Genomic DNA, 456,659 nt, shown 5'->3' with positions numbered 1-456,659 from the left:
GCCGGGCATCGCCGACCAGGTGCCGAACGCCTCGCGCGCGGCCCGGACGGCCCGGTCGACGTCGTCGGCGGAGGCGACGGCCACCTCGGCCAGGACCTCCTCGGACGCGGGGTTGACGGTCTTGAGGGACGTGCCCGTCCCGTCGGCGAACTCGCCACCGATGAACAGGCCGTAGGACGGCTTGATGTCGACGACGTCGCGGGATTCGGGGGCCGGTGCGTATTCGAACATCGATCAGTCCAGGGTGAAGTAGTCGGGACCCGCGTACCGGCCGGTGGCCATCTTCTGACGCTGCATCAGCAGATCGTTGAGCAGGGTGGACGCGCCGAGGCGGAACCAGTCGGGGGTCAGCCAGCCCTCGCCGACGGTCTCGTTGACCAGGACGAGCATCTTGATGGCGTCCTTGGTGGTCCGGATGCCGCCCGCGGGCTTCACGCCGACCTTGCGGCCGGTCATCGCGAGGAAGTCACGGACCGCCTCCAGCATGACCAGCGTCACGGGGAGGGTCGCGGCGGGCTGCACCTTGCCCGTGGAGGTCTTGATGAAGTCGCCACCGGCCAGCATGGCCAGCCAGGAGGCACGCCGTACGTTGTCGTAGGTCGACAGCTCGCCGGTCTCCAGGATCACCTTCAGGTGCGCACCTTGCTTGTCTCCGGGCGCGCCTCCGGCACGACCACAGGCGGCCTTGATCGCGGAGATCTCCTCGAAGACCTTCATGTAGTCGCCCGCGAGGAACGCGCCCCGGTCGATCACCATGTCGATCTCGTCGGCCCCGGCCGCCACCGCGAACGCGGTGTCGGCGACCTTGACGTCCAGGGACGAGCGGCCGCTGGGGAACGCGGTCGCGACGCTGGCCACCTTCACGCCGGACCCGGCGAGTGCGCCGACGGCCTGGGCCACCAGGTCGGGGTAGACGCAGACCGCGGCCACCTTGGGCACCGTCGGGTCACCGGGGTCGGGGCGGACCGCCTTGGCGCACATCGCGCGGACCTTGCCCGGCGTGTCGGCGCCTTCGAGGGTCGTCAGGTCCACCATGCGGATCGCCAGGTCGATGGCCTCCGCCTTGGCCGTCGTCTTGATGGATCGGGTGCCGAGCGTCGCAGCCCGCTGGTCGGCGCCCACACGGTCGACACCGGGCAGGCCGTGCAGGAAAGCCCGCAGCGTGACGTTGGATGCGGCCACGTCGGCGAGCGAAGTAGTCATAGTTGACACCTCTCCAGAATGCCGACTGGTGTGATTAGTTCCAAACTGGACGCTGCCCAGTACCCTCACTCGTTTTCGTCAACATTCGCCGAGTTCAGCGGCGGGCATGGCCGTACGACGTCCCACCGCGCCGGCGGGCGCCCGCACCGGGCGCGGCCCGCCCGGCCGGGAGGGCCTGCGGGAGCGGTGCGAGTGCCCGCCGGCGGCGGCCGGGAAGGCCTCCGGCACCGGGCCGCGAGGCCGCCGGCGCCCTCGCGGGACACGCCTCAGACCCCTCCTGGGGCACGTCACAGCACGTCTAGGAGCTGTTTGGGGTTCGGATCATGTGGCTGAAGTGAGGAGCTTCAGCCACATGACCGACCCTCGAAGGTAGAGTCCAGCCTCGTAGCTTTCCGGGGCTTTGTCATAGCGGGTCGCCAGACCACGCCATGTCTTGATCTTCTGGAAGCAGCGTTCAACGGTGTTGCGCTCCTTGTAGAGATCGGTGTCGTGGCTGATGGGTCGGCCGCCCCGGCTGCCTTTCTTCTTGCGGTTGGCGGCCTGGTCCTTCTTTTCTGGGATGACTGCCTTGACGCGGCGTTTCCTCAGGTAGGAGCGGTTGGCGCGGGACGAGTACGCCTTGTCCGCGGCGACCGCACCCGGCCGGGTGCGGGGCCGGCCGATCGGACCGGGGATGCGAATCTTGTCCAAGACGGTGATGAACCGCGGGCAGTCGGCGGCTTGGCCGGGCGTGAGCACGAAAGCCAGCGGTAGCCCGGCGGCGTCAACCGCGGCATGGACCTTGCTGCTCAGTCCGCCTCGGGATCGGCCAAGCCCGGCAGCCTTGGCCCGGGCCTCGCGGCGACGCCGCGTGGCAGCACGATTCGGCGCGGGCGACGCGTCCGCGCCGGGTGCGACCTGCGGCGCATCACCCGCAGCACCGGCGGCTGCTGTGCAAGCGGAGCCCCCTTTTCCTCGGTCAGCGCCTGCTCCAGCGCATCCAGACTCTCCCCGGCGACCGCCAGTCCGGCCGACTCCTGATGCGCCCGCACGATTGTTGAGTCCACGCTGACCAGCTCCAACCCGACCTGCCCGCGCGAGGCGGCCTCGGCGATCAGCGCGTCCATCAGAGTCTGGAACACCCCGGCTTTGGCCCAGCCGTTGAACCGGGAGTAGAGCGTGGACCACGGCCCATAGCGTTCCGGGACATCACGCCAGCCGGATCCGGTGCGAAAGCGCCACAGGATTCCGTTGAACTGATCACGCACCCGCCGCGGCAGCGGCCCGGTGGCTGCTACCGGCAGATACGGTTCGATCAACGCCCACTCGGCATCCGTCACATCAAAGCGCGCCACATCCGAGTTCTATCAGCCGCGGCCGGCTCACCACCGGACCTCACCTAGATCCAAACCCCAAACAGCTCCTAAGGCGGTGGAAGGGCGCGATCTAGGTAGTCCTGGGCCATGGGCGGCCGGCAGATAAGGCATCCGTCCGATGTGGGGGTGGGGGCCTTAGGAGGAATCTTGAGGATGTAAGGAAATCGCACCGCACCACCTCAAGGAGGAACCCTAAATGGGTCCCGAGCTCCACCTCCAGATGATCATCAACCGCACCGCCGAGCTCCGCGAGGAGGCGGACAACCACCGCCGCGCCCGCCAGGTACAGGCCGCCAGGAAGGTGCGCTCCCAGGGCGAGCGCCGCCGGGGGTTCTTCGGCAAGTTCAGCGCGGCATGACCCCGTCACGAGAGCCCGGCCGTCACCTCCCGTCCGGCCGGGCCTCTCAGGCGCCGTAGTCCCTTTCGCTCAACGATAAATAGGGCGATAGCTACACATAAGGCATGACATGCTGGACGACATGTTGGGTCGAGCGGTAAGCCCCGTCTTCGTAGGGCGGGAGGCGGAGCTCGCGGGCCTGACCGAGGCCTTCGAGCAGGCGCGCAACAACGCGGCCGCGGCCGTACTGCTCGGCGGCGAGGCCGGAGTCGGCAAGACCCGGCTGATCGGGTGCTTCGCCGAGCGAGCCTCGGGCGACGGAGCGCACGTGCTCATCGGCGGCTGCGTCGAACTCTCCGCGGAAGGCCTCGCCTACGCGCCCTTCACCGCGGCGATCCGCCAGCTCGTCCGCGAGTACGGCGCCGAGGAGGTCGCGGCCCTGCTGCCCGACGGCGCGGCACGTGACCTGGCCCGGCTGCTGCCCGAATTCGGCGAACCGAGCGGCGACGCGGAGACCGACACCGCCCGCGCGCGGCTCTTCGAGCAGATCCTCAACCTGCTGGAACGGCTGGCCGAACGCCGCCCGGTGATCCTGGTCATCGAGGACATCCACTGGGCCGACCGCTCCAGCCGCGACCTGATCGCCTTCCTCAGCCGGAACCTGCGCACCGCGCCGGTCCTGATGATCCTCACCTACCGGTCCGACGACCTGCACCGCCAGCACCCGCTCCGGCCGGTGCTCGCCGAGCTCGGCCGGCTGGAGGGAGTCCTCCGGCTGGACCTGCCCCGGCTCACCCATGACGAGGTGGCCGCCCAGATGGCCGGCATCCTCGGCACGGCCCCCGAGTTCGCCCGGGTCGGCAAGGTCTTCCAGCGCAGCGAGGGCATCCCGCTGTTCGTCGAGGCTCTCGTCGAGTGCGGGGCCGAATGCTCCTTCCCCGAATCCCTGCACGACCTGATCATCGGCTCCGTCGAGCAGCTCCCCGACGAGACCCAGCGGATGCTGCGCATCGCCGCCGCCGGCGGGATCCGGGTGGGCCACGACCTGCTCGCCGCGGTCAGCCGGCTGTCCGACGTGGACCTGGAGGACGCCCTCCGGCCCGCCATCGCGTCCAATGTCCTGCAGGTCGCCGACGGCCGCGCCTACGCCTTCCGGCACTCACTGATCCGCGAGGCCGTACACGACGAGCTCCTGCCCGGCGAGCACGTGCGGCTGCACGCCCGCTTCGCCGAGGAGATCGGCAGGGACCGCACGCTGGTCCCGCACGGCCGGGCCGCCATCGAGATCGCCCACCACTGGTACTCCGCCCGCGACGACCTCTGGGCCCTCGTCTCCGCCTGGGAGGCAGCGGGCAAGGCGGCCAAGACCTTCGCCTACAACGAGAAGCTGCAGCTGCTTGAGCGGGTGCTCACGCTGTGGGGCAAGGTCCCCGACGCCGCGGAGCGGATCGGCGCGGACCACACCACGGTCCTGGAGCAGGCCTCGGAGGCCGCCCACGCCTGCGGCGAGATCGAGCGGGGCACCCGGTTCGTCAAGGCCGCGCTGGAGGAGCTCGACGAGGAGACCGACCCCGCGCGGGTGGCCGAGCTGCTCGTACGGCGGGCGCAGTTCAAGATGTCCAAGCGGAAGCCCGGCGCGCTCGACGACCTCCGCTACGCCGAACGGCTCGTCCCCCAGCCGGGGCCGGAGCGCGCCCACGTGCTGTCCAAGCTGGGCTCCTTCCTGGCGTTCAGCGGCGAGGTGGCCGAGGGGACCGCGCTCACCGAGGAGGCACTGGAGATCGCCCGCGAGCACGGCGACGAGTGCCTGGAGGCCGACCTGCTGCTCAACCTCGCCCTGGGCCACTCGATCGCCGGATGCCTCGACGAGACGATCGCCGTCAACTCCACCGCCCAGGCGATCGGCGAGCGGGTCGGCTCCGGCCGCATCATCCTCCGCGCCATGAGCAACAACGTGGACGCGCTCAACAACATGGGCCGCTCGGCCGAGGCGATCGAGCTGGCCCTCGAAGGCGAGCTGCTGGCCAGGAAATACGGCCGCTTCCGCATCTCGGGGACGTTCATCGCCAACAACCGCGCGGAGGCGCTGGAGGCGCTGGGCCGGTTCGCCGAGGCGGCCGAGGTGGCCGAGCGGGCACTCACCATGGACCCGACCTTGCGTACCCGGCACCACCTGCGCCGGATCCGCGCGGACGTGGCGGCCGCGCGCGGCGAGACGGACGTGATCAAGTCCGTCCTGACGGAGGTGGACGCCTTCGGCGGCCGCGAGGAGTTCACCCAGGAACTCGCGGCCAACGCCCGGCTCAAAATGGGCCTGCACATGCTGAACGGCGAGCCGCTGGCCGCGCTGGAGGTGGCCGAGGAGGTCGTCAGCACGGCACGGATCATGAGCAAGCCCATGCTGGGCTGGCGGATGCTCGCCCTGCTGTCGGGGGTCTGCGAGGCCACCGAGACGTTCGCACCCGAGCGGGCGGCGGCGCTGCGCGCCCAGATCGAGGAGACGGGGTCCGCGATGAGCGTGGACAGCCCCGTGGCCGAGGCCTACCGGTTCTGCCTCAACCGCGACCACGACGCCGCGGCCACCGCCTGGGAGCGGCTGGGGCGCCCCTTCCTGCGCGCCAGGTCGCTGCTCCAGGCGGGACGGGCGGCGGCCGGCGCGGGTGACCGCGAGGGCGCCGCCGTACGGCTGCGCACGGCCTACCCGATCGCCCTCGCGCTGTCGACCCCGCCCCTGATCACCGAGATCGAGTCCCTGGCCCGCAGGGTCGGGGTGACGTTGACGGAGGAGACGGCTCCGAGCGCGTCGCTCCTGCCGGCCGCGCCGCCCTCCTCGCTGCCCCCGCCGCTGACCCCGCGCGAGCAGGAGGTGCTCCGGCTGGTCACCCAGGGGCGGTCGAACCGCGACATCGCCGCCGAACTGTTCATCTCGGCCAAGACGGTGAGCGTCCACGTCTCCAACATCCTGGGCAAACTCGGCGTCTCCACCCGGGGCGAGGCCGCCGCGGCCGCCCACCGCCTCGCCCTGATCGGCTGACCTGCTGCATCATTGGACCGGTCGGGACCGGGGAGAGGGGACGCGCGTGCGGAGCGAGAACGGCATCACCGTCGGCATGGTCCCGTCCCCCTCCGAGGCGGCGGGCGTGCGCGGCGCGATCGCCGCCAACCTGCGCCGCGCCCGTCTGGGCCGCGGCCTCAGCGTCCGCGAGCTGGCCGAGCTGACCGGGGTGAGCAAGGCGCTGATCTCCCAGGTCGAGCGCGGCGTGGCCAACCCCACGGTGGAGGTGCTGTCGCGGCTGGCGACCTCGCTGGAGCTGACCTTCGGCGAGCTGACCCGGATACACCTGGTGGGGCCCGAGGTGATCCGCAGGAGCGAGAGCGTCCCCCTGGCGGTCGGCGACACCGCGATCCGGACCCTGTTCGCCGCTCCGGACCGGCGCCGCTTCGAGCTGGCCGAGGGCGACATCCCGGCAGGCACCCGCAGCGCCAAGAGCTCGCACGGGCGGGGATCGGTGGAGCACGCCTACGTCGTCGAGGGCGAGGTGACCGTCGAGACCGAGGAGTGGTCGGTGACCCTCACCGCGGGCGACGCCCTGCGGTTCGCCTCGGAGTCCGACCACGTCTACACCACCGGCGCCGCCCCCTGCCGGGTCCTGACGCTGATCTCCTTCTCCGAGGACTGACCTCCGTACGGCTCGGAGCCGGCTCCGGATCATCGATCCCCTGGCTCCGGGGCCACCGGGAACGTGCGGCACGCTCCCGATCCGGCGATCAGGATCGGTGGCCGGCAACCGCGCCACATCAAGGGGTCCCGGTAGTAATGGCGCAGGATCCAACGGATATGCCTTTCACCTGCGCTTATGCAGAGGTCTCAGGCTGATGGGCCAGACCTGAGCCCTGTTGTCCATGCAGGCCAGAGGCATACCTGTTGGATTTCCAGCCGAAGCTACGGGGACCCCCAGGACTCGGGCGCGGCCGCGCCCGACGACGGCCGCTGCAAGCGACCGCCGTCGTCTTCGGCGATGGCTTGCGATGGGGGGCTAGCTCAGCCGTTGCACGTCCCGGGCGCTCATGCCGAACAGCACGTTCGGCTGGACGTACTTGAAGGTGTAGCCAGCGATGAGGGCGGCGGCGATGAACTCGCCGTTGGCGACGTACTTGCCGGTCGCGTGTTCCATCACGTGCTTCATGCCGTAGCTGCCGACGGTGGGCGCCTTGATCGGCCTGATGTTCTCGCGCAGCCACACCGCGGTCTCCAGCACGGTGGCCTCGGCGTTGGCCAGCCTCTCGCGGCCGGCGGCGAGCTCGGCCTGGCGCTGCTCGATCGTCTTGCGGCGCCAGTCGAAGACACCGATGCCGAAGCTGTTGAGCAGGGGGTGCTGCTGCATCATCTCGGCCATTTGACGGCGGGCCACCATGTACGGGGCGCCTGTCACGGCCTGGTAGGCGCGGAGGTCGGCCTTGTGGCGGCGGTTCCTGGTCATCGTGTGTTCCATCTCGCGGGACGCCCCACGTCCGCCCCGCCGCGGCTAAGTGGATGACCCGGACGGAACGCTGTTGCGCGATTCGGGGAACCTTGTCTTCGCTGCCACCGTGGACGTGGGCCACCGTGGCTCGGAGCGGGCAGGCGCAGGCTGCCGAGGGCAGAATACGCCTCGCATGTTCTGCTCGACATGTTCCGCAGTGCCCCTCCGCGGCCATACAGCAGGTGGATCGCGGTACAGCCCGCATCATCACGCGACACCATTGGCGGCCCACGATCGTGCAACGGTTGGCATCGCCTGGAAAGGGGTCCCCGTAGCTTCGGCCGGAAATCCAACAGGTATGCCTCTGGCCTGCATGGACAACAGGGCTCAGGTCTGGCCTATCAGCCTGAGACCTCTGCATAAGCGCAGGTTAAAGGCATATCCGTTGGATCCTGCGCCATTACTACCGGGACCCCTAATAGGGCCGGCCAGGCGGTGGAGCCGGAAGCCGAGGTTTCGGCTGTGGATAGCCATACCCGGCGTGGGGCCGGATTGGTTCCCTCAGTTGTCTGGCTGCGCTGACCTGGTCAGACGCCGTCTCGGGAACCAGACAGAATTGAAATTCTGTCTGGTCAGATCTCACGCTGAGCTACTTTGCGTCTGGTGACACCGACCCGAGCGCCGGGCCTTTTAGCCGGATGTGAGAGCCCGGTAACGGCCTGCTGACACGTTGCTCATGCTGTCCAGAGCCACAGGGTCCAGAAAAAGCCTTCATTCTCATAATACTTGCTCAGGCACTGGTAGGCGCGGGCAGAGCGCTGGCCATCTAGGTGGCATCTTTCATAACCATTGGCGTAGGACGCGTATCTCCCCGCGAATTCGTAGTGGCCTAGTGCCGCCTCTGCGGTGGCCGTGGTGGTGGCCGTCGCAGCGGTGGCCGGTGCAGATGTGAGTAGGGCGGGGCCGGCTGTGAGAGTGAGGGCCACCGCCGCGAAGGCGAGGCCGCGCTTGATCCTGGACACGCGCTCTCCATTCATTCGAGTTCTGCCAGTTGGGCCTTCTCAAACGAGGGTGGCACTCCGTGATCAGCCTGTCTTTAGCTCAGAACGCACCTTTAGTTACCGCTGAGCGTAGTTACCGCTGAGCGGTGGAAGCAGGCAACCGGTGATCCGCACTCCTTACCGGGCCAAAGGCACCGCCCAGCTCGGGGTCACGTTGCCCGGACAGGCCGGTCCGTTCGGTTTCCGTCCCGAACCGACGCCGGAGCCTGCCACACCGGGGGAAGACACCGGGCTCCCGCTACTGGAAGACCAGCACTGAGATCAGCTCTCAACCACCGGAACGGCTATTAGCCCTTTCCGGCTTACTTGGTCTGCCCCCCTAGTCGGCCAAGTGCGCCGGATCCAGGTCGAGCTGCTCGGCGACGAACGCCACCGCCTCCGGCGGCACGGCCAGCGGGTCGTCGGTCAGGAATACCCCGAGCATGCGCACCGTGCCCCACTGCACGGCCCAGCCGAGCTTCGTGGCCGGGCGCCGTTTCGTGGCCAGCGCATCCAAGGCACTGCGATCCAGCCGGAAGAACTGCTCCAGCTCTGCGGTGGAGGGCTCCTCGGGGAAGCGGCCATAGCGGGCGATCTGCTCATCAGAGAGAAATTCGAAGGGCATGGCCAAGGAACGCAAACCCCGCGACCTGCCCAAACAGGCGCTGTCACCGAACCGGTACGAAGATCAACTCTCTACCGCTAATTTCTGCACTCAGCCTCCTCGAAGGCCTACTGGACGGCCACCTTCCCCTTGCCGGTCCGGCACGGCGACCCGGCCGGGGCGGCGCAGGAGGAGATCGGGCAGTCGGCCGCTTCCACTCGGAGGAAGTCGTCGTCGCTCACCCTCAGATCGTTCCATGTGGGTGTTTCAAAGGTTCAAAGGTTTGCAACAACCTATGAAACAAAATCCGAGCGAGAAAGTCCTGGACGCCGAAGGTCTGCGGTGGTGTTGCATAGGCGAACGCCTGTGAAACAGCGACACGGGCACGGGCACGGCCTAGGCGCGGACGAGGTCTCATATCCCCAGCCGTGGCTCCGGCCCGGACGCTTCACCGATCGCTGTCGCTCATGCCGTCATGAGCACGGTCAGAGTGCGTGGCCGCCGGCGACCTGCAGGACTTGGCCAGTGATCCAGCGGGCCTGGTGGGAGGCCAGGTACACCACCGCGTCGGCGATGTCGTCCGGCTCTCCGACCCTACCCATCGGCACGATCGCCGTCGCCTGGGCGATGAGATCCTCCCCGATCCAGCCGGTCTGAACGGGACCCGGGGCAACGGCGTTCACCCGGATGCCCCGTGCCGCCAGGTCCAGCGCGGCCGATCGGGTGAGCGCCTCCAGCGCGGCCTTGGACGTCCCGTAGCCGGTCTGGCCGGGGAACGCCCGTGCGGCGTCGGTGGTGATGTTGACGACGCACAGCGGGTCGTCGCCGCGGCGCAGGCGGGCCACCTCGGCGGTCAGCAGCGCTGGGGCGATGGCGTTGACCCGGTAGTGCCGTTCCAGCGAGCCCTGGGTCAAGGTGTCGACAGTGTCGGGCGTTTCGCAGTGCGCGGCGTTGTTGACCAGGACGTTGATCGAGCCGGCGCGAGCCACGACCTCTTCCACCAGGTGGGAGGCGGCGTCCGGTGCGGACAGGTCCGCGCTGACGGCGAAGGAACCGTTGCCGAGTTCGTCGGCGAGCTTGTCGGCCTCGCCGGCCGCGGGGGTGATGTGGGCCCATTCGGCGTCCGCGGGAGCGGGGCCGTCCTGGGCCAGGTAGTGGATCACCACGCGCGCGCCTTGCGCGGCGAACGCTCGGCTGATCGCCGCCCCGATGTTCCCGGCTCCTCCGGTGACCAGGACATTCTGGTGGGCTAGGCGCGTATTGATCATGATGTCTCCTTCACGTGCTTTCTCGGCCGAGCAGCGTGCAGAGCTGGACCAGCATGCCCAGCCGATCGACAGGGCCCCGCCCGCCGGGACTCACGAACGCCGCGTCAGCCGCCGTCGGCGTGAAATACCGGATCAACTCATCTGCGCTGATCTCCGGGAACGAGCGCAGCTGCTCCAACTGCTCATCGGAGAACATCTTCTCTGACAACGCACCACTCCACGTGCCGTACCGGATGAAACCGGAACGAACGTAGCGGCAGTGATCATCAGCCCGCCACAGGAGGTCAACTCCTCCATTACCGCAGTTCAGGCGCTACTTCGTTGAAAATTTCTTCATTGCTACCGGGACCCCATCAAGAGCGATCTTCTTTCCACCTGGATCCGACCGGTTCAACGGCACCTCGACGGCGGCGCACCGCATCCCCGCGGGGACGCTCTCGCCCGTACACACACGCCTTCCACTCGATCGATGAGGCGTTCCCGGCGGCAGAGGCCGCCGCCGGGAGATGCCCGACCAGCCCCGCCCCACATACGCGCTCCCACCGTGTCGGCGGCGCCGTACGATCCCCCTGTCGCCGCCGATGGCCGCCGCCGGCCTGATCTACCTCCTCGTCATGCTGCTGACCGCCGCCACGGCGGCCGCTTTCGTCGGAGTACCGCTGCTCGCCGCGGGCGTGCCGGGGGCACGGGGGCTGGGTGCCGTCGATCGTGGCCCGGCCCGCGCGCTGCCGGGCGTCGAGGTGCCCGTCCCACCGCGTTTCCGCCCCCGGCCGGGCCTGATCGGCCGGCTCGGATCGGCGCTCGGCGACACATCCAGGCCGTCGCGCTCACCACGCTCCACGACCCCACCGCCTGATCGACTCCGGTCCCTCGAAAGATCGCCCTGAAGCAGATCACCCACCGGTGCGGAGGGCCTGGACGGCGGCGGTGATTCCCTTCCTGTCGTAGGCGCTGGTGGGCATGGTGGCGCCGTGGGCGTGGCGGACGATGCCCTGGGAATCGATGAGGACGCTGCCCGACTGCTGCATCGAGCCGAAGACCTTTCTGCTCAGGCCGACCACTTCGTGCGGGGTGGTGCGGCGGCCGATGAGCACGGGGAACGGGATCTGGCGCTTGGCCTTCCACGCGGCCGCTGCTTGGCGGTCCTCGGGAACCGCGACAAGCACCTGGATGTTGCCGGCCGCGAACTCGTCGCGGCGCTGGATGAGGTCCTGGACGTGCCTGGCGCAGATCGGGCATGACGTCGCCCGCATGAAATAGACCAGCACGGCATGACGGCCTTGGTAGTCGGACAGGCGGACGGTCTTGCCGTCGGTGTCTTCCAGCACTACGTCGGGCGCGGGCGATCCGGTTTCGAGCATGGCGGAACTCTCCTTCGAACTCGGGCTGGGAAAATGAATACGGTCTGCTCAGGTCAGGCGCTGGTGGCTCCGCGGTCGGGCGGGCCGCCGGGGGCGCCGGTCTTGCCGTCCAGGCTGAGCCGGACCCTGCCACGGGCCCGGTGCAGCTGGGACTTCATCGCGGCGTTGCTCAGGCCGAGCGTCTCTGCGACCCTCCGCCCCGGATAGCCCAGCACATCCCGCATGATCAGTACTCTGCGCTGAACGTCCGGCAGCTCCCTGATCGCCTGTGCGACGAGCTCGGCTTCCAGACGCCGGATGACCTCGTCCTCGGCCGACGTAGCCAGGCCGGTACCGGCCTCGTCGTAGCGGTCGGAAAGCAGCCGGGCACGGCGCAGACATTCGTTCCGGACGATTCGGAACATCCACGATGCCAGCGCTCCGGTGGCGCGCAGTGAGCCGATCTTCCGATAGAGGATGATCAGCGCTTCCTGCGCGGCGTCCTCGGCATCCTGCGGGGACGCGCAAAGATGCTCCGCGAAGCGTCGCACGTGAGAATGGGCACCGTGGACCACCGCGGTGATCGACTCGCGATCACCAGCCTGTGCGGCCTCGATGAGCTGCGTGCTTGCCCAGCCGGGGTCAGCCACGTCCATGTCCTTGCCGTCGTGAAGTCCTGAAGAGTGCCTGCCGCACAGTCGGCATCATGGTGTCACTCATCCGCGTCTCCTCCCCCGGCATAACCGTCCACTCCATAAGAGGCCCCCACACGGCGAAAGGATTCACCTTTTCAGGACCGATCTCGCCGGCGCACACCGAGCGGCGGGCCAGGGCCGGGCGCCGCGACGACGTGGTGCCGATCCCCGGCACCCGGCGGCAGCGGTACCTGGAGGAGAACCTCGCGGCCCTGGCCGTCGAGCTGTCCACCGAGGAGCTCGCCGCCATCGAAGCCGCCGCCCCGCCCGAGCAGGTCGCGGGCACCCGCTACGACATGACCAGCCTCACCTTCGTCAACGGCTGAGCCCGCCGCGGCGCGGACCGCTTCCAGCTCCTCTTCCCTCCACATCGCTTTCCCTCCACATCGCTTTCACCTTCTCCCGCCGTTTCTCCGCTTCTCCGCGAGGTCAACACCGGCATGTACGCCATGGCCGCGAGCCGGGTGGACACGGCTGCACTGGCACGGCCGGCGCCTGGCAGGCTTCGGGCATGGGTCGGGGGTGGCGTCGGAGTCGTTCGCCGTCAAACGACGCGGCGCCGTATTGGGGTCGAAGGTCAAAAGCGCGGCGAGGGGTGGGTGGGGTGACCGGGAGTCGCTTCATCTGTGCGGCGCCGTACGGGGTGGAAGGTCAAAAGCGCAGCGGGGCAGGTGGGGTGGCCGGAGGCCGCTCCACCCGTGCGGCGCCGCACAGATGGACACCCCTGAGCCGGAACGGAGGTGAACGGGCACTGCTGTCGCCGCCCGCCACCGGCGGAACCCGTACACCACATCCGTGGACGCAACCATCGTCTCCGGACTCGGCCGGCATCCGGGCACCGGGAATCTTCCCCAGCCCCGGCTGGCACAGGTAGATCTCAGCGTCCGGGTGCGCCACGAAATGCGCCTCCACCTGATCTTCCAGCGCCTGGACCTGGCCGACGATCACGGCCGGGATCTCCGCCTGAGCCCGCACGGTCGCGCCGTAGGCCACCATGACGACCGGCGGCTGCGCCAGTTGCTCACCGCGCAGCGCCCGCTCCGATCGGCTCAGTTGTTCATGCCTGGCCTGAAATTCTGCCGTCGCCCGCGGACACGTAGGAATTGAAAGCCCGCAGCGTTCGGAAGGTCTGACGAGGATGACGCGTGAGTGAACAAGACGACCGGTCCCGGTTCGAGGCGGTGTACCGGCGGACCTATGAGCAGATCCTCGGATACGCCGTACGGCGGTGTTCCTCTCCCGAGGACGCCGCCGACGTTGTGGCCGAGACCTATGTGATCGCCTGGCGGCGGATAACCGAGCTCCCCGACGGTGAGGCCGGCAAGCTATGGCTGTACGGCGTGGCCCGGCGGGTCCTGGCCAACCACCGCCGCAGCGAGCGGCGCAGGCTCACCCGGCACACCGAACTCACCGACGAGATCGAACACCTCTACACCGCCCCCTCCCACCGCAGTGAGCAGCCCGGCGTGGATGAGGCCATGGACATGCTCGCCGACAGCGATCGCGAGTTGCTGGCCCTGACTCTCTGGGAGGGGCTCGACCCCGGCGAGATCGCCACAGTGCTGGACTGCTCGCGCAACGCCGCCCGTATCCGCCTGCACCGGGCCCGCAAGCGCTTCGCCAAGGCCCTGGAGAAGGCCCGCCCATCAGCCGCTCGTTTCGCATCACGGCCGCTCATCGAGAAGGAGTCACGGTGACCAACGACCAGATCTTCAAGGACCGGGCCAGGGTGCTGGATGAGGACCTGGCCGGCCGGGCGTCCACCGCGGGGGCGGACGCGCTGCTGGCGGAGATCGTCTTGCTGGAGCGCATTCCGGCCCGGCGACGGCTCATGCCCTCTGCTCACCGCGCCCTGCTCGGCCTGGCCGCGGCCGCCGTCCTGGCCGGAGCCATCGTCGTCGGGCCGTCCCTGTTCAAAGCGTCCGAGCAGGTGTACGCCAGCCAGGCCGTGACGATCGACCGCGTCGGCGACGAGTACGCCTTCTACTTCACCGAGGGGGATCCCGACCCCGCCGAGCTGCAGAAGGCCTTCCACAAGGTCGGCCTGGACAACCTCACGGTGACGCTGATCCCCGTCTCGCCCCACTACGTAGGCTCCGTCTTCGGATTCGACAAGACCGACCCCGACGCAAAAGCGACGTTCGCCGGGGACAGCTGTCCTGAGCGGATCGCAAACTGCATAACGGCCTTCCGCGTCACCGCGGACATCACCGGGCCCGCGGAGGTCAGCCTGAGCCGCCCGGCGAAACCCGGCGAGAAGTACGCCTCCCCCGCCGACGCCAGCTTGCCGGGTGAGGCACTGGCCGGGGTGAAGCTGCGGGGACGTTCGGTGGCCGAGGCGGTGCGCGTCGTGCGCGAGCACGACCTGAAGGTGGCCTACGGCCTCGACTGGCCGCTGCGAAGCGACGAGGAGGGCGTTCGCTTCGAGAATGACGTGCCCGCTTCCCGCATTGATCCCGGTTGGTCGGTGACGACGGCGGAAACCTACAACGACGGCGTGATCGTCCTGCGCGCCGCTCCGGGCCCGAACACGACCCCGCCACCTGGATTCTGCGTCGACCCAATCTGCCCTTAACGCCCGTACGGGCATGACATGGCTCATGGAGCAAGGCCGAGTCAGAGCAGGTGGGCAGTCGTTGTCCATCTGCCTCTCAGGCCGTGCCAGCCGGCCGAGAAGGGGATGGGGTGAGGGCCGACCACCACCCATTACGCCCTTGCCGGTCAGCAGTGGCACCACCGTGGCCATGTTCTAGCGCTGCCATACCTCGGCGATGATGGCCCGGGCACCGCCCGGGCCATCATCGCCTTCGCCTTTTAGGTTAGGCCGGTACCAGTTCATGGAGCTGTGCGGCTCTCAAGGGGCGCCATTTTGCCGTGCGAGCGATCACGCAGAGTACAAGCCGCGCGATTCGGTTCCGATGTTTCTCAGCCCCGAGGAGCCTCCTCACCGTACGCGCGAGCACCGACACGGACGCATCCCCTTTCGGTGAGGGGCGTAGGTGATCAAGCGGCGATGAGGGGAAGCCCACGTACTCCGGATATGTCACCGGCGGCCGTTAGGGTGCCCGCGTGATCACGGACGACGATCCCGCATATGTCATGTTCTTCAAGGACGCCGCCGGACCTGTGGACGAGTTCGTGACCAGGTTCGACGGCGACCCCGACTGGGTCGGGGAGGCGCAGTGGCCGCTCTGCGCCAGGCGGGACCACCCGATGGCGTTCGTCGGGCAGTTCCGCCTGCCCGGTGACGAGCTTCACATGGCCTACCTGTTCATGTGCGGCGGCTGCGAGGAGACGTGGGAGCCCGAGGCGGGCAAGAACGCGTTGATCGTCCAGCCCGGCCGGGTTCCGTCGTTCATCACGACGATGGTCCCTTCCTGGGAGCCGTCACCGGGCGGCGGGGTGCTGGTCGACCTGGAACCCGCCTGTCCTGGCGACCTGGACGTCTTCAAGTCCAGGATGTACGGATCACCGGCCTGGCTGCGGGATGAGGAGTATCCACCGGGTGGTCCCTGGTCGTTCCTCTTCCAGCTGGACGCATGCAGCGAGTGGTGCCCCCTGGACTTGGGTGAGGGCGGCGTGGGCTACGGGTTCATCAGCGGCGACGGGCAGGAAGGCCGCTTCCTGTGGCAGTGCATCTGAGGCGGGCGGCCGTTCGCGTTCCCCGAGGCGCCTACGGCGCGCCCCGGACGTGCGACAGGCCTGCGCGGAGGTCTACGGCCCCGCGGCGGGACCATCGGTGACCTCGCTCCGCGAGCTGCTGGGCATCGTCGGGGCGCGCGAATGGCGCAACAGGGGTGTGTTGATTTCGCGCGTGAGAAGCGGGCCCCCATGAACCCGAAGGGCGAGGCCGCCACGACCGGCGGGCCATGCAGAAGTGCACGCCGGGCTCTTGGGGAGTCGAGGGATGTTCCAAACCCGCAGAGCCTTTAGAAATGCCCTGGGAATTCCGGACATGGAGGTAGATGACCGATGATCCAGTTAAGGAGACCGGATGGGATCCGATCCCCGTAGCCGGTTCGTGGAGATCTACGAATCCGCCTACGAGCCCATACTCGGGTACGTCCTGCGCCGCTACCCGCACCCGGAGACCGCCGCCGACGTGGTGGCCGAGACGTTCACCATCGCGTGGCGGCGCATCGAGGAGGTGCCCAAGGGCGACGAGGCGAGGCTGTGGCTGTACGGCGTGGCCCGGCGCGTGCTCGCCAACCATCGGCGCGGCGAGCGGCGCCACGAGCAGCGTACGGCGGCCCTGCGCGAGCGGCTCGCCGCCTCCCCCGCGCTGGCCCGCCCGCCGGAGGACGAGATGTCGCAGATGGGGAGGGTCTTCCGCGATCTGCCGGACGACGACCGGGAACTGCTCTCCCTGGTCGCCTGGGAGAAGCTCGACCATGGGCAGATCGCCCGCATGCTCGGCATCTCCCGCAACGCGGTGCGGATCAGGCTCTACCGCGCCCGCAAGCGTTTCGCTCGGGGCCTGGCGAAAGCCGGGATCGACCACCCTCGTGCCGCCGCCCTGGAAGGGAGCTCGCTGTGAACCTCGCCGATCTCGCTCGCGTGCGCGACAAGGACCTCGCTGGAGAGGCGTCCGCGCCGGAGACGCGGACGCTCATGCACGCGATCATGTCCGAGGAGCGGGAGCCAGTCGCCGTGACACGGCCCGGCCGCAAGGTCCGCCGGGGGCTGGCGCTGGGCCTCGCGACGATGGCGACGGCCGCGGCGGCCGCCATCGGCATCGGTCTGGTCGGCGGCCCGGCGACCAGCTACGCCAACGCGGCCGTCTCCATCAAGAAGACCGACGGGTACTTCAGCGTGAACATCACCGACCCCACGGCCGACCACCACCGCTTCGAGGAGGCGTTCCGGGCGGTCGGGCTGAACGTCACGGTCAAGGTGGTCCCGGTGGCGCCCTCCGACGTGGGGAAGCTGATCGGCCCCATCGTCCCGGACGGCTTCAAGTGGCACGGCAGCATCGGCACTCAGGGGATCACGCCGTGCTCGTCGGCGTTCTGCGCCAAGGTCTGGATGCCGGCCGACTTTCCCGGGCGGGTGGTGTTCGGCATCGGCCGCCCCGCCAAGCCGGGCGAGCCGTACGTCGGAGATGGCCCCGTCGCCCCGGAGGGGGATGAGGCCCTGTCCGGGTACACCAGCCACGGCAAGACGGTCGCGGACGTGCGGACCGAGCTGAGCCGGCGCGAGCTGAAGGCCGGCTACCGGCTGGTGTGGCAGTACCCCGACGACGGTGGCATCTCGTGGTTCTACGAGGCCGTTCCGGCCAGCCGGATCAAGAATGACTGGATCGTGGCGTCCACCCGCTTCCATAGTTCCGACACCGTCGACCTGTACGTGACCCCCGGCAAGGACGCGGGCCCCGCCCCCAGCCCCCGCCCCGAACCACAGTGGTACGACATGCCGGACTGAGCCCGCAGCAGGGGGACGGCGCCCGGTTCCAGCCAGGGCGTTGTCCCTTCCATGACGGCTTCGGCACCCAGGGCGATGAGCAGGCTTCGGCACCCAGGGTGATGAGCAGGTGGGACTGGCCGGTCGGGTCGACGTCATGCACGCGGACCTCTTCCCGCCCGGCCGCGCGCCACTGGTCCTCTGCAACCCGCCGTGGATCCCGGCCAAGCCCGCCTCACCCCTCGGCCACGCGGTCTACGACCCCGGCGACCGCATGCTGCGCGGCTTCCTCCATCATCCCGGTGGGACCGCGGCCTGCGTGGCCCGGGCTCGCACCGCCGAGGTCTCCGGGGAGCACCAGGACAGGCGCGCGGGCCGTGGGCCACGGCCACCGCTCCACCACTCGTCAGTGCCCGCCGTGTCCGTGCCCGTGGCCGACGAAGGATCCGGACGGCTTGCCGGCCGGCACCAGGCCGAGTGCGACCGCGGCCGCGGCCGCCGCGGTGACCGCGCACATGGTGAGTGCGGCGGTGAAGCCGCCGACGTCGGCTGCGCCGGGCGCGAGACTCGCGGCGGCCACCGTGGAGACGACGGCGACCCCGATCGATCCGCCGAGCTCGTGGAAGGTGTTGATGACGCCGGAGGCCACGCCGGCCTCGGCGGGCGGGACGTTGGCCATGGTCGTGGTGGTGGCGGTGACGAACGCCGGGCCGATGCCGACGGCGGCGAGGACGAAGCCGGGCAGGAGGGTGGTGTAGGCGCTGCTCTCGGGGGAGATCCGGGTCATCAGGGCCGCGCCGGCGGCGGTGAGCAGGAAGGCGGCCACGGCGACGGGCCGGCCGCCGATCTTCCCGATGAGATGGCCGCCCAGGTGTGCGCCGACGGTGATGGCGATCGCGACCGGCAGGAATGTCAGGCCGGTCTTCAGCGCGCTGAACCCGAGCACCTGCTGGAGGTAGAACGAGCTGATGAAGAACAGCGCGAGCATCAGCCCGGTTGCGATCAGCATCACGAACGTGCCCGAGATCACCGGGCGGCGGGCGAGCGTCTCGGCCCGCATCAGAGGAGCCTTGACGCCGCGCTCGATCGCCACGAACACCGCGTAGAAGATCACGGACGCGATCAGGGGAAGGAAGGTTCCGGCCGCGCTCCAGCCGGCATCGCCGGCGTTGACGAGGCCGTAGATCAGCAGGGCGGTGGCGGCGGTGACGACGAGCGCACCGGGCACATCCACCCGCTGCCGTACCGGAGGCCGGCCGTCGGCACGCACGACCGAGGGAAGTACGAGAAAGACCAGCAGCCCGATGGGCACGTTGATGAAGAACCCCCACTCCCAGCCCGGACCGGCGGTGAGGACGCCGCCGAGCAGAACGCCCACCGCGGCTCCCGTCCCGCCGATCGCCGCCCACACGCCCAGGGCGCGGTTGCGCAGGGGGCCGTGGAAGGCGGTCGTGATGATCGCCAGAGCTGACGGCGACAGCAGGGCGGCGCCGACTCCCTGTACGGCGCGGCCCGCGATGAGCACGGTGCCGTTCGGAGCCAGGCCGCAGGCCAGCGAGGCGAGAGTGAACAGGGCGAGTCCCGCCAGCAGCGTGCGCCGTGCCCCGAGCGCGTCGGCGAGCCGCCCGCCGAGCACCATCAGGCCGCCGAAGCACAGCGTGTACGTCGTCACCACCCAGGTGAGCGCCTCGCGGTCGAGCGCGAGATCGCCGCCGATGCTGGGCAGGGCGACCTGGACGACGGTGATGTCGACGATCAGCACGAACTGCGCCAGGCAGAGCAGGACGAGTGCTGTCCAACCCCGGGAGCCGGGGGGTGTCCGAGCTTCGGCCGGCGCGGGGTGCGCGGGGTGCGTGGCGTGCGTGGCGTGCGTGGCGTGCGCGGAATGACCATGACTCATGGCGTGACCTCTTCATGATTCGCGAGCTCGATACCGAGCACTTAATCCGAACACTACTGTTCGGGTTAGTCTAACCATACGGAGGTAGGGCATGTTGAACGCAGGAACGCAGGATCAAGGTCGTACGGGCGCAGGGAAGGCATCGCTTACCCTTCCGACATGGCCACCACGCACAAGGACGCAGGCGCTGGCGAACCGACGCGCAGCCCTCTCCCCGGCCCCTCCTCCCGGGGCCGGCGCCGGGCCGACGCCGAACGGAGCATCGCGGCCATCGTCGACGCCGCGATGACGGCCTTCAGCGAGAACTCCGAGGTGAGCATGGTCGACATCGCTCGCGTGGCCGGTGTCGGCCGCGTCACCCTCTACAGCCATTTCTCCTCCCGGGAGGAGCTCATGGACGCGGTCATGGCTCACGCCGTCAAGGAGGCCAACGCCGTACTCGGCGGAGAGGCGTCAGAGGAGACACCCGCACGGGAGGCGCTGGGCGAGCTGATCCGCTCCTCCTGGCAGATCCTCGGCCGGTACGGCCGGCTGCAGGCGGCCGCCCTGCGGGTGCTGAGCCCCGAGCGCATGCGTGAACATCACAACGAGCCGCTGATCCGGGTCCGGAACATCATCACCCGGGGACAGCGGGAAGGGGTGATCCGCGATGACCTGCCCGAGGATTGGCTCGTCTCCGTCTTCTACAGCCTGCTGCACACGGCCGCCCTGGAGGTCGGCTCCGGCCGCCTGCAGCCGGAGACCGCCGCCGATGCGCTGGAGGCGACCCTCCTGTCCGCCATCGGCGCATAGCGCGCCGACGGCGCGTCTTCACGCTCTGGCCTCTGTCCGGCGACGCGCACCTGGCCGGTGAGCGGCTCGGGCCGCGCATCGGCGCGACGCCGTACGGGGACGCTCCCGGCGGACCACGCCCGGGCCGGGCGGGCCCACTTCCCGCCGTCGGGGTCCGTCAGGTCTGTCCCGTCTCCCGCCGTCGGGGTCCGTCAGGTCAGCCAGCCGCTGGAGCCGTCGGGGACGCTCGCCAGCAGGGCCCGGGTGTAGGGGTGGGTGGGCGCGTCGAGCACCTGCTCCGCCGGGCCGGTCTCCACGCATCGGCCGGACTCCAGCACGTAGATCCGGTCGGCGATCTGCCGCACCACGGCGAGGTCGTGGGTGATGAACAGCATCGCCATCGACAGCCGCTCCCGCAGCTCGGCCAGGAGCCCGAGGATCTGCGCCTGCACCGAGACGTCGAGCGCCGACACCGGCTCGTCGCAGATCAGCAGGCGGGGCTCGCCCGCCACCGCGCGGGCTATCGCCACCCGCTGCCGCTCGCCCCCGGACAGGCCGGCCGGGCGCATCCCGGCCATGTCCCGGCCCAGGCCGACCGACTCCAGCAGCCGGGCGACGTCGTCCGGCGCGGCGGGACGGCCGTCGGCCCGCAGCGCCTCGCCCAGGGCCGCGCCGACGGTCCGGGCGGGGTTGAGCGTCGAGTAGGGGTCCTGGAAGATCATTTGCGCCGCGCGGCGGGCCTGGCGTACGGCGCCACGGCCCATCCGGCCGTAGTCGGAGCAGTCGGCGCCGCCGAGCAGGATCGTGCCCGCGTCCGGACGTTCCAGCCCTGCGACGCACCGGGCGAGCGTGGTCTTGCCCGAGCCCGACTCGCCGACCACGCCGACGACCTCGCCCGGGGCGACGGACAGGCTCACCCCGTCCAGTGCCGGTCGCCGCGCCCCGGCGAACGTCCTGCGCAGCTCCCGCACCCGCAGCACCGGGTCGGCGGTGACGGGGAGCGCGGGCGCGACACCCGGTTCGGGCGCGGGAGGCGCGGGAAGCTCCGTGGCCCGCAGGCACGCCGACAGCCGCGCGTCCCGTCCGGCGGACGCGCCGGACCCGTGCCATGCGGCGGGCGTACCAGCGGACACGGCTGACCCGTGCCGTACGGCGGGCGTATCCGCGGACGCGCCGGGCCCGTGCCGTACGGCGCGCAGCTCCGGGACGCCGTCGCGGCACTCGGCCACGGCGAGGGCGCACCGGTCGGCGAAGGCACACCGGTCGGCCACGGCGTCGTGGGCGGGCACGGAGCCGGCGACGGCGGGGATGACGGCGAGCCTCCGGTCCGCGGGCGGCTCGGCCGCCAGCAGGGCCCGGGTGTAGGGGTGAAGCTGCTCCTGCCGTACGGCCGCCGCCCCGCCCGCCTCCATGAGCCGCCCCGCGTACATCACCATGACCCGGTCGCAGGTGGAGAACGCCAGGCGCAGGTCGTGGGTGATGAGCACGAACGCCATGTGCCGCTCGCGCTGGACACGCCGGACGAGGGCGAGCACCTCGCGCTGGGTGGTGGCGTCGAGCGCGGTCGTCGGCTCGTCGGCCACCAGCACCCGCGGCCCGCCGGCCAGCGCGGCGGCCAGCCCGACACGCTGCCGCATGCCGCCGGAGAGCTGGAAGGGGTAGCGCCCGGCCACGTCGGCGGGCAGCCCGACCTCCGCCAGCAGCCGGGGCACCTCGTCCTTCGCGTCGGCCCCCCGGGGCAGCCCGTCGGCGATCTGCCGCCCGACCCTGCGCAACGGGTTGAGCAGGGTGAACGGGTCCTGCATGAGGAGGGAGACCACGCCGCCGCGCTGCCGCGCCCGGGCGCGGGGGTCGTCGTCCACCCGCTCACCCGCGATACGCACCGTTCCGGCGGCCTCCAGGCCACGGGGCAGCAGGCCCAGCATGGCCCGGACCGTGAGCGATTTGCCCGAACCGGACTCCCCCACGATCGCGACGGACTCCCCCGGCGCGACCTCGAAGGTCACCCCCGACAGCAGGGTCCGCCCGGTCGCGGGCTGGCGCACGGTCAGCCCCTCGACGGCGATCCCCGCCCCGGCCTGCCCCGCCTCCCGGGCGCCGGGCCTGCCCGTACCAGCGTGCTCCCCGGCTCCGGACCCGCCCGTACCGGTGTGCCCGGCGGCCCGCTCCTCGCGCTCGCCCGTCCCCGCCCGCCCCGCGTCCCGGTCCTGGCTCTCTCCCATGTCAGCGTGTCCTTCCGCGCCGGTCGACGCGTTCGTACAGCCAGTCGCCCACGATGTTGAGCGCGGCGGCCGTGGCGATGATGGCGAGGCCGGGAGCGATCACGGCCCAGGGGTTGGCGAGGAGCTGGGTGCGGTTGTCCGACAGGGTGCGTCCCCAGTCGGGCGAGCCGGCGGGGACGCCGAGGCCGAGGAAGGACAGCGAGGCCAGCGACACCAGCGCGTAGGCGAAGTTGAGGAACGCGTTGGCCAGCGCGACGGGGGCGATGTTCGGCCACACGTGCCTCGTCATGATCCGCCAGGCGGAGAGGTTCTTCAGCTGCGCCGCCTCCACGTAGGGCCGGTGCCGCTGCTCCAGCACGGCCCCGCGCACCACCCGCGTGTCGGTGGGTGCGAACAGCACCACCAGCACCGCGATCGCCAGGCCGTACCCGCCGCCCAGGACCCCGGCGACGACGATCGCCACGAGGAGGGCGGGCAGGGAGAACATCAGGTCCGCCCAGCGCATGGCCAGCGCGTCGACCCAGCCGCCGAGGTATCCGGCGGGCAGGCCCACGAGGTTGCCGATGAGCATCGACCCCGCGGCGACGCACAACGCCCCCGGCACGGCCGTACGGGCTCCGGCGACCAGCAGTTCCAGCACGTCGCGGCCGAGGTCGTCGGTGCCCAGCGGGTGGCCGGGCCCCGGGCCGGAGATGCCCAGCATCAGATCCTGGCCGGTCGCGTCCGGCACCAGCCAGGGGGCGAACGCGGCGGCGACCGCGACCGCCAGGAGGATGGCGAGCGCGGTGACCACGCTCACCGGCGGACGCGTCACGACTCTCGATGGACGCGTCACGACGGCCTCCCACCGATCCGGACACGCGGGTCCGCGGCCGAGTAGCCGACGTCGACCAGGAGGTTGACGGCGGCGATGAGCAGGGTGAGCAGCAGTGCCAGCGCCTGGACGACCGGCACGTCCTTGAAGGTGACCGAGTCGACGAGCAGGGAGCCGAGGCCCGGCAGCGCGAAGGTCACCTCGACCAGCACGGTTCCGGCCAGCATGCCGGTCACGATGAGCCCGGCGGCGGTGAGGATCGGCACCAGCGAGTTGCGCAGCGCGTAGCCGAGGACGGCGGGGGCGCCGAGACCGCGCGCCCGCGCGAAGACCACGTAGTCCTGGTCCAGCTCGCGGATGAGCGCGGCCCGGCTGAACCGGACGAGCATGCCCACCGCGCCGACGGCCAGCGCGACGGCGGGCAGCGTGAGGTGCAGGACCTGGTCGGCGAAGCCCTCGCCGACGCCGTAGACGGGGAACCAGCCCAGCCCGGCGGCGAACACCACCAGCAGCAGCAGCCCGACGGCGAACGGCGGGGCGCTCAGTCCCACCACCCCGGCGGTGACGACGAGCCGGTCGGCGGCCCGGCCCCGTCGCAGGGCCCCGGCCACGCCCAGCGGGATGCCCGCGACCACGGCCAGCAGCGTGCCGTACCCGGTGAGCGCCAGGGTGAGCGGGAGCCGCTGCCCGAGCATGTCGGCGACCGGCATCCCGGTCCTGATGGAGGTGCCGAGGTCGCCCCGGAGGACGCCGCCGAGCCAGCTCAGGTACTGCACGGGCAGCGGGTCGTTCAGGTGGTAGCGGGCCTGGATGGCGGCGATGGTCTCCGGAGTGGCGGGACGGGTGCCGAGGAGGGTCTGCTGGACCGACCCCGGGGCGAGGTAGAGCAGGCCGAACACGCCGATCGACAGCAGCGCGACGACCACGGCGGTGCCCGCGAGCCTGCGCAGCAGGAACACGCCCCAGCTCCGCCCCGACATCACAGCACCCCGTTCCCCGCCAGCCAGCCGAGCACGCGCTCCGCCGCGTCCCGGCGGTGGCCCGGCTCGGTCAGCTCGTGGCCCTCCCGAGGGTAGACGACCAGCTGGGTCCGGACTCCGGCCGCTGACCAGGCACGATAGAGCTCCTCAGCCTGGCCGACCGGGGTCGTGCGGTCCTCGGCGCCGTGCAGGATCAGCGTCGGGGTGGTGACCTTCGCGGCGTGGCAGACCGGCGAGCGGGCCGCCAGGAAGTCCCTGCCCTCGGACGTGGCGATGCCGGCCCCGTCGTGGTAGAGCGGGTCGTAGCCGTGGGCGAGGTTGCTGGCGTTGGCGAAGCTGAGCCAGTTGGCGACCCCGGACATCACCACCGCCGCCCGGAACCGGCCGGTGCGGGTCACCGCCCACGCGCTGAGATAGCCGCCGTAGCTCAGTCCCAGAACGGCCATGCGCCCGGGGTCGGCCACGCCGGCCGCGACGAGGTGGTCCACACCCGCGAGGACGTCGTCCAGGTCCTCCTCGCCGACGTGCCCGATGACGCGGCGCGCGTAGTCCTGGCCGCGCCCGCTGCTGCCCCGGGGATTGGGCAGCAGTACGGCGGCGCCCGCGTGCACGAGCGGCAGCGCGAGCTGCCCGGACTCGGCCGGGGCGAAGGCGCTGGACCACAGCCAGGTCGGCCCGCCGTGCGCGATGACGACGAGCGGCGACGGCCCCGGCCGCGCCTCCGGGCCGTCCGGGTTCTCGGGGACGCCCAGGCCGGGCAGGCCGGGCAGGCCGCCCGAAGTGCCCGAGCCGTCCGGATCGGCCTGGCCGTACGGGCCCGCCGGCGGCGCGGGCCCGCGCCGTGTCAGCAGGAGCCCGTGGACGGCGAGCCCGTCGGGGCCGGTCCAGGTCACCTCCTCCTGGTGTACGGCGAGCCGCGCCAGGTCGTCGTTGAGACCGGTGATCTGACGCCACCCGCCCCCGGCCACGTCCGCGACCGCGATCTCCGGCGGCCGTCCGGCCGTCTCCCAGACCGCGGCGGCGAGCGTGCCGGCGCGGTCCACCGAGAGCGACGGCTGCCCGTCCCGCCCGCCCAGGGTGCCCCAGGCCGTCCAGCGGGTCAGCGTGCGGCCGTCGGCGGTCAGCGTGCCGCCGTGCGTCCCGGTGCCCGACCAGCCGGTGAACCACAGGGTGTCCCCGTCCAGCCAGCCGAGGTCGGTGACGTCGTCGACGGCGGCCAGCGGCGTCGCCTCTCCGGTGACCAGGTCGATGTGGATGATCCGGCCGGAGACGATGGACAGCCCCTCGACCACCACGGCGGCGCGCCCGCCGGGTGCCAGCCGGGGACGGCTGAGCTGCCAGGTGGTGCGCAGGAGGGTCCGGGTCGCGCCGGTCTCGCGGTCGATCAGGTCGAGCCTGGGCCGGTAGTACCCCCCGGGTGTCTCGTCGGCCGAGGTCACGGCGAGCGCGACGCCGTCCCGCCAGTCGGCGTCCCAGACGGTCAGCCCCTCGACCGGGATCGGCCGCAGGCGGGCGTCGCCGACCTCGGCCCAGGCCAGCCGCCGCAACCGCCCGCCCGGGGTGCGGACGAAGGGGTCAGACCCGTCGTGGACCCGGAGTCCGAGGTGGCTGCCGTCGCGCTCGCTGCCGGGGTCGGCGGTCCGTACGAGCACGGTCCCGTCGGCGCCCGCGATCAGATCCTCGATCTCACCGTCCGCCCGGACCCGCCAGACGGGGGTGAGGTCGTCGCCGGCGCGGACCTCGACGTGGTCGAGGTCGGGCCCCTCGCCGGAGGCGAGCAGCAACCGCCCGTCCGGCAGCCAGCGCGTCAGCGCGTGCCACCGCTCCGGCGCCTCGGGTACCGGGACGGGCGTGCCTGCCCGCGCGAGGTCGAGCACGGACGCGCCCGCCCGCGCGAGGTCGAGCACGTGCGCGACCGGTCCCCCGCCCGCGAGCGGTAGGACGCAGGCGACGCGACCGCCCGCCGGGTCAAGCGCCACGCTCTCGGGCACCCGCAGCCCGGTCAGCGCGGCGTGTGCCTCCAGCAGCGCGGCCCGCGCCTCCGGCGGGGCCGGCGGCGCGTCCGGCGATGTCCGGCGCGCGTCCGGCGACGCTTTCGGCAATGTCTGGCGCGTGTCCGGCGACGCTTTCGGCGATGTCCGGCGCGTGTCCGGCTGCGTCATGAGCGCCTCCGGTGCCACCGGACCTTCCGGCGCCGCCGGTGTCTCCGGCCCGGTCACGAGCGGGTGGAGAGCTGGGCGGCCCAGGGGCCGACGAAGAAGTAGGGCCCGAAGTCCGCGGCACCGACACCGGGACCGAACGCGGTCGCCGCCTCGCCCCACCACAGCGGCTGGTAGGGGACGTCGGCGGCGGCCTTGACCAGCGCCTCCCCGAGGAGCTTGCCCCGGGCCGCCTCGTCGGTGCCCTTCTTGGCCTGGTCGAGCAGCCCGGTCACCTCGTCGTCGGCGTACTCGGCGATGTTGGAACCGTTCTCGCCGACGAAGGCGCCGTTGAGGAGCTGCTGGATGTACTCCGACGGATCGCCCGTCGTCGCGAAGTACCAGCCGAGGTAGATGCCGGAGGCGTGCTTGCCGAGCTCGGCGATCCACTGCTCCAGCGGGACCTCCTTGACCTCCAGGGTGATCCCGATGGTCTTGAGGTTCTGCGCGAGGGTGAGCGCGGCCCTGCCGAGCTGCGGTCCGCTGCCGGGGTAGGTCAGCACGTCGCTGAAGCCGCCGGGAACCGACGACAAGGCCAGCTCGGCGCGGGCCTTGGCGAGGTCGAAGCCGTACTGCGGGATGCTCTCGTACAGGCTCTTGACCTCGGCCTCGCCGAGCACGCCGCCCCACTGGGCGGGGTCGGTGACGGTGGTGGCGACCTGACCGTGGCCGCGCAGGACGCTGCGCACGATGCCGTCCCTGTCGACCGCGTGGGCGACCGCCTTGCGGACGTGGATGTCGTTCCACGGCTTCTTGGCGGTGTTGAAGGCGAGCGTGACCAGGGAACGGTCGCTGGCCGTCTTCAGCTCGACGCCGGAGACCGCCTTCCACTGGTCGATCTGCTCGGCGGGCACGTTCAGCGCGACGTCGACCGAGCCGCCCCGCATGGCGAGCAGCCGGGTGGACTCCTCGGGGATGAAGTCGAGCCTGATCTGGCGGTACGGCGCCTTGCCGCCCCACCAGGCGTCGTTGCGCTCCAGCGTCACGTGCGAGTCGGGCGCGAACTCGGTCACCCGGTACGGCCCGGTCCCGAGGATCTTCCCGGTGGGGGTGCCGATGTCCTGGCCGGTGGCCTCGATGAACTTCCGGCTCGTCACGAGAAGGGTCCCCGGGGACGGGGTCCAGGCGAAGGACGCGTCGGGCTGCTTCAGCGTGATGGTCACCTCGGCGGGTCCACCGGCCTCGATCTTGTCGACGTTGGCGTAGGCGTAGGCGAAGGCCGAGGTGGAGCCCTTCTTGGCGTGCAGGTCGAGGCTGGCCACGATGTCGTCGGCGGTCAGCGGCGTCCCGTCGGCGAAGGTGACGCCACTGCGGATCTTGTAGACGTAGGTCTTCGGGTCCTTACGGCTCCACGACTCGGCCAGGGCCGGCTGGAGGCTGCCGTCCTGGCCGACTCCGACGAGCGCCTCCTGGCAGAGGAGGGCGACGACGTAGTTCATGATGCCCGCCTCCTTGCTCGCGTCCAGCGAGCTGATGGAGGAGGGCAGCGCGACCTTCAGGACGTCGAGGGACTTCGCCGCGCCGCCGGCGCCCCCGGACGTGGCCGCCGGGCCGTCCGAGCCACAGGCCGTGACGAGAGCCGGGAACGCGGCCAGGCCTCCCACGATGGCGATGGATCTCAGAAGAGAGCGTCGGGTGAGGGCGGCATCGGGGAGATCGGGCACGGGGGACCCACTTTCATGCGACAGCCAGCTCACCTAGCTGCTGCGTCTACCATTACTATCCACTTGGCACAGGAGAGTATTCGCTAGATAGCATTCCGGTCAAACCCACCTGTTGAATGGGGAATTCATGGCCTCCCTCACCGTCTACAGCGCCCCCTGGTGCGGCCACTGCCACCGGCTGAAGGAGGGGCTCACCCGCGCGGACATCCCCTTCACCGAGGTGGACGTCGACCGGACGCCGGGCGCGATCGAGCTCATCACCGAACTCAACAACGGCTCCTGGCTGATCCCGACCGTGGTCCTGCCCGACGGATCGGCCCTGGTCAATCCCAGCGTCCGGGAGATCGAAGCCCGCCTGGCCTGAGCGGTCCCCGGCCGCCGACGGTACAGCCCGCGAGCGGCCGGACCGCACCGGCGGCACAGCCCGCGAGCGGCGGGGCCGTACCGGCGGCGAGGCGTACGGCCGGCCCGGAGCGTCCGACCGGCCGGCGCCCGACCGGCCGACGCCCGATCGATCAGCGCCCGATCTGCCGGTCGGCGTTCCGGGCCGGGGTCAGCGCCCCGGCTCGCCCTTCGGGGCGCGCACCGGCGTCAGCGCGAGCACCGCGGCGGCCAGCGGGAAGCACGCCACCACGACGAGCACGCGGGACAGGCCCATCGACGGGGCCAGCGCGCCGGCCACGGCGGAGCCGACGCCGCCGCCGACGAAGAAGGCGAGGTTGAGCAGCCCCATGCCCGCGCCGCGCAGGGGCGGCGGGAGCCGGGCCGACATCTCCCCCGTGAGCACCACCTGGGTGAGGGCGAAGGTGGCCAGCGCGAGCGAGGTGCCCGCGACCAGGGGAAACGCCCCACCGCCCGTGATCCCGGACACGGCCAGGATGACGCCCGTCACGGTGGCGGCGCCGGCCAGGAGCCGCCGGCCGGTGCCGGCGCCGAGACCGCCCGCCAGGCGGGACAGCACGGCGCCCACCGCGGCGCCGGGCAGCAGCGCGGCGCCGACCGCGAGCACGCTCCAGCCGTGGGTTTTGGCCAGGATCTGGGGCACCGCGTACATCGCGGCGAACAGCCCGCCGTAGACGCCGACGCCGATGGCCGCCGCGATCCAGAATCCCGCGTCGCCCACCACGGAGCGGGGCACGAAGCCGTCCGCTCTGCGCCGGACCTGCCGGGCCAGGCCCGCCGAGGACAGCACCAGCACGGCCGCGACCACCGCGGCGACCGCACCCGGCAGGTCCAGCGCCGGCGCCTGGATCAGGAGCAGCAGCGAGGCGGCCGCGGCGGCGAGCATGGCCGCGCCGGCCACGTCCACCGGCCTGCGCGATCCAGGCCTGGTGGCCAGGACCAGGCAGAACGGCACAGCCAGCAGTGACAGCGCCGGCAGCACGAGGGTGACCCGCCACGACAGCCAGGTCGTCGCCATGCCGCCGATCAGCGTGGCACCGGCCGCGAACAGCGCCATGACGCCGCCGTAGGCGGCCAGCACCCCGGCCCGCCTGGCCGGATCGGTGGCGGCCAGCAGGGCCAGGCCGCCGGCGGTCATCGCCCCCGATCCGGCGGCGAGCACCAGACGGCCGGCGATCAGCACGCCCAGGTTGGGGGCCACCAGGCAGACCACGGCGCCGGCCGCCAGGACCAGCGAGCCGGCGGCGAGAGCGGCCCGCACGCCCCAGGAGTCGGCCAGCCGCCCGAAGACCGCGGTGCCGATGCCGAGCGCGAGGGCGTGCGCGGTGAGGACCCAGGCCACCGCGGCGGGTCCGGCATGCAGCGCGGCCGCGACCTTGGGCAGCGCGACACCAGCCGCGGTGACGCCGAACACCGCGGGCCCGAACAGGGCGCCGAGCCGTACCGCGGTCGAGAACGACCCGATCGGGGCCGGATCGGCGGCCACGACGGGCGGCTGCCCGGTGGCAGAGGGGGAAGGCATGGACGGCGCTTCTTTCATCGGGCGGCGGAGGTCCGTGCGGCCTGCCAGGCCGCACTGCTCACGAAGTGGACGTCGTAGCGTTCCTGTACGGCCAGCAGGCTGTCGGCGCCCTCCTGACCATGGGCGACGCGCCCGAGGTGCCGGAAGTAGCCGAAGCGCTCGACGCCGGGCGTCATGACCACCAGCACCTCGGCGGTCGAACCGGGGGCGGCGCCGAACGCGTGCGGCATCCTCGGCGGCACCACCAGGAGGTCGCCCCTGGCCACCGTGGTCACCCGGTCGCCGAGCAGGAACTCCATGGCCCCGTCGAGCACGTAGAACGCCTCTGAGGACAGCGTGTGATGGTGCGGACCGGCTCCCTGGGCGCCGCTACTCAGCGAGAGGCGGTTGACGCCGAGCGCGCCCCAGGTGCCACTGGCGTCGGCCAGGAGCCCGAACGCGCTCCCTGCCGACAGTTCCACCACCTCGGCGCTCTCCGCGCGGACGACCACGGCACTGCTCATATTCGGATCACTGATGGACATGCCTGCTCCTTCCAAAGGTTCGCGTCCCATTCGAGCGTGGGAACATCCCGCGAACCAGAAGCAGTTGTCACCTGCAGAAATCACCGATCGTGATGAATGGAGGGGCCGTGGAGCTCCGGCAGCTGGAGTACTTCCTCGCCGTCGCGGAGGAGGGAGGATTCGGCCGGGCCGCCGAGCGCCTGAACATCGTGCAGTCCGCGGTGAGCCAGCAGATCCGCAGGCTGGAGCGGGAGCTCGGGCTGCCGCTCTTCGACCGCTCGACCCGGCACGTCCATCTGTCCGCCGCGGGAGAGCGCCTGCTGCCCGAGGCCAGGGCCGTGCTCGCCGCGGCGCACCGCGCCCGGCAGGTCGCGGCCGAGATCACGGCGGGTACGGACGGCATCCTGCGGCTGGGCGCGATCCACGGCCCGGGAGATCGGCTCTACTGCGCCCTGGCCGAGCTGGCAGCCATCGCGCCCCGCCTGCAGGTCCGGCTCAAGAACGCCCCGCTGGCCGACCGGCTGGCTGCCGTGCGCTCGGGCGAACTGGACGCCGCGCTCGTGCGCGCCCTGACCTCGGCTCCCGACCTGCGGCTGGTCCCCGTCTGGACCGATCCGCTGTACGTGGCTCTGCCCTCGACCCACCCGCTGGCGGACGAGCCGCTGCTGCGCCTGGAGCAGCTCGCGCACCTGCCCCTCCGGCTGGCCCCGCGAGAGAAGAACCCGCCCTTCCACGATCTGATCACCGGCGCCTGCCGCGAGGCCGGGATCGAACCGCCACCGGGACCGCCGTTCACCAGCCTGCAGGAGACCCTCGCCGAGATCGGGACGGGCGCCCCCTCCTGGACGGTCTTCTACGAGGTCTCGGGGCTGCCGCCCGCGTTCCGCGTGGCCTTCCGGCCGCTCGCCGGGCCAGCCGTCATCACCTCGATCGCCGTCCGGGACAGACCGCTCACCGCCGCCCTGCGGCACCTGCTCACCTCGTTCGGCGCGAACTCGCCAGCCGGCGGCGGACAGGCGGCATGAGCGGACCGGACGGCGACGGACAGCGACACGGCCAGGCCAGAACGGCTATGGGCCGGTGACACGGGCAGAGCGGACGGCTACGGGCCGGCTCCGGCGGGGATCACCTGACCGGCTCAGGTCAGTAGGGGCTCGACCAGCAGGACGACACCGAAGATCGCGAACGCGGCGGCGGCGCCGTACCGGATGATCTTCTCGGGCAGGTGCTTGCCGAGCATCCGGCCGACCGCGATGGCCAGCGCGTCGGCGGCGACCATGCCGACCGTCGAGCCGAGCCAGGTGCCGAACCAGCCGTGCTGGGTGGCCAGCGTGATGGTGGCGAGCATGGTCTTGTCGCCGAGCTCGGCGAGGAAGAACGCGACGGTCACGGCGATGATCGCCGACCGGGTGGTGCGCTGTGCCTTCTGCGACTCCTCGTCGGTCAGCTCGTCGCCGCGCAGCGTCCACACGGCGAAGCCGAGGAACGCGATGCCCGCGATGACGGTGATCGCCGTGGTGGGGATCAGGTCACCGGCCAGCCGGCCCAGGCCGACACTCACCAGGTGGACGACCGCGGTGGCCAGGGTGATGCCGGCCAGGACCGGCCATGGCTTGAACCGGGTCGCGAAGGTCATCGCCATGAGCTGGCTCTTGTCGCCGAGCTCGGCGACGAAGATCACAGCGAGGCTGATCCAGAACGCTTCCAACGAGATTGCCCTTCCGCGCGCGCGACCGGGCCGTAAGGGTGCACCCGGGAGTCGGGCACGCTTCGGCCCGGCAGCATCGGTGTATGCCTGCCAGGCCGAAGGTCTCGTCCGCCTGGATCCGTTCGGACTCCGGGCCCGCGCGACCGGGCGCCCTGAGACGCCAGCATGTCGATCACGCGATTGGGACTACTCCCCTTCGGGTGTTTCCACCCGACTTTAACAGGCGCGAGCACCTGCTGATTCCCGGGCGCGGGGCCTCTGTCGTTTTCCCGGGCGCCGATCGGCCCGCGGTCAGAGGCGGGTGCCGACCACCACGGGCTCGTTGACGAGGGTGACGCCGAACTTCTCCAGCACCCCGTCCCGGACCTCACGGGCCAGGTCGAGGAGGTCGGCGGTCGTTGCCGACATTTCCGGATTTGTCATGGCAAGGGTGTGCTTGGTGGAGATACGCGCCGGGCCACGCCGGTACCCCTTGGGGAACCCGGCGTTCTCGATCAGCCAGGCCGCCGGAACCTTGACCGAGCCGTCCGGCATGTCCCAGCGGGGGAAACCGGGGGCGCGCAGCTCCAGCTCGGCCGCCTCACCGGCGGTGAGAAGCGGGTTGGTGAAGAACGAGCCCGCGCTCCGGGTGTCCGGGTCGTCGGGATCGAGCACCATCCCCTTGCCCCGGCGCAGCTCCAGCACCGCCGCGCGGGCCTCGGCCAGCGGCACCCGCTCGCCGAGCGCGACGCCCAGCCTGGAGGCCAGCTCCCTGTAGGCGACCGGACCGGACATCCCGTCCTCGGCCAGCCCGTAGGTGACCGCCAGGACGACGTGCCGCCCGACCTCCTCCTTGAACGCGCTGTGCCGGTAGGCGAACCCGCACTCCCCCGCGGTCAGGTCGTTCACCTCGCCGGTCCCGCGGTCGTAGACCCGCACGCCGGTGATCGTCTGCGAGACTTCCTGCCCGTAGGCTCCGACGTTCTGGATCGGCGTGGACCCGACCAGACCCGGGATCCCGGACAGGCACTCGATCCCCGAGCGCCCTTCCGCCACCGTACGGGCCACCAGCGCGTCCCAGTCCTCCCCGGCCTGCACGGTGACCCGGTCGCCGTCGATTTCGATCCCCCGCGAGGCGACGCGCACGACCAGCCCGTCGAAGCCCTCGTCCGACACGACCAGGTTGCTGCCGCCGCCGAGCACGAGCACCGGCTCGCCCGCCCGGTCGGCCGCCGCCACCAGCTCGACGATCTCCTCCGCCGACCCCGCCGTCACGAACGCCTTCGCCGGTCCGCCCAGCCCCAACGTCGTGTACGGCGCCAGCCGTACCCCTGAAACCCGCTCAGTCATGCGCTTCCCCACCACCCGGCCGAAATCCGCGACCAGCCTACGTGCCGCCGGGTGGCCCGCGTGTCCGGGAACCGCCTACGTGTCCTGGAGCAGCCTCAGCACGCGGTCATAGGTCCTGCGGGACTCCCTGTCGCGGTAACCGGGATCGACGTCGTGATAACCGCGGTGCCGTTCCTGGTGGACCGGCAGGTCCCTGTCGAGGGCGACGAGGGTGCCGGGAAGCGTGAGGGAGAACTCCAGGTCGGCGTTGCGGTAGTAGCGGGCCCCCTCGGGGAACCCACCCACCGCGAGCGCGGCGTCACGCCTGACCGCGAACAGGTGGCCGAGCAGCCCGCGGACCTCGCCGGGCTCGGCGTCGTGCCATTCGTGACCGTCCGCCCCGGGGTTCACGCCCTTCCAGCCCGCCGCGGCCACGTCGTCGGTCAGCACCTTGACCAGCGGAGTGATCGCGTCGCCGTCCAGGATCGTGGAGGTCTCCATCACGACGTGCACGTCGGAGGTGTCGAGCCTCAGCAGCTTCGTACGGCTCTCGCCCCACTCCGCCGTGCCTCCCCTCCAGTGCGGGGCCTCGGCCACGTGCCAGGCCTCCACCCTGCGGGGAAACTCCTCGGCCAGCTCCTCCAGGACGGCCCCGGCGCCGTCCACGTTGCCCAGGTCCAAGCCGATGATCTTTGCCTCGGTCCGGGCGACCAGGGCGCGGACGCAGTCTCGCAGGTCGTCGGGCCAGCCGTCGACGATGAGGCCGACGGTCACGGTCGGCGCGGCGGCGGGCTTGTGGGGCTCGGCCGGGGTGATCGTCTCGTCGAGCCGGGACACCGCCAGGCTCGCATCCCACAGCAGCTGCGAGGAGATCGTCCGCTCGGGATGGCCTTCGTGATCGTCCGAGCGGCCGACGAGTTCGGAGCCTCCGGGCTCCGGCTTGGGCGCCGCCTCGGTCTCGGCGACCCGCTCGGCGTCCAGGCCGCCGAGCCGTTCGGGCCGGGCGGAAGGGTCCGCGGCCTCGGCCACCCGGCCTGCGTCCATGGAGGCGGCGTCACGGCCGGCGGCTCCGGAACCCGCTGCGCCGGAGCCCGCGGCTCCAGCGCCCGCAGTGCCGGAGCCCGCAGTTCCAGCGTCCGCGGTGTCAGAACTCGCGGTGCCGGAGCCCGCGGTGCCGGTCCGGCCAGGCGCCCGGTGGCCCGCCCCGTGCTCGGGGACGGAGCCCACCGTGGGCCACACCTCGAAAGGGCGCCTGGGAGTGAGCTCGAAGCCGTCCCCGGTGTCGCGGACGAGCCAGCCCTCTGCTTCGATCTTGTCGCGGAGCGCGTCGGCCCCGGCGTAGTCACGGCCGGCCCGCGCCTTGGCCCGCTGCTCGGCGAGCCCCGTCACGTGAGGTGGTACTTCGTTCATCTCCGGACGCTACCCACGGACCGGGGGAAGAATCAGCCCCCGCTCCGCGAGCCGCGACCGGGCGGGTCGTACCGGTGGCACGGGCGCGCCGGACCACCGGTCCGGACAGGCCTAACCATCGGCCCGGACGTGCCGGACCCACCACCTGCACCGGATCACCACGTGCGCCGGATCCTGGACCCGGGCGTGCCGGGCCGTCACGCGGACCGGGGCGCCGGTCTAGGCGAGCTGGACCACCGCACGGGCCCTGGAGAGCACCCGGGAGTCGCCGGACCTGGCGGTCAGCGCGACCACCACGCGGTTGTCCTCCAGCTTCTCCTCGATGACGCCGCTCACCGTGATGACGGCGCCCTGATCGTCGTCCGGGACGACCACCATGGACGAGAACCGCACGCCGTAGTCGACGATCGCACCCGGGTCGCCGGCCCAGTCGGTGACGAACCGGCCGCCCTGGGCCATGGTGAACATGCCGTGCGCGATGACGTCGGGCAGGCCGACGGTCTTGGCGAAGCGCTCGTTCCAGTGGATGGGGTTGAAGTCGCCGGAGGCTCCGGCGTACATCACCAGGTTGACGCGGCGGACCGGATAGTCGGCCGGCGGGATCTGCTGCCCCGTCTCGACCTCGTCGTATTTGACAGTCGCTGCCATCTCAGCCCGCCCCTCCGCGCTCGACGATGGTGTTGTAGGTCGTGCAGACGGGCTCGCCGTCGACGGTGGTGACGTCGCTCTTGACGGTGATGAGCTCGTTGCGGCCGACGCTGCGGATGTCGGTCACCGTGGAGACGCTGACCAGCTCGTCGCCGGCGTGGATCGGCCGCTGATACTCGAAGCGCTGCTCACCGTGGACGACCATGGCGAAGTTCAGGCCGAGTTCGGGGTCGGCCAGGATCGTCCCGCCGGCCAGGCTGAACACGATGGGGAAGGTGGGCGGCGCGACCACGTCCGGGTGACCGGCGGCCTGGGCGGCCTCCCTGTCCCGGTAGATCGGGTTGTTGTCGCCGATCGCCGTCGCGAACTCTTTGATCTTCACGCGGCTGACCTCGTAGGGCGCGGAAGGCGCGGACGCCCGCCCGACGAAATCACGGTTCAGAGCCATCGTGCTCCTTTGCGGATACCGAGCTGGTGAGGCCGACAGTAACAGAACAAGATTCCGGGATGTGCTCCCCGGGTCGGCCACCAGGAAACCGTAGCCCGGCCCCACCCGGCACCGGCTGTCGAGCATGGTCAACACCCGGGCGGGAAAGCTGTGAAGATACGACAAACCGGCGCCCCCCACGAGGACGCCGGTCTACGTTGAGTATGTGAGTGCTACTGAAGTACCCATCTCCCGCCGAGAGCCGGGAGGCTTCGCAGAGACTTAGCGGGTCTCGCGGTGCGCCTTGTGCGTCTTGCAGTTGGGGCAGTACTTCTTCAGCTCAAGCCGATCCGGGTCGTTGCGCCGGTTCTTCCGCGTGATGTAGTTGCGGTGCTTGCACTCCTGGCAGGCCAGCGTGATCTTCGGCCTAACGTCGGTGGCAGCCACTTGGGAGTGCCTTTCTACGTTCGGGACTGTGGACAACCCAGCCCAGCTCCCCTTATGAGGGGAACCCGGGAGGGTAGTAGCGGAGGCCGGACTTGAACCGGCGACACAACGATTATGAGCCGTTTGCTCTGCCTGGCTGAGCTACTCCGCCTTGGGCCGACGAAATCGACCGACCCCCGCAAGGATACCCGACGCGCAGACTGCCTGCGTACTTGTGCAGGTCAGGGGCATCGCTTCTGGGTTTCCCCAGTATGCCCGCTCGCTCGCCGGGAACCTTGAGTGTTTTCGGGTGACCGTCATGGCCTACCCAAGCCGAAAGCCCTAACCGGATGGCTAGGGCTTTTAGGCTGTTGAGCCCCTTTACGGAATCGAACCGTAGACCTTCTCCTTACCATGGAGACGCTCTGCCGACTGAGCTAAAGGGGCCTGTCTGCTTCGCTTTCGCGCTGCGGACAGGTGTAACCATACACGCCTCGGCAGCGCGATGCGAAATCAAACAGGGACCTCCCGGGTCACCACGGCTCCGTCGTCAGCGCCAGCGGGGACCGCGCTCCGCCCGGCCTGCGTGTTCGGCGCGGCCACCCTGCTCGGCGCGGTCGGCCCGGTCCGCCCGACCCCCCTGCTCGGCGCGGTCCGCCCGGCCACCCCGCCCCCCCTGCTCCGCCCTGTCAGGCCGGCCACCCCGACCGCCTTGCTCGGCGCGGCCACCCTGCTCGGCGCGACCGCCTTGCTCCACCCTGTCGTCCCGCTCCGCCCTGTCGTCCTGCTCTGCCCGGTCGTCCCGCTCCGTCCGGTCGTCCTGCTCCACCTGGTCGTCCTGGTCAGCTCGGTCGTTCTGCGCCGCCCGGTCGGCCTGCTCGGGCTTGGGCAGGTTCCCGATCAGCGTGCCGACGTGCTCCTCGGGCTTGGGGAAGTCACCGGTGATGCCGAAACGGGTGAAATACCTCTTCCCCTTCACCGTTCGCGCGCCCCCCAGAAGGATCGTCGCGGTGTACGGCTCCTCCTGGCAGCCCGGCATGCACCAGGTCCCGCTCAGCTTGCCCATGCCGACCGCCGCGTACGGCCCCCACCTTTTCCAGGTGAGCTCGCTGAGCGAGCTGAACTCCGAGGCGACCAGGTTCGCCGGGCGCCGGTCGGCCCGGCCCTCCTCGGCCCCGTAGAGGTTGAACACGTAGATCGGCTCCGGAGCCGTGGCACCGGTCTCGGCGACGGCCGTCCCGGATCCCGCGCCCACGATTCCCGAAACGAGCGTGGCGACCGCCGCGGCGATGGTGACTGTCCGCATACCTTCCCCCTGTTTTCCACTGTTCACGCACGTCGTCCGCGCGGCTTCCGCACGGTCGACCAGGTCAGGGGGGAGGGCGTTCCAGCTGCCCGGCGGCGGAGTGACGGCCATCCGCCGGGCGGCTTTTCGAATCGTACGGTGCGAACGACCAAACCAGAGGTCTAACGACTCCGAATACCTTCCGTGGCGAACATGGGACGCGTGGTGAGAGCGGGTGGGGCGGGACTCCTGTCCGCGCTGGCCGCGCTCGGCGGTGGCGAACTGGCGGCGGGGGCGTTCCGCCCCCAGTCCTCCCCCGTCGTCGTCGTGGGCGGCACGGTCATCGACCTGACCCCCACCCCCGTGAAGGAGTTCGCGGTCCGCACGTTCGGAACCTCCGACAAGCCCATCCTGATCGGCACCATCATCGCCGTCCTCCTGGGCCTCGCCCTTCTCCTCGGCCTCCTCGCCGAGACCGGCAGGCGGGTGCCGGCGGCGGCCGGGGTGGCGGGGCTGGGGGTTCTCGGGGCCGTCGCCGCGGCGACCCGGCCGGCGTCGGCGCCACTGGACACGGTGCCGTCCCTACTGGCAGCGCTCGTGGGGGCGCTCACCCTGCTCGCGCTCACCCGGCCCGCGTCACCGGCCGGTGGCCGCAGGGCCTTCCTCCTGATCGGCGCCGGGGCCGTCGCGGCGATCGCCGGCGGCCGCCTGCTGGCGTCCCGCGCCCCGAGTGCCGCGCTGGTCCTCCCCCGGCCCGCCGGCCCGGCCCGGCCACTGCCCGCCGGCGCCGATCTCCGCGTCCCGGGCCTGAGCGCGTTCGTCACCCCCGCCGCGGAGTTCTACCGGGTCGACACCGCGCTGGTCGTGCCCCGCCCCGACCTGGACGGCTGGACGCTCCGCGTCCACGGCACCCGGACGATCGAGCTGACCATGGCCGACGTGCTCAGGCGCGGGCTGATCGAGCGCGACATCACCCTCGCCTGCGTCTCCAACGAGGTCGGCGGCCCCTACGTGGGCAACGCCCGCTGGCTGGGCGTGCCGCTGGCCACCATCCTGCGCGAGGCGGGCATCCCGGCGGGCGCCGACCAGCTGCTGAGCCGTTCGGCCGACGGCTGGACCGGCGGGACTCCGGTGGACATCGTCATGGACGGCAGGGACGCGATGCTCGCCATCGGGATGAACGGCCTGCCGCTCCCTCCGGAGCACGGCTTCCCCGCCCGGCTCGTCGTCCCCGGCCTCTACGGCTACGTGTCGGCGACCAAGTGGGTCGTGGACCTCAAGCTGACCCGCTACGCCGGCGAGCGCGCCTACTGGACCGAGCGTGGCTGGGCCACCGACGCCCCGATCAAGACCATGTCCAGGATCGACGTCCCCGCACCGCTCAAGCGGCTCCGGGCGGGAGCCGTACAGGTCGCCGGGGTCGCCTGGGCCCAGCACCGCGGCGTCGCGGGTGTCGAGGTCCGGGTGGACGGCGGCCCCTGGCACGAGGCCGCGCCGGCCGCCGTGCCGAGCCCCGACACCTGGCGGCAGTGGACCTGGACCTGGCAGGCCACTCCCGGCAGCCACACCTTGGAGGTCCGCGCGACCGACGCGGCCGGCCACACCCAGCAGTCGTCCCGAGTGACGCCGTTCCCCGACGGGGCGACCGGATGGCACTCGGTCGTGGTCACCGTCGTGTGACCGGTTTCCCACCCCGCGAAGTTCCTTCACCTCCAGAGGAGAAAGATCATGAAGAGCACGGCATTCGCCGCGACCGCCATCGCGCTCCTGGCCCTCACCGCCGCCTGCGGGAACGACACGGCGGCGGGCGGTGGCGCGGCGGACGAGGCCGCCTCCGCCCCGGCCCCCTCGGCCAGCGCGACCGCCACCCGGGCCGCCACGGGGCCGGCCATGGCCGGCGCCCCGTTCGGCGCGGCCTGCTCCGCCGTACCCGTCTCGGGCGAGGGCAGCTTCACCGGCATGGCCGACGACCCGGTCGCCACCGCGGCGTCCAACAACCCGGTCCTGTCCACCCTGGTCGCGGCCGTCAAGAAGGCGGGCCTGGTCGACACGCTCAACTCCGCCAAGGACATCACGGTCTTCGCGCCCACCGATGACGCGTTCGCCAAGATTCCGAAGGAGACCCTCGACAAGGTCCTGGCCGACAAGGCCACGCTTACCAAGATCCTGACCTACCACGTGGTCTCCGGAAGGAAGGCCCCGGCGGACCTGAGCGACGCCTCACCGGTGACGCTCCAGGGCGGCAAGCTGACCGTCAAGGGGTCGGGCGAGGACTACACCGTCAACGACGCCAAGGTCGTCTGCGGCAACGTGCCCACCGGCAACGCCACCGTCTACATCGTCGACACGGTGCTCATGCCGAAGTAGCCGGTCTCCGGCCCGCAGCCAGGCCGGAGACCGGCCTGGCTGCGGGGGCGCCGGCCGCAGACCGCCCCCGCGCCGGGCCCGCAGGCAGCGGGTCCCCCGTGGCAGGCCTGCACGTCGCGGGTCACCCGTGGCAGACCTGCACGTCGCGGGTCACCCGCGCCAGGCCCATCACAAGTCATCACCAACCAGGCCATAAGTGGGCCGTCACATCATGGTCGGCAGCAAGCCGTACCGACCGAGGAGACACCCGCGATGACCCCCGAACTGCTGGGATTCCAGATCACCCACCGCGCCATGCGGGGTGACGTCCGCCGCCTGGCCGATCTGGCCACGGAGCTGGTGGAGGGCCGGCAGTCCGCCGACCCGGCCCGCGCCACCGCCATCGCCGGATTCGTCACCGCGCTGTGCAAGGGCATCCACCACCATCACACGATGGAGGACCAGGTGCTCTGGCCCGTCATCGAGCGGGCCGCCGGCGCCGAGGTGGACCTGCGCGACCTCAGCGACGACCACTCCGAACTGGACCCCCTGCTGGCCGAGATCAACGGCCAGGCGGCCGCGTTCGCCACCAGCCGGGACGCCTCCACCCTCGTCGCGCCGCTCACCCGGCTCGCCGACATGCTCGACGAGCACATCGAGGAGGAGGAGCGGCTGCTCTTCCCGATCATCAGGAAGTACGTGTCCGTGGCCGACTGGAAGAGGGTCGAGGACGCGGTCCGCAAGGGCGGCGACGTCAGGGTCGACCTGCCGAGGATCGAGCAGTACGCCAGGCCCGAGGAGCTCGCCCGGCTGCGCAAGCTGGCCGGCCCCGTCCTGGCACTGCTGCTCTCCCTGCTGCGCGGCGGCCACCGGCGCCGCCAGCGGCTCATCTTCGGCCCTCTCGCCGCGGCCTGAGGCCCGGACACCGGGCTGATCCCCACCTGAGCGCCGCCCCGGCCGCCGGGCCGATCCCTGTCCGGGCGTCACCCCGGACAGCTCTGGGCATCGCCCCGGACACCGGGCTGATCCCCACCCCGGCCGCCGGGCCACCCCACCCCGAGCACCGTCCCGAACGCCGGGCTAATCCCCCACCCGGGCACCGGCTTGGGCCTGCGCGGCCCTGCGGGCCCAGTGCGGGGAGCCGGCCCGCTCGGCGACCCGCACCGCCGTCGCGTAGTGGGCCGATCCGTCCCGGCCGAGCGACTCGGCGAGATCGCCCAGGACGTGCGCGACCGGCCCCATGGTGATCGACCCGGAGTGGAGCCCGGCCAGCTCCCCGTCCCACGGCAGCAGCTCCTCATAGCACCGCTCGCTCACCTCGCGGTCGCCCAGGGCGATGGCGTTCTCCGCCCGCAGCGCCATCCGTACCAGCCAGTAGTAGTCCTTGCGGACCTTCCAGCCGGGCTGCCAGAACGTCCGGGCCTCCTCCTGCCGGCCCTCGGCGATCAGAGCCCTGACGAGGATCTCGGAGACGTCGTCGGGGAGGAACCCGTGGATGGCCGCGATCTCCGGGATGTCCTGCGGCAGGCCACCCACCAGCCGGGCCACGAAGCGGCCCACGATGCCGCCGCCGGTCGCGTTGGCGCCGCCGGCCACGGCCATCTGCTCGGCCGCCACCGAATAGGACCGCTCCGCCCGCTCGAACTCGCCTCTGATCAGCATGACCAGCGTGTCCAGCATCGACAGCACGCTCAGGGCCAGGCCGAGCTGGCCACTGGTGGAGTGCTCCAGCGCCCGGTCGGCGTGGTGGCGCGCGGCGGCCAGGTCGTTGCGGCCGAGGCTCGCCATGTAGAGGGCGTGGTGGCCCTGCATCTCGTAACCGGGCAGCCCTGCCCGGTCCCCCAGTTCGACCAGCTCCCGCCCCACCGCCTCCAGCTCGGCGCGCCGGTGGGGCGTCAGCAGGACGAAGTAGCGGGCGTTGAGCGCCAGGCAGACCAGTTCGGTACGGCCCAGCTTCCGGGCCAGCCGCAGGGCTTCGGCGCTGAACACCTCACAGCCCTCGTCGTCGTGGCCCTCCAGTTCGAAGGTGAGCGTGGCCAGCAGCCGGCAGCGGGCCTCCTCACCCGTCTCCGACGGCGGCTCCTCGGCCAGCGCCTCCCGGACCGCCGCGACGAACGCCTCGTCGACCTGGCGGTCCGGCTGGATCGACCAGGTCACCGGGGCCTCGTAGGCGGTCAGCGCGCGGGTGAGCCCCGTCCCGAGCCGCCGTGCCACGGCGATCGCCCGTTCCCGGTTCTCCCTCGCGGCCATCACGTTGCCCTCGTTGGCCTGGACGCCCACCAGGCGGCAGAGCAGGTCAAGCCGGCGGTGGTCGTCGTCCACGAGGCCGAGCGCCCCCCGGTAGAAGCTCTCCGCCTCCCGGTAGGCGTGCAGGGCGGCCGCCTTCTCCGCCGCCGCCACCACGTACGGCACCGCCCGCCCGGCGGTGCTCGGGGTGGCCGCGGCGAGCGCGTGGTGGCCCAGCGCCGAGACGTCCCCGGGCCTGACCCGCTCCAGCGCGCCGAAGACCCTGCCGTGCAGCCGGATACGGCGGATGCCCGGGGTGTCCTCGTAGAGGGTCTCCCGCACGAGCACGTGGGCGAAGCGGACCCGGCCCGGAGCGGGCTCGGTCAGCAGCCCGGTCAGCACGCCCACCTCCAGCCCCTCCAGCACCGCCTCCTCCTCGGCGCCGTCCAACGCGAGCAGCACGTCCACGTCGACGTCCCGGCCGACGACCGCCGCGTCCCGCAGCGTGGTCCGGACCGTGGCGGGCAGCCGGGCGATCCTGCGCCGGATCAGGTCCCGCACCCCGGGGGGCAGTGCCCTGGCCGCCGGGGTGCCATCGGTAGTGATCAATCGCGCGGTCTCGCACACGAAGAGCGGGTTCCCTCCGGTCCGCTCCGCCACCGTGCGCGCGGTCAACAGGTCCACCTCCCGCCCCGAACGCTCCCGCAGCAGCCGGGCCACCTCGTCGTCGCTGAGCCCGTGCAGGTCGAGGCGGTGGGTCTGCCGCCCGGCGAGAGCCGCCCAGGTCGCGCCGAGATGGTCGGCGGCCTCGGCGGGTCGGTAGGTGGCAATAATCATGATCTTGGCTGACGCGAGCCGTACCGCCAGATGGCGCAGGAGCTGCAGCGTCTCCTCGTCGGCGCGGTGCACGTCCTCCAGTACGACCAGCAGGCGCGTATCCGCCCGGACAACCCGCGCCAGATAGTCCTCCACCGCCCTGGCCAGCAGGAACCGTCCCGTAGTCGGGGTGTCGTCGGTCAGCAGCGGCGCGAGCCGCACCGCCACGTCGTCGGCGGGCGGCCGGTCGGCCGCCAGACGGCGCAGCACCTCGCTCCACGCCCACGCGGGCGGCGCGCCGCCGTCCGTCTCCGGGCACTGGCCCCCGGCGGTCAGCCACCCCTGGCCGGCCAGCCTCCTCGCGAACGTCCCGGCCAGCGTGCTCTTGCCCGCTCCCGCGTCCCCGCCCAGCCATACCGTGCGCAGTCCCGCGGTCTCGGCGAGGGCGTGGAGCGCGGCCAGCTCCGCCGTACGGCCGATCAGCTCGCCGTCCCCCTCCACCTCCCGCGGCGCATCCCGTTCACCGGCCTCCTCTCCCTCCCGCGGCGCATCCCGCTTAGCGGCCTCCCCGGCTCCCCTGGACGCGGCCCGTTCCGGCGCCCGGATCGCGGCCGGGCTACCGGGGGCCGCCGGCTCCTGCCGGTTCAGGGAGCCCGCGTGGGCCAGGATGTCGGTCTCCAGCGCGCGCAGCGCGGGTCCGGGATCCACCCCGAGCTCGGCCGCCAGGGTCTCGCGGGCCTTCCTGATCGCGGCCAGCGCGTCCGCCTGCCGCCCGGCCCGGTAGTAGGCCAGGGCGAGCAGGCGGACGGCGTTCTCCCTGAGCGGGTGCGCACGGACGTGCTGCTCAAGCTCGATCTCCGCGTTGCGCCCGAGCGTCAGCCGGGCCTCCGCCCGGCACTCCACGGCGACCAGCCGCAGTTCCTCCAGGCGCGTGGCCTCCGGTTCCGCCCACTCGGCGTCGGCGAACTCCGCGTAGGCCGGCCCCTGCCACAACGCGAGCGCCCGATCGGCCAGGTCGAGCGCCCGCGCCCCGTCACCCGAGGCGATCGCCCCCGCCGCTGAGTCGATCAGCCGGGGGAACACCCAGGCGTCCACCTGCTCGGGTTCCAGCCGGAGGCGATATCCCGGAGCGGCGCTGACCAGCAGGGTGGCGGGCGTCCGGGGCGGCCGGTCGGGTTCGAGCGCCCGCCGCAGGTTGGACACGTACACCTGGAGGGCGGCCAGCGCCTTGGGCGGGGGCTGCCCACGCCAGAGGTCATCGATGAAACGATCGGTGGAGACCACATGCCCGCCCGCGGCGACCAGCCTGGCCACCACAGCCCGTTGCCGGGAGGTGCCCAGATCCACCGCACGACCGTTGATCTCCGCCTGGAGCGGACCGAGAACACGCAACATAACAAGGGGCAGGTTATGCGCCCTTGATTGCGGTTCTATTGACACCGAGGAGCACAATGCTGCAGGACCGGCGCAAAGACGCGCTCCGGGCGCTCGACGAGAGCGACAGGCCGCACTGGTACTGGCACGGGGTGGACGACGACGGCCACGTGTGGCTGTTCGAGACGGTCATCGACGACGGCGGAGAATACTGGCCCGTCAAGCATGCCGAGCTGGGATCGGACGGCCTCGCCCGCCGGTATTCGTGGAGGCACATCGAGGACGAACACGGCTTCCTCGCCGAAGGCCCGATCTACCCGGACGACTTCGGCCTGAACGCCCTGACGGCGGAGGAGTTCGGCACCCTGTGGGCCGCGCTCAGCCGATGAGGGTGCTCCCCTCGATGTCCGCCGTACGGGCGCGGAGGACTTGCCCGCCGGCATGAGCGGAACGGCACCCGCCATCAGTCACGTGGTGATGACGGGTGAAACAGCCCGATCCCCGCCTCTCCCCACGGGGCTCCGAGGGCCTCGGCGATCCGAGCGGACCCTTCGCGGAGCCGTACCGGGGTCAGGGGGCGTCGAACAGGGCGCTGACCGACTCACCGTCGTGGATGCGGCGCATGGCCTCGGCGAGCGCGGGGGCGATCGACAGGACTCTGAGCTTGGAGTCGGGCTTGACGTCGGGGATGGGCACGGTGTTGGTGCAGACGATCTCTTCGACGTCGAGCTGGTCGCCGAGCCGGTCGACGGCCCCGCCCGCGAAGAGGCCGTGGGTGCAGGCGATCCGTACCGAGTTGACTTTGCGCTCCCGGAGGCGGTCGAGCAGCTCGATCACCGTTGTGCCCCTGGCGATCTCGTCGTCCAGGACGATGACGTCCTTGCCCTCGACATCGCCGATCACCGAGCTGATGGTGACCCGGTCATCGCTGAATCGCTGCTTGGCCCCCATCGCGACCCCGATTCCCAGGAGTCGGGCGAAAGCCGCGGCCTCCTTGGCGTTGCCCAGGTCGGGGGAGACGACGACGGCGTTGGAGAGGTCGTACTGACGGAAGTGAGCGGCCAGCTCCCGCAGGGCGTGCAGGTGGTCGACCGGGACGCTGAAGAAGCCGTGCACCTGAGGTGAGTGCAGGGTCATGGTCAGCACCCGGCCCGCTCCCGCCGCCACCAGGAGGTCGGCGACCAGCCGTGCCCCGATGGAGATGCGCGGGGCGTCCTTCTTGTCCGATCGGGCGTAGGCGTAGTGGGGCATCACCACGGTCGTCCTGGCCGCGGAGGCGCCCCTGGCGGCGTCCAGCATGAGAAGGAGCTCGACGAGGTTCTCCTGGACCGGCGGGACGAGCGGCTGGATGAGGAACACGTCGCGTTCCCGGCAGTTGGCCTGCAACTGCACTTCCATGCAGTCGTTGGCGAAACGCTTGACCCGGACCGGATGCAGCGGAGTCCCCAGGTGGGAGCAGATCTCCGCCGCCAGCTCGGGGTGGGCGCTACCGCTGAATACCGTGATGTCTCGCACAAGGCGCTCCTTGCTTGTGAATCGGTGTCAGACCAGCCAGGCGAGCGGCATGCTACAGGCGGGCCCGGCCCGGTCCCATCACCTGGGCGGGGCCGTCGCTCACCTGTGCGGGGCCGTCGCCGCCGTCATGGATCATCGGTGGATCCGTACGGCAGAGACGATCCGTTCCGGCGGGAGATCCGGGGTGGAGCGGGAGACGCGGCAGAAGGCGGGGCGGCGGAGCGGCCGGGGAGCGGGTGCGCGAAGCCACCGGGGAGCGGGTCCGCGAGGCGACCGAGGAGCGAGGCGACCGAGGAGCGGGTCGGCGAGGCCGCCTGGGAGCGGGGTCGATGAGGCCGCCTGGGAGGGTCCGCGAGGCGGTCGGAGCGCACTGCGGGCACTCCAGGACATCTGCGATATATGCGATACATACGTCATCTGTGCATCGCGGGAGCGACCCGGCCGGACATACGTCATCTGTGTCTGTGCATCGCGGGAGCGACCCGGCCGGAGGCCGATGTTCCGGTACGGCCTCCGGCCGGTCGCCCGGGTAGTGCCTCCGGCGGGTCGCTCAGGCGCGGCCTCCGGTCAGGTTTCTCCGTACGGCCTCCGGTCCGATCCCCGGGGCGGGTCCCCCGGGGCCGGTGCCGGCGCTACGGGGCGCAGCCGGCGAGTTCGGGCTGCGACGGCGTGCCGCTCTGGGCGCCGAAGAAGAGCTTCGCGCAGTCGATGGTGAAGCGCGGGTTCTCCTCTGGGACGAAGTGGCCGGAGTCGGGTGCCACCGCCGTGCGGACGTCGTCGCCGACCTGCTGGAACGAGCTCGCGACGCCGGGCCCGAACGAATACTGCCCGCCGATCCCCAGCACCGGCATGGCCAGGCGGCTGCCCGCGTTGGCCTTGTTGTTCTCCGCGTCCGCGGCGAACGCCCGGTAGTACTCGTATCCCGCGGTGCGCCTGGCCGGGTCCGCGTAGGCCTTGTAGTACCGCTCGCGGTCGATCGCGTCCGGACGGTGGCTGAAGTTGAACATCATGCCGAGATAGGTGCTGACGTCGTCATTGTCCATGATCCGCTCGGGGATCGGCGAGGGGGACGAGTTGAACCGGAAGTGCCAGCTGAGGCCGTAGAGCTCCTCCAGGCCGAAGCCGGGCAGCGGCGACTCGATCATGGCCAGCCGGGTGACCTCGTTGGGGAAGTCACGCGCGTAGGGGTAGGCGATCAGGACACCGAGGTCGTGGCCGAGTATCTCCACCTGGGTGAAGCCCAGCCGGTTGACGGCCTGACGGATCCGCCGTGAGGTGGTGACCTTGTCGTAGCCGCCGGTCGGAATGGAGGAGGCTCCCAGCCCCGGCAGGTCGATCGCGATCACGGTGTGCTCGCGGGCGAGCTCGGGCATCACATCACGCCACATCAACCAGGTCTCCGGCCAGCCGTGCAGGAGCACGATGGCCGGGCCCGACCCGCCGCGGACGTAGTGGATGGTGCCGCCGTCCACAGCGACCTTTCCGTGGGTGAACCCGGGGGCGAAACGCGCCGGCCCCTCCGAGGGCTCCTCGGGCGTTCCACTCGCGGTGGCGCCGGCGGTCATGGTGACCAGGGCCACCAGAGTGACGAACGCGCTGATGGCGGCCCGACCCCATCTCCTGGCGCGCGGCTTTTTCTTTGATGCGCGCACGGTTGTTTCCTCTAGCGGCATATCCACTTCCCCTTCCACGGACCAGAGCGCCACGGGACGGTCCAGCGGTACGGCATGAGCCCGCTTCCGCAGCGCGCCGACCAGCGGGCGGCGCACGGCCAAGACCGAGTCTTCAGGCGGCGGCGCAGGCGGCCGATCGCTTGGCGTCATATGGTCGTGTGAATCCTGCACGACCGGAGAACGCACGGTCTTCTTCGATCGTGCTCTCTGCCCGGCCCGCGGACCCGCCGCACCGAATCGCCCCGGCTTCGGTCCTTTTGATAGGGCTTCGGCGGAGCCTCGGCCCCTTGAGAGGATCAGGCTCACGTCCCGCGAGTCCCCTATCCGGCCGAGTTGCGTAATCTGACCGCGCCACGGCAATCGCGAGCACTCTTCATATTTTCATCGGGCGCGATTATGCTCTGGGCAGTTCTGAAGTGGATCACACGGAGGTGCCCCATGAGGAAGATGCCCATCCGCCGCACGAGCGCGCTGCGCCTGCTGTCCGGTGCCCGCCGGCTCTGGATCGAGTGGTGCTGGTAGCTGCCGATACGGCGGGCGCTCCCGGGCGCCCGCCCCTGCGGGGATCGGCCCGGCCGTGACCGGCGAGCCGGACGGCTACGACTGCCACCGCGACCACGGGCCGTACGCCGGGGTCGCGGCCTTCCTCGGCCGGATCGCCGCCGACCGTCCCCGCCTGGCGTCCCGGCACAAGGTCGAGCTGCACGCCATCGCCCCCTGGCTCGACCACGCGGCACGACCGGCCGCCGAGGAGGAGCCGATCCGGTTCCATCCCGCCCGGCGCACCGCCTGCCTGGCCTACGGCGCGGCGGAGTTCGTGGCGGCCTGGGCGGGCACGCTCCGGCACCCGGTCACGGTGCGGTTCGACCACGTCGGCGATGCCGACGAGACCACCCGCGAGCTGCTGGACGCGCTGGTCCGCCGGGTCGGGTCGTCCCCGCTGCGCCTGGACCTGCGCGACGGCGGCGCCCGCAAGCCGGAGGCGGCCGATCCGGCGCCGGAGGCGATGCGCACCGCCCTGGGCGACAGCCTGGCCCGCGGCTTCTACCACCACGCGGCCCGAGTCGCCTCGCGCGGGCGCGCCGCGGTGACCCCGGACGGCGACCTGCGGCACTGGTGGGCGTTCACCACCGGCCTGGCCACCGCCCTGGCGGCGCTCGACCGCGCCGCCGAAGCGCTCGACCTCTACCACGAGGCGCGCGCCGCTACCGACGATCCGAAGATCACCATGTCGGCCGCGTACGCCACCGCCATGCTGTACGCCAGGCACCTGTCTGCGGCCGACCAGGACCCTGCGCAGGCGCGGCACTGGCTGGAACAGGCCATCCACCTCGCCGCCGGACTGAACGACCCGCGGCAGCGGGTGCTGTCCACCGTCTTCTACGAGCAGGGCCTGGCGCTGCTGGACAGCAGGGCGGGTGAGCCCGCCCGCGCGCTGCGACTGATCGACGACGGGCTGGCCCGGCTGGCGGCAGTGCTCACCCCCGGCGAGCGCCCGCAGGACCTGGCCCGGTTACGCCACAACCGGGCTCAGGTGCACCTGGCCCTGGGCGATCCGGCACAGGCCCTGGCCGACCTCGACACCGTGATCGCACACGACCCCGGCAACTGCGAGTACTACGTGGACCGGGCCGCCCTGCACCGTGCGGCCGGCCGGTCCCAGGCCGCGATCAAGGACTACGGCACCGCGATCCGCCTGGGACCGCACCTGCCCGAGGCGTACTACAACCGGGCCGTGCTTCAGCAGGAGCGGGGCCGCCTCGATCGGGCGTGTGACGACCTGGAACGCGCGCTCGCCATTGACCCCGGGCATCTCGACGCCCGGATCGCCCTGGTCAACCTGCAGGTGGAGCGCGGCGCGCTCGACGCGGCCGAGGCGGGCGCGCGGGCCGGGCTGGCGCTGGCCCCGCAGGAGCCCGCGCTGCTGTGCACCCTCGGGCTGATCCGCTCGGAGCGCGGCAGCCTCGCCGAAGCCGACGAGCTGCTCAGCCGGGCCCTGGCCGGGGATCCGGAGCTGGTCGAGGCATGGACGAACCGGGCCGCCGTCCGGTTCGAACGCGGCGACGTGGCCGCCGCCGTGGCCGACCTGGACCGGGCGGTGGCGCTGTCGGCGGCGCCGGTGCCCCACTACAACCGGGGCACGGCGCTGATGCGGCTGGGACGATGGGACGAGGCCGCCCGCGACTTCACCCACGCGCTCGACCAGCCCGGCCTGGACCGGGCGCTACGCCGCGACCTGCGCGCGGAACTGGCCCGCTGCCGTAGCGCCATGGCCGGATGACCGCCAACCGGGGCGGACGCCGACGGGATCAGTCCCAACCCGCGGGGAAGCTCTCGGGTGCCCTTCTCCCCGATACCGTGGAGATCTGACCTGAGGAGCAGGTCGTCTCATGTCCCGTCGGCACCGTCCCGGTCCTCGACGGGAGCGGTGCCGGTCGAGGCGGTAAGTCCCTGGATCTTACCGAAGAGGGCGTCCTGGAGATTGCGCGTTGCCTTCAACCGGGCATGCAGGTAGTCGATACGCCGATACAGCACGTGGTGGTCGGGCGGCTGGGCGCTCCTCCATAACCGGATCTTTCTGTCGGCGCCCGCGGTGGCGAGCAGGTGGCCATCGGGACTCAGGAGCGCGCATCCGTGCCGGGCCGGCTCCCCGCCCGGCCTCCGCTCCAGAGGCTCGTACACCACTCGACCGGACGCGGCTGGAGATCATCCCGTGCATGTTCCGCACCGGCTGTGCCCCTATGGCACGGTGATCGTCCGGTGAAGGATTTCGGCCCGGCGCGGTAAGTACAGGTGACCGCATACGCCAAGAAAGGCCGACATGCATGACAATTCCCCGCGAAGTCACCGAGGTCGATGACGCGGCTCTCATTGAGAGGTCGCTGCACGAGCCCGAGATCTTCGCCATCCTGTTCGACCGGCATGCGCCACTCCTGCACCGCTACGTGACCAGGCGACTGGGACCCAGCGAGGCGGAGGACGTCGTGGCCGACACCTTTCTGGCCGCCTTCCAGCGCCGGGGCGATTATGACCGGGGCCGCTCCGACGCCCGCCCGTGGCTGTACGGCATCGCCTCCAACGTGATCGGCAAGCGGCGGCGCACCGAGACGAACCTCTACCGCGCATACATCCGCAGCGGCTTGCATCCAGCGGAGATATCGGGTCTCCGGGTAGAGGACGGGATCAACACCCTGGCCGTCAACCGACCGCTGGCACGGGCCCTGCTGGGGCTCACACGAGCTGATCGCGACGTGCTGCTGCTCGTCGCCTGGGCCGGATTGAGCTACCAGGAGGTCGCCGACGCGCTCGCCATCCCCCTGGGCACCGTCGCCTCGCGACTCAATCGAGCCCGTCTCCAGATCCGTCACGCCCTGAACCAGGAAGAACGAGGAGAATGACGATGGACGCACTGAAGACCATGTGGGAGGCCGTTCCGCCGGCCACCCCGGAGGAACTCGCCGGAGCGCGGCGGCGGCTACTCGACGGGATGCACCCCCGGCGGCGCTACGTCACCGCCCCCCGGATGCTGGTCGCGGCCGGTGTCGCAGCGGCGGCCGCCGTCACACCTCTGATCATCGGAAACGACATCCCCGCCTACGCGGTGGCCAAGGGCTCGGGCGGCACGCTCACGGTGACCCTCAACGAACTACGCGACCCCGACGGGCTGCAGGCCAAGCTGGGCGCGGCCGGCGTCAAGGCGGATGTGACGTTCCTGGCCGCGGGCACACGGTGCGCGGGCCCACGGTTCGCCGGCGTGGATTCGACCTACAACGGGCCGGGCACCACAGGACCGGACGAGCTGCGTTCACTCGTGAACGAGTCGCGCTCGTTCAAGGCCGCCCAGGCGACCTCCGTACGGACGATCCGGATCTCCCCGGAGCACATCAAGCCGGGCGAGACGCTCGTACTGGAGTTCCGCGACAACGCGAACGCACAGGTGCCCTGGCAACTCGGCAGCTGGTTGGCCCGGGCGGACACCCCCGTGCAGCCGTGCACGCCCGTCGAGGACACCAACTGAAGACCCTCTCCGGCACAGCCCCGCCGGGCAGGGGAGGCTCACTTCCTCGCGCTGTCCGGCGGCGATGATCTCCTGGAGGACGGGTCGGCTGCGGTGGCGGATCACGGCTCTCCCGCGGGTCGCGGCCTTACTTCTGGGCGCAGAGCGCGGTGTCACTTCTGGGCGCAGAGCGCGGTGTCCAGGGCGGCGTTGACCTGATCGGCGCCGGCTTCCGCGAAGGGCAGCGCGGTCACGGCGACCGTGGCCGACCGGCCGTCCTCGGTGACGCCGTTACGGGTCTCATAGCCGTGGATGTCACCGCCGTGGCCCCACGCGTAACCGCCGCAGCTCAGCTTGATCTTCATCAGACCGAGCCCGTACGACCAGCCGTCAGGGAATCCAGGCGCCTCGACCGTCTGCTTCATCTGCTCCAGCAGGGCGGGCTTGAGCAGCCGGCCGTCCAGCAACGCGCCCAGGAAGCGGTTGACGTCGCGCGGGGTGCCGACGAGCTGCCCGGCCGCCCATCCCCAGGAGGGGTCCATCTCCGTGACGTCCACATCGTTCTTGCCGGTCCGCCCGTCGGGGTCCTTGGAGGAGTACCCGTGGGGGTGGGCGCCGCGGATCGTCTGCTCGCCGACGCCCGGCCAGTACGTGTCGCGCAGCCCGAGCGGCTTGATGATCCGGTTGGTGACCTCCTCGCTGATCGGCCGGCCCGTGACCTTCTGCACCAGCAGGCCGAGCAGGACGTAGCCGGTGTTGCTGTACTGCCAGCTCTTTCCGGGGGCGAACACCGGCTTGTGCGCCAGACCCATGTCGAGCAGTTCCCGAGGCTCGAAGTAGGTGTGCTGGACCTCGGAGAACGGCGGAAGATACTGCGTGTAGTTCGCCAGGCCGGCGGTGTGCTGGAGCATCTGGCGGGTGGTGAACTTGCGGCCGTCGTTGCCGTTGCCGCGTACCAGGCCGGGAAGATACTTCTCGACCGGCGCGTCCAGGTCGATCCTGCCTTCGTCGGCCAGCTGCAGCACGACCACGGCGACGAACGTCTTGGTGTTGCTGCCGATGCGTACCCGCCCGTTGACGGGGACCTTCGCCCCCGTCTCCAGGTTGCCCACGCCGGCGGTGTAGTCCCGGGTACGCCCGTCACGACCCCGCACCGCGGCCAGGACGCCGGGGAACTCGCCGCTGCGGACCAGGCCGTTCAGGCTGGTCTGCACGGCGTCGGCGGGGCGGGCCAGGCCGTTCAGGCTGGTCTGCACGGCGTCGGCGGGGCGGGCCAGGCCGTTCGGACCGGTCTGCACGGTGCCGGCGGGGCCGCTCCACCGGGCGGCATCGGCGCCGGCCGGGGCTACGGCCAGGCCGAGGGCGCCCAGCGCGACGGCGGCCGCGGTGGCCAGGGCCGGCAGTCTGCGCCGCCTGGCCGAACCGGGCCTGGCCGACCGGGAGGGGGCGGTGGAGTGCGACATCGGGGATCTCCCTGCTTGATGACTCGGTTGCGATGCCAGCAAGCATGTCGGCGGGAGCAGGACATAATCGATCCCGCCCACCGGAGTTCCGAGGTACGGCCAGCACCACCGCCGTACCGGGGCCGGTTCCGCCACCCGCGTGTCCGCGGGGCGACCCACGACGGCATCTGCGAAGCCTTCTCCAAGCTCGGACACGCCCTGACCTGCCGGCAAGCTCGGACACGCCCTGACCTGCCGGCGCCGCCTCACCTCACCGTCGCTCAAGACCCTGCGACCGGACCCGTTGCAGCGGGTCGCCCGCACCCGGCTCGGCCGTGCCCTTCCTGGACGCGTCACCAAGGTCACCCCGGGCGGAGCGTTCGCCGGCGTCCACGAGGGACCCGTGCCGCGCCGTCCACCGCCCGGAAGGTCAGGCCCCGCGCGCCCTGCCCGGCCAGCACCTCGATGGCGGCGTCGATGAGCGCCACCCTCCTCTCGGCGTTCCTGCGCACAGTTGACACCACTCCACTCGTAGTACTAACGTCTAAACCACTTCATACATAGTACTTTAAATGGAGTGGTCATATGCGCAAGCTCGTCTACTACATCGGCGTGTCCATCGATGGCCGCATCGCGGGCCCCGGCGGGGAGGTGGACTTCTACCCGGTCGGCGAGGGCGAGGCCGCCGCCGCGTACATGGCCTGGGTCAACGAGCGCTATCCCGAGACTGTTCCCACGCAGTACCGTCCGCACGCCGGCCTCGTGGACGTCCCCAACAGGCGCTTCGACACCGTCCTGATGGGGCTGAACACCTACCGGGCCGTGCTCGACCAAGGGCTCAGCAACCCGTACACGCACCTGCGGCAGTACGTCGTCTCCAGTTCCCTGGACCGCATCGACGACCCGGCGGTGGAACTGGTGCGCGACCCCGCCGCGCTCGTCCGGGACCTCAAGCGCGGGGACGGGCTGGACATCTGGCTCTGCGGCGGCGGAGGGCTGGCCAACTCGCTGCTGACCGAGATCGACGAACTGATCATCAAGAGCTATCCCGTGGTGGCGGGCGCGGGCGCCGCCCTCGTCGATGGTGGCTTCCGTCCCACCGCGTTCACCCCGACCGACCGCAGGTCGTTCCCGAACGGAGCCAGTATCACCTGGTACGCGAGGCAGGCCGGCGCTTAACCCTTGGGCGGCTAACCCTTGGGCGGCTCGATCCCGCGTTCGCGGTTTCCGGTGGACGCGGCCCGTTCCAGCCGTATTCCGGTGGCACCCGAAGTAGAACGCATCACGCTGGACCCCTGAATGAGGACTTTCTCTACGGTTCCACGGCGGCCCGCCGGCGTTCGCGGGCCGGGCTGCAGCTCTCCGGCCGCATGAGGTGCATGCCGTACGACAAGGACCCCGGAACCTCCGTAGCTCCTCAGCGGGCGTGCAGCCTTGGCGGCCGGTCCTGGCTGGCAGCCGCTTGGCCGACCTGTCATACCGAGTCCTCGCCTGATCTCCCTGCCCAGACCGGTTTCGGGCGGCTATGGTGCGCCGTACCCGATTTGATCTAGATCGCAGGAGTGTGCGGGATGAACACGAGGGAGCCCGACTGGGCGTACATGGCCAGGTCCCTTCTCAGGGTCGTGGCCGTCACTGCGGCACTGTTCCTGGCTCTCAGTGCGGTCGAGCGGATTTCGTGGGTGTTCATCGACTTCGACGACGAGCGGACGGCCCAGGTGTACGGCACGACCGCCCGCGTCGCGAACTCGGACAAGCGCTTGTTTTACAGTTACGACGATGGTCGGGGCCTGCTGGGGACGACCTACACGCTGTGGGGGGAGCCGCGCCGAGCCGGTCCCAGCGAGGACGAGACAGGGTACGAAATCACGGAGAACCTGTTCGGCACCATCCGGGCCCCCTCCCTCGACGGGCCGTCCGGCAGCCTGGGCGACGCGATCGCCTCCGTGGAGGCGGACCCCGGAGCCGACAAGGAACTGACGGAGAAGGCTCGAAAGACCATCGATGGGCTCCCCCAGACGCTCGACGCCGTCGCGGTCGTGGAGTTCGCAAACGCGATGACCACCGAGCGGCTCGTCGCCTTCAACCGGAAGCACAAACTCTGCGGAGGAGCGGACGTCTCCTACATCTACGCCCCGGCTCCCTACTACGACGACTCCAGCAACTATCCCCCGCTGAACGCGGTCGTCTGGAACCGCAACATGACCGAGGAGTACATCCGGACGGATTTCAGCTATCAGTGCGAGACCGAACCTGAGGCGGCGCTGGCGGAGTTCCGCAGGTGGGTCGGGCTGCTTGACGAGGGGGACGACCTCAGCGAGTTCGAGCTGGACCACTACCGGCTCACCGACGCGGCCAAAGCGGGCGTCGTGCACGGGCTCGTCGTCGACCGCTGGAAACTCGCCGACCTGCGCAAGCTCCTCGACGACCCGGAGGTGCGGACGGTTCGCCTCGCCGACGTCGCCTTCGACCTCGGCGAGATCGAGTAGCGGTCTTCGGTGGGCTCGGCCGCGCGGACGCGAGCCCCAGCGCCCGCGCATGGCGGTGCACGATCTGACCGCTGCACGCCAGGTGGGCCTGATCGACGCGCTCACCCGTGCCAACCTGCCGACCTTCACTGACCAGGGTTCCCAAGGCGCGGGCGACACGATCCGCACCTCAGGCATGGGCGACACGATCTGCACCTCGTTCAAGCGCCACCGGCACCGACCGATCCTGCCTTGCGGCCAAAGGTCCGTCGACCGCGCCCATGCCCACATTCGCTCGATCGATGAGCATGCCGTCACACCCCTGAGGGCAGGAAAGTGCCGGTCCGGCTCCGTTGTCGCCTCCGGCGCGCTACCGCGATCGTCCGAGCCGTCCTCGTTCTACAGGCGACCAAAGCCGATCACTACTCGGGATGAAGAAACCTCAGCGTTCCAGGGCCGGTCCCCGTCCGCGAACTACCCGAAAAGCCTGGCGTGACCTGGGAAACGCCTTCAAGATCATTGCATGTATATGCGCGACGAGTCGATCATGCCTTGTCCGGAGCGGACGTACAGGGGTCGTGGTTTGCTCGGCTCGACGGCGGATGATCAGGTTCTCACCTGAGCAACCTTGCGGGGTCGAGCTGTCCTGGCGAGATGCGCCGGCCTCCTTCAACGGGAAGCATGGCAGGATGCCGGATCTGCTGTGGGATGAGGTCAGGAGCTTCTTCGACCCTGATCTGATGGGGACACTGCCGGATGTATGGGTTACGGACACCTCGGTCGGCGACTGGCAGGTGCTTCTTGATCTGATCGAGGCCCAGGGCTGGAGGAGCGAGTACTCCGAAGGTGACATTGTGATGCCGCTGCCCCGCGCCGAGCACGTGTTGTCCCGGCCTTCGGATGCCGACTGCCCGAGTCTGCGCGTCTGGCCGGCTCCTGATGTGCTGGCGATCTTTCGATTCCTGTCGGAGGACGAGATCGACTTCGATGTCGATCTGCGGGAGCTGCAGGGGCAGGAACGGCTGGACCTTCTGTGCGGGTTCTTCGTGACGATCGGGCGGCAGCTGGGCAAGCCGGTGTTGATGTCGCCGGAGAGCGACCCGGACCATCCAGTGCTCGGGTTCGACGTCGGGGCCGATCGCGTGGTGCTGCTGGCGGACCCGCGGGCCGGCTGACCACCCCTGTGGAGCGGGCGTCCTACAAGATTCGACCCCATGGCCGTCGGATTAGAAGTGGAACGGCTGTTGAGGGCTCCATAATGCGGTGGCCTGCGGCTATGGCCTATGGCATGGCAGGCGCAATGAAGATCGTTCCGGATATGTTCCGCAGCGGTTGCGCCTGCATGCCTCCAGACGTGAACAGCGCATGAAGTACGTCGATCTCAACGCGTCGATGACGCTGCTCGCCGGTGAGGTCATCCATGGTGTCATCAGCCCGGTCGAGTACCTGGAGCGGCTTCCCGAGTTCGCCGACGCGTTGCCGGTGGGTGCTCGCACGTTCGCAGTGGATCCCCAGCACTACGACTTCCACGGGCCGCGGTGCGTGAAAGATCTCATCCTGGAGCGGATCTCATACGGGGAGACCGGCGGTGGGAACTCCATGGAACTCGCGCTCAGGCACAACTGCTGGAAGCACGGAGAGGACCTGATCATCCGTTACGAAGACGTGCCGGACTTCAGGATCGGCATTGCCGCGCCTTCCGGGATCGAACCGCGCAGTGTGGTGATCCTCGATGAGGTCCTGCCGCACTTGGACGGATGCAGCCATGAGATCGCCTTCCGCCCGGGAATCATCATGGTGGTCTGCCGTGGCAATCCCCTCAAATCGTGGAGACTTTTCTATGCGGCGATGAGCTGCTGAAGTGTCACCGTGGTGGCCGCTCGGGCAGCCATGATCCGCTGTTCGTAGATGATTGGTGGTAGCCCGTCGACGGCGCTGTGTCGGCGGCGGGTGTTGTAGAAACCGGCGATCCAGGTGGCGATCTTCAGCCGGGCCTCGGCGCGAGTGGCGAAGCGATACCGGTGGGCGAGCTCGACTTTGAGCGTGGCGTTGAACGATTCGGCCGGAGCGTTGTCCAGCGCGCAGCCGACCCGGCCCATCGACTGCACCACCCCCCAGTGGCGGCAGGCAGCCTGGAACCGGGCGGCGGTGTACTCGCCGCCGCGATCGGAGTGGAAGATCACCCCGTCGACGTCGCCACCCCGGGTGAGCGCGGCCATCTGCAGCGAGGCGACCGTCAAAGCGGCGTCGTGATGGGCGGACATGGCATAGCCGAGCAATCGACGGGAGAACAGGTCCTGCACCGTGGCCAGATACAGCTTGCCCTCGTCGGTGACGATCTCAGTGACATCGCCGCACCACAACACATCCGGTGCGACGGCGGTGAACTGACGGCCGACCAGATCCGGTGCCGCGGGCCTGGCGCCCTGGCGCCCTGGCGCGTCAGCGAACGCCGTCTGCCGGCAGGGCGACCGGCCAGGCCTAGCTCGGCCATCCGCGCGGCCACCGTGTTGACCGAGACCCGCCAGCCCTCCTCGTGCAGGTCCCGGGTAATGCGCGGGCTGCCGTAGGTGCCGCCCGAGGCGGTGAACCTCACCTCGATCGCCGCATCCAAACCGGCGCGACGCTGCTGACGAACACCTGGTGCGCGATCGCGCCATTTATAGAACCAGGACTGCGAGACCCCCAGGATCCGGCAGGCCACCGCGTGGGGAACATCGTGCTCGGTCTTCTGGCAGGCGATGAAGGCCGCCACGCTCACCGGCCCGTCGCCTCCTTGACCCACAAGACCACCGAGCGCTTGAGCACATCACGCTCCATCTCCAGTTCAGCGCGTTCCTTGGCCCACTCGGCCCGCTGTCGGCGCAGCCGGGTCAGCTCTTCCCGCTCGGACTCGGCCAGCTCACCGTTGGCGTCCTGCTCACGGGCCAGGCGGTCCATCTGCATCCAGTTGGCCAGCGTGCCCGCGTTGATCCCCAGGTCTTTCGCGACCGAGGCGATCGATTTCCCGGACTCCCGCACGATGCGCACCGCACCCGCCCGAAACTCCGGATCGAAACTCCGTCTGGTCTCTCCCATGCCCCGACCTCCCCCTTAGGTCAGATCTCCACGGTACGAGGGGAGGCTCATCGAGCATCACGTGGTGCATCTGGATCGGGCGGCTATCGCTGTGGTGGTCGATACAGGTGCCTGCTCAGCCGGTACTGTGCTTATGCAGACAAGTGGAAGAGTGATCGGGCGGTTGACATGAGCATGGACTTCGCCCCGCCGAAGTATGCCCAGGTGATGGCGGCGATCCAGCAGCGGATCGAGACCGGCGAATACGCTCCGGGTGCCATGCTGCCGTCCGAGACGCAGCTTGTCCGGGAGTTCGGCGTGGGGCGCACGACCGTGGTGCGGGCGCTTCAGACCCTGGCCATGCAAGGGTGGATCGAGCGGGAGCACGGCCGCGGCTCATTCGTGAAGGGGCGCCCGGAGAGTTCACCGGATCGCATCCGGCCGGGCCTGGCGGTGGCCGAACAGGCCGAGAGCGCCGAGAGCGTCACCGACGTGCAGCGCGTTCCGGCTCCTCGTCACATCGCCCGTCTCCTGGGCGTGGAAGAACGGACGCCGGTGATCGCCCGTCGGCGGACGACCCAGCAGGGTGGCCGGCTGTCCGCGGTGGAGGCGCTCTGGTTCCCGCTGGAGATCGCACTCGGCACCGACCTGGACAAGCCCGAGCCGCTGCGGCACGGGATCCGCCAGCATCTGCAGGCGGTCAAGCACCTGCGGTTCGACCACATCACCGAGCGGCTGACAGCGCGTAGTCCCCGGAAGGAAGAGGCCGAGTTGCTCGGCAGTTCCAAGCCCGTTCTCGGGGTGCTGGCCACCGTCCATGATGCGGCGGGGGCCGTGGTCATGGTGATGGAGGCGGCCTTGCCAGGCGATCTTCACGAGCTGCAGGATGTCTATCCCGTGACATAGACCAACATCGGATGATGCCATGCAGAGCGCTCCTGTTGCTTCCAGTGAAGACCCGCCCACCAGGCGGTCTTTCTGGCGCAGCGCAGGGGGCGGCTGCCTGGTGGTGGCACTCCTTCCGGTGATCGGGCTGTTTCTTCTCTTCAAGGTCCCCATGTGGGTCAACGACGCGAAGCTCGATGCTCTGATCGATCGGTTTGAGAGCTACCCCCGGCCGCCCAAGACGTATGGGGCCGATGGCGGCGCCGAGGGCTCCATCGCGCTTCGCGGCAACGGCAACCACTGCGACTACCGTGTTCGGTTGACGCTGAATACGGAGTTGTCCGTCGGTGATCTCACGGACTATTACGATCGGGCAGACATCGCAGGCGTCGAGGACGGTCGGCCGATCTTCACCGTGTGGGCCCGGCAGCCGTCGAAACACGTGGCCTACAGCAGCCACACAGTGATCGTGGAGCTCAACGACAGCACCGACGCGGGCTTGGACATCCGCTGTCACTGAGCCGCTGAGGCCCGCCGCCAGACACTGACCTTCATTCGCCACATCTCTTAATCACTTGTGCGGACGAGTTGAAGCAGCTACTCTCAACTTAAGCGGACAAGTGGACGACCGAACGTCGGCCGTTCAAAACGGAAGGATCACCACCATGGCCATCCAAGGCCCTATCCCGATCGGCTTCGACCAGGTCTTCCCGCACGGCTGCTACATCGTCGGCGAGGTCGAGCAGGTCAAGGACTTCGACGCCTCGACCAACGGCCGCACCGTCTACGCCAAGGACAAGAGCACCGGCGAACTCGTCTGGCAGGTTGGAGCCCTGCGCGGGGGCCTGGTTCGCCCGAGGTGTACGCGTTCCCGCCCGCAACGCGCTGTTGGCCGACCTGGTTCCAGCCAATGCCTACGGCCGGGCGTACGGGTTCGAGCGCGCGATGGACAACCTGGGAGCCATCGGCGGACCACTTCTCGCCCTGGAACTTGTCGCCGTCTTCAGCGTCCGGACCGCCATCCTCATCTCCGTCATCCCCGGCATCCTCGCCGCCCTGGCCATCATCTACGCCATCAGCAGAGCCGCCCAGCCAGCCGTACGCGAACGCGTCCCGATCAGGCTGCGTATCCGGCCCGTTCTGCGCGGGGACCTGGGCCGTCTCCTCGGAGCGATCACCGCTTTCGAGGTGGGCAACGTCGCCGCCACCCTGCTCATCCTGCGAGCCACAGAGCTTCTCACCCCCGCCCACGGCATCGAAGCAGCAACCAGCATCGCCCTGAGCCTGTACGTCGCCTACAACATCGCCGCAACCCTGGCATCCATACCCGCCGGACACACCTCCGACCGACTCGGCAAGCGCGGCCCCGTCCTCGTCATGACCGCAGGAATCACCCTGTTCGGCATCGCCTACGCCGCTTTGGCCTTCGACACCGTCAGCTACCTCCTGCTCGCCCTGCCCTTCATCGCCGCCGGTCTGGCCATCGGATGCGTGGAGACCGCCGAACACGCAGCCGTCGCAGCCCTGGCCCCTACCGACCTACGTGGATCAGCCTTCGGCCTGCTGGCCACTGTCCAATCCCTGGGCAATTTCGCCGCCGGCGCCATTGCCGGACTGCTGTGGACCTTGGTCTCACCGAACGCCGCATGGGCCTACCCCGCCGCACGGATGGGTATTGCCCTCATCGGGATGCTGTTCACCCGTACCGGACGAGCTGCTGAGGTCTGATCAGCCGGATGCCATCTATGCCTCCGTTCGAGGTGCCATGGCTTCGCTCAGCTCTGACTATCAACGCGGGGCGTACATGATGACGGCGACGCCGATCAGGCACACCACGGCGCCGATGACGTCCCATCGATCAGGGTGGAACCCGTCGATGAGCATGCCCCAGGCCAAGGATCCGGCTACGAAGATGCCACCGTAGGCGGCCAGGATGCGGCCGAAGTTGGCATCCGGTTGCACGGTGGCCACGAAGCCGTACAGGCCCAGGGCGATGATTCCAGCCCCGACCCACAACAGCCCGCGTTGTTCTCTCACTCCCTGCCAGACCAACCAGGCACCGCCGATCTCGGCGAGCGCGGCCACCACGAACAGCAGGAGGGAGCGAGCGACAGTCACAGCTGCGACTGCAGGGGATCGCTTTCAGTGGGCCGATGAGCCCCCGTGCTCTGGCAGCCGCAGCCAGTTTCACCTGCGCATCCAGTAGTTTGCTTCCGCCTGCGCAGGAACCACACCAGCCCCCAAGCCAGCACGGCCACGCCCGCCAGGACCAGCGCCACTGTCGGCATAACGCCCGTAAGCGCGATGGCCCCGGTGCCCCCGATCACCCCGGCAGCCAGCAGCACGGGAAGCGCACAGCACACGGCACAGGCCAACGCAGCCAAGCCCGTCAGACCAGCTGGGACCAGGCGCTTACGCCGGTCAGGATCAGTTGAGGTCGACATGCTAGCCCCCGTCCACCAGGCCGGAGAACGGCAACGGGCAGCACGAACTCACCGCACACGCCACTAGGTCATCACACCCGGCGTCCACCGCTTGAACCAACGTGTCACGGATCGTCTGAAGGTCGGCGATCTTCTGTTCCACCTCGACGAGCTTCGCTGTTGCCCGTGCCTGCAAACCGCTGTCCGACTTGCCGTGACGATGCGAAGCCGCCTCAACCAGGTCGGCCACCTCCTCCAGCGTGAAGCCCAGCCGTTGCGCCACCTTGATCACACGCAGGACGGTCACGGTCTCCGGCGGATACAGCCGATGCCCCCCGTTACTACGCTGCGGCTCTTGCAACAGGCCCCGCCGGTGGTAATAGCGCAACGTCTGGGCATTGACCCCTGCCGCTTCGGCAACCTCTCCGGTACGCAGCCATTTCTCGCTCATGACGCAATCCGGGGAGCCGCCTCGATCGCCCGGACCGCCAGCCCGTCGAGCACCTTCACGTGAACCGCGGGCACCTCGATGTCCAGGGCCAGGCCCTCACCACCGGGCGTGCAGGTGAAGCTGAAGAACGAGCAGCAACCCGTCTCCCTCGTGGCCAGGTCCCGCGCGGTCTGCTCTGCCTGTTCTCCACCCTCCAGTATGAGCCGCAGGTGAGTTGGTCCCACCCGCTCCAGCCCACGCAGCGCGGAAGCGAACAGCTCGTCGAACTCCGCCGTCCGCAACGGCCTCTCTTCGGTCGGAAGCGTGCATTCAGCCGGCGCCCACTCCATGAGCCCTCCCCAATGCCAAGGCCGCCCGTCTCTCCTGCGAGCGACCCCTGCACCCCGACGGTAAGCCTGTACCGGGGTACAGGATGCAACCCCAAACCCATGCCTCCGGCGGGGGTACTCGGCTCCGGGATGATCGCCCCTTGAAGGCCTTGGACCGTAGGTGGCTGAGGTGGGGCCTGATCTCCCGGGAAACAGCGGGGAATCACGGGGACTCACGGATCAAGAACGAAGAAGGCCCCGCACCGCATTTCTGCTGGTGAGGGGCCTCTTTCTGCTGGTGTGGCAGGTGCAGGACTTGAACCTGCGTAGGCTGAGCCGACGGTTTTACAGTCCCTCCGCGATAATGCTCTGACCTGCACCTTTAAAGATCCCCCCGCCTCTGTGGGAACACATCGGGAATCGGTGGGACCGTAGCGGCTTTTTGGCAAGATCGGGACCGGCCCCATGCCATCCATCGGGGTACATCCCAGGGCCCCGGCGTTCCTGTCAATCTGCCGCTGCGGCGACGCCCCGCACATCGTCCTCGGGTCGCCGCGGGATCCTCCCGAGGTCGCGACGGCGTCTACGGCATTGCCGTCACCTCCGCGCGGATGCAGGGTGCGCGACCTCGCCCGACGTGCGCCAGATCGCCTGCCCTGTCAGTCATGGACCTTGAAGTCCCCGTGGCTCGTCTTGAGAATCGGCGCCGTGCCCTGGCAATCGTTGATCGGCGCGTTCATGAACCCCCACATCCAGTAGAGCCTGTCGGAACGGCCGTTGTCGTGCACGGTGAACGAGACCTTCTGGCCGGTGACGTCCGCGTTCTTCTCATCCGTAAGGTTCGTGTAACCACGGGTGATAACGCCGGTGGCGACGGCGACCTCACCGCCCACCAGCAGACAGGTGATCTTCCCCTCGAACTCGGCGACGACGCCACCGGTCCTGCCCTTCCCGTGGAACACCTTGAAAGTCCCCTTCGTGGTGCCGGGTCCGCCACGGGCCTCGATCTGGAACTTCACCGGGTCCCCGGCCCAAGGTCCGAACGTCTTGGGCAGTTTGCCGCCCGCGGATCCGGACAGCCGGGGCCCAGGATCGGAAGACGCGGTTCCGGCGAAGGACGCCGTCGCCGTTCCGGTGATCAACGCAAGCGTGGCAGCCAGTCCGGCAATTCCACGTCGTCCCCACAGCTTTTTCGTATCGGTCACGTCGCGGCTCCCTCGGTAGATTGCGTTCTACGGTTCCGCCAATCTGCCACCGCGGGGGTGCCCTGGACGTCGTCGTCAGGTCTCGACGAGATCCTCCGGAGGTCGCGATCGGGGTCATCCCCCAAGAGGACCGCGTTCGTGGTGAGCGGGAGTCGCCGCTCCGGTGGCCATGATCGACCGGCAAGCGACCGACCGCACGTCTCGGCGTCGCCGGAGACGACCGGGCCGGCGCCGCAGCCAACCCTTCCAGCAGCTTGCCTGAACAGAAGGGGGCCGGGGCTGGCAGTACTCCGCTGCGTCTGACGGGCCGACGCCTCGTCCGAGCTGTGAAGGACGCCGTGCCCCTGCGAGCCTCTTCCACCGGGCAAGGCTTGCCTGACCGGCCGATATAAAGCATCTGGAATTGCGCGTCGAAGAGCTCAAGCCCTTGGGCTCCGAGCTGCCGGCATGCCTGGCCGAGGTGCCTCAGCCCGGCCGCCCGAGCGTCCTCGCCGGGCTCGGCGTCGAACTCCACGCGCACGAGGTGATCCTGCGCACGCGCCGTGCTCGCTTCGGGGCCGGCTACGGGGCCGGTCACGAGGCAGACGAGGGCTTGTTCCCCGGCGCCCGGCAAGCTTTCCGGCTGCGTTGGGGTGTCGTTGAGAGTCGTGTCACCAGGTACACGCGATCGTGTTGACCCTGGTGACAGCTCTCGCAGCACCGCTGGGGTTCACCTGCAGAATGCTGATTCCGTCCCGCCAGTCCGGCTCGCTGACCTGGGTTAACGCAATCGCGTGCACCTGCTGACAGCTTCGTTACCGACACCCCGAGTTGCTGGGGCTCACCTTCGGCGACTGGCGCCGGGCCGAGGACACCGGGCTGATCGGCGCCCCGGACCGGGATCCGTACTGGCCCCGGGCCGCCGCCGAGGACCTGGCCGGCCGGGCCACCCAGCTGCGCCAGGCGAGTCCGCCGCAGCCGCTGGGCGCGCGCAGATGCGCGGAGATGCTCAGCGAGGCCACCGGCCTGGACGTCGGCGAGCCCTACATCATTGCCCTGGCCGAGCGCGGCCTGACATCCGTGGTTGACCACTACGAGGACTGGCCGCTGCGGGATCGAAGCGATCGCGGCCGTGACACATATCAGGAACCTGTGTCGGCGCTTTGCTGTCGCAGCGTGGATCTGTCAGGGACGCCGGAGACGAGGTACCACGCCGTCGTGGCCCACAGGACGGTGGCGGAGCCCAGACCGGCCACGCTTTGGACCCCGGACTCCGAGGCCCCGGAGAGCGCCATGGCGCAGCCGGCCACGCCGACGACGATGAGCAGGCTGCCGGTCCAGCGGTACTCGAGGCGGCCGAACGGTCGCGCCAGCGGGAAGAAGTGCGCGCCGACCACGATCGCGATGAGTGCCGGTATCCAGCTGTACCCGCCGGTGATGTTCCCGACCGCGACGACGACCGCGATCCCCACTCCCTGGCCGACGTTACTCCACTTGAAGGTGCGCGCGCTGCGTTCGTACGCCTCGCGCCCGCCGGTTCCGTCGAGGCGGCGGGCAGCGAGGACGAACAGGGTCGCGGCGAGGACGGCTCCGGCGACGAGGGCGGCGGTACGGGCGGAACCGTCCAGGACGACGGAGCCGACGAGCCACCAGACGGTGCCGAAGAACGTCAGGATCATTCCGGAACCGCGGGTGCCGTACTGAGGGTTCGGGCGAAGAAGAGCACACATGACGTCCATCCAAGCCGACCGGGCGAGGGCGCGTAGCACGCCGGTGGCGGCAGTGTGAATGTCGTCCGCCTCGAATTCGGGCAGGTCGGCGCAGCGGCGGATGAGCGTGGCCGGGCCGAGCCCGGCCAGGGATTCGCGTAACTGCGGGTCGGCGTGGACCAAGTCCCTCCACGAAAACGCTCTGACCTGCACCTTTAAAGATCCACCCACCTTCGTGGGAACATATCGGGAATCGTTGGGACCGTAGCGGCTTTCTGGCGGGATCAAGACCGGCACCATGCCCTCTTCGCGGTCCGCAACCGACTGTGTACGGACAGAGCTGTACGGGATGCGGTCGAACGGTCGAAGATGCGGGATGGAAGCGGTCAGACCGCGGACGGACCACAGGGGTCACACCCTCCCGTGCGCGCTGATCAAGAAGCGCACAGGGGGCCACGGCGGGGTGTGCAGGTCACAGGGGGTCGTGATCTGGTGTGACCCCCGAGTGTGACCCTCGGCGAGTGCTCCTGACGGCCCCTCTGACGTCAGACACCGTCTGACGCTCCCCCTGACACCTCGCGTGTCACCAGCCGCGAGGTCTTTCGGAACCGTATTCATGATCACGTGACACCCTTGCGGTGCCAGGGCGAGGGCTGGAGAGGGAGTTACAGGTCGATCGGGTGCCACGGCCCATGGGAACGCATTGGGAACGATCAACCGTAGATCGCCGTTGACGACCATGAACAGCCGGACATACGAGAACAGCCCTCTCACCGCGTTTCCGCTGGTGAGAGGGCTGTTTCTGCTGGTGTGGCAGGTGCAGGACTTGAACCTGCGTAGGCTGAGCCGACGGTTTTACAGGACGTGACCGTTCTCAGCGATCCATGGGCTCCGACCTGCGGTGGCGCTTCCCTCCACGTCGGTGACGACCTTGATCATTGCCCGCATATTGCACGCCTCCCCTGCGCCCGCCACAACGGCCCGGTACCCCTGACAGAGCTTGCGGTGCTCGTTGAGCACCAGGTCTACCGGATCGACGAAGGACACCTATCCGCAGTATGTGCAGCCAGCCAAAGGCGAGCACCGGATGGTCATCCCCGGGGAAGGCTACGACGGCGTAGCAGGAGTCCGGTGACGGCAGCGAAGGTAAGCAGGAAGCCGGTCGATATGAGCATTCGCCCATCGGGGCCGGACTCACCGCCGCCTCCGGTCGCGGCTCCCCCTGATGGAGTCTTGATCACCTTGCTGTTCCCGTCCGTTGAGGCCTTGGTCACGGTTGCTGTGACGGTATGGGTCGGCTGCGGGTCCGAAGTCACCGGTACGGAGCCGGTTGACTGATCGTCCGCAGTCGCCGTGACGGTAGGGGTCGGCTGTGGGCTCGGCGTTACCGGGGCAGGATCGGTTGGCTGGTCGTTTGCGGAGGCGACGGTGAGGGGGTAGGTCGTCAGGGCGGTGGTGTTCTGCACCTCGCACTCGATCGACTTTTCATCGGTCTTGGTCCCGAAGTTGATGGCGGCCGGCTTCACCGTTGCGGTGCCCGCCTTGGACGATTTGGTCTTCAGAGGGACCATGGTCATCGGCAGGGGAACGGTCTGACCCGCGCTGAGGGTAGCGAGCTCGCCCACTCCGGTGGCGGAGGTCAGTCCGGGGAGCCCGCTGATGGACGCATAGGCGTACAGCTTGGTGCCACTGGCCAGTCCCGCGGCAGGCGCCCTCAGCGCGGTGCCGTCGACGTAGGTTCCGTGCCAGCTGATGGTCATCTGCTGGCCCGTCACAGCGTTGACCGGCATCGTCAGCTCGACCTTGACCTTGATGTCTTGTTTCTCGACCACGCCGGTTACGGTGCACTGGTAATCGACGATGTCGGTGACGACGACCGCATCCTGTCGCAGTTCGGAGAAGGCGGCATGCGCTGGTTGACAGAGCAGGGCCAGGCTGCCGACCAGAGCGGTGACCGAGAGAATCGAGCGGATGCGCAAGGCGACTCCTGTTGTGACAGATGGGGCACAGGAGAGACGGGTCGTGAGGGCATCCGGTTGACGCCACTGCGCCCTTTTCGTCCCGTCGGCGTCGTACTGAAGCGCTCAGAGTTCATGGAGGCCCGGGTACACCACTCCGACGTGGGGCGGAGCCTGGGCGTTCGAACTCCTGACATCCTGCTTGCAAAGACGTATGCCGATCATGCTCGACCTGCGAAAACCCAGCTCAACGCACTGATCGTGCTCCCCGTGACTCCCCGCTGTTCCCCCTTGTTTCCCGTCCCATCGGGCACACGACGGGCACGACGGTCCGAGGCTAAAGAACGAAGCCCCGGACCGCCGATCACCTGATTCATGAAGCAAGGGTTAGGACTGTGCCCGAGCCAAGAAGTTAGCGATGGCCAGTGCGAGGGTCATGAAGCCTGCGAAGCCCCCCGCGCCGACAAGTACCGCAAGTGCGGTGGGAGTCCCTCCCATCCAGGCCAAAGCCCCCCCGACGATGCCAACAACGAAGCCTGCGGTAGCAATGACCGCCACCCAAAGGCCCTGACTGCTCCCCATTCGTTCTCCTTGTGTCGTGGCAGGACGAGGTCGCGACCCTGCCGAACGGCACCGGACATCGATTGCTCATAGGCGCAGGCGCTGGCTAGTCTGCACGTGTAGGCACGGGTAGTTAGCGCCTGGATCCAAGCTCTGGTTCCGGTGTTTCTTACCGCTGGGACGGCTCGGAACCGCTGGTACCGGTTCCGAGCCCTCCGGTTCTTTCTGTCCAGCCCCCTCTTCGCAGAGGGGAAACCACAACATGTAGTGGATTTGAGCGCCTTACCTACTACATGTTGGGGTAAACACTAGGAACGTCGCGCCCCGAACGCAACTAGGTGCGCTCCGTTCCCCTGGCTCTCTTACGTCTCTGGCATACCAACGCCCTCGAGACCGAGCAGAGCCGGGATGCAAGGGGTCCGACCGCACCCCGCGGTTGTGTCTGCACTAGACAGGCGAGTCCTGGTCTCCTGGCTACCGCGGGATTGCCTGATCAGGCCAATGGAGTCAGGTCATGGAACTTCGAAGTACGCCGCCGCCTTCTTGCGGATTCGTGCTAGGCGTTTAGAGATCGGGCTGTGGTTCTTGTAGCCCAGAATGCTGGCTACTTCACCAATCCTCGTAACGCCGCTGTGCAGTAGGATGACCACTTGGCGCTCACGCTCATCCAGTAGGGCGAGGAAGTCGGAGAACACTAGGTTGGCTTCCACTTCCGTCTCAGGACCCTGCACGGGGATAGTGTCAGTGAGTTCGACGAACCGGACCTTGATCTTGGAGCGCTTGTGATACAACTTGCGCTCGAAATCTTCCCGGGCATATGACCAATGCTCAGAGAAGTCATCCTCAACACGGTGGGAGCGCACAGCGTCGAGGATTCCCCGTAGCCGGCCATCAGCATCAGCTTGATCCACTGTCAGTCGCATGACCTCGGCCGCCTCCGCCTCCCCTCGCCAGAGATCCGAGCCCATGCGAGGACTGGCGGTCACCGCGCCCTCAAGCACCGTTCCATCATCCAGTGGTACAGCCTCCTCGGCGACGGTGGCATCTACCACGGGAAGAGCGCGAAGGATCTCCTGGATGACGGCAGTTACAGGTGGGAGCCAAAAGTCCAGGTTGTGCGCTAGGAGTCGGATCGGGTCAGACGCGCTGAAGGCTCGCTGCGGTGAACCCGGTATGAGATGCCGCCACACTGCCGAGGCCCACGCATGGGATACGCGGTTTTCGAAGTCTGCTGGGAGATAGCGGTCAACCGATGTCGACTCGATGAGAAAAGGCCATTGGCCGCCTCGTAACAGGGGTAGGCCGTACCGCTCCAGGGTTGAGTGCGACAGCAAGTGGAACAAGGGTAGGTACTCGTAGTAGCGCGTGGTCGTCCTTGGCACGAATACGACATTCACGTCGCCACGATCAGCGATCTCGCGCATCGCGCCGGGAATCTCCTCTTCTGAGAAGAACCGGCGTCGAAACTGAGCGGCTTCCCACAGCATGTTCCACTTGGCGATGGCCAGCGGCACATCCCACTGCCTTTCGCCGATGCCAGCACCAAGTAGAGGCAGGGTGACGTACTCGGGTGGAGCAGGTGCAAGGGGACGAACGATCCTCTTGTAGATAAAAGCCGCAGACTGGTTCCATGCCCGTGGGTACTCGTCCGCAGAGGCCGATAGGGGGGCGAAGAAGTCCTCGCGCTGGAATGCCTCGATCTCTTCGGCAGTGGGCTCGTGGTCGTCGGTCATCGGCAGTCCAGATCGGTGAGTCGTGTCAGCCATACCTATCTCACGACAGACAACGCCGTCTTCGTTCCGCTGACTGCCTGAAAGATTCGCCCCAAGTGCGACCAGCTTCCCGGACACATGTTCAGCCAGGAGCCGCAGTACTCCGCCCCAACCGCATTAGCAGCTCTGATCTTGCCCGTTCGGATCGGTTCCACCTAGACCAACAGGCACGGCCGGTCTCCCCGGAACGGGGTTGAACGGCGTTGAATTGCAACTAGAACTGCAACTAGAACGGGATCGTGACCTGGGCGGACGCACATGCCTCCCCGCTCGATCATCTCGTCTGCCGTCGACACATCCGAAAGTCAGCGGGCCGGCGACGGAGGTGCAAGCCCGTCATGGGTGTACCTTCACCGGCCGCCGTCCCTCAGTCATCGGTTGCCCTACGGTCACAGACCGGCTTATCCCGGAGGAGTCGGGCTGGCGGGCTTCGTCTGGGTTGATGACAGACGGGACGATCGGGCCTCATCCCAGTTACTTACGGCTCCGCGGTCTCGCGTTGACGGTCATCCCGGAGCCGAGTACCTCCGCCGAAGGCGTAGCGGTTTCAAGAGCACTGTGTTTCAAGCAGCAAGGGGGCCTCTCACCAGGGCAGAAGCCCCGTCTCGGATCTCAATCCGAATAGATCATCCCACGCAAGTCGGTGATCAACTATTCCAGCGCGCAGTGCGTGTCCTTGAAAACGTACAAGACGTACAAGACGTACAAGACGTACTCACAGCCCTGCGGTAGGGCGAGATCGTCAATCACTTGGCACCGAACAGGCGCCATGCCATATCGTTACCAGATGCCTACTCTGTCATGGCCTTTCAAGCGGAAACCGCATAGGGCAATGCTCGGCCCCACGGGCGTTTATTACATTTTCACCTTTGATTTGGGAAATGACGCAAACGCAAGCAAGGTGGCTTCTCAACTTCTGCGTTCCGGTATCGCCGAATCAGCTAACGCTACATCTAGTCCGCGCGTGGCCGTAACCCCCAAATTTAAGTCTTTGTTGAAAAATAAGCGTCAAGCCTTGGCGATTTCCAAGTTTAGCGACGCTCTCGAAAATGGAAGATGGTTGGGAATATTAAAAGAGTCCTTCAGGATGCCTGCACTAGGATGGATGCTTGCAAAGCAAATATTCAAACATTTTTTCGGCGTTCGGCGCCCCCTCGAAAAAGATGCCGAAGATTCGCGAGACGTCAAGGAGGTCATTGATGAAGCGACAAGCATTATTGATAATAGTATGCACAGTAAGCTAATCAACCGAGGATTTGAACATGCCGTCGACGAAGAGATTTTTGCGCCCGGCTATTTACAAAACGATCCTTTTATCCGCCTTCAGCTCAAACCATTTCAGGGTCACATTCCTGGTCAAGTGACAGGCGACGAGCCTTTCGCTAATTCGAAGTCATGGATAGATGTTGACTTAGTATTGCATTCATCAGGCATAGCACAAATGCATTTTTCAATCGCATTCGATTCTTCCTCGCTTCAGGAGCGCATCCGAGCTACGGCAGCTAAAGGTGTCGTTATTTCTTCTGTGCGCATATGCGAGGAGGTCTTGAAGCCGTATGCGCGATACGAAAGGTCTTCGCTGCGAAATTTATCAGGTCAAAGAGGTTCCAAAATTGAAGGAGGGACATGGTGGTGGACGCTGTCAAGTAAAAGTCCAACAACGTTGACCGATATATTTGATATCTATGAGACGGCAATTAAATATTGTACCAAATTACAGGGCGGATCGTCCTGGATTTGCTATACGCTAATGTGTATTGAAGAACTGAAATGCGCATGCCGCAGTCAGCAAGAATGGATGGAGCATCACATCAGGGAGCTGGCTGGTCTTGTTGCAAGAGTCGGGTGGTATGAAAGAATATCGGAGACAGGATTGCGTCGATTCCTACCCGACGATCTTTTTGAGTCCACTTCATCTTCCCTGCATGCATCATTGGGCAGCGCCGTACGGATAAACTGGGATTTCTCGAAATCTTCGACCGATCCAGAATACTCGCATGCCGAGAATTTCCGCGATCTTACTGTAATCGGGCACTCCCTGTTCAAGTACGGGCAGGCAAGAAGGCTTGATGATGAGATTCGACGTACGGTCCTAAAAGGAAAACACCTAGATCGCCAGGTGAAGGATTTCGTAAATATAAGAAACTACAATGACGTTCTCACCTACGGTACTGCGCGCGAGATCGCTGCCAGCGTCGACCGCGGGCTAGGGATACCCGAGCTTTATCAGAGCATACAAACCAATCTAGAAATGAAACGTGAAGCACTCGTTGCCGTACAAGCAAAGAAATCCTCCAAGCGTGCAAACATCACAGCAGCAACAGCCTTGGTGGCGGCAGCAGTGATCGCGCTGCCAAACATACATCAAGGGCTTGAAATAATTGCAAGGGTAGACACGTCAAAAGGTATCGGCATATTGGCGAAGCCCCTGCAGGACATTGCACGTGAAGGAGCTAGTGGGAGTTGGTGGCTGTATCTTACGGTGCTCGCCTTCTTTACCATTACCGTAGTTTTCCCCTGGAGCCTAAGAATAAGGCGTCGCAAGAAAAACGTAAAATTTGGCTGGTACTGGCCGGAGCATATCTCTGTTCGACTTGCCAAGGATGACGAAAATCCTTTGTCTTAAGATTGAAGTTAAAATCAAGGAGGGTGATTATCTAAATTGACATATCCGCAGACTGGAAAGTGGGCCAACGTTAGAATGAAACAGTTTTCACACCAGAGTTAAATCCCGCTAGACAATATCCAACCGGATCTCGTTTTCGATGTTTTCTGCGACGCGCTTAATCAGCGTATCCCAGCCCACGCATGACCACCAGTTTAGAAAATCTCGGTGCGCGGCTCCCTGAACTGCTGCGGCGCAGGTGAGAAGCGGTCTCACCCTGTCCGCGAGTCCCCGTGATTCCCCCCTGTTCCCCGGCCTTACTGGCACGCGAATGGCACGGCCTGAGAACCCCGTGCGGACGCGCACGCTCCTCCCTGCCTGATCTTCCCGTCTGCCTCGTCCCACCCCGGAGGGGCAACAGCTCGGGGACGGAGGGTCAAGGCCGTCTTCGCGTGTACATCAGCCGGTAGACGTTCCTCGGTCATGGGATGCCAACGGTCACAGACGGCCTTGACCCGGAGGAGTCGAGCTGTTGGGCTTGCCTGGGACGTGGCAGACGGGAAGATCAGGCTCTCCTCAGCCATCTACGGCTCTCCGGAGGTGCGACGTTGATCATCCCGGCGCTGAAGTGCCCCCGCCGGAGGCGTGGTTGTAGCTGCTGCTCAGTCAACGCCGCCGTTTCTGTCGGTCGGCGTCTGTACGCTGACCCCGTGGTGAAGCGAAAGAGACATCCCCCAGAATTTCGGCTCCTTCTTGAGCAGGCGCGTCGGAACGCAGCGGGGTCACCACCGAGGAAACATCACCTCATCCCGGCTTCGTATCTACACCGATGGGCTGAAGATTCCAAGGTCCGGGTGACGGTGGTAGATGAGCATCGCAGCTACCTCAGTTCGCCTGAGAAGGCCGCCCGAGAGACCGATTTCTATCGGATCGAGCACCCTGGCGTCGATGCCGACCAGGTGCCGCCACTGCTGTTCGAGACAATGCTGAGTCGGATAGAGGGCAATGCGAAAACTGTCATTGATGAACTCATCAGCCACCGGGATGTTCGGGCGCTTGATCCTGAGCACCTAGCGTTGTTCGCGTGGCACCTCGCACTCAGCATCACCCGTGGAAAGGCTTTCCGCGCTGAGCAACGAGAGATGCTCACCGACACCTACCGGCTGCAATATGCCAAGGTCACAGATCAAGGCATCCAGGCGCGGCTCCGTAAGCATGGTATTGACCCGACGCCCGAAACCGTGGCAATACACCGGAAGCTTCTCGATGATCTGCAAACAGGCGAGGTGTGGGTCCAGAATCCAGATGCCGCGGTCATCGCAAGTTCCGGTCAGATAGCGGCGGTTCTCGGCGACTACCTGTTCCGACGCAATTGGGTGGTGTACGAAGCTCCACCCATTCTTGTCACTTGCGACGAACCGGTTATCACCATTGGTGGACCTGGCTCCCCTCGTAGCGAACGTGAAGGTGTGGAGTCGGCGGGCGTTGTGATGTATCCCCTCAGCCCATCCAATCTGTTGGTCCTGTTTCACGCGGAGATGCGTCCTCTAGGCCCGCCAGTCCTCGACCATGTCGAGACGGCTGAGATCAACCGAGAAATCCTTGCCGGTGCGTCACAATGGGCGTTCGAGCGACCGTCTCGCAATATCGCGAAGGGCCTACGAGTGCCCCCTGTGCCGGAGAAACCATTCCTGCGCGAAGGACCCCTGCCGCAGGTCGACGGTGCCGAAAGCGAACTGTACCGCTACTTCAGACCGACCCGATGGCAAGATGACGCTTGGGCACCGCCCTGGCCCGTTGCTCGATGGTGGCACGGGTGGTGGGCTGAGCAATTCCCGCGTCTTGCCGACATGTCCCCGGGAGACAAGGTAGACACCAGGCCCGAGCGTGAACGGCAACCGGTACCTACCCGGAAGGGGCGGCGCAGGTAGTCAGCCATCATGCGGCTTCGGTTGCAGCGTTCCTAGCCACGGAGACGGGTGCCGGCGCCACTGCGAAGCATCCGGATGGCCGCGAAGCATTTGGATAGGCGCTGAAACGATCAGGTAGGCGGCGGAGTGTCGCGGGGGTCGGCGAGTGCGTTCGGCAACGGCGGGTGCGCTGGTCGGTGGACGGCCCGGGGCGCCGTCGTCCGGGACCGGCGCCCACGCCGCACGCCCGGACGGCGGGCGGCAGAGGGCCGGGTACGGCGGCGCGGCGCGCCGCCGCTTGATCTACATAAGAACAATTCGGCAACTCGTTCAGAGCATGACTCTGCCGAGTACCGGACGCTCCTGAGCAAATCAGAGACAGAACCGGATTGCATGAGCCGGTTCGGCGAGGCCAGCAGAGACGACGAGGGCCGGACACATGGATGGCTCGGTTGTCTGCTCCTCGACGAGGCTGAGCAGTTCGAATGCGATCACTCATTGACCTATATAACGCTCAACGATATATATCGCATATGGCGCTACGCGAACAGAGCTATCTCATCCTGTTGGCCTTGGCCGACGGCCCGCTCCACGGCTACGGCGTGATCAAAGCCGTCCAGGAACTGTCGGAGGAGCGAGTACGGCTTGGCGCGGGCACCTTGTACGGCGCACTCGACCGGCTGTCGGGCGACGGCCTGGTGTCCGTGGTCAAGGAAGAGGTCGTCGCCGGCCGCCACCGCCGCTACTACGACCTGACCGGCCATGGCCGTACCGTCCTCGCCGAGGAAACTTCCCGCCTGACGCGGCTGGCCGCCACCGCCCGGAACCGCCTGTCCCTGCAGCCGGGATGGGGAACGCGATGACCGGCCGCAAGCGCCTCACCGCCGAACGCCGAAGCGACGCATACGCGGATCGCTGCCACCTGCTGCTGCGTGTGGCGTATCCGCCGCGCTTCATGCAGGCGCGAGGCGAGGAGTTCCTGAGCACCCTTCTCGATCTGGCCGAGCCCGGCAGGACCCGGCCGGACCTGCGTACCGTGCTGGACGTCGTGCGCGCCAGCGTGGTCTGGCGTCTGCGGGAGCACCCGCCCCTGTGGCGCTGGCTCTGCTACCGCCTGTTCGGTAAGCGGCTCCCCTTTCGCTACCGCTGGTGGGTCCGAGACGACGTCCTTGGCCGATTCTTCCTCGTGCGTCTCCTCGGGGCGTGGCTATCCCTGGTTTTCCTGCCGTTCACACTGACGGACGTCTTCAGACTGATGGGCGAGCCCGGTTCCTGGGGGATCAAGATTGGCTGGCTGTTAGGCACCTGTCTGACCGCTTTTACCAGTCGCCGACAGATTCGGCGTGACTTGCTGGCTAAGCACCAGTTCACCCCCAACGGCACTCCCCTCACCCCGCAGTCTGACGAGGGCATGCCGAGGTGACCTCCTCGTGTGCCCTATACGAATGCAGCGGTGTTGAACAATTCGGCAGTGCTCGATAGTCGCTGTCTGCTGCTACCCGTGTACGTCGGAGATGTTGGGCTGTAGCTTCGCTGTGTGGCTACCAATGAGGAGCAGACGCGCTGGATCGTCCATGGCGAGCGGCTGATCTATGACAACCGGTGGATCCGATTGGGGCTTGTTGACGTCGCGATCCCGGACGGGGAGCGGTTCGAGCATCACGTGGTGCATCTGGATCGGGCGGCTATCGCTGTGGTGGTCGATGACCAGAACCGGGTGCTCCTGATGTGGCGACACCGCTTCCTCGCTGACCGGTGGGGCTGGGAGCTGCCCGGCGGGCTGATAGACGCGGGCGAGGACGCCATGGCGACGGCCGCTCGTGAGGTGGAGGAGGAGACGGGGTATCGGCCCAAGGAGATTGAGCACCTGATCACCTATCAGCCGATGGCCGGCATGGTCGACTCCGAGCACAATCTGTTCCTGGTGCGGGGTGCAGAGCTGGTGGGCAAGCCGACCGGGGAGATCGAGGCCGATCTCATCGAGTGGGTGCCGATGTCGGAGATCCCAGACATGATTGCCCGCGGTGACATCTGGACGTCGGGGACGTTGATCGGTCTGTATGCGGCACGGGACCGGCTTAACGGAGTGAGCGCGTAACCGCTCGGGCGAGCTCCTCGATGCGCTTGCGCTGGCGACGGGAGCCGGTCATGGTGGCGAGCTGCTGGGCACGCTGGATGTGAGGTTGGGCCGCATCGGCTTCTCCTCTGGCGAGAAGGGCGTGGCCCAGGTCGCAGCGGACCCCGGATTCGGCGCGGTTGTAGGTGCCATCCATCCCGGCCAAGGCTGAGCGGAGGTCTTCGACGGTGCCGGGGTCGCCGAAGCGCACCAGGCAGTTGCCGCGCCAGCGGGCGAGGTGGTGGGCGTCCAATGAGAGGTAGGGCATGCTCACGTCGGCGGCTCCCTCCGGTAGAAGCGCGGCGGCCTGGTCGAGTGCCGTGCGGCAGGTGGTCTCGTCGCCGAGGATCGCGGCGGCTTCGGCCTCGGCTGCCGACAGCCATGTCCGTAGCCGGCCGGGGAGACGTTCACGGTGGGTGGTGTGGATGTGCTGGAGTAGCTCGGTGGCTTCGGCCGGCCGCCCCAACTCCATGAGGACGTAGGCCTGTTCGGCGGACACGTAGGCGAGCACCGCGGGATCGTCGGCTTCGCGGGCGGCGGCTTTGGCGTGCTCGTAGTGATTCCACGCATCGTTCAGGGCGCCGGTGTCGATGGCCTGCCATCCGGCCAGAGATGAGGTCTCGGCGAGCACGTGGGCGAGCTGGGCGCGGATGCCGGGCCGTACGGCGTGCCGGTGGGCGCGTTCTACTTGGGAGATCTGGGCGCGCATCTTGTCGGCGATGGCGACTCCACCGAGTCGGCGGTCCAGGAGACGCAGGTTGTTGGTGTCGGTGGTGAGGATCATGACCATGGTGGGGTCGATGGCGGCGGCCGCTTCGATCCGGGCCGTCAGCTCGTCGGCCTGCTCCTGGTGGTTGTCACCGTGGTCTCCGGTGGGGGACGCGGTGTCGAGTGGGGCCAGGCCGAAGAGCATGCGGGCGTGGTCGGGCAGGCCGAGTCCGGTGGCGATCCGTTCGTAGACCTCCAGGTCGGTGACCTGGCGCTGCCCTCGGATGATCAGGCTTACGTGGCCTTGGGCTATTCCGGTCGCTGCGCTGATGCGCGTTTGGCTCGCCCCGTTGTACTTGACAGCGAGATTGAAAAGCCCCACCACGTCACGATTCTTGAGGATTTGGCTGCTTTCATCGTGATCCCAGACCCATGGCGGAATCTCGATCGGATCGAAAGCGTTCCCGTGCATTCCGTCCTCCGGTCATCAGTGCCGAAGTGGTGCATCGCTGTAGATCGAGACTCTATATTCTCGGCGGTATACCTGCGTGGGATAGGGCTGAAAAGTTCATCCGGACATTCTTTCCGGCATGACAACACCAGTTAAGTGCACGGAATGCGACGGGCGCGGCTGGAAGATCGTTACCCGTCGTGGATGTGTGGTGGCCATGGGCCTGCACATGGAACTCTCGGCGCGGGAGGACTGCCTCTACTGCGGCGGCTTGGAGCAGCTCGTCGAGATGTTCGAGTGGGAGGTGTTCGTCACCTCCAGCGGAACCGACGAGATCGGGCCATGCGGGATCAGCTCAGGTCAGGCGACGGCGATGGACACGCTGCGCACGGAACTGCGCCGGATGGAGTCGCCCGCGACGGTCTGGGGGCGGATCACGCATCGGGTCTACGACTTCGGCACGGTCCCCGACGACTGGTCTCGGCGGGTGATCTTCCGCGCGACCGTGGATCCGGCGGGATCGGTGCGCTTCGAGAGGACCGCGCCGTGAGTACGCAGGCGGCCGCATGGGCGACGCCCTGCCCGGCCTTTCATCTCCCGCCGGTGAGAGACGGGCACCGGTCTCTGTCTTGGGGCAGTCCGCGTCGATTCGAGCGAATTCGCGTGACGGCGTGGACCTGCCACGAGCATCGGGTGACGTTTTACGAATTCTGCGAGGCCGGCGGCCTGGCTTTCATCCAGCGGACGATCAGCGACAAGGGGAAAACTGTCGTTTCGCAGAGCGACGCGTGGCGTCACATAGAGGCTCAGGCTATGTGGGTCGCTCTACTGTCTGGAATGGTGAGGTAGCCGTTCTTCCCGGTGGTGGAGGTCCTGACAGGTGCCTGCTCAGCCGGTACTGTGCTTATGCAGACAAGTGGAAGAGTGATCGGGCGGTTAACATGAGCATGGACTTCGCTCCGCCGAAGTATGCCCAGGTGATGGCGGCGATTCAGCAGCGGATCGAGGCCGGCGAATACGCTCCGGGTGCCATGCTGCCGTCCGAGACGCAGCTTGTCCGGGAGTTCGGCGTAGGGCGCACGACCGTGGTGCGGGCGCTTCAGACCCTGGCCATGCAAGGGTGGATCGAGCGGGAGCACGGCCGCGGCTCGTTCGTGAAGGGGCGCCCGGAGAGTTCACCGGATCGCGTCCGGCCGGGCCTGGCGGTGGCCGAACAGGCGGAGAGCGCCGAGAGCGTTACCGATGTGCAGCGCGTTCCGGCTCCTCGTCACATCGCCCGTCTCCTGGGTGTGGAGGAGCGGACGCCAGTGATCGCCCGTCGGCGGACGACTCAGCAGGGTGGCCGGCTGTCTGCGGTGGAGACGCTGTGGTTCCCATTAGAGATCGCACTCGGCACCGACCTGGACAAGCCCGAGCCGCTGCGGCACGGGATCCGCCAGCACCTGCAAGCGGTCAAGCACCTGCGGTTCGACCACATCACCGAGCGGCTGACGGCGCGTAGTCCCCGGAAAGAAGAGGCCGAGCTGCTTGGCAGTTCCAAGCCCGTTCTCGGGGTGCTGGCCACCGTCCATGATGCGGCGGGGGCCGTGGTCATGGTGATGGAGGTGGCCTTGCCAGGTGATCTTCATGAGCTGCAGGATGTCTATCCCGTGACATAGGCCGACTCCTGGTGGTGCCTTGCAGACCGTTACCCCCGTACATGATGAGTCCTTGCCCGAGAAGCGGACGTCGACCGGGCTGGCGTGGGGATGTCTGGCGATGGTGGTCCTGCCGGTGATCGGCATGTTCCTTCTCGTCATGGTCCCTATGTGGGGGAACGATGCGAAGCTGGCGGCGATGATCGATCGGTTCGAGAGCCATCCACTTCCACCTAAAACTGATTGGCTGGAGTTCAACAACCCCGATGCGTCCATCGCCCTTCGGGGGAACGGCAACCACTGCGACTACCGTGCCCGGTTCACGTTGAGAACCCATCTCACCGCCCGTGAGCTCACGGACTACTACGACGATGTGAAGCTCGCTGGAGTCGAGGGGCCTTCGCTGGCCATCACCGTGTGGATGCCGCAGCCGTCGGAGCGTTCGGCCTACTACAACGAGGGTTTCGGCAGCCGGGCAGCGATCGTGGAGATTTCCGACAGCACCGACAACGGCTGGGACCTTCGCTGCACCTGACCCGGCTAGGACTGCTTGCCAGGTGAGCTAAGCCTTTTCCGTCCATCACACTCAATCACTTGTGCGGACGAGTTGCAGAAGCTACTCTCAACTCAGTCGGACAAGTGGACAACCGAACGTCGGTCTGTCCCAAGCGAAAGGAACACCACCATGGCCATCCAAGGCCCCATCCCGATCGGCTTCGACCAGGTCTTCCCGCACGGCTGCTACATCGTCGGCGAGGTCGAGCAGGTCAAGGACTTCGATGCCTCCACCAACGGCCGCACCGTCTACGCCAAGGACAAGACCACCGGCGAACTCGTCTGGCAGGTCGCCGTCATGGACGCCGACCCCACCGTCAAGGCCGGCCAGAAGACGGTCTCGGTCAAGATCCTCTCTCCGGTCCAGCCGGTTCCCCCGGCCCCACTGCCGGGCCTGCCGTTCATCCCGGTCGAGTTCGACGCCATGACCGTGACCCCCTATGTCGGCCAGAACACCGGCCGCCTGGCCTGGTCCATCCGCGCACGGGCGATGCGCGCTCCCCGTAGCGCTGCCGCTCCGGCTCCCGTCAAGAACGCCGCCGCTGCGGCCGTCAAGGAGGTGGCGGCATGAGTGCACGCAAGCCCTATACCTACGTCACGGCCGTTCTGCGGGGCGGTGTGATCCGGCTGGATGTCGCTTTCAGTACCTCTGAGGTCGGGGTGCTGGCCGCGGTGACCGACAACAAGCGGCCGTTCCTGGACTTGGCCACCCCTGAGGCCCAGGTATCGGTCTCGACCACGGGCGGCGGGCCGGTCACCGAGCAGGACGTGTCCCTCGCGCGGGACATCTTCAACGCCGCCGCGCGCTACCTGACCGACTGCGAGCGCCTGCACGCCGAACAGGCGGCCGGCCCCACGCTGCCGGGCCTGGATGAGATCCCGGCCTGAGACGTAAGCGGGGCCGCTGGAAGGTGCAACTTCCGGCGGCCCCTCGGTTCTCCCCCAACGCGAATCAAGAGAGGGCTCAAGCCTAATGTTCAAAAAACTGCCTGGCGACGAGGCGCAACAGCTCGTCTCCACCACCCCGGACACCGCCGTGGTGTTCCGCCCGGCTGTGCTCCGTACTCCGGCCATCATCACCATCGTCATCTTCGTCTGGCGGCTGCTGGCCGGCCTGGTGCGGCTGGTGTGGCGGCACCCGATCGCCTCGGCCGTCGTCACCGCCCCGACCGTGCTGGCCTGGCTGTACGGCTGGCAGTACGGTCTCAGCTTCGTCGCCGGAGTGCTCGTTGGCCTCACCTCCTGGGCGCTGCTCGGCCGCCTCTCCTTCAATCGCTGGATCGGCTGGCGGCTGCTGGCCTTCTGGCGGCTGGTGTGGGTGTACCGGCGGCACTGGCAACCGGTAATGATCATTTCCGGATTGGGGCGGCACCTACGCGGCCGCGACTACTTACCCCGCCTCGTCTCCATCCGCTGCACCTCGTGGGCCGACCTGGTCACGGTGAAGATGCTGCACGGCCAAGCGGTCAAGGACTGGGCCGATCGCACCGATCACCTGGCACATGGGTTCGGCGCTCGCTCCTGCCGGGTCTCCGTCGCCAAAGCCGGTCGGCTGCTGCTTGTCTTCCCCCGCCACGATCCCCTCGCCACACCTCTGCCTGCCATGCCGATCCCTGATGCGGCGTCGGTGGGGCCGGTGGAGGTCGGCACGTGTGAGGACGGCACGCCGTGGCTTCTCAAGGTTCACGGCACTCACATCCTGGTCGCCGGGGCCACCGGGGCGGGCAAGGGGTCGGTCATCTGGTCGACCATCCGCGGCCTGCTGCCCGCCGTCCGCGCGGACCTGGTCGAGATCTGGGCGCTGGATCCCAAGCGGATGGAGCTGTCCTTCGGACGGGACCTGTTCGGCGACCGCTACGCCGCAAGTCCTACTGACTGCGCCGATCTGCTGGAAGCGGCCGTAGCGGTCATGCAGGAGCGGGCCGACCGGTTCGCCGGACTCCAGCGCAACCACACTCCTACCGTCGAGGACCCGTTCGTCCTGGTGGTGGTCGACGAGGTGGCGTTCCTGACCGCCTACCAGTCCGACAAAGGCCTGAAACTCCGTATCTCCGCCGCCTTGGCCACCCTCACCACGCAGGGCCGGGCGGTCGGGGTCGGTGTCCTGGCTGCGCTCCAGGACCCGCGGAAAGAGGTCATGAACATCCGCAACCTGTTCCCCGACAAGATCGCGCTCCGGCTGGATGAGTCCGAACAGGTGGACATGGTCCTCGGCGACGGAGCCCGGGATCGCGGCGCGCTGGCCGATCACATCTCGCCGATCCCAGAGCAGGGGGCGGGCGTCGGCTACGTGCGTCTGGAGTGCTCGCCCGATCCGATCCGGGTCCGCGCCGCCTACGTCTCCGACACCGACATCCACACCATGGCCACCGGCTTCACTCCCGGTCCGGACACCGCGCCCATGACCGCGGTGGAGGTGACCCGATGAAGATCCGCTTCTACGGCACCGACGAGGAGATCACGCGGCTGTGTGAACGGCCCGTGCTGGCCCTCCTGGGACCGCGCCACACTCAGCCCGTCCTGGCCTTCGAGCTGGTCAACGTCCGGATCACCACCGACCCCTACGGCTCGCTGTTTCGCCTGGCGGCCGATCTGACCGAGGTGGAGGGGAGCAACCGTGACTGAGCTGGCTCACATCCTCGACGGGCTGCGCTGCGCGGCCTGCCACGCGGTCAACACGCTGTGGCTGGACCTGATCCGCGGCCTGGTCGAGTGCCGCGCCTGCGGACAGGGCGCACTCATCGACCCCGACGACGAATGGGAGGACGCATGACCAACCCGACCGACCGCGCCCTCTCCCGCGCCGAACGCCAGGCCATGCCGGTGGCGCTGGACGTCGCGGTAGAGATCGCCAAACACAACGGCGTGTGCATCCGGCCCGTGATCCTGCGGCGGCTGGACACCCACACCGGAACCACCGAGGACGTCAACGTCCCATGCGGAACCACGATGGAGGCCAAGTGCCCGCCGTGCGCCAAGCGCAACCGCTACCTGCGCATGGCCCAATGCCGGGAAGGCTGGCACCTGGACGCCGAACCCTCCACCACCCCGGATGAGCCCAACGAGGAACAGCGCTGGCTGGTGGAGTTCCGCGCCGACACCCAAGCCCAGCGCGATGCCGCTGAACAGGCCGGCGACGACACCACCGACCTGGATGCGGTGCTCGCCGGACTGGACGAGGAGATCAACGCCGCGGGGATGCGGGGCAACCTGCTCGGCCGTACCGCCGCCAAGCGCAACCGCTCAACGAGACGCCGCCAGGACGCCCCCGACCTGCCCAAGCGAGTCCGGCAGAACACCACGCTCGGCCGGACCTTCACCAGCTCGGACGGGGCCACCTACCGGCCGTCGCTGTTCGTCACCCTGACCCTGCCCTCCTACGGCAGGATCCGGGCAGGCCAAGGCGTGCCGGTCGACCCGGACACCTACGACTACCCTCGCGCCGCTCGGGACGCGCTGCACTTCTCCAAGCTCGTCGACCGGTTCGTGCAGAACCTCCGCCGGGTCGCGGGCTATGACGTGCAGTACTTCTCCTCCGTCGAACCACAGAAACGCCTCGCGCCACACCTGCACATGGCCATCCGGGGCACCATGCCACGCGCGGAGATCAAGGCCATCGCCGCGGCCACCTATCACCAGGTGTGGTGGCCATCGGTCGACGAAGTGCGCTTCGAGGGCGAGCACCTGCCCGTCTGGACCGAGCGGCCCGAACGCGCGGAACCGTACCCGGACGGCCAAGACGGCGACTACCTCGACCCGGCCACCGGGGAACTCCTGCCCACCTGGCACGAGGCACTCAACCAGCTCGACGCCGACGAGGACGCCGAACCCCTGCACGTGGTCCGCTTCGGCCCCCAAGTCGACGTTCAGGGCGTCCTGTCCGGCACCCCCGATGCTGACCAGTGCATCCGCTACCTGTCCAAGTACCTGACCAAGAGCCTCGGCGACACCCTCGACACCGACAACCCGGCCCAACGTCAGCATGCCGCCCGGATGGTCGAAGCACTGCGCTACGAACCGTGCTCCCCGGCCTGCCCGAACTGGCTGCGCTACGGGGTCCAGCCCAAGAACGCCAAGGCGGGCATGGCTCCGGGCCGGTGCCGGGGCAAGGCGCACAAGCCCGAACACCTCGGCTACGCGGGCCGCCGCGTCCTGGTCTCCCGCAAGTGGTCCAACAAGACCCTGGCCGAACACAAGCGCGACCGCCGTACCTGGGTCATGGAAGCCCTCGGCCTGGCAGATCAACCCACCGACCCGCACCGCTACATCTGGAAGTCCGTCCCGGCCGACGACGACATCCCATCCCTCGCCCTGCGGCTGCTGCGCATGGTCGCCGAACGCCAACGCTGGCGAGCAACCCTGCTGGCCCTGGAGGACAGAGCCGTCGGACAAGATCTTTCGGCAATGAGGGAGGCGGCGTGAAGAAGAACAGCGACAAGTTGATGACCGTCCCCGAGATCCTCGACGAACTCGGCGGCGTGTCCGTCCGGACCCTCTACCGCTGGCGTGAGATCGGCAAGTTCCCCCGTGGCCTACGGCTGCCCAACGACGAGATCCGCCTCTACCGCAGCGAGTTCGAAGCGTGGCTCGAAACCCTCCGGGAGGCGGCGTGAACACCTCGTACGACGTGAAGTTCTTCGAGATCAGCCGGAACAAGTCCAGCAAAACGCCGTCGCACGTCGTGCGCTGGTCGGTCGCCCGGAAGCGCTCCTCGAAGACCTACCGCACCAAGGCTCTCGCCGAGAGCTTCCTCTCTGATCTGCGGCAGGCGGCCAAGCGTGGTGAGGCGTTCGACATCGAGACGGGTTTTCCCCAGTCGATGATCAAGGCGAAGGACGCCCGGACCATCCTTGAATTCGTCACGGCCTTCATCGAGATGAAGTGGCCACACGCGGCGGCCAAGACTCGGGACGGCATGTCCGACGCGCTAGCCACGGTCCTCCCCTCGTTGACCAAGGAACGTCCCGGCCGTCCCGATGCCGAGACCCTGCGGACGGCTCTCCGCAAGCACCTCCTCCTCCCGGAGAGCAAGAGGCCGGCGGCTCCCCCGGAGATGGCGCAGGCGGTCCGCTGGCTTCGGTCCGCGTCGCTCGACCTGGCCGCTCTGAACGACGCCAAGACAGTACGGCTGGCACTCGACGCACTCGCCCTGCGCCTCGACGGCAAGGCGGCTGCTCCCAACACGATCGCCCGTAAACGGGCCGTCTTCCATGCCGTTCTTGAATACGCGGTGGAGCTGGAAGAGCTGGACGCCAATCCGCTGCACAAGGTCAAGTGGAAGCCGCCCAAGGTCACCGAGACCGTGGACCCTCGTGTCGCGGTCAATCCGCGGCAGGCTCAGGAACTCCTGACCATGGTCACCTATGTGGGCGGACGTGGCCGGGGCCGGCGACTCATGGCGCTGTTCGCCTGTATGTACTACGCGGCGCTGCGCCCAGCAGAAGCGGTCGGCCTGCGACTCCAGGACTGCCACCTGCCCCTCAAGGGCTGGGGACGGCTGACGGTCGATGTCTCCCGGCCGGAGGTCAACACGAAGTGGACCGACAGCGGGAACGCCCACGAGGAACGGGGCCTCAAGCATCGGGGCCGCGACGACGTGCGTCCAGTGCCGATCCCTCCTGAACTTGTGAAGATCCTCCGGCAGCACATCGACGAGTACGGCACCGGTGAGGACGGGCGCCTGTTCCGCAGCGAGCGTGGCGGGGTGATCGCCTCAACGGCCTACACCGAGGTCTGGCAGGACGCTCGGCAGCTGGCTTTCACTCCTGCGCAGGTAGCCTCTCCCCTGGCCCGGCGGCCGTATGACCTGAGGCACGCGGCGGTGTCGCTCTGGCTCAACGCGGGTGTCTCGGCTCCCGACGTGGCCGAACGGGCCGGGCACAGCGTGGATGTCCTCTTGCGGGTATACGCGAAGTGCCTCGACGGGCACAAGGACGTGGCGAACAAGCGGATTGATGACGCGCTGGCCGCGTGACATGCCCGCTGTACGAACGGGACCCCGGAAAGCGCTCCGGGGTCCTTCGGCGTTTCCAGGGCCGATTCCCGTCCCCGCACCGGCCGGAAAGCCCAGCGCGACCTGGGGAAACACAGCCAAGATCATTGCACGCATATTGGTGGAGTGGTGACATGCGGCTGCTCCTGGCCGCGTCCGGCTGCATGTCCCGGAAAAGCAAAAGAGCCCCTTGCGGGGCTCTGAGCTGGGAAAATCCCTGGTGGCAGGTGCAGGACTTGAACCTGCGTAGGCTGAGCCGACGGTTTTACAGACCGCTCCCTTTGACCACTCGGGCAACCTGCCGCGTCATCCGCTCGAGGCGGCGACAGGAAGAAGAATAGCGGACTTCCGGGCGTGACGTGACATCGATGGAAGCCGCCCATCGATAGCCCGCCGTACCGAGACTTTCGGGACTTACTACTGCGCCTGGTGGTGGCGACACGCGGTGAAGACCTATGGGCGGTGGGAGGCCGGTCCGAGGTCCGGCGGGGCGGGGCGGGGGCCGGCGGGAGGTGGTGGCGGATGGTGGGGCGGCAGGCAATGGGCTGCGGGGAGTACTGAGCCTCGGGGGCGTCGGGTAGGGGCTGGAGTGGATTGGGGGCGGCTCTGAGGGGAGCGGGCGCGGGTGTCGTGTCGCCCGGACGCGCAGGCCGGTGTCGGCCTTGCAGAGGGGCCTCGTTCGACACCGTCGTCTGAGCGTTGACGGTCACGTTCATCATGAGCCGATAAGCAAAGCGCTAGGGTCGACATGAGAGCTAGAAAGGATAGTCGACGCATGGCCGACAGCAGTTTTGACATCGTCAGCAAGATCGACCATCAGGAGGCCGACAACGCGCTGAACCAGACGGTCAAGGAGGTCGGGCAACGATTCGACTTCAAGGGCACCGGCGCGTCCATCGCCTGGTCGGGCGGCCAGAAGGCTGTCGAGATCAAGGCCAACAGCGAGGAGCGCGCCAACGCCGTCCTTGACGTGTTCAAGGACAAACTGATCAAGCGGGGGCTCTCGCTCAAGATCCTGGACGCGGACGAGCCCAAGCTGTCCGGCAAGGACTACCGCCTCGTGGTCACCCTCAAGGAGGGCATCGATCAGGAGCACGCCAAGAAGATCTCGAAGATCATCCGGGATGAGGGGCCCAAGGGGGTCAAGGCTCAGATCCAGGGTGAGGAACTCCGGGTGAGTTCCAAGAAGAGGGACGAGCTGCAGGAGGTCATCGCCCTGCTCAAGGGCAAGGACCTGGAAATCGCCCTTCAGTTCACGAACTACCGCTAGCAGACAGCCAGCCAAGGCTCTGACCTGCAGCATCAAGGTCCCGTCTGCTACAGAGGGCATATCCGGGGCACACGGCCGAAGGCGCATGCCTTCGCCTGTGCCCCGGGCCGGTTCCCCACGTGTGTGTGTCGACCGCGGCGGGGACATGCTGTGTCCGGTGCGGGTCACATGGTTTTCGCGCTCGCGTGCTCCGAAATCACTCGCGTCCTCCATGCCATCCCCTCCCGGCCATCCCCTCCTGCCCCTCCCGGCCACCCCTTCTGAGAGTCGCTCGCATGCTCGGGAGTCACTCGTGTCCTCCGTGCCATTCCCTTCTGGGAATCGCTCGCATGCTCGGAATCACTCGCGCCCTCCGCGCCGCCTCCCGGGGGATCACTCACATGCCCCGAAATCACTCCCGTCCTCCGCGCCCCCCTCCCAGGGAATCGTTCGCGTCCCCCGCACACACGCCCTTGTGTCAGTCGGTGGATCAGTGAATCGGCGGGATCGCGGAGTGGTGCCGGAGGACGTGCGGGCCGATTCCCCGGAGGGCTCCTGTCGCGCGGAACGCTGTCGCGAAGCCCGGGCGGGGTTCACACATAGGCGACGCGCAGCAGTTCCCGGAGGGGGATCCCGCCGGCACGCGTGAGCATGTTGGTGGTCAGGCGGTAGGAGTCGATGAAACCACGGCGTCCGGCCAGGCGGCTCAGCTGGCTGGGCAGGTCGTCCGTCTCCACGTCCGCATCGGCGGCGTCGATCTCCGTACCCTCACCGGCGGTGTCGAGGAGTCTCTGGGCTCGCCGTACCCATCTTTTCAGGTGTGGCAGGGAGAACGACTCCCCCTGCCCTCTCCCCAGCCCGGCCAGCAGGTAGAGCCGCAGGCCGAGCCTGAACGCCTCCTGCCCGAACTCGGCCACCACCGGCTCCGCGAAGCCGCCGATGGTGTAGCCCTGCCAGCCGCCCTCGCGGCTGGAGCGGACCTCGCCGTCGATGGGCACCCTGACCAGCTCAAGCCGTTCGACGGCCGCGCCGAGCCGGCACAGCACGTGCTCCAGTACGAGGTAGTCGTGGCGCAGTTCCTTGTCGTACACCAGCAGCACCAGGTCATGCCGGCCGAGGCTGGGGATGAGTTCCTGTAGCGCGCGGAACAGGTAGTTCGCATGGCCGTCCGCGCTTATCACCACCCGGAGCGGCAGACCCGCCGGGGTCGCGTCCAGGTAGACCGGGGCGCCCAGCGGACGCCCGTCCACGCAGAGGTGACGGGCGGTGAGTGTCTCCACGACCTCGTCCACGGGGGCCAGCTCCGCGTGACCGCCGCCCAGTTTGATGTCGGACATCCCCAGCAGCCGGTAGTGCTGCTCCCAGATCTCGAGTATCCGGGAGGTCGCCGGATGGATCCAGCCGTTCTCGGCCCGCTGGACCACGGGCTGGAGCTCGCTGAAGGGGACACGCGCGCTCCTCTGGTGCTCCATGTACAGCTCGCCGATCCGTTCCTCGGTCAGGTCCTGGTAGCACAGGGCGGGATGCACCCGGTCGAGAAACTCCCAGAACCCCGCGACCTGCCGCGTACCGGCGAACGTGCTGTGGTTGTAGAGCAGGTGGACGTCGGCGAAGAGCGCGGTGGCCCGGCAGAGCACGTCGAAGGAGAGCAGGTGTTTGAGATGGGTGGGCGTGAGCGGCTTGGTCGGGCTGACCGTGACGGGAGCCACCAGGATGCTGCGCCTCACCATCGGACCGGGAGTTCCAGCAACCCGCGGGCGTACATTCCCTCGCGCCAGCCCAGCGTGTCCTCGGGCACCGCGAGCTCCAGCCCGGGCAGCTCAGCCAGCAGCATGTCCAGCGCGACCTGCAGCTCCATCCTGGCCAGGCCCGCTCCGAGGCACATGTGACGGCCACGGCCGAAGGACAGGTGCGGGTTGTGCGGCCGGTCGATGTCGAGCAGGTCCGGCTCGTCGAACACGCCGGGGTCGCGGTTGGCGCCGTCGGTCACCGGGACCACCACCTGCCCGGCCCGTACCACCGTGCCGCCCACCGGCCTGTCCTCCAGCGCGACGTGGGGGACCCCTCCCGCCGCGTTCAGCGAGGTGTACCGCAGGAGCTCCTCCACCGCCTGCGGGGTGGCCGCGGGGTCCGACCGCAGCCGCTTCAGCAGGACCGGATGGCGCAGCAGCGCGAGCACGCACATGCCGAGCTGGTTGCCCGTGGTCTCGTAACCGGCGATGAACAGCCCGGAGACGAGGTGGACGGCCTCGTCACGCCCCAGCGTCCCCTGGCGGACGTGCTCGGCCAGCTCGCCGGGCAGGCCGTCCGTCGCCGCGTCCAGGAGGCCGGCGAAGTAACCGTGCACGCCCTTGTGCGCGGCCGCGATCTCCTCGGGCGAGTACGCGGTCGTGGACATCATCGCCTCCACCCACGGGTGCAGGCGACGCTGCTCGGGAGCGGGGACGCCGAGGATCCCGCCGATGACGCCCATGGTCAGGGGGAGCGCGAAGTCCGCGACCAGCTCCGCCGGCGGGCCCTTCCGCACCATGGCGCCGATCAGCTCGCCGGCCAGCCGCTCCGTCACCGGACGGGCCAGCCCTGCCTGCCGGGTCGTGAACGCGTGCGCGACGAGCTGGCGCCGGCGCGTGTGGACCGGGGGGTCGACGACGTTGAGCGCCAGGGACTCCTTCGAGCGCGAGGTCATCCTCAACTCGGTCGCGGCCTCCCTGCTGAAGGCCGGATCGGTCAGTACGGCGCAGGCGTCGGCGTGCCGGTGGGCCAGCAGGGCCGGAACGCCTCCGGGAAGCTCGACGGGGACAAGCGGCGCCCTCCCCGGCTCGGCGGACCGCCCCGGATCAGTGTGCTGTCCCAGCTCGGCGGACTGTCCCGGACCGGTGGACCTCCCCGGCTCAGCGGAATGCACCGGATCAGCGGACTGTCCCGGCTCGGCAGCCTGTCCCGGACCGGCGAACCGCCCCGGCTCGGCGGACCGCCCCGGCTCGGTGTACTGCCTCAGTTCGGCGTACTGCGCGGCCGGCTCCAGGCCCGGGTGGTCGGGGAACGGAAAGGAGAAGGGACACGGTGTGGACGCCATGCTTCAGCATCCCTCCAGTGCCTGCCGGATACGGGCGACGACGGCTTCGGCCTCCGGCTCGACGCAGTATCCCGGAGCGGCGAGGTAGCCCCTGCCCGTCTCATGCGCCGTCTCAAGACGTGGGACCAGCCAGAGGTGGAAGTGCGGGGTGCCTTCCATGCATGACCAGACGTGCACCCGGGGCACCCCCGTCGCCGTCTTGATCGGCCCGATCAGCCGGCCGATGAGCGGCCCGATCGAGGCCGCCTCCTCGGGGGTGAACTCGGTGTAGTCGAGGAAGTGGCGGCGTGACTCGATGAGCAGCGTGCCCGCCGGCCAGAACGCCGTGGGACCGTGGCCCACCCGCCAGAGCTCGTTCTCGATGAGATGACCGCCGGGTGGCACGGGACGGCCGGCCCACGCGGGTACGGCCTCGCCCGCGTACTTTCCGCAGACGAGGCACTGCGGCGGCTCGGCCGTGTGAGCGTCCAGCGTGCGGCTGAACGGGTCACGGACCCTGGCGAGCTCCTCGACCTGGGCGTGCCGGACGTACCACTCGTCGAGCTGAGCAACGATCTTGCTCGGATCGCCCTGCGCCTGGGCGCCGGCGCCTCCCCACAGCGCCTCGGCCTCGCCGGTATCACGGCCGGTCAGCTCGCCGATCTCCGCCCAGCTCCGCCCGCGGGTGCGCTCGTAGGCGACGATGGCCTCGCGCAGGGAGGGCATCCCCTCCTCCAGCCTCTTCCACAGGGATGAGGCGAGGTCGTCGTTCTCGTGGCCGGGCGCCGCGACCGCGACCCTGAAAAGCTCCGACCATTCACGCAGCTGGGCCGAGAGTGCCACCCTGCTCAGGTCTCTGTCCGTGAAGTCCATCTCTCTCCTCTGGATAGGAAGGTGTAAAGGCGCAGCGCCCCGTCCGCTCCGTAGTGCACGCGGGCGTAGGCGGACGACAGGGCGGATCCCTCGTCGAGATCCGGGACGTGGACCAGCCGGACCGGCGTCCGCGGATCGATCCTGCCGAGCAGTACGGCCTCGGCCAGGGTGTGGTGCAGATGGATCAGATAGCCGGCCGTGGTCAGCCCCCGGCAGGCGATGCGGATCTCGCAGGGCGCGCCCCGCCGCCCTCCCGGCAGGTGCACGCTCGGCGGAAGCTCGGGGAGCCGCCCGGTGACCGGCTTGAGCAGGCGGCTCGGCCCGGGCGGGCGGGCGACGTCGACGGGGCCCAGCCACGCCAGGTGGCCGCCCGGCCCCACCGTCCGCACCGCCGCACTGCCGAGGAGGTTGTGCGGGTTGCCCAGGAGGAAGCGGGTTCTGGTCCAGTTGCGGTACCAGATGTCCGCTTCCTCGGGGGAGAGTCCTCCGGTGAACTCCAGCGCGCCCTGGACGAGGTCTCCGAGGTCGAGGCGGCGCATGACGACCATCACCGTGACCTGCCGACCCGAATCCGCCGCCCCGCCCGGACCCGCCACCCCGTCCAAGGTCATCGCCCCACCCGGACCCGCCGTCCCGCCCGGATCCGGGGCGCCCGCCGTACTCAGGCCGGAGCGGACCGAGGCGGCGCGTTCGGCGAAGAGCCGGTCCAGCACGCTCATGGCGCGACGACCGCGGAAGCGAGGACCCTGCCGGCTTCGGCGGCGACCGTCCGCTGCCCGGCTCTCGCGTCGAGCACGACCAGCGGCAGTCCCGCGATCTCCTCCATGATCGCCGGCCGCATCCGTGACTGCAGCTCGGCGAAGCCCTCCCAGCCGGGGACGGGTCCGTAGTGTTCGAAGGCGTTCAGCCGCGAGCCCCACTGGGCCCGCTCCCACGCGACCTCGGGCGGGAGGTCGAGGTAGATGACGCCGTCGGGCTGGGGGAGCGCGCGCCACTCGGCGAATGTCCGCTCGTGGACCAGGCCCAGCAGCCGGCACTTGACGAGGAGCTTGTAGTAGTAGGAGTCGACGATGACGGGGATGTCGTCCGCGGCGCCTGCCACCTGGTCGTGGAGGTGCCGCACGATCGGCCGCAGCATCGCCACCGCCGCCGCGGGCGAGTACTCCTCGCCCACCCGGGGGTAGACGTCCAGCACCCATTCCCTGCGGAGCCGCCGGATCGCCGGGAAACGCTCGGCGACACACCAGTCGTCGTAGGAGACGACCTGGCAGGCCCGCTCATCGCGTAGCTGCCGGAGCAGCGTCGACTTGCCCGCGAAGTCCGGTCCGAGCAGCGTCCAGAATCCGGTCATGTCCGACCTCCTTCTCCGAGAAAGCGTCCGTACCAGGGCGCCAGGGCAGGCAGGCGGTCGAGAAAGGCCGCGCCGGGATCGACCCGCGCCGCCTCCCAGATCCGGGGGGCCGCGTAGACGTGGTCCTCGGCGAGCAGCTCCGCCCGCCGGTAGCCGGGCCTGTTCCGCAGGGCCGGGCGGGCCAGCCGCCACGGCAGGCTGAGCCGGGGCACGGTCAGGCCGAACATGCCGGCCAGGACCGCCGTCACGGCGCGCACGGAGACCGGCTGGGGCTCGCAGACGTGAAAGGGCACGCCTCCCGCGAACGGCTCAGGCCGTACGGCCGCCGCCACCGCCATGGCCGCCAGGTCGTCGACGGCCACCACGGAGTGCTGTGCCCTGCCTCCGTCGAACCACGTGCCGGGACGGGTGGTGAGCAGTCGCAGCAGCCCGGGGACGTACCAGCGGTCGCCTTCGCCGTACACGAAGAAGGGGCGCAGGATCACGGCGCCCGCGGCCGCGGTCAGCCGTTCGGCCTCGTGCCGGGAACGGCTGGCCGGGCTGACCGGCGCCGGCGGGCTGCCCTCGGGGAGCCCGCGGTGCGGCCCGAGCCCGTACACGGCCGCGGTGCTGACATGGACCAGGTGGCGTACTCCGGCGCGCTCCGCCTCCTCCACCAGGTTGCGCGTGCCCAGCACGTTCACCCGCTCGCAACGGGCCGGATCCGACCCCACCTCGCTCGCCGCATGGATGATCACGTCGGCGCCGTCCAGCCGCCCCCTCAGTGAGGAGGCGTCGGCCAGATCGGCGGTCACGACGTCCCCCGGCCGGTCCGCGGCGACGGGACGGCGGTGCGCCAGGAGGCGCGTGGACACCCGCGGCTCGGCGTCGAGCGCCCGCACCACCGCCGATCCGACGAACCCGCCGGCCCCCGTCACGAGCACGGTCACGCTCACAGCACCGCTCCCTTGGTCAGCCAGCCGACCGCGATGAAGCTGCAGTAGGCCGCCGGCAGGTAGGCCAGCGTCGGGAGGGCGGGCCAGCGCGGGCGCCCCCTGGAGAAGAGATAGGCGGCGGCGACGGGCAGCACCGCCGGGACCACGACGATCCATCCCCAGCCGTACACCGCGGAATCCGTGTTCCACGGCCGCAGGATCGCGAGGACGACCAGGGTCGCGGCCGCGGCCAGGCTCACCGCGACCGCCGTCGTGCCCGGTGTGCCCAGCGTCGTCACGTAGGTCCGCTCCCCCTTGCCGGGGTGGCGGGTCACCTTGCGCCCGAACTCCAGGCAGAGCCCCGACAACGTGACGGCCGCCACCGCGACGATCCCCTGCCGGCTCGGGGTCAGGTCGTGCTCGCGGAGGAATCCGGCGTACACGTACAGCGACAGCAGGGGTTGGATCGGCAGGTTCACCGCCAGGCTCAGCAGCAGCCGCTCCCCCTTCGGCCAGCCGAAGAGCTGGTCGACCAGGATGACGACGGCGGCGTAGCCGAGGTGGGCGACCAGGACCAGGAGGGCCCCGCCCCGCCAGGCGTTCAGCGCGAGCAGGACCACGGCGCCGGCGCCGACGAGGGCCAGCAGGTCGGCGACCCGTACGGCGCCGCTGGGAAGTGCGCGGCCCGGGTTGTGCTCCAGGTCGTAGTCGCGGTCGCGGAGGTCGTCGAGCGCGCGCAGCAGCAGCATGTCGATGACGAGCGTCACGCTCGTGACCAGCAGCTCGGCGCCCGGCCTCCAGGCGGTGACCCGGCTGTCGACGCTGACGAACAGCGCGGTGAGCCCTATCGCCCACGAGAGCATGAACAGGATGTAGAAGGCCGGTGGATAGGCCCGCACGATGTATCCGCCCAGCCTGCCGATCACGGGGTCACCTCCTCGGAGATGATCCTGACCTCGCCGGTCCGCCCGTCGACCTCGATGAGGCTGCCGTCCCGGATCAGGCTGGTGGCGCCGTCGACGGCCACGACCGTGGGGACGCCCAGCAGCCGGCCCGTGATCGCGGTGTGGGACAGCAGCGTCCCCCGTTCCACGACGAGTCCTTTCGCCACCAGCATCAGGAACAGCCAGCCGGGGTCGGTCTCCCGTGCCACGAGGATCGTGTCCCTGCAGTCCTCGACCGCGACGTGCGGGTCCAGGACGACCCGCGCCTTTCCCCGGACCACGCCGGGGCAGGAGCCCAGCCCGCTGAGCTTCTTGGCGGCCGTCAGGGTCTCCGGCGTCCTGGCCAGGGCCAGGGCGTCGGCGACGGGCAGGCCGGGCGCGGTCTCCAGGCGGGGAGGGGGCTCGGGGCCGGTGAGCCGGCGTTCCCTCTCCCGCGCCCTGAGGGCGGCGAGCGAGCGCAGGTCGGCGCCGGGAAGGGTGCCCTCGAAGGCGCCGAGCACCTCGTCCACCGTGAGGTCGAGCACGTCGCGGGCGCCGTCCAGGCGGCCGGCGGACGCCAGCTCGGCCCCCAGGCGGAGCAGCAGCTCGCGGGCGTCTCCGATGAGCTGGCTCCGGCAGAACCGGGCGTCCTCCCTCACCTGGACCAGCCGGCGCATCATCCGGAACAGCGTGCGCAGCACGGCCCGCTTGAGCGGGTTCCGGCAGCGGGCCCTGAGCTCCTTCTCGGCCGAGCGCCTGACCTCCGCCTCCGCGTCGCGGTTGGCCTGGACCGTCAGGTCCGAGTCGACGTACGGCAGGAGCACCTCCAGCAGGGCCCAGGGCTCCTGGCGGGGGGTGGAGGATTCGAGCTTGAGGTCCTGGAGCGCGCGGTCCCCGTAGTTCCGGATGTGGAGCAGGAGTTCCTCGGCGAACCGCTCGTCGGCGGCCATGAGCGAGGACCAGGCGGTGCGCGCGTCGCCGTCGATCGCCGCGCGGAGGGACGGCGAGCCGCGGACGATCTCGGCCAGGCGGATGGCGGAACGCAGTGCCTCGGCGGATCGGTTCTCCTCGCCGCCGCACAGCATGCCGGGGATCAGGCCGCTGTCGGCATCGGGCGCCCACCGGCGGAGCAGCCCGTTGGCCACCCAGGTGACGGCCATCAGGTAGAGGCCGTTGGTCAGGGTGGTGCCCCAGCGGATGGCGACCTGCGCCCACAGTGCGTGGTGCAGCTCGACCAGCTCGTCGGCCCGCAGCCGCGAAAGGTCGCGGAACCGCTCGTGGTAGGCGTCCCACCACGCGAGGAAGCGGCGGACCTGGAGGGGGTGCGTCATCCCGCGCGCGGCCAGCTCCGCCAGGTGGACGGCGGTCCTCACCCGCCCCTGCCGTTCCGTCGGGGCCACCGCCACTCCGACCATCCGCCCCCAGGTGGGCCAGAGCGGCCGGAAGCAGCGGATCAGGCCGTGCAGGTGGTACCAGGAGTCGAGACGGTAGTAGATCCGGCCGTCGAGATATCCGATCATGCGCCGCAGCCGGTGCGCCTCCTGGTGCAGGACGCGCGCGGGGATGCCGAGCCGCCGGTACGTGTCGGTGAATCCGGCCTCGTAGAGGCGGAGCGCCAGGGAGAAGGTGAGCGCGCTGCTCACCCCAGGGAAGCTCTCGGTGACGTTGTCGTTGCCCCAGGGGATCCATTCGCCGCTCGTCGGCGGTACGGCGACCGGCCGGGCCTGCACCAGGTGGACCGATCCGTCGTCGTCGAGGGTGCCTTCGATGTCCTGTGGAGCACCGAACAGCTCGGCCACGCCGTCGGTGAGCGCGACGATCCGGCGCAGCTCCGGCTCGGCGAGGACGGGTAGATCGGCCAGCTCCGCCGGGACGGGCTCCACGGCGGAGCCGCTGACCGCCCTCGACTTGCGGGCGAGGCGACGGTCGATCACACCGCTGTCCCGATCGATCATGAAGTGATCGACGTCGGCCTTCTCCTGGACGATGCCCTCGCCGTTGCCGTAGGCCGCAGCGATGACGCAGCGGCGGGCCCCGTCCCGGGGGTCCCTGGTGAAGGCGACGAACGACCGGCCGCCCGACATCATGCGCTGGATGCCCACCGCCACGCGCGCCGACCGGGGATCCTGGGCACGCGCGATCCGGTAGAGCACGGCCTCGGGGTTGAAGGCGGAGGCCCAGCACTCCACGATGCGATCGGCGACCTCGTCCACCGGAACGTCGAGGAAGCTGTCGCTCAGGCCGGCCTGCGGGTCCTGGGCCGAGTCCTCGTCATGCCCGCCGGGCCCGGCGACGACGCACGCCCTCACCGCGACCATCCCGTTGTCTCCCGCGAGGTCGGCGAACCGCTCCTTGATCGCGCCGTGCAGCGCGTCGGGCAACGCCGCTCCCAGAACCAGGGCGCGCGCCTCGGCGGCCCAGTCGAGCATGGCCTCGGTGCCGGCCGGCGCCGGGGGGACCACGGGGGCCGCGACGGTGTCGTACACCTCCACCGGCACGCAGACGAAGGGGGGCACGGGATAGCCGTGCCGCCGCAGCACCGCCTGCCGGGCGAACTTGTGGCCGACACGACGGGCGTCCTCCAGCCTGGGCCCGTCGTAGATCAGCACGGGGTCAGACACGCGCACCCCGCAGGCGCTGGTAGGCCGACTCCGACACCGCGCGGGACTCCAGGGCCACCCTCCCCACACGCGTGTCGCCGGCCCACACCTCCATCGAGAAGCTCGCCGCGATCCCCCTGCGCGGCGCCCGGTCCCAGCGGAGCTCCATCGGCACCTCGCGGCTCAGCGAGGTGGGCAGGTCCAGGTCGACGGCGTCGAGCAGGAGCCGCACATCGGCGGGGCGCCCGTACTCCAGCTGCCACAGCAGCACGCCGAACTGCCGGGCGGCCTCGACCAGCTCCACCACACCGCGGGTGCGCGGGTGCTTCAGGGCGAAGTGGTGGTCGGCCGCCGGGTCGAGCAGCGGGCAGGCGACCTGGGTGCCGGTGAAGCGTGGCATCTCCAGCGCGACGTTCTCCTCCCGGGTCCTGCGCATCAAGGACATCGGTGCCGCGTCCCCGCGCACCCGCCCCGTGGTCCCGCCGGCCGGGATCGGCGGGGAGGCGCCGTGCCGGACGCGTGCCGAGCAGACGGTCGCCTCCTCCTGCGTGATCTCCGCCGCCCAGTGGTCCGGCGCGCTCTCCCGCCGGAGCCCCAGGAGGAGCTCGGCGTCGAGCTCGGCGAAGCGGTAGAAGGCGAAGTTCGCCATGCACTGGTCCTGACCGGCGTCCCCGGCGAGCACCCGGTCCAGGACCGCGCCGAGCATGAGCATCCCCGGGACGTGGTCCAGCGGATGATCGAAGTAGACCGGATGCTCCAGATCCACGGCTAACGAGATGTTGGGATTGCTCGATTGCATCAGTGACCCTCCGCAGCCCGAAATGGAACTTCGCCTCGACAAGGCGCGCCATCGCACGGTGACCAGGGAGAAAGCCGAGGCCTCCCGCTCTTGGTCCTCGAACGCGTTCTTTTCCGCGACTCCTCTTGTGCCGCACGCGAGTTCGTCCTGCGCCGTACCTGAGCTCGTCTTTTGTCACACCTGAGCCGGTCCCGGACCGCACATGAGCTCGGCCAATGCGAAGGCGCCCGGTTCGATTAGCCCCGGCCCCTTGAGGCGTCAACGGAAAGCTATGATCAGTGCCTATCGGCACACTATCGCATCGTTTTTTTCAGGAACACTAAATGACCGAACATTATCGCCGCAGGCGCGCCGACCTGCCGTTTTCCGGCCAATGACATTGCGGCCGCACCGAGCCGGAGGCCGGGCTTTCCATGCGGCGTCCCGCACCCCTTCTTTGACAGCCCCGCTTTGACAGCCGTGTGCTCGACAGTGAGAGTCACGGGCAAATCCAGCCGCCCGGGCGGCCACGCCCTTCTGGCAGGACGTCCCCTTCTGCCCAGCTCAGCAGGGGTGTCATCGGCCCGCAGGCCGCCGTGGACAATGATTGGACAGAATCGCCCACCCCTCTCCCTCTGCTCACCACTTACGCGGCATCCTCCTATCCGACTGCGTAAATCACCTGGCCACAGGTTTGCCGGACGGTGGAACACCGTCAATTCCACTCTTTTTTCAGACTCATTGTCAGCTCACTCGAAACAGAACTTAAATCTGCCCCGCAACTCTCTGCGAGCGATGTCCGATCCGCCCGGCGCCCCGCTTCCCGAGCCGTCTCCCGGGAGCACCCCAAGTGCCGATCGACATGAATAACGACGACGTTCCAATGGAATGACGGGCGCGTTGCAATGGCACACAATCCGGGGCGGCACTCGCAAAGCCCGCTCACGGGCCCACCACACCGGAGAGTCCGCCGGTGCGCGCGCCGACCGGCCACGGCCGGGAGCATTATCGGCAAGAAGGCCCGGCAGGGAAATCGCAGAATCATTGCCCGCGATTTCAGCGCGCTCCCGGCCCGCGGCCGACCACTCAGCCGGCCATGCCATGGAGAAAATGTCCCCGGAGCCGGCCGGCCGCGCGACCGCGCCACGGGGAAGCCACCGCACGCCCCGCGCCACCGGGAAAGCCGCCGCGCACCCCGCGAGGAGCGTGGCTGATCCGTGACGCAACCTTTGGCGCCAGAGGCGCATCTATCCAGATGACGAAAGGAATCTCGATGAAACCCTCACGCGGATTCGCCGTACTCGCGGTCGCGGCAGCGGCTGCCACCATGATCGTGACTCCGGCGGATGCGACGACGGGAGCCGCATCCGACGACTCCGTCCGGTACGCCTGGCTCAGAAGCTGCCCCAAGAAGGACTACAGGGTCCCCTGCGGCAACTGGATGCTGACCATGCGCAGCGGGAAGACCGTCAAGCTGACCGACGCGCGGGTCCACCCCAAGCAGGCACGCGGCAAGGTGGACAAGGACACCAGCGCCCTGTTCGCGGTCAGCGGTGACGGCCGGTCCATGAGCTACATCAAGGGTGACAAGCTCGTCATCCGCGATGTGAACAGCGGAAAGGTCCGCCCGCTGCCCGGCGGGGCGGCCGATCTGCCCAAGGGGCTCGGCCAGGACAACGTGGACACGATGCTCTCCCCCGACGGCTCGATCGCCGTGGTCGACTACTTCGACGACGGCGAGAGGCTGCCGAGCCTGGTCGCGAACCTGAAGACCGGCAAGGTGACCAAGCTGCCGTCGAAGAACAACGTGCTGAGCTTCAGCCCCGACGGGAAGCACCTGCTGACCGGCCGGTTCACCGACGACAACATCACCGAGTTCGCGGTCTTCGACGCCGAGGGGCACGAGACCTCAAGCCAGGTCGTCCCGCAGATCGTGTCCAACAACACGCCGATCGCGCTGGCCGACGACGGGACCACCGTCGCGCTGGTCATCACCGGCGGGTCGGGCAAGCCCCGCCTGCGCACCTACGACCTGTCCTCGGACACCGTCTCCGACGCGGTCCCGCTCGGCACTCCCAAGGACGAGAGCGCGCAGCGTCTCCACTGGGACGCGGCCGGCACCCTGACGCTCTGGACCAGCAGGGGCGACGGGGAGGGCACCGTCACCTCGGCGGTGAAGCGGGCGGTGAACGCCGGGACCGGAACCACCCGCAGGCTGGACTCCTTCAAGGTCAGGACCGACCCGTGGACCTGGTGGCTGCCCGGCGAATGACGACCCTCTATCTTCCCTTTCATGGGGAAAATTCATGACAGGATCAGCGATCGGCTGCGCGAGTTCATCCAGGCGCAGCCGGTCTACTTCGTCGCGACCGCCCCCGAGCAGGGTGGCCACGTCAACGTCTCCCCCAAGGGATACGCCGACACCTTCGCCGTCCTCGACGACACCACGGTCGCCTATCTCGACCTGGACGGCAGCGGCGTGGAGACCATCTCCCATCTCCGCCAGAACGGCCGTATCACGGTCATGTTCTGCGCCTTCTCCGGCCCGCCCAACATCCTCCGCCTGTACGGCACCGGCCGGGTCGTCGTCCCGGAGGACCCCGGCTTCTCCGACCTGATCAAGAACTTCGGGCCGCACCCCGGCGTCCGGTCGATCATCGTCGTCGACTGCGACCGCATCTCCGACTCCTGCGGCTTCTCGGTGCCGTTCATGTCCTTCGACGAGGACCGGACCCTGCTGGACGAATGGGCGCAGCGCAAGGACGTCCAGCAGAAGCGGACCTACCGTGCCAGGAACAACCGCGAGAGCATCGACGGCATCCCCGGGCTCTACCCGGAGGAGACCGACCCGGTCACCCACCACTCCTGAAGGTTCCAACCTCACGCCCCCTCATGCGCGTTGATAACGGGCGAGAGGAGGCCGAATTGGATCGCTACGACGGCTTCCGTGAGTTCGTGCACGCCCGCCAGCAATCGCTGATGCGGACCGCGTACCTGCTCACGGGAGACACCCACCTTGCCGAGGACCTCCTGCAGAGCGTTCTCACCAAAGTCGCCGGGCACTGGCCGAAGCTCCTGCGGCAGGGAAGTCCCGAGGCGTATACCCGCAGGGCACTGATAAACCAGCACATCTCATGGCGGCGCCGTACCCGGAGGGAACTGCCGAGCGCCCATCCGCCCGAGCGGGGGCACTCCCACGACGACTCCACGGTCGACCGGATCGTCCTGCGTCAGGCCCTCATGCGCCTGACGCCCAGGCAGCGCGCCGTGATCGTCCTGCGCTTCTACGAGGACCGCAGCGAGCGCGAGACCGCCGAGCTGCTGAACTGCTCGCTCGGCACCGTCAAGAGCCAGACCCACCATGCCCTGGGCCGCCTGCGCGTGCTCGCGCCCGAACTGGCCCACCTGCTCGTCGATGCCGAGCCACAGGAGGTGAACCGATGACCCGGCTGCACGACGCGCTGGCCGAGATCGCGGACGAGGCCCCGGCCGTGGACCTGGCCGACCGGGCGATCCGGGGGAACAGGCAGCGGAAGCGGACGGCCATGATGCTGGCCGCAGCCGCCACGGCCGTGGTCGCGAGCCTGGCCATCATGGTAGGCACGGGCCTGCTGCCGCTCCGGGGAGCGGGCGACATCGCGGCCCTGCCACGTGAACCGAGGACGTGGGAGATCAAGTCGTCACCGCTGCCGAAGAAGAAGGTGGGCCCGCTGGCCTATGCCTACACCACCTCGTGCCCGGACACTGACGTCCCGCCGGACTGCAAGCCCGGCAGATGGCGGGTGGTCACCCGGACCGGGGACACCTATGACGTGCCACAGGCTCTGGGACTGACCGACAAGGCCGTTCTCGGCCCGTTGACGATCACCCCCGACGGCCGGGCGCTCGCCTACTACAGCGACCGGGAGCAGAAGTTCAAGATCCGCGACCTGGCAAGCGGCAAGGAGCTGACCGCCCCGGTGAAGGTGCCGCGACGGCAGTTGGAGAGCGAGGTCTTCCTCCGCGTGTCCGACAACGGGCGCCACCTGGCGTTCACCTCCTTCGCCGGGAAGAACGGCCTGCTGATCGATATGCGTAACGGCCGGACCACCCCGCTCCCGACCGGCTGGATGCCGGTCAGCGTCGCCGATGACGGAGACCCTGCGGTGGTGGTCAACTGGAAGGACACCTCCTCACGGGTCCGGCTGGTCTCTCCCGGAGGCGTGATACGCGAGTCGAGCATCCCGGAGTACGGCCAGCGGTTCAGCGCGCTCGCACCCGACGGGCGGACGATGGCCAAAGTCGGCGAGACCCGGGAAGGCGACGGGCCCTTCGAAGACGACGGCACGCTCGTCGTCTTCGACACCGTGACGGGCGGTATGCAGGGCAAGATCAAGGCACAGGGCCTGCCCGAGGACGCTGTCATCCTCCGCCTGGGACACTGGCTGAACGACACCGAGGTCGCCGTCCTGGTCGGCATCTCGGATGGCCGACACATCCGGGATGACCTGACGACCGTATACGGAATGAACGTCCGGACCGGGGAGGTCCGCAAGACGGGCATCTACCCGGTCGGCAACGCGAGGCTCCCCGGCATCGTCATGTGACGGTACGGCCCGTGTCCGGCGCGGGCCGTACCGTCGATCCGTATGGGGGCACGCCGCGAGAGCCGAGCGGCGTGCCCCCATCGACCCCCGCAGACCTCCGGGCCGACCTCCGCACCGGGCCTCCACACAGTCTCCGCCCAGGTCTCCACATGCTCTCCGCGCCCGCCTTCCACACCGGCCTCCACCCGGCCGCTCAGCGCCGGCCCGCCGGCCCCATGAGCGCGTTTTTCCGAACCGCTCACCACTCGGGGCCACTCCGTCCGGCCCGGCACCGGAACACTTCCTGATCCATACTCTGGCGACATTCGCGGTCATACCGGTGACAAGCCTTCCATGGCGCGTACAGTGGCCCCTACGTGATGTCCCCCTGTCCGATGAGCTCAGGGGGCGTCGATGAGACCGTGCCGCCGACCGGTGGTTCTCGCCGGCGTGATCGCCATTGTCATGGGAGCGGGAGCTCCGATGGAGGCGGACGTGGAGGCGGAGACCCCGGGGTCTTCGGTCCGCTACGCGGGGCTGGCCGGCTGCGTCTGCGCCCCCTGGACGCTCTGGACATGGGACGGTCAGGTGATCAAGCTGACCGACGCCCGGGTGTTCGCGGCGAGGGCGCGCAAGCGGCGGGCACCGCTGGCCCTGTCCCCGGACGGGGAGTATGTCGCTTATTTCCGGCGAGGAGACAGGGCGCTCGTCATCCGCGACATGTCCACCGGAAATGTACGCGTGGTCCCCGGGGTGCAGTGGTCACGCGAGCTCCGCGCCACGCGGATCGACCTCGCTCCGGCCGGGCGCTATGTGGTCCTGGGCAGCGGGCGGGACGAGCGGGTCCTCAACGCGCAGAGCGGGAGGAGTTCGGTGGTGCCGCCGGGGCTGCGGCCGTGGAGCTTCAGCTCGGACGCCAAGCTCATGCTCGCCGTCGACGACGAGTTCAGGGCGGGGATCTACTCGACGTCCACGCTGGCGGAGAGGGGACGCGTCCCCGTGGGGGGCGCGCTCAGCCCGGACGGCACGATCGTCGCCCACTTCACCGACGACGGATCGGCCATCGGCCTGTGGAACGTGGCCGCGGGCAAGGCCGGTGGCGGTCTGCCCATCGCGCTCCCCTCCGAGAGGATCCCCACCCGGCTCCGCTGGGACGGCGCCGGCCACCTCGACCTGCAGATGGTCGCCCCTCCCAGGATCAAAAAGGGGGTCGACACGGTCTACACCTGGTATCGGGTGGACCAGGCGTCAGGGCTCGTCCAGCCGGTGGACGCCTTCACCGTGCCCAGCTCCGTCCACAACCCGATCATCGCCGGCCTCAGCCCCTGACCGGTCTCAACCGTCCACAACCCAACCATCGCCGGACTCGACCCTGACCGGTCTCACCGGCGGTAGCCGGCCATCGCCGGGCTCAGCCCCTGACCGGCCTCAACGGCGGTAGCCGGCCATCCGCTCCAGCCGGGCGACGCGCTCGGCGGTGGGCGGGTGGGTGGAGAACAACCGGCCGATTCCAGCCCCCCGGAAGGGGTTGGCGATCATGAGGTGGGAGGCGGAGGCGAGACGGCCGTTCTCGGGGAGCGGCAGCTGACGGGTGCCCATCTCGATCTTCCTCAGCGCCGAGGCGAGGGCCAGCGGGTCGCCGGTCAGCCGGGCTCCGGACTCGTCCGCCTGGTATTCGCGGGATCGGGAGATGGCCATCTGGATCATCCCGGCGGCGACCGGGCCGAGCACCATCATGAGCAGGGCTCCGATGAAACCGGGCCCCTCATCGTCGTCCCCGCCGCCGAAGATCAGGCCGACGTAGCCAAGATAGGTGATCATCGTGGCCAGCGCGCCCGCCACGGAGGAGATCAGGATGTCCCGGTTGTAGACGTGGGACAGCTCGTGTCCTATGACCCCGCGCAGCTCGCGCTCGTCGAGGAGCTGCGTGATGCCGTAGGTCACGCAGACCGCGGCGTTGCGGGGGTTGCGGCCGGTCGCGAAGGCGTTGGGCTGCATGGTCGGCGAGACGTACAGCCGGGGCATGGGTTGGCGGGCCTCGGTGGAGAGCTCGCGCACGATCCGGTAGAGGGTCGGTTGCTCGACCTCGCCCACCGGCCGGGCACGCATGGCGGACAGGGCGATCCGGTCGGAGAAGAAGTAGGCGACACCATTGGCCGCCAACGCGATCAGAACCGCGATCTGCACGCCGGCGCCGCCCCCCAGCCACGCTCCCACCGCGATGATCACCGCGGACAGTGCGCCGAGAAGGACCGCGGTACGCAGACCGTTGTGGTGCACTGCACCCCCCTTTCGGTTGATGCCGATTCACCAATGCCAACGTCTCCGGCCAGGTCGAACGTTCCCGGAATCATTCAGCCGGCCAGGTCGAACGTTCCCGGAATCATTCAGCCGGCCAGGTCGAACGTTCCCGGGATCGTTCAGCCGGAAGCGATGAAGCTCTCCGGCAGGAGGTCGAGCACCACCTGGGGGGCGATCGAGAACACCACCGCGACGACCCCGGCCAGCACGATGGCCACCCCCACCGGCACCCATCCGGCGCGGTCGCCCCCGGCACGACCGCCCGCCGCCGAAGGGACACCGGCCCCCGTAGGATCCTCACCCGCCGCAGGGGGGACGCCCCCTTCCGCAGGACCACCACCCACCGGGGAGGGGACGCCCTCTCCCGCAGGACCACCACCCACCGGGGAGGGGACGCCCTCTCCCGCAGGACCACCACCCACTCCCGGGGGACCGGCTCCGGCACGGTCGCCACCCATCGGGGAAGGAACGCCCTCTCCCGTGGGGGCACCGCCCACTGGCGCGGGAGCGCCGGCGCCCTCGGTCACCGGGACCGGGGTGAAGATCCGTGCCGCCCAGGCGACGTAGTAGTAGAGCCCGACAACCGTGTTGGCGGCCATCACCAGGGCCAGCCAGGCCCCGCCGCCGTCGACGAGCTCCCGGAACACCACGATCTTGGCGAACAGCCCGGCCAGCCCCGGTGGCAGCCCCGCCAGGCAGATCAGGAAGAAGGCCAGTGCCAGCCCGGCTGCCGGGTTGCGGAACGCCAGCCCCCGGTAGTCGTCCAGCCCACCCCGGGCCCCGCGCCGCGACACCAGCATGACCACCGCGAACGCCCCGAGGTTCATCGCCGCGTAGAACACCAGATAGGCGATCGAGGCACTCATCGCCTCGTCGTCGCGGACGCCGAGGGGAGCGAGGATGTAGCCCGACTGGGCGACCGAGGACCAGGCGAGCAGGCGTACGGCATGGCGCTGGCGCAGGGCCAGAAGGTTGCCGACGGTCATGGTCAGCGCGGCGATGATCGCGACCAGCGGAGCCCAGACCGCGACCTGGCCCCGCAGGGCGGCGACCAGGATGAGGATCAGCCCGGCGAACCCCGCGGCCTTGGAGATCACCGAGAGCAGGGCCGCGACCGGGATCGGAGCCCCCTGGTAGACGTCGCCCGCCCACGCGTGGAACGGCACCGCCGCGACCTTGAAGCCGAACCCGGCGATCACCAGGACCACGGCCACGACGAGCACCGGTGGCAGGTCGTAGGCGATCCGGAGCGTGGAGGCATAGGCGTCGGAGGCCGCCTGTCCCGGCCCGGGTCCGGCCATGGGCTCCGTGACGGGCCCGCGCAGGACCTGGGCCAGCCTGTCGAGGTAGACGGTCCCGGTCATGCCGTACAGCAGGGAGACCCCGAAGAGCATCACCGCCGTGGAGACCACGGAGACCAGGAAGAGCTTGACCGCCGCCTCCGAGCTCCGGCCGTCGTAGCGTCTGAGGGCGGTGAGCGCGAAGACCGGCAGCGAGACCAGCTCCAGCGCGACCACGAGCATGACCAGGTCCCGGGAGGCGGGCAGGGCGACAGCGCCGACCAGCGTGCAGAGCAGCAGGAAATACCACTCGCCGACGGGGACGTCTCCGGAGGAGAGCTCCGCCATCGACAGGAGCACCACGACGACCCCGGCGGCCAGCGCGAGCCCCGCGAAGATCAGCGTGAAGTCGTCGACCACGAACGAGCACAGCGCCGAGGCGGCTCCGTCCGGCCCGCCCGGCCCTGATGCGAGCGTCCCGATGTCCAGCGCGCCGATGCCGGCCCTGGTGGGGCCGGGGAGCCCGGCGGGCACGCAGAAGGTCCGCATCGGATCGCCGGCCCGCACGGCCTGCGCGACCACCACGCCGAGCGCGCCCAGGACCCCGGTGAGGGTGACCGCTCCGAGCAGGGGGCGCGCGTACGGCCTGCGGGGCAGGAAGGCGTCCAGGAGGAGCACGGCTCCGGCGGTGAGGGCGAGAACCAGCAGCGGCGCGACCGCGTAGTAGTCGATCGACTGGATCACGGCGCCCCCAGGAGGGTCTGGACCACCGGGCCGGTGACGAGCAGGAGCGTCTTCGGCCAGAGACCGAGCAGCAGGATCAGCGCGATCAGCGGCACCCAGGCTGCCAGCTCGTAGCCGGTGACGTCTCGCACGCGCGCGATCCCGACCCTCATGACGGCTCCCGGCCGGCTGCCGCCTCCCCCGCCCACCGCGGCGAGCACCGGGGCGTGCACGGTCTCGACGGAGCGGCCGTGGGTGACGCGGGAGAGCATGAGCAGGAAGTAGGCGGCGGTCAGGACGGTGCCGAGGCCCCCGAGGGCCATGAAGGTCAGGTAGAGCGGACGGGACAGGCCCGCGGCCGGTCCGTAGGCGCCGAGGAGTGCCAGCATCTCGCCCCAGAAACCCGCCAGGCCCGGCATTCCGAGGGAGGCGACGGCGGCGAAGGTCAGCAGGGAGCCGAGATGCGGCAGGCGCGACAGCATGCCGCCGCCGAGCGAGGGCATGTCGGTGGTGCCGTAGCGATCCTTGATCGCTCCGGCGATGAAGAACAGCAGGGCGGTGATCAGGCCGTGGGCGATGTTGCCGAAGAGGGCGCCGTTGATGCCGACCGGGGTGAGCGTAGCGAAGCCCAGCAGGACGAAGCCCATGTGACCGATGGAGGAGTAGGCGATCATCCGTTTGAGATCGCGCTGGGCGAGGCAGGCGAGGGAGCCGTAGACGATGCCGATCACCGCGAAGGCACCGAGCCAGGGGGCCATGGCCGCGGCGCCGTCGGGCAGAACCGGGATGGCGATGCGGGCGAAGCCGTAGGTGCCCATCTTGAGCAGGACACCCGCGAGGAGCACCGAGCCGACGGTGGGCGCCTCGGTGTGGGCGGCGGGCAGCCAGGTGTGCAGCGGCCACATCGGAGTCTTGACCGCGAGGCCGATGCCGACGGCGACGAAGGCGAGCACCTGCACCGAGGAGGACATCCCCGCCCCTTGGGCGCGGGCCAGGGCGATCATGTCGAGGGTGCCGGTCTGCGCCCAGATGAGGAGCAGGCCGAGCAGGAGCACGACGGAGCCGAGCAGGGTGTAGAGGATGAACTTGATCGCCGCGGCCCGCCGGGCGCGCCCGCCCCAGACAGCGATCACGAAGTACATCGGGATGAGGACGACCTCGAAGAAAACGAAGAACAACAGCAGGTCGAGGGCGAGGAACGTGCCGATCATGCCTACTTCGAGGACGAGCAGCGTGAACACCAGGGCCCGGGGCCGGTTGCCGCCGGACTTGGGTCGCAGCAGCTGTCCGGGCCCGTCGGCACGGCCCCAGCACAGGTAGACGGAGCAGAGGAAGGTCAGCAGCGTGGTCAGCACGACCAGGGGCAGCGAGATGCCGTCCACTCCGAGGTGGAACCTGAGGTCCAGCCCCGGGACCCAGGCCAGGTCCGTCGAGAACTGCACTCGGGCCGCGTCGCCGTAGTCGAACCCGGCGGCCAGCACCACCGACAGCGCGAACGTGATCCCGGAGACGGCCAGGGCGTGCACCCGGAGCAGCCGCCCCCCGGCCGCGGTATCCGTCCTGGACAGTGCGAGCAGAGCGGCGGCCCCTGCCAGCGGCACCCCGAGAAGCGCGATCAGCACCCAGCTCATGCTCCGGCCACCTCACCCGGCGTCGAGGCCGTGATCCGTCCACCACACCCGGACAGCGCGAGCCTCAGTCCGCCACCGCACCCGGACCGCGTGGGCGAGGAGACCCGGTCACCACACCCGGACAGCGTGAGCCAGGCGCCCCTGTCACCTCTGGACAGCGCGAGCCTGGCGCCCCTGCCCATCCGGGAGGGCGTGGGCCTGATCCGGCCACCACACCCGGACCGCGTGAGCCTGGCGCCCCTGCCCCTCCGGGACGGTGTGGGCCTGATCCGGCCACCGCATCCAGGCGGCGTGACCGGGATCGTGCTCGTCGTCACCGGCCGGATCGGCGGTGCCACGGCGGCGGTCAGGGGCGGCAACGGGGAACTCACCCGAAGATCACCGCCCCCACCGCGATGAGGAGGACGCCGGCCAGCAGGCCGGTGACATAGAGCTGGGCGTTGCCGTTCTGCGCCAGGCGCACCAGGCCCGCCAGGCCCACGGTGGCCCGGCCCGAGCCGCGGACCGCGCCGTCGACCACGCGGTCGTCGGTGCGGGCGACCAGGCGGCCGAGGCCGAGCACGGGCCGGACGAACAGCGTGGCGTAGACGGAGTCGACGTAGAAGGCCTGCTCGCAGGGGGCGCGGAAGGGGCCGAGCATGCGGGCCGGATCGCCCAGCGGGTCACTGCGCCATACCGCGTAGACCGCGCCGGCACCCAGCAGCGCCACCACGACGCTGAGGGCGGCCGTGCCCCAGTGGACCTCGGCGATGCCCACCAGGCCCAGGAGCAGGGCGGGAACGGCGAGGATGACGATGGGCCAGCGCATGGTGGCCGGCGCCTCATGGACGTCGACGACGTGGGCCGTACCCGGCTCCGGCTCGGGGAGGGCGTTGACGGGACGCTCCCCGAAGAAGGTCCGCAGCCATGCGCGGGTGGCGTAGGCGCCGGTCACCGCGACCGTGGCCAGCGCGCAGCCGTACAGCAGCAGGGCCGCCGCATCGGTGAGCGGCCCTGCGGACAGGGCGCGCTCCATGGCCACCAGCACCTCGTCCTTGCTGAAGAAGCCGCTCGCCGGGGGCAGGCCCATCAGGGCGGCGAAGCCGATCGTCATCGTGACGAAGGTGACGGGAAGCGCCCTGCGGAGCCCTCCCATCGTGCTCATGAGGTTGGAGCCGACCGCGTGGATCACCGCTCCGGCGCAGAGGAACAGCAGGGCCTTGAAAGCGCCGTGGGTGACCAGATGGAAGATCGCCGCGCTCTCGGATCCGGCAGCCAGAGCACCGGCCATGTAGGCGAGCTGGCTGATCGTGGAGTAGGCGAGGACGCGTTTGAGGTCGTCCTGCGCCAGGGCGGCCAAGGCGGCGCCGAGCATGCCGAGCGCGGCGAGGACCGCGAGCACGTCCAGGGTGGGGCCGGCGCCGAGGAAGACCGGATAGAGGCGGGCGACGATGAAGATTCCGGCCGCGACCATGGTGGCCGCGTGGATGAGGGCACTGATCGGCGTCGGACCGGCCATCGCGTCGGGGAGCCAGACGTGCAGCGGGACCTGGGCGCTCTTTCCGGCGACCCCGGCGAGCAGGAGCATGGTCGCGGCGACGATCGTGCCGGTGGACATCTCCGACACCCCGGCGATGACGTCGGCGACCCTGAAGCTGCCGGCCGCCGTGCCGAGGACGAAGATCCCGAACAGGAAACCCACATCTCCGAGCCGGGTGACCAGGAACGCCTTGACCGCCGCCCGGGAGTTGGCCCGGTCTTCCCACCAGTGCCCGATCAGCAGGTAGGAGCACAGACCCATGATCTCCCAGCCCACGTAGAGGACGAGGAGGTCCGCCGCGTAGACGACCAGGAGCATGGCGCCGGTGAACAGGCTGATGAAGGCGCTGTAGGAGGGGTAGCGCCGGTCGTCGCCCAGGTAACCGATCGAGTAGATCTGCACGGCCAGCGCGACCACGGTGACCAGCACCGCGATCGAGGCGGAGAGGCCGTCGACGAGCAGCCCGACGGAGATCGGCACCGAGCCCGTGTCGATGACGTCGAGTGTCCCGGTGACGCCGCCGACCCCGGACGGGCCGGAGGGTCCGGCGGGAAAGGGGAACGGCTCGCCCGGCCCCCCGCCCGTGCCGCTCCAGCCGGCGTAGGCCAGCCAGACCGCGAGCACCGTGGAGATCCCGGTGGGCACGACCGCGATCCAGGCGGCCCGGCGGTTCGCGGCCACGTCGGCGGCTCCGCCCCGCAGCCCCCGGGGGAACCGGGAGCCCAGGAGCCCGGCGGCCGCCGCGACGGTGGGCAGCAGGATGACGAGAGCGGCGACGGCGATCACGACGTCTCACCCGACCTGGTGGCCGGCTCGGACACGGCCTGGCCGGGGTCGGTGAGGCCCCCGCCGGATCCGGCGGGGGCCGACCCTCGGAGCGGCCCCCGAACAGGGTCCTGGGCGGGGTCCTGAGCGGGGTCCTGAGCGGTGCCGCCGCCGGCGGCGGTGGGTTCGGCCAGGTCGCGGAGACGGTCGAGGTCCACGGTCCGGCGGTTGCGGTAGAGCGCGAGGATGATCGCGAGGCCGAGACCGACCTCGGCTGCGGCGATCACGATGACGAAAAGCGTGAGGACCTGGCCACTGTGCAACCGGTCGCGCAGCCACACGTCGAAGGCGACCAGGTTGAGGTTGACCGCGTTGAGCATCAGCTCGACGGACATCAGGACGAGGATCGTGTTGCGGCGGGCGAGCACGCCGTACACGCCGATGGAGAACAACAACGCCGAGACGACAGCCGGATAGACGACGTGCAACGTCAGTCCCTCCCCCGGATGTCGGTGCGGGACAGGACGATGGCGCCGACCAGGGCCGCCAGCAGGAGAACCGAGAGCGCCTCGAACGGGAGCACCCAGTTGCGGAAGATGCTGGAGCCGAGCTCCTTGGCCGAGCCCCCGCCGGGCTCCAGAGGGGCGTAGGCCGTGCGGAAGCCGTCGATGACCACGGTGACCAGCACGGCGGCGGTGGCGATCGCCACGACCGCGGCGGCCGGCCGGTTGCGACTGTCGAGATCGGCGGTTCTGCCGATCGGAGCGCGGGTGAGCATGATGCCGAACAGGAGCAGGGCGACGATCGCGCCGACGTAGATCAGGACCTGGACCCAGGCGACGAACTCGGCCGTCAGGACCAGGTAGCCCCCGGCGAGCGCGCCGAAGCAGACGACCAGCCAGAGAGCGGCGTGGACAAGCTGTCTGGTGGTCACCACCAGCAGTGCCGACCCGACGGCCACCGCACCCAGCAGCAGGAAGACGATCTCCTGCCCGGTCGGCGACAGATAGGACGGCACCTCGGTCACGTCTCCTCCTCGGACTCTCCACTCGGATCCGTGGAAGAAGTCTGCTCCGGTCTGCCCGCCGCCGGAGGCGCGCCACCCTCATCTGTGGACAACTTCTCGGCGGATGGCTTTCCTGTGGATGGAGCGTCCTTCTTGGGCAGGGCCCCCGGTGGCCGGATGGCCCGGACGCTCGCGTGTCCCGCCGACGCCGTCCGTGGCGGCCTCGGCGGTCCTGACCTGCCCGTCGTACGGCCCGCCGTACCGGTGGTGGGGGTGGAGACGTCCGGCGCGGAGGGGGTGGCGGCCGGTTCGGGGGCGGTGCCGGCGGGTCCGGAGGAGGAGTCGGCGGGTGCGCCGGATTCCGGCCGGGGCCCCGTCGCGCCCGGGACGGTTCGGTCCGCACCGGGATCCGTCGCACCCGCGCCCGGGACGGTTCGGTCCGCACCGGGACCCGCCTGACCGGCGGCGGAAGCGGGCCGTGCCGCACCGGTATGCGTCCCGCCGGCGGCAGGGGCCGCACCGGGAGCCGTCTCACCGGCGGCGGAAGCCGTACCGGAGCGCACCTCACCGGCGGAGGCGCCGGAGCCGGTCTCACCCGCGCGGGGAGCGGGGCGGCCCGCACTCGGACCCACCTGACCGGCGGAGACCGCACCGGGACCGGTCTGACCGGCGGCGGGGGCCGTATCCGAGGCCGCCTCGTCGGCGGTGGGAGCCGGGCGGGTCATGCCGGGACCGGCCGCGCCGGGAGCCCTCCCACCGGGACCGGGGCGGACGGGACGGGAGGCGGCTGCCAGCTCCTTCGGGGGGTCGGCGTTGGGCTCGTGGGCGGGGGGCGGGGGGACGGTCTGGGCCCAGGCGGCCAGCTTGTCCTTCTCGTGGACGAGGTTGCGGATGTCGCCCTCGGCGTACTCGAACTCCGGGGACCAGAACAGGGCGTCGAACGGGCAGACCTCGATGCAGATCCCGCAGTACATGCACAGGGAGAAGTCGATCGCGAAGCGGTCGAGCATGTTGCGGGCACGGGGACGGCCGCCCTCGGGGGCGGGGAGGGTCTCCTTGTGGGAGTCGATGTAGATGCACCAGTCGGGACACTCGCGGGCGCAGAGCATGCACACCGTGCAGTTCTCCTCGACCAGAGCGATCACCCCCCGGCTCCGGGGAGGCAGGTCCGGCCGAACTTCGGGGTACTGCTGAGTCACCGATCGGCTCAGCATGTGGCGAAGGGTGACGGAGAGCCCCTTCACCAACCCCACTCCTGGTATCCGTCCCACAACTCAACATCATGGCGCATAGGGGTGCGCTCGGGAATGCGGTGGCCCGTCGGAGAAGCGATCCCCAGGCTCTCCCGGTTATCCACAGTAGTTATCCACAGTCTGTGTGTTCGATTATCGCGCTCTAACTGCGGAACCGATATGGAAGAGGACTGCAAGCAGCTTCAGAAATACGTATTGTTCGCGACATGTCCCACCAGTACGGCCCCGCCTGGCACTCGCAGCCACCCGCACGCTCCAACACGGGGTGGAGCGTGGTGTGGACTCTGGTGCCCCTGTTCACCTGCGGCGTCGGGACGCCGTTCATCATGGGCCACGCCGCATACCGGCTGCGGAGCACCGCGCTGGCCCTCGCCACCGTCCTCTACGGGCTCGGCATCGGGGTGTTCGTCATCGGCGCGGGGATCTACGGAGACTCCGACCTGATCCCGACCTGGCTGGACGCCACGATGATGATCGGGCTGTTCGGCAACTGGCTCGGCGGTCTGGGCCACGCGCTGATCATCAGGGGTTCGGTGTTCCGGCAGCCCGCACCCCCGATCCCGTACCCCGTCCCGGCGCCCCATCCGGCCCCGGCGATGCCGTACCCGACCGCGCCCACCGTCGCGTCGCAGATGCACGTGCCCGTCCCGCGGCCCCAGACCCACCACACCCAGCCCCAGGGCCGCCACGGCCAGTCCCACCACGGCCAGACGCGCTACGACCAGACCCGCCACGGCTACGACCAGCACCACCAGGGCCGGACGCAGCACAGCGGCGGGCCGCACAACAACGGGCCGCACAACAGTGGGCCGCACAACAGCCCGGCGCCGCAGGGCTGGCTGGGGCCGTACCGGCTGATCGGGAGCCTGGGCAAGGGCGGCCAGGGAACGGTCCATCTCGCGCTCACCCCGCAGGGGCAGAAGGTCGCGATCAAGGTTCTGCACGAGCACTTCAACGGCAACCAGGTGGTCCGGGAACGGTTCCTGCGGGAGGTGGAGGCGACGCGCAGGGTTGCGACGTTCTCCACCGCGCGGGTGCTGGACGTCAACATCAACGAGGACCAGGCCTACGTCGTCAGCGAGTACGTGGACGGCGTCTCCCTTGAGCAGCTGGTCCGCGATCAGGGACCGCGCAACGAGGACGGGCTGACCCGGCTGGCCCTGGCCACGGCGGGCGCGCTGGCCGCCATCCACCGGGCGGGCGTGGTGCACCGGGACTTCAAGCCGGCCAACGTGCTGATCGGCGCGGACGGCCCACGCGTGATCGACTTCGGCATCGCCCGCGCCCTCGACCAGGTCACCGCGACGTCGGGCAACATCATGGGCACCCCCGCCTACATGTCCCCCGAGCAGCTCGGCGGGAGCAGCATAGGTCCGGAGACCGACGTGTTCAGCTGGGCGGCCACCATGATCTTCGCTGCCTCCGGCCGGGTGGCCTTCGGCGAGGACACCATCCCCGCCATCCTCAACAGGGTGATCAACCATCAGCCCGACCTGTCGGCCCTGCCCCAGTCGCTGCGCCCGCTGGCCGCGTCCTGCCTGGAGAAACAGCCCGGCAACCGGCCCACGGCCGCCGACATCATGCTGCGGATCGTGACCTAGACGATCGATCGGTTCCGGGGCCCACGGCCGCGGGGATCCGCAACCGCCGCGTGACCGGCCGGGGTCACAGCCCCCCTCGCGCCCGCCTGGAACCGGGTGGCCGCTCCCGGGGTCTCCATGATCACGGCACCGCGTCCCGGACCCGGAATGATCACGGCACCGCGTCCCGGACCCGGGCCGTCAGGTCGAGGTACTCCTCGCGGCTCAGCGCCCGGGTCTGGAGATCCAGCCCGTTCCGTACGGCGAAGCGCTCCACCTCCTCGGGATCCCAGCCACCCGGCAGGTGGAGCAGGCTCTCGCCGAGGATCAGCCCGCTCATGCCGGGCTCCGCCGAGTAGAGCAGCAGCCGGGACGCGTCGATCTCGCGTGTCCGGCGCGCCGTCTCCAGCAGCAGCCGGCCGTGGACGACCACCAGGCGGCAGTGCGGATCCCCCCGCCGCTGGAGCTCCCGGGCGTCGGCGATCTGCCTGCGGGTCCGGCGCCGGCCGATCCCGACGACGACGGCGGCGCCGATGACGGTCACCACGGCCAGGACCAGGGCGGCGATCCCGAGCAGGCCCATGCCCCGGGTGACGTCACGGCCGGGGGCCGTCATGTTGAGGACCACCAGCGTCGCGAAGGCGACGCCGTAGGCCAGCACCAGCCACATGAGCCCGTAGAGCAGCTGCTCCCGCCACCAGATCTTCGGCGAGCCCACGGGCGGCCGCAGGCTTCGCACGCCCGGCACGCGGAGCCGCGGCAGCGCCGGAGGCGGCCGGCGCCAGGTCACCACGTGCCACCCCGGCGACCTGCGGGCGAGCGCGACCCGGGCCTCCTCCCCCGTGGCGAACCGCCGCAGCTCAAACCCCAGGCCGTTCTCCCGGGCGAACGCCTCCACCTGCCGGCGCGAGCGGGAACCGGGAGCCTCCATCATCACCAGGCCGGACCCGTCCAGCACCGCCAGGCCGTACCGCGTCCGGCCCCTGCCCGGGTAGCCGAACAGGAGCAGCGTGCTCACCCGGTCCGGGCCGACGAGCGGCAGCCGTACCGGCGGATGCTCCGGTACCTCGACGACCAGATCGTCGTCCTCCACGGCGAGCGCGAGCGTCATGCGTTCCGTCCTTGGCCTGTGATGTCACATACGGTTTTCCCTCTTGCCCCTTGCCCGGCGCGCACGCTTCGAACGTGTCCGGCGCGCACGCTTCGCACACCGGTCCATCCTGTACGGCGGAGCGGTGCGCGCACGTGACCCGCCACGCCTCCGACGCGGAGATCGCGGACGGGGCGCGGATCAACCCGCCAGGACTTTGACGACCCCCGTCAGCGCGAGCTGGAGCAGCGCCAGCGGCACGAGGCCCGCCCAGGCGAGCTTCTGGAGCTGGTCCTCGCGGAGGCGGGGAAAACTCACCCTGACCCAGATCACCACGAACACCAGGGCGAACACCTTGATGAGCATCCACACGGGCCCGGGCAGCAGAGGCCCGTGCCAGCCGCCCAGGAACAGCACGGAGGTCAGGGCGGAGACCACGATGATCCCAGCGTATTCGGCCAGCATGAACAGGGCGAACCTGATCCCCGCGTATTCGGTCATCGGACCCATGATGATCTCGGAGTCCGCGATCGGCATGTCGAACGGCGGGCGGCGCAGCTCGGCGAGCCCCGCCACGAAGAAGATCATGGCGCCGATCGCCTGCCAGGGCAGCCACCACCACTGCCAGGCCTCCACGATGCCCGGCAGGGAGAGCGTGCCCGCGGCCATCGCGACGCTGGAGGCCGCCAGGACCAGCGGCAGCTCGTAGGACATGAGCTGGGCCGCCGAGCGCATCCCGCCCAGGGCCGAGTATTTGTTCCCCGACGACCACCCGGCCATGATCGAGCCGAGCACGCCGACTCCCATCACGGCCAGGACGAAGAACAGGCCGACGTCCAGGTCCACCCCGACCAGGCCCGGGCCGACCGGGATGACGGCCATCACCACCAGGTAGGGGATCAGCGCCACCCCCGGCGCCAGGGCGAAGACCCGGCGGTCGGCGGCGGCCGGGATCACGTCCTCCTTCTGGACGAACTTGACCCCGTCCGCGATGAGCTGGGCCCAGCCGTGGAACCCCCCGGCGTACATCGGGCCGAGCCGCGCCTGCATGTGCGCCATGACCTTGTGCTCGGTCTGCCCGGCGACCAGGGGCAGCACGAGGAATACCGCGACGATCCCGACCAGCCGGACCGCGGCGTCGAGCACTCCGGCCATCACGCCTCCCAACCGAGCACCCCGGCCATCACGCCTCCCAACCGAGCACCCCGGCCATCACGCCTCCCAACCGAGCACCCCGGCCATCACGCCTCCCAACCGAGCACCCCGGCCGAACGCTCCGGTCATCACGCCTCCCGGCCCACCGGGCGTCTCAGCCGTCACGCCTCCCCGCCCGCCGGCCGTCTCAGCCATCACGTCCCCAGTCGGCGGGCACGCCGGGCGGGAGGGTCTTGCGGCGGCTCGGCGAGCCGTGGTCGGACTCACCGGGCTCCTTGGCCCCCGGCCAGGCCTTCGCGACCCGGGCGGCCAGCACGAAGTCCTTGCGCAGCGGGAAGCCCTCGAAGCCCTCGGGCAGCAGCAGCGGGACCAGGTTCGGGTGGCCCTCGAAGATCACGCCGAACATCTCGAAGGTCTCGCGCTCGTGCCAGTCGGCGCCCCGGAAGACGCCGACCGCGCTGGGCAGCCGGGGGTCCTCGCGCGGCACGCGGGTGCGCAGCAGCAGGTGCCCGCGCGAGCGGGGGTCGAACACGTGGGCGACGATCGAGAACCCGTCCGGCGGGTCGTCCACCGCGGTCAGCCAGTCGAAGAACTCGTAGCCCCCGGAGCGGGCGGACTCCAGCAGGTCGATCCAGTCGCCGGCCTGGACGTCCACCGTGACCTCGCCGAACGACTCCGACACCTGTGCGCGCGTGCCGTACCGCTCCTGGATGGCGGCGACCCCCGGCCGCTCCGCGTCGCCGCTCATACGACCGGCTCCACGGCCGGCCGGGCGTACCGGTCGCCCAGGTGCTCGGCGGCGATCTTCTCCTGGAGCAGCATGATGCCGTGGAGCAGGGCCTCGGGCCGGGGCGGGCAGCCGGGGACGTAGACGTCCACCGGGATGATCTGGTCGACGCCCTTGGTGACGCAGTAGGAGTCCCAGTACGGCCCGCCGGAGTTGGAGCAGGCGCCGAAGGAGATCACGTATTTCGGTTCGGGCATCTGCTCGTACAGCCGCTTGACCGCGGGGGCCATCTTGTCGGTGACCGTGCCCGAGACGATCATCAGGTCGGCCTGCCGCGGGCCGTTGGCGAACGGGATGACCCCGAACCTGATGAAGTCGTGCCTGCTCATCGTGGTCGCGATGAACTCGATCGCGCAGCAGGCCAGGCCGAAGTTGAACGCCCACAACGAGTAGCGCCGTCCCCAGTTGAGGATGAAGCGCATGGGCTTGGGGGCCAGCCGGGAGACCGGCCCCACCGTGGGCATCGGAAGATCCGCCATGAGACCCATTCTCCTTCAGTGCCGATGGTCTCGCTCGCTCGGCCACCCGGGCCTCAGGTCCAGGCGAGCACGCGTTTGCGCCAGGCGTACAGGATCCCGAGCGCGATGAAGCCCAGGAAGACGAACATCTCCACCAGGGTGGTCATCCCGAAGCCGGGGGCGGCGAAGACCGTCGCCCACGGGAAGAGGAAGACCGCGTCCACGGCGAACACGACGTAGAGGTAGGTGAAGACGTAGTAGCGGACCTGGGACTGGGCCCAGTCGGCGCCGACCGGGTCGACGCCGCACTCGTAGGTCAGCAGCTTCTCCGGGGTCGGGCGGTGCGGGCGGAGCAGCCGGTTGACCGTCAGCGCGCCGACGACGATGGCCACCCCGATCGCGAACAGCGCGAGGACCACCCCATAGGAGCTGAAATATCCGCTCATGGATCCTCCTCGTGGGCCCCCGCCGGACGAAGCCCCCTCCCCACCTATAGCAGTATCCACCCCCCTCGTCACCCAGTGGAGCGAGCCAAACCTGATGCGGCCAAAACCTCTTCCCCTTTAACCCCAAAGGCAGGCAAAAAGGCATATATCGCCTTTAACCTCTCCTTCATGCCCAAATTGCGATTCGTCGGAGGAATCGCGCTGGTTGCCGCAACCGTAGCCAGCTGCGGCGTGACCACCCCTTCCCCCGCTGCGGAAAAACTGCTCCCCTCGGAACCCACGATGATCAACTATGTGGACCCCTCCCGGGTCCAGGGGCTGAGCGTCCGGACCATGAACGGAGGTGACACCGGCGACCGGCGCGTGCACGTGACCTACCCCTCGATCGACGACGCCCCCCGCCTGTCCGAGAAGATCCGCCGGACGGTCACCGAGCGGCTCGACCGGTTCATCCGGGACACCTCCATGAACACCGCCCTCCCCCACCCGGAGTTCAACGTGGACTGGCAGCTCGCCGCCGCGTCCGACCAGGTGGTCGGCGTCCGGCTGCGCACCGGCGAGTCCCTCGGAGCCGGCTGGTCGGAGTCCCGCACCACCGTCTGGTACGACCGGGTGGACAGGCGCGCCCTGGACTCCACCGCCCTCCTCAGGGACGGCTCCGCGCTGGCCGAGCTGGCCCGGATCGTCAGGGAGAGCCTGAACGACAGGGGGTCGCCAGTGGATCCGCGCGCCGTCAGGCCGGACGCGGAGCTGTTCGACTCCCTCAGCTTCAACCCGCACGGCGAGCTCGTCGTGGAGTTCGACGACTACCAGGTGTCGGGAGGGCCCCTCGGCCGGGTGGCGGTGGCCGTCCCGGCCGCCGAGGTGGCGCCGCTGCTGTCGGCCACCGGCCTGCGGGCGCAGCGCGCGGCCGCGGGGACGGCGCGGACGTCTCCGCCGATGGGGTCGGATGAATCCATCGAGGCGGCGAGCACCGTCAAGCTTCCGGCGCGGAGCTCCAAGGCGGGCAGCGTGGACTGCGCGAGGGTCAAGTGCGTCGCGCTGACCTACGACGACGGGCCGGGCCCGGACACCGGGCGGCTGCTGGACATCCTCGCCGGTGCGGACGCCAGGGCGACCTTCTTCAGCGTCGGCTCCAACGCCGCCGCCCGCCCCGAGCTGCTGCGGCGGATGCGGCAGGAGGGGCACCTGGTGGCCAACCACACCTGGTCCCACCGCGACCTGACCTCCCTGTCCACCAGCAGGATCGCCGACCAGATCGACCGCACCCAGTACACGATCACCCAGACGATCTGGCAGGTCCCGACGCTGGTGCGCCCGCCGTACGGCGCGAGCAGCGTCCAGGTCGCCTCCGTGGCGCGCAGGCTGGGCCTGTCGGTGGTCCGGTGGAGCGTGGACACCGAGGACCGGCGCGACCGCGACCCCGGGGCCATCGCCGACCGGGCCGTCTCCCGGGCCAGGCCGGGAGCGATCGTCCTCATGCACGACGTCCACGGCGCGACCGTCGACGCGGCTCCCGAGATCTTGCGCCGCCTGAAGGAGAAGGGCTACACCTTTGTCACCGTCCCCGAGCTGTACGGCTCGCGCGGAATGGAGCCGGGCAGGACCTACGACTCCGCCGCGTCCGGCGGCAGCTCGGGGAAGTCGGGCAGCGTAACGCGCGCGCTGGAGAAGCAGGCGCTGCCATAACCTGGGGCTATGAGCACATAGCCGGAGGTGATGAGGTCGGCTCCCGGGCGGGACATATAGTTAGGCATCGTGACCCCAACTGTCCTCTTCGGCCGCCTGCACATAGACCTGTGCCGGCTCGCCGCCGGGCTGTGTCGGGCCAACTGTTCGCGATCGTGACCCCCACGTAGGCCGCCTCCCGGCCGCATTCGCAACGCCGGCGCCCCCGCCCTGACCCAGCGGCCGCCGAGGAGGTGCGACACACGTCACCTTCCTCCGCCGAGTGGAACGCGAAAGATTACGCGTGACTTCGAGGGATCTAGCAACGCGAAAGATTACGCGTCACTCCGAGGGATCTAGCATGGAACTGAGAACGTGCAACCAGCAACGGCGCCCTGCCGCGTCGAGGAGGACTGAGCTTTGACCAAGCAGGTTCAGCAACTCGACCGCGTGATCATCCGGTTCGCCGGAGACTCCGGTGACGGCATGCAGCTCACCGGTGATCGCTTCACCGCGGGAACTGCGGAGTTCGGCAACGACCTGTCGACCCTGCCCAACTTCCCGGCCGAGATCCGCGCCCCCGCAGGGACCCTGCCGGGTGTGTCGAGCTTCCAGCTTCACTTCGCCGACCACGACATCCTCACCCCCGGCGACGCCCCCAACGTCCTGGTCGCGATGAACCCCGCCGCGTTGAAGGCCAACCTCGGCGACCTGCCGCGCGGGGCCGACATCATCGCCAACACCGACGAGTTCACCAAGCGCAACCTGCAGAAGGTGGGCTACGACGGCAACCCCCTGGAAGACGACTCGCTCGCCGAGTGGCGCCTCCACCCGGTGCCGCTGACCTCCCTGACGGTCAAGGCGCTCGAAGGCTTCACGCTGTCCAAGAAGGACGCCGAGCGGTCCAAGAACATGTTCGCCCTCGGGCTCCTGAGCTGGCTCTACCACCGGCCGACCGAGGCGACGATCCAGTTCCTGGAGAACAAGTTCGCCAAGAAGCCGGACATCGCCAAGGCCAACATCGCGGCCTTCCAGGCGGGCTGGAACTACGGCGAGACCACCGAGTCCTTCTCGGTCTCCTACGAGGTCAAGCCGGCCAAGCTGCCCCCCGGCGTCTACCGCAACATCTCCGGCAACCAGGCGCTCGCCTACGGCCTGATCGCCGCCTCCGTGCAGTCGAGGCTGCCGCTGTTCCTCGGGTCCTACCCGATCACCCCGGCCAGCGACATCCTGCACGAGCTGTCCAAGCACAAGCGGTTCGGCATCCGTACCTTCCAGGCCGAGGACGAGATCGCGGGCGTCGGCGCGGCGCTCGGCGCCGCCTTCGGCGGGGCACTCGGCGTCACCACGACCTCCGGGCCCGGCGTGGCGCTGAAGGCCGAGACCGTCGGCCTGGCGGTGACCACCGAGCTTCCGCTGCTCGTGGTCGACGTGCAGCGCGCGGGGCCGAGCACCGGCATGCCCACCAAGACCGAGCAGACCGACCTCCTCATGGCCATGTTCGGCCGCAACGGTGAGTCGCCGCTGCCGATCGTGGCGCCGGCCACCCCGTCCGACTGCTTCGACGCGGCCATCGAGGCGGCCCGCCTGGCGGTGAAGTACCGCACGCCGGTCATGCTGCTGTCCGACGGCTACCTCGCCAACGGCTCCGAGCCGTGGAAGGTGCCCAGCGCGGCCGAGCTGCCGGACATCGCCACCGAGTTCGCCACCGGGCCCAACGGCGAGGACGGCGTGACCTTCCTGCCCTTCAAGCGCGACGCCGAGACCCTCGCCCGTCCCTGGGCCATCCCGGGCACCGCGGGCCTGGAGCACCGGATCGGCGGCATCGAGAAGGCCGAGAACACCGGAAACATCTCCTACGACCCCAACAACCACGACAAGATGGTCCGGCTCCGCCAGGCCAAGATCGACGGGATCGCCCGGGACATCCCGCCGCTGGAGGTCGACGACCCCGACGGCGACGCCCGGGTGCTGGTCCTCGGCTGGGGTTCCACCTACGGCCCGATCGCGGCGGCCGTACGGCGGATCAGGAAGTCCGGCGGCAAGGTCGCCCAGGCCCACCTGCGGCACCTCAACCCGCTGCCCGCCAACACCGGCGAGGTCCTGCGGGCCTACGACAAGGTGTTGCTCCCCGAGATCAACCTCGGCCAGCTCGCGCTGCTGCTCCGCGCCCGCTTCCTGGTCGACATCATCAGCTACAACCGCGTGCGCGGGCTTCCGTTCAAGGCCGAGGAGCTGGCCGGCGTGATCCAGGACGTGATCGACAGTGAGTGAGATCCAGAACGGCAGGGGCCTGTCCCTGGTCCCGAAGTCCGACGTCAAGCTGGGCATGAAGGACTTCAAGTCCGACCAGGAGGTCCGCTGGTGCCCGGGCTGCGGTGACTACGCGATCCTGGCCGCGGTCCAGTCCTTCGTCCCCGAGCTGGGCCTCAAGCGCGAGAACATGGTGTTCGTCTCGGGTATCGGCTGCTCGTCCCGGTTCCCGTACTACATGAACACCTACGGCTTCCACTCGATCCACGGGCGCGCCCCGGCAATCGCGACCGGGCTGGCCACCTCGCGCCCCGACCTGTCGGTATGGGTGATCACCGGTGACGGCGACGCGCTGTCCATCGGCGGCAACCACCTGATCCACGCGCTGCGCCGCAACGTCAACCTGAACATCCTGCTGTTCAACAACAGGATCTACGGCCTGACCAAGGGCCAGTACTCCCCGACCTCCGAGATCGGCAAGATCACGAAGTCCACCCCGATGGGCTCGCTGGACAAGCCGTTCAACCCGGTCTCGCTGGCGATCGGCGCCGAGGCCTCCTTCGTGGCCCGGACCATCGACTCCGACCGCAAGCACCTGCAGTCGGTGCTGCGCGAGGCCGCCGAGCACCGGGGCACCTCCCTGGTCGAGATCTACCAGAACTGCAACATCTTCAACGACAACGCCTTCGAGCAGTTGAAGGACCCGGAGCAGCGTGACGACATCACGCTGCGCCTGGAGCACGGCCGGCCGATCGTCTCGGCCTCCAAGGCCGTACGGCGGGCGGCCGACGGCGGCATCGAGGTCGTCCCGAGGGCGGAGGTGAGCGAGGCCGAGATCCTCGTCCACGACGCCCACCGCGCCGACCCCTCGCTGGCGTTCGCGCTGTCGCGACTGGACGAGCCCGCCTTCGAGCACGTCCCGATCGGCGTCTTCCGCAGCGTGGAGCGCCCTTCCTACGACGAGCTGATGGCCGGGCAGCTTGAGGAGGCCGTCGGCGATCGCGGCCGGGGCGACCTGGACGACCTGCTGCTCGCCGGGGACACCTGGCGCATCGGCTGACAGACGAGATGACGACGATGGGGCCGCTCGATCGAGCGGCCCCATCGGTTTTTCCCCGGACAGGCCGATATCGGCTGCCTCGCGGCGCGGGACAAGGTATGAAATGCCTGGGCCTATCAGCCAGGTATGCCAGCTAGAGCGTCCGACATGACTCGTTAGACACACGAGGAGAACGCCCATGCTCACCGCCCCTGCGCCCGGAGACCCGCATGTCCAGGGACAGGAAGACCACCTCTGGTACGGCTCACGCGTGCTGGTGACAGGTGCCACCGGATTCATCGGAGCCCATCTCGTACGGCGCCTGGGCTCGCTCGGGGCCCAGGTGCACGCGGTCAGCCGCAGGCCCCAGGAGAGGTCCGCCTCCGGCGCGACCTGGCACGTCGCGGACGTCAGCGACGCGGAGGCGATCGAGGACCTCGTCCGTTCCACCCGGCCCGGCGTCGTGTTCCACCTCGCCAGCGAGGTCGCCGGAGCGAGGGACCCGCGGCTCGTCCGGACGATGCTGGACAGCAACCTCGCCAGCGTGGTCAACCTGCTGACGGCGGTCGCCGACAGCCCCGGCACCCGGGTGGTGCTCGCCGGATCGCTGGAGGAGCCCCGGCCTGGCGAGGGCGAGGCGGCGCCGTCCTCGCCCTACGCGGTCGCCAAATGGGCCGCCAGCGGCTACGCGCGGATGTTCCACCACCTCTGGGACGTCCCCGTGACGACCCTGCGCATCGGGATGGTCTACGGGCCGGACCAGCCCGACACCAGCAAGCTGGTGCCCTACGCGACGCTCTCGCTGCTCCGCGGCGAGGCGCCCAGCCTCAGCAGTGGAACGCGCCATCTGGACTGGGTCTACGTCGACGACGTGGTCGACGCCTTCCTCGCCGCGGGCAGGACCGCCGAGGCGGCCGGCCGGAGCTTCGACATCGGCACGGGCACGAGGACCTCCATCCGGGACACCGTGGAGCTGCTGGGCCGGATCGTCGGCAGCTCGCTGCGCCCTCACTACGGCGCGCTCTCCGACCGCCCGCTGGACAGCGCCCGGATCGCCGACATCGCTCCCGCCGCCGAGGTGCTCCGCTGGCGTCCCGCCACCGGCCTGGAGGAGGGCCTCCGGCTGACCGCAGCCTGGTACGCCGAGCGCCTGCGGCAGGACGACGTGCCGCGGCGGGGCGGCACGCTGTAACGGGAGGCCGCGGAATCCGATATCAACCGGGGGCACGGTCATCGTGCGCGGTGCCCGTTCCCGCAACCGGGACGCCGGATCAGAAACGAGGGCGCTGGTGGATTCGGTCGTCAACCTCACGGTGCACGGCATCGGTCCGACCAGCCGCGAGCTCGACCCGGGTGAGGACACGACCTGGGTCAGCGTCGAGCAGTTCGAGCAGGTCCTCGACGCGGCGGTGGGCCGCCCGGACGTCCGCATCACCTTCGACGACGGCAACGCCTCCGATGTGGAGATCGCCCTTCCCCGGCTGCTCGACCGCGGTCTCACCGCTGAGTTCTTCGTGCTGGCCGGGCTCCTCGGCGAGCCGGGCCGGCTGGACGCGGACGGGGTGCGGGAGCTGGTCGCGGCGGGCATGCGGGTCGGCTCACACGGCTGGGCGCATCGCGACTGGCGGCGGCTGGACGGGGAGCAGGCGGAAGAGGAGATCGCCGACGCCAACCGGCTCCTCGGCGAGCTCACCGGGCGGCGGGTGTCGAGGGTGGCCATCCCGTTCGGCTCCTATGACAGGCGCGTGCTCGGCAGGCTGCGGCGGGCGGCGGTGACGCGCGCCTACACCAGCGACGGCGGCCGCGCCCGGCCCGGCTCCTGGCTCCAGCCGCGCAACAGCCTGCGCCACGACATCGACGGCACGTGGGCCCCCCGGATCATCGACGGGACGCCGCCGCTGCCGCTGCGCGTCCGCAGGGTCGCCGCGCGGGCGTTCAAGCGTGCCCGCGGGTGAGAGTCCCGCGATCGGCGCGGGCGGGAGCCGGAGCGCCGGTGCGGTCTGGAACGTGGTAACGACACCGCCGCGCCCGACGATGACGAATATATGACGCCTGGTACCCCCCGGATCGCCGTAGTGATCGTCACTTACAACAGCGCGGAGGTACTCGAAGGCTGTCTGCGCTCTCTCGTCGAGGGCTCCCGGGGTGTGCGCCTCACCGACGTCGTCGTGGCCGACAACGCCTCGAAGGACGGGTCGCTCAAGATCGCCGCAGGGGTGACCGGCCTCCCGCTCCAGACCGTCCAGCTCGGCCGGAACGCCGGTTACGCCGCGGCGATCAACGCCGGCATCGAGGCGCTGGACCTCCGGGACATCGACGCGGTCTACGTGATCAATCCCGACTGCAGGTTGCGGCCGGGCTCGCTCCTCCCGCTCGCCGACGCGCTGCGGCCGCCGGGGCGCGGCATCGCCGTACCACGCATGATCAACCCGGACGGCAGCCTGCAGCCGTCGCTGCGCAGGACACCCACCCTGCGCAGGGCGCTGGCGGAGGCGCTGATCGGCGGAGACCTCGCGGGCCGGATCGGCACGCTCGGCGAGCTGGTCACCGACCCGCGGGAGTACGAACGGCCCGGCGTCGCGGCATGGGCGACCGGCGCGGCCATGCTCATCTCCACTGACGTCATCAGGGAGATCGGCCCGTGGGACGAGTCGTTCCTGCTCTACAGCGAGGAGACCGAGTTCGCGCTCCGTGCCGGCGACCGGGGCTGGGCGCTCTGGTACGAACCGGCGTCGGTGATCGAGCACATCGGCGGCGACTCGGGGGTCAACCCCACCCTCGCCGCCCTGCTCACGGTCAACAAGGTGAAGCTGTTCCGCCGGCGCCGGAGCGCTCCGGCCTCGTTCGCCTACTACCTGGCGGTCGTCTTCGGCGAGGGAGTGCGCGCGCTCGCGGGGCGCCGCACGTCACGGGCATCGGTCGTGGCTCTGCTCAGACCGTCGCGCCGGCTCCAGAAGCTCGCGGACTGATCCGGTCGGCGACGAGAGGAACGACATTGAGCATGCCCGCGAGCGAACCGCCCGGCGGACCGGAGGCACCCGATCCCGCACGGCCGGAGAGGGCACGGGCGGCCGCACAGGCGGCACAGGCGGCGCAGACGGAGACGGTGCGGACGGTCGGGTTCGACGCGCTCACCGCGGAGGAGCTGGACGCCTGGCACCTGCTGCGGGCGGCCAACCCCCTGCTGGACAGCCCCTACTTCCACCCCGGCTTCGCCGCGGCCGTGCACGCCAGCGGCCGCGAGGTGCGGGTGGCGGTGGGCAGGGACCGGGCGGGCGAGGTCCGCGCCCTGCTGCCCCATCACCGCGAGCGGTCGCTGATCAGGCCCGCGGGCTGGCCGGCGGCCGACTTCCAGGGGCCCGTGCTCGCCCCCGGCTCCTCCTTCCCCCCGCTGGCCCTGCTCGCCGGTGGAGTCCGCGGCTTCGAGTTCGACCACCTGGTGGAGAGCTGCGCGGACTTCGAGCCGTGGGTGGAGTCGCGGCGGCCGTCGCCGTTCCTGGACGTCTCCGGCGGCCTGGAGGGATACCTGGGCCGGGCGTCACGCAGCGGCAAGGACAACATGGGACAGGCCCGCCGCCGTACGGCGAAGGCCGATCGGACGTACGGCCCGGTGCGGTTCGCCGCCGACGCGGTCGACCCCGAGGTCCTGGACCGGGTGGTGGAGCTCAAGCGCGCGCAGTATGCCGCCACCGGTGCCAGGGACTACTTCGCCGAACCGGACCGCCATGACCTGCTGACCCGGCTGCTGCACACCCGCGACTCCTCATTCGGGGGCGTTCTGTCCACTTTGCACGCCGGTCCCCATCTGGTGGCGGCACATTTCGGAATACGTTCGGAAAACGTGCTCCACTGGTGGTTCCCGGTCTACGATCCGGCTTTCTCCGCCCTCGCCCCCGGATGGATGCTGCTGCGCGAACTCGTCGCCGCCGCTCCCGCCCTCGGTATCACGCGCATCGACCTCGGACGCGGCGACGACGAGTACAAACGGCGCGCCAAGACCGGTGAGACGCCGGTGTGCCAGGGGATCGTGACCCGGAGCTCGGCCCGGCAGGCGCTGCGGCGGGCACGGGACTCCATGGTCACCTCGGCGAAATCATCCGCACTCGGCCCTGGCTTGCGCCATATTGTGCACAAACTTCGCGATTTGCGGCGGTAATCACATCTCCAGGGACGAGTACTTCTCGAAAACGTAACGATCCAAAGAAATCATCCGACTAAAGGGTGATTCGGGCGAGGCTTAGAAAACGCCTCCTGCCCCGCAACCGGCCGGCAAGTGACGCGATGGAGGCAGCGCACAATGAGAATCAGCGTGTTCGGACTCGGCTATGTCGGCTGCGTCTCCGCGGCCTGTCTCGCGGCCAGCGGGCACGAGGTGATCGGCGTCGACGTCAATCCCACGAAGATCGAACTCATCGGCCGCGGCCAGGCGCCGGTCGTCGAGGAGCGGATCGGCGAGCTGACCGCCGAGGTCGTGCGGGCCGGCGCGCTGCGGGCCACCACCGACGTCGCCGAGGCGATCAACGAGACGGAGATCTCGCTGATCTGCGTGGGCACGCCGTCCGCCCCGAACGGCAGCCTCTCCACCGCCTACCTGGAGCGGGTGGCCGAGCAGATCGGCCAGGTGCTGGCCGGCAAGAGCGAGCGGCACACGATCGTCTTCCGCAGCACCATGCTCCCCGGCACCTGCACCGACCTGCTCATCCCGATCCTGGAACGGACCTCGGGGCTGCGGGCCGGAACCGGCTTCGGCGTGGCGGTCAACCCGGAGTTCCTGCGCGAGGGAACGAGCGTGCGCGACTTCTTCGAGCCGCCCAAGACCGTCATCGGCCAGCTCGACCCCGCCAGCGGCGACGCGGTCGCCTCGCTGTACGAGGGCCTGCCGGGCGAGGTCTTCCGGGTGCCCATGGCGGTGGCCGAGATGACCAAGTACGCCGACAACGCCTTCCACGGATTGAAGATCAGCTTCGCCAACGAGATCGGGGCGGTCTGCCAGGCACTCGGTCTTGACTCCCACCAGGTCATGGACGTCTTCCTCGCCGACCGCAAGCTCAACATCAGCCCCGCCTACCTGCGGCCGGGTTTCGCCTTCGGCGGCTCGTGCCTGCCCAAGGACCTCAGGGGCCTGGTCTACGCGGCCCGGCGGGCCGACGTCTCGGTGCCGCTGCTGTCGCACGTCCTGCCGTCCAACGAGGACCACCTGCGGCGTGCCTTCGAGCTGGTGGCCGCGGCCGGCAGCCGCCGTGTCGGGCTGTTCGGGCTGTCGTTCAAGCCGGGCACCGACGACCTGCGGGAGAGCCCCCTGGTCGAGCTGGCCGAACGCCTGCTGGGCAAGGGATACGACCTGCGCATCTATGACGCCAACGTCTCGCTGTCCCGCCTGATGGGGGCCAACCGGGACTACATCGAGAGCAGGCTGCCGCACCTGGGCGACCTGCTGAGCAACTCCGCCGACGACGTGCTCGCGCACGCCGACGTCTGCGTCGTCGGCTGCAAGGACCCCGCCGTGCTGAGCGCGCTCGACGGCGCGGGTGACCGTACGATCATCGACCTCGTCCGCCTCCCCGACGCCGCCGAGCGCCGGGCACACCCTGGATACGTGGGCCTTGGCTGGTAAAGCACTCATCCTCGTCGAGAACCTCTCCGTACCGTTCGACCGGCGGGTGTGGCAGGAAAGCACCACGCTGCGCGACGCCGGTTGGGACGTGCATGTCATCTGTCCTCAGGGCACCAAACGGGACACCGAGCCGCGCGTCGAGATAGACGGGGTGAAGATCTACCGCTATCCGCTGCGGGCGGCGACCGGCGGCCCGCTCGGCTACGTGCAGGAGTACGGCTCGGCGCTGTGGCACACCTTCCGGCTGGCCCGGCGGATCGGGCCGGTGGACGTGGTGCACGCCTGCAACCCGCCGGACCTGCTGTTCCTCGTGGCGAGGATGCTCAAGCGGCGGGGCGCGCGGTTCGTGTTCGACCAGCACGACCTGGTGCCCGAGCTCTACCTGTCCCGCTTCGACCGCGGCGAGGACTTCCTCTACCGCGCCGTGTGCCGGCTGGAGCGGCTCACCTACCGGGCCGCCGACGTGGTCATCGCGACCAACGAGAGCTACCGCGAGGTCGCGATCGGCAGAGGCGGCAAGAAGCCCGAAGAGGTGTTCGTGGTGCGCAGCGCACCGGCGGTCGAGCGGTTCCACCAGGTCCCCCCGGAGGAGTCGATCAAGCGCGGGAAGCCGCACCTGCTCTGCTACCTCGGCGTGATGGGCCCGCAGGACGGCGTGGACTACGCGCTGCGGTCCCTGGCCAGGCTCCGCGACGACCTGGGCCGCACGGACTGGCACGCGGTGTTCGTCGGCGGCGGGGACACCTTCGAGGACATGGTCGCCTTCTCCTGCGAGCTGGGCCTGTCGGACTCCGTCGAGTTCACCGGCCGGATCCCGGACGAGGACCTGCTGCGCTACCTGTCCGCGGCGGACGTCTGCCTCGCGCCGGACCCGCTCAACCCGCTCAACGACGTGTCCACCATGAACAAGATCATGGAGTACATGGCGATGGCCCGCCCGATCGTCTCCTTCGACCTCCGCGAAGCGCGGGTCTCGGCCGGAGACGCCGCGGTCTACGCACCGGCCAACGACGAGCCGGAGTTCGCCAAGCTGATCGCCCGGCTGCTCGACGACCCCCAGGAGCGTCAGCGGATGGGCGAGGCCGGCAAGGCCCGGGTCACCGGCCCGTTGTCGTGGGAACGCTCCAGGACCGCGCTTCTGGCCGCCTACGAGGCCGCCTGTTCCTGACACACCAGCGAGAGAGGAACCGCCGCCATGAGCGTGCTCATAGAGAGCGTCGCCGCCACGGAACTCGCCGTCCTGATGGAGAGCTGCGTCGACACGGGCGCGGCAGCCGCGGCCGGAGCGATGGAAGGGCTCCGGCGGTCCTACCGATGGCTGCGCCGCAACTCCGTCCAGCTCCTGTTCGAGCGCCGCTACGGCGTACGGACCTCGGACGTCGTAGGCCTTGAGGAGTTCGGGCTGGCCCGGCAGGACCGGGTCTACTACTCGGCGGCGAACTGGCAGACCCTCCGGCGCACGCTGCCCCGGCGTGACGTCGGCGAGCACGACGTCTTCATCGACCTCGGCTCCGGCATGGGCCGCATGGTGCTGGAGGCGGCGTCCCGATACCCCTTCGGGAAGGTGATCGGTGTCGAGCTGTCCGAGCAGCTCAACGACATCGCACGGCAGAACATCGCGAACACCCGTCTCCGCCTGCGCTGCAAGGACGTCGACCTCGTCCGGTCGGACGTGCTCGACTACGACATCCCCGACGACGTCAGCGTGGTGTTCCTCAACAACCCCTTCCGGGGCGAGACCTTCGCGACCGTGATGGAGAGGCTGATCGCGTCCGTGGACCGGAACCCGCGCCCGGTCACGGTGATCTACTTCAACCCGGTCGAGGAGGCGTTCCTGCTGAGCACCGGCCGTTTCCGCTGCCTCCGCACGGTGACACGGGGGCGCAGGAGCGTCGAGGACAGCCCGTTCGGCTCGGTCCGGGTATACGCGATCACCGAGCGGGCCGGTGCCTGACCGTACCGGCGACGCGGACGGCAGGACGGCCGGCCGTACCGGGCGGACCTGCCGCACCCGCCCCCCGGACAGCGGTACGGCCGGCCGGACCGGCCCGCCGGACCTCATCGCCCGGACGGACGGCACGGCGGTCCCCCGCGGGCTACCCGCCCGCCGGGGAGCGGCTGCCGGTGTCCGTGCCCCACTGGATCCCGCTGCCGCGCGAGGCGCGCATCCGGGTCAGCGTCCGGTCCATGAGCAGGACGGTGAGGTAGCAGCCCGCGTCGAGGGGGCTCACCTTCCGTCCTGCCACGAGGGCGGCCAGGGAGCTCAGCCGCAGGCGGCCCTCGGCCGCGGACCGGCCCAGCTCGGCGAGCTGCCGGTTGCCCAGGCGCACCCTCACCCGCCGGTTCAGGTGCGCCGAGACGGTCCGTGCCGGTCGGACCAGCGACCGGGCCTCGGACACCACCGCCCGCTCGTGAGGCGCGAAAGCGCCGTGCACCCAGCCGTCGTCGGAGATCACGTCCGGCAGGGGGAAGACCCGGGCGTGCCCCTGCTCGGTGAGGACGTACACCCCGACGCCCGCCAGCGCCCGGAACGGCGCGATCAACTGGTCGTGCACCTTGTGCATACGCCGGGTGAACCAGCCGACTCCGGCCAGGTCCCACGCCGGGACCGGGGCGCAGGCGAGCACACCGGGGCGGCCCGCGGCGGCGACGAGCGCGCGCACCGACTCCGCGTCCAGCTCGACGTCGGCGTCCAGATACACGCGGGGGAAGGTCCGGCAGGTCTCGTCGCCGAGCCGCAGCGCGCCGGCCTTGCCCGGCACCGGCGTCTCGATGACGCGCACGCCTGCCTGCCTGGCGACCTCCGCCGTGCGGTCGGAGCACGCGTTCGCCACCACCACCACGTCGAACTCACCCGGCGACGTCCCCGCGAGCAGCCGCCGCAGGCCGTTCGCCACGACGGCCTCCTCGTTGTGCGCGGGCACGACGACGCTGACGACCGGCTGCCGCCCGCCGGGCCGTCCGCGGTCCGGCGCAGTGTCCTCGTCCACAGCGTCGTTCACCGGAACGCCTCCCGACCGCCTCTGAGAAAAGGATGACCTGTTGAGAGTAGAACGAACCAAAATCGATGGGGTGCTGTTGTTCGTACCGACGCCACACCGTGACGACCGGGGGCTGTTCACCAGGACCTTCGACAAGGCCGTCGCCGAGGGGGCCGGGCTGGACTTCTCGGCGTTCGTGCAGGACAGCCAGTCCCGCTCGCGGCAGGGGACGGTCCGCGGGATGCACGGCCGCTCCGGCCGGGGTGAGGCCAAGCTGGTGCGCTGCGCCCGCGGAGCGGTGCACGACGTGCTGGTCGACGCCCGTCCCGGCTCGCCCACCTTCGGCGAGCAGACCTCCGTACTGCTCGACGACGAGACCTTCGTCACCCTCTACGTGCCCCCCGGGCTGCTGCACGGCTTCCAGGCCCTGACCGGGCAGACCGACGTCTGCTACCGCATCGACCGGGAGCACGACCCCGCCGAGGACCTGTCCGTCCGCTACGACGATCCCGACCTGCGGATCGACTGGCCCCTTCCCGTGTCGGCGATCAGCGGGCGCGACCTTTCTGCGGGATCATGGACGCAGCTGCGAGATCGGCTCTGCGGTCCGGACACGACGGAGTGAACGACAATGCGATGGGTCAGTCTGCTCGCTGCGGTCTCAGCGGTCACCATGATGTCCCTGACGGGATGCACGTCGTCCTCGGCCGGGAGCCCGACGAGCCGGCCCACCGGCACCCCGGGTGAGCCCACCGGTGCCACCGGCCGCTGCCCCGGCCATCCGACCCCGGCCTGCACGGGCGTGCCGCCCGGCACCAAGCTGACCGTGAAGGCCCTCAACGAGGACGGCGCCGCCTACCGGGTCAAGACTCCCGGCACCGTGCTGGACGGCGTGCACATCCGCGGCAACCTGCTGATCCACGCCGAGGACGTCACGGTCAGGAACAGCCAGATCGACGGGCACGTCATCAACGCCGACGGCCCCCGGAGCTACCGGTTCACCATCACAGACTCGACCGTCGGCCCCGCCCAGGGCTGCCAGACGCTGCCGGGGATCGGCCAGGACAAGTACACCGCCCTGCGGGTGCACGTCCGCGGCCACGGCGACGGCTTCCGCGCCTCCGGCGACGACGTCGTGGTCAAGGACTCCTACGCCAACCTGTGTTCCAACCCGGGGGACCATTCCGACGGCATCCAGACCTACAACACCGGCAGGGGCCTGGTCTTCGACCACAACACCATCGACCAGCGCCAGGCCAAGGACGTCACCGCGCCGATCTTCCTCGTCGACAAGCAGATCGTCGACGCCGTGATCACCAACAATCTGATCATGGGCGGCACCTACAGCATTCAGCTGCGGAACGGGCGCGGAAAGCTGATCATGCGGGGCAACAAACTGGTCGACAAGTCCTGGGTTTACGGTCCGGTCGATTCCGAATGCAAGACGATCGACTGGGCTGACAACTCACTGGTGACGATCGATGAGAACTACCGTGTCACCTCGACCGTCGGCCCGCTGACCTGCGTGGGCTGACTTTCACACCATCTCCTCCTTATTGTTGGCGCATCAGATGACACGCCCCTCATGTCCAGGGGGCCAAGTAACGACATAGTCGAACAATGGTCATTTGGAAACTCTTCTAGGCAATACCAGCAAAACTGATGCGTATCTATGACCTCAGCCGCAACAATGGCCTCTGCGCGAGGACCAAACGGACACATTGTCGAGCCGACCGCAAATCGGCGCGGAGGTCAGAGAGATGACCAGTGCACGCCCCCCACGCCGGGGTGGAAACAGCGAAGGCAGGCCGCCCCGCCGCCGTCGGTCACAACCGGGACTGGTGGCAGTCCTCATCGTGGCCGTTGTGGCGGTGTCCGTCCCGGCTGTCTGGTTCATTACCCGCGACGGCGTCACCGTGGAACAGGCGGCCGCGGCTCAGCCCGCGCCCGCCGCCGCACCGCAGGAGCCCAAGGAGACGAGCTTCTGGTCGACGAGCACCAAGGTGAAGGCCACGCCGCGCGCCGACCGCGCGCCCGTCGAACTGGGCATGCGCTTCACCGCGGCCAGGAGCGGCTGGGTGGCGGGGGTCCGGTTCTACAAGGCCCCCGGTGACAGGGGCAAGCACACCGGGAGCCTGTGGAGCGCGGGCGGGAAACGGCTGGCGCGCGTGACGTTCGCCGGGGAGAGCGCCTCGGGCTGGCAGGAGGCCCGCTTCGCCTCGCCGGTGCAGCTCAAGGCCAAGCAGCTCTACACGGTCTCCTACCACAGCGCGGCCGGAAACTACGTGGGCAGCAAGGGCTTCGACTCCGCCCGCTCGGGGCCGCTGGCCACGACGTCCCGCAACGCGGGGGTGTTCGGGTACGGCAGGAGCACCTTCCCGGACCGCTGGAACCCCAAGGGCTACAACTACTGGGTGGACGTCATCTTCCGCTGGCGTGACCGCTCCCCGGCCCCGGCGCCCACGAGGTCGCCCCAGCCGTCGCAGCCGCCCCAGGTTCCGGGCGAGACGCCTGTCCCGAGCCTCACCCCGAGCACGGACGCCACCCCCGGCACGTCACCGAACCCGAGCGAGACCGGCGCGAGCCCCGATCCCAGCCCGAGCCGGACCGGCACGGGTCCCAGCCCGAGCCAGACAACCGGGACGGGCCCCTCTCCCAGCCAGACCGGCGCGAGCCCGAGCAGCAGCTCCAGCCAGACGGCCGGCCCCGGTCCCGGCACGTCCGCCAGTCCCAGCGCCACCACGACCGGCACGCCGAGGCCGACGCCGACCTCACGGCCCACGCTCACCCCGAGGCCGACGCCGACTGTCCGGCCGACGCCGCCCCCGCAGCCGACGCCGACCTCACGGCCCACGCTGACGCCGAAGCCGACGCTGTCCCCGCGGCCGACGCTGACCCCGATCCCGGACGACGGTGGCAGCAGCTGTGCGGGCCATCCGACCCCGGCCTGCACCGGTGTGCCCGCCGGCACCCGGCTGAGCAGGAGCACCCTCAACGAGGACGGCGCCGCCTACCGGGTCACCAAGTCCGGCGCCGTGCTGGACGGCGTGCACATCCCCGGTGACCTGCTGATCCACGCCGATGGTGTCACGGTCAGGAACAGCCAGATCGACGGGAGCGTCATCAACGCCGACGGCCCCCGGACCTACCGGTTCACCATCACCGACTCGACCGTCGGCCCCGCCCAGGGCTGCAAGACGCTGCCCGGAATCGGCCAGGACAAGTACACCGCCCTGCGGGTGCACGTCCGCAACCACGGTGACGGCTTCCGCGCCTCCGGCGACGACGTCGTCATCCGCGACTCCTACGCCAACCTGTGTTCCAACCCGGGTGACCACTCCGACGGCATCCAGACCTACAACACCGGCAGGGGCCTGACCTTCGACCACAACACCATCGACCAGCGCCATGCCAAGGACGTCACCGCGCCGATCTTCCTCGTCGACAAGCAGATCGTCGACGCCGTCGTCACCGACAACCTCGTGATGGGCGGCACCTACAGCATCCAGCTGAAGAACGCGCGCGGGAAGCTGGTCGTGCGCGACAACATGCTGGTCGACGACTCCTGGATCTACGGACCGGTCGAGGCCGACTGCAAGGCCATCGACTGGGCCGGCAACTCCCTGGTGAAGATCGACCAGAACTACCGGATCACCTCCGTCGTCGGACCGCTGGAGTGCGACGGCTGAGACGGGCCCGGCGGGCGGGAGCGGTCAGGACACGACCTGATCGCTCCTCCCGCCGGATCCGCGGAACAGATCCTTGGGGGTGCGGACGCGCCAGAACGTACCGGTGTCGCGGGGATGGAGCGCGGCCGTCTCGGTGGCACTGCGCAGAAGCGACCCCGCGGCGCCGATCAGCAGGAACGACAGACCGGTGACGGTGGCGAAGGAGAGCAGGTCGAAGGTCGCCGCCCCGATCAGCGGGACCACCATGCAGGCGGCCAGGGTGAGGCCCAGGTCGCGGGTGCCGGGATCGCTGCTCAGATAGCGGGCCCGGAGGCCCGCGTAGATCGCGCACGCGAACATCCCGACGATCGCCCCGATGCCTATCAGGCCGGTCTCCACCGTGGACAGGATGTACTGGTTGTCGAAGACCTGGTGCTTCGGGGCGTACCACGTGCCCGCTCCACGCCCCAGCCACAGGTGCTTGGCGATCTCGTGGGCGGCGACCTCGTAGTCGTGCGTGCGGTAGCGGATGCTGTCGTCGTTGCCGAAGTTCGCGAACAGGCCGTAGAACGTGCCCAGGAGCCCCGGGACCATGATCCTCATCAGGATCAGGAAGACGAGGACGACTCCCATCGCGTGCAGCCGCCGCCGGGCGGGCCAGCCGAGGAACAGCACGACGCCGACGCCGGCGAGCCCGAGCACCGCGGACCGCGAGACCGAGAACATCAGGCCCATCCCGATCAGCCCGGAGCACACCCACCACCGCAGGGCGGGCTCGGCGCGCTCGCCGGCCTGGAAGCCGTAGTGGACGGCGATCGGCAGGAGCATCGCGCACACGACACCGAACTCGATGGGATGGCCGGTCGTCGCGGCGACCCGGCGGAAGTCGGATCTCTCGGTGATGAATCCGTCTTCGGAGGTGTAGCGGAGTCCGGGGATCTGCATGTACTGGGTCAGGTCGAGGTCGAACAGGAACTGGAAGGCCCCGATCACCGCGATGACCGACGCGGCCACCACGACGGCCTGGAGCACGAAGTCGAGGCGCGCGGCGCCGCGGACCCCGTCGCACATCATGAGCGCGAGACCGGCGTTGGCCACCAGCAGGATCAGGGCGTGGTCGGCGAGGTTGAGCTCGTCGGACGGCATGTAGCCGTAGCTGGCGTAGCCGTACGTGGCGACGATCGCGGTCAGGTAGACGAACAGCGCGGTGCGCACCGGGTTGCGGCCCTTGGCCATGCCCAGCGTGAGGGTGAAGTGCGCGCACAGCCAGAGAAGGGCCGCGGCGAGGGCGATGAGGCTGGCCGGCGTGATCGACAGGGGCAGCGCCCGGAAGACCATGCGGGCCGGGACGATCAGCAGCGCCACGGCGAAGAGGCTGGCCAGGGTCGCGCCGTCGGCACGCCGGCGGACCGGCAGGGTGAGTTTCGCCGCCATGGGGTCAGTGCCTCGCAACCGGGCCGTCGGCGTGCGCCCGGCCGTTGAGGGCGGCCCGGTCAGGCAGGGACCGCTCGCCCGCCGCGTCGGCGGGGTCCGGGGCGCCGGCCTGGCGACGGGCCTTCCGTCTCTGGAAGAAGCTCTCGGCCATGAACGAGGCGCACAGGCTCGCCACGACGCCCACGCCCAACGCCGCCGCGACGGCGCGCAGCTTCCGGCCCCGCTGCGCCATCGGAGTGGTCGGCGGCACCGCCTCGTAGGTGGTGATGTAGGTCGCCATGGGGGCCCGCACCGCCTTCTGCCGGTGATCGAGCTCGGCCTTCGCCCGCACGATGACCCGCTTCACGATGTCCTGCGCGGCCGCGGCGGAGGAGGCCTCGCCCTCGATGAACAGGAACGGTCCAGTGGCGAGCGACTCCAGGTTGTTGCCGCCGTTGGTCACCTTGAAGGCGAAGTCCCCGCCGTCGGTCACGCCTAGCTCGGCCGCCATGTCCGGCGTCCCCATCGCCGCGATGAGGATCGAGGCGGAGACGCTCAGCCCGTGGTCGAAGTTGAGCATGGGGTTGGTCAGGCCGTTGGGGATGTCCGGGTTGGTCGGCAGGCTCCCGCCGGTGGTCGGCGTGGTCAGGATGAGGACGGCGCTGGAGGTGTAGGTCGTCATGACCGTCGAGTAGACGCCGCCGGCGGCGGCGAGGGACAGCGCGAATATCGGCAGGAAGATGTACCAGCGGCGGAATACGACGAGGACCGTTCCCCAGAAGTCCATGCGCTTCCTCCCCGAACCGAACGGCGGGCGCCCGCACAGAAGCCCGCTAATGGTCATCGCCCGGACCCGGGCGGGGCGTTACTCGGAATGGCGCCCCGGAATGGGGCCGAGGTTGCCCTGAACGCCTGCCGTAACGGTCCAACCGGTGTGACGATACTGATTGCGGGTGTTTCGTGACCATCGATTCCGCATGACTGGAGCCCACTGTCCATGACCGAGCTTGCCGTCATCACACCGAGCCACGGGCCCGACGCGGAGCTGTTCGCCGATCTTCACCGTTCGGTCCTGGAATACACCTCGGACGAGACCGTACACCATGTGATCATTTCTCCGGTGTGGACGGATGTCTTCGCCAAGTACGCCGGTCCGCGCTGCCGTATATGGACCTATAAGGAGCTTCTCCCGAAGTACTACTTCCGCCTGGCGCCCTACCCCCTGTGGGTCAACTCCCGGAGGCCGTGGCCTCCGGTCCGGGGCTGGGTCATGCAGCAGACGCTCAAGATCACCCTCGCCGCCCGGCTCGACGTGGACGCCGTGATGATCGCCGACTCCGACGTGGTGCTGGTCCGCCCGACCACCCTGGAGAGCTTCACCGCCGACGGGCGGCTGTGCCTGCACCGCGAGGAGAAGGGGGTGACCGCGGACATGGAGCGGCACGTCCTGTGGCACCAGGTCTCCCGCGAGCTGCTCGGCCTTCCCCCCGCGCCGCCGCCCCCGCTGACCGACTACGTGACCGCGCTGAACTTCTGGGCCCCCGGCACCGTCCGCGCCATGCAGCAGCGGGTGAGCGAGACCACCGGACGGCACTGGATGGACGCCTTCAACTCCCGCCTGCACATCTCGGAGTTCATGCTCTACGGCGTGTTCGTCGACGAGGTCCTGGGCGGGTCCGAGGAGCCTCCGCCCTCCAACACCACGATCTGCCACAAGAACTGGCAGCGGACCCCGCTGGACCGCGAGGGGGCCATCGCGTTCGCCGACCGGCTGGGCCCGGAGGCGGTGGCGATGATGATCTCGGCGAAGTCGGAGACGCCGCAGGACGTACGGCGGGCCGCCATCGAACGGTGCGCCCAGATCACCTGATGACGCGGGCCGCCGGGATGTGCCCGGGCCTTCGAGTGGCCGCAGGGCCACCGAGGGCCCGATCACTTCTCGTGGTCGTCCCGGCCGCTGGCGCGCATGAACACGATGGTGTCTCCGGCGTCGTCGTCGCGGTGCATGAACGGCTCGTTCTCGATCACGACGACGAGCGGCTCGGAGTCGTCTTGGAACGGTCCTTCCGCGGGCTCCCTCGTGTCCATCCGCGGGTAGGCGGTCAGGGGGGCGGCGACCGCCCCGCCCGCGGAGAGCGCGGCCGCCTCGGGGTGGTCGTCCTTCGGCCCGCCGCCGCCGTCGGAGGGACGCGCGGGATCGGCGGACCGCCCGCCCTGCCGCATCTGGGTCATGCCGTAGGCGATGCCGATGCCGACCAGGAACACGAGGAACAGGGTCCCGCCGGCGGCCGTCAGCTTTCCCGAGAGCTTGGCCTCGGGGGTGGAGGAGGGCACCACGTCGACGATCGATATGAAGGTGGAGCGCGGGGCCTTGAGCGCCTGCTGGCGGTTGATCAGCTCCCGGCGGACGCGCTGCTTCGCCTTGACCACCACGTCCTGGGCGGTCGCGGCGGACCTGCTCTGGACCTCCACGTAGACGAACGGGCCGTTGGTGCTGATGCCCAGCAGGTTCGGGTTGGTGCGGCCGTCGTTGATCGTGATCTCGGTGGTGCTGTTCGGCAGCACGCCCAGCTCGGCCGCGACCTCGGGGGCGTTCATGGAGAGGATGAGGATGCCGGCCGTGACCCGGAGACCGTCGCTGAACTGAAGCAGCGGGTTGGTCAGCCCGAGGGGCTTGGTCGGGTCGGATGGGAGCGTTCCACCGGTCGCGGGGGTGGTGAGCACCATGGACGCGGTCGACACGTAGGTGGTGGGCATCAGGAAGAAGACCAGAGTGGCCGCGGCGAGCGCGAGCGCGGCCAGGGGAGGGCCGATGAGTCTACGCTTGACGAGCCCGAATATGGCCTTCCAGAAGTCCATATTTATCCGCCCCTAATTTATGACGGGGCACCGCCACCCCCCGCGACAATACAATTACCCATCGGGAAGCAGAGAGCTCCCGTTACATCGGCCGGGCACGGACCCAGGCCGCTCGACATTCCTTCATCGGATGTTACGTCTGGTGACCATACAGCGATAGACCCGTCGATAGGCCAAAAAAGGGGAGACGCGACAGCCCCTATCAGTCTGAGACGGGGTTTTAGCGGATGAAATCGCCCGAAAGGGATGTTCAGCCTGGTCCAGCCGACGGTGCCGAACGGGCCGCCGGCGGCCGCGGCCGGCTGGCGGGACTGGACGGGATCCGCGGCGTCGCGGCCCTGTTCGTCATGGTGCACCACTGCTGGCTGATGGCCTTTCCCGGATATCCGGCCAACACCGGCCCGAGCTGGCTCGGCTGGCTGCTCTACGGGCACTTCGCGGTGGTCGTGTTCATCGTCCTGTCGGGTTTCTCCCTGGCCGTCTCCCCCGCGCGGTCGCAATGGCGGCTGGGCGGCATGGGCCGGTTCGCCCAGCGTCGCGCCTGGCGCATCCTGCCGCCCTACTGGGCCGCCCTGGCGTTCAGCCTGGTGATCGCGTGGACCCTGGTCGCCCAGCCGGGAGAGGGCCCGCCCGCGGCCAAGTCGGTGGCCGTCTACGGCCTGCTGCTCCAGGACCTCTTCGGCGCGCCGAGTCCCAACGGCGCCTTCTGGTCCATCGCCATCGAGGCCCAGCTCTACCTGGTCTTCCCCCTTCTGCTGCTGATCCTGCGCAGGGCGGGCGCGGCCGTGATGCTCGGGGTCGTCACCGTGCTCGTGGCGGCGATCGGCCTGCTCGCGCCCGGCGTGCCCGCCGTGGGCATGCTGATGCGGCTGACGCCCCAGTTCGCCGTGCTGTTCGCGGTGGGCGTGGTCGCCGCGGGCGTCATCGCCGCGGACGGGCGCGTACGGCGGCTGCCCTGGCACTGGCTGGCGCTGCTCGCCGCCGTCCCGGTGCTCGTGGTGATCGTCGTGCGGGGCTCGGTCTGGACGGTGGAGCGATACTTCTGGGTCGACATCGCGCTCGGCCCCGCGGTGGGCCTGCTGCTGGCCGGGGTGGCGACGGGCCGGCCCGCGGCCCTGGTCCGGCTGCTGGACCTGCGGCCGATCCGGAGCCTCGGCTCCTTCTCCTACACGCTCTACCTGATCCACGCCCCGATCGTCGTGGCGATCTACCAGCTGATCGTCGCGCCGCGCGTGCCCGGGGGCCTGCCCGCGTTCCTGGCCGCCCTCGTGCTGGCCGTACCGGTGGCCCTGCTGACGGCCAGGGCGTTCGCGGCGGTCTTCGAGCTCCCGTTCCAGCGCCACCGCAGCTGGCCCGCGCTGCGCGAGGCGGCACGGGCCAGGCTGTCACGGATGCGCGCGGCCATACGTCCCGCGCGGTAGGCGGCGGACGGCGGCCGGAGCCGTCACCCCACCCGGGCCAGCGCCTCGGCCTCGTACTCCAGCGCCAGCTGCTCCGGCATCGGGTCGAGGTCGGAGCAGCGCACGAAGTCGCGCAGGGTCGTGCCCGTGCACGCCGCGTCCACGTTCGCCGCGCCCCGGCGCGCGCGCACGTCGTCGATGTTCACGGTCCGGAAGTCGATGCTGAAGCGGGTCCTGCCCGAGGTGTTGGGGACCGTCGAGTGCAGCTGCGCGCCGGAGAACAGCATCACCCCGCCCGGCTCGGGCACCACCCGCACCTGCGGATCGAGCTCGACCGGCTCCTCGGGCCTGGGCTGCTCCCTGGTGTCGCTGCGCACGTGCTGGGCCGCGCTGAGCCGGCTGGTCCGGTTCCACTCGGCGTAGTCGTAGCGCGCGCTTCCGTTGCGCACGGGACGGTCGAAGTACCGGGGGTGGAAGGCCATCACGTTCTCCGGCACCACCGGGTAGATCGGGATCCACCAGTTGAGCTGGTTGAACGGGGCGGAGTACCAGCAGTCGCGGTGCGGGTGGAAGGCGTAGGAGATGCCGGAGGTGAGGTAGTCGTTGGAGGTGGAGGTGCGCAGCCGGGGGACGTCGAAGTAGGTCCGGTCGAGCGAGCAGCCGAGCTCCTCCAGCACGGCCGGCAGCAGCTCCTTGCACCGGGGGTGGTGGATGAACCTCGGCTTGAGGCCGGCGAGCAGGGCCGCGAACTCCTCGACCGGCATGTCGAACTGGGCGGTCTGCGGGTCGTGGTCGCCGAACGCCTCGGCGATCAGCTGCTGGGCGAGGCCGATGAGCTCCTTGGAGGCCGGCGTCGCGGAGTAGGTGAACACCTTCCCCTCGTAGAGCAGGCCGCGCCGGGTGTCGTCGTCCACCACGCTGTTGGAAAAGACGGTGGTCATCCTGAACGCTCTCCTTGTTCGCGACGGGTGCGGCTCGTGCGCACGCGGTGATTCATGATCAGCTTCCGGCCGCCGAGCGCCCGGAGGACCGGCCGGGCAGGATCAGCCCGGTGCCCAGCCGCGCGAGCTTGCGGCCGCGGTGGGACACCGTCCGCCACTGGCGGCGGGCGTACATCCGGTGCGCGGCGGCACGCGCGCGGCCGCGCTGCTCCCCGGTGAGGTCGGCCTCGCGCAGCCAGCGCAGGATCTCGCGGTACTGCAGGGTCGAGGAGAAGCGCGCCTGCCAGGCGGGCACGCCGAGGCGGCGCCCGACCGCCCCGATGCGCTCGTGCTTCCAGTTGCGGCGGGCCAGGACCTCGGGCACGTGGCCCCACGGCCCGGCCAGCGCGAGCTTCGCCGCGAACACCTCGTCCTCGCGGAGCATGTTGCGCCGGGGAATGCCGACCACGGAGGCGCGGCGCATCAGGCCGTACAGGGGGTCGATCAGCAGGTGACTCTCGTTGAGCATGCGCAGCATCTCGGCGAACCGCTCGACCGGGTCGTCGGACAGCAGTCCCGTGCCCTCGTAGACGCCGGTCCGGGCCATCCCGTCGGGGTCGGAGTAGGACACCTGCGTGGTGACCAGGATGAGCCGTTCGTCCTCGGCGAAGGCGCGCAGGGACCGGGAGACGCACTCGGGGGCCAGCCAGTCGTCGTCACCGACCCAGCGGAAGAACGTCCCCCGGGCGATCCGTCCCGCGTGGATGAAGTTGTTGAGCAGCCCCACGTTCTCCGGCTGCCGGTGGTAGGTGATCCGGCTGTCGGACCGCGCCAGCTCCCGGCAGAACTCCTCGGTGTCGTCGGTGGAGGCGTTGTCGCAGATCACCAGCTCGATGTTCTCGTGGTCCTGCGCCAGCACCGACCTGGCCACGCCCTCCAGCCTCGCGGCGCCGTTGCGTACGGGCAGCCCGACGGACACCAGCGTGTCGGTTCCAAGCATCCGGTTTCCCTCTCCAGTCAGCGGGAGCGTGCGGGGATCAGCTCGGTCACCCTGCCGCCCAGCTGCCTGAGCACGGCCTGCGGCACGACGACGAGGATGAAGGCGAGCAGTCCCGTACCGCCCGCCACGCACAGTTGGACCAGCGGGACGCCGTGGACGACCTGGGCCAGCCACGTCATGACGGCCGCCGCGAGCACGCCGCCGAGCAGCGGGCGCACCAGGGCGGGGGCGATCGGGGCGAGGACCACTCCGGCCCTGTGCAGGGCGAGCGTCGCCAGCGGCAGCGCGACCAGGACGGCGACCACCGCGTGCCCGATCGCCGCGCCCCGGATGCCGTCCACGCGGGCACCGGTCATCAGCGCGGGCACCAGCACCACCGCCCAGCCCAGGTTGAGCCAGACGGTGGCCTTGGTGGCGCCGAGAGAGGCCAGGACGTCGAACGCCAGGGCGGTCAGCATCCGCACGGTCATCACGATCGCCAGGAAACGCAGCACCTCGGCGGAGGGCGCCCAGCGCTCGCCGTACAGGAAGACCACCAGCGCGGGGGCGAGCGTGCCCATCACCACCGCGATCGGCAGCACGATGGACAGCAGCAGCGGGACCGCCCGCTGCACGCCCAGCGACAGAGACTTCGGATCCTCCTCCGCCAGCCGCGAGAAGCTGGGCAGGGCGACGTAGCGCACGGCCGTGCCGATCAGGCCGGGCACCCAGCTGGAGATGTTGAACGCGAGCAGGTAGAGGCCGAGCAGGGTGGGCCCGAGGGCGTTGCCGACGATGACGGAGTCGGCGTTGAGCAGCACGCCCTCGATGCCGAGGCTCACGCACAGCGGGAGCCCGAAGACCAGCAGCCGCCTGGCGACCGCGCGGTCGAGGCCGAACCGGATCCGCAGCCGCGCGAAGGCGACCACCAGCACCCCGGTGACCGAGGCGCCCGCGAGCTGGCCCCAGGCGAAGCTGAAGGCCCCGGCGCCGCCGGCGGCGAGCGAGATGGAGACCGTGGCGTTGACCAGGAAGCCCACCAGGTTGGCCTTGGTGAGCTTGTCCTGCTCGAACCTGCGCAGCAGCGCCGCGCTGCGCACGGCGGTCAGGCCGTAGACGACGTTGGTGGCCGCGAGCACCCGGATCACCCAGGTGGCCTCCTCGCTGCCGGACAGCTGCGCGAAGTACGGCGCGATCATCCAGAAGATCCCGTACAGGAGGCCGCTGGACACGATGGCCACGACCGTCGCCGTGGGCGCCATCTCCTCAAGCCTGCCCCGCCACTGCACGGTCGCCGCGATGATGCCGGCGTCGTTGATGTGGATGACCATCTGACTCGCCGCCAGCGCGATGGCGAAGACGCCGAAGTCCTCCGGTACCAGCAGGCGGGCGAGGACCAGGCTCATGCCGAACGAGCCGACCTTCATCACCAGGTTGCCCAGCAGGCTCCAGCGCAGCCCGCGGCCGGCCTGGCGGCCGATCTCCCCGACCTGGGAGGTGGCCGCGCCCGGCGCCGCGGGCTCCGCGTCGGCCCTTGCCGGCTCCGCGCCCTGTCTGTCTTCCATCTCTTACCTTTCACAGTTCACCCGCCGGACCGGCACCGCCGCAGTCAGTGCCTTGATCCGGTCAGGCGGGTTCCTCGATCCGTTCCAGCCAGATCTCTCGCCAGAACGGGATGAACTCCCGCGGGCAGCTGACGGTGTACGCACCCGCGCAGACGACGCCCTCCAGGACGATGCAGGGGGTCTTCATCTGGAGCATCCGGCCGCTCTTCTCGTCGATGCACCGATCGACGCGCGAGAGCACCCGTGCCGTCTGCCCGCAGTAACGCGACATCTCCTCCTCGAACCCCATCCCGCGATTGAGCAGGTCCTGGTTGAGGGTGGCGACGATCTCCTCCTTGGACTTGATCCGGACGAGCTCTCCCGGCTGGAGGTCGAGGGTGACGCTCGGCGTCGCGCCGACGAGACGGCCCTTGACGAAGCCCCACCTGAGGCCTCCCTTGATCTGCAGCCAGCTTGGCAGCACCCGCCCGCTCCGGTCCTGAAAGCGGTTGAAAAGTCCGACGAGAAGGGCGCGGAGCGCGAAGAACGTGCCCGCGTTGCCGGTGCGCACGTCCATGACGTACTGCCGGAGGTCCTTGAGCGGCAGGCAGGTGGGCGCGGCCCGCAGCAGCTCGGTGGCCTGGCAGGAGAAGCGCTCCTCCCCCTCCGGGCCGGGCTCCTTCCTGGCGGCGACCTCCAGGATCGGCAGGAGACGGCGTCCCGCCGCGAGGCCGCCCGCCCCCTCGGGCGCCGCGGTCTCCCGGCCGCCGGAGGCCGCCGGGCCGGGCGTGCCGGGGGCGCCGGGGTCCACCCGCTTGAGCCAGGCTTCTTTCCAGTACATCAGGCAGGCCGTCTGGCAGCCGCCGTGCGCCTGCCCGCCGCAGCGCGCCCCGGTCAGGTGCACGGCACGTTCCATCCGCCGCATGCCGGTACGGCTGATCGTGTCGCAGAGCTTGTAGGCCACCTTGTGCACCGTGAGCCGGCGCCCGCAGAAGGCGAGCATCTCCGGCATGAAGGGCAGCTCGTCCAGCTCGCCCCTCTCGTCCAGGGTGGCCATGATCTCGGCCTCGCTGAGGACTTCCACCACCTCACCGACCCGGAGGTTGAGCACCCCGGAACCCATGACGGTCTGAACCTGCGTCATTTCCCCTTCTCCTTGACGAGTCCCGCACCACGCAGGGCTTGTGCCGCATCCGCCACGGTGGCGAAGGGCAGGTCGGACCGTTCCGCGATGTCCAGCAGGCTGTGCTCTCCGTCGGAGAGGTTCAGCACCCACAACATCGCCATCTGCGCCTGCTTGGTGTCGCTGCGTCCACCCAGCGAGCCGTACAGGCCCCGTCTGCCGAGCTGCGGCTCGCCGTACGGGCTGAGGTTGAGGTAGCGGTGGTTGCGCTCCAGCACCTGCGTGATCTCCCAGCAGGTCTCCAGGGTGTCCGTCATCGCCTCGGGCGAGACGAAGTCCGGGTTGTCCGCCGAGGTGTGGTACTCCGGGTAGCCGGCGTACGGCGTGCGGGTCAGGGAGCCGACCGGCATGTCGAATCCGGGCGAGCAGAACTGGCGCTCGTCGTAGCCGTACGGGGAGAAGTCCACGATCTCGTGGTCGCGCCCCGAGGTCCGCAGGACGTGCCGCACCACCCGGTCGATCTCCGCGTCCCCGCGCCGGCTGCGCTTGTAGGTCAGCGCGCCGCTGTCTCCCGCGCAGGCCAGCACGAGGCCGTGCTTGACCCTTCCGACACGCTCCTGATTACGCGCCAGCCAGGTGATCGCGCCGATCGTGCCGGGCATGAACAGGAAGCGGTAGGTGTACCACGGGTCGGACTCGGCCAGCCGCCGCGCGAGCCTGGTCGCCACGGCGATGCCCGCCAGGTTGTCGTTGGCCAGCGAGGGGTGGCACACGTGGCAGGAGACGAGCACCTCGTCGGAGACCCGGCCGGGCACCACGTGCTCGCCGTAGGTCAGGTGGCCGTCGGCCAGGGTCGAGTCGATCCGGACCTCGTAGTCGCCCTCCGGGAGGCCGGCCAGGGTGCTCTCCCGCAGGCAGAACCCCCAGGTCTCCGCGTAGTAGCTGGTCCGGTAGGGGATCAGGTCGGGCTGGTCGGGCAGGGTGTGCAGGTGGCCGCGGAGCTCCGCCAGGGACATGGTGGCCGACACGGGGACGCTGTAGCCGACCACGTGGAGGTTGGACTCCGCGAAGTCGACCACCCGGGCGCCCGAGGCGTCCTTGATGTAGGCGTCACGGATGTTCCACTCCCTGGGCACCGTCCAGTCGAGGACCTCGGTCCCCGTCGGCACCTCACGGATCTGCAGGGGCACGGACTCCCCGACGATCTCCAGAGTGCGGCGCACCCCGTCGCCGGTGATGCTCCGGCACAGCGGGTAGAGCCGCTCGACCAGGGCGTGCATCTCACGCCCCACGGTCTCAATCGTCACCTGCGGCCACCTCGTGCGGTCGCAGCGCGTCGTCGACGCTGCCCTCGGCACGCCGGGCCGACAGCCGCGCGAGCCTGGTGAAGCGGTGCTGGAAGTCCTGCTCGGTCAGGCCGAACCGCCGGTAGGCCTCGACCAGCTCGACCGCGCCCTCCTTGACCGTCCAGCGCGCCTCGTAGTCGGGCAGCGCGGCGCGGATGCGGGAGAAGTCCACCCGGTAGGAGCGCGGGTCCGCCCCGGCCTCACCGGTGATTACCAGTTCGGAACCGGGCACCGCCTCGACGACCTCGGCGGCGATCTCCGCCACGGTCACGTTGTTCTGCTCGGTGCCCACGTTGAACGCCCTGGCGTGCACGGCGTCGCGGGGGGCGGCCAGCGCCAGGACGAAGGCGCGCGCTATGTCCTGGGCGTGCACCAGCGGCCGCCACGGGGTGCCGTCGGACAGCACCCGGACCTCGCCCGTGAGCAGCGCGTGCCCGACGAGGTTGTTCAGCACGATGTCGGCGCGCGGCCGGGGCGAGAACCCGAAGGCGGTGGCGTTGCGCAGGAACACCGGGGTGAAGTCGTCGTCGGCCAGCTTGGCCAGGTCGTCCTCGACCCGGACCTTGGACTCGGCGTAGGGGGTCACCGGGCGCAGCGGCGCGTCCTCGTCGACCAGGTCCTCGCCGCCGGAGGCACCGTAGACCGAGCAGGTGGAGGCGTACAGGAACCGGCGCACGCCCGCCTCGCGGGCCAGCCGGGCCAGGTGCGCCGAGGCGTGGTGGTTGATGTCGTAGGTGAGCTGGGGCGCCAGCGAGCCGAGCGGGTCGTTGGACAGCGCGGCGAGGTGCACCACGGCGTCCATCCCCGCCAGTTCGGCGGCGGTGACGTCCCGCAGGTCGACCGAGTGGCCGCGGGGATCGTCGGGCACGGGGCCCAGGACGCAGTCGGCGAAGAGCCCGGAGTCCAGGCCGATCACCTCGTGGCCCGCCTCGGCGAGCATCGGGGCCATCACACTTCCCAGGTAGCCCTGGTGCCCGGTCAGCAGCACGCGCATCCGGTTCATCCTCCAGCCAGATCGAGGGTCAGTTTGTTGACGTGGAACGCCTCCGCGTAGCGCGCGTGGCACTCGATTCCGCGGATGCGGGCCAGCCCGAGGAACGCCTCGCGGTCGTACCAGGGACGTCGCCGTTGTGAGGGGTAGTGCTGTTGGAGCAGGGTCACCTTCGCCTCGGCCACCTCGGGGGTGAGCGGCTGGTAGACCTGCGGCCGGCCGAGGTCGCCGTCCCACTTGACGATCTCGTAGCCGAGCACCTGGTGGTCGCGGAAGGCGGTGGGCACCAGCCGTGCCAGACCCCGGTGGTCCTGGTGGGCGTCTCCGGGGTGCGGCGCGAACAGCAGATCGGGGTCGGCCCGCGCGCGCAGCTCCTCCACGGCGGCCTTCGCCTCGTCCCAGTGCGCGGGCAGCCGTCCGTCGGGCAGCTTCAGCACGGTGAGCCGCAGGTCGGCGCCGGGGCAGAAGGCGGCCAGCGCCGCGTGCTCCTCGTCCTCCCGCTCGGTGCCGCCGCCGGAGAGCACCAGCGCGTCCACCCGCAGGCCGGGACGTGCCGAGCAGACGGTCAGCAGGCTGCCGCCCGCGCCGATGGCGATGTCGTCGCAGTGGGCGGCGAGCAGCGCGACGCTCCCCACCCCCCGGTTCCCGGTCGTCCCGTCCGCCCCGGCCGGCCGAAATCCGATCATGCGGTCCGCACCGCCGGTCCGCGTTCCCACAGCGCCCACGGCCGCTCGCCTCGCGAGTACGCCTCGTCGAGGGCGACCCGCTCCTTGACCGTGTCGGTCGGCCGCCAGTAGCCGCGGTGGGGGTAGGCGAGCATCCGGCCGCGCTTGGCCAGCTCGGCGCAGCCGTCCGCGACGAGGTCGCCCCCCGGCGGGATGTGGTCGAAGACCTCCTGGCGGAGTACGAAGTATCCGCCGTTCACCCAGAGCGGCATCTCGCTGACCGGCGTGATCCCGCCGACCATCCCGTGCTCGCCGAGCTCGACGCAGTGGAAGGTGTCCGAGGGCGGGACGACCATCATGGAGGCTCCCGCGTCGGACGCGGCGAAGCGGTCGATGATCTCCGGCAGCGGCGCGTCGGTGAGCACGTCGGCGTAGTTGGCCAGGAACATCTCCTCGCCGTCGAGGTGGTCGCGGACCCGGCGCAGCCGCTCGCCGATCGGTGACTCGATCCCCGTCTGCACGAAGGAGATCGACCACTCGGAGATGTCGGCGGACAGCAGCTCGATCCTGCCGCCGCGCAGGACGAAGTCGTTGGAGGTGGTCTCCTGGTAGTTCAGGAAGAAGTCCTTGATGTGGTGCGCTCCGTAGCCGAGGCAGAGGATGAACTCCGTGTGCCCGAAGTGCGCGTAGTAGCGCATCACATGCCAGATGAGCGGCCGGGGGCCCACGAGCTGCATGGGCTTGGGCGCGTCACCGGGGGTGCCGGTGCGCATCCGCGTTCCGTACCCGCCGCAGAAGAGCACGACCTTCACGGGTTCACCTCGACGATCTCCAGACGGGGGATGGGGAAGACCAGCCGGCCTCCCCAGGCATGGACGAAGGACAGCTGGGCGGTGAGCTCCTCGCGGAGGTTCCACGGCAGGACCAGCACGTAGTCGGGCCGGTCCTCGGCGATCCGCTCGGGCGGCAGGATCGGGATCCGCGCGCCGGGGGTGAACCTGCCGTGCTTGTAGGGGTTGCGGTCCACCGTGTACTGCAGCAGGTCCGCGCGGATCCCGCAGTGGTTGAGCAGCGTGTTGCCCTTGCCGGGCGCGCCGTAGCCGACCACCGTCCTGCCCTGCTCGGCGGCCTCGACGAGGAACCTCAGCAGGTCCCGCCGGACACCGGCCACCCGGGCGGCGAACTCGGTGTATCCGGCCAGCTCGTGCAGGCCCGCGGCCTTCTCCGCGGCGAGCACCTGGTCCACCCGCTCGCCCGGCTCGCCGGCCGCCTCCTGCGGCCGCGCCCACAGGCGGATCGACCCCCCGTGGGTCGGCAGCAGCTCGACGTCCACGAGGGACAGCCCGCCGGAGGCCAGGGCGCGCTGCGCGGAGGCGACCGTGTAGTACTGGAAGTGCTCGTGGTAGATCGTGTCGTACTGGTTGTGCTCCATCAGGGTGAGCAGGTGCTGCACCTCGATGGAGACCCACCCGTCGTCGGCCACGAGCGCGCGCAGGCCCTTGGTGAAGCCGATGACGTCGGGGATGTGGGCGTAGACGTTGTTGGCCGCCACGAGGTCGGCGGGCCCGTGCTCCGCACGCACCGCGGCGCCGGTCTCCGGGCCGAGGAACGCCGTGACCGTCGGCACGCCCCGCTCCCTGGCCGCCTCGCCGACGTTCTTCGACGGCTCGACGCCCAGGCACCGGATCCCCCGCTCGACCACGTGCTGCAGCAGGTATCCGTCGTTGCTGGCCACCTCGACCACGAACGAGCCCTCGTCCAGCCCCAGCCGCTCGACCGCCCCGTTCACGTACTCCCGCGCGTGCTCCACCCAGGAGGTCGAGTAGGACGAGAAGTAGGCGTACTCGGTGAAGGTGTCCTCCGGCGTGATCAGCGGCGGGATCTGCGCCAGCCAGCAGCCGGTGCACACCCTCAGGTGCAGCGGGTAGGTGACCTCGGGCTCGTCGAGCTGCTCGGCGGTGAGGAACCGCTCACAGGGCGGTGTCGCGCCGAGGTCGACGACGCTGGCGAGGCTCGTGGAGCCGCACAGCCGGCAGGTTGTCATCAATACGCTCCCTCGCCGCGGAACGCGGCTCGACCGTTCTCCATCAAGATCATTCCATCGAGCGCGAACCCTAGGATTTCGCCCGATCCTTTGGCGGTGTTACACCGTTCCGCTGTGGCATGCTTCGGCCCATGGAACCCCTCAGCATCGACGGAACCTGGTGTCATACGCCGCGTATCCACGCTGATCCCCGTGGATCGTTCCTGGAGAGCTACCGTGCCGCCGACCTGGAGGAATCCGTCGGCCACCGGCTGGACCTCGCCCAGGTCAACTGCTCGGTCTCCAGACGGGGCGTCCTGCGCGGCATCCACTTCGCCGACGTGCCGCCCGGCCAGGCCAAGTACGTCACGTGCGTCTCCGGGGCCGTCCTCGACGTCGTCGTGGACATCCGTGTCGGCTCGCCCACCTTCGGCCGCTGGGAGACCGTCCTGCTGGACGACGAGTCCCGGCGCGGACTCTACGTCGCCGAGGGGCTGGGCCACGGGTTCCTGACGCTCAGCGAGCAGGCCACGGTCGTCTACCTGTGCTCGCGGCCCTTCACCCCCGGGCGCGAGCACGGGATCCACCCGCTCGACCCGGCCCTGGGGATCGACTGGCCGGCCGGCGTGGAGCCGCTCCTGTCGGACAAGGACGCCGCCGCCCCCACCCTCAAGGAGGCCCTGGACGCGGGCCTGCTGCCGGACCACGGCGCATGCGCGGCCTACTACGCCGGCCTCGCCGCGGCCGGCCGCGACCGGGACCCCGCCACCCGTGGCCCGGACCTCGCCGCGCCTAGTCTCTGAGAAGAACATCGGATCCCCGCAACGCCTCTCGCCAGTCCCGCATCGGCGGCAGTCCCGCCAGGCTCCAGCGCTCGTGTCCCAGCACGCTGTAGGCCGGCCGCGGCGCGGGACGCGCGAACTCCTTGGTGGAGACCGGGGTGATCCGGTCCGGATCCGCGCCGACCAGCTTGAAGATCTCCCGCGCGAAGCCGTACCAGCTCGTCTGGCCGGAGCCGGTGGCGTGGTAGACCCCGGGCGGCGGGCCGGTGCGGCCCAGCTCGATGATCCCGGCGGCCAGGTCGCCGGCCCAGGTGGGCGGGCCGACCTGGTCGTCGACGACCTCCAGGGACGGCCGGGTCCTCTCCAGCTCCGCCATCGTCCGGACGAAGTTCTTCCCGGTCGCGCCGTACAGCCAGGCGGTCCGCACGACGTAGCCGGTCTCGGGCAGCACCTCCAGCACGGCGTGCTCGCCGGCGAGCTTGGTGCGCCCGTAGGCGTTGACCGGGCAGGTCCGCGCGTCCTCCCGGTAGGGATCCAGCGCGGTCCCGTCGAAGACGTAGTCCGTGGAGGGCTGGATCATCCGCGCGCCGAGGCGCTCGCATGCCTCGGCCAGCGCCCGCACCCCGTGGCCGTTGACGGCGAGCGCCTCGGCCTCGCGGGTCTCGGCGTCGTCCACCGCCGTCCACGCCGCGCAGTTCACCACGGTGTCCGGCCGGCAGGCCGACACCAGATGCCGTACGGCGGGCCCGTCGCGGAGGTCGAGCTCGTCCCTGCGCAGGGCGAGGACGGACTCCCCCGCGGCCTGCAGGCGGCCCAGCAGCTCGGTCGCGAGCATGCCGGAAGCGCCGGTGATCAACCACCGGCTCATGCGATCGTCCCACCCGTCTGCTCGGCGCCCACGGCCGCGAGCCCGGCCCGACGCCCCGCGCCCGCGCCGTCCCCGCCGCGGCGGTCCGTGGCGGCCTCCCACCAGTCCGGGTTGTCGGCGTACCAGCGGACGGTCTCCGCCAGGCCCTGATCGAACGGGATGTTCGGCCGGTAGCCGAGAGCGCGCAGCCGGGAGTCGTCCAGGGAGTAGCGGCGGTCGTGTCCCTTGCGGTCCTCGACGTGCTCGACCATGTCCCAGCCGGCGCCGCAGGCCGCCAGCAGCCGGGCGGTCAGCTCGGTGTTGGTCAGCTCCGCCGTACCGGCGATGTGGTAGACCTCGCCCGGCTCGCCCCGCTCGGCCACGAGCCGGATGCCCGCGCAGTGGTCGTCGACGTGGATCCAGTCCCTGACGTTGCCGCCGTCGCCGTAGAGCGGGACCTTGCGTCCCCGCAGGAGGTTGGTGACGAAGAGCGGGATCACCTTCTCCGGATACTGGTGGGGCCCGTAGTTGTTGCCGCAGCGCGTGATGGAGACCGGCAGGCCGTGGGTGACCGCGTAGGCGAGGGCGATCATGTCACCGCCCGCCTTGGCGGCGGAGTACGGCGAGCGCGGCCGCACCGGCGCGTCCTCCTTCCAGGAGCCGGTGTCGATCGACCCGTAGACCTCGTCGGTGGAGACCTGGACCACCCGGCGGGTGCCCGCGTCGAGGCACGCCTGCATCAGGGTCTGCGTGCCGAGCACGTTGGTCCGCACGAACTCCCCGGCGCCGTCGATGGAGCGATCCACGTGGGACTCGGCCGCGAAGTTGACGACGACCTCGTGGCCGGGCACCACCTCGGCCAGGAGCCCGGCGTCGCAGATGTCGCCGTGCACGAACTCGTGGGCGGCACCCTCCAGGTTCGCCGGGTTCCCGGCATAGGTGAGCTTGTCGAGAACGGTCACGGCGACGCCGTCCGCGCTGAGCGTGCGGACGTAGTGGGAGCCGATGAACCCGGCCCCACCGATGATCAAGATCTTCATCGGTATTCCGGGGTGGAGACCCCTTGCCTCAGCCATGGGCGGTACACCCCTGCCCCCTTTCGGTCATGGTCGTGCACGGGCTTGCGACAACCAAGCGGGCCTGTGCGGTCGCGAGGACCTCGCCGCCGGGCCGGCGGAGAGGTGAAACGCCTGCGGAGCTGGTGTGAGACACGGCACTCATTCCGAGTGCCTGCGATCGGCTGTGAAACAGGAACTCCAACCTGTGAGGGTCGGAATCTCTCGGCTTCAGCCGTGGAGAAGATGTCAAGAGCTGATCTGAACCTTGCTGTGATCGCCCAGCACGAGACGGTGGGCTCTGGGGGTGTTGGGGGCCGGGGTGACCTCGACGTCGTGGCCGATGAGCGAGGCCTCGATCCGGGACACCCCGGAGATCGAGGAACGGGGCAGCACGATCGAGTATTCGATCTCGCTGCCGCTGACCACGCAGTCGGCGGCGATGGAGGTGAAGGGGCCGACGTAGCTGTCCAGGACCCGGGCTCCGGCGCCGATGATCGCCGGGCCGACGATGCGGGAGCGCTCGACCACGGCGCCCGGCTCGACGACCACCCTGCCGATCAGCTCGCTGGCGCCGTCCACCCGGCCGTCGACGCGGCCGTCCAGGGACTCCAGGACCAGCCTGTTGACCTCCAGCATGTCGGTGACGTTCCCGGTGTCCTTCCAGTAGCCGGATATGACGGTGGACTCGACCTCGTGCCCCTCCTGGATCAGCCACTGGATCGCGTCGGTGATCTCCAGCTCGCCCCGCCACGACGGCTTGAGCTCGGCCACCGCCTCGTGGATCGCGGAGGTGAACAGGTAGACGCCGACGAGGGCCAGGTCGCTCTTGGGATCGGCGGGCTTCTCCTCCAGCCCGATCACGCGGCCCCCGGCGTCGAGCTCCGCGACGCCGAACTGGCGGGGGTCGCCGACCCGGGTGAGCATGATCTGGGCGGACGGCCGGTCGTGGACGAACCGGTCGACGATGCCGTTGATGCCGCCGAGGATGAAGTTGTCGCCGAGATACATGACGAAGTCGTCGTCATCCAGGTAGTCGCGGGCGATCAGCACCGCGTGGGCGAGCCCGAGCGGGGCGTGCTGGCGGATGTAGGTCACCTGCAGGCCGAGCGCGGAACCGTCGCCGACGGCGGCCTCGATCTCGGCCTGCGTGTCGCCCACGACGATCCCGATCTCCCGGATGCCGGCCGCGGCGATGGCCTCAAGCCCGTAGAACAGGACGGGCTTGTTGGCCACCGGGACGAGCTGCTTGGCGGAGGTGTGGGTGATCGGCCTCAGCCGAGTGCCCGACCCCCCGGCGAGCACGAGTGCTTTCACGGCTAGTAGGCCCCTTCTCCGCCGGTGACGGCGCTCCAGGTTTTCCAGAGGATCTGCAGGTCCAGAAAGAGCGACCAGTTCTCGACGTAGCGCAGGTCCAGGCGGACCGACTCCTCCCACGTCAGGTCGGAGCGGCCGCTGACCTGCCACAGGCCGGTCATGCCGGGCTTGACGACCAGGCGGCGGCGCACGTCCTCGCCGTACTGCTTGACCTCTTCGGGCAGCGGGGGCCGCGGCCCGACCAGCGACATCTCCCCGCGGAGCACGTTGAGCAGCTGCGGCAGCTCGTCGAGGGAGTAACGGCGGAGGAAGGCGCCCACGCGGGTGATCCGTGGATCGTTCCTCATCTTGAAGAGCACGCCGTCGAACTCGTTGTGCCGCTGGAGGTCCGTCTTGAGCCGTTCCGCGTCGTTGACCATGGTGCGGAACTTCACGACGTCGAACTCCCGGCCGCCCCTGCCGACTCTGACCTGCCGGAACAGTGCCGGGCCCGTGCTGGTCGCGCGGATCAGCAGGGTGATGACCAGCATGGGAACGGACAGCACCAGCAGGGCCAGACCCGCGCCGACCCGGTCGAACAGGTTTTTGGCGAGGTGCTTGGCGCCGTCGAACTCGGGGTGCTCGACGTGGAGCAGCGGCATCCCGGCCACCGGGCGGATGCTGATGCGCGGGCCCGCCACGTCCATGAGCGCGGGCGCCACGAACAGGTCGGTGCGGGCGTCCTCCAGGCCCCAGGCGAGCCGGCGCAGTGCCGCGCCGTCCAGTTCGGGGCAGGCCAGTATGGCGACGGTGTCGGCGTTGACCTCGGCCACCACGTCGGGGACGTCGCCGAAGCCGCCGAGGACCGGGACCCCGTCGATGTCCAGGCCCTCCGAACCCGACGGCAGGCATGCGGCGACCACCGTCATGCCGTGGTGCGGCTGTCTCCGGAGCTGCATCACCAGATCGAGCACCGACTCCCGGTGCCCGACGGCGACCACCTGGCGCATGTACTCCCCGAAGGAGCGCCGCCGGTGGAGCCGCTTGCGCATCCGGTAGCGGAAAATGATCGTGAGAATGAGGGCGAGAGGGAACATCGCCATTACGAAACTACGAGCAATGGTTGTCTGTGTGGCATAAGCCCCGATCGCGACAGCGGCCGTCAAACCAACCCCACCGTCGAAAACCGCCCGAAACTCCTCCGTTCCCTCACCGTGCGCGCGCTTGCGGTAAGCGCCTCCCACCGCCAGCGAGAACGGCCACGCCAGCGCGAGCCCGAGCCCCAGAAGCGCCTCCGTCCCCGGGATGTAGGCGCCGAACCAGAGACGGACCCCCAGGACCGCCTCGCAGGCGACCACCGCGCACGCGAGGTCCCCGGCCAGCAGAATCCTTGCGTAGGACCGCGTCCAGATGCTCGGAGCGGCGCGTACCGAACTGCCGAGGAGCGCGACAGCGGGCTCCTGTATCCCCACCCTCATACCCCACCCCACCCAGATGCCCCAGCGTTAACAGATAACGAGACGCCCGCCTCGTTTCATTGGTTGACAGATTTCTCTAATGCATCAGGAGCGTGGATACCCATGGAAATCCTAGTGATCAAGATTTGGCAGGGGAATACTGCCCCCTGTCCACTACTGGCCGAAGTGGGGCAGACGGAACATCTTGACGGAACGGTCCAAACATGTAGGTTTGCCCGTTCCATCCGTCCCTTGACGAGGAATTAGTCGTACTCGAAATCCGGCAGGGGCGAAGGGGGCTCGGGGCTGCGCCAGACGACGACGTAGTCGTCGCGGGCGGCGTCCACCGCCTCGCCCAGCCGGTCGAGGTCGAAATCCGGAAGGTAGCGGAGACGGGCGAGGAAAGCAGTGTCGGTGGCCGACTGGGGGACCACGCACCCCTGACCGTCACGATCGAGGAGTATGTACAGGATGTCCGGGTCACCCACGACGCGCACCTCGACGACGTCCTCCCACGCGAGGGCGTCAACGCTGCCGTCCGCGTAGTGGCGGGTCACGCCTTCTTCGGTGACATAGACGTAGGAGTCCGGCACTGAATTGCCGTGCATGGCCGCGATTGTGACGACTCCGGGGCGTCCGGTGCAATAGAAGCGTGCAAGTCGGGCGACCGACGCGGGCACGCGGCCCGCCCCGCTACCACACGCCCCAGCCGCGATCCAGGCGCGTAACCGCCCCCCGCCCCCGCAGCGCTACTCCATGTCCTCGCCGCGCCCCAGACACCTGACCGCCGTCCACCCCCGCAGCGCTACTCCATGTCCTCGCCGCGATCCAGGCGCGTAACCGCCCCCCGCCCCCGCACCGCTAGTCCATACCCCAGCCGTGATCCAGGTGCGCGGCCACGGCCCGTCTCGCCGTCTCCGCCGGCCCCCGGCCGATCGCGTCGAGCAGGTCCCGGTGCTCGGCCACCAGCACGTCCCGGTCGGCGTAGACGGCGCGCAGCCGTACCAGGCCGAGGCGGGTCTCGGCGGCCAGCGTGGCGTAGAGCCGCTCCAGCCGGGGACTGCCCACCGCGACGATCAGCGCCTGGTGCAGCGCCATGTGCTCGGCCACCACGTCGGACCACGGGGCGTCGCCGGGCAGCCCGGCCATCCGCGCCAGTGCCCCGTCCGCCTCCGCCACCCGCCGCCCGGCCAGGGAGGTGGCCATCAGGTCCTCCAGCGGGCGCCGCACGAACATCAGGTCGTCCAGATCGGCCAGGGTCACCTCGGCCACCTGGGCGCTGCGGTGCCGTTCGCGTCTGAGCAGCCCCTCGTGCACGAGCACGGCCAGCGCCTCCCGGACGGTCGGCCGGGCCACGCCGTACTGGGCGGAGAGCTCCTGTTCCGGCAGCGTGGTGCCCGGCGCCATCTCTCCGGAGAGGACCCTGCGGCGCAGGGCGTCGGCGAGGGCGCTGACGGCGGAGACGGGGCGGAGCGGAATGGTCACGCCGACGACTCTATTGCCGCGGCTCGGCCCCGGCGGCCGGACCACCGTTCGGGAAGGGCCACCACGGCCAGGCTCCCGCCGAGCAGCAGCAGCCCCGCGGCCGAGGTGAGCGTGAGCTGCTCGCCGAGAACCACGACGCCGAGCAGGGCGGCGACCGCGGGCTCGGCGAGCGCGAGGGTGGCGGCGGTCGCGACAGGGGTGGTGCGCAGGCCCCTGCCGTACAGGATGTAGGCCAGTGCGGTGGTGGCGCAGCCGAGGTAGAGGGCGGTGAGCAGGCCGCGCGGCTCGGTGAGCCAGGCGGTGCCCGTCCACAGCAGGACCGGGAGCATCACGACCGCGGCCCCGCCGAACATGGCGCCCATCACCGCGTCGGAGGAGGCTCCCGCGCTGATCACCCGGGCTGCCGTCACCGCGTAGAACGCGTAGAGCAGGCCGCCGAGCAACGCGATCAGGACCCCGTCCAGCCGCACCTCGCCGCCCCCGCCGGTGAGCACGGCACAGCCCGCGATCGCCACCGCGGTCGCCCCGGCCCAGCGCCGGGTGGGGCGCACCCGGTCCAGCGCCCAGGAGAGCAGGCCGGTGAAGACCGGGCCGCTGCCGATGGCGACCACGGTGCCGATGGCCACGCCGGTCCGGCTGACCGCGGCGAAGAAGCAGAGCTGGTAGGCGGCCACGGCCACCGCGGCCGGCAGGAGCAGGGCCGGGCGCGGCAGGGATCGGATGGCCGGCCCCACGGCGACCGCGAGCACCAGCCCGCCGACCACCAGACGGGCGGCGGCCAGGGAGATCGGGTCGACTCCGGCGACGAGCAGTCCGGCGGTGCCTGCGGTGCCCCAGAGCACGGCGGCTCCCACGACGGCGAGCTTCATATCGAGATTGTCTGACAACTAGACAATTCAGTCAAATTTGGGGCGTGCGACAGCCACTCACCCTCGGGAGCGCGCGACCTCCCGCCGCCTGGCACCGCGCCGACGGCTCGGAGCCCTCGATGCCGCGGGCCGCCGACCGTCGATCCACCGGCCCACCGACCCGCCGACCCGCCGGCCCGCCGGCCCGCCGACTGCCCGGCTTACAGGGCGATCCGCGCCGTACTCGCCGAGGCCGCCGTCGACGATCCCCCCGGCGAGGCCTTCCCGCCGGTCCTCCTCCTGACCGACTGGGCCGTGGCCACGCAGTGAGCGCACAGGGCCCCGCTCCGGCCCTCGGCACAGGTGCAGTACCAGCGCAGGACCCCGTCGACGACCCGGAACTCCACGTACGCGGCGCCGTCGTCCACCTCCGCGGTGACCAGTGACGGGCTGAACCTGACGAGCTGTACCGCCCCCGACCTCTCCAGTTCGCCGCCGCGCACCAGAGTCGCCTCGGCCGCGCGGTCAGCCTCCAGCCCGATCAGTTCCGCGATCTGCTTCATGGGCACATCCCCCCTCTCCATGGAAGAACGTGCCCCGGGCGGTGTTGGTTCGCAGTAACCCAAAAGCTACAAATCCTTTCTTGATATGAATCACCCGCATCTCTGGTCGCGGATGATCCTCGTTGCTAGGGTTTCGCCACTGTTAACCGCACATATCTGTAGTGCGAGGTATTATGGTCGGCCGCAATCACTCGATCAGGGTCAAAATTTTCACCCTCCTTCTAGTGCCGATTGTCTCCCTTGTGGCGATTTGGGCATTTGCGGCGACCCTCACCTTCCAGAGCGGCCAGGAGCTGCTCCGGGCCAGCGAGGGATACGAGCGCGGCGTCCTCCCCACCCGGACGGTGACCACCGCGATCCAGCACGAACGGCTGCTGTCCCTGTCCGTCCTGGGCGGCTCGACGATCGCGCGCACCGAACTCGACGCCCAGCGGATCCGGACGAACACCGCCCGAACGGAGCTGGAGCGGCTGGCCCCCGCCCTCCGCGAGGGCACGTCCCCGGCCGTGCGGGACCGCCTGGTCAAGCTCCTGAGCTCGATGGAACGGCTCACCGAGATCCGGAGCGAGGTGGACACCCGCACCGCCGGCCAGACCCAGACCCTCGACGCCTACAACGCGATCGTCGGGGCCGCCTTCGAGGTCTACGACAAGATCCGGGTGTCCTCGGACATCGACATGAACGACCAGACCCGCGCCGTCGTCCTGATGGGCCGGAGCCGGGAGATGCTCAGCCAGCAGGCCGCGCTGATCGCCGGCGCCGTGGCCGAGGGCAGCATGAGCACCGACGAGCGCGCCAAGTTCAACGACCTGGCCATCGGCCGCAAGCTGCTCTACTCCATGGGCTTCAACCAGTTCGACGAGGAGTTCCAGGAGCTCTACCGGAGCCTGCAGAACTCCGGCGCCTACGCCTCGTTCGAGCGGATAGAGAAGGCCGTCACCACGGCGGGCAAACCCGCCCCCTCCTGGGCGACGGTCGCGGCGAAGGTCTCCGACACCTTCGACGACCTCGGCGGGGAGGTCAGCAAGGGCATCAGCGACCGGTCCGGGCCGCTGGCCACCGGCATCCTGCTCCAGATCGGCGTCGCCGCCGGGCTCGGCCTGGTCGCCGTCGCGCTGTCCATCTTCGTCTCGGTGCGGTTCGGCCGCCGGATAGGCACCGAGCTCGTCGGCCTCCAGCAGGCGGCTCTCGACCTGGCCCACAGCCGGCTGCCGGACGTCGTCGAGCGGCTCCGCCGGGGCGAGGACGTCTGCTCCGAGGCCCAGGAGCTGAACCACGGCACCACCACCGAGATCGTGAACGTCGGCAAGGCGTTCTCCTCCGTCCAGCGGACCGCCGTCGAGGCCGCCGCCGGCCAGGCCCAGATGCGCAAGAGCGTCAACAAGGTCTTCGTGAACCTGGCCAGGCGCAGCCAGTCGCTCCTGCACCGGCAGCTCTCCATGCTGGAGGCGATGGAACAGCGGGCCAGCGACCCGGAGACCCTCGACGACCTGTTCGGCCTGGACCACCTGACCACCCGCATGCGCCGCCACTCCGAAGGCCTGATCATCCTGTCCGGCGCGGTCCCCGGCCGGGGCTGGCGGACGCCGGTCACGATCTACGACGTGGTCCGCGCCGCCGTCGAGGAGGTCGAGGACTACCAGCGCGTGACGGTGAACGTGCCACAGGGCCCCTCGGTGGTCGGCACGGTCGTGACCGACGTGATCCACCTCGTGGCCGAGCTGGTGGAGAACGCCGCCATCTTCTCGCCCCCGCACACCATGGTGAGCATCCAGGGCGAGATGGTGGCCAGGGGCTACGCCATCGAGGTGGAGGATCGCGGGCTCGGCATCACCCCGGACGAGATGGCCCAGCTCAACCGGCGGCTGGCCGACCCGCCGGAGTTCGACCTGGCCGACAGCGACCGGCTCGGCCTGTTCGTCGTGACGCAGCTCGCCGCCCGGCACGGCATCCGCGTCTCGCTGCGCCCCTCCCCCTTCGGCGGCACCACGGCGATCGTGCTCCTGCCCGGCGAGCTGGTGGTCGCGGTGCCCGACCGCCAGGCCGCCTACTCGGCCGAGGTCGAGTGGGTCACCACCGGCAGCGGTCTGCCCAAGCGCGTACGGCAGGCCGTACCCGAACGGCGGACCGCGCCGGCTGAGGCGTCGGAGCGGGCCCCGAGCAGTGTGATGACGTCGTTCCGCGATGGATGGCGCCGTGCGGAACAGGAAGGCGGGGCGGAATGACGGAACGCTGGCTCGACCAGGACGCCGGGCCCATCGTCCGCCCGTACACGCTCACCCGCGGCCGGACCCGGGCCGCCGGGGCCCGGTTCGACCTGATCGCCATCGTGGTGGCGATCAGGACCCCGCCGCAGGATCTGCCGCCCGAACACGCGCGGATCATGCAGGCCTGCCGCCTGCCGGTCTCGGTCGCCGAGATGGCCTCGGAGACCGGCATGCCGATCGGGGTGATCCGGGTGCTCCTCGGCGACCTGCGCGAGTCCGGCCTGATCACCGTCCGGCTCCCGGTGAACGACGTCGCGCTCCCCCGGGAGAGCGTGCTCCGCGACGTGCTCGCCGGGCTCAAGGCGCTGTAGCCCGCCGCTCCCGGGCCTCCGGATCCGGGCACCGCTCCCGGATCGCCAGGCGCCACAGCCCGCCGCTCCCGGGTCGCCGGGCGCCACGGCCCGCCCGCGGACCTGCGGCCTCGGGCGCCACAGCCCGCCGCTCCCCGAGGCCCGGGGACCTCTTCACAGGCCCGTACTGCGGGTCAGTCGGTGGCCAGGCGGGCGTGCCGTTCCACGTCGTACCGCATGCCTTCGTAGCTCAGCTTGGCCCGTTCGATCCCCTCGGGCAGGAACCCCGCTCTGGTCGCCACCGCGCAGGAAGCCGGATTGTTGAGCCGGTGCCCCAGCTCGAGCCGGAACAGCCCCCGCTCCCTGAACGCCCAGTCCGCCAGCTTCCGGGCCGCGGCCGCGGCCACCCCGCGCCCTCTGGCCTGCGGTGACGTCCAGTAGGACACCCAGCCGTTGGCGTGCGCGTCGATGTTGCTCACCGCGACGTTGCCCACGACCTGACCGTCCAGCACCACGGCGAACGCCTGGGCGTCGTCCCGGAAGCCCCACGTCCCCATCCACTCCAGCGCCGCCTCAGGAGTGTCGATCGGCCGTGCCGCCTGCTGCGCCATGTCCGGCGAGCTGAACGCGCGGATCAGGGCCGGCGCGTCGTCGGGCCGCCAGCCCCTCAGTTCCACCTCAATCATGCGATGCAGGTTATTGCCCCGATGTGAGGCGCGGGAAGGCGGAACCTGCCGCCCCGGAGGGCCCACCCGTCACAGATCTTGTGAGAGCGCTCCCACAAAGGGCATCATTGCCCGCATGACCACTGTCCGGCCGTACCGCCCCGACGACCGCGCCGCGCTCCACGACATCTGCGTACGGACCGCGCACGACGGCGGCGACTCCCGGCACATCTACTCCGACCTGGAGCTGATGCCGAGCATTTTCGCAGCTCCATACGCCTTTCTGGAGCCGGAGCTGACCTTCGTCCTCGACGACGGAGACCGCGCGGTCGGCTACGTCCTCGGCACGGCCGACACCGTCGCCTTCACCGAGGCCTTCCGCTCGTCATGGCTTCCGCTCATGAAAGAGCGCTTTCCGGCGCTCGGCGGACCGCCCACGACTCCGAGCGAGACGATGATCGACCTGATGTACCGCCCCGAGCGCATGATCCTCCCCGAGCTGGCCGTGTACCCGGCGCACCTCCACATCGACCTGCTCCCGGACCACCAGCGCAAGGGCCACGGCCGCGCGCTGATGAACGCCTTCCTCGACGCGCTGCACGACAGGGGGGTGCCGGCCGTGCACCTCGGCATGGTCACCGCCAACACCCCGGCGCGGGCCTTCTACGACCGCCTCGGCTTCCACGAGATCCCGGTCGCCGACCCCGGCCCCCTCACCTATCTCGGCCGGCGAACGGACCGGACAGCGCCGCCCACTGCAGCAGCATGACGGTCTTCGCGTCGGCGATCTCCCCCGAGCCGATCATGGCGAGAGCCTTCGCGAAGGGCAGCTCCACCACCTCGATGTCCTCGCCGTCGTCGGCCAGCCCGCCCCCCTCGGAGGTCCGCCGGTCCGCGGTGTACGGCGCGGCGAAGAAGTGGAGGCGCTCGGTGACCGAGCCGGGGCTCATGTAGACGTCGAAGACGTGCCGGACCTCACCGATGTCGTAGCCCGTCTCCTCGGCGGCCTCCCGCCGGATCGCGGTCTCCGGGTCGTCGTCGTCGAGCAGGCCGGCGGCGGTTTCGAGCAGCAGCCCGTCGGGGTGGCCGTTCACGTAGACCGGATAACGGAACTGCCTGGTCAGCAGGACGGTCGCCCGCTCGGCGTCGTAGAGGAGCACCGTCGCGCCGTTGCCCCGGTCGTAGGTCTCGCGCTCCTGGGCGGACCAGCTCCCGTCCGTGCGCAGGTAGTCGAAGGTCGTCCTGCGCAGGATGTACCAGCTCGACGAGAGCAGCTCCACCTCCCGCACCCGGACCCGGGGGTTGCCGTCCAGGTCGCGCCCGGCCCGGTCGAGGCCGGTACGGCCGCGCCGGTCGGGAACGTCGACTCCGGGCACCCCGTCCGGCACGGGAGGCCCCGCCTTCGCGTCGTCCGGTCTGGCAGGTATGTCCATGGCCATCAGTCTGCACCAGCGCGCGAGGAGACGACGCCCGTCCGCGCAGGCGGCGGGGGCGGGCCTCCGATCCGGCCGGATGCCCGCATCCGGCCGGAGGTCCCAGATAGATCTGGGGATAGGTGGGCACTCAAGCACCTATGAGTGACGATGCGCAGGGCCACGACTTCCGCGGAAACAGCTTGGGGGACGGGTCTCCGGACCGTCCCAGGACGATGGGAGAGATCGCCGTGAACCTGGCCGTCAGCGAGGCGCTCGCCAATCACGGCCACCACGCGCTGGTCAACGCGCACGAGACCGCGGCCGACAACCACGAGATCATGGCCAGGGCGGGGGTGGGCGACGTGGACGAGCACCTCGACCTGGCGCGGTGGCACCGCTGGTGCGCGATCGTGGAGGACCAGATCGCCGACGAGGCGGACCATCGGACTCCTGCCAGACGCGACAGGAGTTCCTGAAGGGAGACGCGCGACAGCTCGCCAACCCGCCGGAGGGCCTCACTCATCCCGGAACCCGCCGGGGGGCCGCACCGCTCAATCCGGAATCTTGAGGACCACTATGGCGATGTCATCGCTGGGCATGCCGGACTGGAACGCCACCACCTCGTCCATCAGGTGCCCGGCGATGTCCGCCGCGTCCGCGTCCCGCGAGGCGCTGAGCACCTGCCTCATCCTCTCCTCCCCGAAGAACCCCGTCCGCCCCCGCCCCTCGACGACCCCGTCGGTGTAGAAGACGACGACGTCCCCCGGAGCGAGATCGACGGTGACGTCGTGGAGCTCCACGGAGTCCAGGATGCCGAGCACGGTCCCGGGGTGGCCGATCATGCTGACGCGCCCCTCCTTGGACAGGTGGAAGGCGGGCGGATGGCCGCCCAGGGCCAGGGTTAGCCGGAACCGGTCCCGAGCGTCCCGATGGACCTGCGCGTATACGGCCGTCAGGAACCGGTCCGTCCGCTCGTTCACCAGCACCTCGTTGAGGGTGGCGAGGATCGCCGAAGGCCTGCTCTCCCGGAGGGGGGCGGCCCGGAGGGTGTACCGGGCGAGGCTGGTGACGACGGCCGCCTGCACGCCCTTGCCGCACACGTCGCCGAGGGTGAGGGCCCAGCCGTCCACGATCTCGTACATGTCGTAGAAGTCACCGCCGACCTCGTCACCCTGCCCGGCCGGCCGGTACATCCCGGCGACGTCCATCCCGGGGACGCGGGGCAGCTCCGGCGGGATGAAGCTCTCCTGCAGGGTCCGGGCGAGCTCGACCGCCCGCCTCTGCGACTCCTCCGCCCGCTGCCGCGCCTGCAGAAGCTCGCGTTCGTAGCCTCTGCGGTCGCTGGCGGCGACGACGCCGATCCAGATCTCCTCCGGCCGGGCGGGGGTCTGCTCCTTCATCACCGCGTTGAGCAGGACCGGGACCCTGCTCCCGTCAGCGCGCCTCAGGTCGACCGCGATCTCCTTGACCCCGGCCTGCAGCGCCAGCAGCGGGGCGAAATGCGTCTCGTAGAGGATGCGGTCGCCGACCGCCAGCAGGTCGTGGATCCGGATCCGGCCGACCAGTTCCTGCCGGCGGTATCCCGTCAGGGCGAGCATCGTGCGGTTGACCTTGATGATCATGCCATCGCCCCGCGTGGAGAGATAGCCGCACGGGGCGTCCTCGTACAGGTCCTCCAGGACTCCCAGGGCGTCCCCGGTCACCTGCGCGTCGTCATGGGCGGTCATGGGTGGCCCGCCTACAGGAACGCCTTGATCGCGGCAATGGTCTCCTCGGGGGCGCTCAGGTTGGGGCAGTGGCCGGTGGCCCGCATCAGCGTCAGCTCGCTGCCCGGGATCGCCCGGTGGACGTAGTGGCCCACCTGCGGCGGAGCGAGCGCGTCGTGCGAGCACTGCAGGATCAGCGCGGGCACGGCGACCTTCCCGAGGTCGTCCCGGTTGTCGGACAGGAATGTCGTCCTGGCGAACTGCTTGGCGATCTCCGGGTCGGTACGGCAGAAGCTGTTGGTCAGCTCCTCCCCCAGCTCCGGGCGGTCAGGATTGCCCATGACCACCGGCGCCATCTGGCTCGACCATCCCAGATAGTTGCTGTCGAGCGAGTCGACGAGTTCCTCGATGTCGGCGCCGCTGAACCCGCCGACGTAGTCGCCGTCGTCGATGTAGCGGGGCGAGGGCGCCACCAGGATCAGCGTGCCCAGCCGGCGGGGCTCGCGGACGGCCGCGAGCACGCCGACCATCGCACTGACCGAGTGCCCGACGAAGACGGCTCCGGTGAGGTCCAGCTCCTCGCAGACGTCGAGGACGTCCTGGGCGTAGCCGTCGAGCGACGCGTAACGCTCTGCGGAGTAGGCGGACAGCTCCGAACGCCCCGCTCCGACGTAGTCGAACAGGACGGTCTCGTACTCGTCCTCGAATGCGGGTGCCACATATCGCCACATGCTCTGATCGCAGCCGAACCCGTGGGAGAAGATCATGGGTCTGCCGCCCCTCCGGCCGGCGACCTTGACGTTGTTACGGGCCACGATGTCCATTGGCCGACTTTAGCCATCCCATGGACAAGGGAGAACAAATGCACCCATAAGGGTGGATATAACTTTTTTACATTATAAAATCACCGCAAAGTGGAATAACGCCATGGACCGGATACCGTTCCCGGCCCGCCCCCGTCTCCGGACGGCCCCTCTCAGGCCAACCGGCCCTCGGCCCGCAGGGAGTCGAAGATCAGCCGGACGACCGGCGACACGCGATGACGGTCACCGTAGGCGAGCCACACCACCTCCTCGACCTCACCGCCGGGGGCCAGATCGCCCCGGTAGTCGGCCTCGTAGCAGGACATCCGGACGCTCAGGCCCTCGGCGTGCCCGTGCGCCCGAGCCTCGAAGACCCCCGCGAAGCGACCGCTCTCCCGGACGATCGCCACGGACAGCTCCTCGCCGATCTCACGGACGAGCGTGTCGAGATCCGTCTCCCCGGCCTCGCGTTTGCCGCCGGGGAGATAGCAGACGTCCTTGCCACGCGAACGGGCGCCCAGGATCCGGCCGCCCTCGATCCGGATCCACGCCACCTTGTCGATCGGATCAGCCATGACACCCTCCTCCGGTCTCACATGTTGATCATGTGCCCGGCCAGGCCGTGAACCGCCTCCTTGACCGCCTCCCCGAGCGTGGGGTGGGCATGCACGTTACGCGCCACCTCGTGGACCGTCAGATCCCACTGCTGGGCCAGCGTCAGCTCGGGCAGCAGCTCGGTGACCTCCGGGCCGATCAGATGAGCGCCGATCAGCTCCCCGTGCTCGCCGTCGCTGAGGAGCTTGACGAATCCGGTGACGTCGCCCAGGCCGTGGGCCTTGCCGTTGGCGGTGAACGGGAACTTGGCCACCTTCACGTCGTAGCCGAGCTCGCGGGCCTGCGCCTCGGTGAAGCCGAAGCTGGCGATCTGGGGCTGGCAGTACGTCGCCCGCGGGATCATCACGTAGTCCAGCTCCATCGTCTCCTCGTCGGCGATGGTCTCCGCCGCGATGATCCCCATGGACTCGGCGGCGTGGGCGAGCATCAGCTTGGCGGTCACGTCGCCGATGGCGAAGATGTGCGGCACGCTCGTACGGCCCCGGCCGTCGATGTCGATGGCGCCGCGCTCGGTCAGGGCGACCCCGGTGCGCTCCAGCCCGTAGCCCTCCACCCGGGGCTGGAAGCCGATCGCCTGCATCACCTTGTCGGCCTCGATGACCTGCTGCTGCCCCTCGCGCGAGACCGTCACCCGCACCTGCTCGCCGGAGTCGTCGATCGACTCCACCCGGGTCGAGGTCAGCACCTCGATGCCGAGCCGCTTGTAGCGCCGCGCGAGCTCCGCCGAGACCTCCTCGTCCTCCAGGGGGACGACGCGGTCGAGGAACTCCACGATCGTCACCTTGACGCCGTAGTTGTGCAGCACGTAGGCGAACTCGACGCCGATCGCGCCCGCACCCGCGATGACGATGCTCTCGGGGAGCTTGTCACTCAGGATCTGCTCCTCGTACGTCACGACCCGCTCCGTCACCGATGTCCCCGGCAGCAGCTTCGTGGTCGCGCCCGTCGCGATGATGCAGTGGTCGAACGTCACCGTCTCCGCGCCGCCGTCCCGGCCGGCCACCTGAAGCGTGTTGGCGTCGACGAAGGTGCCGCGGCCGTCGTATTCGGTGATGCCGTTCTTCTTCATCAGGTAGTGAACGCCCTTGACGCGCCCGTCGGCGACCTTGCGGCTGCGCTTGAAGGCCTCGCCGTAGTCGAAGGTGACCTGTCCTTCGACCCGGATGCCGTACGTCTTGGCCTCGTGCGTGAAGATGTGCGCCAGCTCCGCGTTGCGCAGCAGCGCCTTGGAGGGGATGCATCCCACGTTGAGGCAGACACCACCCCAGTAACGTTCCTCGACGACCGCCACGCTGAGTCCCAGCTGGGCTGCTCGGATGGCGGCCACGTATCCGCCCGGACCCGCACCGAGGACGACCACGTCATAGTGAGTGCTCATGCATCGGACGATATTGAATGAGGGATCGATCGCTTCACCGGGGGTGGCCTTCCGGCCCGCCGCCCCCCGGAACCGGTGACCGCCGGCCCGGTACGGCGGCGCCCTCACCCGGCGGAGCGGGGACCGGCGCGCCTCCGGCCGTGTCGTAGTCGTCGCGGGCCGATTCGATGCCGGCGTGGTGATCGACCGCCCAGTCCGCGACGGCCGACAGCGGGACCAGGAGCGCGGCCCCCAGGTCGGTGAGGGCGTACTCCACGCTCGGCGGCACGGTGGGGTGGACCGTACGCGCCACCAGGCCGTCCCGCTCAAGGCCGCGCAGCGTGCGGGTGAGCATCCGCTGGCTGATCCCGTCGATCACGCGGTGCAGCTCGTTGAACCGGCGGGGCCCCCGGCCGAGGAGCACCACGAGCAGCACGCTCCACTTGTCGCCCACCCGCCGCAGGACGTCGGTCAGCGCGCACGACTCGTACTCCCGCACCGAGACCGGAAGCGGCAGGTCGAACGCGATGACAGAGGGCACATCGGTGTGCGTACCTGACATTGAAGTGCCTCCTTACGCGACAGTCCTCACATTCTCGATGATGACGGTACGGATCACCGATCACCACGGGGGACTGAATGTCCAAGATCATCGTCATCGCGGGCGCGACCAACGGCATCGGCAGGGGGATCGCCCTGGACCGGCTCCGCCGGGGCGACGTCGTGGTGGCCGTCGGGAGCAGCGCCGAACGGGGCGCCAGGCTCCGCGCCGACGCCGAACAGGCCGGCGCGGGTGACCGGCTCGACTTCCTCCGGGCCGACCTCAGCTCGATCGCGGAGAACGACCGGGTCATCGACCACGTCACCGCACGCCACCCCGCGATCGACGCCCTCGTGCTGACCGCCAACCGGCAGAGCGCGGAGCGGCGGGAGACCGCCGAGGGGCTGGAGTTCACCTTCGCGCTCTACTACCTGAGCCGCTACCTGCTCGGATACGGCCTCCGCGGGGCGCTGGAGGCAAGTCCGTCCCCCGTCATCCTCAACGTGGCGGGGGCCGGGATCACCGCGGGCGCGGTCATGTGGGACGACCTGCAGCTCGAACGCCGCTACGGCATGCTGCGCGCCCAGCTCCAGGGCGGGCGGGCCAACGACCTGCTGGGCGTGTCCTTCACCGAGGAGACCGGCGGCACGGTGAGGTATGTGATGTATCACCCCGGTTTCACCGACAACGGGGACTTCTCCCACCTCCCCCGGCCACTGAGCGCCCTCGTCAAACTGCTCGCCAGGTTCGCCGCCCGCTCGATCGACCAGGTCGTCCCGCCCCTGAGCGGACTGCTCGACACTCCTCCCCTCCAGCCCCTGACCGCCGTCGACCGGGGCAGAACCGTCCCCCTCACGCTCAGGACCTTCGACCCGGCCGATGCCCGCCGCCTGGCCCGGCTCACCGAGGAGCTCCTCGCCTCCCGGCGGACCCCGCGCTAGTCACCTCACGGCGGTCCCCACGCCGGCGGACGGCGCGTCGGCGGACGGCGCGTCGGCGGACGGCGCGTCGGCGGACGGCGCGTCGAGGATGCCGGGGGACTTTGCGGGAATGAATGTGTGAGGGGGCTGGAGACGGGGGCGGCGATGGGGGTGTTCCGGCATGTGACCGACCGTCGGGACGGACTGCCGGTGCTGGTGCTGCTGGTCGCGGGGCTGGTGACCGGCGGCGGGCAGGCGTCGCAGTGGGGTCTCACCGACCAGGCCGGGCGGGGAGCCCACTGGGCCCCGGCCGGGCAGAGCGGGCAGGGAGCCCACTGGGCTCTCGCCGGGCAGACCGGGCGGGCGTCCCCGCGAGCCGTGACGGCGGCGGGCCTGAGCACGATCGCAGTCGCGGGCATGACCTCGACCGCGGGGACCGGCACGACCGCGACTGTGACCGCGACCGCAACGGCAACCGCGGAGCCGACGTTCGCGGACTATGTCGCCGGGCTGAAGGCGGATGTGGCCAAGGCGTGGCCCAGGACCGGGACGCTCTTCCCCGGAGCCGACTTCAGCACGCTGGTGCTGCTGGTGTCGGACGGGCGGCAGGCGGCCGCGATCACGGCCGAGGGGGTGACGCCGACCTCGGTGGCGGAGATGGAACGGAGGGGCGTAGCCGTTCCGGAACTGATCGCACCGGCCGAGTGGGACGGCCGGTACGCCGTCGCGATCAACACGGCGCTGGGGAGGCTCCACTTCGAGCCCGGACCGGCCGGGCAGCGGATCGGCTCGGTCCTCACGGTGTTCGGCAAGACCACCCATGAGGCGTTCCGGTTCTACGTCCAGGGCTTCGCCCTGGGTCCTGACCGGATCTGGCCGTCGCTCCGCGCCGAGGGGCGGCGCGCGACCGAATATCCCCTGCGGGCCACGCCACGGCTGTACCGGGCGATGATCTACAACGAGCTGCGGGAGGCCTACCGGGTGCCGGACACCAGGCCCGCGCGTCTGGCCGCGGCAGCGTACTGGGCAGAGCGGTGGGCCAGGGAGTTCCCCGCCGAGCGCGAGCGGATCGCGGTCGTCGACATCGACGCGGGGACCGCCGAGTACGTCGGTAAGTCCGCCGTCGCGATGGCGGCCGCCACCCCACCGGGCGACCGGCGCGAGCAGCGTGCCTTCCTGCTCGACGAGCTGATGAAGCCCGCGACCGGCGGCACCGACAGCGTGGACCTCGAAAGCTATCCGATCGGACTGGCCGCCGGGCTGGTCGCCGACGATCTCGGACTGGACTGGAAGGCGGCGGTGGTCAACGGGCCGGACACGCCGCTCGACCTGGTGGTCAGGGGCGTGACCCCCAGCGCCCGGCCCGAACCCGCCGGGCTGCGCAGGACGATCGACGAACAGGTGGCACGGGCGAACACCGAGATCGCCATGGATCTCGACCCGGCCATAGCCGCCTTCCGGGACCCCCGGACCGCCCTGCTGCTGGTCCCACCGCCCCCGGAGGGCACTCAGCCCGAGCCCAGGAGCCTGAGCGGCGAATACATCGTCGACCGCGTCCCCGGCACGGTGTACCGGCGTTTCACGCAGAAGCTCCGCGTGAGCAGCGGTGTGCTGGAGGCGAAGGAGCTGTCGGTGTTCTCCGATCAGGTCGACGGGGTGGACTACACGATCATCCCCTTCGACCCCACCGGCGGCGACAGCCCGCTGTCCGGGGACCGGGTGAGGTTCACCTCCGCCAACCTGACCGGCGACCTGCAGGTCAGGGCCGGCCCCATGCTGGCGGGGAAGAAGACCTTCGTCGCGCAGTGACCCCGCCCCACCCGCCGTCCGCTCGCTTCCCGCCCCTCCCCGCCGGATCCCGGCCCCTCACGCGGCCGGCCGCCGGTCCGGCGCGGTCTCCGGTCAGGCGGGCTGAGCGATCTTCACGACCGGGCGCCCGGTGGGGGTCCCAGCAGGGACCAGCTTCGGTCATCCCCCCAGACCGAGGATGGATCCACATATGGACGTAGTAACGCAACGAGGTCCGCGTCGCCTCGATCGTTGAGTTCGTCCGACGCTATCTTCCGTGCCACCCCGGCCAGGAAGTCGGCGACCTGGACCCGTGGATCCGAGCGTGAGTCGACGAGCCGCAGGCCGGTCAGCCGACCCGTGGGCGCATGACGGAGACCGTTGGGATGCGACGCGCCGAACATCTCCTTGAGCTGTGCGATGCGCTTGTCCGTCAACGCGTTGTGCTCGTCGTGAACGATGGAAACGGGGTTCCCGCCTTCACCCCAGCGGACGACGGCCTGGACGATGGCCGGGATCAGCGGGTCCAGCGCCGGCATCATCTTCGGATCGTCGAGAAGCCGCGCCCGGAAGGAGTCGGCGTGCGGCCTGGCCCGCCTCAGCAGCTCCATGATTTCTCCGACCCGGCCGCCTGCGCCGGCGAGGCCCAGGACGTCCACCGTACGGAAGAACGCGTCGGCAGACGTCCTGGCGCGCATCAGGTCATTGAACGACTCCAGAAAGGCGTTCCACCGTTCACGCCCGAACGCGCGCCGCCCTTCGCGATACAGGGTGACAGCCATGGCCTCAGCCTGCCGGTCCCGGCGCGGAGCCGTGTCCGCCGCGTAGACGACCTCTCCGACGAGCAGGTCGACGACCTTGCCGACGGCGAAGAACGTCTTGTCGATCAGATAGACATGCGCGTTCCCGTAAATTGGCCCCAACGGCCCGAGTAGCCATTCGAGGACCGGCCGATGCTTCTCGCGGAGCAGATGATTGGCTTTGTACTCCGTGGCCGGAGATCTTATTCTGTCGCGTGTTTCCCGGATGCACTCCGCCGCCGATTCGGCGCTCAACCGCACACCGGCGTGTGCGAAGACATCGGTGTTTCCGCCGATGAGCTTCCCGCCCTCCGAGCCGGACTCGTCGCAGGCGATCTCAAGAATATGGCCGGTCGATGGAAATTCCGCCTGCATGAGATCTCTGCGACCGCCTGTCACTGGCTGGTTCCCTCACGGATGAGCTGCTCTGGAATACGCAGGGCACGTCGATGTCCGCGCAATGGATCCCGGTCCGACCGGGAGCCCGCGTATTACGCGGCGAGCCCCCCACGGGAATTACCACCCAACTGTATCAACGGACCTTTATTTACGATAATAGGTTTTCGGTCCCGGCGGGGCCGCCGGCCGGGCCCCGGATCCGGTCCGACAGCCGCCGCGTGCTCATGACAGCGCGCGCGGCCGGCTGCCGGCGGCGACGGGCATCGTCTGGCCCGTCGAGAACGGTGAGGTTCCGAAGGAGTGCCGGGCGGAGCCGCCGGCGTCCTGCGAACCGGCCCGAGAACACCCGACGAGGGGAACACCCCCACCATGATCACTTTCGCCGCGGTACCGCAACCGCTCGTCGCCCTGGTTCTCCAGTACGGCGCACAGTGCCTTGCGCGCCGCGTCGGAGAGCAGTTGGTACGCGCCGATCGGATCCGATTCCATCGCAAGGCGAGCCGTCGCCATGTGTTTCCGGGCCTGAGACAGCAACTCCTCTGCCTGTGCACGGCTCGCCGCCTGCCTGTGCACGGCTCGCCGCCACTTTTTCGATCTCGCCACGGCCGAGCATGCCCTCAAGGACAGCGCGCCCCTGCTCCCACCTCACCGGCTCTCCCTCTTTTCAATCTTGAGTCGGACAAGCGGCCGAGATCTGACCGTTTCCAGGAAGGGGGCGCCGACAGAGGACTCCCAGTCGTCGCGGCTCAGCCGACGCATGTTCACCTCTCTTGATGGCGGTGCGCCTCGGGAGACGACCCGTTTCCCGCACGCCGGCTTTCCTGCGTGTCGGCGGAGGGTGCGTCCCTGTTTTCTGGGCCGCCCCGAGCGGCACAGGCTCTCGTACCATGTTCACGTGCCCTCCCTTCTTCGCTCCGTGTGGGACGAGCCCAGTCCCCCCAACCCGCCGCCGCGGGTATGGCGGGACTGGGTGCTCGTGGGGGTGCTCGTGCCGGTCGCGGTGCTCGAAGGGCTTCTCCGGCCGGATCTTCCGTGGCGGGCCGTCTCGGTGATCGTCACCGTCGGCCTGGTGCCCACGTTGCTGTGGCGCCGGACCAGGCCGCTGCCGATGGTCGCGATCGCCTTCGCCACCACGAGCCTGGCCCCGCTGCTGACGGGCGGCGACTCCGCAGAGACGTACACGATGACGTACCTGCTGATCCTGGTGTACTCGTTGTTCCGGTGGGGGTCGGGACGCGGGGTCACGCTCGGCTTGACGATCATGATCGTCGCGGTCTCCCTCTCGCTGCTCTTCGGCCGCCTCACCCCCGGCGACATGGTCGGCGCGTTCGCCGTCATGTTCTCGGCCATCGCCCTGGGCGGAGCGCTCCGCTACCGGGCCAGGGCGAGGACGCGCGAGCTCGACCAGATCAAGCTGCTCGAACGCGAACAGCTTGCCCGCGACCTGCACGACACCGTCGCCCATCACGTCTCGGCGATGGCGATCCGCGCCCAGGCGGGCCTCGCCACGTCGGAGTCGCGACCGAACGCGGCCACCGACGCGCTCCGCGTGATCGAGGTCGAGGCGGCACGCGCCCTCGACGAGATGCGCGCCATGGTCCGCATCCTGCGCCGGGACCAACCCGCGGACCTGGCGCCCGGCCGACGCGTCACCGATCTCGAACAGCTCGCGAGCCGAGGGCGCTCCGGCCCCGCTGTCGACGTGGAGATCTCCGGCGACCTCGACAGCCTCCCCCCGTCGGTCGAGGCCGCGATCTACCGCCTCGCCCAGGAGTCGGTCACCAACGCCCAGCGACACGCCCGTCACGCCACCCGCATCGAGGTCCGCGTCACCGCCGACGACACATCGGTGCACCTGCGCGTCAGCGACGACGGCGACGGCAGCCCCATACGCCCGGCCGCACCGCCGGGATACGGGCTCATCGGCATGATCGAACGCGCCGACCTGCTCGGCGGCACCTGCGAAGCCGGCCCCAACCCCGACCGGGGCTGGACCGTGACCGCCGTACTGCCCCGAAGCGGGGCGGCGACATGAGCATCCGAGTGATCGTCGCCGACGACCAGGAGATCGCCCGCACCGGGCTCGTGATGATCCTCGACGCCCAACCTGGCATCGAGGTCGTCGGCGAAGCCGCCGACGGACGGCGAGCCGTGGAGCTGGCGCGGCGCCTGCGCCCCGACGTGTGCCTGTTCGACATCCGCATGCCCGGCCTTGACGGCATCGAGGCCACCCGCTCCCTGGCCGGACCGAACGTCGCCGACCCGCTCGCCGTCGTCGTCATCACCACCTTCGACCTCGACGACTACGTCTACGCCGCCCTGCGAGCCGGCGCCCGGGGTTTTCTGCTCAAGAACGCCGGCGCCGAGATGCTCTCCCAGGCCATCCACGCCGCCGCCAACGGCGACGCGCTCATAGCCCCGAGCATCACCGCACGGCTGCTCAGCGCCTTCGCCGGCTCCGGGCCCGTCTCACCGCCGGCGAAACCCGTCGAGACGCTCACGGACCGGGAAGAACAGATCCTGGCCACCGTGGCACGCGGACGGACCAACAGCGAGATCGCCGACGAGTTCTACATCTCTCTCAGCACCGTCAAGTCCCACATCGCCAGCCTGATGGCCAAGCTCGGTGCCCGCAACCGCGTCGAGATCGCCATGTGGGCCTATGAGACCAACCGCGTCAAGAACTGAGGCGGGTACGGGGCCGGACGGCCGATCGCCCACGGATGATCCATTCGGCCACGGCGAGGTTGATCACCCAGCCCGCGCCCACGAGCAGCGCTCTGGGGAACTCTCCAGGTGTGCCGAAAATCAGGAACCAGGGCAGGTGGGTCAGCGCCTGGGTACCCGCACCCAGGCCGATCGCATAACCGCGGATCATCCAGGCGCGGTGCCGGGCGATGTCCCGCCGCCGGATCGCGGAGAAACCGAGAACGATGCACAGGACCATGGCCGAGCCGAACAGGAGCCGGAAGCCGGCGAGGAGATCACCGTCACCGGCCGGACGAGGATAGAGCAGGGTCATCCACAGCCCCGAAAGCGCTACGACGAGTCCGCACGGGACCAGGACCCGCCCGGCGACGCGGTGCCAGCCGGGCCTCCGGCGGCGGAACCCGGGGGCGAACTGAAAGGCCCCCAGCACGCCGTACAGGACGGCGCTGAGGATGTGCAGCACCACGGGCAGGGGCACCGCGAAGAACCGTGCGTTCTCCGGCGTGATCTCCGCGCCGCCCGTCAGCTCGGTCAGGCGGACGGCACCGGCGATCACGGGAACGGCGCCGAGCACGATCAGCGCGGCGGGCACGAGCCAATCTGCCCTGGTGGAGGAGGCTGCGGCGGAACTTCCTGCCGTGTTCCGGTCATCCGCCGGCCGGCCGCTCCGCGGCGACCGCGGGGACCGGGGGTGTCCTGTCAGGCTCTCATCGGTCATGACCCGATCGTGGCGGCTGAGACGGCGGCGGCTCATCGGTAGAACGGCCTGATCCGAGCCGGCCGATCATCCACCAATCAGGCGTACTTTCGGCTGATGAGTCCTTTGCTCAGGCTTTCTACGCTGATTTCGTGGCTCGGGACACGTTTGCCGCCATCCGGTCGGCGATACCTCCGCCTCATCGACGCGGGCCACGACATCGATCTGTGAGTGTGACGGCCCCCGACAGAACCCGCGGCACGGCTGCACCCGTACCCGCGGTGGACGAGGAGAATGTGATGAAGGCGTTCGTCCTGCGCTCGTACGGCTCACCCGACGTGTTGGATCTCACCGACATCGACAAGCCCGTGCCCGGCGACGACGAGGTGCTGGTCCGGGTACGCGCCACCTCCGTCCAGCCCTATGACTGGCACCTCATGAGAGGGGAGCCGCGCATCGCGCGGCTGATGGGCGGCGGTCCCGGACTACGCAAGCCGAAGATCAACATCTTGGGCGCCGACATCGCGGGACAGGTCGAGGCGGTCGGCAAGGACGTGACGGAGTTCCGCCCCGGCGACGAGGTGTTCGCGATGCCCAAACAGGGCGGCTTCGCCGAGTACGCCTGCGTCCGGGAAAGCGAGCTGGCGCCCAAACCGAAGAACCTGTCGTTCGAGCAGGCGGCGGCGGTGCCGATGGCGGCCGGCACAGCCCTGCTGGGCCTGCGCGACGGAGGACGGATTCAGCCGGGACAGAAAGTTCTCATCAACGGGGCCTCGGGAGGCGTGGGCACGTTCGCCGTGCAGATCGCCAAGGCGTTCGGCGCGGAGGTCACCGGCGTCTGCAGCGCACGGAATGTCGATCTGGTCCGGTCGATCGGCGCGGATGAGGTCATTGACTACACCAAAGAGGATTTCACGCGGCATGGACAGCGCTACGACCTGCTGCTGGACATCGCGGGAAGCCGCTCGGGACCGGCGTGCCGGCGGGTGCTGACGCCCAAGGGGACCTACGTCGTCGTCGGCGGGCCGGGCAGCCGATGGATACAACCCGTTGGCCACGTGGTCTCGGCCCTCGCGATGTCGCTGTTCGTGTCCCAGCGAACGGTCATCGCGGACGTGGTCCGATGCGTGAAGAACAGACAGAACCTGATGACGCTGACCGATTTCATCGAGGACGGCAGGGTCACTCCGGTCATCGACCGCTGTTATCCGTTCGAGGAGATCCCGGCCGCCATCAGATACACGGAAGAGGGGCACGTGCCGGGGAAGGTCGTCATCGCGGTCTGAGCCACCGGATCCACGCTTCCGACCGCCGTGTCGAAGGATGATAAAATTGTGACCCTTATTCCCTTTTAGCCTCTGCGGTCGTTTTAGCCTCTGCGGTCGTGCTGCATCACTTTTCGTATCACCCTGGCCGCGGTACTGGACCGCCGAGCGCGGGGGCTGTGATGCCGGCATGAGGAATTCCCGAGCTGACGACGGGCCGCACCGTGTGCGCCGGATGGGAGCCGGTTTCGGGGCGTCGCGTACCGCCCGCCGCATGGCTCTGCTGGCACCGGGTGCAGCCCTGCTGATCGCGAGCTGCACCTTGCCCTCAGGGGCGAGTCTCACGGCCCTCTCCGACGCGTCGGCCACACCTGCGCCGACGGCGAGCGCCTCCGGCCTCACTCCGCCGGCGCTGAAGCCCATCGATCCGGCCGTGTTCCAGTCCGCCGTCGAGCGTGCGGCGAAGAAGCTCATGGTTCCCGGCGCGTTGGTCCTGCTCCGCACCCCGCAGGGAACCTTCCGGGCGACCGTCGGCACAACCGAGCTGGGGACGGCCAGACCGCCCACCACGGGCGACCACTTCCGGATCGCCTCCAACACCAAGACCATGACCTCGGCGCTGATCATGCTCTCCGCCCAGGACGGCAGACTCCGGCTGAGCGACCCGGTGTCCGCCTACGTTCCCGGAGTGCCCAACGGCGAACACATCACCATCGCCGAGCTGCTGAAAATGCGCAGCGGACTCTACAACTACACCAACGCACCCGAACTCGCGGCGACCATGGACGCCGACCCGGGCAAGGCCGTGACGCCGCAGGCGATGCTGGACATCGCGTTCCGGCGCCCGCCGAACTTCGCACCCGACGCGTCCTACGAGTACAGCAACACCGACTACGCGCTGCTGGGCCTCGTCGCCGAGAAGGCGGGCGGTCGCCCGCTGGCCCAGCAGTTCCGGGACCGGCTGTTCGCCCCGCTCGGACTGGCGGGGACCTCGCTGCCCGCCGCCGACGACCTGTCCCTCCCCACCCCCTATTCACACGGCTACATGTACGGCGGATCGGCCTACGCGCTGGTCGACCGGCCCTACCCCGCCGACGTGCAGGCGGCGGCCCGGTCCGGAAAGCTCCGGCCGATGGACTACACCCACCAGAACCCCTCCTACGCCACCGCCGCCGGAGGCGTCATCTCCACCGCCGACGACCTGGCCACCTGGATCCGGGCTCTCGTGACGGGCAAGGTCCTCAATCCCGCGTTCCAGCAGCAATGGCTCCACAGCCCGCAAGCCGAGGACCCGGCCGCTCCCGGCGGGAAGAAATACGGGTACGGCATCGCCTACCAGCGCTTCGGCCCGAACGCCTCGATGTACTACCACGGCGGTGAACTGCCCGGCTTCAACTCCTTCATCGGCCACGACCCGGACAACGAGGTCACGCTCGTCATCTGGACGAACCTGACCCTGTCGCCCGACGGCAAAACCACGGCCCAAGCCCTGCTGCCCACCGCCCTCAACCAGGTCTACGCCGGCCTCTCCCTCCCCACCGGCACCGACTAGCCGGTGTCCTTCGGGTGTCGGGGCGATGCGTAGGCCCCCCGGACAGTGCGAGAGACGTCATCGGCGGCGTAGCGGACACGTCCGCCGCTGGTGACCTCGGATTCCCGCTGCTCCAGGTCCTCGCCATTGTGACGATGCGGCGCGAGATCGCCGCGTAGGCGACGCCGGCGGTCATGGCTTGAGCGTGAACGGGGATCAGCACGCAGCACCTCGAAACATCGGCGCGTATCGGCCAAGGCATGACGGCACGGTTCTTCCTATCCCCTGACCGCGTCGCCGGTACCGAACCGCACGTCTCCCCTGACCGCGTCGCCGGCACCGAACCGCACGTCCCACTCGTCGGCCGGCAGTGGCGCCGTAACCCGATCGCCGCGTTTCGGGCTCACGCAGAAACCTCCAGCGGCGCCCTCGGCGCCTCGCTCAGAGCTGCCCAGGCAGAAGGACGTCCGGATTCACGGGCGCCGGTCACCGGTTACGCAGGTACCGCCAGCCCAGCGCCCCGTACCAGATCATGATCGGCAGGTGGAGGGCGTACCCGAGCTGTTCCAGCGCCGCCGTCGGCCCAATTCAAGGTCAACCCCGATGGCACCACGATGGCCACACCGGCGACCATGGCCGCCAACGAGGTCAACAGCAGGACACCGGTAAGCCGGGCCCGAGGGTTCGAACCGGTCATGGACGGTGACGGTAGGCCCTTGCCGCAGGGGCAAAGTCAACATGACGGGGACAGGAGCCAGAATGTGGCGGATCGGGCAACTGGCGCGTACGTCCCGCCCTCCACAGACGTGGTCCGCGCCGGGCAAGACCTGTTCGGCTGGTTGCACCGCCACCATTTGGCCATCACCGGCCCCGCCATGGAAGAACACCTCGTCGACGCCGACGACGCCCACGCCGTCGTCCTTGAAGTATCCGTACACCCCCAATGGCACCCCCCTCGACCTGACCGCTTCTCACACGCCTCCCGCCCACCGAACCGGGGCCGGACAGCAGGACGGCTCACGCCCAGGAGTTGAGCGTGAGCCGTACGGCGAGATCCGTGAAGCCACTCCCCGGTCGAAACAGGCCCGTCCGACAGGCACCCCATCCGAACGGGTCACCCAACTTGACGTCGGTGCCCCCGATCCCGCAGTAGCCGCCCGGGTTCTTGAAGAAGTACTGCTGGTTGGTAGCACTTCGCTTCGCGCAGCAACTTACGCGGACAGCGGGGGCGTCAGAGGACACCCACAGATAGGTCGGCTCCCATTCGGGGCCACCCGGTGGCCGCGCGTTGGAGACGCCACGCAACAGCTGTTCAGGAAATGACCACTCTCCGCCGTCGGCGGAGATAAGGTTTTTCCTGAACGCGAGAAAGCTGGAGGGCCGATGGAGGTGCCGTGGGCGCCCCAGAACGAGACCACCGTTCTACAGGCCGGGATGGCGGTGCTGTCCGATCGGTTGCCGACTGGGTGGAGCGTCCGATCGCTCAGCGACAAGACCGTCGATGCTCGTCACGACGCGCTATGGGAGGTGGCGGCACCAGACGGGACCACGGTCACGCTGGTGGTCGAAGCCAAGCGCCTGGTGGAAAGACGTGACATCGCTACGCTGCACGAGCAGCTGAAGGACTTCACGCTCACGACCTCCAGAAATCGTGGGGTTGTCGTCGCCAGGTACTTGTCGCCGCCCGTGCGTAAGCAGCTCTCCGATTCAGGCTTGTCCTACATCGACACGACCGGGAACATACATCTGAACGTATCTCGGCCCGGACTGTACGTCACGGACCGAGGGGCTGAGCGTGACCCGTGGCGCGGCCCCGGCAGGCCACGCGGAACCTTGAAAGGCGCTCCTGCGGCAAAAGTCGTGCGCGCACTGCTGGACCACGACAGATCGTGGACGATTCGCCAACTGGTCGATTTCGCCGACGTCTCCACTGGGTCGACCTACCGGGTGATCGAGTTCCTTGAAAGCGAGGACCTTGCGACGCGGAACAGTGCGGGCGCAGTGGCCATACCCGACTGGGTTGCACTGCTGAGGCGCTGGAGTGAGGACTACGGGTTCGTGCGCAATAGCCGTGTCACACGCTGGATAGCGCCAAGAGGTCTGTCCAATCTCATGGAGCGAGGGGCAGGAAGCGCCGTTCAGTATGCCGTGACCGGCACCCTGGCCGCTGTCGAGTGGGCCCCTTATGCACCTGCGCGCTCCGCGATGATCTACACGGCGAACGCCGAGCAGGTTGCGCAGCTATGGGATCTTCGTCCTGCTGATGCCGGAGCAAACGTGATGTTGGCCGAGCCACAAATCGACGTCGTCTTCACTCGCACCTTGCAAGCCGCTTCCGGTCTTACGATCGCGGCACCGGCTCAGGTCGCCGTCGATTTGATGACAGGTCCTGGACGCAGCCCGTCCGAAGCCGAAGCACTCATTGAATGGATGACGCGGAATGAATCTTCCTGGCGTAGCTAGCGGCGACATCCTCAGCCGCTCGCGATCCGCTCTTCTTGATGCTCTGGGTGCACTGGACGCCCACCGAGACGCAGTGATCGTGATCGGCGCGCAGGCCATCTACCTGCGTACCGCAAGAAGTCCCGTCGCTCTCGCTGAAACGACCAAGGACAGCGATCTCGCACTCGACCCAAGGCTACTCGCAGACGATCCGCGCGTGGAGGAGTCCATGAGCCGCGCGGGGTTCTACCGTGACCCTCTCGATGGACAGCCTGGCGCATGGCTGAATGCCGAAGGCATACCTGTCGACCTAATGGTGCCCGAAGCTCTTGCAGGCCCAGGGACGAAGAACACACGAGGAGCTCGCATCCCGCCACATGATCGCCGTGCTACCCGGCGAGCTCGAGGTCTCGAAGCCACTCTCATCGACAATACGATCGTGGACGTCGCCGCCCTCGACAAGTCCGATACACGCACGTATCAAGTCAGGGTCGCCGGGCCTGCGGCATTACTGATTGCCAAACTCCACAAGATCGCAGAACGGGCCGTCCTCCCACACCGGCTAAACGACAAAGATGCCCATGACGCCTACCGCATATTGATCGACACGGACACCGCCGACCTGGCCTCCACCTTCAGCGTCCTACGCCGAGAGCCCGTAAGCAGTGAGATCACAAATCAAGCCTTCGAGTATCTCGTCACCTTGTTCGCAACCGGGCCGGACGCGCTCGGCGCAAGCATGGCCGGACGCGCAGAAGAAGGAATCGGCGAACCGGAGACTGTAGCCCTGTCAACATCCCTCCTCGCCGCCGATCTCGTGACAGCACTCGAGTCCCGGTAAGACATCCGGTGCTGTCACGAAGGAGCCCAAGTTGTAAGTCATCACACGGCCGGGCTCCCGGTACCAGGAAGATCCGTCTCCGCACTTCCTGACGTGGACACTGCCTGGAATCCGGTTGATCTCTCCGCTAACAGGCGGCCAGCGACCGGCCCGTCACACGAGAGGCAGTTCCCATGTCTTGCCGGCGGACCAAGACCTCGCAGGGGGTCTCGGTTCACTCTCCGGCAGGCGCGATGCCCACCGGGCAGGAGACGCCCGTGCCACCGATGCCCCAGTAACCATTGAGGTAGAAGAGAGGCTGTTGGTGCGGTCTTGCCACTCAGGCTGCTTTCTGCCATGGCAGATGCATCACGACCTGCGGTGCCTTGACCTGAGGTAGTCGTTCACCCACTTCTTGCTGCTGCGCCACATGCCGTCGTCGCCCTTGACCGCACGAAGGCGCCCCCGTGCTGCAGCCATCCGGAGGGCGTTTTCGGTGACGTCGCGTGTCGCGAGGGCAGGCAGGGGGACAAGCTTGACCGGACCGGCCACCGCCGGCATGACGAAGCGATACAGATTCGTCGTCACGCTGCGTGCGATGAGTTCACCCAACGGGCCGAACTCGTCATTGTCGGCTCGGCGCATCGCCTGAAGGTACTTGTCGCGGTCGCGCTTGTAGATGATCGCTGGTGGATATCCAATCCTGCCGAGTATCAAGTTGAGCACCAAACGGCCCGTCCGTCCGTTGCCGTCGAGGAACGGGTGTATCTGTTCGAACCGGTTGTGAACGTGGGCCAAGCGTTCAGGGAGGGGCTCCTCGGACTCGCTGCGAAGGCCATCGACGATCTTTACCCAGTCCCGCATCTTGGAGTCGACTTCCGGCCATGACGGCGGCTTCATGCCTCCCGGGAACTTGGCGATCTCATGCTGCCGAAAGTTCCCCGGGCCTTCGGCGGGGGTGGCATGCGGATGGGGATCCACAGCCCACACAAGCGACATGGCACTGTGGTGTATCTGACGAATCTCCTGGAGCGTGGTGAGATCTCCGTTCTGCCAGTCCCCCGGCTCCAGCGCCTGCCCATACACCCACTTCGCGGCGTCGCCGTACCCTCTCACCTCCATGTAGTCCCTGAGAGGCTTCGCGCCTACCGCCCTGCCCTCCTCAAGAAGCTTCTCCACCTCTTGCAACACAAGCGTGTTGCCCTCGATCGCAGTGCTGTTGTGCGCCTCCTGGTGCCAGATGTCAGACCAGATGTCCTCCGCCTCAGCGGGCGAAGGCAGTCCGCCCAAGCGGTCGCGGAGTTCTCGAACGGCCTCGTCGAGGCGTTGATACACAGTCGCCCTGGACGGCCTGCCCGGTCCTGACACCGGCTCTCCCATGATTTTGTTCGGCTGAGTCGATATAACTGTACCGAACAAAATCAATCTACTTTGTTCGCTTCAGCCGAAAAAAACGAACCGAACAACTTGCCCGGTGATCCGATGTCGCAGCCAAGGAGGGCAAAGCATCGAAGCCACTGAGCCTCCTGCCGACCGCATGAGCTCCATGCCCGACGGGCGAACGAGATCTCCGAGCAGGCCGACCGTCGCCCGGAGGCTCCAGCACTCTCGACCGCTCCCCGAAGTCGAACACCAGGCCGGAGAGTCTGCCGCGTCGACACCGGCGCCTGCCACGAAGTGTTCGATGCCGACCGTCCGAAGGGCGACGACGAAGTCGCGCGGACGGACACGGTCCGCGCCCAGAAGCCGGGCGCGAAAGATGTAAGCGAAGCTCGGTGCTATTCCTCGGTCGGGACCAGGCCCGTCTGGCAGGCGGCCCACTCGGATGGGTCACCTAGCTTGACGTTGGTGCCGCCGATCCCGCAGTAGCCGCCCGGGTTCTTGAAAAGGTACTGCTGGTGGTAGTCCTCCGCGAAGAAGTAGTCGCCGGCGGGGACGATCTCGGTGGTGATCTTGCCGTAGCCGGACTCGGTGAGCACCTTCTGGTAGGCGTCACGCGAGGTCAGAGCGGACTTCTCCTGCTCGGGCGAGTGGAAGTGGACGGCCGAGCGATACTGGGTGCCGACGTCGTTGCCCTGGCGCATGCCCTGGGTGGGGTCGTGGGCCTCCCAGAAGACGCGGAGCAACTCCTCGTAGGACACCTTGGACGGGTCGAAGACCACGCGGACGACCTCGGTGTGGCCGGTCTGGCCGCTGCAGACCTCTTCGTAGGTCGGGTTCCGGGTGTAGCCTCCCGCGTAGCCGACCGAGGTCGACACCACGCCGGGGGTCTGCCAGAACTTGCGCTCGGCGCCCCAGAAACAGCCGAGGCCGAAGTCGGCAATCTCGCTCCCCTCGGGGTACGGCGGAGCCAGCGGGGCGTCGAGGACCGCGTGACGCGCGGGCACCGCCATGCCTGTGTCCCGACCCGGGAGCGCGTTCTCCGGGGACACCATGGAAGTCTTGTCCTTGCCGAACAGCCAGCCCATTGCGAACCTCCTCCTGACACTTTCTGACAGAGGCAACCATCCGGCGGGCTCAGGTGTTCCCGTTAGTACCCCTTAACAGTCAGACAAGAATCACTAATTTGTGTTAAATTTCGTAAGCAGTCAAAATAGGTGACATGCCTGAATCGCGCCGTGGAGTCCTGTACGGCATCGCCGCCTACACCATGTGGGGCCTGTTCCCGCTGTACTGGCCACTCCTGAAGCCCTCCGGCGCCGTGGAGATCCTGGCCCACCGCGTCGCCTGGTCCCTGGTCGCCGTCGTCGCCATCCTCGCGGTGCGACGCCACTGGTCCTGGTTCCGCGAGCTCATGCGCACCCCCAAGAAGGTCGGCCTCCTCGCCCTGGGCGCCGCGATCATCACGGTCAACTGGGGCGTCTACATCTATGCCGTGAACACCGGGCATGTGGTGGAGAGCGCGCTCGGCTACTTCATCAACCCCCTGGTCAGCGTGCTATTCGGCGTCTTCCTGCTCAAGGAGCGCCTGCGGCCGTGGCAGTGGGGCGCGGTCGGGCTGGGCACCCTGGCCGTCGTCGTCCTCACCCTCGACTACGGCCGACTGCCGTGGATCGCCCTGGTGCTGGCCGTCAGTTTCGGCACCTACGGCCTGGTCAAGAAGATCGCACAGGTGAACGCCGCGGAGAGCCTGACCATCGAGACGCTGGTGCTGCTGCTGCCCGCGCTCGGTTACATGGTCTACCTGGAGGGGCAGGGCGGCGCCACCTTCGGGAGCCTGGGCGCGGGGCACGCCCTCCTGCTGGCCGGGGGCGGTGTGATCACCGCCGTTCCGCTGCTCTTCTTCACGTCCGCCGCGATCCGGGTGCCGCTCACCACGCTCGGCCTGCTCCAGTACATCGCCCCGGTGCTGCAGTTCCTCGTCGGGGTGTTCGTCGTCCACGAGGTCATGCCGCCCAGCCGCTGGGCCGGATTCGCCATCGTCTGGCTGGCCCTGTCGGTCTTCACCTGGGACAGCCTCCGTGCCGCCCGTGAGGCCCGCCGTACGACGCTGGAGACCGTGACCGTCTGAGAAGAGCCGTCGCGACCGCCGGCCGTCCCGGGGAAAGAGCGCGGCCTCCTCCGGGGAGGTCAGCCGGAGCGCTCTACGACGTAGTCGCAGAGGGCCAGGTAGGCGGCGCGGGCGGGGATGTCGGGGAGGCCCGACAGGTCCGCACGGGCCCGGTCGACCCAGGCGACCAGCTCGGCGCGGGCCCGGACCATGGCCGGGTTCGCGCGCAGCAGGCGCAGGGTCTCGGCGACGTCGTCCTCGGCCACCGGGCCGGCCAGCAGCTCGCGCAGGCGGGCGTCCTCGGGGGCGTCGGAGGACAGGACGTACAGCACCGGCAGGGTGCGGATGCCCTCACGCAGGTCGGTGCCGGGCGTCTTGCCGGACTCGACCGAGTCGGAGGCGACGTCGAGCAGGTCGTCGCCGAGCTGCCAGCCCACCCCGATGGCCTCGCAGGCCCGGGTCAGCCGGTCGACGATCTCGGGCGAGGCGCCGCTCAGCAGGGCGCCGAACCGGCCAGAGGTGGCGATCAGGGAGCCGGTCTTGTCGGCCAGGACGTCGATGTAGTGGGCCACGTGGTCCTCGCCGGGGCGGGGACCGATGGTCTCGCGGATCTGGCCGCGGACCAGGCGGGAGAAGGTCTGGGCCTGGATCCGGATGACGTCGGCGCCGAGGTCGGCGAGGATCTCCGAAGCCTGGGCGAACAGGTAGTCGCCGGTCAGGATGGCCACGGTGTTGTCCCAGCGGGCGTTGGCCGACGGGGAGCCCCTGCGCACCGGCGCCTCGTCCATGACGTCGTCGTGGTAGAGCGTGGCCAGATGGGTCAGCTCGATGACCACGGCTCCGGGCACCACCCCCGGGGCCTCCGGGGAGCCGAACTGGGCGGCGAGCAGCACGAGCATGGCCCGGAACCGCTTGCCGCCCGCCTCGATGAGGTGCTTGGACGCCTCCGTGACGAAGGCGTCCTCGCTCTCCACCGAGCTCCGGAGCAGCTTCTCGACCTCGGCCAGCCCGCTAGCGAGGTCCTGCGCCAACCGCTCGTCGACGAACGGAAGATCAACAACCGGTGGCGCAGCCATGAAGCCTTACTCCTCTAACGAATGAACAGCGCGGACGCAGCCTGGTCCGCAAGGTCGAGCACCGGCTGCGGGAAAATCCCCAGCACTACGGTAGCCGCTGCCGCCAGAGCGACCACAGCCGAGGTGCCCAAGGTGGGGGTGGCGATGGTCGGGCCGTCGGCGGCCGGCTCGCTGAAGAACATCAGCACGATCACGCGGACGTAGAAGAACGCGGCGATCGCCGAGCTCACCACACCCACGATGACCAACGGCAGCGCGCCGCCGGAGACCGCCGCCGCGAACACGGCGTACTTGCCGAAGAAACCGCTCGTCAGCGGGATGCCCGCGAAGGCCAGCAGGAAGAAGGCGAAGATGGCCGCCAGCACCGGGGACCGCTTGCCCAGGCCGGCCCACCGGGACAGGTGCCCGGCCTCGCCGCCCGCGTCGCGGACCATGGTGACCACCGCGAAGGCGCCGACCGTGGTGAAGCCGTACGCGGCCAGGTAGAACAGGATGGCCGACAGGGCCTGGGTGTTCTGCGCGAAGGTGCCGATCGCGATCACGCCGGTGAGCAGGAAGCCTCCGTGCGCGACCGAGGAGTAGGCCAGCATGCGCTTGATGTCGGTCTGGGTGATGGCCAGGACCGCACCGACGATCATCGTCAGGATCGCGACGCCCCACATGACCGGCTGCCAGTTCCACTCCAGGCCGCCCAGGGCGACCCAGAAGACCCGGAGCAGCGCGCCGAAGGCCGCCACCAGCACGGTGGAGGCCATCAGGGCGGTGATGGCGGTGGGCGCGCCCTGGTAGACGTCGGGCTTCCACGCCTGGAACGGCGCCGCACCGATCTTGAACAGCAGGCCGACGCCGAGCATCGCGGTGCCGATGTACAGCAGCGTGTCCTGGCCGGTGACCGTGCTGAGCGAGGCGGCGATGGCCTTCAGCTCGATCGAGCCGGCGTAGCCGTACACCAGGGCCATGCCGTACAGGAAGAAGGCCGAGGAGAACGCGCCGAGCAGGAAGTACTTGACCGAGGCCTCCTGCGACAGCAGGCGGCGACGGCGGGCCAGGCCACACAGCAGGTACAGCGGCAGGGACATGACCTCAAGGGCCACGAACATGACCAGCAGGTCATTGGAGGCGGGGAAGAGCAGCATGCCGCCGACCGCGAAGAGCACCAGCGGGTAGACCTCGGTCTGGGCGAACCCGCTGCGGACCGCCTCCTCCTCGTCGGCGCTTCCCGGTACGGCCGACGCCTGCGCGACGAACTGCTCGTCGTCGTTGATCAGCAGCACGCTGACGAAGGCCAGCACGAGGATGATGCCCCAGATGAACAGGGAGGGGCCGTCCACCGCGATCGCGCCCATGGCGGCGGCCTTGTCCGGCAGGCCGTTCAGGGCCGTGAGGATGGTCGTGATGAACGCGCCGACCAGGGCCAGCAGCGTGAGCGGCACGTGGATCGACTTGCGCAGGTATCGGGGCGCGAACGCCTCGACCAGCACGCCGATGACCGCCGCGCCGAGCACGATCAGCATCGGGGAGAGCAGCGCGTATTCGATCGTCGGAGCTTGGATGGTGCCGTTCACTGCCCGGCCCCCTTCTTGTCAGCGACGGCTGGGGTGAACTGGTCCACATGAACGTTGGACAGCGTCTGGTCCACCGCGGGGTTGATCACGTCGAGCACCGGCTTGGGGAAGAAACCGAGAGCGATGATCACCGCGATCAGCGGGGCCACCACCCATCTCTCCCGGATGTTCAGGTCGGTGAAGCCCTTGACCGACTCGGCCGTGGGACCGGTCATCGTGCGCTGGTACATCCACAGGATGTAGATGGCCGCCAGGATCACACCGCTCGTGGCGATGATCGCCGGGACGGCGTAGCGCTCGTAGGTGCCCATCAGGACCATGAACTCGCTGACGAACGAGGACAGGCCCGGCAGGGAGAGGCCGGACAGGCCGGCGATCAGGAAGGTGCCCGCGAGCAGCGGGGCGACCTTCTGCACGCCTCCGTAGTCGGCGATCTGGCTGGAACCCCGGCGGTAGATCAGGAATCCGGCGATCAGGAACAGCGCGCCGGTCGAGAAGCCGTGGTTGACCATGTAGAGGGTGGCGCCCGCGCCACCGTGCGCGGTCATCGCGAAGACGCCCAGCGCGATGAAGCCGAAGTGCGAGATCGAGGTGTAGGCGATCAGGCGCTTGATGTCGGTCTGGCCGATCGCCACGATCGCGCCGTAGACGATGCCCACGACCGACAGCACGATCACCAGCGGCGTGAAGAACTTCGCCGCGTCCGGGAACAGCTCCAGGCAGAAGCGGAGCATGCCGTAGGTGCCGACCTTGTCCAGCACGCCGACCAGCAGCACGGCGGCGCCGGCCGGGGCCTGGGCGGCCGCGTCGGGCAGCCAGGTGTGGAACGGCCACAGCGGCGCCTTGACCGCGAAGGCGATGAAGAAGCCGAGGAACAGCCACTTCTGCGTGTTCGGGTCCTGGATGACCCCCACCAGCTCGGGGAACATGAACGTGCCCTTGTCGGCGATCACGTAGAGCGCGATCACCGCGACCAGCATGAGCAGCCCGCCGAACAGCGAGTAGAGCAGGAACTTCACGGCCGCGTAGGACCGCTGGGCGCCGCCGTACGACCCGATCATGAAGTACATCGGGATCAGCATGGCTTCGAAGAAGACGTAGAAGAGGAAGACGTCGGTCGCCGCGAAGACGCCGATCATCATCGCTTCCAGCACCAGCAGCAGCGCGAAGTAGGTCTTCACAGAACGCTTGGGCGGGGCCGCGGCCCCGGTGCCGTCGGCGTCGTGCCAGGAGGCCAGGATCACGATCGGCACGAGCACCGCCGACAGCGCGATCAGCACCAGGGCGATGCCGTCCACGCCGACGCCGTAGTGCACGCCGAAGCGGGGAATCCAGTCGTAGACCTCGGCGAACTGGAAGCGCGTCGCCGAGGACGGGTTGAACTGGGCCGCCATGACACCGGTCAGCGCCAGCACGACCAGCGAGACCGCGAGGGCCAGTTGCTTGGCGAGCTTGTCACTCTTGGTGAGGGAGACCCCGACCGCGCCCAGCACGGGCACGGCCATCAGGATCGAGAGCCAGGGCATCACATGTTCCCTACGTAGAGCAGCGCGCCAACGACCACGGCGGCACCGAAGAGAATGGACAACGCGTAGGACCGGACGTAGCCGGTCTGGATGCGACGCAGCCGCCCGGAGGTCCCGCCGATCGTCGCGGCCAGCCCGTTGACCAGGCCGTCGATGCCGCGGTTGTCGACGAACACCGCGATCCGGGCCAGCCACTGGCCGGGGCGCATGAACAGCGTCTCGTTCAGGGCGTCGCCGTACAGGTCACGGCGGGCGAACGTGGTGAGGAACGAGCCGCGCGGGGCGACCTGGGGCACCTCGGCCGCGCCGTAACGGAACCACGCGAACGCGGCGCCGGCGGCGACCAGCGCGAGCGTGGCCAGGCCGGCGGTGCTGACGAAGTGGAACGTCGGCATTTCCTCGGGGGCGCCGACGGCCGGGACGAGGAACTTCATGAACCTGTTGTCCAGGATCAGGAAGGCACCGAGGAAGATCGAGCCGATGGACAGGATGACCAGCGGCACGGTCATGACCGAGGGCGACTCGTGCGGGTGGGCGTCGTCGGCCCAGCGCTTCTTGCCGAAGAAGGTCATGAAGATCATCCGCGACATGTAGAAGCCGGTGATGCCGGCGCCCACGACCGCGAGCCAGCCCAGGATCTGGTTGTGCTCCATGGCCGTCTCGATGATGCCGTCCTTGGTGAAGTAACCGGACAGCAGCGGGAAGCCGATGATCGCCAGGTAGCCGATGATGAAGGTGACCGCGGTGACCTTCATCACCGAGAACAGCCCGCCGTAGCGGCGCATGTCGACCTCGTCGTTCATGGCGTGCATGACCGAGCCGGCGCCGAGGAACATGTTGGCCTTGAAGAAGCCGTGCGTGATCAGGTGCGCGATGGCGAAGGCGTAGCCCACCGGGCCGAGGCCCGCGCCGAGCATCATGTAGCCGATCTGCGACATCGTCGAGCCCGCCAGGCCCTTCTTGATGTCGTCCTTGGCGCAACCGATGATCGCACCGGCGAGCAGCGTGGCCACGCCGACGATCGTCACGACGAGCTGCGCGGTCGGGGCGGCCTCGAAGAACGCGCCGGACCGGACGACCAGGTAGACACCGGCGGTGACCATGGTCGCGGCGTGGATGAGGGCCGAGACCGGGGTCGGGCCCTCCATCGCGTCCAGCAGCCACGACTGCAGCGGGAGCTGGGCCGACTTGCCGCAGGCGCCGAGGAGCAGCAGCAGGCCGATCGCGGTGATCGTGCCCTGCGAGGTGGCGCCGGAGTCGATCGCCCCGCTGACGGTGGCGCCGGAGAGGTCGCCGAAGGCGACCGAGCCGAACGTGGTCCAGACCGTGAAGATCGCGATCAGCAGGCCGAAGTCGCCGACGCGGTTGACGATGAACGCCTTCTTGGCGGCGGCCGCCGCGGTCGGCTTGAACTGCCAGAACCCGATCAGCAGGTAGGACGCGAGACCCACGCCCTCCCAGCCGATGAACAGGGCGACGTAGTTGTCGGCCAGCACCAGCAGGAGCATCGCCGCGACGAACAGGTTCAGGTAGGCGAAGAACCGGCGCCGGTCGGGGTCGTGCGACATGTAGCCGACCGAGTAGATGTGGATCAGCGAGCCCACACCGGTGATCAGCAGGGCGAAGCTGATCGACAACGGGTCGATCAGCAGCCCCATGTCGGCGATGCCGGGGATGAACTGGTAGAGCTCGATACCCCGGCGGCGCTCCGACTCGGGCAGGCCGAGTATCTCGACGAAGGAGACGACGGCCACCACGAAGGCGGCCAGCGACATGGCGACACCGAGGAGGTGGCCCCAGCGGTCGGTACGGCGTCCGCCGAGCAGCAGGATCGCGGCCCCGAGCAGCGGCAGCGCGATCATCAGCCAGGAGACCCCGATCACTCCACCGGAGTGCTGGACGATCTCAACAGGAGATTGCACCGGCCACCTCTTAGTACTTCAGCAGGTTGGCGTCGTCCACCGACGCGGACCTGCGGGTTCGGAAGATCATCACGATGATGGCAAGGCCGATCACGACCTCGGCCGCGGCCACCACCATCACGAAGAACGCGATGAGCTGGCCGTCCAGGTTGCCGTGCTGCCTGGCGAAGGTGACGAACGCGAGGTTGCAGGCGTTGAGCATGAGCTCCACGCACATGAACACCACGATCGCGTTCCGCCGCACCAGCACGCCGGCGCCACCGATCGCGAACAGCAGCGCGGAGAGCACCAGGTAGTGAGTGGTCACTTGGCGTCCTCCTGATGAGCCGCTTCTGTCGCGGCGACGTCTTCCTCGACGGCGACGTCCTTGTCGATGACCTGCTTGACGAGCGCGGCCTTCGCCGGGTCGGTCGGCCTGACGCCGTCCTCCTGGTCGTGCCGGGCGAGCACCCGGTTGATCGACTTGGGCGAGACCGAGCCGTCGGGCAGCAGCGCCGGCATGTCGATGGCGTTGTGCAGCGCGTAGGTGCCCGGTCCGGGCAGCGGCGACGGCTGCGGGCCGGTGAACCGGGCGCGGGCCAGGTCGCGCTGGGTCGCCTTGGGGCGGACCCGCTCGCGGTGGGCCAGGACCATCGCGCCGAGCGCGGCGGTGATCAGCAGCGCCGAGGTGACCTCGAAGGCGAAGACGTGCCTGGTGAAGATGAGCTGGGCCAGGGCCGGGACGTTGCCGCCCGCCTCCTGTACGGCGCCGCCGACGCCCTTCGCCGGGGCGAAGACCATGTTGCCGGCTCCCAGGGCGAGCAGGGCGGCGAAGCCCAGGCCCGCGATGGTCGCCCAGAAGCGCTGCCCCTTGATCGTCTCGACCAGCGAGTCGGCGGAGTCCACGCCGACCAGCATCAGCACGAACAGGAAGAGCATCATGACCGCGCCGGTGTAGACGATGATCTGCACCGCGGCGAGGAAGGGAGCGTCCTGGACGGCGTAGAGCACCGCGAGGGACAGCATGACGACGCCCAGCATGAGGGCCGAGTAGACGGCCTTGCGGCTGAAGACGAGTCCGAGGGCGGCGGAGACCGAGACGACGGCCAGCACCCAGAACGTGATGGTCTCACCCATTGTTACGTCCCAGCCGGTAGTAGTCCTCTTCCGTCTCACCCAGACGCATGGGGTGAGGGGGGAGCTCCATGCCGGGACCGAGCGGCGCGAGGAGCATCTCCTTGGTGTAGATGAGGCTCTCGCGGCTGGAGTCGGCGAGCTCGTACTCGTTGGTCATGGTCAGCGCGCGGGTGGGGCAGGCCTCGATGCACAGGCCGCACAGGATGCACCGCAGATAGTTGATCTGGTAGGTGCGCCCGTAGCGCTCGCCCGGCGAGAACCGCTCCTCGTCGGTGTTGTCCGCACCCTCGACGAAGATCGCGTCGGCCGGACAGGCCCAGGCGCAGAGCTCACAGCCGACGCACTTCTCCAGGCCGTCGGGCCAGCGGTTGAGCTGGTGCCGGCCGTGGAAACGCGGAGCAGTGGGCTTCTTCTCCTCGGGGTAGTTGACCGTCTCGACCTTCTTGAACATGGTGTGGAAGGTCACGCCGAACCCCTTGACGGGATTCAGCCAATCAGTTAGTCCCACTGGGAACCTCCTTGCGCTCTACCCCGTGGTAGTGCGGCAGGTCGAGCGGCGGCACAGGGAAACCACCCGCGGTCGGCTCGGCTTCGAGGTGCTCGAACTCGGCCTGGACCTGAGCGGCCTTTTCCTCCTTGCGCTTCTGCAGCACGCTGTCGAAGCGCCACCAGATGGTGATGCAGCCGACGAGCACGATCGCGGCCAGGATCAGCACGAGCGACTTGTCGACGGTCTCCATCTGCATGGCCCGGACGGTGGCGACCAGGAGGATCCAGCCGAGGTTGATCGGGATGAGGATCTTCCAGCCGAGTGCCATGAGCTGGTCGTAGCGGACTCGCGGCAGCGAGGCGCGGCACCAGATGAAGAAGGAGAAGACCAGCACCATCTTGAGGAAGAACCACAGCAGCGGCCACCAGCCGGCGTTCGCGCCGTCCCACATGGAGATCGGGAACGGGGCCCGCCAGCCGCCCATGAACAGGGTGATCGACACGGCCGACACCACGAAGACGTTGACGTACTCGGCGAGCATGATGACCGCGAACTTCAGCGAGTTGGAGTACTCGGTCTGGAAGCCGCCGACCAGCTCGCCCTCGCCCTCGGGCAGGTCGAAGGGGACCCGGTTGGTCTCGCCCAGCATCGTGACGATGTAGATCAGGAAGGACGGGATCAGCAGGATCATGTACCACGAGGGCATCGGGATGTCGAGGCCGCCCAGCGGGAACGTGCCGCCGGAGGCCTGCGCGCTGACGATCTCCGAGGTGGACAGCGTCCCCGCGAACAGGAAGACGCCCACGAACGACAGGCCCATCGCGATCTCGTAGGAGACCACCTGCGCGCTGGCCCGCAGGCCGCCCAGGATCGTGTACGGCGAGCGCGATCCCCAACCGGCGAGCACGATGCCGTACACGCTGATCGAGGCCATCGCCAGCACCAGCAGCACCGCGACCGGCAGGTCGGTGAGCTGCAGCGGCGTCGTGACGCCGAACATCGAGACCATGGGGCCCATGGGGATGACCGAGAAGGCCAGGAAGGCGGGGACCGCGAGGACGACCGGGGCGATGAAGTAGATCACCTTGTCCACGGTCCGCGGCATCAGGTCTTCCTTGAGACCCATCTTCAGTCCGTCGGCCACCGACTGCAGCAGGCCGAACTTCCCGGCCCGGTTGGGGCCGTACCGGTTCTGCATGCGGGAGATCAGCTTGCGCTCGAACCACACGCCGAAGAGCACGCCCAGCATCAGGACGATGAAGATGACGGCGGCCTTGATGATGCTGATCCAGAGCGGATCCTTGCCGAAGTCGGCAAGGGTCGGATCGGCCGCTACGAGAAGAGTCCTCATGAGGCACTCCCGATCTTGACGATGTCACCGGCCGTGGCGCACAGGTCACGGGTCACCGAGCGGCCGGCGGAGTTCGACGGCAGCCACACCACCCGGTCGGGCAGGTCGGCGATCCGCACCGGCAGGCTCAGCGAGCCCTGCTCGGTGGTGACGATGATCTTGTCGCCGTCGGCGACGCCTGACTCGGCCGCGGTGGCCGCCGACACCAGCGCCTCACCCGTCCGGGCGGTCCCCGCCAGGTACGGCTCGCCGTCCTGCAGGCGGCCGTCGTCGAGCAGCAGGTGCCAGGTGGCCAGGAACGCCTCGCCGGCCTTGGGGGCGGCGGCCGTCCGGGCGCTCACGGCCGGGGCGGCGGCCCGGGAGCCGCGCCACGCGCCGATCGAGCCGAGCTCGCGGCGGGCGGCCGCGGGGTCCGGGAGGCCGAGGTGGATGTCCATGTGGTCGGCGATCGCGGCGATGGTCCGCAGGTCGCTCATGATCCCGGGGACCGGGAGCGCCTCCTCGAACGTACGGCCGCGGCCCTCCCAGTTGACGAACGTGCCGGACTTCTCGCTCACCGTCGCGACCGGCAGCACCACGTCGGCGCGGTCGGTGACCGCGCTGGCGCGCTGCTCCAGGCTCACGATGAACGGGGTGTTCTCCAGGGCCGCGAGGGCGGCCTCGGGGTCGGCCAGGTCGTCGGGGTCGACACCGGCGACGACGAGGGCGTCGAGCTCTCCGTTCAGCGCCGCCGCCAGGATGGCGGAGGTGTCGCGGCCCGGGGTGTCGGGGAGCGAGGCGACGTTCCACACCCTGGCCACTTCGGCGCGGGCGGAGGCGTCGTCGACCGGGCGGCCGATCGGCAGCAGGTTCGGCAGCGCTCCGGCCTCGATCGCACCGCGCTCACCGGCGCGGCGCGGGACCCAGCCCAGGCGGGCGCCGCCGGCCTCGGCCAGCCGTACCAGCGCGGACAGCGCGCCCGGCGCGGTGGCGAGCCGCTCACCGGCGAGAATGATCACGCCCGGCTGCTTGACGGCCTCGGCGATCGGCGAGACACCGGAGATCAGGTCCTCGACGGCCGCGGCCTCGGCACCGGGCAGCGTGCGCACCAGCGTGCCGCCCATCTTGGCGAGGCCCTCGCCCGCGAACGGAGCGATCGAGAAGACCTTCAGGCCCTTCTTCCGCCACGCCTTCCGCAGGCGGAGGAAGACGATCGGCGACTCGTCCTCGGGCTCGAAGCCCACCAGGAGCACGGCCGGGGCCTTCTCCAGGTCGCGGTAGCGGATCTCGATGCCCTTGCCCGCGACGGCGTGCGCGAGGAACTGCGCCTCCTCCGCGGAGTGGGGCCGGGACCGGAAGTCGACGTCGTTGGTGCCGAGCGCGATCCGGGCGAACTTGGCGTAGCCGTAGGCCTCCTCGACGGTGACGCGGCCACCGACGAGGACACCGGCGCTGCCGCGGGCGGCGGCCAGGCCCTGGGCCGCGGCGGCGAGCGCCTCGGGCCAGGAGGCCGGCACCAGGCGGCCCTCCTCGTCACGGACGAGGGGGGTCTTCAGCCGGTCGGGCTGGGTGGCGTAGGTGAAGGCCCAGCGGCCCTTGTCGCAGTTCCACTCCTCGTTGACCTCCGGGTCGTCCCCGGCCAGCCGGCGGGTGACCTTGCCCCGGCGGTGGTCGGTGCGGAGGGAGCAGCCGCTGGCGCAGTGCTCGCACGCGCTGGGCGTGGAGACCAGGTCGAACGGGCGGGCCTGGAAGCGGTAGGCGGCGCCGGTCAGCGCGCCCACGGGGCAGATCTGGATGGTGTTGCCCGAGAAGTAGGACTCGAACGGCTCGCCGTTGGCGGCGCCGACCTGCTCCTTGGCCCCGCGCTCGAAGAAGTCGATGAGCGGGTCACCGGCGATCTCATCGGAGAAGCGGATGCAGCGGGCGCACTGGACGCAGCGCTCGCGGTCGAGCAGCACCTCGGTGGAGAGCGCCACCGGCTTGTCGAAGGTGCGCTTCTTCTCCTCGAAGCGGCTCTCGCCCTGACCGTTGGACATGGCCTGGTTCTGCAGCGGGCACTCGCCGCCCTTGTCGCAGACCGGGCAGTCCAGCGGGTGGTTCAGGAGCAGCAGCTCCATGACACCGCGCTGGGCCTTCTCCGCGACCGGGGAGGTGAGCTGGGTCTGGATGACCATGCCCGGGGCGACCTCGATGGCGCAGGACGGCTGCGGCTTCGGGAAGCCCCGGCCGTTGCCCGCGTCCGGGATGTCCACCAGGCACTGGCGGCAGTTGGCCGCCGGCTCCAGGAGCGGGTGGTCGCAGAACCGGGGAATCTGGATTCCGAGCAGCTCGGCCGCCCGGATGATCATCGTGCCCTTGGGGACGCTCACCTGGAAACCGTCGATCGTGACGGTCACCAGGTCTACCGGCGCCTGGGCCGGGGTCGTCGCTTCGACGGTCATGGCGCCTCCTCCGTCGGCCCCATGACCGAAACGGTGCTGTGCTTGCTGGTTGCCTCGCTCCGCTCGCTCACTTGGTCCCCCACACCGTGGACGGAGCGTGATCGAACGGGCAGCCGCCGATCTCGAAGTGCTTGAGGTACTCGTCGCGGAAGTACTTCACCGACGAGTGGATGGGGCTGGTGGCACCGTCGCCCAGGGCGCAGAAGGAGCGGCCCAGGATGTTGTCGGCGATGTCGGTGATCGTGGTCAGGTCCTCCTCGGTGCCCTGCCCCTTCTCCAGCCGCTTGAGCACCTGCTTGAGCCAGTAGGTGCCCTCCCGGCAGGGAGTGCACTTGCCGCAGGACTCGTGCGCGTAGAACTCGGTCCATCGCAGCACGGCGCGGACCACGCAGGTGGTCTCGTCGAAGATCTGCAAGGCCCGGGTGCCGAGCATGGAGCCCTTGGCCCCGACCGACTCGAAGTCGAGCGGGACGTCCAGGTGCTCGTCGGTGAAGATCGGGGTGGACGATCCGCCGGGGGTCCAGAACTTGATCTGGTGCCCCTCGCGGATGCCGCCCGCCATGTCGAGCAGCTCGCGCAGCGTGATGCCGAGCGGGGCCTCGTACTGGCCGGGACGGGTGACGTGACCGCTCAGCGAGAAGATGCCGAAGCCCTTGGACTTCTCGGTGCCCATCCCCGCGAACCATTCGGCCCCGTTGGAGATGATCGAGGGAACACTGGCCACCGACTCCACGTTGTTCACGACAGTCGGCGAGGCGTAAAGACCCGCCACGGCGGGGAAGGGGGGCTTGAGCCGAGGTTGGCCGCGATAGCCCTCCAGCGAGTCGAGCAGCGCCGTCTCCTCGCCACAGATGTAGGCGCCCGCTCCGCTGTGGACCACGAGCTCCAGGTCGAAACCGGAGCCGAAGAGGTCCTTGCCGAGCAGGCCCTTGTCGTAGGCCTCGGCCACGGCCGCCTGCAGGCGGCGGATGACGTGCAGCACCTCGCCGCGCACGTAGATGAAGGCGTGGTTGGCGCGGATCGCGTAGGACGTGATGATGATGCCCTCGACCAGCGAGTGCGGGTTGGCCATCATCAGCGGGATGTCCTTGCACGTGCCCGGCTCGGACTCGTCGGCGTTGACCACCAGGTAGTGCGGCTTGCCGTCGCCCTGCGGGATGAAGCCCCACTTCATGCCGGTGGGGAAGCCCGCGCCTCCGCGGCCGCGGAGGCCGGAGTCCTTGACGGCCTGGATGACGGCGTCGGGGTCCATGCCCAGCGCCTTCCTGGCCGCCGAGTAGTCGCCGTAGCCCTCCAGGGTGAAGGAGTTGGGCTGGTCCCAGTTCGCGGTGAGGACCGGGGTGAGAGTCGTCATGGTGCCTCTGGGGCCTTCCATCCGTTGGCCTTGGCGATCTTGAGGCCCTCGAGTGAGGGACCGCTCGCCGAGGGACCGTCAGCGGCCAGGCCGTCGGGCAGGCCCGACAGCACCCGCGAGGCCTCCTTGAAGGTGCAGAGCTTCTTGGGGCCGCGGGTCGGCGAGATCTCCTTGCCGTCCCTCAGGTCGTCGACGAGCTGCTTGGCCGATGCGGGGGTCTGGTTGTCGAAGAACTCCCAGTTGACCATCATCACCGGGGCGAAGTCGCAGGCGGCGTTGCACTCCAGCCGCTCCAGCGAGACCTTCCCGTCCGGCGTCGTCTCGTCGTGGCCGACGCCGGCGTGCTCGGAGAGCTCGTCCCAGATCTGGTCGCCGCCCATGACCGCGCACAGCGTGTTGATGCACACGCCGACGTGGTAGTCGCCCATCGGCTTGCGCTTGTACATCGTGTAGAAGGTGGACACGCCCACGACCTCGGCCTTGCTCAGGCCGAGCATCTCGGCGCAGAACTCCTGACCGTCGTCGGAGACGTAGCCGTCCTCCGACTGCACCAGGTGCAGCAGGGGCAGCAGGGCCGACCTGGTCTTGGGATAGCGGCCGATGATCTCCTTGGCGTCCTGCTCCAGACGCTCGCGGACTTCCGGTGTATACGTCACCGGTCCACACCTCCCATGACGGGGTCGATCGAAGCCACTGCCGAGATGACGTCGGCGACCATGCCACCCTCGCACGTCGCCGGCATGGCCTGCAGGTTCGTGAAGGACGGGTCGCGGAAGTGCACGCGGTAGGGCCGGGTGCCGCCGTCGCTGACCACGTGGGCGCCGAGCTCGCCGCGGGGCGACTCGACCGAGGCGAAGGCCTGTCCCGCCGGGACCCGGAAGCCCTCGGTCACCAGCTTGAAGTGGTGGATCAGCGCTTCCATCGAGCCGCTCATGATGTGCGCGATGTGGTCGGGCGAGTTGCCGAGGCCGTCGGGGCCCAGCGCGAGCTGCGCGGGCCAGCCGATCTTCTTGTCGTCCACCATCACGCGGCCGCCCTTGAGCGGGCCGGACAGGCGGTCCAGGGCCTGCTCAATGATCTTGAGCGACTCCTCCATCTCGGCCACGCGCACGAGGTAGCGGCCGTAGACGTCGGCGGTCTTCTCGGTCGGGACGTCGAACTCGTAGGTCTCGTAGCCGCAGTAGGGCTGCGACTTGCGCAGGTCCCAGGGCAGGCCCGCGGCCCGCAGCATCGGCCCGGTGACGCCCAGCGCCATGCAGCCGGTGAGGTCGAGGTAGGCGACGTCCTTGGTACGGGCCAGGTAGACCGGGTTCGCGTCGAGCATCTTGCGCATGTCCTTGATGCGCCCCGGCATGACCTTGAGCAGCTCGCCGACCTTGTCCACGGCACCGGCCGGGAGGTCGACGGAGACGCCGCCGGGCCGGACGTAGGCCATGTTCATCCGCAGGCCGGTGATGTACTCCATCACGTCGAGCACCATCTCGCGCTCGCGGGACCCGAACAGGAACGGCGTGGTCGCGCCCAGCTCCATGCCGAAGGTGCCGATGGCCACCATGTGCGAGGAGATGCGGGTGAGCTCCATCATCATCACGCGGATGGCCTGGGCCCGCTCGGGGATCCGGTCGGTGATGCCCAGCAGCTTCTCGACGCCCATGCAGTAGGCGGTCTCGTTGAAGATCGGCGCGAGGTAGTCCATCCGGGTGACGAACGTGGTCCCCTGGGTCCACGTCCGGTACTCGATGTTCTTCTCGATGCCGGTGTGCAGGTAGCCGATGACCGTGCGGGCCTCGGTGACCGTCTCGCCGTCCAGGTTCAGGACCAGGCGGAGCACGCCGTGCGTGGACGGGTGCTGCGGACCCATGTTGATGACGAGCTGCTCGTCCTGCTGGCCGCTGAGGGTCTCGACCAGCTCCGTCCAGTCGTTGCCGGAGACGGTGTAGACCTTGCCCTCGGTGGCCTCCTCGTACGGAGCGCTCACGAGTCCTCCCCCGTCGGCCTCGTGCGAATGCCGCTCTGCTCGCCGGCTCGCTCGCCGCGCTCGCTCACTTGTACGACCTCCTCTGGTCCGGCGCGGGAATCTCGGCACCGCGGTACTCGACCGGGATGCCCCCCAGCGGGTAGTCCTTGCGCTGGGGGTGACCGTCCCAGTCGTCGGGCATCATGATGCGGGTCAGCGCCGGGTGGCCGTCGAAGACGATCCCGAAGAAGTCCCAGGTCTCCCGCTCGTGCCAGTCGTGGGTCGGGTAGACCGAGACGGTGGAGGGGATGTGCGGGTCGGCGTCGGGGCAGGACACCTCAAGGCGCAGCCGCCTGTTGTGCGTGATCGAGCACAGGTGGATCACCGCGCGCAGCTCCTCCCCCTCAAGGTGGGGGTAGTGCACGCCGGAGACGCCGAGCGAGAGCTCGAAGCGGAGGGCGGCGTCGTCGCGCAGGGTCCTGGCGACCTCCAGCAGCCGCTCGCGCTTGACGTGGAAGGTCAGCTCGCCGCGGTCCACGACCACGCGCTCGACGGCGTCGCCGAGGTCGCCGCCCAGGGCGCGCTCCAGCTCGTCGGCGACGGTGTCGAAGTAGCCGCCGTAGGGGCGGGGGGTGGACAGCTGAGCCTGGCGCCGTACGACCAGGCCGCCGTAACCGGAGGTGTCACCGGAGCCCGAGGCGCCGAACATGCCCAGGTGGGCGATCGGCTCCTCCGGGACCTCGGGGAGATTGTCCGTGCTCATCAGTCGCTCACCGCTCCTCGTTCGCTACGCGGACCACTCGTGCCTCGTGGGCCACTGCGCTCACCGCGTCGGGCTCGCTCCACCTGCTCATTTGACGGTTCCCTGGTCGATCAGCGGCAGCGTCCGCAGCGCCTGCAGTTCGAGCTCGTCGATCTGCTTGGCGCGATGCGCGCCGAACTTCGTGTTCTGGATCTTGTCGTGCAGCTTCACGATCGCGTCGATGAGCATCTCGGGCCGCGGCGGGCAGCCGGGCAGGTAGATGTCGACGGGGACGACGTGGTCCACGCCCTGCACGATGGCGTAGTTGTTGAACATGCCGCCGCTGGAGGCGCAGACGCCCATGGCGATGACCCACTTGGGCTCGGCCATCTGGTCGTAGATCTGGCGCAGCACCGGGGCCATCTTCTGGGACAGCCGGCCCGCCACGATCATCAGGTCGGCCTGTCGCGGAGACGCCGAAGCGCGCTCCATGCCGAAGCGCGCCAGGTCGTGCTTGGGACCGCCGGTGGACATCAGCTCGATGGCACAGCAGGCGAGACCGAAGGTCGCCGGCCACACGGAGTTCTTGCGCGCCCAGCCGGCCACCTGCTCGACCGTGCTGAGCATGAACCCGCTCGGAAGTTTCTCTTCAAGTCCCATATCTAGTCCCAGTCCAGACCCTTGCGGCGCCACACGTACGCGTAGGCCACGAGCACGGTGACGATGAACAGCACCATCTCGACCAACCCGAACATCCCGAGCTGGTCGAACGCGACCGCCCACGGGTAGAGGAAGATGATCTCGATGTCGAAGACGATGAACAGCATCGCGGTGATCATGTACTTCAGCGGAAAGCGGCCACCACCGACCGGCTGGGGCGTCGGCTCGATACCGCACTCGTAGGCGTCGAGTTTCGCGCGGTTCCAGCGCCTGGGACCGGTGAAGGGCGCGATCGTCACTGAGAAGACCGCGAATCCCGCCGCGAGAACGGCGAGCACCAGGATGGGTGCATACAGCTCCATCGCTACGCCTCCTCTCCCATCTCCACGCGCGCCGGCGCGCAGCTCATCATGTTGTTTTGTTGTGCAAGTTTATGCAGGGGGGTCATCGCTCTGTTCCACGTGCGGAGGCGGCTGCTGTGGTCATGCCGGTGGCGCGACCTTCGACAGAGCGTTGATGATGCGGTCTGACGCGTCGCCTCGCCGGTCGGTGAGATTAGCAAGGAGCTTGAGCGCGAACCGCATCAGGTGGGGGTGGGGCAGCGCGTGACGCGTGAAGAAGTCCATCACGCCGCGGTGCCCGATGAGCTCCACGAAGCCCCGGCCCAGGGTGAAGTAGCCGCCGTAGGCGTCCTTCAGCGTCTGCGGATAGGCGCGCAGCACGCGCTCGCGCTGGGCGGGGGTCGTCCTGGCCAGCGCCTGGACGATGGTCTCGGCCGCGATCTGGCCGGTCTCCATCGCGTAGGCGATGCCCTCCCCGTTGAACGGGTTGATCATCCCGCCCGCGTCGCCGACCAGCACCAGGCCACGCGTGTAGTGCGGCTGGCGGTTGAAGGCCATCGGCAGCGCCGCCCCCCTGATGGGGGTGGTCATGTTCTCCTCGACGTAGCCCCACTCCGGGGGCATGTTCTTGACCCAGCGCCTGAGCAGGTCGCGGTAGTCCATGCCCTTGAAGGACTCGGAGGTGTTCAGCAGCCCGAGGCCCACGTTGGACGTGCCGTCGCCGACGCCGAAGATCCAGCCGTAGCCGGGCAGCAGGGTGTCGCCGTCCCACAGCTCCAGCCAGGTCTCCAGGTAGTCGTCGTCGTGACGCGGACTCTCGAAATAGGTCCGTACGGCGACGCCCATCGGGCGGTCCTCGCGCTTGTGCAGCCCCATCGCCAGGGAGATCCGGGTGGAGTTGCCGTCGGCGGCGACCACCAGGCGGGAGCGGTAGGAGACCTCTTCTCCGTCCTTCTTCGCGACCACGCCCACGATGTGGCCGCTGCGGTCGTCGAGGATCGGGGCGGTGACGTTGACCCCCTGCAGCAGGCGGACGCCGCCGCGCACCGCGTTGGCCGCGAGGATCTCGTCGAAGTCCTGCCGGGTGCGGACCAGCCCGAAGTCCGGGTAGCTGGACAGCTCGGGCCAGTCGAGCTCGAAGCGGAGCCCGCCGCCGACCACGCGCAGGCCCTTGTTCCTGACCCAGCCGGGAGCGTCGATGTCGATCCCCATGGCGATGAGCTGCTTGACGGCTCGGGGCGTCAGCCCGTCGCCGCAGACCTTCTCGCGGGGGAATGTGGTCTTCTCGAGCAACAGGACGTCGAGCCCGGCCTGTGCGAGATGGAAAGCGGTTGTCGAACCGGCGGGCCCGGCGCCGACGACGATTACGTCGGCGTCAGCCTCAGCGACATTCCGCTGCATGGCGGCTGGCACGGTCACGGGACCTGTCCTGTCCTACAAGCTTTGACGGCCTCGGGGTAGGGGCCCTTCGTTCCTTTGTGAAGGTCTTCACAAACTTGTCGGCCCGAAGTCTAACCCCTTTGCGAGGCGAAGTGTCAGTCGGGTACGGCTATCGCCTGCGAATCTTCTATGCGGGCTTATATGCACGGTGAAGCGCCACGATACCCATCGCGAGGTTGCGCCAGGCGACCCGCTCCCAGCCCGCCCCCTGAATGATCTTCGCCAGCGCCGCCTGGTCCGGCCACGCCCTGATCGACTCCGCCAGGTACTCGTAGGAGTCGTCGTTGGAGCCGACCAGCTTGGCGGCCTGCGGCATCAGCTTCATGAGGTACTGGGTGTAGACGAGGTCGAAGGACTTGACCGTCGGGTGGGAGAACTCGAGGATCACCAGCCGCGCCCCCGGCTTGGCCACCCGGAACATCTCGCGCAGCGCCTGGCCGGTGTCCTGGACGTTCCGCAGCGCGGTGGAGATGGTCACCGCGTCGAAGACCTCGTCGGCGAAGGGCAGTCGCAGCGCGTCGCCGGCGACGAAGGTGACGCCCCGCACCCCTCCGCCGGAGAGGCCCGAGCCGCCGCGCCGCCGTACGCCGGTGCGGAGCATGCCGAGCGAGAAGTCCGAGGCGATCGCACGGGCTCCCAGCGCGGTGAAGGTGTCGGTGGAGGTGCCGGTGCCCGCGCCCAGGTCGAGGACCAGCTCGCCGGGGCCCGCGTCGACGGCCGCCGCGGTCGCCTTGCGCCACAGCCTGACCTGGCCGAGGGAGATCACGTCATTGACCAGGTCGTAGCGCCGGGCCGTGCGATCGAACATCGCGGCGACCTCATGCGGTTGCTTGTCCAGCGAAGCGCGCGTCATGAGGACAAGCCTAGGCCCGCCCGGACAATCCACGGAAAGTAGCCGCTTAATTACCGAGAGTCTGCTAGAAATTGCCGAATGTTTGCCAGAACCACTTCCGTACTGGTCGCGGCCTTGATGCTGCTCCCCGCCGGGGTCGCCGCCGCCGGCACCACGAAGCACGGCAAGGTCGTCTCGGCCGACCCGGTGAACACCACCCCGCACGTGCTCGACGGGATCGTCAACGCCATCGCCCTGGTGGGCGGCACGGTGGTGGTCGGCGGCTCCTTCGGCCAGGTCCGCGACGCCGGGAGCGCGGAGATCCTGGAACGCGACAACATCTTCGCCTACGACCTGGCCACCGGGCGGATCCTGCCCGGTTTCGCCCCCTACCTCGACCGTCCGGTCCACGCCCTGGCCGCGGGCGTCGGCGGCACCGTCTACGCGGGCGGCGAGTTCGCGATGACCGGCGACGCGCGGACCCGGGGCCTGGCCCTCCTGCGCCTGTCCGACGGCTCGCCGGCGGCCGGCTTCGACGCCCAGGTCTACGGGGGCACGGTCACCGGCCTGGCCCGGAGCGGCTCCCGTCTCTACGTGGGCGGCGACTTCACCGGGGTGGGCCACGTCTTCCGCGCGGCCCTCGCCCGCCTCGACGCCACCACCGGCGCCGTGGATCCGGACTTCGCCGTACAGCCGGGCAGGCCCCGCGGCGGCCGGACCAAGGTGCAGTCGATCGCCCTCAGCGGGGACCGGCTGGCCGTCGACGGCAACTTCACCACCCTCGACGGGCTGTCGCGGCCCCAGCTCGGCCTGATCGACGTCGGCACGCTGCCGGCGACGGTCGCCGACTGGCGGACCGACGCCTACGCCGGCAGGTGCCTGGACGTCTTCCCCAGCTACGTGAGGGGCCTGGACTTCGCCCCCGACGGCAGCTACTTCGCGGTCGTCACGACCGGCGGCCCCGCGGGGACCGGGAAGATGTGCGACACCGCCGCGCGCTTCGAGACCTACTCCCGGGGCGAGGTGCGGGCGACATGGGTCAACCACACCGGCGGCGACTCGCTCTACTCGGTGGCGGTCACCGGGGCGGCCGTCTACGTGGGCGGCCACCAGCGCTGGCTGGACAACCCCCTCGGCCGCGATTCGGCCGGCCCGGGAGCCGTGCGACGGCCGGGCATCGGAGCGATCCATCCGCGGACCGGGAAGGCCCTGAAGTGGAATCCGACTAGAGATCGCGGAATCGGTGTCAAGGCATTCCTGGCCCATCGGGGTGGGCTACTGGTTGGTAGCGACACAACGCGGCTTGGCCACGAGTACCATGCCCGAGTCGGCATGTTCCCGTTGCCGTGATCACTCCCGATTCTTAGTGATTCGCTCACTCACCGCGTCGCGCTGCTTGGACAGCAGGACGTAACTGGCCACCCCGCTGACCAGGAATGCGGCGATCAGAAGGATCAATGGCTGACGTAGGCCGAGGAGATAGAGCACACCGATGGTCACGATCAGCAGACCTAGTCGGGACGCGGTGTAAACGAAGACGGGATGCACAGCGTCGAGGTTACGTCACTCATGCCCGCATGAGCACGAGATGAAGACGTAGCGGACGCTCTTCGCATCGGGCACGAGCACTGCTAGTGTGCCCAACAGATCAGTTTTGTAAAGAAACAACCACGAGAGTCCCAAAGAGGCTCTATCATATAACAATCGGGCAGTCAGTCGATAACAACCCGTGATCTTTGATGAAAAGCACGGATAAATCAGGCTTCGCTCGGCACACTGGTTACCTGTCCGCCCGCTGGCAGGAAGCGGGATGCGAGGGGGAGAGATTGTGGAGAGTAGCAGCGAGCGTCTGCTGACGCCCGGAGAGGTTGCCGCCCTCTTCCGGGTCGACCCAAAGACGGTTACACGCTGGGCCGCGGCAGGCCGTATCAGCAGCATCCGTACCCCCGGAGGGCACCGGCGTTTCCGCGAGTCGGAAGTGCACGCCCTTCTGCGTGGAGAGGACGTACTGACGGCCGAACGGCCGGCAGGCGAGTCCCCGCGCGTCTGACGACTTATGACGTCACACCACCGGTGATCCTGCGCGCCTTACCCGGAAGCCGCAGGGTCACCGTGGAGTCGTACAGGTTGCCGCGCTCCGCGCCGCGACCGGTGACCTCCCCCGTGACCGAGTCGCCCCGCCCCGAGCGCTAGCTGTCCTGCTCGGCCTTGAAGGCCAGGAACTCCCGCTCCAGCTCGTCGTTCTCCTCAAGCCAGCGCCGCCGCCGCTGTGCCGACTCCTCCTCGGTGAGCGCCTCGGGCAGCCAGCGGTCGTAGTCCGGATCCCCCGGTGAGAGCTCCACGTACGCGTTGCCGATCAGACGCCCGTCATCGCTGGACAGGCTCTGCGGCACCCGCAGAGTCCCGTCAGCGAGCCGGATGACGTACATCCCAGATCACCTAGATTCCGTAGCGCCGGTTGAAGAACAACATGACATTGAGCGCCATCCGCGTGTCGCCGCCGAGCATGTCCACCAGGGCGGGGCGCTGCCGGGAGGCGATGGCGGCGAAGGCGTCGGCGAAGAACTCCCTGCGGCCCAGGTCCCCCGACTGCCGGTGGAACCCCGAGGCCAGCACGGGAACGCACTGGGCGTAGAGGGCGGCGAACTCCGGAGAGTCCGAGACCCAGTCCCCGTGGGGCGCGTCCACGTCGTCAAGGGCGTGCCCGACCTCGTGCATCATCACGTCCGGGGTGGGCGAGGGGCGGTCGCCCACCACGATCTTGCGATCGCCGTACGCTCCGGCGCAGATGTCCCAGGTGGCCCGGCCGGAGGGCAGCGGCGCGCCGCGCAGGTAGCCCATGTCGTCCAGGTCGGGCACCCCGCCCGCGCCGACGTAGATCCCCTTGAGACCGTCGGCCAGCTTGGCCTTCAGCCCGTCCGGCAGCCTGGCGAGGCTCTCCACCGCCCGCACGACCTCGGGTGACGGCGGCCCCTGCCAGGAGTCCCATTGGCGGTGCAGGATGCGCTCAAGGCGGCCGCAGTGCCGCAGGCCGTCACCCATGGCGGGGACGTCCGGAGCATTGGGCTGGGCGCGGGGACGCTCGTCCTCCAGCTCGAAGTCGCGCCATGTGTACTGCGGGCGGTCCACCACCGGCGCGGTCACGGCCCCCACCCGCCGCTCGGGGCTCGGCGGGATCTCACGCGGCGCTTCCCTGACGGCACTCTCCGTGCGCTGGGACGGGCCCCGCTGCCACCAGCGCCGTCGATGACGGCCCTTGTCCGCTGAATTCGCCATCACGCCCCCAGGGGAAGTGGCAACCGGTCCCACCGTACGACGTGGATCTTCGTCCGTCACCCGGAACAGGGGCCTTGCCGCACCCTGGCTTCCGATGGCTTACAGTTCGGGCATGCCCCTGCTTGTCGCGCTGGCACTGCTCGCCTTCTGGCTCTACTGCTTGTTCGACGCCATCACCACGCCGGACGAGGAGGCCCGAAACCTGCCCAAACTCCTGTGGGTGATCGTCATCGTGCTGCTGCCGCCCGTGGGCGGCCTGTTCTGGCTGCTGCTCGGCCGTCCCATCGGCCCGCGCGCGCCCCGCATGCCCCTGCCCAAGGACAGGCCGGCGCGGCCCGAGGCCCCGAAGGGCCCCGACGACGACCCCGACTTCCTCAAGGACCTCGACCGGCGGCTGCGCGACGAGGATTAGGCGCGGCCCCGCCGGGGCGGAGCGTACGGCGGGCCGGCCGCGGCGGAGCGGACCGGCCACCGGATCCCGGTCGCGGCCTCCGGCGCCGCGGTCAGCCCGGAACCTCCGCGTAGGAGTGCAGGCCGCCGAGGAAGATGTTCACCCCGACCAGGTTGAACAGCAGGCAGGCGAAGGCGATGAGCTGCACGATCATGGCGGCCCTGCCCTTGAAGCCCGCGGTGGCCCGTGCGTGCAGGTAGGCGGCGTAGGCGATCCAGGTGATGAAGGCCCAGATCTCCTTGGGGTCCCAGCCCCAGTAGCGGCCCCAGGCCTTGTCGGCCCAGAGGGCGCCGGCGATGACGGCGAAGGTCCAGATCGGGAAGGCGATCACGATGGCCCGGTGCGCGACCCGGTCCAGGTCCGCCAGGGACGGCAGGCGGACCGCGGTGTCCTTCCTGACCAGGTAGAGGATGCCGGAGACGCCGGCCATGATGAACAGGCCGCTGGCGATGATCGCCGCCGAGACGTGGATCGCCACCCAGTAGGAGTTGAGCGCGGGCACCACCGGGCCGGCCTGCACCTGCAGGTATCGGACGGAGAAGCCCAGCCCGAGGGTGGCGGCGACCGTGACGAACGCGCCGAGGAAGCGGATCCGGTAGCGGAGGTTCATGAACAGGAACGCGCTCACCGCCGCGAAGCACATCGCGACCACGAACTCGTACATGTTGCCCCACGGCCAGCGGCCGACGGCCAGGCCCCGGGTGAGGATGGACCCGAGGTTCGCGGCCCAGCCGAGCCAGGACAGCCCGACCGCGACCGGGCCGGCCCACGTCGCCCAGGCGGGGGGCGCCTTCACGGCGGGGGCGGGGCTCTCCTCCGAGACGGGCGGGGCGGCGGCCGTACCACCGCCGACCGTGACGAGCGCGGGTTCGGCTACCGCCCTGGCCTTGACCTTTGACCGGCCGAAGCCGAGATCGAGGGCGTAGCCGATCATTGCGAAGACGTAGAGCAGCACCGTCGCCAAGATGAGCTGGTCGCTCAGCAGGGCGAGGCCGGCGTCGACCTCAGCGGGCATCCTTCACTCCTGGATTCAGAACAGAGACGATCTCGGCGAACTCCTCGCTGAAATCGCTGCCTTCGGTGCGCGTGAGACCGCCCACCTCGACGTGTTTACGGTCGTGCTCGTGACCTTGCGCCGGCTGGCCGGACCCGCCGGCCTCCTCCGCCGGCGCGTCCTTCAGCCGTACCCACACCCTGCGGCGGCGGACGGTCAGGGAGAGCACCAGGCCGAGGACGGCCAGCGCGGAGGCGACGAACGCGGGCATCCGGCCCGGGTCGTAGGCGATCTGGAGGGCGATCCACTCCTTGACGCCGGTGAACTCGATGGAGCCCGCCCCGTTGGGCAGGTCGAGCCTCTTGCCCACGGCCAGCGGGTCGGCCTTCATGACCAGCGGCTTCATCTTCTTCAGGCTGGCCGGGTCAAGCTCGTAGACCGACTGCGGCCGGCCGTTCTTCAATCCCAGGTCGCCGGCGAACGCGCCGTAGACCTGGGCCGTGGGGTTGGCAGCGCCGGGGAAGACCGACACCCAGTCATCGTTCACAGGCACGGTGGTCGGCCGGAAGGCCACGAGGAGGCCGAGCTGTTCCGGCTGGGCGTCCGGCACCTTGATCACGCACTCGGAGGTGAAGTTCGCCGGCTGGGCGACCAGGCACGGCACCGGACCGTCGAAGGCGACCTGCCCCTTGCCGTCCGTGATCTTGAAGGTGGGCGCGTACCCGTGGTCGATCAGGTAGGTCTGCGTGCCGTTGACCTCCAGCGGGTCGTTGACCTTGAGGGCGTAGTCGCGCTCGGGCGCCCCGGGGGCGTCGGTGACCTTGAGCTTCGCCTCGTAGTCCAGAGGCTGCCCCCGCCGCTCGCCCTGGGCGATGTAGGTGGCCTGGAAGTCGTCGAGAGCGAAGGAGAACGGCTCCAGCGACTCGGCGCTCACCTGCTGGCCGGGCATGTAGCGGTCATAGGCCGCGACCGTGTTGGCGAAGCCCTCGCCCTCCACGACCAGCACGTTGCCGCGGTAGCCGTACAGCGCGCCCATCCCGACCGCCACCAGCAGTCCCAGCAGCGCGACGTGGAAGACCAGGTTGCCGGTCTCGCGCAGGTAGCCCTTCTCCCCGGCCACCCAGTCCGGGCCGGTGGTCACCCGGAACCGCCTGGCCCGCAGCCGCGCGGCCGCCGTCTCGACGGTCAGGTCGCCGTCGAACGAGGCGTGCTGGGGCAGCCGGGCCAGGTTGCGCGGCGGCGCGGGCGGCTTCCGGCGCAGCTCGCGCAGGTGGGCCTTGGTGCGCGGGAGCACGCAGCCGATCAGCGACAGGAACAGCAGCAGGTAGATGGCCGCGAACCACGGCGCCTTGAACACGTCGAACAGCCAGAACCGGTCCAGCCACTCGGCGAGCTGCGGGCTGTCGTCGAAGTATTTGACGACCATGGCGTCGGAGACGCCGCGCTGCGGCCAGATCGATCCCGGGATCGAGGCCAGCGCGAACAGGAACAGCAGGATCAGCGCGGTCTTCATCGAGGTGAGCGTGCGCCAGAACCAGCGCGCCCACCCCACGAGGCCGAGCTCCGCGGGCCGTGCCTCGGGCTTCTTCTCGGTCAGAGTCGTGTTCACGCTCGCGCTCACTCGGCTGCTCGTTGAGTCGGGACTGGTTCCGCTCGCCGTCCGTTCCCCGGCGGCCTGCTCGACTTCCTCCATCAGATCACCGGCTCGAATCCGCCGATCCATCCCTGCATCGTCATGATGAGCTCCCCCCAGAGCCCGGTGACGAGCAGCAGGCCGACCGCGACCAGCATGACCCCGCCCACCCTGGTGATCAGCTGCGAGTGGCGGCGGAGCGCCTTGAAGGTGTGCAGCGCCTTGCGGTAGGCCAGACCGGCCGCCAGGAACGGCAGGCCGAGACCGAGGGCGTAGGCGAAGGCGAGCAGCGCGCCGCGCCCGGCGCTGCCCTCGGTGAGGCCGAGGGTGAGGACGACCCCGAGGGTGGGGCCGATGCAGGGGGTCCAGCCGAGGCCGAACACCACGCCGAGCAGCGGCGCCCCGGCGAGACCGGCGGCCGGGAGGCGGTGGATGCGGAAGTCGCGCTGGAGGCCCGGGATAACCCCCATGAAGGCCAGGCCCAGGACGACGGTGAGCGCGCCCAGCACCCGCGTGATGACGTCGGCGTTGCCGAGCAGCGCCGCGCCGAGCCCGCCGAACAGCGCCCCGCCCGCCACGAACACCGCGGCGAAGCCGAGGACGAACAGCGCGATGCCCGCGACCATGCGTCCCCGTTTGGGGTCGGCGCTCATCCCGGTCACGTACGACAGGTAACCGGGGACCAGCGGCAGCACGCACGGCGACAGGAAGGACACCAGACCGGCCGCCAACGCGATCGGCAGCGCCAGGGCGAGCGACCCGCCCGCCACCGTGCTCGCCAGATCAGCGCTCATCGCGCCTCCACCGCCGCTCCGGGTTACTTCTCATCGCCGACCTTGTTGACCGCGCTGAGGAGATCGTTGTATTTGACCGCGCCGAGCGCCCGGGCGGCGATCCGGCCCTGCCGGTCGATGATCAGCGTCGAGGGGATGGCCGCCGGGGGGACCGTGCCCTGGAAGGAGAGCGCGACCTTGCCCGGCTGGTCGAAGATGCTCGGGTAGCCGGACTGCTGGGTGCGTTCGAAGGCGATCGCGTCGGCCTTGCGGTCCTTGAAGTCGATGCCGATGAACTCCACGCCGCCGGCCTTGGTCTTGGCCGCGATGTCCTTGAGCACCGGGGCCTCGGCCCGGCAGGGCGCGCACCAGGAGGCCCAGAAGTTCAGCACCACGACCTTGCCCTTGTGCGTGGCGAGCGTCACGGAGCCGCCGTCCAGGGTCTCCCCCTCGACCGCGGGGGCGGGCTTGCGGTCGGCGGCCTCGAACACAGTGATCTTGCCATCGCCGGCCACGAAGCGGGTGTCCCCGCTCTGCGGCTGGTTCCCCTGGTTACCGGCGCATCCGGCCACGGTCAGGAGCAGCACGGCAGCGGCGAAGGATTGTGCGCGCATCAGAGGCAGGGTCTCCCTGTACTACAACCGGTAGAGCAGTCACTCTACCGGCGGGGTCACGCGCCCGGCACAGTGGGGCGCTTGACGAGCGCACCCGCGGGCTCGCTGTAACCCACGCTGATCAGCCGGTCTCCCTCGAAGGAGAAACTGGTGAGGCTGGCCAGGCCGCACTGCCTGCGGCGGGGGTCGTGCGGCAGCCGCCTGCGCTCGGCCGCGAGCCGGATGATCCAGATCGGGAGCTGATGGCTGACCATGATCGCCTCGTGGCCGCGCGCCGCCTCGCGGGCGGTGTCGATCGCGCCCTTCATCCGCTGGACCACGTCGGTGTAGCGCTCGCCCCAGGAGGGGCGGAGCGGGTTCCACAGGTGGCGGTAGTGGCGCGGGCTGCGGAAGACCCCGTCGCCGTTGCCGACCGGGACGCCCTCGAAGATGTTCTCCGCCTCGATGAGCCGGTCGTCGACCGTGACCTCCAGGCCGAAGGCCGCGGCGAGCGGGGCCGCGGTCTCCCGCGCCCGCTCCAGCGGGGAGGAGAACAGGGCGACGACGTCACGTCCGGCGACCGACTTGGCGACCGTCTCGGCCATCTGCCTGCCGGTCTCCGACAGGTGGTATCCGGGCAGCCTGCCGTAAAGGACGTTAGCGGGGTTGTGCACCTCACCGTGGCGCAGGAGGTGAACGACGGTGGTCTCAGCCATGGTGTCGCAAGCCTACCGACTAGTACGGGTGAATAGCGCGTATAGACGGACGGTTCTGGCCGTGCCAGAGGGGCGCGATCAGGGTCGTAGACGGTCACATCCGGGGTCCGCGTTCGAAAGGGCGCTTATCGATCCTGTTCGTGCCGGTCCTCGCCCTGTCATCGGCCCTGGCGCACGCGAGCCGGAACCCGCCGGGCGAGGATGCGGCCAGGGCCGACGGGATCGTCCTCACCCGGCCGGTGGCCGCCGGCCGCCGACGTCTCAGCCCTTCTTGCCGGTGCAGTAGACGTCGGAGGCGATGGCGAAGATCTCGGCCGTCGAGGGCTGCCGGGTGTGCGGGTTGATGGAGAGCGTCATGCTTCGCCCGTCGTCAGCGCGGAAGGCGAAGGTCATGTAGCCGATCAGCTCGCCGCTGTGACCCCAGACGGTCTCGCCGCACGGCACCGCGTACTTCTGCAGGCCCAGGCCGTACGCGAACCCCGCACCGGTGTCGACCGTGGTGCGCATCTCGCGCAGCGCCGCCTTACTGGTCAGCTTCCCGCCGAGCAGCCCGTCGAAGAACGCGTTGAGGTCACCCGTCGTCGAGATCATCTCGCCCGCCGCCCAGTCCAGGGACGGATTCATCCGGGTGGCGTCCACGATCCTGCCGGTGGGCAGCGCCTCGTAGCCGTGGGCGTGCGGTTCCCGCAGGCCGTACGCGTTGCCGGGGACGGAGGTCCGGATCAGCTTGAGGGGGCGCAGGATGCGCCGCTCCACCTCCTTCCCGTACGGCCTGCCGGTCAGCTTTTCGATCAGCATCCCGGCGACGATGTAGTTGGTGTTGGAGTAGCGCCATGAGCTGCCGGGGTCCTTGAAGTAGGGCGGCTTGGCGAAGGCGACCTTGAGCAGCTGCTGCGGGGTGTAGGACCGGAAACGGTCCTCGCCCCGCCAGCGGTTGGTGGAGTAGCCCTCCTCGCTCATGTAGTCGTGCAGGCCGCTGGTGTGGTTGAGCAGGTGCCGGACCGTGATGGCCGCGCCGTTGGGCACGAGGCCGGGGAGGTGGCGCTGGATCGGGTCGTCGAGCTTCAGCCTGCCCTCGTCGGCCAGTTGCAGGACCACGGTCGCGACGAAGGTCTTGGTGACACTGCCGATCCGGAAGTATCCATCCGCGACGGCGGGCCGCCCCGTTCGCAGGTCGCGGACCCCGGCGACGCTCGCCTTCGCCCGCCCACCCTCGTCCGCCTGCAGCAGCGCGGCCGTTGCCGCCTTGTCCGCCACCATCCGGCGCAGCGTGTCCCCGCTGTCGGCCATGGCCGGGCCCGCGGACAGCACAGTGGTCACCAGAGCGGTCGTCCACGCCAACTTGTTCCATGCCGCCTTGCGAAGAATCATCATGCGGAGAACGCTACGGAGAGAGCGGTTTCCATCCCATGGGGTGCGCCACCCGCTTCCCGGGCGGATGCCGCACCGCGAACCTACGGAAAACCTCAGGTCCTCCACAAGGGGGACGGGTGCCCCGCCAGACGACATCCGCCCCGCCGGGATGGCCGGTCAGGCAGGCCGGTACGGCGGCGAGCGCGAAGCCTTCGAGGGCGTCCCCGCGGACACGCCTACGACAGGTGCTCACCAGGGCGGACGTCGCCCGGCGCGGCACCAGCGGCCTGCTCCTCGAACGGCTCGACCGGCCGGTGGGCGACCGAGACGGTCCTGAGCGCCTCGACCGCGGCCCTGATCGCCGGACGCCGGGCCGCGTCGCTCCGCCAGAGCGCGTAGATCTTGCGGATCGGGCGCGGCAGGATCGGGATGGCCCGTACCCCGGAGGGGACGCGGTCACGGCCGAGGCGGGGGATGAGGGCACAGCCCTGCCCGGCCGCGACGAGGGCGAGCTGGGTCGGATACTCATCCGCCATGCAGGCGATGTCGGGCTCCAGCCCGGCCGAGCGCAGCGTGTAGACCAGCCAGTCGTGGCAGATCGTGCCGGGCGAGGAGCTGATCCATCGATCTTCGGACAGCTCGGCGAGCTCGATCTCGGACCGGGCGGCCAGCGGATGGCTCTCGGGCAGGATGACGTCGGCGATGTCGTCGAAGAGCATCGCGCGCGACAGCCCGTCGGGGATGGCCATCGGCCGGTTCACCCAGTCCTGGATCACCGCGAGGTCGAGCTCGCCCCTGGCCACCTCGCGGACCTGCCGCTCGGGCTCCCGCTCGATGAGCTGGAGCCGGAGGTCGGGGTGGCGCTCCCGCAGATGGACCAGCGCGCCGGGCAGCAGCCCCCGGGCCGCCGTGGGGAAGGCCCCGATGCTCAACCGCCCCACGACCTCCCCCCGCAGTGCCTCGAAGTCGGCCTCGGCGGTCTCCACCAGCGCGAGGATGCGCTCGGCGTGGTCGGCGAGCAGCCCGGCCGCGTCGGTCAGCCGCACCCCGCGCCCGTTGCGCTCCAGCAGCGTCGCGCCGGTCTCCCGCTCCAGCTTGGCGAGCTGCTGCGACACCGCGGACGGGGTCACCATGAGCGCGTCGGCCGCCGCGCCGACCGATCCGTAGACGGACACGGCGTGCAGGGCCTTGAGACGGTTGAGATCCAACATGTAAGCAACTCTAAACGACGCCGATAAGAAAGTCTCGCTTGTGCTGAATTATCATTGCAAATAAGGATAAGGAGATGCGAACCCGGCATCTCTTCCTGGCCATCGGCCTCGCCGCCGTCTGGGGCTTCAACTTCGTGGTCATGGAAGTGGGACTCAGGCACTTCCCGCCACTGCTCTACGTGGCGCTGCGCTTCACCCTGGCCGCCTTCCCCGCCGTGCTGTTCATCGGCGGTCCCCGGGTGCCCTGGCGATGGGTCCTCACCGCCGGGGCCACGCTCGGCGTCACGCAGTACGGCCTGCTCCTGCTGGGCATGCGGGCCGGCATGCCCGCCGGTCTCACCTCCCTCGTCGTCCAGGTCCAGGCGGTCTTCACCGTGATCCTCGCGGTGACACTGCTCAAGGAGCGGATCACCACCCGCCGGGTCGCCGGGATGGGCATCGCGTTCGCGGGACTGGCCCTGATCGCGCTGGACCTGGGCAACGGCGGCCCGATCGGCGCGTTCGTCCTGGTCGTCGGCGCCGCCCTCGGCTGGGGCGCGGGCAACATCGCCGTCAGGAAGGCCGCGCCCCCGGACTCGCTGCGCTTCATGGTGTGGCTGAGCGCGGTGGCCGCCGTTCCCATGCTGGGCCTGTCCCTGCTGGTGGAGGGGGTCCCCCGGCTGGAGTTCTCGACGGAGGGCACCCTGTCGGTGCTCTACGTCGCGCTGATCTCCACCCTGGGCGGCTTCGGCGTGTGGGGCTTCCTGCTGAAGCGGTACGACGCCTCGGTGGTCGCCCCCTACAGCCTGCTCGTCCCCGTCTTCGGCATGTCCTCCGCCGCCCTGTTCACCGGAGAGCCCGTCTCCCCGGTCAAACTCGCCGCCGCCGCCCTCATAATCTCCGGCGTCCTGTTCGCCGGCACCCGCCCCGCGAGCCGTACGGCCTCCGCCGGGAAGACGTCCCGGCGGAGCCCGGAGCCCGGACCGCCTGATCCCTCCGGCTCGCACCGGGAGGCCTCGACCCGCGCCTAGTTTCGCGGCGTACGACCCGTGTTGCTTCGGTGACGGTGCGGCGGTTTTCGGGGTTCGCGCTGCGGGGGGTTTTGCGGGGTTCGCGGTGCGGAGGGTTTTGCGGGGTTCGCGGTGCGGAGGGTTTTGCGGGGTTCGCGGTGCGGAGGGTTTTGCGGGGTTCGCGCTGCGGAGGGTGGGTGGTCCGGCCGGCCGTCGTTGGTTTCGGTCTGGGGGGTTCAGGCCTTCGGCCTGGCGGGCGTGGTGGTTTCGGTCCTTTTATACGCCGGCCGGACCACCCACCCCCCTCCGCGCCACTGTGCCGGGCCGTACGGCCCGGCCGCCGCAGTCGCTCCCTTTCTCGCTGTTCGGTGTGCACGGGGAGGCTGAAGCGATCCGTCGGGGTCCGTTCGGGCCGGTCGCCGTAGCTGAAGCGTCGCTGTCGAAAGGAGCGCAGGGCTGGGCTGGAAGAGGCTGCGCCCGGTGGGGAAGGGCCTTCCCGCCCGTGGAGCACCAGCTTCGGTGAGACGGCCGATGCCCACCCACCTCATCCTTGAGCAGGGCTCAACCACCAAGGCGGCTTCGGCGCCGTCCGGTATCCGACGCTCGCTTCACGGTCGGCAGTGAACCAAGGTCGTCATCCGTGGTCACGCGAACACCGTAGCGGCCGTCGGCGACGGCATGGGAGCACGTCATCGGGCCCCACGGCGGGATGGTCAGGCCCACCACTCCCCTCCGACCCGGCGCCGCCTCAGAGGATGTGGTCCCTCAACAGAACCGGGTCCAACCGGCGAGGAACGAGCACCAGGATCAGGGGTGGGCATCGGTCGCCTCACCGAAGCTGGTGCCCCACGGGTGGGTGCGGCTGTTCAAGGGGGCGCAGCCTTCCGCCTCAGCCCTGCGCTCCTTTCGACAGCGACGCTTCAGCTACGGCGACCTGCTCTGCACAGACCTCAGTGGATCGCTTCAGCCACCCAGAAGAGGCTGGGCGGCCGGAAAGGGAGCGACTGCGGCGGCCGGGCCGTACGGCCCGGCACAGTGGCGCGGAGGGGGGTGGGTGGTCCGGCCGGCGTATAAAAGGACCGAAACCACCACGCCCGCCAGGCCGAAGGCCTGAACCCCCCAGACCGAAACCAACGACGGCCGGCCGGACCACCCGCCCCCCGCAGCGCGAACCCCGCAAAACCCTCACAGCACGAACCCCCCCAAACCCCACAGCGCGAACCCCCGAAAAACCCGCAGCGCGAACCCCCGCAAAACCCCGCACCGCGAACCCCACCCCAGCCTTCGAACGGACGCGCACAACATCACGCGCCACCCCCCGCAGCGAACCCCGGCCCTCGAACTTCCCCCAGCCGCTCTCACGGCCCCCCAAGGTCGCCCGGCCGATCACCCGATCCGGCGGTACCGTTCGCGGCGCGCGGCGATTCGTTCCGCGGGGTCGCGCCGGGCAAGCGCGGCGAGCTCCTCTTCGAGGACCACGCCCATGCGCGCGAGGAACATCTCCGGTTCGTCGGCGGCGTCCGGGAGTTCCGCGACGATCCGGTCGACGACACCGTTTCTCAGCAGATCGGTGGAGCGCACCCCCTGCCGCTGGGCGATCTCCGCCGCCCGGTCGGTCGTCCGGTACAGGATCGCGGAGGCCCCTTCGGGGGGAAGCGGGGAGAGCCAGGCGTGCCGTGCCGCGATGACGCGATCGGCAGGCAGCAGGGCGAGCGCTCCGCCGCCGACTCCTTCCCCCATCAGGAGGCACACGGTCGGCGAGGGAAGGACCACGAGGTCCGCCAGGCAGCGTGCGATCTCGCCGGCCAGCCCGCCCTCCTCGGCCTCCCGGGACAGTGCGGCACCGCCCGTGTCGATGATGGACACCAGGGGCAACCCCAGCTCGGCTGCCAGGTGCATGCCGCGGCGAGCCGCTCGGAGCCCCGCCGGGCCGAGAGCGGGATGACCGTCCGGCAGGTCCCGGTCATGACCGAGGACCACGCAGGGGGCGGTCCCGAAGCGGGCGAGGGCGAGCAGCAGGGCCGGGTCTCGTTCGCCCGAGGCGGTCCCGCTCAGCGGGGTGACGTCACTGGCCGCCCGGGCGAGCAGGGCTCGCACCCCCGGGCGGTCGGCGCGCCGGGACCTGCCGATCGACTCGGCGGCGGGGAGGGCGGGGAGACTGCCGACCGATGCGGTGACCGATCCGCTGGAGGCGTCGTGCACGGGAAGGCCGGCCGCCGGAAGCTCCCGCGGCGCGTGCAGGACGTTCAGGACGCGTGCCACCGTCTCGGCGAGCCGGGACGGCGGGAACACCGCGTCCAGCAGGCCGTGCGCGAAGAGGTTCTCCGCGGTTTGCACGCCGTCGGGAAACGGCGCGCCGTGTATGGCCTCGTAGACGCGGGGTCCCAGGAAGCCGACGAGCGCGCCGGGCTCGGCGGCCGACACGTGGCCGAGCGATCCCCAGGAGGCCAGTACGCCGCCGGTGGTGGGGTGCCGGAGGTAGACGAGGTAGGGCAGTCCCGCCTTCCGGTGGTCGGCGATCGCCGCCGTCACCTTCACCATCTGGACGAAGGCCAGGGTGCCCTCCTGCATCCGTGTGCCGCCCGACGAAGGCGACGCGAGGAGGGCGAGCCCTTCCCGGGTGGCGCGCTCGACCGCTCGCACGAGCCGCTCGCCGGCCTCGATCCCGATGGATCCGCCGAGGAAGGCGAACTCGCATGTCATGACCGCGACCCGGTGTCCGCCGATCGTGCCCTCTCCCGTGACGACGGCCTCGTCCAGGTTGGTGCGTTCCCGGGCGCGGGCCAGATCGGCGCGGTAGGCGGGGTCGGCGGGTACGGAGGAGACGGGTTCGTCCCAGCTCCGCCAGGATCCGGGATCCACGACGGCCTCGATGAGGGAGACGGAGCCGAGTCCCGCCTGGACGGTCATGGGCGCCGATCCGTGGCCGCGGGCGTGTGTACCAGCGCTGATGTCATGTCTCCAACCAAGCCAGGATCGTGTCGGTGTGCTCGCCCAGGGTCGGTGGCGGCAGGTGCCCGTCCCGCCCCCCGGCGTACGGGGCGTCGTCAAGTCGCAGCGGCGGCCCCGGCAGGGTCACCACGCCGAGCGTGGGATGCTCGACGTCGATGAGCAGCCCCTGCGACCGGGTTTGCGGCCACTCGTACACCTCGTCGAGGGTGCGGACCCTGCCCGCGGGGATCCCCGCCCGGTCGAGCCGCGCCAGCCACACCTCGGCGGGTTCGGCGGCGAAGGCGGCCTCGATCGTGTCGATCAGCTGCCGCCGGTGGGCGACGCGGTCGCCGTTGACCGCGAACCGCGGGTCGGCCGGATCCAGCCCGACGAGCGGCGCGAACGCCCGCCACAGGCCGTCGCTGCCGACCGCCACCTGGATGGGCGCGTCCGCGGTGTGGAACAGGCCGTACGGGCAGATGGACGGATGGTGGTTGCCGGTCGGCCGCGGCACCTCACCGGCCACCGTCCACCGGGTGCCCTGGAAGGCGTGGACCCCCACGATCGCCGCGAGCAGGCTGGTGCGCACCACTCGGCCCCTGCCCGTGCGCGCGCGTTCGTGCAGCGCCGAGACCACGCCGTACGCGCCGTACATGCCTGCCAGCAGGTCGCCGATCGGGACGCCCACCCTCGTCGGTTCCCCGGCCGACGGGCCGGTCAGCATCATGAGCCCGGCCTCGCCCTGGGCGATCTGGTCGTAGCCCGCCCGGCCGCCTTCGGGCCCGTCGTGCCCGAAGCCGCTGATCGACAGGATCACGAGTGCGGGATTGAGCTCGTGCAGGCGCTCGGTGGAGAAGCCCAGGCGGGCCAGCACGCCGGGACGGAAGTTCTCCACCAGCACGTCGGCCCGGCCGACGAGCCGGCCGAGCACGTCACGCCCCGTCTCGGACTTGAGGTCCAGCGCGATTGATTCCTTGTTGCGGTTGCAGGACAGGAAGTAGGTCGATTCGCGCCGGTCCTCAGGCCCCACGAAAGGAGGGCCCCAGCTTCGGGTGTCATCGCCGGAGCCGGGCTGCTCCACCTTGATGACCCGCGCCCCCATGTCTCCGAGCATCATGGCCGCGTGCGGGCCCGCGAGTGCTCTGGACAGGTCGAGGACGACCACGTCGGACAGCGGTCCGGTCATGTGTGTCACCTTGGGATCCGCCGATCAGGCGCGCCTGAGTCTCTCGTGCAGCGCCGGGCCGACGAGCTTGGCCTCGTACTTGGCGTAGATGGCCTCGATCTCCTCCTGGCCGGCGCCTTCGGGCAGCTCGTCGAACTCGCCGAAGAGCTCCTCGTACCCACCGGGGGTCATGATGTTGATGACCCGCACCGGCCCCTGGTCCTCGCGCAGGTTGTCGAACGTGTGGGGAAGGCCGGGCGGTACGGTCGCGAAGTCCCCCGGCTCCAGGTCGTACACCTCCTCGCCCATCTGGATGGTGAGCACGCCGCTGAGGATGTAGAAGGTGTCCTCCTGCCGCTCGTGGACGTGGAGCTTCGGGCCGGTGTGGAACTCGAGATCCATGATCATGAAGTCGATCCGGCCTTCCGTGTCACGGCCGCCGACCTTGAAGAGCGCCGGGCCGGTCTCGTAGGCCTTGCCTTCGGATCCCCTGACGACTATCCCTCGCAGCATCGCATCCTCCTGCGCCTTGCCGGCCGTCCCGTGTGGCGTCGTGACGCCACGCATCGAACGGCTTGGTCCTTCGTATTACCTTGAACCACTATTCTCCCCACCCCGGATTCCTGTCAAGGCCGAAAAGGGCCGATGTGACGCTTGATCACGCCGCTGAGCGGGACGTTCTCCAGGAAACGATGAGTGAACGACTCTTGACGCACGGGTTCCCCTCGCCTACACAATGGCATACGTATGACAAAGCTCACCCCGATTTCAAGATCGAGGGGTAGAGAGGTGGCGTAATGAGTGCCGGAGACAACGAACGGCGAGAACTCGAGGAAGCCCTGCACGTCGACGAGATCGGCATCAGACCCGTACCGCCCGAAGGACGGGACGCCACGGCGCTGCAGCAGTTCTGGATATGGGCGGGCGCGAACCTCGCACCGATCAGCTGGATCGTCGGGACCGTGGGCATAGCTCTGGGGCTGAGCCTGCTCGAGACCATCCTCATCGCCGTCATCGGACAGGCCGTCGGAGCCCTCATCTTCGGCCTGTTCGCGCTGATGGGGCACCGCACCGGCGTCAACCAGATGGTCCTCGCGCGGGCGACGTTCGGCCGCCGCGGCGCCTATCTGCCCGCGCTGCTGCAGACGCTCATGGCCACGGGATGGATCGGCATCAACACCTACGTCGTGCTGGACCTCTGTCTCGGCATCGCCCACCAGATGGGCCTGCAGCCCGGTGACACCGTCAAGTACGGGCTGGCGGTCGCGATCATGATCGTCCAGGTCGTCATCGGCGTCCTGGGCTTCTACGCGATCCGCACGTTCGAGAAGTACACCGTCCCGGTCGTGACCGTGGTCATGGTGATCATGACCGTGGTGGTGCTGACCAGGCTCGAGGACATCAGCTGGACCGAATCGTCGCTGGCCGGCGGCGAGCGGTTCACCGCCGCCACCCAGCTGCTGACCGCGGTCGGCGTCGGATGGGGGATGGGGTGGATCACGTGGGCCTCGGACTACAGCAGGTTCACCCGGCCCGGCGTCTCTCCCAGGCGCCTGTACGCCGCCTCGGCGATGGGCATCTTCGCTCCCCTGTCCTGGCTGTCGATTCTCGGAGCGCTCTCCGGTACGGCCTCGCAGGCGGGCGATCCGGCCGAGATCGTCGCCTCCCTCTTCGGCATCATGACCGTTCCCGTCCTGTTCGTGATCCTGCACGGGCCGGTGGGCACCAACATCGTGAACATCTACACCGCCTCGCTCGGACTTCTCTCGCTCGACATGAAGCTCAAGCGCACCACCGCCAGCCTGCTCACCGGCGTGGTCGGTTTCCTGCCCCTGTTCGTCTTCATCGAGTCCGAGAGCTTCGCCGCCGGTTTCACCAACTTCATGTCGTCGGTGGTCATATGGCTCAGCCCCTGGGCCGGTGTGACGCTGGTCGACTGGTACGTCATACGCAGGCGGCAGGTGGAGTGCGACGCGCTCTACGCCGACCCGCGCACCTCCCGGTACGGCGACGTCAACATGCGAGCGGTCTCGGCGTTCCTCGCCGGCCTCGCCTCCGCCTGGGCGTTCCAGTACGGTGCCATCGAAGCCTTCCAGGGCCCCGTCGCCCGCGCGATGGGGAACGTGGATCTCTCCTGGGCGGCCGGCATGGGCGTCAGCGCCGTCCTCTACTTCCTGCTGACACGGGGGCGGGCGGACGTCGCGGCGGCACCCCCTGCCCGCCGGGTCGGATCGGCGGGCGAAAACGTGGTGTCTTCGTGAGGGCTTCCATCCAACATGTAACGTATATCGTAGGACGAAGACGGAGCGTCAACTCAGAGAAGGCAGCGTGGCCATTCAGCCGTTCAACAAGGCACCTCTCGTGGATCAGGTGCGGGGCACCATCCTCAAGGCCATCCTCGACAAGCAGTTCGTGGACAAACTGCCCAACGAAGACGATCTGGCGGGCATGCTCAACGTGAGCCGCACGACGGTCCGCGGCGCGCTGGCGAGCCTGGAGCGGGAAGGGATCATCACCCGGCGCCGCGCGCTGGGCACGACGATCAACCAGCATGTTCATCCCTCCGCGCTGGCCCTGCAACGACTGGTCGGCTTCACGGACCTGCTGCGGGAGAAGGGGCACGACGTCCATGTCGAGGCGGATCGCTCCAGGGTGGAGCGGCTGCCGAAGGACCTGGTCGCGGCCTTCGGCGACAGCCTCCCAGACGGGGAGACGTTCCTCACCGACACCCGCTTCTACGCCGACGGGCACCTGGCGATCTGCATCCGCGACGCGGTTCCGTGGTCCCTGCTCCAAGACCCCTCCGGCCTGCCCCAGCAGGGCCCGCCCACGCAGTTCGATTTCGCGCGCGCCTATCTGGTCGAGCCCATCGACCACGCGGTCGTCGAGATCCTGGCCACGGTGAGCCGGAGCGGCGAGACACGGCTGCAGATGCCCGAGGGCGAGGCGTTCACCCGGCTCCTGGAACGCCACTACACGCGTGAAGGCCGCATGATGGCCGTGTCGCTCGTCGACGTCGACAACGGTTACGTGGTGTTCGAGGTCGTCCGCCGGATGTGAGCGGTTTCGACGGCCCACCATGTGACCCAGCAGGTGAGGAGCGGTTCGCGTCGGTGACGCGGGCCGCTCCTTTTTTCACGCCGCACGTCTGACTCTCCCGTCGGACCACGGCGCCCAGGCGGCCGGAGGAGAGCGGCCTCGTCGGGCACCTCGCACCCCTGTTCCACTTCTCAGACCAGACATCTTGCCGCTAAAGTCATTTGTAGTACGATAGACAAAGAGAGAGGGAGGTGTCATGGAACTCCTGGATTTCCACCCGGGCGGATACCGCTTCATCAAGGTCGAAGGCGTGTTCCAGTTCTCCAGCGGAGTGGCCGCGGCCCCGGGGTTCGCGTTGGAGCGGGTGCGCTTCGCCCGTCCCGTTCCGCTCGCCGAGGGCTTCGCCGCCGCCGAGAGATATCTGGCGGCCATCGGACGGCCGACCACCGCGTTCGCGGCCTGCGAGCTGAGGTCGTCGGCCCCCTTCACCGAGCAGGGGTTCGTCGACTTCAACCGCGTGTACGTCAAGACCCTGGAACGCTGGGGTCTCTACGCCGACGGCGTCAACCCGGTGGCCCGGACGAACGTCTGCCCCGCCTACGACAAGCCGGAAGTGCCGTCACTGCACGCTTTCTCGTACACGGTCGAGTCCGACAGTCCTCATCCGACCTTCGTGCTGGCGGGCAACGCCGAGTGCGCCCAAGGTCCGGGCGAGTATCGCGACAGCATCGTCCGCCGGGGAGAGACGTCCATCGACGCCATGCGCGACAAGTTGCGTTTCGTCCGGGCGGAGCAGGAGGAGCGGCTCCGTGTGCTCGGCCTCCAATGGAGCCATGTCCTCAGCACTCAGGCCTACACCCTGCACGAGGTGGGACCGCTGCTCCGCGAGGAGATCTTCGCCTACGGCGCCGGCACCGGGGCGGTCACCTGGCACCTGGCCAGCCCGCCGGTGGTCGACTGCGAGTTCGAGATGGACGCGCGTACCGTGCTGCGCGAAATTCTCCTGTGATCCACAGCGGGACGATCACGTCCGGCTCCCGCCGGGCCGGCGCGGGCCGTCACCGGCTCCGTTCCCGGCGCCCGGCAGAACATCATCGGAACGAACCCTCACGTGAAGGGCCGTCATGGCGAAGCAGCAAGTGACATCGGAAGCCGTCAGTTCCCCCAGCGGGCACTTCTCCCAGGCGATCGCGACCCAGGCGCGCGGCAGGCTCCTGTTCCTGTCCGGGATGACGGCGCGCCTGCCCGACGGCACGGTCACCGGGGCGGGCGACATCGACGCGCAGACCCGGCGCGTCTGCGACAACATGAAGAACCTGGTCGAGGCGGCGGGCGGGGCGATGGAGGACATCGTGCGCGTCGACGTCTTCGTCAGGAACATCGAGCACTTCGCGGCGATCCACCGGGTGCGTCGCGAGTACTTCCCCTCGCCACCGCCGGCTTCGACCCTCCTCGAGGTGTCGAAGATGGTCCACCCCGACATGCTCATCGAGATCAACGCCATCGCCGTCATCCAGGACATGTGACGATATGAGACTTACAACCTTCCAGACTCCTCAGGGTGCCACCACCTACGGCGCCGTCACCGACCGTGGCCTGGTCGACCTTGGAGCGCGTCTCGGCACCCGCTATCCCGATCTCAAGTCACTCATCGGCGACGACGCGACGGTGGTCGCGAGCGAGCATCTGGACAAGGTGGACTACGCGGCGTCCGACGTGACCTGGCTCCCGGTGATCCCCAATCCAAACAAGATCATCTGTGTCGGCCTGAACTACGAAGATCACCGAGCCGAGACGGGAAACTCGGTGAGCGCGCAGCCGGCGGTGTTCCTGCGTGTCCCCGAGTCGCAGACCGGCCACGACAGCCCGCTGCTGCGCCCGCGCGAGAGCGACACGCTCGACTACGAGGCCGAGGTCGCCGTCGTCATCGGACGCTCCGGCCGCCGGATCACCCCCGATACGGCCTGGCGCCACGTAGCCGGGCTGAGCTGCTACAACGACGGCTCCGTGCGCGAGTTCCAGCGTCACACGCACCAGTACACTCCGGGTAAGAACTTCCCACGGACCGGCGCCTTCGGGCCCTGGATGGTCACCATGGACGAGATACCCGCCGACAGCGCCCTCACCCTGTCCTGCCGCCTCAACGGCAAGATCATGCAGCACGCGACGACCAGCGAGATGATCTTCTCGATCCCGCGGATCATCTCCTACGTGTCGACGTTCACCACGCTCGCGCCGGGAGACGTCATCGCCACCGGCACTCCGGGGGGCGTCGGAGCGCGCAGGTCACCGCAGGTCTTCATGCGGCCGGGCGACACCGTCGAGGTCGAGATCGACAAGATCGGTGTGCTGCGCAACACGATCTCCGATGACTGAGACCCCGCTCACCGGCCGCTCGCGGAAGGCGGGAAGCCGCCGGACAGGGCAGCGGCTCGCGGCCGGCCTTCCGGGCACCGGAGGGACGGACGGCAGACGGAGCCGGTCATGAGCGATCTCCACTTCCTGGGCATCTCCGAACTCGGCCCGATGCTGGCCGCCCGCGAGCTCTCACCCGTGGAGCTGTGCCAGGCGCTACTGGCCCGTTGCGCGTCATTGGATCCCCTGCTCAACGCCTTCGTCTCGCTTCCGTCGGAGCGCATCCTCGCCGACGCCCGCGTCGCGGAGGAGGAACTGCGTCGCGGGGACGTGCGGGGACCGCTGCACGGCGTGCCGATCGCCGTCAAGGACAACATCGACGTCGAAGGAGAGCGGACCACCGCGGGCTCCAGGGTCCTCGCGGACGCGAGGGCCACCGGCGACGCCGTGATCGTGGCCCGGCTGCGGGCGGCGGGCGCCATCGTCTTCGGGAAGACCAATCTGCCCGAATTCGCCTATGGGCCGCTTGACACCTACCACTACGGGCCGACCCGTAACCCGTGGGACCTGCATCGGTACGCCGGCGGCTCCAGCATGGGGTCCGGCTCGGCCGTGGCGGCGGGCCTGGTGCCGGGTGCCATAGGTACCGACACGACCGGTTCGATCCGTAACCCGGCGGCCTGGTGCGGCGTCGTGGGCCTCAAGCCGACGTTCGGCCGTGTTCCGACGACCGGGGTCGTGCCGCTGGCCCGGACGCTGGACCATGCCGGGCCCATGGCACGCTCGGCGGAAGACTGCGCCGTGCTGTTCGACGCCGTCGCGGACCGTGACCCGGGCCGGGCCGGGGCGTCGCACCGGAAGGGGGCCGGCCGGGCGACGCCGCTCCGCCGCTCCGTGCGCGGCCTCAGGGCCGGGGTGCTACGCGGCTTCCTGTGGGAGCCGCTCAGCGCCGATACGGCCGCCGCCCTGACCGTGGCACTCGTCGCCCTGCAGGACATGGGGCTGGAGGTCGTCGACGTCGAGGTCCCGGCGTGGAAGGCGGCCGTGGAGGCCGGTTCCACCATCCTGGCCTGCGAGGCCTCGGCGGAGTACCGCCGGTTCCTGCGGGAGCGTCCCGGGGACCTGATCCCCCAGATCCGTGAGCGGCTGGAGGGCGGGCTGGCCGTACCCGCGCCCGACTACGTCGACGCCCTGCGCGCCACCCAGCGACTGCGCGCGGAGCTGGACGAACTGTTCACGCGTGTCGACGTCCTCGTCCTGCCGAGCCGTGAACGCACGGCTCCCAGGATGGAGGCCACCGGGAGGCTGACCGAGCCGATCGGCGGACCTCTGTACGCCGTGCCTCTGAACGGGACCGGCCTACCGGCGGTCTCGATCCCCTGCGGCTTCGGCTCGGACGGCCTGCCGATCGGCGTTCAGCTGGCCGGGCCCGCGTGGGGTGAGGCCACGCTGCTGGCGCTCGCCCACGCGTACCAGAAGGTCACCGACTGGCACGCGCGGCGGCCGCGGCCGTAGGGGGCCGGACGCCGCGGGCGTACGGCGCGCCACGATCACGGCGGTCACACGCCCGGCGCGGCCGCCCGGGGCGCGATCCTGGGCGGCGAGCCCGACGGCCTTCCGCTCCCGCCGGTAAGGGCGACGGCGGGCCGCCGTACGCGGATCAGGGTGGGGACAGGGGGCGCGCCGGTCCCCGCCCTGATCCGCACCACCACCCCCCGCCGTCCGTGTCACCTGTCCGTGTCATCTGTCTCTGCTCCCGCGCCATCGCCGCCCCCGTCGGCGGTCACGCGACCGGCCAGACGTTCGTAGCGCTGCCTGGCGGCTTGGGAGGTGCCGAGGCCGAGGCCGAAGGCGATCTCCTGCCAGGTGAGGCCGCGGCCACGCGCCATCAGGAGGAGCCCCGCCTCAAGCTGGTCCATCTCCGCGCGCGCCAGCGGGATGAGGGTCAGGGCCGCGGTGATGTCGGCGTTGTCCACCTCCGGCTCACCCTCCTCCCGCTCCGCGGCGCCACCCGCGAGAACGGACACGATCCTGATGGCCTCATGCGGGCCGAGGACGTCGGGGTGGACCTGCCGGGAGCGCTGCGCCTCGGTCGCCGCGTGCCGCTCGGCGATGCGGAAAAGGGACGCGTACACGCGATGCGCCCGCGCCTGAGCCGGGTTGGGCGGGGCGAAGGGGTCGGAGGTCTGATCAGATTCGGCGTTCATGGGACCAGCATGGTTCTTCCAACGAATTGTTGTCAACAACTTGAAGCAAACAAACTGTTCACACGAAAGCCGCGACCCACTCCATCAAGGAGGGGCACACCCCTGCCGCCGACGCCGGAAGCGGGAGAGAATAGAGCGAAGGCAACGGAGATGATCTGAATGAACACACCGGGTGACGGAGACGATGTTACGGTGACCGACGTGAGTAGCGCACTCGACTACTGGCCGTCCCCACCCCCATGGGGATGGACCGCCGACGACCTCGACCGCCTTCCGGCAGAGGGACCGAACGGCGAGCCCGACTTCTTCAAGCACGTCGAACTGATCGATGGAGCTCTCGTCTTCATGTCCCCCCAGAAGCGCTTTCACGAGCGCATGTTGTTCGGCCTCCGGGTCGCCCTGAACGCTCAGGCTCCCGATCACGTCGCGGCCATTATCGAGATGGACGTCAAGCTCGGACACCGGATGCGACCATGCCCTGACGTGCTGGTCATCGACGCGCAGGCCGCCGACGACGACGATCGGACCTTCTACACCCCCGACGAGGTCCACCTCGTCGCCGAGGTGGTCTCGCCGGAGTCCGAGGACCGGGACCGCAAGACCAAGCCGTTCCGCTACGCCGAAGCCGGGATCGCGCACTTCTGGCGGGTCGAGAACAACGACGGCGGCCCCGTCGTCTACGTCTACGAGCTCGATCCCGCCACCGGCGCCTACGGCCTCACCGGTATCCACCACGGGCGCCTGACCGTCCCGGTCCCCTTCCCCATCGACATCGATCTGGACAAGCTGCCCCGCTAGGAGGCCTGGGCGGCGGCCTTGGCGGCGACCGGCAGCGCGTCGGCCACGCGGGACAGGGCCTCGTCGTCGTGGGCGGCCGACAGGAACCAGGCCTCGTAGGCCGACGGGGGCAGGTAGACGCCCTGGTCGAGCATGGCGTGGAAGAAGGCCCGGTAGGCGGCGGTGTTCTGCTTCTGGGCCCCGTCGAAGTCGGTGACCTGGTCCTCGGTGAAGAAGACGGAGAACAGGCTGCCCGCGCGCTGCAGGCGGTGCGGCACCCCGGCGGCGGCCAGGGCGTCGGCGGCGGCGCGGCCGATGACCAGGGCGGAGGCGTCGACCCGGTCGTAGACCTCGTCGTCGCAGGCGCGCAGGGTGGCCAGCCCGGCGGCGCAGGCCAGCGGATTACCGGACAGGGTGCCGGCCTGGTAGACCGGCCCTTCCGGAGCGAGGTGGGCCATCACGTCGGCGCGGCCGCCGAACGCGGCGGCGGGCAGGCCGCCGCCCATGACCTTGCCGAAGGTCATCAGGTCGGCGTCCACCGGGTCCAGCCCGTACCATCCGGCCTCCGACACCCGGAAACCGGTGAGCACCTCGTCGATGATCAGCAGGGCGCCGTGCGCGGTGCAGAGCTCGCGCAGCGTGGCGTTGAACCCGTCCAGCGGCGGGACGACGCCCATGTTGGCCGGGCAGGCCTCGGTGATCACACACGCGATCTCGGCGCCGAAGGCCCGGAAGGCCTCCGTCACGGCCTCGACCGAGTTGTAGGGCAGCACCACCGTGTCGGCGGCCGAGGCGCCGGTCACGCCGGGGGTGTCGGGCAGGCCGAAGGTGACCAGGCCGGACCCCGCCGAGGCGAGCAGGGCGTCCACGTGGCCGTGGTAGCAGCCCGCGAACTTGACGACCTTGGAGCGGCCGGTGAAGCCGCGGGCCAGCCGTACCGCGGACATGGTGGCCTCGGTGCCCGAGCTGACCAGGCGGACCTTCTCCACCGGCTCCACCCGGGCGACGATCTCCTCGGCGAGCTCGACCTCGCCGGGCGTCGCCGTACCGAACGAGGTGCCCGCCGCCAGGGCGTTCTGCAGCGCCTCGACCACGGCCGGGTGACGGTGCCCGAGGATCATCGGCCCCCAGGAGCAGACCAGGTCCACGTAGCGGTTGCCGTCCACGTCGGTGATGTAGGGCCCCTGGCCGGAGGCCATGAAACGGGGGGTCCCACCGACGGCCCCGAAGGCGCGGACCGGAGAGTTGACACCTCCCGGGACGATCTCACGTGCGCGGGCGAACAGGTCCTCGGAGTTCTCAGTACGGCTCACGCCTTCCAGGGTAGTCATCGGGGGGACAGCCCCCGCCAGAGACGGTGATCCGATCCGCCGGTACGGCCGGGGCCGGGATCCGGGTGGGCCGCCTCTCCCGGCCGTCCGGGTGGGCCGCCTCTCCCGGCCGGAGGCTCCCGGTCCGGCGGTCGGAGGCCCACCGTCCTCGTCCAGGCACGCCCGGACCGTCCGGACGCGCGCAGGCGCACCGTACGGGGCTGTCCTGAAGTGGGAGGCAACGCGGGACCGTCCGGGCGCGCGCAGGCGCACCGCCGGTATCGGTGATCTGCCCTCGGGCGTGATCGGGCCGTCCGGGCGCGCAGGCGCACCCGGGGTCGGCGAGTTCCCGGAATCCATCCCAGAACGGGACACCAGCCCCGGGACGGCGGGACACGGGGTGCGGGATCCTTCGGGCATGGCAGTGACGACACCCCCTGCCCGGGGGCCGGGAGCCCGGCCGTCCGGCGTCCACCTCGTGCTCAACCGCACCCTGGTGTACGGCGGGCTGGCGGTGGTCACCGGCGGGATCTACTCCGGGCTGACCTGGCTGGTCACCATGTTGGCCGGCAGTCAGGACGCGGTGGCCGGACTGGTCGCGGCACTGTCCGCGGGCGCGGTCTTCCACCCGGCGCGGCTGCGCCTGCAGCGAGGCGTGGACCGGTTGCTCCGGGTCGAGCGCGACCCCTACCGGGTGGCCGACCGGTTGAGCCGCACCCTGCAGGAGGCCGTCGACCCCGCCGAGGGGCTGGTCACCGCCGCGGCGCTGGTGCGCCAGGCGCTCCGTGCCGACGGCGTCGCCGTCGAGGTCCACGACGGGCACACCGGGGTCGTCGTCGACGGCGAGCTGGGAGACCGGCCGGTCGAGACACCGCTGGTCTGGCACGGGGAGCCGGTCGGGCGACTGCTCAGCAGCGGGTCCGGCACCTCGCCGGACCTGCTGGACGCGCTGGCCCGGCACCTGGCGGAGCTGGCGCACGCCGTACGGCTCACCGCCGACGTGCGGCGCTCCAGGGAGCGCATCCTCACCACCCGGGAGGAGGAGCGCCGCAGGCTCCGCCGCGACCTGCACGACGGGCTGGGGCCGACGCTGGCCAGCCTGGCGATGACCGTGGACGAGGCCAGGCTCCGGCTGGAGCGAGATCCCGAGGCCGTGGAAGGGCTGCTGATCCGCGTGCGCGACCAGATGGGCACCGCGATCATCGACGTCAGGGACCTGGTGTACGGCCTGCGCCCGCCCGCGCTGGACGACCTCGGCCTGGTCGGCTCGCTGCGCGCGCTGGCCGACGCGCCGGGGCCGAGGGTGGACATCGCGGTGGTCGGCCCGCTGGGCGACGTGCCCGCGGCGGTGGAGGTGGCGGCCTACCGGATCGCCCAGGAGGCGCTCACCAACGTCCGCCGCCACGCCCAGGCCACCACCGCCCTGGTCCGGGTCGAACTGGTCCGGGCCGGGACGGATCACGCCGGGGTGGAGCAGACCGGGCCACCGGCCGCCGGAGGCGGGTCCGACAGGTCCGGCGGCGCGGAGGACGGCGGAGGCGGGTCCGACAGGTCCGGCGGCGCGGAGGACGGCGGCGCGGCAGGCCGCAGGGCGGCGGGCACCGGGGCGGCGGCGCGCGGCGAGCTGCGGCTCTCGGTCGCCGACGACGGGATCGGCCTGCCGGAACGGGTCCGCGGCGGCGTGGGACTGGTCTCCATGCGCGAGCGGGCGGCGGAGGCGGGCGGCTCGTGCATGGTCGGGCCGCGTCCCGGCGGCGGCACCGAGGTCATCGTCCGGCTCCCCCTCGAAACGGAGAAACCATGACCTCCCCCAGGTACGGAGCCGACGCCCCCTCCCCGACGGACGGAGACGCCACGGCCTCCCCCACATATGAAGACGCCACGCCCTCCCCCACATACGGAGACACCACGACCTCCCCCGTGGACGGAGACGCCACGCCCTCCCCCCCATATGAAGACGCCACGCCCTCCCCCACATACGGAGACACCACGACCTCCCCCGTGGACGGAGACGCCGCAGGTGGCCGGTGGCGGAGGGCGCTGGCCGTGCTCGTCTGGACCGGGGCGGTGCTGGCGCCGGTGTGCAACCTCCTGGCGGTCCGGTTGAGGGAGCTGAGCGCCTCGACCTGGGCCGACCCCTTCGTCACCATGGACCCGACCGTCGTCCTGTTCCCCGCGGCCGGCGCGTTCCTCGTCACCCGCCGGCCCCGGCTGCTCGTCCCCTGGCTGCTGTGGGGCAGCGGGGTGATCGGCGGTCTTTACTACCTGGTCTACAGCGGTGCCCACTGGCTCTACCTCACCGACCCCGGAGGGCTCACCCCCTACCTCGCGTGGCTGGGGCTGTGGCTGTGGCTGTGGCACGTGCCGGTGTACATCTCGCTGCTGCCGCTGCTGTTCCCCGACGGCCGGCTGCCCTCCTGGCGCTGGCGGCCGGTCCTGTACGCCAACCTGATCCTCATGGCCGGGCACTCCCTGTTCCTGGGACTGGCCCCGGATCCCGAGTTCGAGAGCCAGCTCCCGGTCGCGAACCCGTTCGGCGTCGAGGCGCTGCGCGAGATCTCACCGGCTGTGGAGTCGTACATCGGCGCCCCGATGATGGCGCTCACCGCGCTCGGCGTGCTCTCACTGGCCTTCCGCTACCGGGCGGGCGACACCGAGCTCCGGCGCCAGATCGGCTGGTACGTCGCCGCACTGGTGGTGGTCCTGGTCTCCTGGGTCCTCCGGGTGATGACCGGCTCGTGGCTGCTGATCGCTCTGGAGGCCGTCGTCATCGTCGTACTCCCCCTGTCGATCATCGCGGCGGTGCTGCGCTACCGCCTCTACGGCATCGACATCGTGATCAACCGGACGCTGGTCTACGGCTCCCTGGTCGCGGTCACCGGAGGGGTCTACTTCGGACTGATCTGGCTGGCCAATGCCCTGGCCAGCGACCTGGGCTCCGTCGCGGGGGCGGTCGCGGCGCTGGCCGTGGGCGGGGTCTTCCATCCGGCGCGGCTGCGCCTGCAGCGGGTGGTGGACCGGATGTTCGCCGTCGAGCGCGACCCCTACCGGCTCGCCGACCTGCTGGGCCGTACCGGGCAGGGGGCGCAGGACCCGGCGGCGGCGCTCGGCGAGGTCGTGGCAGTGATCCGCGGGGCGCTGGGCGCGACCGGGGTCGGCGTCGAGGTCCGCACCGGGTGGGGTGGCCCGGCGCGCGTGTTCCGCGACGGGGAGCTACGGCTCGGGACGCAGGAGGTGCCGCTGCTCTGGCACGCCGAGCGGGTGGGAACCCTGCTGGTGGCGGGGGCGTGGCCGGGCCGCGAGCCGCTGGCCGTGCTCGCCCGGCACCTGGCCGAGCTGGCGCACGCCGTACGGCTCACCGCCGATCTGCACCGTTCCCGGGAGCGCATCCGGACCACCCGCGACGAGGAGCGCCGCCGGCTGGGCAGGGAGCTGCACGACGGGCTGGGCCCGGCGCTGACCAGCGTCACGCTCACCCTCGACGAGGCGCGCAGGCGGCTCGACACCGATCCGCGGGCCGTCGAGAAGCTGCTGGTCCGGGTCCGCGAGGAGATGACCGCGACGATCGCATCGGTCCGCGAGCTGGTGTACGGCCTGCGCCCGCCCGCACTGGACGACCTGGGCCTGGAAGGGGCGCTGCGGGCCTCCGCCGGGGAGACCGCGGTGACGGTGGACGGCGCGCTGGACGACCTGCCCGCCGCCGTCGAGGTCGCCGCCTACCGCATCGCCCAGGAGGCGCTCACCAACGCCCGGCGCCACGCCGGCCCGGCCACGGTCCTCATCCGGCTGCGCCGCCTGCCGGGCGAGCTGCGCGTGGAGGTCGCCGACGACGGGGTCGGCCTGCCCGAAAGCCCGGCCGCGGGCGTCGGGCTGACCTCGATGCGCGAGCGGGCGGCCGAGGTGGGAGGCTCGTGTGTGATCGGCCGCAGGCCGGGCGGCGGCACGGAGGTGACCGCCAGGTTGCCGACGGAGGAGGCCACGTGATCACCGTGCTGATCGTGGACGACCACCCGGTCTTCCGGCAGGGCCTGCGCGGCCTGCTCTCGGCCATGGAGATCGAGGTCGTGGGGGAGGCCTCCGGCGGGCAGGAGGCGGTGGCGCTGGCGGCCGAGCTCCAGCCGGACGTGGTCGTGATGGACCTGCAGATGCCCGGCGGCAACGGCGTCGAGGCGACCAGGACGATCGTCAGGACCAGCCCGCGGATCGGGGTGCTGGTGCTGACCATGTTCCGCGACGACGACTCGGTGTTCACCGCCATGCGCGCCGGGGCGCGCGGCTACCTGCTCAAGGAGGCGGGCGCCGAGGAGATCGGCCGTGCCGTGCACGCCGTCGCGGCGGGCGAGGCCATCTACGGCCCGGAGATCGCCCGGCGCGTCCTGACCTACTTCGCCGGCATGCCCGATCCGTCGCGTACCGCCTTCCCCGAGCTCACCGAGCGGGAGCGGGAGGTGCTCGAACTGGTCGCCCAGGGCAGAGGCAACAACGAGATCGCCGGGATCCTCTTCCTGTCCGGCAAGACCGTGCGCAACCACGTCTCCAACATCTTCATGAAGCTCCAGGTGGCCGACCGCGCCCAGGCCATCGTCCGCGCCCGCGAGGCCGGTCTGGGCGGCTCCGGATGACCCGGCCCGCCGCCTGAGCCCGCGGCCCGCCGGCGGGCCTCAGTCGCAGAGGTCGGCGAGCCAGTCGAGGACGCGGAGCGGGTCGGGCAGCGGGCGGCCGTCCGGCGGGCGCAGCCACGAGCCGGTCCGGCCGGACGGCAGGGCCGAGGGCGGGGCGAGGACGTAGCTGTCACGGCAGTGCCAGCGCAGGCCGGGCATCTCGTCGATGGTGGCCGGCCCGAAGTCGAGGGGACAGGACCACCATTCGTCCTCGTCCTCGGCGACGTTGCGCGTGGCCACATAGAAAAGGACCCGGTCGCCGTTCGCGGCGACCGGGCCCGTTGCGGATCCGGCGGAGTCCATTCCCGCGAGGGCGGTGAGCCCCGCGGCGGCAGGTACGTCGAACACGTCGAAGACGCGGCCCGTGGGGAGGATCACATTCGCCTCGGGCTCCCGCTGCCACCAGTGGGTGAGCAGGGTGGGGTCGGTGGTGGCCTGCATCTGCCAGGCCACCGAGAGCGGATGCGCGCCCGGGTCGGGACAGCCGACGCGGTCGCAGGAACAGGCGCGGGAACCGCTCTGCAGCGGCCGCGCGCCGGGACAGCTCGCCCAGCCCAGAGCGGCGTACTCCAGCACGGAGCTGATCGTCTGTTTCGGGTGAGCACGTCGCCTGCCACGACGAGTCAGCGGTACCCCCACCATTGTGTCCTCCGTCGTCTGCCCATCCCGGGTGCCCCCCGGATGCGATGACATATCCACATTCTGGTTAGCAAGGGAAGTCAGACAGCCAGGGTCTACGCCACCTGGGACACATCCGCACCGGTACTCGCACTCTAACGCACAGACCACCCGAGTAAGCGGCAAACCCCCAGTTCTCGGCATGTGCCGCTGGTCTCACTGGAGCTTCTTGGCCACCTCGGTCGCCCAGTAGGTGAGGATCATGTCGGCCCCGGCCCGGCGGATCGCGACCAGCGACTCCATGATCGCCCGGTCCCGGTCGATCCAGCCGTTCGCCGCCGCGGCCTCGATCATGGCGTACTCCCCGCTGACCTGGTAGGCGGCCACCGGCACGTCCACCGCGTCACGCACCTGGCGCAGGATGTCGAGGTAGGCCAGCGCGGGCTTGACCATCACCCAGTCGGCGCCCTCGTCGAGGTCCAGCCGCACCTCGCGCAGCGCCTCGCCGACCGGGCCCGCCGCGTCCTGCTGGTAGGCGTTGCGGTCGCCGAACTGCGGGGCGCACTCGGCCGCCTCCCGGAACGGCCCGTAGAACGCCGAGGCGTACTTGACCGCGTAGGCGAGGATCGGGATCTGCTCGAAGCCGTCGGCGTCCAGCCCCGCGCGGATCGCGGCGACCTGGCCGTCCATCATGCCGCTGGGCGCGATGACCTGCGACCCGGCGCGGGCCTGGGACACCGCGGCGGCCGCGTAACGCTCCAGGGTGGCGTCGTTGTCGACCTCGCCGCCGGGCGTCAGGATGCCGCAGTGCCCGTGGTCGGTGAACTCGTCCAGGCAGGTGTCGGTCATCACGACCAGCGCGTCGCCCACGTCGGCGACCACGTCGGCGACGGCCTGCTGGACGATCCCGTCAGGGTCGTCGGCCGCCGACCCCCGCGCGTCCTTCACCGCGGGTATGCCGAACAGGATGAGCCCGCCGACCCCCGCCTCGGCCGCCTCATGGGCGGCCTTGCGCAGCGAGTCACGGGTGTGCTGGAACACCCCGGGCATCGAGCCGATCGGGTTCGGCTCGCCGATGCCCTCCTTGACGAACAGCGGCAGCACCAGCTCCGCCGGGTGCAGTCGGGTACCGGCGACCATACGGCGCATCGCCGCCATACGGCGGAGCCTGCGCGGACGCGCGATGGGGAACTGAGCACTCATCTGAATCCTTCCAGGGTGGAGATCCCGGGCTTTGGCTCTGGGAGGGGACACGGCGCGGTGCCACGCGACCCGTTGACGTGTCCGGCGGTGACGACGGCCATGCCACCGCGCGGGTGATCGGCAGTGCCCTCGCCGGTGGCGAGGTGGAACGCCTGTGGAGGCGGCGTGGGACCCGAGCGGCGCGAGCCGGGCGGGTGGTTGCCAGTGAAGCAGGGAAACCGGCCCGTGAGGGTCGGAATCCCCGGCTTGGGGCGTGGGGAAGATGTCAAGATCTCTCCCTCTCCCCGCCAGGGGCGGCGGAGACCGGGGAATCGTATTCAGATGTGACGTGCACGCGCGCGGGGACCGTCACGGACGCCTCGTTCCCCGGGCGTCCGCGACGGTTCCAGATTACTTGGCGCGGCGCCGGGCACCTCTCCGGGTCTGGGAGGGCCTGCGCGGGACGTCTCCGGCCGCGAGCGCGGCCTGCCGCTGCTTGGCGCCGTACTCGGCCAGCGCCGCCGCGAGGGCCGAAGCCGACGGCCTGTCGGCCATCACGTCGACGCGGAGCCCGAACTCCTCGGCGGTCTTGGCGGTCTGCGGGCCGATCACGGCGATGACCGTGACGTTGTGCGGCTTGCCCGCGATGCCCACCAGGTTGCGCACGGTGCTCGACGAGGTGAACAGCACCGCGTCGAACCCGCCGCCCTTGATGGCCTCCCGGATCGGCGCGGGCGGCGGCGCCGCGCGGACGGTCCGGTAGGCGGTCACGTCGTCGCACTCCCAGCCGAGCTCGGTCAGCCCCGCGACCAGCGTCTCGGTCGCGATGTCGGCCCGGGGCAGCAGCACCCGGTTGATCGGGTCGAGCATCGAGTCGTACGGCGGCCACTCGGCCAGCAGGCCGTCCGACGACTGCTCGCCCGACGGCATGAGGTCCGGCTTGACGCCGAACTGCACCAGCGCCCGCGCGGTGGCCTCGCCGACGGCCGCGACCTTGAGCCCGGCGAACGCGCGGGCGTCCAGGCCGTACTCCTCGAACTTCTCGCGCACGGCCTTGACCGCGTTCGAGCTGGTGAACGCCACCCACTCGTAGCGGCCGGTGACCAGGCCCTTGATCGCCCGGTCCATCTGCTGCGGGGTGCGCGGCGGCTCGACGGAGATCGTGGGGACCTCCTCCGGCACCGCGCCGTAGGAGCGCAGCTGCTCCACCAGGCCGGCCGACTGCTCCTTGGTCCTGGGTACGAGCACCCGCCAGCCGAACAGCGGCTTGGTCTCGAACCACGACAGCTGGTCACGCATGCCGACGGCCTCGCCGACCACGATCAGCGCGGGCTCGGTCATCCCGGCGTGCTTGAGGTCGGGCGCGATCCGGCCGAGCGTGGTCACCACGGTGTACTGCTCGGTGGTGGTGCCCGCGCTGCTGATCGCGACCGGCGTCGAGTCCGGCCGGCCCGCGGCGATCAGCGCCTTGCCGATCGCGACGGCCCCGGAGACGCCGTTGTAGATCACCAGGGTGCCGGCGCCCGTGGCGTGGGCGCTCCAGTCGTCGACCTGGGTCGCGTCCACGACCCGGAACTCCGGCACCGCCACCGCGGCGGGGATGCCCGCGTAGGTGAGCACCGCCGTCGCCGGGGGCACGCCCGGCACGATCTCGAAGTCCACCTCCGCCTTGGCGCAGGCCGCGACCTCCTCGGTGATCGAGGAGAAGAACATCGGGTCGCCGGCGCAGAGCCGCACGACGACGCGCCCGCCCTTGGCCGCTGTGACGGTTCTCAGCGAGACCGCGTCCTCGTCGGCGGCTTCGACGACCTCGACGCCCTCCCGGCAGTGGCGCAGCAGCGTGCCGTACGCCTCCTGGTCGAGCACGACGACGTCGGCCTTCGAGAGCAGGTCGGCGCCACGGAGCGTGAGCAGGCCCTCGTCACCGGGGCCCGCCCCCACGAAGGCGACGAACCCGGCCGGGCGCTCGAAGGTGGTACTTCCGGAGCTCAATGTGCTTGCTCCCCTATCAACGTGCCTGCCCCTTCGGCGATCATCTCTGCCGCGAGGTCGCGGCCGAGATCCATGGGCGCCGAAAGGGTCCCGGCGGTGGACTTGCGCACCGCCCGCTTGCCGTCGACGGCGACGACAGCGGCGGTCAGAATCAGATTTTGCCCGTCATCGGCCGAGTACGCACCAACCGGGGCCGCGCACCCCGCTTCCAGGGCGTTGAGCACCGCGCGCTCGGCGGTCACCGCGGCGCGGGTCCGGGCGTCGTCGAGCACACTCAGGAACTCGATGAGGTCGGTCCGGTCGGCCCGGCACTCCACGGCCAGTGCTCCCTGCCCGGGGGCCGGGAGCATCTCCTCCACCTCGAAGACCTGGGAGATCTCGGCCTCACGGCCCAGCCGTCCGAGCCCGGCGGCGGCCAGCACGACACCCTGCAGCTCACCGGAGGTGACCTTGCCGATCCGGGTGTCGGCGTTGCCGCGGATCGGGACGTATTCGAGGTCGGGGCGGAGCACCCTGAGCTGGGCGATCCTGCGGGGAGACCCGGTGCCGACCTTCGAGCCGGCCGGCAGGTCGGCCAGCTTCGCCGTGCTCACCAGCGCGTCCCTGGGGTCGTCACGCGGCGGGATCGCCGCGATGACCACGCGCGGGTCCTGCGTGGTGGGGAGGTCCTTCAGCGAGTGGACCGCGAAGTCGATCTCGCCGTCGATCAGCTTGTCGCGCAGCGCGCTGACGAAGACGCCCGTCCCGCCGAGCTGGGTGAGATTGGCCTTGGTGACGTCGCCGAAGGTGGTGACGCCGACGAGCTCGACGGCCCGGCCGGTCAGCTCGGTCAGCCGTGCGGCGACCAGCCCCGACTGGGTCGTGGCCATCAGGCTCCGCCTCGTGCCCAGCCTGAGCGGAGAGGAGACGCTGCTCACCTGCCCACCTCCTTCTTACTCGTCTCGGCGTCGATCCTTTCGATACTTCTCACCGCACGGGGAACCTTCGGGTCCAAATCGAACAGCTCACGCAATGCCTCCGCATAATGATCGCCTGCCGGAGACTCCGCGAGCTGTTTGACACGCACGGTGGGCTCATGGAGCAGTTTGTCGACCACGCGCCTGATTGTCTGCGTGACCTCGTCCCGGACCCGCCCGTCGAGCTCGGGGACCCGGGCGACGAGCCGCCCGAGCTCCGCCTCGACCACGTCGGCCGCCTTGCTCCGGAGCGCGACCACGGTCGGCGTCACCCGCGCGGCGCGCTCGGCCGACAGGTAGGCCGCCACCTCGTCGGCGACGATCCCGCGCACGGCGACGACCGCCTCGGCGCGCCCACCGTCGTCGGTCTCCGCGTCGGCCGCGCCGTCCTGCATCGACTCCAGGTCGACGAGGGTGACGCCGGGCAGCCGCCGTACGGCGGGGTCCACGTCGTGAGGGAGCGCGAGGTCGAGCAGGAACATCTCCCTGGCCACGACCATGTCCGCGGTGATGACCACGTCGGTGGCGCCGGTGCACGAGATGACCAGGTCGGCCTGGGCCAGCTCCCGCGCCAGGTCGCCGAGCTCGGCGGCCCGGCCGCCCACCGTCTGGGCCAGCCGTACCGCGCGGTCGTGGGTGCGGTTGACCACCACGATGTCGGTGACGCCCGCCCGCTGCAGGGTCGCGGCCGACAGGGCGCTCATCGAGCCGGCGCCGACCACCAGGGCGCGCTTGCCCTGGATCGGGCCGAGCACGCGCTCGGCGAGGGTGAGGCCCACGCCCACGAGGGAGGCGCCCGCCCGGTCGATGCCGGTCTCGGTGTGGGAGCGCTTGCCGACCCGCAGCGCCTGCTGGACGAGCTCGTTGAGCGTCGGTCCGAGCGTGCCCTGCTCCTGGGCGAGCTTGAGGGCCGAGCGGACCTGGCCGAGGATCTGCCCCTCGCCCAGGACCATCGAGTCGAGGCCCGAGCCGACCGAGAACAGGTGCTCGACGGCGCGGTCCTCGTAGTGCACGTAGAGATGGTTCGACAGCTGCTCCATGGGGACACCCGAATGGATGCTGAGCAGCTCGGAGATCGCGGTCACCGCGGCGTGGAACCGGTCCACCTCGGCGTAGACCTCGACCCGGTTGCAGGTCGAGACGGCCATGACCTCGGCGACGCACGCGTCCTGCTGAACCGCGTGGAGCAACTTGACCAGCGCGTCACCGGAGACGGACACCCGCTCCAGCAGGGCCACCGGAGCCGTCCGGTGGCTGAGGCCGACCACGAGGACGCTCATCGGCCCGCCTCGGCTCTCCGTGGACGTCGACGGGCCCGACCGCCCGCGTCCTTCCGGGAAATGCGGCGTCCCCGGGCTCGCTCATCGCGCTCGCTCACAGGTCCACCGCCTCGGGCCACTCCTCGGCCATCGCAGGCCCCCCAGTCATCCGATCCGTTTTGCGCTGTTCATGGAACGCAAGGATCTGCAGTTCAATCGATAGGTCGACTTTACGGATATCGACGCCTTCAGGCACGGCGAGTACGACGGGGGCGAAGTTCAGGATGCTGGTGACCCCCGCGGCGATGACCCGGTCGGCCACCTGCTGGGCCGCCGCTGCCGGCGTCGCAAGCACCACGATCGACACTCCCCGCCGCTTTATCACGGCTTCCAGCTCGTCGATGTGCTCCACATTCAATCCCGCGATATGGTCGCCCACCACCTCGGGGTCGGCGTCGAGGAGGGCGGCGACCCGGAATCCTCGGGAGACGAACCCGCCGTAATTGGCCAGTGCACGACCGAGGTTACCCACTCCGACGATGGCAACGGCCCAGTCCTGGGTCAGGCCCAGCTCGCGGGAGATCTGGTAGATGAGGTATTCGACGTCGTAGCCGACCCCGCGGGTGCCGTAGGAGCCCAGATGGGAGAGGTCTTTGCGGAGCTTGGCCGAGTTGACCCCGGCGGCGACGGCGAGATCCTCCGAGCTCACGGTCGCCAGGCCCCGCTCGGCCATGCCGTTCAGCGCGCGCAGATAGAGCGGCAGCCGGGCGACGGTCGCCTCGGGTATGCCACGTTCACGAGCTTGGGACAGACGGCGGATCACGTGCCGGAGCTCCAGGGGGACAGGCGGCCGGCGCGGCCCGGACGCGACGGATGACGAGGTGAGGCCACTGTCTTTCAGGTTAGTCCCTTTGTGAACCGGTGCACAAAGTGGGGGTTCGCGGCCTCGGCCGCGGCGCTGACGGCGAGCGCCCTTCCGTCGCCCCGCCGGCCGCGGAAGGATCGCTCTTCCGGTACCAGAAGCGTAACCTGCCTGGTCCTCGCGGGGTTTCTCACCGATTGCGGAAAGGGAGGCCGCCTGCGCACGCTCGCGATTCGGCTACCGTGGCGGGCATGGCACCGCAGGACCACCGCATCACATTGCTCGGCAAGCCCGGCTGTCACCTGTGCGACGACGCGCGGACGGTGATCGAGCGGGTCGCCACGGAGCTGGGTGTCCCCTGGGAGGAGCGCGACATCACCGCCTCCGAGGAGGACCAGGACAAATACTGGGAGATGATCCCGGTCACCCTCGTCGACGGTGTCCAGCACGACTTCTGGCGCGTCGACGAGAACCGCCTGCGCGCCGCGCTCAGAGCCTGAAGGCCATCGGGAGCGGCATCACCTTCGCGGCGTTGACGTTGAGCTCGATCACGTTGGTGGCGAGCACCATGTTCTGCCGCTCGCTGACGAAACGCTCCACGTGCGGCTGGCGCTGGTGCTCGGTGTAGGCGACCTCGTCGCGGTAGAGCTCGTAGACGATGCGCTGGAGCGGGGCCGACTTCACCGAGTGGCACACGTAGACGAGCGTGTCGGGCTCGGAACGGCGGACGGCCTCAAGCGTCTCCTCGGCCAGCCGGTCGAACGCCTCTCCGGTGCCGTCGATCAGGGTGAACACGGTCAGCAGGCCGAAGATGCCGGGTGACGGGCGGGAGGAGCCGCCCGGCTGGTCGGCCGCCGCGCCCGGATAGGCGGAACCGGCCGCGGGCTGGCCGCCGAGGCCCGGAGCGGCACTCTGGCCGTAACCGGTCGGGCCGCCGAGACCGCGGTCCGGCGCCTGGCCGTACCCCGGAGCGCCGCCGAGTCCCTGATCGGAGCCCTGGCCGTACCCCGGAGCGCCGCCGTACCCCGGAGCGGCGCTCTGGCCGTAACCGGTCGGGGCGCCGAACGCCTGGTCGGCGGGCATGGGCTGGAGGCTGCCGCCGGGCTGGGCGCCGTGGAGCGGGTCGGGCCTGGCGAACTCTCCGGTGCTGGGGCCCGTCGGCCTGCCCGGGCCCGCCGGGCCGCCGGCGGCGGGAGCGGTGGGCCTGCCGTACTCGTTGACCGGCACGTCGTACTCACCGGTCGCCTGGTTGCCCGGCGGCATGCCGAACTGGCCGGTCATCGGGGGTTGCCGGGTGTATTCACCGCCGCCCGCGGGCTGGCCGGGGGACGGCATGCCGTACTCGCCGGCCATGAACGTGCCGGTGGCCGGGCCGCCGAACGGGTCGCCCTGGACGGGGGGCTGCCGCTGCATGCGCGCCGCGTAGTCGACGTCCTGCTCGCCCGCGCGGTATTCGGCCACCAGGTCGCCGAGCCCGGAGCGGCGGGGCGACTCCTCGGGCAGGGCGCGGCGGCCGGCGACCTGCACGTCCCGGGGCTCGGACGCCGCGCGGCGGCCGACCGGCCGCCGGTCCTCCCAGTCGTCCTCCGGCTGGTCGTCCTCGTCCTCGTCCTCGTAGGGCGCGAGCGGGCGGAGCACGACGTACCAGACCGCGGCGGCGGTGACGAAGAGGAGGAGCGCGGTGAACAGCCCGGGGACCGTGAAGCTCACGGCGCCGATCAGGGCCAGGCCGGTCGGGCCGAGCGCCAGGAGCGCGTGCATGTTGTCGGCGTCGTAGTCGTCGCCCCCGCGCCAGCGCAGGACCGCGAGCACGACGCCGCCCAGCAGGACGAGCGCGACGCCGACGTGGGCGGCGCCGAGCAGATAGCCCGGCAGCAGTCCCCAGTGGCGTCCGCCGGGCGGGAGGGACTTGGTGAACGTGGTGTCCTGGAGGATCGGGTCGACCATCATGATCACCGAGGCGATGATGGTGAGCGCGATCCCCACGAGCCAGGAGGCGAACCCGGCACCGGACTTGCGCGCCAGCAGCTGGACGGTGCCGATGGCCAGCCACAACGGGGCCAGCAATGATCCGGTCAGCTGATAAACCCGGAATGTGGTTGCCCCGAACCCAACTAAATGGCCGGTTGCGATTACTCCGAGTGACAGGCAGAGGGCCGCCGTCGTGATACTCCAGGCGATCAACCACCCCTTGGGCTCGGCGCGGAGCCGACCGATGAGGGCGACAGTGGCAATGGCTGCGAGCAACGCACCGGCAAACGCGATGACAGCGACGAGGACTTCCATGGTGTCTCCAATGCTGCCGGACATTACCCCCCAACCGGTAGCCGAACTGGTAGTTGACTCACCGGTCCGGCCCAAAACAACCGGCCCCATACGGTATCGGCCGATTACCCCTAGTCACGACGTTACGAAGTGGATTGTGGAATTTCCCGTTGATTTCTAGAGTGGGCGAGCACGCCGCACCCCCTCCCCCACAGGGATAACGGATGCCAGACACGTGGCCATTCGCCGGGCCTCTCCCCACAGTCTCCGGGGTGGCCCAGCCTGTCCGCAGGAACGAGCTCGCCGTACGCGAGGATGCCTCGGAGGATCTCCGGAGGCTCGTTCTGCGTGCCAAAACCGGAGACGCCGATGCGTTTGGCACGCTCTACGACCGCTATCTCGATCTCGTTTACCGCTACATCTACTTCCGGGTCGGGTCCCACCCGCTGGCCGAGGATCTCACGAGCGAGACCTTCCTCCGCGCACTTCGCCGAATCGCCGACTTCACCTGGCAGGGACGTGATTTCGGGGCCTGGCTCGTGACCATCGCCAGGAACCTGATCACCGATCACTTCAAGTCCGGCAGGTACCGCCTTGAGGTTTCGACGGCCGAGGTGATCGACATCCCGCTCGACGGCCCGCACATCCCGGAGAACGCCGTCGTCACCGCCATGATCAACGATCGGGTGCTCAGCGCCGTCCGCGACCTCGGTCCCGAGCAGCAGGAGTGCGTGGTGCTGCGCTTCCTGCACGGCATGTCCCTGGCGGAGACCGCGCTCATCATGGGCAAGAAGAGCGGGGCGATCAAGGCGCTGCAGTTCCGGGCGATCCGGGCACTCGCCCGCGCACTCCCCTCGGACCTCAGCTGAGCTCGTCCGGGATGCCGATGATGACGTATCGCGTAACCTGCCGCGCCGAGCCGTCGTTAGGCAAGTGACACCGATGGATCATGAGCTGGGGGCGGCAGGGAGCGTTCATGGGTAAGTGGCTGCCCGGAATCTCACGGAGATCGCAGGCGCGCATCCAGAACCGCGTGTCGAGGCTCGGCGCCCGGATGGGAGGCGGCCCCCGTCCGGAGTTCCGCTCCGAACTCCGCACGCGCCTCGTGAACACATCCGGCCCGGAGGACCCGCCCGCCGAACGGGCCGCCCCGGTCCGGCCGAGGCCGCGCCCGGGCCTGCTGGTCCAGTTCCTGAGCCTGAGCCTGGCGGCCACGGTGGTCATGGCGGGGCTGGCGACCTACCGGTCGATGCCGGGCGACACGCTCTACCCGCTCAAGCGCGCCGCCGAGAGCACGCTGTTCCACCTGAGCACCGACGACGCCGAGCGGGCGGGCCGCTCCTTCGACTACGCGGAGACCCGCGCCCACGAGGTCGAGGAACTCCTCGGCTCCAGCCGGCGCCCGAACCGTCTGATCAAGGAGACCCTCCAGGACATGGAGGACACCACCCGCTCCGCGATCACCTCACTCACCCGGGTACGGCGCCGCGACGCGAAAAGTGAGGCGAAGAGCACAGGCCAGCTCAAGCGGTTCGTCCAGAAGCAGCGCAACCAGATCGAGGGGATGCTCCCCAGGATGGACGTGGAGGAACGGCGCCGGGCACACGGCTACCTCAACTACATCGAGGGCCTGGCCCCGCCCGAATAGCCGGGTCCCGCCCGGCCGGAAGTCCTCGCCGCCCCCGTCCGGACGTTCTCGCCCCGACCCGGCAGGACTCCGCGCCGCCGCCGTGACATCCCCTTCTGCTAACGCGATGTACACCGTTTTCACCCGCCTGTGCCGGTTAAGCTGAGAGGCTATGAAACGGCTGAGACGACGGCAGGACGACGGACCGGAGATAGCCGGAGAGGTGGCGGCCGCGGCGGCCGTCGCGATGCCGATGGCCGATCCCGACCCGACCGCCGCCGCCTTCTTCGACGTCGACAACACCATGATGCGCGGCGCCTCCATCTACCACTTCGCCCGGGGGCTGGCCTCCCGTGGCCTGTTCACCACCAAGGACCTGCTCAAGTTCGCGCTCGGCCAGGCGGTGTTCCGGGTCCGCGGCGACGAGAACCCCGAGCACATCGCCCAGGCCAGGGAGACCGCGCTGGCGTTCGTGGCGGGCAGCAGGGTGGAGGAGATCGTCCGTCTCGGCGAGGAGATCTTCGACGAGGCCATGGCCGACCGGATCTGGCCCGGCACCCGTGCCCTCGCGCAGAGCCACCTGGACGCCGGTCAGCGTGTCTGGCTGGTCACCGCGACCCCGGTGGAGCTCGCCCGCGTGATCGCCCAGCGGCTCGGGCTGACCGGCGCCCTCGGCACCGTCTCCGAGACCGTGGACGGCGTCTACACCGGCCGCCTGGTCGGCGACCTGCTCCACGGGCCCGCCAAGGCGGAGGCGGTCCGGGCGCTGGCCCGCCGGGAGGGCCTCGACCTGTCCCGCTGCTCGGCCTACAGCGATTCGGCCAACGACCTGCCGCTGCTCTCCCTGGTCGGCCACGCCACCGCGATCAACCCCGACGGCGAGCTGCGCGAGCACGCCCGCGAGAACAAGTGGGACATCAAGGACTTCCGCACCGGCCGTAAGGCCACCATGATCGCTCTGCCCATCGCCGCGGGCGCCGGAGCCGTCGCCGGCGGGGTGGCGGCCGCGGTCGCCCTGCGCCGCCTCTACCGCTCCAAGTGAGCCGCCTCCACCGCTCCGGGTGACCGCCGTCACCGCCCCGGATACCCCTCCACCGCTCGGGGCTGCCCTCCGTACGGCGGGCGACCGTCCCGCACGGCTCCGGACGACCCTCCACACCGTCTCCGCAGCTCCGGGCGACCCTCAGCTACCGCTCCCGGTGACCGCCCACACGGCGGGCGACCCGGTCCAGCAGATCGCTCAGGGCCTGGTTGACGGCCTCCGGCCGTTCGAGCCCGATCATGTGACCGGCACCGGGGAGCACGGTCAGTCCGGCGCCGGGGATGCTCCGGGCGATGCGCCGGCTGTGGACGGGCGGGGTGAGCCGGTCACGGTCGCCGACCATGACCAGCGTCTCCACCGAGCCGAGCGCGGCCAGCGCGGCCAGCTTGTCGTGGACGAGGAAGTCGCGGAAGAAGCCGACCATCACCTCGGTCGGGGTGGCCGCGGCCATGCCGTTGACGAAGTGGACGTGCGCGCGCGGCGCGCGGGGGCCGAAGGCGATGTAGCGGGTCACCGGCAGGTTCGTGCGTGACTTGAGGGCGGAGCTGCGGTCGATGGCCGCGGCACGGGTCAGCATGCGGTCGAACACGACCGGGGTGACGCGCGGGGCGAGCCGGCCGATCGGCCCGGGGAGCCCGAACGTGCTGTCGGCCAGCCGGCCGGACGAGGTGCTCAGCAGCGCCACCCCGGCCACGCGTGAGGCGAAGGCGGCGGGGTGCCGTCCCGCGAACGCCATGATCGTCATACCGCCCATCGAATGGCCGACGAGCACCACCGGCAGCCCTTCGGGGACGGCCTGTTCGATCACCGCGGCCAGGTCGTCGCCGAGCCGGTCGACCGTGCACGCGTCGAGGGCCCCGGCCGAGGAGGCTCCGTGCCCGCGCTGGTCGTAGAAGATCAGGGTGGCCCTGCCGGCCAGCGCCTCCCGCTGGAAGTGCCAGCAGTGCCGGTTCATCACCCAGCCGTGGGCGAGGACCACGGCGAACTCGGGCGACTCGGCCTCCTCCACGTCCACCGCGAGCCGTACCCCGTCGTCGGTGACGACGGTGACCGGCCTCCCCCGGTGCCCGCCGAGCGCCGTCTCCGCGTGCGCCCCGCGCCGCCGCGTGGCGATCCCCAGCGCCGCTCCCAGGGCGAGCCCGGCGACAAGGGCCCTTCCGGCGGTACGGCGTGCGCCCATGACCACTCCCCGCGTTCGGAGGCTCGATGCTGAGCACACCATACCTACCGGAAGCACCCACTGTTAGACGCGATGCCTAATAAAAATCGGCGCGCCCGCTCACCCCTGAGAGAGTCCGCTCGCTTTCGGAAAGAGCGGCCGGAAGGGTCAGAAGAAAGGGGGGAAGGCGTGGCCGCGCTGGAGGCGGAGCTCGTTCAGCTGCTGCTGGATGACCTCGCGGACCTGGTCGGTGAGGTTGAAGACCAGCATGGGGTCGTCCGCGTCCGCGGGGTCGAACTGGTCGGTGCGGATGGGCTCGCCGAAACCGATCATCCACTTGGACGGCAGCGGCACCAGGCCGAGGGGGCCGAGCCAGGGGAACAGCGGGGTGATCGGCAGGTAGGGCAGGCCCAGCGCCCTGGCCAGGAAACGCAGGTCGCCGACCTTGGGATAGATCTCCTCCGCACCCACGATGGAGCAGGGGACGATCGGGACCCCGGCCCGGATGGCGGAGGCGACGAACCCCCCGCGGCCGAAGCGCTGCAGCTTGTAGCGCTCGGAGAACGGCTTGCCGACCCCCTTGAAGCCCTCGGGGAAGACGCCGACGAGCTCACCCTTGCGGAGCAGGCGGTCGGCGTCGTCGCGGCAGGCCAGGGTGTGACCGGTCTTACGGGACAGATGACCGAGCAGCGGGAGCTGGTAGACCAGGTCGGCGCCGAGGAGACGGACGGCGCGGCGCTCGGGGTGGTCGTCGTGCAACGCCACCTGGAGCATGAGCCCGTCCAGCGGGAGGGTGCCCGAGTGGTTGGCGACCACGAGGGCGCCGGAGTCGCCGGGCACGTTGTGCATGCCGACGGTCTCGACCCGGAACCAGTGCCGGTAGAGCGGGCGGATCAGCTCCAGCAGCACCTTGTCGGTGAGCTCGGGGTCGAAGCCGAATTCGTCGACCTCGTACTCCCCCGTGACGCGACGGCGCAGGAAGGCGAGCAGCTCGGCGAGGCCGCGGTCGCGGTCGCCGTCCTCATCGGGCGCGGGCCCCCGCCCGGACGGCTCCCCCTCGGACGACGGCGGCTCGTCCTCGGACGACGGAGACCCGTGCGAGGAGCGGGCCCGGGTGATGGGAATCACCTGGGCGTCGTCCGTCTCGGCGGACTCACCTGCCATCTCGGTCACCTCGTCACAGCCTGGGAGATCAGTTCCATCATGGCGGCGGGGAGCCCGCCGGCCAGGTCCCGGGCGCGGACGAAGTCCTCGAAGGCGGCGGAGGTCGAGAACTTGGGCTTCCAGCCGAGGCGGGCGGCCAGCCGGGCGGTGTCCACCACGCGGCCGTGGCACATCAGCCGGAGCTGTTCGGGGGAGAAGTCGACCAGTCCCGCGCCGCGGGCGAGGTCGCCCAGGAGGCGGAACGCGGGAGAGGGCACGGGCAGCGAGAGCAGCCCCGCCCTGCGGGCGCACTGCGAGAGCAGAAGCACGCCGTCCCCGGCCACGTTGAACGTGCCGGGGTGGTCCTCCATCGCCATCCGCCTGAGCACCTCGACCGCGTCGTCCTCGTGGACGAACTGCAGCCGGGGGTCGAAGCCGAACACGGTCGGCAGGACGGGCTGGGTGAAGTAACGGGTGAGCGGCGAATCGACGCCGGGCCCCATGAAGTTGGCGAATCTGAGCATCGACACGGTCACGTCGCCGCGCCGCCTGGCGAAGCCACGGACGTAGCCCTCGACCTCCGAGGCGTCCTTGGCGTATCCATGGGTGGGCGACTCGCCCGGCTCCGCGTCCTCGGTGAAGACGGCGGGGTCGTGCGGGGACGAGCCGTACACCGCGGTGGTGGAACGCACGACGACACGGCGGACCGTCGCGGACCGCTGACAGGCACCGAGCAACTGCATGGTGCCGATGACGTTGTGCTCCTTCATGAGCATCCGGCCACCGCTCCGCGGGGGAGCGCTCACCAGGCTCATGTGGACCACTGTGTCGATGTCGGCGGCCGCGATCACCTGGGCGATGTCGGGGCTCCGCAGATCGACGCGGACGAACTCCGTCCGGCCGAGAGGGACGCCGCCATCACGTGAGAGCGAGGGCGGCGGCACCGTGTCTACTCCGATGACCCGGTCGATGTCCGGGTCAGCCGCGAGAACGCTCGCCACTCGGGCGCCGATGTGGCGCGAGACCCCGGTGACAAGCACGGTGTGGGTCATCGGCGCCTCGCAGATCCGCGTTACTACTTCTTGTTACGCCGCTGAATACGGGTCTTCTTGAGAAGCTTGCGGTGCTTCTTCTTCGCCATGCGCTTACGGCGCTTCTTGATCACAGAGCCCACGGGACCCCCAGGTAGCTGGTAGCCGAGATTGTCAAACCGGTGCGCGAACAACACACCGGCTCAACAGACTACCGGCGATCCACGGTAGATCGCCCCCTGGGGGGATCCCGGGTACTGGAACTCACGACGTGACGACCACGCCGCTACCTCACTGAAGCATGAGTCCCCGACGTGCCGGTTTGACCGGCAGGACTCGGACCCGCCGGCCGCTCACCGGTCCGCGCCGGCCACGCAGCCGGCCCGTCCCTCACCGGTCGCTCCGCTCACCACCTGGGGCTCGCTCGCTTCAACCCGCCTCGATGTAGGCATCCCTGAGATAGTCGTGCACCGCCTGCTCCGGCACTCGGAAGGATCGACCGACCCTGATGGCCGGCAGCTCGCCCGAATGCACGAGTCGGTACACAGTCATCTTGGACACCCTCATGACCGTGGCCACTTCAGCCACCGTCAGGAACTTCACCTCGCTGAGAGGTCTTTCGCCTGCACCCATCGGACGCCTCTTCCGCACGTGTTTCCGGGTTATCCCCACTGGTGCCATTGCTCACGCACGTGTACTGCCGTCAGCGTAAGTCGGGACTCCGAGTGCGCAAACCCCCTACTTTCTCAGCCTCCGCAGCCCCATGTCAGCGAAATGGAGAAACTCGCTGGCCAGCAGCCGGACCGCACCCTTTGCCTTGATCTTGGAACGGACCAACTGTCTCTTATTAGAGTCGCCCACAATCCTCAAAAAGTTGGCAAACGGTCGGCGAGCACCACGGAATGCAGGCGCGAAAAGCCCGTATAGGGATGGCCCGATTTGCGCAACCCCCGTCTCAGAGGGCCCGCACGACCCTTTCGACCAGATGGCGCGTCAGCGGATCGTAATATCTGGGTAGCACGTTGTCATCAAGCGGGACGGTCACCGCGATCTTGCCCTCGGCCTCTCCGACGAAGAGCGCGGGGTCGTTGCTGTCGGCGAACCCGACCGTGAGAATCCCCGCCTCGCCGGCCGCGCCGGCCCAGCCGTGATCGGCGATCACCAGATCGGGGCGGTCGTCGCCGAGCTCGTCGATCATGGCCCGCATCGGGGCCGGGTCGTGGGTGTGCACGAAGGTGCCCCGGTCGGCCAGCATCGCGACGTCGTCCATGTAACGGATCTGGCGCTTGCGGCCGAACCCGGCACTCCAGTAGGACCAGCCCTCGGCCGGGCCCATCAGGATCGCGCCGTGCTCCCGCACCAGCCGGGCCAGGGCCATGTGGATGGTGAGCAGGCCGGTGGGGTGGCCGGTGGCGAAGAGGATCCGGGGGCCGCCGGTCCGGAGCACGCCGGCGATCGTGTCGCCCATCGCCTCGACCGCGTCGATCGTGCGGTCCGGGTCGATGACGTCCTGGCCCTCGCGGTGCTCCGGGTCGGCCACGACCCCGGCGGACTTGGCCATCAGGGCCAGCACGTCGCGGTAGGCCCAGTGGCCCTCCAGGGTCAGCCCGAACATGTGGTGCGGATCCCGGTTGGACAGCGACCTGTAGTGGTCCAGGTTGTTCTCCCGGCTGGTCGCCACGTCACCGGCGATCCGGGTGCGGACCAGATGCTCACGAAGGTCGTCCCGGGTCGGCGGCGACGCCGGGCGTCGCAGCTCGGACGCTGTCAACCTGTGACCTCCTCCGTCACTCATCCGTTCGTTCCCGTCTCCCGCACCGGGCCGCCGGTGCCCGCCGTCACGGGAGGGGGTCCAGCCCGTGGAAGGGGAACACGGCCTTCCTGGTCGCCATGATGGCCCGGTCAATCGGGTCTGCTGGATCATAACCAGCGGAGAAATCACTAAATTCCGGATCTCTGCCATCGGTCAGCGACAGCGGCGGCGTCTGCCTGGTCCGCTCCCTGACCAGCCGGCGCCACGCCTCCGGGGTGGCGGTGGCCGGGGCGAGCGGGTGCCCGGAGACCTCGGCGATCAGATGGGTCCACGCCCGGGGCACCACCTGCACCAGCTCGTATCCCCCGCCGCCGGTCACCACCCAGCGGCCGCCCGCGGTCTCGTGGGCCAGCTCGTGGAGCGCGGCGTAGGCGGCGCGCTGACCGTCCAGGCTGAGCATCAGGTGGGCCAGCGGGTCGAGCGCGTGGCTGTCACAGCCGTGCTGGGTGACCAGGATCTCGGGGGCGAACTCCCGCAGCAGCGGCGGCACCACCGCGTGGAAGGCCCTCAGCCAGCCGCTGTCGCCGCATCCGGCGGGCAGCGCCACGTTGACCGCGGTGCCCTCCGCGCCGCGCTCCTCGGGGAAGCCCGTGCCCGGGAAGAGCGTGCGGGGGCTCTCGTGCAGGCTGATGGTGAGGACCCTGGGGTCGTCGTAGAACAGCGCCTGGACGCCGTCCCCGTGGTGGACGTCCACATCCACGTAGGCGATCCGGGAGGCGCCCTGCGCCAGCAGCCAGCCGATCGCCACCGCGGGGTCGTTGTAGACGCAGAACCCGCTCGCGGCGGCGGCCATGGCGTGGTGCAGGCCTCCCGCGACGTTCACCGCGTGCTCGGCCTCACCCGTCCAGACCGCGCGGGCCGCGGCCAGGCTCGCACCGGTGATCAGCGCGGAGGCCTCGTGCACCCCGGCGAAGGCGGGGTTGTCGTCGGTGCCGAGCCCGTGGGCCAGATCGGGCCGCCCGGTCGCGGAGACCCTCTTGACGGCCTCGATGTAGTCGCGCTTGTGGACCAGCGCCAGCTCGTCGTCGGTGGCGGGCGCGCAGCCGGTCACCTCGACCGCGTCCAGCACGCCGAGCTCCCTGGCCAGCGCCATGGTCAGCTCGACCCGCACGGGCGCGAGCGGGTGCCCGGGGCCGAAGTCGTACGCGATGAGCGCGTCGTCCCAGACCACCCGAACGGACCGGCTCATGCGCCCTCCCTGTCTGATCGCGTCGCGGCGCGCTCGCTGGACGATCTCCCACCCCGGCCGACGCTACCGCACGGATACGCACGCGGGTTTACACAGCCGTCGCGGAGGAGAAGGCGGTTTTCATCTAAGCGAAATATCCAGACTTATTTCGATTAACCGCACCCCCTTTATGACGGTACGGCATGCCGTACCGTCTGATCATGGGCTTGGCCGCCCCCGCGCCGTCCGGCGGTCCCTCAGGCGGGCCGGTCCCCCAGGCGGGCCGGGCGGGTCAGGCCGGGGCCACCCGGCGCAGCCCCCGGATCGCGGGCACCAGCAGCAGGGCGACGCAGCCGGCGACCGCCACGACCGAGGAGACGGCGAGCAGCTCCCGCGCCCCGACCACCCCGGCCACCGGGCCGGCGAGCACCTGGCCGAGCGGGACGAACAGGGTCGATCCGGCGACCTCGTAGGCGGTGACCCGGTTGAGCGCCTCCGGCGGCACCTGGGTCTGCACGCTCGTGGCCCACATGACCGACCAGAACGCCCAGCCCGCGCCGCCCACCACGTGCGCGGCCATCATGATCGCCAGCGGCGCCTCGGTGGCGATGGACAGCGGCTCCAGCCCGAAGCCGAACAGGCCGATCGCCCCGGCCATCAGCGGCCGGACCGGGCGGACCCGCATCGCGACCAGGCCCCCGACGATGGTGCCGGCGCCGGAGGCGGACATGACCAGGCCGTAGGCGGCCTCGTCGAGCCGTCCGGTGATGAGCACCGAGCCCAGCGGGATCATCGGGCCGAACAGGGTGACGCCGAAGACCGCCCAGATCAGGATCACCGACCACATCCAGGTCCTGGACCGGAACTCCTGCCAGCCGCCGCGCAGGTTGCGCCACATCGAGGCCTCGGCGGCGGGCGCCGCGACCACCGGCAGGCGCAGCAGGAGCAGGCAGGCCGCGCTGATCGCGAACCCGACCGCGTCGATCGCGAAGACGACCCCCACCCCGGCGAAGCCGACGATGGCGCCCGCGACGCCGGGCCCGGCCAGCAGCATGATCGACTCGGAGACGCGCAGGGTCGCGTTGGCCCTCTGCACGTCGGCGGCCACGCGCGGGACCGTGCTGGAGACGCCGGGCTGGTACATCGCGGCGGCCACGCCGTTGACCGCGGAGATGACCAGGATCTGCCAGAGCTGCGGCCGGTCGAAGACGAACAGCGCCGCGCCGGCCCCCTGGGTCACCACCCGGACCGTGTCGGCGCCGATCATCATGCGCCGCGGCGTGAACCGGTCGGCGAACACCCCGCCGAACAGGATGAGCACCGCGAAGGGGCCCATCCACGCGGCCAGCGCCAGCCCGACCCCGGTCGCGCCGTAGCCGAGCCCGCCCACGCCGACCGCCGTCGCGAACGGGACCATCGCGGCACCGAGCATGGAGACGGACCGCGCGGTGAAGAACAGCCCGAAACTCCGCGACCAGACTGCGGGCCCCGCCTGTCCCCGCTGATCACCAGCTTGTACGGCCTGCGCCACGATTGCCTCATTCCCACCGAAGTTCTGTGGAAATGATGCCTTATGCAGGAAAGTTTCCTAATAGAGGGGGACGGTCAGCCCCCGGCGAGCTGGCGGCTGCGGTCCCGGGCGGCCTCGATGGCGGCCAGGAAGGCGGCGCGGACGCTGTGCCGCTCCAGCTCGGCGATGGCTGCGATGGTGGTGCCGCCCGGAGAGGTGACCGCCTCGCGGAGGATCACCGGATGCTCCCCGGAGTCGCGCAGCATGATGGCCGCGCCGACGATCGACTGGGTGACCATGTCGAGGGCGGCGGCCCGGGGCATGCCGAGCAGGATGCCCGCGTCGACCATGGCCTCGACGAGGTAGAAGAAGTAGGCGGGCCCGCTGCCGGACAGGGCGGTGGCGGCGTCCTGCTGCGTCTCGGGGATGCGCAGCACCTTGCCGACCGGCCTGAGCAGGTCCTCGGTGCGCCTGAGGTGCTCCTCCGAGGCGTGGGCGCCCGCCGAGATCACGCTCATCGCCTCGTCCACCAGGACCGGCGTGTTGGACATGACGCGGACCACCGGGATGTCCGCACCGAGCCGCGACTCCACGAACGAGGTCGTGATGCCCGCCGCGGCGGAGATCACCAGGCGGTCGGCCGGGACGTGCGTCGCGATCTCGGTCAGCAGGGACGCCATGTCCTGCGGCTTGACCGCGAGGATGATCGTGTCGGCGCTCTTGGCCGCCTCGGCGTTGGACACCACCTGCACGCCGTACCGCTCCCTGAGGGCCTCGGCCCGCTCGGCGCGCCGCGCGGTCACCAGCACGTCGCCCGGCTTGAACCCGGCCCGGAGCAGCCCCGAGAGCAGGGCCTCGCCCATCTTGCCGGTTCCCAGAATCGCGATCATGTCTGCGCACCTTGCCTGAGGAGAAGTGGTTGACCAGCCTATGGGATCCGCCCGCGCGAACCCCGGGAGCCGTCCATGGTGGCTGTGTACGACACATTCGGAGACGACCGGCACCTCGGCCGTCCGGCACCAGCCGCGCGCCCCGGACCTGGCGGGAGGCCTGGTCGGACCGGATCGCGCCCGGGTCATGACCGAGGTCATGCAGCGCGATGTCAGAATGGCCTGAACCGCTCCGTGCTCCGATCCGTTGCAGGGGTATGCGTATGATCGCGAGTTCCATTCTGGCCGGAAGCCTGCTGCTGACCGCGGGCTGCGGCGCCGGGCACAGCACCGTGACCACCGGCACCGCGACCGCCGACAGTCCCTCCCGGCCGGTGAGCCACACGGTGGCCCCCCGGGAGGAGCCCACCCAGGGCCCCAAGCCGACCAAGCCCCAGGGCCACACCGACAACCCCCGCAAGGTGCGGTGGCTGACGGCCAAGCCGTCCAAGGACGGGCGGAGCCTGCGGGTCACCTGGTGGTCCGGGGTGGAGCCCTGCACCGTCCTCGACCGGGTCACCGTGCGGGAGACCTCCAAGCGGGTGACCGTCACCCTCTGGGAGGGCCCCAGCGCCAAGGCCAAGAACATGGCCTGCATCGCCATCGCCATCCAGAAGGTGACGACCGTCAAGCTCAAGGCCCCACTCGGCAACCGCAAGGTCGTCGACGGCGCCAAGCCCTGACCTGTGCCCGGTACGGCTCCCGCCGCGCGGGGGGAGCCGTACCGGAGGGGTCAGCGGCAGGTGACGCCGGCCTTCAGCCGGCAGCCCGAGGGAAGCTTGGGCCGCTCATCGGTCCAGCCCATCTTCTCGACGACCACGTAGTGGGCCACGGTGCCCTTCGGGAACCCGCCTTCGGCGTCCGTCGTGACAGACCTCTCGGCCATGCCCTCACCGGTCCGAGGGTCGAGGAGGATCTCTTTCGTGATCGGCACCATACGGGTGCCCAGCTGGAAGTAGCCCTTGGTCTCGAGGTCGATGGCGATGGCGGGACGGCCCAGCGGATCGCTGTCCTCCCGCGCCACCTCGGCCCCGGGCTGTTCCACGTACAGGCGCAGCAGCGCCGCCCGGAGTCCGGGACTGACCGGCGTGACCGTCATATCGCGCACGGCCGCCTTGAGGAACTCCTCCCAGGACCGTTTGAGGCCCCGCTTCTGCTCGGCCTTGCGGTAGCCCTCAAGGCGCTCCCGCAGCCGCGCCGGATCGGTCGGGAGGGCGTCCAACTCGGCGATGGTGAGACCTCCCAGGCCGGGGTCGGGGACGTCTCCCATGATCCGGTACTCGCGTCGCGACCGCTTGTCGGCGAGGGCGGTCGGAGCGCAGGGAGGGGAGGAGCTCTCGCACTTGGGCAGGCGCCAGCGGTCGGGCGAGCCCTGCTTCCGCCAGATCTTCTCGTCCCGCGGTGTGTCCGGCCGGATGCCGGACAACTCGGTCTCCTGGACGTACAAGGCTCCCGGCTTCCGCGGTGTCCACTGGCGCACCTCCCCTCTGGACGCGATCCAGTAGCGCGTGGGTCCGGTGCCGACCGCATACCGGTTGACGCGAGTCCCCTGGACGCGCCAGTAGGCGCCGGTCCCGGGTGAGAGCTTCTCCACCCTGTCCGCGAGTTCCCGGAGCAGGTGCTCACCGGTCTTCGGTGTCTCCAGCACCGAGGGCGGCGCCGGGGCCAGGAGGGTCGCGGCCAGCGCGACTGCGGTGATGACGGCGGCGGTGGCCATGGAGGCTCCAATGATCAGTGTCCAGGTGGGGTGACGGCGGCGCCGTACCCCGTGGGCGGTCAGGCGGGCGCGGGCGCGGGCGACGGCCTCGGGTGTGGGTGGCGGGGCGTCCGGCAGGGCGGCCCCCAGCAGGGTGATCTCATCCATCGCCGGCCTCTTTCAGCGGGTTGACGTCGCCCAGTGCCTTGCGGAGCTGCTTGCGGGCGCGGTTGAGCCGGGACGCCACGGTCCCGTAGGGGATGCCGAGCGCGGCCGCCACCTCGGCGTGGGCGAGCCCGCCGAGCGCGATCAGCAGGACCACGTCGCGGTCGCGCTTGGCCAGACCGGCCAGCGCCCCCGCGAGCCGGCCGGTCACCTGCCCGGCGGCGACCCTGGCGGCCACGGCGTTCTCGTGGCTGTCCACCTGACCCGTCGCCTCGGTACGGCTGAGCGCCTTCCAGCGGCGCACCTCGCTCCGCCGGTGTCTGGCCAGCAGGTTGGTGGCTATGCCGTACAGCCAGGGACGGACGCCGCCCCGCGCGGCGTCGAAGCGTTCGCGTTCGCGGAAGGCGACGAGGAAGGTCTCGGCGGCGAGGTCGTCGGCGGCGTCGGTGTCGAGACGGCGGGCGACGTAGCGGTGGATCTCGGCGAAGTGGGCGTCGAAGACCCGGTCGAAGTCGTCGCGCGGCGACCACTCGCCGGTCCCGGGCCCGAGCCCGAGATCGGGGGAGCCGATCATGTCTCGGCTCCCGGACCGGGATCAGAGGGAGCGATCATGCGTGCTCTTTCGTTGGGAGACAGGGAACGCCTCCTGTTTCCCGGAAACCGGGAATGCTTTCACGCCCCACAGGGTTGAGCGACATAGGCTCAAGTCGTTTGACAAACGTCACACGAGGTTCCAGTATGAGTCCGACCGACTCAACTTTGACTACAAGGACGTACTCATGGCACGTGCGGTAGGTATCGACCTGGGGACGACCAACTCCGTCGTCTCGATCCTCGAGGGCGGTGAGCCCACCGTCATCGCCAACGCGCAGGGCTCGCGGACCACGCCGTCCGTGGTCGCCTTCGCCAAGAACGGCGAGGTCCTCGTCGGTGAGGTCGCCAAGCGGCAGGCCGTCACCAACGTGGACCGCACGATCCGCTCGGTCAAGCGCGAGATGGGCACCAACTGGTCCGTCGAGATCGACGGCAAGAAGTTCTCCCCGCAGCAGATCAGCGCCTTCGTCCTGCAGAAGCTCAAGCAGGACGCCGAGGCCTACCTGGGCGAGAAGATCACCGACGCGGTGATCACCGTCCCGGCCTACTTCAACGACGCCCAGCGGCAGGCGACGCAGGAAGCCGGCACCATCGCCGGCCTCAACGTCCTGCGCATCATCAACGAGCCCACCGCGGCGGCGCTCGCCTACGGCCTCGACAAGGAGAAGGACGAGACCATCCTCGTCTTCGACCTCGGCGGCGGCACGTTCGACGTGTCCCTGCTCGACGTCGGCCAGGAGGACGGCCACGGCTTCGTCGAGGTCAAGGCCACCAGCGGCGACAACCACCTCGGTGGTGACGACTGGGACCAGCGCGTCGTCGACGAGCTCGCGACCCGGTTCAAGAACGCCCACGGCGTCGACCTGACCAAGGACAAGATGGCCCTCCAGCGCCTGCGCGAGGCGGCGGAGAAGGCCAAGATCGAGCTCTCCAGCCAGTCGGAGACCTCCGTCAACCTGCCCTACATCACCGCCTCGGCCGAGGGCCCCCTCCACCTGGAGGAGAAGCTCACCCGCGCCGAGTTCCAGCGGATCACCGCCGACCTGCTCGAGCGGTGCAAGGGCCCGTTCAACCAGGTCGTCAAGGACGCCGGGATCAAGATTTCCGACATCGCCCACGTGGTGCTCGTCGGCGGTTCGACCCGCATGCCCGCGGTCGCCGAGCTCGTCAAGGAGCTGACCGGCGGCCAGGAGCCCAACAAGGGCGTCAACCCGGACGAGGTCGTGGCCATCGGCGCCGCCCTCCAGGCCGGCGTGCTCAAGGGCGAGGTCAAGGACGTCCTGCTGCTCGACGTGACCCCGCTGTCGCTGGGCATCGAGACCAAGGGCGGCATCTTCACCAAGATCATTGAGCGCAACACCACGATCCCGACCAAGCGCTCCGAGGTCTTCACCACGGCCGAGGACAACCAGCCGTCGGTGCAGATCCAGGTCTACCAAGGCGAGCGCGAGATCGCGGCCTACAACAAGAAGCTGGCCACCTTCGAGCTGACCGGCATCGCCCCGGCGCCGCGCGGCATCCCGCAGATCGAGGTCACCTTCGACATCGACGCCAACGGCATCGTCAACGTCTCCGCCAAGGACCTCGGCACCGGCAAGGAGCAGACGATGACCATCACCGGCGGCTCCGCGCTGCCGAAGGACGACATCGAGCGCATGATGCGCGAGGCCGAGTCCTACGCCGAAGAGGACAAGAAGCGCCGCGAGGACGCCGAGACGCGCAACAACGCCGACTCGCTCGTCTACCAGACCGAGAAGTTCCTCGGCGAGAACGCCGAGAAGGTCCCGGACGACATCAAGAACGAGGTCAACGAGGCGCTCGCCGAGCTCAAGAAGACGCTTGAGGGCACCGACTCGGCCGAGATCCGCACCGCGGCGGAGAAGCTCGCCACCGTCAGCCAGAAGATGGGTTCGGCGATCTACGCCCAGTCGCAGGGGTCCGAGGCCCCGGCCGGCGCCCCCGGCGCGGAGAACACGGCCGGCCAGGAGTCCGATGACAACGTGGTCGACGCTGAGATCGTGGACGACGAGCCGAAGCGCGAAGACGGCAAGAAGTGACGGCGGGAGAGCCGAGGGGAGCGCAAGCGTGAACACGCGTGAGAACGGTTCCGGGGAGGAGCCGGTGATCCGCGACAACCGCAAGATCGATCCGGAGACGGGCGAGGTGCGCGAGACGGTCAAGGAGCAGGCCGACCAGCCTGCCCCGGCCGCCGACCTGGCCTCGATCGAGCTGGCCACCCAGCTCGCCGAGCGCACCGCGGACCTGCAGCGTCTCCAGGCGGAATACTCCAACTACCGCAAGCGGGTCGAGCGGGACCGGACCGTGGTCAAGGAGCAGGCGGTGGCCGGCGTGCTGGCCGAGCTGCTGCCGGTTCTCGACGACATCGGCCGGGCCCGTGACCACGGAGAGCTCACCGGCGGCTTCGCCAAGGTGAGCGAGTCGCTGGAGACGGCCACCGGGAAGCTGGGACTGAGCGCCTTCGGCACCAAGGGCGAGCCTTTCGACCCGACGGTGCACGAAGCGCTCATGCACAGCTACTCCCCCGACGTCGCCGAGCCGACCTGCGTGGAGATCCTTCAGTCCGGTTACCGGATCGGCGAGCGGGTGCTCCGCCCGGCGCGGGTCGCGGTCGCCGAGCCCGAAGAGCCCGCGTCAAACGACAACTGATACCCCCATATCTAAGAAGGAACGGACGATGAGCACCAAGGACTACCTGGAGAAGGACTACTACGCCGTCCTTGGTGTGCCCAAGACCGCCACCGCCGAAGAGATCAAGAAGGCGTACCGGAAGCTGGCCAGGCAGTACCACCCGGACGCCAACCAGGGCAGCACGGAGACCGAGGCCAAGTTCAAGGAGGTCTCCGAGGCCTACGACGTCCTGTCCGACACCAAGCGCCGCAAGGAGTACGACGAGGCGCGGACGCTGTTCGGATCGGGGCTCGGCGGTTACGCGGGAGGCGGGGGGGCTTCCCGTGGGGGCGGGTTCCCCTTCGACCTGGGTGACCTGTTCGGCGGCACCAACCAGCCGCAGGGCGGCGCCGGCGAGCGCATCGGCGACCTCTTCGGCGGCATATTCAACCGGGGCGGCACGACCCGCGCCGGCGGGACGACCACCACCAGGGCCCGGCGCGGCCAGGACATCGAGTCGGAGGTCACGCTCTCGTTCGGCGAGGCCGTGGACGGCGCCACCGTCTCGCTCCGCCTCACCAGCTCCTCGGCCTGTACGGCGTGCTCCGGCACCGGCGCCAAGGCCGGGACCACCCCGCGGGTCTGCCCGACCTGCGAGGGCACCGGCGCGGCCAGCCGCAACCTGGGCAACTTCGCCTTCTCCGAGCCGTGCCGCGACTGCAAGGGCCGCGGCCTGCTGGTGGACAACCCGTGCCCGGTGTGCGAGGGGAGCGGGCGGGGCAAGAGCACCCGCACGATCCAGGCACGCATCCCGGCCGGGGTGGGCGACGGCCAGCGCATCAAGCTCAAGGGCAAGGGCGCGCCCGGCGAGAACGGCGGTCCGGCCGGTGACCTGTACGTCCAGATCCACGTCAAGTCGCACCCGGTCTTCGGCAGGACCGGCGAGAACCTGACGATCACCGTGCCGGTCACCTTCACCGAGGCCGCGCTCGGCGCCGAGATCAAGGTGCCGATCCTCAAGGGGCTGCCGGTCACGCTGCGCATCCCCGAGGGGACCCCGAACGGCCGCACCTTCCGGGTGCGCGGCAGGGGCGTGCCCCGCAAGGACGGCACCAAGGGCGACCTGCTCGCCACGGTCGAGGTGCTGGTGCCCCAGCAGCTCGAGGACAAGGCGCGCAACGCGCTGGAGGAGTTCCGTGACGCCACGGCGGGCGGTGACCCGAGGGCCGACCTCATCCAACAGGCCAGAAGCGAGTAGCCATGGAAGCCAACTACTTCGATCTGTCGGACGACACCCCCGTCTACGTGATCTCGGTGGCCGCCCAGCTCTCGGGTCTGCACCCGCAGACCCTCCGGCAGTACGACCGCATCGGCCTGGTCAGTCCGGGCCGCACGTCGGGGCGCGGGCGCCTCTACTCCACCCGCGACATCGTGATGCTCCGCGAGGTCCAGCGGCTCTCCCAGGAGGAGGGCATCAACCTCGCCGGCATCAAGCGCATCCTGGCGCTGGAGAACGAGGCCCTGCGCCTGCGCGATGAGAACCACCGCCTGCGCGCGGAGATGACGATGATCCGCGCGCTGATCCAGTACCAACTGCCACCCGCCTGACTCCACCGAGGCCGGGGGCGAGCCGCGACGCGCGACGTCGCAATCGACAGGCGAGAGCGCACCGGTGGCCGTCACTCGAGGAGCGCGGGAGCCAGGCGGACCCGCGACCGGCGAGTGCACCCCGTCACCGGCGCTCCAGCCGCCGAACGGAGTAAGGGCAGACAAGCATGGACTACAAGCTCACCCAGAAGAGCCAGGAAGCAGTCTCCTCCGCCATCAGGCGCGCCGCCGCCGAGGGCAACCCGGAGGTCGCCCCGGCCCACCTGTTCACCTCGCTGCTCGGCCAGACCGGCGGCACCGCCGTGCCTCTGCTGGAGGCCGTCGGCGCCGACTGGAAGCAGTTGCGCACCGAGGCCGAGCGGCAGCTCGCGGCGCTGCCGAAGGCGCAGGGCGCCACGGTCGGCGCCCCGTCGAGCTCACGGCAGCTGCTCACCGTGCTGAACACCGCGGCCCAGCGGGCCCGGCAGCTTGAGGACGAATACGTCTCGACCGAACACCTGCTGGTCGGCCTCGCCGCCGACGGCGGCCCGGTCGCCGAGCTGCTCAAGTCGCGCGGCGCCACCCCCAACACCCTGCTCGACGCGTTCGAGAAGGTGCGCGGGCATGCCCGGGTGACCAGCGAGACGCCCGAGGACACCTACCAGGCGCTGGAGAAGTACGGCGTCGACCTGACCGAGCGGGCCAGGGCGGGCAAGCTCGACCCGGTGATCGGCCGCGACTCGGAGATCCGCAGGGTCATCCAGGTGCTCAGCCGCCGGACCAAGAACAACCCGGTGCTCATCGGGGAGCCCGGCGTCGGCAAGACCGCCGTGGTGGAGGGTCTGGCCCAGCGGATCGTCGCCGGCGACGTGCCCTCCAGCCTGCGCAACAAGCGCCTGGTCGCGCTGGACCTGGGCGCGATGGTCGCCGGGGCGAAATACCGCGGCGAGTTCGAGGAGCGCCTCAAGGCCGTGCTCAGCGAGATCAAGGAGAGCGACGGCCAGGTCGTCACCTTCATCGACGAGCTGCACACCATGGTCGGCGCGGGCGCCGCCGAGGGCGCGATGGACGCGGGCAACATGCTCAAGCCCATGCTCGCCCGGGGCGAGCTGCGGATGATCGGTGCGACGACGCTGGACGAATACCGCGAGCGCATCGAGAAGGACCCCGCCCTGGAGCGGCGCTTCCAGCAGGTCTACGTGGGCGAGCCCACGGTCGAGGACACCATCGCGATCCTGCGCGGCCTCAAGGGCCGCTACGAGGCGCACCACCAGGTCCAGATCGCCGACAGCGCGCTCGTGGCCGCCGCCTCCCTCTCCGACCGCTACATCACCTCCCGGTTCCTGCCGGACAAGGCGATCGACCTCATCGACGAGGCCGCCTCCCGGCTGCGCATGGAGATCGACTCCCGTCCCGTGGAGATCGACCAGCTCCAGCGGAACGTCGACCGGATGAAGATGGAGGAGCTCGCGCTCGCCAAGGAGACCGACGAGGGCAGCATCCAGCGGCTGGAGCGGCTCCGCAAGGAGCTCGCCGACCGTCAGGAGGAGCTCAACGGCCTGGTCGGGCGCTGGGAGCGGGAGAAGGCCGGGCTCAACCGGGTCGGCGACCTGAAGAAGAAGCTCGACGAGGTGCGCGGCGCCGCCGAGCGGGCACAGCGGGACGGTGACTTCGAGGCCGCCTCACGGCTGATGTACGCCGAGGTGCCCAAGCTGGAGGCCGAGCTCGCCGAGGCCAGCGCGGCCGCCCAGCCCGATGACCCGATGGTCAAGGAGGAGGTCGGCCCGGACGACATCGCCCAGGTCATCTCCTCGTGGACCGGTATCCCCTCGGGGCGCCTGCTGGAGGGGGAGTCCGCCAAGCTGCTCCGCATGGAGGAGGAGCTCGGCAGGCGGCTGATCGGCCAGAAGGAGGCCGTCCAGGCGGTCTCCGACGCCGTACGGCGGGCACGGGCGGGCATCTCCGACCCCGACCGGCCGACCGGCAGCTTCCTGTTCCTCGGCCCCACCGGCGTCGGCAAGACCGAGCTGGCCAAGTCGCTGGCCGACTTCCTGTTCGACGACGAGCGGGCGATGGTCCGCATCGACATGAGCGAGTACGGCGAGAAGCACAGCGTGGCGCGTCTGGTGGGGGCGCCGCCCGGATACATCGGCTACGAGGAGGGCGGCCAGCTCACCGAGGCCGTGCGGCGCAGGCCGTACACCGTGGTGCTGCTGGACGAGGTCGAGAAGGCCCACCCCGAGGTCTTCGACATCCTGCTCCAGGTGCTCGACGACGGGCGGCTCACCGACGGGCAGGGCCGGACCGTCGACTTCCGCAACGTGATCCTGATCCTCACCTCCAACATCGGCTCGCAGTTCCTCGTGGACCCGAAGCTGGACAAGGACGCCCAGCAGAAGGCCGTGATGGACGCGGTCAGAAACTCCTTCAAGCCGGAGTTCCTCAACCGGCTCGACGACGTGATCCTGTTCGAGGCGCTCGGCGTGGAGGAGCTGTCCAGGATCGTGGACCTGCAGGTGACGCACCTGGCCCGGCGGCTGGCCGACCGGCGGCTCACGCTGACCGTGACCCCGGCGGCGCGCGACTGGCTGGCGCTGACGGGCTACGACCCGATGTACGGCGCGCGGCCGCTCCGCCGCCTCGTCCAGTCGTCGATCGGCGACAAGCTGGCCAAGGAGGTGCTGTCCGGCGAGGTCCAGGACGGCGACGAGGTCCTGGTGGACCTCGACAAGACGAGCGACACCCTGGAGATCGGCCCCGTGAGGGCCTGACCACCGTCCGGGTAAGGGCTTGACCAGCATTGGGTTAAGCCCACCCCTCGGCAGACCCCCGCTGTTACCTTCGGCAGTCGTCGGACTACCGAAAACAACAGGGGGACGTGAATGTCTAACACATCACGGCACATCCGGGGGCTCCTCGCGGTGGCGGCGCTCACGGCCGGTGTGAGCTGGCTGGTGGCCGCTCCGGCGTCGGCCGGCGGCGTGCCCTGCCAGGGGCGGGACATGGTGGAGCTGCTGGAGACGCCGGAGTCCGTGGCGGCCGTCTGCGACGAGGTGGGCGACGTCAGGGCGGCCGCGACCGCCGGCAGGACGACGGTCCCCGCCCGCGGCGAGGGGCCCGCGTCCATGGAACGGCTGGCGCGGATCGCCGGCCTGCCCGGCCTCTCCCAGGCCTCGGCCGTAGTCAGCTTCGCCGACACGGCCGGCGTCGCGGCGGGCACCGGGGTGCCCGCGCTGCCCGCCCTGCCCTCCGGGATGCCGGGCTTCCCCGGCCACGCCTCGGCCGGCACCCTGGCCGCCGCGCCGGACCTGCCCGGCCTGCCGGGCACCCCGGGCACCGATCTCATCAGGTTCCCGGTCTCGGAGGTCCCGTCGGTCCCCCGTCTCACGGACCCGACCGGCGCGCTGTCCGACAGCGGCACGGCGCTGCCACTGCAGCTTCAGGACCCGGTCTCGGTGAAGGCCGTGACGGAGGACCTCCCCGCCGCGATCGAGCCGGAGGTCCCGCAGGTCCCGGCCGTGCCGGTGACTTCCCCGGCCGACGCCGCCCCGTCGAAGGTGACGTCGGAGGTGAGGGAGGAGACCGCCGAGCTCCCGGTCCTGGACCAGGTGCTCCCGCAGCTCGGACTCGACTGACCGTCCGTGAAGGAGGGCCGCGCCCGGGGGGACGCGGCCCTGCCCGCCTGACCCGCCCCGGAGCCCGGCACGACCCTCGACCCGACGCGGCCGGGAACCCGGCCCGCCCCGTCAGCCCGGCACGCCCCAGGCCCGATACGGCCCGTGACCTGCGGCCCGATGCGGCCCGGAGGTCAGTGCGACGCGTCGAGCAGGGCGTCGAGCTCGTCCTCCGGCAGGCCCAGGTCCACCCTGATCCGGTAGCGGGTGCGGAGCAACGCGGTGTACTCCCCGCTGCCCTCCACCGCCCCCTGGGCTCCCTCGGTCGCCCAGCGATGGGCCTCCCGTAGGTCTCCGTAGGCGACCAGGGTCTCGGCGACCGTGAGGGCGGTGGCCGGGGTGACCTCGCCGTCGACCCGGATCGCCTCGATCACCTCCCGGCCCTCGTCCGGCTGTTCGAGCTCGAAGAGGGTGTCGGCGATTCCGGCCCGGGGATCGACGCCCACCTCGCCGCCGTCGTCCACCGCCCGCTGGAAGCAGTCGAGAGCGCGGGCGGGCTGTCCGGCCTGCCGCCACTCTTCCGCGGCGAGCACGAGGATCGCCGCCCGCGAGATGTCGCCGGATATGTATGCCCCGACCAGCGCTTCGAGCCGCCGGGCGAGGTCTTCGTGATCGTCGGCCAGGAGTGCCTGCTCAAGCAGCCGATCAAGCTGCTCATGTGTCACATGCGCCACATCGCGAGAGTACCGAGCGACGCTCGACTCCGCCCGCACAACGGCAGGTATTCCTTGAGTAACCCAATGTAAATGCTCGGCTACGGTGCGCGTGTTTCTCCAGGAAAACGGGCATATGGCAGGCGACTCCTGCTAGGGGACGCTACCGTTCGAAGGAGCTGCGATGGGCATGTCCAAGCAGACCACCTTCACCCTGACATTCCTGGTCGGTCTCTCCGTGCTCGTCCCGGGGTCTGCCGGATACCTCTCCGCCAAGATGGACGCCGTCCAGCGGGCCTACAGCGATCTCGTCTCCCTGGAGAGCCGGCTCCGTGAGGAGCAGCTGCTCGCGCCGGTCCAGGAGGCGCCGCAGATCCAGACGATCGCCGTCCCTGCGATGCCCTGCGAGATCCCGCCGCTGTCCCAGCCGAAGCGGAAGAGGGCGCCCGCGCCCCCCGCACTCATTCCCGTGCCGGTCGAGGCGCTGCCCTCCGAGCCCCTCCCCGAGGAGTCCGAGCCGGCCGAAGGACTGCGGATCGAGCCTCTGCCGGACGAGCCCGGCGAGAGCAGGATCGGCAACCGGCGCCCCTTCGCCGGGCGTGGGGACGCGGTCGGACGCGAGATCGGACGGCCGGAGCCCCGGGACCAGATCGTCATCTCCGAGCGGAACATGGTCGAGGAGGAGGCTCCGCCCCCGTCGGTGCCTCTCCGGAGGATCCCTTCGGGGACCGGTTACCCCGGGCCCGATCAGGCCGAGGCGCCGGCGAACTGACGGTTCAGGTAACCCCGGATCAGGCGCTTGGCCTCGGCCACGATCTCCGGGGCCCCGGCGGGATCGCGCCGGAAGGCGAGCTTGAGCACCGCGTCTCCGGCCTCGACCGCCACGAGGATGGCCAGGTCGAGCTCCTCGCTGTCGGTCAGGCCGTACTCCTGGAGGAGGAGCCCGCGCAGCCGGCCCGCGATCACCGTGTTGTTGTCGGCCACCCCGTCGAGCAGGTTGAGGTCGACCACGTCGCCGAAGTGCAGGGACCGGAACCCCGGCACGGTCCTGTGCATCTCCACGTACTCGTCGATGATCGCGTCGACCGCGTCCCACCAGCCGGCGTAGTCCTCCCACAGGAAGCGCCTCCCGACCCGGGAGACGAAGCGTTCCACGTGGCGCCGGGTCACCGCCTGGGTGATGGCCCGCTTGTCGGGGAAGAACTGGTAGACCGAGCCGATCGCGACACCGGCGCGTTCGGCGATGCGGGTGGTGGACAGCGCGTCATAGCCGACCTCGTCCAGCAGGTCGGCACACGCGTCGAGCATCCTTTCGACACGCCGTGCGCTCCGTCGCTGGGTGGGCTGACGCCGCAGCGGAGCCTCGTCCGGCTCCTCGACAGGCAGGGGGGACATCCCACCATCTTGCCCGTCCGGCCCCGCCGGGTCAGTCCCTATCCGCCAATCGCGAGATTTCCCCGGCCCCGGAGAGCCTGGCCAGGCGGCGCATGACGGCCGGGGAGATCCGCGAGAGCGCGTAGCCGATCTTCCCTTCGGCGTTCACGGCGACGACCGGCCGGTTGCGGTGGACCGCCCGCAGGATGTGCGCGGCCACCCGCTCCGGCGGGTATCCCCGCCTGGTCAGCGCCCTGTCCGCTCGCGCGGCCGCGTCCTCGCGCGCCCGCGGTGCCGCGTCGCCGCCCAGGTAGGTCGCGCTGCCCGCGATCCCGGTGGAGACGAAGCCGGGGCAGATGGCGGTGACCCCGATCCCCTGCCCGGCCAGTTCCGCCCGCAGGCAGTCGCTGAGCATCTTCACCGCCGCCTTCGACGTCGAGTAGGCGGGGAGCGCCCTGCTGGGGGCGAACGCGGCGAGCGAGGCGATGTTCACGATGTGGCCGCCCTCGCCGCGCTCGACCATCTGGGCGGCGAACAGGCGGCAGCCGTGGATGACGCCCCACAGGTTCACGTCCAGGGTCCGCCGCCAGTCCTCGACCGAGTGGTCGAGGAACGGGCCGGCGACCGCGATGCCGGCGTTGTTGACCACGATGTCGGGCACCCCATGCTCGTCCCGGACGAGCCGGGCGAACCGCTCCATCTCCGCGACGTCCGCGACGTCCACCCGGTAGGCGTGCGCCGTACGCCAGGTCGCGGAGATGCCGTCGGCGGTGCGCCGGGCGGCGGCGAGGTCGATGTCGGAGCAGATCACCTCGGCTCCGTGCGAGGCGAAGGCGCGCGCGGTGGCCCGCCCGATGCCGCCGCCCGCGCCGGTGACCACCACCAGCCGGTCCTCGTACGGCCCGCGCTCTCCCGCTCCCGTCCGGGCGCGGCGCAGCTCCCTGGACGGCCGCACCCCCCGGACTCCCTCCGCGCCCCCGACGCCCTCCGCGGGCCCGGCCCCCTCCGCGAGCTCGACGTGTTCGGCGAACTCGGCGATCATCCTGGCGATCACCTCGGGGTGGCTGCGCTGCGCCCAGTGCCCCGCGGCGATCCGCCGGTGCCACATGCGCGGCACCCAGGGGCGCAGGGAGGCCAGGAGCGCGGGCGAGACGAAGGGGTCGCGGGTGGTCTCGATGAGCTGGACCGGCGTCTCGACGACGGGCTCGGCGCGGGGCGTGCGGCGGACGGTGGACATGTTCGCCCGGTAGAGGCCGAGGCCGTTCACGCCGTCCTCGCGCAGGGTGTCCGCCGGATGGCCGGGGCGCGGGGCTATCCCCTCGGAGATCCGCATGGTCCGCTCCAGGACGCGCGGCATCACGGTGCGCCAGGCCAGCTCGGGCGCCACCGGGGCCTGGAACACCCCGATGTACCAGGACCGCAGGAGTTGCCCGGCGACCTCGGCCCGCCGGCCGTGCCGCATGAAGTGGGCGGCCTGGTCCAGCCCGGGGCCTCCGAAGGAGGTGAAGGAGGTGACGCGCCCCTTGATCTCCGGCCGGCCGATCAGCTCCCAGCCCTGGATGGAGCCCCAGTCGTGCCCCACGAGATGCACGCCCGGCTTGCCCACCGCGTCGAGGACGGCCGCCATGTCGGCGGCCAGGTGGTCGTAGGTGTAGTCCCCGCCGTCGCGCGGGGCGCCGGACCGCCCGGCCCCCCGGACGTCGTAGCGGACCACGTGGAAACGGTCCCGCAACAGGCCGGCGACCTCGTCCCAGACCCGGTGCGTGTCGGGGTAGCCGTGCAGCAGCAGGACCGTGGGAGCGGCCGGGTCTCCCTCCTCGAACAGTGCCAGCCGTACGTCACCGGATCTGACCCATCGCACTGCGGCCTCCTATTGGACGGACTGTCCAAACACTAGCCGGTCCGGCCGGGACCTCCCTAGCCGGGCTTGGCCGCCAGGCCGGTGCAGCCGCGCAGCGCCTTCCAGCCGGTGACGGCCTGCTGCCGGTTCGCCCCGGTGAGCGGGACCGGCACGCCGCCCTGGATGGTGGCCGGGGTCCACTGGTCCTTGAGCACCTTGCGGCCGTTGATCGTCAGAGTGAGCACGCCGGTCCTGCCGGTCTCCGGGCCCGAGTTGTAGAAGGCGAAGTTGCCCATGCCGTAGTTGACGTAGCCGTTCTTCAGATAACCGCCGCCGAGCAGGATGTGCGCGTGGCCGCCCACGACGACGTCGGCCCCGGCCGCGACCAGTTTGGGCGCCAGGCCACGCTGGGCCTCGTTCGGGCACTTCTGCAGCTCGGTGCCCCAGTGCAGGTGGACGATCACCGTGTCGGAGTTCTTCCGCGCCCGGCGCACCTCCTGGATCAGCCGCGGCTCGTCCTTGGCCGAGGCCAGCCCGCCCTTGTCGCCGGCGGCCGTCCACGCCTGAATGAACTCCGAGTCCAGCACCTGGGTGGCGCCGATGACGGCGACGCGGTTACCGTTCACGGTCGTCCGCCACGGCCTGTAGGCCTCGGCCTCGTTCCTGCCCACGCCCACGATCGGGAACTTCGAGCGCCTGATCGCGGCCAGCGAGTCGGTCAGCCCGCTCTCCATGTAGTCCATGCCGTGGTTGTTGGCCATGGACGCGACGTCCACCCCGGCCGCCTTCAGCGCGGTCAGCGCGGAGGCGGGGGCCCGGAAGGTGTATTGCTTGCCCGGCGCCTTGGTGCCGCCGGTGGTGATCGCGGTCTCCAGGTTGACCATCGCGAGGTCGGAGCGGCTGAGCACCTTGGCGATGGGGCCGAGCGCGGTCCGCGGGTTGGCGTCCAGCCGGGACCTCAGCACCCCCTCGAAGTGCACGTCACCTCCGAAGGAGATGGTGTACGGCCTGCGCTCGGGCGTGGGCGCGGCCTCGCCGGAGGCGGTCGGCTTCTCGGCGACGTCCGGCGTGGAGCTCGGGGAGGAGGATTCGGCTGTCGTCGAGCATGCCGTCACGAGCAGGCAGGAGAGGGCGATTGCGGTGGCCACACCGAGGCGGCGAGGAATATACGTGTCCATCGGTATCCGAGGATGTCACCTGATCGGCCGTAAGCGGCACAACTTGGCCGTCGGAGATCTGATTCTCCCAAACTTGGATGACTCGTTTACTTGAATCATTCCGGTTTAGGGCATAACGTGTGCCTATGGGGGACGAAGACCGACTCCGAAAGGCAGGCCTGCGGGTGACCGCGGCCCGCTTGGCGATCATGCAGACCGTGCGGGAGGGCGACCACCTGGACGTGGACGCCGTCCATCGTGGCGTGCGGGACCGGGTCGGTCAGGTCTCCCTGCAAGCCGTCTACGACTCCCTGCACGCGCTGCAGCGCGGCGGACTGCTCCGGCGGATCGAACCCGCCGGCAGCCCCGCCCGATACGAGACACGGGTCGGTGACAACCATCACCACCTCGTCTGCCGTCAGTGCGGAAAGGTCACGGACGTGGACTGTGCCGTCGGGCACGCTCCCTGCCTGGCCCCTGCGTCGGATGCCGGATATCTGGTCGACGAGGCAGACGTCATCTACTGGGGCATGTGTCCCGACTGTCGTTCCGAAGACGCTCGATGAAGAGAACCCCCGGAGGACCGCGTATGAGCACCAGGCCCATCACCACGACCGATGCGGGAATCCCCGCTCCGAGTGACGAGCACTCGCAGTCGGTCGGCCCGAACGGGCCCCTGCTGCTGCAGGACCACTACCTGATCCAGAAGATGGCGCACTTCAACCGGGAGCGCGTGCCCGAGCGGGTGGTCCACGCCAAGGGCGGCGGCGCGCACGGCATCCTTCAGATCACCGAGGACGTCAGCCAGTTCACCAAGGCCGGGCTGTTCCAGAAGGGCAAGGAGACCCCGCTCTTCCTGCGCTTCTCCTCGGTGGCCGGCGAGCTCGGCAGCCCGGACACCCAGCGTGACCCGCGCGGCTTCGCGATCAAGTTCTACACCGAAGAGGGCAACTACGACATCGTCGGCAACAACACGCCGATCTTCTTCATCCGCGACCCGCAGAAGTTCTCCGACTTCATCCACAGCCAGAAGCGCCGCGCCGACACCAACCTGCGCGACCACAACATGCAGTGGGACTTCTGGACGCTCTCCCCGGAGACCGCCCACCAGGTCACCTTCCTGATGACCGACCGCGGCACCCCGGCGTCCTGGCGCCACGTGCACGGCTTCGGCTCGCACACCTTCCTGTGGTACAACGCCGCCGGCGAGAAGTTCTGGATCAAGTACCACTTCAAGACCGACCAGGGCATCAAGAACTTCACCGACGCCGAGGCCGGCGCGGTCATCGCCCAGGACGCGGACTACCACATCCGTGACCTGCACACCGCGATCAAGAACGGCGACCACCCGTCCTGGACCGTGAACGTCCAGGTCATGCCGTTCGAGGACGCCGCCGACTACCGGTTCAACCCGTTCGACCTGACCAAGGTGTGGCCGCACTCCGACTACCCCGAGATCACGATCGGCAAGTTCGTCCTGAACCGGAACCCGGACAACTACTTCGCCGAGGTGGAGCAGTCGAGCTTCGAGCCCGCCAACCTGGTGCCGGGCATCGGCCCGTCCCCGGACAAGATGCTCCAGGGCCGGCTGTTCTCCTACCCCGACGCCCACCGCTACCGCATCGGCGCCAACTACCTGCAGCTGCCGATCAACAGGCCGCTGTCGCCCGTCCACAGCTACAACAAGGACGGCCAGATGGCCTTCGTCAACCCCAGCGACCCGGTCTACGCACCGAACACGGTGGGTGGCCCGGCCGCCGACCCGGCACTGTTCGAGGGTGAGAACTACCAGGTGAGCGGCGAGATCATCCGCTCCGCCTACACCCTGCACCGCGAGGACGACGACTACGTCCAGCCCCGCGCCCTGTGGGAGAACGTCCTGTCCGACACCGACCGCTCCCACCTGGTGAGCAACGTCGTCGGCCACGCCTCGGCCCCCGAGGTCACCGCCGAGATGAAGAAGCGCGTCGTGGAGTACTGGACCAACATCCACAAGGACCTGGGCCAGGGCGTCGCCCAGGGTCTCGGCGTCGCCGGCTAGTCCGTTCGGGCAGGAGGGTGAGGTCGCCGCACCCTCCTGCCACCACGCCGCCGGACACGCGTGTCCGGCGGCGTCCGGCCGGGGGTCTCGCGTTCGGAGGGCGCGATCGACGGCCACTATTCTGCGGATATGCCAGACGCTGACGTTTCCGAGCTGTTCGATCCGGCCGCGTGGACCGAGATCGAGGGCTTTGATTTCACCGACATCACCTACCACCGCTCCTCCGAGACCCGTTCCGGCAAGCGGGTCGTGCGCGTCGCGTTCCACCGGCCGGAGGTCCGCAACGCGTTCCGCCCGCACACGGTGGACGAGCTGTATCGCGCGCTCGACCACGCGCGGATGAGTTCCGACGTGGGCTGCGTGCTGCTCACCGGCAACGGCCCCTCCCCGAAGGACGGCGGCTGGGCCTTCTGCTCCGGCGGCGACCAACGCATCCGCGGACGATCGGGGTACCAGTACGCGGACGGCGACACCTCGGACACCGTCGACCCTGCGCGTGCGGGCAGGCTGCACATCCTTGAGGTGCAGCGACTGATCCGGTTCATGCCGAAGGTGGTCGTCGCGGTGGTGCCGGGCTGGGCCGCGGGGGGCGGGCATTCGCTGCATGTGGTGTGCGACCTCACCCTCGCCTCGGCCGAGCACGCCCGCTTCAAGCAGACCGACGCCGACGTGGGCTCGTTCGACGGCGGCTACGGCTCGGCATACCTGGCGCGTCAGGTGGGTCAGAAGTTCGCGCGGGAGATCTTCTTCCTCGGCGAGGAGTACTCGGCGGACCAGATGCACGCGATGGGGGCGGTGAACGCCGTCGTGCCCCACGCGGAGCTGGAGGCGACCGCGTTGGAGTGGGCGTGGAAGATCAACGGTAAGTCGCCGACCGCCCAGCGGATGCTCAAATACGCCTTCAACATGATCGACGACGGCCTGGTCGGCCAGCAGTTGTTCGCCGGCGAGACGACGCGCCTCGCATACATGCAGGACGAGGCCGTCGAGGGCCGGGACTCGTTCCTGGAGAAGCGCGCTCCCGACTGGTCCCGGTTCCCCTACTACTTCTGAGCGCTGCGCCGCGCGGGTGCGACTCCGGGCTGCACGCTGTGCCGCGCGGGTGAGGCTCCGGGCAGACCGGCCGCGGAGCGTCCCGGCGTTCCCGGGCCCGGAGCCGTCACTCCGGCGCCGGGGACAGCCCTCGCCCGCCGGGCCCCGTCCGGGAACAGACGGGAGGATCACCGAAATCCTCCTGCCCGCTTCCCCGCGTCTCCGGGGCGGGCCATGATGAGTTCAGTCGACGAACTCAGGAGTGCCGATGAGAACCGCGCACCGGACCTGTCCCCTCTGCGAGGCCGTCTGCGGCCTGCGGCTGACACTCGACGACACCGGGCACGTCACGTCGGTCAAGGGTGACCCGGACGACCCGTTCTCCAAGGGGTTCATCTGCCCCAAGGGCGCGAGCCTGGGGCGCCTCGACGAGGATCCCGACCGGCTGCGCGTCCCGATGACCCGCAAGGGCGGCGAGTGGCGCGAGGCCACCTGGGAGGAGGCCTTCCAGGCCGTTGACCAGGGCCTCAAGGACGTCGTCGACACCCACGGCCGCCAGGCCCTGGCCGTCTACCTCGGCAACCCGAACGCCCACTCCATGGCCGGCGCCCTGTACGGCCCGCCGCTGATCCGCGCGCTCGGCACCCGCAACGTCTTCTCCGCCAGCACCGCCGACCAGATGCCCAAACACGTCTCCTGCGGCCTCATGCTCGGCGACCCGATGGCCATCGCGGTACCCGACCTCGACCGCACCGACTACCTGCTGATCCTCGGCGCCAACCCCCTGGAGTCCAACGGCTCGCTCTGCACCGCCCCGGACTTCCCCGGCCGGCTCAAGGCCCTGCGCGGGCGCGGCGGCAAGCTCGTGGTCGTCGACCCGCGCCGCACCAGGACCGCCGCCCTCGCCGACGAGCACCTGTTCGTACGGCCCGGCACCGACGCCTACCTGCTGCTCGGCATCGTCCACACCCTCCTCGCCGAGGACCTCACGAAGATCGATGTCGAGGTGAACGGCCTGGAGGAGCTCCGGCGGCTGGCGATGGAGTTCGCCCCGGAGACCGTGGCCCAGGCGTGCGGGGTGCCCGCCGGAGAGATCGCCCGGCTGGCCCGCGAGCTGGCCGCGGCCCCCACGGCCGCCGTCTACGCGCGCATCGGCACGTGCACCGCCGAGTTCGGCACCGTCGCGCAGTGGCTGGTCGACGTGGTCAACATCCTGACCGGCAACTTCGACCGCCCCGGCGGGGTCATGTTCGCCAAGACCGCCGTCGAGAACGGCCGCAGGCGCAGGCCGTACACCACGGGACGCTGGCACAGCCGCGTCCGCGCGCTGCCGGAGGCGAACGGCGAGCTGCCGGTGGCCACCCTCGCCGACGAGATCGAGACCCCGGGCGAGGGGCAGGTCAGGGCGCTGATCACGGTGGCGGGCAACCCGGTGCTGTCGGCGCCGAACGGCCCCCGGCTGGACCGGGCCTTCCGCGACCTGGACTTCATGGTCTGCGTCGACCCCTACCTGAACGAGACGACCCGGCACGCGAACGTCATCCTGCCGCCGCCGCCCGTGATGCGGACGCCGCACTATGACCTGTCGCTGCTGTTCGTGGCGGTGCGCAACTACGCCCGGTTCTCCCCGCCGGTCCTGCCGCCGGAGCCGGGACGGCCGTCGGAGGCCGGGATCCTGGCCCGGCTGACGATGATCGCCTCAGGGCAGGGGGCGGACGCCGATCCGGACCTGCTCGACGAGATGATCCTCGACCGGATGCTCCGCAAGGCCGTCGAGACGCCCGGCTCGCCGGTGGAGGGCTGCGAGGTGGCCGAGCTGCGTGCCTCGCTGGACGGGACCACCGGGGCCGAACGACGGCTGGACGCCATGCTCAGGCTCGGCCCCTACGGCCTGTCGCTGGCCAAGCTCCTCGCCAACCCGCACGGCGTCGACCTGGGCCCGCTGGAGCCCCGGCTGGCGGAGGTGCTGTGCACGACCTCGGGCCGGGTGGAGCTGGCTCCGCCGCCGCTGGTGGAGGACCTCGCGCGGCTGCGCGGGCGGCTGGCCGTACCGCCCGCGGAGATGGTGCTGATCGGGCGGCGTCACCTGCGGTCCAACAACAGCTGGCTGCACAACGTGGGGCCGCTGGTCGGCGGGAGCAACCGCTGCACGCTGCAGATCAACCCCGACGACGTGACCAGGCTCGGGCTCGGCGGGCACGCGCTCGTCCGCTCTGCGGGCGGGGAGCTCGTGGTGCCGCTGGAACCCACTGAAACGATCATGCCCGGGGTGGTGAGCCTGCCCCATGGCTGGGGGCACGCCGGGACCGCGCAACTGGTCGCGGCGGAACACCCGGGGGTCAGCGCGAACACGTTGACCGACGACTCCGTGGTCGACATCCCCTCGGGAAACGCCGTGTTCAACGGGGTTCCGGTCACGCTCAGTCCCGTGTGATCACATGATCGTTCGGAAAAGGGGGATCGGCGCGCATTAGGCTTGCCCAGGTGACCACCCCTCCAGAACAGGACCGCCTGCACGCCCAGCTCGCCTTCGCCATGGAGATCGACAAGCTCAGACGCATCGTCCGCCGCAACACCCTGATGGACGGGTCGCGGCGGGAGAACGACGCCGAGCATTCGTGGTACGTGGGCATGCTGGCGATGGTCTTGGCCGAGCACGCCCCGCCGGGCACCGACCTGGACAAGGTCGTCGCGATGTTGCTCGTCCATGACATCGTCGAGATCGACGCCGGAGACACGTTCATCTACGACGCCCACGCCGTCGAGGCCCAGCTCGGCATCGAGCGCAAGGCCGCCGACCGGATCTTCGGGCTGCTGCCCGAGGACCAGGCGAAGCGGCTGCGCGCGCTGTGGGACGAGTTCGAGGAACGCAAGACCCCCGAGGCCAGGTTCGCCAAGGCCCTCGACAGGATCGCGCCGATCATGGCCAACCACCACAACGAGGGCGGCACCTGGTCGCTCTACAAGGTGACGGCCGGGCAGGTGCTGGAGAAGGTGAAAATCATCGAGGAGGGGTCGGCGACGCTGGGGGCCTACGCCACCGAGATCATCGAGCTCTCCGTCAGCCGGGGGCATTTGGCGCGTGCATAACCCTGTTCCCGGGTAGGTCCTTATGGGTTGAGAAGGGGGCGATTGTGAAGGAAACCGTCAAAACAAAACGCCGCAGCTTCAAGCATCTGGTACCCCCGGTCGACCTCACCGGCCGGATCGAGCGGTCGACCAGAATGGACCGGACGATCCACGCCGTGGCCAAGGCCGTACGCCGGCGGCTCGGCCCGGGGCGGCTGCGTGACCTGCTGCACGGGGTTCCCACCGGCAAGCCCCTTCACCCGCCGCTCGTCACCGTCAGCCTCGGCTGCTGGGTGGCGACGGCGGTGCTCGACCTGACCCACGCCGACCCGCGTGCGGCGCGGGCGGTGCTCACCACCGGGATCGCGACGGCGCTCCCCGCCGCGGCGGCGGGGATCACCGACTGGTCGTCGCTCCACCGGGAGCAGCAGCGGGTCGGGTTCGTGCACGCGGTCGCCAACCTGACCGCGGTGGGGCTCTACGCCGGCTCGCTGGCGCTGCGGCTCGCGGGCGACGACCGGCGCGGCCGGCTGCTGTCGTTCGCGGCGCTCGGCGCCGCCGGGCTGGGCGGCCAGCTCGGCGGTCACCTGGCCTACCGGCAAGCCGCCGGGGCCAACCACGCCGAGTCGGTGGCCCACCTGGTCCCGCTGGGCTGGCACGACCTGTGCGAGCTCAAGGACCTGCCGGACGGGCGTCCGGTGGCCAGGCGGCTGGGCTACATCGACCTGTTCGTGCTGAGGGTCGGCGAGGGGGTCACCGTGCTCGCCGACGGCTGCTCCCACCTCGCCGGACCGCTGCACCAGGGGCGCCTGGTCTCCGAGGACGGCTCCGCCTGCGTGGTGTGCCCCTGGCACGGGAGCACCTTCCGGCTGTCGGACGGGACGGTCGCGCACGGCCCCGCCACCGCCCCGCAGCCGTCCTTCGAGACCCGGATCCGCCGCGACGGCGTGCTCCAGGTGCGGCCCGCCCCGCTCTAGTCGGGCTTGCCGTCGGCCGGGTGCTCGACCAGCGCCAGGATCCGGCTGGACATGAACCGGGCGGTGCGCACGGCCGTACCACTACGGGTGACCTCGCTCACCTCGACCACGCCACCTCGGCGGTTGGACACCTCGACCCGGCGGCCCGCCTTGGTGGCGACGACTTCGTAGGTACGCGAGCTGTCGCCCGCGTCGATGACGATCTCTACCTTGTCGCCTTTCATGTCTGCTTTATGCCCAAAAGCCGCTGAATTTATCCGTACACCAGTTTGATTATCGCCAGAATTCCGATACAGACAATGAAGCCGCGCAGAATGGGCGCCGGCAGCTTCCGGCCGACCTTCGCGCCGAGGAAACCGCCGATCGTGGCCCCCGCCGCGACCAGCGCCACCGCCCGCCAGTCCACCTCGGCGACGATGACGAACAGGACCGCGGCGGTCGCGTTGACCAGCAGCGAGAGCACGTTCTTGGCGGCATTGACCCGCTGCAGGTCGTCGTCGAGGAAACTGCCCAGCAGCCCGATGAGCAGGACCCCCTGGGCCGCGCCGAAATAGCCCCCGTAGATCCCGGCGGCGAGAACCCCGATCCACAGCCACGGCCCGCCGTGCGGGTGGGGATCCTCCCGCCGGGCGCTCAGCCACCTGTTGAGCCTGGGCTGGACCACCACCAGCACGCACGCCAGGCCGATCAGGATCGGCACGACCACGTTGAAGGTGTCGGCGGGCAGGAAGAGCAGCAGCACCCCACCGATGAGGGAGCCCGCGATCGAGGCGGCGCCCAGCCGGATCAGCCGCTCACGCTGCCCCGCCAGCTCGGCGCGGTAGCCGAGCGCGCCGGTCAGCGACCCCGGCACCAGCCCGATGTTGTTGGACACGTTGGCGACGATCGGCGGCAGCCCCACCGCCACCATCGTCGGGAACGTGATCAGCGACCCCGACCCGACGACGGCGTTGATGCCCCCGGCCCCTATCCCGGCCGCGAGGATCGCGATCGCTTCCCATGGCGTCATCTGGCTACCCCTGCCTGGCTCGTACGGCTCGCGCCCATGAACGGTGCGCGGCACTCACCGGATGCTAGGAGGGGGACGCTCCATGACCGGCGGCGGGGGTGTCCCCGGCACCGGGCAGACCTCCCCGCCACCGGCCGCCGGCCTTCGGGCGGCGGCCGGAGCGGGTCTCAGAAATGATGCGCCCGGGCATACCAGCGGCCGTCGAGCCCGCGCTCCAGGTTGAGCGGGACGCTGAAGGTCCGGGACAGGTTTTCGGCGGTCATCACCTGGTCGATCGGGCCCTGGGCGACCACCGAGCCGTGCCGGAGCAGCAGCGCGTGGGTGAACCCGCTGGGCACCTCCTCCACGTGATGGGTGACCAGCACCATGGTCGGCGCCTTCGGGTCGTGCGCGAACGTCGCCAGGCGGCGGACCAGGTCCTCCCTGCCGCCCAGGTCCAGTCCGGCGGCGGGCTCGTCCAGCAGCAGCAGCTCGGGGTCCGGCATGAGCGCCCGCGCGATCTGCACCCGCTTGCGCTCGCCCTCCGACAGCGTGTTGAACCGGCGCCGGATCAGATGGGCGCAGCCGAGCTGGTCGATCAGCTCGACGGCACGGGTGACGTCGTTGGAGTCGTACTCCTCCGTCCAGCGTCCGAGGATCGCGTAGGAGGCGGTGAGCACCAGGTCGATGACCTTCTCCTCCGGCGGCACCTTCTCGGCGAGCGCGGCGCTCGCGAGCCCGATCCGGGGCCGCAGGTCGAACACGTCACTCTGACCGAGCCGCTCGCCCAGGATCTCCACGATGCCCTCGGTGGGGAACAGCATCGCCCCGACGACCTGCAACAGCGTCGTCTTCCCCGCGCCGTTGGGACCGATGACGACCCACCGCTCGTCCTCGTGAACGGTCCAGTCGATGTCCCGCAGCAGGGCCGCCCCGTCTCTGCGGACGGTGACGTCCTGTAGCCGAAGCACCTGACCGCCCATCCCTTACGCCTCCTCGTGAATCGCTCGAACAAAACCTATTGCAGGACAAGCGCATATCGTGGATCGGTGCACCCTGATTCACAGATCTCGGCCACCTTGGTCTGCTGGGGCAACGCCTGGCTCACCGGGCAGGTCGGCCTCGACGAGGCCGCCGACCGGGTGGAGCGACAGGCCGGCCCCCAACTCGTCGCCGGAGAGAACGGCGACCTTCTCCTCCGTGCCTTCCTCGCCGACCTGCGGGTCGAAGGCATGAAATCCCTGCGCCTGGCCCTGCCCGTCGCCGGCGACCCGCTCGGACTCACCGGACCGCCCCCCTTCAACTCCGCGGCCATCGAGGCCGGACAGGCGGCGATAGCCGTGCTTCCCGGCAGATGCCTCGGCCTGGTCCCCATGCAGGACCGCCGCGGGTCATCGTACGCCGGGGTGCGCTGGAGCGTACTGGAGGCCAGTGCCAACGTCCCCGACATCCCCTCCCTCTCCGAGGCCGAGCACACCCTGACGCTCGCGATGCGCACGGCCACCGACGCCCTGCTCGGCGTCGAGGGCCCGGCCCAGGGGCATCGGCGGGTGGAGAGCGTCGACGACGGCCTGGCCCCCGGCTACCCGGCCCGCGCCCACCGGGTCGCCGCCCTCGCCGCCCGGCTCGCCGCAGTACTCCAGGTCGCCGACGACCGGGGGCTCACCTCCGGCCAGATCGTCACCCGGGGCAACGCCCTGCGCGATCTCGACCGCGCGGTACGGCGGGCACGCGTGGCCGCCCACCACGCCATCACCGAGCTCGTCTAGCCGCCGTCCCGGCGGACCGGGCGCGGCGGACCCGCTGTGTGAGATGCCTTCCCCCCGGCGCGTCCGGGCACGGCGGAGCCCGCCGGCGGCGGGGTCAGGCCAGGCCGTTCCGTACCGCGTAGAGGGCGGCCTGGGTCCTGTCCTGCACGCCCAGCTTCATCAGCACGTTGGAGACATGGGTCTTCACGGTCTTCTCCGCCACCGCCAGCTCCCGGGCGATCTCACGGTTGGACCGGCCCGAGGCGATCAGCGTGAGCACCTCACGCTCCCGGTCGGTCAGCGGCGCCACGTATCTGCCCTCCGCCGGCGCGGGGGCGGGGGCGGGGACGGACAGCATCGCCTCGGCGGCCTCGGGGGCCAGCAGCACCTGCCCGCCGTGGACGGCGCGGATGGCCTGGACGAGCGCGGCGGGGTCGACGTCCTTGTAGAGGAAGCCGGACGCGCCGGCCCGCATCGCCGGGGCGACGTCCTCCCGGTCGCCGACCGAGGTCAGCACCAGCACACGCGGGGAGAGCCCGTGCTCCGCCAGCCGGACGAGCGTGCCGAGACCGTCGAGGACCGGCATCTTCAGGTCGAGCAGCAGCACGTCGGGGGCGAGGGACTCCACCAGGGCGACCGCCTCGGCGCCGTCGGCCGCCTCCCCCACCACGTCGAGGTCGTCCTGCAGGCCCAGGAAGGTACGCAGTCCCTGCCGGACGACCGGGTGGTCGTCGACGATCAGCACGCGGATCACACCGGCACCTCCATCCGCACCAGGGTCCCGTGACCGGGCTCCGACGTCACGCGCACGCTCCCGCCCAGGGCCTGCGCCCTGTCCTCCATCGACGCGATACCCAGCCCTCGCCCGGCGGCGGCGGCCACGTCGAACCCCGCCCCGTCGTCGCGCACCTCCAGGATCACACGGCCCGCCTCGCAGCCCAGCCGCACGCCGACGGCCCGCGCCGCCGAGTGCCGGGAGGCGTTGTGCAGCGCCTCCTGGGCCACCCGCAGGACCGCCACCTCGGTCGCCGGTTCGAGGGAGCACACCGGCGCCTCGTCGAACGTGAACGACGCCGGGTGCAGCCGGTCCAGCAGGCGCACGTGCTTGCGGAGCGTCTCGGCCAGGCCGTGGCGGTCGAGCTCGGCCGGACGGAGCTCGACGATCACCGCGCGGAGTTCGGCGAGCGCCTCCCCCGCCAGCCGTTCCACCCGTTCCAGCTCCTCCAGCGCCCGCGCGGGGTCGCGGGTCACCAGCGAGGCCGCCGCCTGGGTGGTGAGCCGCAGCGAGAACAGCTTCTGGGTCACCGCGTCGTGCAGCTCCCGGGCCATCCGGGTGCGCTCCTCCACCAGTGCCAGCTCCCGGCCTCGCTCGTAGAGGCGGGCGTTGGTGAGCGCGATCGCGGCGTGCGCGGCGAACATGGTCAGCAGCCGCTGGTCGGCCTCGGTGAAGCCGCCGGGAGCCCGCTTGTTGGACAGGAAGACGATGCCGAGCACCTGGTCGCCGTCGCGGATCGGCACCCCGAGGAAGTCCTTGAGCACCGGATGGGCGCGCGGCCAGTATTCGAACCTCGGGTCCCTGCGGATGTCGGGCAGCCGGACCGGCGCGCCATCGCGCAGCATCGCACCGAGCATGCCGTGCTGGCGGGGCATCGGCCCGATCGCGTCCCACTCCTCGTCGGAGATGCCCTCGGCGACGAACTCGGCGAACGCCCCCTGGTCGTCGGGCACGCCGAGCGCGGCGTAGCGTGCGTCCAGCAGCTGCTGCGCCGAGCGCACGATGACCTGGAGCACCTCCCGGACCGAGAGGTGCCTGGTCACCGCGAGAACAGCGGAGCTCACCGCCTGCAGGACGGCGTCCCGGTCTTCGGTCACGGGAAAACTCTAGGCGCCGCCGCCCACCGCGGCGTCGGGCCGGGGTCCTAGGTCCATCAGCCCAGGCGTGGCCCGGTCCTGCGGCCGATGCGCGCGAGACGTCCGGTTCCTACCGTCGGGGACATGACGAAGACCGCACTCATCGCCGGCGCCTCCCGCGGATTCGGCCTGGCCCGTTCCGGGGCCGGAGACGGTCGTGCCCACCCTGCGGCGGCTGATCGGGGAACGTCCGGCGAGCGGCCGGGTGAGCCACCCGTGAGCGCGCGAGGCGAGCGGGCGGACGGGCGCGGCGGGCGGCGGGCGAGGCGGGCGGAGGAGGTCTCGTGAGCACGCCCGTGACGGACGCCATGGCGCCGGGTTTCGTGCTCCCGCACGACCTGGAGGCGCACGAGCCGCCGGAGGCGCGGGGGCTGACCCGTGACGGGGTGCGGCTCCTGGTCTCGCACGGCGCCACCGGGGAGATCACCCACCACGGGTTCGCCGAGCTGCCCGGCCTGCTCCACCCCGGCGACCTGCTGGTGGTCAACAACTCCGCCACCCTTCCGGCCGCGGTCCGGCTCGACCGGCTCGCGGTGCACTTCTCCACCGAGCGCGAGGACGGCACCTGGCTGGTGGAGCTGCGCCGCCGGATGGAGCGGCGGTCCGGGCCCGGCGGCGGGGGCGCCGGGCAGGACGCGCGGGACCGGCGGAGGCCGGGGACGGCCCCGGCGGCGGGCACGGAGATGGCCAGCGAGCCCTACCCGGGCGGCGCGGCCGGAGAATGGCTGCCGCTGCCCGGCGGGGCCACGCTGCGCCTGCTGGACCGGGAGACCCCGCGCCTGTGGCGGGCCCGGCTGGACCGCGAGGTCCCCGCCTACCTGCGCCGGTACGGCGTGCCGATCCGCTACTCCTACGTGGAGCGGGACTGGCCGCTGGAGGACTACCAGACCGTGTTCGGGATCCGGCCCGGCAGCGCGGAGATGCCCAGCGCCGGACGGCCGTTCACCGCGGAGCTGGTGACCGGGCTGGTCTCACGCGGGATCGGCGTCGCGCCGATCACCCTGCACACCGGGGTGACCTCGCCGTCGACGGACGAGCCGCCCTGCCCGGAGTGGTTCGAGGTCTCCGAGGCGACCGCGCGGCAGGCCGAGCTCACCCGTGAGTCCGGAGGCCGGGTGATCGCGGTGGGCACGACCGTGGTGCGGGCGCTGGAGACGGCCGCTCTGGCCTGCGGCCGTGTCCGGGCCGCGCGGGGCTGGACCTCCCACCTGGTGACCCCCTCGGCCGGGGTGAGGGCGGTGAACGGCCTGATCACCGGCCTGCACGGGCCGCGCTCCAGCCACCTGCCGATGCTGTCCGCGATCGCCGGCGGCGAGTTGCTCTCCCGGTCCTACGCGGAGGCGCTCGGGGAGGGTTATCTCTGGCACGAATTCGGCGACGTCCACCTGATTCTCCAGTAGCCAGTCAGCCGCAAGGGGTTTCCAAGTCGGCCGCCCCATGCTGGGCACGGCAACCAACGGGGGAACACCGAATTCCGACTGGAGTCAAGAAATGCGCCGGCACCTGACCGCCTTCGCCGCCATCGCCCTGGCGGGAGGCATGCTTCTCACCCCTGGTGGCGCGAACGCCGCCGCGGCCGCGCCGACCGCGGCCCACGTGGCCCCACCGCTGTCGCCGCTGAAGCTGACCGCCTACTACCCGCGCCGGGTCTACGCGGGCGACACGATCACCTACACGCTCAGGACCAGGAACACCGGCGACTGGGCCACCGACATCGCCTACGTCGGGGGCTACGTTCCCCGGCAGGCGCGCAAGGTCCGGATCACCGGTCCCTCCGGCTCGATCTGCGAGGCCGACGGACGCGAGGTGGGCTGTCTGCTCGACACCCTGAAGCCGGGCAGATCGGTCACGATCAAGGTCAAGGTGTGGCTGAGGAGCAGCGCGCGGGGCACCGCGGCGGCCGAGTTCGCCTCGGCGTCGATCGACGTCCCCGCGGGCGGGCTCGACACCCTCGACATCCACGGCATCGACGTCGGCACCGACCTGAAGTACGTGCGGGTGAAGACCAGGATCCTCTGACGATCCGCGCCCGCATCCGGCGCGCGGAGGCGGCCCGCCGGGGCGGGCCGCCCCGGCGCGGGAACCCCGCCCGATTCCGTACGGCCGCCGCCCCGGCCACTCCGCGATAAATCACTTTACTTAGGTAGATTTTTGCCTTAACTAATATGTGTGATAAAACGCTGCGGACTTTCACGGGGGCATCCGCATCGCCCCCGTCCCCCTCAGCTGGGAGACGTTTAAATGCGCCACCCGATCTACAAGATCGCCGCTCTCGCCCTGGTCGCTCCGCTCGCGGGCACGATGCTGCTCGCCGCGCCGGCCTCGGCCGCTCCCACCAAGGCCCCCGCCGCGACCGTCAAGACGGCCGACGACCCCTACTCCTCCTTCGACGTGAGGATCTCGGCGCCGGGCAGGGTCCGGGCCGGCGGGACGATCTCCTACACGATCAAGGCCACCAACACGGGCCCCCACGAGGCCGACTCCTACTACCTCGGCGGCGTGTTGCCCAAGGGCTCCAAGATCGTCCGGGTCCACGCCACCAAGGGGTCCGAGTGCGACTGGTACGAGGACGGCTACTGGTGCTGGTCCCCCCTCGCTCTCGCAGTCGGCGAGTACGAGAGCATCAAGATCGTGGTGAAGCTCGGCAAGAAGTCCAAGGGCACCGCCACGGCCATCCTCGGCGTCGACACCTATGACCTGCCGACCGGCGCGGAGACCCTCAACCGCGACGAGTTCGAGCGCATGGGCTTCAAGAGCTGGTACTTCGTGAAGAAGATCAAGACCAGGATCGCGCGTTAGCCGTACCCCCGTGAGAGCCTCCGTCCTGTCGCAGGGCGGGGGCTCTCCGCTCTTCCGGACCACGTGGGGACGCCGGGGCCGGGCGGGGACGCTCCGGTCCTGTGGGAGGCACACGGCGGGCGGAGGGGCACTCCGATCCCTGGAAGGCACCCGGCGGGCGGGGGCACTCCGGTCCCTGGGGGAGGCACACGGCGGGCGGGGACGCTCCGGCCTCCGTAGGGACACGGGACGGAAGACCTGCGGACAACCTCATATGCGCCCGGCCCCGTCACCAGGCAAGATCTTCCTTATGACCACTTCCGGATATCGCGCGGCCCCATGACCGAGCTCAGGGTCGTCCTGGCCGAGGACCACTACCTGGTGCGGGAGGGCACCCGCAGGCTCCTGGAGACGTCCGGGGAGATCAGGGTGGTGGCGGCCGTGGGCACCGCCGACGAGCTGCTCGACGCCGCGCGGCGGCTCCGGCCCGACGTGGTGGTGACCGACATCAGGATGCCCGGCTCGGCCGGGCTGGTCCGCGCGGGCATGGAGGGGATCGACGCCGCGCACCGGATCCGGGAGGCCTCGCGGGACATCGGAGTCGTGGTGCTCTCCCAGTTCTCCGACGCCATGTTCGCGCTGGACCTGTTCAGAGACGGCACCGAGGGCCGGGCGTACCTGCTCAAGGACCGGGTCGGGGACATCGACGAGCTGCTCGGCGCGATCCGGTCGGTGGCCGTGGGCGGCTCGGTGATCGACCCCAAGGTGGTGGAGGGCCTGCTGGCCAAGCGCGGGGTGAGCGACAGGCCGCCGCCCGCCGAGCTGACGCCCAGGGAGCTGGACGTGCTGCGGGAGATGGCGCACGGCCTGTCCAACGGCGGCATCGCCCGCGCCCTGCACCTGTCGGTCTCCGCGGTCGAGAAACACGTGAACTCGATCTTCCTGAAGCTGGCACTGGAGAACAGCCCCGACACCCACCGCCGGGTGGCCGCCGTCATCGCCTACCTCGGGCCCCGCTGACAGACCGGACCGGACTCCGGACGGCTCAGACCACAGCGCCTACCTCGGGGCCCCGCTGACAGGCCGGACCGGGCTCCGGACGGCTCAGGCCGCGGCCCGGACTCCGTGCACGGGCGGGGCGACCAGCACGGAGGCGATCGAGGACTCCGCCGCCCAGGCCAGGGACCTGCGGTTACGGGCCCGGACCGGGGGCAGCAGCGTCACTTCCACGGTCAGCCTCCGGAACGCGGCCACCCGGCGGATCGAGGCCGGCAGGGTGTCGTCGCCGACGTAGGAGGCCACGGTGGCCTGCGCCCCGTCCGGGCCCAGGTACCTGATCGCCACCGGCCGCACCGGGGCACCGGCGTCCAGCGCCGCCTGGAACACGGCCGGCCGGAAGGCCCCCATCTCCCGGCCGCACCAGGTGGTGCCCTCGGGGAAGACCGCCACCGGATGGCCCTCGCCGAGGGCCCCGGCCACCCTGCCGACCGCCTCGGGCAGCGCGGAGAGCCGGTCCCTGTCGATGAACAGCGCGCCCGCCCCCACCGCCAGCCCGCCGATCACCGGCCAGCCCCGGACCTCGTCCTTGGCCAGCGGGCGGGACGGCAGCACGGCGGACATGACGAGCGGATCCAGCCACGACACGTGGTTGGCCACGATCAGCGGGGCCGTCTCGGGGACGGGGACCACGCGGAGCCCGGCGGCCGAACCCGCCATGAACGTGAAGCCCTGCCGCACCTCCACCCGGACGCCGAGCGCCCGCAGCGCCAGCCGGGACCAGGCGCCCGCCAGCCGGACCCGATCCGCCGTGCCGAGCCCCCGCGCGACGAGCGCGAGCGCCGCCCCGGCGAGGACCGCCAGCGTGACGGCCACCAGCCGCAGGGTACGGCGCGGCCACGACGCCCTCGGCCCGGCGGGCGTGAGGCAGGTGGCGGGCATGCACGGCGCCACGGGGAGCCACGGGTTCATGCGGGGGCTCCCAGGAAGTGCCGCAGGTAGCGGGGGTCCATGTTGGCCATCGAGAGCAGGACGAAGAAGTCGGCCGTGCCGAAGCCGGGGTCGTGGGCGGGCGGGCCGCAGACCCACGCGCCCAGCCGGATGTAGCCCCGCAGCAGGGCGGGCACCGCGGCCCGCTCGGGGCCGGGGCCGGCGTGCCAGGGGTGACGCGATAGCCCGGCGGGGAGAGCGGCAGCCGCTCCATGACCCCGGCGGCGTCGGCCACCGGCACCGAGCAGCACCCGGCCAGCCAGCCGTACCCGCCGGCGAGCATGTAGCGGGCGATGCCCGCCCACATCAGCCCGACCACGGTGCCGCGCCGATGGTCGGCATGCACACAGGCCCGGCCCGCCTCGACCATGTCCGCCCGGATCCCGGACAGCGCGCCCAGATCGAACTCGGAGTCGGAGTGGAGCCGGTCGGCCCGGCCGGGCGTGAGCAGCCGGTAGGTTCCGACGACCTCGCCCGTGTCGCCGCGCCGTACCAGGAGGTGGTCGCAGTAGGCGTCGAGCGGATCGACGTCCAGGCCGGTGATGGGGGTGTCCAGCCGGGCGCCCATCTCCTCGGCGAAAACCCGGTGGCGCAGGCGCTGGGCCTCGCGCATCTCGGCAGCGGTCCTGGCCAGCCCGACCGTGTAGCGAGCGACCCGTGGCTCTACGGGGATGGTCGTCATGACTTCATGAAGACAGTCGCAGATGACGCGGGGCGGGAGGAGACCGCGAACTTCAGGCGTCCGGATGATGAACCACATTCACGATCGATTCCGGGGCCAAGTAGCGTAGACACCGATGAACCAGCGCACGCTTCTGATCACGTTGACCGGACCCGACCGGCCGGGCGTCACCTCGCGGCTCTTCTCCGTGCTGGCCGGCTTCCCCGTCGTCGTCGCCGACATCGAGCAGGTCGTCATCCGCGGCCGGCTCACCCTGGGCGTCCTCGTCGCCTACGCGGGCGACACCCCGACCGGGACGGGCAGCACCATAGGCGCCCTGTGGACCGCCGTCGAGCGGGCCGCCGAGGACATGGGGCTGCAGGTGGAGCTGTCCACCGGCTCGGACCCGCAGGAGAAGCGACGGCGCGGGCGGCTGCACGTCACCGTGCTCGGCTCGCCGCTGCAGCCCTCCGCGATGGCCGGCATCGCCGGCCGGATCGCCGCCGCCGGCGCCAACATCGACCGGATCGAACGGCTGTCCAACTACCCGGTGACCTGCATCGAGCTGGCCGTCTCCGGCGCCGACCCGGACACGCTCCGGGCCGAGCTCGCCATCGAGGCGCACGCTCAGCGGGTCGACGTGGCCGTGCAGCGGACCGGCCTGCACCGCAGGGCCAAGCGGCTGATCGTGATGGACGTGGACTCCACGCTCATCCAGGCCGAGGTGATCGAGCTGCTGGCGGCCCACGCGGGCTGCCTGGACGAGGTCGCCCGGGTCACCGAGGAGGCGATGCGCGGCGAGCTCGACTTCGCCGAGTCGCTGCGCCGCCGGGTCGCGCTGCTGGAGGGCCTCCCCCAGGAGATCTTCGAGAAGGTCCGCAAGGAGCTGGTCCTCACCCCCGGCGCCCGCACCCTGGTGCGGACGCTCAAGCGGCTCGACTACCGGTTCGCGATCGTCAGCGGCGGGTTCACCCAGCTCACCGACGCCCTCGTCGACGACCTCGGCATCGACTACTCCGCGGCCAACACGCTGGAGGTCGTGGACGGCGTACTCACCGGACGGGTCGTCGGCGAGATCGTCGACCGCCCCGGCAAGGCGCGGGCTCTGGAACGCTTCGCCCGCCAGGCGGGCATCCCGATCAGCCAGACCGTGGCCATCGGTGACGGCGCCAACGACCTGGACATGATCGCGGCGGCCGGCCTGGGCATCGCGTTCAACGCCAAGCCGGTGGTCCGCCAGGCCGCCGACACCGCGGTCAACGTGCCCTACCTCGACTCGATCCTCTACCTGCTCGGCATCCCGCGCGCCGAGGTCGAGGCCGCCGACGCCGAGGACGGCGTCATCGTCGCGGAGCGGTGAGTGCGGCCAGCCGGAGGGCCTCGGCGCTGAGCCCCTTCAGGGCCGGCTGCGCGGCGGCGGCGTGCATGATCCCGCGGCGCACCTCGGTCATCTGATCGGCCGCCCCCTCGGCCACCTCGTCCAGCCGTCGCGCGGCCAGCACGTCCACGTGCGCGCCGAGCTCGTCCAGGACACCGTCCAGATCGTCGGCCGGCGCCTCGGGGCGCTCCGTGCCGACCGCCTCGGCGACGTTCTCCAGCCGGTCGGCGACCATGTCGAGGACCGCCGCCGTGGGCCCGGACGCCTCCCCGGACGGCGGCACGGCGAACAGCGCCAGGGCGTTGTCACGTAGCCGCCTGGCGGCCGTCACGGCGTCCCTGAGCCGCTGCGGCGCGCTGCCCCCGGGCTCCTTGTCCAGCCGGTCCAGGGAGTCGGAGAACCGGTCGGCCGCGTCGGACGCCGAGGAGAGCCTCGCGCGCACCTCGTCGGGGTCCTGGTCGATCAACGACCGCACCAGCGCCGCGTGCTCTCCGAGCATGTCCACGGCCCTGCCGGTCAGCTTCGCGCGCTGCCCCCGGGGCCACAGCAACCGGGCGAAGAGCAGCGCCAGCGCCCCGCCCGCGATCGTGAGGGCCACCCGGACCGCCGCCGCCCCCCAGTCCAGCGGCAGGGAGAAGTCCGACAGCATCAGCGACAGCGGCGTCGCGAAGATCGTCCAGTAGCCGTAGCTGGCCCCCCGCAACGCGAATCCCAGCACCGCGCAGACCGCGATGAACACGATCAGGTAGAAGTGGCCGGGCGCGACCGCCAGCACCACCGCCGCCCCCGCCGCGCCCACCGCCGTGCCGGCCGTCCGCAGCACCACCCGCTCCACGGTGTCGCGGTAGGCCGGGCGGAGGCTGACGATCACGGTCACCACGAACCACTTGGCGTAGTGCTCGTGGGTCACCAGCATCAGCACCATGGCCAAAGTCACCGCCAGGCCCAGCCGTAGCGGATGGTGGCCCGTGGAGAACACCGGCTTGCGCAACCGGCCGAACCTGGGCAGGCGCGGCCCGACCTCGACCCCCTCGACCGCCTGCTGCGCCACCGACCGCACCGCCATCCCGATCCGGTCCAGGCACCGGCGGACCTGCCCGAGCAGCGCGGCCGCCGGCAGCGGCGCGCCACCCGTGTGAGCGGCCCGGCGGATCTCCTCGACCCGGTCGGCGAACCGCCCGACGGCGCCCAGTGCCGCGGGCACCCCGGCCGAACCGCCGAGCGTCACGGCCTCCCGCAGCGCGCCGGCCAGGGCCCCGGCCGCCTCATGCAGCTCCTCGGTCCAGTCCGTGCCCACGCCCGTCTGCGCGGCCGCCGCCCGCAGCACGCGCAGCGCGACGGTCTCGTGGAGGATGCGGGTCAGCGTGGCCAGCAGCCGCTGCAGGGCCCGGTCGTCCTCCTCCGAGACCCGGTAGAGGGAGAAGGCTTTGGCCGCGTCGTCCAGGGCGGTGACGGCACAGCGGCGCAGCACCTCCCAGCTCTCGTCGGAGAGCGGAGCCCTCCCCGCGGCCTCCAGCAGGTCGGCCAGCGCCGTACCGGCCTCCTCGAAGGCCGTGCGGAGCGGCTGGAGGCGGCGCACCGGCCAGAGCCCCAGGAGGAGCAGCGTCATCAGCAGGCCACCGGCCGCCGTGATCGCCATGTGGGCCGGCACGCTCATGCCCGGCGGGGCGAAATAGGTCAGGGCCACCGAGAGCACCGAGGAAATGCTGATCACCGGCCAGTAGCCGCCGGCCATGGCGACCAGGCCCACCACGACGGCGGCCACCCAGGGGTACGGCTGGATCAGCGCGCCCAGGCCCGAACCCAGCGTGACCATGAGCGTGGCGACGAGCAGCTTGCGGGCGCGCTCGCCGTACGGCAGGCCCGGGGCGTCCCCGAAGACGGTGAGATAGCCGCCCAGGGCCATCGCGGCGCCCTGCGGGACGTGGCCGAGCATGACGCCGGCCACCAGCGGGAGGCAGATGCCCAGCGCGCACAGCAGGCTGTATCCCCAGGAGGGACGGCCGGAGAGCACGAAGTCGCCCCGCAGCGCCTCGGCGATCCTCCGCATGCCACCCCCCGAGGTCGTCGGACGGGGGGATGTGACCTTCTTCCCCGCCTTCCGGACGCTTAGTGCTCCCGGGCACCGGACGTCTGGCACTCCTCGGGCTCCGAGCCCCCTGCGCCTCCCTTGGCCCCGAACGTCTGGCGCTCCTCGGGCTCCGAGCCCCCTGCGCCTCCCTTGGCCCCGGGTGCTCGGTGCTCCTCGGGCACCGCGCACCAGCCCCCGGCCACGGGCGCTCAGCGCTCCCGAACCCGGACGCCCGGCACTCCTCGGGCTCCGAGCCCCCTACGCCTCCCTTGGCCCCGGGCGCTCAGTGCTCCTTGGGGCTCCAGTGGGCGACGCCGCGCCCCGCTTCGAACTCGGCCCACTCGCCCTCGGTCTCGATGACGGCGAACGCGCCGGGCGGGAAGCCGGGGTCGTCCTCCCTCGCGGTGAGGTCCAGGACCAGCTCGTGGACGCCGGGGTTGTGCCCGACCAGCATCAGCGTGCGGACCTCGGGGTCGCTCCGCCGGATCAGCGTGAGGAGCTCGTCGGAGTAGGCCTCGTAGATGGCCGGGTCGAATGTGATGTCCGCATCGGGCAGGGCCAGCCTGGCGGTCTGCCTGGTCCGCTCCGACGGCGAGCAGAGCACCAGGTCGGGGTGGAGATCCATGCCGGTGAGCGTCTCCCCGACCCTGCGGGCGTCACGCTCGCCGCGCCCGGTGAGAGGGCGCTCCCGGTCGGCCAGGCCGTGGACGTGGGCCGCCTTGGCGTGCCGCAGCACGATCAGGGTACGTGTCGTCACCTCGCCGCCCACATGGCGATCCCGACGATCACCGCGAACACCGCGGCCATCGCCAGCAGGATGAATACGAGTGACTTGCCTCCGGAGGGCTGCTGTTCCATACGGCTCAGTTTCCCATCGGGGGACCCCGCACACGCGGAAGGGGTGCACGGACCTCTTCGAGCTGCCGGGGATGGCGGAGCCGGTGTTGACCCCGCACACGCGGAAGGGGTGCACGGCTCCCCGTGCACCCCTCCCGTCAGACCTCACTCAGCCCGAGATCGGCTCTCGCTCGCGCTTGACGTTGTTCTCCTCGGTCGGGGCGATGCTCGCCGACCGGCGCTTGGAGACGACCACCGCGGCGACGACGATGCCGGCCGCGACCACGGTGACGCCGATCCGCAGCGCCACGTTGTCGGCGTAGGTGACCACCGCCGGAGCGATCAGCAGCGCCACCAGGTTCATCACCTTCAGCAGCGGGTTGATCGCCGGGCCCGCGGTGTCCTTGAACGGGTCGCCGACGGTGTCACCGATGATGGTGGCCTCGTGGGCGGACGATCCCTTGCCCCCGTGGTGGCCGTCCTCGACCAGCTTCTTGGCGTTGTCCCAGGCACCGCCGGAGTTGGCCAGGAACACCGCCATCAGCGTGCCGCAGGCGATGGCCCCGGCGAGGAACGCGCCGAGCGGCGCGTAGCCGAGGGCGAAGCCGACGGCGATCGGCGTGAGTACGGCGAGCAGGCCGGGCGTGGCCAGCTCCCGCAGCGAGTCACGGGTGCAGATGTCCACGACCCTGCCGTAGTCGGGCAGTTCCGTACCCGCCATGATCCCCGGCTTGGTGCGGAACTGCTCGCGCACCTCGAAGACCACCCGCCCGGCCGCCCTGCCGACCGCCATGATGGCCAGGCCGGAGAACATGAACACCACCGCCGCGCCGATGATCAGACCGACCAGCACGTTCGGGGAGTCGACGCTCAGGCTGAACGTGCCGAACGAGCCGAGCACGTCCTTGACGCCCTGGGACGCGTTGGCGAGCTGGGTCTCGATCGCCGTCCGGAACGCGCCGAACAGCGCCGTCGCGGCGAGCACCGCCGTCGCGATCGCGATGCCCTTGGTGATGGCCTTGGTGGTGTTGCCCACGGCGTCCAGCGACGTGAGCACCCGGGCGCCCTCCCCGTCGACGTCCCCGGACATCTCGGCGATGCCCTGCGCGTTGTCGGAGACCGGGCCGAAGGTGTCCATCGACACGATCACGCCGACGGTGGTCAGCAGGCCGGTGCCCGCCAGGGCCACGGCGAACAGGGCGATGGTGACGTTGCCGAAGCCGAGCAGGAACGCCCCGTAGACGGCGGCGCCGATGATGAGCGCCGAGTAGACCGCCGACTCCAGGCCGACGCTGATGCCGGACAGGATGACCGTGGCGGGACCGGTCCGGGCGCTCTCCCCGATGTCCTTCACCGGGCGGCGGTTCGTCTCGGTGAAGTAACCGGTGAGGATCTGGATGGCGCTGGCCAGCACCAGGCCGATGAGCACGGCCCCGATGGCGATCAGGCGCGGGTCGGAGGTGATCGCGGCGATCTCCGGGCTCACCCCGGTCAGCCCGGCGAAGCTGCTCGGCAGGTAGAGGAAGACCGCGACGCCGACGAGGACCGCCGAGATGACGGCCGAGATGAAGAAGCCGCGGTTGATCGCGGCCATGCCGTTGCGGTCGCCCTTCCGCGGGGAGGTGGTGAAGATGCCGATGATCGCGGTGATCACGCCGACCATCGGCACGATCAGCGGGAAGACCAGGCCCTCGGTGCCGAAGGCCACCTTGCCCAGGATCAGGCTGGCGACCAGCATGACCGCGTAGGACTCGAACAGGTCGGCGGCCATGCCCGCGCAGTCGCCGACGTTGTCGCCCACGTTGTCGGCGATGGTGGCGGCGTTGCGCGGGTCGTCCTCGGGGATGCCCTGCTCGACCTTGCCGACCAGGTCGGCGCCGACGTCGGCGGCCTTGGTGAAGATGCCGCCGCCGACCCGCATGAACATGGCGAGCAGGGCGGCGCCGAAGCCGAAGCCCTCCAGCACGGCCGGGGCGTCGCCTCCGTAGACGATCACCACGATGGCCGCGCCGAGCAGGCCGAGACCGACGGTGATCATGCCGGCCACGCCGCCGGTGCGGAAGGCGATCCGCATCGCGACCTTCTCGCCCGACTCACGGGCGGCCGCGGCGACCCGGACGTTTCCGCGGACCGCCAGCCACATGCCGATGAAGCCGGTGAGTGCGGAGAAGACCGCGCCCACCACGAAGAAAACCGAGCGGCCGATGGCCACACCGGTCGATTCGGCGGGGAGCAGGTAGAGCAGGAAAGGGATCAGGATGACGAACACCGCGAGCGTCCGGAACTGCCGCGCCAAATACGCGGAGGCCCCTTCCTGTACGGCTCGCGCGATGTTCTGCATACGCTCGGTGCCTTGACCGGCGGCGAGCACCTCCCGCACGAGAACGCCGGCGACGGCGAGTGCGAGCAGGGCCACGACGGCCACCACTATCACTATGTTGAAATGGGAACCGCTCAGGGATACCGCTGGCTCTTCGGCAACGGCTAGATGGAGCACAGACATCCGACTCTCCTCGGCAAGACGGGAACACGTCCTGCCCGGAGTGCGCTGCGATGGATGGTCGGCAGACGGAGCGGCGCACTCCGGGTGTTGGCAGTGCCGCTTCCGGTTGCGTCCGCAGACTCCCCACGGAATTGAGCCCGTTCACGGGCCGCTCCGAAGGACAAACCTTGGCCGGTGCCGGGAGTCTACGCAGCTACGACGCGGATATGAAGCCTCTGTGCGCGGCTAATTAACGGGCCGTTCAGTAATCGCTCTCGACCCGCCTGCTTATAAGGTCATCCAGGCCGATGAAACGAATCTCAAACTCGCATTTCCCTCTTGTTTCGGTCTACACATATCAAAATTATGTTTTGACCGAAAACCCGTGCCCCGCAATACGGACAGCCGGGCGCGTCCAGTGGACGCGCCCGGCTGCCGAAGTTCTCTGCTGCCGGAGCCGAGGCTCTCCGCCGTCAGACCGGAGACAGCCCGTTGGTCGCCGCAGGCCAGCTCATGCGGATGCGCATGCCTTTCTGGCTGGGGTAGACCTGGACGTCATCGGCCAGTCCCACGATGACCGCGATGCCGAAGCCGGTCATCAACGTGTCGGGAAGCTGCCCGAGCGGATCGTCGAACCGTAAAAGCTCACGCTCCTGCTCCAGCTCATCACTCGGGGCGGAGTCGGTGACAGTCACCTCGAACCGCCCCAGATCATCACGTAGCTCGATGCGGATCGGCTCCCCCGGGCAGTGGAGGCGATGTGCCTCGACAGCCCGGGAGCACGCCTCACCGACGGCGAGCCGCACCTCGTCCAGCAACGACTCCTCCACGCCGGTGCGCCTGGCGATCGCCGTGGCGACCAGACGTGCCGTGCGCACGTGCGCGGGGAGAGCGCTGAACGTCAGCTCGACGGTAGCCACGACTACTTGTCTCGGCCGTGGGCTTCCTTGGCCTCTTCCACCGAGGCGTAGATCCCGAAGACCTTGGTCAGTCCGGTGATCCGGAAAATCTTCAGGATGCGCTCCTGGGTGCAGACCAGCTCCAGTGAGCCGTCGTGCGCCCGAACTCGCTTGAGCCCGCCGACCAGGACACCAAGTCCCGTTGAGTCAAGGAAGTCAACCTTCTCCATGTTGACCAGGAGGTGGAAGTTCCCCTTGTTGACCAGGTCGATCAGGAGCTCACGCAATCTGGGCGCGGTGTAGACATCGATCTCACCCTCGACCTCAACGATGGTGAGACGGTCCTCGGAATGGTGGTCCAACTTCAGATCCACAGATCCTCCAGCGCCTTGCCTGCGAAAGTACCGATTCAGGCGTGACTCCTGGGACCGGGTGGCCCCCAGACGACAAGCCCCGACGCGCGGCATTCAACCATGCGTACGCTCAGTGTCTATACGAAATCACGATTCCCGGCGACTCTGCCCACAGATGCCAGACTGGAAACCAGTGACTCCGCCCTCATCCTCCTCTCTTCGAGCGGGTTCCGCGCTCCGCCACCTGCTCGGCGTTCCCGCACGTCGCGACCGCGTGACCCACGTGGAGCACGTTCCAGCACGTCAGGCGGGTCAGGCCCGCTGGCCGGACTGGGTTCACGAGAGCCTGGTTACGCGCTGGGCGAACCACGGCATTTCGGGCCTATGGTCACATCAGGCCGAGGCGGCTGAACTGGTCCACCGTGGTCAAAACGTGATCATTGCCACAGGGACCGCCTCGGGCAAATCCCTCTCCTACCTGGTCCCCGCCCTCTCCTCGGTGCTCGACGGCGGCACGATCCTTTACCTCACGCCTACCAAAGCACTGGCCGCCGACCAGCTACGCGCCCTGAACGAGCTCGACGTCCCCGAGCTCCGCGCGGCCACCTTCGACGGCGACACCTCCTTCGAGGAACGGGCCTGGGTCCGCAAACACGCCAACTACGTCCTGACCAACCCGGACATGCTCCACCGCACCCTGCTGCCCCGCCACGCCAACTGGTCGTCCTTCTGGCGGCGGCTGCGGATGGTCGTGGTGGACGAATGCCACGGCTACCGGGGTGTGTTCGGCTCCCACGTGGCCCAGATCCTGCGCCGCCTGCGCCGCGTCTGCACACGGTACGGCTCCGCCCCCGCCTTCGTGCTCTCCTCGGCCACGGCCAGCGAGCCCGGGGCCTTCGCGATGCGCCTGACGGGCCTCCAGATGGCCGAGGTGACCACGGACGCCTCTCCTCGGGGCGCGACCACCTTCGCCCTGTGGGAGCCTCCCCTGACCGATCTACGCGGTGAGGGCGGCGCGCCCCTCCGCCGTCCCGCCACCGCCGAGAGCGCCGACCTCCTCGCGGACCTGGTGATCGCCGACGTCCGTACCCTGGCCTTCGTGCGCTCCCGGCGTGCCGCCGAGTCCGTGGCCCTCACCACCCGGGCGAAGCTCCAGGACCTCGTGTTCGACGTGGGGGCGCCCGGGGATCTGCCGGACAAGGTGGCGGCCTACCGGGCCGGATACCTGGCGGAGGACCGCCGCGGACTGGAGAAGGCGTTCCGGTCGGGAGACCTGCTCGGGCTGGCCACGACCAACGCGCTGGAGCTCGGCGTCGACGTGTCCGGGCTGGACGCCGTGCTCATCGCGGGATGGCCGGGGACCCGGGCCTCGCTCTGGCAGCAGGCCGGACGGGCCGGACGGGCCGGGCAGGACGCCCTGGCGGTGCTGATCGCCAGGGACGACCCGCTGGACACCTATCTGGTCCACCACCCCGAGGCGCTGTTCGGCCGGCCCGTCGAGGCGATCGTCCTCGACCCCGACAACCCCTACGTGCTGGGCCCGCATCTGTGCGCCGCCGCCGCCGAGATCCCGCTCACGCCGGACGAGCTGCAGATCTTCGGCCCGACAGCCAAGGAGGTGCTCGCCGACCTGGTGACGGAGGGCCTGCTCAGGGAGCGCGCCACGGGCTGGTTCTGGACCAGGCGGGAACGGGCCACCGACCTCGCCGACATCCGGGGCGCGGGCGGCGCGCCGGTCCAGGTCGTCGAGGCGTCCACCGGGCGGCTGCTCGGCACCGTGGACGAGCCCTCCGCCCACACGACCGTGCACACCGGCGCCGTCTACGTCCATCAGGGGGAGACCTACCTGGTCGTCGAGCTCGACCTGGAGGCGGGGGTCGCCCTCGTCGAGGCCGGAACCCCCGACTACACGACCTTCGCCAGGGACGTCACCGAGATCTCGGTCCTGGAGTCCCTCCGCTCGCACCCGCTCGGCCCGGGAGAGCTCCACTTCGGCTCCGTGGAGGTCACCCGTCAGGTCGTGTCCTACCTCAAGCGCCGCGCCCAGAGCGGCGAACTCCTGGGCGACGAGCCCCTCGACCTGCCCCCGCGCACGCTGCGCACCCGCGCGGTGTGGTGGACGCTGCCCACCTCCGCGGTCGTCTCCCTGGCCGAGGACGGCCTTGACCTGGGCGGGGCGGCACACGCGGCGGAACACGCCTCCATCGGCCTGCTCCCGCTCTTCGCGACCTGTGACCGCTGGGACATCGGCGGCGTCTCCACCGAGCTCCATCCCGACACCGGGCTACTCACCGTCTTCGTCTACGACGGTCACGAAGGCGGCGCGGGCTTCGCCGAGCGCGGCTACGCCCGCGCCCTCGACTGGCTCACGGCCACCCGGGAGGCCATCGCCTCCTGCGAGTGCGAACGCGGCTGCCCCTCATGCATCCAGTCGCCCAAGTGCGGCAACGGCAACGAACCCCTGGACAAGGCGGGAGCCCTCCGTCTCCTCGCCGTCCTGCTCTCCGCCGACCCGCAGCGCACCTGACCGGAGGCCGTCCCCTCCCCGCCCCGTCACCCGCCGAAGCCCCGCCCGCGAGAAACCCGGCGACAGAACCCACCTCCCTCCGCAAAGGACCCTCGAACCTCCGCAAAGGATCCTCGAAGCACCCGCGAAGAGCCCCTTGAAGCACCCGCAAAGGATCCCGCGAAGGGGCTTAAAGGGCTTCCCCGAAGCGCCCGCGGAAGGGCCCTCTGAAGCACCTGACGGCATGACCCGCCCCTCTGCTCCCATCGGGTCCAGAGGAACGCCGTCCGGTTTACGGAAACTCCGTCCGGAAGGGACCAGACAGAAAGGACCGCACGGAAAGGGCCGCACGGAAGGGGCCGCCAGGAAGGGGCCGCCGGGAAGGGGCCGGACGGCAAGGACCGCACGGAAGGGGCCGCCGGGAAGGGGCCGGACAGAAAGGACCGGACGGCAAGGACCGCACGGAAGGGGCCGCACGGAAGGGATCGGGCAGAAGGGGCCGCCAGGAAGGGGACGCACGAAGGGGCCGGACGGCAAGGACCGGACGGCAAGGACCGCACGGAAGGAACTAGGCAGGAGGAACCAGGCGGCAAGGACCGGACGGAAGGACGTCGCCATATGGGAGGTGGCAACAGAGTGGCGTGTCCAGCGGAAGATCAACCATCACCGAGGACGCGACGACCACCGGAGTAGGACGGATCGTCCTCTTCCTTGTCGTCGGCGGCCCAGAAGTCGGTCGCTCCCGGCTGCGGACGCTCCCAGAAACCACTGTCCTCCATGGACCGGGGCGCGGGCGGGAGGTAGTCGTCCCACCGGTCTCCGATCCGGACCGCGACCGGGGTGACAGCGGCCACCTCGGGGATCGGTGCCGCGGCGGGCAGCTCCCGGTGGACAGGCTCGGCCCTGGGCGCCGGAACGGACTCGGAGCCCGAGTCCGCCCGGCCGGGAACCTGCTCGGCCAGGACGCGCTGTTCGTGAGCCGAAAGATGATGCGCGGGAGCCTGCTCGGACGGCGACCGCTCGGACGACGCCTGCTCCTCATGAGCCGAGAAACGATGAACAGGAGCCTGCCCAGACAGCGCCTGCTCCTCATGAGCCGAGAAACGACGGCCCGGAACCTGCTCCTCATGAGCCGGGAAACGATGGACAGGAGCCTGCCCAGACAGCGCCTCCTCCACATGAGCCGGGAAGCGACGGGCGGGGGCCTGCCGTTCCGGGGAAGGTCCCGGCCCCTGCCGGGCAGAGGGGGGTTGCGCGGAAGACGAATTCGGCCGGACCGGCTGGACCTGACGGGTCTTGACCACCGCGAGGATGACCGTGGGGCGCCGGGGAGCGGCCGTGGCGGCGGCCGTCCCTGCGTTTCCGGTTGCCTTGGCAGCGGCCGTGGGCGTGCCGTCACCACCGGAGGTGGGGGGCGTCGCCGCCGCCCCGGCGCCCGCGTCCGCGGCCAGCAGCTTGCGACGGACCCAGGCGCCACCGTGCGCGCCGAGCAGCAGCAGGATCAGGGCACCGGCAATGAAAATGCCGTACTGGCCTATCCCATCCGTCGGCAACTCCGACGACCGGGCCGCGATGCCGGTCTTCGTGGCCGGTGGGACGGCTGCTCCGGTGGTCGCGGAGTCGGGAGTCGATTCCTCTCCGTCCTTGGACTTGCCGCTGGCGGCATCGCTCTTCTTGTCCCGCTTGGCGGGTGGCTGCGCGACTTCGCCGTCGTCCTTGACCGCGTCAGGCCTGGGCGCCTTCGTGGGTGCGGCCGCCGTCCTCGGCGGCCGTGTCGGGGTCGTCGCGGGCTTCTTGGCCGGTAGCCGCGGCAGGTCCTGGATGCCACTCCGCTGTTTGCCGTCGGTCTTTCCGCTCTGCCGGCTGTCTGTGCTCCTGCCGGTGTCCTGCCGAGCCGTGCTGTTCCGTGATCCGGTGGTCTTCTCGGCGGCCTTGTCGGTGCCGGCGTTCTGACGCTCTGTGTCCTGGGTGGTCCGCGTGTCCTGGGTGGTCCGCGGCGCCCGGGGAGCGGGGATGCGCACCGAGGCGACGGCCGAATCGCCTGAGGACAGGGTGCCGCCGTTGCCGTTACCGCGCAGTGCCCGCACCGTGAACCCGATCCGCCGGCCGGCCGCCTTCGCGGGAACGGACAGGGTCGCCCTGCATGAGCCGCCGGAACAGGCGGTGCCCACCCGTACCGATCCGACCTTGCCGGTCTGGCTCGTGGAAACCTGGTAGCTCCGCAGATCGGGTTCGGAGCCCTTGCGCCAGGTCACTACCGCCTTGTTGCCCTGCAGCCTGACGGCCACCCCGCTCGGTGTCGCCGGAGGAACGGCCTGCGTCAGGATTTTGCTGACCTGGTGCCACTTGGCACCGAGGACTTTGCCCCTCTGCTCGACCTTGATCTTATAGCTGCCATTGGGGCGGGCACGGGGGTCCCATGAATAGGAGACCTTCCGATCCCCTTTGGCCACCTGCCGTCCGTTGACGGAAAGGACTGCGTCGAACAGTGGATCGACCGTGCCGGAAAGAGTCACCACCCCGTTGGAAGTGACCCGTGAGGGGATATCCAGTCGCGCCACGGCCTGTGCCGGACTCGCGACGGCGAGCAGAGCGGACATCGACACGATCGGCGCGATCGCCGTCACAGCGACCAGTCTGCGAACAGTCGTCACGACGCTTCCCTTCGTCGAGAGCCGCGCACCGCCCGGCCACCCGCAGTGCGGGCGGTCGCACGGCGACCGGACGTGCCAGTCCTCCAGACCGGTTCACACCGGCCCGGCCCCCGAACCTGTGGTCGCGATCGGGACGGACCGCTCGACAGTGCCGTGCGCCTCAGCGACTCCCGACCGCCCCTTCCCAGGCCTGAGCACAGGACAACACGGACCGAGGGTAAGCGGAACCTTACGTGAGATTTCTGACTTTTGGACACGTCGTCCAAGAAGTCGTAATTCGATTGCGACCTTGCCCCTCAAATGCCCGGCCGCCTCATCTCCACCCTGTTTCTCCGGGGGTCTGCACCCATCTCCCCCTGTTTCTCCGGGGTGCTGCACCGCGTTTTCCCGCGTTTCTCCGCGAGTCCGCACCGTGCTTTCCTTCAGGTTTCCTCCCGTCCTCACCTGCGTCTCGGCGCTCTTTCTCAACCAACGGAGCCGGCGATGTGGACAGGTCCAGCGCGCGCATCGGCCATGATCATCCGGTCGCCCAGCACAGGCAGCGAGAGCCCCACGGCCACCTGGACGTCGGCGATGCCCTCTCCATCGATGAAACAACGTGTGATCATCGCTCCGTTGCCTTCGGCCAGCGAGGACGCCTCCGCACACCCGCGCTCCGGGTCGGCGAAGGCCAGCCGGGCGGCGGCGAGCGCGCTGAGATCGGCGGCACTCTGCGCACGATGACGGGCCACTCTGGCCGTGCCAGCGAACACGATCACCGCAGTCACCGCGAAGACCAGCGCCATGAGCCCGGCCACCCATATGGTCGCCGCTCCCCGATCCCGCCCCATCCCACCGATGCGCCGGCCCGTCCCGGCCGTCCCGATCCACCGGCCCCTACCGGCCTTACCAATCCGCCGCCCCCTCCCGGCCTTACCGATCCAGCCCTTCTCCGGTCTTCCCGATCCACCGGCCCCTACCGGCCTTCCCGCACGATCCCTCCTCACCGCTCGGCTCCCGGTTCTGTCGCGGAGACCGCGGTCGCGCGGACGGTGACGGCCGGAAGCGAAGCGCCCCAGTGGGGCCTGATGCTCGCGGAGACCTCCACCCGGGTCACCTCCACGCTCCGGGTCACCACGACGTGGGCACCCGCTGGAGCGGCGGCCAGCACACCACCTCGCACCCGCTCCAGCGACTCACCCCGTGACGCGGCCCGAGCTCCCGCCCGAGCCGCGTCCACGCACTCCAGCTGTGCGCCGACGGCCGCCACCGCCCACAATGCGGCGGCCAACATCACCACGACGGCGGGCAGAACCACTGCGGTCTCCGCGGTCACCGACCCCTTCGACGGACGCACGGAGGCGACCGTCCCCCCAGGAGTCATCCGGCCACGTTCAGCGCCCGATTGATCAAGCCTGAGAGCATCTGCTGCACCTCGGAGCTCGTCACCACCTTGAAGAGGAGCGCCGCGAAAGCACAGGCGGCGATCGTGCCGACCGCGTATTCAGCGGTGGACATACCCCGGTCGCGGCCCGGGCCGACGATCAACAGCGTCCAGCGGGCACGCAGCCCCCGCGACCAGTGCCCTCGGACACCGCCGGCGATCGATCGAGCCATCGTTTCCTCCCGGAAATCCCGCCAGGTCCAATGCCCGGCATCTGCTGGATCAGATTTCCTTACGGACATGCGGCCCTGTGGACACGAACGCCGTTCTGTGGATAACGTGCGGACGCCCGTACACAGGGGGTTGACCTGGGGTTTCACAGCTATACGGCCAGTTCTACGGCCCGTTGGCCCGTGGTTTTCGTTTTTGCAGGTCACGGCAGTACCGGTGATCATTTGGGTGGATAGGGCGGCCTCGATCTGCGCGTTTGCCGCGTCCTCCCCGCCGTCGATCCAGCGAGCGTAGGTGTTGAGCAGGGTGCGGATGGAGTGGCCCAGGCGTCGAGCAGTCTCCGTTACAGGAACCCCTGCCTGGATCAGCATGCTGGCGTCGGCATGCTGCAGGCCGTACGGACGTCGAGCCACCTGGGACGCGTGCTCAGCAGGGCTCGGAGCAGCTTTACGGGCACGTCGCCACACGGCCCGGTAAGCCCCTCCGGTAAGCGGTGCCTGTTCCGGCCCGTCATAGAACAGTCGCCCATCAGCAGCCGGCGAACAGGCCAGCAGGTGACCTCGAAGGATCACGACCAGTTCCGGCGGGATCGGGACGATACGCACCGCGTTCTCACCGCGGCGCTTAAGCCCGCGCACCTCGTGACGTTCGCCGTCATCGGTCCACAGGTCACCGACATCAGGACAGGCCTCGGTAAGGGTGCGTCGGCCCCACCCACCGTTTGCGGGCAGAACGCATAGATCCGCTTTGAGAGCGGCTACCTCTGAGGGGCACAGTCCGGCGTAGAACATGACGCAGAAGAAAGCGAACGGGGGTTGTTCCCGGGAAGCACCTACCGCAGAGGAAAGGTCTGAACGGCCCACAGCTGCCGCCGGGCGACGCGCCGGATCGACCTCCACCTGACCAGGCACTATTAGGGCCTGTCTTCAAAAGTGGTCCAGGGTGTGCGGGATCATCTTCGGGTGTTCCGCCGCCATGAGCCGGCAGACCAGGAATGGGAGAAGCTCCGCGAGCTTCTCCCACCCAGCCGGACGGGACACCCTCTCAAAGACGACCTGCGCGCCCTCAACGGCATCGTGTGGAAGATCCGCACCAGCTCAGCCTGGCGAACGGAGCAGTACGGCGCCGCAACCGTCCGGGGTGGCCGTGCTAGGAATCGTTCAAGCAGCGGGGTTTTTCGAGGGCGAAACGCCTTTCGAACAAGAACGGCGACTTCCCGGGAAAATCAGGAAAGCCGCGACGCATCTTACCAAAGTGCTCTTCCTGGCCGACGAACCGGCGCTTTCACACGGCCGCGCCCGTGGTCGGCGACGGTCCGCGACGGAAGAGGCGACGACGTGTTCTCCGACGCCTCTCGCGTGGCTGGTGAGGCCTTCACGGACCGGAGTCTCGCTCGTCCGTGACCGCTATCACAAAGGTTTATCGCACAAGATCGAGCCGTAAAAGGTGTCCGCGGTGTCGCCGTCCGACCCGCCGTCATTGTCGGCGTACCAGTACCAGTAGTACCCCCACGGTTGGAAGGACCATTTAGAGTCGGTGACGTAGTGGTTACCGGTGTCGTGGGAGTGACCGCGGGCCGCCGTCTTGGGGTCTCCGCCGGGGCTGTCGTTGATGTAGATCGAGCTCGCGCTGCACCGGGCGTCCGCGTGCGCCGATGTGGCCCCGCCCGTGACGACCATGGTCCCTGCCAGGGAAACGGCCGCGGCGCCGAGGGCACCCCATCGCCTGAGATTTCTTTTCATTCCCTGCCCTGTACTGAGAATCCTTTGGAAATTTACGGCGTCGAACCCGTTCGGCGGATACGACGTGCTCAGTATGTTTGCGGCCGATCATGGGAGTCGTTAGCAGAGCGCGCAGTGTTGTTGGCAACGGGCGCACACACAGCAGCTCGCAACCGTCCGGCCACCGTCTCACAGTCACCGTGCGGCGAATCGGAGGTGTACCCCTCAGCCACTTCGCGGCCGGTCACCGCCGGTGGAGAGCTGTGGAGGGTTATGGCCGTAGACAGCAGCGGTGACGATCGCGGTGGGCGCGGCGCCGACCCGCCTCTTTCCCCACCGGTTTGTGTATCGCCTTTGACGAACGCAGCCCCAGTAGGGCTTGGTCGGCTTCGGACGCGACGGCATGTCGGTCTCTTGAAGACGAGGCGGAAGAGATGCAGAGCCCCAGATGGGACGGATGAGCCCCAATCGCCGCCCACTCAAGGCCCTGCCGCCGGGTGACTCGCCGGATCGACCTCCACCTGACCAGGCACTACTAGCCGGAGAACCGGTAACGCGCTTCGCCCCTGGCGAGGCAAGCAATCACCACTATGGCCAGGACGAGCCCGACGAGCGCCGGGAGTACCTCACCGGCAAAGAGGCTTTGAACCCGCAACAAGACCATGAGCACCTCAAAGACGATGCCGGCCCACCGTACCCACGTCCGCCTTGACCTCGGGTTCACCGCTAAGAGCCCCAGCAAGGCGACCTGTACAGCACTGATGAGGAAGACCCAGAGCAAGACGGCCCCCGTCGCGCACATTCGTAACCAGCACGAGCAAGAGCACGATCCCCAGCGCGCTCAGCCCCGCTTGAATCGACATGAGCAGACGCGCCGTCCGCGCAGCCGAAGGCATTTCGGTGTTCACGTACCCGGACATGGCTCCTCCCTGGTCGATCAAAGTGAGGTGAGCATGAGGAGGGCACCGCAAAAACGTCACGAAAACATGGGCTCCGAGTTTTTCGTAGCGGGAGAACGCGGGACGCTCTACGACCGGCCCAACCGCTACGCGGCCCCTTCGGGTCGCCTTCGGCGTTGCGCCGGCCGCGCGCTTTTGATCATGGAAAACCGCCACGGGCAATGCGAGAAGGAAACCGCGGGAAGGTGTTTTTGCCTTGCCCACCCCCCACACCCACCCCGTACCGGCCCCAGCGATGGGAATGGGAGCAAAGAGCAGGCAGCAGTGAGGGACGTTCAGCAGGGATCAGGGTTGAAAAGAGCGATGGGGCGCTAACGCGCCCGAGGGGACGGGGAGGGGCTTCGCCTCTCCTCACGCCCCACTCGTTGGGAGGGGGATATCCCCCTCCATCGCCCCTCCTCCTGGCGCGGCACTTCGTGCGCGCCGTGCCGCCTGGCTTCGCTGGCGGCCAAGCCCGAGCGTCGTTGGAACTGTGGTCCGGGTGTTTGTGCTGTGCCGCCGCAGCTCGCGCCCCCGTCCGGATACCCCGCATGCCTTACCTGTCGCCGTCCCAAGACCTTGCTCCATGCCGCCGGCGGTGGAGGTGTCGATGCCCTGGTCGAGGACGATGAGGCCGATACCGCGTGGAGGCCTCCGGGGGGCTCCTTATCCGCTACCTGACGGCGCGACTTCCCTCACATCAGCGAAGCCGCCAAGTGGTCGCAGGGTTACGGGACGACGATCGAGAATGCCCGGTCTTCCCACTTGTTTGGCATTCCGGTGATGACAAGGAAAGTGTCCTTCCGGGTTCCGCAGACGGGATCCGGCCACATTGACACACGGATTCCATACTCGAAGGACGTGTACTGCAGGGTGGCCGATGGAACAAGCCTCGTGACATCCAGCTCCTTGTCCTCCAGTTCGACGCAGTACTTTCCGACGGCAGGCTTCGTGACTGCCACGATTCCCTTAGCGCGGTTGATACTCCCGTCGGAGTTGACCACGGCAGCCGCCTGTGCGTACGGAGCCGTCGCCTTGGTCACAGCCTGAATAGCCGCCCCTGCGACGCCTGTCCACGCAGCCCCCACGACGAGGCTTACCGCCGCGCCCGCCCAGACAGCCACGCGAATCTTCTTGTTCTTAAGCATGCGACTCCCCTTTTGTGCGCACCCCTCGACAGATTCGAGGAAAGCACTGAAGGTGCGCAAGCATATCCAGCGCATTTCGGCGGCCAAGTGCGTGTCGCCGGTGGCGGCCAGGTAAAAGTCTTGATGAGTTTCAGCCTGAGGAGCCCCGAACCTGTTGAATTCGGACCCAAGTAGATTTAGAGACATTCCGGGAAGAAAACGCGCGACGAAGAACCCGAGGACGCATGCATCCGAGTTACGCGCCGAAGTCAAAGAACCCCGGAACTACCGACAAGACGCAAGCTGATGATCCTGCGGAGCGAGCACCGCGAACGATGGCCACAACAGACCGCCTCCGGTGGAGGACGCTCCAGCTCCGGGATGAGGGTGCGCCGCGCGCGGGTCGAGTGCGTGGCGGGGCTGCCTGCTCATCTCGGCCGCCATCGGCCCAGGACAAGCCGAGCAGACCGGCAACGGAGGATCAAGGCAGGACCGGATTGCCATAGCGCCCGCCGTTAGCCTTGCCCCCGCAACCGGCCCGCTCCCCGGAGGGTGGGCCGACAGCAGGCGGGTGAACAGCGCAGGCAAAAGTGTGCGGGCGAGTGTGTCACTTGCCTCAGCCACCACAGCGGTCATGACCAGGTGAAACGATCCGGGCCATTGGCCCGTGTGCGGCCCGTGAACAGTGATCAATAGTGGTTCTTGGTGGGACACAGTGAGACACCACCGTTAGAGCGAAACATGTTTTAGCAGGTCAGGGCATAGATCAACCCCTGGCCAGGGCGGTAACGACCTCTCGCTACATGTCCACAGGCCCCACCGATCTTCTGTTGGTTCACGCCATCTCCTGTGGACAACGATGGACGACAGCTGCCGGAAAGATCCTGGCAGCCGTCGTCACGCTGATTCGTTGCGCTTTGTCAGCTCATCGTTGAGCCGTAGGGCCTCCGCTAATTGATCTTCCAAAATGATGATGCGGCAGGCGGATTCCAGGCCGACGCCCTGGTCGACCAGTTCGCGCGCCCGGGCGGCAAGGCGGAGCTGGTAGCGGGAGTAGCGGCGATGGCCACCGCTCGACCGCTGCGGCTCGATCAGCTTCGCAACGCCGAGGCTGCGCAGAAACGCGGGAGTGACACCGAGGATCTCGGCGGCACGGCCCATCGAGTAAGCCGGATAGTCATCATCGTCGAACTTGTCGGCCGAAGCCGCCGGGCCTGGAGCCATTGCACCTTCCGAGAACGCGTACAAGGGCCCCGGTGCCTAGCACCGGGGCCCAGAGAGTTTCAACACCATCTACCGACTAATCGTGTCGGTTTTTCGACTTTGCACAAGCCTCCTCGGATGGGCAGTGCGCTGGATCGCATATGCGTAACCGGAGACCACCTTCCATTTCGTGGAGCTGTGACACCCGCGCGATGACATCGCATCCGCCGCAGGTGATCCTGATGGCGCCTCAATCTCCCCTTCCTTTATCTGCATGCTTGTAATGACTGTTATGGCGGCTCGACGACCGCCCCGGGCGACACGCCATCCCGTCGGAGCCCTTCCACTGCTCCGGCTCCGCCGGGCCTGAACGCGCCACCCGCCTTCACGGCAGGCGACCCTGCCGTGCCGGGCTGATCTTCAAGCGCACTAGGTCAAACACTATCCACCCAACTCCAGAATGTCTACACTCACCGCAGCAGATTTTGATGGATCGCAGAGCTAGATAATCTCTACCACACGGTAACCTGCGGCCCTCCTCGGGCCCGGGGCGCCACGCGCGGATGCATCCCCTCTCCGGACCTGTTCCCGCACGGCTACGGCCGGGTGGCGTATTGCTACGGCCGAGTGGTGTGTAGCGCCGGGCAACTACTCCGGGCCGCGGTCGCGCTGCCGAAGTGCGGCGGCGTCGGCGTGCGACGTCGGCCGCGTCGGACACGCGTGCGGTTCAGGGCCTGTCACGATCCCCGGACGCTGCCACTGACCATTCCGGGAACATGCCCCGTTCCACTTTGAGCGCGAACAGGTTGTGACAGTTTGAGCGGGAACAGGTTGTGACAGTGGATCGGCGATCCGGGCCATCCCCGCGGACCGCTCTTGATCATGCTCCGGGAAAAGGCCATTTGCGGGAGGCGCTTACCGGGCCCACTCACGCCTCGGGCTCTGCCACGGTCAGGAAAGCTTCGCCAGCGTGTTCGAGCCGCTGAGATCACGAGACACTGCGGAGCGGTGAACGCGGAGCGTGGACCGGCTGGACGACCAGGACAGGGAAACGGCTTATGTCCGGTGGCGTGGTGGACGAGTATTCGATGCCGAGGCTGGGGTCGAGGGTAATCCCGGGATCGGGTGTGACGCCGGGGTCGTTCGCCGTCAACCGGCGCGGCACCGTACCCAGGTGGAAGGTCAAAAGCACAGCGAGGGGTGGGTGGAGTGGCCAGGGCCGCTCCATCCGTGCGGCGCCGTACCCAGATGGAAGGTCAAAAGCACAGCGAGGGGTGGGTGGAGTGGCCAGGGCCGCTCCACCCGTGCGGGCCGGTGTCTCGTGGTCTGGGGGGTGGTGCTCAGGAAGGGCCGTTAGGCGGGAGGGGGGAAGGCCCGGCGAGGGGGGCGGTGGTGGACCAGGCAAGGCAGGGCGGGCACCGATGAGCCCCGGGAGCGGTAGCGATCAGGGGTTTTCCTTGATCTGTTGGGATTGGCGGTCCATGGCGCGGCTAATCCCAACAGATCAAGGAAAACTCCCGCACCGCCCCCTCCCGCCCGCGCAGCGGGAGAGCACTCCGTACGGCGCCGCACGAAAGGGGCGGCCCTCGGTCACTCCGCTCGCCTTCGTTGCGCTTTTGATCTTCAACCCGCTACGGCGTGGCACGGAAGGGGCGATCCCCGGCCACCCCACCCACCCCTCGCTGCGCTTTTGACCCTCCACCCCGGTACGGCGACGCATAGATGGATGCCCCCTGGGCCGGAGCGGAGATGGATGCCCCCTGGGCCGGAGCGGAGATGAACGGGGGGACCGCCATCCATCACCGGCGGGACTGTACACCACGTCCGTGGACGGGAGCGGGAAACGGGGTCTACGGCGGTTACACGGCGCTACACGCCACCTGGCCGTAGCCACACGAGAACAGGGCCTCTCCCGGCAGGCCCCGGCAACCGGGCCTGCCGATGGCCCTGGGAGCACACGACAGGCCTCACCTGAACGAAAGGTGCTCTGGGCAAACTGTGGATATTCATCCACAGCCCCTGCCATTTCTGTGGAAAACTGGCTGATAGTCGGGGAAATCCTGTGGATAACTCAAGGAAGCAGCACCTCACCGGCGAGGCCGGCCACGACGGGGACGATGCCCAGAAAGACGAAGGCCGGTAGGAAGCAGAGCCCCAACGGGGCAACGGCCTGGACCCCGACCCGCCGGGCGGCCGCCGCCGACGCGGCACGGAGGGCATGGCGGGAGTCATCAGACAGCCTGGTGAGGACATCGGCCACCGGGGCACCGCTGAGGGCCGCCCGGCTCATCATGCGCGCCAGGGGGGCCAGCGGAGGTTCGGCCGCGAGAGCCTGCCAGGCGCTCTCCGGCGCGGCACCCAGCCTCAGCTGCCCGCTCACCCAGGCCAGCCGTTCACCAAGCGGTCCACCTACCGCTTCGACGGTGACGTCGATGGCACCGGTGATCGGCTGCCCGGCACGCAGACAGGCGACCATGAGATCAGCCGCGAGCGGCAGGTCCGCCACCACCCGATCACGCTCCCGGCGGGCCCGGGGCGACTCCCGTCGCTGCACGGCCACCAGCGCCACCGCGGAGCCGGCCACCCCGATGACGATTCCCGGGGCGCCGCCGACCACGAGAAACACCATCAGCCCGATGGCGGCGGAGAGCATCACCTCGCCTCTGCTCGGCCGCCGCCTTCCGGCCGGACCGCAGATCACCCCCGTGTGCCGGGAGGACGAGGACGCCCCGACCTCCGGCAGCGCCTCAACCGGCCGGACCGAGGGAGGCAGCCGCCGAACTCGGCGGAGCCGTTCGGCGGGATCACCGGGCGACGTCCACAGCCACCCGGCGGTCCCGGCCAGCACTACGGCGAGCAAAATGATCATTGGTCTCGTCCCTTGTGATCACCCGGCCGGCAGCCGGGAAGAGTCGGGCTCCGCCGTTCCGACACCACTCGGGCGGATCGGAAGACGATCAACCTCGCGTGACAACCGTTCCGGGCCGCGTGACAACCGTTCCGGGGGCGGAGGAGGGCCGGAGGTCACAGCCGTCGGACACGTCGCGGGCGAGAGATCAGGCTTGCTGAGCGTGGGCGACCAGGCGGTGGGTCCACCACAGACCACAGCCGTCGAGCACGAGGCCGAGAGCCAGGCAGCCCACGCCCGCCGGGCTGCCGAACAGGAAGTGCAGCGGGCGCATGCCCAGGCCCATGGCCATCAGCAGGCCGAGGGCGGGAAGTCCTGCCAGCAGCCGGGCCGTGGCGCGAGGGCCTGCGAGCTGGGCGGCGACGTCCTGACGATGGGCCTGAGCCTCTCTGAGGGAACCGGCCACGCGGTCGACGAGGACGGACAGGCCCGCCCCGGCGGTCACGCTCACCTTCCAGCAAGCGGCCAGCCTGCTGAAAGCCTCGCCTCCTTGTTCTGGCGCCGCGGCCAGCAGCGCGGCGGGGACGTCTCCGCCGTCCCTCGCCGCGGCGATCAACGGCCGCAGCGCCACCGGATCGGGAAACTCCACGGTCGACACGGCGCGGGCCAGCGCCTCCCCTGCGGTCCGCCCGGCGGCCAGTTCGGCCGCGAGCCCCTGGCACAGCTCGATCGATGCGATCCGCCAGGCAGCCGTACGTTTGGAGGGCCGCGAACGGCCTGCGAACCTCGCGTACAGGGAACCCGGCCCGCTCCGGGGGCGATGCTCTATCCGGCACAGGCGGGCCGTCCCCGGAGCGGGCCCGGTCCACAGCCACACAGCCAGGGCGGCGAAAAGCACGGCCAGCGCTGTCATGGCAGTGCTCCCAGGGCATCCGGGGCAGAGCCCTCCGATGATCGGCGGGTCACGGCGCGGCCTTCCGGCGGCCCGCGGTAACGGTCGAGCCGGGCGGGGCCGTACGGCCTGCGCGCGACACCGGGGAAGGTGGAGAGGCCGGGGGCCCGGGCCGTGAGGGCGGGGAGGCCCGGGCCGGCGGTCACACGGCCGTCCGGGGAGAAGGTGAGGGCGGGTTCGGCATCGACCAGACCTGAGGGCCGACGGATCATCATGCAGATCTCGGCCACCCGGCGGCAGCCGCCGGCATGGTCACGGACGAGGTGGATGACGACGTCCAGCGCGGCGGCGATCTGACTGTGAACCGCCTCGCGGCTGAGACCGGCGGCGCATGCCAGGGCCTCCAGGCGAGGCGGCACATCGGCCGCGGTGTTGGCGTGGAGGGTGCCGCAACCACCTTCATGGCCGGTGTTCAGAGCGGCGAGGAGATCAACGACCTCGGCGCCTCGGACTTCGCCGACGACCAGACGGTCCGGGCGCATGCGCAGGGCCTGACGGACGAGGTCACGCAGGCACACGCCACCGGCTCCCTCAAGGTTGGCCGGACGTGACTCCAAGCGCACGACGTGAGGGTGCAGTGGTCGCAGCTCGGCTGAGTCCTCGACCAGCAGCAGCCGGTCGCCGGGATCGGCCAGGGACAGCAGGGCCGACAGCAGAGTGGTCTTCCCCGTGCCCGTGCCGCCGGTGACGAGGAAGGCGAGCCTTGACTCGATCACCGCGGTGAGCACGGGGACGGCGTCGGCCCTGATCGTGCCTGCTCCGACCAGATCGGGGAGGGTGAAGGTGCGGCGGGGCGGGAGCCGCAGGGACAGGCAGGTGCCACCGGCCGCCACGGGTGGCAGGACGGCGTGGAGCCGGACGCCTCCGGCCAGGCGGGCATCGACGTAGGGGCACGCGTCGTCCAGGCGCCTGCCGGCGGCGGAGGCAAGCCGCTGGGCGAGCCGCCGGACCGCGTCTTCGTCGGGGAACACGACCGAGGTCCGGCGCAGGCCGCGTCCGTCGTCGACCCACACCTCGCGAGGGCCGTTCACCAGCACGTCGGTGACCTCGGGCTCGGCCAGCAACGGCTCCAGCGGACCGGCTCCGATCAGGTCGGCGCACAGGACGCGGGCCACCGCCAGGATCTCCGCGTCGCCGAGCACCGCCCGCTCCGCTCGGAGGGCGACCGCGACATGCGCGGCGCTGGGCTCGACTCCGCTCCGGGCCAGCCGGACCCGGACCGCCTCCACCAGCTCGGGTGAGACCGCCGTGGCGACGCCGCCCCGGTTCAACTCTCCACCCCGAGCAGCGAGTCCAGGAACGAGGCGCAGAACCGGCCGAGCGAGGTCCGGCGGCCGAGTGGGGGGACATCACCGCGGTTGAGGGCGACGGCGAGGCGGGGTTGGTCGGGGAGGCTGCCGGCATACGGCACGCGGAGCGAGGCTGTGACCACCTCGTCGTCAAGGACGCCGCCGCGCACGACGGCGTGCACCTCTCCGGTGTGCTTGCGCAGCCCGGCGAGCACCTGGGCCGCCGCGAGCACCCCGCGCACATCGGCGGTGACGACCAGCAAGGTGGTGGAGGCCCTGCTGAGCGCCTCCACGGCAGCCTGGTCGGGGTGGCGGGGCAGGTCGACGACCACCAGATCGAAGCCTCGTCGGCCCGCTTCGAGAACCGAGCGCATCGCCTCAGCGGGGATGGGCTCGACCTCGCCGCGGTGGAAGGAGAGCAGGGTCAGCTCGGCGAAGGTGGGCAGGGCGGCCTGGAGCGCGGTGAAGCTCACCCTGCCCTCACGGGCGACCAGGTCGGACCAGCGTGCTCCGTCGGCCTCCTCCTGACCGAGAAGCAGATCCAGGCCGCCACCGAGCGGATCGGCGTCGACGAGGAGGGTGCGGAGGTGCCGCCGGGAGGCGCTCAGCGCCAGCGAGGTGGCGAGGACGCTGGCTCCGGCTCCCCCGCGTCCACCGGCGACGCAGACCACGAGTCCCGCTCTGGCCTCCGGCTCCACGACATCGGCGAACTCGTCGACCAGTTGCCGCTCGGCCGAGGGCAGCTCCAACACGGCCTGGGCACCGACCGTGACGCACTTTCGCCAGGTGTCAGGATCATCGGGAGTGCGGGTGACGAGGATGACCCGGTGCCGGGGCGGCGGTCCGGTGGCGGCCAGGGCGTCGGCCATGTCGCTGCCGACGACGACCAGCGGGGCACGGTTCCAGTGGGGCCGGGCGTGTGCGGGCACGTGCGCGACGTCAAGCTCGGCTCCGGCCGCCGCGGCGACACGGAGCAGGTCGTCAAGCAGATCATGATCCTCGGTGATGACCAGAGGGCGGTCCAAGGGTGCCTCCCTGAAGTGCGGAGGACCCACTTTCCGAGATAACCCGCCTCGGCGAGATCGCCGAACGCCGCTCTGTGGACAGCCGGAGCGGGCTGACATCACCTGTGGACAACCACTGGGCGGAAGCACCGGGAAGCAGCACCAGGTCGGGCGGCACCGGGGTCAAGTAGGGCCGGACCAAGCAGACCGGGGCCGGACCAAGCAGACCGGGGCCGGACCAAGCAGACCGGGGCCGGACCAAGCAGACCGGGGCCGGACCAAGCAGACCGGGGCCGGACCAAGCAGGGAGGAAAAAGTGGCGACCCCCGCCGGGGGGGAGAGCGGGGGTCGCCAACCGGTCCGGCTCTGGGGGGGTAGAGCCGGTCCCGTTTCAGAAGAAAGCTTTCAGCACTTCACCAGCACACAGCAAAAGGATTGCGGAGCCAGCTCGTGCACAGTCACTCCACCATGGGGAGATACCACCTCATGCTGCCCGATCAACTTGAGTTTCGTCGAGGAGTAATCTCTAATTTTCGCTAGTTTTTTCAAGGTAACGGTTGAGTCGCGACGCGACGTTCAATCAAATACGCCCCAGCACCCCACTTTTGATCACACAGAGTGACCAGAGTCACCGCCCAGGTGAGCTGATCGTCACCTCAAGGACACGGTGCGGCATATGTGGAGATTCGTCCACGAATGTCCCCCGATCTGTAAAGGTCTTGGTTTCAGGGGTTCCCATCAGCCAGGATCCGGCATAGAAAGGTTGCACGGACCAGTTGTCCGGGCACGGCCGCCGGGCACCCACGTGCCGCCGAGCCGCGGGAGGCACCGTCGTGACGGGCTTGTCCCGTCCCGAGGATTATTTGGTGCACGCTTGGTAACCCGGCTGGAAGTGCGGCAACGGCGCCCCATACCAGGGGCGCCGTTTGCTGTGCGCCACAGAGTGCGATCCCGTCTGCAGTGCGTCTCTCGGCGCGGCGCGCGCGTCCTTCCCCGCGACCTACGCGTCTTCCCCGCGGCCTACGTGCCTTCCCCGCGGCGGTGCGCCTCTCCGCTCGGCGTATGTGTTCTTCCGCGGCTGGGCGCTTTCCGCCTGGCTGGGCGCCTCTCCGTACGGTGGCACACGCCGCTCGGCTCCGTACGGTGGCACACCCCGCTCGGCCTGCGCGTCCTTCCGCGCGGCCGGTGCGCCGCTCCGCGGCACCGCCCCTCTCCGCGCGGCCGTGCCGTCCCTCCGCGCGGCATGTGCCGTCCCCCGCCCGGCGGAGGACGCTCTCGATCAACCGCGCTGCATGGCCTCACAGATCGCCGTGGCCTCCCGGACCCCGAGCGTGACCGCTGAGGCGCAGTGCCGTACCCACACCGCGACCCCGTCAGGGGTTCCACTCAGGTAGGCCTTCAGGCTCTCGGGATAGGCGGCTCCGAGTTCGAGGTGCCCCAGCTCGACGGCCGCCAGCGACTTCGGGTCCAGGCCGAACTCCACCAGCGTCAACCGCTCCGCCGCACGCGCGACCACCCCGTCCGCCGACCCGAACGGCCGCAGCACCGCCAGCTCCGCGTGCACGATGGCGGCGAGCACCAGCGCCGGCGCCTTGGAAGTCCCCGTGACCAGCTCGACCAGCCCGTCCACCCGGGCGACGGTCTCCTCCGGCCCCGGCGCGGCGCCCAGGCCGAGGAGGTCGGGCGCCTCGGCGGCGCCCCGGGGGCGCCCGAGGTGCTCGGTCAGGCCGGCGGCGGCGAGGGTGTGCAGCCTGGCCAGCACCTGGCGAGGGGCCGCGCGCCAGGTCGGGCCGAGCCGCCCCAACTCGGCCGAGACGCGCAGAGCGCCCTGGACGACGGGGTCGGTGACCTCCGGGATGGCCTCAAGCGGGACGTCCACGCCGTCCAGGGCGGCGGACGCGCGGGCACCGCGCAGGGCCGATCTGGCCGACACCTCCGGGCTCTTGCGCCGCAGCACGCGGTGCCCGTAGAGCCGGTCCACGGCCTTGCGCGCGTCGGTGACCGCCTCGGGCACTCCGGGCAGTTCGGCGATGACAGCCAATGGGTCGCTCACGCTCCCCGACCTTACCGGCCGGTCAACAAGGCCCCGAACGCACCACTGAAACGGGGGCCGGACCGCTCGGCGAACGCATACCGCCGCCTGGCGCACCGCCGTACTAAAGGGCGTGGAATAACGCCCCCTACATTCCTATGGTGTCGAAAACACAACGGTTTCGCTGCAGTTGTTAACGGGTGTTAAGACGATTGTGAGCCACTATGGCCCCCAATCACCGATTGGTACAGACCTGTCTAGACCTCTTGTGGCAAGGACCTCTGGCCTGGTGAAGTGGGACACGACCAGTCGTCTAGCAAGTACGTAAGGAGTGCGTAGTGGCCCCGGAGACCCCTGGTTCCGAGTCGCGTGAGACCCAGGAGACGTTGTCGAACCTGCTGCATGAGACCCGGCGGTTCGCACCTCCTGCCGACCTGGCCGCGGCCGCGAACGTGACCGCCGACGCCTACGCCGAGGCGGAGCAGGACCGCCTGGCGTTCTGGGAGAAGCAGGCCGATCGGCTGACCTGGTCCAAGCGCTGGGACACCACCCTCGAATGGAACCCGCCCTTCGCCAAGTGGTTCGTCGGCGGAGAGCTCAACATCGCCTACAACTGCGTCGACCGCCACGTCGAGGCCGGTCGCGGTGACAAGGTCGCCTACCACTGGGAGGGCGAGCCCGAGGGCGACAGCCGTACTCTCACCTATTCCGACCTGCAGCGCGAGGTCGCCAAGGCCGCCAACGCGCTGCAGGAGCTCGGGGTCGGCAAGGGCGACCGGGTCGCCATCTACATGCCGATGATCCCCGAGCTGCCGATCACCATGCTCGCGTGTGCCCGCATCGGCGCGATCCACTCCGTGGTGTTCGGCGGGTTCTCCGCCGCCGCCCTCAGCGGCCGGATCCAGGACGCCGACGCCAAGGTCGTGGTCACCGCCGACGGCGGCTACCGCCGGGGCGCGCCCAGCGCGCTCAAGCCGACCGTGGACGAGGCGCTCAAGGAGTGCCCGAGCATCGAGCACGTCCTGGTCGTCAGAAGGACCGGCCAGGAGGTGTCCCAGACCGAGAAGGACGTCTGGTGGCACGACATCGTGGACCGGCAGGCAGACGTCCACGAGGCGCAGCCGAACGACGCCGAGGACCCGCTCTACATCCTCTACACCAGCGGCACGACCGGCAGGCCCAAGGGCATCCTGCACACCACCGGCGGCTACCTGACCCAGGTCGCCTACACCCACCACGCGGTGTTCGACCTCAAGCCGGACACCGACGTCTACTGGTGCACCGCCGACATCGGCTGGGTGACCGGTCACTCCTACATCGTGTACGGCCCGCTGGCCAACGGCGCGACCAGTGTCATCTACGAGGGCACCCCGGACACCCCGCACCGGGGCCGGTTCTGGGAGATCGTGCAGAAGTACAAGGTCACGATCCTCTACACCGCCCCGACGGCGATCCGCACCTTCATGAAGTGGGGCGACGACATCCCCGCCAAGTACGACATGTCGTCCCTGCGCATCCTGGGCAGCGTCGGCGAGCCGATCAACCCCGAGGCCTACGTCTGGTACCGCGAGCACATCGGCAAGGACCGTGCTCCGGTGGTGGACACCTGGTGGCAGACCGAGACCGGCGGCATCATGATCAGCCCGCTGCCCGGCGTCACCTCGGGCAAGCCCGGCGCGGCCATGCGCCCGCTGCCCGGTATCAGCGCCGACGTGGTCGACGACCAGGGCAACACCGTCGGCAACGGCGGCGGCGGCTTCCTGGTGCTGCGCGAGCCGTGGCCGTCCATGCTCCGCACGATCTGGGGCGACGACCAGCGCTACATCGACACCTACTGGTCCCGCTTCGAGGGCATGTACTTCGCCGGCGACGGCGCCAAGAAGGACGAGGACGGCGACCTGTGGCTGCTGGGCCGCGTGGACGACGTCATGCTCGTCTCCGGCCACAACATCTCCACCACCGAGGTGGAGTCGGCCCTGGTCTCCCACCCGAAGGTCGCCGAGGCCGCCGTGGTCGGCGCGACCGATCCCGTGACCGGCCAGGCCATCGTGGCCTTCGTGATCCTGCGCGGCAATGCCGAGGAGGGCGCCGACATCGCCGCCGAGCTCCGCAACCACGTGGCCAAGTCCCTGGGACCGATCGCCAAGCCGCGCCAGATCCTGGTGGTCCCCGAGCTGCCGAAGACCCGCTCGGGCAAGATCATGCGACGCCTCCTGCGCGACGTGGCGGAGAACCGCAGCGTCGGCGACGTCACCACGCTGGCCGACAGCACGGTGATGAACCTCATCTCCGAGAAGCTGCCCAGCACCAAGAGCGACGACTGATCGGCGCGTAGGCACCGGCCGGAAGGCGCGGATCCCCGGTGACGGGGGCCGCGCCTTTTCCGTTGGACCGTACGAGCTTCCGGGCCGTGCGAGCCCCTGAATCACGCAGGCTTCCGAGCCCTGCGAGCCCGGCGGAAATCCCTTTTGCGGTACTTCGATAGGCTGGCGATCAGGTGTGCCGGGAAGTCTGGTCGGCCAGCGGGGGGACCGTCCCTCTCTGCATTCTCGGAGGTCCCATGCGCCGCGCCGTCGAAATCTGGCCTTTCCGCCCGTCCCTGCGATACGCCCGCCAGCTCGCCGAGGCACTCCGCGCCGAGACCGTCGGCGGCGTCGTCATGCTGCTGGCCACGGTCGCCGCCCTGGTCTGGGCCAACGTCTCCACCGACTCCTACGAGGCGCTCCGCAACGCGAGGTTCGGCCCGGACTTCCTCCACCTCGACATGGAACTCTACAAATGGGTCCAGAACGGCCTGCTCACGGTCTTCTTCTTCATCGCCGGGATCGAGGTCAAGGAGGAGTTCGTCCACGGTGAGCTCGCCCAGCTCCGTAAGGCCGCACTGCCCATCGTCGCCTCGATCGCCGGCATGGTCGTCCCCGCCCTGATCTATCTCGTGGTGAGCTGGGGCGTGCCGGGGGCGGGCCGCGGCTGGGCCATCCCCACGGCCACCGACATCGCCTTCGCCCTGGCCGTACTGGCCGTGACGGCCAGCGCGCTGCCCGCAGCGCTGCGGGCGTTCCTGCTGACCAGCGCCGTGGTGGACGACCTCGGCGCGATCACCGTCATCGCCGTCTTCTTCACCCGGAACCTGAATCTCCTGGCGCTGCTGGCCGGGGTGGCGGTCATCGCCCTGTACGGCCTGCTGCAGGCCAGGCGGGTCCGCGGCCTCTGGATCTACCTGCCGCTCGCCCTCCTGGCGTGGTATCTCGTGGAGATCAGCGGTGTTCACGCGACCGTCGCCGGGGTAGCCCTCGGCCTGATGACCCGCGTGCACAGCGGCCCAGGCGAGGAGAGCTCCCCCGCCGAACTGGCCGACCACTACATCCGCCCCTTCTCGGCGGGCTTCGCGGTGCCCGTGTTCGCCTTCGTGTCCGCGGGGGTCGTGCTCAGCGCGGGGAGTCTCGGCGCGATGGCCACCGACCGGGTGGTGCTCGGGGTGATCGCCGGCCTGGTCGTCGGTAAGTTCCTGGGCGTCTTCGGCGGGGCGTGGCTGGCCGTACGGCTCGGCTTGGCGAAACTGTCGGATGAACTGCACTGGCGGGACATGGCCGCCGTGTCGATTCTGGCCGGGATCGGGTTCACCGTTTCCCTTCTCATCGGTGACCTGGCCTACGGCGACGATCCCGGACGAGTCGACGCGGTGACCACCGGGGTGCTCCTGGCGAGCCTCACGGCCTCGGTCGTCGCGGCGGTCCTGCTCCGGGTGCGCGTGCGCAACCACCTCAGCGCGCAGGATGATGTCTGATACCGGCGCTTGATAGGAGATCGCTCATGACACTGAATCCACCCACGGAACCGCAGGAGGAGTCGCTGGGCGCACTGGTCGCCGCGGCCAGCGACCAGATCTCCACCCTGGTACGCGCAGAGATAGAACTGGCCAAGTCCGAGCTGAAGTTCGACGCCAAACGGGCCGGCGTGGCCGCCGGGCTTTTCGGCGCCGCCGCGTTCATGGCCCACCTGTGCCTGATCCTGGCCTCGTTCGCCATCGCCTACGCCCTGGTCGGGCTGGGCGTGTGGACGTGGCTGGCCTTCACGATCGTCACCGTGTTCTACCTGATCGTGGCCGGCCTGCTGGCCTTCCTCGGCGTCCGGCGGCTCAAGGGCCTGACCGGGATGAAGCGGACCCTGCGCTCGCTCAGGACCATCAAGAGCGGCGAGAGCGAGCTCAGTCTCGCAGCGCCGCCCGCGCCCCCCGGTGCGGGCCAGGTCGGCTCGCATCGTGAACCGGTGAGTCCGGGCCAGTGAGCCGTCCCGACGAGTCCCTGGTCAGGATCGAGGGCCCGTGGACCCACCGCGCGGTGCACGCCGGCGGCACCCGCTTCCACATCGTGGAAGCGGGGAAGGGCCCTCTGGTGCTGCTGCTGCACGGGTTCCCGCAGTTCTGGTGGAGCTGGCGCAACCAGCTCGTCTCCCTGCCCGCCGCGGGCTACCGCGCCGTCGCCGTCGACCTGCGGGGCTACGGCGCCAGCGACAAGCCTCCGCGCGGCTACGACCTGCCCACCCTGGCCGGTGACGCGGCCGGGCTGATCCGGGCGCTGGGCGAGACCGGTGCGATCGTCGTCGGCCACGACTGGGGCGGGCTGCTGGCCTGGACGATGTCCGTGCTGGACCCCAAGGCGGTCCTGCGGCTGGTCCCGGTCTCGGCGCCGCATCCGCTCAGGCTCCGCTCCGCGCTGTTCGGCGACCCGTTCGGTCAGCTCAGGGCGAGTTCCTACGCCCTGGGGTTCCAGTTGCCGTTCCTGCCCGAACGCCGCCTGACCGCCAACGACGGCGCGATGGTGGGACGGCTGCTGGATCGGTGGTCCGGGCCGAGCTGGCCGGAGGAGGAGGTGGCGAAGACCTATCGTGACGTCTTCCGCATCCCCACCGTCTCCCACTGCGCGCTGGAGTATCACCGCTGGTTCGCCCGCTCCCAGCTCCGTCCCGACGGGCTGCGCTACGCCAGGAGGATGCGGAGCGAGATCGACGCGCCCACGCTGCAGTTGCACGGCGCGCTCGACAGGCACGTCCTGCCCCGCACCGCCCAGGGCTCCGGCCGCTATGTGGCCGCCCCCTACCGGTGGCGGCTGATCGAGGGCGCAGGCCACTTCCCGCACGAGGAGCGCCCGGAGGAGTTCGACGCCGAGCTCATCGGCTGGCTGTCCGACCCGGAGCCCGACCGATGACCGCGGGGGACCGGGATCCGGACGGAGGCGTTCACAGCCCATGACCACGAAAGACCGGGATCCGGACGGAGGGGTCCACAGCCCATGACCACGAAAGACCGGGATCCGGACGGAGATGTTCACAGCCCATGACCGCGAGAGACCGGGATCCGGACGGAAGGCCCCGTAACCAGCGTCCTCGGGACGCGTTCGGACGGCCGCTGCCCCACGGGGCGGAGGGCGTGGAGCGCGTCCCGGACGACTACGCGCCGAGCGCGGAGGAGGCCCTCGCCGAGGCGCGACGGCTGCTCGGCGAGAGCCGGCCGTTCCACGCCCATGAGGTGCTGGAGGGCCGGTGGAAGACCGCTCCGGAGGAGGAGCGGGAGCTCTGGCAGGGGCTGGCGCAGATCTGCGTCGGCCTCACCCACCTGCAGCGGGGCAACCGGCGCGGGGCTGCGGCGCTGTTCGCCCGGGGCGCCGGCAGGATCAGCCGGTACGGCCCGCCGTACGAGGAGATCGCCCTGACCGCCCGGGAGCTGGGCGGGGCGGGCGACCCCGACCCCGGGGCGGCCATCGCCGCGATCAGGGGCCTGCTCTAGCTGTTCTGGTCGCACTCCTGGGTGTCGACCCGGTTGAACAGCTTGGAGCCGTCTTCGGCGTCCGGTGACACCTCGGCCGCCGTCAGGACGTAGCCGGTCTCCTGCTGGTCGAGCGCGGCCGCGAAGACGACCCCGTAGACCCGGCCGTCGGGGGTGAGCAGCGGCCCGCCGGAGTTGCCCTGCCGGACCAGGCCGCGGATGGCGTAGACGTCGCGGACGACGGTCTTGCGCTCGTAGATGTTGAGCCCCCTGGCCTTCTGCTGCACCCGGATGCGGGCCGCGTTCATGGTGAAGCCCTCGCCGTGCGGGAAGCCGGCGACGATGGCGTCGTCGCCCTTCTTGGCGGTGCCGTCGAAGCGCAGGATCGGCATGTTCAGTCCGGGGACGTGGAGGATCGCGATGTCCCTGTCGGGGTTGTAGAGCACGACCTTGGCCGCGTGGGCGTTGTTGAGGTAGTCGGTGACCTGCAGCTCCTGGTCGACACCCGCGACCACGTGGGCGTTCGTCATGATCTTGTTCTGGGAGTAGACGAAGCCGGTGCCCTCGATGTGCCGGCGGCAGCTGGAGGCGACGCCCTGGACCTTGACGATGCCCCGGCGGGCCCGTGAGAGCTGCGCCCCCTTGGGCACGCTCTTGTCGGGCGGCTCGACCTCGACGAGCTGGCCGGCCCCTATGGCGTCGAACACCTTGGGGAAGCCGGAGGTGTCGATGAAGTCCTTGAAGGGCTTCTGGAAGTCCTTGGCCGCCTTCGGCATCGCCTGGTCGACGGTGCTGATCAGCAGTGACTTGTTGACCTGCTCGCTCAGCAGGGTGAACTGGGAGGAGGAGATCAGCGAGCCGATCAGCCAGGCGATGATCAGCACCGAGAACGCGCTGGCGAAGGTGCCGCCGACCGCGTCGACCACCTTGGCGGGCTCCCAGGTGACGTGGCTGCGGACCACCGCGCCGATGGTCGAGGACGCGAACTGCCCGATCGTCGCGGTCAGGAAGACGATGACGATGGCGAGCAGCGCCCGCTCGGTCTCGCCGTCGACGAAAGCGCCGGCGATCGGCGGGGCGATGAAGATGCCCAGCAGCCCACCACCGACGAATCCGACAAAGCTCAGGGCCCCGATGATGAACCCCTGGCGGTATCCCGACACCGCGAAGGCCACCATCAGGGCGATCAGGATGAGATCGAGTAGATCACCGCTCACCCCTTTACGGTATCCAGCCGCCGCCCCGCGCGTGCACCCCTTCGTGTAGGTCCATGCGGTTATCGTGGTCATATGGCAACGATCGGGGGGTCGGCGGCCGTGGAGTCTCTCATCGAGACCGCGCTGCGGGACCAGGACCACGACGGCACGATCCGCTGGCAGGCGATCGCCGTGTTGCACGCGCGAGGTGATCTGGAGACCTTCACCGCGGCCCGGCGGCTGTGCGCGGGTGAGACCGCCTCCGAGCGGATGCTCGGGGTGGACATCCTGGGCAGGCTCGGCTTCACCGACCGGAGCCTGCCGGTGCTGCGCTACCTGGCCACCAGCGAGGACGACTGCATGGTCCTCTACTCGGTGCTGATCGCCTTCGGCCATCTCAGGGACCGCCGCGCGCTGCCGTCGGTGATCGCCCTGGGCGAGCACGCCGACCCCAGGGTCAGGTACGGCGCGGCCTACGCGCTGCCGAACATCATGGGCAACCCGCCCGACCCGATGGGCCTGGCGGCTCTGCGGCGGCTGTCGAGGGACCCCGACCACGACGTGGCCGACTGGGCCCGCCTGGGCCTGGCGCTGTCAACGGGAGGCGAGGTTGAGGACGTCCGGAGGCAGATCCTCGATCCGTGACCGGTCCCAGGGGAGCTCGAAGCCCGACGCGGTGAGCACCCCGTCGAGCACCCCTGCGGTGAAGCCCCACACCAGCAGCCCGCGCACCCGGAACGCCGGGCCGGACGGGCCTTTCGGGTGGCGCAGCCTGAGCCGGTTGGCGGGATCGACGAGCTCGGAGATCGGGACGCGCTCCACCGCCTCCACCTCGTCGGGCGAGGCCGCGTGCACCACGCTGGGCGTGTGCCACCAGCCCAGCACCGGGGTGACCCGGTTGTCGCTGCGCCAGACGTACAGCTCGGGCATCGTGCCGACCACCTGGACACCGGCCGGATCGAGACCGGTCTCCTCCCGCGCCTCGCGCAGCGCGGCGGGGATCGGGCCGCCGTCCTCGGGATCCACGCCGCCGCCGGGGAAGGCGGGCTGCCCCGCGTGCCGGCGCCCGCGTGAGCTGCGCTGGATCAGCAGCACGTCGGGGCCGAGCGGCCCCTCTCCGAACAGCATCAGCACCGCCGCCGGCCGGCCGCCCGAACCCGGTGGGCGCAGCGGCGGGGGCACCGGTGTCCTCGCGACCCGTTCGGCCAGCGTCTCCAACCATCCGGGCACTTCCACGGGCACACCTCCGGTCTCTGCAACACGGTGCCCCGTCCCGTGCTTCCCGGTCATCGGGAGCCGGTCACGAGAAGGGGCCGGGGCGTACCAGTTTGGCGGCCTGGGCGGGGGCGACGGGGCCGATGCCGTACGAAGGGCAGAGCGCGGCGAGCGGGCACACGCCGCAGGCGGGCGTGCGGGCGTGGCACATGCGGCGGCCGTGCCAGATCAGGCGGTGGGACATCATCGTCCAGTCGCGTTTCGGGATGAGCCCCGCGACGATGTGTTCGATCTTGACCGGGTCGGTCTCCTCCGTCCAGTGGAACCGGTGGACGAGCCGCTGGAAGTGGGTGTCCACGGTGATGCCGGGGACCCCGAAGGCGTTGCCGAGCACCACGTTGGCGGTCTTACGGCCGACGCCCGGCAGGGTGACCAGGTCTTTGAGCTTGCCGGGGACCTCTCCGCCGTAGCGGTCGCACAGGGCCTGGGCCATGCCGACGATGCTGTTGGTCTTGGCCCGGAAGAACCCCGTGGACCGGATGATGTCCTCCACCTCGGCCCGGTCGGCCCCGGCGTAATCCTCCGCTGTCCGATATTTCGCAAAAAGCGTTGGAGTAACCATGTTGACTCTTTTGTCCGTACACTGCGCAGATAAGATCGTCGCGACCAGCAGCTCCAGGGGGTTGCGGAAGTCGAGTTCGCAGTGCGCATCTGGGTAGGTTTCCGCCAGGATGCGATCCATCCGCCGAGCGCGACGGACCAGGGCAAGCGGGGATTCACCAGCACGACCGACGTTGCGAGGCACCTGCACAGCCTACGCGTATGGCCCCCTTGAGAGCTGCTCGGTGGGATAGGTCACAATGACTGCGTGAGCCGTGAAACAGGAGGCACTGTGAACACCGACGACGTGCTGGGCAAGGCCCCTCTGTTCTCGGCGCTCGACCGCGAGGGCGCCGCCGCGCTGCGCACGAGTGTCTCGGAGGTCGAGCTGTCCAAGGGACAGACGCTGTTCAGCGAGAACGAGACCGGCGACCGCCTCTACGTGGTGCTCGAAGGCAAGATCAAACTGTCCAGGACCGCGCCCGACGGCCGGGAGAACCTGCTCAGCGTGCTCGGTCCGGGCGAGATGTTCGGCGAGCTGTCACTGTTCGACCCCCGCCCCCGTACGGCCTCCGCCACCGCGCTGACCGACGTCCGCCTGGCCGGTCTCGGCCACGACGACCTGCGCCCCTGGCTGACCGGCCGTCCCGAGGTCGCCCTGCACCTGCTGCGCGCCCTGGCCCAGCGGCTGCGCCGTACCAACGACGTGCTGGCCGACCTGGTCTTCACCGACGTCCCCGGGCGGGTCGCCAAAGCCCTGCTCGACCTGGCCGAGCGCTTCGGCCAGCGGATCGACGACGGCGTCCGGGTCCACCACGACCTCACCCAGGAGGAGCTGGCCCAGCTGGTCGGCGCCTCCCGCGAGACCGTGAACAAGGCACTGGCCGACTTCGCCCAGCGCGGCTGGCTGCGCATCGAGGCCAAGGCCGTGGTCATCATGGACCTGGAGCGGCTGCACAACCGCTCACGCTGAGGAGCGTCCCGGCGGGCCGGGCGCGGACCTAGCCGTCGAGATAGGCGAGCTGGGCGCGGACCGACATCTCCGCGGCGGGCCACAGCGACCTGTCGACGTCCGCGTAGACGATCTCGACGATCTCCGCCGGCGTCCTCGCGCCCTGCTCACGCGCGCTCCGGATCTGGTCGAGCCGCTGCCTCCGGTGGGCGATGTAGCCGTCCAGCGCGCCGATCGGGTCGGGCAGCACCGGGCCGTGGCCGGGGAGCAGCGCCTCGGCTCCGACCCGCTCGGCCGTCGCACGGAGCCGGTCCAGGGAGCGCAGATAGTCGGCGAGGTCGCCGTCCGGGGCGATGACGGTGGTGCCCCGGCCGAGCACGGTGTCGCCGGTCAGCATCGCCCGGTCCTCCGGCAGCCAGAAACAGAGCGAGTCGAACGAATGGCCGGGGGTGCCCACGACGTGGAGCTCCAGGCCGCCCACGGTGAGCACGTCGCCGTCGGCGAGGCCCTCGTCGCCGAGCCGGTGACCGGGGTCCAGGGCCCTGACGGGCGCGCGGACCAGCTCGGCGAACCCCTTCGCGCCGCCGCTGTGGTCGTGGTGCCCGTGAGTGAGCAGGATCGTCGTCACCCTGCGCCCGCGGAGACGGTCGGCGACCCGCCGCAGATGCGGCCCGTCGTCCGGCCCCGGGTCGACGACGAGCACCTCCTCTCCCCGGCCGATCACCCAGGTGTTGGTGCCGTCCAGGGTCATCGGGGACGGGTTCGGGGCGAGAAGGCTGAGCGCGTGATCCGTACCGGACCCGTCGGGCCCGTCGAGGGGGATCCGCAGGCCGCTCATCCGGCCCCCTGGCCGCTCATCCGGCCCCCTCCGCGGACGGCCCGCGCCCGGCCGCGCCCGCCACGCCCGCTCATGAGGGACCGAACCCGTAGTCGTCGTCGAGCACGATGCACATCTCCCCGTCCACCTCCGCGATCCCGGGCATCAGGGAGACGATCTCACGCTCGGCCGCGAGCACCTCGGCCACGGTCCGGTAGTCGCGCAGCTCGCCGAGCGTGCGGTAGGTCGGGGGCATCAGGAAGATCTGGCCGTTCTTGGCCTGGTCGACCGCGTCGGCGGGCCGCGCCCAGGCGACCTGGTCGGCCTCGCCGCCGACGTCACGGGTGCGCTGGCCCGGCGGGAGCGCGGCGACGAAGAACCGGGTGTCGAAGCGCCGGTGCTCGACCTCGGGAGTGATCCAGTGCGCCCAGGGGCGGAGCAGGTCGGAGCGGAGGACCAGCCCGCGCCCGTCCAGGAAGTCGGCGAACGACAGACTCCGGTCGATCAGGGCGAGACGGTCGGCCTCCCAGTCGTCGCCGGTGGTGTCGGCCACGACGGACTCCGGTGACGGCCCGGCGAGCAGCACGCCCGACTCCTCGAACGTCTCCCGCACCGCGGCGCAGACCAGGCCGCGCGCGATCCTCTCGTCCGCGCGGAAGACCGCCCCCCACTCCGCGGGCGAGGGCCCGGCCCAGGCGATCGCGTGGTCGGCGTCGCGGGGGTCCACCGAACCGCCGGGGAAGACGTAGGCGCCCGCCGCGAAGGCCATGCTCGCCTTCCGCCTCAGCAGGTAGACCTCGACGCCCTCGCGGAGGATGACCACGGTGGCGGCATCCCGGGCCGGGACGGGCACCAGCCGCCCGGCCAGGATGTCGCGTGCACGCTCACCGAACTCACCAGGGAGCGGAATCCCACCCATTCAGACCCTCCACCCGAACAACACTCGGTTTCGGGGTCCATCATGTGGCACGGCCGCCGCCCCGGACAATCGTCAGCGGACCTCGGCGATCAATTCGACCTCGACCGGCGCGTCCAGCGGAAGGACGGCGACGCCGACCGCGCTGCGGGCGTGCTTGCCCGCCTCGCCCAGGACCTCGACGAGCAGCTCGCTGGCGCCGTTGACGACCTGCGGCTGACCGCTGAAGGCGGGGTCGCTGGCCACGAAGCCGACGACCTTGACGATCCGCACGATGTTGGACAGCCCTCCGGCCGCCGACGCGGCCGCCGCGAGGGCGTTGAGCGCGCAGATCCTCGCGAGCTCACGGGCCTCCTCGGGGCTCACCTCGGCACCGACCTTGCCGGTCGCCGCGAGCTTGCCGTCCACCACCGGGAGCTGGCCCGACGTGTAGACGTAGTCGCCCGAGCGGACCGACGGGACGTAGGCCGCCAGCGGCGCGACAACCTCGGGCAGCGTCAGGCCGAGCTCGGCCAGCCTCTCCTCGGCGCTCACTGCTTCGGCCGCTTCAGGTAGGCCACCAGCTGCTCGGGGTTCGGCCCCGGCACGACCTGGACGAGCTCCCAGCCGTCCTGGCCCCAGTTATCGAGAATCTGCTTGGTCGCGTGGACCAGCAGAGGCACCGTCGAGTACTCCCATTTCGTCATGTGGGACACATTAGCGAGGCGGCTCGGCCCGGCGGTTCCATACGGCCTCCCGACGGGGGGTGATCCCGGGTTTTCCACGCGCCGCCCACCCGGAGCCGCCCGCGGCCGGCGAACGGACGAGCGTGCCCGCCCGGACCGGGGGCCCGCCCCGGCGACGTCCCCGAGTGGGCAGGATCACTGTGACAATCCACACCTGTAGCCCCGTCAGTGCACAGCCCCGACGAATCGTCAGGTGGCTGTTGGGTAGCCTTCGAAACGTGAGAGCTCGCGACACCGATTGGGACGGCGTACGCCTCCACGTCGTCACCGGCAAGGGCGGCACCGGGAAGACCACGGTGGCCGCCGCCCTCGCCCTCGCCCTCGCCGCGGACGGCCGCAAGGTCCTGCTGGTGGAGGTCGAAGGCCGGCAGGGAATCGCGCAGGTCTTCGACCTGCCGCCACTGCCGTACGAGGAGCGGAAGATCGCCGTCGCCCCCGGCGGCGGTGACGTCTACGCGCTGGCCATCGATCCCGAAGAGGCCATGCTCGACTACCTCGAGATGTTCTACGGCATGCGCAGGGCGGGCAAGGCCCTGACCAAGATGGGCGTCGTCGACTTCGCCACCACCATCGCCCCCGGCTTCCGCGACGTCCTGGTCACCGGGAAGACGAGCGAGGCCGTCCGCCGCAAGGGCAAGGACGGCAGGCGGATCTACGACGCGGTCGTGCTCGACGCGCCGCCGACCGGCCGGATCACCCGTTTCCTCGGCGTCACCAACGAGGTGGCCGGGCTGGCCCGGGTGGGCCCGATCAAGAACCACGCCGACCTGGTGAACGGCGTCGTGGCCTCCCCCGAGACCGCGGTGCACTTCGTCACGCTCCTGGAGGAGATGCCCGTCCAGGAGACCCTGGACGGGCTCGACGAGCTCCGCACGGCCGGGCTCCCGCCCGGGGGGATCTTCACGAACATGGTCAGGGAGTCGCTGCTGCCCGCGTCCGTCCTGGACGACGTCGGCAAGGACCGGTTCGACCCGGCCGAGCTGGCCCTCGGGCTCAAGGCGTCCGGGCTCGCGGACGGCAGCTCCGACGCCGCCGCCGTGGCCGAGGCCCTCGCCGAGGAGATCGCCGAACACGCCCACCGCACGGAGCTGGAGCGCCGCGAGAGGCTGTCGCTGTCCAGGGCCGGGCGTCCCCGCTACGAGCTGCCGCTGCTGGCCGACGGGGTGGACCTGGCCGGGCTGTACGAGCTGGCCGAATCGATCCACACCCAGGGAGCAGCATGACCGAGCGCAGCGAGCGGTCCGGCAGGCAGCGGACCGTCCCGGTTCTCGACCTCGACGCGATCATCGACGACCCGGGCACCCGGATCATCGTCTGCTGCGGCTCCGGCGGCGTCGGCAAGACCACCACCGCCGCCGCGCTGGGGTTGCGCGCGGCCGAGCGCGGCCGTTCGGCAGTGGTGCTCACCGTGGACCCCGCCCGGCGGCTGGCGCAGTCCATGGGCCTGACCGAGCTGGACAACACCCCCAGGCCCGTCGCGGGCGTGGAGGGCGAGGGCCGGCTGCACGCCATGATGCTCGACATGAAGCGGACCTTCGATGAGATCATCGAGGCGCACGCGGACCCCGAGCGGGCCCGCCAGATCCTGACGAACCCCTTCTACCAGTCCCTGTCGTCCAGCTTCTCCGGCACGCAGGAATACATGGCCATGGAGAAGCTCGGCCAGCTCCGCCGGTCGGGCGACTGGGACCTGATCATCGTGGACACCCCGCCCTCCCGCTCCGCGCTGGACTTCCTCGACGCTCCGGAGCGCCTGGGCCGCTTCCTCGACGGCCGGTTGATCCGGCTGCTGATGGCCCCCGCCAAGGCGGGCGGGCGCAGCGCCTTCAAGCTGCTCAACGCGGGCTTCGGCATCGTCGCCGGAGCCATGACCAAGCTGCTGGGCGCGCAGGTGCTCAAGGACCTGCAGACGTTCGTCTCCGCGCTCGACGCCGTCTTCGGCGGGTTCAGGGTGCGCGCCGAGCAGACCTACCGGCTCCTGCAGGCCCCCGGGACCGCGTTCGTCGTCGTGGCCGCGCCCGAACGCGACGCGATGCGCGAGGCGTCGTACTTCGTGGAGAGGCTGGCCGAGGAGCGCATGCCCCTGGCCGGGCTCGTGGTCAACCGGGTGCACCTGGCGCCTGCCGCCATGCTGTCGGCGGCGCGGAGCACCGCCGCCGCGGAGGATCTGGAATCACGCGGCGAGCACGAGCTGACCGCCGCCGTGCTGCGGCTGCACGCCGGCCGGATGCAGCTGGCCGCCCGCGAGCACCGCGAGCAGGAGCACTTCCTGTCGGCCCATCCCACGGTGCCCGTGGCCCAGGTCCCCGCCATGCCGGAGGACGTGCACGACCTGGAGGGGCTGCGCCGGGTGGGCGAGCTGCTGGCCGCCCAGCGGGACCTCGGCTAGAGCCGCCCCGCGCCCCGGGGCGCCCCGCACGCCCTGAGGCACCCCCGCACGCCCTGGGAGCCACGCCGCACGCCGTAAGGGCATCCCCAGCATGCCGTGAGCACGCCGTGAGGCCCCGCACACCGTGAGGCGGGCATGCGAATGTACGGCTGGCGCGTCGCGCCAGCCGTACAGGATCGGCGCGAACTCAGCCGGCGATCAGCTCGTTCGTTCGCTCGTACTCTTCTTTGGCCAGCTCCAGCAGGTCCCGCCAGGAGTCGACATCCGGTCGCCGACGCAGCAGCGCCCGGCGTTCGCGCTCGGTCATCCCGCCCCACACCCCGAACTCGATGCGGTTGTCCAGCGCGTCGGCGAGGCACTCGGTCCGGACCGGGCATCCTCGGCAGATCAGCTTTGCTCGGTTCTGGGCAGCGCCCTGAACGAACAGCGCGTCAGGATCCGCACCCTTACAGGCCGCACGGGAGGTCCAATCCGTGATCCACATTCGACCCCACTCCCCTTAGGTGGTCAGTCGTGACTTGGGGCCGACGGGCGCGGGCGTCGAGCCTCCGTATTCAATTGCCGCAGAAGGAGAACGTACGCAACCAGACGTTCGGGCCGACAGACCCCGGCGGGACCAATTTCTCGCATGGTCATCAGCGGCCATCTGGCCGGGAATGACTAGTCACCTGCCCCAGTACGTACTCGACGCGAACTGAAATAGTGTTCCGTTACCGTTTGGGCCATCCGTCCGACGTACCCTTGAACACGTGCAGGCTCAAGGCAAAGATCAGAAATCGGCGTTCGGCAACGTACTGCGGCTGGTCGCCGCTTCCGCTGCCACAGGCGTATTGGTCGCTGCCATCGCGCTTCCGGCGGTGGGCGGCGCGGGGATGACCGTGAAGTCCGCCACGGAGGAGCTGCACCTGCTCCCCGAGGAGCTCAGCGAGCCCCCCCTCGCGGAGAAGACCACCTTGCTCGACGCGGACGGCAAGCAGTTCGCCCAGTTCTACTACGAGAACCGCGAGTCGGTGGCGCTCGACGAGGTCGCCGACATCATGAAGACCGCGATCGTCTCGATCGAGGACTTCCGGTTCTACGAGCACGGGGCCATCGACCTGGAGGGCACCTTCCGCGCGGCGGTGAAGAACACCACGGGCGGCGGAGACATCCAGGGCGGCTCCTCCATCACGCAGCAGTACGTCAAGCAGGTGCTGGTCAACAGCGCCGAGACGAAGGAAGAGCAGAAGGCGGCCATCGCCCCGACGTTCTCCCGCAAGCTCAACGAGCTGCGCTACGCGATGGCCATCGAGGAGAAATACACCAAGCCGGAGATCCTTGAGCGCTATCTCAACATCTCCTACTTCGGCGCGGGCGCCCACGGCATCCAGGCCGCCTCCAAGCGGTTCTTCGGCAAGCCCGCCTCCAAGCTGAACCTGTGGGAGGCGGCCACCCTCGCCGGGGCCGTGCAGAACCCCAGCGGGACCGACCCGAACGCGGGCAAGGCGAGCCGCCAGCGGCTGCTGGACCGGCGCAACACCGTCCTGGACCGGATGAAGGAGCTCGGCAAGATCACCGAGCAGGAGGCCACGGAGGCCAAGGCCAAGAAGCTCGGGTTCAAGGACACCCCGGTCCCCGGTGGTTGCGACGAGAGCGCCTACCCCTACTTCTGCCTCTACGCCCAGTACGAGATGCTCAACAACGAGCAGTTCGGCAAGACCGCCTCGCTGCGCAAGAAGCAGCTCCAGCGCGGCGGCCTGACGATCAAGACGACGCTCGACCTGCAGGCGCAGAAGGCCTCCGAGAAGGCCATCAAGGAGTACGTGAAGACCAGCGACCACCCGGTCGCCGCGCAGGCGATGGTCGTCCCCGGCACGGGTGCCATCAAGGCGATGGCCGCCAGCCGGAAGTTCGGGCAGAACAAGAAGAAGAACGAGATGAGCTACAACCTCGCGGCCGACGTCATGCACGGCGGCGGCGCGGGCTTCCAGGCCGGCTCCACGTTCAAGCCCTTCACCCTGCTCACCGCCCTCGACAAGGGCATGAAGCTCAACGACGGCAACACCACCGGCGCCGGTTACCGGGCGCCCAGCACCAGCTCGTTCCGCGACTGCGAGGGCAACCGGGTCGGCGACCCCGGCCACGAGGTCCGCAACTCCAGCGAGGGCGGCGGCGGCTTCAAGTCCCTGACCACCGGCACCCTGGGCTCGGTGAACACCTTCTTCCTGAAGCTGGAGGAGCAGGTCGGCCTCTGCGATGTGGTCAAGATGGCCAAGAAGCTGGGCATCAAGCGGGCCGACGGGGCCAAGCTGAAGGAGTTCGAGACCTTCACCCTCGGCATCAATGAGATGGACCCGGTGACGGTGTCGGCCGCCTACGCGACGATCGCCGCCCGCGGCACCTACTGCAAGCCGATGGCCATCACCGAGATCCGCGACCGCAACGGCAAGGCCACGCCGTACAAGCCGAAGTGCAGCCAGGTCCTGGACGAGGAGGTCGCCGACGCGGCCACCCACATCATGTCCGGGGTGTTCACCAAGGGCACGATGACCGAGGTCGGCGGCATCGGCCGGCCGGCGGCGGGCAAGACCGGCACCACCGACGGCTACACCGCGGCCTGGTTCGCCGGCTTCACCCCCGACCTGGCCTCCGCGGTCAGCCTCGGCGACCCGCGCGGCGCCTTCAAGCACGACCTGGTCAACGTGACCATCGGCGGGCGTGGCTACAGCTACGTGTACGGCGCGTCGATCTCCGGCCGGATCTGGAAGTACTCCATGCTCGGCGCGCTGAAGGGCATCGACCCGAGCTCCTTCACCCCGGTGAACATGAGTCGCTTCGGCGGCTGCTCCGGCCTCTGCGCCCCGCCGCCCACCAGGAAGCCCGGCACCACCGACGGCAACGGGCCGGGGACCGACGACGGCAACATCGTGATCACCGGAGACGGCAACGGCGGCTTCATGAACGAGGGCGACATCGGCGACAACAGCATCCCCGTCGTCCCGTAGCTCCCCCGCGGAGACACCGGAGCCCTCCCTGACGCATCAGGGAGGGCTCTCGCCGTACCGGGGCCCTTGACCCTCAGACGGGCCCGCAGCCGCTCTCCGACCGGCAGAGGGGCGCGCAGCCCCCTCCGGGCCGCGGCCGCGGAGGCGCGCCGTTCCTCTTCCGGCCCCCGGTCACAGCGGCGCCCGTCCGGGACCGCCGCCGGACAGACGCGCACGTCCCGGACCGCCGCCGGACAGACGCGCACGTCCCGGACCGCCGCCGGACAGACGCGCACGTCCCGGACCGCCGTCACACAGACGCGCACGTCCCGGGCCACCGTCGCACAGACGCGTGCCCCAGCCGGGCCACCGTCACCTGAACGCGCGGCCCGCCCGGAGCGCCGCCGTCCGGACGCGCGGCCCGCTCAGGCCGACAGCCGGGCGCGTACGGCCTGCGCCACCCGGCCGCCCTCCGCCCGCCCGGCGACCTTGGGGTTCAGGACCTTCATGACCTGCCCCATCGCCTGGGGCCCGGCGGCACCGGTCTCGGCGACGGCCTCGTCCACGAGCTTGCCGAGCTCCTCGTCGGAGAGCTGGGCCGGGAGGTACTCCTCCAGCACGGCCTGCTCGTCCACCTCGGCCTGCGCCTGCTCCGTGCGACCGGCGCCACTGAACGCCTCGGCCGCCTCGCGGCGCTTCTTGGCCTCCTTGGTCAGCACCTTGATGATCTCGTCGTCGGAGAGCTCGCGCGCCGTCTTGCCCGCGACCTCCTCGACGTTCACGGCCGCGAGAGCCATGCGGATCGTCCGGGTGCGGACCTCGTCCCTGCTCTTCATGGAGGCCGTGAGGTCGGTCTTCAGCTTGTCCTTCAATGTGCTCATGCGGTCCATCTTGCCGTCTCACCAGCTCCGCCGTATCCCAAGTCTCCTTCGGGGAGCCCGATGTCGGGCATGATGAGTAGGTGAGGAAAGCAGCCGCGGTGCCCCTGTCCCTGCTCGGTGTCGGCATGGCCGGCCTCGCCTACGCCTCGGTCGTCGAGCGCAACGCGTTCCGACTGCGGCGTTTCGACGTGCCCGTGCTGGAGCCCGGCCAGCGTCCGGTGCGCATCCTGCACCTGTCCGACCTCCATCTCACGCCGGGCAGGCGGATGCTCATCGACTGGGTGCGCTCGCTGGGCGACCTCAAGCCCGATCTGGTGGTCAACACCGGCGACACCATCGCCCACCCCGACGCGGTCGGCCCCCTCCTGCACGCCCTGGAGCCGCTGCTGTCCCGTCCGGGCCTGTTCGTCTACGGCTCCAACGACCTCTACGCCCCGCGCCCCAAGAACCCCGTGCGCTACCTCTGGCGCACCTCCAAGGGCGACCACGGCCAGACGATCCCCTCGCTCCCCTGGCAGGAGCTCGGCGCCGGCATGGCCGTCGAGGGCTGGCTGGACATGAACAACACCACCGCCCGGATCAAGGTCGGCGACCTCGACGTGGCCGTGGGCGGCATCCACGACTCCCACATCAACCTCGACCGCTACGACATGATCGCCGGTCCGGCCCCCGAGGAGGCCGACCTCCGCCTGGGCGTCATGCACTCCCCCGAGCCCCGCAACATGACCCGCTTCGCCTCCGACGGCTACCAGCTGCTGCTCGCCGGCCACACCCACGGCGGCCAGCTCTGCATCCCGTTCTACGGCGCGCTGGTCACCAACTGCGGCATCGACCGGGCCCGCGTCAAGGGCCTGAGCCGCCACGACTCCGCCTACCTCCACGTCTCCGCCGGCCTCGGCACCAGCCCCTACGCCCCCGCCCGTTTCGCCTGCTTCCCCGAGGCGAGCCTCCTCACGCTGGTGCCCCGCCGCCGAAGTGACGCAAGCACCCGCGAAGTCCGCTAGACTTTCCCAAGCACGAGCAAGACCGACGTGCACCGGGGTGTGGCGCAGCTTGGTAGCGCGCTTCGTTCGGGACGAAGAGGTCGCAGGTTCAAATCCTGTCACCCCGACTCCAATTCCCGAGGCCAGAGGCCACTTACGATCTCCGTAAGTGGCCTTTAGTCATTCTTGGACATCTGACTGCGTGACCAAGCCTCCGGACCACCTCTCGAATGCGGTCCACGGCCACCGCCCCGCCCTGGAGAAATCCTGGAGGGAGCGGCCGACTCAGATGATCCACGAAACAGAACCCTGAAGGCCGACTCGGCACCGTTGGTCGTGCACCGCCTGGACCTGCTCGAACAGCCCGTACCGCTGATGGCTGTCCCGTTGTTCCTCGACCCCGCTTCGACCGCGCTCACGCGTCCTCGGCGTCGATGACCGACAGGAGCCGAGTGAGCCCGTCGTCGATCCGGTCGAGCGGGATGGCGCCGTAGCCGACGACCAGGCCGGGACGGGACGGGCGTACGGCGAAGTCGGACAGGGTCATCAGGCCGACCCCGGCGTCGCGGGCCCGGCGGGCGACGTCGTGCCGGCCGGCAGGCAGGAAGCCGCTCGCGCCTACCTGAGGTGCCACCGGAATACGGCCGGCATCAGCAGCAACATCGTTGGATTCACCGCCGTTACGACCGGGACCCCAGGAGGCGAAGAGGGTCGCGCGCGTTCCACCTCCCGCGGCGGCGGCCACCTCCGCCATCGACAGCCCCTCGACACCGTGAGCGGCGACGATCTCGGCGGCGGCGGTGAGGATCTTCACCCGGTTGCGCGCCGCGTCGGCCCGCTCGCGGCGCGGGCTCGTCATGCCGTCCACGGTCACAGGCTACGGGCAGGCGTTGCAAACGGAATTGATTCCGGTTTATATTTAAACGGAACTCATTCCGCATAAGGGAGACATCATGACACGCAGGGTCGCGCTCGTCACCGGGGGGAGCCGTGGGATCGGCGCCGCCATCGCCGTACGGCTGGCCGCCGAAGGCGCCGACGTGGTGATCACCTACGCCCGCTCGGCCGATCGGGCGGCGGAGGTCGTCGGGCAGATCGAGGCCGCCGGCGCCCGCGGGCTGGCCATGGCCGCGGATTCCGCCGACGCCGGTGCGCTGGTCGCGGCGGTCGAGCGTACGGTCGCCGAGTTCGGGCGGATCGACATCGTGGTCAGCAGCGCCGGCATCGCCCCGTTCGGGCCGCTGGAGGAGGTGACGCTGGCCGAGGTCGACAACACCCTCGCGATCCATGCCCGCGCCTCGTTCGTGCTGGCGCAGGCAGCCGCCCGGCACATGGGTCCGGGCGGCCGGATCATCTGCATCGGCAGCAGTTTCGTCGAGCGCGTGCCGTACCCGGGGTGGACGCTCTACGCGATGAGCAAGTCCGCGCTGATCGGCCTGACCAAGGGTCTTGCCAGGGACCTGGGGCCGCGGGGGATCACGGCCAACCTCGTCCATCCCGGTTCGACCGACACCGAGATGAACCCGGCCGACAGCCCGGAAGCGGCGGAGGAGCGACGGTACACCGCCCTGGATCGTTACTGCAGCCCCGATGACATCGCCGCCACCGTCGCCCATCTGGCGGGTGAGGGCGGCCGGAACATCACCGGCGCCGCCATCACCGTCGACGCGGGCACCACGGCCTGACCGCCATGGCCTGGGCTCTGCTCTTCGTGGCGGCCGTGCTGGAGATCGTCTGGGCCACCGCGCTCGAACGCTCAGACGGGTTCACCCGGCCCTGGCCGACGTTCATCGGGGTGACGACGGCGGTCTTGAGCTTCGTCATGCTCACCTTCGCGCTCAAGACCCTGCCCATGGGCACCGCGTACGCCGTCTGGGTCGGACTGGGCGCGCTCGGAGTCGCCGTCGTGGGCATCGCCGCCCTGGGCGAAAGCGCGGCACCTGCCCGGCTGGCCTGCCTGGCGCTCATCTTGATCGGCGTCATCGGTCTCAAGCTCCTGGACGGGTGAAAGGTCGGGGCCGTCCGATCTCGGGGATTCTCAGGGGGCTGCCCCCTACAAGATTTCCGACGGTAGGTCTTCCCGCAGTCGAGGCAACGCAGCCTCGTTCTCGCCGGCAGGACCCTCGCCACCGCGAAAACCCGTTTGTCGCCGGTGCGACGCCCCTGGAAGGATCTCGCCCCATGAGCCGCCCCGTCATCGCCGAGATCCCGACCGGCCCCGTGACCGTCCCCGACGTCGTCGCGGCGCTCGCCGGCGGCGACACCGTCACCCCGGTGTGGCGCAACGAGCTCGGCGGCCTCACCTTCCGCCTGGAGGACGGGCGCGGCGGCACCAGGTATGCCAAATGGATCGCCGCCGGCACCCCGGAGATCGACCTCCCCGCCGAGGCCGAGCGCCTGGCCTGGGCGCAGCGATGGGCGACCGTCCCGCGAGTCATCGAGCACGGGACGGACGCCGACGGCGCGTGGCTGGTCACAGAAGCCGTCCCCGGCCGCTCGGCGGTGGACCCTCGGTGGATCGCCGACCCGGCGACCGCGGCGGCCGCGATCGGCCGAGGATTGCGCCTGCTCCACGACGTTCTGCCCGTGGAGCAGTGCCCGTTCGACTGGAGCATCGATCGACGGCTCGCGCGCGCCGACGAGCGCATCGCCGACGGAGAGGAGCCGGCCGGCTGGTCCCCCGAGCACCGGCACCTCGATCTGGCCAAGGCCCGGGCGCGCATCGGCGAGCCGCCCGCGATCGACCGCCTGGTCGTCTGTCACGGGGACGCGTGCGTCCCCAACACCCTGCTGCACGACGACGGCACGTTCGCCGCACACGTCGACCTTGGTTCGCTCGGAGTGGCCGACCGGTGGGCCGACCTCGCGGTCACGGCCTGGAGCACAGAGTGGAACTACGGCCCGGGATACGACGGCATCCTGTACGACGCCTACGGGATCACCCCGGACCCGGAGCGCATCGCCTATTACCGCCTGCTCTGGGACATGGCCTGACCGGTTGCGCCGCCCGTGACCGACTCGGCGACGAAGCTGTCGGTCCCCTCCGTCAACGCCCAAGCCGCAGTCGTCGCAGGAAGGACTCGCCGTCGAAGCCGTAGACGCCGATTGTCGCCATCCTGAGAGCACCGGAAATCACCCACCTGCCTACTTCTCGTGCCGCCTCCGGCAGCTTTGCCGGAGGCGGCGAGGTCGCATCACGCGACGGCGGTCCCCTCAAGCTCGACCATCAGGTCGGGGATCGCCAGCCGTGTCACGCCGAGCATCGTGGTGGACGGTGCCACCCCGGCGGCGCCCAACCGCGACGCCAGCACTCCGTAGTGCTCGAAGAGCCGATCGGCGTCGGTGGTGTAGACGTTGAGCCGGACGAGGTTCGCGAGGGACATGCCGGCCTCGCCGAGCACGGCCTCCAGGTTGTCGAGGCTCAGCGCCAACTGCGCCGCCATGTCATCGGCGTGCTGGGGCTTGCCGTCGCCGCTCATCGCGGTCTGCCCGGCGCAGTACAGGGTCCGGGTGTGCCCGGAGATGATCTCACCCTGGTTGTACCCCATCTCCACCGACCACGCCCACGGGTTGACCGCGGTTCGCTCCATTGCCACATCGGCTCCATTCGATTCGTCGACATCACGTACGTCCATCGGCTCGGTAGCCGCCGACTTTTCGTCGTGTTGATCAGCCTCCCGGCAAATCACGACATCCTGTGTCGTGTATTCCTTTAGAGTTTTCGTATGCGCGCCGACCGGTTGGTCTCGCTGGTGCTGCTGCTGCGGCGGCACGGTCGGCTGTCCGCGGCCGCGCTGGCCCGCGAGCTGGAGGTGTCCACCCGCACCGTGCTGCGCGATATCGAGGCGCTGTCCGCGGCCGGCGTCCCGGTCTACGCCGAACGCGGCCGGCACGGCGGTTTCGCGTTGCTGCCCGGTTTCCGGACCGAGCTCACCGGACTGAACCCCGACGAGGCCCTTGCCCTGCTGGTCGCCGGATCGCGGCGCGGCGCGCAGGCATTCGGCCTCGGCTCGGCGCTCGCTTCGGCGATGCTCAAGGTGGTCGACGCGCTACCCGAAAGCTATCGGGACACCGCGGCCGGCGCGGCCGAGCGATTGCTCATCGACCCGGAGGCCGATCTCCTCTCGCGTCGGCTGGTCGATGAGGAGGTTCCTGACGCCATGGTGGCCGAGGTCCTGCGCGCGGTGTTCGCCGGGCACAAGCTGCGCATCCACTACGCGGCTGCGGACCAGGCCCCGCAGTGGCGAACGGTGGACCCGATCGGCCTGGTCACCGTACGCGACCGGGGCTACTTGCTGGCCACGAGGTCCGGCGCGGACCGCACCTACCGGCTGTCCCGGGTCCTGGCCGCCGAGGAACTCGCCGAACCCGCACAGCGACCGGACCGGGTCGATCTGGGCCGGGCCTGGCAGGAACGCAGCACGCGGTTTCGGAGCGGCGGCGACCAGGTCACCGTGCTGGTACGGATGGACCCGGCGCGGCGGGAGGAACTGGTGGGCACCGCGCTGGCCGTCCTCGCCGAAGAAGCCGACTCAGACGGCCGGCTGCGGCTGGAGGTGACCTTCCAAGATCCGAGACACGCCGAATGGGCGTTGTGGCAGCTCACCACGGACGCGGAAGCCCTGGCCCCGCAGTGGCTGCGCAACTCCCTGCGCGACCGCGCCGCCGCGATCGCCACCCGCTACGGAGTGTCATCCTGAGAGCTGTCGCCTTCCGCGGGCAGGCCGCGTTCCTGCCGGGGCAACAGCAGGGTCAGCAGCCGGCCCGGGGTATCTGAGGACATGATTCAAGGATGCTCGCCATGTGTGCCAGAACCTGACCTACATGGTCTCTAACGTGGTTCGCATGACGCCGTTTCGAATCGACATCCCGCAAGCCGACCTCGACGACCTTCGCGACAGGCTGAGCCGTACCCGATGGCCCCGGCAGCTGCCCGGTGACGGCTGGAGCCGCGGAGTGCCGGTGGACTACCTGCGGGACCTGGTCGACCACTGGGCGGGCGGATACGACTGGCGTGCCCAGGAGGCACGGCTGAACCGGTTCCCCCAGTTCGTCACCGGCATCGACGGGCTGGACGTGCACTTCCTGCATGTACGGTCCCCGGAGCCGGACGCGCTGCCGCTGATCCTCACGCACGGCTGGCCGAACTCGTTCGTCGAGTTCGTCGACCTGATCGGCCCGCTGACCGACCCTCGCGCGTACGGGGCCGACCCGGCGCACGCCTTCCACGTCGTGGTGCCGTCGGTGCCGGGCTTCGGCTTCTCCCAGGCCCCGCCTCGGACCGGGTTCACGGTCGACCGGGTGGCCCGGATGTGGGCCGAGCTGATGGCCCGCCTCGGCTACGACCGGTACGGCACCCAGGGCGGCGATCTGGGTGCCTACATCGCGCCGGCGGTGGCCGCGGCGGATCCCGAGCACGTCGTCGGCGTGCACATCGACGGCGGGTTCGGCTTCCCGACCGAGGCCGATGTGCCGGACATGAACGACGCCGAGCGCGCGGAGTGGCAGATGATGCAACAGTGGATGAGCGGCGGTGTGGACCATCACGCGCTGCTGCGGGCCGCGCCGCAGACCTTCGCGTACGCCTGGAACGACTCCCCGGTCGGGCTGCTGGCCTGGCTGATCAACAAGTTCAAGGAGTTCAGCATCACGGTGGACACGCCTGAGCAGGCCATCGACCGGGACCTGATGCTGACCAACGCCTCGCTGTACTGGTTCACCGGCACGTCGGGGTCGTCCTCGTGGCCGATGTACGACCGCGTGACCCTGGCCGAGGACGGCGGTTTCGCCTGGCCGAAGGGGCAGAACCGGGTGCCGTCCGGCGTGTACGGGGGCGGCTCCGCCCTGATGCGCCGCCTCGCCGAGCGGGACAACAAGATCGTTCACTGGCCGGAGGGGAACTCCGGCGGCCACTTCGTGGCGATGGAGGTGCCGCAGGACCACGCGGCCGACATCCGGGCGTTCTTCGGGATGTTGCGGTGACGAACCTGACGTGGGCACAGGTGTGAGCCCGGGGCCTGGAGCGGCACGCGCTCCGGGCGCCGGCACCCGCCGGGCAACTCGCCGATGTCGCCTCGGGATCTGTGGAGCGCACGCCCAGGTCGAATCGGCCGCCGGAATGTCCCTCGGGCCGGCCGGATCATGGATGCCTTCCAGGGCAAGTCGCCGCTGTGGGGGCCGCGGCCCGGCGCGGCGGCCACCGTCGTCGCAGTGCCGTGCGACGGTCCGCCGGAGGCGATTGCCCGTCGATCCGTGCCGGCACCGCGTTGAAGGGCGACGTCATCAAAGCTCCTGTTCAGGAACGCAGGCGGTCACGCCACGGGTGGGCGCCGTGCTCGGTCGCGAGGGCCTCGTCCAGCCATCGCTTCTGCGCCTCGGCCAGGCGGGGCAGGACCTGGGTGAAGTCGATCTCGTCCTTGGGACGCGGGTCTTCGGCCTTGTAGAGGAGCTGGATCTCCGGAGCGATCCGGGGGAAGCCGCCGCCGGCGGTGGCCGTGCACGATTCCAGCGGGCGGCGGATCCGTGGATCCCGGCGGTACACCCACTGGTCACCGTCGGACTCGTCGAGCATCAGCTGGAAGCGCCACGGTCCGCCCTCGCCTTCCCGGACCCAGACGTCGTGGACTCCGGGCGGCAGCGGCTCGTCCACGGGCCACGGCCGGAGCGTGCCGGGCGGGTCGGCCGCCCAGCAGTCCCAGCCCGCCAGCAGCCGCCGTACCGTCCGGTGGTCGCGGCGGAGCACCGATATGTCGACGTCCGCGTGCTCGCGGTAGGCCCTGCTGACCGCGAGCTCGATCGCGTATCCGCCGCTCACCCACCACGGCGCCGCCAGGCCGGTGAACAGCTCGACGACCTCGGCCAGCGGTGCCGGCTCCCAGGGACCCCACGGTGTCTCGGTGCGTGGCATCCCGCCATCTTCGCCGATCTCTGCGGGCGGGGTGAAGCCCGATGATCCACGGGGCTTCCGTCAGCCGCCGGGTCATCCGCGTGGCGAGCGGGACGCGCCGCGGAAACAGGCGTTCGCCTCCGGGCTGAACATCATCGCCATGGCCGACAGGACAGCCACGAGATGCACGATCCGGCTCCCGGCGAACACGAACGCCATCGCGTCGGCGTCCGCGACGGCCTGGCCGATCGAATGCCCATCAAGGAGCCACCGGACCGGTTCGATCACCAGCGAGACGGTGCCGAAGACACCGAGGGTCAGGGCGAGAGCGATGCGCGACCAGGGACGGCCCTGACGCAGGCGCACGGCCATGAAGATCGCCGCGGCGAAGACCGCCAGCCGGAGACCCAGGCCCGGGGCGAGGTCGGCGGGGGAGGCCGATCCGTCGGCCAGCACGCCGGCGACGGCCAGGGCCGCCTCGAAGGCGCCGGCGCCCACGGCGGTGAACCAGAGTGCCGACGCGGTCCTGACGGCTGCGGGAACGGCTGACGGGCGGATCGCGGACTGCGGGGCGTGCTGCGTCGACATGGAGGATCCCTCAGGTGGTGGCGGACGGTGACACCGAGTCTTCACCGCGCACCGGGCCGGATCACGCCCGTCCCCACCCTGGTTCGGGGTGGGGCGGCCCCTACCTCGGACCAGGGTGCGCGGCCCGCGTGGCGCCGGGGCGCTTCCCCGGCGGACCGGGCGGGCGTCTCTCCGAATACCACCCCCGCCAGGCCCCGTGGGATGGTTGCGCCTTATGAGCAGATCGTTGAAGATAACGCGCGTCCTCCTGGTGGCTGCTTTCGCCGCCGGCCTCACCGCCTGTTCAGGGGAGGGCGACCCGTCTGCTCCCCCCACGACCCCGGCCGCCTCCGCGTCCGCGGCCGGGGCCGAGACCGCCTCCACTCCCACGGCTCCGGCCGCCTCGGCGTCCTCGTCCGGCCCTGCGACCCCGGCCGCCTCCGCGGAGCCCACGGCGGCGGCACCGGGCGACGGGGCCGGGGACACGGGGCCCGCCCTCGACCTGATCGGCGCGCTCAGCGCGAGCCCGACGCAGCCTGGCTGGATCACCGTGCAGCTCGACGCGGGCGACTCCCAGCCGGTCATGCTCAGCCCGGAAGCGGTGGTGCTCGACCTGCGGGGAGCGATCTGCGACAAGGGCGCGGTCCCGCACAAGTGCACCGCGGCCCAGCTGGAGAAGGCGCTCAAGAAGGGCGGCGTCCCGTACGCCAAGGTGACGCTCAAGAACGGGGTGGCCGTGCGGATCGAGGAGCTCGTCCAGAAATGACGGGATGAGCCCGCCGGCCCGCGGGACCGGGCCCGGCGTGCTCCCGGAGCCCTCTCACCACGAGCTTCGGGAGACCTCTCTCTAATACGCGCCGACTCTCTAATACGCACTGGCTCTCTAATACGCGCCGGCTCTCCAATACGCGCCGGCGCCGATACCCTCGGCCACATGGGAAGACCGTCTCAGCACGACATCGACCGGCTGCTCGACGTCGCCGCCGAGCTGGTGGCCGCGGGCGGCCCGAGCACCGTCACCGTGTCGGCGGTCGCCCGCGCGGCTCGCGCCCCGAGCGGTTCGATCTACCACCGGTTCCCCGGCCGCTCCGCCATGCTCGCCGCGCTGTGGCTGCGCACCACCGAACGGTTCCAGGAGGGCTTTCTCGCGGCCCTGGCCACCGACCCGCCGGCGCGGGCGGTCCTGGACGCGGCCCGCCACGTCGTCACCTGGAGCCGCGCCCATCCGGACGAGACACAGATCCTGCTGTACGGCCCCGCCGACTTCGACGGGCCCAACTGGCCGGCCGAAGCACGCGAACGGCTGGCGCAGGGCAACGGCCGGGTCACGAGCGCCCTGCGCGACCTGGCCAGGCGCCTGGGAAGGGACGAGCCTCACGACGTGGAACGGCTCCTCCTGGCCACGGTGGACCTTCCGTACGCCACCGTCCGCCGCCACCACCGGTCCGGCGAGCCGATCCCCCCGTACGCCGAGGACCTCGTCACCGGCTGCGCCGCCGCCCTCATCGCCGACCTCCCGGAGCCGGCAGCCCCCGCCTCCGGTCGGCGCCCGCAAAAAGACCCCGGCGAATACGCTGTCGCCCAGGGGGCTGCCATGCCCCTCCAGCCCGAGTGATCCAGCCGCCTCCGCCAAGGACGGCGAGGTGATCGGAAGCCCCATTGAGCAGGCCGTCGCCTCCGGAAGCGTGCCCCTTCCCTCAGGTGAAAAGACGCGATCCTCAGTTCTTCACCCGCCTCCGCGCCACACTCGGCGACGCCTGACCGGCGGTCCCCGCCCTAACCGTTGCCTGCGGTGTCGAGCGCGGCGCCGACCTGGTCGGCGAGGGTCACCGCGACGAGTCGTGCCTGCAGGGACGGGATGGTGCCGGGGGTGGGATCGAGCATGAACCGGCCGTAGAAATGGCCGTTGCCGAACGTGCGCAGCTCGACCTCCCTGTCCGGCAGGCCCAGCCGTTCGACGTCCCAGCGTCTGCGGTCCCAGATCACCGTGCCGTCCTGTTCGAGGCGTGGGGGATGGCCGATCAGGGACCCGTACTCGAAGCGGCATCCGCGCAGGCCCAGCAGGTCGGTGAGCTGAGCCGCGACATGGTCCACCACCGTGTCGGGTGATTTCGTGGACTGGGCCAGCTCGGCGGTGTCGTGGAGCCGGGCCAGGTAGCCGGCGTCGGTGATGGCGACCAGGTGCAGGCGCCGCGCCCTGGCGGCCAGTTGTGAGACCGCCAGGCCCACGACGAGCAGCAGCACAGCGGTCTGGACGTCTGCGGACTTGGTGATGGTGAACCGCTGGTAGGGCCGGGTGAAGAAGAAGTCGAACCATACGGCGGCCGACACCGCCGCGAGCGCGCCGGCGAGGCGGTGTCCGTTGGCGGCCACCGCGACCACGGTCACGACCAGGACGAGAGCCACGTTCGTGTTGGAGAAGCTCTCGCGGAACGGCACGAGTATCGCCGAGACGACCAGCGGCACCACCACCGCGGCCACGATCGCGATACGGTCCCTGTCCAGGTAGCGAGGCATCGCTGGGCCCCCGTCCTCATACCCTGCCTGCCAAGGCCGACATATTTCCCTTACCCAGCCATCGGCCCCGCCGACCTGACGATGGAAGATCACGACACGCGCCGGAAATCACCGCGACCATCTACCCGCTCCTCATACGGCAGGCGACGGGCTGCGGGAACACGCCGGGCAGGCGCCGCGAACGCATGAAACAGCCACGAGGAAAAGCGTTTACGCGTTCTCCGCGGTCACGATGGAATTATTGATGATTTCTTGACGTCCAGCTCCGGGACCAGGAGCGACGGATGAAAAGGCGTGAAAAAGCCGTAAACATTCTTGCTGGATCAGAGCGGCCATCCCTAGCTTGAGGTGATCACACCACCCGATACGGCTATTGGCGGAAGGCGACCATGGGGGAAACCGGCAACGCGACGTCCCACGCGCACCCGAGTGAACCGGCCTGGAACGGCGGGACATCGCCTTGGGCAGGGGCGCCGTTCCGGGAGAGAGGGGAAGGAGCGGACCGGCCCCGAGGGCATACCCCCTCCCCCTGGCAGGGAGATCCCTTCACCCCGCCGCCCCCCGCGGCTCCGCACGAGGTGGAGATCGAGCGGGAGCGGTTACGCGCGATCATGGAGAGCCTCTCCGAAGCGGCCGGACCAGTGGACAAAGTGATCCAGGGCATCGTCGGACTCACCGTCGCGGAGTCGGCGTTCACGTCCTTCACCTACTCCCTGGCCGTCGCCTACAGCGAGGTCGAGGCGTTCACCCTTCAGGAGCTGAGAAGGAAGACGGAGGACACCGTCGAGATGGCGGAGATGGTGGGGGTCTCGGCCGGCAACTGGACGGGCGCGGAACACGCCGGCACCGTCAAGGCGGTCTGATGCCCGCGACGGGGTACGGCGGGCGGGGAAAAGAACGCGATGTTTGACGGCGGCGCCGAGCTGGCGAAGCTGAGCCTGCAGGTCGGGACCGGAGCCGCGCTGACCCTTTCCGCTCTGGGAGCACCGGGGGCGTGGCCGTTCGTCGCCAAGATGTACGTCCACCAGTACAGCCCCGATGCCTTCTGGGAGGGGGCCGAGGTCTGGAGCGGGGTCGCCGCGGACGTGCGGGCCGCCAGGGAGCGGATCGGCGACCTCGTCGCCGGCGTCTCCGGGAACGGCTGGAGGAGCCAGGACGGAAGGGCCTTCCAGCGCCGGATGGACGCCTTCCTCGACGAGCTGCTGAGCATCGAGATCCGCGCCTCCCTCGTCGCCGCGGTCCTCTACATGTCGGCCGTCGCGCTGGCTGCCATGATCATGTTCGTGTGGCTCGTCGCGGCGGCCATGGCGGCGATCGCGGCCTGGGTTCTTCTGGCCGCCGTCTCTCCGCTCAGCGTCGCGAGCGCGCGAATCCTGGCGCTGAACGTGTTGATGAAAATGTTCAGCGGGTTCGAGGCGGTCGAATCCGGGCTCGACACCCTGCTCCACACCTGCGCCGGACTTCTCGGAGCCACCATCGCGGGCGACGTCTTCGTCGAGGCCGTGAACGGCGATCACAGCGCGGTGACCGACTTCGCCCAGGCCACCGTCTCCCAGGGGCCCCTGCTGATCTGGGGCACCGCGAACAGGGCGGAGCGGGACCTCACCGCCCACGGCATCGACGGAAGGTTCCCCGGCGGCGGTTTCTGGGGCGACAGGGCGGGCTCGCGCGCGGGCCTGCCGCTGCCGCCCGGACTCACGCAGTTCGCGGGGGTCAAGGGTGTCAGCGACGTCTCCGGTGGCCGGCAGACGGTCACGGGCCCCCATGTTCCGGAGCAGGACCCGGACGGCTCCTACGACTATCCCTGGGAATGAATATGGAAGATTTCAAGCGGGCCCTGGGTTTCGATCCGGAGAAGACGGCGCGTGACGCGCACCGTTTCTTCGATCGGGTACAGGAGCTGCACAGGGCCGCCGGCGACCTCACCGCCCGCGCGGAATCCGATGACCGCCGCGTCTCGGTCGAATATTCCAGCTCCGGAGGCCTCCGGAGAATCGACATCGATCCGCGGGCGATGCGCATGCCCTCGGGCGAGCTCGCGGAGACAATCCTGGAGCTCGTCCACCGAGCTCAGCGCGACGTCGAGGTCCAGGCGGGGGAGCGGGCGGCCGAGGTCCTGGAGGCGGACAACCGCCTGATCACCGACCGGCAGACGGCCGGTGACCGGCTGCGCGACGCGACCGGGACGCTCCAGGAGAACCTGCGGGCCGCCACCGAGACGATAGAGAGACTCCGCGGCATGATCCGCCGCTGACCGGACACGGCGGAGGTCTGACACCGGTCCGCCTCCCCGCCCGAAGTCGGCTGCGGGGGCTTCTGAACGCGCGCCGCACATCCCGTGACGCCTGTTTCCGCCATACGAGAGGGGTGGCGCCGGGACGGGCATCAAGAAAGCGCATGAATCAATGTCCGGCCCGTATGAGCCTCATATCGACGGCCGTTTCCAGAGGCAGCCGTGTCCAACACTGAAAGCACCGACCTCAGGAGGAGACATGGCGGTGCGCATTCGCGACCACGGCGACCCCTCGGACACCAGGAACCGCCTGGGAAGCGGGATGGAGCAGTTCCACCACCCCCGGCCCGTGTGCACCGGAGTGGGGAACGGGCTCCGTCCGACCCCGCAGCGCGTGCGGTTGCTGGCCGGCCTCACCGGACGCGTCCTGGAGATCGGCGCCGGCGACGGGATCAAGCTCACCTGTTTCCCTACCGGTCTCGACGAGATCGTCCTCGTCGAACCGGACCCTTTCCTCCGCGCGGCGGCTCAGACGCCTGCAGCCGGGGTCTCGACGCCGGTGCGCATACTCGACGGGACCCCGACGCGTCTGCCGGTCCCGGACGCGTCCTGTGACGCCGTCATCTGCTCGCTGGTGCTGTGCTGCGTGGTCCGGCCCGAGGCGACGCTGTCGGAGGTGAGACGGGTCCTCCGGCCGGGGGGCGAGCTGCGTTTCTACGAGCATCAGCGTTCGGGCAGTCCGGTTGTCTCACTGATCGAGGTCATGGCCGGCCCGCTCTGGGCGCGTGTCTGCGGCGGCTGCCGCCCCGCCAGCGACGTCGTCACCGCCATCGGCCGGGCGGGCTTCGGCATCGAGCGCCTCGACCGCGTCCCCTTCCGGCGTGTCAGCCACGTCCTCGGTGTCGCCCGCCCCGCGTGAGGGCCGCCCGCCTCGAGCGAAGGGAGGCTGCCCGACGGTGAGGCCGTGTCCGCCGGGGATCCGGCGCACAGGCGGGAACCGCCCTCGTCAATGGGGCGTCAGCTCTTCCGCCATCCGCGTCTGTATCCCGTAATGATCGGCCCGGCGGCTCCGGCACGGACCTAACGTCCCTGTTGTGCGAGTTTTCACCAGGAGGAAGTCATGTCGGAAGCTCCGTTGTACGTCCCGGTCCGTGAAGGCGCCTTCATATCGTTGCGCCTGTTCAAGACCGCTTCCGGCAAACCGGCGGCGGTGGCCTTCTCCTCACCGGCGCGCCTGGCCAGGGTGCTCGGCGCCGACCAGCGTTGGATCCGGCTCAGCGAGCCCGCCCTCCGGAGCATGATCGGAGATCTGACCGGCGTCGGCGTCGCGATCGACCCCGCGGGGACCATGACCCGACTGTCCTCCCAGGTGGCGTGATGTGCGTTCTTGAGCAATCCCTGGAGTCGCAGATGCCTTCCGTCACAGTGACCGCCCGCGGGCCCTGGTCGGCGACCACGCGCTTCGAGGCCGACGGCGACGCCACGGCCGGAGGCGTTTCCCTCGTGGAGATCTCCACCCGCTTCGGCACACCGGCCTACGTCCTGGACGAGACGGATGTCCGCGAGCGGTGCCGGGCCTACCGGGCCGCCCTGCCGGATGCCGAGATCGCCTATGCGGCCAAGGCGTTCCTCTGCCGGGCGATGGCCGGCTGGGTCCGCGAGGAGGGTCTCGGCCTGGATGTGTGCTCGGGTGGCGAGCTGACCTTCGCCTGCTCGATCGGGTTCCCCGCCGATCGCATCATCTTCCACGGCAACGCCAAGACTCCCCAGGAACTGCGTGGAGCCGTCGCGGCGGGTGTCGGACGCATCGTGGTGGACAATCTCGCCGAGATCAACCGGCTGGCCGCGCTCATCCCCGCGGGCCGCCGGCAGAAGGTGCTGCTCAGAGTCATACCCGACATCGAGGGCGGGGCGCACGAGGCGACCCGCACCGGCGGCGAGGACCAGAAGTTCGGTCTGTCCGTCGCGACCGGAGCGGCCGGACAGGCCGTGACCCGCGTCCTCGGACAGCCCAGCCTGAAACTGGCCGGGCTCCACTGCGAGGCCGGGGACACCATCGCCGAGGATGTGGAGCTCCCGGCGGACATCCGGCCGGGCGACGTGATCGTCGTGGCCGCCACCGGCGCCTACCACCACTCGATGGCCTCCACCTACAACATGACCGCCCGCCCGTCGTCGCCGTCGCCGGCGGGCAGGCAAGGCTGGTAGTCCGCCGTGAGGAGCCGGAGGACCTGACGCGCAGGGACGTCGGCCTGTAGCGGCGACCGCCGGGTGAGGCGCGGGGATTCGGTAACTCCCCGCGCCTCACCGTGCCTGGCCTGGAAACGGCGCCACCCGCGGCGACCGCTGAGGTGGCGGGAGAGGCGGCGGCGAGCTGTTTCGACGGTTCCGCACGGGCCGGCGTCCGGGATCACCGCTCCAGGTCCGTCTGCGCCCGCCATTCCCGGTCCCATCCCGCCATGGCATGACGTGCGATCCACACCCTCCTTCCCGACTCGGCCAGCAGCATGACCGACCAGGTGGCACCGGCCGCGAAAAGCCCCAGGAGCAGGGGGCTGACGATGAACCCGGCCGGGCCGAGGGGCGGAGGGGCGGGTCTGCCGCCGCCGTCGATCCAGATCCGTACGCGCGCCTCCTCCGTCTGGTCCCCCCGCAGCCGGGTCGTACCGGTATGCCGGACGCCGCTCCCGTCGACCCAGGCGACCTCGGCCCTCGTGCCCGCCCGGCGCGATATGGCGGGAGAACGATCGTCGATCGAGAGGACCTGAGCGGTGATCTGGCGGTGGCTCGCGAAGTAGGCGTCCGCGTCGCTCGTGAGGGCACGATAGGCGGTGAGCGCCACGGCACAGCCCACGACGGAGGCGAAGACGACCATCGCGGCCAACGTTCTGTCACGCCGTCTCGCCGGGAGTCCTCGCCCTCCCCCGGCCCCCGAGGCCCAGAACCACTGCCCGGTGCTCCGCAGAGTCACGCCGCACCGGCCGTGCGAGTTCCGCCACGGAAGCGCATGCGGCACACCACCGTGTCGATACGGCGGGCGTCCGGCCCGCCCTCCGGACGGGCGACGTCGACGGCCACGCCCCTGTCACCGAGTGACAGCGCCGCGATCAGGGCCTCGCGGGCGAGCCGGTTGACCGCGCGCACCGGGACCACCACGGCGAGCGCGGCCAGGCCGACGGTCACGGTCAGCCGGCGCCTGTCACCGGTATCGGGGGGCTCCGCCGCAGCCGGGGCGGGGGCGGGGGCGGGGGTCAGCACTGCGGACATCACGTTCTCCTGTGAGGGGATATATCCCAATCGTCACCCCGCGAAGAGTCCATCACGGCACCTTCATACGGGACCTTGACGGCCATGAGCGATATTCCTACGCCGCCCTGACCCGTACCGCCCCGGCCGCGCGGTTTCGACGCCTCCCGTACGGACGTCCCCGCGCCTCCTGTACGGACGTCGGGGCAGGTCTCAGGGATGGAAGCGGTACCCCATGCCCGGTTCGGTCAGCAGGTGCACCGGGTGGGCGGGATCCCGCTCCAGTTTCTTGCGCATCTGGGTCATGTACTGGCGCAGGTAATGGGTCTCCTTGAGGTACTTCGCTCCCCAGACCTCGGTCAGCAGCCGGCGCTGGCTGATCAGCTTGCCGGGGTTGCGCAGCAGGATCTCCAGCAGGTGCCACTCCGTGGGCGTCAGCCGTACACCGCCGGAGACGGTCTTGCCGACCAGATCGACGACATGGTCGCCGATGCGGATCCGGGCGAGTTCGGAGTCGTGGAGCGCGGTCCGCCGGGTCACCGCACGGATGCGGGCGAGCAGCTCGTCGATGTTGAACGGCTTGGTGACGTAGTCGTCGGCGCCCGCGTCGAGCGCGTCCACCTTGTCCGCGCCACCGGCTCGGCCGGAGAGCACCACGATGGGGATCGAGGTCCAGCCCCGTAGCCCGTGGATGACGTCGACCCCGTCGATGTCGGGCAGGCCCAGGTCGAGTATGACCAGGTCGGGGCGCCAGTCGGCCGCCTCGCGCAGTGCCGCGCCGCCGTCGGCGGCCACCGCGACCTCGTAGTGCCGGGCGAGCAGGTTGATCCGTAGCGCGCGCAGGATCTGGGGCTCGTCGTCGACGACGAGGACGCGGGTCATGCTCTCTCCACGGCGGGCAGGCCGTCCGCTCGCGAGGAGACGGGCAGTGTCAGGATCATCGTGAGACCTCCCCCTGGCGTTTCCTCCGGTGTGAGGGTGCCGCCCATGGCCTCGGCGAGCCCCCGGGAGAGCGCCAGGCCGAGGCCGACCCCGGTGTGGTTGTCGCGGTCGCCGAGCCGCTGGAAGGGCATGAAGACGCGGTCGTGCGCCTCGGCGGGGATGCCGGGGCCGCGGTCGACGACGCGGATCTCGACATAATCGCCGTGCCTGCTCCCCGCGACGAGGGCCTTCCGGCCGGCCGGGCTGTAGCGCACGGCGTTGGACATGACGTTGACCAGGATCCGCTCCAGCAGCACCGGATCGGCGACGACCTCGGGGAGATCCACGGACACGTCGCCCTCGACGCGGTCGCGGAGCGGGCCGAGGTCGTCGATCGAGCGCGGGATGACCTCTTCGAGCGCGACCGGCTGCAGGGCCAGGCCGAGCACGCCGGCCTGCAGGCGGCTCATGTCGAGCAGGTTGGCGACCAGCCGGTCGAGCTTGACCAGGGATTCGTCGGCGGTGGCCAGCAGCTCCTCGCGGTCCTCCGCGCTCCATTCGATCTCGGTGCCGCGCAGGCTCTCGACGGCGAGCCTGGCCGAGGCGAGCGGGGTGCGCAGGTCGTGGCTGACGGCGGCGAGCAGGGCGGTGCGCATCCTGTCGGTCTCGGCCAGCGGCCCGGCGAGGTCGGCCTCGCGGCGCAGGCGCTCCTGGCGCAGCGCCACGGCCGCCTCGGCGGCGAACGCCTCCAGCACCCGCCGGTCGGAGGCCTCCAGCAGCCTGCCCCGTACCGCGAGCACCAGCTGCTCGTCGATGACCACGTCGGCGTCGGCCGTGCCGGGGCAGGTGCAGGGAGTGGCGCCGGCGGTGGCGACGATCCGCCACGCCTCGGGGTCCGACTGGTCGTCCGGGACGGGCCCGTCGATCCGTTCCAGCAGCGTGACCGAGGTCAGGGCGAAGGTCTCGCGCAGCCGCGCCAGCAGGGACGGCAGCGCCGACTCGCCGCGCAGCACGTGGCCGGCCAGGGTGGACAGCACCTCGGCGTCCGCGCTCGCCCGCGCCGCCTCCCTCGTACGGCGGGCCGCCACGTCGACGATGCCGCTCACCATGATGGCCACCAGGACGAAGACGACGAGGGCGAAGAGGTTCTCGGGATCGTAGATCGTCAGGGTGTGGACGGGGGGCGTGAAGAAGTAGTTCAGCAGCAGGGAACCGCCGACCGCCGCGGTGACGGCCGGCCACATGCCCCCGATGAGGGCCACGCCGACGACCACGAGCAGGAAGAACAGGATCTCGCTGGGCAGCGTCAGGGTCTCCCTGAACGGGAGGAGCACGCCGGTGAGCGTCGGCAGCCCGGCGCCGGCGACGGCCCATCCGGCCAGCCTGCGCGTACGGGTCAGCGCGGCCCGGGACGGTGGAGGACGGCGTCCCTTCTGCGCCTCGCCGTGCGTGATCATGTGGACGTCGATGGAGCCGGACAGCGCGGTCGTCGTGACCCCCACGCCCCGGGAGAGGATCTGGGCGAACCGGCCGCGCCTGGAGGCGCCCAGCACGAGCTGGGTGGCGTTGACCCCCCGGGCGAAGTCGAGCAGTGCCCTCGGGACGTCGTCGCCGACGACCTGGTGATAGGTGCCGCCCAGGCTCTCGGCCAGCACGCGCTGGCGGGCGAGGTTGACCGGGTCTCCTCCGGCCAGGCCGTCGGCCCTGGTGACGTGGACGGCCAGCAGGTCGGCGCCCTTGGACCTGGCCGCGATGCGCGCGGCCCGCCGGATCAGCGTGTCGCCCTCGGGACCGCCGGTCAGCGCGACCACGACGCGCTCCCGGGCCTCCCAGGTCCCCTCGATGCCGTGCTCGGCGCGGTAGCGGTCGAGCTGCTCGTCGACCTTCCCGGCGACCCAGAGCAGGGCCAGCTCGCGCAGCGCGGTCAGGTTGCCCACCCGGAAGTAGTTGGACAGCGCCGCGTCGACCTTCTCCGGAGCGTACACGTTGCCGTGCGCCAGCCTCCGGCGCAGCGCCTCGGGCGACATGTCGACCAGCTCGACCTGATCCGCCCGCCGTACCACCTCGTCGGGCACGGTCTCGCGCTGCGGCACGCCGGTGATCTGCCGGACGACGTCGTTGAGCGACTCCAGGTGCTGGATGTTGACGGTGGAGACGACGTCGATGCCGGCGTCGAGGATCTCCTCGACGTCCTGCCAGCGCTTGGCGTTCCGGGAGCCGGGCACGTTGGTGTGCGCCAGCTCGTCGATCAGGGCGATCCGGGGAGCGCGGGCGATGACCGCGTCCACGTCGAGCTCGGTGAAGGCGGCCTCCCGGTGGATCACGGTCCGGCGGGGGACGACCTCCATGCCGTCGATCAGCTCGGCGGTGCGGGGGCGGCCGTGGGTCTCGACGAGACCCACGACCACGTCCCTGCCGCGCGCCAGCCGGCGGTGTCCTTCGCCGAGCATCGCGAAGGTCTTGCCGACCCCCGGTGCCGCGCCCAGGTAGACGCGCAGCCGCCCGCGTGGCACGCCGATCACCCCTTGTCGAGAGCCAGGTTGAGCCGCAGGACGTTCACGCCCGGCTCGCCCATGAAGCCGAGGGAACGGCCGTCGGTGTTCTCCTCGACGAGCTGCCTGACCTTCTCCACGGGCAGGCCGCGCTCCCTCGCCACCCGGGCCGCCTGCAGCTCCGCGTAGGCGGGTGAGATGTGCGGGTCCAGGCCGGAACCGCTGGCGGTGACCGCGTCGGCGGGCACCACCGCCCGCTGCGAGCCCCGGACCGGCACGGTACGGCCGGCCGCGTAGTCCTCGCCGGGCTTGCCGCACTCCACCTTCACGCCCTGGTACTCGGCGGTGAACGGGACGGCCGGGCAGGCCTGGTTGACGCTGACCGCCCTGACCGGCGCGCCGACCGCCGGGAAGACCTTCAGCACGGCGCCCACGCCGTCGGGGGTGCAGTACGGCCGGGCGCCGCTGACGCCCTCCAGCTCGCCGACGGCCTTGCTGCGGGCACAGACCTGGGTGAGCAGGCTCTGCTTGCCCTCGTCGGGCCCGCCCTCGTCGTCCTTGGCGCCCGGGACCGGCAGGACGTCCACGACGTCCTCGGGGCCCAGGTTGCTCGCGGAGGTGGAGAGCATGTCGTAGCCGTCGCCGGCCGCCGACGGGCGGCTCTGGAAGTACTTCCCGACCGGGTTGCCGTCGGCGTCGGTGAACTTCTGGCCGACGAGCGCGCTGCCGACGTCCTTGCCGTCCTTCTGGACGATCGAGCCGTTGGCGTTGCCGCCGAAGACGGCCTGGGCGACCCCGGTGACCAGCAGCGGGTAGGCCGCGCCGAGGATCAGGGTGAGGACGAGCAGCGCGCGGAGCGCGGCGAGGTGCTGGCGGATCCAGCTGGGCAGGCGTTCCATTTATGACATCCCCGGAAGGAACTGGATGAGAAGATCGATGATCTTGATCCCGGCGAACGGGACGACGATGCCGCCCAGGCCGTAGAGGTAGAGGTTGCGGCCGAGCAGTTTCGAGGCGCTGGAGGGGCGGTAGCGGACGCCGCGCAGGGCCAGCGGGATCAGCGCCACGATGACGAGCGCATTGAAGATCACCGCGGCCAGGATCGCCGACTGCGGGCTGGTCAGGCGCATGATGTTCAGCGCGTCCAGCCCCGGGTACACCGCGGCGAACATCGCGGGGATGATCGCGAAGTACTTGGCGATGTCGTTGGCGATGGAGAAGGTCGTCAGCGCGCCGCGCGTGATGAGCAGCTGCTTGCCGATCTCGACGATCTCGATGAGCTTGGTCGGGTTGGAGTCGAGGTCGACCATGTTGCCGGCCTCCTTCGCCGCCGACGTGCCGGTGTTCATCGCCACGCCGACGTCGGCCTGCGCGAGCGCGGGCGCGTCGTTGGTACCGTCGCCGGTCATGGCGACCAGCCGGCCGCCCTCCTGCTCCCTCTTGATCAGGGCGAGCTTGTCCTCGGGAGTGGCCTCGGCGAGGAAGTCGTCGACCCCGGCCTCGTCGGCGATGGCCTTGGCGGTCAGCGGGTTGTCACCGGTGATCATGACGGTGCGGATGCCCATCCGGCGCATCTCGTCGAACCGCTCGCGCATGCCCTGCTTGACGACGTCCTTGAGGTGGATGACGCCCAGCACGCGCGCCTTGCCGTCGACGACCTGGCCGACCACCAGCGGGGTGCCGCCCGAGCCGGAGATGGCGTCCACGATGGCGCCGACCTCGTCGGTGGGGTGCCCGCCGTTCTCGCGGACCCACTTCATGACCGCGGTCGCCGCGCCCTTGCGGACCTGGCGGCCGTCCACGTTCACCCCCGACATCCGGGTCTGCGCGGTGAACTGCACCCACTCGGCGTGCGCCAGCTCGCCGGCCTCCCGCTCGCGCAGGCCGTACGCCTGCTTGGCGTAGACCACGATCGAGCGGCCCTCGGGGGTCTCGTCGGAGAGGCTGGCGAGCTGGGCGGCGGTGGCGAGCTCGTCGACGGAGACGCCCGGCGCCGGGACGAACTCCGAGGCCTGCCGGTTGCCCAGGGTGATGGTGCCGGTCTTGTCCAGCAGCAGGGTGCTGACGTCGCCGGCGGCCTCGACGGCCCGGCCGCTCATCGCCAGCACGTTGCGCTGGACCAGGCGGTCCATGCCCGCGATGCCGATCGCGCTCAGCAGCGCGCCGATCGTGGTCGGGATGAGGCAGACCAGCAGCGAGACCAGCACGATGCCCGTGACGCCGTCGCCGGTCAGGGCGAGCGAGTCGGGGATGCCGGGGTTGACGGCCTTGGAGTAGACGGCCAGCGGCTGCATGGTGACGGTGGCGACCAGGAAGATGATCGTCAGCGCGGCCAGGAGGATGTTGAGCGCGATCTCGTTGGGCGTCTTCTGCCGGTTCGCGCCCTCGACGAGGGCGATCATCCGGTCGATGAAGCTCTCGCCCGGCTTCTGGGTGATCTGGACGATGATCCGGTCGGAGAGCACCTTGGTGCCGCCGGTCACCGCCGAACGGTCGCCGCCGGACTCGCGGATCACCGGCGCGGACTCTCCGGTGATGGCCGACTCGTCGACGCTGGCGATGCCCTCGACCACGTCGCCGTCACCGGGGATGATCTCCCCGGCCTCCACGACCACGAAGTCTCCCTGCCTCAGCTCGGACGCGCCGACGTCGTCCCACCGGCCGGGGTCTCCCCGGTCGGGGAGCCTGCGGGCGGTGGTGTCGCGCTTGGCGGCGCGCAGGGTGGCGGCCTGCGCCTTGCCCCGGCCCTCGGCCACGGCCTCGGCCAGGTTGGCGAAGACCACCGTGAGCCAGAGCCACACGACGATCGCCCAGGCGAAGAACGACGGGTCGGCGACCGCGAGCACGGTGGAGAACACCGCGCCGATCTCGACGATCAGCATGACCGGGTTGCGCCACATGTGCACGGGGTTCAGCTTGGCGAGGGCGGCGGGCAGCGACCTGACGAGCTGGGCGGGGTCGAGCAGCCCGCCGCCGACCTTCTTCCGCGGAGCGGGGGTACGGCCCGGCGCTTCGATCACGGGGGTGGACATCAGTGGATTCCTTCTGCGAGTGGTCCGAGCGCCAGAGCCGGGAGGAAGGTCAGGGCGACGAGGACGATCGTCACGCCGACGACCATGCCGACGAACTGCGGCCGGTGCGTGGGCAGCGTGCCCGCCGACTCCGGGACCGGTGCCTGTCTGGCCAGCGATCCGGCCAGGGCCAGCACGAAGATGATCGGCAGGAAGCGGCCGGACGCCATGCACAGGCCGAGCGCGGTGTCGTACCACGGGGTGTTGACGGTGATGCCACCGAAGGCGGAGCCGTTGTTGTTGGAAGCGCTGGTGAAGGCGTAGAGGACCTCCGACAGGCCGTGCGGCCCCCCGTTGAGCATGCTCGCCCGCTGCTCCGCCGAACCCATGGCCAGGGCCGTGCCGATCAGCACCAGGACCGGGGTGACCAGGAAGTACATCGACGCGAGCTTGATCTCACGGGCGCTGATCTTCTTGCCGAGATACTCGGGGGTCCGGCCGACCATGAGCCCGGCCACGAAGACCGTGATCACCGCCAGCACGAGCATGCCGTACAGGCCCGCGCCCACCCCGCCCGGCGCGACCTCGCCCAGCATCATGTTGAACATCGTCATCATGCCGCCGAGCGGGGTGTAGGAGTCGTGGAAGGAGTTGACCGCGCCGGTCGAGGTGAGCGTGGTCGCCGCGGCGAAGGTGGCGGAGTTCGACACGCCGAACCGCATCTCCTTGCCCTCCATCGCCGCGCCGACGGCCTGCGGGACGGTGGCGCCGCCGGACAGCTCGAACACGTTGGTCAGCGCGACGCTGGCCAGGGCGAGGGTGGCCATCACGGCGACGATCGCGTAGCCCTGCCTGACCTGGCCGACCATCCTGCCGAAGGTGCGCGGCATCGCGAACGGGATGAGCAGGATCAGGAAGATCTCGACCCAGTCCGTCCAGGGCGCCGCGTTCTCGAACGGGTGGGCCGAGTTGGCGTTGTAGAAGCCGCCGCCGTTGGTGCCGAGTACCTTGATGACCTCCTGGCTGGCCACCGGGCCGCCGGTGATCGCCTGCCGGCCGCCCGTCAGGGTCGTCACGGTGTGCGGCTCGGCGAAGTTCTGGATCAGCCCTCCGGCCACCAGCACGATCGCGCCGACGAACGCGATGGGCAGCAGGATGCGGACCGTGCCGCGGACCAGGTCCACCCAGAAGTTGCCGAGGTTCTCGGTCCGGCTCCTGGCGAACCCGCGTACCAGCGCGACCGCCACGGCCATGCCGACCGAGGCCGAGACGAAGTTCTGCACGGCCAGGCCGGCCATCTGCACCAGGTGGCCCATCGTGGACTCGCCCGAGTAGGCCTGCCAGTTGGTGTTGGTCACGAAGCTGATCGCGGTGTTCCACGCGACATGGTCGGTGACGGGGGGCACCCCCAGGGAGAGGAACAGCTTGTCCTGCAGGCGCTGCAGGCCGTACAGGAAGAGGACCGAGATCAGCGAGAACGCCAGCACGCCGCGGGCGTAGACGCTCCATCGCTGCTCGGTGTCCGGCCGGACGCCGATGGCCCGGTAGACCACCCGCTCGACGGCGGTGTGTTTGGTGCCGGTGTAGACGCGGTACATGTAGTCGCCCAGCGGCCGGTGGGTCAGGACCAGCGCGAGGACGAGGGATCCGATGAACAGGATCCCGGCGAGGGTGGGGCTCATCAGAAGCGCTCCGGGAAGAGCAGGGCCGCGATCATGAAGATCACCAGGCCGACGGCCACCACCAGGCCAATGGCGTTGACAGCGCTCACAGGCGCTCCACCGCCTTCACGACGAGCCCGAAGATCACGAAAATCGCGATCGTCAGGGCGACGAAGATGACGTCTGCCATCCCCACTCCTCAAATCCGGAAATGTTCTTGCACCGTCAGACGGGCGGCACATAAGCAGCAAATCGTGGATTTATCGCCGCAAAGCACTTCTTGACGGGTTCCATACGCCGGGTCGGCAAGCTTTGACGCCATCACTACGCGCGGGCCGGAACCACCACGTCACGGCGGCCCGGGGGCACATGCCGATCCGGCCGAGGGCCCCGTCGCGACGGGGCGCTCGGCCGGATGCCGTGTCGGCCTCCGTGACACTCCTCTCATCAAACTTTGAAGTACTCCACCAGAACGGGAGCGAGGGCTTTCATGGACACGTTGTGGTTCTGTCCCTCCAAGGATCGGTGCCGCGCATTGGGCACGGCGTTCGCGACTTCCTGTGCCGCCTGCCGCAGCACCGTGGAACTCCTCTCACCCGCGATCACGAGCGTGGGCACCGTGACCAGTGACAGCTGTCCGGCGGGCAACGAGTAGTCCCCCATCACCGCCGCGTCGTACGGCAGCGTGTGGGCCACCGCCTTGAACCTCGACCACAGGGGGAGGAACGGCAGGCCCACCATGAACACGGCGGGGACGCCGGACACCCTCCTCATGAAGTACTTGGCCGCCGCGCTCCGCCGGCCCGCCGCCACGAGCCGGGTGAGCTGCGCCTGATGGTCGGCCGGCGGCCGGCGGCTGTCGCCCACCACGAACGGCGGCTCGTACAGCGCCAGCCGGTTGATCGCCAGGCCGTGCGCGGCCGCCCTGAGTGCGAGGACCGCCCCGGAGGACAGCCCCCACACCGACGCCGCCCCGCCGACATGCCTGATCAGGGCGTCGAGATCGTCGACCTCCCGTTCGACCGCGTAGGGCGTCGTGTCCCCGCTGTCACCCCGGCCTCGGCGGTCGTAGTTGATGACGGTGAAATGCTGGGACAGCAGCTCGGCCAGCTCCACCAGCCCTGGGAAGGCGCGATAGCTGAACGCTCCGCCCACCAGGATGAGCGGTGGCCCCTGGCCCACCCGGTCGTAGGCGATGGCGACTCCGTCGCTCGAAAGTATCTTGCTGACGGCCATGCCCTTGCTGGATGTCACTTCGGTCATAGATTCTCCTTTTCCGCGATTTCCCCGACGGCCTGCCGGGGGGTCCCGAGCCGTTCTCCGAGAAGTGCGCTCTCCCCGGTCCCATTCCGCCCGTATATTCACCGGCGGATCCGGTACGGCCGGGCGTATATTCACACCGCCCGTCCCTCCGGGACGCGATCGCCCGTTCCCATGCGGATCTGTCGGTCTTGGCAGCGGATTCATTCATTTCTCAACCCCTTTTTCTCGGACCGTTCATTTGTCCTCGCACAGACAACTCTGCGCGTTCCACGGCCCCGGGACCAGGGATGTCAAAGGCAGCATGCTGCCCACCGGTGACCGCTTCCTGCCATGTCCGGCCCGGTGGAGGAGAATCGATCCCAATTCGTTCCGGGGAATTGGCCGTGCCGTCCGGACCCGCCACGCAAAAGCCCCCGCGCAAAGGCCGGCGCGCGAAGACCCGCCACGCGAGGACCCACCGTGTAAAGGCCCGCCACGCGAAGGGCCCACCACGCGAAGGGCCCACCGGCGCGCGCGGCGCGCCGGTGGGCCCTGTGGTCCGGGGACTCCTCCTGGGAGCCCCGGCTTACTGCTCCGCCTTGATGCTCACGGCTTCACCTCGATGAGGTCGGCGCCGAGGAGGTCGGCCACGGCGCGCAGCTCGGCGGCGCGGTGGCCGGTGCCCAGCGCCCAGTGGTGGGAGATGCCGGTGGCGCTCCAGGCGTCGGTCCACTCCCCGGGGTCGCAGCCGAAGTCGACCCGGGAGGTGGTGTTGCCGATCCGCAGCAGCGGCCCGTCGACGACCTCGCCCTCGGAGACGACGAAGCCGAACCGGCCGTCCGGCCGGTGCAGCAGGCCGAACGCGGTGACCGGGCCGTGCGTGACGTCGAACTCCACCGACACGCCCCAGCCGCGCTTGCCGTGGTAGACGCCCAGCCCGCGCAGCAACGGCCGTTTCGAGCTGATGGCCAGGTGGGCGGGCCCGTCGTGGCCCATCTCGACGTGCCCGCGGGCGAAGTCGAGCGCCTGGAGCTCGGTGAACGAGCCGCCCCCGCCGAGGCGGTCCATGATGAGCATGGCCAGCGAGGTGCGCAGCTCGTACTCCCCGGCCGACGGGACGCCGCGGGCGGTGAGCAGCGACGCGCCGAGGATCATCCCGGCGCCGAGCCGCTCGTGGATCTCGCCGTCCAGGCCCCGGTGGTAGTAGGCCAGGCTGTCGAGGGCGAAGTCCTCGACGAGCCGGTCCAGGCCGACCGATACCCGGGCGGCCCAGGAGAAGTCGTCGCCGTTGACCGTGTCGGCCAGCTCGAAGACGTCCCGGGCCAGGTCCATGCGCTCCGTGACCTCGGCGTCGGTCACCTTCTCCACCCGCACCCGCAGGTCGTCGAACTCCAGCACCTCGACATGGCCGCCGAGGTTCGCCGGGACCAGGGTGAGGTCGGTGGCCACGTCGAGCATGCCCGGGTAGAGGTGGCCCATCAGGCCGTGCCGCCCGCGCCGGAGCGCGGCCCGCACCCCGGCGGCCTTGACCCACCGACCGATCTTCGCCCAGGCCCGCTCGTCCTCCAGGTAACCGGAGACCGAGCGGAACGGGATGCCGCAGCGGATGAAGGTGTTGGCCATCTCCGGCAGCGGGCAGGCCCCGCAGTAGGCCAGCCACTGGCCGGTGTCGAAGGTGGCGTGGTCCATCGACTCGGTCGGCTGCAGGTTGATCAGCAGCACCGGCGCACCGCTGCGCTGCGCGACCGGGAGCAGCATGGTGGCGGTCATGTAGGTGGTGAGGAAGCCGACGATGATGTCGCAGCCGGCCGCGCGGAGCTTCTCGGCCGCGACGGCGCCCTCCTGGGCGTCGGAGATGAAACCGACGTCCACCACCTCGCAGCCGAGGGCCCGCATCCGCTCCGAGACGCGCTCGGAGGAATGCCGCAGCTGCGGCAGCAGGTCGGGGAACTGCGGCCAGTAGGCTCCGAGGCCTCCGGCGACGAGCCCCACCTTGGTACGGGGAGCGGTGATCCTGGACAGCTCGGCACGCATGACGTTCTCCTCTTGCCGGGTTACCGGGGAATCTCGGGGTTACCGCAGGAAGGCCGCGGCGACACCGGCGTCGACGGGGATGTGCAGGCCGGTGGTGAGCGACAGCTCTCCGCCGGTGAGGGCGAAGACGGCCGCGGCGATGTGCTCGGGCAGCACCTCGCGCTTGAGCAGGGTCCGCTGGGCGTAGAACTCGCCGAGCTTGTCCTCCGGCACGCCGTAGACCGCCGCCCGGTTGGCGCCCCACCCGGAGGCGAAGATCCCGGATCCGCGCACGACGCCGTCGGGGTTGACGCCGTTGACCCGGATGCCGAATCCGCCCAGCTCGGCGGCGAGCAGCCGGACCTGGTGGGCCTGGTCGGCCTTGGCGGCGCCGTACGCGACGTTGTTGGGTCCGGCGAAGACCGCGTTCTTGGAGGAGATGTAGACGATGTCCCCGCCCATGCCCTGGTCGATCATCACGCGGGCGCTCTCCCTGGAGACCAGGAACGAGCCGCGGGCCATCACGTCGTGCTGCAGATCCCAGTCGGCGACGCTGGTCTCCAGCAGGGACCGCGACAGCGACAGCCCGGCGTTGTTGACGATCAGGTCGACCCCGCCGAAGGCCAGCACCGCCTGCCGGAGGGCCGCGACGACCTGCTCCTCGTCGGTGACGTCCACCTGTACGGCCGTCGCGACGTCCTCGGGCCGGTAGGCCTTGGCGCCCAGCTCGGCGGCGACCTTCTCGGCGGCGGCGAGGTCGCGGTCGGCGACGACCACGCAGGCCCCCTCGGCCGCCAGCCGCCGGGCGGTGGCGGCGCCGATGCCCGACCCGCCCCCGGTGACCAGTGCGACCCGGGTGGCCAGCGGCTTCGGTGCGGGCATCCGGCGGAGCTTGGCCTCCTCCAGCTCCCAGTACTCGATGCGGAACTTCTCCGACTCCTCGATCGGCGCGTAGGACGACACCGCCTCGGCACCGCGCATGACGTTGATCGCGTTGACGTAGAACTCGCCCGCCACCCGGGCGGTCTGCTTGTCCTTGCCGAAGGAGAACATGCCCACGCCGGGGACCAGCACGATCGCCGGGTCCGCGCCGCGCATCGGCGGCGAGTCCGCCGTGGCGTGGCGCCGGTAGTAGGCCGCGTAGTCCTCCCGGTAGGCGGCGTGCAGCTCGCGCAGCCGTACGGCCACCTCTTCGAGGGGCGCGTCGCCGGGCAGGTCGATCACGAGCGGGGCGACCTTGGTGCGCAGGAAGTGGTCGGGGCAGGAGGTGCCGAGCGCGGCCAGCTCGGGGTGGCGCTCGCGGGACAGGAAGTCCAGGACCTCGGGGGTGGCGGTGTAGTGGCCGACCTGCGGCAGGTCCGTGCTCGCCAGGCCCCTGAGGAGGGGGAACAGCGCCGCCGCGCGCTCCCGCCGGGCGGCTTCCGCCAGCGGCTCGCGGATGACCGGGCCGAACGGCTCGGGCCTGCCGTGCTCGGCGAGGTAGGCCTCGGCGGTGCGGATGATGTCCAGCGAGTTGGCCTCGCATTCGGCAGAGGTCTCGCCCCAGGCGGTGATGCCGTGGCCGCCGAGGACGCAGCCGATGGCCTGCGGGTTGGCGTCCTTGATCGCGGCGATGTCCAGGCCGAGCTGGAAGCCGGGGCGGCGCCAGGGCACCCAGACCACCCGGTCGCCGAAGATCCGCGTCGTCAGCTCCCGTCCGTCGGCGGCGGTGGCGATCGCGATGCCGGCGTCCGGGTGCAGGTGGTCCACGTGCGCGGCCTCGACGAGGCCGTGCATGGCGGTGTCGATCGACGGCGCCGCGCCTCCCTTGCCGAAGGCGCAGAAGTCGAACGCGGCGACCATCTCGTCCTCGCGCTCCACCCCCGGGTACACCTCGGTGAGCGCCCGCAGCCGGTCCAGCCGCAGTACGGCCAGGCCGCCCTCGGCCAGCGTGCCCAGGTCGCCGCCGGACCCCTTGACCCACATCAGGTCCACGTCGGATCCGGTCACCGGATCGACGGCGACGCCCTTGGCCGACGTGTTGCCGCCCGCGAAGTTGGTGTTGCGCGGATCGGAGCCGAGCGCGTGCGACCGCTGCAGCAGCTTCTCAACCGGCGAAGTCATGAAATATCCCCCAACGTGTGAACAGTGAACTCACGATGCGCCCTTCCGCGTCTCACCGCGGGCGCACCGGCGGGACGGGACGCGGACGTCAGGCGCCCCAGCCCGCCTGGGTGCCGCCGACCCGCTCGGCGGCGATCTTCTCGAAGTAGCCGGAACGGGCGTAGGCGGCCATTGGGTCGGGATCGAGGCCCATCTCCTGGCGCAGCTCGGCCAGGAGCGGCCGGACGTCGGTGTTGTAGGCGTCCATCAGCACGGCGTTGGCGGCCAGCACGTCGCCCTCGGCCTGGGCCGCGGCCAGCGCGTCCGCGTCGACCCGCAGCGCCTTGGCCGTGGCCTCCTGGATGTTCATCACCGACCGGATCTGGCCGGGGATCTTCGGCTCGATGTTGTGGCACTGGTCGAGCATGAACGCCACTCCCTGCTCCGGCCCGCCGTGCCGTCCGGAGAGGGCGCCGCCGCGGATCACCTCGTACATGATCCGGAAGAGCTGGAACGGGTCGGCCGCGCCGACCATCAGGTCGTCGTCGGCGTAGAAGCGGGAGTTGAAATCGAACCCGCCGAGCTTGCCCTCCCGGAGCAGGAACGCCACGATGAACTCGATGTTGGTGCCCGGCGCGTGGTGCCCGGTGTCCACCACCACCTGTGCCTTGTCACCCAGCCGCAGGCAGTGCGCGTAGGCGGTGCCCCAGTCGGGCACGTCGGTCACGTAGAAGGCGGGCTCGAACAGCTTGTACTCCAGCAGGAACCGCTGTCCCTCGCCCAGCCGCCCGTAGACGGCCGACAGCGCCTCGGCCAGCCGGTCCTGCCGGGAGCGGATGTCGTCCTGGCCGGGATAGTTGGTGCCGTCGGAGAACCACAGCTTCAGCGTGTCGGACCCGGTGGCGTCCATGACGTCCACGCAGGCCAGCAGGTGGTCCAGGGCCTTGCGCCGCACCGCCGGGTCGGGGTTGGTGACGCTGCCCAGCCGGTAGTCGTCGTCCTGGAAGACGTTGGAGTTGATCGCGCCGATCCGCACGCCCACCTCGGACGCGTGCCGGGCCAGGTCGGCGTAGTCGTCGACCCTGTCCCACGGGATGTGCAGCGCCACCGTCGGCGCGACCCCGGTGAAGGCGTGCACCTGGGCCGCGTCGGCCAGCTTCTCGTAGGGGTCCCGCGGCACGCCCCGCTGGGCGAACACCTTGAACCGGGTGCCGCTGTTGCCGTACGCCCACGACGGGGTCTCGATGGCCTGCGCCCGTAGCGTGGCCCTGATGTCGCTCAAGAAAGGCTCCTCGCCGGGTACGGCGTGCGCGACCTGGGCGCATGCCGTACCCACGTCGTCCGTCAGAAGTCGAACTCGTCGATGTTGTCGGCCTTGAAGACGAACGGCGCGCCGAGGATGACCTCGCCGTCCTCGCCGATCGTGTACTCGCCGAGCTTCCCGGCCTTGAACTTCTCGCCCTCGGCGCCGGTGATCGGGCCCGAGGCGAGCGCGGCGGCGGAGTAGCCGGCCAGGTAGCCCAGGTCCTTGGGGTTCCACAGGGCGAACTGCTGCACGGCGCCGAACGCCTTGCCCACCCCGGCCGGGACCAGGACCGGAGGGGCCTGTTCGGGGGGTGGCCCGAACGGCGCCTCCCCTCTGCCCGGCTCAGTCACCGCGCCCCACCCCTTCCCTGACCTAAAACGTTTTAGAGAGTTGACGGGACGCTAATCCCAGGATCCGGCCATGTCAATGGGGTGCGAAGGGCCCGTTTCCAATGCGTTACCTCTCTCATCAGGGACGGAGTGGCGCCCGGCTGGGCAGCGTGTTTGGATAAGGTCACCGCCAGACGGCATAACACGTTTTAATAGAGACCGATCCGAGGAGGGTAGTTGGGGACTGTCAGCATCAAGGAGGTCGCCCGGCTCGCACGGGTGTCTCCCGCCACGGTCTCGAACGTGCTCAACCGGCCGGAGCGGGTGGCCCCCACGACCCGGGAGCGCGTCAGGCGGGTGATCCACGAGCTCGGCTTCGTCCGGCACGGCTCGGCGTCGACGCTGCGCGCCGGGCACAGCCGGACCATCGGGCTGTCGGTCATGGACATCGGCAACCCGTTCTTCACCGACGTCGCGGCCGGAGCCGAGGACGTCGCCAGCGACCTCGGCTACGCGGTGATCCTCGGCAACTCGGCCGGCTCCCGGTCCAAGGAGGAGCACAACCTGCTCGTCTTCGCCGAGCAGCGGGTGCGCGGCGTGCTCATCACCCCCTCGGACGAGGACCCCGGACCGCTCGACGGGCTGCGCGAGCGCGGCATCAGCGTGGTGCTCGTCGGCCATCCCGCGCACCGGCCCGACCTGTGCTCGGTGACCGTCGACGACGTGGCGGGCGGCCGGCTGGCCGTCGCCCACCTGCTCGACCTCGGCTCGCGGAGGATCGGCTACCTCACCGGCCCGCGGACCATCCGGCAGTGCCTGGACCGGGGGCGCGGCGCCGGCCAGGCCCTGGCCGCCGCGGGCCTCGACCCCGAGACCGTCCTGGAGACGGTGGAGGCGCCGGCCATGACCGCGCGGGCGGGACAGGAGGCGGCCGAACGGCTGATCGTCTCCGGCTGGCTCCCCGAGGCGATCTTCTGCGCCAACGACCTGCTCGCCCTCGGCGTGCTCCGGGGCCTGCTCCAGGCCGGGGTCGAAGTGCCCGGCGACGTGGCCCTGATCGGCTACGACGACATCGACTTCGCGGCGGCCTCGGCGGTGTCGCTCAGCTCGGTCCGGCAGCCCACCTACCGGCTCGGGCAGATCGCCGCCGAGCTGCTGCTGGAGGAGTGCGGCGACCCCGGCGCGCACGCGCACCGGCAGATCATGTTCCAGCCCGAGCTGGTCGTCCGCGAGTCCACCGGCGGGCCGGGCAGGACCGCGGCGACCATCCGACGACGAGCGACGACTTCCTCCCCGGGGCTGAAGCCCGAGGTCTCCACGCTCAAGGAGATTCGATGAACGTTTACGCGGCAGTCGACCTGGGTGCCTCCAGCGGGCGGGTGATGACCGCGCGGATCGACAGCGGGCGGGTGCGCCTCACCGAGGTGCACCGGTTCGCCAACCGCCCGGTCCGGGTCGGCGGCACCCTGCACTGGGACATCCTCGCCCTGCACCGGGGCGTCCTCGACGGGCTGCGCGAGGCCGGGCCGGTCGACTCGGTCGGCATCGACTCCTGGGCGGTCGACTACGGCCTGCTCGACGGCGCCGGAAGGCTCATCGGCAACCCGGTGCACTACCGCGACGAGCGGACCGCCGGGATCATGGAACGGGTGACCGCCGAGGTGGGGGCCGACGCGCTCTACCAGGCCGGCGGCCTGCAGTTCCTGCCGTTCAACACGGTCTACCAGCTACTCGCCGAACGGGACCTCGGACGCGCCGAGACGCTGCTGATGATCCCGGATCTGCTGACCCACTGGCTGACCGGCTCCGTCGGCGCGGAGGCCACCAACGCCTCCACCACCGGGCTGTACGACGTGCGGACCGGCGGCTGGGCCAGGGATCTGACCGAACGGCTGGGCCTGCCCTCCAGGATCCTCCCGGAGCTGCGGCAGCCGGGAGCCGCCGCCGGGACGCTCCGCGCCGAGGTCGCCGCGGAGACCGGGCTGCCCGCCTCGACCCCGGTCACCGCGGTGGCCTCGCACGACACCGCGTCGGCGGTCGCGGCGGTGCCCGCCGACACCGACCGGTTCGCCTACATCTCCTCCGGCACCTGGTCGCTCGTCGGGCTCGAACTCCCCCGGCCCGTCCTGACCCCGGAGAGCCGCCTGGCCAACTTCACCAACGAGGGCGGCCTGGACGGCACCATCCGCTACCTGCGCAACGTGATGGGCCTGTGGATCCTGCAGGAGTGCATGCGCGCCTGGGGCGACTCCGGCCTGTCCGAGCTGCTCGCCGCCGCCGCGCAGGCCCCGCCGTTCCAGGCGGTGTTCGACCCCGACGACCCGGCCTTCCTGCCGCCCGGCGACATGCCCGCCCGGATCGCCGCGTTCTGCGAGCGCACCGGCCAGCGGCCCCCGGCCGGCAGGGCCCAGGTCGTGCGGTGCGTGATGGAGAGCCTCGCCCTCGCCTACCGCCGGGCGGTCCGCGACGCCGTACGGCTCAGCGGCCAGGAGGTGGAGGTCGTGCACGTGGTCGGCGGTGGCGCCCGCAACACGCTGCTCTGCCAGATGACCGCCGACGCGACCGGCCTGCCGGTGGTCGCCGGCCCGGTGGAGGCCGCCGCCCTGGGCAACGCCCTGGTCCAGGCCCGCGCCCAGGGCGCGGTCTCCGACATCCGCGCCCTCGTACGGCAGGGCGAGCGGCTCGTCACCTACCGTCCCAAGGATGAGGAGGAGGCGTGGGCCCGGGCCGAGGCCCGGCTCCCCGGCCGCTGAACGACCCGCCCCTCCCCGCGCCCCGCGCCCCGCGCCCCGGGGCGCGGGGCGCGGGGCCCGGAAACCGGCCCGTCGGCGGCTCGGGCGGGCGACGCGTCCGCCGACGCCCGGCTCGGCGGCGGCTCGGCCGGCGGCGGCTCGGCGGGCGGCACCCCGTGTCTCCAGCCCCGGCAACCGGCCCGCCGGCGGCACCTCCCCTGGACGCCCGGCCCGCCGTCATCGGGCCACCCGGCCCTTCCCCGGCGGCTCGGCGGACCGGTCAGTGGACCGCCTCCCTGACGGACGGCTGGTCGAACTGGGTCCGGTAGAGCTCCTCGTAACGGCCACCGGCGGCGAGGAGGTCGGTGTGCGTGCCGCGCTCCACGATCCGCCCGTCCTCGATCACGAGGATGAGATCCGCGGCCCGGACGGTGGAGAGCCGGTGCGCGATCACCACCGAGGTCCGCCCGGCCAGCGCCTCGCCCAGCGCCTCCTGCACCGCAGCCTCCGAGGTGGAGTCCAGGTGAGCGGTGGCCTCGTCGAGGATCACCACCCTGGGGCGCGCCAGCAGCAGCCGCGCGATCGTCAACCGCTGGCGCTCGCCGCCGGAGAGCCGGTATCCGCGTTCGCCGACGACGGTGTCCAGGCCGTCGGGCAGCGCCTCGACGAGGTCGGCGAGCCGGGCGCGGCGCAGCACCTCCCACAGCTCCTCCTCCGGCGCTTCCGGCCGGGCCAGCAGCAGGTTCGCGCGGATCGACTCGTGGAACAGGTGCCCGTCCTGCGTCACCATCCCGAGCGTCTCGCGGATCGAGTCGGCCGACAGGTCCCGGACGTCCACACCGGACAGGCGCACGGCACCCTCATCGGCGTCGTAGAGCCTCGTGACCAGCTGCGCGATCGTCGACTTCCCCGCGCCCGACGACCCCACCAGCGCCACCATCCGCCCCGGCTCGGCGCGGAACGACACCCCGTGCAGCACCTCGACGCCGCCGCGCGTGTCAAGGGTCGCGACCTCCTCCAGCGACGCGAGCGACACCTTGTCAGCCGACGGGTAGCCGAACCGCACCGCGTCGAACTCCACCGACACCGGCCCCTCGGGCACCCGCCGGGCGTCCGGCTTCTCGGTGATCAGCGGCTTGAGATCCAGCACCTCGAAGACCCTCTCGAAGCTCACCAGCGCGCTCATCATCTCCACCCGCGCACTGGCCAGGGCGGTCAGCGGCGCGTAGAGGCGGGTGAGCAGCAGCGCCATCGCGACGACGGCGCCCGGCTCCAGCTGCCCCCGCAACGCGTAGAAGCCGCCGAGACCGTAGACGACGGCGAGGGCGAGGGCCGAGACCAGCATCAGCGCGGTGACGAACACCGACTGCACCATCGCCGTGCGCACCCCGATGTCGCGCACCCGCCGGGCCCGCGTGAAGAACTCGGCCGACTCGTCGGCGGGCCGGCCGAAGAGCTTCACCAGCGTCGCCCCGGGCGCGGAGAACCGCTCCGTCATCTGCGTGCTCATCGCCGCGTTGTGGTTGGCCGACTCGCGTTCGAGCCGTGCCAGCCGGGTGCCCATCCGCCGCGCGGGCAGGACGAACACCGGCAGCAGCACCAGGGCGAGCAGGGTGATCTGCCAGGAGGTCCCGATCATCACGACGAGCGTGAGCACGAGCGTCACGAGATTGCCGACCACGCCGGAGAGGGTGTCGCTGAAGGCCCGCTGCGCGCCGATGACGTCGTTGTTCAGCCTGCTGACCAGCGCGCCGGTGCGGGTGCGGGTGAAGAAGGCGATCGGCATGCGCTGCACGTGGTCGAAGACCGCGGCGCGCAGGGCGAGGATCAGGCCCTCACCGATGCTCGCCGACAGCCACCGCGTCACCAGCCCGAGCCCGGCCTCCGCCACCGCGATGACGGCGATGAGCGCCGCGAGCCCGACGACGACGTCCACCGCCGCGCCCTGGTCTATGGCGTTGATGACCTGGCCGGCGAGCACGGGGGTCGCGACCGCCAGCGCCGCCGTCACGACGCTGAGCAGCAGGAACCAGATCAGCAGGCGGCGGTGGGGCCGGGCGAACACGGCGATGCGCCGCAGCGCGGCCATGGAGAACGGCCGCCGCTCCTCCTGCGCGTTCATCGCGTGGTAGAGCGATGTCCACGCGGTAACTTCCATGTCCATCGCGTTGTCTCCGAGGTCTGGGGGATGGTTTCCGACGATCCCACGGAGCACCGACAGAATCCCGCCGTGTCCGCGGACCGTCTCCGTGGACACGGCGGATCAGACCGGATGGCCGTAGCGATCGCCACGGTCGCCGCGATCACGCCCTGCTCCGCCGTGGGAGGCCCGCTGGGGATCCACGGCGCCGCCGACGTTCCGGACGGCGTCCTGAGAGGACACTAAGACCTCAACTTAACTTGAGGTCAACCCCCGCCGCCGGCGCCCCCTTCCGACAGCCAAGACAGCCGAAAGGCCCACCTCCCGCCGGGAGGTGGGCCGATGAATCCCGGTTGGGCCGAGGCCACGGGGGCGGCGGCGAGGTGGTCCCGGGACCGCGGGCTCGGGGACGGCCACGGCCTCCGGGACGTCACACCCCGCTACGTCCCGCCGGTCAGGACGTCACCGCGCACTGCCCCCTGTCCTTCTTGACGGGGCCCTCCGCGTTCGGGCGCACGTCGAAGTCGAAGATCTCGGTGGGCAGGTAGAGCGAGCAGCAGGCGTTGGGGATGTCGACGATGCCGCTGATCCGGCCCTCGATGGGCGCCGACCCGAGGAGCAGGTAGGCCTGCTCGCCCGTGTAGCCCCACTTCTTGAGGTATTCGATGGCGTTGAGGCAGGCTCGGCGGTAGGCCACCGTCGCGTCGAGGTAGTAGTTCGTGTTCGTGTCGTGGTCGACCGAGATGCCGATGAACGACATGAACTCGGAGTACCGCGGCTCGACGTTGCCGGGCATGAAGATCGGATTGGTGGTGACGCCGTACTTCTCCATGCCCCCCTTGATGAGGTCCACGTGGAAATCGATGAAGCCCCCCATCTCGATCGCCCCGCAGAAGGTGATCTCGCCGTCGCCCTGGCTGAAGTGCAGGTCCCCTCCCGAGAGCTTGGCGTCCTTCACGTGGACGGGGTAGAAGACGCGTGCCCCGCGCGTGAAGTTCTTGATGTCGTGGTTGCCGCCGTTCTCCCGTGCGGGAACGGTGCGGGCCCCCTCCCTGGCGATCCGGTCGGCCACGTCACCGGTCGCCGTTCCGGCGAGGGCGTTGTCGCGCAGCGGCGGCAGGCCCAGGGCCGGGACCCGGTCGGGGTCGGTGTCGATGAGAGCCTGCTCGCGCTGGTTCCAGCTGGCCAGCAGCTCCGCCGACGGCGCCGTGCCGAACAGCCCGGGGTGGGTGATGCCGGCATACCGGATGCCGGGCAGGTGGCGAGATGTCGCGTATATGCCATGGAAATCCCAGATCGCCTTGTAGGCGTCCGGGAAGTAGTCGGTCAGGAAGCCGCCACCGTTCACCTTGGCGAACACCCCGGTGTAGCCCCAGCCCTGTCCCGGCGCGTCGCCGGTCTGCTGGGGTACCGGACCGAGATCGAGGATGTCGACCACCAGGAGGTCTCCCGGCTCCGCCCCCTCCACCCCGATCGGGCCGCTCAGCATGTGCGCGAGGGTGAGGTCGACGTCTCGCACGTCGTTGGCCGAGTCGTCGTTGTGTAACTGCGCGTCGGTCCATTCCCGGCATTCGACGCGGAACTCGTCCCCAGGTCGCACCATGGCGACCGCGGGTATGTCCGGATGCCATCGGTTGTGACCCGGCACGGCCTGGTCACGCATCGACTTCGACTGGTCCACGCTGAACACGACTTCTGGCATGACGGTTCCTCCTCTTGAATCGGACACGCGGTGATCGGGCGTCGGCGGGTCGCATCACCTCCTCCTCGGCACCGGCCCTCGCCGGGAACGGTTCGCGGGCTAGTGGGCGGTGATCGTCTCACCGCCGGCGGGTCCCGCCCGGCTGGAGAGCGCCCCCCGCTTCCTCGTCAGCGGCCAGAGCGCGCCGAACACCACCACGCCGAACACCAGCAGGAGGGTCGCGATGACGTTCTGGTTCCAGCGCTGCCAGTAGCCGATGAGGATGAGGAACGCCGGGATGGCCCCCGTGACCCATCCCTCGATCGCCGTCACCCAGCCCGTGTAAGTGGTCAGGTGATCGCGCTTCAACCCCAGCAGCAGGAAGAACAGCAGCCACAGGAACGCCCAGTAGAGCCAGATGACGGCGAAGGGCCTGTCATTGAGAACCTGGAAGTTCGCGAACGCGTAGCCGAGCGCCATGATCGCCACGAACAGCGAGAAGTAACCGATTCCGGTGGTGTCGAACCCACCGAGCAGGCCGATCCCCACATACAGGTAGGTGAACCCGAACAGGAAGATCCCCGAAGCACCGAGGATCACGTCCGGCCTGCCGTTGGCGGTGATGATCAACACGATGGGCGTGATCACCTGCAGCGCTCCGACGAAGAGGTTGAAGATGCCCGCGGCCCGCGGGTCGACCTTCCCCAGGAGCATCAGCCCGTTGATGAAGAGCACCGCGCCGACGTAGAGCAGTCCAACTGCTCCCATCCGTGACACCCCCTAGTGCCGGTGATGGGAATTCAAGGTGGGCAACGTGATCCGTCTACGCCATGCGGCGACACGACCGTGCCCATGACCGTGTCAGCCGTGAAGGCGGCTGGATGTCGGCCTTCACCGAGCTCCAGGCGCCACCGGGGGGACGTATGTGGACATGTTGTGCCGCATTCCGCCGCTCACGGGCGCGGCAGGCGCGCCAGGGCCGGGTGTGGCGGCCGTGGAGGGCGCCGGCCGGGGACGCCGGAGACGACCTCGGGCGCATCCCGGCTCCGCTCGTCGCGATCGAGTGCGGCGGACAGCGCCGGATGCACCCGGGAGAAGCCCGGCGGAGAGAAGACCCGAGGGGCGCCGCGCCCGCACGTGGAGCAGTCATGAGACAGCGGCGCGGTCCCTATCGGCAGCCGGACGTCGAACCGTCCGCAATTCCGACAAAGGTATTCATAGGTTGCCATAGGCACCTCCACTCCGCCCGCCCGGGAACGGAGCCATGCGTGCCCGGCTCTCCGGCTGGCGGGACCACGGATCCGCGACGGATCGGGTCGACAATTCCGGACTACCTGAAGCCAACCGGCCTGTCAAGGCCTGAACGGGGCGGCCGCCCCGACCCCCCGGCGCGCATGCCGGAGCGCCGGACCGCAGGTCAGACCTGCTTTCCGGCAACGCCGTCCGCCCCGGGCCCGGCGCGCCCGGCACCTCCGGTCACCCCTCGCCGAACCGCCGTCGTCGTGATCGCCGCGGCGCCGGCCAGGGGCGTGCCGATCCCCTGGTCTACGCCACCGCGGTCAACCTCCGGACGACCGCCTCGGCGACGCCCCTGGCGCTGCCCGGGTTCTGTCCCGTGATCAGACGCCCGTCCTCGACCACATACGGCTCGAACGGCCGGTCGGCCATGCGGTAGTCGGCCCCGAGCTTCTGCAGCTCCTCCTGCAGGTTGTAGGGGACGGCGTCCGCCCTGTCCGCCAGCTCCTCCTCGGGCCAGGAGAATCCGGTGACCCGTTTCCCCTTTACCAGGGGATCTCCATTTCCGAGTGTCACGTTGAGAAGGCCGGTCCCGCCGTGGCAGACGGTCGATACGATTCTGTCCGACTCGTAAAATCCGGCCATGAGATCTTCCAGGTCGCGACTCTGCGGGAAGTCGAACATGACCCCGTGCCCTCCGGTGAGATAGATGGCGTCGTAGTCTTCGAGATTCACCTCCGAGATCTTCTTGGTGTCTTCGAGAAGGTCCATGAACTTTCTGTCCCTGTAGCGCTTCTCGGTGCCCAGCTCCGCCAGGACCTCGTGGGAGAGGCTCTCCGGGTCGAGCGGGATCTTCCCGCCGAGCGGGCTCGCGATGTCCATGGGGATCCCCGCCTGCTCGGCGACGTCCCAGAAGTGCGTCAACTCCCCGAGCCACAGTCCTGTCCTCATGCCGACTTTCTCGTACTCGCCGACGTTGGTGACGATGACCAGGATTTTCTTCGTTGCGGCCATGATTTTGATCCCCGCTTGGTGCGTGAATACGCTTTTCCGGGCGGACTGCCACTCATTTCTCCAGCCCCCCGGCCATGAGGAATCTCATTCCCTCTTTCAAGAGGCTGATTCTTGTGGAAGCGGAGGTGCCACCGCGGGTCTCGGCGAACCCGCCGCCCGGGTCCGTTCCGCCCAGCGTACGGCCGGCCCCATGGCGGAGCCGGCCAGCAGGAACAGGCCGCCCAGCAGGAGCCAGCCCGGCGGACCCCAGGTGATGATCAATGTGGTGAGCAGCAGGGGACCGAGCATCCTCGCGACCGCCGTGCCCGCGCCGAAGAAACCCTGGTACTGGCCCTGCCTGTCCTGCGGGGCCAGGTCGAACCCGACCTCCCAGGCACCGGAGGCATGCATCATCTCGCCGAGCACCTGCAGGCAGGCGGCCACGAGCAGGGCGGCTCCGGCGGCCCATGCCGAGGATCCGGCCGCCGACAGCGCGAACACCGCGCACGAGGCGAGCATCACCAGGCCCGCCTGCCGTACGGACCGGGAGGCGGTGCCCAGGCCGGTCACCCGCCGGGCCACCCGCACCTGGAAGAGCACCACGCTCAGCGTGTTGAGCACCAGCAGCGCCGAGACCGTCCAGCTCGGCGCCTCGGTCCGCTGGACGATCCACAGCGGGATCACCAGGCTGAGGAGGGGCATGTGGAGCAGCATGATCATGTTGAGGAGGGAGATCAGGGCATAGGGCCTGTCCCGGAGCACCGCCAGGACCGGCTCACCGGCCGGGGCGGGGGGCGAGGGCGGCACGGCCGGGAGCCGGAGCAGCACCAGGGCGGAGGCCAGGAAGCTCAGGGCGTCCATCGCGAAGACCGCCAGATACGCCTGCCGGGTGTCGAGGTGCAGGGCCAGCCCGCCGAGCGCCGCGCCGATCGCCAGCCCCGCGTTCACCGTCGCCTGCAGGTGGGCCCGGACCTCGGTCCGCCGCGCCTTGTCCACCAGCCCGGCGAGCAGCGCCTGCCGGGCGGCCCCGAGCCCGCACTGGCAGCAGGTGTAGAGGCAGGCGGCCAGGACGAACAGGGCGAAGGACGTGACGAACAGGAACGAGCCGGCCGCCACGCCGGTCGCGACGGCCAGCAGCGCGGCCGCGCCCCGGGCGCCCCAGCGGTCGGCGAGATGCCCGAGCGGGACCCCCGCCACGGACCCGAGGGCCCAGCCGAGAGTCAGGGCGAAGCCGACCTGGGTCGGGGAGAGCCCCACGATCCGGGTGAAGTACAGCGCCGAGCAGACGTAGTACGCGCCGTCGCCGAAGGCGTTGGTCAGCTGCGCCAGGGCGAGAACCCGTGGCGGGCCGGAGGGCGGGAGGATCCTGCTGGACATGTGGCTCCTTGGTCATCACCGCTGAGCCGGGTGATGCGGACGCCGGTCACCGCGTCCCGCTCCTCGCCGCCGTGAGCGCCGTACGGCTCACACCCCGCTGTGCAGCTCACACCCTAGGAAGCGGGCCGGTCCCCCTATAAGAGCCAAAACCCAACGGATCGACTGGGCCACCTGTCCGGATCCGGGCCGCCGCCGTCACCGGCGGCGGCCCGGTCACCTGGCTATCGGGCCTGCTCCAGCAGCTTCTCGGTCCCGACGAGACGCACGCAGACGGCCAGACCGGCGATGGCGAGCTCCACCTCGTCCAGCTCCGGGTAGGTGGGCGCGATGCGGATGGTGCTGTCACGGGGGTCGTCGCCGTACGGGTGGGTGGCGCCCGCGGGGGTCAGCGCGATGCCCGCCTCCGCGGCCCGGCTCACCACCTGGCGCGCACAGCCCTCCAGCACGTCGAGACCGATGAAGTAGCCGCCCGCGGGGTTGGACCAGGACGCCAGGCCGGTGCCGCCCAGCTCCTTGGTGAGGATCAGGTCCACCGCGTCGAACTTCGGCCGGATCAGCTCCCGGTGGCGGCGCATGTGCTCCAGGACGCCGTCCTCGTCGCGGAGGAACTCCACGTGGCGGAGCTGGTTGATCTTGTCGGGGCCGATGGTCCCCTTGGCCATGTGCCCGAGCAGCCAGGCCACGTTGGCCGGGGACGAGCCGAAGAAGGCGACGCCGCCGCCGCTGAAGGTGATCTTCGAGGTGGAGCCGAAGACGAAGGCGCGGTCGGGGTTGCCGCTCTCCGCGCACAGTGCCAGCAGGTCGGCGATCTCCACCGGCGTGTCCGTGAGGTGGTGCACGGCGTAGGCGTTGTCCCAGAAGATCCGGAAGTCCGGCGCGGCGGCGGGCATGGCCGCCAGGCGGCGCACCGTCTCGTCGCTGTAGGAGACACCGCTGGGGTTGCTGTACTTCGGCACGCACCAGATCCCCTTGACCTGGGGGTCTTCGAGCACGAGCCGCTCCACGACGTCCATGTCGGGGCCCTCGGCGGTCATCGGCACGGCGATGAGCTCGATGCCGAACCGCTCGCACAGGGCGAAGTGGCGGTCGTAGCCGGGGACCGGGCACAGGAACGCGATCCGCGGCTCCTCCACCCACCGGCGCTCGGCGCCCGGCACCCGGCCGAGCAGGGCGTGGACGATGGAGTCGTGCATCAGCGAGAGGCTGGAGTTGCCCGCGGCGATCAGCTGACCGGCGGGCACCTGCAGCAGGCCGCCGAACATCTCCCGGATCTCGGGGAGGCCCTGCAGCCCCCCGTAGTTACGGCAGTCGGTGCCGTCCGCGGCGGTGTGCCCGCCGGGAAGGGCCAGCAGGGCGGAGGCCAGGTCGAGCTGCCTGCCCGACGGCTTGCCCCGGGTGAGGTCGAGGGAGAGTCCTCGCTGGACGAGCGCCTCGTAGTCGCGCAGGGCGCGATCGCGCTGCGCGGTCAGCTCGTCGAGGTTCAGGGCCGAAAAGCTCACGGGGTTTCCTTCGCCTGCAGATCGCGGGTGGACGTCGTCGCGGATGGACTTCGAAGGATAGAAGACCTCGGGACGCGACCGGAAACCGGCCCACGGCCCGGCCGCATGGCACGGAAGCCCGCCCGGCGGCGGCCACCGCCGTAAGATCCCGGTATGGCGGAGGTCATGGTTCGGGACGGGACATGGACGTTCGACGGCGAGATCCTGCGGATCGTGCCCAGCCGCGATCGGGGTGTGCACAAGCTGAGGCAGCTCCTGGGGGAGGTGGCGGTCCCGCTGGCCGCGGTGGCCGGCATCGCCTACGAGCCCGGCAAGAAGGGCGGGCGGCTGCGGCTACGACTACGGGAGGGCGCCGACCCGTTCACCCAGGCCTCGCGCGGGCGGATCTCCGACTCGGCCTGCCCCTACCAGCTGGCCGTCGACGCCGGCCGCACCGGCGCCGCCGAGTACTTCGTCGACGAGGTGCGCAACGCCCTGGTGATCGAGCAGGTGCCCGACGGGCCCAGCGACCGCTACCTGATGCCCGGCCCCGGCGTGCCGCTGACCGTGGGGGGAGGCGACGGCACCGCGACGTTCGACGGCGAGTCGTTCCGCATCGAGTGGAACTGGGCGGTCGAAGGGGCCAAGAAGTCGGCGGGTTCCCAGCAGTTCCCGCTGAAGGACCTGCTCGGCCTGGAGTGGATCCCGTCCGTCGGCCTGGAGAACGGGCACCTCCGATTCAACCTCAGGGGCTCGGTGCACAAGCTGGCCCCCAAGCACGACCCGCACTGCCTGGTCCTGTGGGGCCTGGAGAAGGAGACCCGGGCGGCCGCGCTGTTCGTCGCCGCCGTCCTCGCCCGGCTGCCGCACCCCTCCGGCGCCGCGGAGCCACAGCCCGCTCTCGACGCCCCCGCACCGGCGGCCCCCGCCGCCGCGGGCGACGCCGACCCGGACGCGCTCCTGCGCCGCCTGCGCGAGCTCGGCGACCTGCACCGGGACGGCGTGCTCACCGAGGAGGAGTTCACCGTCGCCAAGCAGGCGCTGCTCCGGCGCTTCTGAACGGCACCCGCCGGGCGCCCCCGGCGGCGGGACACGGGCTAACGGCACTGGGCCAGCATGACGGCCTTGTCGGCCCTGGTGACCGGCAGGCCGTACTTCAGGGCGACCTGGGCGAAGCGCACGACGTAGGCGCAGCGGATCCGGCGCAGCGGCGGGAGCCACGAGGCCGGGCCCGAGCCGCCCTTGGCCTGGTTGGCGTCGCCGTACACGGGGATCAGGTTGAGCGGGTCGTTGGCGATCCGCACCCGCTTGGCCATCGGCCAGCGCGAGGCGCCCATCCTCCACTCGTAGGACAGCGGGATCACGTGGTCGACCTGGACCTGGTCCGCCCGCTGCTTGCGCCAGCGGATCGTCCTGCCCGTGTAGGGGTCGCGCAGGCTCATCGCGACGACGACGCAGTCCGATCCCCGGCGGTATCTCACCTGCTCGCCGTCCCGGGCGAGCAGGTCGTTGCGGGTGCCGCAGCCGTTGCGCGCGTACGGCACGCCCCTCGCCGTGTCCGCCCAATTGGCGCCGAAACGGGCCCGTGTGTAGCCGGTCTTGGGCCCCATCCCCCTGATCCGCAGCTTCTTGATCAGCCTGATCGCCGCGATCCTGTCACGCGCCAACCGGACCGGGGCCAGCCCCGGCCGGGTGCCGTGCGGATTGTCGAGCGGAGCGACTCTGGCCCGGCTCTCAGGAGCGGCTCTCGTTTTGCTGTCCGCCGGGCTCACCAGTGAGAACATCACCGCGGCACCCAGAACGACAGTGACCACCCCCCGCGTGCTCACCCATGCCTCCACAAAGGATTACAGGCCAAGACATGACTGATCCCCGCAATTCCCTTGGTTTAACATCGATCGCCGTGACGCGCCGTTCACAGTTCCGTCGCCCGGACGGGAGACCTCCGCCGGCCGGGGTCTCCGCCTCGGCGGGGAGGGCTAGAGCCAGCCCCTCTTCTTGAAGATCAGATAGAGGATGGACGAGGCCACGAGGATGGCGGCGGTGGAGGTCCAGAAGCCGAGCGGCTGGCCGAATCCGGGATACGGCACGTTCTGGCCGTAGTACCCGGTGATCATCGTGGGCACCGCGATGATGGCCGCCCAGCTCGTGATCTTCTTCATGATGTCGTTGAGCCTGAAGCCCTGCTGGTTGATGTGGGCCTCCCGGACGTTGCCCACCAGCTCCCGCAGGGAGTCGGTCCACTCGGAGGCACGCAACGCGTGGTCGTAGAGGTCCTGATAGTAGGGGGTCAGCGCGGGATCCAGCATCTCCACGCCCTTGCGGAGCAGGCTGCCCACGACCTCGCGTATCGGCACCGCCAGCCGCCGGAACCGCACCAGGCTCTTGCGCATCTCGTAGGTCTGACGCTGGATGTGCACCCGGTCGGCGTCGTTGTCCTCGAAGAGGTCGTCCTCCAGCGCCTCGACCTTGTCGTCGATCACCTGCAGCACGTCGAAGTAGCCGTCCACCACGTAGTCGAGCAGGCCGTGCAGCAGGTACGGCACGCCGTACCTGGCCATCTCGCCGTTGGCGTCCCAGCGCCTGATCACTCCGTCGATGTCGAAGTGAGGGCTCTCCCTGACGGTGACCAGGGCGTTCTTGGTGACGAAGATCGATATCTCGGTGAGTTCGAGGCGCTTCCTCACCAGCTTGGCACCGTAGACGGTGATGAACAGGTGGCTGTCGTAGGTGTCCAGCTTGGGCCGCTGGTCGCTGTGGAGGGCGTCCTCGACGGCGAGCCGGTGCAGCCCGAGCTCCTCGCTGATCTTCTCCAGATCCGCGGGCGAGGGCGAGCACAGGTCGAACCACACCACGACGGACGGGTCTCCGATGTGGTCGGAGACGTCCTCGATGGGGAAGCCCTCGGCCTCCAGGACGCCGTTGCGGTAAAGGCGAGTGCGGTCCATGTCCGCCAACACTAGCCCGGGGCGCGGGGCACGGACATTCCTCCTCTTCCGCTCTAAGCCGCGACGGGCGCGTCGAGGAGCCGGCGGACGTGCCGGACGGCGGCACGGCCCGCGCGGTTGGCCCCGATGGTGCTGGCGGAGGGGCCGTAGCCGACCAGGTGGACGCGGGGGTCCAGGACGGCCCGGGTGTCCTCGACGCGGATGCCGCCACCCGGCTCGCGCAGGTGGAGCGGGGCCAGGTGGTTGACGACCGGCCGGAACCCGGTGGCCCACAGGATCACGTCGGCCCTGACCCGACCGGGGTGCCCGGCGGCCGCGCCGTCCCAGGCCACCCCGTCGGGGACGATCCGGTCGAACATCGGCAGGCGGTCCAGGACCCCGGCCGCCATGGCCGCCTCGACCTGCGGCGTCACCGGGTAGCCGGTGGCCCCGACCACGCTGCCCGGCGGGAGCCCGGCACGGACCCGGGCGTCGACCCGGGCGACGGCCGCGCGGCCCGCCTCCTCGTCGAAGGGGCCCTCACGGAAGACCGGGGGCCGGCGGGTCACCCAGGTGGTCGTGGCGACCTCGGCGATCTCCATCAGGAGCTGGATGGCCGAGGCCCCCGCACCGACCACCACGACGTGCCTGCCGGCGAACTCCTCCCGGGTGACGTAGTCGGCGGTGTGCAGCTGCCGGCCGAGGAACGTCTCCTGGCCGGGATAGCGCGGCCAGAAGGGGCGATCCCAGGTGCCGGTGGCGTTGATCAGCGCGCGGGGGGACCAGTCGCCGGCCGAGGTCTCCACCAGCAGCCGCCCTCCCACGCCCTCCCGGACCGCCCGCACCGCGACCGGGCGGCGCACCGGCAGCCCGAACGCCCGCTCGTAGGCGGCGAAGTATTCGGAGACGACCTCCGACGAGGGCCGGGTGGTGTCGGCGGCGCCCATCGGCAGGCCGGGAAGGTCGTGCACGCGGTGCGCCGCGCCGAGGGTCAGGGACGGCCAGCGGAACTGCCATGCGCCGCCGGGACGCGGGGAGCGGTCGAGGACCACGAAATCGACTCCGGCCCTGCTCAGGAAGTAGGCGCTGGACAGCCCTGCCTGCCCCGCCCCGATGACCACGACATCGATCTCCGCCACGTTTCCTGCCAACCGCCCGCGGGCGGTGAATAATCCCGCGGTTGCGGGGCAGCAGCGGTTTACGACAACAGACGCAGCCCGAGATGAGGTCACATGATAGTTCTGGGACTCCTCCTGATCATACTCGCGGGCGCGGCCGTGGTCGCGGTCTCCTGGGACGAGGCCGCCACAGCCACCACCCCCGCGTCTTTCACGGTCTTCGACCAGACGATTCAGCTCTCCCAGCTGGAGTTCTTCTTCGCCGGCGCCGTCACCGGCGCGCTGTTCCTGCTCGGGCTGGCGGTCATGTTCAGTGGCATGCGCCGCTCCGCCACGCACCGCCGCAAGCTCCGCAGCTCCCGGATGGAGGCGCGTGACCGTGTCGCCCGCCTGGAGGAGGAGAAGCGGGCGCTTGAGCGCGAGCTGGAGAAGAACCCGGCGGCCCCCGCGACCCCCGTGGTCGACCGCGACCGCGACGGCGTCGACGACCGGGCCCAGACGGCGGCCCACCCGCGGGTCGACCGCGACCGCGACGGTGTCGACGACCGCGGCGAGACGACGGCGCCCCACCCCCGGGTCGAGGTGCCCCGTCAGCACAGCACCGACCAGCTCGTCGCCGGTCGCCACGGACGCCCGGCGGACGGCCGGTAACCCGCCCCCGCTCCACACCTCCGCCGGTACGGCACGCATGCCGTACCGGCGGAGGCTTTCTGTCCGGGACGTTCGACGGGGCCGTGGCCCAGGCCCGCGACCACGGTCCGCGCGGCGACACGCGTCCGCGACCACGGTGGCCCGGCGAGCCGCCCGGCCGGACCTCGCGACGATCACCGCGGGCTGAGCCGGGTCCCCTCCCCGGCCGCGCCCTCCCTGTCGCCGGCCTCCGCGGGCGCGGTCTCCGCAGGCGGGGGCTCTCCCGGCGTCTGCCCCTCGGGCGCGCTCCGTCCGGGTGCGGTCCGCGGGGCCTTCCTCCCGCGGAGCAGGAACGTCATCGCTCCTCCCGCGACCAGTCCCCAGAACGCCGCGCCCACCCCCAGCAGGGTCAGTCCTGACGCGGTCACCACGAACGTGACCACCGCCGCCTCCCGGCCCTCCGGCTCGGCCACGGCGGCGGTGATCGCCGAGGCGAGCGCGCCGATCAGGGCGAGACCCGCGACGGCCTCGATGAGCACCGGCGGGGAGAGCAGGACGAGCGCGGTGGCCAGGCCGGAGCCGACGCCAAGGACGATCATCGAGGCCCCGGCGGTGACCGAGGCGATCCACCTGCGGCCCGGATCGGGGTCGGCGTCCGGACCGGCGGCCAGCGCCGCGGTGATGGCCGCCAGGTTCACCGCGTGCCCGCCCAGAGGCGCGCCGAGGGTGCTGGCCAGGCCGGTGCCGAGGAGGATGCCGCGCAGCGGGGGGCGGTAGCCGTACCCGGCGAGGACCGCCATGCCCGGCACGTTCTGGGAGGCCATGGTGACCAGGAACAGCGGGAACGCGATACTGATCATGGCCGCGACGCTCCAGGACGGGGCGGTCAGCTCGGCCACCGGGCGCACGTCCACCGTTCCCAGGCCGGGCCCGGTCAGCGCGATGGCCACGACGGCGACCAGCAGGGCTCCCGGGATCGCCCACTTGCGGGCGAAGCGGCTCAGCAGCGCCCAGGTGAGCACGGCGGGACCGGCCATCAGCGGCACCTCGCCGAGGGCCCTGACCGGCGCGACACACAGGTTGAGCAGGACTCCGGCGAGCATGGCTCCGGCGATCGGGGTGGGGATGGCCGCGATCCAGCGTCCCAGCGGGGGGAAGAGCCCCGCGGCGGTGATGAGCAGGCCGGAGACCACGAACGCGCCGACCGCGGCGGGGAAGCCGCCCTCCACGGCGCCGGTCGCGACCAGCAGCGCCGCCCCGGGCGTGGACCATGCGATGGTGATCGGCACGCGCTGCCGCAGGCCCAGCCAGATCGCCACCACGCCGTTGGCCAGGCAGAGCGCGAGCAGGCCGGACGCGGCCTGCCGCTGGTCGGCGCCCACCGCCCGGAGCCCGGCCAGAACCACGGCGAAGGAGCTGGCGAAACCGACCAGCGCGGTCACCACCCCTGCCAGCACGGGTTGAAGAAGGCGTGTCATCCCTGTCGTCCCTTCCGTGCTTCTCGGGAAATCTCTCCGCGCCTCCCGGAAGCCTTCGATCGGCCCGGAGCGTCCGCCACCTGCCGCGCCCGTCCCGCGCGCCGACAGCCGTTCCGTAAACGGAACGGTCGGCATGCTGCACGATAGCCTCATGGACTCCGGTACACAAAGCCCCCGTCCCGCCCGGGACATCGGAACACCGGACGTAGGTCAGCGAATCCGCAGGTTAAGGGAGGAACGCGGCATCTCGCTCTCCGAACTCGCCCGGCGCGCGGGCGTCGGCAAGGCCACGCTCTCCGGCCTGGAGAACGGCACCCGCAACCCCACCCTGGAGACGCTCTGGGCGGTCACCGCCCAGCTCGGCGTGCCTCTGGCGCTGGCCGTGGGCACCGGCCCCGTCATCCGCGGCACCGCCGTCGAGGGCGTGCTGCTCCAGGTCTTCGAGGATGAGGCCGTCACCTACGAGCTCTACCGGCTGACGATCCCGGCCGGGGCCACCCAGGTCTCGCCGGCCCATCATGAGGGTGTCACCGAGCACATCACGGTCTTCGCCGGGGTGCTGAGCGCCGGCCCGCAGGACGCGCCGCTCCGGGCCGGACCGGGAGAACATCTCACGTGGCGCTCGGACGTCCCGCACACCTACGCCGCGATCGGCGACCAGGACGTCCACGCCAGCCTGCTCATGCGCTATCCCCACCGGTGAGCGCGGGCGGAGCCGCCATGCCCCTCACCCCTCGCCGCCATGCTCCTCACCGTCGGGGGGCCGGGGAATATACCCGCCTCCGGACCTCATGACCACCCCAACACATCCCATAAAACCCCTAAAAGTAATATTTAGCCCATGACACCACGGTCCACGGCAGTGATGTTCTGGGCCACGGGTGTACTGGCCTACGTCATCGCGATCTTCCATCGCCAGTCCCTCGGCGTCTCCAGCATCGAGGCCGCCGCGAGGCTCGGCATCGGCGCGGCCGGGCTCTCCACGCTCGCGATGCTGCAGATCCTGGTCTACGCGGCCATGCAGGTGCCCGTCGGAGTCCTCGTCGACCGGATCGGGTCCAAGCGCATGCTGGTCGCCGGCGCCGCCGTGATGGCCTGCGGCGAGCTGGTCTTCGCGCTGTCCGAGGGGCTGCTCCCCGGGGTCGCGGGCCGGGCGCTGATCGGCTGCGGCGACGCGATGACGTTCATCAGCGTGATCCGGCTGGTCAACCTCCACTTCCCCGCCCACCGCAACCCGGTGATGGTCCAGCTCACCGGCCTGATCGGGCAGCTCGGCGCGATCGCCTCGGCGGTGCCCCTGATCCACTCCCTCCACACGTACGGCTGGACGCCCACCTTCATGGGCGCCGCCGGCCTGGGCGTGCTGTCGGTGATCCTGCTGCTCACGGTGCTGCGCGATGCCCGCCCGGCGCGGACGGACGGACCTCCCAGCCTGAAGGCCGCCTGGGCCGAGCCCGGCACCCGCCTGGGCATGTGGACCCACGCGGCCACCCAGTGCTCGGCGGCCGCGTTCCTGCTGCTGTGGGGCTATCCGTTCCTGGTCCAGGGACAGGGGCTCGACCCGTCCACGGCGGGTGTGCTGCTGTCCACGCTTACCCTGTGCGGCATGGCGTGCGGGCCGCTGCTCGGCTACCTCGCCGGCCGGTTCCCGTTCCACCGCTCCCGGATGGTGCTCATCGTGATCGGCACCACCACCGGGGCGTGGACCGCCGTACTGGCCTGGCCCGGCCGGGCGCCGCTCTGGCTGCTCGTCCTGCTCGTGGTGGTGCTCGCGGCCAACGGACCGGGGTCGATGATCGGCTTCGACTACGCCAGGACCTTCAACCCGGCCGCCCGGATCGGCGCGGCCACCGGCATCGTGAACGGCGGCGGGTTCGTCGCGTCCGTGTCGGTGATCGCCCTGGTCGGCATCACCCTCGAACTGATCGGGGAGACCGACCTGGACGCGTTCCGCTGGGCCTTCGCCGTGCAGTATCCGATCTGGGCGCTGGGCGCGGTCCAGGTCCTCCGCTACCGGGGCAAGGCCCGGCGCCTGCTGCTGTCCACCCAGCCGGGCGGCTAGGAGGGAAGAGGCCCCGGACCGCCGCCGGGGTCACGCGGGGACCGTCGGGGTCCCGCGGGGCCCGCCGGGCTCAGGCGGGGGCCATCGGGCTCAGGCGGGGCCCGCCGGGGTCACGCGGGGAGCGCCGGGCTCAGGCGGAGACCGTCGAGGTCACGCGGGGACCGCCGGGGTCACGCGGGGGGAGCACGGTGAAGGGCTCGGCGAAGTGGGCGGTGGCGATCATCCCCCGCGCGGCCCTGACCCGCTCCAGCAGCTCCACCCGCGTCGCGACGGCGAGCTCGGGGTCGCTGTCGTAGAGGTAGGTCACCCTCGGGTCGGCCAGCTGCGTCGGATGCAGCACCACATCACCGGTCAGCACCAGCTCGCCCACCTGGACGACCTGGTGGCCGGGGGTGTGCCCCGGCGTGTGGAACACCCGGATGCCGGGGAGCACGTCCGCCTGGCCGTCGACCACCTGCACCCGCTCGCCCAGCGGCCGGACGACCTGGGCCAGGACCTCCTCGGCGGCCGCGTCGACCTCGGCGCGCTGGAAGACGTGCCGGGCGTTGGCGAACACGGGCACCCCGCCGATCACGGCCCCGCTCGCGTGGTCGCTGTGCAGATGCGTGATGACCACCGCGTCCACCTCCTCGGGGCGCACCCCCACCCGCGCGAGCTCGGACCCGAGCGCTCCGGGGACCGGCGCCCAGCTCGCCGCCGGCGAGTCCTCCGGGCCGATCCCGGTGTCCACCAGCACGGTCCTGCCCGCCGCGTCACGGAGCAGGTAGCAGTGGAAGTGCAGGATCCACTCGTCGGACCCCCCGTGGCAGCCTCCGGGGAACATCTCCGGCAGTGGCCGCCGGATCGAGGCGCCCATCGGCCCCACGGCGTCGCACAGCGGGAACACTTCCACGCCTGCGACTGTTATGGACTGATGTGGCATCCGGTCTCCTGCTTGATACGGATTGACGATGCTACTGTGGTAGCGAGCGTGACGCACTGTCGGCTAGGCCACGTGCGATGATCCGCTCCATTTTCCACCTTTTCTTACCGCGCCTTCTCAGGCATGCGGTTTCTTCCCCCGAAAGGTCAGTCACGACCTTTCGCCTGTGAAAGGTCACTCATGACCATCGAAACCACCACCAAGAAGCGGCCACGTGCCGCACGCCCTCCGCGTCCTCGCGAGAGCGACGCCTACCTGGAGACCGTGGCCGGGCTGCTCGACGTCCGCGACAAGACGGGCTACATACGCACCCACGGCTACCTCCCCGGGGTGGACGACGTGCGCGTGCCCCACGCCCAGATCAGGCAGTACGGCCTGCGTCCCGGCGACCACGTCGTCGCCACCACGCGCAAGCCGTACGAGAGGCTGGCCGAGGTGGAGAGCGTCAACGGCTCCACCGACTGGCGGAACAGGCCCGACTTCGCCGACATGACGCCGATCCACCCGCGCGAGCGGCTCCGTCTGGAGACCGAGTCGGTGACCAGCAGGGTCATCGACCTGTTCGCGCCGATCGGCAAGGGCCAGCGCGGCCTGATCGTCGCCCCGCCGAAGGCGGGCAAGACCATGGTCCTGCAGGACCTGGCCGCCGCGATCACGCGCAACCATCCGGACTGTCACCTCATGGTCGTGCTCGTCGGCGAGCGCCCCGAGGAGGTCACCGAGATGCGCGAGTCCATCCACGGCGAGGTCGCCGCGTCCACATTCGACCGCCCCGACCGCGACCACACCGCCCTCGCCGAACTCGCCGTCGAGCGCGCCAAGCGCCTCGCCGAGAGCGGGCACGACGTCGTCGTCCTGCTCGACTCCCTGACCCGCCTGGGCCGCGCCTACAACAACCTCGCCCCCGGCGGCGGACGCACCCTCGCCGGCGGCCTCGACGCCGCGGCCCTGCTCCCCCCGCGCCGCTTCTTCGGCGCCGCGCGCAACCTGCGTGACGGCGGCTCGCTGACGATCCTCGCCACCGCCCTGGTCGAGACCGGCTCGCGGATGGACGACAACCTCTTCGAGGAGTTCAAGGGCACCGGCAACATGGAGCTGCGCCTCAGCCGCGCGCTGGCCGACAAGCGCCTCTACCCCGCCGTCGACCTCGACGCCTCCGGCACCCGCCGCGAGGAGATCCTGCTCGACCCGCAGGAGCACCAGCTCACCTGGCGCCTGCGCCGTACCCTCGGCGGCCTGGAGAAGCAGCAGGCCCTGGAACTGCTCACCGACAGGCTCCGGGAGACCCCTTCCAACGCCGCCTTCCTCCAGCAGGTCCGGCAGACCACCTGATCCCCCGGGCGGAGCCCGACCGGCCGGCCGGCTGACCGACCGGCCATGGCCGCCTCCCCCTGCCGGACGATTCCCGCCCGGTTCTCCCCCCGCGATCGCGGGCCCCGGCTAGCGAGGCCAGTTGGCGATGTCCTCCGCCCGGATGACGTCGACGTGGCAGGAGGAGGTCGTGCGCCTGCCACGGTCCAGGACACAGACCCTGACGTCCACCCGGGTGATCTCCCCGTCGGAGGACAGCCTGAACGCACCGCTCGGGCCGCAGGTCGAGCGCGGCCGCGCCCAGCCGGTGCCGCCGCCGGTGTAGTGGAACCTGGCGCGGATGTAGGCGCAGTGGTCACGGTGGGGGTCACGGTCGCGGAGCGTGCCCGACACGGCGAACGTCTCGGCGCTGAAGTCCGTGATCCACACATCCGCCACGGCGTGCCCGGAATGCCCGGCGGCCGACCGCACCGGCCCCCAGTGGTGCTTCGCCCCCGCGGGGGCGGTCGCGCCGGCACTCACGGCGGCGGTCACGGTGGCTTTCGCGGCTGGGCTCACGGCGGCGTCGGCGGCCGCCGGCAGGCCCGCCACGAGCACGGACGCCAGCAACCCGCCGATCAAAGAACTCTTCCTCATGCCTCCGAGTTATAGGACCGGCGACTTGGAACGTCCTTGCATCTCGCTAACCCCGCTGGACGACCGCCTTCCCGCCCGTCCCGGGATAGATCGTGATCAGGTACTCCTCGGTGCCCTCGGAAGGGCCGATCTCCTTCCTGACGCGGTCGCGCCTGACGCGGTCGCGGCCGCACACGTGGGGTTGCGTCCACGGATGTGGTGGACGGGTTCCACCTGTGGCGGGCGGCGGTAGCGGTGCCCGTTCACCCCCGTTCCGCCCCAGGGGGTGGCCGGGGACCAGCCCATCCGCGCGGCGCCGTACGGGGTCGAAGGTCAAAAGCGCACCGAAGGGTGGGTGGAGTGGCCTGGGGCTGGCCCTTTCGTGCGACGCCGTACGGGGTGAAAGGTCAAAAGCGCGGCGAGAGGTAGGTGGAGTGGCCCGGGACCAGCCCATCCGCGCGGCGCCATACCGGGGTGGAAGGTCAAAAGCGCAGCGAGGGGTGAGCGGACTGGCCCAGGGCCGACTCTTTCGTGCCACGCCGTACGGAATGCTCCCCGCTGCGCGGGCGAAAGAGAGGGCGCTGCGGGGTTTTTCCTTGATCTGTTGGGATTGGACGTCCTATAGCATGCCCAATCCCAACAGATCAAGGAAAAACCCTGATCACTACCGCTTGCGGGGCTCATCGGCGCCCGCCCTGCCTCGCCCAGTCCACCACTGCCCCCTCACCAGACCTTCCCACCCGCCCATCGGCCAGCCCCTCCTGAACCGCCCCCAGGCCACGAGACACCGGCCCGCACAGAAGAAACGGCCCCCGGCCACCCACCCACCCTCGCCGCGCTTTTGACCTTCCACCCCAACACGGCGCCGCGCCGGTTGACGGCGAACGACCCCGACGCCACCCTGATCCCGGCATCACCCTCGGCCTCGGCCCCAGATACGTGTACACCACGCCACCGGACGTGGCCGTTCGTGGCAGGCGTGGGCGGCGGTAGGGTCGAGCATGGATCTGTCTCCTGGTCCTGTCAGGATGCTTGATCAAGGCCTTGGACCGGTGCGAGAACACCGGCTCGGGGCCGTTTCTAGCTGTGCCGGCCTGCGAATGCCTGCGCCGACAAAGACGATCTTCAGTTAGTTGGTTATCCGGTGGGCCTCACAGACATCGTCGAATACCTCATCTGCCCGGTCTGCGGAGCCGGATTCGACCTTGGCGACCGGGTTCTCCGCTGCGCTCAGGGCCATGCCTTCGACATCGCCAGACAGGGATATGTCAGCCTGCTGACCGGTTCCCAGGCACCCGGCACGGCGGACAGCACGGCCATGGTGGCGGCGAGGGAGGCGTTCCTCGGGGCGGGGTATTTCGGTCCCCTGGCGGAGGCGGTCGCCGGCGCCTGCCGTACCGGCGCGAAGGTGGTCGCGGACGCGGGCGCGGGGACGGGACACTACCTCGCCGGGGCGCTCGACCGGCTCCCGGGAGCCGTCGGGATCGCGCTGGACGTGTCCAAGCACGCGATCAGGCGGGCCGCGCGGGCGCACCCCCGACTGGGGGCGGTGGTGGCCGACGTGTGGCGGCCGTTGCCCGTCGGGGACGGTACGGTCGACGTGGTCCTCAACGTGTTCGCCCCCCGCAACGGGGCGGAGTTCGCCCGGGTGCTCAAGGACGACGGCGTGCTGGTCGTGGTCACGCCCACCTCGCGGCACCTCGAACCGCTGGTGGAGCGGCTGGGGCTGCTCTCGGTGGACGAGTCGAAGGAGCGGAGGGTCGCGGAGAGCCTGAGCGGCCACTTCGTGGAGACCGGGCGGAGCGTCCACGAGTTCGGGATGACGCTGGGACACGGGGCAATCGAGGCCGTCGTGGGAATGGGACCGAGCGCCTGGCACACCGAGCCGGAAGTTATGCGAAGAAAGATCATGAAACTACCGGAAACAAGCAACGTGACCGCTTCTTTCCGTATGTCTATCTTTCAACCCGCCCCCTGATCAAGCCTTGCGCTTGACAGCTACCTTCGGGACGCATGTTACTGAAGTGGTATTTAGTCCGAAATTCCCACACATTAACTAAGCAAATTGGTGGCGGAAGCGACATACTGGACGGCAATCCAGCGAGCCCGCGCCTGGACGCGTGAAGCGAATGCCTTGACGGAGGGAAGCGCCATATGAAGGCGGAGGAGCGCTGGCAGGCCAGGTTCCGTGCGCCACGCGTGACGCTGCCCGTGTGGGCGCGTCAGGCTCCGGCCCGCGCCGTCTACCGCAGCAACGCCTCCGGCGCCTGGGAGGTCTACGCCTGGGACCGGGCGGCGGGATCGATGCGCCAGGCGACCGCCCGGCCCAAGGGCACCTCCCACGGCACGATCGACCCCACCGGCCAGTGGATCTGGTGGTTCTCCGACACCGACGGCGACGAGTGGGGCCGCTGGATGCGCCAGCCCTTCACCGGCGGCCCCGACGAGCCGATCGACCTCGCCCCCGGCTACCCGGCGGGGATCGCGCTGTCCGCCACGGGCGAGGCCGCGATAGGCGTCGCCAGGCCCGGCGAGGGCTTCCAGATCCATGTCGTACGGCCGGGCGGGTCCACCCGGCCGATCTACGAGCACGCCGAGGCCGCCTCCGTGGCCGCCATGTCCCTGGACGGCTCGCTGATCGCGATCAGCCACAGCGAGCACGGCGACTCCCGGCACCCCGCGCTGCGGGTGCTCCGGCAGAACGGCGACACCGTCGGCGACCTGCACGACGGCTCCGGCAAGGGTGTCCTCGGCCTGCGTTTCGCGCCCGTCCAAGGCGACCGCCGGCTGCTGACCCTGCACGAGCGCAGGGGCCGCCGCGAGCCGCTGGTCTGGGACCCCGAGAGCGACGAGCAGCGGGAGATCTGGCTGCGCGACCCCGGTGAGATCACCGCCGACTGGTACGGCGACGGCCGCTCGCTGCTCGTCGTCCGGGCCAACCGGGGCCGTACCCACCTGCACCGCTACGACCTGGCGGGCGGCAGGCTCTTCCCGATCGAGACCCAGCACGGCGTGATCGACGCCGCCACGCCCCGCCCCGACGGCTCGGTGGAGTACTCCTGGTCCAGCGGCGCCCACCCGCCGGTGATCCGGTCGAGCAACGGCCACGTGGTGATGAACCACGGCGGCCCGATCTCGCCGCCGTCCGTCCCGGTCGAGGACGTGGACGTGGAGGGCCCCGGCGGGCGCATCCACGCCCTGGTGTCACGGCCCGAGCGTGGCTCGGGACCGTTCCCCACGATCTTCCTGCTGCACGGCGGGCCGACCTCGCAGGACGACGACTCCTTCGTGCCGCAGGTGGCCGCGTGGGTGGACCTGGGCTTCGCGGTCGTGCGGGTCAACTACCGGGGCTCCACCGGCTACGGCTCGGCCTGGCGGGACGCCCTGGTGGGGGAGGTCGGGCACATCGAACTGTCCGACGTCGCCGCGGTCAGGGACGTCATGGTCGACCGCGGCATCGCCGACCCGGAACGGCTCGTGCTGTCCGGCGCCTCCTGGGGCGGCTACCTCACGCTGCTCGGCCTGGGCACCCAGCCCAAGGTGTGGGCGGCGGGCATCGCCACGGTGCCCATCGCCGACCATCTGGCCACCTACGAGGAGGAGACCGAGGCGCTGCGGGCCTATCACCGCGCGCTGCTCGGCGGCTCCCCCGGCGAGCAGCCGGAGCGCTACGCGAACTGCTCGCCGATCACCTACGTCGACCAGGTCGAGGCGCCGCTGCTGATCCTGGCCGGGGAGAACGACCCGCGCTGCCCGATCGGGCAGATCGAGACCTACGTGTCCCGGCTCGCCGAGCGCGGCCACGAGCACTCGGTCTACCGGTACGACGCGGGCCACGGCTCCCTGGTCGTCTCCGAGCGGATCGCGCAGATGTCGGCCCAGCTCGAATTCGCGCGCAAGCACATCAGGACCGAGGCTTAGCGGCCCGGCGGCCGCCGGGCGACGGAGCCCGCGCGGCCCCGGGCGCTACCGGGCGCGCAGGACCACGATCGCCATGTCGTCCGCGCTCGGCTCGGGGGCGAAGTCCTGGACGGCCCGGCGGATCCGCTCGGCGACCGCCCGCGCCGACAGGCCCACGCACTCGGCGAACAGCTTGGCCAGTCCTCCGTCGTCGTCGAGCAGCCGTCCGCCCTGACGCCGCTCGGTCACCCCGTCGGTCACCGCGAGAAGGACGTCACCGGGGTCGAGGTGGACGACCTCGGCCTTGAAGGTCGCCTCGGGGAAGACCCCCAGCAGCGACTGGGAGGTCACCACCGTCTCCACGACGCCCGTGGGCCGCAGCCGCAGCGCCTCGGGATGGCCGGCGGAGACCATCCACACGTCCAGCCCGGTGGGCACGGGCTTGATCTCGCCGTGCAGCAGGGTCAGGAAGCGGGCCCGTTCCCCCTCGTCCAGGATCGCCTGGTTGAGGCGGTCGAGGACGGCCGCCACGCCGTACCCCTCCCTGGCGAGCAGCCGCAGGGTGTGGCGGGCCAGACCGGTGACCGCGGCGGCCTCGGGGCCGGTGCCGCAGACGTCGCCGACCGCGAAGCGCCACGAGTCGTCCCCGGCCGCGAACAGGTCGTAGAAGTCACCGCCGACCTCGTTGGTCTCCCCGGCCGGCTCGTAGACCACGGCGGGGTCGAGCCCCGGGATCTCGCCCGGCTCGTTGGGGGGCAGCAGGCTGCGCTGCAGCGCCCGGTTGGCCGCCGCCTGGGTGGCGTAGAGCCGGGCGTTGTCCATCGCGAGGGCCGCGCGGCGGCCGATGTCCTCGGCGTACTGGAAGGCGTCCTCGGCGAAACGGTCCGGCCGTCCCAGGCACATCACCCCCAGCGCCCGTCCCCGCGCGAGCAGCGGGATGATGAGCATCTGCGAGTCGCCGAGCTGCATGGAGCCGCCCGCCTGCGGGATCTGGGCCGTGGCGAGCTCCTCGCGCAGCTCGTCGATGCGCCGCTCGTCGGTGTGCCACAGGTAGGCCGGGCGCTGCGGGCCGCCGTCGCCGCTCCAGGTGTAGACCGCGCACCAGGTGGCCAGACGGGGAACGACGATCTGGGAGATGATCGCCGGCACCATGTCCGGGTCGAGGGTGCCGGCCAGCAGGTCGCTGGCGTCGGCGAGGAAGCCCATCCAGATCGGTCCCCGGCTCGGCTCCTCCGTGGACCACTCCGCGGCCGTCCGCTCGGCGGAGCCGGGCAGCGGCAGCCGCGCCCAGTGGGTGTGGTGCTCGCCGGAGAAGGTGACGCCCCACTCGTCGACCGGCACGGTGGGGCCGGCGGGGACGCCTCCGGGGACGCCCTTCTGGCGGACCTCCACCTGGACGCCGTCCTCCAGGTGGCTCCATACGACCTCGAACGGCGCCTGGGCCGCCTGCGCGACGAGCTCCCCCGCCAGCTGCTCGGCCACGGCCAGCACGGACGTGGCGGCCCAGGCGGTCATCACCTCTACGGTGAACCGCCGGGCGGCAGGGACGGCCGTGTCTCCTGGGGCGAACGTCGCAGCCAGGACGGCTCGGGGAGCATTGGTCACTGTTCCGTGCCTACCACACTTCACGCTGCCATGGGGTAAATCGAAGGCGGGACTGCGGGTTCCGCACCGTGACAGACTGGGATGACTCGCGGCTGCGCCCCCCGGGAGTCAAGGAGGTCTCATGACCACGGCCAATACCGTGCCCGACGTCGAGGAGCGACGTTACAGCGAATCGGATCTGAAGCCGATTCTTCAGACACTCATCACCTGGCGCGATGGTGACTTCCGCCGTCGGGTGCCGCACGCTCCTCCCGGGATCCTCAGTGAGATCCGCCTGCTGCTCAACGAGGTCGCCGACCGCCGCGAGCACCTGGCCAACGAGCTGCACCGGGTCCGCCGCGAGGTGGTGAAGGAAGGCCGGTTCAGCGAACGCCTCACCGCGGGTCCGGGCGTGGGTTCCTGGGCCGAGAGCGTCGACTCGGTGAACTCGCTGATCGACGCCCTGGTCGGGCCGGTCACCGGCGCGGCCGACGTGATCGACGCGGTGGCCAAGGGAGACCTGTCCCGGCGCATCGACCTCGACCGCCGGGCACGGGGCGAGGTGCGCCGCCTCGGTAAGGCGATCAACGGCATGGTCGACCAGCTCTCCCTGTTCACCTCCGAGGTGACGCGCGTGGCGCGCGAGGTGGGCACCGAGGGCCGTCTGGGCGGCCGGGCGAACGTGCGGGGCATGTCGGGCAGCTGGCGTGACCTCACCGAGGCCGTGAACACCATGTCCAGCCGCGTCTCCGCCCAGGTCCGCGACATCGCGCTGGTCACCACGGCGGTCGCCAGGGGCGACCTGAGCCGTAAGGTCACCGTCGACGCGGTCGGCGAGATGTTCGAGTTGAAGAACACCGTCAACACGATGGTCGACCAGCTCTCGGCGTTCGCCGAGGAGGTCACCCGCGTCGCCCGCGAGGTCGGCACCGAGGGCGAGCTGGGCGGTCAGGCCCAGGTGCGCGGCGTCTCCGGCGTCTGGAAGGACCTGACCGACAACGTCAACGTCATGGCGAGCAACCTGACCACCCAGGTCCGCGCCATCGCGGCGGTGTCCACGGCGGTGGCCCAGGGCGACCTGTCCAAGAAGATCACCGCGGACGCCCAAGGGGAGATCCTCCAGCTCAAGGACACCCTCAACACCATGGTCGACCAGCTGTCGATGTTCGCCGACGAGGTCACCCGCGTCGCCCGCGAGGTCGGCACCGAGGGCCAGCTCGGCGGCCAGGCCCGGGTGCGCGGCGTCTCCGGCGTCTGGAAGGACCTCACCGACAACGTCAACTCCATGGCCAACAACCTGACCTACCAGGTCCGCAACATCGCCGAGGTCACCACCGCGGTCGCCACCGGCGACCTGACCCGCAAGATCGACGTGGACGCGCAGGGCGAGATCCTCGCGCTCAAGACCACCATCAACACCATGGTCGACCAGCTGTCCTCCTTCGCCTCCGAGGTGAGCCGGGTCGCCCGCGAGGTCGGGTCGGAGGGCCAGCTCGGCGGCCAGGCCCAGGTGCGCGGCGTCTCCGGCACCTGGAAGGACCTCACCGACAACGTCAACGTCATGGCCAACAACCTGACCACCCAGGTCCGGCAGATCGCGGCCGTCTCCACGGCGGTGGCCCAGGGCAACCTGTCCAAGAAGATCACCGCGGACGCCCAAGGGGAGATCCTCCAGCTCAAGGACACCCTCAACACCATGGTCGACCAGCTGTCGATGTTCGCCGACGAGGTCACCCGCGTCGCCCGCGAGGTCGGCACCGAGGGCCAGCTCGGCGGCCAGGCCCGCGTCCGAGGCGTCTCCGGCGTCTGGAAGGACCTCACCGACAACGTCAACTCCATGGCCAACAACCTGACCTACCAGGTCCGCAACATCGCCGAGGTCACCACCGCCGTCGCCAACGGCAACCTGACCCGCAAGATCGACGTGAACGCGCAGGGCGAGATCCTCGCCCTCAAGACCACCATCAACACCATGGTCGACCAGCTGTCCTCCTTCGCCTCCGAGGTCACGCGAGTGGCCCGCGAGGTCGGCTCCGAGGGCAAGCTGGGCGGCCAGGCCCGCGTCGAGGGCGCCGAGGGCATCTGGAAGCGCCTCACCGAGAACGTCAACGAGCTGGCGGGCCGCCTCACCACCCAGGTCCGCGCGATCGCCGAGGTCACCACCGCGGTCGCCACCGGCGACCTGACCCGTTCCATCACCGTCGACGCCGGGGGTGAGATCGGCGAGCTCAAGGACAACATCAACACGATGGTGTCCGTGCTCCGCGACACCACCAAGGCCAACCAGGAACAAGACTGGCTCAAGTCCAACCTGGCCCGGATCTCCCGTCTCATGCAGGGCCACCGCGACCTGATGGAGGTCGCCAAGCTGATCATGAGCGAGCTGACCCCGCTGGTCTCCGCCCACTACGGGGCCTTCTACCTGGCCGAGCCCACCGGCGACCACGACCTCTTCATGATCGCCGGGTACGGCGCGCGCCCCGGCTCCAAGATCCGGAACCGCTTCGCGGTCGGCGAGGGGATCGTGGGACAGGCCGCGTTCGAGGGCAAGCGGATCATCCTGGAGAGCGTCCCCGCCCAATACCTCACCGTGGACAGCGGCCTCAGCTCCTCGGTTCCGGCCCAGATCGTCGTGGTGCCGATCCTGTTCGAGACCCAGGTCCTGGGCGTCGTGGAGCTGGCCTCGTTCAGCCAGTTCGGCGAGGTCCACCACGACTTCATGACCCAGCTCGTCGAGACCATCGGCGTCACGATGAACACGATCATCGCCAACTCCCGGACCGAGGACCTGCTGACCGAGTCGCAGCGCCTCACCACCGAGCTGCAGGAACGCTCCGACGAGCTCCAGCGCCAGCAGGAGGAGCTGCGCCGCTCCAACGCCGAGCTGGAGGACAAGGCCGCGCTGCTGGCCAAGCAGAACCGGGCCATCGAGATCCAGAACTTCCAGATCGAGCAGGCCCGCCGCACGCTGGAGGAACGCGCCGAGCAGCTCGCGGTCTCCTCGCGCTACAAGTCCGAGTTCCTGGCCAACATGTCCCACGAGCTGCGCACCCCGCTGAACAGCCTGCTCGTGCTGGCCAAGCTGCTCACCGAGAACGCCGAGGGCAACCTCACCGTCCAGCAGGTGGAGTTCGCCAGGACCATCCACGGCGCCGGCTCCGCCCTGCTCCAGCTGATCAACGACATCCTGGACCTGTCCAAGGTCGAGGCCGGGCGGATGGACATCCACCCCCAGCAGATCTCCCTGCCCAAGCTCGTCGACTACTTCGAGGCCACCTTCGCACCGCTGGCCCAGGACAAGGGGCTGTCGTTCGCCGTCGAGGTGGACTCGTCGGTCCCGCAGGAGCTCCGCACCGACGAGCAGCGCCTCCAGCAGGTGCTGCGCAACCTGCTCTCCAACGCGATCAAGTTCACCCCCAAGGGCGAGGTACGGCTGCGCGTGATCCACGCCCAGCGCGCGGTGGCCTTCGTGGACGACACCCTGCGCGGCGCCGACGGCATCCTCGCCTTCGAGGTGGTGGACACCGGCATCGGCATAGCCGCCGACAAGCTGGAGGTCATCTTCGAGGCGTTCCGCCAGGCCGACGGCACCACGAGCCGCAAGTACGGCGGGACGGGCCTGGGCCTGTCCATCTGCCGCGAGATCGCCCGCCTGCTCGGCGGCGAGATCCACGTGGTCAGCGAGGTGGGGCAGGGAAGCACCTTCACCCTCTACCTGCCGCCGTCCTACGGAGGGCCGCTGTCCTCGCGCGACGGCGGGGCGGCCGCGCCGAACTCCTCGCCGCGCAACCAGACGCTCATCGGAGTGCTGGAGGAGCCCGACGACCTTCCGGAGCTGGCGCTGCCGGAGGAACTGCCGGTCTCGCACTTCCCGCAGAACGAGGGCCCGGCGTGGAAGGGCGGCGACGATCCGCTGACCGGAGCCAAGATCCTGATCGTGGACGACGACATCCGCAACGTCTTCGCCCTGACCAGCGTCCTCGAACGGTACGGCTCCACGGTGGTCTACGCCGAGAACGGCCGGGAGGGCATCGAGCAGCTCGAACGCAACGAGGACGTCGCGCTGGTCCTGATGGACATCATGATGCCCGAGATGGACGGCTGGGCCACCACGTCCGCGATCCGGCGGATGCCCCAGTTCGCCGACCTGCCGATCATCGCGCTTACCGCTAAGGTCATGCAGGGAGACCGGGAGAAAAGCATCGCGTCCGGCGCCTCCGACTACGTGCCCAAACCCGTGGACGTCGACCGCCTGCTGGAACGCCTGCGCGGCTGGCTCACCCGGGGCAAGCCAGCAGGCGACTCCGACGAAGGGGCGTGATCAATGCCGGACCGAGCCAAGATCCTCCTGGTGGACGACCGGGAGGAGAACCTGATCGCGCTCGAAGCGATCCTCAGCTCCCTCGATCTGATACCCATCCGGGCCAGGTCCGGCGAGGAGGCGCTCAAAGCCCTGCTCAACACCGAGTTCGCGCTGATCCTGCTGGATGTGCGCATGCCCGGCATGGACGGCTTCGAGACCGCCTCCCACATCAAGCGCCGCGAACGCACGCGCAACATCCCGATCATCTTCCTGACCGTGGTCGACAGCGCCCCCGACTACGCCTTCCGCAGCTACGCCGCCGGCGCGGTCGACTACCTCACCAAGCCGTTCGACCCCTGGGTGCTCCGGGCCAAGGTCGCGGTGTTCGTCGAGCTCTACAACATGAACCGCCGCCTGGCCGAGCAGGCCTCCATGCTCCGCGAACGCCTCTCCGCCGAGCTGCCCCCCGGCGACGCCGACGACCAGGCGGCCGTCCTCCCCGAGCTGTCCAGACGCCTCACCGCGGTCGAGGACGAGCTCGCCCGGGTCAGCGAGCTGGTCCGCAAGGCCAACGACCCCAGCCTCTCAGGCCCGATGTCCGACCTCTCCCAACGCCTCAGCCACCTCCGGGCGGGCTTCAACGCCCTCACCTGACCGAGCCGCGTCCGGACAGGTCCTTGTGGGGCATGTGCCCGGCCGGGCGCCACTCGCCCTCGACCCGGCCGGCTGAAGCCGGCGCGCGGGAAACGGCGCGGGAGACGGCGCGCGGGAGACGGCGCATGCCGCGCCGGCACGGCCGACGCCGTCCTGCCGGCTGCGCCGGGCGCGGGATCCGGGAGTGCCGCAGAAGGCCGTCGCCGCGGAGAGAATTCTCCGTGACAGGAATCAGAGGGGCCTGTCCGAAATTAACCTTAGGGACGCGTAGACCTGGTCGTCAGCACTCCGCGGGCTAATGTCAAGATCATAAGCTGTTGAAGCGGAACCGCCTGACATGGCGATCTCCCCCATTATTCTCCGATCTTGGTCCGGTTTACGGTGCAGGCGCCACAAGCAATGATCACCGACTCCGGCGGCTCGGAATGACGCACGGACGAGGCGCTCAACGCCCGGCAGACAGTCGGTGTCGATGACGCCGTACGGCTCGACAGAGGAGAATCTCATGATCCGTTCCCTCAACAACCTGGGCGACCGCCTGCTCGCCAAGCTGCTGCCCACGGCCTCCGCTGCCGCGGAGACCTGCTGGGACGAGACGAAGTGGGTCGGGTACAGCGTGCGCCGGACATGCTGCATCGCCGCCGGTCGCACGGCCTGCACCCCCTGGCGCTGATCGAGACCCCAGCTGAGTGACCGTCATGCGGTACGTGGCGCCGGCCTGCCGATGTGCACCGGGTGTCGTCTTCCTGGTGGCAGTGTTCGGCAAGGTGCGCGGCCGGGACTCCTTCCCTGCCTTCCGCGCCTCCGTGCCGAACATGGCCGCACTCCCGGCGGACAAGGCGACCCTGTCGAGCGCCTCGGTGGTCCTTCCTCTCCGAGGTGTGCGTCGTCGTACTGCCGGCGGTCCGGTGGGCGGCGCCGGTCGGCTCCGTGCCGGCCGGCGCCGCGCTGCCGGCGTTCTCCGCGGGGATCGCGCGGGTCGTGCGCTCCGGCGCCCGCACACCCTGCCGCCGGCGGCGCACACGTGAGGGAGGCCGAAGGACCCGAGGGTCAAGAGGGAAGGAGCTCCGGGGCGGGCTCCCTGTTCCGCCGCGGACAGGTCGCGGGCGAGCTGGCCTGGCGGGCGCAGCCGGCCGCCGTGGCAGGTTCGCTGGTGGTGGTGCTGCTCATGGGGGTGGCGCCGGTGGCAGCCGCCTGGCTGACCAAGCTGGTCCTCGACGGGCTGGCCGGCGGCGGGGGCCGGAGCGGCCTGCTCCCGCTCGCAGCCGCCCTCGGGGTGGCGGGCCTGGCTCTGATCGTCCTGCCGCACGTTTCCGAGTATCTCAACGGGCAGCTGCACCGGGGGCTTCAGAGGCTGATCTACGACCGGCTGTTCCGGGCCGTCAACGCCGACCCCGGGCTCAGCCGCTTCGAGAACCCCTCCTTCCACGACGAACTGCGGCTGGCCCACGAGGCCGGCCAGAACGCTCCGCAGCAGATCGTCGGCTCGTCCCTGGCGATCTGCCAGGGCATCCTGACGCTGCTGGGGTTCATCGTCACGCTGACCGTGCTCAGTCCGGTCATGGTCGTCATCGTCATCGCCGCCGCGTTGCCGTCAGCCCGGGTGCAGCTCGCGCTGAGCCGCCGCAGGGCCGGCACGATGTGGGGCATCAGCTCCAACACGCGCCGCCAGATCTTCTTCAGTGCCCTTCTCACCAGTCCCGACGCGGCCAAGGAGGTGCGGCTGTTCGGGCTGGGCGACTTCCTGCGCAGCCGGATGCTCACCGAACTCAAGACCGTCAACGAGGCCGAACGGGACCTGGACCGGCGGACACTGCACAGCCAGGGACTGCTGTCCCTGCTGGGCGCCGCCGTCGCGGCCGGCGGCCTGTTCTGGGCCGTGCTGACCGCCATCGAGGGAGGTCTGAGCGTCGGGGACGTCTCGGTGTTCGTCGCCGCCGTCGCCGGGGTGCAGACGGCCCTGACCCTGATCGTCGGCCAGTGGGCGAGCGCGCACAACGCCCTGCTGATGTTCGGGTACTACCTCGGCGTCGTCCAAGCCGATCCCGGGCTGCCGGTGGCCGCGGAACCCACCGCGCTGCCCCCGCTGCGCGAGGGCATCGAGCTGCGCGACGTGTGGTTCCGCTACGACGACGGGCACCCCTGGGTGCTGCGAGGGGTTGACCTCTTCATCCCGCACGGCCAGGCCGTCGCCCTGGTCGGCCTGAACGGGGCGGGCAAGAGCACCCTGGTCAAACTGCTGTGCCGGCTGTATGACCCGGTCCGCGGCTCCATCCACTGGGACGGCGTGGACCTGCGCGACGTGCACCCGGACGACCTGCGCGCCCGGGTCGGCGCGGTGTTCCAGGACTACATGTCATACGACCTCACCGCCACCGAGAACATCATGCTGGGCGACCTGACCGCGGGCGCCGACCCGGAGCTCGTCCGGACCGCCGCCCGGCGCGCGGGGATCCACGACACGCTCGACGATCTGCCCAGGGGCTACGACACGCTGCTCAGCCGGATCTTCTTCGGCGACAACGACGACCGGCAGGCGGGAGTGACGCTGTCGGGCGGCCAGTGGCAGCGGCTGGCGCTGGCCCGCGCCCTGATGCGCCACCACCGGGATCTGCTCATCCTCGACGAGCCGAGCTCCGGTCTGGACGCGGAGGCCGAGCACGCCGTCCACCTGGGACTGCGCCGGCACCGGGCAGGCCGTACCAGCGTCCTGATCTCACACCGGCTCGGGGCCCTGCGGGACGCGGACCTCATCATCGTGCTGAGCGAGGGGAAGATCACCGAACGCGGTTCCCACAGCGAGCTCATGGCGCTGGGAGGAGAATACGCGCGGCTGTTCAGCCTGCAGGCCAGCGGCTACGAGCTCGCACCGGACCCCTCCGCCGCGCCTTCCGGAAAGCCCTGACGGGGGAAAGCCCACACGCGACCGCCCTCGGCACCCGGCGACACACCGCGCCGGAACAGCCCCGGCCACCGCGCCGGAACCGTGCCGGCGGCAGGACCGGCCCGGCGGAGACCTAGCGGCGGGCGCGCTCCAGGGCGTCCCAGAAGCCTCGGCGGAGGGCGTGGCGGACCTCGTCGTGGAGGAGGAAGTCGATCGGCAGGGAGGAGCCCTGGAGGAGGCGGGCCTCCAGGTCGGAGGGCATGCGGGGCTTGCGGGCGAGCACGGCCTCCAGCCACAGGGCGGGGGCGTCCTTGGCGACGGACTCGCCGAAGTCGTGGCCTTCCTTGTGGGCGGCCTTCACGGCGTCGGAGAGGGTGGTCGTGCTGCTGTTGGAGGCGTTCTGGACCGGCACGGGGGCCGCCTGGGGGCCGGTGTAGGCGCCGAGCTGGCCGGGCTGGTAGCCGGGCATGTTGCCGGTGTTGCCCGAGGCGTACTGCTGGGCCTGCGGAGGGGGCTGCAGCGGGCCGGTCGGGCCGTTGGGGGCCGCCAGGGGTTGCGGAGCCGGCGCCGGCTGGGGTTGCTGCGGGGCCGGGGCCTGCGGGGGTTCGTGGTTGTAGCTCGGGTAGGACGGCAGCGCGGGCTGGGAGGGCGCGGGAGGAGGCGTGGCGCGGGGAGCCTGCACCACCGGGGCGGCGGGCGGGGCGCCGTTGCCGAGGGAGGCGGGGGCCTGGCCGTTGCCGCCCGGCTGGTGGCCGTTGCTCAGGGCGGGCGTCTCCATGGCACCGGCGAGGCTGACGTAGGGGCGCAGGTGGCTGCTGCCGATCTCGATCAGGTCGTCGCACTCCTGGCGGAGCGAGCGGGAAACCGCCCAGCTTCCGTCGGCCGTGATGTGCACCACGGTGACGCGGATACCGAGGTCCTGGGCGTCGCAGACGACCTGTGCCAGGTCCTCGTCGCCGCTGACGACGACCGCGTCGCAGACCGCGCTGTTGCGGGCCAGCGTCATCAGGTCACGGTGGACCTGGGCGTCGACACCTTCGCGGCGGCCGGGGCGGATGCGCGACAGCCGGAGCTTGAGGCCCGGGAGGTCGGCCAGCGCGTCGTGCTCGGCGGTCCGGCGGCCTTCGACGCTCGCCTCGTACCAGTAGCAGCGCAGCAGTGGCAGCCCGGTCCGTTCCTTGGACAGGTTGCCGAGCAACTTGAGCAGTCCCGGGTAGTCCCAGGAGACTGCCTCGCGATGGCGGGTCCCATGTACGGCCATCGCGCCGTCGGCCAGCAGGTAGCCAGCGTCCACGAACAGCGCGCAGCGATCCACGCGACACCGCCCTTCCTACGTGGCCCGCCCCTTCGGCTCAGACAAGCCTGAAAGACCTCCGAGAGACCAGACAGACGGCCCTTCCTCAGGGTAATCAAGCAACTGATCGTCCGAGGGTTAATCCCGACGATTCGACCCGCGCCTGACCATACGCCGGAGTGTTCACGCAGACCGTACCAGTTCGTCCCGTTCTTGAAGCCGTGCCGTTGGCCCTCCCGCTCCCAAACCTTTATTGGCCCGTTCCACACCCCTTCCGGACCGGCCCGTCCCACGCCTCACGGAATCTCACCGGCACATCACCGGCACCTCGCGGGCGTGTCAGGACCCTCACGAGCGCCTCGCGAAAGCCCGCGAGCAGCGCCCGCCCCCTCACGAGCGCCCGGCGGAAGCTCACCAGCGCCCCGGACCCTCACCGGCACCCGGCGGAAGCTCACGAGCGCGCCCGGACCCTCACCACCGCCGCGCCGAAGAGCAGGACGTCACGGCCGGTGCTCACCTTGAGGACCGGGTTGCGGCCGAGCGTCGACCGGAACCCGTCCACGTCCGTGCCGAAGGTCATGCCCGTGCCCTCCGCCCCCGTGGCGGACCCGTCGAACGCGTTGCCGGCGTCCCGGTCCCCGGCCTCCGGCCGGAGCGGGCGCCCGCCCAGCGTCACCCGGTCGCCCGTCAGGCCGGCGTCGCCCTCCCAGGTCACCAGGTCCACCCGGACGGGCGCGGCCGTGGGCGTCAGCCCGTCGAGGGGGATCCAGGCCGGTCCGTGCTCCCGGTCCACCACCGTGGCGGTGTCGACGACGACCGCCTGGCTGTACGGCTGGCGGGAGTCGGCCGCGATGACCACCAGGCTCCATCCGGCGTGCCGCGAGACGCCGGGCCTGAGCGAGGCGTCGGCCGCCCAGTAGGTGCCGGGGAGCCGGCCCATCAGCCGGGTCACGTCGGCGAACGCCTGGTATCCCACGCCGGCGGGCAGTTCCCTCTCCGTCACCCGCTCGGCCCTCACCCGCGTGTATCCGCCGTCTCCGGGCGCCTTGAACTTGATCCGCCCGTCGGCGGGCGCGCCGGCCGACCAGTAGAGCCCGGCCCAGACCACCTTGCTCCTCCTCGGCAGCGCCAGGCGGGCCGCGCTCGAACTTCTCGTCGACGGGTCCCGGTCCTGGTCCAGGGGGCCCATCTCCCACAGGTCGTTGTCGCGGCGGTCGCCCCTGCGGGACCGGGCGGCCCGGCACGCGGGGGCGACGGAGGCGCAGACCATCAGGGTGTTCCCGATCGCGGAGGTGCTCACCTGGCCGTCGGTGGCGAACCGGGCCGGGGCCCCGGCGGTCCGCACCCCGGTCCGCGCCCTGGCCGTCATCCCGATCCCCGCCGCGGAGATCCGCACCGAGGGCGCCGACCCCTCGGCCGCCGTCGGCGAGACCGCGACCCGGAGGAAGATCGCCGTGGCCCGTCCGGCCGCCAGCGGTCGCCGGAAGCACCGCGCGCCTCCGGAGCCCGCCCGGCAGGCCCAGCCGTCGACCGTGCCGACCGGCCTGATCGCGGCGACCGCCCGCCCCCGGCGCGCCGCCGCGAGCACCGTCACCCCGTCCGGCAGGCCGACGTCGGCGACGAGCTCCCCGCTCCCGCCCGCGCCGACGTTGCGCAGCCGTACCGCCACGATGCCCGCCTCGGAGCGGACCAGCGCGCCGAGCGCGTCGATCCTGGCGATCAGGCGCGGTGCGGGGACCGCTCCCCGCTGGGCGGGTGGCGCGACGGCCCCGGGGCCGTCCGGCCTCCGCGGCTTCTCGGCCTTCCCCGGCGAGGGCTCCGGGGACGGGGGGAGCGGCGGGGACGGCGGATCCTGCGGCCCAGGCACAGGCGCGGGCGCGGGGGTGGGAGCGCCGGCGACCGGCTCCGGGACCGCCGCGGCGGACGGGACCTGCGGCCCCTGGGCCGACACCGGCACCAGGACCGCCGCGAGGGCCGCCGCGAGGCTGACCGCGCCGACCGCCGCCCCGGCCGCGACGGCCCGCCGCGACGCGGGTGCCCGCCGCCACCGGCCGAACGGCCCGGCCGCGCCGGTGCCGCCCGCCCTGTCCAGCGCCGCGAGGTAGCCGGGGAGCGCGGGGCCGGCGACGAGCGGGCCGACGATGACCCGCAGGCCCTGGTTGACGTCGGCGAGCTCCAGGAACACGTCGTGGCATTCGGCGCAGCCGTCCATGTGCTCGTCCAGGGGCCGGCTCTCCCGCCTGGCCAGACCGCCCCGCACGTAGACGCCCATCATGCCCAGCACCGGGCGGCATTCCTGCCGGGGAGTCCCGGCGAGGTGCGCCCGCAGGCAGGCCTGGCGCCACCCCTCCCTGGCCACGTGGACCAGCGCGGTCACCCCGCCGGCCGGCATGCCCAGCAGGGGAGCGATCTCGGCGGGCCCGGCCCCCTCGACCCCCGCGTGCCACAGGACGAGCCGCCACCGCTCCGGCAGCGACAGGAAGGCCCTGGCCACCGGTGAGCGCTCCAGGCCGCTCAGCGCGGGATCCACGAAGGGCACCCACGGGCCGGACGCCTCCCCGTCGGTCACCCACCCGCCCCGGCCCTGCGACCGGTCGTGGACCGTACGGCGGAGCGCGGTGAGCAGGTAGGGACGGAAGGCCTCCCTCGGGCCGCCACCCCGCCTGAGGAGGTGGAGGATCCCGGCGAACGTCTCCGCCACGGCCTCCTCCGCCTCGGCGGGGCCGTCGACGAGCAGGCGGGCGAGGATCCGGGCCGCCGGGGCGTGCCGTTCGCGGAGCCCGCCGTAGGCCACCGCGTTCCCGTGCCGTGTCTCGGTCAGCAGTTCAGCGTCACCTTGAACTGTTTTCACACTCATTGTTACCTCACGATCACCCGGAGTTGCCTGCCGGATGATTCCGCGCTTCGCGGCATGACTAAACCGGGGCCGCGTCTTTGCGTCCGGCGGGCCGGGGCGGGAGGAGACCCGCGGCGGCGGGGACGCGGTCCGCCCCCGGCCGGGGCGCGATCCGGGCGCTCCCCGGACCGCCCTAATCTTGTTGCCATGAGCGATCGTGAGAGTCTCCTGGCCGAGATCAAGGACAAGGGCGTCGTGCACGGCAGGGTGGTGCTGTCCTCCGGCAAGGAGGCGGACTTCTACGTGGACCTGCGCCGGGTGACCCTCGACGGGCAGGCGGCCCCCCTGGTGGGCCGGGTCATGCTCGACCTCACCGAGGACCTCGACTACGACGCGGTCGGCGGGCTCACCCTGGGCGCCGACCCGGTGGCGACCGCCATGCTGCACGCCGCGGCGGCGCGGGGCCGGGCGCTCGACGCGTTCGTGGTCCGCAAGGCGCAGAAGGCGCACGGGATGCAGCGCAGGATCGAGGGGCCGGACGTGGCGGGGCGGCGGGTGCTGGCGGTGGAGGACACCTCCACGACCGGTGGGTCCCCCCTGACGGCCGTGGAGGCGCTGCGCGAGGCGGGCGCCGAGGTCGTGGCCGTGGCCACGATCGTGGACCGGGGCGCCGCCTCCGCGATCGCCGAGGCGGGCCTGCCGTACCGGACCGCCTACAGCCTCCAGGACCTCGGACTGGCCTGACACGGCCGCTGCGGAGAGGCCGCTCACGGGCCCCGGCTCCCGGGGCGGTCAGTCGCGGGAGGCGGTGAACTCCTGGCGTTCCCCGGCCTTGCCCGGGGGGCGGACCTCTCCGTTCACCTCGACGCGGACGGCGGCGGAGTCGGCCAGCACCACGTCGACCTTGGCGTCGAAGGACTGGGCCTGCTCGTCCCTGGCCATCTCCCGGTCGAGCAGCACGTCGCCCCCGGCGACCTTGAGGAAGACCTTGGGGCAGTGCTCCTGCAGGCACTGGACCCGGACCGTGGGGATCTGCTCGGGGGTGGCGGAGGGGACGGAGGGCGCGGCGGCCGGGGTGGAGGGCGCCGCGGGCCCGGGGTCCGGGTTGAGCGCGCCGACCAGCGAGAATGCACCGACCACGATCAGGGCGACCGCCACCAGCACCGCCAGGCCTGCGAGCGCGAGGCGGGCGATACCCATCGGGTCAGACCTGTGGCGTCCCACACTGTGGAGATTAGCGGGTGGTGAGGAGGTCTCACGACCGGTCGCGGGATCGGTTACCGCGGGCTGTCACCGTTCGGCGGGCCGGTCGGCGTGGTGCGGTGGTGCTTGCCCTGCGGCAGCGGAACACCGGGCCCGCCGCCCTTACGGTTCTTCATGATCTCCCGGATGATCGGGATGACCGAGAGAAGGATGATCACCAGGGCGCCCGGCAGGATGTATCTGTCGATGTCGGGCACCGCCGAACCGACCAGGCGGCCGAAGACCAGCAGGCCGTCGGTCCAGATGACGGCGCCCACGCAGTTCCACAGGAAGAACCGCTTGCGGTCCATGCCGAGCATGCCCGCGACCGGGTTGAGGAACGTGCGGACGATCGGGATGAACCGGGCGAGCACCACGGCCTTGGACGGACCGAACTTCTGGAAGTAGTGCTCGGCCTTGTCGACGTACTCCTTCTTGAAGAGCTTGGAGTCGGGCCGGTCGAACATCCTGCGGCCGTAGGTGGCGCCGAGGTGGTGGCCCAGCTGGGCACCGGCGATGGCGCAGATCGGGGCCAGGACCAGCAGCAGCGGGAACGAGAGCGGTTCGAGGCCCTCGATGGCCGCCGCCGCCTCGGGCGTGCTGAAGACGCCGGCCGCGACGAGCAGCGAGTCGCCCGGCAGGAAGAAGCCGAGCAGCAGGCCGGTCTCGGCGAAGATGATCCCGAGGACACCGATGGTGGCGAACGGTCCGAGCAGGCCGAGCCACCACTTGGGGTCAAGGAGATCGTGCAGGAGGTCCATCGGCGTGAAGCCTACCGGCGATCGGGATCCCAGATCGAGAGACGACACAGGCAGAAGTGGTGGCGGAGCTATCCGGCCGGGAAGGAACCCGGAATACTGGCCAACGGGCTATGTCTCCAAAAGTCCCGCGCCAGCTGTTCACAGCCGTCTCGAGGGAGATGACACCGATGCCTATCGCGACCCCAGAGGTCTACGCCGAGATGCTCGACCGGGCCAAGGCGAACGAGTTCGCCTATCCCGCGATCAACGTGACCTCGTCCCAGACCCTCAACGCCGCCCTGAGAGGCTTCGCCGAGGCGGAGAGTGACGGCATCGTCCAGGTGTCGACCGGCGGGGCCGAGTTCCTGTCCGGCGGCACCGTCAAGGACATGGTGACCGGCGCGACGGCTCTGGCGGAGTACGCCCGCGTCGTCGCGGCGAAATACCCCGTGACGATCGCGCTGCACACCGACCACTGTCCGAAGGACAAGCTGGACACCTTCGTCCGCCCCCTGGTCGACATCTCCCTTGAGCGGGTCGCGCGCGGCCAGGACCCGCTGTTCCAGTCGCACATGTGGGACGGCTCCGCCGTACCGCTGGAGGAGAACCTGGAGATCGCCCAGGAGCTCCTGGAGAAGACCGCCCGCGCGAGGATCATCCTGGAGGTGGAGATCGGGGTGGTCGGCGGCGAGGAGGACGGCGTCGTCGGCGAGATGAACGAGAAGCTCTACACCACCACCGAGGACGCCCTCGCGACCGCCGAGGCGCTGGGCCTCGGGGAGCGGGGCCGTTACCTGCTCGCCGCGACCTTCGGCAACGTGCACGGCGTCTACAAGCCGGGCCACGTCAAGCTCCGCCCGAGCGTGCTGAAGGAGATCCAGGAGGCCGTCGGCGCAAAGTACGGCAAGGAGAAGCCCTTCGACCTGGTCTTCCACGGCGGCTCCGGCTCGCTGCTGGAGGAGATCCACGAGGCCATCTCCTACGGCGTGGTCAAGATGAACATCGACACCGACACGCAGTACGCCTTCACCCGCCCGATCGCCGAGCACATGTTCAAGAACTACGACGGCGTGCTCAAGGTGGACGGGGACGTCGGCAACAAGAAGGCCTACGACCCCCGCTCGTACGGCAAGGCCGCGGAGACGTCGATGGCGGCTCGCGTGGTCGAGGCGTGCCGGCACCTGAAGTCCGCCGGCACCAAGATCTCCTGAGGTCCCGGAGCCCCGGCCGTTTCAAGGACCGGGACAATAACAGGGAAGCGACTCCCCCGCCGGGCAAAGGCAGCAAGTACTCTCGCGACATGACGGAATCGCACGAGAACCTTCTCGCCGGGCCGCCGCCCACCCGGCTGCCGGACCTGCCCGAGGCCCGCGAGGCGCTGGAATCCGGCGCCCAAGCATCAGATGTCGCCGCGCGTTTCCCCGCCTACCCCGGCGCCTGGGCCGCGCTCGCGGACGAGTATTTCGCGGGCGGGCACGCCGTGACGTCGTACGCCTTCGCCCGTACCGGCTATCACCGCGGCCTCGACCAGCTGCGCCGGGCGGGTTGGAAGGGGCACGGCCCGATCCCCTGGGACCACGAGCCCAACCGCGGTTTCCTGCGCTGTCTGCACGCCCTGGCCCGCGCGGCCCAGGCCATCGGAGAGAAGGAGGAGGCCGAGCGCTGCTTCCAGTTCCTGAAGGACTCCAGCTCCGAGGCCGCTGAGGAACTGACCGGCCGCTGAGGTCCCGGATCTCCCGCCGGAGGGTGGGAGATCCCCCATATGTGACTCGGTCGGGTATTCTCTCCACGCAAGAGCCCCTGTCGCGATTGCGTCAGGGGTTTTCGTTTTTGTGGTAGGAGATTAGCGATGCCGGCTGTCGTTCTCGTGGGCGCCCAGTGGGGCGATGAGGGCAAGGGTAAGGCGACCGACCTGCTCGGCGACCAGGTCGATTACGTCGTCAGATACCAGGGCGGAAACAACGCGGGGCACACGGTCGTCATCGGCGACCAGAAGTACGCCCTGCATCTGCTGCCCACGGGAGTGCTCTCCCCGAACGTCATCCCGGTGATCGGCAACGGTGTCGTCATCGACCCGGGCGTGCTGCTGAGCGAGATCGACGGGCTGGAGGCCCGCGGCGTCTCCTCCGAGCGGCTGCTGATCTCGGCCAACGCGCACCTGATCATGCCCCACCACAAGGCCCTCGACAAGGTCACCGAGCGCTACCTCGGCAAGGCGAAGATCGGCACCACCGGCCGGGGCATCGGCCCCGCCTACGGCGACAAGATCTACCGGATGGGCGTGCGGGTTCAGGACCTGCTCGACCCGGGCATCCTGCAGAAGAAGATCGAGGTCGCCCTCGGCGAGAAGAACCAGATCCTCACCAAGATCTACAACCGCCGGGCGATCGACGCCACCAAGGTGCTGGAGGAGTATCTCGGCTACGCCGAGCGCCTCAAGCCGCACATCGCCGACACCTCGCTGATCCTGAACAAGGCGCTGGACGAGGACAAGGTGGTGCTGCTGGAGGGCGGCCAGGGCAACCTGCTCGACATCGACCACGGCACCTACCCGTTCGTCACCTCCTCCTCCCCGACGAGCGGCGGCGCCTGCTCCGGCTCCGGCATCCCGCCGACCCGGCTCACCCGCGTGATCGGCATCCTCAAGGCCTACACCACCCGCGTCGGCTCCGGCCCGTTCCCGACCGAGCTGGAAGACGAGATGGGCGAGTGGCTGCGCACCACCGGCGGCGAGTACGGCGTGACCACCGGCCGTAACCGCCGCTGCGGCTGGTTCGACGCGGTGATCGCCCGCTACGCCAGCCGGATCAACGGTGTCACCGACTTCTTCCTCACCAAGCTCGACGTGCTGTCCGGCCTGGAGCGGATCCCGGTCTGCGTCGCCTACGAGGTGGACGGCGTCCGCTACGACGAGATCCCGATGACCCAGACCGACTTCCACCACGCCAAGCCGGTGTACGAGGAGTTCCCCGGCTGGCAGGAGGACATCACCGGCGCCAAGTCCTTCGAGGACCTGCCCGCCAACGCGCAGGCCTACGTCAAGGCCCTGGAGCAGATGAGCGGCGCCCGGATCTCCGCCGTCGGCGTCGGTCCGGGCCGCACCGAGACGATCCAGATCCACTCGTTGGTCTAGTCTCCTCCCGGTAAGGTTCGCGCCTGGCGACCGCCAGGCGCGAGCCATATCGAGAGAACGGCGCACGAGGTCGGTAGGGTCCCCTCTGTGCATGCCGAGATTCATGGTCACCGCGGAGCCCGCGGACTCCGTCCGGAGAACACGCTGCCCGGGTTCGCCTGCGCCCTGGAACTGGGCGTCGACGCGCTGGAGCTCGATGTCGCGCTGACGGCCGACCGGCGGCTGGTGCTCACCCACGACCTCACGGTGTCGGCGGTGACCAGTGCCGACACCCGGCCGGCCTTCTACGGCGACCCGCTCTTCCCTTACGTGGGCAGGCCCGTCGGCGAGCTCACGCTGGCGCAGCTGCGCACCCTCGACTGCGGCGTACGGCTGCCGCGCCATCCCGAGGACCGTTTCGTCCGGACCCAGGCGCCGGTGCCGGACACCCGGATGCCGACGCTCGGGGCCGTGCTGGGGCTGGTGGACGCCTACGGCGCCGACGGCGTGCGGCTGCACGTGGAGCTCAAGTCCGATCCGACGAGACCGGAGCTGAGCGCCGACCCCCGCGAGTTCACCGAGATGGTGGTCGCCGAGCTCGACCGACACCACCGGCTCGGCGGGGCGGCGATCCTCAGCTTCGACTGGCGGATCCTGGAGATCGCCCGCTCGCTGGCCCCCGCGACCCGGCGGTACGCCCTGATCGAGCGCGCCACCATGGACAGCGTCTGGCTCAACGGCCTGCGGCTTGAGGACTTCGACGGCGACCTCCCGGCCGCCGCCGTGGCGGCCGGAGGCACCACGCTGTCTCCCGAGCACGTGCTGGTGGACCAGGAGCTGGCGCGTCGGGCCGAGAAGGCCGAGCTGCCGCTGGTGCCCTGGACCGTCAACGAGCCCGACCGGGCCGCCGAGCTGCTCGACCTCGGGGTGGCCGGGCTGGTCACCGACTACCCGGACCGGATGCGCGCCCTGTGGGCCGACCGGGGCATGCCCGTCCCCGCGCCCGTCACCCCCGTGCGCCGCGCGGACAGGTAGGGAACGCGCCCGGACCGCCGTCCGCACGGTGCGGTCGCGTGGGGCCTGGAACGCCGTCACCCCGTGCGCCGCGCGGGCGGCTCATGCCGTCACGGCCCGGTCCCTTCCGCGCGGGCGCGGGAGGTCGGAGCGCGACGCCGACTTCTGGACCGTCGGGCTCGCCCCTTCCGCGCGGGCGCGGGAGGTCACATCCAGCCGTTGCGGCGGAAGCCCCGGTAGAGCAGCGAGCAGGCGATCACCATCACGCCGATCACGATCGGATAGCCGAAGACGGACTTGAGCTCGGGCATGTGATCGAAGTTCATGCCGTAGATCCCGGCGATCATCGTGGGCACGGCCATTATGGCGACCCACGAGGAGATCTTCCGCATGTCCTCGTTGGCGAGGGCGTTGGAGCGGGCGAGCGCCGCCTGCAGGATGGAGTTGCACAGCTCGTTGGACGACTCGACCTGCTCGCACACCCGGGCCAGGTGGTCGACGACGTCGCGGAAGTATTCGCGCATCTCCGAGGGGATCATGCGCCGCTGCGCCAGCGTCGACATGGGCGACTGGAGCGGGGTGACGGAGCGCTTCATCTCGATCATCTCGCGCTTGAGGTTGTAGATCCGGCCGATGTCGCGGGCGCTGACGTCGGCGAAGACCATGGCCTCGACGTCCTCCAGCTCGGCCTGCATCAGGTCGGCCACGTTGAGGTACTTGTCCACGACGTGGTCGGCGATCGCGTGCAGCACGCCGGTCGGGCCGCGGTTGAGGAGCTTGGGCTTGTCCTCCAGGCGCTCGCGGACCTCCGACAGCGGGCAGTGCTTGCCGTGCCGTACGGTCACCACGAAGTCGGGCCCGACGAACACCATGATCTCACCGGTGCCGATGATCTCGCTGGTGGCGGTCAGCACGTCGTGGTCGAGGTAGGCGACGGTCTTGAGGACCACGAACAGCGAGTCGCCGTAGCGCTCGACCTTGGGGCGCTGATGAGCCTTGACGGCGTCCTCGACGGCGAGCGGGTGCAGGGCGAAGACCTCCGCCAGCCACTCGACCTCGGGGGCGTCGGGTTCATGCAGGCCGACCCAGACGAAGGCGTTGGTCTTCTCCTCGGCAGCGTTGTGCGTGCGGACGAGCTCCAGGGCGTCCGGAATGCCCAGGGCGTCGATCTTCTTGCCGCCGATGTAGGCGGCGTACTCGACGAGGGAGTCGCTCGGCGGGACGCAGACGCCGTTCACCCGGTCACGGACCGGGACGGCGGGTGCGTGCGGTGCGCGGACGGCGCGTGCGTGCTTGATGCGGGGAAAAAGGAGCGAGGAACGCATGGCATGCCTTTCCCGCCCGATCTGGCACCGTCCACGCGCGACGCGATGTCACCTCAGTTCGAACGGGAATGCGCGCGGAAGCCAGTCGGGCACTGATGCGGAGTGGTGGAAGGGTGCGCACAGAAGGCGTGCGCGGCACGTACTGCTGGGATCGCCAGAGGACATCCCCAACCACCTCCAATCACCAATAGACAGACAAAGCCGCCCAAACTTAGCACAGATCTGGGCACGCTCCCTAAGCGTACTCCCGGCCGCAACAAGCGATCATCCATAAGCCGGCGAAATTCCCACCTGATTTACGGCGCATTCACCATGTCGCCCTGGCTCCCCCCGCGCGAGGCCCCTTTCCGCCGCCCCGGCCGGGAAAGATCGGCATGAACCCCGGCGGCCCGCACGGGACCTCTGTCCACAGCCTGTGGACGGCCGGCGACCCGGGGGCCGATAGGCTCTCGCGAGTGCGCGTTCTTGTGATTGGATCCGGCGGGCGTGAGCATGCCCTGTGCCGGTCGCTGGCAGCAGATCCCCAGGTCACCGAGGTCCACTGTGCTCCCGGCAACGCCGGTGTCGCACAGGTCGCGACCCTGCATCCGGTGACCCCGACCGATCCTGCGGCGGTCAGCCGGCTCGCCCTGGAGCTGGGGGCCGACCTGGTCGTGGTCGGCCCCGAGGCCCCGCTGGTCGCCGGGGTCGCGGACGCGGTCAGGGAGGCGGGCATCCCCTGCTTCGGGCCGTCCCGGGAGGCCGCCCGGATCGAGGGCTCCAAGGCGTTCGCCAAGGACGTCATGGTCGCGGCGGGCGTGCCCACCGCGCGCTCCCGCACGTGCGTCACGCCCGAGGAGGCCGCCGCGGCGCTGGACGAGTTCGGCACGCCGTACGTGGTCAAGGACGACGGCCTCGCGGCCGGCAAGGGCGTGGTGGTCACCGACGACCGGGACGAGGCGCTCGGGCACGCCGCGGCGTGCGGGCGGGTCGTCATCGAGGAGTTCCTCGACGGTCCCGAGGTGTCGCTGTTCGCGCTCTGCGACGGTTCCACGGCCGTGCCGCTCCAGCCCGCCCAGGACCACAAGCGCGCCTACGACGGGGACAAGGGCCCCAACACCGGCGGCATGGGCGCCTACACGCCGCTGCCGTGGGCCCCCGGTGACCTCACCGACCGGGTGATGGCCGAGACCGTCATCCCGACCGTGACCGAGCTGGCCAGGCGCGGCACGCCGTACACCGGGGTGCTCTTCGTGGGGCTGGCCCTCACGGCGGAGGGCCCGAAGGTGATCGAGTTCAACGCGCGGTTCGGCGACCCGGAGACCCAGGTCGTGCTGGACCGGCTGGAGACGCCGCTCGCGGGCCTCCTGCTGGCCTGCGCGGACGGGACGCTCGGCGGGTTCGGGCCGCTGTCCTACCGCGACGGCGCCGCGGTGACCGTGGTGATCGCGGCGGAGAACTACCCGGCCGACCCCGTCAAGGGCGACGTCATCGAGGGGCTTTCCGACACCGTCGAGAACGCCTACGTGCTGCACTCCGGGACCGCGCTCGACGGCGACCGGGTCGTCTCCAACGGCGGGCGGGTGCTCAGCGTGGTCGGCACCGGCCCCGACGTGGCCGCGGCGCGCGCGGCCGCCTACGAGGCTGTCGGCCGCATCCGGATGCGCGGCTCGCACCACCGCACGGACATCGCCGGACATAGCGCTTGAGCGGGTCATAGCGCTTGACCATGACGTAGCACTTGGACGGCATGCCGCGATAAGCCGGGGGCAGTGACTGCCCGCCCCCCGGCCGCTCCGCCCCACGGAGGAACGATGGCGTTCGACCAGACAGCGTCCCCGGAACGGATCGGCGACACCGGAGTGCTGCGCTGGCCGGGCACGTGGCGGGTCTACGTCGCCACGCGGAGCGAGGAGATCCGGGCCGACGCCGAGCGCGCCCTGACCATGCGCGACGGGGCGGGCCAGCTGGTGTCGGTGGGCGACGGCATCGGCAGGCACCTGGAGCGCGCGGAGGTCTACGCGCGCTCCAGGCACGGCCTGCGGCGCTGGCTGACCGGCCAGGCCATCGAGGGCGCCTGGTCCAACGTCAACAGCGCGACCGTGATGCTGTACGGCGTGCTGCCGACGGCGGAGCTGTGCGGTCGGGGCCCCGAGGTGGCGGCGATCGGCCGGGCCTACCTGCCCGGCGACGATCCCCGGCTGACGCACCTGCAGACCCGGCTGGCGGCCGGCGACCTGGGAGAGGACGACAGGCCGCTGATGCAGTCGGTCCTGCGGGCCGCCTACACCGCGCAGGCGATGGAGACCGGCCGGGTCCGCAGCTTCCGCAACCTGCTGCTCGGCGGGGTGGTCATGCTGAGCCTGATCGTGCTGGGCGTGGTGACCATCGGCGCGATCTGGCCGGACGTCATCCCGATGTGCGGCAACCAGTCGGTGGTCCAGGCCCAGGGGCTCATGCCCGCGCAGATCTGCCCCACCGGCTCCCTGCGGCCCAGCCGCGGCGACGTTCCCCTCGTGGCCCTGATCGGGATGCTGGGCGCGGCACTGGCCACGGCGGCCTCGCTCTCCACCCGCTCGGAGCTGTCCACGCGCTACTCGCTGGCGGTGGTCCAGAACATGCTCAAGGCCCCCGCCGGGGTGGCCACCTCCGTGCTGGGCCTGCTGATCCTGAACTCCGGCTTCGTCCCCGGCTTCGCGGGACTCGGCTCCCAGCCCGCCATCCTGGTCTGGGCCATGGCGTTCGGGTACGGCCAGCAGGTCGTCACCCGCTTCGTCGACCAGCGAGCCGACAACCTCCTCCTGGCCGCCTCACCGCTCACCCCGGCCGGCAGGGGGACCCGGGCCGCGTGAACACCCCGGAGACCGGGGACGCCTGAGCGCTCCGCCGGACGCCCGGACGCCCGGGCACTCCGGACAGCCGCCGAAAACGCCGGAACGCGCCGCCCGACGCCCGGGGCGAGGGAAATTCCGGGGGAGTCCGATCGCCGGGAACGCCGCCGCCGCGGGCGGATCCGCCGTGCGGATGCGGGACCATTGCGTGGAGACCCACGAGCGATCGAGTGATCAGGGGCTCGGGGGGTAGTTGCCATCCGAAGTGGCCGGTTCAGGGGTACTCAGCGGCTACTGTTGGCCGACAACCCCTGGCTGCCGCCACTCGTTCTCGCAATCATCCCCAGTCCCCAGCTTTCCCCTTCCCCAAGGAGCATGACGCATGGTCCGTTACCGCGTGCGCGGTGGCAACCCCCTCCGTGGAACCGCCTTCATCCAGGGTGCCAAGAACGCCGTGCTGCCCATGATCGGTGCGGCGCTCCTGGCGGCCAAGGGCCGTACGGTGCTGCGCAACGTCCCCATCATCGAGGACGTGCGCCGGGCGGTCGAGCTGGCCGAGGCGATCGGCGCCAAGGTCGAGCTCCACGAGGCAGAACGCACCTTGGTCATCGACGCCTCCCGGCTGAAAAGCCCGGTGCTGCCCGCGGAGATCGCCCGCCGCTTCCGCGGCTCCGTGCTGTTCGTACCCGCGCTTCTGCACCGCCTCGGCGAGGCGATCATCGAGGGCGTGGGCGGCTGCAACCTGGGCAGCCGCAACCTCGACTTCCACTACCTGGGCTACAAGCGCCTGGGCGCGATCGTGGACGAGGGCGACTCCGTCATCCACGTCAAGACGGCCGGCTTCACCGGCGCCACGCTGTACCTGGACACCCCCTCGCACACCGGCACCGAGAACCTGATCATGGCGGCCGCCCTCGGGCGCGGCACCACCGTGATCGAGAACGCGGCGCTGGAGCCCGAGGTCCTCGACGTGATCGAGATGCTGACCCGGATGGGCGCCAGGATCAGCGGCGGCGGCACCGGGTTCATCACGGTGGAGGGCGTGGAGGAGCTCCAGGCCGTCGAGCACACCGTGATGCCCGACCGCCTCGACGCGGGCGTGTTCGCCATGGCCGCGGCCATCACCGGCGGCGAGGTCAACCTGGTCGGCGCCGACCTGGACCACCTCGGCGTGGTCCGCTACAAGCTGGAGCAGATGGGGGTGGAGTTCTCCGACCACGGCGCGGTGCTCCACGTGCGCCGGGACCGCCCGCTGCGCCCGATCAACGTGATCACCGACACCTACCCCGGCTTCGCCACCGACCTGCAGTCGCCGATCATGACGGTCGCCTGCCTCGCCGACGGCGCCAGCTACATCCACGAGCGCATCTTCGACGGCCGGTTCGCCCTGGCCTCCGAGCTGAACAAGATGGGCGCCGACATCGAGGTGAAGGAGAACAGCGCCGTCGTCCGCGGCGCGACTCCGCTGACGGGCACGGAGGTGACCGCGCACGACCTGCGTTCCGGAATCGCCCTCGTTCTCGCCGGTCTCGCCGCCGAAGGGGAGACCGTGATCGAATCGGGTTATCTCATCGACCGCGGCCACTCATATCTGGCCGAGCGTATGCAGGCCCTGGGCGCCGATGTGAGGCGAGAGATTTCTTCCTCATAATCAGCGGGTTTCAGTCTCTCAAAAACCGCTCTGACCTGTGTAAACAGTAACAGTTAGGGGTTTACCCGGGGGGTTCCTCCCGGAATTGGCGTCAAATCGGGCGTGACATTACGGCCCCCGCAAGCGATCGTTCCAAAAGAGAGCCGAAAACAAACGGACAGCAGGATGGGACGAACATTGGTCGAGCGGGCCGAAGAAACTCCACGAGTGTCACGCCCGGGTGCCATGACACCGGACCTCACTATCGGTGTGGTGGGCCCCCATGACCTCGTCGAGCGAGTGATGCTCATGGGACACGCGGCGGCTCCCCTGCCTTGCCGCCTGGTAGCCGCTGCCTACCGGGACGAGCAGGAAGCCGCCGACAAAGTCACCCGCCTGGGGGCAGGGGTGGACGCATGCCTGTTCGCCAGCCCGGTCCCCTATGACCTGGCCAGGCGCTCGGGGGTGCTGACGATGCCGGCGACCTACGTCCAGCTCGGGGGAGCCGCGTTGATCGCCGCACTGGCCAGAGCCGCGCTGGACGAACGGATAGACCCGCGCAGGGTCAGCGTCGACGTGCTGAGCCGGGCCGACGTCGAGGAGGCCTACACCGATCTGAGCCTGCCGGTGGCGGACGTGCACAGCCGCGACGAGCCGGGGGCGACCGGCACGATCGCGGCCTTCCACGAACGCCTGGCCCGGCAGGGCAACACCAGCGGGGCGCTGACGTGCCTGCCCGCCGTCGCCGACCGCCTGCAGACGGCCGGGGTCCCGGTGGTCAGGATCCGGCCGACGTCCGCGGCGGTCCGCACGGCGCTGCACACGGCCGCCCTGCTCGGCGCGCACCACCGGCTGGAGGAGTCACAGCTCACCGTCGTCCTGGTGGAGGTGCCGACGCTCCGCGAACCGGTCCGCCGGGCCGCGCCGCGCTACTGGCGCGACGAGCTCCGGCTGTCCCTGCACCGGCTGCTGGTGCAGGAGGCGAACCGGATCAACGCGTCGGTGACCTCGATCGACGACCACAGCTACATGGTCACCGCGACCCGCGGCTCGGTGGCCATGGCCACGGAGGGCTTCCGGGTGCTGCCGTTCGCGGCGCGGGTCCGCGACGAGCTGGGCCTGGCGGTCGAGGTGGGCGTCGGCATGGGCCGTACCGCCCACGACGCCGAGTCGCACGCGCGGGCGGCGCTGGCGCGCACGCAGGCGGGCAAGCAGGCGCAGGGCTTCGCGGTGGACCGCGAGGGCAGGGCGCTCATCCCCGCGCCCAGGATGCCTCCGCAGGGCGGCGGGCCGCTGAAGCCGAAGGGCGTGGAGGTGCTGGCCCGGCTGGCGGCCAAGCTGGAGGGGGGAGACACGGTCGTGGACGCGGAGGGCGCGGGCAAGATGCTCGGCGTCACCCCGCGTACGGCACGGCGGCTGCTGCGCACGTTGGTCGACGAGGGACTCGCGTGGCCGCTTCCGCCCAACCGCACCCCGCAGCCGGGCCGTCCCCGCCAGCTCTACCGGCTGATCGTGGAGAAGCTCGGCAGCCGCTGAGACTCTTCCGCCGTTCCCCGTGATCCGGGGTCCGCTCCGCGCGGGCCCCGGATCACGGCGGTCCGGACCGCGTCTCACGGTCCGGACTCCGCGAGCGTTCTGTCGGACCCGAGGGCTAATGTCATGAGCTATGGGTCATGACACTACTGACAGCCGCGGATCGCTGCTCGTCTGGGGAGCACTGGCGATCGTCTACGTGGTGTGGGGATCGACCTACCTGGCGATCCGGATCGCCATCGAGACCGTCCCGCCGCTGCTCAGCGGGGCCATGCGCTTCAGCACGGCCGCGCTGATCCTCGGCACCGCGGTGCTCCTGCTCCGGGGATGGCGGGCCTTCCGGATGACCTGGAAGGAGCTGGGCGGGGCGGCCCTGGTCGGGTTGCTGCTGCTGAACGCCGGCAACGGCCTCGTCGCGGTGGCCGAGCAGCACATCTCCAGCGGGCTGGCCGCGCTGCTGGTGGCCTCGGTGCCGCTCTGGCTGGTGATCTTCAGGATCGTCGCCAGGGACATGCCGCAGGTGCTGACGCTGGCCGGGGTGCTCATCGGGTTCGGCGGGGTGGCGGTGCTGTCGCTGACCGGCGGGGGCAGCGCGGCGGACAGCACCGGGATCGTGATCATCCTGCTGGCGTCGATGTCGTGGTCGGCGGGCTCGTTCCTGTCCGCCCGGATCCCCATGCCCGCCAACCCCTTCGTCGCGAGCACGGTCGAGATGGCCGCGGGCGGGATCGGGCTCGCGCTGACCAGCACGGTCATGGGCGAGCACCTCGACCTCGGCGCGGTCTCCGGGCGCTCCTGGGCCGCGCTGGCCTACCTGGTCGTGATGGGCTCCCTGGTCGGCTTCACCGCCTACGTGTGGCTGCTGGGCGCCGCCCCGATCTCCCTGGTCTCCACCTACGCCTACGTCAACCCCGTCGTGGCGGTCGTCCTCGGCGCCCTCGTCCTGAGCGAGCCGGTCACGACCTCGATGGTCGCCGCGGGCCTGGTGATCGTCCTCGGCGTGGCCCTGGTGGTCTCCACCGAGCGCCGCAGGAACGCCCCGACCGAGGAGAAGGAACCCGCGTCCGTGTAGGACGCGGGCCCCTCGGGTCCGTCCCGGAGCGCCGGAGGCGGCCCCGGCGACGGAAGGGCCGTCAGGCGGCCCTGAAGGCCGCCGCGGCGGCGAGGAAGGTGTCGTTGGCCTCGGGGGAGCCGATGGAGATCCTGGCCCCCTCTCCGGCGAAGGGGCGGACCGCGACCCCGTCGGCCGCGCAGGCCTCGGCGAACGCCGTCGTGCGCTCGCCCAGGCGGAGCCAGACGAAGTTGGCCTCGGTGATGGGCACCGTCCAGCCCTGGGCGATCAGGGCCTCACGGACCCGGGTGCGCTCCTTGACCACGGTGTCCACCCGCTCCAGCAGCTCGGCCTCGGCCGCCAGGGAGGCGACGGCGGCGGCCTGGGCCAGGTGGTTGACCGCGAAGGGCACGATCGTCTTCCGTACGGCGGCCGCCACCGGCTCGTCGGCGATCAGGTAACCCACCCGGAGCCCGGCCAGGCCGTACGCCTTGGAGAACGTCCGCAGCACGGCCACGTTCGGCCGGTCGCGGTAGACGGTGAGCCCGTCGGTGACGTCGGCGTCCCTGACGTACTCGCGGTAGGCCTCGTCGAGGACGACGAGCACGTTCTCCGGGACCCGGTCGAGGAAGGCCGCCAGCTCGGCCGCGTGGACGACCGTGCCGGTGGGGTTGTTCGGGTTGCAGACGAAGATCATGCGCGTCTGCGGGGTGATCGCCTCGGCCATGGCGTCCAGGTGGTGCGTCTCGCCCAGGAGCGGGACCCGGACCGAGGTCGCCCCTGCCAGGTCGGCCAGGAGCGGGTAGGCCTCGAACGACCGCCAGGCGTAGATCACCTCGGCGCCCGGCTCGCTCACGGTCTCGAAGAGCTGCTGGGCCACCGTCACCGAACCGGCGCCGAGCGCGACGTGCTCGGGCGGCACGCCGTACCGTTCGGCGAGGGCGTCGGTCAGGCCGGTCGCCGCCGGGTCGGGGTAGCGGTGGATCTCCGAGGCGGCCTTCGCGATGGCCTCGACCACGGAGGGAAGCGGCCCGTAGGGAGATTCGTTCGAAGACAGCTTGTAGGACCGGCCGTCGGCTGACACCACGGCCTTGCCCGCCTTGTAGGGGGGCATTGTGTCCAGGATCGCGCGGAAACGAGGCATGGCCTTACTTTATGAGGAGCGGGCGGATGGGGCATCATCCTGAAAGACTGGAGGTGAGAGGCATGCCTGACCGGGAGGACGACATGAGCATCGCACCGCTGACCGAGACCGAGCGGCCCGACACGGAGCCCGACACGGGGACGGCTGGGGCGGAGTCTCCCAAACTGGAGCCCGTTCCCGACTGGATCATCCCGTCATCGGATGGTTTCACCGCCGAGGACCTCGACCGGCTGCGGGGGATTCCCTCTCATACCGAGCTGATCGATGGCACTCTCGTCTTCGTGAGCCCCCAGACCCGCTTCCACTCACTCGTCATGTTTCTCCTGGAGCGAGAGCTCCGCCACACTGCTCCGGCGGAGCTGCGGGTGCGCAGGGAGATGACCGTGACACTCGGAGAACGCCAACGTCCCGAACCCGATCTCATCGTGGTCCGCGCCGACGGCGACCTGGGCATGAAGCAGACCACCTACCAACCCGCCGACGTCGTCCTGGCCGTCGAGGTGGTCTCCGCCGAGTCCGAGATCCGCGACCGGGAGCGCAAGCCCCAGCTCTACGCGGCGGCGGGCATCGCCCACTTCTGGCGGATCGAGAACGTCGAAGGCCATCCGACGGTCTACGTCTACGAACTGGACCCCGCGACCAAGACCTACGCACTCATGGGAATCCAGCACGACCGGCTGAAGCTCACCGTCCCCTTCGACGTCGACATCGACCTGGCGGAGATCGACGACCTCTGAGCCCCCGCCTACTCCTTGAGGGAGCGGAGCATCGGGGGGTGGAGCAGCAAGGCCGGTCCCCGGCGGTAGAGCTTGGCGGGACGGCCGCCGTCGCGGGTGGTGGTGCGGCCGGTGGGCACCAGGAAGCCCTCGGCCTTGGTGACCTTGCGGTGGAAGTTGCGCGGGTCCAGGGTGCGGCCCCAGACGATCTCGTAGACCCGGCGCAGGTCGGCGACGGTGAACTCCGGGGGGCAGAAGGCCGCGCCCAGCGGGGTGTACTCAAGCTTGCCCCGGGCGCGCTCGATCCCGTCGACCATGATGCGCCGGTGGTCGAAGGCCATCTCCCGGAGCGAGGAGACCGGCTGCCAGCTCATGTGCGCCTCGGTGGAGGCCGGCAGGTCGGGGGCGAGACCGAGGTAGGCGACGCTCAGGACGCGCTGGCGCGGGTCGCGGTCGGGGTAGCCGTAGGTCTGGAGCTGCTCCAGATGGACCGGGGCGCCGGGCAGGCCGGCCCGTTCGGCGAGGACCCGGGCCGCGGCGGCGGGCAGATCCTCGTCAAGCTGGATGAAGCCGCCTGAGAGGGCCCAGCGTCCCTCGTAAGGCGATTTGTCCCGCCGCCAGACGAGCGCGCTCAGCGCCTGGCAGCGCACCGTGAGGACGACCAGATCCACGCTGACGGGAATGCGCGGAACCATGCCAGGCACGTTACACCGGTCAGGCGTTCATACGGACGTGCAGCGCCTCGGCGGCCGCCCGTCCGTCGGCGGCGGCGACCTCGATTTTCACCCAGGTGTCGTCGGGCACCTGGGTCCAGTCGAACGGGATCCACGCCGTCCTCATCCCGGTGGGCAGGTCGGGCAGCGGCTCCGACAGGTCCACTCCGGCCACGTCGACGACCTTGGGAGCCTCCTGGCCGTCCCAGGTGATCGTCACCTTGGAGCCCATGGGCATGTTGTATCCCCGGATCTCCATGCCGTCCTGGATGTCACGCTCCTTGCGGACGGCGTCCACCGGGATCGGCCGGTCCGCGTCGCGGGCGATGTCCTCGGCCAGCGACGGCGAGCCACAGGTGAAGAAGTCGCTCCACATGTAGGAGACGACCTTGGAGACGTACCTGCCGACCTGGGTCACGGCCGTGTCGAGCCGTTTCTTGTCGGTGCGCCCCCGGGTGCCCGTCCTGGCGGCGCAGGGCTCCTCCGCGGACGGCTCGAAGGCCTCCACGTTGGCCCACAGCTGCACGTTGTAGCCCTGCGCGACCATCCTGTCCCGCGCCGCGGCCATCTCCCGGTAGTAGTCGCGGGTCGAGCCGTGGTAGGCGGTGCCGTTGGTCGTCTCGCCGACGACCGGGCGGAGCCGTTCGTCGACCTGCTCGTCGCGCTGGTCCGGCCAGAACAGCCCCACCTTGCCCGTGCCCCGGCTGTCCTGCGGCGCGATGATGCCGACCCCGGTCCTGACCATGGCCTCGAAGCCCTTGGCCACCTGCTTGGGACTGGCGCTGAACTTCAGCCGCTTGCGCGCGTCGATGTAGGGGCTGACCAGGATGGGCTTGCCGGGCATCTCCTGCTCCACGATCTGGTGCTGGGAGGCGTAGACCTTGAGCGTCGCGTGGTCGTCGTCCGGGTCCTTGCCCGTGTAGCTCATCTCCCGCATCTGCAGCTCGAACGGCTGGTAGAAGCCGCCGAGCGACTCCCGGCCCTGGAAGCGGGCGCCGTAGTCCTGCAGGATGCGCCGGGTGAGCGTGGTGAGCGTGTCGGTGCCGTCCTTGTAGGCCCGGGTGGCCTGCGCCGGGTCGCGCGGGGCCAGCGGCAGCGCGGGGAAGACCCGCACCCCGAACTGGTCGCCGAGGTCGAGCAGCTCGGTGAGGCTGTCGTTGTCCTGCTCCGCGCCCGCGATCAGGATCACGTGGTAGCCGCGCCCGCTGTTCTTGATGTTCGCGCAGCCCGGATCGTCGCTTCCGTCGTCCGGCGCGATGATCCGGTAGAAGACGGTCTTGCCTACGGTGACCGTCCGCTCGAACTCGGGGCAGCGGAACAGCCCGGGCCCGAACGCCTCGTCGGTCCGGTAGACGAACGTCCAGCTCACCCGGTTCCCCGGGTTGGCCGCCTGGAGGTCCTTCTCGGCCGCCGCCACGCACGGCAGCCCGTCCTCGACACACGGCTCGTAGCGGGGGTCGATCTCCTCACCCGCGTTGTCCATGATCCGGCCGTCCTCGTCGACGCGGCGGGCCTGCAGGCCCCAGCCGATCCGGATCACCGTGTCGCCGCCCACCTCGTGGATCGCGCCGAACTGCCGCCGCCAGGTGCAGTGGTCGGTGGTGGGGATGAGCCAGTAGCCGGTCACCGCGTAGGGCGAGGCCACCTTGGTGTCGAACGTTCCACACGGGTCGGTGAAGGCGCTGGCCTCGGGGGTCAGCGCGGCGGAGGAGGTGGTGGAGGGAGACGACGCGACCGGTGTCCTGTCGCTCGCCGGAGCGTCCGCGCCCTCGGGCAGGACGAGCACGATCGCCGCCACCACCGCGAGGATCGCCACGCCGAGAAAAGCGGTGAGCCAGCGCACGATCAGGACACTACCGTTCTCGTGATCAGGCGGACATAAGCAACATCGCCATACAAGAAATCAGCTCTTGACCCCGGCCCACGCCTCAAGCTGGGACACGAAACGGCGGGCCGAGTTCGGCCAGTGATGGTTCGCACGGGCCGCCGCATACCCTCGGGCGCCCTGGGCATGCCGCTCCCTGACGTCGTCCCGCAGGGAGAGCACGGCCTGCGCCACGGCCTTGGGATCCTCCCAGGGCACGACCAGGCCGCTGTTGTAGCGCTCGACCAGCTCCACCGCGCGCGGCGACGGAGTGGTGATCACCGGGATGCCGTGGGCCATGTACTCCACGATCTTCGTGGGCATGGAGTGGCGGTAGTTGGGCTCGTCGTGCAGCAGCGACAGCCCGGCCAGCGCCCCGTCGAGCCGCTTGAGCGCCTCGTCGTTCGGCATGAAGTCGCGCCACTCCAGCACGCCCTCGGCCACCGCCTCGTTCAGCGTCGGACGCGACTGCGGGTCGGCGTAGCCGATCAGCTCGACCGCCACCCGGTACGGCCGGAGCAGCCGGGCGACCTCGATGGCGTCGCGCACCCCGCGCGCCTCCGACAGCCAGCCGAGGTAGACGATCCGGTCGTCTCCCGGCGGGGTCACGTCGTCGGGCACCCAGGTCTCGTTCGGGACCACCAGGTGCGCCCGGTGGAACCGGCCGGCGTAGGCGGTCTCGGCGAGGAGCAGATGCAGGTGGCGCTCCGCCGTGCCTTCGAGCATGCGGGCCATGAACCGCACCGGCGGCCGCAGGAAGGCGGGCAGCCAGGGCTTCAGCGACAGGGTCGCCGGAGTGTCCTCGTGCACGTCCCAGACCACCGGGGGCCGCTTGCGCACGCCGACGACCGCGAGCAGCAGCTCGGGGTCGTGGATGACCACCAGATCAACCTGGTCGCGCATGCGCTTGAACACCTTGCGGGCTGCGCGCACGGCCGACAGCCGCTTGCGCTCAGCCGCGCGGGGGAGGTCGACGCCGTTCACCCACGACCGGGCCATGACGCCCCGCGCGGTGTACGGCGCGGCATACGTGACCTCATGACCGGCATCCACGAGCGCGCGGATCTGCCGGTGCAGGATCCGGGCGTCCTCGGGGTGATGCACCACCGTCATGACGAGCACGTGCACTGCGCGCAGCCCTTCGTCGCTAGAGCCGCTCGACGCGTTCACCCTCGGCGAGGACGCCTCGGGTGTCGAGCACGAGCCTGCCGTGGTCCTCGACGATCGACAGGTCGAAGGCGGCGTGCTGCTGCAGCAGCAGCGTCACGTCCGCTTCGGCGACCGCCCTGGCGAGGTCTTCCTCACGTGGTACGGGAGTACCGTCCACGTGCCATGTCCTGACGTACGGGTCGGCGTAGACCAGCTCCGCGCCGAGTTCCAGCAGCGCCCGCGCGACCGGCAGGGCCGGGGTCTCGCGCTCGTCGGCGATGTCGGGTTTGTAGGTGACACCGAGCAGCAGCACCTTGGAGCCGTTGACGGCCTTCTTGTGCCGGTTGAGCAACCGCTGGACGCGGGCCACCACGTAGGACGGCATCCGCTCGTTGATCTCCTGCGCCAGCTCCACGAACCGGAACGGGTAGCCGAGCTTGCGCACCGTGTAGGACAGGTAGGAGGGGTCGACCGGGATGCAGTGCCCGCCGACGCCCGGTCCGGGCAGGAACTTCTGGAAGCCGAACGGCTTGGTGGCCGCGGCCTCGATGGCCTCCCAGAGGTCGACCCCGAGCTCGTCACAGAAGATCGCCATCTCGTTGACGAGGGCGATGTTGACGTGCCGGTAGGTGTTCTCCAGCAGCTTGGCCATCTCGGCCTCGCGGGTGCCGCTGACCGGCACGACCTGCTCGACGAACTGGGAGTAGAAGCCGACCGCCCGGTCCTTGCAGGCGGCCGTGTAGCCGCCGACGACCTTGGGGGTGTTGCGCATGCCGTACTTGGGGTTGCCCGGGTCGATGCGCTCGGGCGAGAAGGCGAGGTGGAAGTCGGTGCCCGCGACGAGGCCGGAGGCCTCAAGAATGGGGCGGGCGACCTCGTCGGTGGTGCCTGGCCAGGTCGTGGACTCCAGGACGACCAGGGTGCCGGAGGACAGGTTCCGGGCGACGGTGTGGGTGGCGCCCTCCACCGCGGACAGGTCGGGGCGGTGGTCGTCGTCCAGCGGGGTCGGCACGCAGATGACGATGGTGCGGCTGTCGGCCAGCACGGACTCGTCCAGGGTGGCGCTGAAACCGCCCGCCAGCATGTGCTCGAGGTCGGCGTCGGTCAGGTCGTCGATGTAGGACCGGCCCGCGTTGAGGGCGTCCACCTTGCGGGGGTCGACCTCGAAGCCGACGACCCGCAGGCCTGCCGCCGCGGCCTCCTTGGCCAGTGGCATGCCGACGTACCCGAGACCGATCACGGCCAGGTCATAGGCGCTCACGCGGCCCCCTTCCTCGGCCGCGTTCGCGATGGCACCGAGCCCAACGGCCGGTTGGCTGCGCTCGCTCACGGGGTGACCCTGGAAAGACGGAAACAACACTTCATGGTGGCAAAGGCTATCTCAACTCCGCGCAAGCCACGCCTAATGCGATTGAACGCATCACAAACGGCTGGGTCGCCCATCACCTGCACGAGACGTCAACCGGCAAGTGATCGGTAAATGTCACGGTACGTTTCCGCGACGCGGCTCCACGTGCGCTTCGCGGCCACCTCCGCGCGTCCGGCCTCGCCCATCGCCGCCCGCCGCGCCGGGTCGTCGCGCAGTGCGGCGAGTGCCTCCGCCAGGGCCTCCGGGTCACCCGCGGGGACCAGGAGCCCGGCGCCCTCGGAGCCGACGAGCTCCGACAGGGCGGGCAGATCGCTCAGCACGACCGGCTTGCCGAGGGCCATCGCCTCGACGGGTTTCAATGGCGTAACGAGTCGGCAGACCCGCAGGTCCTCGCGGGGGCAGACGAAGATGTCGATGGCCGACTGGGCCTGCAGCGCCTCGTCCGGGCCGACCCGGCCGGGCAGGATCGCGACGTCCCCGAGCCCCAGCTCCTCGACCTGCTCCAGCAGTGCCGGGCGCTCGGCGCCGTCGCCGACGAGGAGCAGCCTGATCGGGGCGCCCTGATCCCGCAGGAGGGCGGCCGCGTTGATCATGGTCGCGAAGCCCTCGTAGGCCACGATGCTCGACACCGAGCCCATGACGATCTCACCGGGCTCGATGCCGTAGGCGGAGCGGAACGTCGCCCCGTCGTACTCCGCGGTCAGCAGCGAGTCGTCCACCGCGTTGGGCGCCAGGAAGATCTTCTCCCTCGGCACGCCCCGCTCGACGATCTCGGTGGCCATGGTCTCCGCGAGGGTGACCACGGCGTCGGCCGAACGCATGATGAACGCCTCGCGGTCACGCTGGAGCACGTGCCGCTGGCTGCCGACGCGCTTGGGGTCGCGGGAGGCCCAGGTCTCCTCCAGGAAGCCCCGGACCTCGTAGACCATCGGCGTGCCGGTCCGCTCGCGCACCGCCAGCGCCACCGAGCCGTTGCGGTGGTCGGTCGCGGCGTGCAGCACCTGCGGCCGGAGCGTCCTGACCAGCTCGGTCACCTCGCCGGCGCCCCGGATCATGCGGCCGTGGCTCTCGAACGGCACATCGCCGCTCGGCAGCAGCCGGTGGTAGGGGATCTCGTCGATCTCCTCGTACGGCTCCGCGTCGACGTGGCCCTGCATCATCGGCCAGCCCCAGCTGGTCACGACGTGCGGATCCAGCCCCGCGGCCTTCTGCGCGGTGACGATCCGGTGCGTGCGCACGGTGTATCCGGCCTGCGTGTACGGCAGGGCGTTGGTGACGCAGTGCAGCACCCGGCCCTCCACCCGCTCGCCCACGATCACCTTGGACTTGGGCGGGATCGGGTTGGGCTGGATGGAGGCCAGCTCGCCGGTGTAGTAGGTGGCCCGGCGGTTGATGAAGGGGTATTTGGTGTAGGGCTGGAGCACCGCCGCGGCCTCGGTCATCCGCCCGGCGTCGAAGTGCGCCTTCGCCTCGTCCCACGGCCCCCTGACCAGGCGCATGCCGAGCTTGCGCACGACGATCCTGGCTCGGCGCGCGGCGGGCCAGGCGACCCGGCCCACGACGGGGCGGAGCCGCGGCGGGAGGGTCTCCGCGGCGGCCTGAGCCACACGCACAGGGTCGGACTTGACCTTGGTCGCCACGACTCGGGAGACGATCACAGGGTGCTGGACGAACCCCTTGAGAAGCCCGCGCAGTCCGGCACGGGCCGACTTCGCGGAAACCTTGGGGGAGTCTGGCCTGCTGGCATCGGATACCACGCCGTGACCGTACCATAGGCAACGTTTGCCACACTCCCGCATGAAAGGCGAGGTCAATGAGGGACAACGCCCCCCCGGGGACGACCCCGGACCCCGACAATCCCCTCGTCCTGCACGTGCTCGGCGCGCGGCCCAACTTCGTGAAGGCCGCTCCGGTCGTGCGCGGTCTCGCCGCCCTCGGGGTGCGGCAGGGCATCGTTCACACCGGTCAGCACTACGACGCGCTGATGTCGGACGTGTTCTTCGCCGATCTCGGGCTCCCGGAGCCGATCGCCAATCTGGGTGTCGGCTCGGGCTCGCACGCGCGCCAGACGGCGGCGCTGCTGACCGGCCTGGAGGACGTCGTCCTGGCGCACGGACCCGCGCTGGTCGTCGTCTACGGCGACGTGAACTCGACGCTGGCCGCGATCCTCGTCTGCTCCAAGCTCCACATCCCGACCGCGCACGTCGAGGCGGGCCTGCGCTCCTTCGACCGGGAGATGCCCGAGGAGGTCAACCGGGTCGTCACCGACGCCCTGTCCGACATCCTCTTCGCCACCTCGCCGGACGCGCTCTCGCACCTGGCCAACGAGGGCGTGGACCCGGCGCGCGTCCACCTCGTCGGCAACCCGATGATCGACAGCCTGTTCTCGGCGCTGGACCACCTCGACCCGGCCCCGGTCCGCTCCCGGCTCGGGCTCCCGGAGCGCTACGGCGTGGCGACCCTGCACCGGCCGGGCAACGTGGACGACCCCGCCTCCGCCAAGGAGCTGGTCGACGCCGTGCTCGCGGTGAGCGAGCGCATCCCCATCGCGGTGCCGCTGCACCCGCGCGGCCGGGCCCGCCTGGCCGAGGCCGGTCTCGTGAGCGGCGAGAACCTCCTCATCATCGACCCGCTGGGCTACGTGGACTTCCTCTCCCTGGTGCGGGGCGCCTCCCTGGTCGTCACCGACTCCGGCGGCGTGCAAGAGGAGACGACCATGCTCGGCGTCCCCTGCCTGACCGTCCGGCCCAACACCGAGCGGCCGATCACCGTCACCCACGGCACCAACCGCCTGGTCACCCCGGCGCTGCTGCCGGCCGCCGCCGACCGGGCCCTGGCCGACGGCGCGGCGACCCCCTCGGGCGAGCTGCCCCCGCTCTGGGACGGCAAGGCCGGCCCCCGGATCGCCCGGGTGATCGAGGCCTGGCTGGCGGGCCGCAACCTCTCCCCGGCGGCGCAGGCCGTACCGCCCAAATCCCTGTAAAACGGCTATTTCGTCACAGCCGAAGCCGTACGCTGGCACGACCCCGGATTAAGGCGATACCCATGAGTTCCCCCATGAGTGAGCAGACCCCCGAAGAGCCGAAGTACCAGCGGCTCGGGCCGATCAACTGGCTGCCCGAGGAGCGCAAGGTCATCGAGCGCTTCGAGGAGCGCGTCCGGGACCTGGAGCGGCGGCTGGCCATCGCCGAGGCCCGCGCCGACTACGCGCAGTGGAAGCTGGAGTCCACCAAGGTCCAGCGGCCCTACCGGGTGGCCGAGGCCATCACGGGCGCCAAGGGGTCGGGGGTCGTGCGGCTGCCGGGCAAGCTGCGCATGGCGCTGCGGCCCCGCAAGGGGCCCGAGGCGCCCCGGCCGGTGGCCGAGGTGATCGAGGAGCTGGACCAGCGGGGGCCCGCCGTGGACGTGCCACAGGTCAAGTGGCCGGCCGGGCCGATCAACCGGCCGGACCTGAAGGTCGCGGTCATCCTGGACGACTTCTCCCGGATGGCGTTCAAGTACGAGTGGGACCAGATCGAGTTCGGGCTCCGCGACTGGCCGGAGATCTTCGCCGAGCGGCGGCCCGAGCTGCTGTTCGTGGAGTCGGCCTGGCACGGCAACCAGGGCCGCTGGCGCTACCAGATGACCGGCTCCAACGCCCCCAAGCCGGAGCTGCGCGCCCTGATCGACTGGTGCCGCGAAGAGGGGATCCCGACGGTCTTCTGGAACAAGGAGGACCCGCCGAACTTCGACTTCTTCATCGACACGGCCAAGCTGTTCGACTACGTCTTCACCTGCGACGGCGACATGGTGCCCCGCTACCGGGAGGCGCTGGGCCACGACCGGATCGACGTCCTGCAGTTCGCCGCCCAGCCGCGGGTGCACAACCCGATCCAGGAGCGGCGCGGCCGGCTGCACGACGTGGTCTTCGCGGGCATGTACTTCCGGGACAAGCACCCCGAGCGCCGCGAGCAGATGGAGACCGTCCTCGCCCCGATCCGCGAGCTCGGCCTGCACATCTTCGCCCGCAACGGCACGGTCGACGAGAAGTACGCCTGGCCCGAGGAGTACGTCCCGCACATCGTGGGCGAACTCCCCTACGACCAGATGCTGGCCGCGTACAAGATGTACAAGGTCTTCCTGAACGTGAACTCGGTGCTCGACTCGCCGACCATGTGCGCCCGCCGGGTCTTCGAGCTGTCGGCCTGCTCGACCTCGGTCGTCTCCGGCTGGTCACGGGCCGTCCAGGAGACCTTCGGCCCGCTGATCCCGATCGCCCACGACGAGCTGGAGTCCTACAACCAGGTCCTGCACCTGATCAACAGCCCCGAGCTCCGCGCCCGCCAGGGCCACCTGGCCATGCGCGAGGTCTTCGACAAGCACCTGTTCACGCACCGCGTCGACCAGATCCTCGGGTTCCTCGGCAGGCCCGTCGAGCAGCGGTCGAGGTCCGTCTCGGTGGTGCTGCCCACCAACCGCGCCTCGCAGCTCGAACACGCCATCGCCTCGGTGGCCAAGCAGATCCACAGGCCGCTCCAGCTCGTGATGGTCCTGCACGGCCTGGACATCGACCCGGTCGTGGTCGCCGACAAGGCCCGCATGGCCGGGATCTCCGACGTCGTGGTGCTGCCCGCCGACCCGTCGCTGTCCCTGGGCGCCTGCATGAACCTGGGCATCGCCGCGGCCGAGGGCGACCTGATCGCCAAGATGGACGACGACAACCTCTACGGCGAGCACTACCTGTCCGACCTGGTCCGCGCCTTCGACTACTCCGACGCCGAACTCGTCGGCAAGGGCGCCCACTACGCCTACTTCGAGGGCCGCAACACCACGATGCTCCGCATGCCCGGCCTGGAGCACCGCTACAGCTGGCTGGTCCAGGGCGGCACCTTCCTCGGCAAGGCCGACATGTTCCGCCACTACGGCTTCGAGGACGTCACCCGCGGCGAGGACACCCGCCTGGTCCGGAGGCTGAAGGAGGACCGCGTCAAGATCTACTCCGCCGACCGGTTCAACTTCGTCTACTGGCGCAGCGGCGACCCCTCGATGCACACCTGGCAGCCCGACGACCACAAGCTCACCCGGGGCGCCCAGTTCTCCTTCGTCGGTCACCCCGACGCCCACGTGATGATCTGAGCCGGCGACGTCCCGGAAGAACGCACCTTCAGGTGAGAGGGGGCGGCCCGGTCGGGGCCATCGATGGCGACGAGGACGCGCACATGCTCTGACCAGCGGTCGAAGGCAGCCATGGACCCTTCAAGGGTCCGACGGACAGTGGATAAACGAGATGGAACCGGGAAAGGCGAACTGGTGAAGGCCTCTCTGTAAGGCCGCTGCTTCCCGGAAGAAGAAAAGGAGACGATATGTCTTCTTCTGCTATGCACCGTGCCATGCAGGTCGCCGAGCCTGGCGGGGACCTGTCTCTGGTTCGGGTGGATACCCAGGAGCCGGCCCCGGGCCAGGTACGGGTCACCGTCGAGGCGTGTGGGGTGTGCCACTCCGACGCGTTGATCACCGGCGGACACATCCCGGGCACCACCTTTCCCGTCACGACAGGGCACGAGATCGCGGGACGCATCGACGCGATCGGCGGCAACGTCACCGGCTGGTCAGTCGGTGATCGGGTGGCGGTCGGCTGGTACGGAGGTAGTTGCGGCCACTGCGACGCCTGCAGGGAAGGCGACGGCGTCCTCTGCCCCGAGCTTCAGGTGCCGGGAGTCGCGTACGCCGGAGGGTTCGCTGACTCCGTCGTGGTGCCGGCCGTCGCCCTGGCCTCGGTCCCGGACGAGCTGACGGCGGCGGAGGCCGCGCCCCTGGCCTGCGCCGGCGTGACCGTGTACAACGCGCTGCGCCGCAGCTCCGCGCGTCCAGGCGACACCGTTGCGGTTCTCGGTCTGGGCGGCCTGGGGCACCTGGGCGTTCAGTTCGCCGCGAAGATGGGCTTCAATACCGTCGCGATGGCCCGCGGTCCCGAAAAGGCGTCGCTGGCTCACAAGCTCGGCGCGTCTCACTATATCGACAGCGCCACCGAGAAGACGGCCGACGCGCTGCAGGCCCACGGGGGAGCCAAGGTGGTGTTGGCGACGGTGACCGACGCCGCGGCGATGTCCGCGACGGTCGACGGGTTGGGGCGCCACGGCGAGCTCATCATCGTCGGCGTCGCCATGGAGCCGATGGACATCACGCCCCTGCAGCTCGTGAGCGGGGCCAAGCGGGTGTACGGGCACGCTTCCGGCATCGCGGTCGACACCCAGAACACCATGAGGTTCGCCGCCCAGAGCGGCGTCCGGTCGTGGACCGAGGAGGTTCCGCTGGAGGAAGCCGATGCGGCGTTCCAGAAGATGATCTCCGGCCAGGCCCGCTTCCGCATGGTCCTCACCACCGGTAACTGAATACCTCGCGGGAAGGGACGTCCGGCCCTTTCCGTGGGAGCCACACCGCGGACAGGCGGGTACGGGACGAGCGGCCGCATGGAGTCGTCGGCGCGCACCCGTGGGGCGAGCATGAAGCGCGGCGTGCGGTCTTTCGCGGCGACTGTCGACGGCCTCTTCGAGGCTGAGGGCGCCGAGGTCGTCGTGACGCCGCTTCAAGCACCGCCGTCCATCATCCAGATCTGAGGAGAAACCGTGGCCGAGACCTACGACCCCCGCCGCACGGCGGTTCTGCTGGTCGATCCCTACAACGACTTCATCTCCGAGGGCGGCAAGCTCTGGCCGCGGCTCGAGCCCGTAGCGAAGAAGGTCGGCCTGCTGGACAACCTGCGTTCCGTGGTCACCTCCGCCCGCGAGGCCGGCATCCAAGTGGTGTTCGTCCCGCACCGCCGCTGGGAGCCGGGCGACTACGAGACCTGGGCCCACCCGAACCCGACCCAGCGGAACATCAAAGAGCGGCACACCTTCGCCCGGGGCTCCTGGGGCGGGGAATTCCACCCCGACTTCCAGCCGCAGGCGGGCGACGTCGTCGTCCATGAGCACTGGGCGCAGAGCGGGTTCGCCAACACCGACCTGGACTTCCAGCTCAAGCAGCACGGCATCACCCACGCGGTGGTCGTCGGCGTGCTGGCGAACACCTGCATCGAGTCCACCGGTCGTTTCGCCATGGAGCTCGGCTACCACGTGACGCTGGTCCGCGACGCCACCGCTGCCTTTCTCCCCGAGATGATGAACGCCGCACATGAGCTGAACGGCCCCACCTACGCCCATGCCATCGTCGCCACGGGAGAGCTCGTCACCGCGTTCGAGGAAGCGCGGTCATGATCCTGACCGGGCGACTGCCCAATGGAGCGGCCTCCGTGGCCGCAGTGCGCACCATCTCCAGCACCCGGGCGCCCGCCTCGACCGCCGGGTTGCTCCGCTGAACACCGGCCACCTCGCCTTCCCCGTAGGGAGCCTGCCCGCGGCTGGTGTGTGCATGACAGATCCATCTTAATGTGATCATTACCATCGTATCGTCGCTGCTCGCGCGGCCGGAAGGCGTTGACGTCCCCGGCCGCTCCGCGGCGGCCTACCGGTAGGAAGCTGTTCATTTAGCCCATACCGGGGCATGTCATGAAATACGCACCTTGGCCTGCCCGACGCCGCCCGGTCGACGTCGACCGGCCCCTCGCCGGTAGGGTCGGTCGGCTGCCCCATCCGCACACGTACGGGAGGCCGTTCACCACGGCCGCCACGCTGAACAGGTGCACCATACTGGGCCGGCGGAACCGGCGGCCCGGGTCCGCCGCGAGGATGGGACACGCAGCAGGGACGGAACGTGTGGTCAGCGTGAGTCCCGTACACGTCCGCCCCAGAACGAGGAGCCCGACCATGACGCTGAACACGACCGACGACACGAGCAGCTTCGCCGACCTGACGCTGCGGCCCGAGCTCCTGCACGCCCTCTCCGGTCTCGGCTACGAGGAGCCCACGCCGATCCAGCGCGAGGCGATCCCCCCTCTGCTCGAAGGGCGCGACCTCCTCGGACAGGCCGCGACGGGGACGGGCAAGACGGCCGCGTTCGCGCTGCCGGTGCTCCAGCGGATGACCCGGGACGGCGGGGGCGGGGAGCCGATGGCGCTCGTGCTCGTGCCCACGCGCGAGCTGGCCGTCCAGGTCTCGGAGGCGTTCCACCACTACGGCCGCGAACTGGGCGCGCGCGTCCTGCCGATCTACGGCGGGCAGCCGATCGGCCGGCAGTTGCGGGCGCTCCAGCAGGGCGTCGACATCGTGGTCGCGACGCCCGGTCGCGCGCTCGACCACATCGGCCGCGGGACGCTCCGCCTGGACGACCTCGAAATGGTCGTCCTGGACGAGGCGGACGAGATGCTCGACATGGGATTCGCCGAGGACATCGAGGCGATCCTGCAGGAGACTCCCGAGAACCGCCAGACGGTGCTCTTCTCGGCGACGATGCCGCCGCGCATCAACGGGATAGCCCGCCGCCATCTGAACGACCCGGTCCGGATCGAGATGGGCCGTGAGACGACGGCCCCGGGCGAGGCCCCGCTGGTGCGGCAGACCGCGTACGTGGTCCCGCGGGCGCACAAGCCCGCGGCGCTCGGGCGGGTGCTGGACGTGGAGGCCCCCACCGCCGCGATCGTCTTCTGCCGCACGCGCGACGAGGTCGACCAGCTCACCGAGACCCTGAACGGACGCGGTTACCGCGCCGAGGCGCTGCACGGCGGCATGGGCCAGGAGCAGCGCGACCGCGTGATGGGGCGGCTGCGGACCGGGACGGCGGATCTGCTCGTCGCGACCGACGTCGCCGCCCGGGGGCTCGACATCGAGCAGCTCACCCACGTGGTCAACTACGACGTCCCCTCCGCGCCGGAGTCCTACGTGCACCGGATCGGCCGGGTCGGCCGGGCGGGCCGCGAGGGCGTGGCCATCACCCTGGCGGAGCCTCGGGAGCACCGGATGCTCAAGACCATCGAGCGGGTGACCAAACGCCGGATCCCGATCGAGAAGGTGCCGACGATCGCCGACCTGCGCGCCCGGCGGCTGGAGCTGACGCGCGCCGCGCTCCACGAAAGCCTCCTGGAGGACGACCTGGAGCGCTTCCGCGTCGTGGTCGAGACGCTCACCGACGAGTTCGACATCATGGAGGTGGCGCTCGCCGCGGTGAAGCTGGCGCACGAGGCCAGCGGGGCGGCGGACGACGAGCAGGAGATCCCCGAGGTCGCGCTGAGGACCGAGCGGGAGGAGCGCGGCCGTCGCGAGCCCGCCGGCCGCCAGGAGCGGCGTGGACGCCCGGCGGCGGGCGGGAGCGGGATGACGCGCCTGTTCGTCGGCGCCGGGCGCAGCTCCGGGATCCGGCCGCAGGACCTGGTCGGCGCGATAGCCGGCGAGTCGCGCCTCACCGGGCGCGATATCGGGGCGATCGAGATCGCCGACCGCTTCTCGCTCGTGGAGGTCCCGGACGCCGCGGCCGACGAGGTGATCGCGGTCCTGCGGGGAAGCACCATCAAGGGGAAGAAGGCCACGGTCCGCCGGGAACGCTACAACGCGCGGTAGCGGCGCCGGCCGGCGGTCGCCCGGACATCGCGACCGGCGCACGGCGGCGGATCCCGCCGCCGCGCACCTCCCGTCAGCCACCCTCCGGCGTCCGGATCGCCGGAGGCTTCCCGTCCTCGGCGGCCGGACGCACGCCATCCTTGGTGGTCGGAGGCTCCCCGTCCTCGGCGGCCGGACGCACGCCATCCTTGGTGGTCGGATGCTTCCCGCCCTCGGTGGTCGGACGCGCTCCGTCCTCAGGGCGCCGGGTCGACGGCCTTGCCGTTGGTCTCGGGACCGGTGCCGTTGGAGGTGGCGCCGTTGGGGGTGGCGCCGTTCAGGAGGGAGCGGGCCAGTCCGAGGCCGGTGCCGCCGAGGGTGAGCGCCTTGGCGAGCATCTCCTCGATGCCTTGGGCGCCGTTGAGGACGACCATGTGGTCGACGTTGCCGAAGGCCTTCGCCCCGGATTCGACGATCTGGGGCCAGTTCTCGGCGAGCTGCTGGGCGATGACCGCCTCCTGGTTCTCGGCCAGGGCCTGCGCGCGGGCCCTGATCGACTCCGCCTCCGCCAGGCCCTTCGCCCTGGCCGCCTCGGCCTCGGCCAGGCCCTGGGCCTGCGCGGCCTCGGCGGCGGCCAGACCGCGCGCCTTGGCCGCCTCCGCCTCGCCGAGACCGGTGGCCTTGGTGGCCTCCGCCGCGGCGAGACCGCGCAGCCGTACGGACTCCGCCTCGGCCGCGGCGGCCTGCTTGACCTGGGAGGCCTGGGCGGCGGCGCGGAGCTCGGTCTCGCGGGCCTCGGCCTCGGCCTGGGCGATGCGGGCGTCGCGCTCGGCCTGGGAGAGCGTCACGGTCTCATACGCCCTCGCGTCGGCGGGCTTGCGGACCTGGGCCTGGAGCCGCTGCTCGGCCAGCGCCGCCTCCAGCTCGGCGGCGCGGGTCTCCTGGACCACGACCTCCTGGCGTGCCGAGGCCTCCGACAGCGGACCGGCCTGGCGGGACCGGGCCTGCGCCTCGTCGATCTCGGCCTGGTAGGCGGCCTGCTTGATCTGGGCGTCGCGCCAGGCGGAGGCCTTGTTCGCCGCGGCGATCTGCTCGGCCTCGGTGGCCTCCTGGTCGCGCTGCGCCTCGGCGATGCGGGCCGAGGCGGCGATCCTGGCGGCGTGCGGCTTGCCGAGGTTGGTGATGTAGCCGGTCTCGTCCTCGATCTCCTGGATCTGCAGGGAGTCGACGATCAGGCCGAGCTTGATCATCTCATCGGCGGCCGAGGCGCGGGTCTCACCGGTCAGCCGTTCGCGGTTGAGGATGAGGTCCTCGACGGTCAGGTTGCCGATGATCGAGCGCAGGTGGCCGGTGAACAGCTCGTGGATGGCGCCGTTCATCGAGTCCTGCTGGTCGAGGAAGCGGCGGGCGGCGTTGGCGATGGAGTGCAGGTCGTCGCCGACCTTGTAGATGACCACGCCCTTCACGACCACCGGGATGCCCTGCTGGGTGACGCAGGAGACCTGGAGGTTGGCCGCGCGGCTGTCCAGGCGCAGACGGCGGGCGGTCTGGAAGCCGGGGAGCACGGAGGTGCCCTTACCGGTGATGATCTTGAATCCGAGGCTGTCGGCGAGCTCGCTCTTCCCTCGGGCGCCGAGCCCGGAGATGATCAGCGCCTCGTTGGGCTCGGCGACCCGCCAGACGGCCTTGAACAGCATGATGAGGACGAGAAGGGCGACAAGGACGGCGCCCCCGATGAGGAAGTACTCCGTAGGCATCGCAGTCTCCGCGGTGGAGGGAGAGGAGGAGAGGAGAAGAGTCAGGCGAGCGCGCGGGCGACGTAGACCGTGCGCGGCGGGAAGTAGTCGACCACGACGACGATCGAGCCGGCGGGGATCTCCTCATCGGGGAGCGTGGCGTGCGCGTAGAACGCCTCGACGCCCCCTCGGACCGCCACCATCACCTCCCCGACCAGGCCGGGGCCGATCTTGCCGGTCACCCTGCCCTGCTTACCGACCACGCGATACTCCTCGTCCCGTGATTAACCGAAACCCCGAATACGGACGCTACTCTGATATGTCCAGCTTCACCACCCGCTATGGCGTTGGATAGGCGTTACCGGACCGTCAGCGCAAATCCGCCTGCTTCATCTTCTTACCGACAACGAGTGCTATCGACATAACGTTCCTGCGCCGGACGGCGATCCATCCGGCCCACGCCTCCGTCCCGCCCTCCGCCTCCCCGGCACCGTGTCCGTGCGGGCGGAAGCGCGTTCCGGAGCGGACCGGGACGCGTTCCGGAGCCGCGGGGCGGGCATTTCCCCGGAAGCCATTAAAACGATTACGAACCGCGCCCGTTTCCCCCTTCCGCACGGCGCGTTCCCGGCCCGCACGCCATGCCGCCCATTCGGTGGATATCGCGAATAGCGTTCCAATACGGCGGGCAAAAAGTTGCCGGAAACCGCGCGTGGCGACTATGGGCTTTCCTCCTGATCGTGATGATCGCCCCATGACCGATCCCCAGGAGATCACTCCGCGCAAGGCCCGCGAACTGGGCATGGACCGGCCCATCTCCCGCCGTGACTTCTTCGACGGCGTGGCCACGGTGGCGGGGGTCGCGGCGCTGGGCTCGCTGGCGGGGTGCGCCGGCCCCGGCGCGGGCCGGCCGAACACCATCGGCACGAAGAACCTGAAGGTCCCGTCCGAGACCAACTATCCACCGGTCCTCACGGGGATGCAGGGCAACACCTCGAACGCGCTGAGCGTGCCCCACGCCCTCCGCGACGGCCGGTTCTGGGACCACGCGGGGGCGCCCGAACCCACCGGCGAGCACTACGACCTGGTCGTGGTCGGCGCGGGCATCAGCGGCGTCGCCGCGGCCCACCGCTGGCTGGAGCGCGCCCCGGACGCGCGGATCCTGATCCTGGACAACCACGACGAGGTCGGCGGGCACGCCCGGCGCAACGAGTTCCACCCGGCGGGCCGCAAGGGGCCGCTGATCGGGTACGGCGGATCGCAGTCGATCGACGCCCCCTCGGCGTGGACCCCCGAGGGGAAGGACCTGCTCGACAAGATCGGGGTGAGGGTCCGCAGGTTCGAGGAGTACTTCGATCAGACGCTCTACACCGGCATGAGGATGTACGGCAGCGTCTTCTGCGACCGGGAGACCTTCCCCCGGGAGAAGCTCGTCGTCTTCACCCCGGGCAGGAAGGCCCCGGAGTGGATCGCCGAACTGCCCGTCGCCGAGCAGGCCAGGGAGGACCTGCTCATGCTCTACGGGCATCCGCCGGACTGGTTCCCCGGCCTGTCCGACGGCCTGAAGAAGGAACGCCTGGCCGGGCTGACCTACGCGGAGTTCCTCAGGGACGTCTGCAAGGTCCACCCTGACGTGCTGCGGTACGTCCAGACCATGCCGAACGACGAGTGGGGCTACGGCTCCGACGCCTTCGGCGCGATCGACGCCTGGGGCAGCGCCGGCGAGCACGACTACCCCGGATTCCAGGGGCTGGAGCTCGACCGCGCCACGCCGTCCGAGTACAACTCGCCGAGCATGATCAAGGGGTGGGGCGCGGACGACCCGTACGTCTACCACTTCCCCGAGGGCAACCAGGCGATCGTCCGGATGATGATCGGCCGGATGATCCCGGGCTTCGCCACGTCCACCGAGATGGAGGAGATCAGCACCGCGACGTTCGACTACGGCAGGCTCGACCTGCCGCGCAACCAGATCCGGATCCGCCTGTCCTGCCCGGTGGTCTCGGCCGCCAACGACGGCGACCCCGCCACGGCCACCACCGCCACGGTCGGCTACTTCGACGGGGATAGGGTCAGGACCGTCCGGGCGGCCAACGTGATCATGGCCTGCTGGAACATGGTGATCCCCTACCTGGTCGGCGAGCTTCCTGCCGACCAGAAGGACGCGCTGAGCAAGGCGGTCAAGGTGCCGCTGCTGTACGCGATGGTCCAGCTCCGCGGCTGGGAGGCCTGGAAGCGGGCGGGCATCAGCCGTACCCGCTTCACCGGCGCCTACTGGTGCGGGGCCGAGCTTGACTACCCGGTGAGCATCGGGGAGTATCTGCGCCCGAAGACCCCGGACCAGCCGATCAACGTGCACATGATCTCCACTCCCGCGCTGCCGGGCATGTCACCCGCCAGCGGTTCGGTCGCCGGGCGTCACGAGCTGATCAAGACGCCCTACGAGTACCTGGAGTACAGCATCCGCGACCAGCTCACCCGGCTCCTCGGCCCGAGCGGATTCGACCCGGCCCGCGACATCCAGGCGATCACGGTCAACCGGTGGGGCCACGGCTACGCGCCCGAGTACGCCACTCCGTGGAACCTCGACTTCTACCCCCACGGGCCGTTCCCCGCGACCGTGGCCCGCCGGCGGGCCGGCCGGATCGCGATCGCCAACTCCGACTCGGTGCCGGCCGCCTACGCCGACGCGGCGATCACCGCCGCCTACCGCGCGGTCGGGGAGCTCCAGGCGTAAGAGGGCGGGGAGGACGTCGCCTCGCCGGAGAGCGCGGGTCACGCCTGCGGATCTGCTCGGCCGGGCCTCCTCAGCCGGGTGAAGGCCCAGCTCATCCTGGGCTCGACCGCCCAGCGGGTCACTGTCCGCACCGGCTCGGTGCACAGCAGCGCGGCGAGCCCGACCCCGGAGGCGGCCACGGCGGCCACGCCCACCGGGGTCGCGGCCCAGTCCCCGTAGAACCGCTCGGCGACCTTCACCACCAGGCCGTGGAGAAGGTAGGCGTACATGGTCGCCATGCCCAGCCCCGAGTACCAGGTCCGCCGGGACGGCGTGACCGCCAGGAACGCGGCGACCAGCAGCGCTCCCGCGGCCAGCATGGCCAGCCGGATCAGGCTGCCGGTGAGGTCGTCCACCCCGATCGCGTCGTTGGCGTGCCGCCAGCGGATCCACTCGGTCCTGACCCCGGTGTGCACGGCCAGCGCCACGACCGCCCCGGCGGCCAGCGTGACCGCCCCGGCGATCCGGACCCGTCGCCTCCTGAGCCACGCGAAGTGCTCCGGCCGGAGCATGAGCCCGAGCACGTAGAACGGCAGCAGCCCGAGCGTGCGGTTCATCGACAGCTCGTCGGGCAGCCTGCTCATCCCCGACAGCAGCGACAGCGCGACGGCGATCACCAGCGGCCACCTGAGCTGCTGCCAGACCGGGGTGGACAGCCGCCACAGGAACAGCGACATCAGGAACCAGGTCAGGTAGTACGGGTCGAGCAGGCTGACGTCCAGCTTGCCGTACAGGACCAGGCGGGGCAGCGCGTAGACCAGTTCGAAGATCACGTACGGCACGGCGAGCGTGCCGATCAGCTTGCGCGCCTTCCCCGAGGAGAAGGTGAAGTTCCGCGACAGGTAGCCGCTGAGCACGATGAACAGCGGCATGTGGAACAGGTAGACGTAGAAGTAGGCCGCGTGCGCGACGGGCACGTCCCGCAGGTCCTCGACCAGGTGCCCGGAGACCACCAGGGTGATGGCCAGGAACTTGGCGTTGTCGAAGTAGGGGTCCCTGTCGGCCGGGGGGCGGAAGGACACCCGGAGCGGGGTTGCGACACTCACAGGCCCGGGACGCTAACGGGCCCCGCCCAACGCCCGGCGAACCGCCGATGACCGCCGGGGGAACTTCCCCGCCCGGCGAACCGCCGTCTCGCGGGCCGCGACCGGGTGGCGCGGCTGGACCGCGGACCGCTGCCGCCGAGGAGGCAGGGGCCCGGGAAGCGCCCCGGTGCCCCCGAGCGGCTCCGGGGCACCACGGGCCGCGCCCTGATCCGCCGGCGCCGCCCCGGCCCGTCGTGAGCGGCGCTAGGCCCCGACGGGGACGGCGACGGCCGCGGCGCTGGCGTCCCAGAGCGACCGGGCCAGCGCGGGGTCGGTCATCCCCTTGGGGGCGGCCGCGGGGGCGCTGCCGGCGAAGTAGCGGCCCGGGTGGGCGGCGCCGTCCGGGTGGGTGGCGAGGTGGACCATGGTGCGCGCGCCCTGCTCGGCGGTCTGGCCCATGCCGGGGACGTTCTTCACCATCCACATCATGAACGTCCTGGCGGCGAACTCCGTCTTGATCACGCCCGGGTGGAAGCAGGTGGCGGTCACGCCCGTCCCGGAGAGCCGCCGGGCCAGCTCCACCGTGAACAGCGCGTTGGCCTGCTTGGAGTCGCCGTACTGCAGCCAGCCGCTCCACCGCCGCCGGTCCCGGTTCAGGTCGGCCGGATCCAGGCGCCCGGTCTTGCCCGCGCGGGACGAGGTGGTGATCACCCGGCCGGTCACCCGCTCCAGCAGCAGGCCGGTCAGGAGAAAGGGCGCCAGATGGTTCACCTGGATCATCGTCTCGTGACCGTCGCGCGTGAGCGTCCGGTCGGTGGTCATGACGCCCGCGTTGTTGATCAGAACGTCGATCCGCGCGTAGCGGGAGAGCAGCTCCGCGCCCAGCCGGCGCACGTCTTCGAGCGAGGTGTAGTCGCAGGTGAACGTATCCGGGAGCGTTCCCGACACGGCCTTCACCCGGTCGGCCGTCCGGGCTGTCTTGGCGGGGTCGCGGCCGACCAGGACAACCTGCTGCCCACGCCCTGCGAGTTCCACCGCGGCGGCCGCGCCAATTCCGGCACTGGCCCCGGTAATCACACTAATCATCAGATCCTCCACTGCGCAAAGACCTTATCGGTGCTAGTCTCCTGTGCGATCTTCCGGAGGCGTATCAATCCCAAAGCAGCGCGAGCCTCCACACACTCAGAAGTTGGGACGAGTGGGCATGGGCTCTGGAAACCGGTCAATTCGGTTCAAGATCTTCTTGCTGCTGCTCTTACCCCTGCTCTCACTGAGCGCGCTGTGGGGTTTCGTCCTCAACCTGACGGTCGGCGACGGAGCCGCCCTGCTCCAGGCGAACAGCGTCTACCAGACCATCGGCGTCTCCTCCACCGATCTAGGGCTCCAGCTCCAGGCCGAGCGTGCGCAGTCCTCGGTGGCGATCACCTCCCGGGTTCTCACCAGCGGGATCGGCGAGCAGCGCGGCCGTACCGACCGATCGGTCGAGAAGTTCCGCGATGCCGCCCTCGCCGACGACTCCCACGGTCCGGAGCTGAGCTCGGCACTGGAGTCGCTGCTCCACCAGCTCGACCGGCTCCCGGCCATCCGCGCCGGCATCGACAGCGGCCAGAACGCCCGGCTGGAGGTGCTGTCGAACTACAACCGGATCCTGGACTCGGTCTTCCTGCTCTACGACCAGCTCGCCGCGGTCCCCGACCTGTCGATCTTCCAGCAGGCCGCGGCCATGCAGTCGATGGGCAACGCCCGCGAGATGATCGCCCGGGAGAACGCGCTGATCAGCGGGGCCCTGATCGACCGCCGGATGACCCAGGAGGAGCGCACCGCCTTCGGCGAGTACGCCTCCACCCGGCGCTTCCTGCACGCCCGCGGAGTGTCCGCCCTGGACGCCGAGCTGGGCGGCCCCTACCGGGACACCTTCGACTCCACGGCCTTCGAGAAGTTCGTCGCGCTGGAGAAGGCCATCGCGGAGGCCACGGGGGACGCCCTCCCCCCCCGAGGCGACCGGCTGGAAGGCGACCACGAACGGGGTCGCGACCTGGCTCGACCAGATCAACATCGCCTCCTCCAACATGCTGGCCGACCGGACCCAGTCGGTGGCCATCGGCATCATGGCCCGGATCGCGGTCGCCGGCGGGATCGGCCTGCTCGCGGTGGTCGCCTCGATCATCATCTCGGTCCGCTTCGGCCGCCGCCTGGCCGCCGAGCTGGCCGGGCTCCGCTCGGCGGCGCTGGACCTGGCGGACGTACGGCTCCCGCGCGTCGTGGAGCGGCTGCGGCGCGGCGAGGAGGTGGACGTGCGGGCCGAGGCTCCGCCGATCGTCGCGAAGGGCTCGATCGAGGTCCGCGACGTGGCCCACGCGTTCGGCTCGGTGCAGCACACCGCCGTCGAGGCCGCCGTCGGCCAGGCCAACCTGCGCCGCGGCGTCAGCCAGGTCTTCGTGAACCTGGCCCGGCGCAAGCAGAGCCTGCTCCACCGCCAGCTCACCCTGCTGGACAGCATGCAGCGCCGGGCGAGCGACCCCGACAGCCTTGAGGACCTGTTCCGGCTGGACCACCTGACCACCCGCATGCGGCGGCACGCGGAGGGCCTGATCATCCTGTCCGGCGCCGCGCCCGGCCGGGCCTGGCGCAGGCCGGTGGCCATCGTCGACATCGTCAGGGCCGCGATCGCCGAGGTGGAGGACTACACCCGGGTCAACGTGCCGCCGATGCCGGACGCCTCGCTCGACGGGACGGCCGTCGCCGACATCACCCACCTGATCGCCGAGCTCATCGAGAACGCCACGATCTACTCGCCGCCGCAGACCACGGTGACCGTGCGCGGTGACGTCGTGGCCAACGGATTCGCCATCGAGGTGGAGGACCGGGGCCTGGGCCTGAGCGCCATGGAGTACGCGGCGATCAACGAACGGCTGGCCAGCCCGCCGGAGTTCGACCTGGCCGACAGCGACCGGCTCGGCCTGTTCGTGGTGGGCCAGCTCGCCGCCCGGCACGGCATCCAGGTCCTCCTGCGCGGCTCGCCGTTCGGCGGCACCACGGCCATCGTGCTCATCCCCCGCACGGTGCTCGCCGACACCGCCTCGCCGCTCACCCTCACCGCCGAGCGGCTCCCCGAACGGTCCGCGGAGTTCTTCCAGCCCGCGGCGCCCGCCGCGCTGAACCCCGCCCGCCCCGAGCCCGTCCGCGCCGAACCCGACCGCGCCGAATCGGGCCTGCCCCGCCGGACGCGGACGGTCCCCCCTGCCGTGCGGCCCGCCGCGTCTCCTCTCGCCGCCCCGACCCTCGCCGTGGTGACCGATCTGCCGGACCGCGGGACCGCCGGCGGGCCCGTCCGCGAGGCGACCGGCGGCCCTGCCGGGGAAGCGGCCCACGAGGCCGCTCGCGAGACCACCGGGCCGGGAAGCCTGCCCCGCCGGGTACGGCAGGCCAACCTGGCCCCGCAGCTCCGCCAGGAGCCTCCGGCGCCTGTCGAGCCGGAGCGGGCGCAAGAGCCCCCTGAGCCCCCCGAGCGCGCCGAGCGCTCACCGGACGAGGTCCGCGCGCTGTTCTCCGCCTTCCAGGCGGGCGCGCGGCGCGGACGCGAGGAGCACGGGAATGACTTCGCACACCAGACGACAGGCGATAAGGGGGACTAATGACCGGAAAAGTGACTAACACCGGCGAGCTGAACTGGCTCCTCGACGACCTGACCACCAGGGTGGGCGCGGTACGCCAGGCGGTGATCCTGTCCACCGACGGGCTCGCCGTGGGCTTCTCCAAGGGCCTCAGCCGGGAGGACGCCGAGCACCTGTCCGCGGTCGCGGCCGGGTTCCAGAGCCTGGCGCGCGGAGCCGGACGCCACTTCGGCGGCGGCGAGGTCCGTCAGACCATCGTGGAGATGGAGTCGGCGTTCCTGTTCGTCACGGCCGCCGGGCAGGGAACCTGCCTGGCCGTGCTGAGCAGCTCCGACGCCGATGTCGGCCACATCGCCTATGAGATGGCGATGCTGGTCAAACGGGTCGGCCAGCACATCTCCACCCTTCCGCGCCAAGGCCTCTCGTGAGGGAGGCGTGCGCACACGGAGTACACACGCCGTCCGTCCTCCCAGCCGAAGGCGCGGGGATCGGATGACGCAGTGGATGGACGAGGAGGCGGGGCCGATAGTCCGGCCCTACGCGCTCATCGGCGGCCGCACCCGCTCCTCCGGTGACGCGCTGGACCTGATCGCGATGGTCACCGCGACCGGTGCCGTCGCGTCCGGCGGGTTCGTGCCGGGGCCGGAACAGGAGCGCATCCTCTCTCTGGTCACCACCGCGACATCGGTGGCCGACGTGGCCTCGGAGCTCGACCTGCCGTTGGGCGTGGTCCGCGTCCTCCTCGGCGACCTGCAGGATCACCAGCTCATCTCGATCGGGCGCGCTTCGGCGAGCGAGCGCATTCTCAAGGAAGTGATCAATGGACTTCGGGCCCTCTGACGAACCCGTCGCGCTCAAGATTCTCATCGCGGGTGGCTTCGGGGTGGGCAAGACCACGCTCGTCGGCGCGATCAGCGAGATCCGTCCGCTCCGCACCGAGGAGGTGCTCTCCGACCGCGGCATCGGCATCGACGATGTCGAGGGCGTGGAGGGCAAGACCACCACCACCGTCGCGATGGACTTCGGCCGCATCACGATCCGGGAGGGCCTGGTCGTGTACCTGTTCGGCACTCCCGGGCAGGAGCGGTTCTGGTTCATGTGGGACGAGCTGTCCTACGGCGCGCTGGGCGCGGTCGTGCTGGCCGACACCCGGCGGCTGACCGACTGCTTCCCCTCGATCGACTACTTCGAGCAGCGCGGGACGCCGTTCATCGTGGCGGTCAACTGCTTCGACGGCGCCGACCGCTACGAGGCCGAGGACGTGCGGGTCGCCCTCGACCTGGACCCGGACGTGCCGGTGCTGCTGTGCGACGTACGGCGCCGCGCCTCGGCCAAGAACGTGCTGGTGACGCTCGTGGAGCACTCCCTCAAGGTGCTGACGGCAAGCCAGCACTGACCGGACCCGGCAGTCCGCGATCTTCGCCGCGGACCGCCGGCCAGTCGTCCTCTCTCCACCGGCCTCCGGGAGTCACAGCGCCCGGAGGCCGCTGATCACTTCCTTCAGCAGGCTCTCCGCGGGCGACGTGGCCGCCGGGAGCGGCGAGCGCACCAGGATCAGGCCCTGGTCCAGCAGGTCCCCGAGCAGCACCCTGATCACCCCGATCGGCAGGCCGACGTCCGAGGCGATCTCCACGATCGGCCGGGTCCGCCTCATCAGGCCCAGCAGCCGCCGGTGCTCCGAGCCCAGGTGCGAACTGGCGGAGACCGCCGACCCGGTCGCCACCACCATCGACAACAGGTCGAACGCGGCGGAGGACGTCGAGGTCCGCCCGCCCGTGAGCGCGTAGGGACGGACGACCGGACCCGCCTCCTCGTCGACCCACTCGACGTCGTCGCTCATTGGCCGGCCACCCGGGGACCGGTGGCGAGGTGCTGGCCCACGCGGGTGACCAGGCGGGCCATCTCGTAGGCGATCAGGCCCACGTCGGCGGCGCCGGTGGTCATGACCGACAGGCAGCTCCCCTGACCGGCGGAGGTGACGAAGAGGAACGCGGAGTCCATCTCCACCATCGTCTGGCGTACGGCTCCGCCTCCGAACTGCAGGCTGGTCCCCTTGGCCAGACTCTGGAACCCGGAGGCGACGGCCGACAGGTGATCGGCGTCCTCCTTGCTCAGCCCTCGGGACGAGGCCACCATCAGCCCGTCGTTGGACAGGATCAACGCGTGCGAGACATCCGCCACACTCGTGACGAAGTCATCCAGAAGCCAATAAAGCTCGCCCGGCACGTGGTAAAACCCCTTCCCCTCTGATGGTCACGCTCGTTGTGGGCCCTCGTCGGTCGCGCGGTCCCGGCTTGGCGGCCGCGTCCCCGTTCCCGGGCCCTGTTCACCGCTCCATACCGCTGTCGTCGTCGCTGTCCTCGCCGGCCGACCGTCCGCGCCTCCACCCCGCTTGGAACGAGTTCAGCAACGCCCGCGCCTCCTCCGGTGATCGCTCCTCCGCCTCGGCCACCGGGGCGGACTCCTGCCGCAGCTGCGGCGAGATGTTCGCCTGGCGCACCCGGCGGGGCAGCCCGCCGTTGCCGCGCCGCAGCGGCGTCTTCCACAGGTCCGCCGGGACCGGGACCACCGGCTCGACGGGCTTGGCGATCTCCCGCAGCACCGGCTCGACAGACGTGGTGATCTCCCGCAGCACCGGCTCCGGATCGACCGGCTCCGGATCGCCCAGCAGCGACTCCGGCAGCAGGATGACCACCCCGGTCCCGCCGTACGGCGAGGTCCGCAGCGTCACACCGACCCCGTAGCGCGCGGCCAGCAGGCCGACCACCGCGAAACCCAGCCGATCGGTCTCGGCCGGGTCGAACTCCGGCGGGCTGGCCAGGCGCTCGTTGATCGCGGCACGCTTCTCCGCGGTCAGGCCGAGTCCCCTGTCCTCGATCTCGATCGTGAAACCACGGCCCACGAGCTCGCCCCGGATCGACACCTCGCCTCCGGGCGGGGAGAAGACGGTGGCGTTCTCGATGATCTCGGCGAACAGGTGCATCATGTCCGCCACCGCGCTGCCGACCAGGGTGGTGCCGGGCATCGGGTAGATCCGCACCCGGGCGTAGTCCTCGACCTGGGCGGCGGCACCGCGCAGCACGTCCTCCATCAGGACCGACGAGCGCCACTTGCGGCCGGCGGCGCCGCCGGAGAGGATCACCAGGCCCTCGGCGTGGCGGCGCATGCGGGTGGTGAGGTGGTCGAGCCGGAACAGGTTCTCCAGCGCATCGGGGTCCTCGGCCTGCTTCTGCATCCCGTCGAGCAGCTTGAGCTGGCGCTGCAGCAGGGACTGGCTCCGCCGGGCGAGGTTGCGGAAGGACTGGGCGACCGCCTCGCGCAGCCTGGCCTGCTCGACCGCGGAGTCCACGGCGCGGTGCTGGACGCTGTCGAAGGCGGCGGCGACGTCGTGGATCTCGGCCGTGCTGCCCAGCGGTTCCAGCGGGGGCGCCTCGGCCTCCACGTCCACCTTCTCGCCCCGGCGCAGCTTCCCCATGACCCGGGGCAGCCGTGTCTCCGCGAGATCCGTGGCGGCCTGCCTCAGGTCGGCGAGCTCCCGGGTGAGCCCGCGGCCCACCCGGTAGGAGACCAGCAGCGACGCGACGACCGCGACGAGCCCGAGCACGCCGGCGATCCCGGCCCTGGCGAAGGTCTCCACGGCCGACGGCGTCGCCCGGTCGTAGAGGGCGATGCCGGTCGCCGTCACGGACCGCTGGTAGGCGGCCTCCAGATCGTCGGTGGCGGCCCGCCAGTCGGTGGGCGACACGGTGGCGCCGGACAGCAGGCGCTCTTCGAGGTCGGTGAACCTGGAGTACAGCCGGGAGGCGGCCAGGTCGGTGAAGGGCTTGCGCAGCCCCTGCTCCAGCTCCGGCAGCCCCTGCTCCATGAGGAAGATCCGCTTGGTGGAGAGCTGGGTGAACAGGCGCAGCTCGCTCGATGTCATCCGGCGGCCGAGCGCCAGCGACCCGGCCGCGAGCGCCCGCTCGCGGCTGAGGAAGTCCTTGGCGTAGATGATCACGGTGAGGCCGCGTGACTGCCGGTAGAGCGGCAGGTCGTTGTTGAGGCTCATGCTGTTGAAGAGCCGGTGCAGGGCGTCGGGCACCAGGGCGAACTCGTTGGCGAGCGTGACCGGCGCGATCCGGTTGTTGTCGATCTTGGACCGGAGCGTGTCGAGCGCGTTCACGCGGGCCATCAGCTCGTCGAAGCGGACCCGCATCTCCGGGGTCATGGCCGACTGGGCCGGATCGGCGACGGTGGCCCGGCGGAAGCGGGCACGGGCCTGGTCGGTCACGGTGCGCTGCCCGGCGAGGGTGGCGCGGTCGGCCTCCGAGCGGCCGGCCAGATACTCGGAGGACAGCAGATGCTCGCGCTGCAGGGCGTTGCTCAGGTCGTCACCCGGACCGCCGAAGGAGTCGTACATCGTGGCGACGGTGAGCAGGCTCATCGAGTCGCCGACGGTGACGGTCGCGGCGAAGCCCCAGAGGGCGACCAGCGAGGTCAGCGGGATGGCCACCAGCACCGAGATCTTGAACCGGATGGACCTGCTCGATGCCATGTCACCTCTGCGGTTCGGTCTCGGAGCGCCGGGGCGGGAGACCTCCGGACGATCTCTAGATCGCCGACGAGGATAGCACTGACTGGTAGCAGTATTCGTATCCTATTTGTGACCTGTCATGAACAGTCATGAGAACTGACAAGTCAGCCAAGAGCAGCGCGTGAGGCACGGGCTGCGCTCCGCACCCAGGTCAACTGCGCCAGCCGTACGGCCAGCACCCCGATCAGGGCGACCTCGGCGCCCAGCAGGACCCGCTCCACGAGGCCGATCAGCACCCGGTCGCCGGGGAGCGCCACGTAGGTGATCGCCAGCAGCCCGAACCCGCCGGCCAGCGCCAGCCACTCCACCGGCCTGGCCACCGCCCGCCACCGCTCGTCCTCCCGCAGCCGCGCCACCATCAGCGCGCCGGCCACGGGCATGGCGACGAACGCGGCGATCGACACGTAGCGGTGCACCTGGGCGGTCAGATCCATCGCCAGCCCCGGGGCGGTGGTCGGCACGATCGCGATGACGACCAGCGCCGCGCTCCATGCCAGCATCAGCCGCTCCGCCGCCGCGCCGATCGGCGCCATGGCCGCCCGCAGCCCCGCGACCAGCGCGAAGGAGGCGACCCCCAGGGTGGCCATGGCGAACTCGGTCGCTCCCCCGCGGTCCAGGGCGGCGTACTCGCTGATCGTCAGATTGAGCGGGTCCAGGTAAGGATCCGGATCGATCTGACCGATGACCGTGGCCACGGCGGCGATCACGATCCCGGCGCAGGCGACCAGCGGGTAGAGCCTCTTCAACGCGAGCATGCGCCAAGACTGTCCTGTGGCGCCCCCTCCACACATCCGGCGGCACCCCTGACCCGACCCTGATCCACCCCTGAGACGGCGCGCCGGCGGGGGAAGAGCCGGGGAAGAGCCGTCAGCGCCCGTCGCGGGCCTCGGCGTAGCGGGCCCTCACGTCCGGCGTGGCGTCGGCCTCGAAGCGCTCGGTCCCGCCCGTCTCCCAGACCGGGGGTTCGGCGCCGCCGCCGAGCAGCCAGGCGGCCTGCCTCGCCGCGCCGTCGGCGACGTACTCCCCCGGTTCGGGCACGACCACGGGCCGCCCGAAGACCGCCGGGGCGATCCGCCGTACGGCCTCCGACCGGGCGCCGCCCCCGATGAGCAGCACCCGGGCCGGGTCCAGTCCCAGGGCGTCGAACGCGTCGGCCATGTGGCAGAGCATGCCCTCCACCGCCGCCCTGGCCAGGTGGGCGGGGGTCGAAGTGCCCAGGGTCAGGCCGTGCAGCGAGCCCGTGGCGTCGGGGAGGTTCGGGGTCCGCTCCCCCTCCAGGTAGGGCACGCAGACCAGCCCGCCCGCCCCCGCAGGGGCGTCGAGGGCGAGCCGCCCGAGCCTGTCGAGGTCGACCCCGAGCAGCCGGGCGGCGGCGTCGAGCACCCGGGCCGCGTTGAGCGTGCACACCAGCGGCAGGAACCGCCCGGTGGCGTCCGCGAACCCGGCCACGGCGCCACTGGGGTCGGCGCTCGGGACGTCGGCGACCGCGAACGCCGTCCCCGACGTCCCGAGCGACACGACCACGTCTCCCGGCAGTGCCCCGACACCGAGGGCCGCGGCCATGTTGTCCCCGGTCCCGGGCGCGAGCCGGACCGGTCCCCGGCCGCCGGGGACGCTCAGCTCGCCCGCCTGGTCGCGGGGGCCCAGCACCTGGGGCAGCCCGGGGACGGCGCCGAAGGCCGCCGCCAGGATGTCGGTCCGGTAGGAGCCGGTCGCGGGCGACCAGTATCCGGTCCCGGAGGCGTCGCCCCGGTCCGTGACGAACTCCCCGCCCAGGCGCCACGTGAGCCAGTCGTGCGGCAGGCACACCCGAGCCGTACGGCGGGCACTGCCGGGCTCGTGCTCGGCCAGCCAGCGGAGCTTGGTCACCGTGAACGACGCGACCGGCACGCTGCCGACCGCCTCGGCCCACTTCAGCGGGCCGCCCAGCTCTTCGACCAGGTCCCGGGCGGCCCCGGCGGAGCGGGTGTCGTTCCACAGCAGCGCGTCCCGCACGACGGCGCCGGACTCGTCCAGGCAGACCATGCCGTGCTGCTGGGCGCCGACGCTCATGGCCGCGACGCCGTCCAGGCCGCCCGCCCGCGCGATCGCCTCCTGGAGCGCCGTCCACCAGGCGGCCGGGTCGACCTCGGTCCCGTCCGGGTGGGCCGCGCGCCCCTGCCTCACCAGGGCGCCCGTCTCCGCGTCCCTGATCACCACCTTGCAGCTCTGGGTCGACGAGTCGACCCCGGCCACGAGGGTCATCCCCGGACTCCGAGGAGGTGCTCCAGGGCGAGCTGGTTCAGCCGGGAGAAGTGGAAGCCTCGCGCGGCGGCCCGGTCGACGTCGAAGTCGTCGCGGTGCAGGTCCTCAAGCGTCTCACCGGGGGCCAGCGTGGGCTCGGACAGCTCGGCGACCCTGCTGGCGGCGCGCGCCTCGACGACCTCGGGGTCGGCGTGGAAGGCCTTCACCTTCTCCTTGAGGATCAGGTAGGTGCGCATGTTGGCCGCGGCCGAGACCCAGACGTCCTCGGCGTCCTCGGTGCGCAGCGGCTTGTAGTCGAAGTGCCGGGGGCCGTCGTAGCCGCCGTTCTCCAGCAGGTCCACCAGGAAGAAGGAGTTCTTCACGTCGCCGTGGCCGAAGACGAGGTCCTGGTCGAACCGGGGGCCGTGCTGGCCGTTGAGGTCGATGTGGAAGAGCTTGCCGTGCCAGAGCGCCTGCGCGATGCCGTGCGCGAAGTTGAGCCCGGCCATCTCCTCGTGGCCGACCTCCGGGTTGAGGCCGACCCGCTCGGAGTGCTCCAGCTCGTTGATGAAGGCGAGCGCGTGGCCGACGGTCGGGAGCAGGATGTCGCCGCGCGGCTCGTTCGGCTTGGGCTCGATGGCGAACCTGATGTCGTAGCCCCGGTCGATCACGTAGGAGGTCAGCAGGTCCATGCCCTCCTTGTAACGGCTGAGCGCGGCCCTGATGTCCTTGGCGGCCCCTGACTCGGCGCCCTCGCGGCCGCCCCAGCAGACGTAGGTGGTCGCGCCGAGCTCGGCTGCCAGGTCGACGTTGCGCATCACCTTGCGCAGGGCGTAGCGGCGCACGTCGCGGTCGTTGCTGGTGAACCCGCCGTCCTTGAAGACGGGGTGGGTGAACAGGTTCGTGGTGGCCATGGGGACCTTGAGGCCGGTCTCGGCCAGGGCCTTCTTGAAACGCTCGACGGCCTTGTCCCGGTCCGGCTCGACGGCCAGCAGGTCGTCGTCGTGGAAGGTGACGCCGTACGCGCCGAGCTCGGCGAGGCGGTGGACGCTCTCCACCGGGTCGAGCGGGGCACGGCTCGCGTCTCCGAACTGGTCACGGGCCTGCCAGCCGACGGTCCACAGCCCGAAGGTGAAGCGGTCCTCAGGCTTGGGCGTGTAGTCGCTCATGGATGATCCTCCGATTTAATCCACTTTATGGACTTAATATGGGGCGAGGTGATGGGATCGTCAAGAGGGGGGTGTTCCATGACGCAGGCCGTACGCCATGACTCGATGCGCGCCCGCAACCTCGGCGTGGTCCTCGGCGAGGTCCGGCGGAGCGGGCCGATCACCCGCGCGGCGCTGGCCGAGATCACCGGGCTGACCAAGACCACGGTGTCCAAGATGGTCGGCGACCTGCTCGGCGCGGGCATGGTGACCGAGGCTGGCGCGCTGAGGGACGGCGAGCGGGGACGGCCGGGTACGGCGGTCAGCCTCAGCGGGCACCGGGTCGCGGCACTCGGCCTGGAGATCAACGTCGACTACCTGTCCGCGTGCGTCGTGGACCTCACGCTCTCGGTCCGGCTGCGCCGTACACAGGCTGTGGACAACCGGGCCGCCTCGCCTGTGGAAACTCTTGCTCACCTGCAAGAACTTGCCCACAGGGCTGTGGACGAAGCCCGCTCGGAGGGGCTGGCCATCGCCGGCTCCACCCTCGCCGTCCCCGGTCCCGTGGACGGCGGGCTGCTCCACGCCGCCCCGAACCTCGGCTGGCACGACGTGCGCGTCGGCGACCTGCTGGACTTCCCCGTGGCCGTGGAGAACGAGGCCAACCTGGCCGCGCTGGGCGAGCTCTGGTTCGGCTCGGGCCCGAGCGACTTCCTCCACGTGTCCGGGGAGATAGGCGTCGGCGCCGGCCTGGTGGTCGGCGGCGCCCTGTTCCGCGGCGCCCGCGGCCTCGCCGGGGAGCTGGGCCACGTGATCGTCTCCCCCGACGGCCCCACCTGCCGCTGCGGCGGCCGGGGCTGCCTGGAGCAGTACGCGGGCCAGGAGGCCCTCCTGAGGGCGGCCGGCCTGGACGGGGTGCCCGAACTCGTGGAGCGCCTCCAGGCGGGCACCCCCGGCGCGCTGCGCGCCTGCGAGCGCGCCGGGCAGGCGCTCGGCGTCGCCCTGACCTCCGCGGTCCACCTGATGGACCCCGGGACGGTCGTGCTGGGCGGCATCTTCGCCCCGCTGTTCCCGTGGATCCACGGCCCCGCCCGCGAGACGATGACCGCCCGGCTGGCCCGGATGCGCCACGCCGTCCCCGAGCTCACCGTCTCCCGGCTCGGCGGCGACGCCGCGTCCCTGGGCGCCGCCGGACAGGTCATCCACCGGATCATCGCCGACCCCGGCGCCCACCTGGCCGCGACCACCGCCCGGCCGGCCCCCGGACCGCACTGACCCCCGGGCCGCGCCGCCCCCCGGAAGATCGCGCCTGTCGGCCGGACCGGCTCCGGCCCGCGCCGCCCCCCGAGGTTGCGACCACGGGCCGGACCGGGCTCCGGAAGATCCGGCTGCAGCCCGGACGGAGTCCCGGAAGGTCGCGACCGCGGGCCGGGCGAGGTCCCGGAGATCCGGCTACAGCCCGGACGGGTCCCGGCCCACGCTGATCTCCTCGGCGATCCGCCGGAGCCCCTGGCCGTCCAGGCCCGGCACGTTGACCAACCTCCGGCGGAGCACGGCGACCACCTGGGACACGTCCGCGCCGGCGTGTCCCACCGCGACCTCGTGGACGATCCTGAAGAGCAGGCGGTTCGCCTCGTGCTCGACGTCCGTACTGGTCAGAGAAGTCTCCGCCATGGTGCGCGTCCTCCTGTTGAGTCGAATGGCCGGGAGCAACCGTACGACGAGGGACCGACGGAATGCGGGAGGCCCGCTCAGGGAGCCGCCTTCCGCAGCAGCACCGTGCAGATCTCGGTGAGCCGGTGGAGCTGCTCGGGGTCGAGCAGCTCGAAGAAGCACTGCCGTACCGCCTCGACGTGACCGGGGGCGGCGGCGGCGAGCACCGCGAACCCCTCGTCGGTGAGCACCGCCCAGCTCACGCGCCTGTCGGCGGCACACCGCTCGCGCCGCACCCAGCCGCGATCCTCCAACCGGGCCACGGCGTGGGAGAGCCGGCTCTGCGAGGAGTTGACCTCCGCCGCGAGCTCGCTCATCCGCAGCATGCGGTCCGGCGCCTCCGACAGCTTCACCAGCACCGCGTAGTAGGCGTGCGGCATGCCGGAATCCCGCTGCAATTGCCGGTCCAGCTCCTCCTGAACGAGCTGCGAAGCCGTCAGGAAGGCGCGCCAGGCACGCTGCTCGTCATCGTCCAGCCATCGCGTCACGGTCCCAGTTTACTTGAACTCTCAAGCATCGGGGGGTAATCTACTTGAGAGTTCAAGTTTCAGGGGAGGAAGCATGCCGGTCCAGCGGCTCAACCACGCCGTCCTGTACGTCCGCGACGTCGAGCGCAGCGTCGCCTTCTACGAGGAGGCCCTCGGCTTCAGGGTCGTCATGGGCATGCGGGGCGCCGCCTTCCTCCAGGCCTCCGGCTCCAGCAACGACCACGACCTCGGCCTGTTCGAGCTCGGCTCCCAGGCCGGGGCGTCCGGCGCCGGCCGCTCCACCGTCGGCCTCTACCACCTGGCCTGGGAGGTGGACACCCTGGCGGAGCTGGAGCGGATCGCGGTCAAGCTCAGCGAGATGAACGCGCTGGTCGGCGCCTCGGACCACTCCACCACCAAGGCCCTGTACGCCAAGGACCCCGACGGCCTGGAGTTCGAGGTGTCCTGGCTGGTCCCGGCCGACCTGCTCACCGAGGACGTGCTGAACGGGCGCAGCGGCATCAAGCCCCTCGACCTCGCCAGGGAGAAGGAGCGCTACGGC

418 protein-coding genes, 4 tRNA genes and 8 pseudogenes (2 of these 430 running past the window's edge) are annotated in these 456,659 nt (G+C 70.2%); 185 read left to right on the top strand and 245 right to left on the bottom strand.

All coding sequences use genetic code 11. The features are described from left to right. The 3 genes and pseudogenes from SROS_RS03735 to SROS_RS47165 all read right to left on the bottom strand — a co-directional run. Positions 1-231: the 5' end (the start) of an aldehyde dehydrogenase family protein gene (locus tag SROS_RS03735; protein ID WP_012887538.1), read on the bottom strand. The gene continues 1,194 nt to the left of window position 1, outside the view; only the first 231 of its 1,425 coding nucleotides appear in the window; it begins with the start codon at positions 229-231; its stop codon lies off the left edge, out of view. A gap of 3 nt (positions 232-234) precedes the next feature. Further along, positions 235-1,203, bottom strand: a complete 969-nt coding sequence (deoC, locus tag SROS_RS03730; protein ID WP_012887537.1) for a deoxyribose-phosphate aldolase — start codon at positions 1,201-1,203, stop codon at positions 235-237. Between the two features lie 321 nt (positions 1,204-1,524). Beyond that, a pseudogene (locus SROS_RS47165) lies at positions 1,525-2,537 on the bottom strand (IS5 family transposase). Between the two features lie 217 nt (positions 2,538-2,754). Between SROS_RS47165 and SROS_RS50705 the strand changes: the two are divergent. The 3 genes from SROS_RS50705 (at position 2,755) to SROS_RS03710 (ending at position 6,575) form a co-directional block, all read left to right on the top strand. Next, the gene (locus tag SROS_RS50705; RefSeq protein ID WP_012887535.1) at positions 2,755-2,916 is read left to right on the top strand and encodes a hypothetical protein; all 162 of its coding nucleotides are present in this window, start codon (positions 2,755-2,757) and stop codon (positions 2,914-2,916) included. Between the two features lie 121 nt (positions 2,917-3,037). Next, positions 3,038-5,929, top strand: a complete 2,892-nt coding sequence (locus tag SROS_RS53700) for a helix-turn-helix transcriptional regulator (RefSeq protein ID WP_281047995.1) — start codon at positions 3,038-3,040, stop codon at positions 5,927-5,929. Positions 5,930-5,975: 46 nt separating this feature from the next. After that, a complete protein-coding gene (locus SROS_RS03710; RefSeq protein WP_012887533.1) occupies positions 5,976-6,575 on the top strand; it encodes a helix-turn-helix domain-containing protein in 600 nt (199 codons plus the stop codon). Positions 6,576-6,932: 357 nt separating this feature from the next. On the opposite strand, the gene SROS_RS03705 is transcribed toward SROS_RS03710, so the two are convergent. From SROS_RS03705 to SROS_RS03690, 6 genes are all read right to left on the bottom strand, one after another. Continuing rightward, positions 6,933-7,376 (bottom strand): hypothetical protein, encoded by a 444-nt coding sequence (locus SROS_RS03705; RefSeq protein ID WP_012887532.1) that lies wholly within the window; start codon positions 7,374-7,376, stop codon positions 6,933-6,935. Positions 7,377-8,092: 716 nt separating this feature from the next. Further along, complete coding sequence (locus SROS_RS49215; protein WP_012887531.1) at positions 8,093-8,380, bottom strand: hypothetical protein; 288 nt, start codon at positions 8,378-8,380, stop codon at positions 8,093-8,095. Positions 8,381-8,738: 358 nt separating this feature from the next. Beyond that, positions 8,739-9,023: a DUF4158 domain-containing protein gene (locus SROS_RS03700; RefSeq protein ID WP_012887530.1), complete on the bottom strand. Its 285-nt coding sequence runs from the start codon at positions 9,021-9,023 to the stop codon at positions 8,739-8,741. 107 nt (positions 9,024-9,130) lie between these two features. Continuing rightward, positions 9,131-9,244: a zinc finger domain-containing protein gene (locus SROS_RS54360; RefSeq protein ID WP_425358628.1), complete on the bottom strand. Its 114-nt coding sequence runs from the start codon at positions 9,242-9,244 to the stop codon at positions 9,131-9,133. Positions 9,245-9,487: 243 nt separating this feature from the next. Further along, on the bottom strand, positions 9,488-10,270 hold the full coding sequence (locus SROS_RS03695) for an SDR family NAD(P)-dependent oxidoreductase (RefSeq protein WP_012887529.1): 783 nt from the start codon (positions 10,268-10,270) through the stop codon (positions 9,488-9,490). Positions 10,271-10,280: 10 nt separating this feature from the next. Further along, complete coding sequence (locus SROS_RS03690) at positions 10,281-10,478, bottom strand: DUF4158 domain-containing protein (protein WP_043651274.1); 198 nt, start codon at positions 10,476-10,478, stop codon at positions 10,281-10,283. A 373-nt stretch (positions 10,479-10,851) separates the two neighbouring features. Here SROS_RS03690 and SROS_RS03685 point away from each other — a divergent pair, with 373 nt between their 5' ends. Further along, positions 10,852-11,157, top strand: coding sequence for a sensor domain-containing protein (locus tag SROS_RS03685; protein WP_043651272.1), 306 nt, complete (start codon positions 10,852-10,854; stop codon positions 11,155-11,157). A gap of 6 nt (positions 11,158-11,163) precedes the next feature. Here the strand turns inward: SROS_RS03685 and SROS_RS03680 are convergent, their stop codons facing one another. Further along, positions 11,164-11,631 carry a peroxiredoxin family protein gene (locus tag SROS_RS03680; RefSeq protein ID WP_012887528.1) on the bottom strand — a complete coding sequence of 156 codons (468 nt, stop codon included), beginning with the start codon at positions 11,629-11,631 and terminating at the stop codon, positions 11,164-11,166. A gap of 53 nt (positions 11,632-11,684) precedes the next feature. Beyond that, positions 11,685-12,266, bottom strand: a complete 582-nt coding sequence (locus SROS_RS03675) for an RNA polymerase sigma factor (protein WP_043651270.1) — start codon at positions 12,264-12,266, stop codon at positions 11,685-11,687. A gap of 50 nt (positions 12,267-12,316) precedes the next feature. Between SROS_RS03675 and SROS_RS51955 the strand changes: the two genes are divergently transcribed. From SROS_RS51955 to SROS_RS03640, 7 genes are all read left to right on the top strand, one after another. After that, positions 12,317-12,631: a hypothetical protein gene (locus SROS_RS51955; RefSeq protein ID WP_043651268.1), complete on the top strand. Its 315-nt coding sequence runs from the start codon at positions 12,317-12,319 to the stop codon at positions 12,629-12,631. Positions 12,632-13,100: 469 nt separating this feature from the next. Continuing rightward, on the top strand, positions 13,101-13,412 hold the full coding sequence (locus tag SROS_RS49205; RefSeq protein WP_148268936.1) for a hypothetical protein: 312 nt from the start codon (positions 13,101-13,103) through the stop codon (positions 13,410-13,412). Positions 13,413-13,450: 38 nt separating this feature from the next. Next, entirely contained in the window at positions 13,451-14,002 is a 552-nt protein-coding gene (locus tag SROS_RS03660; protein WP_012887526.1) for an RNA polymerase sigma factor, read from the top strand. After that, the gene (locus tag SROS_RS03655) at positions 13,999-14,880 is read left to right on the top strand and encodes a hypothetical protein (protein ID WP_012887525.1); all 882 of its coding nucleotides are present in this window, start codon (positions 13,999-14,001) and stop codon (positions 14,878-14,880) included. Before SROS_RS03660 ends, SROS_RS03655 begins: the two co-directional genes overlap by 4 nt. Positions 14,881-15,374: 494 nt before the next feature. Beyond that, positions 15,375-15,947 carry a hypothetical protein gene (locus tag SROS_RS03650; RefSeq protein WP_012887524.1) on the top strand — a complete coding sequence of 191 codons (573 nt, stop codon included), beginning with the start codon at positions 15,375-15,377 and terminating at the stop codon, positions 15,945-15,947. Between the two features lie 352 nt (positions 15,948-16,299). After that, entirely contained in the window at positions 16,300-16,842 is a 543-nt protein-coding gene (locus SROS_RS03645) for an RNA polymerase sigma factor (RefSeq protein WP_012887523.1), read from the top strand. Then, entirely contained in the window at positions 16,839-17,726 is an 888-nt protein-coding gene (locus tag SROS_RS03640; RefSeq protein ID WP_012887522.1) for a hypothetical protein, read from the top strand. The genes SROS_RS03645 and SROS_RS03640 overlap by 4 nt, the downstream gene beginning before the upstream one ends. A gap of 385 nt (positions 17,727-18,111) precedes the next feature. On the opposite strand, the gene SROS_RS03635 is transcribed toward SROS_RS03640, so the two are convergent. Beyond that, complete coding sequence (locus tag SROS_RS03635; RefSeq protein ID WP_012887521.1) at positions 18,112-19,605, bottom strand: MFS transporter; 1,494 nt, start codon at positions 19,603-19,605, stop codon at positions 18,112-18,114. A gap of 159 nt (positions 19,606-19,764) precedes the next feature. Here SROS_RS03635 and SROS_RS03630 point away from each other — a divergent pair, with 159 nt between their 5' ends. After that, complete coding sequence (locus SROS_RS03630) at positions 19,765-20,397, top strand: TetR/AcrR family transcriptional regulator (RefSeq protein ID WP_012887520.1); 633 nt, start codon at positions 19,765-19,767, stop codon at positions 20,395-20,397. A gap of 191 nt (positions 20,398-20,588) precedes the next feature. Here the strand turns inward: SROS_RS03630 and SROS_RS03625 are convergent, their stop codons facing one another. From SROS_RS03625 to SROS_RS03600, 5 genes are all read right to left on the bottom strand, one after another. Beyond that, on the bottom strand, positions 20,589-22,598 hold the full coding sequence (locus SROS_RS03625; protein WP_012887519.1) for an ABC transporter ATP-binding protein: 2,010 nt from the start codon (positions 22,596-22,598) through the stop codon (positions 20,589-20,591). 1 nt (position 22,599) lies between these two features. Further along, complete coding sequence (locus SROS_RS03620; RefSeq protein WP_012887518.1) at positions 22,600-23,433, bottom strand: ABC transporter permease; 834 nt, start codon at positions 23,431-23,433, stop codon at positions 22,600-22,602. Further along, entirely contained in the window at positions 23,430-24,392 is a 963-nt protein-coding gene (locus SROS_RS03615) for an ABC transporter permease (protein WP_012887517.1), read from the bottom strand. The genes SROS_RS03620 and SROS_RS03615 overlap by 4 nt, the downstream gene beginning before the upstream one ends. Then, positions 24,392-26,494: an alpha/beta hydrolase family protein gene (locus tag SROS_RS45655; RefSeq protein WP_052316863.1), complete on the bottom strand. Its 2,103-nt coding sequence runs from the start codon at positions 26,492-26,494 to the stop codon at positions 24,392-24,394. The genes SROS_RS03615 and SROS_RS45655 overlap by 1 nt, the downstream gene beginning before the upstream one ends. A 113-nt stretch (positions 26,495-26,607) precedes the next feature. Continuing rightward, on the bottom strand, positions 26,608-28,194 hold the full coding sequence (locus tag SROS_RS03600; protein WP_148268934.1) for an ABC transporter substrate-binding protein: 1,587 nt from the start codon (positions 28,192-28,194) through the stop codon (positions 26,608-26,610). Between the two features lie 187 nt (positions 28,195-28,381). On the opposite strand from SROS_RS03600, the gene SROS_RS03595 reads away from it, so the two are divergent. After that, entirely contained in the window at positions 28,382-28,618 is a 237-nt protein-coding gene (locus tag SROS_RS03595; protein WP_012887514.1) for a glutaredoxin domain-containing protein, read from the top strand. Between the two features lie 189 nt (positions 28,619-28,807). Here the strand turns inward: SROS_RS03595 and SROS_RS03590 are convergent, their stop codons facing one another. After that, positions 28,808-30,178, bottom strand: a complete 1,371-nt coding sequence (locus SROS_RS03590) for an MFS transporter (protein WP_043651260.1) — start codon at positions 30,176-30,178, stop codon at positions 28,808-28,810. Between the two features lie 14 nt (positions 30,179-30,192). Further along, positions 30,193-30,702 (bottom strand): cupin domain-containing protein, encoded by a 510-nt coding sequence (locus SROS_RS03585; protein ID WP_012887512.1) that lies wholly within the window; start codon positions 30,700-30,702, stop codon positions 30,193-30,195. 107 nt (positions 30,703-30,809) lie between these two features. Between SROS_RS03585 and SROS_RS03580 the strand changes: the two genes are divergently transcribed. After that, complete coding sequence (locus SROS_RS03580; RefSeq protein ID WP_012887511.1) at positions 30,810-31,706, top strand: LysR family transcriptional regulator; 897 nt, start codon at positions 30,810-30,812, stop codon at positions 31,704-31,706. Positions 31,707-31,819: 113 nt separating this feature from the next. On the opposite strand, the gene SROS_RS03575 is transcribed toward SROS_RS03580, so the two are convergent. From SROS_RS03575 to SROS_RS50700, 9 genes are all read right to left on the bottom strand, one after another. Next, complete coding sequence (locus SROS_RS03575) at positions 31,820-32,389, bottom strand: TMEM165/GDT1 family protein (protein ID WP_012887510.1); 570 nt, start codon at positions 32,387-32,389, stop codon at positions 31,820-31,822. A gap of 291 nt (positions 32,390-32,680) precedes the next feature. Next, entirely contained in the window at positions 32,681-33,718 is a 1,038-nt protein-coding gene (locus SROS_RS03570; protein WP_012887509.1) for a UDP-N-acetylmuramate dehydrogenase, read from the bottom strand. A gap of 75 nt (positions 33,719-33,793) precedes the next feature. Further along, complete coding sequence (locus SROS_RS51815) at positions 33,794-35,107, bottom strand: glycosyltransferase family 2 protein (RefSeq protein WP_012887508.1); 1,314 nt, start codon at positions 35,105-35,107, stop codon at positions 33,794-33,796. A gap of 219 nt (positions 35,108-35,326) precedes the next feature. Next, the gene (locus SROS_RS03560; protein WP_012887507.1) at positions 35,327-35,755 is read right to left on the bottom strand and encodes a MaoC family dehydratase; all 429 of its coding nucleotides are present in this window, start codon (positions 35,753-35,755) and stop codon (positions 35,327-35,329) included. A gap of 1 nt (position 35,756) precedes the next feature. Further along, complete coding sequence (locus SROS_RS03555) at positions 35,757-36,203, bottom strand: MaoC family dehydratase N-terminal domain-containing protein (protein WP_012887506.1); 447 nt, start codon at positions 36,201-36,203, stop codon at positions 35,757-35,759. A 261-nt stretch (positions 36,204-36,464) separates the two neighbouring features. Beyond that, positions 36,465-36,629, bottom strand: a complete 165-nt coding sequence (rpmG, locus tag SROS_RS03550; protein ID WP_012887505.1) for a 50S ribosomal protein L33 — start codon at positions 36,627-36,629, stop codon at positions 36,465-36,467. A gap of 77 nt (positions 36,630-36,706) precedes the next feature. Continuing rightward, positions 36,707-36,780: transfer RNA gene (locus SROS_RS03545), tRNA-Met, on the bottom strand. A gap of 202 nt (positions 36,781-36,982) precedes the next feature. After that, positions 36,983-37,055: transfer RNA gene (locus tag SROS_RS03540), tRNA-Thr, on the bottom strand. A 103-nt stretch (positions 37,056-37,158) separates the two neighbouring features. Further along, positions 37,159-37,914 carry a hypothetical protein gene (locus tag SROS_RS50700; protein ID WP_012887504.1) on the bottom strand — a complete coding sequence of 252 codons (756 nt, stop codon included), beginning with the start codon at positions 37,912-37,914 and terminating at the stop codon, positions 37,159-37,161. Between the two features lie 192 nt (positions 37,915-38,106). On the opposite strand from SROS_RS50700, the gene SROS_RS03530 reads away from it, so the two are divergent. The 3 genes from SROS_RS03530 (at position 38,107) to SROS_RS03520 (ending at position 41,154) form a co-directional block, all read left to right on the top strand. Next, positions 38,107-39,573 (top strand): molybdopterin-dependent oxidoreductase, encoded by a 1,467-nt coding sequence (locus SROS_RS03530; protein WP_012887503.1) that lies wholly within the window; start codon positions 38,107-38,109, stop codon positions 39,571-39,573. 48 nt (positions 39,574-39,621) lie between these two features. Then, the gene (locus SROS_RS03525) at positions 39,622-40,260 is read left to right on the top strand and encodes a fasciclin domain-containing protein (RefSeq protein ID WP_012887502.1); all 639 of its coding nucleotides are present in this window, start codon (positions 39,622-39,624) and stop codon (positions 40,258-40,260) included. Positions 40,261-40,512: 252 nt separating this feature from the next. Beyond that, a complete protein-coding gene (locus tag SROS_RS03520) occupies positions 40,513-41,154 on the top strand; it encodes a hemerythrin domain-containing protein (RefSeq protein ID WP_012887501.1) in 642 nt (213 codons plus the stop codon). Positions 41,155-41,319: 165 nt separating this feature from the next. Here SROS_RS03520 and SROS_RS03515 read toward each other — a convergent pair whose 3' ends face one another. Continuing rightward, the gene (locus tag SROS_RS03515) at positions 41,320-44,676 is read right to left on the bottom strand and encodes an ATP-binding protein (RefSeq protein WP_012887500.1); all 3,357 of its coding nucleotides are present in this window, start codon (positions 44,674-44,676) and stop codon (positions 41,320-41,322) included. A 56-nt stretch (positions 44,677-44,732) separates the two neighbouring features. On the opposite strand from SROS_RS03515, the gene SROS_RS03510 reads away from it, so the two are divergent. Beyond that, on the top strand, positions 44,733-45,044 hold the full coding sequence (locus tag SROS_RS03510; RefSeq protein WP_012887499.1) for a hypothetical protein: 312 nt from the start codon (positions 44,733-44,735) through the stop codon (positions 45,042-45,044). A 181-nt stretch (positions 45,045-45,225) separates the two neighbouring features. Here the strand turns inward: SROS_RS03510 and SROS_RS03505 are convergent, their stop codons facing one another. Together SROS_RS03505 and SROS_RS03500 are read right to left on the bottom strand one after the other, a co-directional pair. Further along, positions 45,226-46,170 carry a ribose-phosphate diphosphokinase gene (locus SROS_RS03505; protein WP_012887498.1) on the bottom strand — a complete coding sequence of 315 codons (945 nt, stop codon included), beginning with the start codon at positions 46,168-46,170 and terminating at the stop codon, positions 45,226-45,228. Positions 46,171-46,802: 632 nt separating this feature from the next. After that, a complete protein-coding gene (locus SROS_RS03500; RefSeq protein ID WP_218919807.1) occupies positions 46,803-47,822 on the bottom strand; it encodes an alpha/beta fold hydrolase in 1,020 nt (339 codons plus the stop codon). A gap of 598 nt (positions 47,823-48,420) precedes the next feature. On the opposite strand from SROS_RS03500, the gene SROS_RS03495 reads away from it, so the two are divergent. Continuing rightward, the gene (locus SROS_RS03495) at positions 48,421-50,124 is read left to right on the top strand and encodes a tetratricopeptide repeat protein (protein WP_012887496.1); all 1,704 of its coding nucleotides are present in this window, start codon (positions 48,421-48,423) and stop codon (positions 50,122-50,124) included. 107 nt (positions 50,125-50,231) lie between these two features. Here the strand turns inward: SROS_RS03495 and SROS_RS03490 are convergent, their stop codons facing one another. Beyond that, complete coding sequence (locus SROS_RS03490) at positions 50,232-50,525, bottom strand: WD40 repeat domain-containing protein (RefSeq protein ID WP_148268933.1); 294 nt, start codon at positions 50,523-50,525, stop codon at positions 50,232-50,234. 143 nt (positions 50,526-50,668) lie between these two features. Here SROS_RS03490 and SROS_RS03485 point away from each other — a divergent pair, with 143 nt between their 5' ends. Beyond that, a complete protein-coding gene (locus tag SROS_RS03485) occupies positions 50,669-51,241 on the top strand; it encodes an RNA polymerase sigma factor (RefSeq protein WP_012887494.1) in 573 nt (190 codons plus the stop codon). Positions 51,242-51,243: 2 nt separating this feature from the next. Further along, complete coding sequence (locus SROS_RS03480; RefSeq protein ID WP_012887493.1) at positions 51,244-51,861, top strand: hypothetical protein; 618 nt, start codon at positions 51,244-51,246, stop codon at positions 51,859-51,861. 152 nt (positions 51,862-52,013) lie between these two features. On the opposite strand, the gene SROS_RS03475 is transcribed toward SROS_RS03480, so the two are convergent. Further along, positions 52,014-53,303 (bottom strand): serine hydrolase domain-containing protein, encoded by a 1,290-nt coding sequence (locus SROS_RS03475; protein ID WP_012887492.1) that lies wholly within the window; start codon positions 53,301-53,303, stop codon positions 52,014-52,016. A gap of 368 nt (positions 53,304-53,671) precedes the next feature. Beyond that, positions 53,672-53,794, bottom strand: a pseudogene (locus SROS_RS47145) (TetR/AcrR family transcriptional regulator); the annotation flags it as partial. 73 nt (positions 53,795-53,867) lie between these two features. Between SROS_RS47145 and SROS_RS03470 the strand changes: the two are divergent. The 5 genes and pseudogenes from SROS_RS03470 (at position 53,868) to SROS_RS03455 (ending at position 57,610) form a co-directional block, all read left to right on the top strand. Further along, entirely contained in the window at positions 53,868-54,461 is a 594-nt protein-coding gene (locus SROS_RS03470; RefSeq protein WP_012887491.1) for a dihydrofolate reductase family protein, read from the top strand. Positions 54,462-54,853: 392 nt separating this feature from the next. Further along, positions 54,854-55,771 carry a hypothetical protein gene (locus SROS_RS03465; RefSeq protein WP_012887490.1) on the top strand — a complete coding sequence of 306 codons (918 nt, stop codon included), beginning with the start codon at positions 54,854-54,856 and terminating at the stop codon, positions 55,769-55,771. A 13-nt stretch (positions 55,772-55,784) separates the two neighbouring features. Next, positions 55,785-56,185, top strand: a pseudogene (locus SROS_RS49175) (IS5/IS1182 family transposase); the annotation flags it as partial. A 254-nt stretch (positions 56,186-56,439) separates the two neighbouring features. Beyond that, on the top strand, positions 56,440-56,925 hold the full coding sequence (locus tag SROS_RS03460; RefSeq protein WP_012887489.1) for a hypothetical protein: 486 nt from the start codon (positions 56,440-56,442) through the stop codon (positions 56,923-56,925). A gap of 190 nt (positions 56,926-57,115) precedes the next feature. Beyond that, positions 57,116-57,610: a hypothetical protein gene (locus SROS_RS03455; RefSeq protein ID WP_012887488.1), complete on the top strand. Its 495-nt coding sequence runs from the start codon at positions 57,116-57,118 to the stop codon at positions 57,608-57,610. Here SROS_RS03455 and SROS_RS53695 read toward each other — a convergent pair. The 3 genes and pseudogenes from SROS_RS53695 to SROS_RS03445 form a co-directional block, all read right to left on the bottom strand. Further along, complete coding sequence (locus tag SROS_RS53695; protein ID WP_362966122.1) at positions 57,589-58,278, bottom strand: IS3 family transposase; 690 nt, start codon at positions 58,276-58,278, stop codon at positions 57,589-57,591. The two genes, SROS_RS03455 and SROS_RS53695, sit on opposite strands and share 22 nt — an antisense overlap. Next, positions 58,215-58,454, bottom strand: a pseudogene (locus SROS_RS54355) (IS3 family transposase); the annotation flags it as partial. The gene SROS_RS53695 and the pseudogene SROS_RS54355, both read right to left, overlap by 64 nt. A gap of 53 nt (positions 58,455-58,507) precedes the next feature. Beyond that, positions 58,508-58,828 (bottom strand): transposase, encoded by a 321-nt coding sequence (locus tag SROS_RS03445; protein ID WP_012887487.1) that lies wholly within the window; start codon positions 58,826-58,828, stop codon positions 58,508-58,510. Positions 58,829-58,996: 168 nt separating this feature from the next. Here SROS_RS03445 and SROS_RS03440 point away from each other — a divergent pair, with 168 nt between their 5' ends. The 3 genes from SROS_RS03440 to SROS_RS03430 all read left to right on the top strand — a co-directional run bounded on the left by SROS_RS03440 (position 58,997) and on the right by SROS_RS03430 (position 61,420). Further along, on the top strand, positions 58,997-59,713 hold the full coding sequence (locus SROS_RS03440) for a GntR family transcriptional regulator (RefSeq protein ID WP_012887486.1): 717 nt from the start codon (positions 58,997-58,999) through the stop codon (positions 59,711-59,713). A gap of 19 nt (positions 59,714-59,732) precedes the next feature. Further along, positions 59,733-60,212, top strand: coding sequence for a hypothetical protein (locus tag SROS_RS03435; protein WP_043651257.1), 480 nt, complete (start codon positions 59,733-59,735; stop codon positions 60,210-60,212). Between the two features lie 305 nt (positions 60,213-60,517). After that, positions 60,518-61,420, top strand: coding sequence for an MFS transporter (locus SROS_RS03430; RefSeq protein WP_052316861.1), 903 nt, complete (start codon positions 60,518-60,520; stop codon positions 61,418-61,420). A gap of 60 nt (positions 61,421-61,480) precedes the next feature. Here the strand turns inward: SROS_RS03430 and SROS_RS03425 are convergent, their stop codons facing one another. The 8 genes from SROS_RS03425 to SROS_RS03375 form a co-directional block, all read right to left on the bottom strand. Then, positions 61,481-61,810 (bottom strand): YnfA family protein, encoded by a 330-nt coding sequence (locus SROS_RS03425; protein ID WP_012887484.1) that lies wholly within the window; start codon positions 61,808-61,810, stop codon positions 61,481-61,483. 327 nt (positions 61,811-62,137) lie between these two features. After that, positions 62,138-62,566 (bottom strand): MerR family transcriptional regulator, encoded by a 429-nt coding sequence (locus SROS_RS03420; protein WP_012887483.1) that lies wholly within the window; start codon positions 62,564-62,566, stop codon positions 62,138-62,140. Continuing rightward, complete coding sequence (locus SROS_RS03415) at positions 62,563-62,847, bottom strand: hypothetical protein (protein ID WP_245564554.1); 285 nt, start codon at positions 62,845-62,847, stop codon at positions 62,563-62,565. Before SROS_RS03415 ends, SROS_RS03420 begins: the two co-directional genes overlap by 4 nt. 686 nt (positions 62,848-63,533) lie before the next feature. After that, positions 63,534-64,079, bottom strand: a complete 546-nt coding sequence (locus SROS_RS03410) for a hypothetical protein (protein ID WP_012887481.1) — start codon at positions 64,077-64,079, stop codon at positions 63,534-63,536. A 1,121-nt stretch (positions 64,080-65,200) separates the two neighbouring features. Next, a complete protein-coding gene (locus tag SROS_RS45640; protein WP_052316859.1) occupies positions 65,201-65,950 on the bottom strand; it encodes a hypothetical protein in 750 nt (249 codons plus the stop codon). Between the two features lie 672 nt (positions 65,951-66,622). Beyond that, positions 66,623-66,814 (bottom strand): hypothetical protein, encoded by a 192-nt coding sequence (locus SROS_RS03390; protein ID WP_043651251.1) that lies wholly within the window; start codon positions 66,812-66,814, stop codon positions 66,623-66,625. 44 nt (positions 66,815-66,858) lie between these two features. Further along, complete coding sequence (locus SROS_RS03385; RefSeq protein WP_012887479.1) at positions 66,859-67,746, bottom strand: hypothetical protein; 888 nt, start codon at positions 67,744-67,746, stop codon at positions 66,859-66,861. Between the two features lie 1,052 nt (positions 67,747-68,798). Continuing rightward, a complete protein-coding gene (locus tag SROS_RS03375) occupies positions 68,799-70,019 on the bottom strand; it encodes a sigma-70 RNA polymerase sigma factor region 4 domain-containing protein (protein ID WP_148268931.1) in 1,221 nt (406 codons plus the stop codon). 826 nt (positions 70,020-70,845) lie between these two features. On the opposite strand from SROS_RS03375, the gene SROS_RS49170 reads away from it, so the two are divergent. The 5 genes from SROS_RS49170 (at position 70,846) to SROS_RS03355 (ending at position 76,671) form a co-directional block, all read left to right on the top strand. Further along, positions 70,846-72,684 carry a hypothetical protein gene (locus SROS_RS49170; protein WP_148268930.1) on the top strand — a complete coding sequence of 613 codons (1,839 nt, stop codon included), beginning with the start codon at positions 70,846-70,848 and terminating at the stop codon, positions 72,682-72,684. Between the two features lie 467 nt (positions 72,685-73,151). Then, positions 73,152-74,594, top strand: a complete 1,443-nt coding sequence (locus SROS_RS47135) for a DUF4238 domain-containing protein (protein ID WP_081453024.1) — start codon at positions 73,152-73,154, stop codon at positions 74,592-74,594. A gap of 512 nt (positions 74,595-75,106) precedes the next feature. Beyond that, positions 75,107-75,436: a PadR family transcriptional regulator gene (locus SROS_RS03365; RefSeq protein WP_012887474.1), complete on the top strand. Its 330-nt coding sequence runs from the start codon at positions 75,107-75,109 to the stop codon at positions 75,434-75,436. After that, a complete protein-coding gene (locus SROS_RS03360; RefSeq protein WP_012887473.1) occupies positions 75,433-75,996 on the top strand; it encodes a DUF5313 family protein in 564 nt (187 codons plus the stop codon). The genes SROS_RS03365 and SROS_RS03360 overlap by 4 nt, the downstream gene beginning before the upstream one ends. Before the next feature lie 114 nt (positions 75,997-76,110). Then, positions 76,111-76,671 carry an NUDIX hydrolase gene (locus SROS_RS03355; RefSeq protein WP_012887472.1) on the top strand — a complete coding sequence of 187 codons (561 nt, stop codon included), beginning with the start codon at positions 76,111-76,113 and terminating at the stop codon, positions 76,669-76,671. Here SROS_RS03355 and SROS_RS03350 read toward each other — a convergent pair. Next, positions 76,652-77,779, bottom strand: a complete 1,128-nt coding sequence (locus SROS_RS03350; protein ID WP_245564552.1) for an NsdA family TPR-like regulatory protein — start codon at positions 77,777-77,779, stop codon at positions 76,652-76,654. The two genes, SROS_RS03355 and SROS_RS03350, sit on opposite strands and share 20 nt — an antisense overlap. 208 nt (positions 77,780-77,987) lie before the next feature. Between SROS_RS03350 and SROS_RS03345 the strand changes: the two genes are divergently transcribed. The 11 genes from SROS_RS03345 to SROS_RS03295 all read left to right on the top strand — a co-directional run bounded on the left by SROS_RS03345 (position 77,988) and on the right by SROS_RS03295 (position 86,014). Further along, on the top strand, positions 77,988-78,398 hold the full coding sequence (locus tag SROS_RS03345; RefSeq protein ID WP_245564551.1) for a hypothetical protein: 411 nt from the start codon (positions 77,988-77,990) through the stop codon (positions 78,396-78,398). Between the two features lie 391 nt (positions 78,399-78,789). After that, positions 78,790-79,506, top strand: coding sequence for a GntR family transcriptional regulator (locus SROS_RS03335; protein ID WP_012887469.1), 717 nt, complete (start codon positions 78,790-78,792; stop codon positions 79,504-79,506). 52 nt (positions 79,507-79,558) lie between these two features. Beyond that, entirely contained in the window at positions 79,559-80,020 is a 462-nt protein-coding gene (locus SROS_RS03330; protein ID WP_043651242.1) for a hypothetical protein, read from the top strand. Between the two features lie 150 nt (positions 80,021-80,170). Continuing rightward, the gene (locus SROS_RS03325) at positions 80,171-80,611 is read left to right on the top strand and encodes a hypothetical protein (protein WP_012887467.1); all 441 of its coding nucleotides are present in this window, start codon (positions 80,171-80,173) and stop codon (positions 80,609-80,611) included. Next, a complete protein-coding gene (locus tag SROS_RS03320; protein ID WP_012887466.1) occupies positions 80,608-80,928 on the top strand; it encodes a hypothetical protein in 321 nt (106 codons plus the stop codon). The genes SROS_RS03325 and SROS_RS03320 overlap by 4 nt, the downstream gene beginning before the upstream one ends. Positions 80,929-81,013: 85 nt before the next feature. Then, positions 81,014-82,468, top strand: a complete 1,455-nt coding sequence (locus SROS_RS03315; protein WP_012887465.1) for an FtsK/SpoIIIE domain-containing protein — start codon at positions 81,014-81,016, stop codon at positions 82,466-82,468. Further along, positions 82,465-82,665: a hypothetical protein gene (locus SROS_RS03310; RefSeq protein WP_012887464.1), complete on the top strand. Its 201-nt coding sequence runs from the start codon at positions 82,465-82,467 to the stop codon at positions 82,663-82,665. The genes SROS_RS03315 and SROS_RS03310 overlap by 4 nt, the downstream gene beginning before the upstream one ends. Beyond that, positions 82,658-82,813: a hypothetical protein gene (locus tag SROS_RS50695; protein ID WP_012887463.1), complete on the top strand. Its 156-nt coding sequence runs from the start codon at positions 82,658-82,660 to the stop codon at positions 82,811-82,813. Before SROS_RS03310 ends, SROS_RS50695 begins: the two co-directional genes overlap by 8 nt. After that, on the top strand, positions 82,810-84,462 hold the full coding sequence (locus SROS_RS03305; protein WP_012887462.1) for a replication initiator: 1,653 nt from the start codon (positions 82,810-82,812) through the stop codon (positions 84,460-84,462). The genes SROS_RS50695 and SROS_RS03305 overlap by 4 nt, the downstream gene beginning before the upstream one ends. After that, positions 84,459-84,653, top strand: a complete 195-nt coding sequence (locus SROS_RS03300) for a helix-turn-helix transcriptional regulator (RefSeq protein WP_012887461.1) — start codon at positions 84,459-84,461, stop codon at positions 84,651-84,653. Before SROS_RS03305 ends, SROS_RS03300 begins: the two co-directional genes overlap by 4 nt. Continuing rightward, complete coding sequence (locus SROS_RS03295) at positions 84,650-86,014, top strand: tyrosine-type recombinase/integrase (protein WP_012887460.1); 1,365 nt, start codon at positions 84,650-84,652, stop codon at positions 86,012-86,014. The genes SROS_RS03300 and SROS_RS03295 overlap by 4 nt, the downstream gene beginning before the upstream one ends. Before the next feature lie 236 nt (positions 86,015-86,250). Here the strand turns inward: SROS_RS03295 and SROS_RS03290 are convergent. Further along, positions 86,251-86,335, bottom strand: a tRNA-Tyr gene (locus SROS_RS03290). 472 nt (positions 86,336-86,807) lie between these two features. Between SROS_RS03290 and SROS_RS03285 the strand changes: the two genes are divergently transcribed. After that, complete coding sequence (locus SROS_RS03285; RefSeq protein ID WP_012887459.1) at positions 86,808-87,302, top strand: YajQ family cyclic di-GMP-binding protein; 495 nt, start codon at positions 86,808-86,810, stop codon at positions 87,300-87,302. Between the two features lie 572 nt (positions 87,303-87,874). Here the strand turns inward: SROS_RS03285 and SROS_RS03280 are convergent. From SROS_RS03280 to SROS_RS03240, 9 genes are read right to left on the bottom strand one after another with little or no spacing between them, the layout of a single operon-like run. Then, a complete protein-coding gene (locus tag SROS_RS03280) occupies positions 87,875-89,011 on the bottom strand; it encodes a hypothetical protein (protein WP_012887458.1) in 1,137 nt (378 codons plus the stop codon). Beyond that, entirely contained in the window at positions 89,005-90,357 is a 1,353-nt protein-coding gene (locus SROS_RS03275) for a cytochrome P450 (RefSeq protein ID WP_012887457.1), read from the bottom strand. Before SROS_RS03275 ends, SROS_RS03280 begins: the two co-directional genes overlap by 7 nt. 3 nt (positions 90,358-90,360) lie before the next feature. Beyond that, positions 90,361-91,209, bottom strand: a complete 849-nt coding sequence (locus tag SROS_RS45635; RefSeq protein ID WP_052316858.1) for an HIT family protein — start codon at positions 91,207-91,209, stop codon at positions 90,361-90,363. Further along, positions 91,185-91,928: a DUF6182 family protein gene (locus tag SROS_RS03265; RefSeq protein WP_012887455.1), complete on the bottom strand. Its 744-nt coding sequence runs from the start codon at positions 91,926-91,928 to the stop codon at positions 91,185-91,187. Before SROS_RS03265 ends, SROS_RS45635 begins: the two co-directional genes overlap by 25 nt. Next, positions 91,925-92,560, bottom strand: coding sequence for a dTMP kinase (locus SROS_RS03260; protein WP_012887454.1), 636 nt, complete (start codon positions 92,558-92,560; stop codon positions 91,925-91,927). Before SROS_RS03260 ends, SROS_RS03265 begins: the two co-directional genes overlap by 4 nt. Beyond that, positions 92,557-93,495, bottom strand: a complete 939-nt coding sequence (locus SROS_RS03255; RefSeq protein ID WP_012887453.1) for an NAD-dependent epimerase/dehydratase family protein — start codon at positions 93,493-93,495, stop codon at positions 92,557-92,559. The genes SROS_RS03260 and SROS_RS03255 overlap by 4 nt, the downstream gene beginning before the upstream one ends. Continuing rightward, positions 93,492-94,400 (bottom strand): hypothetical protein, encoded by a 909-nt coding sequence (locus SROS_RS50690; RefSeq protein ID WP_012887452.1) that lies wholly within the window; start codon positions 94,398-94,400, stop codon positions 93,492-93,494. The genes SROS_RS03255 and SROS_RS50690 overlap by 4 nt, the downstream gene beginning before the upstream one ends. Next, the gene (locus SROS_RS03245; RefSeq protein WP_012887451.1) at positions 94,397-97,018 is read right to left on the bottom strand and encodes a PEP/pyruvate-binding domain-containing protein; all 2,622 of its coding nucleotides are present in this window, start codon (positions 97,016-97,018) and stop codon (positions 94,397-94,399) included. The genes SROS_RS50690 and SROS_RS03245 overlap by 4 nt, the downstream gene beginning before the upstream one ends. Beyond that, positions 97,011-97,796: an AfsA-related hotdog domain-containing protein gene (locus tag SROS_RS03240; RefSeq protein ID WP_012887450.1), complete on the bottom strand. Its 786-nt coding sequence runs from the start codon at positions 97,794-97,796 to the stop codon at positions 97,011-97,013. The genes SROS_RS03245 and SROS_RS03240 overlap by 8 nt, the downstream gene beginning before the upstream one ends. Positions 97,797-99,048: 1,252 nt before the next feature. On the opposite strand from SROS_RS03240, the gene SROS_RS03235 reads away from it, so the two are divergent. The 5 genes from SROS_RS03235 (at position 99,049) to SROS_RS03215 (ending at position 103,669) form a co-directional block, all read left to right on the top strand. Further along, on the top strand, positions 99,049-100,047 hold the full coding sequence (locus SROS_RS03235; RefSeq protein ID WP_012887449.1) for a hypothetical protein: 999 nt from the start codon (positions 99,049-99,051) through the stop codon (positions 100,045-100,047). A 21-nt stretch (positions 100,048-100,068) separates the two neighbouring features. Continuing rightward, positions 100,069-100,644: a pyridoxamine 5'-phosphate oxidase family protein gene (locus SROS_RS03230; protein ID WP_012887448.1), complete on the top strand. Its 576-nt coding sequence runs from the start codon at positions 100,069-100,071 to the stop codon at positions 100,642-100,644. Positions 100,645-100,700: 56 nt separating this feature from the next. Next, positions 100,701-101,219 (top strand): SigE family RNA polymerase sigma factor, encoded by a 519-nt coding sequence (locus tag SROS_RS03225; protein ID WP_012887447.1) that lies wholly within the window; start codon positions 100,701-100,703, stop codon positions 101,217-101,219. After that, positions 101,216-102,361 (top strand): TolB family protein, encoded by a 1,146-nt coding sequence (locus SROS_RS03220; protein ID WP_012887446.1) that lies wholly within the window; start codon positions 101,216-101,218, stop codon positions 102,359-102,361. The genes SROS_RS03225 and SROS_RS03220 overlap by 4 nt, the downstream gene beginning before the upstream one ends. Before the next feature lie 462 nt (positions 102,362-102,823). Next, complete coding sequence (locus SROS_RS03215; protein ID WP_012887445.1) at positions 102,824-103,669, top strand: WD40 repeat domain-containing protein; 846 nt, start codon at positions 102,824-102,826, stop codon at positions 103,667-103,669. Between the two features lie 99 nt (positions 103,670-103,768). On the opposite strand, the gene htpX is transcribed toward SROS_RS03215, so the two are convergent. The 7 genes and pseudogenes from htpX to SROS_RS53685 all read right to left on the bottom strand — a co-directional run bounded on the left by htpX (position 103,769) and on the right by SROS_RS53685 (position 112,710). After that, positions 103,769-104,620: a zinc metalloprotease HtpX gene (htpX, locus tag SROS_RS03210; protein ID WP_012887444.1), complete on the bottom strand. Its 852-nt coding sequence runs from the start codon at positions 104,618-104,620 to the stop codon at positions 103,769-103,771. A gap of 140 nt (positions 104,621-104,760) precedes the next feature. Continuing rightward, a complete protein-coding gene (locus SROS_RS03205; RefSeq protein WP_012887443.1) occupies positions 104,761-106,665 on the bottom strand; it encodes an NADH-quinone oxidoreductase subunit N in 1,905 nt (634 codons plus the stop codon). After that, a complete protein-coding gene (locus SROS_RS03200; RefSeq protein WP_012887442.1) occupies positions 106,662-108,275 on the bottom strand; it encodes a complex I subunit 4 family protein in 1,614 nt (537 codons plus the stop codon). Before SROS_RS03200 ends, SROS_RS03205 begins: the two co-directional genes overlap by 4 nt. A gap of 367 nt (positions 108,276-108,642) precedes the next feature. Further along, the gene (locus SROS_RS03195; RefSeq protein WP_012887441.1) at positions 108,643-110,580 is read right to left on the bottom strand and encodes an NADH-quinone oxidoreductase subunit 5 family protein; all 1,938 of its coding nucleotides are present in this window, start codon (positions 110,578-110,580) and stop codon (positions 108,643-108,645) included. 185 nt (positions 110,581-110,765) lie between these two features. Beyond that, positions 110,766-111,047: pseudogene (nuoK, locus tag SROS_RS54170) on the bottom strand (NADH-quinone oxidoreductase subunit NuoK); the annotation flags it as partial. Positions 111,048-111,049: 2 nt separating this feature from the next. Next, positions 111,050-111,586, bottom strand: a complete 537-nt coding sequence (locus tag SROS_RS03185) for an NADH-quinone oxidoreductase subunit J family protein (protein WP_012887439.1) — start codon at positions 111,584-111,586, stop codon at positions 111,050-111,052. Continuing rightward, the gene (locus SROS_RS53685) at positions 111,583-112,710 is read right to left on the bottom strand and encodes a 4Fe-4S binding protein (protein WP_281047993.1); all 1,128 of its coding nucleotides are present in this window, start codon (positions 112,708-112,710) and stop codon (positions 111,583-111,585) included. Before SROS_RS53685 ends, SROS_RS03185 begins: the two co-directional genes overlap by 4 nt. Positions 112,711-113,024: 314 nt before the next feature. On the opposite strand from SROS_RS53685, the gene SROS_RS45630 reads away from it, so the two are divergent. Then, positions 113,025-114,419 (top strand): serine/threonine-protein kinase, encoded by a 1,395-nt coding sequence (locus SROS_RS45630; protein ID WP_012887437.1) that lies wholly within the window; start codon positions 113,025-113,027, stop codon positions 114,417-114,419. Between the two features lie 151 nt (positions 114,420-114,570). On the opposite strand, the gene SROS_RS03170 is transcribed toward SROS_RS45630, so the two are convergent. The 5 genes from SROS_RS03170 to SROS_RS03150 all read right to left on the bottom strand — a co-directional run bounded on the left by SROS_RS03170 (position 114,571) and on the right by SROS_RS03150 (position 118,334). Continuing rightward, complete coding sequence (locus SROS_RS03170; RefSeq protein WP_012887436.1) at positions 114,571-115,509, bottom strand: hypothetical protein; 939 nt, start codon at positions 115,507-115,509, stop codon at positions 114,571-114,573. A 180-nt stretch (positions 115,510-115,689) separates the two neighbouring features. After that, positions 115,690-116,643 carry an NADH-quinone oxidoreductase subunit NuoH gene (gene nuoH, locus SROS_RS03165; RefSeq protein WP_012887435.1) on the bottom strand — a complete coding sequence of 318 codons (954 nt, stop codon included), beginning with the start codon at positions 116,641-116,643 and terminating at the stop codon, positions 115,690-115,692. Between the two features lie 187 nt (positions 116,644-116,830). Beyond that, on the bottom strand, positions 116,831-117,391 hold the full coding sequence (locus SROS_RS03160) for an NADH-quinone oxidoreductase subunit C (protein WP_012887434.1): 561 nt from the start codon (positions 117,389-117,391) through the stop codon (positions 116,831-116,833). Further along, positions 117,388-117,909, bottom strand: coding sequence for an NADH-quinone oxidoreductase subunit B (locus SROS_RS03155; RefSeq protein ID WP_012887433.1), 522 nt, complete (start codon positions 117,907-117,909; stop codon positions 117,388-117,390). Before SROS_RS03155 ends, SROS_RS03160 begins: the two co-directional genes overlap by 4 nt. Positions 117,910-117,962: 53 nt before the next feature. Then, positions 117,963-118,334 carry an NADH-quinone oxidoreductase subunit A gene (locus SROS_RS03150; protein ID WP_012887432.1) on the bottom strand — a complete coding sequence of 124 codons (372 nt, stop codon included), beginning with the start codon at positions 118,332-118,334 and terminating at the stop codon, positions 117,963-117,965. 282 nt (positions 118,335-118,616) lie between these two features. Between SROS_RS03150 and SROS_RS03145 the strand changes: the two genes are divergently transcribed. From SROS_RS03145 to SROS_RS03100, 11 genes are all read left to right on the top strand, one after another. Continuing rightward, positions 118,617-120,023: a polysaccharide deacetylase family protein gene (locus SROS_RS03145; protein ID WP_012887431.1), complete on the top strand. Its 1,407-nt coding sequence runs from the start codon at positions 118,617-118,619 to the stop codon at positions 120,021-120,023. A 69-nt stretch (positions 120,024-120,092) separates the two neighbouring features. Continuing rightward, positions 120,093-120,182, top strand: a complete 90-nt coding sequence (locus SROS_RS54350; protein ID WP_352031834.1) for a putative leader peptide — start codon at positions 120,093-120,095, stop codon at positions 120,180-120,182. A 240-nt stretch (positions 120,183-120,422) separates the two neighbouring features. Next, complete coding sequence (locus SROS_RS03140; protein WP_012887430.1) at positions 120,423-122,276, top strand: 2-oxoacid:acceptor oxidoreductase subunit alpha; 1,854 nt, start codon at positions 120,423-120,425, stop codon at positions 122,274-122,276. Then, complete coding sequence (locus SROS_RS03135; protein ID WP_012887429.1) at positions 122,269-123,315, top strand: 2-oxoacid:ferredoxin oxidoreductase subunit beta; 1,047 nt, start codon at positions 122,269-122,271, stop codon at positions 123,313-123,315. The genes SROS_RS03140 and SROS_RS03135 overlap by 8 nt, the downstream gene beginning before the upstream one ends. A 178-nt stretch (positions 123,316-123,493) precedes the next feature. Beyond that, complete coding sequence (locus SROS_RS03130; RefSeq protein ID WP_052316856.1) at positions 123,494-124,486, top strand: NAD-dependent epimerase/dehydratase family protein; 993 nt, start codon at positions 123,494-123,496, stop codon at positions 124,484-124,486. Positions 124,487-124,583: 97 nt separating this feature from the next. Next, entirely contained in the window at positions 124,584-125,249 is a 666-nt protein-coding gene (locus SROS_RS03125; protein ID WP_012887427.1) for a polysaccharide deacetylase family protein, read from the top strand. A gap of 90 nt (positions 125,250-125,339) precedes the next feature. Next, entirely contained in the window at positions 125,340-126,263 is a 924-nt protein-coding gene (locus SROS_RS03120; RefSeq protein WP_012887426.1) for a glycosyltransferase family 2 protein, read from the top strand. A gap of 32 nt (positions 126,264-126,295) precedes the next feature. Continuing rightward, entirely contained in the window at positions 126,296-127,450 is a 1,155-nt protein-coding gene (locus tag SROS_RS03115) for a GNAT family N-acetyltransferase (protein WP_218919805.1), read from the top strand. Between the two features lie 141 nt (positions 127,451-127,591). Further along, positions 127,592-128,908 carry a nucleotide sugar dehydrogenase gene (locus SROS_RS03110; protein ID WP_012887424.1) on the top strand — a complete coding sequence of 439 codons (1,317 nt, stop codon included), beginning with the start codon at positions 127,592-127,594 and terminating at the stop codon, positions 128,906-128,908. Continuing rightward, complete coding sequence (locus SROS_RS03105; RefSeq protein WP_012887423.1) at positions 128,898-130,076, top strand: glycosyltransferase family 4 protein; 1,179 nt, start codon at positions 128,898-128,900, stop codon at positions 130,074-130,076. Before SROS_RS03110 ends, SROS_RS03105 begins: the two co-directional genes overlap by 11 nt. A 27-nt stretch (positions 130,077-130,103) precedes the next feature. Beyond that, the gene (locus SROS_RS03100; RefSeq protein ID WP_012887422.1) at positions 130,104-130,862 is read left to right on the top strand and encodes a class I SAM-dependent methyltransferase; all 759 of its coding nucleotides are present in this window, start codon (positions 130,104-130,106) and stop codon (positions 130,860-130,862) included. Between the two features lie 142 nt (positions 130,863-131,004). Here SROS_RS03100 and SROS_RS03095 read toward each other — a convergent pair whose 3' ends face one another. Further along, positions 131,005-131,910, bottom strand: a complete 906-nt coding sequence (locus SROS_RS03095) for a glycosyltransferase family 2 protein (RefSeq protein ID WP_012887421.1) — start codon at positions 131,908-131,910, stop codon at positions 131,005-131,007. Positions 131,911-131,950: 40 nt separating this feature from the next. Here SROS_RS03095 and SROS_RS03090 point away from each other — a divergent pair, with 40 nt between their 5' ends. The 3 genes from SROS_RS03090 (at position 131,951) to SROS_RS47125 (ending at position 135,578) form a co-directional block, all read left to right on the top strand. After that, positions 131,951-132,514 carry a dTDP-4-dehydrorhamnose 3,5-epimerase family protein gene (locus SROS_RS03090; protein ID WP_012887420.1) on the top strand — a complete coding sequence of 188 codons (564 nt, stop codon included), beginning with the start codon at positions 131,951-131,953 and terminating at the stop codon, positions 132,512-132,514. A 6-nt stretch (positions 132,515-132,520) separates the two neighbouring features. Beyond that, positions 132,521-133,423 (top strand): hypothetical protein, encoded by a 903-nt coding sequence (locus SROS_RS03085; RefSeq protein WP_012887419.1) that lies wholly within the window; start codon positions 132,521-132,523, stop codon positions 133,421-133,423. A 307-nt stretch (positions 133,424-133,730) separates the two neighbouring features. Continuing rightward, positions 133,731-135,578, top strand: coding sequence for a DUF4082 domain-containing protein (locus SROS_RS47125; protein WP_169369234.1), 1,848 nt, complete (start codon positions 133,731-133,733; stop codon positions 135,576-135,578). 24 nt (positions 135,579-135,602) lie between these two features. Here SROS_RS47125 and SROS_RS03070 read toward each other — a convergent pair whose 3' ends face one another. After that, entirely contained in the window at positions 135,603-136,991 is a 1,389-nt protein-coding gene (locus SROS_RS03070) for an O-antigen ligase family protein (RefSeq protein ID WP_012887417.1), read from the bottom strand. Between the two features lie 4 nt (positions 136,992-136,995). Continuing rightward, a complete protein-coding gene (locus tag SROS_RS03065) occupies positions 136,996-137,757 on the bottom strand; it encodes a hypothetical protein (protein WP_012887416.1) in 762 nt (253 codons plus the stop codon). 210 nt (positions 137,758-137,967) lie between these two features. Here SROS_RS03065 and SROS_RS03060 point away from each other — a divergent pair, with 210 nt between their 5' ends. Next, positions 137,968-138,840, top strand: a complete 873-nt coding sequence (locus SROS_RS03060) for a DUF6492 family protein (protein WP_012887415.1) — start codon at positions 137,968-137,970, stop codon at positions 138,838-138,840. 62 nt (positions 138,841-138,902) lie between these two features. Here SROS_RS03060 and SROS_RS03055 read toward each other — a convergent pair whose 3' ends face one another. Continuing rightward, positions 138,903-139,829 (bottom strand): hypothetical protein, encoded by a 927-nt coding sequence (locus SROS_RS03055; RefSeq protein WP_012887414.1) that lies wholly within the window; start codon positions 139,827-139,829, stop codon positions 138,903-138,905. 227 nt (positions 139,830-140,056) lie between these two features. Between SROS_RS03055 and SROS_RS03050 the strand changes: the two genes are divergently transcribed. Beyond that, the gene (locus tag SROS_RS03050; RefSeq protein WP_012887413.1) at positions 140,057-141,250 is read left to right on the top strand and encodes an acyltransferase family protein; all 1,194 of its coding nucleotides are present in this window, start codon (positions 140,057-140,059) and stop codon (positions 141,248-141,250) included. Positions 141,251-141,273: 23 nt separating this feature from the next. Here SROS_RS03050 and SROS_RS03045 read toward each other — a convergent pair whose 3' ends face one another. The 9 genes from SROS_RS03045 to SROS_RS03005 form a co-directional block, all read right to left on the bottom strand. Next, positions 141,274-142,170 (bottom strand): phytanoyl-CoA dioxygenase family protein, encoded by an 897-nt coding sequence (locus tag SROS_RS03045; protein ID WP_012887412.1) that lies wholly within the window; start codon positions 142,168-142,170, stop codon positions 141,274-141,276. Between the two features lie 58 nt (positions 142,171-142,228). Then, positions 142,229-143,149 (bottom strand): glycosyltransferase family 2 protein, encoded by a 921-nt coding sequence (locus SROS_RS03040; RefSeq protein WP_012887411.1) that lies wholly within the window; start codon positions 143,147-143,149, stop codon positions 142,229-142,231. A 17-nt stretch (positions 143,150-143,166) separates the two neighbouring features. Beyond that, complete coding sequence (locus SROS_RS03035; protein ID WP_012887410.1) at positions 143,167-144,693, bottom strand: lipopolysaccharide biosynthesis protein; 1,527 nt, start codon at positions 144,691-144,693, stop codon at positions 143,167-143,169. A gap of 61 nt (positions 144,694-144,754) precedes the next feature. After that, a complete protein-coding gene (locus SROS_RS03030; protein WP_012887409.1) occupies positions 144,755-145,816 on the bottom strand; it encodes a hypothetical protein in 1,062 nt (353 codons plus the stop codon). Beyond that, positions 145,813-147,102 carry a DUF4910 domain-containing protein gene (locus SROS_RS03025; RefSeq protein WP_012887408.1) on the bottom strand — a complete coding sequence of 430 codons (1,290 nt, stop codon included), beginning with the start codon at positions 147,100-147,102 and terminating at the stop codon, positions 145,813-145,815. The genes SROS_RS03030 and SROS_RS03025 overlap by 4 nt, the downstream gene beginning before the upstream one ends. Continuing rightward, positions 147,092-148,135 (bottom strand): NAD-dependent epimerase/dehydratase family protein, encoded by a 1,044-nt coding sequence (locus tag SROS_RS03020; RefSeq protein WP_012887407.1) that lies wholly within the window; start codon positions 148,133-148,135, stop codon positions 147,092-147,094. The genes SROS_RS03025 and SROS_RS03020 overlap by 11 nt, the downstream gene beginning before the upstream one ends. Positions 148,136-148,140: 5 nt before the next feature. Next, positions 148,141-148,818, bottom strand: a complete 678-nt coding sequence (locus tag SROS_RS03015; protein ID WP_012887406.1) for a PIG-L deacetylase family protein — start codon at positions 148,816-148,818, stop codon at positions 148,141-148,143. Next, entirely contained in the window at positions 148,815-149,609 is a 795-nt protein-coding gene (locus SROS_RS03010; protein ID WP_012887405.1) for a sugar phosphate nucleotidyltransferase, read from the bottom strand. The genes SROS_RS03015 and SROS_RS03010 overlap by 4 nt, the downstream gene beginning before the upstream one ends. After that, positions 149,606-150,841 (bottom strand): class I SAM-dependent methyltransferase, encoded by a 1,236-nt coding sequence (locus SROS_RS03005; protein ID WP_012887404.1) that lies wholly within the window; start codon positions 150,839-150,841, stop codon positions 149,606-149,608. The genes SROS_RS03010 and SROS_RS03005 overlap by 4 nt, the downstream gene beginning before the upstream one ends. 131 nt (positions 150,842-150,972) lie before the next feature. On the opposite strand from SROS_RS03005, the gene rfbC reads away from it, so the two are divergent. Then, positions 150,973-151,623, top strand: a complete 651-nt coding sequence (gene rfbC, locus SROS_RS03000) for a dTDP-4-dehydrorhamnose 3,5-epimerase (RefSeq protein WP_012887403.1) — start codon at positions 150,973-150,975, stop codon at positions 151,621-151,623. Here the strand turns inward: rfbC and rfbD are convergent. The 8 genes from rfbD to SROS_RS02960 form a co-directional block, all read right to left on the bottom strand. Further along, the gene (gene rfbD, locus SROS_RS02995; protein ID WP_012887402.1) at positions 151,613-152,470 is read right to left on the bottom strand and encodes a dTDP-4-dehydrorhamnose reductase; all 858 of its coding nucleotides are present in this window, start codon (positions 152,468-152,470) and stop codon (positions 151,613-151,615) included. The genes rfbC and rfbD overlap by 11 nt on opposite strands. Continuing rightward, positions 152,467-153,489 carry a dTDP-glucose 4,6-dehydratase gene (rfbB, locus tag SROS_RS02990; protein WP_012887401.1) on the bottom strand — a complete coding sequence of 341 codons (1,023 nt, stop codon included), beginning with the start codon at positions 153,487-153,489 and terminating at the stop codon, positions 152,467-152,469. The genes rfbD and rfbB overlap by 4 nt, the downstream gene beginning before the upstream one ends. 264 nt (positions 153,490-153,753) lie before the next feature. Then, positions 153,754-154,821, bottom strand: a complete 1,068-nt coding sequence (locus SROS_RS02985; protein WP_012887400.1) for a glucose-1-phosphate thymidylyltransferase — start codon at positions 154,819-154,821, stop codon at positions 153,754-153,756. Between the two features lie 2 nt (positions 154,822-154,823). Then, on the bottom strand, positions 154,824-156,278 hold the full coding sequence (locus tag SROS_RS02980; RefSeq protein WP_012887399.1) for a sugar transferase: 1,455 nt from the start codon (positions 156,276-156,278) through the stop codon (positions 154,824-154,826). A 242-nt stretch (positions 156,279-156,520) separates the two neighbouring features. Next, entirely contained in the window at positions 156,521-156,865 is a 345-nt protein-coding gene (locus tag SROS_RS02975; protein ID WP_012887398.1) for a hypothetical protein, read from the bottom strand. 253 nt (positions 156,866-157,118) lie between these two features. Then, the gene (locus SROS_RS02970; protein WP_012887397.1) at positions 157,119-157,742 is read right to left on the bottom strand and encodes a GntR family transcriptional regulator; all 624 of its coding nucleotides are present in this window, start codon (positions 157,740-157,742) and stop codon (positions 157,119-157,121) included. Beyond that, positions 157,739-158,611 (bottom strand): DMT family transporter, encoded by an 873-nt coding sequence (locus SROS_RS02965; protein WP_012887396.1) that lies wholly within the window; start codon positions 158,609-158,611, stop codon positions 157,739-157,741. The genes SROS_RS02970 and SROS_RS02965 overlap by 4 nt, the downstream gene beginning before the upstream one ends. 200 nt (positions 158,612-158,811) lie before the next feature. After that, the gene (locus tag SROS_RS02960; RefSeq protein ID WP_012887395.1) at positions 158,812-159,153 is read right to left on the bottom strand and encodes a hypothetical protein; all 342 of its coding nucleotides are present in this window, start codon (positions 159,151-159,153) and stop codon (positions 158,812-158,814) included. A 242-nt stretch (positions 159,154-159,395) separates the two neighbouring features. On the opposite strand from SROS_RS02960, the gene SROS_RS02955 reads away from it, so the two are divergent. Continuing rightward, the gene (locus tag SROS_RS02955; protein ID WP_052316854.1) at positions 159,396-161,378 is read left to right on the top strand and encodes a sensor histidine kinase; all 1,983 of its coding nucleotides are present in this window, start codon (positions 159,396-159,398) and stop codon (positions 161,376-161,378) included. Next, positions 161,375-161,731, top strand: coding sequence for a DUF742 domain-containing protein (locus SROS_RS02950; protein WP_012887393.1), 357 nt, complete (start codon positions 161,375-161,377; stop codon positions 161,729-161,731). The genes SROS_RS02955 and SROS_RS02950 overlap by 4 nt, the downstream gene beginning before the upstream one ends. 173 nt (positions 161,732-161,904) lie before the next feature. Here the strand turns inward: SROS_RS02950 and SROS_RS02945 are convergent, their stop codons facing one another. Continuing rightward, on the bottom strand, positions 161,905-162,396 hold the full coding sequence (locus SROS_RS02945) for a GNAT family N-acetyltransferase (RefSeq protein ID WP_012887392.1): 492 nt from the start codon (positions 162,394-162,396) through the stop codon (positions 161,905-161,907). 115 nt (positions 162,397-162,511) lie between these two features. On the opposite strand from SROS_RS02945, the gene SROS_RS02940 reads away from it, so the two are divergent. Then, the gene (locus SROS_RS02940; protein ID WP_012887391.1) at positions 162,512-163,144 is read left to right on the top strand and encodes a GNAT family N-acetyltransferase; all 633 of its coding nucleotides are present in this window, start codon (positions 162,512-162,514) and stop codon (positions 163,142-163,144) included. On the opposite strand, the gene SROS_RS02935 is transcribed toward SROS_RS02940, so the two are convergent. Next, the gene (locus SROS_RS02935; RefSeq protein ID WP_081453019.1) at positions 163,089-163,808 is read right to left on the bottom strand and encodes an NUDIX domain-containing protein; all 720 of its coding nucleotides are present in this window, start codon (positions 163,806-163,808) and stop codon (positions 163,089-163,091) included. The genes SROS_RS02940 and SROS_RS02935 overlap by 56 nt on opposite strands. Before the next feature lie 140 nt (positions 163,809-163,948). On the opposite strand from SROS_RS02935, the gene SROS_RS02930 reads away from it, so the two are divergent. After that, the gene (locus SROS_RS02930; RefSeq protein ID WP_148268929.1) at positions 163,949-164,266 is read left to right on the top strand and encodes a hypothetical protein; all 318 of its coding nucleotides are present in this window, start codon (positions 163,949-163,951) and stop codon (positions 164,264-164,266) included. A 75-nt stretch (positions 164,267-164,341) separates the two neighbouring features. On the opposite strand, the gene SROS_RS02925 is transcribed toward SROS_RS02930, so the two are convergent. From SROS_RS02925 to SROS_RS02905, 5 genes are all read right to left on the bottom strand, one after another. After that, a complete protein-coding gene (locus SROS_RS02925; RefSeq protein ID WP_012887388.1) occupies positions 164,342-165,517 on the bottom strand; it encodes a PP2C family protein-serine/threonine phosphatase in 1,176 nt (391 codons plus the stop codon). Between the two features lie 11 nt (positions 165,518-165,528). Further along, the gene (locus tag SROS_RS02920; RefSeq protein WP_012887387.1) at positions 165,529-166,320 is read right to left on the bottom strand and encodes an alpha/beta fold hydrolase; all 792 of its coding nucleotides are present in this window, start codon (positions 166,318-166,320) and stop codon (positions 165,529-165,531) included. 152 nt (positions 166,321-166,472) lie between these two features. Then, the gene (locus SROS_RS02915; RefSeq protein ID WP_012887386.1) at positions 166,473-166,874 is read right to left on the bottom strand and encodes an NUDIX hydrolase; all 402 of its coding nucleotides are present in this window, start codon (positions 166,872-166,874) and stop codon (positions 166,473-166,475) included. 17 nt (positions 166,875-166,891) lie between these two features. Beyond that, positions 166,892-168,292 carry a dihydrolipoyl dehydrogenase gene (lpdA, locus tag SROS_RS02910; RefSeq protein WP_012887385.1) on the bottom strand — a complete coding sequence of 467 codons (1,401 nt, stop codon included), beginning with the start codon at positions 168,290-168,292 and terminating at the stop codon, positions 166,892-166,894. A gap of 34 nt (positions 168,293-168,326) precedes the next feature. Continuing rightward, on the bottom strand, positions 168,327-168,833 hold the full coding sequence (locus SROS_RS02905; RefSeq protein WP_012887384.1) for a winged helix-turn-helix transcriptional regulator: 507 nt from the start codon (positions 168,831-168,833) through the stop codon (positions 168,327-168,329). 77 nt (positions 168,834-168,910) lie between these two features. Here SROS_RS02905 and SROS_RS02900 point away from each other — a divergent pair, with 77 nt between their 5' ends. Next, positions 168,911-169,753 carry an SDR family NAD(P)-dependent oxidoreductase gene (locus tag SROS_RS02900; RefSeq protein ID WP_012887383.1) on the top strand — a complete coding sequence of 281 codons (843 nt, stop codon included), beginning with the start codon at positions 168,911-168,913 and terminating at the stop codon, positions 169,751-169,753. Between the two features lie 162 nt (positions 169,754-169,915). Continuing rightward, the gene (locus SROS_RS02895; protein WP_148268928.1) at positions 169,916-171,541 is read left to right on the top strand and encodes a hypothetical protein; all 1,626 of its coding nucleotides are present in this window, start codon (positions 169,916-169,918) and stop codon (positions 171,539-171,541) included. A gap of 113 nt (positions 171,542-171,654) precedes the next feature. Here SROS_RS02895 and SROS_RS02890 read toward each other — a convergent pair whose 3' ends face one another. Then, on the bottom strand, positions 171,655-172,695 hold the full coding sequence (locus SROS_RS02890) for a DUF3800 domain-containing protein (protein WP_012887381.1): 1,041 nt from the start codon (positions 172,693-172,695) through the stop codon (positions 171,655-171,657). Between the two features lie 246 nt (positions 172,696-172,941). Further along, a complete protein-coding gene (locus SROS_RS51940; protein ID WP_052316852.1) occupies positions 172,942-173,229 on the bottom strand; it encodes a hypothetical protein in 288 nt (95 codons plus the stop codon). A 385-nt stretch (positions 173,230-173,614) separates the two neighbouring features. On the opposite strand from SROS_RS51940, the gene SROS_RS02880 reads away from it, so the two are divergent. Together SROS_RS02880 and SROS_RS02875 are read left to right on the top strand one after the other, a co-directional pair. Continuing rightward, positions 173,615-174,754 carry a sensor histidine kinase gene (locus SROS_RS02880; RefSeq protein WP_043651215.1) on the top strand — a complete coding sequence of 380 codons (1,140 nt, stop codon included), beginning with the start codon at positions 173,615-173,617 and terminating at the stop codon, positions 174,752-174,754. Then, the gene (locus tag SROS_RS02875) at positions 174,751-175,407 is read left to right on the top strand and encodes a response regulator (RefSeq protein WP_012887378.1); all 657 of its coding nucleotides are present in this window, start codon (positions 174,751-174,753) and stop codon (positions 175,405-175,407) included. Before SROS_RS02880 ends, SROS_RS02875 begins: the two co-directional genes overlap by 4 nt. On the opposite strand, the gene SROS_RS02870 is transcribed toward SROS_RS02875, so the two are convergent. Then, positions 175,397-176,020, bottom strand: coding sequence for a DUF2306 domain-containing protein (locus SROS_RS02870; protein ID WP_043651214.1), 624 nt, complete (start codon positions 176,018-176,020; stop codon positions 175,397-175,399). The genes SROS_RS02875 and SROS_RS02870 overlap by 11 nt on opposite strands. A gap of 404 nt (positions 176,021-176,424) precedes the next feature. Between SROS_RS02870 and SROS_RS02865 the strand changes: the two genes are divergently transcribed. After that, positions 176,425-177,411 carry an NAD(P)-dependent alcohol dehydrogenase gene (locus tag SROS_RS02865; protein ID WP_012887376.1) on the top strand — a complete coding sequence of 329 codons (987 nt, stop codon included), beginning with the start codon at positions 176,425-176,427 and terminating at the stop codon, positions 177,409-177,411. A 253-nt stretch (positions 177,412-177,664) separates the two neighbouring features. Next, a complete protein-coding gene (locus SROS_RS02860; protein WP_148268927.1) occupies positions 177,665-178,942 on the top strand; it encodes a serine hydrolase domain-containing protein in 1,278 nt (425 codons plus the stop codon). Between the two features lie 257 nt (positions 178,943-179,199). Here SROS_RS02860 and SROS_RS53680 read toward each other — a convergent pair whose 3' ends face one another. Next, positions 179,200-179,328, bottom strand: coding sequence for a hypothetical protein (locus SROS_RS53680; RefSeq protein WP_012887374.1), 129 nt, complete (start codon positions 179,326-179,328; stop codon positions 179,200-179,202). Positions 179,329-180,304: 976 nt separating this feature from the next. Between SROS_RS53680 and SROS_RS02855 the strand changes: the two genes are divergently transcribed. Together SROS_RS02855 and SROS_RS02850 are read left to right on the top strand one after the other, a co-directional pair. Then, entirely contained in the window at positions 180,305-181,384 is a 1,080-nt protein-coding gene (locus tag SROS_RS02855; protein WP_012887373.1) for a type IV toxin-antitoxin system AbiEi family antitoxin, read from the top strand. Then, positions 181,362-182,204: a hypothetical protein gene (locus SROS_RS02850; RefSeq protein ID WP_012887372.1), complete on the top strand. Its 843-nt coding sequence runs from the start codon at positions 181,362-181,364 to the stop codon at positions 182,202-182,204. Before SROS_RS02855 ends, SROS_RS02850 begins: the two co-directional genes overlap by 23 nt. A 348-nt stretch (positions 182,205-182,552) precedes the next feature. On the opposite strand, the gene SROS_RS02845 is transcribed toward SROS_RS02850, so the two are convergent. After that, on the bottom strand, positions 182,553-183,563 hold the full coding sequence (locus tag SROS_RS02845; protein WP_043651212.1) for a Fic family protein: 1,011 nt from the start codon (positions 183,561-183,563) through the stop codon (positions 182,553-182,555). Between the two features lie 398 nt (positions 183,564-183,961). Then, the gene (gene msrA, locus SROS_RS02840) at positions 183,962-184,651 is read right to left on the bottom strand and encodes a peptide-methionine (S)-S-oxide reductase MsrA (protein ID WP_012887370.1); all 690 of its coding nucleotides are present in this window, start codon (positions 184,649-184,651) and stop codon (positions 183,962-183,964) included. A 134-nt stretch (positions 184,652-184,785) separates the two neighbouring features. Between msrA and rarD the strand changes: the two genes are divergently transcribed. Continuing rightward, on the top strand, positions 184,786-185,694 hold the full coding sequence (gene rarD, locus SROS_RS02835) for an EamA family transporter RarD (protein WP_012887369.1): 909 nt from the start codon (positions 184,786-184,788) through the stop codon (positions 185,692-185,694). A gap of 59 nt (positions 185,695-185,753) precedes the next feature. Here the strand turns inward: rarD and SROS_RS02830 are convergent, their stop codons facing one another. The 17 genes from SROS_RS02830 to SROS_RS02750 form a co-directional block, all read right to left on the bottom strand. After that, a complete protein-coding gene (locus tag SROS_RS02830; RefSeq protein WP_012887368.1) occupies positions 185,754-186,749 on the bottom strand; it encodes a polyprenyl synthetase family protein in 996 nt (331 codons plus the stop codon). A 14-nt stretch (positions 186,750-186,763) separates the two neighbouring features. Beyond that, complete coding sequence (nuoN, locus tag SROS_RS02825; protein ID WP_012887367.1) at positions 186,764-188,314, bottom strand: NADH-quinone oxidoreductase subunit NuoN; 1,551 nt, start codon at positions 188,312-188,314, stop codon at positions 186,764-186,766. Continuing rightward, complete coding sequence (locus tag SROS_RS02820; RefSeq protein WP_012887366.1) at positions 188,311-189,840, bottom strand: NADH-quinone oxidoreductase subunit M; 1,530 nt, start codon at positions 189,838-189,840, stop codon at positions 188,311-188,313. The genes nuoN and SROS_RS02820 overlap by 4 nt, the downstream gene beginning before the upstream one ends. Then, positions 189,840-191,702 carry an NADH-quinone oxidoreductase subunit L gene (gene nuoL, locus SROS_RS02815; RefSeq protein ID WP_174435279.1) on the bottom strand — a complete coding sequence of 621 codons (1,863 nt, stop codon included), beginning with the start codon at positions 191,700-191,702 and terminating at the stop codon, positions 189,840-189,842. Before nuoL ends, SROS_RS02820 begins: the two co-directional genes overlap by 1 nt. A gap of 70 nt (positions 191,703-191,772) precedes the next feature. Next, a complete protein-coding gene (gene nuoK, locus SROS_RS02810; RefSeq protein WP_012887364.1) occupies positions 191,773-192,069 on the bottom strand; it encodes an NADH-quinone oxidoreductase subunit NuoK in 297 nt (98 codons plus the stop codon). After that, positions 192,066-192,878 carry an NADH-quinone oxidoreductase subunit J gene (locus SROS_RS02805; RefSeq protein ID WP_012887363.1) on the bottom strand — a complete coding sequence of 271 codons (813 nt, stop codon included), beginning with the start codon at positions 192,876-192,878 and terminating at the stop codon, positions 192,066-192,068. Before SROS_RS02805 ends, nuoK (SROS_RS02810) begins: the two co-directional genes overlap by 4 nt. Then, positions 192,871-193,386: an NADH-quinone oxidoreductase subunit NuoI gene (nuoI, locus tag SROS_RS02800; RefSeq protein ID WP_012887362.1), complete on the bottom strand. Its 516-nt coding sequence runs from the start codon at positions 193,384-193,386 to the stop codon at positions 192,871-192,873. Before nuoI ends, SROS_RS02805 begins: the two co-directional genes overlap by 8 nt. Then, positions 193,373-194,719, bottom strand: coding sequence for an NADH-quinone oxidoreductase subunit NuoH (gene nuoH, locus SROS_RS02795; protein WP_012887361.1), 1,347 nt, complete (start codon positions 194,717-194,719; stop codon positions 193,373-193,375). Before nuoH (SROS_RS02795) ends, nuoI begins: the two co-directional genes overlap by 14 nt. After that, positions 194,716-197,139, bottom strand: a complete 2,424-nt coding sequence (locus SROS_RS02790) for an NADH-quinone oxidoreductase subunit G (RefSeq protein ID WP_012887360.1) — start codon at positions 197,137-197,139, stop codon at positions 194,716-194,718. Before SROS_RS02790 ends, nuoH (SROS_RS02795) begins: the two co-directional genes overlap by 4 nt. Positions 197,140-197,206: 67 nt before the next feature. Beyond that, a complete protein-coding gene (nuoF, locus tag SROS_RS02785; RefSeq protein WP_012887359.1) occupies positions 197,207-198,493 on the bottom strand; it encodes an NADH-quinone oxidoreductase subunit NuoF in 1,287 nt (428 codons plus the stop codon). Further along, positions 198,490-199,149: an NADH-quinone oxidoreductase subunit NuoE gene (gene nuoE, locus SROS_RS02780; RefSeq protein ID WP_012887358.1), complete on the bottom strand. Its 660-nt coding sequence runs from the start codon at positions 199,147-199,149 to the stop codon at positions 198,490-198,492. The genes nuoF and nuoE overlap by 4 nt, the downstream gene beginning before the upstream one ends. After that, the gene (locus SROS_RS02775) at positions 199,146-200,471 is read right to left on the bottom strand and encodes an NADH-quinone oxidoreductase subunit D (protein ID WP_012887357.1); all 1,326 of its coding nucleotides are present in this window, start codon (positions 200,469-200,471) and stop codon (positions 199,146-199,148) included. Before SROS_RS02775 ends, nuoE begins: the two co-directional genes overlap by 4 nt. 64 nt (positions 200,472-200,535) lie before the next feature. After that, positions 200,536-201,213 (bottom strand): NADH-quinone oxidoreductase subunit C, encoded by a 678-nt coding sequence (locus tag SROS_RS02770; RefSeq protein ID WP_012887356.1) that lies wholly within the window; start codon positions 201,211-201,213, stop codon positions 200,536-200,538. 87 nt (positions 201,214-201,300) lie between these two features. After that, positions 201,301-201,852: a NuoB/complex I 20 kDa subunit family protein gene (locus SROS_RS02765; RefSeq protein WP_012887355.1), complete on the bottom strand. Its 552-nt coding sequence runs from the start codon at positions 201,850-201,852 to the stop codon at positions 201,301-201,303. A gap of 2 nt (positions 201,853-201,854) precedes the next feature. Next, positions 201,855-202,214, bottom strand: coding sequence for an NADH-quinone oxidoreductase subunit A (locus tag SROS_RS02760; RefSeq protein ID WP_012887354.1), 360 nt, complete (start codon positions 202,212-202,214; stop codon positions 201,855-201,857). Positions 202,215-202,334: 120 nt separating this feature from the next. Beyond that, a complete protein-coding gene (locus SROS_RS02755; protein ID WP_043651207.1) occupies positions 202,335-203,594 on the bottom strand; it encodes a geranylgeranyl reductase family protein in 1,260 nt (419 codons plus the stop codon). 166 nt (positions 203,595-203,760) lie between these two features. Then, a complete protein-coding gene (locus tag SROS_RS02750) occupies positions 203,761-204,486 on the bottom strand; it encodes a demethylmenaquinone methyltransferase (protein WP_012887352.1) in 726 nt (241 codons plus the stop codon). Positions 204,487-204,564: 78 nt separating this feature from the next. Here SROS_RS02750 and SROS_RS02745 point away from each other — a divergent pair, with 78 nt between their 5' ends. Continuing rightward, positions 204,565-205,815 carry a hypothetical protein gene (locus tag SROS_RS02745; protein WP_043651204.1) on the top strand — a complete coding sequence of 417 codons (1,251 nt, stop codon included), beginning with the start codon at positions 204,565-204,567 and terminating at the stop codon, positions 205,813-205,815. Here SROS_RS02745 and SROS_RS02740 read toward each other — a convergent pair whose 3' ends face one another. Further along, on the bottom strand, positions 205,816-206,013 hold the full coding sequence (locus tag SROS_RS02740; RefSeq protein WP_012887350.1) for a DUF4229 domain-containing protein: 198 nt from the start codon (positions 206,011-206,013) through the stop codon (positions 205,816-205,818). It abuts the gene before it with no gap. A gap of 262 nt (positions 206,014-206,275) precedes the next feature. On the opposite strand from SROS_RS02740, the gene SROS_RS47115 reads away from it, so the two are divergent. Then, positions 206,276-206,515: a BldC family transcriptional regulator gene (locus SROS_RS47115; RefSeq protein WP_012887349.1), complete on the top strand. Its 240-nt coding sequence runs from the start codon at positions 206,276-206,278 to the stop codon at positions 206,513-206,515. Between the two features lie 139 nt (positions 206,516-206,654). On the opposite strand, the gene SROS_RS02735 is transcribed toward SROS_RS47115, so the two are convergent. Further along, positions 206,655-206,894, bottom strand: coding sequence for a hypothetical protein (locus tag SROS_RS02735; protein ID WP_012887348.1), 240 nt, complete (start codon positions 206,892-206,894; stop codon positions 206,655-206,657). A 10-nt stretch (positions 206,895-206,904) separates the two neighbouring features. Continuing rightward, complete coding sequence (locus tag SROS_RS02730; RefSeq protein WP_012887347.1) at positions 206,905-207,741, bottom strand: hypothetical protein; 837 nt, start codon at positions 207,739-207,741, stop codon at positions 206,905-206,907. Positions 207,742-207,853: 112 nt separating this feature from the next. On the opposite strand from SROS_RS02730, the gene SROS_RS02725 reads away from it, so the two are divergent. Next, positions 207,854-208,153, top strand: coding sequence for a PLD nuclease N-terminal domain-containing protein (locus SROS_RS02725; protein ID WP_425358627.1), 300 nt, complete (start codon positions 207,854-207,856; stop codon positions 208,151-208,153). 91 nt (positions 208,154-208,244) lie between these two features. Here SROS_RS02725 and ccsA read toward each other — a convergent pair whose 3' ends face one another. From ccsA to SROS_RS02690, 7 genes are all read right to left on the bottom strand, one after another. After that, a complete protein-coding gene (gene ccsA / locus SROS_RS02720; protein ID WP_012887345.1) occupies positions 208,245-209,207 on the bottom strand; it encodes a cytochrome c biogenesis protein CcsA in 963 nt (320 codons plus the stop codon). After that, positions 209,197-210,795 (bottom strand): cytochrome c biogenesis protein ResB, encoded by a 1,599-nt coding sequence (gene resB, locus SROS_RS02715; RefSeq protein WP_245564549.1) that lies wholly within the window; start codon positions 210,793-210,795, stop codon positions 209,197-209,199. Before resB ends, ccsA begins: the two co-directional genes overlap by 11 nt. An 83-nt stretch (positions 210,796-210,878) precedes the next feature. After that, positions 210,879-211,613 carry a cytochrome c biogenesis CcdA family protein gene (locus SROS_RS02710; protein WP_012887343.1) on the bottom strand — a complete coding sequence of 245 codons (735 nt, stop codon included), beginning with the start codon at positions 211,611-211,613 and terminating at the stop codon, positions 210,879-210,881. A gap of 23 nt (positions 211,614-211,636) precedes the next feature. Then, positions 211,637-212,206, bottom strand: coding sequence for a TlpA family protein disulfide reductase (locus tag SROS_RS02705; RefSeq protein ID WP_012887342.1), 570 nt, complete (start codon positions 212,204-212,206; stop codon positions 211,637-211,639). A gap of 56 nt (positions 212,207-212,262) precedes the next feature. Continuing rightward, on the bottom strand, positions 212,263-212,901 hold the full coding sequence (locus tag SROS_RS02700; protein ID WP_012887341.1) for a histidine phosphatase family protein: 639 nt from the start codon (positions 212,899-212,901) through the stop codon (positions 212,263-212,265). 261 nt (positions 212,902-213,162) lie between these two features. Beyond that, the gene (locus SROS_RS02695) at positions 213,163-214,275 is read right to left on the bottom strand and encodes a serine hydrolase domain-containing protein (RefSeq protein ID WP_012887340.1); all 1,113 of its coding nucleotides are present in this window, start codon (positions 214,273-214,275) and stop codon (positions 213,163-213,165) included. Positions 214,276-214,490: 215 nt separating this feature from the next. Then, positions 214,491-215,465: a LysR family transcriptional regulator gene (locus tag SROS_RS02690; RefSeq protein ID WP_012887339.1), complete on the bottom strand. Its 975-nt coding sequence runs from the start codon at positions 215,463-215,465 to the stop codon at positions 214,491-214,493. Between the two features lie 74 nt (positions 215,466-215,539). On the opposite strand from SROS_RS02690, the gene SROS_RS02685 reads away from it, so the two are divergent. Beyond that, on the top strand, positions 215,540-216,475 hold the full coding sequence (locus tag SROS_RS02685; RefSeq protein WP_012887338.1) for an EamA family transporter: 936 nt from the start codon (positions 215,540-215,542) through the stop codon (positions 216,473-216,475). Between the two features lie 1,365 nt (positions 216,476-217,840). On the opposite strand, the gene SROS_RS02680 is transcribed toward SROS_RS02685, so the two are convergent. From SROS_RS02680 to SROS_RS02670, 3 genes are read right to left on the bottom strand one after another with little or no spacing between them, the layout of a single operon-like run. Next, positions 217,841-219,364: a carboxyl transferase domain-containing protein gene (locus SROS_RS02680; protein WP_012887337.1), complete on the bottom strand. Its 1,524-nt coding sequence runs from the start codon at positions 219,362-219,364 to the stop codon at positions 217,841-217,843. Positions 219,365-219,407: 43 nt separating this feature from the next. Next, entirely contained in the window at positions 219,408-220,571 is a 1,164-nt protein-coding gene (locus tag SROS_RS02675) for a CaiB/BaiF CoA transferase family protein (protein WP_012887336.1), read from the bottom strand. 24 nt (positions 220,572-220,595) lie between these two features. After that, positions 220,596-221,063, bottom strand: a complete 468-nt coding sequence (locus SROS_RS02670; RefSeq protein ID WP_012887335.1) for a cupin domain-containing protein — start codon at positions 221,061-221,063, stop codon at positions 220,596-220,598. A 284-nt stretch (positions 221,064-221,347) separates the two neighbouring features. On the opposite strand from SROS_RS02670, the gene SROS_RS02665 reads away from it, so the two are divergent. The 6 genes from SROS_RS02665 (at position 221,348) to SROS_RS02640 (ending at position 227,459) form a co-directional block, all read left to right on the top strand. Beyond that, on the top strand, positions 221,348-222,811 hold the full coding sequence (locus SROS_RS02665) for a purine-cytosine permease family protein (protein ID WP_012887334.1): 1,464 nt from the start codon (positions 221,348-221,350) through the stop codon (positions 222,809-222,811). A 67-nt stretch (positions 222,812-222,878) separates the two neighbouring features. Beyond that, complete coding sequence (locus tag SROS_RS45620; protein WP_012887333.1) at positions 222,879-223,610, top strand: GntR family transcriptional regulator; 732 nt, start codon at positions 222,879-222,881, stop codon at positions 223,608-223,610. Positions 223,611-223,845: 235 nt separating this feature from the next. Next, the gene (gene cnbZ / locus SROS_RS02655; RefSeq protein WP_012887332.1) at positions 223,846-224,598 is read left to right on the top strand and encodes a 2-amino-5-chloromuconate deaminase CnbZ; all 753 of its coding nucleotides are present in this window, start codon (positions 223,846-223,848) and stop codon (positions 224,596-224,598) included. A gap of 115 nt (positions 224,599-224,713) precedes the next feature. After that, positions 224,714-225,115 (top strand): RidA family protein, encoded by a 402-nt coding sequence (locus tag SROS_RS02650; protein ID WP_012887331.1) that lies wholly within the window; start codon positions 224,714-224,716, stop codon positions 225,113-225,115. A 4-nt stretch (positions 225,116-225,119) separates the two neighbouring features. Then, a complete protein-coding gene (locus tag SROS_RS02645; RefSeq protein WP_012887330.1) occupies positions 225,120-225,965 on the top strand; it encodes a fumarylacetoacetate hydrolase family protein in 846 nt (281 codons plus the stop codon). Positions 225,966-226,073: 108 nt separating this feature from the next. Next, entirely contained in the window at positions 226,074-227,459 is a 1,386-nt protein-coding gene (locus SROS_RS02640) for an amidase (RefSeq protein ID WP_012887329.1), read from the top strand. A 212-nt stretch (positions 227,460-227,671) separates the two neighbouring features. Here SROS_RS02640 and SROS_RS02635 read toward each other — a convergent pair whose 3' ends face one another. After that, positions 227,672-228,151, bottom strand: coding sequence for a hypothetical protein (locus tag SROS_RS02635; RefSeq protein WP_012887328.1), 480 nt, complete (start codon positions 228,149-228,151; stop codon positions 227,672-227,674). A 192-nt stretch (positions 228,152-228,343) separates the two neighbouring features. Here SROS_RS02635 and SROS_RS02630 point away from each other — a divergent pair, with 192 nt between their 5' ends. Then, positions 228,344-228,949: a Uma2 family endonuclease gene (locus SROS_RS02630; RefSeq protein WP_012887327.1), complete on the top strand. Its 606-nt coding sequence runs from the start codon at positions 228,344-228,346 to the stop codon at positions 228,947-228,949. Here the strand turns inward: SROS_RS02630 and hemL are convergent. Next, entirely contained in the window at positions 228,946-230,259 is a 1,314-nt protein-coding gene (gene hemL, locus SROS_RS02625) for a glutamate-1-semialdehyde 2,1-aminomutase (RefSeq protein WP_012887326.1), read from the bottom strand. The two genes, SROS_RS02630 and hemL, sit on opposite strands and share 4 nt — an antisense overlap. Before the next feature lie 397 nt (positions 230,260-230,656). On the opposite strand from hemL, the gene SROS_RS02620 reads away from it, so the two are divergent. The 3 genes from SROS_RS02620 to SROS_RS02610 all read left to right on the top strand — a co-directional run bounded on the left by SROS_RS02620 (position 230,657) and on the right by SROS_RS02610 (position 234,860). Continuing rightward, positions 230,657-232,042 (top strand): sensor histidine kinase, encoded by a 1,386-nt coding sequence (locus tag SROS_RS02620; RefSeq protein ID WP_012887325.1) that lies wholly within the window; start codon positions 230,657-230,659, stop codon positions 232,040-232,042. Between the two features lie 197 nt (positions 232,043-232,239). Continuing rightward, positions 232,240-234,222 (top strand): sensor histidine kinase, encoded by a 1,983-nt coding sequence (locus tag SROS_RS51935; protein ID WP_245564548.1) that lies wholly within the window; start codon positions 232,240-232,242, stop codon positions 234,220-234,222. Continuing rightward, complete coding sequence (locus SROS_RS02610) at positions 234,219-234,860, top strand: response regulator transcription factor (RefSeq protein ID WP_012887323.1); 642 nt, start codon at positions 234,219-234,221, stop codon at positions 234,858-234,860. The genes SROS_RS51935 and SROS_RS02610 overlap by 4 nt, the downstream gene beginning before the upstream one ends. A gap of 39 nt (positions 234,861-234,899) precedes the next feature. On the opposite strand, the gene SROS_RS02605 is transcribed toward SROS_RS02610, so the two are convergent. The 6 genes from SROS_RS02605 to SROS_RS02580 all read right to left on the bottom strand — a co-directional run bounded on the left by SROS_RS02605 (position 234,900) and on the right by SROS_RS02580 (position 241,729). Next, positions 234,900-235,541: a bifunctional DNA primase/polymerase gene (locus SROS_RS02605; protein WP_012887322.1), complete on the bottom strand. Its 642-nt coding sequence runs from the start codon at positions 235,539-235,541 to the stop codon at positions 234,900-234,902. A 192-nt stretch (positions 235,542-235,733) separates the two neighbouring features. After that, a complete protein-coding gene (gene hemB / locus SROS_RS02600; RefSeq protein ID WP_012887321.1) occupies positions 235,734-236,720 on the bottom strand; it encodes a porphobilinogen synthase in 987 nt (328 codons plus the stop codon). Positions 236,721-237,110: 390 nt separating this feature from the next. Beyond that, the gene (locus tag SROS_RS02595) at positions 237,111-238,691 is read right to left on the bottom strand and encodes a bifunctional uroporphyrinogen-III C-methyltransferase/uroporphyrinogen-III synthase (protein ID WP_012887320.1); all 1,581 of its coding nucleotides are present in this window, start codon (positions 238,689-238,691) and stop codon (positions 237,111-237,113) included. Further along, entirely contained in the window at positions 238,688-239,560 is an 873-nt protein-coding gene (gene hemC, locus SROS_RS02590) for a hydroxymethylbilane synthase (RefSeq protein WP_245564706.1), read from the bottom strand. The genes SROS_RS02595 and hemC overlap by 4 nt, the downstream gene beginning before the upstream one ends. A 44-nt stretch (positions 239,561-239,604) precedes the next feature. Further along, complete coding sequence (locus SROS_RS02585; protein ID WP_012887318.1) at positions 239,605-240,927, bottom strand: glutamyl-tRNA reductase; 1,323 nt, start codon at positions 240,925-240,927, stop codon at positions 239,605-239,607. Between the two features lie 94 nt (positions 240,928-241,021). Continuing rightward, entirely contained in the window at positions 241,022-241,729 is a 708-nt protein-coding gene (locus tag SROS_RS02580; protein ID WP_012887317.1) for a redox-sensing transcriptional repressor Rex, read from the bottom strand. Between the two features lie 290 nt (positions 241,730-242,019). On the opposite strand from SROS_RS02580, the gene SROS_RS02575 reads away from it, so the two are divergent. Next, positions 242,020-242,268 carry a glutaredoxin family protein gene (locus SROS_RS02575; protein WP_012887316.1) on the top strand — a complete coding sequence of 83 codons (249 nt, stop codon included), beginning with the start codon at positions 242,020-242,022 and terminating at the stop codon, positions 242,266-242,268. Here the strand turns inward: SROS_RS02575 and SROS_RS53675 are convergent. Continuing rightward, positions 242,258-243,835 carry a putative quinol monooxygenase gene (locus SROS_RS53675; protein ID WP_148268926.1) on the bottom strand — a complete coding sequence of 526 codons (1,578 nt, stop codon included), beginning with the start codon at positions 243,833-243,835 and terminating at the stop codon, positions 242,258-242,260. The genes SROS_RS02575 and SROS_RS53675 overlap by 11 nt on opposite strands. Before the next feature lie 470 nt (positions 243,836-244,305). Here SROS_RS53675 and SROS_RS02565 point away from each other — a divergent pair, with 470 nt between their 5' ends. The 3 genes from SROS_RS02565 to SROS_RS02555 all read left to right on the top strand — a co-directional run bounded on the left by SROS_RS02565 (position 244,306) and on the right by SROS_RS02555 (position 246,702). Beyond that, positions 244,306-244,902, top strand: coding sequence for a sigma-70 family RNA polymerase sigma factor (locus SROS_RS02565; protein WP_245564547.1), 597 nt, complete (start codon positions 244,306-244,308; stop codon positions 244,900-244,902). Positions 244,903-245,009: 107 nt separating this feature from the next. Next, positions 245,010-245,681, top strand: a complete 672-nt coding sequence (locus SROS_RS02560) for a DUF5667 domain-containing protein (protein WP_012887313.1) — start codon at positions 245,010-245,012, stop codon at positions 245,679-245,681. Between the two features lie 151 nt (positions 245,682-245,832). Continuing rightward, the gene (locus SROS_RS02555) at positions 245,833-246,702 is read left to right on the top strand and encodes an HAD family hydrolase (RefSeq protein WP_012887312.1); all 870 of its coding nucleotides are present in this window, start codon (positions 245,833-245,835) and stop codon (positions 246,700-246,702) included. A gap of 145 nt (positions 246,703-246,847) precedes the next feature. Here SROS_RS02555 and SROS_RS02550 read toward each other — a convergent pair whose 3' ends face one another. The 9 genes from SROS_RS02550 to proC form a co-directional block, all read right to left on the bottom strand. After that, the gene (locus tag SROS_RS02550; RefSeq protein WP_012887311.1) at positions 246,848-247,882 is read right to left on the bottom strand and encodes an alpha/beta fold hydrolase; all 1,035 of its coding nucleotides are present in this window, start codon (positions 247,880-247,882) and stop codon (positions 246,848-246,850) included. A gap of 147 nt (positions 247,883-248,029) precedes the next feature. Next, positions 248,030-249,025: a lysophospholipid acyltransferase family protein gene (locus SROS_RS02545; RefSeq protein WP_012887310.1), complete on the bottom strand. Its 996-nt coding sequence runs from the start codon at positions 249,023-249,025 to the stop codon at positions 248,030-248,032. 5 nt (positions 249,026-249,030) lie between these two features. Next, positions 249,031-250,056, bottom strand: coding sequence for an NAD-dependent epimerase/dehydratase family protein (locus tag SROS_RS02540; RefSeq protein WP_012887309.1), 1,026 nt, complete (start codon positions 250,054-250,056; stop codon positions 249,031-249,033). A 23-nt stretch (positions 250,057-250,079) separates the two neighbouring features. Beyond that, positions 250,080-250,178 carry a 30S ribosomal protein bS22 gene (locus SROS_RS47110; protein ID WP_018654693.1) on the bottom strand — a complete coding sequence of 33 codons (99 nt, stop codon included), beginning with the start codon at positions 250,176-250,178 and terminating at the stop codon, positions 250,080-250,082. A gap of 286 nt (positions 250,179-250,464) precedes the next feature. After that, on the bottom strand, positions 250,465-250,668 hold the full coding sequence (locus SROS_RS02535) for a helix-turn-helix domain-containing protein (protein WP_012887307.1): 204 nt from the start codon (positions 250,666-250,668) through the stop codon (positions 250,465-250,467). A 322-nt stretch (positions 250,669-250,990) separates the two neighbouring features. Beyond that, positions 250,991-251,806, bottom strand: a complete 816-nt coding sequence (locus SROS_RS02530) for a phosphatase (protein ID WP_012887306.1) — start codon at positions 251,804-251,806, stop codon at positions 250,991-250,993. Positions 251,807-251,873: 67 nt separating this feature from the next. Then, on the bottom strand, positions 251,874-253,037 hold the full coding sequence (locus SROS_RS02525; RefSeq protein ID WP_012887305.1) for an acetoin utilization protein AcuC: 1,164 nt from the start codon (positions 253,035-253,037) through the stop codon (positions 251,874-251,876). 271 nt (positions 253,038-253,308) lie between these two features. Next, positions 253,309-254,547 carry an MFS transporter gene (locus SROS_RS02520; RefSeq protein ID WP_012887304.1) on the bottom strand — a complete coding sequence of 413 codons (1,239 nt, stop codon included), beginning with the start codon at positions 254,545-254,547 and terminating at the stop codon, positions 253,309-253,311. Between the two features lie 74 nt (positions 254,548-254,621). Further along, complete coding sequence (gene proC / locus SROS_RS02515) at positions 254,622-255,416, bottom strand: pyrroline-5-carboxylate reductase (protein WP_012887303.1); 795 nt, start codon at positions 255,414-255,416, stop codon at positions 254,622-254,624. A 263-nt stretch (positions 255,417-255,679) separates the two neighbouring features. On the opposite strand from proC, the gene SROS_RS02505 reads away from it, so the two are divergent. Continuing rightward, a complete protein-coding gene (locus SROS_RS02505) occupies positions 255,680-256,138 on the top strand; it encodes a hypothetical protein (protein ID WP_012887302.1) in 459 nt (152 codons plus the stop codon). 50 nt (positions 256,139-256,188) lie between these two features. On the opposite strand, the gene SROS_RS02500 is transcribed toward SROS_RS02505, so the two are convergent. Continuing rightward, complete coding sequence (locus SROS_RS02500) at positions 256,189-257,319, bottom strand: CU044_5270 family protein (RefSeq protein ID WP_012887301.1); 1,131 nt, start codon at positions 257,317-257,319, stop codon at positions 256,189-256,191. Next, on the bottom strand, positions 257,312-257,890 hold the full coding sequence (locus SROS_RS02495) for an RNA polymerase sigma factor (protein ID WP_012887300.1): 579 nt from the start codon (positions 257,888-257,890) through the stop codon (positions 257,312-257,314). Before SROS_RS02495 ends, SROS_RS02500 begins: the two co-directional genes overlap by 8 nt. Before the next feature lie 205 nt (positions 257,891-258,095). Between SROS_RS02495 and dnaK the strand changes: the two genes are divergently transcribed. The 6 genes and pseudogenes from dnaK (at position 258,096) to SROS_RS02465 (ending at position 265,760) form a co-directional block, all read left to right on the top strand. Beyond that, on the top strand, positions 258,096-259,967 hold the full coding sequence (dnaK, locus tag SROS_RS02490) for a molecular chaperone DnaK (protein ID WP_012887299.1): 1,872 nt from the start codon (positions 258,096-258,098) through the stop codon (positions 259,965-259,967). A 28-nt stretch (positions 259,968-259,995) separates the two neighbouring features. Beyond that, a complete protein-coding gene (gene grpE, locus SROS_RS02485) occupies positions 259,996-260,577 on the top strand; it encodes a nucleotide exchange factor GrpE (RefSeq protein ID WP_012887298.1) in 582 nt (193 codons plus the stop codon). Between the two features lie 28 nt (positions 260,578-260,605). Next, on the top strand, positions 260,606-261,796 hold the full coding sequence (gene dnaJ / locus SROS_RS02480; protein WP_012887297.1) for a molecular chaperone DnaJ: 1,191 nt from the start codon (positions 260,606-260,608) through the stop codon (positions 261,794-261,796). A 2-nt stretch (positions 261,797-261,798) separates the two neighbouring features. Beyond that, positions 261,799-262,051, top strand: a pseudogene (locus SROS_RS02475) (heat shock protein transcriptional repressor HspR); the annotation flags it as partial. 262 nt (positions 262,052-262,313) lie between these two features. Beyond that, positions 262,314-264,896 (top strand): ATP-dependent chaperone ClpB, encoded by a 2,583-nt coding sequence (gene clpB / locus SROS_RS02470; RefSeq protein WP_012887295.1) that lies wholly within the window; start codon positions 262,314-262,316, stop codon positions 264,894-264,896. A 111-nt stretch (positions 264,897-265,007) separates the two neighbouring features. Continuing rightward, positions 265,008-265,760, top strand: a complete 753-nt coding sequence (locus tag SROS_RS02465; RefSeq protein WP_012887294.1) for a hypothetical protein — start codon at positions 265,008-265,010, stop codon at positions 265,758-265,760. A gap of 173 nt (positions 265,761-265,933) precedes the next feature. Here the strand turns inward: SROS_RS02465 and SROS_RS02460 are convergent, their stop codons facing one another. Continuing rightward, the gene (locus SROS_RS02460; RefSeq protein ID WP_012887293.1) at positions 265,934-266,473 is read right to left on the bottom strand and encodes a hypothetical protein; all 540 of its coding nucleotides are present in this window, start codon (positions 266,471-266,473) and stop codon (positions 265,934-265,936) included. A 169-nt stretch (positions 266,474-266,642) separates the two neighbouring features. On the opposite strand from SROS_RS02460, the gene SROS_RS02455 reads away from it, so the two are divergent. Then, entirely contained in the window at positions 266,643-267,224 is a 582-nt protein-coding gene (locus SROS_RS02455) for a hypothetical protein (RefSeq protein ID WP_148268925.1), read from the top strand. On the opposite strand, the gene SROS_RS02450 is transcribed toward SROS_RS02455, so the two are convergent. From SROS_RS02450 to SROS_RS02440, 3 genes are read right to left on the bottom strand one after another with little or no spacing between them, the layout of a single operon-like run. Then, positions 267,200-267,847 carry a TetR/AcrR family transcriptional regulator gene (locus tag SROS_RS02450; protein ID WP_012887291.1) on the bottom strand — a complete coding sequence of 216 codons (648 nt, stop codon included), beginning with the start codon at positions 267,845-267,847 and terminating at the stop codon, positions 267,200-267,202. The two genes, SROS_RS02455 and SROS_RS02450, sit on opposite strands and share 25 nt — an antisense overlap. A gap of 31 nt (positions 267,848-267,878) precedes the next feature. Further along, the gene (locus tag SROS_RS02445; protein WP_012887290.1) at positions 267,879-269,687 is read right to left on the bottom strand and encodes an SDR family oxidoreductase; all 1,809 of its coding nucleotides are present in this window, start codon (positions 269,685-269,687) and stop codon (positions 267,879-267,881) included. Between the two features lie 56 nt (positions 269,688-269,743). Then, entirely contained in the window at positions 269,744-270,844 is a 1,101-nt protein-coding gene (locus tag SROS_RS02440) for a CapA family protein (protein WP_012887289.1), read from the bottom strand. 125 nt (positions 270,845-270,969) lie between these two features. On the opposite strand from SROS_RS02440, the gene SROS_RS02435 reads away from it, so the two are divergent. From SROS_RS02435 to SROS_RS02410, 6 genes are all read left to right on the top strand, one after another. Further along, entirely contained in the window at positions 270,970-271,389 is a 420-nt protein-coding gene (locus SROS_RS02435) for a Fur family transcriptional regulator (protein ID WP_012887288.1), read from the top strand. A 23-nt stretch (positions 271,390-271,412) separates the two neighbouring features. Next, entirely contained in the window at positions 271,413-272,864 is a 1,452-nt protein-coding gene (locus SROS_RS02430) for a catalase (protein WP_012887287.1), read from the top strand. Between the two features lie 129 nt (positions 272,865-272,993). Next, positions 272,994-273,917, top strand: a complete 924-nt coding sequence (locus SROS_RS02425; RefSeq protein ID WP_012887286.1) for a 1,4-dihydroxy-2-naphthoyl-CoA synthase — start codon at positions 272,994-272,996, stop codon at positions 273,915-273,917. Positions 273,918-274,164: 247 nt separating this feature from the next. Then, positions 274,165-276,330, top strand: coding sequence for a molybdopterin-dependent oxidoreductase (locus tag SROS_RS02420; protein WP_012887285.1), 2,166 nt, complete (start codon positions 274,165-274,167; stop codon positions 276,328-276,330). A 101-nt stretch (positions 276,331-276,431) separates the two neighbouring features. Beyond that, positions 276,432-276,986: an HD domain-containing protein gene (locus SROS_RS02415; protein WP_081453387.1), complete on the top strand. Its 555-nt coding sequence runs from the start codon at positions 276,432-276,434 to the stop codon at positions 276,984-276,986. A 44-nt stretch (positions 276,987-277,030) separates the two neighbouring features. Then, positions 277,031-277,942 carry a Rieske (2Fe-2S) protein gene (locus tag SROS_RS02410; RefSeq protein WP_012887283.1) on the top strand — a complete coding sequence of 304 codons (912 nt, stop codon included), beginning with the start codon at positions 277,031-277,033 and terminating at the stop codon, positions 277,940-277,942. On the opposite strand, the gene SROS_RS02405 is transcribed toward SROS_RS02410, so the two are convergent. The 3 genes from SROS_RS02405 to SROS_RS02395 form a co-directional block, all read right to left on the bottom strand. Next, the gene (locus SROS_RS02405; RefSeq protein ID WP_012887282.1) at positions 277,939-278,166 is read right to left on the bottom strand and encodes a hypothetical protein; all 228 of its coding nucleotides are present in this window, start codon (positions 278,164-278,166) and stop codon (positions 277,939-277,941) included. The two genes, SROS_RS02410 and SROS_RS02405, sit on opposite strands and share 4 nt — an antisense overlap. Before the next feature lie 29 nt (positions 278,167-278,195). Next, positions 278,196-278,951 carry a sulfite exporter TauE/SafE family protein gene (locus SROS_RS02400; protein WP_012887281.1) on the bottom strand — a complete coding sequence of 252 codons (756 nt, stop codon included), beginning with the start codon at positions 278,949-278,951 and terminating at the stop codon, positions 278,196-278,198. 167 nt (positions 278,952-279,118) lie between these two features. After that, a complete protein-coding gene (locus SROS_RS02395) occupies positions 279,119-279,913 on the bottom strand; it encodes an ABC transporter ATP-binding protein (RefSeq protein ID WP_012887280.1) in 795 nt (264 codons plus the stop codon). A 66-nt stretch (positions 279,914-279,979) separates the two neighbouring features. On the opposite strand from SROS_RS02395, the gene SROS_RS02390 reads away from it, so the two are divergent. Continuing rightward, positions 279,980-280,699, top strand: coding sequence for a hypothetical protein (locus SROS_RS02390; protein WP_012887279.1), 720 nt, complete (start codon positions 279,980-279,982; stop codon positions 280,697-280,699). Positions 280,700-280,793: 94 nt separating this feature from the next. Here the strand turns inward: SROS_RS02390 and SROS_RS02385 are convergent, their stop codons facing one another. Next, the gene (locus SROS_RS02385; protein ID WP_012887278.1) at positions 280,794-281,432 is read right to left on the bottom strand and encodes a response regulator; all 639 of its coding nucleotides are present in this window, start codon (positions 281,430-281,432) and stop codon (positions 280,794-280,796) included. Beyond that, positions 281,429-282,550 carry a GAF domain-containing sensor histidine kinase gene (locus tag SROS_RS02380; RefSeq protein WP_012887277.1) on the bottom strand — a complete coding sequence of 374 codons (1,122 nt, stop codon included), beginning with the start codon at positions 282,548-282,550 and terminating at the stop codon, positions 281,429-281,431. The genes SROS_RS02385 and SROS_RS02380 overlap by 4 nt, the downstream gene beginning before the upstream one ends. A 123-nt stretch (positions 282,551-282,673) precedes the next feature. Between SROS_RS02380 and SROS_RS49145 the strand changes: the two genes are divergently transcribed. From SROS_RS49145 to SROS_RS02360, 5 genes are all read left to right on the top strand, one after another. Continuing rightward, a complete protein-coding gene (locus SROS_RS49145; RefSeq protein ID WP_148268924.1) occupies positions 282,674-282,877 on the top strand; it encodes a hypothetical protein in 204 nt (67 codons plus the stop codon). Then, complete coding sequence (locus tag SROS_RS02375; protein WP_012887276.1) at positions 282,874-283,989, top strand: S-adenosylmethionine:tRNA ribosyltransferase-isomerase; 1,116 nt, start codon at positions 282,874-282,876, stop codon at positions 283,987-283,989. The genes SROS_RS49145 and SROS_RS02375 overlap by 4 nt, the downstream gene beginning before the upstream one ends. 91 nt (positions 283,990-284,080) lie before the next feature. Next, positions 284,081-284,608, top strand: a complete 528-nt coding sequence (locus SROS_RS02370; protein WP_012887275.1) for a hypothetical protein — start codon at positions 284,081-284,083, stop codon at positions 284,606-284,608. A gap of 222 nt (positions 284,609-284,830) precedes the next feature. Further along, the gene (locus SROS_RS02365; RefSeq protein ID WP_012887274.1) at positions 284,831-285,388 is read left to right on the top strand and encodes a DUF11 domain-containing protein; all 558 of its coding nucleotides are present in this window, start codon (positions 284,831-284,833) and stop codon (positions 285,386-285,388) included. Positions 285,389-285,706: 318 nt separating this feature from the next. Beyond that, complete coding sequence (locus SROS_RS02360) at positions 285,707-286,387, top strand: response regulator transcription factor (protein WP_012887273.1); 681 nt, start codon at positions 285,707-285,709, stop codon at positions 286,385-286,387. Positions 286,388-286,471: 84 nt separating this feature from the next. Here SROS_RS02360 and SROS_RS02355 read toward each other — a convergent pair whose 3' ends face one another. The 3 genes and pseudogenes from SROS_RS02355 to SROS_RS54345 form a co-directional block, all read right to left on the bottom strand. Beyond that, positions 286,472-287,335 (bottom strand): lysophospholipid acyltransferase family protein, encoded by an 864-nt coding sequence (locus SROS_RS02355; RefSeq protein WP_012887272.1) that lies wholly within the window; start codon positions 287,333-287,335, stop codon positions 286,472-286,474. After that, complete coding sequence (locus SROS_RS51930) at positions 287,332-287,490, bottom strand: hypothetical protein (RefSeq protein ID WP_218919802.1); 159 nt, start codon at positions 287,488-287,490, stop codon at positions 287,332-287,334. The genes SROS_RS02355 and SROS_RS51930 overlap by 4 nt, the downstream gene beginning before the upstream one ends. Positions 287,491-287,663: 173 nt before the next feature. Beyond that, a pseudogene (locus SROS_RS54345) lies at positions 287,664-287,966 on the bottom strand (GNAT family N-acetyltransferase); the annotation flags it as partial. Positions 287,967-288,150: 184 nt separating this feature from the next. Between SROS_RS54345 and serB the strand changes: the two are divergent. Beyond that, positions 288,151-289,374 carry a phosphoserine phosphatase SerB gene (gene serB / locus SROS_RS02345; RefSeq protein WP_012887271.1) on the top strand — a complete coding sequence of 408 codons (1,224 nt, stop codon included), beginning with the start codon at positions 288,151-288,153 and terminating at the stop codon, positions 289,372-289,374. Here the strand turns inward: serB and SROS_RS02340 are convergent. The 5 genes from SROS_RS02340 to SROS_RS02320 form a co-directional block, all read right to left on the bottom strand. Beyond that, positions 289,355-291,442: an FUSC family protein gene (locus SROS_RS02340; protein WP_012887270.1), complete on the bottom strand. Its 2,088-nt coding sequence runs from the start codon at positions 291,440-291,442 to the stop codon at positions 289,355-289,357. The two genes, serB and SROS_RS02340, sit on opposite strands and share 20 nt — an antisense overlap. A gap of 304 nt (positions 291,443-291,746) precedes the next feature. Next, positions 291,747-292,220, bottom strand: a complete 474-nt coding sequence (locus SROS_RS02335; protein ID WP_245564545.1) for a SixA phosphatase family protein — start codon at positions 292,218-292,220, stop codon at positions 291,747-291,749. Positions 292,221-292,469: 249 nt separating this feature from the next. Then, the gene (locus SROS_RS02330; protein WP_012887267.1) at positions 292,470-294,803 is read right to left on the bottom strand and encodes a sodium-translocating pyrophosphatase; all 2,334 of its coding nucleotides are present in this window, start codon (positions 294,801-294,803) and stop codon (positions 292,470-292,472) included. Positions 294,804-295,255: 452 nt separating this feature from the next. Beyond that, positions 295,256-295,702, bottom strand: a complete 447-nt coding sequence (locus SROS_RS02325) for an ATP-binding protein (protein ID WP_012887266.1) — start codon at positions 295,700-295,702, stop codon at positions 295,256-295,258. Between the two features lie 2 nt (positions 295,703-295,704). Then, entirely contained in the window at positions 295,705-296,055 is a 351-nt protein-coding gene (locus tag SROS_RS02320; protein ID WP_012887265.1) for an STAS domain-containing protein, read from the bottom strand. Positions 296,056-296,209: 154 nt separating this feature from the next. On the opposite strand from SROS_RS02320, the gene SROS_RS02315 reads away from it, so the two are divergent. After that, on the top strand, positions 296,210-298,561 hold the full coding sequence (locus tag SROS_RS02315) for a DEAD/DEAH box helicase (protein ID WP_148268923.1): 2,352 nt from the start codon (positions 296,210-296,212) through the stop codon (positions 298,559-298,561). Positions 298,562-299,196: 635 nt separating this feature from the next. On the opposite strand, the gene SROS_RS02310 is transcribed toward SROS_RS02315, so the two are convergent. The 4 genes from SROS_RS02310 to SROS_RS54165 all read right to left on the bottom strand — a co-directional run bounded on the left by SROS_RS02310 (position 299,197) and on the right by SROS_RS54165 (position 303,579). Further along, a complete protein-coding gene (locus SROS_RS02310) occupies positions 299,197-301,194 on the bottom strand; it encodes a hypothetical protein (protein ID WP_012887262.1) in 1,998 nt (665 codons plus the stop codon). A gap of 464 nt (positions 301,195-301,658) precedes the next feature. Further along, the gene (locus SROS_RS02305) at positions 301,659-302,024 is read right to left on the bottom strand and encodes an Rv3654c family TadE-like protein (RefSeq protein WP_012887261.1); all 366 of its coding nucleotides are present in this window, start codon (positions 302,022-302,024) and stop codon (positions 301,659-301,661) included. A 152-nt stretch (positions 302,025-302,176) separates the two neighbouring features. Beyond that, positions 302,177-302,530: a TadE family type IV pilus minor pilin gene (locus SROS_RS02300; RefSeq protein WP_245564544.1), complete on the bottom strand. Its 354-nt coding sequence runs from the start codon at positions 302,528-302,530 to the stop codon at positions 302,177-302,179. A gap of 23 nt (positions 302,531-302,553) precedes the next feature. Beyond that, complete coding sequence (locus SROS_RS54165; RefSeq protein WP_148268922.1) at positions 302,554-303,579, bottom strand: DUF4244 domain-containing protein; 1,026 nt, start codon at positions 303,577-303,579, stop codon at positions 302,554-302,556. A 141-nt stretch (positions 303,580-303,720) separates the two neighbouring features. Between SROS_RS54165 and SROS_RS54340 the strand changes: the two genes are divergently transcribed. Beyond that, a complete protein-coding gene (locus tag SROS_RS54340; protein ID WP_425358626.1) occupies positions 303,721-304,191 on the top strand; it encodes a transposase in 471 nt (156 codons plus the stop codon). Between the two features lie 6 nt (positions 304,192-304,197). Here the strand turns inward: SROS_RS54340 and SROS_RS02290 are convergent, their stop codons facing one another. From SROS_RS02290 to SROS_RS02250, 8 genes are all read right to left on the bottom strand, one after another. Next, positions 304,198-304,530, bottom strand: a complete 333-nt coding sequence (locus SROS_RS02290; protein ID WP_012887258.1) for a hypothetical protein — start codon at positions 304,528-304,530, stop codon at positions 304,198-304,200. A gap of 1,645 nt (positions 304,531-306,175) precedes the next feature. Next, positions 306,176-306,595, bottom strand: coding sequence for a hypothetical protein (locus SROS_RS02280; RefSeq protein ID WP_012887256.1), 420 nt, complete (start codon positions 306,593-306,595; stop codon positions 306,176-306,178). An 876-nt stretch (positions 306,596-307,471) separates the two neighbouring features. After that, positions 307,472-307,798: a MerR family transcriptional regulator gene (locus tag SROS_RS02275; RefSeq protein ID WP_012887255.1), complete on the bottom strand. Its 327-nt coding sequence runs from the start codon at positions 307,796-307,798 to the stop codon at positions 307,472-307,474. A gap of 2,050 nt (positions 307,799-309,848) precedes the next feature. Then, on the bottom strand, positions 309,849-310,646 hold the full coding sequence (locus SROS_RS02270) for a type II secretion system F family protein (RefSeq protein ID WP_148268921.1): 798 nt from the start codon (positions 310,644-310,646) through the stop codon (positions 309,849-309,851). Between the two features lie 187 nt (positions 310,647-310,833). Further along, on the bottom strand, positions 310,834-311,538 hold the full coding sequence (locus SROS_RS02265) for a type II secretion system F family protein (RefSeq protein WP_012887253.1): 705 nt from the start codon (positions 311,536-311,538) through the stop codon (positions 310,834-310,836). Then, the gene (locus tag SROS_RS02260) at positions 311,535-312,848 is read right to left on the bottom strand and encodes a TadA family conjugal transfer-associated ATPase (RefSeq protein WP_012887252.1); all 1,314 of its coding nucleotides are present in this window, start codon (positions 312,846-312,848) and stop codon (positions 311,535-311,537) included. Before SROS_RS02260 ends, SROS_RS02265 begins: the two co-directional genes overlap by 4 nt. Then, positions 312,845-313,891 carry a septum site-determining protein Ssd gene (gene ssd / locus SROS_RS02255; RefSeq protein WP_012887251.1) on the bottom strand — a complete coding sequence of 349 codons (1,047 nt, stop codon included), beginning with the start codon at positions 313,889-313,891 and terminating at the stop codon, positions 312,845-312,847. The genes SROS_RS02260 and ssd overlap by 4 nt, the downstream gene beginning before the upstream one ends. A 1,258-nt stretch (positions 313,892-315,149) precedes the next feature. Continuing rightward, on the bottom strand, positions 315,150-315,923 hold the full coding sequence (locus SROS_RS02250; protein WP_012887250.1) for a Fic family protein: 774 nt from the start codon (positions 315,921-315,923) through the stop codon (positions 315,150-315,152). 317 nt (positions 315,924-316,240) lie between these two features. On the opposite strand from SROS_RS02250, the gene acs reads away from it, so the two are divergent. The 5 genes from acs (at position 316,241) to SROS_RS02225 (ending at position 321,687) form a co-directional block, all read left to right on the top strand. Further along, positions 316,241-318,226 (top strand): acetate--CoA ligase, encoded by a 1,986-nt coding sequence (gene acs / locus SROS_RS02245; protein WP_012887249.1) that lies wholly within the window; start codon positions 316,241-316,243, stop codon positions 318,224-318,226. Between the two features lie 236 nt (positions 318,227-318,462). Then, entirely contained in the window at positions 318,463-319,689 is a 1,227-nt protein-coding gene (nhaA, locus tag SROS_RS02240) for a Na+/H+ antiporter NhaA (RefSeq protein ID WP_012887248.1), read from the top strand. Positions 319,690-319,715: 26 nt separating this feature from the next. Beyond that, positions 319,716-320,189 (top strand): phage holin family protein, encoded by a 474-nt coding sequence (locus tag SROS_RS02235; RefSeq protein ID WP_012887247.1) that lies wholly within the window; start codon positions 319,716-319,718, stop codon positions 320,187-320,189. Then, positions 320,186-321,109: an alpha/beta fold hydrolase gene (locus SROS_RS02230; RefSeq protein ID WP_012887246.1), complete on the top strand. Its 924-nt coding sequence runs from the start codon at positions 320,186-320,188 to the stop codon at positions 321,107-321,109. Before SROS_RS02235 ends, SROS_RS02230 begins: the two co-directional genes overlap by 4 nt. Before the next feature lie 128 nt (positions 321,110-321,237). Then, positions 321,238-321,687, top strand: coding sequence for a DUF309 domain-containing protein (locus SROS_RS02225; protein WP_012887245.1), 450 nt, complete (start codon positions 321,238-321,240; stop codon positions 321,685-321,687). Here the strand turns inward: SROS_RS02225 and SROS_RS02220 are convergent. Further along, positions 321,684-322,883: a MarP family serine protease gene (locus SROS_RS02220; protein ID WP_012887244.1), complete on the bottom strand. Its 1,200-nt coding sequence runs from the start codon at positions 322,881-322,883 to the stop codon at positions 321,684-321,686. The two genes, SROS_RS02225 and SROS_RS02220, sit on opposite strands and share 4 nt — an antisense overlap. 72 nt (positions 322,884-322,955) lie before the next feature. Between SROS_RS02220 and SROS_RS02215 the strand changes: the two genes are divergently transcribed. Continuing rightward, positions 322,956-323,507, top strand: coding sequence for a HEAT repeat domain-containing protein (locus SROS_RS02215; protein WP_012887243.1), 552 nt, complete (start codon positions 322,956-322,958; stop codon positions 323,505-323,507). Here the strand turns inward: SROS_RS02215 and SROS_RS02210 are convergent. Together SROS_RS02210 and nth are read right to left on the bottom strand one after the other, a co-directional pair. Then, the gene (locus SROS_RS02210) at positions 323,457-324,098 is read right to left on the bottom strand and encodes an NUDIX hydrolase (protein ID WP_012887242.1); all 642 of its coding nucleotides are present in this window, start codon (positions 324,096-324,098) and stop codon (positions 323,457-323,459) included. The genes SROS_RS02215 and SROS_RS02210 overlap by 51 nt on opposite strands. 64 nt (positions 324,099-324,162) lie before the next feature. Continuing rightward, positions 324,163-324,888, bottom strand: a complete 726-nt coding sequence (gene nth, locus SROS_RS02205) for an endonuclease III (RefSeq protein ID WP_012887241.1) — start codon at positions 324,886-324,888, stop codon at positions 324,163-324,165. Between the two features lie 81 nt (positions 324,889-324,969). On the opposite strand from nth, the gene SROS_RS02200 reads away from it, so the two are divergent. Further along, positions 324,970-325,650: a Crp/Fnr family transcriptional regulator gene (locus SROS_RS02200; RefSeq protein ID WP_012887240.1), complete on the top strand. Its 681-nt coding sequence runs from the start codon at positions 324,970-324,972 to the stop codon at positions 325,648-325,650. 28 nt (positions 325,651-325,678) lie between these two features. Here the strand turns inward: SROS_RS02200 and SROS_RS02195 are convergent, their stop codons facing one another. From SROS_RS02195 to sp36, 4 genes are all read right to left on the bottom strand, one after another. Further along, the gene (locus SROS_RS02195) at positions 325,679-326,467 is read right to left on the bottom strand and encodes an MBL fold metallo-hydrolase (RefSeq protein WP_012887239.1); all 789 of its coding nucleotides are present in this window, start codon (positions 326,465-326,467) and stop codon (positions 325,679-325,681) included. 70 nt (positions 326,468-326,537) lie between these two features. Further along, complete coding sequence (locus SROS_RS02190; RefSeq protein ID WP_012887238.1) at positions 326,538-327,365, bottom strand: NUDIX hydrolase; 828 nt, start codon at positions 327,363-327,365, stop codon at positions 326,538-326,540. A 72-nt stretch (positions 327,366-327,437) separates the two neighbouring features. Beyond that, positions 327,438-327,896 carry a RidA family protein gene (locus SROS_RS02185; RefSeq protein ID WP_012887237.1) on the bottom strand — a complete coding sequence of 153 codons (459 nt, stop codon included), beginning with the start codon at positions 327,894-327,896 and terminating at the stop codon, positions 327,438-327,440. After that, positions 327,893-328,048: a Sp36 family protein gene (sp36, locus tag SROS_RS48530; RefSeq protein ID WP_012887236.1), complete on the bottom strand. Its 156-nt coding sequence runs from the start codon at positions 328,046-328,048 to the stop codon at positions 327,893-327,895. The genes SROS_RS02185 and sp36 overlap by 4 nt, the downstream gene beginning before the upstream one ends. 257 nt (positions 328,049-328,305) lie before the next feature. Between sp36 and bagA the strand changes: the two genes are divergently transcribed. Both bagA and bagB read left to right on the top strand, forming a co-directional pair. Beyond that, a complete protein-coding gene (gene bagA, locus SROS_RS02180; RefSeq protein ID WP_043651161.1) occupies positions 328,306-329,310 on the top strand; it encodes an ATPase BagA in 1,005 nt (334 codons plus the stop codon). Beyond that, positions 329,307-330,476: an ATPase BagB gene (gene bagB, locus SROS_RS02175; protein ID WP_012887234.1), complete on the top strand. Its 1,170-nt coding sequence runs from the start codon at positions 329,307-329,309 to the stop codon at positions 330,474-330,476. The genes bagA and bagB overlap by 4 nt, the downstream gene beginning before the upstream one ends. 187 nt (positions 330,477-330,663) lie before the next feature. Here the strand turns inward: bagB and SROS_RS02170 are convergent, their stop codons facing one another. After that, positions 330,664-330,960 carry a WhiB family transcriptional regulator gene (locus SROS_RS02170; protein WP_012887233.1) on the bottom strand — a complete coding sequence of 99 codons (297 nt, stop codon included), beginning with the start codon at positions 330,958-330,960 and terminating at the stop codon, positions 330,664-330,666. Between the two features lie 388 nt (positions 330,961-331,348). Between SROS_RS02170 and SROS_RS02165 the strand changes: the two genes are divergently transcribed. Beyond that, complete coding sequence (locus tag SROS_RS02165; RefSeq protein WP_245564705.1) at positions 331,349-333,460, top strand: transglycosylase domain-containing protein; 2,112 nt, start codon at positions 331,349-331,351, stop codon at positions 333,458-333,460. A 404-nt stretch (positions 333,461-333,864) separates the two neighbouring features. On the opposite strand, the gene SROS_RS02160 is transcribed toward SROS_RS02165, so the two are convergent. Further along, entirely contained in the window at positions 333,865-334,320 is a 456-nt protein-coding gene (locus tag SROS_RS02160) for a GatB/YqeY domain-containing protein (protein ID WP_031169442.1), read from the bottom strand. 80 nt (positions 334,321-334,400) lie between these two features. Here SROS_RS02160 and SROS_RS02155 point away from each other — a divergent pair, with 80 nt between their 5' ends. Further along, a complete protein-coding gene (locus SROS_RS02155) occupies positions 334,401-335,324 on the top strand; it encodes a metallophosphoesterase (protein WP_012887230.1) in 924 nt (307 codons plus the stop codon). A gap of 33 nt (positions 335,325-335,357) precedes the next feature. Further along, positions 335,358-335,431, top strand: a tRNA-Pro gene (locus tag SROS_RS02150). A gap of 287 nt (positions 335,432-335,718) precedes the next feature. On the opposite strand, the gene SROS_RS51605 is transcribed toward SROS_RS02150, so the two are convergent. Further along, positions 335,719-336,171, bottom strand: coding sequence for a hypothetical protein (locus SROS_RS51605; protein WP_174435244.1), 453 nt, complete (start codon positions 336,169-336,171; stop codon positions 335,719-335,721). 85 nt (positions 336,172-336,256) lie between these two features. Between SROS_RS51605 and SROS_RS02140 the strand changes: the two genes are divergently transcribed. The 3 genes from SROS_RS02140 (at position 336,257) to SROS_RS02130 (ending at position 338,297) form a co-directional block, all read left to right on the top strand. Further along, positions 336,257-336,988, top strand: coding sequence for an SDR family NAD(P)-dependent oxidoreductase (locus SROS_RS02140; RefSeq protein ID WP_012887229.1), 732 nt, complete (start codon positions 336,257-336,259; stop codon positions 336,986-336,988). A 5-nt stretch (positions 336,989-336,993) separates the two neighbouring features. Then, positions 336,994-337,311, top strand: coding sequence for a DMT family transporter (locus tag SROS_RS02135; protein ID WP_012887228.1), 318 nt, complete (start codon positions 336,994-336,996; stop codon positions 337,309-337,311). A gap of 173 nt (positions 337,312-337,484) precedes the next feature. Next, the gene (locus SROS_RS02130) at positions 337,485-338,297 is read left to right on the top strand and encodes an aminoglycoside 3'-phosphotransferase (protein ID WP_012887227.1); all 813 of its coding nucleotides are present in this window, start codon (positions 337,485-337,487) and stop codon (positions 338,295-338,297) included. 200 nt (positions 338,298-338,497) lie between these two features. Here the strand turns inward: SROS_RS02130 and SROS_RS02125 are convergent, their stop codons facing one another. After that, positions 338,498-338,893 (bottom strand): RidA family protein, encoded by a 396-nt coding sequence (locus tag SROS_RS02125; RefSeq protein WP_012887226.1) that lies wholly within the window; start codon positions 338,891-338,893, stop codon positions 338,498-338,500. Positions 338,894-339,028: 135 nt separating this feature from the next. Between SROS_RS02125 and SROS_RS02120 the strand changes: the two genes are divergently transcribed. Together SROS_RS02120 and SROS_RS02115 are read left to right on the top strand one after the other, a co-directional pair. Further along, positions 339,029-340,003, top strand: coding sequence for a helix-turn-helix transcriptional regulator (locus tag SROS_RS02120; RefSeq protein ID WP_012887225.1), 975 nt, complete (start codon positions 339,029-339,031; stop codon positions 340,001-340,003). A gap of 145 nt (positions 340,004-340,148) precedes the next feature. Continuing rightward, a complete protein-coding gene (locus SROS_RS02115) occupies positions 340,149-341,285 on the top strand; it encodes an epoxide hydrolase family protein (RefSeq protein ID WP_012887224.1) in 1,137 nt (378 codons plus the stop codon). Positions 341,286-341,598: 313 nt separating this feature from the next. Here the strand turns inward: SROS_RS02115 and SROS_RS02110 are convergent, their stop codons facing one another. After that, a complete protein-coding gene (locus tag SROS_RS02110) occupies positions 341,599-342,210 on the bottom strand; it encodes a nucleotidyltransferase domain-containing protein (RefSeq protein ID WP_012887223.1) in 612 nt (203 codons plus the stop codon). A gap of 72 nt (positions 342,211-342,282) precedes the next feature. Then, positions 342,283-342,777 carry a hypothetical protein gene (locus SROS_RS02105; protein WP_012887222.1) on the bottom strand — a complete coding sequence of 165 codons (495 nt, stop codon included), beginning with the start codon at positions 342,775-342,777 and terminating at the stop codon, positions 342,283-342,285. A gap of 214 nt (positions 342,778-342,991) precedes the next feature. Between SROS_RS02105 and SROS_RS49125 the strand changes: the two genes are divergently transcribed. Both SROS_RS49125 and SROS_RS02095 read left to right on the top strand, forming a co-directional pair. Continuing rightward, positions 342,992-343,522, top strand: a complete 531-nt coding sequence (locus SROS_RS49125; RefSeq protein WP_012887221.1) for a hypothetical protein — start codon at positions 342,992-342,994, stop codon at positions 343,520-343,522. A gap of 168 nt (positions 343,523-343,690) precedes the next feature. Then, a complete protein-coding gene (locus SROS_RS02095; RefSeq protein WP_012887220.1) occupies positions 343,691-344,371 on the top strand; it encodes a TetR/AcrR family transcriptional regulator in 681 nt (226 codons plus the stop codon). A 161-nt stretch (positions 344,372-344,532) separates the two neighbouring features. On the opposite strand, the gene SROS_RS02090 is transcribed toward SROS_RS02095, so the two are convergent. Beyond that, the gene (locus SROS_RS02090) at positions 344,533-345,273 is read right to left on the bottom strand and encodes a DUF4118 domain-containing protein (RefSeq protein ID WP_012887219.1); all 741 of its coding nucleotides are present in this window, start codon (positions 345,271-345,273) and stop codon (positions 344,533-344,535) included. Between the two features lie 578 nt (positions 345,274-345,851). On the opposite strand from SROS_RS02090, the gene SROS_RS02085 reads away from it, so the two are divergent. From SROS_RS02085 to SROS_RS02060, 6 genes are all read left to right on the top strand, one after another. Then, a complete protein-coding gene (locus SROS_RS02085; RefSeq protein WP_043651156.1) occupies positions 345,852-346,136 on the top strand; it encodes a hypothetical protein in 285 nt (94 codons plus the stop codon). A gap of 39 nt (positions 346,137-346,175) precedes the next feature. Further along, on the top strand, positions 346,176-347,087 hold the full coding sequence (locus SROS_RS02080; protein WP_012887217.1) for a hypothetical protein: 912 nt from the start codon (positions 346,176-346,178) through the stop codon (positions 347,085-347,087). A gap of 2 nt (positions 347,088-347,089) precedes the next feature. Further along, positions 347,090-347,527 carry a YbaB/EbfC family nucleoid-associated protein gene (locus SROS_RS45610; protein WP_012887216.1) on the top strand — a complete coding sequence of 146 codons (438 nt, stop codon included), beginning with the start codon at positions 347,090-347,092 and terminating at the stop codon, positions 347,525-347,527. A gap of 238 nt (positions 347,528-347,765) precedes the next feature. Then, positions 347,766-348,425, top strand: a complete 660-nt coding sequence (locus tag SROS_RS02070; protein ID WP_012887215.1) for a class I SAM-dependent methyltransferase — start codon at positions 347,766-347,768, stop codon at positions 348,423-348,425. Positions 348,426-348,626: 201 nt separating this feature from the next. Further along, entirely contained in the window at positions 348,627-348,884 is a 258-nt protein-coding gene (locus SROS_RS02065; RefSeq protein ID WP_012887214.1) for an SAV_915 family protein, read from the top strand. Positions 348,885-348,916: 32 nt separating this feature from the next. Continuing rightward, on the top strand, positions 348,917-349,714 hold the full coding sequence (locus SROS_RS02060) for a diaminopimelate decarboxylase family protein (RefSeq protein ID WP_218919800.1): 798 nt from the start codon (positions 348,917-348,919) through the stop codon (positions 349,712-349,714). Positions 349,715-349,916: 202 nt separating this feature from the next. Here SROS_RS02060 and SROS_RS02055 read toward each other — a convergent pair whose 3' ends face one another. From SROS_RS02055 to SROS_RS02000, 13 genes are all read right to left on the bottom strand, one after another. After that, positions 349,917-350,381: an Rv1733c family protein gene (locus SROS_RS02055; RefSeq protein ID WP_148268918.1), complete on the bottom strand. Its 465-nt coding sequence runs from the start codon at positions 350,379-350,381 to the stop codon at positions 349,917-349,919. A gap of 92 nt (positions 350,382-350,473) precedes the next feature. After that, the gene (locus SROS_RS02050) at positions 350,474-350,773 is read right to left on the bottom strand and encodes a hypothetical protein (protein WP_012887211.1); all 300 of its coding nucleotides are present in this window, start codon (positions 350,771-350,773) and stop codon (positions 350,474-350,476) included. A gap of 192 nt (positions 350,774-350,965) precedes the next feature. Continuing rightward, a complete protein-coding gene (locus tag SROS_RS02045; RefSeq protein WP_012887210.1) occupies positions 350,966-351,634 on the bottom strand; it encodes a response regulator in 669 nt (222 codons plus the stop codon). Next, entirely contained in the window at positions 351,631-354,186 is a 2,556-nt protein-coding gene (locus tag SROS_RS02040; protein WP_012887209.1) for a sensor histidine kinase, read from the bottom strand. The genes SROS_RS02045 and SROS_RS02040 overlap by 4 nt, the downstream gene beginning before the upstream one ends. Positions 354,187-354,191: 5 nt before the next feature. Next, positions 354,192-355,064: a potassium-transporting ATPase subunit C gene (locus SROS_RS02035; RefSeq protein ID WP_012887208.1), complete on the bottom strand. Its 873-nt coding sequence runs from the start codon at positions 355,062-355,064 to the stop codon at positions 354,192-354,194. Beyond that, positions 355,065-357,197, bottom strand: coding sequence for a potassium-transporting ATPase subunit KdpB (kdpB, locus tag SROS_RS02030; RefSeq protein WP_012887207.1), 2,133 nt, complete (start codon positions 357,195-357,197; stop codon positions 355,065-355,067). After that, positions 357,197-358,858: a potassium-transporting ATPase subunit KdpA gene (gene kdpA, locus SROS_RS02025; RefSeq protein ID WP_012887206.1), complete on the bottom strand. Its 1,662-nt coding sequence runs from the start codon at positions 358,856-358,858 to the stop codon at positions 357,197-357,199. The genes kdpB and kdpA overlap by 1 nt, the downstream gene beginning before the upstream one ends. Next, the gene (gene kdpF, locus SROS_RS49120; RefSeq protein WP_052316848.1) at positions 358,858-358,947 is read right to left on the bottom strand and encodes a K(+)-transporting ATPase subunit F; all 90 of its coding nucleotides are present in this window, start codon (positions 358,945-358,947) and stop codon (positions 358,858-358,860) included. The genes kdpA and kdpF overlap by 1 nt, the downstream gene beginning before the upstream one ends. Before the next feature lie 337 nt (positions 358,948-359,284). After that, the gene (locus SROS_RS02020; protein ID WP_012887205.1) at positions 359,285-360,100 is read right to left on the bottom strand and encodes an alpha/beta fold hydrolase; all 816 of its coding nucleotides are present in this window, start codon (positions 360,098-360,100) and stop codon (positions 359,285-359,287) included. A gap of 585 nt (positions 360,101-360,685) precedes the next feature. Next, positions 360,686-362,113, bottom strand: a complete 1,428-nt coding sequence (locus SROS_RS02015) for an L-fucose/L-arabinose isomerase family protein (RefSeq protein ID WP_012887204.1) — start codon at positions 362,111-362,113, stop codon at positions 360,686-360,688. Positions 362,114-362,152: 39 nt separating this feature from the next. Then, positions 362,153-364,195 carry a bifunctional rhamnulose-1-phosphate aldolase/short-chain dehydrogenase gene (locus SROS_RS02010; RefSeq protein WP_012887203.1) on the bottom strand — a complete coding sequence of 681 codons (2,043 nt, stop codon included), beginning with the start codon at positions 364,193-364,195 and terminating at the stop codon, positions 362,153-362,155. An 88-nt stretch (positions 364,196-364,283) separates the two neighbouring features. Beyond that, complete coding sequence (gene rhaI, locus SROS_RS02005; protein ID WP_012887202.1) at positions 364,284-365,456, bottom strand: L-rhamnose isomerase; 1,173 nt, start codon at positions 365,454-365,456, stop codon at positions 364,284-364,286. Between the two features lie 62 nt (positions 365,457-365,518). Then, positions 365,519-365,830: a type 1 periplasmic-binding domain-containing protein gene (locus SROS_RS02000; protein WP_043651150.1), complete on the bottom strand. Its 312-nt coding sequence runs from the start codon at positions 365,828-365,830 to the stop codon at positions 365,519-365,521. 216 nt (positions 365,831-366,046) lie between these two features. Between SROS_RS02000 and SROS_RS01995 the strand changes: the two genes are divergently transcribed. Further along, complete coding sequence (locus SROS_RS01995; protein WP_012887201.1) at positions 366,047-367,147, top strand: LacI family DNA-binding transcriptional regulator; 1,101 nt, start codon at positions 366,047-366,049, stop codon at positions 367,145-367,147. Then, on the top strand, positions 367,144-368,562 hold the full coding sequence (locus SROS_RS01990) for a rhamnulokinase (RefSeq protein WP_012887200.1): 1,419 nt from the start codon (positions 367,144-367,146) through the stop codon (positions 368,560-368,562). Before SROS_RS01995 ends, SROS_RS01990 begins: the two co-directional genes overlap by 4 nt. 259 nt (positions 368,563-368,821) lie before the next feature. Here the strand turns inward: SROS_RS01990 and SROS_RS01985 are convergent, their stop codons facing one another. The 7 genes from SROS_RS01985 to SROS_RS01960 all read right to left on the bottom strand — a co-directional run bounded on the left by SROS_RS01985 (position 368,822) and on the right by SROS_RS01960 (position 377,467). Beyond that, a complete protein-coding gene (locus SROS_RS01985) occupies positions 368,822-370,705 on the bottom strand; it encodes an ABC transporter ATP-binding protein (RefSeq protein ID WP_012887199.1) in 1,884 nt (627 codons plus the stop codon). A 430-nt stretch (positions 370,706-371,135) separates the two neighbouring features. Next, positions 371,136-372,383, bottom strand: a complete 1,248-nt coding sequence (gene fmdA, locus SROS_RS01980; RefSeq protein WP_012887197.1) for a formamidase — start codon at positions 372,381-372,383, stop codon at positions 371,136-371,138. 99 nt (positions 372,384-372,482) lie between these two features. Next, positions 372,483-373,130 (bottom strand): AmiS/UreI family transporter, encoded by a 648-nt coding sequence (locus tag SROS_RS01975; protein WP_012887196.1) that lies wholly within the window; start codon positions 373,128-373,130, stop codon positions 372,483-372,485. A 185-nt stretch (positions 373,131-373,315) separates the two neighbouring features. Then, the gene (locus SROS_RS54335; RefSeq protein WP_081453009.1) at positions 373,316-373,591 is read right to left on the bottom strand and encodes an FmdB family zinc ribbon protein; all 276 of its coding nucleotides are present in this window, start codon (positions 373,589-373,591) and stop codon (positions 373,316-373,318) included. 316 nt (positions 373,592-373,907) lie between these two features. Continuing rightward, entirely contained in the window at positions 373,908-374,612 is a 705-nt protein-coding gene (locus SROS_RS01970; protein ID WP_012887194.1) for a type 1 glutamine amidotransferase domain-containing protein, read from the bottom strand. Between the two features lie 96 nt (positions 374,613-374,708). Further along, the gene (locus tag SROS_RS01965) at positions 374,709-375,968 is read right to left on the bottom strand and encodes an MFS transporter (protein ID WP_012887193.1); all 1,260 of its coding nucleotides are present in this window, start codon (positions 375,966-375,968) and stop codon (positions 374,709-374,711) included. A gap of 221 nt (positions 375,969-376,189) precedes the next feature. Next, positions 376,190-377,467: an aspartate aminotransferase type Ic gene (locus tag SROS_RS01960; RefSeq protein WP_012887192.1), complete on the bottom strand. Its 1,278-nt coding sequence runs from the start codon at positions 377,465-377,467 to the stop codon at positions 376,190-376,192. A 153-nt stretch (positions 377,468-377,620) separates the two neighbouring features. Between SROS_RS01960 and SROS_RS01955 the strand changes: the two genes are divergently transcribed. Then, the gene (locus SROS_RS01955; protein WP_043651147.1) at positions 377,621-378,505 is read left to right on the top strand and encodes a DUF4429 domain-containing protein; all 885 of its coding nucleotides are present in this window, start codon (positions 377,621-377,623) and stop codon (positions 378,503-378,505) included. A 38-nt stretch (positions 378,506-378,543) separates the two neighbouring features. Here SROS_RS01955 and SROS_RS01950 read toward each other — a convergent pair whose 3' ends face one another. The 3 genes from SROS_RS01950 to SROS_RS52635 all read right to left on the bottom strand — a co-directional run bounded on the left by SROS_RS01950 (position 378,544) and on the right by SROS_RS52635 (position 381,503). Further along, entirely contained in the window at positions 378,544-379,275 is a 732-nt protein-coding gene (locus SROS_RS01950) for an HNH endonuclease family protein (RefSeq protein WP_012887190.1), read from the bottom strand. 150 nt (positions 379,276-379,425) lie between these two features. Beyond that, positions 379,426-380,394, bottom strand: coding sequence for a magnesium transporter CorA family protein (locus tag SROS_RS01945; protein WP_012887189.1), 969 nt, complete (start codon positions 380,392-380,394; stop codon positions 379,426-379,428). Between the two features lie 53 nt (positions 380,395-380,447). Next, positions 380,448-381,503 (bottom strand): FAD-dependent oxidoreductase, encoded by a 1,056-nt coding sequence (locus SROS_RS52635; RefSeq protein WP_245564703.1) that lies wholly within the window; start codon positions 381,501-381,503, stop codon positions 380,448-380,450. Between the two features lie 102 nt (positions 381,504-381,605). Between SROS_RS52635 and SROS_RS52630 the strand changes: the two genes are divergently transcribed. After that, on the top strand, positions 381,606-382,142 hold the full coding sequence (locus tag SROS_RS52630) for a LapA family protein (protein WP_012887187.1): 537 nt from the start codon (positions 381,606-381,608) through the stop codon (positions 382,140-382,142). Between the two features lie 173 nt (positions 382,143-382,315). On the opposite strand, the gene SROS_RS01930 is transcribed toward SROS_RS52630, so the two are convergent. After that, positions 382,316-383,599: a benzoate/H(+) symporter BenE family transporter gene (locus SROS_RS01930; RefSeq protein WP_012887186.1), complete on the bottom strand. Its 1,284-nt coding sequence runs from the start codon at positions 383,597-383,599 to the stop codon at positions 382,316-382,318. A gap of 151 nt (positions 383,600-383,750) precedes the next feature. Here SROS_RS01930 and SROS_RS01925 point away from each other — a divergent pair, with 151 nt between their 5' ends. Together SROS_RS01925 and SROS_RS01920 are read left to right on the top strand one after the other, a co-directional pair. Further along, on the top strand, positions 383,751-384,302 hold the full coding sequence (locus SROS_RS01925; RefSeq protein WP_043651143.1) for a helix-turn-helix domain-containing protein: 552 nt from the start codon (positions 383,751-383,753) through the stop codon (positions 384,300-384,302). A 138-nt stretch (positions 384,303-384,440) separates the two neighbouring features. Beyond that, positions 384,441-385,661 carry an MFS transporter gene (locus tag SROS_RS01920; protein WP_043651141.1) on the top strand — a complete coding sequence of 407 codons (1,221 nt, stop codon included), beginning with the start codon at positions 384,441-384,443 and terminating at the stop codon, positions 385,659-385,661. Positions 385,662-385,791: 130 nt separating this feature from the next. Here the strand turns inward: SROS_RS01920 and SROS_RS01915 are convergent, their stop codons facing one another. Next, positions 385,792-386,553 (bottom strand): MBL fold metallo-hydrolase, encoded by a 762-nt coding sequence (locus tag SROS_RS01915; RefSeq protein WP_245564542.1) that lies wholly within the window; start codon positions 386,551-386,553, stop codon positions 385,792-385,794. Positions 386,554-386,763: 210 nt separating this feature from the next. Between SROS_RS01915 and rho the strand changes: the two genes are divergently transcribed. Beyond that, a complete protein-coding gene (gene rho / locus SROS_RS01910; protein WP_012887182.1) occupies positions 386,764-387,915 on the top strand; it encodes a transcription termination factor Rho in 1,152 nt (383 codons plus the stop codon). Between the two features lie 108 nt (positions 387,916-388,023). On the opposite strand, the gene SROS_RS01905 is transcribed toward rho, so the two are convergent. Further along, positions 388,024-388,530: a hypothetical protein gene (locus SROS_RS01905; RefSeq protein WP_148268916.1), complete on the bottom strand. Its 507-nt coding sequence runs from the start codon at positions 388,528-388,530 to the stop codon at positions 388,024-388,026. A 1,123-nt stretch (positions 388,531-389,653) separates the two neighbouring features. On the opposite strand from SROS_RS01905, the gene SROS_RS01900 reads away from it, so the two are divergent. Together SROS_RS01900 and SROS_RS01895 are read left to right on the top strand one after the other, a co-directional pair. Continuing rightward, positions 389,654-390,487 carry a putative RNA methyltransferase gene (locus tag SROS_RS01900; RefSeq protein WP_012887179.1) on the top strand — a complete coding sequence of 278 codons (834 nt, stop codon included), beginning with the start codon at positions 389,654-389,656 and terminating at the stop codon, positions 390,485-390,487. A gap of 176 nt (positions 390,488-390,663) precedes the next feature. Next, a complete protein-coding gene (locus SROS_RS01895; protein ID WP_012887178.1) occupies positions 390,664-392,430 on the top strand; it encodes a S9 family peptidase in 1,767 nt (588 codons plus the stop codon). 45 nt (positions 392,431-392,475) lie between these two features. Here SROS_RS01895 and SROS_RS01890 read toward each other — a convergent pair whose 3' ends face one another. Continuing rightward, on the bottom strand, positions 392,476-393,924 hold the full coding sequence (locus SROS_RS01890) for a PP2C family protein-serine/threonine phosphatase (protein WP_081453008.1): 1,449 nt from the start codon (positions 393,922-393,924) through the stop codon (positions 392,476-392,478). A 211-nt stretch (positions 393,925-394,135) separates the two neighbouring features. Here SROS_RS01890 and SROS_RS01885 point away from each other — a divergent pair, with 211 nt between their 5' ends. The 4 genes from SROS_RS01885 to SROS_RS01870 all read left to right on the top strand — a co-directional run bounded on the left by SROS_RS01885 (position 394,136) and on the right by SROS_RS01870 (position 401,855). Further along, positions 394,136-398,314 carry a HAMP domain-containing protein gene (locus SROS_RS01885; protein ID WP_012887177.1) on the top strand — a complete coding sequence of 1,393 codons (4,179 nt, stop codon included), beginning with the start codon at positions 394,136-394,138 and terminating at the stop codon, positions 398,312-398,314. Between the two features lie 3 nt (positions 398,315-398,317). Next, entirely contained in the window at positions 398,318-398,950 is a 633-nt protein-coding gene (locus tag SROS_RS01880) for a response regulator (protein ID WP_012887176.1), read from the top strand. Positions 398,951-399,455: 505 nt separating this feature from the next. Beyond that, positions 399,456-399,623 carry a hypothetical protein gene (locus SROS_RS50675; protein WP_169369226.1) on the top strand — a complete coding sequence of 56 codons (168 nt, stop codon included), beginning with the start codon at positions 399,456-399,458 and terminating at the stop codon, positions 399,621-399,623. A 351-nt stretch (positions 399,624-399,974) separates the two neighbouring features. Then, on the top strand, positions 399,975-401,855 hold the full coding sequence (locus SROS_RS01870) for an ABC transporter ATP-binding protein (RefSeq protein ID WP_012887174.1): 1,881 nt from the start codon (positions 399,975-399,977) through the stop codon (positions 401,853-401,855). A 112-nt stretch (positions 401,856-401,967) separates the two neighbouring features. Here the strand turns inward: SROS_RS01870 and SROS_RS01865 are convergent, their stop codons facing one another. Beyond that, positions 401,968-403,149: an NYN domain-containing protein gene (locus SROS_RS01865; protein ID WP_012887173.1), complete on the bottom strand. Its 1,182-nt coding sequence runs from the start codon at positions 403,147-403,149 to the stop codon at positions 401,968-401,970. Positions 403,150-403,579: 430 nt separating this feature from the next. After that, entirely contained in the window at positions 403,580-405,985 is a 2,406-nt protein-coding gene (locus SROS_RS53670; RefSeq protein WP_012887172.1) for a sigma factor, read from the bottom strand. Between the two features lie 186 nt (positions 405,986-406,171). Here SROS_RS53670 and pyrE point away from each other — a divergent pair, with 186 nt between their 5' ends. Then, on the top strand, positions 406,172-406,708 hold the full coding sequence (gene pyrE, locus SROS_RS01855; protein WP_012887171.1) for an orotate phosphoribosyltransferase: 537 nt from the start codon (positions 406,172-406,174) through the stop codon (positions 406,706-406,708). Between the two features lie 48 nt (positions 406,709-406,756). On the opposite strand, the gene SROS_RS01850 is transcribed toward pyrE, so the two are convergent. Continuing rightward, positions 406,757-407,164 (bottom strand): hypothetical protein, encoded by a 408-nt coding sequence (locus tag SROS_RS01850; protein WP_012887170.1) that lies wholly within the window; start codon positions 407,162-407,164, stop codon positions 406,757-406,759. Between the two features lie 77 nt (positions 407,165-407,241). Then, positions 407,242-407,967: a DedA family protein gene (locus tag SROS_RS01845; protein ID WP_012887169.1), complete on the bottom strand. Its 726-nt coding sequence runs from the start codon at positions 407,965-407,967 to the stop codon at positions 407,242-407,244. A gap of 167 nt (positions 407,968-408,134) precedes the next feature. Between SROS_RS01845 and fbaA the strand changes: the two genes are divergently transcribed. The 4 genes from fbaA to SROS_RS01825 all read left to right on the top strand — a co-directional run bounded on the left by fbaA (position 408,135) and on the right by SROS_RS01825 (position 412,093). Further along, positions 408,135-409,157, top strand: coding sequence for a class II fructose-bisphosphate aldolase (gene fbaA / locus SROS_RS01840; protein WP_012887168.1), 1,023 nt, complete (start codon positions 408,135-408,137; stop codon positions 409,155-409,157). Between the two features lie 89 nt (positions 409,158-409,246). Then, positions 409,247-409,669 carry a DUF3151 domain-containing protein gene (locus SROS_RS01835; protein WP_012887167.1) on the top strand — a complete coding sequence of 141 codons (423 nt, stop codon included), beginning with the start codon at positions 409,247-409,249 and terminating at the stop codon, positions 409,667-409,669. A 126-nt stretch (positions 409,670-409,795) separates the two neighbouring features. After that, the gene (locus SROS_RS01830) at positions 409,796-411,079 is read left to right on the top strand and encodes an adenylosuccinate synthase (protein WP_012887166.1); all 1,284 of its coding nucleotides are present in this window, start codon (positions 409,796-409,798) and stop codon (positions 411,077-411,079) included. A gap of 87 nt (positions 411,080-411,166) precedes the next feature. Continuing rightward, positions 411,167-412,093, top strand: coding sequence for a glycerophosphodiester phosphodiesterase family protein (locus SROS_RS01825; RefSeq protein WP_012887165.1), 927 nt, complete (start codon positions 411,167-411,169; stop codon positions 412,091-412,093). A gap of 185 nt (positions 412,094-412,278) precedes the next feature. On the opposite strand, the gene corA is transcribed toward SROS_RS01825, so the two are convergent. Next, complete coding sequence (gene corA, locus SROS_RS01820; RefSeq protein WP_012887164.1) at positions 412,279-413,397, bottom strand: magnesium/cobalt transporter CorA; 1,119 nt, start codon at positions 413,395-413,397, stop codon at positions 412,279-412,281. Positions 413,398-413,852: 455 nt separating this feature from the next. On the opposite strand from corA, the gene purD reads away from it, so the two are divergent. The 5 genes from purD (at position 413,853) to SROS_RS01795 (ending at position 420,442) form a co-directional block, all read left to right on the top strand. Then, positions 413,853-415,085 carry a phosphoribosylamine--glycine ligase gene (gene purD / locus SROS_RS01815; protein WP_012887163.1) on the top strand — a complete coding sequence of 411 codons (1,233 nt, stop codon included), beginning with the start codon at positions 413,853-413,855 and terminating at the stop codon, positions 415,083-415,085. 105 nt (positions 415,086-415,190) lie between these two features. Next, a complete protein-coding gene (locus SROS_RS01810; protein ID WP_012887162.1) occupies positions 415,191-416,228 on the top strand; it encodes a hypothetical protein in 1,038 nt (345 codons plus the stop codon). Between the two features lie 361 nt (positions 416,229-416,589). Then, positions 416,590-417,858, top strand: coding sequence for a UDP-N-acetylglucosamine 1-carboxyvinyltransferase (gene murA, locus SROS_RS01805; RefSeq protein WP_012887161.1), 1,269 nt, complete (start codon positions 416,590-416,592; stop codon positions 417,856-417,858). Between the two features lie 225 nt (positions 417,859-418,083). Further along, entirely contained in the window at positions 418,084-419,373 is a 1,290-nt protein-coding gene (locus SROS_RS01800) for a GTP cyclohydrolase IIa (protein ID WP_012887160.1), read from the top strand. Between the two features lie 130 nt (positions 419,374-419,503). Further along, positions 419,504-420,442 (top strand): EamA family transporter, encoded by a 939-nt coding sequence (locus tag SROS_RS01795; RefSeq protein WP_012887159.1) that lies wholly within the window; start codon positions 419,504-419,506, stop codon positions 420,440-420,442. A gap of 61 nt (positions 420,443-420,503) precedes the next feature. On the opposite strand, the gene hisC is transcribed toward SROS_RS01795, so the two are convergent. Then, a complete protein-coding gene (gene hisC, locus SROS_RS01790; RefSeq protein WP_012887158.1) occupies positions 420,504-421,565 on the bottom strand; it encodes a histidinol-phosphate transaminase in 1,062 nt (353 codons plus the stop codon). 62 nt (positions 421,566-421,627) lie between these two features. Between hisC and SROS_RS01785 the strand changes: the two genes are divergently transcribed. Further along, the gene (locus SROS_RS01785) at positions 421,628-422,302 is read left to right on the top strand and encodes a Uma2 family endonuclease (protein ID WP_012887157.1); all 675 of its coding nucleotides are present in this window, start codon (positions 421,628-421,630) and stop codon (positions 422,300-422,302) included. A gap of 8 nt (positions 422,303-422,310) precedes the next feature. Here SROS_RS01785 and SROS_RS01780 read toward each other — a convergent pair whose 3' ends face one another. The 5 genes from SROS_RS01780 to SROS_RS01760 form a co-directional block, all read right to left on the bottom strand. Beyond that, positions 422,311-422,976 carry an NUDIX hydrolase gene (locus SROS_RS01780; protein ID WP_012887156.1) on the bottom strand — a complete coding sequence of 222 codons (666 nt, stop codon included), beginning with the start codon at positions 422,974-422,976 and terminating at the stop codon, positions 422,311-422,313. Between the two features lie 19 nt (positions 422,977-422,995). Then, on the bottom strand, positions 422,996-424,837 hold the full coding sequence (locus tag SROS_RS01775; protein WP_012887155.1) for a DUF4434 domain-containing protein: 1,842 nt from the start codon (positions 424,835-424,837) through the stop codon (positions 422,996-422,998). A gap of 60 nt (positions 424,838-424,897) precedes the next feature. Further along, entirely contained in the window at positions 424,898-425,986 is a 1,089-nt protein-coding gene (locus tag SROS_RS01770; RefSeq protein ID WP_012887154.1) for a glycosyltransferase, read from the bottom strand. 19 nt (positions 425,987-426,005) lie between these two features. After that, positions 426,006-427,268, bottom strand: coding sequence for a nucleotide sugar dehydrogenase (locus SROS_RS01765; RefSeq protein ID WP_012887153.1), 1,263 nt, complete (start codon positions 427,266-427,268; stop codon positions 426,006-426,008). Positions 427,269-427,465: 197 nt separating this feature from the next. Further along, complete coding sequence (locus tag SROS_RS01760; RefSeq protein ID WP_148268915.1) at positions 427,466-429,133, bottom strand: glycosyltransferase family 4 protein; 1,668 nt, start codon at positions 429,131-429,133, stop codon at positions 427,466-427,468. Positions 429,134-429,189: 56 nt separating this feature from the next. Here SROS_RS01760 and wecB point away from each other — a divergent pair, with 56 nt between their 5' ends. From wecB to SROS_RS01735, 5 genes are all read left to right on the top strand, one after another. Continuing rightward, positions 429,190-430,359 (top strand): non-hydrolyzing UDP-N-acetylglucosamine 2-epimerase, encoded by a 1,170-nt coding sequence (gene wecB, locus SROS_RS01755; protein WP_012887151.1) that lies wholly within the window; start codon positions 429,190-429,192, stop codon positions 430,357-430,359. Positions 430,360-430,433: 74 nt separating this feature from the next. After that, the gene (locus SROS_RS01750; protein WP_012887150.1) at positions 430,434-432,491 is read left to right on the top strand and encodes a glycosyltransferase family protein; all 2,058 of its coding nucleotides are present in this window, start codon (positions 430,434-430,436) and stop codon (positions 432,489-432,491) included. A 254-nt stretch (positions 432,492-432,745) separates the two neighbouring features. Next, positions 432,746-433,747 (top strand): alcohol dehydrogenase catalytic domain-containing protein, encoded by a 1,002-nt coding sequence (locus SROS_RS01745; RefSeq protein WP_245564541.1) that lies wholly within the window; start codon positions 432,746-432,748, stop codon positions 433,745-433,747. 234 nt (positions 433,748-433,981) lie between these two features. Continuing rightward, the gene (locus SROS_RS01740) at positions 433,982-434,611 is read left to right on the top strand and encodes a cysteine hydrolase family protein (protein ID WP_012887147.1); all 630 of its coding nucleotides are present in this window, start codon (positions 433,982-433,984) and stop codon (positions 434,609-434,611) included. A 549-nt stretch (positions 434,612-435,160) separates the two neighbouring features. After that, on the top strand, positions 435,161-436,846 hold the full coding sequence (locus SROS_RS01735) for a DEAD/DEAH box helicase (RefSeq protein WP_012887145.1): 1,686 nt from the start codon (positions 435,161-435,163) through the stop codon (positions 436,844-436,846). A gap of 236 nt (positions 436,847-437,082) precedes the next feature. Here the strand turns inward: SROS_RS01735 and SROS_RS01730 are convergent, their stop codons facing one another. Both SROS_RS01730 and SROS_RS01725 read right to left on the bottom strand, forming a co-directional pair. Further along, positions 437,083-438,582: a flotillin family protein gene (locus tag SROS_RS01730; protein WP_012887144.1), complete on the bottom strand. Its 1,500-nt coding sequence runs from the start codon at positions 438,580-438,582 to the stop codon at positions 437,083-437,085. Between the two features lie 41 nt (positions 438,583-438,623). After that, on the bottom strand, positions 438,624-438,824 hold the full coding sequence (locus SROS_RS01725; protein WP_012887143.1) for a hypothetical protein: 201 nt from the start codon (positions 438,822-438,824) through the stop codon (positions 438,624-438,626). Between the two features lie 488 nt (positions 438,825-439,312). On the opposite strand from SROS_RS01725, the gene SROS_RS01720 reads away from it, so the two are divergent. Next, positions 439,313-441,295, top strand: coding sequence for an NAD(P)-binding protein (locus tag SROS_RS01720; RefSeq protein WP_169369224.1), 1,983 nt, complete (start codon positions 439,313-439,315; stop codon positions 441,293-441,295). Positions 441,296-441,333: 38 nt separating this feature from the next. On the opposite strand, the gene SROS_RS01715 is transcribed toward SROS_RS01720, so the two are convergent. Next, positions 441,334-442,380 (bottom strand): acyltransferase family protein, encoded by a 1,047-nt coding sequence (locus SROS_RS01715; RefSeq protein ID WP_012887141.1) that lies wholly within the window; start codon positions 442,378-442,380, stop codon positions 441,334-441,336. A gap of 243 nt (positions 442,381-442,623) precedes the next feature. Then, on the bottom strand, positions 442,624-443,445 hold the full coding sequence (locus tag SROS_RS01710; protein WP_012887140.1) for an SDR family NAD(P)-dependent oxidoreductase: 822 nt from the start codon (positions 443,443-443,445) through the stop codon (positions 442,624-442,626). Positions 443,446-443,563: 118 nt separating this feature from the next. Between SROS_RS01710 and SROS_RS54330 the strand changes: the two are divergent. The 5 genes and pseudogenes from SROS_RS54330 to SROS_RS01690 form a co-directional block, all read left to right on the top strand. Continuing rightward, positions 443,564-444,277: pseudogene (locus tag SROS_RS54330) on the top strand (nitrate- and nitrite sensing domain-containing protein); the annotation flags it as partial. 151 nt (positions 444,278-444,428) lie between these two features. Next, complete coding sequence (locus SROS_RS52610) at positions 444,429-445,994, top strand: sensor histidine kinase (protein WP_052316845.1); 1,566 nt, start codon at positions 444,429-444,431, stop codon at positions 445,992-445,994. Beyond that, a complete protein-coding gene (locus SROS_RS01700) occupies positions 445,994-446,401 on the top strand; it encodes a roadblock/LC7 domain-containing protein (RefSeq protein WP_012887139.1) in 408 nt (135 codons plus the stop codon). The genes SROS_RS52610 and SROS_RS01700 overlap by 1 nt, the downstream gene beginning before the upstream one ends. A 64-nt stretch (positions 446,402-446,465) precedes the next feature. Next, the gene (locus tag SROS_RS01695) at positions 446,466-446,813 is read left to right on the top strand and encodes a DUF742 domain-containing protein (RefSeq protein ID WP_012887138.1); all 348 of its coding nucleotides are present in this window, start codon (positions 446,466-446,468) and stop codon (positions 446,811-446,813) included. Continuing rightward, positions 446,794-447,369 (top strand): GTP-binding protein, encoded by a 576-nt coding sequence (locus SROS_RS01690; protein WP_012887137.1) that lies wholly within the window; start codon positions 446,794-446,796, stop codon positions 447,367-447,369. The genes SROS_RS01695 and SROS_RS01690 overlap by 20 nt, the downstream gene beginning before the upstream one ends. A gap of 72 nt (positions 447,370-447,441) precedes the next feature. Here the strand turns inward: SROS_RS01690 and SROS_RS01685 are convergent, their stop codons facing one another. The 6 genes from SROS_RS01685 to xylA form a co-directional block, all read right to left on the bottom strand. Then, on the bottom strand, positions 447,442-447,813 hold the full coding sequence (locus SROS_RS01685; protein WP_012887136.1) for a DUF742 domain-containing protein: 372 nt from the start codon (positions 447,811-447,813) through the stop codon (positions 447,442-447,444). Next, positions 447,810-448,199, bottom strand: coding sequence for a roadblock/LC7 domain-containing protein (locus SROS_RS01680; RefSeq protein WP_012887135.1), 390 nt, complete (start codon positions 448,197-448,199; stop codon positions 447,810-447,812). The genes SROS_RS01685 and SROS_RS01680 overlap by 4 nt, the downstream gene beginning before the upstream one ends. 100 nt (positions 448,200-448,299) lie before the next feature. Beyond that, positions 448,300-450,507: a sensor histidine kinase gene (locus tag SROS_RS01675; RefSeq protein ID WP_012887134.1), complete on the bottom strand. Its 2,208-nt coding sequence runs from the start codon at positions 450,505-450,507 to the stop codon at positions 448,300-448,302. Positions 450,508-450,650: 143 nt separating this feature from the next. Beyond that, on the bottom strand, positions 450,651-451,301 hold the full coding sequence (locus tag SROS_RS01670) for a DUF998 domain-containing protein (protein WP_012887133.1): 651 nt from the start codon (positions 451,299-451,301) through the stop codon (positions 450,651-450,653). Between the two features lie 112 nt (positions 451,302-451,413). After that, positions 451,414-452,790: a xylulokinase gene (gene xylB, locus SROS_RS01665; RefSeq protein ID WP_012887132.1), complete on the bottom strand. Its 1,377-nt coding sequence runs from the start codon at positions 452,788-452,790 to the stop codon at positions 451,414-451,416. Next, positions 452,787-453,938: a xylose isomerase gene (gene xylA / locus SROS_RS01660; protein ID WP_012887131.1), complete on the bottom strand. Its 1,152-nt coding sequence runs from the start codon at positions 453,936-453,938 to the stop codon at positions 452,787-452,789. The genes xylB and xylA overlap by 4 nt, the downstream gene beginning before the upstream one ends. A 78-nt stretch (positions 453,939-454,016) precedes the next feature. On the opposite strand from xylA, the gene SROS_RS01655 reads away from it, so the two are divergent. Beyond that, a complete protein-coding gene (locus SROS_RS01655; RefSeq protein ID WP_012887130.1) occupies positions 454,017-455,192 on the top strand; it encodes an ROK family transcriptional regulator in 1,176 nt (391 codons plus the stop codon). 177 nt (positions 455,193-455,369) lie between these two features. On the opposite strand, the gene SROS_RS01650 is transcribed toward SROS_RS01655, so the two are convergent. Beyond that, positions 455,370-455,591, bottom strand: a complete 222-nt coding sequence (locus tag SROS_RS01650; protein WP_012887129.1) for a hypothetical protein — start codon at positions 455,589-455,591, stop codon at positions 455,370-455,372. A gap of 77 nt (positions 455,592-455,668) precedes the next feature. Next, positions 455,669-456,118, bottom strand: a complete 450-nt coding sequence (locus SROS_RS01645) for a MarR family winged helix-turn-helix transcriptional regulator (protein WP_012887128.1) — start codon at positions 456,116-456,118, stop codon at positions 455,669-455,671. Between the two features lie 73 nt (positions 456,119-456,191). On the opposite strand from SROS_RS01645, the gene SROS_RS01640 reads away from it, so the two are divergent. After that, positions 456,192-456,659, top strand: partial view of a VOC family protein gene (locus SROS_RS01640; RefSeq protein ID WP_012887127.1) — the 5' portion only. The gene runs 42 nt beyond the window's last position; only the first 468 of its 510 coding nucleotides appear in the window; its start codon is at positions 456,192-456,194; the stop codon falls past the right edge of the window.

The organism is Streptosporangium roseum DSM 43021, assembly GCF_000024865.1.
Taxonomy (GTDB): domain Bacteria; phylum Actinomycetota; class Actinomycetes; order Streptosporangiales; family Streptosporangiaceae; genus Streptosporangium; species Streptosporangium roseum.
Note: the sequence above shows the minus strand (reverse complement) of the source record. Positions and strands in the feature narration are given on the sequence as shown.

Coding starts and splice junctions, on each gene's coding strand:
- SROS_RS02535 (WP_012887307.1), bottom strand. CDS start 250,668: ATGGGTGCAGGCGAAAGACCTCTCAGCGAGGTGAAGTTCCTGACGGTG.
- SROS_RS49145 (WP_148268924.1), top strand. CDS start 282,674: ATGACGAAGACCGCACTCATCGCCGGCGCCTCCCGCGGATTCGGCCTG.
- SROS_RS03315 (WP_012887465.1), top strand. CDS start 81,014: ATGTTCAAAAAACTGCCTGGCGACGAGGCGCAACAGCTCGTCTCCACC.
- SROS_RS02170 (WP_012887233.1), bottom strand. CDS start 330,960: ATGTGGATCACGGATTGGACCTCCCGTGCGGCCTGTAAGGGTGCGGAT.
- SROS_RS03130 (WP_052316856.1), top strand. CDS start 123,494: ATGCTCACCGCCCCTGCGCCCGGAGACCCGCATGTCCAGGGACAGGAA.
- SROS_RS03120 (WP_012887426.1), top strand. CDS start 125,340: ATGACGCCTGGTACCCCCCGGATCGCCGTAGTGATCGTCACTTACAAC.
- SROS_RS02465 (WP_012887294.1), top strand. CDS start 265,008: ATGTCTAACACATCACGGCACATCCGGGGGCTCCTCGCGGTGGCGGCG.
- SROS_RS02315 (WP_148268923.1), top strand. CDS start 296,210: ATGCCAGACTGGAAACCAGTGACTCCGCCCTCATCCTCCTCTCTTCGA.
- bagB (WP_012887234.1), top strand. CDS start 329,307: ATGACCGAGCGCAGCGAGCGGTCCGGCAGGCAGCGGACCGTCCCGGTT.
- SROS_RS03520 (WP_012887501.1), top strand. CDS start 40,513: ATGACCCCCGAACTGCTGGGATTCCAGATCACCCACCGCGCCATGCGG.
- SROS_RS03280 (WP_012887458.1), bottom strand. CDS start 89,011: ATGGTGAGGCGCAGCATCCTGGTGGCTCCCGTCACGGTCAGCCCGACC.
- SROS_RS03065 (WP_012887416.1), bottom strand. CDS start 137,757: ATGGACTTCTGGGGAACGGTCCTCGTCGTATTCCGCCGCTGGTACATC.
- SROS_RS01965 (WP_012887193.1), bottom strand. CDS start 375,968: ATGTCCAGCAGGATCCTCCCGCCCTCCGGCCCGCCACGGGTTCTCGCC.
- SROS_RS02605 (WP_012887322.1), bottom strand. CDS start 235,541: ATGGTGGGGGTACCGCTGACTCGTCGTGGCAGGCGACGTGCTCACCCG.
- SROS_RS03070 (WP_012887417.1), bottom strand. CDS start 136,991: ATGGCGGCGAAACTCACCCTGCCGGTCCGCCGGCGTGCCGACGGCGCG.
- SROS_RS02495 (WP_012887300.1), bottom strand. CDS start 257,890: ATGATCGGCTCCCCCGATCTCGGGCTCGGGCCCGGGACCGGCGAGTGG.
- SROS_RS03700 (WP_012887530.1), bottom strand. CDS start 9,023: ATGCCCTTCGAATTTCTCTCTGATGAGCAGATCGCCCGCTATGGCCGC.
- SROS_RS01650 (WP_012887129.1), bottom strand. CDS start 455,591: ATGGCGGAGACTTCTCTGACCAGTACGGACGTCGAGCACGAGGCGAAC.
- SROS_RS02165 (WP_245564705.1), top strand. CDS start 331,349: ATGACCGTGAAGTCCGCCACGGAGGAGCTGCACCTGCTCCCCGAGGAG.
- SROS_RS03515 (WP_012887500.1), bottom strand. CDS start 44,676: ATGTTGCGTGTTCTCGGTCCGCTCCAGGCGGAGATCAACGGTCGTGCG.
- SROS_RS02915 (WP_012887386.1), bottom strand. CDS start 166,874: ATGGCTGATCCGATCGACAAGGTGGCGTGGATCCGGATCGAGGGCGGC.
- SROS_RS02505 (WP_012887302.1), top strand. CDS start 255,680: ATGATCGCGAGTTCCATTCTGGCCGGAAGCCTGCTGCTGACCGCGGGC.
- SROS_RS02670 (WP_012887335.1), bottom strand. CDS start 221,063: ATGCTGCGAGGGATAGTCGTCAGGGGATCCGAAGGCAAGGCCTACGAG.
- SROS_RS03480 (WP_012887493.1), top strand. CDS start 51,244: ATGGACGCACTGAAGACCATGTGGGAGGCCGTTCCGCCGGCCACCCCG.
- SROS_RS03170 (WP_012887436.1), bottom strand. CDS start 115,509: ATGACGCTCGCGCTCGCCGTGGAGGACGACGATCTGGTCGTCGAGGTA.
- SROS_RS02115 (WP_012887224.1), top strand. CDS start 340,149: ATGACGCCGTTTCGAATCGACATCCCGCAAGCCGACCTCGACGACCTT.
- SROS_RS02685 (WP_012887338.1), top strand. CDS start 215,540: ATGCGAACCCGGCATCTCTTCCTGGCCATCGGCCTCGCCGCCGTCTGG.
- rfbC (WP_012887403.1), top strand. CDS start 150,973: ATGGAACCCCTCAGCATCGACGGAACCTGGTGTCATACGCCGCGTATC.
- SROS_RS02135 (WP_012887228.1), top strand. CDS start 336,994: ATGGCCTGGGCTCTGCTCTTCGTGGCGGCCGTGCTGGAGATCGTCTGG.
- SROS_RS03460 (WP_012887489.1), top strand. CDS start 56,440: ATGCCGGATCTGCTGTGGGATGAGGTCAGGAGCTTCTTCGACCCTGAT.
- SROS_RS03470 (WP_012887491.1), top strand. CDS start 53,868: ATGCGCAAGCTCGTCTACTACATCGGCGTGTCCATCGATGGCCGCATC.
- SROS_RS02545 (WP_012887310.1), bottom strand. CDS start 249,025: ATGGCAGGTGAGTCCGCCGAGACGGACGACGCCCAGGTGATTCCCATC.
- SROS_RS03375 (WP_148268931.1), bottom strand. CDS start 70,019: ATGACCGACGACCACGAGCCCACTGCCGAAGAGATCGAGGCATTCCAG.
- SROS_RS02420 (WP_012887285.1), top strand. CDS start 274,165: ATGAGAACCGCGCACCGGACCTGTCCCCTCTGCGAGGCCGTCTGCGGC.
- SROS_RS03050 (WP_012887413.1), top strand. CDS start 140,057: ATGAAATCGCCCGAAAGGGATGTTCAGCCTGGTCCAGCCGACGGTGCC.
- SROS_RS03485 (WP_012887494.1), top strand. CDS start 50,669: ATGACAATTCCCCGCGAAGTCACCGAGGTCGATGACGCGGCTCTCATT.
- SROS_RS02960 (WP_012887395.1), bottom strand. CDS start 159,153: ATGAAGCAGATCGCGGAACTGATCGGGCTGGAGGCTGACCGCGCGGCC.
- SROS_RS02355 (WP_012887272.1), bottom strand. CDS start 287,335: ATGAACCCGTGGCTCCCCGTGGCGCCGTGCATGCCCGCCACCTGCCTC.
- SROS_RS50700 (WP_012887504.1), bottom strand. CDS start 37,914: ATGCGGACAGTCACCATCGCCGCGGCGGTCGCCACGCTCGTTTCGGGA.
- SROS_RS01785 (WP_012887157.1), top strand. CDS start 421,628: ATGCCTGACCGGGAGGACGACATGAGCATCGCACCGCTGACCGAGACC.
- SROS_RS02645 (WP_012887330.1), top strand. CDS start 225,120: ATGAGACTTACAACCTTCCAGACTCCTCAGGGTGCCACCACCTACGGC.
- SROS_RS02265 (WP_012887253.1), bottom strand. CDS start 311,538: ATGACAGCGCTGGCCGTGCTTTTCGCCGCCCTGGCTGTGTGGCTGTGG.
- SROS_RS02700 (WP_012887341.1), bottom strand. CDS start 212,901: ATGGCTGAGACCACCGTCGTTCACCTCCTGCGCCACGGTGAGGTGCAC.
- hisC (WP_012887158.1), bottom strand. CDS start 421,565: ATGCCTCGTTTCCGCGCGATCCTGGACACAATGCCCCCCTACAAGGCG.
- SROS_RS02425 (WP_012887286.1), top strand. CDS start 272,994: ATGCCAGACGCTGACGTTTCCGAGCTGTTCGATCCGGCCGCGTGGACC.
- SROS_RS02400 (WP_012887281.1), bottom strand. CDS start 278,951: ATGACGCCATGGGAAGCGATCGCGATCCTCGCGGCCGGGATAGGGGCC.
- SROS_RS02225 (WP_012887245.1), top strand. CDS start 321,238: ATGACCGCGAGAGACCGGGATCCGGACGGAAGGCCCCGTAACCAGCGT.
- SROS_RS02805 (WP_012887363.1), bottom strand. CDS start 192,878: ATGGGTGAGACCATCACGTTCTGGGTGCTGGCCGTCGTCTCGGTCTCC.
- SROS_RS01945 (WP_012887189.1), bottom strand. CDS start 380,394: ATGGACCGCACTCGCCTTTACCGCAACGGCGTCCTGGAGGCCGAGGGC.
- nuoH (WP_012887361.1), bottom strand. CDS start 194,719: ATGAGGACTCTTCTCGTAGCGGCCGATCCGACCCTTGCCGACTTCGGC.
- SROS_RS02130 (WP_012887227.1), top strand. CDS start 337,485: ATGAGCCGCCCCGTCATCGCCGAGATCCCGACCGGCCCCGTGACCGTC.
- SROS_RS03635 (WP_012887521.1), bottom strand. CDS start 19,605: ATGAGTCATGGTCATTCCGCGCACGCCACGCACGCCACGCACGCCACG.
- SROS_RS03570 (WP_012887509.1), bottom strand. CDS start 33,718: ATGACTGAGCGGGTTTCAGGGGTACGGCTGGCGCCGTACACGACGTTG.
- SROS_RS01850 (WP_012887170.1), bottom strand. CDS start 407,164: ATGGGTATCGCCCGCCTCGCGCTCGCAGGCCTGGCGGTGCTGGTGGCG.
- SROS_RS02110 (WP_012887223.1), bottom strand. CDS start 342,210: ATGCCACGCACCGAGACACCGTGGGGTCCCTGGGAGCCGGCACCGCTG.
- SROS_RS02020 (WP_012887205.1), bottom strand. CDS start 360,100: ATGACCGAAGTGACATCCAGCAAGGGCATGGCCGTCAGCAAGATACTT.
- SROS_RS03585 (WP_012887512.1), bottom strand. CDS start 30,702: ATGTCCATCAGTGATCCGAATATGAGCAGTGCCGTGGTCGTCCGCGCG.
- SROS_RS01895 (WP_012887178.1), top strand. CDS start 390,664: ATGAAGGCGGAGGAGCGCTGGCAGGCCAGGTTCCGTGCGCCACGCGTG.
- SROS_RS02525 (WP_012887305.1), bottom strand. CDS start 253,037: ATGAGCCGGTCCGTTCGGGTGGTCTGGGACGACGCGCTCATCGCGTAC.
- SROS_RS03705 (WP_012887532.1), bottom strand. CDS start 7,376: ATGACCAGGAACCGCCGCCACAAGGCCGACCTCCGCGCCTACCAGGCC.
- SROS_RS02125 (WP_012887226.1), bottom strand. CDS start 338,893: ATGGAGCGAACCGCGGTCAACCCGTGGGCGTGGTCGGTGGAGATGGGG.
- SROS_RS02555 (WP_012887312.1), top strand. CDS start 245,833: ATGAAACGGCTGAGACGACGGCAGGACGACGGACCGGAGATAGCCGGA.
- SROS_RS03360 (WP_012887473.1), top strand. CDS start 75,433: ATGACCGGCCGCAAGCGCCTCACCGCCGAACGCCGAAGCGACGCATAC.
- SROS_RS03325 (WP_012887467.1), top strand. CDS start 80,171: ATGGCCATCCAAGGCCCCATCCCGATCGGCTTCGACCAGGTCTTCCCG.
- SROS_RS47115 (WP_012887349.1), top strand. CDS start 206,276: ATGCGAGGGGGAGAGATTGTGGAGAGTAGCAGCGAGCGTCTGCTGACG.
- SROS_RS02360 (WP_012887273.1), top strand. CDS start 285,707: ATGACCGAGCTCAGGGTCGTCCTGGCCGAGGACCACTACCTGGTGCGG.
- SROS_RS02070 (WP_012887215.1), top strand. CDS start 347,766: ATGGCGGTGCGCATTCGCGACCACGGCGACCCCTCGGACACCAGGAAC.
- SROS_RS47135 (WP_081453024.1), top strand. CDS start 73,152: ATGCCAACGGTCACAGACGGCCTTGACCCGGAGGAGTCGAGCTGTTGG.
- SROS_RS03465 (WP_012887490.1), top strand. CDS start 54,854: ATGAACACGAGGGAGCCCGACTGGGCGTACATGGCCAGGTCCCTTCTC.
- SROS_RS01675 (WP_012887134.1), bottom strand. CDS start 450,507: ATGGCATCGAGCAGGTCCATCCGGTTCAAGATCTCGGTGCTGGTGGCC.
- SROS_RS51815 (WP_012887508.1), bottom strand. CDS start 35,107: ATGAACGAAGTACCACCTCACGTGACGGGGCTCGCCGAGCAGCGGGCC.
- SROS_RS03230 (WP_012887448.1), top strand. CDS start 100,069: ATGGGGAAAATTCATGACAGGATCAGCGATCGGCTGCGCGAGTTCATC.
- SROS_RS02455 (WP_148268925.1), top strand. CDS start 266,643: ATGTCCAAGCAGACCACCTTCACCCTGACATTCCTGGTCGGTCTCTCC.
- SROS_RS02235 (WP_012887247.1), top strand. CDS start 319,716: ATGACACTGAATCCACCCACGGAACCGCAGGAGGAGTCGCTGGGCGCA.
- SROS_RS03595 (WP_012887514.1), top strand. CDS start 28,382: ATGGCCTCCCTCACCGTCTACAGCGCCCCCTGGTGCGGCCACTGCCAC.
- SROS_RS02750 (WP_012887352.1), bottom strand. CDS start 204,486: ATGACGCGCGCTTCGCTGGACAAGCAACCGCATGAGGTCGCCGCGATG.
- SROS_RS03685 (WP_043651272.1), top strand. CDS start 10,852: ATGGCCGCCGCCGGCCTGATCTACCTCCTCGTCATGCTGCTGACCGCC.
- SROS_RS02090 (WP_012887219.1), bottom strand. CDS start 345,273: ATGCCTCGCTACCTGGACAGGGACCGTATCGCGATCGTGGCCGCGGTG.
- SROS_RS03695 (WP_012887529.1), bottom strand. CDS start 10,270: ATGATCAATACGCGCCTAGCCCACCAGAATGTCCTGGTCACCGGAGGA.
- SROS_RS01890 (WP_081453008.1), bottom strand. CDS start 393,924: ATGACCGCCTGGGCCGCCACGTCCGTGCTGGCCGTGGCCGAGCAGCTG.
- xylB (WP_012887132.1), bottom strand. CDS start 452,790: ATGACCCTCGTGGCCGGGGTCGACTCGTCGACCCAGAGCTGCAAGGTG.
- SROS_RS02850 (WP_012887372.1), top strand. CDS start 181,362: ATGAATCTTCCTGGCGTAGCTAGCGGCGACATCCTCAGCCGCTCGCGA.
- SROS_RS02860 (WP_148268927.1), top strand. CDS start 177,665: ATGGCTCTGCTGGCACCGGGTGCAGCCCTGCTGATCGCGAGCTGCACC.
- SROS_RS02925 (WP_012887388.1), bottom strand. CDS start 165,517: ATGACCGCCCATGACGACGCGCAGGTGACCGGGGACGCCCTGGGAGTC.
- SROS_RS02875 (WP_012887378.1), top strand. CDS start 174,751: ATGAGCATCCGAGTGATCGTCGCCGACGACCAGGAGATCGCCCGCACC.
- SROS_RS02640 (WP_012887329.1), top strand. CDS start 226,074: ATGAGCGATCTCCACTTCCTGGGCATCTCCGAACTCGGCCCGATGCTG.
- fmdA (WP_012887197.1), bottom strand. CDS start 372,383: ATGCCAGAAGTCGTGTTCAGCGTGGACCAGTCGAAGTCGATGCGTGAC.
- SROS_RS03645 (WP_012887523.1), top strand. CDS start 16,300: ATGGGATCCGATCCCCGTAGCCGGTTCGTGGAGATCTACGAATCCGCC.
- SROS_RS02975 (WP_012887398.1), bottom strand. CDS start 156,865: ATGCACGGCAATTCAGTGCCGGACTCCTACGTCTATGTCACCGAAGAA.
- SROS_RS01655 (WP_012887130.1), top strand. CDS start 454,017: ATGACGCAGGCCGTACGCCATGACTCGATGCGCGCCCGCAACCTCGGC.
- SROS_RS02500 (WP_012887301.1), bottom strand. CDS start 257,319: ATGGATGAGATCACCCTGCTGGGGGCCGCCCTGCCGGACGCCCCGCCA.
- SROS_RS01795 (WP_012887159.1), top strand. CDS start 419,504: ATGGGTCATGACACTACTGACAGCCGCGGATCGCTGCTCGTCTGGGGA.
- hemL (WP_012887326.1), bottom strand. CDS start 230,259: ATGACTACCCTGGAAGGCGTGAGCCGTACTGAGAACTCCGAGGACCTG.
- rarD (WP_012887369.1), top strand. CDS start 184,786: ATGCCTGAATCGCGCCGTGGAGTCCTGTACGGCATCGCCGCCTACACC.
- SROS_RS03145 (WP_012887431.1), top strand. CDS start 118,617: ATGATCAACTATGTGGACCCCTCCCGGGTCCAGGGGCTGAGCGTCCGG.
- nhaA (WP_012887248.1), top strand. CDS start 318,463: ATGCGCCGCGCCGTCGAAATCTGGCCTTTCCGCCCGTCCCTGCGATAC.
- SROS_RS02055 (WP_148268918.1), bottom strand. CDS start 350,381: ATGGTCGTCTTCGCCTCCGTCGTGGGCTGTGCCGTGGCGCTCACCGCC.
- SROS_RS02215 (WP_012887243.1), top strand. CDS start 322,956: ATGGCAACGATCGGGGGGTCGGCGGCCGTGGAGTCTCTCATCGAGACC.
- deoC (WP_012887537.1), bottom strand. CDS start 1,203: ATGACTACTTCGCTCGCCGACGTGGCCGCATCCAACGTCACGCTGCGG.
- SROS_RS02940 (WP_012887391.1), top strand. CDS start 162,512: ATGACCACTGTCCGGCCGTACCGCCCCGACGACCGCGCCGCGCTCCAC.
- SROS_RS02560 (WP_012887313.1), top strand. CDS start 245,010: ATGGGTAAGTGGCTGCCCGGAATCTCACGGAGATCGCAGGCGCGCATC.
- SROS_RS02920 (WP_012887387.1), bottom strand. CDS start 166,320: ATGGACATCGTGGCCCGTAACAACGTCAAGGTCGCCGGCCGGAGGGGC.
- SROS_RS03630 (WP_012887520.1), top strand. CDS start 19,765: ATGGCCACCACGCACAAGGACGCAGGCGCTGGCGAACCGACGCGCAGC.
- SROS_RS02195 (WP_012887239.1), bottom strand. CDS start 326,467: ATGAGCGGCCTGCGGATCCCCCTCGACGGGCCCGACGGGTCCGGTACG.
- SROS_RS54165 (WP_148268922.1), bottom strand. CDS start 303,579: ATGTTCTACGCCGGACTGTGCCCCTCAGAGGTAGCCGCTCTCAAAGCG.
- SROS_RS02435 (WP_012887288.1), top strand. CDS start 270,970: ATGGGGGACGAAGACCGACTCCGAAAGGCAGGCCTGCGGGTGACCGCG.
- SROS_RS45610 (WP_012887216.1), top strand. CDS start 347,090: ATGGAAGATTTCAAGCGGGCCCTGGGTTTCGATCCGGAGAAGACGGCG.
- SROS_RS03085 (WP_012887419.1), top strand. CDS start 132,521: ATGCGATGGGTCAGTCTGCTCGCTGCGGTCTCAGCGGTCACCATGATG.
- SROS_RS02105 (WP_012887222.1), bottom strand. CDS start 342,777: ATGTCGACGCAGCACGCCCCGCAGTCCGCGATCCGCCCGTCAGCCGTT.
- SROS_RS03240 (WP_012887450.1), bottom strand. CDS start 97,796: ATGCAATCGAGCAATCCCAACATCTCGTTAGCCGTGGATCTGGAGCAT.
- SROS_RS01930 (WP_012887186.1), bottom strand. CDS start 383,599: ATGACACGCCTTCTTCAACCCGTGCTGGCAGGGGTGGTGACCGCGCTG.
- SROS_RS01700 (WP_012887139.1), top strand. CDS start 445,994: ATGACCGGAAAAGTGACTAACACCGGCGAGCTGAACTGGCTCCTCGAC.
- SROS_RS03060 (WP_012887415.1), top strand. CDS start 137,968: ATGACCGAGCTTGCCGTCATCACACCGAGCCACGGGCCCGACGCGGAG.
- SROS_RS02440 (WP_012887289.1), bottom strand. CDS start 270,844: ATGGACACGTATATTCCTCGCCGCCTCGGTGTGGCCACCGCAATCGCC.
- SROS_RS03200 (WP_012887442.1), bottom strand. CDS start 108,275: ATGAGCTGGGTGCTGATCGCGCTTCTCGGGGTGCCGCTGGCAGGGGCC.
- SROS_RS01975 (WP_012887196.1), bottom strand. CDS start 373,130: ATGGGAGCAGTTGGACTGCTCTACGTCGGCGCGGTGCTCTTCATCAAC.
- SROS_RS01735 (WP_012887145.1), top strand. CDS start 435,161: ATGACGCTGAACACGACCGACGACACGAGCAGCTTCGCCGACCTGACG.
- SROS_RS01810 (WP_012887162.1), top strand. CDS start 415,191: ATGGCGTTCGACCAGACAGCGTCCCCGGAACGGATCGGCGACACCGGA.
- SROS_RS02015 (WP_012887204.1), bottom strand. CDS start 362,113: ATGCGTGCCGAGCTGTCCAGGATCACCGCTCCCCGTACCAAGGTGGGG.
- SROS_RS01800 (WP_012887160.1), top strand. CDS start 418,084: ATGACACCGGACCTCACTATCGGTGTGGTGGGCCCCCATGACCTCGTC.
- SROS_RS02665 (WP_012887334.1), top strand. CDS start 221,348: ATGAGTGCCGGAGACAACGAACGGCGAGAACTCGAGGAAGCCCTGCAC.
- rho (WP_012887182.1), top strand. CDS start 386,764: ATGACCATCGAAACCACCACCAAGAAGCGGCCACGTGCCGCACGCCCT.
- SROS_RS01905 (WP_148268916.1), bottom strand. CDS start 388,530: ATGAGGAAGAGTTCTTTGATCGGCGGGTTGCTGGCGTCCGTGCTCGTG.
- SROS_RS49125 (WP_012887221.1), top strand. CDS start 342,992: ATGAGCAGATCGTTGAAGATAACGCGCGTCCTCCTGGTGGCTGCTTTC.
- SROS_RS03320 (WP_012887466.1), top strand. CDS start 80,608: ATGAGTGCACGCAAGCCCTATACCTACGTCACGGCCGTTCTGCGGGGC.
- SROS_RS03215 (WP_012887445.1), top strand. CDS start 102,824: ATGGAGGCGGACGTGGAGGCGGAGACCCCGGGGTCTTCGGTCCGCTAC.
- SROS_RS03055 (WP_012887414.1), bottom strand. CDS start 139,829: ATGGACTTCTGGAAGGCCATATTCGGGCTCGTCAAGCGTAGACTCATC.
- SROS_RS03005 (WP_012887404.1), bottom strand. CDS start 150,841: ATGACAACCTGCCGGCTGTGCGGCTCCACGAGCCTCGCCAGCGTCGTC.
- SROS_RS03155 (WP_012887433.1), bottom strand. CDS start 117,909: ATGGCGGATCTTCCGATGCCCACGGTGGGGCCGGTCTCCCGGCTGGCC.
- SROS_RS03365 (WP_012887474.1), top strand. CDS start 75,107: ATGGCGCTACGCGAACAGAGCTATCTCATCCTGTTGGCCTTGGCCGAC.
- SROS_RS02620 (WP_012887325.1), top strand. CDS start 230,657: ATGGCAGTGACGACACCCCCTGCCCGGGGGCCGGGAGCCCGGCCGTCC.
- SROS_RS02575 (WP_012887316.1), top strand. CDS start 242,020: ATGGCACCGCAGGACCACCGCATCACATTGCTCGGCAAGCCCGGCTGT.
- SROS_RS02690 (WP_012887339.1), bottom strand. CDS start 215,465: ATGTTGGATCTCAACCGTCTCAAGGCCCTGCACGCCGTGTCCGTCTAC.
- pyrE (WP_012887171.1), top strand. CDS start 406,172: ATGAGCGATCGTGAGAGTCTCCTGGCCGAGATCAAGGACAAGGGCGTC.
- SROS_RS01710 (WP_012887140.1), bottom strand. CDS start 443,445: ATGATTAGTGTGATTACCGGGGCCAGTGCCGGAATTGGCGCGGCCGCC.
- SROS_RS03015 (WP_012887406.1), bottom strand. CDS start 148,818: ATGATCGGATTTCGGCCGGCCGGGGCGGACGGGACGACCGGGAACCGG.
- msrA (WP_012887370.1), bottom strand. CDS start 184,651: ATGGGCTGGCTGTTCGGCAAGGACAAGACTTCCATGGTGTCCCCGGAG.
- SROS_RS02160 (WP_031169442.1), bottom strand. CDS start 334,320: ATGAGCACATTGAAGGACAAGCTGAAGACCGACCTCACGGCCTCCATG.
- kdpB (WP_012887207.1), bottom strand. CDS start 357,197: ATGTCCACCCCCGTGATCGAAGCGCCGGGCCGTACCCCCGCTCCGCGG.
- SROS_RS50675 (WP_169369226.1), top strand. CDS start 399,456: ATGATCCGTTCCCTCAACAACCTGGGCGACCGCCTGCTCGCCAAGCTG.
- SROS_RS45635 (WP_052316858.1), bottom strand. CDS start 91,209: ATGGACTTCACGGACAGAGACCTGAGCAGGGTGGCACTCTCGGCCCAG.
- SROS_RS01690 (WP_012887137.1), top strand. CDS start 446,794: ATGGACTTCGGGCCCTCTGACGAACCCGTCGCGCTCAAGATTCTCATC.
- ccsA (WP_012887345.1), bottom strand. CDS start 209,207: ATGCCCGCTGAGGTCGACGCCGGCCTCGCCCTGCTGAGCGACCAGCTC.
- SROS_RS02365 (WP_012887274.1), top strand. CDS start 284,831: ATGCGCCACCCGATCTACAAGATCGCCGCTCTCGCCCTGGTCGCTCCG.
- SROS_RS01830 (WP_012887166.1), top strand. CDS start 409,796: ATGCCGGCTGTCGTTCTCGTGGGCGCCCAGTGGGGCGATGAGGGCAAG.
- SROS_RS02820 (WP_012887366.1), bottom strand. CDS start 189,840: ATGCCCTGGCTCTCGATCCTGATGGCCGTGCCCGTGCTGGGCGCGGTC.
- SROS_RS50705 (WP_012887535.1), top strand. CDS start 2,755: ATGGGTCCCGAGCTCCACCTCCAGATGATCATCAACCGCACCGCCGAG.
- SROS_RS02710 (WP_012887343.1), bottom strand. CDS start 211,613: ATGAGCGCTGATCTGGCGAGCACGGTGGCGGGCGGGTCGCTCGCCCTG.
- SROS_RS03045 (WP_012887412.1), bottom strand. CDS start 142,170: ATGACCACCGTCTTTTCCAACAGCGTGGTGGACGACGACACCCGGCGC.
- cnbZ (WP_012887332.1), top strand. CDS start 223,846: ATGGAACTCCTGGATTTCCACCCGGGCGGATACCGCTTCATCAAGGTC.
- SROS_RS03615 (WP_012887517.1), bottom strand. CDS start 24,392: ATGTCGGGGCGGAGCTGGGGCGTGTTCCTGCTGCGCAGGCTCGCGGGC.
- SROS_RS02745 (WP_043651204.1), top strand. CDS start 204,565: ATGTTTGCCAGAACCACTTCCGTACTGGTCGCGGCCTTGATGCTGCTC.
- SROS_RS03530 (WP_012887503.1), top strand. CDS start 38,107: ATGGGACGCGTGGTGAGAGCGGGTGGGGCGGGACTCCTGTCCGCGCTG.
- SROS_RS02585 (WP_012887318.1), bottom strand. CDS start 240,927: ATGAGCGTCCTCGTGGTCGGCCTCAGCCACCGGACGGCTCCGGTGGCC.
- SROS_RS54335 (WP_081453009.1), bottom strand. CDS start 373,591: ATGGCAACCTATGAATACCTTTGTCGGAATTGCGGACGGTTCGACGTC.
- SROS_RS52610 (WP_052316845.1), top strand. CDS start 444,429: ATGCTGGCCGACCGGACCCAGTCGGTGGCCATCGGCATCATGGCCCGG.
- SROS_RS01990 (WP_012887200.1), top strand. CDS start 367,144: ATGAACGTTTACGCGGCAGTCGACCTGGGTGCCTCCAGCGGGCGGGTG.
- SROS_RS02705 (WP_012887342.1), bottom strand. CDS start 212,206: ATGCGCGCACAATCCTTCGCCGCTGCCGTGCTGCTCCTGACCGTGGCC.
- SROS_RS03115 (WP_218919805.1), top strand. CDS start 126,296: ATGCCCGCGAGCGAACCGCCCGGCGGACCGGAGGCACCCGATCCCGCA.
- SROS_RS02635 (WP_012887328.1), bottom strand. CDS start 228,151: ATGAACGCCGAATCTGATCAGACCTCCGACCCCTTCGCCCCGCCCAAC.
- corA (WP_012887164.1), bottom strand. CDS start 413,397: ATGCGTTCCTCGCTCCTTTTTCCCCGCATCAAGCACGCACGCGCCGTC.
- SROS_RS03455 (WP_012887488.1), top strand. CDS start 57,116: ATGAAGTACGTCGATCTCAACGCGTCGATGACGCTGCTCGCCGGTGAG.
- SROS_RS03110 (WP_012887424.1), top strand. CDS start 127,592: ATGAGAATCAGCGTGTTCGGACTCGGCTATGTCGGCTGCGTCTCCGCG.
- SROS_RS02680 (WP_012887337.1), bottom strand. CDS start 219,364: ATGACCGTCCAGGCGGGACTCGGCTCCGTCTCCCTCATCGAGGCCGTC.
- SROS_RS02050 (WP_012887211.1), bottom strand. CDS start 350,773: ATGTCCGCAGTGCTGACCCCCGCCCCCGCCCCCGCCCCGGCTGCGGCG.
- nuoL (WP_174435279.1), bottom strand. CDS start 191,702: ATGATCGCGCTGCCGCTGCTCGGGGCCGCGATCCTGCTGCTCGGCGGA.
- SROS_RS01720 (WP_169369224.1), top strand. CDS start 439,313: ATGACCGATCCCCAGGAGATCACTCCGCGCAAGGCCCGCGAACTGGGC.
- SROS_RS02120 (WP_012887225.1), top strand. CDS start 339,029: ATGCGCGCCGACCGGTTGGTCTCGCTGGTGCTGCTGCTGCGGCGGCAC.
- SROS_RS01695 (WP_012887138.1), top strand. CDS start 446,466: ATGACGCAGTGGATGGACGAGGAGGCGGGGCCGATAGTCCGGCCCTAC.
- SROS_RS03435 (WP_043651257.1), top strand. CDS start 59,733: ATGCAGAGCGCTCCTGTTGCTTCCAGTGAAGACCCGCCCACCAGGCGG.
- SROS_RS02890 (WP_012887381.1), bottom strand. CDS start 172,695: ATGCAGGCGGAATTTCCATCGACCGGCCATATTCTTGAGATCGCCTGC.
- SROS_RS02695 (WP_012887340.1), bottom strand. CDS start 214,275: ATGATGATTCTTCGCAAGGCGGCATGGAACAAGTTGGCGTGGACGACC.
- kdpA (WP_012887206.1), bottom strand. CDS start 358,858: ATGAGCCCCACCCTCGCCGGGATCCTGTTCATCGGATCCCTCGTCCTC.
- SROS_RS02080 (WP_012887217.1), top strand. CDS start 346,176: ATGTTTGACGGCGGCGCCGAGCTGGCGAAGCTGAGCCTGCAGGTCGGG.
- SROS_RS02760 (WP_012887354.1), bottom strand. CDS start 202,214: ATGGAGCTGTATGCACCCATCCTGGTGCTCGCCGTTCTCGCGGCGGGA.
- SROS_RS02430 (WP_012887287.1), top strand. CDS start 271,413: ATGAGCACCAGGCCCATCACCACGACCGATGCGGGAATCCCCGCTCCG.
- SROS_RS01880 (WP_012887176.1), top strand. CDS start 398,318: ATGCCGGACCGAGCCAAGATCCTCCTGGTGGACGACCGGGAGGAGAAC.
- SROS_RS02275 (WP_012887255.1), bottom strand. CDS start 307,798: ATGGCTCCAGGCCCGGCGGCTTCGGCCGACAAGTTCGACGATGATGAC.
- SROS_RS03160 (WP_012887434.1), bottom strand. CDS start 117,391: ATGAGCGGCGACGCGGAGCGGCCGGGGGTCGCCGCCATCCAGGAGCGG.
- SROS_RS03275 (WP_012887457.1), bottom strand. CDS start 90,357: ATGGCGTCCACACCGTGTCCCTTCTCCTTTCCGTTCCCCGACCACCCG.
- SROS_RS01835 (WP_012887167.1), top strand. CDS start 409,247: ATGACGGAATCGCACGAGAACCTTCTCGCCGGGCCGCCGCCCACCCGG.
- SROS_RS02095 (WP_012887220.1), top strand. CDS start 343,691: ATGGGAAGACCGTCTCAGCACGACATCGACCGGCTGCTCGACGTCGCC.
- SROS_RS02790 (WP_012887360.1), bottom strand. CDS start 197,139: ATGACCGTCGAAGCGACGACCCCGGCCCAGGCGCCGGTAGACCTGGTG.
- nuoF (WP_012887359.1), bottom strand. CDS start 198,493: ATGACGACTCTCACCCCGGTCCTCACCGCGAACTGGGACCAGCCCAAC.
- SROS_RS02900 (WP_012887383.1), top strand. CDS start 168,911: ATGTCCAAGATCATCGTCATCGCGGGCGCGACCAACGGCATCGGCAGG.
- SROS_RS02190 (WP_012887238.1), bottom strand. CDS start 327,365: ATGGGTGGGATTCCGCTCCCTGGTGAGTTCGGTGAGCGTGCACGCGAC.
- dnaJ (WP_012887297.1), top strand. CDS start 260,606: ATGAGCACCAAGGACTACCTGGAGAAGGACTACTACGCCGTCCTTGGT.
- SROS_RS03625 (WP_012887519.1), bottom strand. CDS start 22,598: ATGGGAGAGAGCCAGGACCGGGACGCGGGGCGGGCGGGGACGGGCGAG.
- SROS_RS01985 (WP_012887199.1), bottom strand. CDS start 370,705: ATGGACATGGAAGTTACCGCGTGGACATCGCTCTACCACGCGATGAAC.
- SROS_RS03285 (WP_012887459.1), top strand. CDS start 86,808: ATGGCCGACAGCAGTTTTGACATCGTCAGCAAGATCGACCATCAGGAG.
- SROS_RS02930 (WP_148268929.1), top strand. CDS start 163,949: ATGAGTGACGATGCGCAGGGCCACGACTTCCGCGGAAACAGCTTGGGG.
- nuoH (WP_012887435.1), bottom strand. CDS start 116,643: ATGGCCGGAGTGCTCGACGCCGCGGTCCGGCTGGTCGGGATCGTCGCG.
- SROS_RS01925 (WP_043651143.1), top strand. CDS start 383,751: ATGGACTCCGGTACACAAAGCCCCCGTCCCGCCCGGGACATCGGAACA.
- SROS_RS03150 (WP_012887432.1), bottom strand. CDS start 118,334: ATGAGCGGATATTTCAGCTCCTATGGGGTGGTCCTCGCGCTGTTCGCG.
- SROS_RS03345 (WP_245564551.1), top strand. CDS start 77,988: ATGACAACACCAGTTAAGTGCACGGAATGCGACGGGCGCGGCTGGAAG.
- SROS_RS01885 (WP_012887177.1), top strand. CDS start 394,136: ATGACCACGGCCAATACCGTGCCCGACGTCGAGGAGCGACGTTACAGC.
- SROS_RS02330 (WP_012887267.1), bottom strand. CDS start 294,803: ATGTCTGTGCTCCATCTAGCCGTTGCCGAAGAGCCAGCGGTATCCCTG.
- SROS_RS02540 (WP_012887309.1), bottom strand. CDS start 250,056: ATGACCCACACCGTGCTTGTCACCGGGGTCTCGCGCCACATCGGCGCC.
- SROS_RS02725 (WP_425358627.1), top strand. CDS start 207,854: ATGCCCCTGCTTGTCGCGCTGGCACTGCTCGCCTTCTGGCTCTACTGC.
- SROS_RS02370 (WP_012887275.1), top strand. CDS start 284,081: ATGCGCCGGCACCTGACCGCCTTCGCCGCCATCGCCCTGGCGGGAGGC.
- SROS_RS02280 (WP_012887256.1), bottom strand. CDS start 306,595: ATGCTTAAGAACAAGAAGATTCGCGTGGCTGTCTGGGCGGGCGCGGCG.
- SROS_RS02405 (WP_012887282.1), bottom strand. CDS start 278,166: ATGAAAGGCGACAAGGTAGAGATCGTCATCGACGCGGGCGACAGCTCG.
- SROS_RS02830 (WP_012887368.1), bottom strand. CDS start 186,749: ATGGCTGCGCCACCGGTTGTTGATCTTCCGTTCGTCGACGAGCGGTTG.
- SROS_RS02450 (WP_012887291.1), bottom strand. CDS start 267,847: ATGTCCCCCCTGCCTGTCGAGGAGCCGGACGAGGCTCCGCTGCGGCGT.
- SROS_RS03445 (WP_012887487.1), bottom strand. CDS start 58,828: ATGGGAGAGACCAGACGGAGTTTCGATCCGGAGTTTCGGGCGGGTGCG.
- SROS_RS45630 (WP_012887437.1), top strand. CDS start 113,025: ATGTCCCACCAGTACGGCCCCGCCTGGCACTCGCAGCCACCCGCACGC.
- SROS_RS02035 (WP_012887208.1), bottom strand. CDS start 355,064: ATGGAACGCCTGCCCAGCTGGATCCGCCAGCACCTCGCCGCGCTCCGC.
- murA (WP_012887161.1), top strand. CDS start 416,590: ATGGTCCGTTACCGCGTGCGCGGTGGCAACCCCCTCCGTGGAACCGCC.
- SROS_RS03030 (WP_012887409.1), bottom strand. CDS start 145,816: ATGACGCAGGTTCAGACCGTCATGGGTTCCGGGGTGCTCAACCTCCGG.
- proC (WP_012887303.1), bottom strand. CDS start 255,416: ATGATCGCGATTCTGGGAACCGGCAAGATGGGCGAGGCCCTGCTCTCG.
- SROS_RS03040 (WP_012887411.1), bottom strand. CDS start 143,149: ATGCTTGGAACCGACACGCTGGTGTCCGTCGGGCTGCCCGTACGCAAC.
- SROS_RS02305 (WP_012887261.1), bottom strand. CDS start 302,024: ATGGGGCGGGATCGGGGAGCGGCGACCATATGGGTGGCCGGGCTCATG.
- dnaK (WP_012887299.1), top strand. CDS start 258,096: ATGGCACGTGCGGTAGGTATCGACCTGGGGACGACCAACTCCGTCGTC.
- SROS_RS49170 (WP_148268930.1), top strand. CDS start 70,846: ATGCCTACTCTGTCATGGCCTTTCAAGCGGAAACCGCATAGGGCAATG.
- SROS_RS03475 (WP_012887492.1), bottom strand. CDS start 53,303: ATGTCGCACTCCACCGCCCCCTCCCGGTCGGCCAGGCCCGGTTCGGCC.
- SROS_RS02935 (WP_081453019.1), bottom strand. CDS start 163,808: ATGGACATACCTGCCAGACCGGACGACGCGAAGGCGGGGCCTCCCGTG.
- SROS_RS02865 (WP_012887376.1), top strand. CDS start 176,425: ATGAAGGCGTTCGTCCTGCGCTCGTACGGCTCACCCGACGTGTTGGAT.
- SROS_RS03220 (WP_012887446.1), top strand. CDS start 101,216: ATGACCCGGCTGCACGACGCGCTGGCCGAGATCGCGGACGAGGCCCCG.
- SROS_RS02730 (WP_012887347.1), bottom strand. CDS start 207,741: ATGGCGAATTCAGCGGACAAGGGCCGTCATCGACGGCGCTGGTGGCAG.
- SROS_RS51955 (WP_043651268.1), top strand. CDS start 12,317: ATGGTGTCACTCATCCGCGTCTCCTCCCCCGGCATAACCGTCCACTCC.
- SROS_RS03680 (WP_012887528.1), bottom strand. CDS start 11,631: ATGCTCGAAACCGGATCGCCCGCGCCCGACGTAGTGCTGGAAGACACC.
- SROS_RS03440 (WP_012887486.1), top strand. CDS start 58,997: ATGAGCATGGACTTCGCCCCGCCGAAGTATGCCCAGGTGATGGCGGCG.
- SROS_RS03260 (WP_012887454.1), bottom strand. CDS start 92,560: ATGACCGGATTCTGGACGCTGCTCGGACCGGACTTCGCGGGCAAGTCG.
- SROS_RS03310 (WP_012887464.1), top strand. CDS start 82,465: ATGAAGATCCGCTTCTACGGCACCGACGAGGAGATCACGCGGCTGTGT.
- wecB (WP_012887151.1), top strand. CDS start 429,190: ATGAGGGACAACGCCCCCCCGGGGACGACCCCGGACCCCGACAATCCC.
- SROS_RS02950 (WP_012887393.1), top strand. CDS start 161,375: ATGACGGAACGCTGGCTCGACCAGGACGCCGGGCCCATCGTCCGCCCG.
- SROS_RS02270 (WP_148268921.1), bottom strand. CDS start 310,646: ATGATCATTTTGCTCGCCGTAGTGCTGGCCGGGACCGCCGGGTGGCTG.
- SROS_RS53670 (WP_012887172.1), bottom strand. CDS start 405,985: ATGAGTGTGAAAACAGTTCAAGGTGACGCTGAACTGCTGACCGAGACA.
- SROS_RS02650 (WP_012887331.1), top strand. CDS start 224,714: ATGGCGAAGCAGCAAGTGACATCGGAAGCCGTCAGTTCCCCCAGCGGG.
- SROS_RS02980 (WP_012887399.1), bottom strand. CDS start 156,278: ATGAGGGTGGGGATACAGGAGCCCGCTGTCGCGCTCCTCGGCAGTTCG.
- SROS_RS03675 (WP_043651270.1), bottom strand. CDS start 12,266: ATGGACGTGGCTGACCCCGGCTGGGCAAGCACGCAGCTCATCGAGGCC.
- SROS_RS01745 (WP_245564541.1), top strand. CDS start 432,746: ATGCAGGTCGCCGAGCCTGGCGGGGACCTGTCTCTGGTTCGGGTGGAT.
- SROS_RS01685 (WP_012887136.1), bottom strand. CDS start 447,813: ATGAGCGACGACGTCGAGTGGGTCGACGAGGAGGCGGGTCCGGTCGTC.
- SROS_RS02845 (WP_043651212.1), bottom strand. CDS start 183,563: ATGGGAGAGCCGGTGTCAGGACCGGGCAGGCCGTCCAGGGCGACTGTG.
- hemB (WP_012887321.1), bottom strand. CDS start 236,720: ATGAGTGCTCAGTTCCCCATCGCGCGTCCGCGCAGGCTCCGCCGTATG.
- rfbD (WP_012887402.1), bottom strand. CDS start 152,470: ATGAGCCGGTGGTTGATCACCGGCGCTTCCGGCATGCTCGCGACCGAG.
- SROS_RS03510 (WP_012887499.1), top strand. CDS start 44,733: ATGCTGCAGGACCGGCGCAAAGACGCGCTCCGGGCGCTCGACGAGAGC.
- SROS_RS03035 (WP_012887410.1), bottom strand. CDS start 144,693: ATGGAAGACAGACAGGGCGCGGAGCCGGCAAGGGCCGACGCGGAGCCC.
- SROS_RS53700 (WP_281047995.1), top strand. CDS start 3,038: ATGTTGGGTCGAGCGGTAAGCCCCGTCTTCGTAGGGCGGGAGGCGGAG.
- SROS_RS01920 (WP_043651141.1), top strand. CDS start 384,441: ATGACACCACGGTCCACGGCAGTGATGTTCTGGGCCACGGGTGTACTG.
- SROS_RS03335 (WP_012887469.1), top strand. CDS start 78,790: ATGAGCATGGACTTCGCTCCGCCGAAGTATGCCCAGGTGATGGCGGCG.
- SROS_RS02755 (WP_043651207.1), bottom strand. CDS start 203,594: ATGCAGCGGAATGTCGCTGAGGCTGACGCCGACGTAATCGTCGTCGGC.
- SROS_RS02765 (WP_012887355.1), bottom strand. CDS start 201,852: ATGGGACTTGAAGAGAAACTTCCGAGCGGGTTCATGCTCAGCACGGTC.
- SROS_RS03555 (WP_012887506.1), bottom strand. CDS start 36,203: ATGGCTCTGAACCGTGATTTCGTCGGGCGGGCGTCCGCGCCTTCCGCG.
- sp36 (WP_012887236.1), bottom strand. CDS start 328,048: ATGACGAAATGGGAGTACTCGACGGTGCCTCTGCTGGTCCACGCGACC.
- SROS_RS02855 (WP_012887373.1), top strand. CDS start 180,305: ATGGAGGTGCCGTGGGCGCCCCAGAACGAGACCACCGTTCTACAGGCC.
- SROS_RS01730 (WP_012887144.1), bottom strand. CDS start 438,582: ATGCCTACGGAGTACTTCCTCATCGGGGGCGCCGTCCTTGTCGCCCTT.
- SROS_RS02045 (WP_012887210.1), bottom strand. CDS start 351,634: ATGACCCGCGTCCTCGTCGTCGACGACGAGCCCCAGATCCTGCGCGCG.
- SROS_RS02290 (WP_012887258.1), bottom strand. CDS start 304,530: ATGAAAAGAAATCTCAGGCGATGGGGTGCCCTCGGCGCCGCGGCCGTT.
- SROS_RS03305 (WP_012887462.1), top strand. CDS start 82,810: ATGACCAACCCGACCGACCGCGCCCTCTCCCGCGCCGAACGCCAGGCC.
- SROS_RS02550 (WP_012887311.1), bottom strand. CDS start 247,882: ATGGGCGCACGCCGTACCGCCGGAAGGGCCCTTGTCGCCGGGCTCGCC.
- SROS_RS01780 (WP_012887156.1), bottom strand. CDS start 422,976: ATGGTTCCGCGCATTCCCGTCAGCGTGGATCTGGTCGTCCTCACGGTG.
- SROS_RS03100 (WP_012887422.1), top strand. CDS start 130,104: ATGAGCGTGCTCATAGAGAGCGTCGCCGCCACGGAACTCGCCGTCCTG.
- clpB (WP_012887295.1), top strand. CDS start 262,314: ATGGACTACAAGCTCACCCAGAAGAGCCAGGAAGCAGTCTCCTCCGCC.
- SROS_RS03560 (WP_012887507.1), bottom strand. CDS start 35,755: ATGGCAGCGACTGTCAAATACGACGAGGTCGAGACGGGGCAGCAGATC.
- SROS_RS02965 (WP_012887396.1), bottom strand. CDS start 158,611: ATGAAGCTCGCCGTCGTGGGAGCCGCCGTGCTCTGGGGCACCGCAGGC.
- SROS_RS03265 (WP_012887455.1), bottom strand. CDS start 91,928: ATGAGCGTGCTGGACCGGCTCTTCGCCGAACGCGCCGCCTCGGTCCGC.
- rfbB (WP_012887401.1), bottom strand. CDS start 153,489: ATGAAGATCTTGATCATCGGTGGGGCCGGGTTCATCGGCTCCCACTAC.
- hemC (WP_245564706.1), bottom strand. CDS start 239,560: ATGGCCACGACCCAGTCGGGGCTGGTCGCCGCACGGCTGACCGAGCTG.
- SROS_RS01970 (WP_012887194.1), bottom strand. CDS start 374,612: ATGGCCGCAACGAAGAAAATCCTGGTCATCGTCACCAACGTCGGCGAG.
- SROS_RS02395 (WP_012887280.1), bottom strand. CDS start 279,913: ATGGGCGGTCAGGTGCTTCGGCTACAGGACGTCACCGTCCGCAGAGAC.
- fbaA (WP_012887168.1), top strand. CDS start 408,135: ATGCCTATCGCGACCCCAGAGGTCTACGCCGAGATGCTCGACCGGGCC.
- SROS_RS02010 (WP_012887203.1), bottom strand. CDS start 364,195: ATGACTTCGCCGGTTGAGAAGCTGCTGCAGCGGTCGCACGCGCTCGGC.
- SROS_RS02340 (WP_012887270.1), bottom strand. CDS start 291,442: ATGCGGAGGATCGCCGAGGCGCTGCGGGGCGACTTCGTGCTCTCCGGC.
- SROS_RS03420 (WP_012887483.1), bottom strand. CDS start 62,566: ATGAGCGAGAAATGGCTGCGTACCGGAGAGGTTGCCGAAGCGGCAGGG.
- SROS_RS03525 (WP_012887502.1), top strand. CDS start 39,622: ATGAAGAGCACGGCATTCGCCGCGACCGCCATCGCGCTCCTGGCCCTC.
- SROS_RS02140 (WP_012887229.1), top strand. CDS start 336,257: ATGACACGCAGGGTCGCGCTCGTCACCGGGGGGAGCCGTGGGATCGGC.
- SROS_RS02415 (WP_081453387.1), top strand. CDS start 276,432: ATGGAGATCGACAAGCTCAGACGCATCGTCCGCCGCAACACCCTGATG.
- SROS_RS02945 (WP_012887392.1), bottom strand. CDS start 162,396: ATGATTGAGGTGGAACTGAGGGGCTGGCGGCCCGACGACGCGCCGGCC.
- SROS_RS02735 (WP_012887348.1), bottom strand. CDS start 206,894: ATGTACGTCATCCGGCTCGCTGACGGGACTCTGCGGGTGCCGCAGAGC.
- SROS_RS02065 (WP_012887214.1), top strand. CDS start 348,627: ATGTCGGAAGCTCCGTTGTACGTCCCGGTCCGTGAAGGCGCCTTCATA.
- SROS_RS02905 (WP_012887384.1), bottom strand. CDS start 168,833: ATGTCAGGTACGCACACCGATGTGCCCTCTGTCATCGCGTTCGACCTG.
- lpdA (WP_012887385.1), bottom strand. CDS start 168,292: ATGAGCACTCACTATGACGTGGTCGTCCTCGGTGCGGGTCCGGGCGGA.
- SROS_RS01955 (WP_043651147.1), top strand. CDS start 377,621: ATGGCGGAGGTCATGGTTCGGGACGGGACATGGACGTTCGACGGCGAG.
- SROS_RS03590 (WP_043651260.1), bottom strand. CDS start 30,178: ATGCCTTCCCCCTCTGCCACCGGGCAGCCGCCCGTCGTGGCCGCCGAT.
- SROS_RS51940 (WP_052316852.1), bottom strand. CDS start 173,229: ATGGCGACGGCTCGCCTTGCGATGGAATCGGATCCGATCGGCGCGTAC.
- SROS_RS01750 (WP_012887150.1), top strand. CDS start 430,434: ATGAGTGAGCAGACCCCCGAAGAGCCGAAGTACCAGCGGCTCGGGCCG.
- SROS_RS02770 (WP_012887356.1), bottom strand. CDS start 201,213: ATGAGCACGGACAATCTCCCCGAGGTCCCGGAGGAGCCGATCGCCCAC.
- SROS_RS02675 (WP_012887336.1), bottom strand. CDS start 220,571: ATGACCGGACCGCTGTCCGACGTGGTCGTCCTCGACCTGTCCAGAGCA.
- SROS_RS01670 (WP_012887133.1), bottom strand. CDS start 451,301: ATGCTCGCGTTGAAGAGGCTCTACCCGCTGGTCGCCTGCGCCGGGATC.
- xylA (WP_012887131.1), bottom strand. CDS start 453,938: ATGAGCGACTACACGCCCAAGCCTGAGGACCGCTTCACCTTCGGGCTG.
- SROS_RS01845 (WP_012887169.1), bottom strand. CDS start 407,967: ATGGACCTCCTGCACGATCTCCTTGACCCCAAGTGGTGGCTCGGCCTG.
- serB (WP_012887271.1), top strand. CDS start 288,151: ATGAACCAGCGCACGCTTCTGATCACGTTGACCGGACCCGACCGGCCG.
- SROS_RS02060 (WP_218919800.1), top strand. CDS start 348,917: ATGCCTTCCGTCACAGTGACCGCCCGCGGGCCCTGGTCGGCGACCACG.
- SROS_RS03235 (WP_012887449.1), top strand. CDS start 99,049: ATGAAACCCTCACGCGGATTCGCCGTACTCGCGGTCGCGGCAGCGGCT.
- SROS_RS52630 (WP_012887187.1), top strand. CDS start 381,606: ATGATAGTTCTGGGACTCCTCCTGATCATACTCGCGGGCGCGGCCGTG.
- SROS_RS03020 (WP_012887407.1), bottom strand. CDS start 148,135: ATGCGCGTGCTGCTGACCGGGCACCAGGGCTACCTGGGAAGTGTGATG.